The sequence below is a fragment of the Arthrobacter globiformis genome (assembly GCF_030817195.1).
In the GTDB taxonomy this organism is placed as follows: Bacteria; Actinomycetota; Actinomycetes; order Actinomycetales; family Micrococcaceae; genus Arthrobacter; species Arthrobacter globiformis_D.
On record NZ_JAUSYZ010000001.1, the window covers coordinates 4,357,556 to 4,808,271 of the forward strand.

Annotated in this window: 423 protein-coding genes, 1 tRNA gene and 13 pseudogenes (2 of these 437 running past the window's edge); 216 read left to right on the plus strand and 221 right to left on the minus strand. The window is 66.6% G+C overall.

The window, feature by feature from the left end:
* From QF036_RS19890 to QF036_RS19915, 6 genes are all read left to right on the plus strand, one after another.
* Positions 1 to 3,718: the 3' portion of a beta strand repeat-containing protein gene (locus QF036_RS19890; RefSeq protein WP_307104642.1), read on the plus strand. Its footprint begins 932 nt before the window's first position; only the last 3,718 of its 4,650 coding nucleotides appear in the window; the start codon falls outside the window, past its left edge; its stop codon occupies positions 3,716 to 3,718.
* A 204-nt stretch (positions 3,719 to 3,922) separates the two neighbouring features.
* Positions 3,923 to 4,537: a hypothetical protein gene (locus tag QF036_RS19895; protein WP_307104644.1), complete on the plus strand. Its 615-nt coding sequence runs from the start codon at positions 3,923 to 3,925 to the stop codon at positions 4,535 to 4,537.
* A 113-nt stretch (positions 4,538 to 4,650) separates the two neighbouring features.
* The gene (locus tag QF036_RS19900) at positions 4,651 to 5,421 is read left to right on the plus strand and encodes a YcnI family copper-binding membrane protein (RefSeq protein WP_307104646.1); all 771 of its coding nucleotides are present in this window, start codon (positions 4,651 to 4,653) and stop codon (positions 5,419 to 5,421) included.
* Positions 5,422 to 5,494: 73 nt separating this feature from the next.
* Positions 5,495 to 5,710, plus strand: a complete 216-nt coding sequence (locus tag QF036_RS19905) for a hypothetical protein (protein ID WP_307104647.1) — start codon at positions 5,495 to 5,497, stop codon at positions 5,708 to 5,710.
* Positions 5,711 to 5,866: 156 nt separating this feature from the next.
* Positions 5,867 to 6,043: a CsbD family protein gene (locus QF036_RS19910; RefSeq protein ID WP_003804064.1), complete on the plus strand. Its 177-nt coding sequence runs from the start codon at positions 5,867 to 5,869 to the stop codon at positions 6,041 to 6,043.
* Positions 6,044 to 6,800: 757 nt separating this feature from the next.
* Complete coding sequence (locus QF036_RS19915) at positions 6,801 to 7,859, plus strand: glycoside hydrolase family 3 N-terminal domain-containing protein (RefSeq protein ID WP_307106014.1); 1,059 nt, start codon at positions 6,801 to 6,803, stop codon at positions 7,857 to 7,859.
* A gap of 147 nt (positions 7,860 to 8,006) precedes the next feature.
* On the opposite strand, the gene QF036_RS19920 is transcribed toward QF036_RS19915, so the two are convergent.
* The 4 genes from QF036_RS19920 to QF036_RS19935 all read right to left on the minus strand — a co-directional run bounded on the left by QF036_RS19920 (position 8,007) and on the right by QF036_RS19935 (position 11,485).
* Positions 8,007 to 8,270, minus strand: a complete 264-nt coding sequence (locus tag QF036_RS19920; RefSeq protein ID WP_307104649.1) for a DUF1345 domain-containing protein — start codon at positions 8,268 to 8,270, stop codon at positions 8,007 to 8,009.
* Positions 8,171 to 8,695, minus strand: coding sequence for a DUF1345 domain-containing protein (locus QF036_RS19925; RefSeq protein WP_307104651.1), 525 nt, complete (start codon positions 8,693 to 8,695; stop codon positions 8,171 to 8,173). The genes QF036_RS19920 and QF036_RS19925 overlap by 100 nt, the downstream gene beginning before the upstream one ends.
* A gap of 246 nt (positions 8,696 to 8,941) precedes the next feature.
* Entirely contained in the window at positions 8,942 to 9,907 is a 966-nt protein-coding gene (locus QF036_RS19930) for a polysaccharide deacetylase family protein (protein WP_307104653.1), read from the minus strand.
* 48 nt (positions 9,908 to 9,955) lie between these two features.
* Positions 9,956 to 11,485, minus strand: coding sequence for a purine-cytosine permease family protein (locus tag QF036_RS19935; protein ID WP_307104655.1), 1,530 nt, complete (start codon positions 11,483 to 11,485; stop codon positions 9,956 to 9,958).
* A gap of 133 nt (positions 11,486 to 11,618) precedes the next feature.
* Between QF036_RS19935 and QF036_RS19940 the strand changes: the two genes are divergently transcribed.
* Complete coding sequence (locus tag QF036_RS19940) at positions 11,619 to 13,145, plus strand: PucR family transcriptional regulator (RefSeq protein WP_307104656.1); 1,527 nt, start codon at positions 11,619 to 11,621, stop codon at positions 13,143 to 13,145.
* 137 nt (positions 13,146 to 13,282) lie between these two features.
* Here the strand turns inward: QF036_RS19940 and QF036_RS19945 are convergent, their stop codons facing one another.
* Positions 13,283 to 13,699, minus strand: coding sequence for a YybH family protein (locus tag QF036_RS19945; RefSeq protein WP_307104658.1), 417 nt, complete (start codon positions 13,697 to 13,699; stop codon positions 13,283 to 13,285).
* Between the two features lie 313 nt (positions 13,700 to 14,012).
* Between QF036_RS19945 and QF036_RS19950 the strand changes: the two genes are divergently transcribed.
* Positions 14,013 to 14,708: a maleylpyruvate isomerase family mycothiol-dependent enzyme gene (locus tag QF036_RS19950; RefSeq protein WP_307104660.1), complete on the plus strand. Its 696-nt coding sequence runs from the start codon at positions 14,013 to 14,015 to the stop codon at positions 14,706 to 14,708.
* A 37-nt stretch (positions 14,709 to 14,745) separates the two neighbouring features.
* Here QF036_RS19950 and QF036_RS19955 read toward each other — a convergent pair.
* The 4 genes and pseudogenes from QF036_RS19955 to QF036_RS19970 all read right to left on the minus strand — a co-directional run bounded on the left by QF036_RS19955 (position 14,746) and on the right by QF036_RS19970 (position 17,012).
* Positions 14,746 to 15,506, minus strand: a pseudogene (locus tag QF036_RS19955) (ABC transporter permease).
* Entirely contained in the window at positions 15,503 to 16,306 is an 804-nt protein-coding gene (locus QF036_RS19960; RefSeq protein ID WP_307106016.1) for an ABC transporter ATP-binding protein, read from the minus strand. The pseudogene QF036_RS19955 and the gene QF036_RS19960 overlap by 4 nt, the downstream one beginning before the upstream one ends.
* A 2-nt stretch (positions 16,307 to 16,308) precedes the next feature.
* Positions 16,309 to 16,680, minus strand: a complete 372-nt coding sequence (locus QF036_RS19965; RefSeq protein WP_307104662.1) for a DUF1048 domain-containing protein — start codon at positions 16,678 to 16,680, stop codon at positions 16,309 to 16,311.
* 2 nt (positions 16,681 to 16,682) lie between these two features.
* Complete coding sequence (locus QF036_RS19970; protein ID WP_307104664.1) at positions 16,683 to 17,012, minus strand: PadR family transcriptional regulator; 330 nt, start codon at positions 17,010 to 17,012, stop codon at positions 16,683 to 16,685.
* Between the two features lie 264 nt (positions 17,013 to 17,276).
* On the opposite strand from QF036_RS19970, the gene QF036_RS19975 reads away from it, so the two are divergent.
* The 5 genes from QF036_RS19975 (at position 17,277) to QF036_RS19995 (ending at position 22,085) form a co-directional block, all read left to right on the plus strand.
* A complete protein-coding gene (locus tag QF036_RS19975; RefSeq protein ID WP_307104666.1) occupies positions 17,277 to 17,426 on the plus strand; it encodes a hypothetical protein in 150 nt (49 codons plus the stop codon).
* A 21-nt stretch (positions 17,427 to 17,447) separates the two neighbouring features.
* Positions 17,448 to 17,999, plus strand: a complete 552-nt coding sequence (locus QF036_RS19980; protein ID WP_307104667.1) for a dihydrofolate reductase family protein — start codon at positions 17,448 to 17,450, stop codon at positions 17,997 to 17,999.
* Positions 18,000 to 18,401: 402 nt separating this feature from the next.
* On the plus strand, positions 18,402 to 19,733 hold the full coding sequence (locus QF036_RS19985) for an MFS transporter (RefSeq protein WP_307104669.1): 1,332 nt from the start codon (positions 18,402 to 18,404) through the stop codon (positions 19,731 to 19,733).
* A gap of 38 nt (positions 19,734 to 19,771) precedes the next feature.
* Positions 19,772 to 21,043 (plus strand): aminopeptidase P family protein, encoded by a 1,272-nt coding sequence (locus QF036_RS19990; RefSeq protein WP_307104670.1) that lies wholly within the window; start codon positions 19,772 to 19,774, stop codon positions 21,041 to 21,043.
* A gap of 199 nt (positions 21,044 to 21,242) precedes the next feature.
* Positions 21,243 to 22,085 carry an IclR family transcriptional regulator gene (locus tag QF036_RS19995; protein ID WP_307104672.1) on the plus strand — a complete coding sequence of 281 codons (843 nt, stop codon included), beginning with the start codon at positions 21,243 to 21,245 and terminating at the stop codon, positions 22,083 to 22,085.
* 24 nt (positions 22,086 to 22,109) lie between these two features.
* On the opposite strand, the gene QF036_RS20000 is transcribed toward QF036_RS19995, so the two are convergent.
* The gene (locus QF036_RS20000; RefSeq protein ID WP_307104674.1) at positions 22,110 to 22,412 is read right to left on the minus strand and encodes a helix-turn-helix domain-containing protein; all 303 of its coding nucleotides are present in this window, start codon (positions 22,410 to 22,412) and stop codon (positions 22,110 to 22,112) included.
* Positions 22,413 to 22,480: 68 nt separating this feature from the next.
* Between QF036_RS20000 and map the strand changes: the two genes are divergently transcribed.
* On the plus strand, positions 22,481 to 23,257 hold the full coding sequence (gene map / locus QF036_RS20005; RefSeq protein ID WP_307104677.1) for a type I methionyl aminopeptidase: 777 nt from the start codon (positions 22,481 to 22,483) through the stop codon (positions 23,255 to 23,257).
* An 8-nt stretch (positions 23,258 to 23,265) separates the two neighbouring features.
* Here map and QF036_RS20010 read toward each other — a convergent pair whose 3' ends face one another.
* Positions 23,266 to 24,246 (minus strand): M23 family metallopeptidase, encoded by a 981-nt coding sequence (locus QF036_RS20010; protein ID WP_307104679.1) that lies wholly within the window; start codon positions 24,244 to 24,246, stop codon positions 23,266 to 23,268.
* A 791-nt stretch (positions 24,247 to 25,037) separates the two neighbouring features.
* Here QF036_RS20010 and QF036_RS20015 point away from each other — a divergent pair.
* Positions 25,038 to 25,286: a hypothetical protein gene (locus QF036_RS20015; RefSeq protein WP_307104680.1), complete on the plus strand. Its 249-nt coding sequence runs from the start codon at positions 25,038 to 25,040 to the stop codon at positions 25,284 to 25,286.
* 7 nt (positions 25,287 to 25,293) lie between these two features.
* On the plus strand, positions 25,294 to 26,199 hold the full coding sequence (locus QF036_RS20020; protein ID WP_307104682.1) for a diacylglycerol/lipid kinase family protein: 906 nt from the start codon (positions 25,294 to 25,296) through the stop codon (positions 26,197 to 26,199).
* Here the strand turns inward: QF036_RS20020 and QF036_RS20025 are convergent.
* Complete coding sequence (locus QF036_RS20025) at positions 26,192 to 26,761, minus strand: GNAT family N-acetyltransferase (protein WP_307104685.1); 570 nt, start codon at positions 26,759 to 26,761, stop codon at positions 26,192 to 26,194. The genes QF036_RS20020 and QF036_RS20025 overlap by 8 nt on opposite strands.
* 127 nt (positions 26,762 to 26,888) lie before the next feature.
* On the opposite strand from QF036_RS20025, the gene QF036_RS20030 reads away from it, so the two are divergent.
* Positions 26,889 to 27,308 carry a hypothetical protein gene (locus QF036_RS20030; RefSeq protein WP_307104687.1) on the plus strand — a complete coding sequence of 140 codons (420 nt, stop codon included), beginning with the start codon at positions 26,889 to 26,891 and terminating at the stop codon, positions 27,306 to 27,308.
* Here QF036_RS20030 and QF036_RS20035 read toward each other — a convergent pair.
* A complete protein-coding gene (locus tag QF036_RS20035; protein WP_307104690.1) occupies positions 27,305 to 27,514 on the minus strand; it encodes a helix-turn-helix domain-containing protein in 210 nt (69 codons plus the stop codon). The genes QF036_RS20030 and QF036_RS20035 overlap by 4 nt on opposite strands.
* Positions 27,514 to 28,011, minus strand: coding sequence for a DUF2975 domain-containing protein (locus QF036_RS20040; RefSeq protein WP_307104691.1), 498 nt, complete (start codon positions 28,009 to 28,011; stop codon positions 27,514 to 27,516). Before QF036_RS20040 ends, QF036_RS20035 begins: the two co-directional genes overlap by 1 nt.
* Positions 28,012 to 28,107: 96 nt before the next feature.
* Between QF036_RS20040 and QF036_RS20045 the strand changes: the two genes are divergently transcribed.
* Positions 28,108 to 28,713, plus strand: a complete 606-nt coding sequence (locus QF036_RS20045; protein ID WP_307104694.1) for a hypothetical protein — start codon at positions 28,108 to 28,110, stop codon at positions 28,711 to 28,713.
* A gap of 136 nt (positions 28,714 to 28,849) precedes the next feature.
* The gene (rox, locus tag QF036_RS20050; RefSeq protein ID WP_307104696.1) at positions 28,850 to 30,271 is read left to right on the plus strand and encodes a rifampin monooxygenase; all 1,422 of its coding nucleotides are present in this window, start codon (positions 28,850 to 28,852) and stop codon (positions 30,269 to 30,271) included.
* On the opposite strand, the gene QF036_RS20055 is transcribed toward rox, so the two are convergent.
* Positions 30,272 to 30,871: a dihydrofolate reductase family protein gene (locus QF036_RS20055; RefSeq protein WP_307104698.1), complete on the minus strand. Its 600-nt coding sequence runs from the start codon at positions 30,869 to 30,871 to the stop codon at positions 30,272 to 30,274.
* A gap of 268 nt (positions 30,872 to 31,139) precedes the next feature.
* Between QF036_RS20055 and QF036_RS20060 the strand changes: the two genes are divergently transcribed.
* Positions 31,140 to 32,015: an ATP-dependent DNA ligase gene (locus tag QF036_RS20060; protein ID WP_307104700.1), complete on the plus strand. Its 876-nt coding sequence runs from the start codon at positions 31,140 to 31,142 to the stop codon at positions 32,013 to 32,015.
* Positions 32,016 to 32,248: 233 nt separating this feature from the next.
* Here QF036_RS20060 and QF036_RS20065 read toward each other — a convergent pair whose 3' ends face one another.
* On the minus strand, positions 32,249 to 33,574 hold the full coding sequence (locus tag QF036_RS20065) for a S1C family serine protease (protein ID WP_307104701.1): 1,326 nt from the start codon (positions 33,572 to 33,574) through the stop codon (positions 32,249 to 32,251).
* 251 nt (positions 33,575 to 33,825) lie between these two features.
* Here QF036_RS20065 and QF036_RS20070 point away from each other — a divergent pair, with 251 nt between their 5' ends.
* Genes QF036_RS20070 through QF036_RS20080 form a run of 3 tightly spaced genes read left to right on the plus strand, consistent with a single transcriptional unit; the run spans position 33,826 to position 42,454 of the window.
* Positions 33,826 to 39,012 carry a hypothetical protein gene (locus QF036_RS20070; protein ID WP_307104703.1) on the plus strand — a complete coding sequence of 1,729 codons (5,187 nt, stop codon included), beginning with the start codon at positions 33,826 to 33,828 and terminating at the stop codon, positions 39,010 to 39,012.
* Complete coding sequence (locus QF036_RS20075) at positions 39,009 to 42,068, plus strand: hypothetical protein (protein ID WP_307104705.1); 3,060 nt, start codon at positions 39,009 to 39,011, stop codon at positions 42,066 to 42,068. The genes QF036_RS20070 and QF036_RS20075 overlap by 4 nt, the downstream gene beginning before the upstream one ends.
* Positions 42,069 to 42,115: 47 nt before the next feature.
* On the plus strand, positions 42,116 to 42,454 hold the full coding sequence (locus QF036_RS20080) for a DUF1801 domain-containing protein (RefSeq protein ID WP_307104707.1): 339 nt from the start codon (positions 42,116 to 42,118) through the stop codon (positions 42,452 to 42,454).
* A gap of 85 nt (positions 42,455 to 42,539) precedes the next feature.
* On the opposite strand, the gene QF036_RS20085 is transcribed toward QF036_RS20080, so the two are convergent.
* Entirely contained in the window at positions 42,540 to 43,364 is an 825-nt protein-coding gene (locus QF036_RS20085) for a sulfurtransferase (protein WP_307104709.1), read from the minus strand.
* A 251-nt stretch (positions 43,365 to 43,615) separates the two neighbouring features.
* Here QF036_RS20085 and QF036_RS20090 point away from each other — a divergent pair, with 251 nt between their 5' ends.
* Together QF036_RS20090 and QF036_RS20095 are read left to right on the plus strand one after the other, a co-directional pair.
* Positions 43,616 to 45,088 carry an FG-GAP repeat domain-containing protein gene (locus tag QF036_RS20090; protein ID WP_307104710.1) on the plus strand — a complete coding sequence of 491 codons (1,473 nt, stop codon included), beginning with the start codon at positions 43,616 to 43,618 and terminating at the stop codon, positions 45,086 to 45,088.
* 276 nt (positions 45,089 to 45,364) lie between these two features.
* On the plus strand, positions 45,365 to 46,078 hold the full coding sequence (locus tag QF036_RS20095; RefSeq protein ID WP_307104712.1) for a hypothetical protein: 714 nt from the start codon (positions 45,365 to 45,367) through the stop codon (positions 46,076 to 46,078).
* A 68-nt stretch (positions 46,079 to 46,146) separates the two neighbouring features.
* Here the strand turns inward: QF036_RS20095 and QF036_RS20100 are convergent, their stop codons facing one another.
* Positions 46,147 to 47,634 (minus strand): NCS1 family nucleobase:cation symporter-1, encoded by a 1,488-nt coding sequence (locus QF036_RS20100; RefSeq protein WP_307104714.1) that lies wholly within the window; start codon positions 47,632 to 47,634, stop codon positions 46,147 to 46,149.
* Positions 47,635 to 47,878: 244 nt separating this feature from the next.
* The gene (locus QF036_RS20105; protein WP_307104716.1) at positions 47,879 to 48,358 is read right to left on the minus strand and encodes a hypothetical protein; all 480 of its coding nucleotides are present in this window, start codon (positions 48,356 to 48,358) and stop codon (positions 47,879 to 47,881) included.
* A gap of 455 nt (positions 48,359 to 48,813) precedes the next feature.
* On the opposite strand from QF036_RS20105, the gene QF036_RS20110 reads away from it, so the two are divergent.
* Positions 48,814 to 49,230 carry a GNAT family N-acetyltransferase gene (locus QF036_RS20110; RefSeq protein WP_307104717.1) on the plus strand — a complete coding sequence of 139 codons (417 nt, stop codon included), beginning with the start codon at positions 48,814 to 48,816 and terminating at the stop codon, positions 49,228 to 49,230.
* 1,512 nt (positions 49,231 to 50,742) lie between these two features.
* Here QF036_RS20110 and QF036_RS20115 read toward each other — a convergent pair.
* The gene (locus QF036_RS20115) at positions 50,743 to 52,935 is read right to left on the minus strand and encodes a S8 family serine peptidase (RefSeq protein ID WP_307104719.1); all 2,193 of its coding nucleotides are present in this window, start codon (positions 52,933 to 52,935) and stop codon (positions 50,743 to 50,745) included.
* 284 nt (positions 52,936 to 53,219) lie between these two features.
* Positions 53,220 to 55,421 (minus strand): S8 family serine peptidase, encoded by a 2,202-nt coding sequence (locus tag QF036_RS20120; protein ID WP_307104721.1) that lies wholly within the window; start codon positions 55,419 to 55,421, stop codon positions 53,220 to 53,222.
* Positions 55,422 to 55,836: 415 nt separating this feature from the next.
* On the opposite strand from QF036_RS20120, the gene QF036_RS20125 reads away from it, so the two are divergent.
* Positions 55,837 to 56,958 (plus strand): YncE family protein, encoded by a 1,122-nt coding sequence (locus QF036_RS20125; RefSeq protein WP_307104723.1) that lies wholly within the window; start codon positions 55,837 to 55,839, stop codon positions 56,956 to 56,958.
* Here QF036_RS20125 and QF036_RS20130 read toward each other — a convergent pair.
* The 7 genes and pseudogenes from QF036_RS20130 to QF036_RS20160 all read right to left on the minus strand — a co-directional run bounded on the left by QF036_RS20130 (position 56,930) and on the right by QF036_RS20160 (position 67,196).
* A complete protein-coding gene (locus QF036_RS20130; protein ID WP_307106019.1) occupies positions 56,930 to 58,072 on the minus strand; it encodes an acyltransferase family protein in 1,143 nt (380 codons plus the stop codon). The genes QF036_RS20125 and QF036_RS20130 overlap by 29 nt on opposite strands.
* 643 nt (positions 58,073 to 58,715) lie before the next feature.
* Positions 58,716 to 58,997, minus strand: coding sequence for a hypothetical protein (locus QF036_RS20135; RefSeq protein ID WP_307104726.1), 282 nt, complete (start codon positions 58,995 to 58,997; stop codon positions 58,716 to 58,718).
* A gap of 618 nt (positions 58,998 to 59,615) precedes the next feature.
* Positions 59,616 to 60,857, minus strand: coding sequence for a MinD/ParA family ATP-binding protein (locus tag QF036_RS20140; RefSeq protein ID WP_307106021.1), 1,242 nt, complete (start codon positions 60,855 to 60,857; stop codon positions 59,616 to 59,618).
* A 579-nt stretch (positions 60,858 to 61,436) separates the two neighbouring features.
* On the minus strand, positions 61,437 to 62,252 hold the full coding sequence (locus QF036_RS20145; protein ID WP_307104728.1) for an MBL fold metallo-hydrolase: 816 nt from the start codon (positions 62,250 to 62,252) through the stop codon (positions 61,437 to 61,439).
* A 143-nt stretch (positions 62,253 to 62,395) separates the two neighbouring features.
* A complete protein-coding gene (gene glmS / locus QF036_RS20150) occupies positions 62,396 to 64,288 on the minus strand; it encodes a glutamine--fructose-6-phosphate transaminase (isomerizing) (RefSeq protein ID WP_307104730.1) in 1,893 nt (630 codons plus the stop codon).
* A gap of 374 nt (positions 64,289 to 64,662) precedes the next feature.
* Entirely contained in the window at positions 64,663 to 66,195 is a 1,533-nt protein-coding gene (locus QF036_RS20155) for a dihydrolipoamide acetyltransferase family protein (RefSeq protein WP_307104732.1), read from the minus strand.
* A 4-nt stretch (positions 66,196 to 66,199) separates the two neighbouring features.
* A pseudogene (locus QF036_RS20160) lies at positions 66,200 to 67,196 on the minus strand (alpha-ketoacid dehydrogenase subunit beta).
* Between QF036_RS20160 and QF036_RS20165 the strand changes: the two are divergent.
* Complete coding sequence (locus tag QF036_RS20165) at positions 67,171 to 67,329, plus strand: hypothetical protein (protein ID WP_307106076.1); 159 nt, start codon at positions 67,171 to 67,173, stop codon at positions 67,327 to 67,329. The pseudogene QF036_RS20160 and the gene QF036_RS20165 sit on opposite strands and share 26 nt — an antisense overlap.
* Here the strand turns inward: QF036_RS20165 and QF036_RS20170 are convergent.
* Positions 67,310 to 68,566 carry a thiamine pyrophosphate-dependent dehydrogenase E1 component subunit alpha gene (locus QF036_RS20170; protein ID WP_307104735.1) on the minus strand — a complete coding sequence of 419 codons (1,257 nt, stop codon included), beginning with the start codon at positions 68,564 to 68,566 and terminating at the stop codon, positions 67,310 to 67,312. The genes QF036_RS20165 and QF036_RS20170 overlap by 20 nt on opposite strands.
* 159 nt (positions 68,567 to 68,725) lie before the next feature.
* Between QF036_RS20170 and QF036_RS20175 the strand changes: the two genes are divergently transcribed.
* Entirely contained in the window at positions 68,726 to 69,190 is a 465-nt protein-coding gene (locus tag QF036_RS20175) for an Lrp/AsnC family transcriptional regulator (RefSeq protein WP_307104736.1), read from the plus strand.
* 66 nt (positions 69,191 to 69,256) lie between these two features.
* Here QF036_RS20175 and QF036_RS20180 read toward each other — a convergent pair whose 3' ends face one another.
* From QF036_RS20180 to QF036_RS20210, 7 genes are all read right to left on the minus strand, one after another.
* Positions 69,257 to 70,036 carry an enoyl-CoA hydratase/isomerase family protein gene (locus QF036_RS20180; protein ID WP_307104738.1) on the minus strand — a complete coding sequence of 260 codons (780 nt, stop codon included), beginning with the start codon at positions 70,034 to 70,036 and terminating at the stop codon, positions 69,257 to 69,259.
* 39 nt (positions 70,037 to 70,075) lie between these two features.
* A complete protein-coding gene (gene paaE / locus QF036_RS20185) occupies positions 70,076 to 71,302 on the minus strand; it encodes a 1,2-phenylacetyl-CoA epoxidase subunit PaaE (protein ID WP_307104740.1) in 1,227 nt (408 codons plus the stop codon).
* Positions 71,303 to 71,312: 10 nt separating this feature from the next.
* Entirely contained in the window at positions 71,313 to 71,849 is a 537-nt protein-coding gene (gene paaD, locus QF036_RS20190; RefSeq protein ID WP_373460307.1) for a 1,2-phenylacetyl-CoA epoxidase subunit PaaD, read from the minus strand.
* Between the two features lie 5 nt (positions 71,850 to 71,854).
* Positions 71,855 to 72,769 carry a 1,2-phenylacetyl-CoA epoxidase subunit PaaC gene (paaC, locus tag QF036_RS20195; protein ID WP_307104745.1) on the minus strand — a complete coding sequence of 305 codons (915 nt, stop codon included), beginning with the start codon at positions 72,767 to 72,769 and terminating at the stop codon, positions 71,855 to 71,857.
* The gene (gene paaB / locus QF036_RS20200; protein ID WP_307104746.1) at positions 72,766 to 73,158 is read right to left on the minus strand and encodes a 1,2-phenylacetyl-CoA epoxidase subunit PaaB; all 393 of its coding nucleotides are present in this window, start codon (positions 73,156 to 73,158) and stop codon (positions 72,766 to 72,768) included. The genes paaC and paaB overlap by 4 nt, the downstream gene beginning before the upstream one ends.
* Positions 73,155 to 74,186: a 1,2-phenylacetyl-CoA epoxidase subunit PaaA gene (gene paaA, locus QF036_RS20205; RefSeq protein WP_307104748.1), complete on the minus strand. Its 1,032-nt coding sequence runs from the start codon at positions 74,184 to 74,186 to the stop codon at positions 73,155 to 73,157. The genes paaB and paaA overlap by 4 nt, the downstream gene beginning before the upstream one ends.
* 294 nt (positions 74,187 to 74,480) lie before the next feature.
* On the minus strand, positions 74,481 to 75,233 hold the full coding sequence (locus QF036_RS20210; RefSeq protein ID WP_307104750.1) for a response regulator transcription factor: 753 nt from the start codon (positions 75,231 to 75,233) through the stop codon (positions 74,481 to 74,483).
* Positions 75,234 to 75,364: 131 nt separating this feature from the next.
* Between QF036_RS20210 and QF036_RS20215 the strand changes: the two genes are divergently transcribed.
* Complete coding sequence (locus QF036_RS20215; protein WP_307104751.1) at positions 75,365 to 77,089, plus strand: sensor histidine kinase; 1,725 nt, start codon at positions 75,365 to 75,367, stop codon at positions 77,087 to 77,089.
* Positions 77,090 to 77,167: 78 nt separating this feature from the next.
* On the opposite strand, the gene QF036_RS20220 is transcribed toward QF036_RS20215, so the two are convergent.
* The 3 genes from QF036_RS20220 to QF036_RS20230 are packed head-to-tail and all read right to left on the minus strand — an operon-like array spanning position 77,168 to position 80,272.
* Entirely contained in the window at positions 77,168 to 78,271 is a 1,104-nt protein-coding gene (locus QF036_RS20220; protein WP_307104753.1) for a glycoside hydrolase family 26 protein, read from the minus strand.
* A 16-nt stretch (positions 78,272 to 78,287) separates the two neighbouring features.
* Complete coding sequence (locus QF036_RS20225; protein WP_307104755.1) at positions 78,288 to 78,644, minus strand: hypothetical protein; 357 nt, start codon at positions 78,642 to 78,644, stop codon at positions 78,288 to 78,290.
* A gap of 2 nt (positions 78,645 to 78,646) precedes the next feature.
* Positions 78,647 to 80,272: a glycosyltransferase family 2 protein gene (locus tag QF036_RS20230; RefSeq protein ID WP_307104757.1), complete on the minus strand. Its 1,626-nt coding sequence runs from the start codon at positions 80,270 to 80,272 to the stop codon at positions 78,647 to 78,649.
* A gap of 162 nt (positions 80,273 to 80,434) precedes the next feature.
* On the opposite strand from QF036_RS20230, the gene QF036_RS20235 reads away from it, so the two are divergent.
* The 3 genes from QF036_RS20235 (at position 80,435) to QF036_RS20245 (ending at position 83,676) form a co-directional block, all read left to right on the plus strand.
* Entirely contained in the window at positions 80,435 to 82,801 is a 2,367-nt protein-coding gene (locus QF036_RS20235) for an acyltransferase family protein (RefSeq protein WP_307104759.1), read from the plus strand.
* A gap of 186 nt (positions 82,802 to 82,987) precedes the next feature.
* Positions 82,988 to 83,245 carry a hypothetical protein gene (locus QF036_RS20240; protein WP_307104760.1) on the plus strand — a complete coding sequence of 86 codons (258 nt, stop codon included), beginning with the start codon at positions 82,988 to 82,990 and terminating at the stop codon, positions 83,243 to 83,245.
* A 2-nt stretch (positions 83,246 to 83,247) separates the two neighbouring features.
* Entirely contained in the window at positions 83,248 to 83,676 is a 429-nt protein-coding gene (locus QF036_RS20245; RefSeq protein ID WP_307104762.1) for a hypothetical protein, read from the plus strand.
* A 24-nt stretch (positions 83,677 to 83,700) separates the two neighbouring features.
* On the opposite strand, the gene QF036_RS20250 is transcribed toward QF036_RS20245, so the two are convergent.
* A complete protein-coding gene (locus tag QF036_RS20250) occupies positions 83,701 to 84,045 on the minus strand; it encodes a VOC family protein (RefSeq protein ID WP_307104764.1) in 345 nt (114 codons plus the stop codon).
* Positions 84,046 to 84,086: 41 nt separating this feature from the next.
* Entirely contained in the window at positions 84,087 to 85,076 is a 990-nt protein-coding gene (locus QF036_RS20255) for an NYN domain-containing protein (protein WP_307104766.1), read from the minus strand.
* A 210-nt stretch (positions 85,077 to 85,286) separates the two neighbouring features.
* Here QF036_RS20255 and QF036_RS20260 point away from each other — a divergent pair, with 210 nt between their 5' ends.
* On the plus strand, positions 85,287 to 85,505 hold the full coding sequence (locus tag QF036_RS20260) for a three-helix bundle dimerization domain-containing protein (RefSeq protein WP_307104769.1): 219 nt from the start codon (positions 85,287 to 85,289) through the stop codon (positions 85,503 to 85,505).
* Between the two features lie 91 nt (positions 85,506 to 85,596).
* On the opposite strand, the gene QF036_RS20265 is transcribed toward QF036_RS20260, so the two are convergent.
* Positions 85,597 to 85,914 (minus strand): MarR family transcriptional regulator, encoded by a 318-nt coding sequence (locus QF036_RS20265; RefSeq protein ID WP_307104770.1) that lies wholly within the window; start codon positions 85,912 to 85,914, stop codon positions 85,597 to 85,599.
* Positions 85,915 to 86,113: 199 nt separating this feature from the next.
* Here QF036_RS20265 and QF036_RS20270 point away from each other — a divergent pair, with 199 nt between their 5' ends.
* Positions 86,114 to 86,713 carry a dihydrofolate reductase family protein gene (locus tag QF036_RS20270; protein ID WP_307104772.1) on the plus strand — a complete coding sequence of 200 codons (600 nt, stop codon included), beginning with the start codon at positions 86,114 to 86,116 and terminating at the stop codon, positions 86,711 to 86,713.
* On the opposite strand, the gene QF036_RS20275 is transcribed toward QF036_RS20270, so the two are convergent.
* Together QF036_RS20275 and QF036_RS20280 are read right to left on the minus strand one after the other, a co-directional pair.
* Positions 86,710 to 87,192, minus strand: a complete 483-nt coding sequence (locus QF036_RS20275; RefSeq protein ID WP_307104775.1) for a DUF3592 domain-containing protein — start codon at positions 87,190 to 87,192, stop codon at positions 86,710 to 86,712. The genes QF036_RS20270 and QF036_RS20275 overlap by 4 nt on opposite strands.
* 53 nt (positions 87,193 to 87,245) lie before the next feature.
* The gene (locus QF036_RS20280; RefSeq protein WP_307104777.1) at positions 87,246 to 88,046 is read right to left on the minus strand and encodes a helix-turn-helix transcriptional regulator; all 801 of its coding nucleotides are present in this window, start codon (positions 88,044 to 88,046) and stop codon (positions 87,246 to 87,248) included.
* 65 nt (positions 88,047 to 88,111) lie between these two features.
* On the opposite strand from QF036_RS20280, the gene QF036_RS20285 reads away from it, so the two are divergent.
* The gene (locus tag QF036_RS20285) at positions 88,112 to 88,624 is read left to right on the plus strand and encodes a VOC family protein (protein WP_307104779.1); all 513 of its coding nucleotides are present in this window, start codon (positions 88,112 to 88,114) and stop codon (positions 88,622 to 88,624) included.
* A gap of 40 nt (positions 88,625 to 88,664) precedes the next feature.
* On the opposite strand, the gene QF036_RS20290 is transcribed toward QF036_RS20285, so the two are convergent.
* The 4 genes and pseudogenes from QF036_RS20290 to QF036_RS20305 form a co-directional block, all read right to left on the minus strand.
* Positions 88,665 to 88,910, minus strand: coding sequence for a hypothetical protein (locus QF036_RS20290; protein ID WP_307104781.1), 246 nt, complete (start codon positions 88,908 to 88,910; stop codon positions 88,665 to 88,667).
* 37 nt (positions 88,911 to 88,947) lie between these two features.
* Positions 88,948 to 89,061: pseudogene (locus tag QF036_RS20295) on the minus strand (ribosomal protein bL36); the annotation flags it as partial.
* A gap of 88 nt (positions 89,062 to 89,149) precedes the next feature.
* Positions 89,150 to 89,632: a hypothetical protein gene (locus QF036_RS20300; protein WP_307104783.1), complete on the minus strand. Its 483-nt coding sequence runs from the start codon at positions 89,630 to 89,632 to the stop codon at positions 89,150 to 89,152.
* Positions 89,633 to 89,702: 70 nt separating this feature from the next.
* The gene (locus QF036_RS20305) at positions 89,703 to 90,824 is read right to left on the minus strand and encodes an EAL domain-containing protein (protein ID WP_307104785.1); all 1,122 of its coding nucleotides are present in this window, start codon (positions 90,822 to 90,824) and stop codon (positions 89,703 to 89,705) included.
* Positions 90,825 to 90,971: 147 nt separating this feature from the next.
* Between QF036_RS20305 and QF036_RS20310 the strand changes: the two genes are divergently transcribed.
* The 3 genes from QF036_RS20310 to QF036_RS20320 all read left to right on the plus strand — a co-directional run bounded on the left by QF036_RS20310 (position 90,972) and on the right by QF036_RS20320 (position 93,335).
* Positions 90,972 to 91,373, plus strand: coding sequence for a YidH family protein (locus tag QF036_RS20310; protein WP_307104787.1), 402 nt, complete (start codon positions 90,972 to 90,974; stop codon positions 91,371 to 91,373).
* A gap of 3 nt (positions 91,374 to 91,376) precedes the next feature.
* The gene (locus QF036_RS20315; RefSeq protein WP_307104789.1) at positions 91,377 to 91,730 is read left to right on the plus strand and encodes a DUF202 domain-containing protein; all 354 of its coding nucleotides are present in this window, start codon (positions 91,377 to 91,379) and stop codon (positions 91,728 to 91,730) included.
* A gap of 183 nt (positions 91,731 to 91,913) precedes the next feature.
* Positions 91,914 to 93,335 (plus strand): FAD-binding oxidoreductase, encoded by a 1,422-nt coding sequence (locus QF036_RS20320; protein WP_307104791.1) that lies wholly within the window; start codon positions 91,914 to 91,916, stop codon positions 93,333 to 93,335.
* Positions 93,336 to 93,422: 87 nt separating this feature from the next.
* Here the strand turns inward: QF036_RS20320 and QF036_RS20325 are convergent, their stop codons facing one another.
* A complete protein-coding gene (locus QF036_RS20325; RefSeq protein ID WP_307104793.1) occupies positions 93,423 to 94,445 on the minus strand; it encodes a LacI family DNA-binding transcriptional regulator in 1,023 nt (340 codons plus the stop codon).
* A 164-nt stretch (positions 94,446 to 94,609) separates the two neighbouring features.
* On the opposite strand from QF036_RS20325, the gene QF036_RS20330 reads away from it, so the two are divergent.
* Positions 94,610 to 95,545, plus strand: coding sequence for a dihydrodipicolinate synthase family protein (locus tag QF036_RS20330; protein ID WP_307104794.1), 936 nt, complete (start codon positions 94,610 to 94,612; stop codon positions 95,543 to 95,545).
* 116 nt (positions 95,546 to 95,661) lie between these two features.
* Positions 95,662 to 96,960 (plus strand): Nramp family divalent metal transporter, encoded by a 1,299-nt coding sequence (locus QF036_RS20335; protein WP_307104796.1) that lies wholly within the window; start codon positions 95,662 to 95,664, stop codon positions 96,958 to 96,960.
* 73 nt (positions 96,961 to 97,033) lie between these two features.
* Here QF036_RS20335 and QF036_RS20340 read toward each other — a convergent pair whose 3' ends face one another.
* Positions 97,034 to 98,485, minus strand: a complete 1,452-nt coding sequence (locus QF036_RS20340) for an MFS transporter (RefSeq protein ID WP_307104797.1) — start codon at positions 98,483 to 98,485, stop codon at positions 97,034 to 97,036.
* A 97-nt stretch (positions 98,486 to 98,582) separates the two neighbouring features.
* On the opposite strand from QF036_RS20340, the pseudogene QF036_RS20345 reads away from it, so the two are divergent.
* Positions 98,583 to 98,852 (plus strand): annotated as a pseudogene (locus QF036_RS20345) (MarR family winged helix-turn-helix transcriptional regulator); the annotation flags it as partial.
* Here the strand turns inward: QF036_RS20345 and QF036_RS20350 are convergent.
* From QF036_RS20350 to QF036_RS20370, 5 genes are all read right to left on the minus strand, one after another.
* Positions 98,742 to 99,461: a class I SAM-dependent methyltransferase gene (locus QF036_RS20350; protein WP_307104799.1), complete on the minus strand. Its 720-nt coding sequence runs from the start codon at positions 99,459 to 99,461 to the stop codon at positions 98,742 to 98,744. The pseudogene QF036_RS20345 and the gene QF036_RS20350 sit on opposite strands and share 111 nt — an antisense overlap.
* Before the next feature lie 5 nt (positions 99,462 to 99,466).
* Entirely contained in the window at positions 99,467 to 100,738 is a 1,272-nt protein-coding gene (locus QF036_RS20355) for a glycosyltransferase (RefSeq protein ID WP_307104801.1), read from the minus strand.
* A gap of 298 nt (positions 100,739 to 101,036) precedes the next feature.
* Positions 101,037 to 101,447, minus strand: a complete 411-nt coding sequence (locus QF036_RS20360; protein ID WP_307104803.1) for an arsenate reductase ArsC — start codon at positions 101,445 to 101,447, stop codon at positions 101,037 to 101,039.
* Positions 101,444 to 102,157, minus strand: coding sequence for an aquaporin (locus QF036_RS20365; RefSeq protein WP_307104805.1), 714 nt, complete (start codon positions 102,155 to 102,157; stop codon positions 101,444 to 101,446). Before QF036_RS20365 ends, QF036_RS20360 begins: the two co-directional genes overlap by 4 nt.
* Positions 102,154 to 102,504 carry an ArsR/SmtB family transcription factor gene (locus tag QF036_RS20370; RefSeq protein ID WP_307104806.1) on the minus strand — a complete coding sequence of 117 codons (351 nt, stop codon included), beginning with the start codon at positions 102,502 to 102,504 and terminating at the stop codon, positions 102,154 to 102,156. Before QF036_RS20370 ends, QF036_RS20365 begins: the two co-directional genes overlap by 4 nt.
* Positions 102,505 to 102,605: 101 nt before the next feature.
* Between QF036_RS20370 and QF036_RS20375 the strand changes: the two genes are divergently transcribed.
* From QF036_RS20375 to QF036_RS20405, 7 genes are all read left to right on the plus strand, one after another.
* Positions 102,606 to 102,932 (plus strand): ArsR/SmtB family transcription factor, encoded by a 327-nt coding sequence (locus QF036_RS20375; RefSeq protein ID WP_307104808.1) that lies wholly within the window; start codon positions 102,606 to 102,608, stop codon positions 102,930 to 102,932.
* The gene (locus QF036_RS20380) at positions 102,929 to 103,702 is read left to right on the plus strand and encodes a cation diffusion facilitator family transporter (RefSeq protein ID WP_373460207.1); all 774 of its coding nucleotides are present in this window, start codon (positions 102,929 to 102,931) and stop codon (positions 103,700 to 103,702) included. The genes QF036_RS20375 and QF036_RS20380 overlap by 4 nt, the downstream gene beginning before the upstream one ends.
* The gene (locus QF036_RS20385; RefSeq protein ID WP_307104811.1) at positions 103,699 to 104,616 is read left to right on the plus strand and encodes a cation diffusion facilitator family transporter; all 918 of its coding nucleotides are present in this window, start codon (positions 103,699 to 103,701) and stop codon (positions 104,614 to 104,616) included. Before QF036_RS20380 ends, QF036_RS20385 begins: the two co-directional genes overlap by 4 nt.
* A 136-nt stretch (positions 104,617 to 104,752) precedes the next feature.
* Positions 104,753 to 106,876: a heavy metal translocating P-type ATPase gene (locus tag QF036_RS20390; RefSeq protein ID WP_307104812.1), complete on the plus strand. Its 2,124-nt coding sequence runs from the start codon at positions 104,753 to 104,755 to the stop codon at positions 106,874 to 106,876.
* Positions 106,877 to 106,944: 68 nt separating this feature from the next.
* Entirely contained in the window at positions 106,945 to 107,406 is a 462-nt protein-coding gene (locus QF036_RS20395; RefSeq protein ID WP_307104814.1) for a hypothetical protein, read from the plus strand.
* Positions 107,407 to 107,544: 138 nt separating this feature from the next.
* Positions 107,545 to 108,189 (plus strand): DUF305 domain-containing protein, encoded by a 645-nt coding sequence (locus tag QF036_RS20400; RefSeq protein ID WP_307104816.1) that lies wholly within the window; start codon positions 107,545 to 107,547, stop codon positions 108,187 to 108,189.
* Positions 108,190 to 108,358: 169 nt separating this feature from the next.
* Positions 108,359 to 108,769 (plus strand): four-helix bundle copper-binding protein, encoded by a 411-nt coding sequence (locus QF036_RS20405; protein WP_307104818.1) that lies wholly within the window; start codon positions 108,359 to 108,361, stop codon positions 108,767 to 108,769.
* Between the two features lie 61 nt (positions 108,770 to 108,830).
* Here QF036_RS20405 and QF036_RS20410 read toward each other — a convergent pair whose 3' ends face one another.
* The 3 genes from QF036_RS20410 to QF036_RS20420 all read right to left on the minus strand — a co-directional run bounded on the left by QF036_RS20410 (position 108,831) and on the right by QF036_RS20420 (position 110,563).
* Entirely contained in the window at positions 108,831 to 109,331 is a 501-nt protein-coding gene (locus QF036_RS20410; RefSeq protein ID WP_307104819.1) for a hypothetical protein, read from the minus strand.
* A gap of 40 nt (positions 109,332 to 109,371) precedes the next feature.
* A complete protein-coding gene (locus QF036_RS20415; RefSeq protein WP_307104821.1) occupies positions 109,372 to 109,962 on the minus strand; it encodes a hypothetical protein in 591 nt (196 codons plus the stop codon).
* A gap of 73 nt (positions 109,963 to 110,035) precedes the next feature.
* Positions 110,036 to 110,563 carry an alternate-type signal peptide domain-containing protein gene (locus QF036_RS20420; RefSeq protein WP_307104823.1) on the minus strand — a complete coding sequence of 176 codons (528 nt, stop codon included), beginning with the start codon at positions 110,561 to 110,563 and terminating at the stop codon, positions 110,036 to 110,038.
* 229 nt (positions 110,564 to 110,792) lie between these two features.
* Here QF036_RS20420 and QF036_RS20425 point away from each other — a divergent pair, with 229 nt between their 5' ends.
* On the plus strand, positions 110,793 to 111,698 hold the full coding sequence (locus tag QF036_RS20425) for a trypsin-like serine protease (RefSeq protein WP_307104825.1): 906 nt from the start codon (positions 110,793 to 110,795) through the stop codon (positions 111,696 to 111,698).
* A gap of 27 nt (positions 111,699 to 111,725) precedes the next feature.
* On the opposite strand, the gene QF036_RS20430 is transcribed toward QF036_RS20425, so the two are convergent.
* Positions 111,726 to 112,556 carry an endonuclease/exonuclease/phosphatase family protein gene (locus QF036_RS20430; RefSeq protein WP_307104827.1) on the minus strand — a complete coding sequence of 277 codons (831 nt, stop codon included), beginning with the start codon at positions 112,554 to 112,556 and terminating at the stop codon, positions 111,726 to 111,728.
* Positions 112,557 to 112,657: 101 nt separating this feature from the next.
* Entirely contained in the window at positions 112,658 to 113,470 is an 813-nt protein-coding gene (locus QF036_RS20435) for an SGNH/GDSL hydrolase family protein (RefSeq protein ID WP_373460308.1), read from the minus strand.
* Positions 113,471 to 113,749: 279 nt separating this feature from the next.
* Here QF036_RS20435 and QF036_RS20440 point away from each other — a divergent pair, with 279 nt between their 5' ends.
* Positions 113,750 to 114,748, plus strand: coding sequence for a hypothetical protein (locus QF036_RS20440; RefSeq protein ID WP_307104831.1), 999 nt, complete (start codon positions 113,750 to 113,752; stop codon positions 114,746 to 114,748).
* A 65-nt stretch (positions 114,749 to 114,813) separates the two neighbouring features.
* On the plus strand, positions 114,814 to 115,287 hold the full coding sequence (locus tag QF036_RS20445) for a hypothetical protein (RefSeq protein ID WP_307104833.1): 474 nt from the start codon (positions 114,814 to 114,816) through the stop codon (positions 115,285 to 115,287).
* 358 nt (positions 115,288 to 115,645) lie between these two features.
* Here the strand turns inward: QF036_RS20445 and QF036_RS20450 are convergent, their stop codons facing one another.
* Positions 115,646 to 116,308: a hypothetical protein gene (locus QF036_RS20450; RefSeq protein ID WP_307104834.1), complete on the minus strand. Its 663-nt coding sequence runs from the start codon at positions 116,306 to 116,308 to the stop codon at positions 115,646 to 115,648.
* 990 nt (positions 116,309 to 117,298) lie between these two features.
* Here QF036_RS20450 and QF036_RS20455 point away from each other — a divergent pair.
* Positions 117,299 to 117,436 (plus strand): hypothetical protein, encoded by a 138-nt coding sequence (locus QF036_RS20455; protein ID WP_307104835.1) that lies wholly within the window; start codon positions 117,299 to 117,301, stop codon positions 117,434 to 117,436.
* 113 nt (positions 117,437 to 117,549) lie between these two features.
* Complete coding sequence (locus tag QF036_RS20460) at positions 117,550 to 120,180, plus strand: bifunctional lysylphosphatidylglycerol flippase/synthetase MprF (RefSeq protein WP_307104836.1); 2,631 nt, start codon at positions 117,550 to 117,552, stop codon at positions 120,178 to 120,180.
* A 57-nt stretch (positions 120,181 to 120,237) separates the two neighbouring features.
* Here QF036_RS20460 and QF036_RS20465 read toward each other — a convergent pair whose 3' ends face one another.
* Positions 120,238 to 120,978, minus strand: coding sequence for an SDR family NAD(P)-dependent oxidoreductase (locus QF036_RS20465; RefSeq protein ID WP_307104837.1), 741 nt, complete (start codon positions 120,976 to 120,978; stop codon positions 120,238 to 120,240).
* A 136-nt stretch (positions 120,979 to 121,114) separates the two neighbouring features.
* On the opposite strand from QF036_RS20465, the gene QF036_RS20470 reads away from it, so the two are divergent.
* The 3 genes from QF036_RS20470 (at position 121,115) to QF036_RS20480 (ending at position 124,727) form a co-directional block, all read left to right on the plus strand.
* Complete coding sequence (locus tag QF036_RS20470) at positions 121,115 to 122,074, plus strand: helix-turn-helix transcriptional regulator (RefSeq protein ID WP_307104838.1); 960 nt, start codon at positions 121,115 to 121,117, stop codon at positions 122,072 to 122,074.
* A gap of 220 nt (positions 122,075 to 122,294) precedes the next feature.
* Positions 122,295 to 123,335 (plus strand): NAD(P)-dependent alcohol dehydrogenase, encoded by a 1,041-nt coding sequence (locus tag QF036_RS20475; protein ID WP_307104839.1) that lies wholly within the window; start codon positions 122,295 to 122,297, stop codon positions 123,333 to 123,335.
* 117 nt (positions 123,336 to 123,452) lie between these two features.
* Positions 123,453 to 124,727 (plus strand): MFS transporter, encoded by a 1,275-nt coding sequence (locus QF036_RS20480; protein ID WP_307104840.1) that lies wholly within the window; start codon positions 123,453 to 123,455, stop codon positions 124,725 to 124,727.
* A gap of 675 nt (positions 124,728 to 125,402) precedes the next feature.
* Here QF036_RS20480 and trxB read toward each other — a convergent pair.
* Complete coding sequence (gene trxB, locus QF036_RS20485; protein ID WP_307106022.1) at positions 125,403 to 126,365, minus strand: thioredoxin-disulfide reductase; 963 nt, start codon at positions 126,363 to 126,365, stop codon at positions 125,403 to 125,405.
* A 140-nt stretch (positions 126,366 to 126,505) separates the two neighbouring features.
* On the minus strand, positions 126,506 to 126,940 hold the full coding sequence (locus QF036_RS20490) for an arsenate reductase ArsC (RefSeq protein ID WP_307104841.1): 435 nt from the start codon (positions 126,938 to 126,940) through the stop codon (positions 126,506 to 126,508).
* Between the two features lie 325 nt (positions 126,941 to 127,265).
* Here QF036_RS20490 and QF036_RS20495 point away from each other — a divergent pair, with 325 nt between their 5' ends.
* Complete coding sequence (locus QF036_RS20495) at positions 127,266 to 127,913, plus strand: GDSL-type esterase/lipase family protein (protein ID WP_307104842.1); 648 nt, start codon at positions 127,266 to 127,268, stop codon at positions 127,911 to 127,913.
* Between the two features lie 115 nt (positions 127,914 to 128,028).
* Here the strand turns inward: QF036_RS20495 and QF036_RS20500 are convergent, their stop codons facing one another.
* Positions 128,029 to 129,036 (minus strand): LacI family DNA-binding transcriptional regulator, encoded by a 1,008-nt coding sequence (locus QF036_RS20500; protein ID WP_307104843.1) that lies wholly within the window; start codon positions 129,034 to 129,036, stop codon positions 128,029 to 128,031.
* A 137-nt stretch (positions 129,037 to 129,173) separates the two neighbouring features.
* On the opposite strand from QF036_RS20500, the pseudogene QF036_RS20505 reads away from it, so the two are divergent.
* Positions 129,174 to 130,641, plus strand: a pseudogene (locus QF036_RS20505) (sugar porter family MFS transporter).
* Positions 130,642 to 130,738: 97 nt separating this feature from the next.
* On the opposite strand, the gene QF036_RS20510 reads toward QF036_RS20505, so the two are convergent.
* From QF036_RS20510 to QF036_RS20520, 3 genes are all read right to left on the minus strand, one after another.
* Positions 130,739 to 131,131, minus strand: a complete 393-nt coding sequence (locus QF036_RS20510; RefSeq protein WP_307104844.1) for a VOC family protein — start codon at positions 131,129 to 131,131, stop codon at positions 130,739 to 130,741.
* Between the two features lie 32 nt (positions 131,132 to 131,163).
* Complete coding sequence (locus QF036_RS20515) at positions 131,164 to 131,532, minus strand: VOC family protein (protein WP_307104845.1); 369 nt, start codon at positions 131,530 to 131,532, stop codon at positions 131,164 to 131,166.
* Between the two features lie 154 nt (positions 131,533 to 131,686).
* Positions 131,687 to 131,923, minus strand: coding sequence for a hypothetical protein (locus QF036_RS20520; protein ID WP_307104846.1), 237 nt, complete (start codon positions 131,921 to 131,923; stop codon positions 131,687 to 131,689).
* 534 nt (positions 131,924 to 132,457) lie between these two features.
* Here QF036_RS20520 and QF036_RS20525 point away from each other — a divergent pair.
* Entirely contained in the window at positions 132,458 to 132,991 is a 534-nt protein-coding gene (locus tag QF036_RS20525; protein WP_307104847.1) for a response regulator transcription factor, read from the plus strand.
* A gap of 324 nt (positions 132,992 to 133,315) precedes the next feature.
* Positions 133,316 to 133,693 carry a VOC family protein gene (locus QF036_RS20530; RefSeq protein ID WP_307104848.1) on the plus strand — a complete coding sequence of 126 codons (378 nt, stop codon included), beginning with the start codon at positions 133,316 to 133,318 and terminating at the stop codon, positions 133,691 to 133,693.
* A 222-nt stretch (positions 133,694 to 133,915) separates the two neighbouring features.
* On the opposite strand, the gene QF036_RS20535 is transcribed toward QF036_RS20530, so the two are convergent.
* Entirely contained in the window at positions 133,916 to 134,401 is a 486-nt protein-coding gene (locus QF036_RS20535; RefSeq protein ID WP_307104849.1) for an ArsR/SmtB family transcription factor, read from the minus strand.
* A 370-nt stretch (positions 134,402 to 134,771) separates the two neighbouring features.
* Between QF036_RS20535 and QF036_RS20540 the strand changes: the two genes are divergently transcribed.
* On the plus strand, positions 134,772 to 135,485 hold the full coding sequence (locus QF036_RS20540; RefSeq protein WP_307104850.1) for a GAF and ANTAR domain-containing protein: 714 nt from the start codon (positions 134,772 to 134,774) through the stop codon (positions 135,483 to 135,485).
* Between the two features lie 223 nt (positions 135,486 to 135,708).
* The gene (locus tag QF036_RS20545; RefSeq protein ID WP_003802478.1) at positions 135,709 to 135,864 is read left to right on the plus strand and encodes a hypothetical protein; all 156 of its coding nucleotides are present in this window, start codon (positions 135,709 to 135,711) and stop codon (positions 135,862 to 135,864) included.
* Positions 135,865 to 135,869: 5 nt separating this feature from the next.
* Here the strand turns inward: QF036_RS20545 and QF036_RS20550 are convergent, their stop codons facing one another.
* Positions 135,870 to 137,333: a protein adenylyltransferase SelO gene (locus tag QF036_RS20550; RefSeq protein ID WP_307104851.1), complete on the minus strand. Its 1,464-nt coding sequence runs from the start codon at positions 137,331 to 137,333 to the stop codon at positions 135,870 to 135,872.
* A gap of 32 nt (positions 137,334 to 137,365) precedes the next feature.
* Complete coding sequence (locus tag QF036_RS20555; RefSeq protein ID WP_307104852.1) at positions 137,366 to 138,112, minus strand: GAF and ANTAR domain-containing protein; 747 nt, start codon at positions 138,110 to 138,112, stop codon at positions 137,366 to 137,368.
* A 253-nt stretch (positions 138,113 to 138,365) separates the two neighbouring features.
* Here QF036_RS20555 and QF036_RS20560 point away from each other — a divergent pair, with 253 nt between their 5' ends.
* From QF036_RS20560 to QF036_RS20585, 6 genes are all read left to right on the plus strand, one after another.
* Positions 138,366 to 139,265, plus strand: coding sequence for a hypothetical protein (locus tag QF036_RS20560; protein WP_307104853.1), 900 nt, complete (start codon positions 138,366 to 138,368; stop codon positions 139,263 to 139,265).
* Complete coding sequence (locus QF036_RS20565) at positions 139,262 to 139,693, plus strand: phage holin family protein (protein ID WP_307100519.1); 432 nt, start codon at positions 139,262 to 139,264, stop codon at positions 139,691 to 139,693. The genes QF036_RS20560 and QF036_RS20565 overlap by 4 nt, the downstream gene beginning before the upstream one ends.
* Positions 139,690 to 140,331 (plus strand): DUF3618 domain-containing protein, encoded by a 642-nt coding sequence (locus tag QF036_RS20570; protein WP_307104854.1) that lies wholly within the window; start codon positions 139,690 to 139,692, stop codon positions 140,329 to 140,331. The genes QF036_RS20565 and QF036_RS20570 overlap by 4 nt, the downstream gene beginning before the upstream one ends.
* 289 nt (positions 140,332 to 140,620) lie before the next feature.
* On the plus strand, positions 140,621 to 141,400 hold the full coding sequence (locus tag QF036_RS20575; protein WP_307104855.1) for a GAF and ANTAR domain-containing protein: 780 nt from the start codon (positions 140,621 to 140,623) through the stop codon (positions 141,398 to 141,400).
* Between the two features lie 121 nt (positions 141,401 to 141,521).
* The gene (locus QF036_RS20580; RefSeq protein WP_307104856.1) at positions 141,522 to 142,256 is read left to right on the plus strand and encodes a GAF and ANTAR domain-containing protein; all 735 of its coding nucleotides are present in this window, start codon (positions 141,522 to 141,524) and stop codon (positions 142,254 to 142,256) included.
* A complete protein-coding gene (locus QF036_RS20585) occupies positions 142,253 to 142,480 on the plus strand; it encodes a hypothetical protein (RefSeq protein WP_307104857.1) in 228 nt (75 codons plus the stop codon). Before QF036_RS20580 ends, QF036_RS20585 begins: the two co-directional genes overlap by 4 nt.
* A gap of 48 nt (positions 142,481 to 142,528) precedes the next feature.
* Here QF036_RS20585 and QF036_RS20590 read toward each other — a convergent pair whose 3' ends face one another.
* Complete coding sequence (locus tag QF036_RS20590; RefSeq protein WP_307104858.1) at positions 142,529 to 142,867, minus strand: hypothetical protein; 339 nt, start codon at positions 142,865 to 142,867, stop codon at positions 142,529 to 142,531.
* A 123-nt stretch (positions 142,868 to 142,990) separates the two neighbouring features.
* Positions 142,991 to 143,512, minus strand: coding sequence for a DUF2243 domain-containing protein (locus QF036_RS20595; protein ID WP_307104859.1), 522 nt, complete (start codon positions 143,510 to 143,512; stop codon positions 142,991 to 142,993).
* 3 nt (positions 143,513 to 143,515) lie between these two features.
* On the opposite strand from QF036_RS20595, the gene QF036_RS20600 reads away from it, so the two are divergent.
* The 5 genes from QF036_RS20600 (at position 143,516) to QF036_RS20620 (ending at position 146,620) form a co-directional block, all read left to right on the plus strand.
* Positions 143,516 to 143,752 (plus strand): M20/M25/M40 family metallo-hydrolase, encoded by a 237-nt coding sequence (locus QF036_RS20600; RefSeq protein WP_307104860.1) that lies wholly within the window; start codon positions 143,516 to 143,518, stop codon positions 143,750 to 143,752.
* 260 nt (positions 143,753 to 144,012) lie between these two features.
* Positions 144,013 to 144,729, plus strand: coding sequence for a peptidase dimerization domain-containing protein (locus QF036_RS20605; protein WP_373460309.1), 717 nt, complete (start codon positions 144,013 to 144,015; stop codon positions 144,727 to 144,729).
* Positions 144,730 to 144,832: 103 nt separating this feature from the next.
* Positions 144,833 to 145,441, plus strand: a complete 609-nt coding sequence (locus QF036_RS20610; RefSeq protein WP_307104861.1) for a Rho termination factor N-terminal domain-containing protein — start codon at positions 144,833 to 144,835, stop codon at positions 145,439 to 145,441.
* A complete protein-coding gene (locus QF036_RS20615; RefSeq protein ID WP_307104863.1) occupies positions 145,428 to 145,853 on the plus strand; it encodes a hypothetical protein in 426 nt (141 codons plus the stop codon). The genes QF036_RS20610 and QF036_RS20615 overlap by 14 nt, the downstream gene beginning before the upstream one ends.
* 92 nt (positions 145,854 to 145,945) lie before the next feature.
* Positions 145,946 to 146,620: a DUF6766 family protein gene (locus tag QF036_RS20620; RefSeq protein WP_307104865.1), complete on the plus strand. Its 675-nt coding sequence runs from the start codon at positions 145,946 to 145,948 to the stop codon at positions 146,618 to 146,620.
* Positions 146,621 to 146,672: 52 nt separating this feature from the next.
* On the opposite strand, the gene QF036_RS20625 is transcribed toward QF036_RS20620, so the two are convergent.
* Entirely contained in the window at positions 146,673 to 146,960 is a 288-nt protein-coding gene (locus tag QF036_RS20625; protein ID WP_307104867.1) for a DUF6221 family protein, read from the minus strand.
* A 74-nt stretch (positions 146,961 to 147,034) separates the two neighbouring features.
* Positions 147,035 to 147,598: a universal stress protein gene (locus QF036_RS20630; protein WP_307104868.1), complete on the minus strand. Its 564-nt coding sequence runs from the start codon at positions 147,596 to 147,598 to the stop codon at positions 147,035 to 147,037.
* A gap of 94 nt (positions 147,599 to 147,692) precedes the next feature.
* Between QF036_RS20630 and QF036_RS20635 the strand changes: the two genes are divergently transcribed.
* Positions 147,693 to 148,163 carry a hypothetical protein gene (locus QF036_RS20635; protein WP_307104870.1) on the plus strand — a complete coding sequence of 157 codons (471 nt, stop codon included), beginning with the start codon at positions 147,693 to 147,695 and terminating at the stop codon, positions 148,161 to 148,163.
* Here QF036_RS20635 and QF036_RS20640 read toward each other — a convergent pair.
* A complete protein-coding gene (locus QF036_RS20640; RefSeq protein ID WP_307104872.1) occupies positions 148,100 to 149,038 on the minus strand; it encodes an alkaline phosphatase family protein in 939 nt (312 codons plus the stop codon). The genes QF036_RS20635 and QF036_RS20640 overlap by 64 nt on opposite strands.
* 384 nt (positions 149,039 to 149,422) lie before the next feature.
* On the opposite strand from QF036_RS20640, the gene QF036_RS20645 reads away from it, so the two are divergent.
* The 5 genes from QF036_RS20645 to QF036_RS20665 all read left to right on the plus strand — a co-directional run bounded on the left by QF036_RS20645 (position 149,423) and on the right by QF036_RS20665 (position 153,712).
* Positions 149,423 to 150,046: an arsenate reductase/protein-tyrosine-phosphatase family protein gene (locus tag QF036_RS20645; protein ID WP_307104874.1), complete on the plus strand. Its 624-nt coding sequence runs from the start codon at positions 149,423 to 149,425 to the stop codon at positions 150,044 to 150,046.
* Between the two features lie 53 nt (positions 150,047 to 150,099).
* Entirely contained in the window at positions 150,100 to 151,197 is a 1,098-nt protein-coding gene (locus QF036_RS20650; protein WP_307104876.1) for an LCP family protein, read from the plus strand.
* A 50-nt stretch (positions 151,198 to 151,247) separates the two neighbouring features.
* A complete protein-coding gene (locus QF036_RS20655; RefSeq protein WP_307104878.1) occupies positions 151,248 to 151,412 on the plus strand; it encodes a hypothetical protein in 165 nt (54 codons plus the stop codon).
* 559 nt (positions 151,413 to 151,971) lie between these two features.
* A complete protein-coding gene (locus QF036_RS20660) occupies positions 151,972 to 152,730 on the plus strand; it encodes a histidine phosphatase family protein (protein ID WP_307106026.1) in 759 nt (252 codons plus the stop codon).
* Positions 152,714 to 153,712 (plus strand): ADP-dependent NAD(P)H-hydrate dehydratase, encoded by a 999-nt coding sequence (locus tag QF036_RS20665; protein WP_307104882.1) that lies wholly within the window; start codon positions 152,714 to 152,716, stop codon positions 153,710 to 153,712. The genes QF036_RS20660 and QF036_RS20665 overlap by 17 nt, the downstream gene beginning before the upstream one ends.
* 88 nt (positions 153,713 to 153,800) lie before the next feature.
* Here the strand turns inward: QF036_RS20665 and QF036_RS20670 are convergent, their stop codons facing one another.
* Positions 153,801 to 155,219: an ABC transporter substrate-binding protein gene (locus QF036_RS20670; RefSeq protein ID WP_307104884.1), complete on the minus strand. Its 1,419-nt coding sequence runs from the start codon at positions 155,217 to 155,219 to the stop codon at positions 153,801 to 153,803.
* A 608-nt stretch (positions 155,220 to 155,827) separates the two neighbouring features.
* Between QF036_RS20670 and QF036_RS20675 the strand changes: the two genes are divergently transcribed.
* Positions 155,828 to 156,250, plus strand: a complete 423-nt coding sequence (locus tag QF036_RS20675) for a hypothetical protein (RefSeq protein ID WP_307104885.1) — start codon at positions 155,828 to 155,830, stop codon at positions 156,248 to 156,250.
* Between the two features lie 90 nt (positions 156,251 to 156,340).
* Entirely contained in the window at positions 156,341 to 156,757 is a 417-nt protein-coding gene (locus QF036_RS20680) for a CBS domain-containing protein (RefSeq protein WP_307104886.1), read from the plus strand.
* Here the strand turns inward: QF036_RS20680 and QF036_RS20685 are convergent.
* The gene (locus tag QF036_RS20685; protein ID WP_307104889.1) at positions 156,751 to 157,677 is read right to left on the minus strand and encodes an FRG domain-containing protein; all 927 of its coding nucleotides are present in this window, start codon (positions 157,675 to 157,677) and stop codon (positions 156,751 to 156,753) included. The two genes, QF036_RS20680 and QF036_RS20685, sit on opposite strands and share 7 nt — an antisense overlap.
* A gap of 108 nt (positions 157,678 to 157,785) precedes the next feature.
* Between QF036_RS20685 and QF036_RS20690 the strand changes: the two genes are divergently transcribed.
* The 3 genes from QF036_RS20690 to ctaD all read left to right on the plus strand — a co-directional run bounded on the left by QF036_RS20690 (position 157,786) and on the right by ctaD (position 160,578).
* Positions 157,786 to 158,151: a LuxR family transcriptional regulator gene (locus tag QF036_RS20690; RefSeq protein WP_307104890.1), complete on the plus strand. Its 366-nt coding sequence runs from the start codon at positions 157,786 to 157,788 to the stop codon at positions 158,149 to 158,151.
* Positions 158,152 to 158,234: 83 nt separating this feature from the next.
* Positions 158,235 to 158,699, plus strand: a complete 465-nt coding sequence (locus tag QF036_RS20695; protein ID WP_307104892.1) for a DUF4383 domain-containing protein — start codon at positions 158,235 to 158,237, stop codon at positions 158,697 to 158,699.
* A gap of 130 nt (positions 158,700 to 158,829) precedes the next feature.
* Positions 158,830 to 160,578: an aa3-type cytochrome oxidase subunit I gene (gene ctaD, locus QF036_RS20700; protein ID WP_307104894.1), complete on the plus strand. Its 1,749-nt coding sequence runs from the start codon at positions 158,830 to 158,832 to the stop codon at positions 160,576 to 160,578.
* Positions 160,579 to 160,701: 123 nt separating this feature from the next.
* Here ctaD and QF036_RS20705 read toward each other — a convergent pair whose 3' ends face one another.
* Complete coding sequence (locus QF036_RS20705; protein ID WP_307104896.1) at positions 160,702 to 161,040, minus strand: hypothetical protein; 339 nt, start codon at positions 161,038 to 161,040, stop codon at positions 160,702 to 160,704.
* 241 nt (positions 161,041 to 161,281) lie between these two features.
* The gene (locus QF036_RS20710; RefSeq protein ID WP_307104897.1) at positions 161,282 to 161,464 is read right to left on the minus strand and encodes a hypothetical protein; all 183 of its coding nucleotides are present in this window, start codon (positions 161,462 to 161,464) and stop codon (positions 161,282 to 161,284) included.
* Positions 161,465 to 161,638: 174 nt separating this feature from the next.
* Between QF036_RS20710 and QF036_RS20715 the strand changes: the two genes are divergently transcribed.
* The 4 genes from QF036_RS20715 to QF036_RS20730 all read left to right on the plus strand — a co-directional run bounded on the left by QF036_RS20715 (position 161,639) and on the right by QF036_RS20730 (position 168,715).
* Entirely contained in the window at positions 161,639 to 163,879 is a 2,241-nt protein-coding gene (locus QF036_RS20715; RefSeq protein ID WP_307104899.1) for a S9 family peptidase, read from the plus strand.
* A gap of 371 nt (positions 163,880 to 164,250) precedes the next feature.
* Positions 164,251 to 165,000 (plus strand): peptidoglycan-binding protein, encoded by a 750-nt coding sequence (locus QF036_RS20720; RefSeq protein WP_307104900.1) that lies wholly within the window; start codon positions 164,251 to 164,253, stop codon positions 164,998 to 165,000.
* A gap of 265 nt (positions 165,001 to 165,265) precedes the next feature.
* The gene (locus QF036_RS20725; RefSeq protein ID WP_307104902.1) at positions 165,266 to 167,707 is read left to right on the plus strand and encodes a hypothetical protein; all 2,442 of its coding nucleotides are present in this window, start codon (positions 165,266 to 165,268) and stop codon (positions 167,705 to 167,707) included.
* A gap of 201 nt (positions 167,708 to 167,908) precedes the next feature.
* Positions 167,909 to 168,715 carry a class I SAM-dependent methyltransferase gene (locus QF036_RS20730; protein WP_307104904.1) on the plus strand — a complete coding sequence of 269 codons (807 nt, stop codon included), beginning with the start codon at positions 167,909 to 167,911 and terminating at the stop codon, positions 168,713 to 168,715.
* A 53-nt stretch (positions 168,716 to 168,768) separates the two neighbouring features.
* On the opposite strand, the gene QF036_RS20735 is transcribed toward QF036_RS20730, so the two are convergent.
* On the minus strand, positions 168,769 to 169,143 hold the full coding sequence (locus QF036_RS20735; protein ID WP_307104905.1) for a SpoIIAA family protein: 375 nt from the start codon (positions 169,141 to 169,143) through the stop codon (positions 168,769 to 168,771).
* A 137-nt stretch (positions 169,144 to 169,280) separates the two neighbouring features.
* On the opposite strand from QF036_RS20735, the gene QF036_RS20740 reads away from it, so the two are divergent.
* The gene (locus tag QF036_RS20740) at positions 169,281 to 170,990 is read left to right on the plus strand and encodes an ATP-binding response regulator (RefSeq protein WP_307104907.1); all 1,710 of its coding nucleotides are present in this window, start codon (positions 169,281 to 169,283) and stop codon (positions 170,988 to 170,990) included.
* Positions 170,991 to 171,077: 87 nt separating this feature from the next.
* On the opposite strand, the gene QF036_RS20745 is transcribed toward QF036_RS20740, so the two are convergent.
* Complete coding sequence (locus QF036_RS20745; protein ID WP_307104908.1) at positions 171,078 to 171,236, minus strand: hypothetical protein; 159 nt, start codon at positions 171,234 to 171,236, stop codon at positions 171,078 to 171,080.
* Positions 171,237 to 171,448: 212 nt separating this feature from the next.
* Between QF036_RS20745 and QF036_RS20750 the strand changes: the two genes are divergently transcribed.
* From QF036_RS20750 to QF036_RS20760, 3 genes are read left to right on the plus strand one after another with little or no spacing between them, the layout of a single operon-like run.
* A complete protein-coding gene (locus QF036_RS20750) occupies positions 171,449 to 172,516 on the plus strand; it encodes a tetratricopeptide repeat protein (RefSeq protein ID WP_307104910.1) in 1,068 nt (355 codons plus the stop codon).
* A complete protein-coding gene (locus tag QF036_RS20755) occupies positions 172,516 to 172,947 on the plus strand; it encodes a DUF7793 family protein (protein WP_307104912.1) in 432 nt (143 codons plus the stop codon). Before QF036_RS20750 ends, QF036_RS20755 begins: the two co-directional genes overlap by 1 nt.
* Entirely contained in the window at positions 172,931 to 174,472 is a 1,542-nt protein-coding gene (locus QF036_RS20760; protein WP_307104914.1) for a putative bifunctional diguanylate cyclase/phosphodiesterase, read from the plus strand. The genes QF036_RS20755 and QF036_RS20760 overlap by 17 nt, the downstream gene beginning before the upstream one ends.
* A gap of 79 nt (positions 174,473 to 174,551) precedes the next feature.
* Here the strand turns inward: QF036_RS20760 and QF036_RS20765 are convergent, their stop codons facing one another.
* Positions 174,552 to 175,706: an acetate kinase gene (locus QF036_RS20765; RefSeq protein WP_307104916.1), complete on the minus strand. Its 1,155-nt coding sequence runs from the start codon at positions 175,704 to 175,706 to the stop codon at positions 174,552 to 174,554.
* Positions 175,707 to 175,714: 8 nt separating this feature from the next.
* Positions 175,715 to 177,848: pseudogene (pta, locus tag QF036_RS20770) on the minus strand (phosphate acetyltransferase).
* Positions 177,849 to 178,115: 267 nt separating this feature from the next.
* On the opposite strand from pta, the gene QF036_RS20775 reads away from it, so the two are divergent.
* The 4 genes from QF036_RS20775 (at position 178,116) to paaK (ending at position 181,726) form a co-directional block, all read left to right on the plus strand.
* On the plus strand, positions 178,116 to 178,970 hold the full coding sequence (locus tag QF036_RS20775) for a CPBP family intramembrane glutamic endopeptidase (protein WP_307104918.1): 855 nt from the start codon (positions 178,116 to 178,118) through the stop codon (positions 178,968 to 178,970).
* 85 nt (positions 178,971 to 179,055) lie between these two features.
* Entirely contained in the window at positions 179,056 to 179,850 is a 795-nt protein-coding gene (locus QF036_RS20780) for a CPBP family intramembrane glutamic endopeptidase (protein ID WP_307104920.1), read from the plus strand.
* A gap of 36 nt (positions 179,851 to 179,886) precedes the next feature.
* Positions 179,887 to 180,342: a hotdog fold thioesterase gene (locus tag QF036_RS20785; protein WP_307104922.1), complete on the plus strand. Its 456-nt coding sequence runs from the start codon at positions 179,887 to 179,889 to the stop codon at positions 180,340 to 180,342.
* 10 nt (positions 180,343 to 180,352) lie between these two features.
* Entirely contained in the window at positions 180,353 to 181,726 is a 1,374-nt protein-coding gene (gene paaK, locus QF036_RS20790; RefSeq protein ID WP_307104924.1) for a phenylacetate--CoA ligase PaaK, read from the plus strand.
* A gap of 28 nt (positions 181,727 to 181,754) precedes the next feature.
* Here the strand turns inward: paaK and QF036_RS20795 are convergent, their stop codons facing one another.
* On the minus strand, positions 181,755 to 183,944 hold the full coding sequence (locus QF036_RS20795; RefSeq protein ID WP_307104926.1) for a multicopper oxidase family protein: 2,190 nt from the start codon (positions 183,942 to 183,944) through the stop codon (positions 181,755 to 181,757).
* Between the two features lie 314 nt (positions 183,945 to 184,258).
* Here QF036_RS20795 and QF036_RS20800 point away from each other — a divergent pair, with 314 nt between their 5' ends.
* Both QF036_RS20800 and QF036_RS20805 read left to right on the plus strand, forming a co-directional pair.
* Positions 184,259 to 184,876: a TetR/AcrR family transcriptional regulator gene (locus QF036_RS20800; protein WP_307104928.1), complete on the plus strand. Its 618-nt coding sequence runs from the start codon at positions 184,259 to 184,261 to the stop codon at positions 184,874 to 184,876.
* A gap of 54 nt (positions 184,877 to 184,930) precedes the next feature.
* Positions 184,931 to 185,764, plus strand: a complete 834-nt coding sequence (locus tag QF036_RS20805; RefSeq protein WP_307104930.1) for a DUF427 domain-containing protein — start codon at positions 184,931 to 184,933, stop codon at positions 185,762 to 185,764.
* A 118-nt stretch (positions 185,765 to 185,882) separates the two neighbouring features.
* Here QF036_RS20805 and QF036_RS20810 read toward each other — a convergent pair whose 3' ends face one another.
* Both QF036_RS20810 and paaZ read right to left on the minus strand, forming a co-directional pair.
* Entirely contained in the window at positions 185,883 to 186,290 is a 408-nt protein-coding gene (locus QF036_RS20810; RefSeq protein WP_307106029.1) for a VOC family protein, read from the minus strand.
* 211 nt (positions 186,291 to 186,501) lie between these two features.
* Positions 186,502 to 188,613, minus strand: a complete 2,112-nt coding sequence (gene paaZ / locus QF036_RS20815) for a phenylacetic acid degradation bifunctional protein PaaZ (protein ID WP_307104932.1) — start codon at positions 188,611 to 188,613, stop codon at positions 186,502 to 186,504.
* A 308-nt stretch (positions 188,614 to 188,921) separates the two neighbouring features.
* Between paaZ and QF036_RS20820 the strand changes: the two genes are divergently transcribed.
* From QF036_RS20820 to QF036_RS20835, 4 genes are all read left to right on the plus strand, one after another.
* Positions 188,922 to 189,311: a PaaI family thioesterase gene (locus QF036_RS20820; RefSeq protein WP_373460311.1), complete on the plus strand. Its 390-nt coding sequence runs from the start codon at positions 188,922 to 188,924 to the stop codon at positions 189,309 to 189,311.
* 96 nt (positions 189,312 to 189,407) lie between these two features.
* Entirely contained in the window at positions 189,408 to 190,157 is a 750-nt protein-coding gene (locus QF036_RS20825; RefSeq protein ID WP_307104934.1) for an ABC transporter permease, read from the plus strand.
* 192 nt (positions 190,158 to 190,349) lie between these two features.
* Entirely contained in the window at positions 190,350 to 191,675 is a 1,326-nt protein-coding gene (locus QF036_RS20830; protein ID WP_307104935.1) for a hypothetical protein, read from the plus strand.
* 55 nt (positions 191,676 to 191,730) lie between these two features.
* A complete protein-coding gene (locus QF036_RS20835; RefSeq protein ID WP_307104937.1) occupies positions 191,731 to 192,042 on the plus strand; it encodes an antibiotic biosynthesis monooxygenase family protein in 312 nt (103 codons plus the stop codon).
* Here the strand turns inward: QF036_RS20835 and QF036_RS20840 are convergent.
* Positions 192,039 to 194,057 carry a S1 family peptidase gene (locus tag QF036_RS20840; protein WP_307104939.1) on the minus strand — a complete coding sequence of 673 codons (2,019 nt, stop codon included), beginning with the start codon at positions 194,055 to 194,057 and terminating at the stop codon, positions 192,039 to 192,041. The two genes, QF036_RS20835 and QF036_RS20840, sit on opposite strands and share 4 nt — an antisense overlap.
* A complete protein-coding gene (locus QF036_RS20845; protein ID WP_307106033.1) occupies positions 194,054 to 194,761 on the minus strand; it encodes a tyrosine-protein phosphatase in 708 nt (235 codons plus the stop codon). Before QF036_RS20845 ends, QF036_RS20840 begins: the two co-directional genes overlap by 4 nt.
* Positions 194,762 to 194,918: 157 nt before the next feature.
* On the opposite strand from QF036_RS20845, the gene QF036_RS20850 reads away from it, so the two are divergent.
* The 3 genes from QF036_RS20850 to QF036_RS20860 are packed head-to-tail and all read left to right on the plus strand — an operon-like array spanning position 194,919 to position 196,520.
* Positions 194,919 to 195,770: an SGNH/GDSL hydrolase family protein gene (locus QF036_RS20850; RefSeq protein ID WP_307104940.1), complete on the plus strand. Its 852-nt coding sequence runs from the start codon at positions 194,919 to 194,921 to the stop codon at positions 195,768 to 195,770.
* Between the two features lie 58 nt (positions 195,771 to 195,828).
* Positions 195,829 to 196,260 (plus strand): SRPBCC family protein, encoded by a 432-nt coding sequence (locus tag QF036_RS20855; RefSeq protein WP_307104942.1) that lies wholly within the window; start codon positions 195,829 to 195,831, stop codon positions 196,258 to 196,260.
* Between the two features lie 29 nt (positions 196,261 to 196,289).
* Positions 196,290 to 196,520 (plus strand): DUF6480 family protein, encoded by a 231-nt coding sequence (locus tag QF036_RS20860; protein ID WP_307104944.1) that lies wholly within the window; start codon positions 196,290 to 196,292, stop codon positions 196,518 to 196,520.
* Positions 196,521 to 196,557: 37 nt separating this feature from the next.
* Here QF036_RS20860 and QF036_RS20865 read toward each other — a convergent pair whose 3' ends face one another.
* The 5 genes from QF036_RS20865 to QF036_RS20885 all read right to left on the minus strand — a co-directional run bounded on the left by QF036_RS20865 (position 196,558) and on the right by QF036_RS20885 (position 200,809).
* A complete protein-coding gene (locus tag QF036_RS20865; protein WP_307104945.1) occupies positions 196,558 to 197,412 on the minus strand; it encodes a 3-hydroxyacyl-CoA dehydrogenase family protein in 855 nt (284 codons plus the stop codon).
* A complete protein-coding gene (locus QF036_RS20870) occupies positions 197,409 to 198,230 on the minus strand; it encodes an enoyl-CoA hydratase/isomerase family protein (protein WP_307104946.1) in 822 nt (273 codons plus the stop codon). Before QF036_RS20870 ends, QF036_RS20865 begins: the two co-directional genes overlap by 4 nt.
* The gene (locus QF036_RS20875; RefSeq protein ID WP_307104948.1) at positions 198,230 to 199,441 is read right to left on the minus strand and encodes a thiolase family protein; all 1,212 of its coding nucleotides are present in this window, start codon (positions 199,439 to 199,441) and stop codon (positions 198,230 to 198,232) included. The genes QF036_RS20870 and QF036_RS20875 overlap by 1 nt, the downstream gene beginning before the upstream one ends.
* 220 nt (positions 199,442 to 199,661) lie before the next feature.
* Positions 199,662 to 200,351, minus strand: coding sequence for a pentapeptide repeat-containing protein (locus QF036_RS20880; protein WP_307104951.1), 690 nt, complete (start codon positions 200,349 to 200,351; stop codon positions 199,662 to 199,664).
* On the minus strand, positions 200,351 to 200,809 hold the full coding sequence (locus tag QF036_RS20885; RefSeq protein ID WP_307104953.1) for an SRPBCC family protein: 459 nt from the start codon (positions 200,807 to 200,809) through the stop codon (positions 200,351 to 200,353). Before QF036_RS20885 ends, QF036_RS20880 begins: the two co-directional genes overlap by 1 nt.
* A 176-nt stretch (positions 200,810 to 200,985) precedes the next feature.
* Between QF036_RS20885 and QF036_RS20890 the strand changes: the two genes are divergently transcribed.
* Both QF036_RS20890 and QF036_RS20895 read left to right on the plus strand, forming a co-directional pair.
* Positions 200,986 to 201,162, plus strand: a complete 177-nt coding sequence (locus QF036_RS20890; protein WP_003797692.1) for a CsbD family protein — start codon at positions 200,986 to 200,988, stop codon at positions 201,160 to 201,162.
* A gap of 135 nt (positions 201,163 to 201,297) precedes the next feature.
* A pseudogene (locus tag QF036_RS20895) lies at positions 201,298 to 202,019 on the plus strand (dienelactone hydrolase family protein).
* Positions 202,020 to 202,160: 141 nt separating this feature from the next.
* Here QF036_RS20895 and QF036_RS20900 read toward each other — a convergent pair.
* Complete coding sequence (locus QF036_RS20900; protein WP_307104954.1) at positions 202,161 to 203,624, minus strand: amino acid permease; 1,464 nt, start codon at positions 203,622 to 203,624, stop codon at positions 202,161 to 202,163.
* Between the two features lie 409 nt (positions 203,625 to 204,033).
* On the opposite strand from QF036_RS20900, the gene QF036_RS20905 reads away from it, so the two are divergent.
* Both QF036_RS20905 and QF036_RS20910 read left to right on the plus strand, forming a co-directional pair.
* Entirely contained in the window at positions 204,034 to 204,507 is a 474-nt protein-coding gene (locus QF036_RS20905) for a hypothetical protein (protein WP_307104956.1), read from the plus strand.
* Positions 204,504 to 206,483: a hypothetical protein gene (locus QF036_RS20910; protein ID WP_307104958.1), complete on the plus strand. Its 1,980-nt coding sequence runs from the start codon at positions 204,504 to 204,506 to the stop codon at positions 206,481 to 206,483. The genes QF036_RS20905 and QF036_RS20910 overlap by 4 nt, the downstream gene beginning before the upstream one ends.
* An 83-nt stretch (positions 206,484 to 206,566) precedes the next feature.
* On the opposite strand, the gene QF036_RS20915 is transcribed toward QF036_RS20910, so the two are convergent.
* The 4 genes from QF036_RS20915 to QF036_RS20930 form a co-directional block, all read right to left on the minus strand.
* A complete protein-coding gene (locus tag QF036_RS20915; protein WP_307104960.1) occupies positions 206,567 to 208,300 on the minus strand; it encodes an ABC-F family ATP-binding cassette domain-containing protein in 1,734 nt (577 codons plus the stop codon).
* A gap of 183 nt (positions 208,301 to 208,483) precedes the next feature.
* A complete protein-coding gene (locus tag QF036_RS20920; protein ID WP_307104962.1) occupies positions 208,484 to 209,359 on the minus strand; it encodes a metal ABC transporter permease in 876 nt (291 codons plus the stop codon).
* Positions 209,360 to 209,362: 3 nt separating this feature from the next.
* Positions 209,363 to 210,196: a metal ABC transporter ATP-binding protein gene (locus tag QF036_RS20925; protein WP_307104964.1), complete on the minus strand. Its 834-nt coding sequence runs from the start codon at positions 210,194 to 210,196 to the stop codon at positions 209,363 to 209,365.
* Complete coding sequence (locus QF036_RS20930) at positions 210,193 to 211,089, minus strand: metal ABC transporter substrate-binding protein (protein ID WP_373460212.1); 897 nt, start codon at positions 211,087 to 211,089, stop codon at positions 210,193 to 210,195. The genes QF036_RS20925 and QF036_RS20930 overlap by 4 nt, the downstream gene beginning before the upstream one ends.
* Positions 211,090 to 211,386: 297 nt before the next feature.
* Between QF036_RS20930 and QF036_RS20935 the strand changes: the two genes are divergently transcribed.
* The 5 genes from QF036_RS20935 to QF036_RS20955 all read left to right on the plus strand — a co-directional run bounded on the left by QF036_RS20935 (position 211,387) and on the right by QF036_RS20955 (position 215,818).
* Positions 211,387 to 212,148 carry a CPBP family intramembrane glutamic endopeptidase gene (locus QF036_RS20935; protein WP_307104966.1) on the plus strand — a complete coding sequence of 254 codons (762 nt, stop codon included), beginning with the start codon at positions 211,387 to 211,389 and terminating at the stop codon, positions 212,146 to 212,148.
* A gap of 70 nt (positions 212,149 to 212,218) precedes the next feature.
* Positions 212,219 to 212,659 (plus strand): VOC family protein, encoded by a 441-nt coding sequence (locus QF036_RS20940; protein WP_307104968.1) that lies wholly within the window; start codon positions 212,219 to 212,221, stop codon positions 212,657 to 212,659.
* 21 nt (positions 212,660 to 212,680) lie between these two features.
* Positions 212,681 to 213,634: a 1,4-dihydroxy-2-naphthoyl-CoA synthase gene (locus QF036_RS20945; protein WP_307104969.1), complete on the plus strand. Its 954-nt coding sequence runs from the start codon at positions 212,681 to 212,683 to the stop codon at positions 213,632 to 213,634.
* Positions 213,635 to 213,694: 60 nt separating this feature from the next.
* Positions 213,695 to 214,846, plus strand: coding sequence for an AMP-binding protein (locus tag QF036_RS20950; RefSeq protein WP_307104971.1), 1,152 nt, complete (start codon positions 213,695 to 213,697; stop codon positions 214,844 to 214,846).
* 90 nt (positions 214,847 to 214,936) lie between these two features.
* Positions 214,937 to 215,818 (plus strand): 1,4-dihydroxy-2-naphthoate polyprenyltransferase, encoded by an 882-nt coding sequence (locus QF036_RS20955; protein ID WP_307104972.1) that lies wholly within the window; start codon positions 214,937 to 214,939, stop codon positions 215,816 to 215,818.
* Positions 215,819 to 215,820: 2 nt separating this feature from the next.
* On the opposite strand, the gene QF036_RS20960 is transcribed toward QF036_RS20955, so the two are convergent.
* Positions 215,821 to 216,144: a DUF4229 domain-containing protein gene (locus QF036_RS20960; protein WP_307104974.1), complete on the minus strand. Its 324-nt coding sequence runs from the start codon at positions 216,142 to 216,144 to the stop codon at positions 215,821 to 215,823.
* Positions 216,145 to 216,273: 129 nt separating this feature from the next.
* Between QF036_RS20960 and QF036_RS20965 the strand changes: the two genes are divergently transcribed.
* Positions 216,274 to 216,783 (plus strand): PLD nuclease N-terminal domain-containing protein, encoded by a 510-nt coding sequence (locus QF036_RS20965; protein WP_307104976.1) that lies wholly within the window; start codon positions 216,274 to 216,276, stop codon positions 216,781 to 216,783.
* Positions 216,784 to 216,996: 213 nt separating this feature from the next.
* The gene (locus QF036_RS20970; protein WP_307104979.1) at positions 216,997 to 217,920 is read left to right on the plus strand and encodes a hypothetical protein; all 924 of its coding nucleotides are present in this window, start codon (positions 216,997 to 216,999) and stop codon (positions 217,918 to 217,920) included.
* Positions 217,921 to 218,093: 173 nt separating this feature from the next.
* Here QF036_RS20970 and ccsB read toward each other — a convergent pair whose 3' ends face one another.
* From ccsB to QF036_RS20995, 5 genes are read right to left on the minus strand one after another with little or no spacing between them, the layout of a single operon-like run.
* A complete protein-coding gene (gene ccsB / locus QF036_RS20975) occupies positions 218,094 to 219,200 on the minus strand; it encodes a c-type cytochrome biogenesis protein CcsB (RefSeq protein ID WP_307104980.1) in 1,107 nt (368 codons plus the stop codon).
* Positions 219,200 to 220,945: a cytochrome c biogenesis protein ResB gene (gene resB, locus QF036_RS20980; RefSeq protein WP_307104981.1), complete on the minus strand. Its 1,746-nt coding sequence runs from the start codon at positions 220,943 to 220,945 to the stop codon at positions 219,200 to 219,202. Before resB ends, ccsB begins: the two co-directional genes overlap by 1 nt.
* Positions 220,945 to 221,700, minus strand: coding sequence for a cytochrome c biogenesis CcdA family protein (locus QF036_RS20985; protein WP_003797737.1), 756 nt, complete (start codon positions 221,698 to 221,700; stop codon positions 220,945 to 220,947). The genes resB and QF036_RS20985 overlap by 1 nt, the downstream gene beginning before the upstream one ends.
* 6 nt (positions 221,701 to 221,706) lie before the next feature.
* Positions 221,707 to 222,318, minus strand: coding sequence for a TlpA family protein disulfide reductase (locus tag QF036_RS20990; protein ID WP_307104983.1), 612 nt, complete (start codon positions 222,316 to 222,318; stop codon positions 221,707 to 221,709).
* Between the two features lie 2 nt (positions 222,319 to 222,320).
* Complete coding sequence (locus QF036_RS20995; protein WP_307104985.1) at positions 222,321 to 222,986, minus strand: histidine phosphatase family protein; 666 nt, start codon at positions 222,984 to 222,986, stop codon at positions 222,321 to 222,323.
* Between the two features lie 197 nt (positions 222,987 to 223,183).
* Here QF036_RS20995 and QF036_RS21000 point away from each other — a divergent pair, with 197 nt between their 5' ends.
* The 3 genes from QF036_RS21000 to QF036_RS21010 all read left to right on the plus strand — a co-directional run bounded on the left by QF036_RS21000 (position 223,184) and on the right by QF036_RS21010 (position 225,748).
* Positions 223,184 to 223,732 carry a YceI family protein gene (locus QF036_RS21000; RefSeq protein ID WP_307104987.1) on the plus strand — a complete coding sequence of 183 codons (549 nt, stop codon included), beginning with the start codon at positions 223,184 to 223,186 and terminating at the stop codon, positions 223,730 to 223,732.
* A gap of 128 nt (positions 223,733 to 223,860) precedes the next feature.
* Positions 223,861 to 224,616, plus strand: a complete 756-nt coding sequence (locus QF036_RS21005; RefSeq protein WP_307104991.1) for a hypothetical protein — start codon at positions 223,861 to 223,863, stop codon at positions 224,614 to 224,616.
* Between the two features lie 205 nt (positions 224,617 to 224,821).
* The gene (locus QF036_RS21010; RefSeq protein ID WP_307104993.1) at positions 224,822 to 225,748 is read left to right on the plus strand and encodes a hypothetical protein; all 927 of its coding nucleotides are present in this window, start codon (positions 224,822 to 224,824) and stop codon (positions 225,746 to 225,748) included.
* A 92-nt stretch (positions 225,749 to 225,840) separates the two neighbouring features.
* Here the strand turns inward: QF036_RS21010 and QF036_RS21015 are convergent, their stop codons facing one another.
* Entirely contained in the window at positions 225,841 to 226,536 is a 696-nt protein-coding gene (locus QF036_RS21015) for a redox-sensing transcriptional repressor Rex (protein ID WP_307104995.1), read from the minus strand.
* Positions 226,537 to 226,622: 86 nt separating this feature from the next.
* Positions 226,623 to 226,880 (minus strand): glutaredoxin family protein, encoded by a 258-nt coding sequence (locus QF036_RS21020; RefSeq protein WP_307104997.1) that lies wholly within the window; start codon positions 226,878 to 226,880, stop codon positions 226,623 to 226,625.
* A gap of 83 nt (positions 226,881 to 226,963) precedes the next feature.
* Between QF036_RS21020 and QF036_RS21025 the strand changes: the two genes are divergently transcribed.
* Positions 226,964 to 227,782: an HAD family hydrolase gene (locus tag QF036_RS21025; RefSeq protein WP_307105000.1), complete on the plus strand. Its 819-nt coding sequence runs from the start codon at positions 226,964 to 226,966 to the stop codon at positions 227,780 to 227,782.
* 156 nt (positions 227,783 to 227,938) lie between these two features.
* Here QF036_RS21025 and QF036_RS21030 read toward each other — a convergent pair whose 3' ends face one another.
* The 8 genes from QF036_RS21030 to QF036_RS21065 all read right to left on the minus strand — a co-directional run bounded on the left by QF036_RS21030 (position 227,939) and on the right by QF036_RS21065 (position 236,531).
* Positions 227,939 to 228,037, minus strand: a complete 99-nt coding sequence (locus QF036_RS21030) for a 30S ribosomal protein bS22 (protein WP_003792170.1) — start codon at positions 228,035 to 228,037, stop codon at positions 227,939 to 227,941.
* 221 nt (positions 228,038 to 228,258) lie between these two features.
* Positions 228,259 to 228,471: a helix-turn-helix domain-containing protein gene (locus tag QF036_RS21035; RefSeq protein WP_003797758.1), complete on the minus strand. Its 213-nt coding sequence runs from the start codon at positions 228,469 to 228,471 to the stop codon at positions 228,259 to 228,261.
* A 98-nt stretch (positions 228,472 to 228,569) separates the two neighbouring features.
* Positions 228,570 to 229,706 (minus strand): 3-deoxy-7-phosphoheptulonate synthase, encoded by a 1,137-nt coding sequence (locus QF036_RS21040; RefSeq protein WP_307105001.1) that lies wholly within the window; start codon positions 229,704 to 229,706, stop codon positions 228,570 to 228,572.
* A 306-nt stretch (positions 229,707 to 230,012) separates the two neighbouring features.
* Positions 230,013 to 231,368, minus strand: a complete 1,356-nt coding sequence (locus QF036_RS21045; RefSeq protein WP_307105003.1) for an MFS transporter — start codon at positions 231,366 to 231,368, stop codon at positions 230,013 to 230,015.
* A 39-nt stretch (positions 231,369 to 231,407) separates the two neighbouring features.
* The gene (locus QF036_RS21050) at positions 231,408 to 232,892 is read right to left on the minus strand and encodes a rhamnulokinase (RefSeq protein ID WP_307105005.1); all 1,485 of its coding nucleotides are present in this window, start codon (positions 232,890 to 232,892) and stop codon (positions 231,408 to 231,410) included.
* The gene (locus tag QF036_RS21055; RefSeq protein WP_307105007.1) at positions 232,889 to 234,943 is read right to left on the minus strand and encodes a bifunctional aldolase/short-chain dehydrogenase; all 2,055 of its coding nucleotides are present in this window, start codon (positions 234,941 to 234,943) and stop codon (positions 232,889 to 232,891) included. The genes QF036_RS21050 and QF036_RS21055 overlap by 4 nt, the downstream gene beginning before the upstream one ends.
* A gap of 10 nt (positions 234,944 to 234,953) precedes the next feature.
* Positions 234,954 to 236,120, minus strand: coding sequence for an L-rhamnose isomerase (gene rhaI / locus QF036_RS21060; RefSeq protein WP_307105009.1), 1,167 nt, complete (start codon positions 236,118 to 236,120; stop codon positions 234,954 to 234,956).
* Between the two features lie 45 nt (positions 236,121 to 236,165).
* Entirely contained in the window at positions 236,166 to 236,531 is a 366-nt protein-coding gene (locus tag QF036_RS21065) for an L-rhamnose mutarotase (protein WP_307105011.1), read from the minus strand.
* A gap of 178 nt (positions 236,532 to 236,709) precedes the next feature.
* Here QF036_RS21065 and QF036_RS21070 point away from each other — a divergent pair, with 178 nt between their 5' ends.
* Complete coding sequence (locus QF036_RS21070) at positions 236,710 to 237,735, plus strand: LacI family DNA-binding transcriptional regulator (protein ID WP_307105013.1); 1,026 nt, start codon at positions 236,710 to 236,712, stop codon at positions 237,733 to 237,735.
* A gap of 59 nt (positions 237,736 to 237,794) precedes the next feature.
* Here the strand turns inward: QF036_RS21070 and QF036_RS21075 are convergent, their stop codons facing one another.
* Complete coding sequence (locus QF036_RS21075) at positions 237,795 to 238,460, minus strand: rhamnogalacturonan acetylesterase (protein WP_307105016.1); 666 nt, start codon at positions 238,458 to 238,460, stop codon at positions 237,795 to 237,797.
* A 209-nt stretch (positions 238,461 to 238,669) separates the two neighbouring features.
* Between QF036_RS21075 and QF036_RS21080 the strand changes: the two genes are divergently transcribed.
* Entirely contained in the window at positions 238,670 to 240,700 is a 2,031-nt protein-coding gene (locus tag QF036_RS21080) for a DUF6807 family protein (RefSeq protein ID WP_307105018.1), read from the plus strand.
* A gap of 1 nt (position 240,701) precedes the next feature.
* On the opposite strand, the gene QF036_RS21085 is transcribed toward QF036_RS21080, so the two are convergent.
* From QF036_RS21085 to QF036_RS21105, 5 genes and pseudogenes are all read right to left on the minus strand, one after another.
* On the minus strand, positions 240,702 to 241,955 hold the full coding sequence (locus QF036_RS21085; RefSeq protein ID WP_307105020.1) for an MFS transporter: 1,254 nt from the start codon (positions 241,953 to 241,955) through the stop codon (positions 240,702 to 240,704).
* Position 241,956: 1 nt separating this feature from the next.
* Positions 241,957 to 242,541: a Poxvirus protein I5 gene (locus QF036_RS21090; protein ID WP_307105023.1), complete on the minus strand. Its 585-nt coding sequence runs from the start codon at positions 242,539 to 242,541 to the stop codon at positions 241,957 to 241,959.
* Positions 242,542 to 242,545: 4 nt separating this feature from the next.
* The gene (locus QF036_RS21095) at positions 242,546 to 243,457 is read right to left on the minus strand and encodes a carbohydrate ABC transporter permease (RefSeq protein ID WP_307105025.1); all 912 of its coding nucleotides are present in this window, start codon (positions 243,455 to 243,457) and stop codon (positions 242,546 to 242,548) included.
* Positions 243,454 to 244,402: pseudogene (locus tag QF036_RS21100) on the minus strand (carbohydrate ABC transporter permease). The gene QF036_RS21095 and the pseudogene QF036_RS21100 overlap by 4 nt, the downstream one beginning before the upstream one ends.
* Positions 244,403 to 244,436: 34 nt before the next feature.
* Positions 244,437 to 245,717, minus strand: a complete 1,281-nt coding sequence (locus tag QF036_RS21105; protein WP_307105026.1) for an ABC transporter substrate-binding protein — start codon at positions 245,715 to 245,717, stop codon at positions 244,437 to 244,439.
* A gap of 227 nt (positions 245,718 to 245,944) precedes the next feature.
* Here QF036_RS21105 and QF036_RS21110 point away from each other — a divergent pair, with 227 nt between their 5' ends.
* A complete protein-coding gene (locus QF036_RS21110; RefSeq protein ID WP_307105028.1) occupies positions 245,945 to 247,960 on the plus strand; it encodes a beta-galactosidase in 2,016 nt (671 codons plus the stop codon).
* Positions 247,961 to 248,149: 189 nt separating this feature from the next.
* Here QF036_RS21110 and QF036_RS21115 read toward each other — a convergent pair whose 3' ends face one another.
* The 3 genes from QF036_RS21115 to QF036_RS21125 all read right to left on the minus strand — a co-directional run bounded on the left by QF036_RS21115 (position 248,150) and on the right by QF036_RS21125 (position 251,554).
* Positions 248,150 to 249,508 (minus strand): ABC transporter substrate-binding protein, encoded by a 1,359-nt coding sequence (locus tag QF036_RS21115; RefSeq protein WP_307105030.1) that lies wholly within the window; start codon positions 249,506 to 249,508, stop codon positions 248,150 to 248,152.
* Between the two features lie 137 nt (positions 249,509 to 249,645).
* On the minus strand, positions 249,646 to 250,617 hold the full coding sequence (locus QF036_RS21120; protein WP_307105032.1) for a carbohydrate ABC transporter permease: 972 nt from the start codon (positions 250,615 to 250,617) through the stop codon (positions 249,646 to 249,648).
* Positions 250,610 to 251,554: a carbohydrate ABC transporter permease gene (locus tag QF036_RS21125; protein WP_307105034.1), complete on the minus strand. Its 945-nt coding sequence runs from the start codon at positions 251,552 to 251,554 to the stop codon at positions 250,610 to 250,612. The genes QF036_RS21120 and QF036_RS21125 overlap by 8 nt, the downstream gene beginning before the upstream one ends.
* 474 nt (positions 251,555 to 252,028) lie before the next feature.
* On the opposite strand from QF036_RS21125, the pseudogene QF036_RS25400 reads away from it, so the two are divergent.
* The 3 genes and pseudogenes from QF036_RS25400 to QF036_RS21135 form a co-directional block, all read left to right on the plus strand.
* A pseudogene (locus QF036_RS25400) lies at positions 252,029 to 253,090 on the plus strand (acetylesterase); the annotation flags it as partial.
* Positions 253,091 to 253,165: 75 nt separating this feature from the next.
* Entirely contained in the window at positions 253,166 to 255,175 is a 2,010-nt protein-coding gene (locus QF036_RS21130) for a DUF6807 family protein (RefSeq protein ID WP_373460312.1), read from the plus strand.
* A complete protein-coding gene (locus QF036_RS21135) occupies positions 255,172 to 256,293 on the plus strand; it encodes a M24 family metallopeptidase (protein WP_307105036.1) in 1,122 nt (373 codons plus the stop codon). The genes QF036_RS21130 and QF036_RS21135 overlap by 4 nt, the downstream gene beginning before the upstream one ends.
* A gap of 96 nt (positions 256,294 to 256,389) precedes the next feature.
* On the opposite strand, the gene QF036_RS21140 is transcribed toward QF036_RS21135, so the two are convergent.
* From QF036_RS21140 to QF036_RS21155, 4 genes are read right to left on the minus strand one after another with little or no spacing between them, the layout of a single operon-like run.
* Positions 256,390 to 257,523 carry a mandelate racemase/muconate lactonizing enzyme family protein gene (locus QF036_RS21140; protein WP_307105038.1) on the minus strand — a complete coding sequence of 378 codons (1,134 nt, stop codon included), beginning with the start codon at positions 257,521 to 257,523 and terminating at the stop codon, positions 256,390 to 256,392.
* The gene (locus tag QF036_RS21145) at positions 257,523 to 258,428 is read right to left on the minus strand and encodes a 5-dehydro-4-deoxyglucarate dehydratase (RefSeq protein ID WP_307105040.1); all 906 of its coding nucleotides are present in this window, start codon (positions 258,426 to 258,428) and stop codon (positions 257,523 to 257,525) included. The genes QF036_RS21140 and QF036_RS21145 overlap by 1 nt, the downstream gene beginning before the upstream one ends.
* Positions 258,425 to 259,387: an NAD-dependent epimerase/dehydratase family protein gene (locus tag QF036_RS21150; RefSeq protein ID WP_307105042.1), complete on the minus strand. Its 963-nt coding sequence runs from the start codon at positions 259,385 to 259,387 to the stop codon at positions 258,425 to 258,427. Before QF036_RS21150 ends, QF036_RS21145 begins: the two co-directional genes overlap by 4 nt.
* A 27-nt stretch (positions 259,388 to 259,414) precedes the next feature.
* Positions 259,415 to 260,821, minus strand: coding sequence for a Gfo/Idh/MocA family protein (locus QF036_RS21155; protein ID WP_307105044.1), 1,407 nt, complete (start codon positions 260,819 to 260,821; stop codon positions 259,415 to 259,417).
* A gap of 207 nt (positions 260,822 to 261,028) precedes the next feature.
* Between QF036_RS21155 and QF036_RS21160 the strand changes: the two genes are divergently transcribed.
* Positions 261,029 to 262,042 (plus strand): LacI family DNA-binding transcriptional regulator, encoded by a 1,014-nt coding sequence (locus QF036_RS21160; RefSeq protein WP_307105046.1) that lies wholly within the window; start codon positions 261,029 to 261,031, stop codon positions 262,040 to 262,042.
* 10 nt (positions 262,043 to 262,052) lie between these two features.
* Here QF036_RS21160 and QF036_RS21165 read toward each other — a convergent pair whose 3' ends face one another.
* Positions 262,053 to 262,643 (minus strand): TetR/AcrR family transcriptional regulator, encoded by a 591-nt coding sequence (locus QF036_RS21165; protein WP_307105048.1) that lies wholly within the window; start codon positions 262,641 to 262,643, stop codon positions 262,053 to 262,055.
* 133 nt (positions 262,644 to 262,776) lie between these two features.
* Here QF036_RS21165 and QF036_RS21170 point away from each other — a divergent pair, with 133 nt between their 5' ends.
* Both QF036_RS21170 and QF036_RS21175 read left to right on the plus strand, forming a co-directional pair.
* Entirely contained in the window at positions 262,777 to 264,105 is a 1,329-nt protein-coding gene (locus tag QF036_RS21170; protein ID WP_307105050.1) for an MFS transporter, read from the plus strand.
* On the plus strand, positions 264,056 to 266,572 hold the full coding sequence (locus tag QF036_RS21175) for a beta-glucosidase family protein (protein ID WP_307105051.1): 2,517 nt from the start codon (positions 264,056 to 264,058) through the stop codon (positions 266,570 to 266,572). The genes QF036_RS21170 and QF036_RS21175 overlap by 50 nt, the downstream gene beginning before the upstream one ends.
* An 84-nt stretch (positions 266,573 to 266,656) precedes the next feature.
* Here QF036_RS21175 and QF036_RS21180 read toward each other — a convergent pair whose 3' ends face one another.
* The gene (locus QF036_RS21180) at positions 266,657 to 267,364 is read right to left on the minus strand and encodes a FadR/GntR family transcriptional regulator (protein WP_307105053.1); all 708 of its coding nucleotides are present in this window, start codon (positions 267,362 to 267,364) and stop codon (positions 266,657 to 266,659) included.
* Between the two features lie 105 nt (positions 267,365 to 267,469).
* On the opposite strand from QF036_RS21180, the gene QF036_RS21185 reads away from it, so the two are divergent.
* Positions 267,470 to 268,810 carry an alpha-hydroxy acid oxidase gene (locus tag QF036_RS21185; RefSeq protein WP_307105055.1) on the plus strand — a complete coding sequence of 447 codons (1,341 nt, stop codon included), beginning with the start codon at positions 267,470 to 267,472 and terminating at the stop codon, positions 268,808 to 268,810.
* 84 nt (positions 268,811 to 268,894) lie between these two features.
* Here the strand turns inward: QF036_RS21185 and QF036_RS21190 are convergent, their stop codons facing one another.
* Positions 268,895 to 269,575 (minus strand): ArsR/SmtB family transcription factor, encoded by a 681-nt coding sequence (locus QF036_RS21190; protein ID WP_307105057.1) that lies wholly within the window; start codon positions 269,573 to 269,575, stop codon positions 268,895 to 268,897.
* A 104-nt stretch (positions 269,576 to 269,679) separates the two neighbouring features.
* Positions 269,680 to 270,891: an acetoin utilization protein AcuC gene (locus QF036_RS21195; RefSeq protein WP_307105059.1), complete on the minus strand. Its 1,212-nt coding sequence runs from the start codon at positions 270,889 to 270,891 to the stop codon at positions 269,680 to 269,682.
* A 105-nt stretch (positions 270,892 to 270,996) separates the two neighbouring features.
* Between QF036_RS21195 and QF036_RS21200 the strand changes: the two genes are divergently transcribed.
* Positions 270,997 to 272,430 (plus strand): TrkH family potassium uptake protein, encoded by a 1,434-nt coding sequence (locus QF036_RS21200; protein WP_307105060.1) that lies wholly within the window; start codon positions 270,997 to 270,999, stop codon positions 272,428 to 272,430.
* Complete coding sequence (locus tag QF036_RS21205; protein ID WP_003797805.1) at positions 272,423 to 273,109, plus strand: potassium channel family protein; 687 nt, start codon at positions 272,423 to 272,425, stop codon at positions 273,107 to 273,109. The genes QF036_RS21200 and QF036_RS21205 overlap by 8 nt, the downstream gene beginning before the upstream one ends.
* 94 nt (positions 273,110 to 273,203) lie before the next feature.
* On the opposite strand, the gene proC is transcribed toward QF036_RS21205, so the two are convergent.
* From proC to QF036_RS21230, 5 genes are all read right to left on the minus strand, one after another.
* A complete protein-coding gene (gene proC, locus QF036_RS21210; RefSeq protein ID WP_307105061.1) occupies positions 273,204 to 274,037 on the minus strand; it encodes a pyrroline-5-carboxylate reductase in 834 nt (277 codons plus the stop codon).
* A gap of 501 nt (positions 274,038 to 274,538) precedes the next feature.
* Positions 274,539 to 275,531 (minus strand): Ppx/GppA phosphatase family protein, encoded by a 993-nt coding sequence (locus tag QF036_RS21215; RefSeq protein WP_307105062.1) that lies wholly within the window; start codon positions 275,529 to 275,531, stop codon positions 274,539 to 274,541.
* An 82-nt stretch (positions 275,532 to 275,613) separates the two neighbouring features.
* Positions 275,614 to 276,063 carry an SseB family protein gene (locus QF036_RS21220; RefSeq protein ID WP_003797808.1) on the minus strand — a complete coding sequence of 150 codons (450 nt, stop codon included), beginning with the start codon at positions 276,061 to 276,063 and terminating at the stop codon, positions 275,614 to 275,616.
* A gap of 96 nt (positions 276,064 to 276,159) precedes the next feature.
* Complete coding sequence (gene topA, locus QF036_RS21225) at positions 276,160 to 278,883, minus strand: type I DNA topoisomerase (protein WP_307105064.1); 2,724 nt, start codon at positions 278,881 to 278,883, stop codon at positions 276,160 to 276,162.
* Positions 278,884 to 279,057: 174 nt separating this feature from the next.
* Positions 279,058 to 279,759, minus strand: a complete 702-nt coding sequence (locus tag QF036_RS21230) for an ArsR/SmtB family transcription factor (RefSeq protein WP_307105066.1) — start codon at positions 279,757 to 279,759, stop codon at positions 279,058 to 279,060.
* 185 nt (positions 279,760 to 279,944) lie between these two features.
* On the opposite strand from QF036_RS21230, the gene QF036_RS21235 reads away from it, so the two are divergent.
* Entirely contained in the window at positions 279,945 to 280,259 is a 315-nt protein-coding gene (locus QF036_RS21235) for a hypothetical protein (protein WP_307105068.1), read from the plus strand.
* 130 nt (positions 280,260 to 280,389) lie between these two features.
* Here the strand turns inward: QF036_RS21235 and QF036_RS21240 are convergent.
* Positions 280,390 to 281,951 (minus strand): annotated as a pseudogene (locus QF036_RS21240) (DUF7059 domain-containing protein).
* Positions 281,952 to 282,081: 130 nt separating this feature from the next.
* Between QF036_RS21240 and QF036_RS21245 the strand changes: the two are divergent.
* The 3 genes from QF036_RS21245 (at position 282,082) to QF036_RS21255 (ending at position 283,840) form a co-directional block, all read left to right on the plus strand.
* Positions 282,082 to 282,690, plus strand: a complete 609-nt coding sequence (locus QF036_RS21245; protein WP_307105070.1) for a hypothetical protein — start codon at positions 282,082 to 282,084, stop codon at positions 282,688 to 282,690.
* A gap of 10 nt (positions 282,691 to 282,700) precedes the next feature.
* A complete protein-coding gene (locus tag QF036_RS21250; protein ID WP_307105072.1) occupies positions 282,701 to 283,144 on the plus strand; it encodes a hypothetical protein in 444 nt (147 codons plus the stop codon).
* 132 nt (positions 283,145 to 283,276) lie between these two features.
* The gene (locus tag QF036_RS21255; RefSeq protein WP_307105074.1) at positions 283,277 to 283,840 is read left to right on the plus strand and encodes a hypothetical protein; all 564 of its coding nucleotides are present in this window, start codon (positions 283,277 to 283,279) and stop codon (positions 283,838 to 283,840) included.
* 58 nt (positions 283,841 to 283,898) lie between these two features.
* Here the strand turns inward: QF036_RS21255 and trhO are convergent, their stop codons facing one another.
* Positions 283,899 to 284,795 (minus strand): oxygen-dependent tRNA uridine(34) hydroxylase TrhO, encoded by an 897-nt coding sequence (gene trhO / locus QF036_RS21260; RefSeq protein WP_307105076.1) that lies wholly within the window; start codon positions 284,793 to 284,795, stop codon positions 283,899 to 283,901.
* Positions 284,796 to 284,919: 124 nt separating this feature from the next.
* Between trhO and QF036_RS21265 the strand changes: the two genes are divergently transcribed.
* The gene (locus QF036_RS21265) at positions 284,920 to 285,612 is read left to right on the plus strand and encodes a GNAT family N-acetyltransferase (RefSeq protein WP_307105078.1); all 693 of its coding nucleotides are present in this window, start codon (positions 284,920 to 284,922) and stop codon (positions 285,610 to 285,612) included.
* 165 nt (positions 285,613 to 285,777) lie between these two features.
* Positions 285,778 to 288,174: a DEAD/DEAH box helicase gene (locus QF036_RS21270; RefSeq protein WP_307105080.1), complete on the plus strand. Its 2,397-nt coding sequence runs from the start codon at positions 285,778 to 285,780 to the stop codon at positions 288,172 to 288,174.
* 68 nt (positions 288,175 to 288,242) lie between these two features.
* Here the strand turns inward: QF036_RS21270 and QF036_RS21275 are convergent, their stop codons facing one another.
* The 7 genes from QF036_RS21275 to ssd form a co-directional block, all read right to left on the minus strand.
* Complete coding sequence (locus QF036_RS21275) at positions 288,243 to 288,638, minus strand: Rv3654c family TadE-like protein (protein ID WP_307105082.1); 396 nt, start codon at positions 288,636 to 288,638, stop codon at positions 288,243 to 288,245.
* Positions 288,635 to 289,060, minus strand: a complete 426-nt coding sequence (locus QF036_RS21280) for a TadE family type IV pilus minor pilin (RefSeq protein WP_307105084.1) — start codon at positions 289,058 to 289,060, stop codon at positions 288,635 to 288,637. Before QF036_RS21280 ends, QF036_RS21275 begins: the two co-directional genes overlap by 4 nt.
* Before the next feature lie 140 nt (positions 289,061 to 289,200).
* Positions 289,201 to 289,488, minus strand: coding sequence for a DUF4244 domain-containing protein (locus QF036_RS21285; protein WP_307105086.1), 288 nt, complete (start codon positions 289,486 to 289,488; stop codon positions 289,201 to 289,203).
* A gap of 342 nt (positions 289,489 to 289,830) precedes the next feature.
* Positions 289,831 to 290,445, minus strand: a complete 615-nt coding sequence (locus QF036_RS21290) for a type II secretion system F family protein (protein ID WP_307105088.1) — start codon at positions 290,443 to 290,445, stop codon at positions 289,831 to 289,833.
* 60 nt (positions 290,446 to 290,505) lie between these two features.
* Positions 290,506 to 291,309: a hypothetical protein gene (locus tag QF036_RS21295; RefSeq protein ID WP_307105089.1), complete on the minus strand. Its 804-nt coding sequence runs from the start codon at positions 291,307 to 291,309 to the stop codon at positions 290,506 to 290,508.
* Entirely contained in the window at positions 291,306 to 292,706 is a 1,401-nt protein-coding gene (locus QF036_RS21300; protein WP_373460214.1) for a TadA family conjugal transfer-associated ATPase, read from the minus strand. Before QF036_RS21300 ends, QF036_RS21295 begins: the two co-directional genes overlap by 4 nt.
* Positions 292,703 to 293,797: a septum site-determining protein Ssd gene (gene ssd, locus QF036_RS21305; RefSeq protein ID WP_307106041.1), complete on the minus strand. Its 1,095-nt coding sequence runs from the start codon at positions 293,795 to 293,797 to the stop codon at positions 292,703 to 292,705. The genes QF036_RS21300 and ssd overlap by 4 nt, the downstream gene beginning before the upstream one ends.
* A 322-nt stretch (positions 293,798 to 294,119) precedes the next feature.
* Between ssd and QF036_RS21310 the strand changes: the two genes are divergently transcribed.
* Positions 294,120 to 295,919: a bifunctional 3'-5' exonuclease/DNA polymerase gene (locus tag QF036_RS21310; RefSeq protein WP_307105091.1), complete on the plus strand. Its 1,800-nt coding sequence runs from the start codon at positions 294,120 to 294,122 to the stop codon at positions 295,917 to 295,919.
* Between the two features lie 334 nt (positions 295,920 to 296,253).
* Complete coding sequence (locus QF036_RS21315) at positions 296,254 to 296,445, plus strand: YegP family protein (RefSeq protein WP_307105093.1); 192 nt, start codon at positions 296,254 to 296,256, stop codon at positions 296,443 to 296,445.
* A 31-nt stretch (positions 296,446 to 296,476) separates the two neighbouring features.
* On the opposite strand, the gene QF036_RS21320 is transcribed toward QF036_RS21315, so the two are convergent.
* The 3 genes from QF036_RS21320 to QF036_RS21330 all read right to left on the minus strand — a co-directional run bounded on the left by QF036_RS21320 (position 296,477) and on the right by QF036_RS21330 (position 299,679).
* A complete protein-coding gene (locus QF036_RS21320) occupies positions 296,477 to 297,154 on the minus strand; it encodes an NUDIX hydrolase (RefSeq protein WP_307105095.1) in 678 nt (225 codons plus the stop codon).
* Positions 297,151 to 297,975, minus strand: a complete 825-nt coding sequence (nth, locus tag QF036_RS21325; RefSeq protein WP_307106043.1) for an endonuclease III — start codon at positions 297,973 to 297,975, stop codon at positions 297,151 to 297,153. Before nth ends, QF036_RS21320 begins: the two co-directional genes overlap by 4 nt.
* A 171-nt stretch (positions 297,976 to 298,146) precedes the next feature.
* Entirely contained in the window at positions 298,147 to 299,679 is a 1,533-nt protein-coding gene (locus tag QF036_RS21330) for a hypothetical protein (RefSeq protein WP_307105097.1), read from the minus strand.
* 399 nt (positions 299,680 to 300,078) lie between these two features.
* Here QF036_RS21330 and acs point away from each other — a divergent pair, with 399 nt between their 5' ends.
* Together acs and QF036_RS21340 are read left to right on the plus strand one after the other, a co-directional pair.
* Positions 300,079 to 302,076 (plus strand): acetate--CoA ligase, encoded by a 1,998-nt coding sequence (gene acs / locus QF036_RS21335; RefSeq protein WP_307106045.1) that lies wholly within the window; start codon positions 300,079 to 300,081, stop codon positions 302,074 to 302,076.
* Between the two features lie 172 nt (positions 302,077 to 302,248).
* Positions 302,249 to 303,031: a DeoR/GlpR family DNA-binding transcription regulator gene (locus tag QF036_RS21340; protein WP_307105099.1), complete on the plus strand. Its 783-nt coding sequence runs from the start codon at positions 302,249 to 302,251 to the stop codon at positions 303,029 to 303,031.
* Between the two features lie 31 nt (positions 303,032 to 303,062).
* Here the strand turns inward: QF036_RS21340 and QF036_RS21345 are convergent, their stop codons facing one another.
* Both QF036_RS21345 and QF036_RS21350 read right to left on the minus strand, forming a co-directional pair.
* Positions 303,063 to 304,082, minus strand: a complete 1,020-nt coding sequence (locus QF036_RS21345; protein WP_373460215.1) for a LacI family DNA-binding transcriptional regulator — start codon at positions 304,080 to 304,082, stop codon at positions 303,063 to 303,065.
* 14 nt (positions 304,083 to 304,096) lie between these two features.
* Positions 304,097 to 305,311, minus strand: coding sequence for a Gfo/Idh/MocA family protein (locus tag QF036_RS21350; RefSeq protein WP_307105103.1), 1,215 nt, complete (start codon positions 305,309 to 305,311; stop codon positions 304,097 to 304,099).
* A gap of 215 nt (positions 305,312 to 305,526) precedes the next feature.
* Between QF036_RS21350 and QF036_RS21355 the strand changes: the two genes are divergently transcribed.
* The 10 genes from QF036_RS21355 to QF036_RS21400 all read left to right on the plus strand — a co-directional run bounded on the left by QF036_RS21355 (position 305,527) and on the right by QF036_RS21400 (position 317,007).
* Positions 305,527 to 306,471 carry a carbohydrate ABC transporter permease gene (locus QF036_RS21355; protein ID WP_307105105.1) on the plus strand — a complete coding sequence of 315 codons (945 nt, stop codon included), beginning with the start codon at positions 305,527 to 305,529 and terminating at the stop codon, positions 306,469 to 306,471.
* Positions 306,472 to 306,481: 10 nt separating this feature from the next.
* Positions 306,482 to 307,408 (plus strand): carbohydrate ABC transporter permease, encoded by a 927-nt coding sequence (locus QF036_RS21360; RefSeq protein WP_307105108.1) that lies wholly within the window; start codon positions 306,482 to 306,484, stop codon positions 307,406 to 307,408.
* Between the two features lie 75 nt (positions 307,409 to 307,483).
* Positions 307,484 to 308,827: an ABC transporter substrate-binding protein gene (locus QF036_RS21365; protein WP_307105110.1), complete on the plus strand. Its 1,344-nt coding sequence runs from the start codon at positions 307,484 to 307,486 to the stop codon at positions 308,825 to 308,827.
* Between the two features lie 133 nt (positions 308,828 to 308,960).
* Positions 308,961 to 311,162: an alpha-galactosidase gene (locus tag QF036_RS21370; RefSeq protein ID WP_307105112.1), complete on the plus strand. Its 2,202-nt coding sequence runs from the start codon at positions 308,961 to 308,963 to the stop codon at positions 311,160 to 311,162.
* Between the two features lie 96 nt (positions 311,163 to 311,258).
* The gene (galE, locus tag QF036_RS21375; RefSeq protein ID WP_307105114.1) at positions 311,259 to 312,272 is read left to right on the plus strand and encodes a UDP-glucose 4-epimerase GalE; all 1,014 of its coding nucleotides are present in this window, start codon (positions 311,259 to 311,261) and stop codon (positions 312,270 to 312,272) included.
* 68 nt (positions 312,273 to 312,340) lie between these two features.
* Positions 312,341 to 313,621, plus strand: coding sequence for an ABC transporter substrate-binding protein (locus QF036_RS21380; protein ID WP_307105116.1), 1,281 nt, complete (start codon positions 312,341 to 312,343; stop codon positions 313,619 to 313,621).
* On the plus strand, positions 313,622 to 314,485 hold the full coding sequence (locus QF036_RS21385) for a carbohydrate ABC transporter permease (protein ID WP_307105118.1): 864 nt from the start codon (positions 313,622 to 313,624) through the stop codon (positions 314,483 to 314,485).
* The gene (locus QF036_RS21390) at positions 314,485 to 315,375 is read left to right on the plus strand and encodes a carbohydrate ABC transporter permease (RefSeq protein ID WP_307105120.1); all 891 of its coding nucleotides are present in this window, start codon (positions 314,485 to 314,487) and stop codon (positions 315,373 to 315,375) included. The genes QF036_RS21385 and QF036_RS21390 overlap by 1 nt, the downstream gene beginning before the upstream one ends.
* Positions 315,376 to 315,415: 40 nt before the next feature.
* Positions 315,416 to 315,892 carry a type II 3-dehydroquinate dehydratase gene (gene aroQ / locus QF036_RS21395; protein WP_307105122.1) on the plus strand — a complete coding sequence of 159 codons (477 nt, stop codon included), beginning with the start codon at positions 315,416 to 315,418 and terminating at the stop codon, positions 315,890 to 315,892.
* A 2-nt stretch (positions 315,893 to 315,894) separates the two neighbouring features.
* Positions 315,895 to 317,007 carry a DUF2332 domain-containing protein gene (locus tag QF036_RS21400; protein WP_307105124.1) on the plus strand — a complete coding sequence of 371 codons (1,113 nt, stop codon included), beginning with the start codon at positions 315,895 to 315,897 and terminating at the stop codon, positions 317,005 to 317,007.
* 54 nt (positions 317,008 to 317,061) lie between these two features.
* Here QF036_RS21400 and QF036_RS21405 read toward each other — a convergent pair whose 3' ends face one another.
* Positions 317,062 to 318,246 carry a MarP family serine protease gene (locus QF036_RS21405; protein WP_307105126.1) on the minus strand — a complete coding sequence of 395 codons (1,185 nt, stop codon included), beginning with the start codon at positions 318,244 to 318,246 and terminating at the stop codon, positions 317,062 to 317,064.
* Between the two features lie 192 nt (positions 318,247 to 318,438).
* Between QF036_RS21405 and QF036_RS21410 the strand changes: the two genes are divergently transcribed.
* On the plus strand, positions 318,439 to 319,116 hold the full coding sequence (locus QF036_RS21410) for a Crp/Fnr family transcriptional regulator (protein WP_003797871.1): 678 nt from the start codon (positions 318,439 to 318,441) through the stop codon (positions 319,114 to 319,116).
* Positions 319,117 to 319,539: 423 nt separating this feature from the next.
* Here the strand turns inward: QF036_RS21410 and QF036_RS21415 are convergent, their stop codons facing one another.
* The 3 genes from QF036_RS21415 to QF036_RS21425 are packed head-to-tail and all read right to left on the minus strand — an operon-like array spanning position 319,540 to position 321,158.
* Positions 319,540 to 320,451, minus strand: a complete 912-nt coding sequence (locus tag QF036_RS21415) for an NUDIX hydrolase (RefSeq protein WP_307105129.1) — start codon at positions 320,449 to 320,451, stop codon at positions 319,540 to 319,542.
* A gap of 16 nt (positions 320,452 to 320,467) precedes the next feature.
* The gene (locus QF036_RS21420) at positions 320,468 to 321,001 is read right to left on the minus strand and encodes a RidA family protein (protein WP_307105131.1); all 534 of its coding nucleotides are present in this window, start codon (positions 320,999 to 321,001) and stop codon (positions 320,468 to 320,470) included.
* 1 nt (position 321,002) lies between these two features.
* Positions 321,003 to 321,158, minus strand: a complete 156-nt coding sequence (locus tag QF036_RS21425) for a DUF4177 domain-containing protein (protein ID WP_003797879.1) — start codon at positions 321,156 to 321,158, stop codon at positions 321,003 to 321,005.
* 37 nt (positions 321,159 to 321,195) lie between these two features.
* Here QF036_RS21425 and QF036_RS21430 point away from each other — a divergent pair, with 37 nt between their 5' ends.
* The 5 genes from QF036_RS21430 to QF036_RS21450 all read left to right on the plus strand — a co-directional run bounded on the left by QF036_RS21430 (position 321,196) and on the right by QF036_RS21450 (position 328,493).
* Positions 321,196 to 323,538, plus strand: a complete 2,343-nt coding sequence (locus tag QF036_RS21430; RefSeq protein ID WP_307105133.1) for a transglycosylase domain-containing protein — start codon at positions 321,196 to 321,198, stop codon at positions 323,536 to 323,538.
* A 2-nt stretch (positions 323,539 to 323,540) separates the two neighbouring features.
* Complete coding sequence (locus QF036_RS21435) at positions 323,541 to 324,488, plus strand: metallophosphoesterase (RefSeq protein ID WP_307105136.1); 948 nt, start codon at positions 323,541 to 323,543, stop codon at positions 324,486 to 324,488.
* 142 nt (positions 324,489 to 324,630) lie between these two features.
* Entirely contained in the window at positions 324,631 to 326,448 is a 1,818-nt protein-coding gene (locus tag QF036_RS21440; RefSeq protein ID WP_307105138.1) for an ABC transporter ATP-binding protein, read from the plus strand.
* The gene (locus QF036_RS21445) at positions 326,445 to 328,334 is read left to right on the plus strand and encodes an ABC transporter ATP-binding protein (RefSeq protein ID WP_307105140.1); all 1,890 of its coding nucleotides are present in this window, start codon (positions 326,445 to 326,447) and stop codon (positions 328,332 to 328,334) included. Before QF036_RS21440 ends, QF036_RS21445 begins: the two co-directional genes overlap by 4 nt.
* Before the next feature lie 82 nt (positions 328,335 to 328,416).
* A tRNA-Pro gene (locus QF036_RS21450) sits at positions 328,417 to 328,493 on the plus strand.
* Positions 328,494 to 328,652: 159 nt separating this feature from the next.
* On the opposite strand, the gene QF036_RS21455 is transcribed toward QF036_RS21450, so the two are convergent.
* Both QF036_RS21455 and QF036_RS21460 read right to left on the minus strand, forming a co-directional pair.
* On the minus strand, positions 328,653 to 329,006 hold the full coding sequence (locus QF036_RS21455) for a hypothetical protein (protein ID WP_307105142.1): 354 nt from the start codon (positions 329,004 to 329,006) through the stop codon (positions 328,653 to 328,655).
* A 90-nt stretch (positions 329,007 to 329,096) separates the two neighbouring features.
* Positions 329,097 to 329,330, minus strand: coding sequence for a hypothetical protein (locus QF036_RS21460; RefSeq protein WP_307105144.1), 234 nt, complete (start codon positions 329,328 to 329,330; stop codon positions 329,097 to 329,099).
* 130 nt (positions 329,331 to 329,460) lie between these two features.
* Between QF036_RS21460 and QF036_RS21465 the strand changes: the two genes are divergently transcribed.
* On the plus strand, positions 329,461 to 330,723 hold the full coding sequence (locus QF036_RS21465) for a helix-turn-helix domain-containing protein (protein ID WP_003797893.1): 1,263 nt from the start codon (positions 329,461 to 329,463) through the stop codon (positions 330,721 to 330,723).
* Positions 330,724 to 330,792: 69 nt separating this feature from the next.
* Here QF036_RS21465 and QF036_RS21470 read toward each other — a convergent pair.
* Positions 330,793 to 331,732 (minus strand): annotated as a pseudogene (locus tag QF036_RS21470) (phosphoribosylaminoimidazolesuccinocarboxamide synthase).
* A gap of 2 nt (positions 331,733 to 331,734) precedes the next feature.
* Entirely contained in the window at positions 331,735 to 333,066 is a 1,332-nt protein-coding gene (gene purD, locus QF036_RS21475; RefSeq protein WP_307106048.1) for a phosphoribosylamine--glycine ligase, read from the minus strand.
* Positions 333,067 to 333,170: 104 nt separating this feature from the next.
* Here purD and QF036_RS21480 point away from each other — a divergent pair, with 104 nt between their 5' ends.
* From QF036_RS21480 to QF036_RS21490, 3 genes are all read left to right on the plus strand, one after another.
* Positions 333,171 to 334,748 carry a molybdopterin-dependent oxidoreductase gene (locus QF036_RS21480; protein WP_307105145.1) on the plus strand — a complete coding sequence of 526 codons (1,578 nt, stop codon included), beginning with the start codon at positions 333,171 to 333,173 and terminating at the stop codon, positions 334,746 to 334,748.
* Positions 334,749 to 334,841: 93 nt separating this feature from the next.
* Positions 334,842 to 335,858, plus strand: coding sequence for an asparaginase (locus QF036_RS21485; protein WP_307105147.1), 1,017 nt, complete (start codon positions 334,842 to 334,844; stop codon positions 335,856 to 335,858).
* Positions 335,859 to 335,887: 29 nt separating this feature from the next.
* A complete protein-coding gene (locus QF036_RS21490; RefSeq protein WP_307105148.1) occupies positions 335,888 to 336,292 on the plus strand; it encodes a sterol carrier family protein in 405 nt (134 codons plus the stop codon).
* Positions 336,293 to 336,451: 159 nt separating this feature from the next.
* Here QF036_RS21490 and QF036_RS21495 read toward each other — a convergent pair whose 3' ends face one another.
* From QF036_RS21495 to QF036_RS21515, 5 genes are all read right to left on the minus strand, one after another.
* Positions 336,452 to 337,930: a cation:dicarboxylate symporter family transporter gene (locus QF036_RS21495; RefSeq protein ID WP_307105150.1), complete on the minus strand. Its 1,479-nt coding sequence runs from the start codon at positions 337,928 to 337,930 to the stop codon at positions 336,452 to 336,454.
* A gap of 118 nt (positions 337,931 to 338,048) precedes the next feature.
* Positions 338,049 to 338,351, minus strand: coding sequence for a hypothetical protein (locus QF036_RS21500; RefSeq protein WP_307105152.1), 303 nt, complete (start codon positions 338,349 to 338,351; stop codon positions 338,049 to 338,051).
* A 46-nt stretch (positions 338,352 to 338,397) separates the two neighbouring features.
* Positions 338,398 to 339,159, minus strand: a complete 762-nt coding sequence (locus QF036_RS21505) for an SDR family oxidoreductase (RefSeq protein ID WP_307105154.1) — start codon at positions 339,157 to 339,159, stop codon at positions 338,398 to 338,400.
* Between the two features lie 45 nt (positions 339,160 to 339,204).
* A complete protein-coding gene (locus tag QF036_RS21510; RefSeq protein WP_307105156.1) occupies positions 339,205 to 339,948 on the minus strand; it encodes an aspartate/glutamate racemase family protein in 744 nt (247 codons plus the stop codon).
* Positions 339,949 to 339,975: 27 nt separating this feature from the next.
* Positions 339,976 to 341,544: an NCS1 family nucleobase:cation symporter-1 gene (locus QF036_RS21515; RefSeq protein WP_307105158.1), complete on the minus strand. Its 1,569-nt coding sequence runs from the start codon at positions 341,542 to 341,544 to the stop codon at positions 339,976 to 339,978.
* Positions 341,545 to 341,873: 329 nt separating this feature from the next.
* On the opposite strand from QF036_RS21515, the gene aceE reads away from it, so the two are divergent.
* Complete coding sequence (gene aceE, locus QF036_RS21520) at positions 341,874 to 344,615, plus strand: pyruvate dehydrogenase (acetyl-transferring), homodimeric type (protein WP_307105160.1); 2,742 nt, start codon at positions 341,874 to 341,876, stop codon at positions 344,613 to 344,615.
* Between the two features lie 95 nt (positions 344,616 to 344,710).
* Here aceE and QF036_RS21525 read toward each other — a convergent pair whose 3' ends face one another.
* Positions 344,711 to 344,896, minus strand: a complete 186-nt coding sequence (locus QF036_RS21525) for a YegP family protein (protein ID WP_307105162.1) — start codon at positions 344,894 to 344,896, stop codon at positions 344,711 to 344,713.
* A 184-nt stretch (positions 344,897 to 345,080) separates the two neighbouring features.
* Between QF036_RS21525 and nboR the strand changes: the two genes are divergently transcribed.
* Positions 345,081 to 345,704: a nicotine blue oxidoreductase gene (nboR, locus tag QF036_RS21530; protein ID WP_307105163.1), complete on the plus strand. Its 624-nt coding sequence runs from the start codon at positions 345,081 to 345,083 to the stop codon at positions 345,702 to 345,704.
* A gap of 33 nt (positions 345,705 to 345,737) precedes the next feature.
* On the opposite strand, the gene QF036_RS21535 is transcribed toward nboR, so the two are convergent.
* The 7 genes and pseudogenes from QF036_RS21535 to QF036_RS21565 all read right to left on the minus strand — a co-directional run bounded on the left by QF036_RS21535 (position 345,738) and on the right by QF036_RS21565 (position 354,995).
* Positions 345,738 to 346,388, minus strand: a complete 651-nt coding sequence (locus tag QF036_RS21535; RefSeq protein WP_307105165.1) for a uracil-DNA glycosylase — start codon at positions 346,386 to 346,388, stop codon at positions 345,738 to 345,740.
* A 3-nt stretch (positions 346,389 to 346,391) separates the two neighbouring features.
* A complete protein-coding gene (locus QF036_RS21540; RefSeq protein WP_307105167.1) occupies positions 346,392 to 347,372 on the minus strand; it encodes an aldo/keto reductase in 981 nt (326 codons plus the stop codon).
* 57 nt (positions 347,373 to 347,429) lie between these two features.
* Entirely contained in the window at positions 347,430 to 350,315 is a 2,886-nt protein-coding gene (locus QF036_RS21545) for a molybdopterin-dependent oxidoreductase (RefSeq protein WP_307105169.1), read from the minus strand.
* 2 nt (positions 350,316 to 350,317) lie between these two features.
* A pseudogene (locus QF036_RS21550) lies at positions 350,318 to 351,311 on the minus strand (FAD binding domain-containing protein).
* Positions 351,302 to 352,771: an XdhC family protein gene (locus QF036_RS21555; RefSeq protein ID WP_307105171.1), complete on the minus strand. Its 1,470-nt coding sequence runs from the start codon at positions 352,769 to 352,771 to the stop codon at positions 351,302 to 351,304. The pseudogene QF036_RS21550 and the gene QF036_RS21555 overlap by 10 nt, the downstream one beginning before the upstream one ends.
* 157 nt (positions 352,772 to 352,928) lie before the next feature.
* Entirely contained in the window at positions 352,929 to 354,485 is a 1,557-nt protein-coding gene (locus QF036_RS21560) for an NCS2 family permease (RefSeq protein WP_307105173.1), read from the minus strand.
* 15 nt (positions 354,486 to 354,500) lie between these two features.
* Complete coding sequence (locus QF036_RS21565) at positions 354,501 to 354,995, minus strand: nucleoside deaminase (RefSeq protein WP_003806330.1); 495 nt, start codon at positions 354,993 to 354,995, stop codon at positions 354,501 to 354,503.
* 416 nt (positions 354,996 to 355,411) lie between these two features.
* Here QF036_RS21565 and QF036_RS21570 point away from each other — a divergent pair, with 416 nt between their 5' ends.
* Together QF036_RS21570 and ligD are read left to right on the plus strand one after the other, a co-directional pair.
* Positions 355,412 to 356,830 (plus strand): 8-oxoguanine deaminase, encoded by a 1,419-nt coding sequence (locus tag QF036_RS21570; RefSeq protein WP_307105175.1) that lies wholly within the window; start codon positions 355,412 to 355,414, stop codon positions 356,828 to 356,830.
* Between the two features lie 45 nt (positions 356,831 to 356,875).
* Complete coding sequence (gene ligD, locus QF036_RS21575) at positions 356,876 to 358,132, plus strand: non-homologous end-joining DNA ligase (protein ID WP_307105176.1); 1,257 nt, start codon at positions 356,876 to 356,878, stop codon at positions 358,130 to 358,132.
* Positions 358,133 to 358,228: 96 nt separating this feature from the next.
* On the opposite strand, the gene QF036_RS21580 is transcribed toward ligD, so the two are convergent.
* Positions 358,229 to 358,402 carry a hypothetical protein gene (locus QF036_RS21580; protein WP_172411654.1) on the minus strand — a complete coding sequence of 58 codons (174 nt, stop codon included), beginning with the start codon at positions 358,400 to 358,402 and terminating at the stop codon, positions 358,229 to 358,231.
* Between the two features lie 373 nt (positions 358,403 to 358,775).
* On the opposite strand from QF036_RS21580, the gene pucL reads away from it, so the two are divergent.
* Both pucL and QF036_RS21590 read left to right on the plus strand, forming a co-directional pair.
* Entirely contained in the window at positions 358,776 to 359,684 is a 909-nt protein-coding gene (gene pucL / locus QF036_RS21585) for a factor-independent urate hydroxylase (RefSeq protein WP_307105178.1), read from the plus strand.
* Positions 359,685 to 359,855: 171 nt separating this feature from the next.
* On the plus strand, positions 359,856 to 361,337 hold the full coding sequence (locus QF036_RS21590) for a nucleobase:cation symporter-2 family protein (RefSeq protein WP_307105179.1): 1,482 nt from the start codon (positions 359,856 to 359,858) through the stop codon (positions 361,335 to 361,337).
* 173 nt (positions 361,338 to 361,510) lie between these two features.
* Here the strand turns inward: QF036_RS21590 and QF036_RS21595 are convergent, their stop codons facing one another.
* Positions 361,511 to 362,266, minus strand: coding sequence for an IclR family transcriptional regulator (locus QF036_RS21595; protein WP_003806337.1), 756 nt, complete (start codon positions 362,264 to 362,266; stop codon positions 361,511 to 361,513).
* Positions 362,267 to 362,479: 213 nt separating this feature from the next.
* On the opposite strand from QF036_RS21595, the gene QF036_RS21600 reads away from it, so the two are divergent.
* The 6 genes from QF036_RS21600 (at position 362,480) to QF036_RS21625 (ending at position 368,996) form a co-directional block, all read left to right on the plus strand.
* Positions 362,480 to 363,955 carry an NAD-dependent malic enzyme gene (locus QF036_RS21600; protein ID WP_307105183.1) on the plus strand — a complete coding sequence of 492 codons (1,476 nt, stop codon included), beginning with the start codon at positions 362,480 to 362,482 and terminating at the stop codon, positions 363,953 to 363,955.
* A 23-nt stretch (positions 363,956 to 363,978) separates the two neighbouring features.
* The gene (aceB, locus tag QF036_RS21605) at positions 363,979 to 365,577 is read left to right on the plus strand and encodes a malate synthase A (protein ID WP_307105185.1); all 1,599 of its coding nucleotides are present in this window, start codon (positions 363,979 to 363,981) and stop codon (positions 365,575 to 365,577) included.
* A gap of 3 nt (positions 365,578 to 365,580) precedes the next feature.
* Complete coding sequence (locus QF036_RS21610; protein ID WP_307105187.1) at positions 365,581 to 366,855, plus strand: DUF6986 family protein; 1,275 nt, start codon at positions 365,581 to 365,583, stop codon at positions 366,853 to 366,855.
* Positions 366,856 to 366,865: 10 nt separating this feature from the next.
* Positions 366,866 to 367,678: a bifunctional allantoicase/(S)-ureidoglycine aminohydrolase gene (locus tag QF036_RS21615; protein WP_307105189.1), complete on the plus strand. Its 813-nt coding sequence runs from the start codon at positions 366,866 to 366,868 to the stop codon at positions 367,676 to 367,678.
* A 134-nt stretch (positions 367,679 to 367,812) separates the two neighbouring features.
* Positions 367,813 to 368,169, plus strand: a complete 357-nt coding sequence (locus QF036_RS21620) for a VOC family protein (RefSeq protein WP_307105192.1) — start codon at positions 367,813 to 367,815, stop codon at positions 368,167 to 368,169.
* Positions 368,170 to 368,186: 17 nt separating this feature from the next.
* On the plus strand, positions 368,187 to 368,996 hold the full coding sequence (locus tag QF036_RS21625; protein WP_307105195.1) for an SDR family oxidoreductase: 810 nt from the start codon (positions 368,187 to 368,189) through the stop codon (positions 368,994 to 368,996).
* Between the two features lie 86 nt (positions 368,997 to 369,082).
* Here QF036_RS21625 and QF036_RS21630 read toward each other — a convergent pair whose 3' ends face one another.
* The gene (locus QF036_RS21630; protein WP_307106049.1) at positions 369,083 to 370,258 is read right to left on the minus strand and encodes a zinc-dependent alcohol dehydrogenase; all 1,176 of its coding nucleotides are present in this window, start codon (positions 370,256 to 370,258) and stop codon (positions 369,083 to 369,085) included.
* Between the two features lie 196 nt (positions 370,259 to 370,454).
* On the opposite strand from QF036_RS21630, the gene QF036_RS21635 reads away from it, so the two are divergent.
* On the plus strand, positions 370,455 to 370,727 hold the full coding sequence (locus QF036_RS21635; RefSeq protein ID WP_307105196.1) for a hypothetical protein: 273 nt from the start codon (positions 370,455 to 370,457) through the stop codon (positions 370,725 to 370,727).
* A gap of 16 nt (positions 370,728 to 370,743) precedes the next feature.
* Here QF036_RS21635 and QF036_RS21640 read toward each other — a convergent pair whose 3' ends face one another.
* The 3 genes from QF036_RS21640 to QF036_RS21650 all read right to left on the minus strand — a co-directional run bounded on the left by QF036_RS21640 (position 370,744) and on the right by QF036_RS21650 (position 373,719).
* Positions 370,744 to 371,457 carry an HAD family hydrolase gene (locus QF036_RS21640; RefSeq protein WP_307106051.1) on the minus strand — a complete coding sequence of 238 codons (714 nt, stop codon included), beginning with the start codon at positions 371,455 to 371,457 and terminating at the stop codon, positions 370,744 to 370,746.
* Positions 371,458 to 371,461: 4 nt separating this feature from the next.
* Positions 371,462 to 371,794, minus strand: coding sequence for a YegP family protein (locus tag QF036_RS21645; RefSeq protein ID WP_307105198.1), 333 nt, complete (start codon positions 371,792 to 371,794; stop codon positions 371,462 to 371,464).
* A 119-nt stretch (positions 371,795 to 371,913) separates the two neighbouring features.
* A complete protein-coding gene (locus tag QF036_RS21650; protein ID WP_307106053.1) occupies positions 371,914 to 373,719 on the minus strand; it encodes a glycoside hydrolase family 15 protein in 1,806 nt (601 codons plus the stop codon).
* 338 nt (positions 373,720 to 374,057) lie between these two features.
* Between QF036_RS21650 and QF036_RS21655 the strand changes: the two genes are divergently transcribed.
* Together QF036_RS21655 and QF036_RS21660 are read left to right on the plus strand one after the other, a co-directional pair.
* Positions 374,058 to 374,795: a DUF72 domain-containing protein gene (locus QF036_RS21655; RefSeq protein ID WP_307105200.1), complete on the plus strand. Its 738-nt coding sequence runs from the start codon at positions 374,058 to 374,060 to the stop codon at positions 374,793 to 374,795.
* A 52-nt stretch (positions 374,796 to 374,847) separates the two neighbouring features.
* On the plus strand, positions 374,848 to 375,921 hold the full coding sequence (locus QF036_RS21660) for an App1 family protein (RefSeq protein ID WP_307105202.1): 1,074 nt from the start codon (positions 374,848 to 374,850) through the stop codon (positions 375,919 to 375,921).
* 14 nt (positions 375,922 to 375,935) lie between these two features.
* On the opposite strand, the gene QF036_RS21665 is transcribed toward QF036_RS21660, so the two are convergent.
* Together QF036_RS21665 and QF036_RS21670 are read right to left on the minus strand one after the other, a co-directional pair.
* Positions 375,936 to 377,489: a GH1 family beta-glucosidase gene (locus QF036_RS21665; protein WP_307105203.1), complete on the minus strand. Its 1,554-nt coding sequence runs from the start codon at positions 377,487 to 377,489 to the stop codon at positions 375,936 to 375,938.
* A 66-nt stretch (positions 377,490 to 377,555) separates the two neighbouring features.
* Positions 377,556 to 377,948, minus strand: coding sequence for a VOC family protein (locus QF036_RS21670; protein WP_307106054.1), 393 nt, complete (start codon positions 377,946 to 377,948; stop codon positions 377,556 to 377,558).
* A 196-nt stretch (positions 377,949 to 378,144) separates the two neighbouring features.
* On the opposite strand from QF036_RS21670, the gene QF036_RS21675 reads away from it, so the two are divergent.
* Positions 378,145 to 379,653, plus strand: a complete 1,509-nt coding sequence (locus tag QF036_RS21675; RefSeq protein ID WP_307105204.1) for an AAA family ATPase — start codon at positions 378,145 to 378,147, stop codon at positions 379,651 to 379,653.
* A 27-nt stretch (positions 379,654 to 379,680) separates the two neighbouring features.
* Here the strand turns inward: QF036_RS21675 and QF036_RS21680 are convergent, their stop codons facing one another.
* The 5 genes from QF036_RS21680 to QF036_RS21700 form a co-directional block, all read right to left on the minus strand.
* On the minus strand, positions 379,681 to 380,070 hold the full coding sequence (locus tag QF036_RS21680; RefSeq protein WP_307105206.1) for a hypothetical protein: 390 nt from the start codon (positions 380,068 to 380,070) through the stop codon (positions 379,681 to 379,683).
* The gene (locus QF036_RS21685; RefSeq protein WP_307105208.1) at positions 380,067 to 380,225 is read right to left on the minus strand and encodes a hypothetical protein; all 159 of its coding nucleotides are present in this window, start codon (positions 380,223 to 380,225) and stop codon (positions 380,067 to 380,069) included. The genes QF036_RS21680 and QF036_RS21685 overlap by 4 nt, the downstream gene beginning before the upstream one ends.
* 100 nt (positions 380,226 to 380,325) lie before the next feature.
* On the minus strand, positions 380,326 to 380,748 hold the full coding sequence (locus QF036_RS21690; protein WP_307106056.1) for an Hsp20/alpha crystallin family protein: 423 nt from the start codon (positions 380,746 to 380,748) through the stop codon (positions 380,326 to 380,328).
* A gap of 182 nt (positions 380,749 to 380,930) precedes the next feature.
* The gene (locus QF036_RS21695) at positions 380,931 to 381,236 is read right to left on the minus strand and encodes an MmcQ/YjbR family DNA-binding protein (RefSeq protein ID WP_307105210.1); all 306 of its coding nucleotides are present in this window, start codon (positions 381,234 to 381,236) and stop codon (positions 380,931 to 380,933) included.
* Positions 381,237 to 381,240: 4 nt separating this feature from the next.
* Positions 381,241 to 382,017, minus strand: a complete 777-nt coding sequence (locus tag QF036_RS21700; RefSeq protein ID WP_307105212.1) for a phosphatase PAP2 family protein — start codon at positions 382,015 to 382,017, stop codon at positions 381,241 to 381,243.
* Between the two features lie 166 nt (positions 382,018 to 382,183).
* Here QF036_RS21700 and QF036_RS21705 point away from each other — a divergent pair, with 166 nt between their 5' ends.
* The gene (locus QF036_RS21705) at positions 382,184 to 382,426 is read left to right on the plus strand and encodes a hypothetical protein (protein WP_307105214.1); all 243 of its coding nucleotides are present in this window, start codon (positions 382,184 to 382,186) and stop codon (positions 382,424 to 382,426) included.
* A gap of 54 nt (positions 382,427 to 382,480) precedes the next feature.
* Positions 382,481 to 382,678, plus strand: a complete 198-nt coding sequence (locus QF036_RS21710) for a hypothetical protein (RefSeq protein WP_307105216.1) — start codon at positions 382,481 to 382,483, stop codon at positions 382,676 to 382,678.
* A 118-nt stretch (positions 382,679 to 382,796) separates the two neighbouring features.
* Here the strand turns inward: QF036_RS21710 and QF036_RS21715 are convergent, their stop codons facing one another.
* The gene (locus QF036_RS21715; RefSeq protein ID WP_307105219.1) at positions 382,797 to 383,669 is read right to left on the minus strand and encodes an NAD-dependent epimerase/dehydratase family protein; all 873 of its coding nucleotides are present in this window, start codon (positions 383,667 to 383,669) and stop codon (positions 382,797 to 382,799) included.
* 287 nt (positions 383,670 to 383,956) lie between these two features.
* Here QF036_RS21715 and QF036_RS21720 point away from each other — a divergent pair, with 287 nt between their 5' ends.
* On the plus strand, positions 383,957 to 384,700 hold the full coding sequence (locus tag QF036_RS21720; RefSeq protein WP_307105221.1) for a GAF and ANTAR domain-containing protein: 744 nt from the start codon (positions 383,957 to 383,959) through the stop codon (positions 384,698 to 384,700).
* Positions 384,701 to 384,721: 21 nt separating this feature from the next.
* On the opposite strand, the gene QF036_RS21725 is transcribed toward QF036_RS21720, so the two are convergent.
* The gene (locus QF036_RS21725; RefSeq protein ID WP_307105223.1) at positions 384,722 to 385,228 is read right to left on the minus strand and encodes an Hsp20/alpha crystallin family protein; all 507 of its coding nucleotides are present in this window, start codon (positions 385,226 to 385,228) and stop codon (positions 384,722 to 384,724) included.
* Between the two features lie 370 nt (positions 385,229 to 385,598).
* On the opposite strand from QF036_RS21725, the gene QF036_RS21730 reads away from it, so the two are divergent.
* A complete protein-coding gene (locus QF036_RS21730; RefSeq protein WP_307105225.1) occupies positions 385,599 to 385,784 on the plus strand; it encodes a hypothetical protein in 186 nt (61 codons plus the stop codon).
* Positions 385,774 to 386,229 (plus strand): hypothetical protein, encoded by a 456-nt coding sequence (locus QF036_RS21735; protein ID WP_307105227.1) that lies wholly within the window; start codon positions 385,774 to 385,776, stop codon positions 386,227 to 386,229. Before QF036_RS21730 ends, QF036_RS21735 begins: the two co-directional genes overlap by 11 nt.
* Positions 386,230 to 386,291: 62 nt before the next feature.
* On the opposite strand, the gene QF036_RS21740 is transcribed toward QF036_RS21735, so the two are convergent.
* Complete coding sequence (locus QF036_RS21740) at positions 386,292 to 386,906, minus strand: TetR/AcrR family transcriptional regulator (protein WP_307105228.1); 615 nt, start codon at positions 386,904 to 386,906, stop codon at positions 386,292 to 386,294.
* Between the two features lie 138 nt (positions 386,907 to 387,044).
* Between QF036_RS21740 and QF036_RS21745 the strand changes: the two genes are divergently transcribed.
* The 3 genes from QF036_RS21745 (at position 387,045) to QF036_RS21755 (ending at position 388,635) form a co-directional block, all read left to right on the plus strand.
* Positions 387,045 to 387,281: a hypothetical protein gene (locus QF036_RS21745; RefSeq protein WP_307105230.1), complete on the plus strand. Its 237-nt coding sequence runs from the start codon at positions 387,045 to 387,047 to the stop codon at positions 387,279 to 387,281.
* 152 nt (positions 387,282 to 387,433) lie between these two features.
* Entirely contained in the window at positions 387,434 to 387,913 is a 480-nt protein-coding gene (locus QF036_RS21750; RefSeq protein ID WP_307105231.1) for a sensor histidine kinase, read from the plus strand.
* 62 nt (positions 387,914 to 387,975) lie between these two features.
* Positions 387,976 to 388,635 carry a nucleoside/nucleotide kinase family protein gene (locus tag QF036_RS21755; RefSeq protein WP_307105233.1) on the plus strand — a complete coding sequence of 220 codons (660 nt, stop codon included), beginning with the start codon at positions 387,976 to 387,978 and terminating at the stop codon, positions 388,633 to 388,635.
* On the opposite strand, the gene QF036_RS21760 is transcribed toward QF036_RS21755, so the two are convergent.
* Positions 388,636 to 388,881, minus strand: a complete 246-nt coding sequence (locus QF036_RS21760; RefSeq protein WP_307105235.1) for a hypothetical protein — start codon at positions 388,879 to 388,881, stop codon at positions 388,636 to 388,638. It abuts the gene before it with no gap.
* Positions 388,882 to 389,051: 170 nt separating this feature from the next.
* Positions 389,052 to 390,092 (minus strand): annotated as a pseudogene (locus QF036_RS21765) (LLM class flavin-dependent oxidoreductase).
* A 142-nt stretch (positions 390,093 to 390,234) separates the two neighbouring features.
* On the opposite strand from QF036_RS21765, the gene QF036_RS21770 reads away from it, so the two are divergent.
* Together QF036_RS21770 and QF036_RS21775 are read left to right on the plus strand one after the other, a co-directional pair.
* A complete protein-coding gene (locus tag QF036_RS21770; protein WP_307105237.1) occupies positions 390,235 to 391,071 on the plus strand; it encodes an alpha/beta fold hydrolase in 837 nt (278 codons plus the stop codon).
* 294 nt (positions 391,072 to 391,365) lie between these two features.
* Positions 391,366 to 391,884: a hypothetical protein gene (locus QF036_RS21775; RefSeq protein WP_307105239.1), complete on the plus strand. Its 519-nt coding sequence runs from the start codon at positions 391,366 to 391,368 to the stop codon at positions 391,882 to 391,884.
* A 128-nt stretch (positions 391,885 to 392,012) separates the two neighbouring features.
* On the opposite strand, the gene QF036_RS21780 is transcribed toward QF036_RS21775, so the two are convergent.
* The 8 genes from QF036_RS21780 to QF036_RS21815 form a co-directional block, all read right to left on the minus strand.
* Positions 392,013 to 394,157, minus strand: a complete 2,145-nt coding sequence (locus QF036_RS21780; protein WP_307105240.1) for an Ig-like domain-containing protein — start codon at positions 394,155 to 394,157, stop codon at positions 392,013 to 392,015.
* A gap of 222 nt (positions 394,158 to 394,379) precedes the next feature.
* Positions 394,380 to 394,511, minus strand: coding sequence for a hypothetical protein (locus QF036_RS21785; RefSeq protein ID WP_307105243.1), 132 nt, complete (start codon positions 394,509 to 394,511; stop codon positions 394,380 to 394,382).
* Positions 394,508 to 395,086 carry a multicopper oxidase domain-containing protein gene (locus QF036_RS21790; protein WP_307105245.1) on the minus strand — a complete coding sequence of 193 codons (579 nt, stop codon included), beginning with the start codon at positions 395,084 to 395,086 and terminating at the stop codon, positions 394,508 to 394,510. The genes QF036_RS21785 and QF036_RS21790 overlap by 4 nt, the downstream gene beginning before the upstream one ends.
* A gap of 248 nt (positions 395,087 to 395,334) precedes the next feature.
* Positions 395,335 to 396,351 carry a magnesium and cobalt transport protein CorA gene (locus tag QF036_RS21795; protein ID WP_307105247.1) on the minus strand — a complete coding sequence of 339 codons (1,017 nt, stop codon included), beginning with the start codon at positions 396,349 to 396,351 and terminating at the stop codon, positions 395,335 to 395,337.
* A gap of 173 nt (positions 396,352 to 396,524) precedes the next feature.
* Positions 396,525 to 396,923: a cupin domain-containing protein gene (locus QF036_RS21800; protein WP_307105249.1), complete on the minus strand. Its 399-nt coding sequence runs from the start codon at positions 396,921 to 396,923 to the stop codon at positions 396,525 to 396,527.
* A gap of 247 nt (positions 396,924 to 397,170) precedes the next feature.
* The gene (locus tag QF036_RS21805; protein WP_307106058.1) at positions 397,171 to 397,611 is read right to left on the minus strand and encodes an FAD-binding oxidoreductase; all 441 of its coding nucleotides are present in this window, start codon (positions 397,609 to 397,611) and stop codon (positions 397,171 to 397,173) included.
* Positions 397,503 to 398,234, minus strand: a complete 732-nt coding sequence (locus QF036_RS21810) for a glutamine amidotransferase (RefSeq protein ID WP_307105250.1) — start codon at positions 398,232 to 398,234, stop codon at positions 397,503 to 397,505. The genes QF036_RS21805 and QF036_RS21810 overlap by 109 nt, the downstream gene beginning before the upstream one ends.
* Before the next feature lie 3 nt (positions 398,235 to 398,237).
* On the minus strand, positions 398,238 to 398,939 hold the full coding sequence (locus QF036_RS21815) for a FadR/GntR family transcriptional regulator (RefSeq protein ID WP_307105251.1): 702 nt from the start codon (positions 398,937 to 398,939) through the stop codon (positions 398,238 to 398,240).
* Between the two features lie 130 nt (positions 398,940 to 399,069).
* Between QF036_RS21815 and QF036_RS21820 the strand changes: the two genes are divergently transcribed.
* The 3 genes from QF036_RS21820 to QF036_RS21830 are packed head-to-tail and all read left to right on the plus strand — an operon-like array spanning position 399,070 to position 403,326.
* Complete coding sequence (locus QF036_RS21820; RefSeq protein ID WP_307105252.1) at positions 399,070 to 400,470, plus strand: SLC13 family permease; 1,401 nt, start codon at positions 399,070 to 399,072, stop codon at positions 400,468 to 400,470.
* A 52-nt stretch (positions 400,471 to 400,522) separates the two neighbouring features.
* Complete coding sequence (locus QF036_RS21825) at positions 400,523 to 401,782, plus strand: CaiB/BaiF CoA transferase family protein (protein WP_307105253.1); 1,260 nt, start codon at positions 400,523 to 400,525, stop codon at positions 401,780 to 401,782.
* 2 nt (positions 401,783 to 401,784) lie between these two features.
* On the plus strand, positions 401,785 to 403,326 hold the full coding sequence (locus QF036_RS21830; protein WP_307105254.1) for a carboxyl transferase domain-containing protein: 1,542 nt from the start codon (positions 401,785 to 401,787) through the stop codon (positions 403,324 to 403,326).
* Between the two features lie 10 nt (positions 403,327 to 403,336).
* On the opposite strand, the gene QF036_RS21835 is transcribed toward QF036_RS21830, so the two are convergent.
* Positions 403,337 to 403,948 (minus strand): NADPH-dependent FMN reductase, encoded by a 612-nt coding sequence (locus QF036_RS21835; RefSeq protein WP_307105255.1) that lies wholly within the window; start codon positions 403,946 to 403,948, stop codon positions 403,337 to 403,339.
* A 232-nt stretch (positions 403,949 to 404,180) separates the two neighbouring features.
* Here QF036_RS21835 and QF036_RS21840 point away from each other — a divergent pair, with 232 nt between their 5' ends.
* The 3 genes from QF036_RS21840 to QF036_RS21850 all read left to right on the plus strand — a co-directional run bounded on the left by QF036_RS21840 (position 404,181) and on the right by QF036_RS21850 (position 406,640).
* Positions 404,181 to 404,342, plus strand: a complete 162-nt coding sequence (locus QF036_RS21840; protein ID WP_307105256.1) for a hypothetical protein — start codon at positions 404,181 to 404,183, stop codon at positions 404,340 to 404,342.
* Positions 404,343 to 404,395: 53 nt separating this feature from the next.
* On the plus strand, positions 404,396 to 406,261 hold the full coding sequence (locus QF036_RS21845) for a Na+/H+ antiporter (protein ID WP_307105257.1): 1,866 nt from the start codon (positions 404,396 to 404,398) through the stop codon (positions 406,259 to 406,261).
* Between the two features lie 154 nt (positions 406,262 to 406,415).
* Positions 406,416 to 406,640, plus strand: a complete 225-nt coding sequence (locus QF036_RS21850) for a hypothetical protein (RefSeq protein ID WP_307105258.1) — start codon at positions 406,416 to 406,418, stop codon at positions 406,638 to 406,640.
* Positions 406,641 to 406,644: 4 nt separating this feature from the next.
* On the opposite strand, the gene QF036_RS21855 is transcribed toward QF036_RS21850, so the two are convergent.
* A complete protein-coding gene (locus QF036_RS21855; RefSeq protein ID WP_307105259.1) occupies positions 406,645 to 407,004 on the minus strand; it encodes a hypothetical protein in 360 nt (119 codons plus the stop codon).
* Positions 407,005 to 407,270: 266 nt separating this feature from the next.
* Between QF036_RS21855 and QF036_RS21860 the strand changes: the two genes are divergently transcribed.
* Genes QF036_RS21860 through QF036_RS21875 form a run of 4 tightly spaced genes read left to right on the plus strand, consistent with a single transcriptional unit; the run spans position 407,271 to position 410,452 of the window.
* Positions 407,271 to 408,005: an ABC transporter transmembrane domain-containing protein gene (locus tag QF036_RS21860; RefSeq protein WP_307105260.1), complete on the plus strand. Its 735-nt coding sequence runs from the start codon at positions 407,271 to 407,273 to the stop codon at positions 408,003 to 408,005.
* Positions 408,006 to 408,048: 43 nt separating this feature from the next.
* The gene (locus tag QF036_RS21865; protein ID WP_307105261.1) at positions 408,049 to 409,113 is read left to right on the plus strand and encodes an ABC transporter ATP-binding protein; all 1,065 of its coding nucleotides are present in this window, start codon (positions 408,049 to 408,051) and stop codon (positions 409,111 to 409,113) included.
* Positions 409,110 to 410,069, plus strand: a complete 960-nt coding sequence (locus tag QF036_RS21870; RefSeq protein WP_307105262.1) for an NUDIX domain-containing protein — start codon at positions 409,110 to 409,112, stop codon at positions 410,067 to 410,069. The genes QF036_RS21865 and QF036_RS21870 overlap by 4 nt, the downstream gene beginning before the upstream one ends.
* Before the next feature lie 59 nt (positions 410,070 to 410,128).
* On the plus strand, positions 410,129 to 410,452 hold the full coding sequence (locus QF036_RS21875) for a DUF6221 family protein (RefSeq protein ID WP_306925860.1): 324 nt from the start codon (positions 410,129 to 410,131) through the stop codon (positions 410,450 to 410,452).
* A gap of 13 nt (positions 410,453 to 410,465) precedes the next feature.
* Here the strand turns inward: QF036_RS21875 and QF036_RS21880 are convergent, their stop codons facing one another.
* Both QF036_RS21880 and QF036_RS21885 read right to left on the minus strand, forming a co-directional pair.
* On the minus strand, positions 410,466 to 411,332 hold the full coding sequence (locus QF036_RS21880) for an HNH endonuclease (RefSeq protein WP_307105263.1): 867 nt from the start codon (positions 411,330 to 411,332) through the stop codon (positions 410,466 to 410,468).
* A 27-nt stretch (positions 411,333 to 411,359) separates the two neighbouring features.
* Positions 411,360 to 411,986, minus strand: coding sequence for a DnaJ family domain-containing protein (locus QF036_RS21885; protein ID WP_307105264.1), 627 nt, complete (start codon positions 411,984 to 411,986; stop codon positions 411,360 to 411,362).
* Between the two features lie 594 nt (positions 411,987 to 412,580).
* Here QF036_RS21885 and QF036_RS21890 point away from each other — a divergent pair.
* Positions 412,581 to 413,426: an NADPH-dependent F420 reductase gene (locus QF036_RS21890; RefSeq protein WP_307106060.1), complete on the plus strand. Its 846-nt coding sequence runs from the start codon at positions 412,581 to 412,583 to the stop codon at positions 413,424 to 413,426.
* A gap of 31 nt (positions 413,427 to 413,457) precedes the next feature.
* Here QF036_RS21890 and QF036_RS21895 read toward each other — a convergent pair whose 3' ends face one another.
* The 4 genes from QF036_RS21895 to QF036_RS21910 all read right to left on the minus strand — a co-directional run bounded on the left by QF036_RS21895 (position 413,458) and on the right by QF036_RS21910 (position 415,772).
* A complete protein-coding gene (locus QF036_RS21895) occupies positions 413,458 to 413,685 on the minus strand; it encodes an ASCH domain-containing protein (RefSeq protein WP_307105265.1) in 228 nt (75 codons plus the stop codon).
* A gap of 93 nt (positions 413,686 to 413,778) precedes the next feature.
* Positions 413,779 to 414,204: a thioredoxin gene (gene trxA / locus QF036_RS21900; RefSeq protein ID WP_307105266.1), complete on the minus strand. Its 426-nt coding sequence runs from the start codon at positions 414,202 to 414,204 to the stop codon at positions 413,779 to 413,781.
* Between the two features lie 121 nt (positions 414,205 to 414,325).
* Complete coding sequence (locus tag QF036_RS21905; protein WP_307105267.1) at positions 414,326 to 415,273, minus strand: LssY C-terminal domain-containing protein; 948 nt, start codon at positions 415,271 to 415,273, stop codon at positions 414,326 to 414,328.
* A gap of 31 nt (positions 415,274 to 415,304) precedes the next feature.
* Positions 415,305 to 415,772 carry a hypothetical protein gene (locus QF036_RS21910; protein ID WP_307105268.1) on the minus strand — a complete coding sequence of 156 codons (468 nt, stop codon included), beginning with the start codon at positions 415,770 to 415,772 and terminating at the stop codon, positions 415,305 to 415,307.
* 131 nt (positions 415,773 to 415,903) lie between these two features.
* Here QF036_RS21910 and QF036_RS21915 point away from each other — a divergent pair, with 131 nt between their 5' ends.
* Positions 415,904 to 417,181, plus strand: coding sequence for a pyridoxal phosphate-dependent aminotransferase (locus tag QF036_RS21915; protein WP_307105269.1), 1,278 nt, complete (start codon positions 415,904 to 415,906; stop codon positions 417,179 to 417,181).
* Between the two features lie 83 nt (positions 417,182 to 417,264).
* On the opposite strand, the gene QF036_RS21920 is transcribed toward QF036_RS21915, so the two are convergent.
* Positions 417,265 to 417,951, minus strand: coding sequence for a DUF2848 domain-containing protein (locus tag QF036_RS21920; protein ID WP_307105270.1), 687 nt, complete (start codon positions 417,949 to 417,951; stop codon positions 417,265 to 417,267).
* A gap of 150 nt (positions 417,952 to 418,101) precedes the next feature.
* Here QF036_RS21920 and QF036_RS21925 point away from each other — a divergent pair, with 150 nt between their 5' ends.
* On the plus strand, positions 418,102 to 419,484 hold the full coding sequence (locus QF036_RS21925) for an MFS transporter (RefSeq protein WP_307105271.1): 1,383 nt from the start codon (positions 418,102 to 418,104) through the stop codon (positions 419,482 to 419,484).
* A gap of 74 nt (positions 419,485 to 419,558) precedes the next feature.
* On the opposite strand, the gene QF036_RS21930 is transcribed toward QF036_RS21925, so the two are convergent.
* Entirely contained in the window at positions 419,559 to 420,215 is a 657-nt protein-coding gene (locus QF036_RS21930; protein ID WP_307105272.1) for a GntR family transcriptional regulator, read from the minus strand.
* Between the two features lie 32 nt (positions 420,216 to 420,247).
* On the opposite strand from QF036_RS21930, the gene QF036_RS21935 reads away from it, so the two are divergent.
* Entirely contained in the window at positions 420,248 to 421,042 is a 795-nt protein-coding gene (locus QF036_RS21935; protein WP_307105273.1) for a carbon-nitrogen hydrolase family protein, read from the plus strand.
* A 65-nt stretch (positions 421,043 to 421,107) separates the two neighbouring features.
* Here the strand turns inward: QF036_RS21935 and QF036_RS21940 are convergent, their stop codons facing one another.
* The 3 genes from QF036_RS21940 to QF036_RS21950 form a co-directional block, all read right to left on the minus strand.
* Positions 421,108 to 421,905 (minus strand): putative hydro-lyase, encoded by a 798-nt coding sequence (locus QF036_RS21940; protein WP_307105274.1) that lies wholly within the window; start codon positions 421,903 to 421,905, stop codon positions 421,108 to 421,110.
* Positions 421,902 to 423,263, minus strand: a complete 1,362-nt coding sequence (locus QF036_RS21945; RefSeq protein WP_307105275.1) for an MFS transporter — start codon at positions 423,261 to 423,263, stop codon at positions 421,902 to 421,904. The genes QF036_RS21940 and QF036_RS21945 overlap by 4 nt, the downstream gene beginning before the upstream one ends.
* Positions 423,264 to 423,568: 305 nt before the next feature.
* Positions 423,569 to 424,264, minus strand: a complete 696-nt coding sequence (locus tag QF036_RS21950; RefSeq protein WP_307105276.1) for a GntR family transcriptional regulator — start codon at positions 424,262 to 424,264, stop codon at positions 423,569 to 423,571.
* A 104-nt stretch (positions 424,265 to 424,368) separates the two neighbouring features.
* On the opposite strand from QF036_RS21950, the gene QF036_RS21955 reads away from it, so the two are divergent.
* The 4 genes from QF036_RS21955 (at position 424,369) to QF036_RS21970 (ending at position 429,353) form a co-directional block, all read left to right on the plus strand.
* The gene (locus tag QF036_RS21955) at positions 424,369 to 425,127 is read left to right on the plus strand and encodes a LamB/YcsF family protein (protein ID WP_307106062.1); all 759 of its coding nucleotides are present in this window, start codon (positions 424,369 to 424,371) and stop codon (positions 425,125 to 425,127) included.
* A 25-nt stretch (positions 425,128 to 425,152) separates the two neighbouring features.
* Positions 425,153 to 426,964, plus strand: coding sequence for a 5-oxoprolinase subunit B/C family protein (locus QF036_RS21960; RefSeq protein ID WP_307105277.1), 1,812 nt, complete (start codon positions 425,153 to 425,155; stop codon positions 426,962 to 426,964).
* Positions 426,964 to 428,745, plus strand: coding sequence for an ATP-binding protein (locus tag QF036_RS21965; protein ID WP_307105278.1), 1,782 nt, complete (start codon positions 426,964 to 426,966; stop codon positions 428,743 to 428,745). Before QF036_RS21960 ends, QF036_RS21965 begins: the two co-directional genes overlap by 1 nt.
* A 419-nt stretch (positions 428,746 to 429,164) precedes the next feature.
* Positions 429,165 to 429,353 (plus strand): hypothetical protein, encoded by a 189-nt coding sequence (locus QF036_RS21970; protein ID WP_307105279.1) that lies wholly within the window; start codon positions 429,165 to 429,167, stop codon positions 429,351 to 429,353.
* Between the two features lie 82 nt (positions 429,354 to 429,435).
* Here QF036_RS21970 and QF036_RS21975 read toward each other — a convergent pair whose 3' ends face one another.
* The 10 genes from QF036_RS21975 to QF036_RS22020 all read right to left on the minus strand — a co-directional run bounded on the left by QF036_RS21975 (position 429,436) and on the right by QF036_RS22020 (position 440,364).
* Positions 429,436 to 429,933 carry an SRPBCC family protein gene (locus QF036_RS21975; protein WP_307105280.1) on the minus strand — a complete coding sequence of 166 codons (498 nt, stop codon included), beginning with the start codon at positions 429,931 to 429,933 and terminating at the stop codon, positions 429,436 to 429,438.
* A 13-nt stretch (positions 429,934 to 429,946) separates the two neighbouring features.
* The gene (locus QF036_RS21980) at positions 429,947 to 430,279 is read right to left on the minus strand and encodes an ArsR/SmtB family transcription factor (RefSeq protein WP_307105281.1); all 333 of its coding nucleotides are present in this window, start codon (positions 430,277 to 430,279) and stop codon (positions 429,947 to 429,949) included.
* Between the two features lie 55 nt (positions 430,280 to 430,334).
* Entirely contained in the window at positions 430,335 to 432,170 is a 1,836-nt protein-coding gene (locus QF036_RS21985) for an FAD-dependent oxidoreductase (protein ID WP_307105282.1), read from the minus strand.
* Positions 432,171 to 432,190: 20 nt separating this feature from the next.
* The gene (locus QF036_RS21990; RefSeq protein WP_307105283.1) at positions 432,191 to 433,066 is read right to left on the minus strand and encodes an aldo/keto reductase; all 876 of its coding nucleotides are present in this window, start codon (positions 433,064 to 433,066) and stop codon (positions 432,191 to 432,193) included.
* Positions 433,063 to 433,911, minus strand: a complete 849-nt coding sequence (locus QF036_RS21995) for a sugar phosphate isomerase/epimerase family protein (RefSeq protein ID WP_307105284.1) — start codon at positions 433,909 to 433,911, stop codon at positions 433,063 to 433,065. Before QF036_RS21995 ends, QF036_RS21990 begins: the two co-directional genes overlap by 4 nt.
* Positions 433,908 to 436,004, minus strand: a complete 2,097-nt coding sequence (locus QF036_RS22000) for an oxidoreductase (RefSeq protein WP_307105285.1) — start codon at positions 436,002 to 436,004, stop codon at positions 433,908 to 433,910. Before QF036_RS22000 ends, QF036_RS21995 begins: the two co-directional genes overlap by 4 nt.
* A gap of 3 nt (positions 436,005 to 436,007) precedes the next feature.
* Positions 436,008 to 437,159, minus strand: a complete 1,152-nt coding sequence (locus tag QF036_RS22005; protein WP_307105286.1) for a Gfo/Idh/MocA family protein — start codon at positions 437,157 to 437,159, stop codon at positions 436,008 to 436,010.
* A 62-nt stretch (positions 437,160 to 437,221) separates the two neighbouring features.
* On the minus strand, positions 437,222 to 438,592 hold the full coding sequence (locus QF036_RS22010; protein ID WP_307105287.1) for an MFS transporter: 1,371 nt from the start codon (positions 438,590 to 438,592) through the stop codon (positions 437,222 to 437,224).
* A gap of 189 nt (positions 438,593 to 438,781) precedes the next feature.
* Complete coding sequence (locus QF036_RS22015) at positions 438,782 to 439,579, minus strand: IclR family transcriptional regulator (protein ID WP_307105288.1); 798 nt, start codon at positions 439,577 to 439,579, stop codon at positions 438,782 to 438,784.
* On the minus strand, positions 439,579 to 440,364 hold the full coding sequence (locus QF036_RS22020) for an IclR family transcriptional regulator domain-containing protein (RefSeq protein WP_307105289.1): 786 nt from the start codon (positions 440,362 to 440,364) through the stop codon (positions 439,579 to 439,581). The genes QF036_RS22015 and QF036_RS22020 overlap by 1 nt, the downstream gene beginning before the upstream one ends.
* Before the next feature lie 240 nt (positions 440,365 to 440,604).
* Here QF036_RS22020 and QF036_RS22025 point away from each other — a divergent pair, with 240 nt between their 5' ends.
* The 9 genes from QF036_RS22025 to QF036_RS22065 all read left to right on the plus strand — a co-directional run.
* Positions 440,605 to 441,933, plus strand: coding sequence for an MFS transporter (locus tag QF036_RS22025; RefSeq protein WP_307105290.1), 1,329 nt, complete (start codon positions 440,605 to 440,607; stop codon positions 441,931 to 441,933).
* A gap of 104 nt (positions 441,934 to 442,037) precedes the next feature.
* Positions 442,038 to 442,934, plus strand: a complete 897-nt coding sequence (locus QF036_RS22030; protein ID WP_307105291.1) for a LysR substrate-binding domain-containing protein — start codon at positions 442,038 to 442,040, stop codon at positions 442,932 to 442,934.
* A 135-nt stretch (positions 442,935 to 443,069) separates the two neighbouring features.
* Positions 443,070 to 443,384: a YciI family protein gene (locus tag QF036_RS22035; protein WP_307105292.1), complete on the plus strand. Its 315-nt coding sequence runs from the start codon at positions 443,070 to 443,072 to the stop codon at positions 443,382 to 443,384.
* A gap of 9 nt (positions 443,385 to 443,393) precedes the next feature.
* Positions 443,394 to 444,479: a zinc-dependent alcohol dehydrogenase gene (locus tag QF036_RS22040; protein ID WP_307105293.1), complete on the plus strand. Its 1,086-nt coding sequence runs from the start codon at positions 443,394 to 443,396 to the stop codon at positions 444,477 to 444,479.
* Positions 444,476 to 446,131, plus strand: a complete 1,656-nt coding sequence (locus tag QF036_RS22045; RefSeq protein ID WP_307105294.1) for an FAD-dependent oxidoreductase — start codon at positions 444,476 to 444,478, stop codon at positions 446,129 to 446,131. Before QF036_RS22040 ends, QF036_RS22045 begins: the two co-directional genes overlap by 4 nt.
* A 223-nt stretch (positions 446,132 to 446,354) precedes the next feature.
* Positions 446,355 to 447,344, plus strand: coding sequence for a LacI family DNA-binding transcriptional regulator (locus tag QF036_RS22050; protein ID WP_307105295.1), 990 nt, complete (start codon positions 446,355 to 446,357; stop codon positions 447,342 to 447,344).
* Between the two features lie 2 nt (positions 447,345 to 447,346).
* Positions 447,347 to 448,327: a 2-hydroxyacid dehydrogenase gene (locus tag QF036_RS22055; RefSeq protein WP_307105296.1), complete on the plus strand. Its 981-nt coding sequence runs from the start codon at positions 447,347 to 447,349 to the stop codon at positions 448,325 to 448,327.
* Positions 448,324 to 449,541: a D-mannonate dehydratase ManD gene (gene manD / locus QF036_RS22060; RefSeq protein WP_307105297.1), complete on the plus strand. Its 1,218-nt coding sequence runs from the start codon at positions 448,324 to 448,326 to the stop codon at positions 449,539 to 449,541. Before QF036_RS22055 ends, manD begins: the two co-directional genes overlap by 4 nt.
* 2 nt (positions 449,542 to 449,543) lie before the next feature.
* On the plus strand, positions 449,544 to 450,716 hold the 5' portion of the coding sequence (locus tag QF036_RS22065; protein ID WP_307105298.1) for a mannitol dehydrogenase family protein. It continues 363 nt past the right edge of the window; the window shows 1,173 of its 1,536 coding nt (coding positions 1-1,173); it begins with the start codon at positions 449,544 to 449,546; the stop codon falls past the right edge of the window.

Below are 450,716 nucleotides of genomic sequence, written 5' to 3' on the forward strand. Positions count from 1 at the left end.
GGTCACAGCCCCCGCCGGAACCAACCTCACCTCGATCCAGGCCACCGTCTATGAGGCAACCGGACCCAACCCGAACTACGTTGCGTCATCATCAGTCAACGCCGACGGCACATACACGGTGGGTGGGCTTAACACCGGAAGCTACAAAGTGCAGTTCCTCGGGACGAACAGCGCCCTGCTGGAGCAGTGGTATGACGGCGCGTCAACTTTTGGAACAGCCATTCCCGTAGCCGTCACGGCCGGACAGAACCACAGCGGGGTCGATGCTGCGCTGGTGAAAGGCGCGTCCATCACCGGCAAGGTCGCATCCGCCGCAGGCGTCAACCTTTCTGGAGTATGGATCTACCTCTATGATTCGGAAACTATGTCCTGGGCCGGGGGGACGCAGCCCGGCGCGGACGGTTCCTACCAATTCGCAGGCCTCGCCGCTGGATCGTACAAAATCCAGTTCAGCACGGGCAGCTCCGGAGCACTCGGGCAGTGGTACGGCGGTGCAGTCGCGGCATCTGCCGCCACGCCCGTCGCAGTCAGCAGCAGCCAGGATCTGACACTGGCCGACACTGTGCTCATCAAGGGTGCAACCATCTCCGGCAAAGTCACTGCGCCCGCGGGCGTTGACCTTTCCGCCGTCTCCGTCTATGCGTACAACTCCACAGGCAGCTTGTCGTACCCCGGCTACACCAACGTGCAGGCCGACGGCAGCTACAAGCTCGCCGGTCTCCCCCAAGGCGATTACGCCGTTTCGTTCTCGGGCTACAACTCCGGGGCCCTGGACCAGTGGCACGCGAATGCCACCTCCCGGGAATCGGCCACCGTACTGCCCGTCGCCGCGGGCCAGGACGTCACAGGCATCAATGCGACCCTGGTGAAGGGTGCAAGCATCAGCGGCAAAGTCACGGTTCCGGCCGGGGTAACCCTGTCCGGCGTGTCCGTGTCTGCCAGCGGGGAGGGCAGCCCCTACGGCACGTACGCGAGCGTGAACGCGGACGGCACGTACAAGGTGAAGGGCCTCCCGGCTGGCAGCTACAAGGTCAAATTCTCCAACTACAACTCCGGGGCGCTGGACGAGTGGTACAACAACGTGCAGACCGAGGCCGCTGCCGCGCCCATTGTCCTGACCGCGGGCCAGGACAAGGTGGCCGTCGACGCAACACTGGCGAAGGGCGCAACCATCGGCGGGAAGGTCACCCTGCCCGCTGGCGTGAACGCCTTTAACGTCACCGCCGGCCTCTTCAAGGCAGCCGACGGTGCCTCGGTCAGTTCTGTCCAGCTCAACAACGACGGCACGTATGCGCTGCGCGGAGTCCCGGCAGGCAGCTACAAGCTTCGGTTCGCCGGATACAGCAGCACCGGTTTGCTGGCCAGATGGTACACCAATGCCACTACGCTGGCCACTGCCACTCCGGTGACAGTCACCGACGGCCAGACCCTCACGGCCATCAACGCCACCCTCGTCAAGGGCGGCGTGATCAGCGGCAAGATCACGGCTCCGGCGGGGACACGGCTGACGGCGTCGGAGGTCGTCGCCACGAAGACCGGAACCATCGATGATTCGGCCGTCTACGGCTATGTCAACCCGGACGGTACCTACAGCATTGTCGGACTGGAAACGGGCACCTACAAGCTGCGCTTCCTCGGCGGCCAGAGCGGTGCCGAGGACCTCTGGTACGGAGGAACAACAGCCGCCACCGCCAAATCCGTAGCGGTAACCGCGGGGCAGACTGTCACTGGCGCGGACCTGACGGTTGTTACGGGGGCGACCATCAGCGGCAACGTCGCCGGGGCAAGCGGCCAGCCCGGCTACCTGCTCAGCGTCCTTGATTCAGCGGGCAAGCTGGTCAAGAACAGCTACTCGGATGAGGCCGGCAACTACAGCGTGGTCGGCCTCGCTGCGGGATCCTACAAAGTGGCGTTCAACCGCTCCAGCGGGTTCACCCAGGACGAGGCGCAGTACTACCAGAACCAGCCGGAATCCGCCGCGGGGCAGGCACAGTCCATCCCGGTCACCTCCGGACAGACAGTGCCGAACATCAACGCCAGCCTCACAGCCGGCGGCTCCGTGACCGGCACCGTGCTGGACAAGGCCGGCAAGCCGGTCGTCAATGCCCAGATTCAGGCCTACACGCCGGACGGCTCGCTGGTTACCCGCAGCGCGGGCACCAGCGCCACCGGCAAGTACACCCTGAAGGGTCTTACCACCGGCAGCTACATCATCAAGGTGCACGGAGCCTTGTCCGGACGCGGTGACCTCTACTCCGGCAACAAGACCACGGAGGCCACGGCAACCAAGGTCGGCGTGGTCAGGGGCAGCGCCACAACGCACGACCTGTCCTACGCGGCAGTAGTGGAGACCCTGACCGCGCCCACCCCCACGGTCAAGGGAACGGCCAAGGTGGGCTACACGCTGACGGCGGTTCCCGGAACCTGGGGACCTGCAGGTGTCACGCTGAAGTACCAGTGGAAGGCCAACGGCGTCGCCATTACCGGCGCCACCGCCGCCACGTCCAAGCTGACGGCGGCACAGGTGGGCAAGACGCTGACCTTCAGCGTGACGGGTACCAAGACCGGATACACCACGGCAACCAAGACCTCTGCCGCCACCGGCACGGTCATGGCCCTCAACCCGGTCCTGACCGCGCCGACTCCCAAGATCACCGGAACGGCCAAGGTGGGCTACACGCTGACCGCCGCTCCGGGAACCTGGGGACCGGCACCCGTTGCCCTGAAATACCAGTGGAAGGCCAACGGGATCGCGATCGCCGGCGCCACGGCGAGCACCTACAAGCCGTCCGCGGCGGTGGTCGGCAAGACCATCAGTGTCACGGTCACCGGCAGCAAGGCCGGCTACAACACCGCGGCCAAGACGTCGGCACTCACCGCAAGGGTCGCCGTCGGAACCCTCACCGCAACGGTTCCCAGGATCACGGGCACCGCCAAGGTGGGCTATACACTGACGGCGGTTCCCGGCATCTGGGGCCCGGCTCCGGTCACCCTGAAGTACCAGTGGAAGGCGAACGGCGTTGCCATTACCGGCGCCACCGCCAGCACCTACAAGCCGGCTGCGGCTGTGATCGGCAAGACCATCAGCGTGACGGTCACCGGCTCGAAGGCGGGCTATACGACGGCGGCCAGGACGTCGGCACTGACCGCAAGGGTCGCCGTCGGGACCCTCACCGCTCCGGTTCCCGTGATCAGCGGCGCCGTCAGGGTGGGGTCCGCCCTCACGGCCACAGGCGCCTGGGGTCCGGCTCCGGTCACCCTGAAGTACCAGTGGAAGGCGAACGGCGTTGCCATCACGGGTGCCACGGCAGCCACTTACACGCCCACAACCGCGGTGCTGGCCAAGACCCTCACGGTGACGGTGACGGGTTCCAAGGCCGGTTTCACCACGGTTGCCAAGACCAGCGCGGTGTCGGTCAAGGTGGCGGTTGGCGTACTGACGGCCCCCGTGCCCAGCATCTCGGGTTCGCCAACACCGGGATCGGTGCTCACGGTTGTTCCTGGGGCGTGGGGGCCGGCACCGGTCACCCTGAAGTACCAGTGGTACCTCAACGGAATGCCTCTTTCCGGGGCCACCGGCACCACCTATACGCCGATGCTTCCCGGAGACGCGATCAGCGTCAGTGTCACGGGCTCCAAGCCCGGCTTTACGACGGCGGTGAAAACCTCCGCCCAGACGCCGACAATGACGGTGCGTGAGCCGGCTCCGGTGGGCTAACCGCCGTCGTACGGCCACGAACGCGGCAGATCAGCGGCCGCTGCGGCTCCAAGTTGGGCTGCAGCGGCCGTTCCGCGTTAAACGGGAGAAGCGCGGAGGTGGACAGACCGTCATAAACGCCCTGCAGTGTGATCCGCGTCATACTACGTCAAAGAATGTATTCTGCTAAAAGCCAATGTCGTCGCCCAGGAGAAAGGACAGCCCGTGAAGCCTCATGCTTCGTTCCGCTTGTTCCGCTCCGGGCTGATCGGATCCATTGTGCTGGGCCTGGCCGCCGGCGGACACCTTGCCGGTGGAGGCCAGCTGCCCACGCCGGCAATCCTCGCCGCCCTGTGCGCCGTGACCATGGTTCCGGTCGCGGCCCTGACGCGTTTCAAACTGTCAATGCCGGTTCTCGCCGGGCTAATAGGCGGCGGACAGGCCTGGCTCCACTGGGCATTCGACGCCATGTCCGCGGAGACCCCGGCGGCGATTTCCCCGGCGCTGCTTTCGGGACACGCCGGACACACGCCGTCGTCCCTGAACCACGAGGCGCTGGTGATGGCCGCCCCGGCCCACGGCTCTGCACCCGACGGACTCATGTTCGCCGCTCACGCCGTCGCCACCCTGGCCACAGCGCTGCTCCTTGCCCATGGCGAGCGCGCCCTCGGGGTACTGGCCGACTGGCTGGGCCCGCTGTTTTGGGACGCCGAACCGTCCGTCATCGTTCCCGCCCGTGCCCCCTTCCCATGCGCCGCTGCTGCAGTCCTTCCGCCCAAGCACCACTCGGTTCGCCTGCCTTCCCGGCGCGGACCTCCGCTGCTCGCAGCCGCCGCATAGAGACAGTTCCTTTCACAACTGGCAGGAACTTCCGACGGCGGTTCTTCCGCTTCCCGGACAGGCCCAAGGCCTGATTTTTCTGACCCCTAAAACCTGTGAAAGGCACTCCTGCCATGAAAACCTCCCTTCGCCGTACCCTCAAGAGCACCGCGGCCGCCACACTGGCGGCCGGATTCCTGGCTGCCGGCGCGGCCGCAGCTTCCGCCCACGTCACCGTTGACCCCTCCGCCACCTCGGAGGGCGGCTTCACCAAGCTGACGTTCAGCGTCCCCAACGAATCCGAGACCGCCAAGACCAACCGGCTCGAAGTGAAGCTGCCCACGGACACGCCGCTGACCTCCGTCTCGGTCCTGCCCATTGACGGATGGAAGGCCCAGGTCATTACCACCACCCTGCCCAAGCCGGTCGAGGTGGCCGGGGCAACCGTGACCAAGGCGCCCACCAGCGTGGTGTGGACTGCCGACGCCGCGCACCAGATCGGGCAGAACCAGTTCCAGATGTTCACCCTGTCCGTCGGCCGCCTCCCCGCAGCCGGCACCACGGTGATCCTGCCCGCGGCGCAGGGCTACACGGACGGGACCACCGTCAACTGGGCCGACGCCGCAGCCGAGCACCACCACGCCTCCGCAACGTCGTCCGCGCCCGCCGCGGAAGCTAAAAAGTCCCGCCCTGCACCGACCTTCGTCACCACGGCAGCCGACGGTGAGGGCGCCCACGCAGCGGCCAGCCCGGCGGCCACGCAGGCGTCGGCGGTGACGCCGGCCGCTTCGGCTTCCTCCTCCGGTGCCGACACCGCCGGGTGGGTGGGGCTGGCCGCAGGACTGATCGGCCTTGCCGCGGGCGTGACAGCGCTGGCCCGTACCCGCGCCAGCCGCGGCGACTAGGCACCGCGTCAGCTGGGCCGCGCGGCAACCAGGCCCTGCGGGGGCTGGCCCGCGCCTGGTCTGGGGCTATGCAATGTGGTGGAAGCGCCGCCCTACCCGCGGCAGCGCCTGGGCCATGGGCCGGCCGGCTCCGCGGCGAGCTTTCGTCCGCGGACACTGGGCGGGCGTCCTGGCCGCGATCACGGCGATGGTCCTCGCGGGCATGTTCCTGCCGCTCCTTGGCTGGAGCCTGCTCGGTTTCATCCTCCTGGGTGCGGCGATAGCGGAAGCCAGGCGCTCGTCCATTTGAACCGGAACCGGAAGCGGGAGAGGAACCCGAGCAGGCGCATTCCCGGTAGCGCCCTGGCGCGCAAAGTGGGCATGGCCGCCCCGGCCCGCCGTCGATAGACTGAGAATGGCCGCCGCGGCAGCAGGCCGCCCCGGCTTTCCCGAACAGGAGGTCACGATGGGTTTGGGTGACAAGATCCACAACGCCGCCGAAAAACTCCACGGCAGAAGCAAGGAAGCGGCCGGCCGTGCCACCGGAGACGAACGGCTCCGGTCCGAAGGCAGGGCCCGCCACATCAGGGCCGACCTCAAGCAGGCCGGCGAAAAGATCAAGGACGCCTTCAGGAGGCACTAAGGTCCCGCGTTAGAGCTCGAGGCCCTGTCCGGTAAGAGCGGACAGGGCCTCGCCGCGTCCGCGGACTGGCCCCGGACGTTCTAAGGGTTAGAGGCGTTAAAAAAACGTTAAGATTTGCGCCGCCAGCGGAGGAACTGCTGTTGCGGCGATGGGCGGCACAGTACCGTGGATCCATGCCGTCCTGCGATGGCCCCCAACACCGCAGGGCGGCATTTCCATGCCCTCCGGCGGTTTGATGCCCTCCCGCCGGGAAGCAAAAGAAGAAGCAGGCCATCCACTATGCCAAAAAAGGCCGCCTAAAGTGCTTCCAAGCGGCCATTCCTGGCAAAACGACGCACGATGCAGAACCCACGAAGCGAGAACGGACACTTGGCGCCCTTGTCTAAACGGCCTCAAGTGTTCGTTCGCGCTTAACTACGATCCGAGGCGGCCATTTTTGGTGAAACGACGCTGTGCCGCCGGGCGGCTCCGACTCGGTGGAAACGGCGTACTCTCATTGATATATTGTTTGCCCCAGCAAAGCCGTGTAAACATGCGTCAACTCAGTAGATTGGCAGTCCTGGGAGCAGCCCTTTTGCTTGCTCTGTCTGCAGCGGGCGGCCCGCCCCAGTCCGCAACGAGTAAATCCCCATCGGCGACGAGCGCGGGGTTCCTGCCTGCAACGAGCCTGCCCGCAACAAACCGGCCGGCACCAAGCCAGCGATCACCTGTCCCCCGTACAGTCCGGCATCTCGCTGTCCGCCATGCTGCCGCCGTGATGGCCGCACCCACTCCGGCGCAGCCCACTCCGGCGCAGCAGCTCGCCCGGCTCACACTGCCCCAGCGCGTCGGACAGCTGTTCATGGTGGCGGCCACGGCCACCGGAGCGGACGCCAACACCATGTCCGACCTCACTCGGTTCCACGTGGGCAATGTCTATCTTGCGGGGCGCAGCCGCGCGGGCACCGGCGCGACGGCCGCCGTCGTCCGCCGGATGACCGCCACCGTGTCGGCGGCCACCACCGGCGGCATCCGCCTTGCCGTAGCGACGGACCAGGAGGGCGGCTTCGTCCAGGTCCTCAGCGGTCCGGGGTTCTCGGCCATCCCCACAGCGCTGTCCCAGGGAACACAGACGACGGCGGCCCTCCAGGCAAACGCCCGCGTGTGGGGAAGCCAGCTCCGTTCGGCCGGGCTCACCATGAACCTGGCGCCGGTTCTGGACACCGTGCCAAGCAGACAGTTCGCCCCGCGCAACGCACCCATCGGGTTCTTCGCCCGCGAATACGGGTTCACGCCGCAGGCGGTCTCGGCCCACGGCGGCGCCTTCGCGGCCGGAATGCGTTCGGCCGGGATCGCGCCTGTGATCAAGCATTTCCCCGGCTTGGGCCGCGTCCTCCTGAACACGGACACCAGCCGGAACGTCAAGGACACCGTGACCACGCGCACCGATCCGTACCTGCTGCCGTTCCGGACGGCGATCCAGGCGGGTGCCCGGTGGGTCATGGTCTCGAGCGCCTTTTACACGCGCATCGACGCCGGCCACATCGCCCCGTTCTCGCCTCTGATCATGCGGACGATGCTGCGCACGGACTTGCACTTCACCGGCGTCGTCCTCTCCGATGACCTGTGCAACGCGGCGCAGCTGGGTCCGTGGGCCCTGGGCACGCGGGCCACGAACTTCATCAACGCCGGCGGGACCATGGTGTTGTGCGCGAGCCCCCGCGCCATTCCGGCCATGTACACCGCCGTGCTGCAGCTCGCCCAGCGCAATCCGGCGTTCGCTGCCACGGTCAACGCTGCCGCCCTGAAAGTGCTCACAGTGAAGGCCGGGCATTAGAGGGATGTTGCAGCCTTGTTTGCCGTTTCGCCAAAAAGGCCGCTCGAGAAGGCTTCGAAGCGGCCACTTTGGGCGAAAGGACGCACGCACAGGAGCCCAGGTACCGCGAACCGACACTTTCTGGCGAAACGACGAGGCGAGGACCCGTCAGGCGACCAGGCCGGAGACCAGGTTGATGGTCGTGGCCAGCACGATCGCGCCCAGCAGGTAGGACAGCAGCGCGTGGCGGAGCACCGTACTGCGGATTGCATCTGTCTTGAGGTTGGTGTCCGAGACCTGGTAGGCCATGCCCACGGTGAAGGCCAGGTAGGCTAAGTCCGTGTAGCGGGGCGGATTATCCTGATTGAAATCGACACCGGTCTTGTCGCGGTAGTAGATGGAGGCGTAGCGCAACGTGTACAGCGTATGCACCAGGAACCAGGAACCAGGAACCAGGACAGTGTCGAGGTCCCCAAGGCAACCGCGATGATGCCCGATTTGGCTGCGCCTTCAGTGTTGGAGGCGTCGCCGAGGATCATGGCCACGCCGCCGAAGCTGGCCACCGTAGCGGCCAGCACCAGGGCGTCAGAGGCGGCCCGCCCGGGATCGTCGCGCCGGGCATGGGCCGCTGTGGCCGAGGCCGGCAGGTGCCCGATGATGGCCCACACCCAGATCAGGTAGGTGGCGGACGCGGCCGCCCAGCCAATGGCCGGCGCATAGGTCGGCGACTGCAGGAGCCCCACTGCCACAGCCGTCGCCAGACCGACGACGGCCATCACCAGCAGACGGAGCCGTGAATGATGCGCCGGCCGGTCGAAGTTCGATGCCCCGCGTCCAATGCCGTCCACTCTGCTCATGGTCCGATCATTGCAGTTTCGCTCGCTCCGGCTCCGAGGCGACGCGCGTGCGGAACCCTCGGAAGCTAGTTCGCCGTTTCGCCAAAAACGGCCGCCTGAAGGGCTTCGAAGCGGCCTTTTCTGGCAAATCGCCGCGCGTGCGGAACCCTCGGAAACGCGAACGGACACTTGCGCCCCCGCAGGGTCTCAAGTGTCCGTGCGGCCCCGCAGGGCCTCAAGGATCCGTTCGCGCTCGATGAAGCCGCGCTAGCTGAGCGCGGGCACCTGCACCTGGCCCGGCTTGAAGCGGGCGCCGAAACCAGGGGCAACAGGCACCTCGATCCGCGCGTGCGTGTGGACTTCGCTGAGGGTCGCCTTGGTGTGCTCCGCGATCTGCTCCAGGGTGGTCACCCACATGCCGTCCATGCCCTTGACCCGCTCGATCAGCTGTTCCAGGGCCACCGCCTTGGACGGCCGGCCCGAGATGAACGGGTGGTTCGTGAGCACGAAGCAGCTTCCCTGCGAGTGGTGCGCCTGCGCCTCGAGCGTCCACATTTCCAGCACCTTGGCCGGGCTTTCGATCACGCCGCTGCCCGTCACGCCGGGATAGAACGCGTACTGCTCCCAGTCGTCCAGCGTCCAGTCGACGGGGATCTCCACGATGTCGCGGGTGTCGCCGGCACCGGAAGGAGAACCCGAGGAGACCGACATCCGGTACGGCGCATCGCCGTCGAGCAGGCTGGAGTCGTAGAGGAAGCCGCGGTCAGCGAGCAGCGCCGGCGAGTGCCAGTTCAACTCCCACCACGGTGCCCGGTACCCCACCGGCCGGAGCCCCGCGACCTTCTCCAGCGCCTCAAGTCCCCGGTCGATGTAGCTCGCTTCGGTGGCGGCGTCGATCCCCTGCATCGGCTCGTGCAGGTACCCGTGGTGCGCCACCTCGTGGCCGCCGTCGACGATCTGCCGCACTATGTCGGGGTAGCTTTCGGCGGTGAAGCCGGGGATGAAGAACGTCCCGCGGATCTCCTGCCGCGCGAGGATCTGCAGCAGCCGCGGCACCGCGACCTTGGGCCCGTACGACTGGTGGCTCATGAGCGACATGCGCCGGGTGCTGGTGGCGTCGTGCGCGATGACGCAGGACTCGGCGTCGACATCGAAGGTGAAGGATGCTGCGGCCGTGAATCCGTCCGGCCAGGTGATGGGGTGCTGGGAATCCGCGAAGGCGCTGCTGCTCATGCCGGAATTCCTTTCGTCAGAGGGCGAAGTGGTCAGGTGCTGAAGGACTTAGAGTTCGACGGCGGGAACCGGCTGGGGTGCCTGCGCAGCGTCAGGTGCGCTGACCGCGGAGGTGGTGCCGCCGTCGTCCGTCACCGTCACGTACGGCCGGTGCAGCCGGGGGCCGAGAACTGCGTACACCGCGGCGCTGGTGAGTCCGCCGGCGAGCCAGGAGAGATCCCAGCCGCCCAGGGCAACCGCGATGGGGCCCTGCATGATCGGGATGAGCCCGTACATGAACAGCCAGGTGGCCGCGATCCCGGCGAGCAGCGCGGTCACGCCGGCCCAGTTGACCACAGGCAGCCGGCGGGTGCCGACGCCGTCGAACAGCCGTTCCACCTTGCCCGGCCAGCGCTTCTCCAGCCAGAAGTAGTGCACCAACATCACTCCACCCCAGGCGGCCACCCAGGCCACGAGGCCGATCAGCCAGGCGTCCAGCACCGAGGCGAAGTCCTCCTGGAAGATGAAGAAGACGACGGCGATGAGCGAGAAAACGCCGACGAACAAGTTGAGTTTCCGGCGGCTGATGGTGATGTCCAGGGCCTGCGTGGCCACCGAGAAGGTGTAGATGTTCAGGATGTTGGTGGCGATGGGTCCGTGGAGCACCATCAGGAGCACGGGCAGCGCCATGGCGCCGAAGTTCTGGACAATCAGCTTGCCAGGGTCGACCTCGCCGCTGTTCGTGGCCAGGCTCGCGCCGAGGACGCCGAGCCAGACGACGGGGATGAACTGGCCCAGGACGGAGGCCAGGTAGACCTTTTTCTTGGGCACGGTGGTGCTGACGAAGCGGGAGTAGTCGGCGGCGTAGGTGAACCAGGTGATGCCCCAGCCGATGCCGATGGCCGTCATCACGGCGCTCATGGCTGCGATGCGTTCGGAGCCTTCCAGGATGTTGCCCGCGGGGCCGGCGTAGGTCCAGTCGATCTTCAGGCCGAACCAGGCGACGGCGGACATGACCACCAGGATGATGATGGTGGGCGGCACGGTCCACTTTTCGAAGGCGGCGATCGCCTTGTAGCCGAACCACGCGATGGCAACCTGGGCGGCCATGATGAACGTGGCGACGCCGATCTTCCAGGCGTAGTTGTGGGCGGCGGGATCCACCCAGCCGAGTGTGCCGAAGAGCGCCATGACGAGGTCGAGGATGATCCAGGTGTTGACGGCGCACCAGCCCACCACCAGCAGGGCCTGGATGGCGGCCGGGAGGTAGTTGCCGCGGCGGCCGAAAGCGGCTCGGGCCAGGACCATGCCGGTGGCGCCGGTCTTCTGGCCCAGCAGGACGAAGCAGCCGAAGAGCAGCATGCCGATCAGGTTGCCGAGGACCAGGACGGTGACGGTGTCGGCGAAGCCCAGGCCAAGGTTGATGCCCAGGGCGCCGAGGACCCAGTTGATCGGGGCAAGGTTTGCGCCGGCCCAGATCCAGAACTGGCCCGACACCTTGCGGGTGCGCGCGGATTCCGGAATGGGCTGGAGCCAGGCTTCGAAGTCCTCGGCCTGCTCCATTGCGGGCCCGGACTGCGGTGTTGAGGAGTTGTGCATCGGAAAAGCCTCCATATGAGGAAGAAGAGCCTCCGGGAAGAAGGGATGCATTAAGCGTATGTGCGCCACATCACAGCAACAAGGTACGATCTGTCTATCAGAATTCCCTTGCCTATGACGGAGTGTAAGATCAGTGTTCCTCGAAGACGTCCTGAAGCACCGGACCGTCCAAGCCGCTGACCCGCTGCTGCGGGCCGCCCCGGGCAGCGTGCCCGGCCGGCAGGTGCGGTGGGTCCACTCCAGCGAGGTTCTGGACATCGCTCCCCTGCTGCGCGGCGGGGAGCTCCTCCTCACCGGCGGCCAGGCACTGGCCACCGCTAGCGATAAGCGGCGGGTGGACTACGTCCGGGAACTGGCAGGACGCGGCGTCGCCGCGCTGGCCATCGAGACCGGGCCGACGCTGCCCGACATTCCCGAGTCGATGCTCGTCACGGCGGAGTCCAACGGCCTGCCGCTGTTCGAGCTGCGCAAGGTGGCGCCCTTCGTGGGCATCATGCAGGAGATCAACTCCATCCTAGTGGGCCAGTCCGTGGAGCTGCTGCAGCGCGGCGACGAGATCAGCCACGCCATGGCGGCCGAACTCGCCCACGGCGGCGGGCTCGATGAGGTGCTCGCCGTGCTCGCCGGGCAGACCGGGACCAGCGTCCGCCTGGTGTCGCCGGCAGGGCTCACGCTGGGGAGTGCGGGTGCGGGTGCCGACGGCGGCGGTACTGCCGGCGGTTCGGGGACGGTCAGTCCCGGGGCAGCGAGTACGACGGCGGTCGACGTTCCGGTCCGCGGTGTCCTGGCCGCGCGGTTGGAACTGGAGGCGCCCGAGGGCATCGACCCGGCGTTTGTCCGGGTGGCCGGCGAACGGTCCGTCGACATTCTTGGCCTGGCGCTGCTGCAGCGGATGCCGCCGGGCCTGAAGGAACTGGCGGGAGCGGAGCTGATGCGTGCCGTCCATTCCGGCGCCCAGCCGTGGCGGCTGGAGCAGCTGGGGGCTGCGGCAGGGTTCGCCGTCGACGGTCCGGTGGCCGCCGTCATGATCCGTTCCGCCGCTTCCGGCCGGCTGCGCCCAGAGCTGGACAAGGCTCTGGCGGAGTCGGTCCCGCGTGCTGCCAGCTATGCCGACAAGCTGGAGCTCATCGCACTGGCCGGCCTCCCGTCCGAGGGAACCCGTGCCGCGCGGGCGTCGCTGATCGGGGCGCTGGGGAACCTCGATGTCCCGGAAGGTTCCGCGATCGCCGTCGGACCTCTGGGGCAGGGCATCGGCGAGGCCGCCTGGTCCATGGCGGAGGCCCGCCGGACGCTGGATCTGGCGCCGCGGACTGGCCGATCCGCCGGCGGACCCCCGCAGGTGCGGGATGCGGATGCGTTCAGTGCCGAGCGGCTGGCTGCCGAGAGCATCGACGGCGGTGCCCGCCGCGATTTCGTCCGCCGGACCCTGGGGCCCATTCTCGAGCACGACGAGCAGCGGAGCTCGCAGTTGCTGCACACCCTGACGGTGTGGCTGGACTCCGGCTGCAACACGGCGCAGGCAGCACGCGAGCTGCACCTGGAACGGCAGTCGATGTACCACCGGCTGCAGCGCATCTTCGACCTCTGCGGCGGCGACCCCCGGGGAACGGGCCGCCTCGCCGGTCTGCACCTGGCAACCCGCCTAGCCCCACTCCCCTAGGACCCTTCCTCACATCCCGCCGCTTCCAACCGGACCCTTCCTCACATCCCGCCGCTTCCAACCCGACGCTCCCTCACGTCCCGCCGCCTGAACCCAAACCCTTCCTCACATCCCGCCGCCTCCAACCCGACGCTTCCTCACAGGACAGCGTCCGGGGGACGTGGCGCCATTACCGGGTCTGCATGGCGGTGCACCAGTGCCCAGGTGTCGCCTTCAGGCCGATAGACGCTCGTTACACGCAAATCAAACTGCGATATTTCGGCTCCTCCTCCAAGCTTGGCCTGCCAATGTTCTATGTCGAGGAAGACGGCGAGATCGGAAGTAACGTGCCTAGTGAGGCGATCAACAGCAGCGAGATGTCCGTCCTTGAACCGGGCAGCGGCTGAATCGAGGGCCTTGGATATCTGGTCCCAGCCCACAACCGGAGGACCCCAGGGATTCGCAAGAGACCCATCGTCGCCGTGGGAGAAAATGGCCTTGGCTGGTTCCGGGTCTCCTTTGGCAAACTCATTCATCGTTTGATGAAACCGGTCGACGACCTCGTCAAGCTGCATTGTTCCCACCTTCTGGCTGGCGTTCGGGTACCGAATCCTACGCCCGGGGAACACGCCCAGGAACAACTCAACTTCCTCAGGAGCTGGAGCGCCACCGGAAAGAGCCCTGACGAACCGCTCTCCGCCCACCGACCCGACCAAGGTGAGGACCCATCCAAACCCTTCCTCACCTCCTGCCGCAAAACCCCAAACCCTTCCTCACCTCCTGCCGCAAAACCCCAAACCCTCCCTCACCTCCTGCCGCCTCAATCCCAACCCTCCCGCTGGTGCACAGTCCCGAGGCCCGCGGTGGCGGTCTGGATATGCTCGACAGATGTTGCCCGAACGCTACCTTGCCGAACTCGCACGAACCCTAAGTTCGCTCGAAACGCTCGCGCGCCAGCCGGAGAGTACGCTGGGCCGTTCAGTTCCGGCCTGTCCCGGATGGACTCTCGATGCGCTGTTCGGGCACATCGGTTCTATAGAACGCTGGGCTGCCGCTATTGTTCGTGCCGGCGAGTATGTCGAGGAACCGGCCCCGCCTCGAGACAAAGCCGCAACCTGGTTCCTCGAGGGTGCGCCCGGCTTCCTGGCCACCATGACCGCCTTGGACCCCGCGGCACCGTGCTGGAACTTCGGCCCTCCCCCGCGCACGGCCGGTTTCTGGCTGCGCCGGCAGGCACACGAACACGCCATTCACCTGGTCGACGCCCACCAGGCGTCCGGCCTGGCTGACCCGGAGTTCGCCGAGGACTTCCTGCTCGACGGTATTGATGAAGCCCTGGCAATGTTCGCCCCGCGCCAGCTGCGGCTGCAGCGGATGGCCGATCCGGGAAAGGCCGTGACCTTCCGGGTATCCGGCGGCACCGCGTGGACTGTCGGCAACGGGGGCGTCGCGGCATCAGTCACCGCAACACCAAGAGAAATGTATCTGGGCCTCTGGGGCCGCTCCAGCTTTTCAGACATTGCCGTCATCGACGGCGACGCCGGCCTTGCGTTGCGCGTCATCCGCGGTCCCCTGACGCCATGAACGGTCCCCGGCCCTGGCGGCCGGAAGAGAAACTCCCCTAGGAGATCTTGCGCCGGTACGCCGCCATGGCGAAGACGTAAGCGAGAACGAGGATCCCGAGGCACCAAGCCAGGGCGATCCAAATGTCGACGCCGACCGGCCGTTGCGCAAACAGGTCCTGGATGGTGTTGACGATCGAGGTGACCGGCTGGTTCTCGGCGAACGCCCGCACGGGACCCGGCATGGTGGCCGTGGGGACGAAAGCCGAACTGATGAACGGCAGGAAGATCAGCGGGTAGGAGAAGCCGCCGGCGCCGTCCACGGACTTCGCCGACAGGCCGGCAATGACCGCGATCCAGGTGAGTGCCAGGGTGAACAGCGCGAGGATCCCGACGACGGCAAGCCACGCCAGGGGGCCTGCCGAGGTGCGGAAGCCCATGAGGAGGGCAACCAGCACAATGATCGCCAGCGAGAGCGCGTTGGCAACCATCGACGTCAGCACATGGGCCCACAGCACAGACGATCGTGCGATCGGCATGGACTGGAACCGCTCGAAAATGCCCTCTTCATGTCGGTGAACAGCCGGACGGCGGTGTACGCGATGCCGGACGCGATCGCGATCAGCATGATGCCGGGGAGCAGGTAATTGATGTAGTTGTCGGCGCTGGTCGTGATAGCGCCGCCGAACACGTAGACGAACAGCAGCATGAGCGCGATCGGCGTGATCGCCGTCGTGATGATCGTGTCTGGGCTGCGGCTGATATGGCGCAGGGAGCGGCCCAGCAGGACGGCCGTGTCTCCGAAGAAATGCTTGCTCATGGCTGGTCCTTACTTGACCCGACTTTGTCGTCCTTCCCCACCAGTGCGAGGAAGATGTCTTCCAGGGTTGGCTGCTTTTCGACGTACTCGACTTCCGCCGGCGGCAGCAGCCGCTTCAGCTCGGCGAGGGTGCCGTTCGCGATGATCCGCCCCTCATGAAGAATGGCGATTCGGTCTGCCAGCTGCTCGGCCTCGTCGAGATACTGCGTGGTGAGCAGGACGGTCGTCCCCTGCCGGGCCAGCTCCTTGACCACCTGCCACACCTCGATGCGCGCTTCGGGGTCGAGTCCCGTCGTCGGCTCATCGAGGAAGATCACTTTCGGCTGCCCGATCAGGCTCATGGCGATGTCTAGACGACGGCGCATGCCTCCCGAATAGGCGGACACCTTTCGCGCTCCTGCTTCGGCGAGGTTGAAGCGTGCGAGGAGTTCATCCGCCACCGCGCCAGGGTCTTTCAGCTGCCGCAACCTGGCTACCAGCACCAGGTTCTCCCGGCCCGATAGGATCTCGTCGTCCGCAGCGAACTGGCCGGTCAGACTGATGGATTCCCGAACTCGGACGGGTTGCGTCGTGACGTCGAATCCGTTCACGGCTGCTGTGCCGGCGTCGGGCCTTAATAGTGTGGACAGGATCCTCACCATGGTGGTCTTTCCTGCTCCGTTCGAGCCGAGAAGGGCGAAAATGCTGCCCGGCGCCACGTCGAAGTCCATGCCGCGCAGCACATGCAGTTCCTTGTAGGACTTCTCCAGGCCCTGCACACGGATGGCAGGTTCGCGGTCCGGCGGAGCTGAGGCGTTGATGCTCACGGGATTTCCTCCTCTTTCGTGATGCTCTCGATCGCTTCTGTGAGCCGTTTCCGCTCCTTGTTGATCCACTGCCCCTCCGAGTAGTTCTGAAGGAACGTCTCCGCGAACTCGATGGGGTCCTCCCCGACGACGTCCCGGACCGGGGTTCCGCTCGCCGCGCTCTGCTCGAAGAGATCCGCCAGATCCTCCAGCATCTTCACGAGGGTCTCCCCTTTCGTGATCGCCCCGAAGTACGTCAGGTACCGCTCCAACGCGTCGATGGCTGCGCGATAGTTCGGGGGAAGCTGCTTGGTGCGTGCTTTGTACTGTCGGTACTGCTTCTTTTGTTCGAGCGAGCCGGTGACCTGCTCGATCCATCCCATGGCCATGTCTAATTCCCTCCATCTCGGAGCTGTTCGAGCCGCTCGGCCAGAAAGCTCCATGTTCTCCAGAACTCCTCCAGGTACTCATCGCCCTGGGCGTTGAGCGTGTACACCTTGCGCGGGGGTCCTTTCTCTGACGGACGCTTCTCGACGTCGACAAGACCCTTTTGCTCGATCCTCACCAGCAGCGCGTATACGGTTCCCTCGGCGATATCAGAGAAGCCCTTCTCCCTGAGCAGCGTCGTGATCTCGTATCCATACGCCGGTTTCCCGGTGAGGAGGGCAAGAACGATGCCCTCCAGCGTCCCTTTGAGCATCTCCGTCATTTGTTTGCCCACCGGACACCTCCTCCAGCTACTTAGTATTACTAGCTACCAGTACATAGTAACGCTAGGTAGCGGAGGCGCAAGGGGGTCCAGCGAGGAAGCGTTGGTAGGACGACGACGAAAGCTGAGGAAGCGTTTGGCGTGAAGCGACAAGATGTGAGGAAGCGTTGGAATAGCGACGGCGTCTTTGGCGGCAGGACCTGAAGGACTCCCCTTTTCCGAACGCTTCCTCACTTTCCGTCGCTTAAACCCGAACCGCAGAAGCACTGTCCCACGGTGGAGATCACCAGCACGGTGCTGACCCACGGGCCGCTAAGTGCCTGGTTGAGCACGGTGGCGTTCCGGCAAGATGATGATGGCGGCGCTGTCAGTTTCGAGACGCCAAACCTTCCCACGGCGGCCGCGGCGGAATACGGTAATGCCTGACGACCCGATTTGGAGGACCCGATGCGCAAAGTGACCGCTGGACTGTTCCACTCCGTCGACGGCGTGGTGCAGGACCCGTTCAAGTTCCAGTTCGACAGCTTCGACGAGGACCTGGGCAAGGGACTGACCAAGATGATCAACACCGTGGACACTGTCGTTCTGGGGCGGGTCAGCTATCAGGAGTGGGCCGGGTACTGGCCCAACGCCTCCCAGGATGAGGACTTCGCCGCCTTCATCAATCCGGTGGAAAAGTTTGTCGCATCGCGCAGCCTGTCGGAGCCGCTCGAATGGGAAAACTCGCACCTGATCGAGGGACCGCTGGAAGGGTTCGTCACCGATCTTAAAAAGCGCGACGGCGGCGAGATCGCCGTCTGCGGCAGCATCTCAGTCACGCGGCAACTGCTGTTCGCGGGCCTCCTCGATGAGCTGACCCTCATGACGCACCCCGTGGTTGCCGGCAGTGGCCGGCGCCTTTTCGAGGCCGGCGACCCGCTGACCAGGCTGGAACTGAAGGACCAGTACAGGACCAGCAAGGGCAACGTCGTCAGCACCTACTCCGTGCGCAACGACTGACGCTTCCTCACCTCCCGCCGCCCCCATCCAAACGCGTCCTCACCCCCTGCCGCTTTTAACCAAACGCGTCCTCACCCCCTGCCGTTTTTAACCAAACGCGTCCTCACCTCCTGAGGACGCGTCAGGGAAAACCCGACCAAACCTGAGGACGCGTCAGCGAAAAGGCGACGAAAAGTGAGGACGCGTTTCATCTTGGCGTGCCCGCATCGCACGCCTCGTGGCAACTTTGTTGCAGCTGCAGCAACTGACCGGATTCGCCGCGTGACGTGCCAATTTGCAGCCACCCAAGGGCCGGGACTCAAAACAACCTTCTAATACCCATTGACGAGTGAGCCGCATCACGCCTAGTCTGGTGCAACAGCGTTGCAACAGAAGCAACCCCAAGTATTCATTGGTGGACACATGGAACACCCCCGAACTCACACTTCCGAAGCGGCTGACCCGGAGCTCAAAGTCGAGCAGGTCAGCAAGGACACCCGGCGGCGGGTCATCACCGCGAGCTTCATCGGCAACTTCGTCGAATGGTTCGACTACGCCGTCTACGGCTACCTGGCCGGCATCATCTCCACGGTCTTCTTCCCCGAGGCCGACCGCCAGACAGCACTCCTGGCAACCTTCGGCGTCTTCGCCATCTCCTTCTTCGTCCGTCCCCTCGGCGGCTTCTTCTGGGGCCACATCGGCGACCGGCTCGGACGGCGGAAAGCACTGTCGCTTTCGATCGTCATCATGTCCGTGGCCACGTTCTGCATTGCCCTGATCCCCGGCTACGGCACCATCGGCATCCTGGCACCGGTACTGCTCCTGCTGGTCCGCGTCGTCCAGGGCTTCTCCGCCTCCGGCGAGTACGCCGGCGCCTCCGCCTTCCTGGTGGAGTACGCTCCCGCACATCGCCGCGGACTCTATGCCGCCGTCGTACCCGCAAGCACCGCGGCGGGACTATTGCTGGGCAGCCTCCTGGCAGCACTGCTGACGTCGGTCCTCAGCGAAAGCCAGCTGCACGACTGGGGATGGCGCCTGCCGTTCCTGCTCGCGGCCCCCATGGGCCTGATCGGCCGGTACATCCGCACCAAGCTCGAGGACACCCCGGTGTTCCGCGCCCTCTCACAGGAAGAGCACGGCAAGGCCCCCGCGAGGGACATGTTCCGGAACAACAGGAAGCAACTCATCATCGCCACCGGCGCGGTACTGCTGAACGCGGTCGGCTTCTACGTCATCCTCAGTTACATGCCCACCTACCTCGCCGAGGAACTGGGCTTTGGCGCCGGGGAATCGTTCCTGGCCACCACCATCGCGCTGGCCAGCTACATCGGCTTCATCTTCCTCACCGGCATCGCCTCGGACAGGTTCGGCCGCAAGCGGATGCTGATCACCGCGTCCGTGCTGTTCATGCTGCTGACGGTGCCGGCGTTCATGCTCCTGGATAGCGGCAACTTCCTGGTGATCGTCCTGGTCCAGATTCTCCTGGGCGGCATGCTCACCCTCAACGACGGCACACTGCCCAGCTTCCTGGCCGAACTCTTCCCCACGACGACCCGGTACAGCGGCTTCGCCGTCAGCTTCAACCTCTCCAACGCCCTGTTCGGCGGCACCGCCCCGTTCATGGCCACCCTCCTCATCGGCCTCACGCACAACAAGCTGGCCCCCGGCTGGTACCTCGTGGCCGCCTCAATGGTTTCCCTCATCGCAGTCCTGTTCGCCGTGGAGACTTCCAAGAAGCCCCTGCAGCAGCACTGACAACAACACCCACCTGAGAAAGAAAAGGAAATAACAGAATGACCATCACCGAGAACCTCACCCGTAGTGGCGACGCTGTCAACGACGTCGCCAAGCTCGAGCGCCTCAAGGTCCTCAACAACGGCGAGAAGGTCTCGCTGACCTTCTCCGGCGCCGAGTTCGAGCGCCGCCTCGCCGGCCTCCGCAGCATCATGGCCGAAAAGGACCTGGACGCAGTCGTCCTGACCAGCTACCACTCGATCAAGTACTACTCCGACTTCCTGTTCACCTACTTCGGCCGCTCCTACGCCATGGTGGTCACCAAGGAGGACACGGTCACCGTCACCGCAAATATCGACGCCGGGATGCCCTGGCGCCGCAGCTACGGCGACAACCTGGTGTACACGGACTGGCGCCGGGACAACTTCATCTTCGGCATCCAGGAGGTGCTGCGCACCCGCGGCATCAGCGTCCGCCGGCTCGGCGTCGAGGACGACTCCCTGCCGCTGGACAACCGGAACAAGATCCAGGCCGCGTTCCAGTCCGCCACCCTGGTGGACGTGGCCCAGGCCGCGATGCGCCAGCGCATGATCAAGTCCGCCGAGGAAATCGAGGTCATCAAGCACGGTGCCCGGATCGGCGACCTGGGCGGCGAGGCCATCCGCAACGCCATCACCGCCGGCATCACCGAGTACGAGGTGGCGCTCATCGGCACCGAGGCCATGGTGCACGAGATCGCCCGCACCTTCCCCAACTCCGAAATCCGCGACACCTGGGTCTGGTTCCAGTCCGGCATCAACACCGACGGCGCGCACAACTGGGCCACCACGCGGAAGATCCAGGAGCACGACATCCTGTCCCTGAACTGCTTCCCCATGACCTCCGGCTACTACACGGCCCTCGAGCGGACGCTGTTCTACGGCGAACCGGATGCCCGTTCCCTCGAGCTGTGGAACATCAACGTCGAGGTCCACAAGCGCGGCCTGGAGCTCATCAAGCCCGGCGCAGTCTGCAAGGACATCGCCGCCGAGCTCAACGAGATCTACGTGTCCCACGGCCTGCTCGCCAACCGCACCTTCGGCTACGGCCACTCCTTCGGCGTCCTCAGCCACTACTACGGCCGCGAAGCCGGGCTCGAGCTGCGCGAGGACATCGACACCGTGCTCGAACCGGGCATGGTGGTCTCCATGGAACCGATGATCACGGTCCTCGACGGCCAGCCCGGCGCCGGCGGCTACCGCGAGCACGACATCCTGGTGGTGGGCGAGGACGGCGCCGAGAACATCACCAAGTTCCCGTTCGGCCCTGAGTACAACATCATCAGCGCCTGACACCTCCGGTTGGCCAACAACCCGGTTGGCTAACAACAGGGCATGCCCTCCCCCGCCGGTCGTTGTCACCAAGGCTTTTGTTTTAGCAGCCTTGGGTTAAGTACGACGACGGCGGGCGGCCGGGAGTGCATGGCCGCCCCCGCTTCCGCTAGGCAATAAAAGGCCGGAAGCACGACAGCGAAGAAATATAGTGAACACCATGACTCCCCCGGCAAAACCCGCGAACCCAGCCCCTGACGCAGGCAAAGACGCCGGCAACGGCGACGCCCGCGGCGCCTCCGTGATCGTCAATGCCATCGCCGTGCTCCGCAGCTTCACCGCGGACGAGCCCATGCTGGGCGTCACCGAGATCGCCAGCCGGGTGGGCCTGCACAAGAGCACGGTGTCGCGGATCCTGGCCACGTTCGAGCAGGAGCACCTGGTGGAGCGGGACCCGGACACACGCCGCTTCCGGCTGGGGCTGGGCCTGATCGCGGTGGCCGGTCCGCTGCTGGCAGAACTCGAGGAACGCCGCGTGGCCTATCCGGTGCTGCGCGAACTCACTGAACGCACCGGCGAAACCAGCGCCCTCATGGTCTGGAACGGCACCGAGTCCATGTGCGTGGAACAGATCGCCAGCCGCCAGCAGGTCAAGCACACCACCCCGCTGGGCGCACGCTACAACGATGCCCTCAGCGCCTCGGTCCAGATCTTCCTCGCCGGGGAACAGGCCGAACGAGTGCATGCCCTCCTCCGCAGCGGCACCATCACCCTGCCCGGCCTCGACGACCACTCGGTCGAGGAGTACCTGCAGCGCCTCGAGGAAGTCACCAAGCGCGGCTGGGCCATCAACTACGGCGAGACGTCCATCGAGGAAGTCGGCATTGCCGCCCCCGTCTATGACCACCGCGGCGACATCGTGGCCGCCGTCCTCATCCCTGCACCCAAGTTCCGAGTCTCCCCCGATACCCTGCAGAGCCTCGGCGAGGCCTGCGCCAGCGCGGCCCGCCAGGTCACGCAGCGCCTCGGCGGCGTGGCCCCCCGGGAGCGCCGCAGCGCATAGGCGGCGGAGCGCATAAGCAGCGCCTTACGAAGCCAGCCTCTCCCCTGCGTTGTGCCCAGAGCCAGCCGGTCCAACACCATGCTCGGGCTGGGTGATTTCGGCCCACACTGCGTCGAGGGAGAGTCCGAGGACATCGGCGATCGCTGCGATGGTCGGGAAGGCAGGCGTCGCCACGCGGCCTGACTCGATCTTCCGGAGGGTCTCCGGTGAGACACGGGCAGCGAGCGCGGTCTCGAGCATCGAGCGCTCCCCCCTGGCGCGACGCAACAGGGCGCCGAGGCGCTGTCCGCGCTCGACTTCTCCGGATGTGAGGGGCAACCTGACCATGGCTCCAATTCTAATACCGGGATAATATGGCCGGTATAGTTATTGGCAGCAGGAGAAGGGCGCGCCGCATGATCGAGATTCTCACCCCCGCCGAACTGGGCCGCGCAAAAGTGTCAGGCGCCCTGGTCGCTGACATCTTGCACACGCTGAAGAACCGCAGCGCTGTCGGCACGAACCTGCTGGACATCGACCGGTGGGCCCAGGCCATGATCCTGGAGGCCGGAGCGGAGTCCTGCTACGTCGACTATGCGCCGTCGTTCGGACGCGGACCGTTTGGCCACTACATCTGCACGGGCGTCAACGACGCCGTGCTCCACGGGCTGCCACGCGACTACACGCTTGCCGACGGCGATCTGCTGACTCTGGACCTCGCCGTCTCCAAGGACGGAGTTGCTGCAGACGCCGCCATCAGCTTCATCGTGGGCGAATCAAAGCCTGCGGAAAGCGTCGCGATGATCGACGCCACCGAGCATGCATTGAGGGCAGGGATAGCAGCCGCCGGACCAGGCGCCCGCATCGGTGATATTTCCTATGCCATCGGATCGGTCCTCACCGAGGCGGGGTATCCGGTCAACACCGAGTTCGGTGGTCATGGCATCGGATCGACCATGCACCAGGACCCGCACGTTCCCAACAACGGACGGCCCGGCCGCGGGTACAAACTGCGGCCTGGGCTGCTGCTCGCATTGGAGCCGTGGGTCATGGCGGACACGGCCCAGCTCGTCACTGATGCAGACGGGTGGACGCTCCGAAGTGCGACAGGCTGCCGGACGGCCCACAGCGAACACACGATCGCCATCACTGACGACGGAGCCGAAATCCTTACCTTGCCGAATCACAGCTAGGAGCCTCCCTACGGTGCTGCTGCCTCAATGGCAGCCGGCACATCAGCCGGTATAGCCGCCGGTGCTGGCACCGCTTCCGTTGTGGGGCTGGGTGCAGCACTGGGTGAAGAGGCCGGAGCTGGTGTTACCGGAGCCTGCGTTGCCGCGGGAGCTGGCGTGACAGCCGTTGCCGGAGCCGGCGTTACCGCGGGAGCGGGCGTGACAGTCGGAGCCGGCGTCGGCGTTACCGGCTTGGGCGTGACAGCCGGGGCCGGAGCCGGCGTTACCGGCTTGGGCTTGACGGCCGGTGCCGGAGCTGGCTTTACCGGCTTGGGCTTGACGGCCGGTGCCGGAGGCGAAGTTGCCGGTTTAGGCGCGGCCACCTTCGTTGCAAGCTTCGCTGCCCGCCTACCCGAAGGCTGCGCGGCGGCAACAGACACCTTGGCAGGAGAAGACGACTTCACCCCGGAAAGGCTCTGCGCGGATGGTTCGTGCTCGTCGTTCACCGCTGTGTGGCGAGCGCTGGCTCCGACCGGAACAGCCCAGGAGGCTGTCTCCGACGCGGCGCCGGGCTTCCGGTAGTCGGTCATCTTGATATTGGCAACAGGTCCCGAGTGACGGAGCCGGAGCAGAGTCCAGTTGTCGGGGTCTGTGTGTTTGCCGTTCAGAATGGTTTCGAAATGGAGGTGGCATCCGGTTGAGGATCCGGTGGTCCCGACCCGGGCGATGAGTTCCCCGGCCTGGACCGACTGGCCCTTCTTCACACCGATGCCTTCAAGGTGGTTATAGGTGGTGATCAGGCCGTTGCCGTGATCGATTTCCACCCGGTTGCCGCCACCCCACGGATGCCATCCCACTGCCCGCACCACGCCGGCATCCGCTGCGAATACGCGGGTTCCGCAGGCGGCGGCAAAGTCCTGGCCCCAGTGAAATTCGCCGGCCGAGCCGGTGATCGGACTTGTCCGCAGCCCAAAGTGCGACGTGGGAACCAGGACCTCCAACGGAGCCATCAGGGTTCCAGCCGCGGGACGCCGCCGTTGCGTTGAAGCCGCACCGACTTTCTGCACAGCTAGCTTCGTTTCGGTAAAGACCAATGTACGGCTGTAGGACAGGAACGCGTCCGCGGAAGCCGAGACAGCACCGGCGCTGGCAACGGACCCCTCTGCATTCGAGGCAACTGCATTCGAGGCGACCGTAGAAGAGGCGATGGCAGCGGATACGAGCGGCGCGTTGACGGAGACATCACCGGGCATCCCAGCGGACGTCTGCCCGGACGAAAGAACCGGGGCCGTGCCCTGGAATCCAAAGGCATAGACCGCCAGGAACGCCGCGCCCGCGCCTATCCGAACGGCACGGCTCAGAACGGGACGAGTCAGGACGGGACGACTCAGAACGGCTGGACGCAGGACCTGCGGTGTGCGCCGGACAGCGGAAGGCGCCAGATGCTTTGACATTAGATCTCCCCATAAAGGCCGCCGGGTGCTGGTCGATAAGGCTGGTGGATGGCGGCATGCTCCTAACATGGGAGCATGCCGGGCAGGCCCGCGAAACCGCTTCGGCCTCTTATGTGGATAAGCTCGGAAAATCTTGACCGGGCCCCCTCCCGAACTGCGGAAATCCTCGCGTGATGTTGAGGAATCCCGATGCGCACGCCAGCCGCCGCACAGCGCACCCCGGTACGTGGCGGACATCTTCCGTAAAGGGCCAGCCCGCTTCCGGCTCCCCGCGGGGCAGCAACTGCGGATGTAGGGTTGTGCTGACGAGCAGTCCCCGCATGTCCAACACGAGGAAGCCGCGAGGTGTGAGTGTGAACGAGTACGAGGCCTCACTGGTCATCAAATCCGGAGCGGAACTGCTGTCTGCGGCTTCTTCTGACCCCCGCTCGGAGGAAGGCTATGCGGCCGTCAAAGCCAATATCTCGGAGTCACTGGACCGGATAGCGGAAGCGCTGACGAACTTCGAGGCCGGATCGGGGGTCCGCAACCGTTCAACCGGCTGGGTCCAGGACCTTCGCCGCGTGGCGGACGACTTGGTGGATCGACAGGGCTGAAAGGCCGATGACAGCGAGCGGCCCCGGCCGGCCACCTGCAGCCAGTTTTGACCGGGCTGCCCTGGTCTTCAATCCCGGCAAGCCCGGCATGACCGCCAGGATCAACCAACTGCAACGGGACTTGGCTGCCGGAGTGCCGGATCTGCAGGTTGATCTGCTGCCCACGGACTTTGCCGGGCATGCACGGGACCTTGCACGGTCCGTGGCGGCCACCGGGTCCCCGCTCATCGTTTCCGTCAGCGGCGACGGCGGGTACAACGAGGTTGTCAACGGGGTGATGGATGTCCCCGGCAGCAGGGCGGTGTGCACCGTGCTCGCGGCAGGGAACGCCAACGACCACCACCGGAGCATGCCCGCAAAGCCGTTGCCGGAGTCTGTCCGGGAAGGCCGGGTCCGGCATATCGACCTGTTGCGCATCACGTTCGGGGAGGAGCAGCCGGCACAGGTTCACTACGCCCACTCCTACGTAGGCTTTGGGCTCACACCGCTGATGGCGATCGGCATCGAGAGCGGCGGAAAGGGCAAAATCCTGGAACTTGTGTCCGTCGCCCGCACGCTCTCTCATTTGAGGCCGTTCGAGCTGGTCCGGGCCGACGGCGCCACCGCCCGCTTCGACAGCCTGATCCTGGCCAACATTTCCCGGATGGCCAAGTATGGGACGGTCAGCGAGTCGGTCGGCCCCGACGACGGCCGGTTCGAGGTTGTGACACTCCCCCACTCCGGGCGCTGGAAGATGGCCCTGATGACTCTTCGGGCCGTGACGCTGGGACTCGGGAATCAGCCGAGCGTCAGCAGTTACGCCTTCACCACGCGGGATGCTGTTCCCTGCCAGATCGATGGCGAGGTCAGGCACCTTCCCGCCGCCACCCATGTTCTGGTGGAAAGCGCGAAGGGCGCCCTCGCCGTCATCTGATGCCGGAATTCAGCTCCCATTCACTCCGGGAAATCGCGTACTCGACGTCGCCATGTTCATCGCCCGGGATGGACACAGGCCAGTCAGCGACGAAGGAACGGACGAGGCGCATCCCGGATTTCTCCATCACCCGCCGCGAGGCTGTGTTCACTGCCATGGTGGAGGCAACCACCCGTTGCACACCGAACTCGGTAAACCCCTTGGCGATCAGTGCACGGGACCCCTCGGTGGCGTAGCCCTTCCCCCACGCCTCGCAGCGCAGCCGGTAGCCCAGTTCCGGCTGGTCGGGCGGGTCGCCGGGGGCGGGCCGATAGTGGAACCAGCCGAGGAAATCTCCGGTTGACTTCTCGATCGCGGCCCAGAAGCCGTAGCCGGGGAATTTCCGGTAGTAGCCGAGGAATGCTGGAAGGTACTCGCTTTCAACCTCGTCCCGCGGCGTCGGGGCACCGCCCGTGATGTACCGCATCACGCGCGGGTCGCCGTCGAGCTCCACGAGCAGATCTGCATCGTGGACATTGAACTGCCGCAGCACCAGCCGCTCGGTCTCCAGGAATATGGGCATGCGGGCATTCTTGCACCGGGCGCCAGATGTGTCAGCTACTTGACGGTCACCTTCCGCCGGAACGTCCCGGCGATGAATACCCCGCGAAAGTCTCGCCAGCGCCCGGCCCCGCGAGTAGCTTTGTGCCATGACGGAAGACTTCGACCTTTACGCGGAGAAATCGCAGGAGATCGCGAATGATCCGCGCCGGATTGGGTACTGGTTCTTCAGAGCGCTCCATGACAGGGCCAAGAACCTCGACGACCTGCATCTGATCGTGACCCCGGAGTCCCGTCCGTTGTGGGGATCCTTCGAAATAGCCGCGGCACTGCTGGACTCCATCGAGGATCCCGGCATGCTCCAGGAAGCTGTCTACGCCGATGGAGACCCTGAGGTCTGCTACATGCGTGTTGTCCGGGAAGCCAAAGAGCACACGTTCAGCACACCCACCACAATGCTGGACGACCCGCTGCTGATCACGCTCGTGTGGCGGCCAGACCACGGCCGGTGGATGGTTCATGGCTTAGGCGACGCGGTGCACCCGGACAGGGTGCCCCGCGGGGCTTAGTCGTCGTCGACCCACTCGAGCAGGTCGCCTGCCTGGCAACCCAGGACCCGGCACATTGCGTCCAGGGTGCTGAAGCGGATTGCCTTGGCCCGGCCGTTCTTCAGCACCGCCACGTTGGCCGGGGTGATCCCGACGCGCTCGGCGAACTCCCCCACGCTCATCTTGCGCTTGGCCAGCTCGACGTCGATGCGCACCACAATTGCCATCAGATCACCCCTTCCATGTCCGTCCGTAATGACGTCGCCTGCCGCAGCAGATCCCGCATCACCACGATCAGCAGAACCAGCACCGCACCGATCAGGGTGACGCCGATCAACACCGCAGGCATCCCGGGATCCCGCAGTTCGGGGGTGAAGTAGATGTAGGCGACCAGGGAAGCGGCCATGGCCGCCAGTAGCAGCCACGCCCCGACGAACGCCCACATGATCACGTCCACCCACCGCAGCGAGGCAGCGGTGAAGATCCGGTCACTCTGGACCAGGGTCAGCAGCCGCCAGATGCACACGATCACAATCTGCAGGCACAGGGCTTCCAGTTCCCAGAACAGCAGCATCGGCCACCGCCAGGGATCCATCCCTGGCCCCTCCTCGGTTGTGAAGAGAAACTCGCCGGGAAACGACATGACCTGGGCCACCAGCAGCCCGAGGAACACCATTACCAGCAGGACCCGTAGCGGGAGGACCAATCGACTAACGATAGACATGGCCTCATAATCTGGGTTTTTCTATCGAAAGTCAATATGACACGGTGCATCCCGACGTCGGCGCTCCGGACGGTCTCTGACGCTAGACTGACGCCGATGGAGACTGGGGAAAATCTGTTGGGCGGGTTGAACGTGCCGTTGTTGCGCCGGGCGGCCACCTGTTGCCTGGTGCTCGCTGCCGCGGCAACGTTGGTGAATTTTGGCGGCCTGGTAGTGGTGATCGCGGGAGGCGTGCTGCCCGGCTGGGCGATTAGCGCCATCCTGCTCGTAGCCTCGCTGGCACTGCTCCTGATAAGCCGTCGCGCGGCTGGGGGCGCGGCTGGAGGAAGGGGCGGTACGCGCCAAAACGCGCCCAGTACCCTGCTGCACCGGCTGGTTGTTTTCGCCGTCGGAGTGAGCAGTGCGGCCGGGGCGCTGGGCGACATGAGCGCCACCTATCACGTGCTGGAACCGGCAGGGCCGAACGGCTGCCGGGCCGTTGCGCGGGAGTACTCTTTCCTCTTCGCGGGCAGCGGCGCAGTCTATGCGGTCGGTCTCAGCGGAATCGGAACCCGGGTGAGCTCCTGGACCACAGACGACGGCTACGAACCGATCGCCGGCGGCTCCTATCAAATGAGCTGGGACTCTGACAGCGGCAGCCTTGCCCTCCTGGGCGGGAGGGATCCTGTGTGGCCGTCAGTGCATGGGGTTGAATGCGGTTGAACGCCGTGCATGCGAAAGGCAAGGAGACACAACCTCCCTGCCACTTTCAGGATATCGCCCGCCGGGGGGCTTGCCGCAAGGCCCCTCCCCTCGTCCAGAATGGTTGGCCGCGCTTACTTTTGGATTGGGGTTTCACATGTTCGACGTGATCATTAGCGGTGGCGGGCCGACGGGGATGATGCTGGCCAGCGAGTTGCGGCTGCACGACGTGGACGTGCTCGTCCTGGAGAAGGACGCGGAGCCGAGCAACGCGGTCCGCTCGCTGGGCCTGCACCCGCGCAGCATCGAGATCATGGACCAGCGCGGGCTGCTGGACCGGTTCCTCGCGCTCGGGCAGCAGTATCCCGGCGTCGGCCGCTTCGCCGGCATCGAAAAGCCCCTGCCGGTGAACCTGGACACCGCACACGCTTACATTCTCGGCATCCCGCAGCCGGTCACCGACCGCCTGCTGGCGGAGCGCGCCGTCGAGCTTGGCGCGCAGGTCCGCCGCGGCTGCGAGGTGACGGGCTTCGAACAGGACGACGACGGTGTAAGCGTCGAGCTCGACGACGGCGCCCGGCTCAGCGCGCGATGGCTGGTCGGCTGCGACGGCGGACGCAGCCTGGTGCGCAGGCAGCTCGGCATCGGCTTCCCCGGCGACCCGGCCACGAACGAATGGATCCACAGCGAGATGGAGGTGACCACGCCGCCGGACGAGCTGGCCGAGGTGGTGGACGAGGTCCGCAAGACCCACAGGGGGTTTGGCCTCGGCCCGGCCGGGAATGGGCTGTACCGCGCCGTGGTGCCCGCGGCCGCCGTCGCCGAGGACCGCTCGGTCCCGCCGACTCTGGAAGAGCTAAAGACCCAGCTGCGTGCCTTCGCGGGCATCGACTTCGGCGTCCATTCACCGCGCTGGATAACCCGCTTCACGGACGCCACCCGGCTGGCCGAGCAGTACCGCGCGGACCGGGTGTTCCTGGCCGGCGACGCGGCGCACGTCCATCCGCCGCTGGGCGGGCAGGGTTTGAACCTTGGCATCCAGGATTCGTTCAACCTCGGCTGGAAGCTCGCCGCCGAGGTCAACGGCTGGGCGCCGCAAGGGCTGCTGGACACGTACTTTGCCGAGCGCCACCCGGTCGCCGAAGGCGTCCTGACCATCACCCGCGCCCAGAGCGAACTGATCTCACCCGAGCCCGGCCCGCAGGCCGTGCGCCGCCTGCTGGCCGAGCTGATGGACTTCGACGACGTCAGCCGGTTCCTGGCCGAGAGGATCAGCTCGATCGGGGTCCGGTATGACTTCGGCGAGGGGCCCGAACTGCTCGGCAGACGGCTGCGCGACCTCCCCCTGTCACGGGGCCGTCTCTACGAGCTCACCCGCGAAGGCCGGGGGCTGCTGCTCGACCAGACGGGCGGGCTCTCCGTGGTGGGATGGTCGGACCGGATCGACCACGTGGCGGACGCCAGCGGGGAACTGGACGTGCCTGCGGTCCTCCTCCGGCCGGACGGCCACGTCGCCTGGATCGGCGACGACCAGGACGACCTGCTCCGCAACCTGCCGCGATGGTTCGGGGAAGCCTAACTAAGTCGACGCCGGGCGGTACCGCAGCAGGGCGTTGCTGGATCCGGGGAACGGCCGTGCCTCCAGCAGGGAAAGGTTCGCAGGTCGGAGGAACAAGGGCAGGCCTGCAGTGAGGGCGACCGGACTAACGGTTAGATGCAGTTCGTCGACAAGCCCTTGGGCCAGCAGGCCGTTCCACATTACGCGACTGCCGAAGATCAGGATGTCCCCAGTCCCGTTCTGTTTTTCCTGTTTCAGCCATGTGCCCGCCTCATCTCGCGGGATGACGGTCGTGGTGGCCGCCCAGGGGTGGTCCGCAGGAATATTCAAGGAGTCCGACACCACAACTTTGGCTATGCGGTTGTAGAGACGGCTGATTTCCCGGTTGTGCGGACTCAACGCGCGGTTGCTGGGGTCCTCGCCGGCATCAGCAATGCCTGGCCAGTAGGCGCCGAAACCTTCAAAGGACGTCCGGCCCAGCAGCACTGTTCCCGCCGACCGCAGCCGTTCAAGGTTGTAGGCGTCGAAAGTCTCATCCATGTTCAGTACCGTCGGGTTCCCGCTTTGATCAGCGTAGAATCCGTCCAGAGAGACGATGTTGTTGACAACAGTCCGGCGCATACACGAATGCTAGACGACTCCGCGGTCCATTTGGCGGCCGGCAGCGGACTGGGTTAGCAGCCCGGTCCCGGAGTGTGGAGGTAAGACCACCACCGCCACCGGCCGGTTCAAGTCTCCGCCGCCGTCCTTGGAAGAAGGATGGAGTTCCTTGGACGGTCTCAGAGAACAGCGGTTTGTCATCCGAACGGCGTGGCCCAGGCCTGCTGCCTCCTGACTGGTCTTGATATGAACGCTGCCGGCGCACGAACTGCGGGCCTATTCTGAGGGCATGTCGCAGTCCGGTGAGATGATTCCCCCGGCGCTCCGCCCGCCGCTGGAGGTTGCGCTGGCGAAGGGGGTGAAGGGCATTCCGCCGGCTTCCGCCTTGCCTGGCCAGATGCTTTTCGAGCCCAAGTTTGATGGTTATCGTGTCCTGATTTTTAGTGATCGGGATGGGGTTAGCCTGTCGTCACGCCAGGGTAAGGACCTCACTGGGTACTTCCCGGAGCTGGTCGAGGCGTCAAAATCGATGATTCCAGCCGGTTGCATTGTCGATGGCGAGGCGGTGGTGTGGTCAGAGGACAGGTTGAACTTCGAGGCCCTGCAGGGGAGGTTGTCAGCCGGCAAGGAAGGCCTGCGGTCGATGGTCCTCGAGCTGCCGGCCACGTTTGTGGGCTTCGACGTCCTGGCTGTTGCCGGACAGGACGCGAGGGGCTTGCCCCTGGTGGATCGGCGCGCGCTGCTGGAGGAGTTGGCTACTGTCTGGGCTCCCCCGCTCTCGTTGTCCCCTCAAACGACTGACCGGGAGCTGGCCCAGCAGTGGTTTGAGGGCCTGGCTGACGTCCGCATGGAAGGACTGGTAGCCAAGAGCAGCGTCCAGCCCTATGCGGGCGGGAAGAGGATCTGGCTTAAGGCCAAGCATGTTTCGGAACTGGATGTTGTGTGCGGGGCCGTCATGGGACCTGTGCACCGGCCGACCGAAATCGTGGCGGGACTGCCGCTGCGTGGTGAGCTGCGCATAGTGGGCCGGAGCTCACCCTTGAAACCTGCAGACAGCCGGACGCTTGCCCGTTGGCTCCGGCCCGCGGCCGGACCCCACCCGTGGCCGTCAACGGTCAAAGGAACCACCCTCGACCGTTTCAACCGGGAAAGCCTCACCAGTTGAACTGACGCTCGTTGATCCGGTCGTAGTTGAAGTCCAGGCAGATGCCGCCTGGTCAGGGCAGTCTTTCCGGCACTCGTTGCACTTCCGCAGGGTACGTCCGGAACTAGACCCGCTGGAAGTTGAGGTTCCTGCCAGGCTGGCTGTCGATCACAAGGAACGGTGAGCTCTCGGAGGAGGTCCCCTTCGTTTACCCAGGGATCGGGCGCGGGTGAGGGCCCGTCAGGTGGCCCTCCTTAGGACGCCGCGCCCAGGGTGATGTCCGCGGTCTGTTCCTGGCCGTCGCGCTGGAAGGTGATCTTCACGGTGGATCCGGCGGCCTGCTCGCGCGCGGCGGCCGTCAGTTCGGAGGCGTCGGTCACGGTCCGGCCGGCCAGTCCGGTGACCACGTCGCCGGCTTTCAGCCCGGCCCTGTCAGCGGCGGATCCGGAGGTCACCGAGGCCACTTCCGCGCCGGCCGTGAAGTCCGACGACGACCCTGACGTTTTGTCCTGAACGGACAGTCCCAGCTGGCCATGGGTCGCCTTGCCCGTGGAGATGATCTCCTCCGCCACCCGCTTCGCCTGGTTGATCGGGATGGAGAAGCCGACGCCGATGTTGCCGCTCTGGGTTGACGAGGACGACGACGATCCCGCGGACGCGATGGCCACGTTGACGCCGATGATCTCACCCTGGGCGTTGACCAGCGCGCCGCCGGAGTTGCCGGGGTTGATGGCCGCGTCCGTCTGGATGACGTTGACGCTGATGGAGTCCTGGGCGGAGGCCGCAACACCGGACTGGGAACCGAGCGGATTCTGTGAAGAGCCCTCCGCCGAGGATCCGTCAGACGTGGCGGACGACTCCGTCTCGATGGTGCGGTTCACCGCGGAGACGATGCCGTCCGTGACGGTGCCGCTCAGTCCCAGGGGTGCGCCGATGGCGATGGCCTTGTCGCCCACGTTGACGGCCCCGGAGTCACCGAGGGTTGCCGGGGTCAGCCCCTCGGCGTCGATCTTGATGACGGCCAGGTCGGAGAGCGGGTCGGTGCCCACGATGGTGGCCGTGTAGACCTGCCCGTTGTTGGTGCGGACCTCGACGGCGGCGTCCGCGGCTGCCCCGTCCAGCGTGACCACGTGCGTGTTGGTGAGGATGTGCCCCTCAGTATCCAGGATGATGCCCGAACCGGTGCCGCCGGAGCTGCCGGAGCTGACGCTGATGGTCACCACGCTGGGCGAGGCCTTCTGCGCGGCGGCCGTGACGGCGTTGACGCTCTCCGTGTTGTTGACGATGACCGGGCTGATCGCGGCCTGCGCCGTGGCGGTCTGCGCCGGCGCGTCAGGCCACAGGGCCGCAACCCCGGTGGCCGCCCCGCCGCCCAGTAATCCCGCCGCCACGAGGCACGTGACGAAGACGGCCGGGCCCACCCGCTTCCTGTCCCGCGGCCGGAGCGGCCGGGCCGGCGGGACCGGGGGCACACCACCGAAAGCCGGCGGGACGGCCACAGGAGGAACGGTCGGCACGGGGCCAGTCCCCTGCGGAACATCGGTGTGAGGGACAGGATTGTGGCTGGTCTCCGTGTACATGGGTGGCTCCTCAGGGGTACCGCTCCGGTTCCCGGAGCTTTCCCCCTGATCCTGTCCACCAGGCCTTTGGCCCTTCTGTCCCGGTGCTGTGCGGAGGCTGTGAAGGTCGCTTTGCCACCAGGGCGACTTTACAAACTATGCATTGACGCCCGTCTTGATCGGGTTCATCATGTGGGTGTTTACGCCGCGTCGATACATAGATGCGGCGAACAGACTTCTCGGGCGTTGTGGCCTAACTTCAAGGAACGCAGATGAATCTTCTTGAAAAGCTTGATCAGGAGGGCATCAGCACGGGCATGGTCGTCGATTCCACGACCTCCGCATTTCTTAGGGCACTGCCGGCGCCGGCAACTTTGACGGTGCCAAGCACAGTAACCGTGTCGACTCCTCAGGCAATGCCTGCGGTCCTCGGTTCGACCTTCACGGGCCCTGTGACGATTTCAGCCGCAGCCTCCCCGGGCTCGGCGCAGGCCACAGTGAAACTGAAGCTGGACGGGCTGGCATTAAGCCTGCCGTCCGCTGTTCGGGCGGCTACCCGAACTGTGACGGCCAGTGGCCAGCGCCGGCGGATCCGCTATGCAGACGCGGGCGGACCTGCCAGCGTGACGGCAACGGGAACCATCAGCATCATCCTGGCCCAAAGCCACTCCCCTGTGGTTGATGTTTCGCAGCTCTCGCTATCCCCACAGCCCCGGACCGTGCTGCTACCTGGCAATATCGGCTTGACTCTCCCGGCAACCTTCACTGCCGAGGGTGGGAGCTTCAAAATGGTGGGAACCGAGTTCGTACTTCCTGAGTCAGTGCCTGTGGTCGGTGGTGTCGCTTGTGAGGCCGACCTGGAATGCGGCAAGGGTCCCTTGAATCTTGACCTCACCATTCAGCCAGCCCTTGTCACCGATGGTCAAAATGCCCCCGCTATCGGGGGCACGCTTTCATGGCATCTGCCCAACGCCGAATCATTCGACCAGCTTGTCCCCACCGCCGTCTCTCTCACGCTCGATCTTCCGACGGGCGACGGACTCCTGGGAGCGGGCGGACCGACGGTGAGCACACCATTACGGGTCCGTGCCGGGATGTCCCGTCCGCCCGAAGATCCCGGTGCGCTTCACGTGACCGTCACGATGGAGTCGGATGCCCCTTCCGGGCTCCTGAGCGTCTTCGACGCCAGCCCCGGCGCCATCGCTGCGGGCATCACGACGGCGATCGCCCCGGCAATTCTTGCCGATTCACCGACCGCTGCCACCGGCGCGCTTTTCGCGACAGCAGCCCTGGTGGGCCGCGAACTCGCGGTCAAGGGCGGCTTCACCCTGCATGCAGTCACGCTGGACGCCTCCGTTGAGGGGTCCAGCACAGTCAACGCACTGCTGGACGTCGAGGGCCTGGTGACGGCCGACCTTTGGCGCTCTGGCCCGCTGGCGGTAGGCATGCGGCCCGGTGCCCGACCTCTTCGGGTGCGCTGGCGGGACGTTGCGGCTGCAGTGGATCCGGCCGCGGACGTCGGTGAAATGCTGACCCTGGATTTCTCCCGGTCGCGGGTTGAGGTGGTCGATCCGGGTGAATGGACCATCGACACGCCCGGGTCGCTCCTGGACATCGTGGGAACGCGTTCCGGGCACGGCTCTACATGGTTTGAGGTGGACCTGCGGTTCGTCGTGGAGCTTGGCCCCATCACAATCAGCGGTGCCACGGTCCGCGCGACCTTCGAAAACGGCGACGTCTCGCTTGGGCTGCGGGGCCTGATCGCCGGCGTCGAAGTTCCCGGCCTGATCAGCGGCGAGGGCCAGGTGTCCTTCACGCCGGGCGGTTTCGCGGTGGTCCTGGGCGTCGAGGTCCCGCCCGTTGGCCTCGCTGCCCTGGGTTTCCTGCGTTACGACGACCTTCCGCAGGGCCGCAAGACAGAACTCGGCTTCGCCGTCGACCTGCCCGGCCCCATACCCCTGGGCCCGACAGGGCTAGGGCTCTACGGAGTGCTCGGAACCTTCGGCTACAACGCTCGCATGCCTGCCCTCGATGCAGCCAACCCCTTCCTGTCGCTCCGGAAATGGAAGCCGTGGGTACCGCTGGACTTCGGACCGGGCAACATGACCATCGGCATCGGCGTCAGCATCGGCACCGCACCCGACAACGGCTTCTTCTTCAGTTCCCTCGGCGTCCTCGGTCTCACCGTCCCCGCATTCGACCTGCGCGTTGGCCTTGACGGGAACCTGTTGGCAAAGCGCAAGACCCTGACGCGCTCGATCCTGGACAAGCTGAAGGATCGGGCGGATCATCCGCCACCCGCAGAACTTGCGATCTCCGTCTTTGGCGGGGTCGCCGCCACTACTGACGCACTCGACATCGCAGTGGCCGGGAAGTTCACCATTGATTATCTCGTCGCGGTGGATGTGCCGCTGGCCGCGCATTTCCCCTTCCGCGGCGCCAACTGGTGGATCCGGAATGGCAGCGACGACGGAATAATGGCGCCAACAAACCGTCCGCCCGGCCCCATCAGGGCCCGGGTTCTGCCGAAAACACCCTTCGAGTGCGGGGGCTGGGCATTCCTCATGGTGCACGGCGCCGGAATCAACGCTCCGAGCCTGATGGGAGACCCCGCCATCCCGGCGACGACGGGCTTTACCATCGGACTCGGGGCGGGCATAGAGGTGGTCATCGGGGCCAAGGGCATTCTGTGGGCAGAGATCACCGCCCGCCTGACAGCACTCATCAGCACCAGGCCCCGGTTGGTCCGCATCACCGCAAACGTCAGTGGAACGTTGGGGATTGGGCCCTTCCATATCGGGCTTTCCGCCGAAGTGACCCTCCAGGTATGGTCTGACCGGCAAGGCGACATCCTTTATGCCTACAAGCTGCAGGTGTGCGGCGAAATCGACCTGTTTTTCGACACCCTCCGCAAATGCATCACGATCAACACCCTGGACGCCGCACCAGCCCCGTTGGCACCAGCCCCGGCCCCTGAAGACTGGCCCTGGCCGGACGTGTTCCTCGCCGACGGGCTCGGGCGTTCCCTCCCCGCCGCCGACGGCGCAGCCGGTTCCCAGCAACGGCCGGCCAGCGGCAGCGGACCGGTCCCCGACGGCGGGTGGGCCAAGGCACCCGTGGTTTGGCCCGACGTCGTACCCATCCTGGCCTTTCCGATCGCACCGGCCGTCGGCACCGCGAACATCACCTCGCCGGCCCCCTCGATCAACCTCGGTCTGGTCAGCTCCGGTGGCGCAACCATCACCTGGACCCTGCAGGACGTCGTACTCGAGGACGTGACGAACCCCGGGGCAATCACCTCCATTCCGCTCTACGACACGTCACGCTGGCAGCCGCCGGCGGACACGGGGACGTGGCCGGCCGGAACGTCCAACACACGGGAACTGGTTCTGCTGCGCCGCACGCTCCTGGCGTGGGCGGCGCACATCGCCGGTGACGGAAGCCACCTGAAACCGATGATGGATCCGGGCCAGCTCATCGGCGGCGCCTGCCTCTGGAGTGCATCGGAAGGGCCGGGGTGGGCCGTGGGCAGGGATGCCACTCCCCTGGATACGGCGGACTGGCATGTCCCGGCCGAACACTCCGGGTGGGATGCCCGCACCCTGCTGACCTTCGCTAACGGCACCGGCTTCACCGTCAGAACCGTACCGGTGTTACCCATGGGTGCGCCGTCCCAGCTTCCTCCCGCCACCATCCCTGCCGGCCCGGCGGGCCTCTCCTCTGAAGCGACAGCGGACGGCCGACGGTTCGCGAGCGCCTTCCGCCTGACCGGCTCGGTCTTCATCGTCCGCGAGCCCTTCCTGTGGATGCGGACCTCCGTCACGCTTGATGAGCCGGTTGTGGACGGCAGACTGCACCTCCTCCTAGCCATGAACGACGGCGAGAACCCCTACGACTTCTACGCCGGCACCGCATCGGCCCGCACGAAAGGTGGAACCACCGTCGCAGTGTCGGTTGAGCCCGGGGACAAGACACCCGACGGTTCCGGCGTGGTTGTAACCCTGGCCCTGCCGCCCTCACCCGACGATCCAATCGCCGTGATCGATTTCGAGCTCTCCTGGGGGCAGCCCGCCTACATCCTTGGGCTGATAGCCACCACCGGCAAGGATCACGCCGCGGCTATGCGCGGCCGGGACGCGCAGAAGGCCTCAAACAACGCCGATGCGGCGGGCTCAGCCGTCCCCGCGAAGCTAAGCAAATTGCTGACGCCGGGGCACCGATACCGCATCAGCGCCACCCTGGGCTGGGAGAGCGCGCTGAACGTCGCAGGGATCAACGCTGCGCCGGACAGCTCAGGCCCCGGCCCGTTCACCCAGTCGTGGTACTTCGCCACCGCCGGAAGGGACCCGAACCCGCCAGCCAAACCGGCAACACCACAGCAGGCCACACAACTGGTGAAAGCCGGCACCGCCTCCGGATACTCCTCAAAGTGGAAACTCGTCGAATCCGCCGCCCCGGCCTTCACGGCCACCGGGGCCCGGATTGAAGCCCACCTCGCCACCGCCGTCCTGCTCGATACCTTCAAGCCCGGCTACCTGGCCCGGTACGTCAAAGGCTTCACCCCCGCAGACCACACCGAATACCTTTTCCCCGCTGACCGCCCCGGAATCGAGTTCCTGGCGATGCACATCGTCGAACTCGCCGGGCTCTACAGCAGGGATGTCGGCCTGCTCGTCCGCCGGGTCGACAAGGCAGCACCCGACATCTACGCCGTCCCGGTCCCCCAGCCCGCCAAGTCCAAACCGAAACTGGCCCTGGCGTCCGCGGTGGCAATGGCGGCCAAGAATGCGGGATGCCCGGTCCCGCCCACCGAGTCCGCGCTCACGTTGCCACAGGACCTGCAAATGGGGGCAAGCTACGAGCTTTCCTGCGTTCTGCCGGAAGCGGGGAACCTGCACCCGGGCAAATGGACACCCTCCATCGGCGGCATCACCTTCACGACCTCCAACTACACCGGCCCCGCCGACCTCCTGCACTCGTTCGGGTTCGCTTCCGGTGGGAGCGGGGCGGCACACGGTGACTTGGCGGTGGTCCCGGTGACGACGGCGGCCGGGCACGTCCAGGACGACGCCGAACTCGAGCGCCTGGTTGATGCGCTCGGTCTCCCCCCGCTCCGGCCCGTCCGGGCCAACCGCTCCAGCCTGCTCTGGGCGCTTGCCGGCGGCAGATGGGCCCTGGCCGGCCTGCTGCTGGAATCGACGGAACCATTTATCCGCGATGAGTCCCGCCGAATGGGTCTACGGGACGCGAAACTCTCAGGAACCGAGCTGCCGGTCCGCGTCGTGAACAGGGCGAGCACCACAGCACTTTGGCTTGCCACCACGCCGCTGAATGTCAGCTCCCCGGTGAGCCTTGTGGTCCGGGCCACCGACCGGCTCACTGACTTCACCTGCGGAGTGACGGTCACGGCTCCGCCCCGCTTCACCTCCGCGATCCTGACCGCTGTGGAGGACCAATGAGCATCGTTTTCTGCGACCGCGCCACCGCGTTCGGTGACATCGCCTGGCTGACCGGCGACGGAACGGACCCGCAGATACCCGACGGCGTCCACTGGCACGTCACTATGGGGCCCAATGGGGGCCTGCCCGCAGGGCCCACCATAATCGTGGACCTGAAGCCCAACTCTGACAGTTGCCGTCCAGGGAACCTGCTGCGTTACTTCGGACAGGGCGGACTCGGCAGCTGGCAAATCGACGCCGACCAAGGCCACGAGCTCACGCTGGTCTTCGAGCAACCGGGACTCGGGCCAGAGGTGCTGGGCTGGGCCTTCATCCAGGGCGACGGCGAACTCACAGTGTCGGCTTCCGATCCCTGGCTCACCCGGCAGGGCCTTTGGTCGGTGAATGCGGCCCGGTCAAGGCCTGGCCCCGTTGATTCCACCCGCTGGCGGCTCGCATCCGCAGATTGCCAGGTCGTGCGCATTACCGGACACGGGACGGTCTCAGAGGCATGGGCTTACATCGGCAGCAGCAGCGTCAACATGGACCAGGCCCGAGTGCTCAGCTGTGCCTCGCTGGCACACGACACAGCACAAGACATCCCGTACTACCTCCCCGCCAGCGACGGCAGCGATGACTGGAAAGCCCGCGTCGGCCGCTCGGCGCCGATCCAGCGGTTCCCCTCGGACCCGGAACGTCCGGGAGAGTCCGACCCCGACCCGGACCGCGAGATCTTCCGGATCCGCACGCTGATCGACCCGCCGCCCGATCCCAGCACCGGCACCGCTGTCCAGGGCGTCGCAGCATGGTGCCGGAAAGCATACGGAGCCCTCAACAGCGGCGTGCAGGGAACCATCGACGGCGTGGCCAACGGCACCACCGTGTCCCAGCCCGCCGACGACGTGTACCTGCAGGCCTCCATTGATCCCGGCGTAGCACGCTGGCAGGGCCTTTCGGGCACGCTTGATCAGGAACCGGATCTGACCGACGCCCCCAACCGGATAGGGCTTGCCGCCGCCTTCGTCCCCGTGTTCCGCCTGCTCCGTCCCGGACAGTCTCCTGCCCCACCAGCAGGTGACGCGGAGGCGTTCTACGAGGACAGGATCGGTGGATTTTTCCACCTGCAGGAGGTCACGCGCGATTTTCCCCAGCTCGAAGACGGCAGCCAGTGGGAACTCGTACTCCTTGCAGTGCCCCTGCCCTACCTGCGCGAATGCCCCCAGGACAAGCCCGAGCCGCCCGAACTTCTCCCGCTGGGTGCCTCCTGGAACGCCGTCACCACCGGCCGCTGGTCGGCCACAGTAGGCATTGACCGGCTGGTGCCCCGCGGCGAGGTCGCCTTCGTCCAGACAGAACCAACACGCACCACCCTGCACCCAGGACACGCTGGCGCACCCGAGCCGATGATTGCAGGGTACTCCAAACCGCACGGGCACGTTCTCACAGCCGCCGGGATCCCCGGCGGGCACCCATCCATCACAGTCGGCGTCAGCCTCCAGGACTGGCTCGGACGCTGGGGCGACATGGGCGAAGTGATCCTCCACCGGCCCGCCCGGCCTCCGGTCCCCCCGCCCCAAGGCAGCACTCTGGTCATCCCGGGCGCTGTCCCCGCCGGCATCGCCCCCGCCTCCTCCGCCACGGTGCGCGCCGACATCAGCGTGCAGTGGCCGGCCGGCCCCGGGGCCGTCCCCCTGAACGGGTTGCGCGTCGCTGTTCCGCCGGAACCCTCGCCGCGTGTACTGAATATCGGGCAAGGTGACGTCAAGAACGGACTGATCAGCCGCACAGTCGAGTTCCCGGCCCGGGAAACGACACCGGGCGAAGTGGCCGTTGACACCCTGACGCTGCAAAGCACCGACGCCGACGGCAGGACCTCCTCCACGGTCACCGTCACCGCGCGGATCGTTGATCCCCGCCCCATTCGGGCCCCAGTGGCCAGCCCCCGGCTCATCGCGAGCACCCGCCGCGGCAACAGCCCGTCCGTCACGGTGACACTGTCCATCACCGCAGCCCCCAACGCCCGCGCCTACCGCGTCCTCATCGCGGGCGAAACCACACTCAGAAGGGCGTTCGGCCTGCCTGCCCCGGACCCCGCCGAACCGCGCGCGGAACGGGCCGCAACCGTCCGGCGCGCCATGGCCGGCCGCGACCGACGAAACCTCTATTCATGGGCATCAGCGAAAACGTATACAGTCCAGGACGGCGCTGCCCGGGCCACCATCGACCTGCCCGCCGGAACCGACGGCGTGGTGTTCGCCCGCGCCGTCGCCGTCACCACCATCCACGGAAACCCGCCGACAGAGTCGGTGTCCACCCCGTTCGAACGCACCGAACCCGTCGCCGTCGTCGTGCCCCTCAGCGACTTCCCGCCCGTGCCCGACATACGGACGTCCGCGCGCGAGGACGGCTCCGCGGCCGTCACCGTCCGCGTCACCCATCCACCTGCGGCCATGCTTTCCAGCCTCCATATCGACGGCGAACCCGAGGCACGTATACAGGCGCGCCTTGTCGAGTACCTGGCCAATGCAGAACCCGTGTTCTGGCCCCAGATCAGCACCCTCACGCTGGAACCGTCCCCCGAGGACCCGGCCGTGTTTGACGGCACGGCCATCATCCGGGGACGTCCCTGGCAGCGAACCGCCGTCGCCGCCTGTGTCCGGTACCCGGCGGAGCCAACCCTCGCGGCCGGAGACATCGCCATCGCCAGCGAGATCCGCGCCACCGGGCTGCAGTACGAACACATCCCGTCACCCTGGGGACCGTATTCCGCCCCGGCCTGGCTCGACTTCCGCGGAAACGTGCCAACCCTCGAGTTTTCACACACCCTCTCACATGGCGGACACTCCGTGTCGGTCACAGCCACGGGCCTACCGACCCTGCCCCCAGGGGCTCCGGCATGGGCAATGCAGCTGTTGCGCGGAACGTCGAGCCTGGCGCCAGACGCAGGCCCGGGTGGGGACCCGGTTCCGGCGTCCACGGGCCTCAGTCTGATGCCGCGCCCCTCCTACAGATACGCTGTGCTCCTCATCGATCCGTTTGGAGGCCAGCACGGACCGGTGGCGGTTCCCCTAGTGTGAAAGCTACAACAAGTGCCTGATGACAATTTGAAGGAGGCCTGAACACGATGTTCACGAAGAAGGGTGACGCAGCCGTTCTCAGCAAGCTCAGCGAAGCCCCCGCACAGTACCGTGAGATAGCGGAACGCCTGCATCGCATCATCCGGGAGAGCGCGCCCTCGTTGGAGCCGATCGTCCGCTGGGGACTCCCGTTCTACGTGAAGGACGGCAAGGACATCTGCTACATCAAACCGGATAAGGACTTCATCGCATTCGGCTTTGGCGAAGTTGTGAACCCCGCACGCGAGGAGGACGCCCACATGCACCCGGTCGCGTGGACCATCACCTCGCTGGATGCTGCGACGGAGGCCAGGATTCGCGCGCTCGTCGAGAAAGCGGTTGCCTGACACGGTCCCGTGCCACACAGTGGGTGCCTGCCGTGGTCAGGCCAGCAGCTGCCCTACTCACCGCCTCAAGCAGCACCGGGAAACGTCAGGCAGTCGCTACCGGCAGGTCGACGGCGTGCGCGTACTGTGACCAGCCGCCCACGAACAGCCTGCCGCGGCCCAGTCCCAGATGCTCAAGCACCAGCAGGTTGTGGCAGGCAGTCACGCCGGAGCCGCAGTAGCTCACCGTCCGGTCCGCAGATTCGATGCCCGCCCGCTGGAAGTTCCCCAGCAGCTGGGCCTCGGACAGCAGCTGGCCGGCCGGATCAAGGTTCTTGCGGCACGGGACATTCACCGCCCCGGGAATGTGGCCGGGCCGAGGATCGACCGGATCGTGCTGGCCACGGTACCGGTCACGGTTGCGGGCGTCGACCACCTGAAACGTTCGGCTGGTGGCGTCAGTGATGTCCGCCAGCAGATGCTCCGGCCAGGGCCGCTCCGTGAAGGTGGAGCGGACCGGGGCCGCGGCTTCCGTTTCCAGCGGGCCCGTAAAGGATGCGATGCCACCGTCCAGGACTGCCGCGTGATGGCCGGTGGCCCTGAGCATCCACACCAGGCGGGCGGCGATGACGCCGCCGGCATCGTCGTACGCCACCACCACGTCCGAGTCCCCAATGCCACACTCCCGCATGCCTTCGGCAAACACCGCGGGATCCGTCAGCGGGTTCCGTCCCGCGTCCTGCGACGCCGGCCCGGACAGCCAGCGGTCGAGGTCCACGAACACTGCACCGGGCAGGTGGCCCCGTTCGTAGGCGTCCCGGCCGGAGGCGCCGTCGAGGTACCAGCGTGTGTCCGCCAGCACGATCCGCCGCCGCTGCCCGGCACACCAGGCGAGATCGACGAACGGCGGGATCAGGCGGTTCTCTTCCATGAGCACAGCTTAGGTCGCCATCTTGTATTTCGAGACCGCAGTTTCAGCATATGGACAGCGGTGCCGGCGATGCGAGTACCCAATCCAAGTAATTGGAGGGGTGGGGCGAAAAACTTGCGTAGCCACCACGGTTGTCCGGCCTCCCGTCCTCCGGGTAGTTTGCCCTGTACTGGTCGTCGAGATGTGGCCACTGTCGCCGAACAGCTCTATCAGCCTGAACCACGAGTTCAGTCACATCGGAGCGCGGAAAAATGAAAAAGTTCTTACAGTATGGGGTTGTGGGCGGTACCTCGGTATCCCTGATATGGGCGCTGGCGGCGGGGGCCGTCCCGGCCCAGGCGGCGACATGCCAGCCAGGAACCCCCGCCCCGGCCAGCACCTATCCGGGAACAGCGGTGATGGCCAATAATTTCGAATCCGGGAGCCTGGACGGGTTCACATCCTCCACCGCAGGCACCGGAAGCGCGGAAATCTCCTCGGACCAGGCCCACTCGGGGACCTGCGCCGCACACCTGCATGTCACTGCCGACCCGGGCTCGCTCGCCAACCTCACCACGCCTCTGCCGGCGGGGACGGCGACGGCCTATGCCGACGGCTGGTTTAACATCACCCAGGCCGGGGCGCTGGGCAATGATGTCCCGTACCTCCGGTTCTTCTCCGGCAGCATCCGGGTTGCTGATGTCTACCGGTACAACAACAACGGAGAGCTCTGGCTCCGCGTCACCGCACCTGACGGGACCTCTGCCTTTACCCGCCTGCTCGGCTCAAGCATCCCGCTCGGCGAGTGGCACCACGTGGCCATGCGGGCGACGGCGAATGGCACCGCGTCAACGGTGGACGTGCGGTTTGACGGCACACTGGTGTACTCCAGCAGCCAGGTCGCCACGGGAGCCACCACGCTGGACACGGTCCAGCTCGGCGCGGAACACAACCGCCAAATGGGCGACAGCTACATTGACGACGTCGTCATTAATGCCGCCCCTCGCGCCGCCACTCCGTCCATCCGCAGTGCTGCGGACGTCGTGGCGGTGGGTCCTGACGGCACGCTGTGGAACTACCCGGCAAGCGGCCAGGGGACGCTCCAGGCCCGGCAGAAGATCGGCGTCGGCTGGTCCGGGCTGGCCAAAGGATTCGTGGCGGACTGGAACAGCGACGGCACGTTCGATGTCATCGCTCAGTGGAAGGACGGCCGGCTAAGCTTCTACCCCGGAAGGCCCACCGGCGGATTCGCACCGGCCCGGGCCATCGGCACCGGCTGGAGCAGCTACCACATCACGGTCGGCCGCTGGCGTAAAACCGACCAGCACCCGGGCATCCTCGCCTACGACGCCGCCGGGACCCTCTGGTACTACGGCAACAGCGCCGGAACATCGCTGGCACCCCGCATCAAGACCGGGACTGGCTGGGGAGGCCTGTACCTCACCATGACCGACTTCGACCAGGACGGGGCGCAGGACCTCCTGGCCAAACGCAGCGACGGCCGGCTCGTGCTCTTCCGCTCCACCGGTAACGGCGGCTTCGTTCCGGAATCCAGGCGCGCGGTGGGCAGCGGGTGGAACAGCATCAACAGCATCACGAGCGTGAACGGATTCACCACGGGAAGCTCAGGCCTCATGACCCGGCTCACGGACGGCCGCCTCGCCCACTACCCCTTCAGCAGGGGCATCTGGGGCGCGCGGACCGTCGCCGGCGCTGGCTGGAGCAGCTACAACATCCTGCGGTAGAACCGGCAAGGGCCCTGGAGACTCTCCTCCAGGGCCTTCAGCATCCTGCGGTAACAACCGACAAGGGCGCTCCATAAGTTGGCCTGTCTATGTCTGCCAATGTAACGTTTTAGTCACCGGTTGGCCCACACCCTCGTCGGAACATCCCGAATTCCGTTTCGCATGGTAGATGCCAAAGGGGCGGTGTCCTTTCCCTGCCTCATGCCGGTGCCCAGTTTGGGCAGGACTTTTCGCATCGACCTGCCCGTTCCGCACCCCGAAGAGGATTTAGTTCTCATGCGCAGGAAATATCTGCTGTCCGCCGCCATGCTCTCGGTACTGCTTGCCACGTCGGCATGCGGGGCGGGGTCCCCCGCCCCAGTCGCATCCTCACAACCCGCACGCCCCATAGGCTCCGGCACCGGGGATGGCTCCGGCACCGGGGATGGCTCCACCGGCCGGCCGGAAATCGGGATATCCCAGTGGAACGCGGCCGAGTCCGCCAGGAAAGCAAAGACCAAGCCGGCCGCAGCAGCCAAAGCTGAGTCAGCCGCAAAAACCCCGGCCGCAGCAGCCAAAACAGAGGCAGCTGCAAAGACCAAGCCAGCCACAGCGGCCAAGGCAAAGTCAGCCGAAAAGGCCGCGGCAGCCGCCAAGGCTACGGCAGCCAACGCGGCGGCAGCGGAAAAAGCAGCAGCCGCCGCAGCTGAGAAAAAAGCCGCAGCCAAGAACAAGGCGGCAGCCAAGAAGAAAGCGGCCGCAGCAAAAACACGGCCGGCAGCAGGCGCCCCGAAACGGCCCGCGCCGGTGCATGGTGCTCCCAAGACGGCACCTTCGCCCGTCCGCCAAGGGTCCGCGGACCAAATTGTCGGCTCTGCTTGCGGGGCGGCTGACACCTTGTTTGACACTCTGAAGGGATCAGTGACGGTGAGCGATCCTGCACTGCCTGGCACCGGCGTCGGAACCGGCACGGACGCTGGCACGATGGGCGAATTCCGCTGTCTTGATTGACACCTGGATCGGCGGCCAGACCCTCGACGCCGAGAGCCGAAGCCTGCCGGCCCTCCTAGGCGCGGGAGTCAGAGCTTCCGCCCCGGCCGGACCTGTATCGAGGCATCTGGTTCGAGTTCCGCCTCGGTTGCGGCCCTGACCGAGGCGGCAAGTGTCGTGTCATTGCGCGAGATCATGTAGTGCACCGCGGCCGCGAGGATTGCTCCGATGAACCAGGAGAAGGCCGAGAGGGCACCAAAGAGCGGGACGAGCGCCACCACCACTGCAGGCGCGGCCGAGACGACGAACGAAATGTCGGCTTTGCGGTTCCAGCCGCCGGTGTAGGTGTAATAGCCCTGCTCAATGAAGAGGTCATGCACCAGCACATGCTGCCTGCGGAGCACGTAGTAGTCGGTCATGATGATTCCGAATAGCGGGCCGAGCAACGCACCGAGCCCGCCGAGGAAGAGGTTGATCACCACCGGACTGTTGAACAGGTTCCAGGGTGTAATCACCAGGGCGATCATTGCGGCGATAAGGCCGCCGCGCCTGAAGTCGATCCGTGAGGGCCAGACGTTCGCCAGGTCGTAGGCCGGTGAGACGAAGTTGGCGACGACGTTGATTCCCAGCGTCGCAACGGCGAAGGTGACTGCGCCGAGCAGGAGGGCCCAGATGCTGTCGATTCGCCCCACGATCTCGACCGGGTCGTAGATGTGCTCCCCGTAGACCTTGAATGTTCCGGCAGTGACGACGACGGAGACCACCGAGAAGGCAATGAAGTTCACCGGCAGCCCCCACAGATTTGCCGTGCGCACCGCCTTCCGGGATGGAGCGAAGCGGGAGAAGTCGCAGAAGTTAAGCATCAGGGTGGAGAAGTAGGTCACAGTCAGCGCGACGGCGGCAAAGAAGGCATGCGCGGTGCCCCACTGCGCAATTCCTCCCGGCAGGTCTAGGGACACGTTCCAGCCGGCGTTGATCAGGATGTAGATGACCAGGAGGCCCATCACTGCCCAGACCGCCGGGCCGGCCCAGTCCTGGAATCTCCTGATCGTCTCCATGCCGTTGCGAAGCAGCAGAAGCTGAAGCGACCACATTAACAGGAAGGCAAGCCAGCCGAGGGTGGATTCACCGAGGAAGTTGTTTTCCGTCAGCCCGCGCAATTCGGGCCAGACCTTCAGGGCGATGATGATGACGGCGCGGGAAGCCAGCCAGGTCTGGATGCCGTACCAGGCGATGGCCACCAGTGCACGGATCAGGGCCGGCAGGTTAGCCCCGAATGTTCCAAACGAGATCCGCGCGAGCACCGGGTAAGGGACTCCGGTCTTCTGCCCTGCATAGCCGGAGAAGTTCATCAGAAAATAGACAAGAATGATCCCCACAACCAATGCAAGGAAAACCTGCCAGGCGCCGAGACCCAATGCGAAGAGGCCGGCGGCGAAGGTGTATCCGCCGAGCGAGTGGATGTCGGACATCCACATCGCGAACAGCGAATAGAAACCCCACGTGCGATTCTCGGCCGGCGCGAGGTCGTCGTTGTACAGGCGGGCACTGGCACCCGGGGGAATTGTGTGAGACACCGAATCCTCACTTCCCAACTTCTACATTCTGAAATCAATAATCTGAATGTTCCGCTGAAGGGCATCTGTCAGTGCTAATCTACTCCCTTTTCATTTCCGTGGGCCGGCGAGCCATCCGGCCAACACGTGAGGGCCGCAACTGTACGTTCGCGCTGCGTGGTGGGGCTTGAGTTGTGGAGTTGGTCGCTCCGTGGCGGCGTTTTTTGGTCGCTCCGTGTCGCAATAGTGTCCGTAAGGCGAGCACCTATTCCCAATACATCGCAGCCGCACGTGAGCAGAGGCGCATCTCATGACCGCCGACACAAAACGCCGAGGCTAGTCGACGCACCGGATCGCGTCGCAGACGTTTACGGCTGGGCGTGACGCTCCAACGCGTCCAGAGTCGTCTCGGGCGATGTGTTGAAGCAGAAGGTGATTCCGGGCGATTCCGCATTGCACACGTTGATGATCCGTCGAAGAGCTCGGTGTACTCCGGGATCATCCTGATGCCGCCCCCGATCATCACGAGGCCGAAACGATCACGACCGAACGCCGAGCGAATCTCTGCTTCGGCCTCGTCCGGGGAGGTGCCGATCAGGCAGTTGACGGCGTCGAAGCCGGCGGCCGTAGTGGCCCCGAACCCCGCTTCGATCCGTTCGGTCATCATGGCCTCGTCGAGGCCAGGAGGCAGCTTGCTATAGTCGAGGGCTCGCGCGTGGATGCCGATCATGAGGATTCGAGTCATGGGCCTCATTGTGGCATGCACGCCTCACCAACGAATTAGCCAAACCGCACCACCAATCAGGCGGGCCCGCTGGATCCTTGCTCGACCCGCCCCGCCCCAGATGAGCTGGTCCTGTAGTGCAGAGGACTCCTGACGTTCCCTGCAGACGACTTCGGAAAATGACATCGGTGGGCCGGCCCCAAGCTGCGAACCGCCCGTTAGACGGTGGCTCTGTGCGGCCGTGCTCATCGAGGTCTAGCGTCATAGGGAAAACCTTAGAGCAGAGGACAGACATGGACTTGGAAGCCGGGGAAGGATTCGACCAGACCGCCGTGCGCGTGGTGCCAGCGACTGCTGAGCAGTGGCCACGACTGGGGCACGTCTTCGGAGCCCGAGAGAAGGACCCAAACTCATGCTGGTGCCAACGATTTCTTCGGCACGAGGAGGCAGACAATCGGAGCGCGCTAGGACGTGAAGTGCAGGAAGCCGAGGTCCCGATCGGGTTGGTGGCCTACCTCGACGACGACGTCGTCGGCTGGACGCGGGTGGTACCGCGTTCGACGTTGCCGGGAGTCACCGAGAACCGCGCACTCGCCAGGATCCTTGACGACGATCCCGACGCGTGGTGGGTGTCCTGCTTCGTCGTGCGCCGCGAATACCGAGGGAAGGGCATCGGAACTGTGCTGCTCGACGCCGCGGTGGACTGGGCAGCGCAGCATGGTGCCTCCATACTCGAAGGCCACCCCATTGACACCAGCGGTCTCGCCGGCGCCCCGTCGCCATCTGCCCTCTTCACTGGAACACTCGCCATGTTCCAGCGAGCCGGGTTCGGCGAGATCGGGCGCACCTACCCAACCCGACCAGTGATGAGACAGAAGCTCCTGCACCGTTAGCCGGACGCTCAGCGGGCACGGAATGGCGTGAAACCAATCGCATGGACGCCTGAGCTGAGATGCCCCGGAAGCGGATCCTTCACCGCACGCTTGTAAGGCGGTCTCTCTTGTAAGTAGGTCTCTATAGTGGGGCGCGCCCGCCTGCCGCTTGGGCGTCCTACAAGGTAGGTCCCGAGCCAACTGCAACGGGCGGCCTAGATCAGAGCGCCCAAGGCGACTTGACGAGATTTCAGTGCGTGGCTATATTTTTTCTCGCAAGAAAAAGTGAACGGAAGTTCCCCCGCTCAAAGTAGCTGCAGTTGCCTGTTTGGGGGGAAGTACCGTTGCAGCAGTATCTGGTCGTCGACAGCTTGAGACGGCCAGTGCAGTACCAGCAGTACCGGGCCGTCAAGCAGTAGGAGACGGACACAGCAGTACCAGCAGTATCTGGTCGTCGACAGCTTGAGACGGCCAGTGCAGTACCAGCAGTACCGGGCCGTCAAGCAGTAGGAGACGGACACAGCAGTACCAGCAGTATCTGGTCGTCGACAGCTTGAGACGGCCAGTGCAGTACCAGCAGTACCGGGCCGTCAAGCAGTAGGAGACGGACACAGCAGTACCAGCAGTACCTGGTCGTCGACAGCTTGAGACGGCCAGTGCAGTACCAGCAGTACCTGGTCGTCAAGCAGTAGGAGACGGACACAGCAGTACCAGCAGTATCTGGTCGTCGACAGCTTGAGACGGCCAGTGCAGTACCAGCAGTACCGGGCCGTCAAGCAGTAGGAGACGGACACAGCAGTACCAGCAGTACCTGGTCGTCGACAGCTTGAGACGGCCAGTGCAACACCCGTAACATGGGGCGGGCAAGTTGAGAGCATCCTTATGCACTCCTTGCCCGCCCCGACCCTTCGGGTGCAAAGAAGTTACACTCTCGGTCAAAATACCCTGGCACACATCTCCAGTAACCAAGAGTTTCGGAGATTACCCCGAATGACGCGAGGTGCACCCGTTAGCCGATCCCTTAGCGTGCTTCCGAACAGCCTCGAGCATCGACACCTGGCGTCACGCAGACTTGAACCGCGAGGCTACCGACTCACGCGTCCTCGCCACATCAACCTCGCCGGCTGTCTGCTCTATAAGCACTTTGGCTAACCGTTTCGGCCAGAGCACATGAACGCGTATTTGAGTGGTTTGCCCTGCTTGCGGGGCATAAAGACCGGGAATCCTTCTTCTCTGGAACCGGCACTTCCAGTCTGCGACGGCGCATACGCCCCTCGCTTCCGTGCTACCACTGCTCCCGCCACTGTCGGGCGGCAAGCCGCTGTTGAGCTGATCGGGCGCGTGAGTACGTTGTGCCAGTCTGGTGTTGCGCTCAGCGAGCGACTTTCTACCGGCGGTCAAGAGCGCTTGCCGGCCAGCAGGGCGACATTTAGCGCCGTAAAAAGACCGCCATTTACCGCCAACATTCACAGGCTTGAGTGTACGTTCGAGCTGGACAGCGGGCTTAAGTGTTCGTTCGCGCTCGGTGGAGGGTTATCCCCAGCCGGATCCTGCACCCGTCCGGCCGGAGAATCCGCCAAGTCCGTTGCCGTTGTAGAGCCAGAGGGAGCCGTTGGTGTCCACGGCCAGGACGTCCGTTTTGGCGTCGCCGCTGTAATCGCCGCGGCCGGTGATGGCGGTCATCGAGTTCCAGCCGGCGCCCACCTGGACCTTGGCGCCGAAGCCGCCGCGGCCGTTGCCCGGGTAGCGCCACAGGACGCCGGCGGCGTCGCGCGCCAGCAGATCCGCCTTGCCGTCGCCGGTCAGGTCACCGGGGCCTACGACGGCGGTCATGGAGTTCCAGCCGGAGCCGACCTGGGTCCGGGCGAGCCAGCCGCCGCGGCCGTTGCCGGGGTACAGCCAGAGGGCGCCGGTGGTGTCGCGGGCCAGGACGTCGGCTTTGCCGTCGCCGTTGATGTCGCCTGCACCGGCAATGGCGGTGAAGCCGTTCCAGCCCGAGCCAACCTTCACGCGGGCCAGCCAGGCGCCGCTGCCGTTGCCGGGGTACAGCCACAGGGCGCCGGTGGCGTCGCGGGCCAGAACGTCCACGCGCCTGTCGCCGTTGAAGTCGCCGGGGGCAACGAGGGAGGTGAAGCCGTTCCAGCCCGAGCCCACCTGCTTGCGGGCCAGCCAGCCGCCGCGGCCGTTGCCCGGGTAGAGCCACAGGAAGCCGGAGTTCTCCCGGGCCAGGACGTCGGCCTTGCCGTCGCCGTTGAAGTCGCCTGCGGCGAGGACAGTGTTGAAGTGCAGCACAGCGCTTGCCGCGTCCAGCCGGCCGGCGCCGCAGCCCTGCGGGCAGCCGCCGGTCACGGGACGTGCGGTGCGCTTAAGGCGCGCTTCGACGGCGGCCGGCGTCGCCGTCGGACCCATCTGGGCCATGAGCAGCGCAGCTGCACCGGACACATGCGGTGCAGCGAAGGAGGTGCCCTCGGACCAGTAATAGTTTGTGCCAGGAGTCTCTGTTGCCGTTGTATCGCCGTCGTTCTCAGTCGAGAGGATGCCGTTCGTGACGCCGCTGTTTGAATCATCGGGAGAGGTGGGCGTCATGTCGCCGCCGGGCGCGGTGATGTCAACGCCGGGACCGAAGTTGGAGTACGGTGCCAAGGCGCCGGTGCGGCCGCTGGCAGCGACGCTGATGACGTTGCGGCAGTTGGCCGGAGTGGAGTCGGAAGCCTGCGCCATTTCGTTGCCGGCCGCCGCCACGACAATCGATCCCCTGGCCGTCGCGGTGTCGATCGCGTCTTGAAATGTCTGAGGGCAGGCCTCCGTGCCGCCAAGGCTCAGGTTGATGACGCGGGCAGGATTGAGGTTTAGCGGAGCGTCGGTAACCGGCGCGCCGGAAGCCCACAAGATCGCATCGGCGATGTCCGACACCTGTCCACCGCACGGTCCGAGCACGCGGACGGGGAGGATCTTCGCTTGGGGAGCTACGCCGGCGATGCCTATTCCGTTGCCTGTGGCTGCGGCAATGATGCCGGCCACGTGGGTGCCATGCCAGGAGGAGAAAGGTACTCCCGGTGTTCCGTCGCCGCACTGGTTATCGGTGGACCAGTCACCCGGGTCCGTGGCGTTGGCGTCGCGGCCGTCTTGGTCGCCCGATTCAGCTGGGTCAGCGATCATGTCATAGCCGTCCAGCACGTTCTGGTTCAGGTCAACGTGGCTGGTTATGCCGGTATCGATGACCGCCAGCACCTGGCCGGCGCCCTCGGTGACGTCCCAGGCGCGGGTCGCCCCGATGCCGCCCGTATTCAGGGACAAACTCCACTGGTCGTTGAATGCCGGATCATTTGGACTGGCCACTTTGGCCTGCAGTTTAAAGTCCGGCTCCGCATAGGCGACGGCGGGGTCCGCGCGCAGTGAAGCGAGCAGCTTCTCGGCGTCGCCGTCGCCCAGTTCCTTGCTGGTGCGCACCACACGGGCACCGCCGGCGGTGGCGCGCAGGTCCCGGGCGGTGGCGCCGAGCTTGGCGGCCGCGCGGCTGAAGGACTGCGCGCGAAGCGCGGAGCCGGCCCGGGCCGGGTCCTTGAACTTCACGATGAACTGGTCAGTCGGAGGGGTGGCCACCGATGCACGGCGCGGGACGGACGGAAACGATTGGGCTGGCGTCGGGGTTATCGGGTCATCATTGGCCGAGGCGGCGGGCGCGATTGATGCCGAGGCCACCAGCGCTACGATACCTGCGGACATGAAGAAAGCAGAGAAGCCTTTTCGGCGCATAATCGACATCGAGACCATCCTGTGCGGCGCCCCTCAGCCGCTGGTGCCGGGACGCAATTTGTGAGGCGCGGCCCCCGCCGCAATTCAGTAACGAGTCTAACCCTCGGGTGTGACAGGCGCCCCTCTTGGCAACTGAAGATTAAGGCCCAACCGCCACATGGGCGGCAGCTACATAACGATGTCGTCGTCAATGCTCGCGGTCCTTCAGCTCCGCCCGTTGCGGCCACAACTGTTCGTTCGCGCTCGGTGGCGGGTTATCCCCAGCCGGATCCCGCGGCGGTCCGGCCGGAGAATCCGCCCACCCCGTTGCCCTGGTAGAGCCAGAGGGAGCCGTTGGTGTCCACGGCCAGGACGTCGGTCCTGGCGTCGCCGCTGTAGTCGCCGCGGCCGGTGATGGTGGTCATCGAGTTCCAGCCGGAGCCCACCTGGACCTTGGCGCCGAAGCCGCCGCGGCCGTTGCCGGAAAAGCGCCACAGGACGCCGGCGCCGTCCCGGGCCAGAACGTCTGCCTTGCGGTCGCCGTTCAGGTCGCCAGGGCCCACGACGGCGGTCAGGCCGTTCCACCCCGAGCCCGCCTTGGTCCGGGCGAGCCAGCCGCCGCGGCCATTGCCGGGGTAGAGCCAGAGGGCGCCGGTGGTGTCGCGGGCCAGGACGTCCGCTTTCCCGTCGCCGTTGAAGTCGCCGGGGCCCACCAGCGCGGTGAACGCGTTCCAGCCCGAGCCCACCTTCACGCGCGCCAGCCAGCCGCCGCTGCCGTTGCCCGGGTACAGCCACATGGCGCCGGAGGCGTCGCGGGCCAGGACGTCCACACGGCGGTCGCCGTTGAAGTCGCCGGGGGCCACGAGCGAGGTGAAGCCGTTCCAGCCGGACCCCACCTGCCTGCGGGCCAGCCAGCCGCCCCGGCCGTTGCCCGGGTACAGCCACAGGAAACCGGAGTTCTCCCGGGCCAGGACATCGCCCTTGCCGTCACCGTTGAAGTCGCCCCCGGCGAGGACCGTGCTGAAGTGCAGCACGGCGCTTGCCGCGTCCAGCCGGCCGGCGCCGCAGCCCTGCGGGCAGCCGCCGGTCATGGGCCGTGCGGTGCGCTTAAGGCGGACTTCGACGGCGGCTGGTGTCGCCGTCGGGCCCATCTGGGCCATGAGCAGCGCAGCTGCGGCAGACACGTGCGGTGCCGCGGCGGACGTGCCTTCGGCGAAAGCGTAGTCCTCCGTACCAAGGGTCTGGGAACCAAAGTTATGGGTGGAGATAATGCCGTTCGGGATGCCGCTGCGCGGATCATCGGGGGCCGTGGGCGTCATGTCGCCGCCGGGCGCGGTGATGTCGACGCCGGAACCGAAGTTGGAGTAAGGCGCCAAGGCGCCGGTGCGGCCGCTAGCGGCAACGGCTATGACGTTCCGGCAGTTGGCCGGGCTGGACGTGGAGGCCTGTGCCCTCTCGTTGCCGGCTGCCGCGACCACGACCGAACCCCTGGCGGTGGCGGTATCGATGGCGGTCTGGAACGTCTGCGAACAGGCTTCCGTGCCACCGAGGCTCATGTTGATCACGCGCGCGCGGTTCGGGTTGGCCGGCACTCCCGTCACGGGGGCTCCGGAGGCCCAGACGATGGCGTCGGCGATGTCGGACAGCCGTCCGCCGCAGGGACCCAGCACGCGGACGGGCAGGATCTTGGCCTTCGGAGCGATGCCGGCGATGCCTTCGTTGTTGTTGATGGCGGCGGCGATGATGCCGGCCACGTGCGTGCCGTGCCACGATGAAGCTACTTCGGGGGAGCCTGCGGCGCACTGCCCGGCGGTGGACCAGTCGCCCTCGTCCGTGGCATCGGAGTCGCGGCCGCCGCCGTCGCGGGCGTCGCTGGCATCGGCGATCATGTCGTAGCCGGGGAGCATGTTCGCGTCCAGGTCAACGTGGTCCGTCTTGCCGGTGTCGATGACGGCCACCACCTGGCCGGCGCCCTGCGTGACGTCCCAGGCGCGGGTGGCCCGGATGCCGCCGGTTTCCGCTGACAGGTTCCACTGGAAGGGGAAGATCTGGTCGTTCGGGTCCGCGAACTTGGCCTGCAGCTTCACGTCCGGCTCGGCGTAGGCGACGGCGGGATCGGCGCGCAGGGAAGCGAGCATCTTCTCGGCGTCGCCGTCTCCCAGTTCCTTGCTGGTGCGGACCACGCGGGCTCCGCCGGCGGTGGCGCGCAGGTCCTGTGCCGTGGCGCCGAGCTTGGCGGTCGCGCGGCTGAAGGACTGGGCGCGGAGCGCGGTGCCGGCCCGAGCCGGGTCCTTGAACTTCACGATGAACTGGTCAGTGGGCGGGGTGACCACAGACGGCCGGCGCGGGACGGACGGCAGGTGGGGGTCGCCGTCGGCCGCCGACGCGGCAGGCACTATGAGGGCCGATGCCACCAGGCCGGCGATGCCTGCGGACATGATGGCAGCAGAGAAACGAGTTCGGCGCATAATCGACATCGAGACCATCCTGTACGGCGCCCCTCGCTGGTGCCGGGACGCAGTTATAAAGCGCGGCCCCCGCCGCGCTAAGGATTCTTGCCCGGGTTAGCCCAGGCACCATATCTTCTGGCTTGGTACGCGCGGAAACGAGTTTCGTCGTTTATTCGCCAGCTGGCCCTTCCCGCGGAGACCGGAACCGCAGCCATGGAAACTGGTAGCCACGTAGCCAGAGGCTAGGGCGGCATCACGAACGAATATGGGTCTTCCATGGGCAAACGCTAGCGGCGGCACCTTGGGGATACCTTGAACACCTATCCCCCGCGTGGGAGGCCCGGATCCATGGAGCGGCAAAAATGTCGTCCGCTGCTCTGGCTCTGCAGGGCCCGGAGCGGGACGCTTTGAGGTAAGCGGGACGACGAGCATTGGGGCAGTCATGACGCCTACGGACGCACACGGAAACCTTCGGACCGGAACACGTCGGCGCCACCGCGGCAAACAGATTTCATTGCACTCCGCCTTCCTCGTTGTCTTGGCTGCCCTGCTGTTGCTGGCGCCATCCGCCGTCGCCGGCCCGCCGCCTGCATCGGCGGCTGCAGCGCCCGTGGCGGCCGCTACCCCGAAGGTCCTGGCGACCTTTCCCCTGGGCAAGGCTCTGTCGAATGCCGTCGTCAGTCCCGACGGCAGACGCCTTTACGTGACGGACGTCCTGGCCTTCGACTTCCTGACGCATATGTACAGCGGCGGAGTGCATGTGGTGGACACGGCGTCCAGGCGCGTCCTGGCCTCCATCAACGTAGGGAACGGACCGTGCGACATCATCCTCAACCGGGCCGGAACCCTGGCCTACGTCCTGAACTGTATGGGTAACACCATTTCCGTCGTTGATCTCCGCTCGAGGTCCGTGGTCCGGACCCTGGACGTCCCCTCGGGGCCGTCGCAGATGGTTCTGAACGCGGCGGAAACCGTCCTCTACGTGGCCACGAATGGTATGACAGTGGGGCTTGTCATCCTGGATGTGAAAACAGGACGGATCATCGCCAACATTCCGGCGGGCTGGGACCCCGAGACGGTGTCGGTCAACGCGGCGGAAACCACCGCGTACACGGTCAACGTGGCGGACGGGCAGTTGACGGTCATCGACCTCCGGGCCCGGCGGGTGCAGTCCGTCATTGATGTGGGCCAGTTCGCCTATGGCGTGACCGTCAACCCGGCGGGGACGCGAGCCTACATCAACGGCTTCGATTCCGTCATTGTGGTCAATCTTTCCACGCAGAAAGTCGTGGCCCAGATACCTTTGACGGCCATTGTCGCGGGCCGGGTGCACCTGAACCGGGCGGGCACGCTGGGCTTCTCGATTGCCGGGCATGACGGCAAGGCGCCCGCCGGCGGCATCCTCCACGTCATTGACCTGGCTTCGAACACCGTAGTGGGGACCGCACCCGTCTGTTTCCTCGGAAATCCGATGGCCTTTGAACCTTCCGGGCAAAGGGCGTACATCCCCTGCGGTAACACGCTGGGAGGAACGGTCAACTTCGTGCAGATGCCCCAGAAGTAGCCGGCTCGGCCTGCGGTTCGACGAAGGTTGGCGTCTCCTCGGGCTGGTGCGTATCGGCCACGGGGCCGCCTCGGGAGCTCTTGTTCCGCAGCCGCGCCTCGATGGGACGCTCGAAGAAGGTGTAGGCGGCGCCAGCGAGCGGGATGGAGATGGCAATTCCGACGACGGCGAACGCGGCCCGCTGGGCAAGGCCCTCGGGGCCGAGTTCCAGGGCCGTGCGGAGTACGAGTTCGTGGACCAGGTAGAGGGCGAAGGACCATTCGCCCAGTTTGACCATTGCAGGGGAACTGGCGAAGGTGGGGCGGCCTCCGCAGCGGTCACGGTCCGCATAGGCCGCAATCAGCAGGGCGTAGCCGGGAATGCAGAGCGCGCCCGCCAGCGGCCCCGCCGTATGCCAGGGCGCGATGCCGTCGACGATCTCGAGGATAAGGAACGAACCGATGGCCGCGGCCGCTCCGACACCGATGCCGAACCTGGGCTTCCAGCCTTTCCGCATGGCGATGGCCAGGCACACGCCCACGATGAACTCGGCAATCCTGAAGGCGGGGAACGTGTAGAACAGGGCTCCCCAGTCGAAGCCGGGGACGAGCGCGAGCAGGACGGCAATGAGGGACACCGCGGCAACGAAGACCGTGGCGCCGACGCGGAAGAGCTTCCCCGGGTCGAGGCGTGCAAGCCGTAGCGCCAGGAACGGGAACACCGTGTAGAAGAACGCTTCGCAGGAGAGCGACCAGGACACCCCGTTGTAGGCGTAGACCCACTGCTGGTCGCCGAGCCAGCCCTGGACGAGGAGAAGTGAGGCGAGGAGCCTGGGCAGGGACTGGTCACCCTGGGTGGCGAGGGCAAGGACGACGGCGGCCAGCGCAGTGAGCGCGTGCAGCGGCCAGATCCGGGCGAACCGGCGCCAGTAGAACTGGCGTTTGGTCGTGTTTGGGTTCATGGACCAGGCGAGCACGAACCCGGACAGCAGGAAGAAGAAGGTCACGCCGGTCTGTCCCATGGACACGAGCGGGTACATCTCGGGCACCAGCGTCACTGAAGCGTGGTACAGAACCACGAGTATGGCGGCTATGAACCGCAGTCCTGTCAGTGAATCCAGCCGGGCGCGTGAAATTGTTCTTTCTCCCTCGGTGAGACGGCGGTGAGCGGTCCAGTCTACCCATGAAAAAGGGCATTATCACAAAAAGGTAACGGGCCGCTTTGGCCCTGTGGGGCTTCGAGTGGGAGATTTGAGTACGCAGTACGCGAAGCATCAGAACCGAGTCCGGCGGCTGAGGCTGGGTACCCATCTCGTCTCAGTATCGGGAAAGAAAATGTCACTGATGACATGGGGCAGCGCCAAAATCAGCAGTCGCTCCGAAGGTGGACAGGACCACGCTGAGGCCGTACGAAGAAGGCTGACCCTTGCTGGGGGCGCACGGTTCTACTACTGACCCCCAGGAACCCGTCCACGAGCGGCAGCCGCAGGCTCCGGCTTCCATTCCGACTGCCGGTTAAGACCACCCGTTATGGGTTTCGCATCAGCAACTACGACCCGGTCAACCAAAAGGCAGGGCCAGGGGTAACGGTCAAGGGGCTGGCGTTCGGGCTGCCAAGAGTTCATGCCCCGCTCGCCATCCAAGGTGCTGCCACGGAGAGCACTGCTCGCGAGGCTGGTGTGTTCTTCCGATTTCCGGACAACTCACTATGAGTGAACGGCATCGAGGCTCCCCCGACCGTTTCGGCTAAACCGGGAGCTTCCACTTCCCCGCCCCTGATCATAGAGTGTCGGCAACGACGGGGTCTGGCGTCGCTGGCGTACCGTGAATCCCGTAAGTGATCTTGAGGGCTGCAAGAGTTTCTACTATCGCCGTCCAGTTGAAAGCAACGCCGAGGTTCAACTCCTGAGCCAGCACAGCGTACGGCTGGGTGCTCACGGCCAGAGGAAGCTTTGAGTGCCGCAGCAACGTCCCGGCCATGATCGCTACCAGCTGAAACCTGGTTCCGATCATCAGTCCCCCCGCACCATCGGGGTAGCTGCCGTCGTTGTACAAGTACACCGGGCTGCCGCTGCTTCCGCCAAAGACAGACCCATCGACTAGGAATACGGGACCCCATCGACTAGGAATACGGGACGGCCGCCAAAATTCAGGGCCATTGGCGTAGCCGTAATGCCTCGGCGAATGATCGGAGTGTGGTGCAATGGACTGCGTCATCAGGGTGTCCGACAAACGGCAGTTGCTGCGGGTCAAAGTGATGTCATGTCGCAGACCGAGGGCCGCTTGCCATCCTCAGTGCTGACACGAAGTGCACTGTAACCCGATCCGCGCCGGAGACCACGTGCTTGTTTGTAACCAGAACCGGTATCAAGAAGTCGTCCGCACCAGGGCCTACATCCATCAGGAAGCCTGTGCCGGATTCGTCGCCAGTCGGCTTATGCGCTGTGATGCGCACGGTAGTGAATAGCAGCTGCTTACTGATCGTGTTGACGTCCAAGGGACCCCCGGTCTGGTGAGAAAGACGCTGCGTGAAGATGTAGTGGAAGTAGGAGCCAGCGTTCGCAACTCGCTAGCTAGGCTTAGGGCTCCGTTTGACCGGCTAAGTGCCCTTGCAACGAGCCTTGTAGCTCGGTCCATGGTGCAAGAGGCAACGCTCTGCGCAGTTCCTGAATCCCGCTCTTACCGGTACCCGTCCACAATTGCAGCAGCAATCTCCTTGTACGCACGACGCGTCTCAGGCTTCAGGTGGTCCAGCGTCACCAGGTCACCATCCGCAACTCCCCTGTCGTGAGGCACGGCGATCAGTTCGCGGCACATCCCGGCGAGATGCTCCTCGATCGCGTCCTTGTCCACACGATTGGACACCTCGTCCTTATCTGTGATCACCACAATCGCGTTGCGTGCAAGCTCTTCGTAGCCGTGCCCGGCAAGCCACTGGAGCGTACTACGCGCACGCTTGGCACCGCTCACCGCGTAGCCTGCAGCGATGATTAGGTTGTCCGCCGACTGCAGGATGCCGCTCATCGCATTGTGCGTCACGCCGGTGCCGCAGTCCGTCAATGCTACGGAGTAGTAGCTGGAGATGAGCTTCCGGATCCGCAGGTATTCCTCTGCGGTCAGCGAGTCGGACACTTCGGGGTCCTGCTCGCCGGCAATCAGATGCAAGCGGCCGGAGTGGTGCATGTAGCGCGACAACTCCGTGAGCGAGTTGACTGAGTCGATATTCCTGAGCAGGTCCGTGATGGTCCGCGGGGTGGCCTTCTGGTAGATACCCTCTCCGAGGGCGCGCTCCACGAGGTCCCCGGAGTCCGGATTAGCATCGATGGCACACGGCGGGTCCCCCCGGAACTCAGCCAACGTAAGACCGACACCAACAGTGGTGGAGGTCTTGCCAATGCCGCCCTTCAGGCTGAGCACGGCCGTGTTGAAGCTGCCCTGCAGCTGGCGCGAGATCCGGCGCACCAGCTCGTCCTCCTCGCGTTCCAGCGCGCTCGGACCGAGATTCCAGGCGCCGCCAGTGGCCCGATACAGGAAGCCGCGGAAGCCCTTCTTCGGGCGGGGCTTCTGCTCGCGGACAAACGACGTTGGCATTGCGGTCGCATCCGCTGCATGCGCCTCAGGTTGCGGGATGCTTTCCGGAACACGGGACGGCGGCGCTCCCGCCGGCTGGGGGTCCGGCGTCGGCGGCGTGGCCGCATCGGGTGGCGAGTCGGATAGAGCGTCCGCGGCCGCGGCTGCTTCAGCCCAAGAAGAGCTACGGATGGGAAGGGGCGGCGCGGTGGGCTCAGGTGTCACGGCGGGAAAGGTTCCTGTCCAGGCGTCGGAGCCGTCGGCATTGCGACGACGGAAGCGGCGGCGCAGCTCGGGCTGCGCCTCGTCGGTATCGGCCTCGGCTAATCGGTTATCCGCTGGTTCAGGCATGATTCGGTCCCCCGGGACTCGCAGCGGCGTCCCGCTGCGGTGGTCGATGGCTTGGTTCAAGCATTCATTCTAGGTGCTAGCAACTGCCCGAACGGTCAGCGCCCCGCCAACACGCCTCGAGGTGCCGGGATTCGGCATGCGTCAACTGCGCGTCAGTGCTGCTGACACAACGGCGATGGTGGCCACAAGGAGGATGCCAAGAACCTCATAACTCCACCACTGGACCGGCTGCCGTGCGAATTGATGTCGATGCAGGCCTCCGGATGGCAGGAAAAGAGGATCGAAGCCACCGTAGGCAGCAGGATGTTGCTGACGGCATCTCGGCCCATCAGGGAAACAGCCGGCGCGGTGACGATAAATCTCAGGAGGAGCCACTACCCCGGCTGCCCGGCCGTCAAAGCGGCGGGCCCGAACGGGGCAGAGAGCCGGCCGACGGAACGTATCTCGCGGACAACAGCCCGCCCAGCCGGCCTCTGGCCTGTCCTTCCGTCGCCAGCATGATCACGGGAGGGACTCTCGCAGGAGCGGCAGTTATCAGGAGCCACCCTGGCGGACTTACCCACTAAACTGGCTACCCGCTCAGTGCTGTTGGCGGGTCTCCTGCAGCCGCTTGATGAACCACCGTGACTGCTCCGGCCCGTAAGGCAGCACGGGTATGGCCTTGGTGGCATCTGCCGGCGTGTCTCGGATGGACTGGCGGGCCTGCCGGACGGCCGTGGTCATAGTGTCCGCCATAGTTTTGACGAACCGGTCGTTGCAGGGCTCGCCGTGCCCGGGGACCAGGAACTCGTAGCGGTGCCGGAGCGCTGAGAGGTGCCGCAGGGCGTCAGCCCATTCTTCCGGGTAGGAGTCCTCGAACGAGGGGTGCGAGCCCTGCTCCACAAGGTCGCCGGCGAATAGGGTCGTGCTGGTTCCCACCAGGAGGTCGCCGTCGGTGTGCCCACGGCCAAGGTAGAACAGTGTGGCGGTCTGCCCTCCGAGGTCAACGAGTACGGGCTGGTCGCGGACAATCGCGTTGGGGACGACTAGTTCCACGTTCTCGCCCGTGCCGGCAGCCATCTCGGGTTCGAGGTCCGTGACTTCGCTGCGCTGGGCGTCGCCGTTTTCACCAATCTCCTCGGCGCAGTTCTCATGCGCCCAGAACTCCTCGACGCCGGCATCAGCAAAGACGGCATTCCCGAAGAAGTGGTCGTAGTGCGCGTGGGTGTTGACCACGACGAGGGGCAGAGACGTCTTCTCACGGACGGCGTCCAGGATGTGCTTGCCCTGTCGGGGCCCGCATCCGGTGTCGATTATCATGGCACGGTGGGTCCCCACAATAAGGCCAGTGTTGAGATTCGAACCTTCGGTCACCAGCACATAGTTGTCTGTGCCGACGTCGAGCCATCGTGACATTTCTTCTCCGTACGTCTGGGGAGCATCTGCGGTCTGCTGGCCTCGATTTTACCCAGCCAGCTAGAAAGTACCCGGGAACCAATTAGCCTATGCCCACAAAAAATTCCGTGCTGCACGGAATCATTCGCGGCCCCACCATGGGCTTACTCTACTGTGACGCTCTTGGCCAGGTTGCGCGGCTGGTCCACGTCGTAGCCCTTGGCTCCAGCCAGTTCGGCAGCAAAAATCTGCAGCGGAACCGTGGTGAGCAGCGGCATCAGCAGCGTCGGGGTTTCCGGGACATAGAAGACGTGCTCCGCGTAATCCCGGACCGCTTCGTCGCCTTCCTCGGCGATCACCAGGGTGCGGGCACCGCGGGCCCGGATCTCCTGGATGTTGGACACCACCTTGGAGTGCAGCGAGTCGCGGCCGCGCGGGGACGGGACCACCACGAACACCGGCTGGCCCTCGTCGATCAGCGCGATCGGGCCGTGCTTGAGCTCACCGGCGGCGAAGCCCTCGGCGTGGATGTACGCGATTTCCTTCAGCTTCAAAGCGCCCTCGAGGGCAACCGGAAAGCCAACGTGACGGCCCAGGAACAGCACGGACTTCTCGTCCTTCATGCTGCGTGCAAGCTCACGCAAGGGGCCCGCGTTGTCCAGGATCTTCTGAATCTTGGCCGGGATCTTGCCCAGGTCCGCGAGGACGTCCTTGATCTGGCCGGAGAAGATGTTCCCGCGCAGCTGCGCCAGGTACAGTCCCAGCAGGTACGCCGCGGTGATCTGGGCCAGGAACGCCTTGGTGGAGGCCACCGCGATCTCCGGGCCGGCGTGCGTGTACAGCACCGCGTCGGATTCCCGCGGAATCGTGGAGCCGTTGGTGTTGCAGATCGACACCGTCTTGGCGCCCTGCTCGCGGGCGTACCGTACTGCCATCAGCGTATCCATCGTCTCGCCGGACTGGCTGATCGAGACCACCAGGGTGTTCTCGTCCACGATCGGGTCCCGGTAACGGAACTCGTGCGCGAGCTCCACCTCGGTGGGGATCCGGCACCAGTTCTCAATCGCGTACTTGGCCACCAGGCCCGCGTACGCTGCAGTGCCGCAGGCCAGCACGATGATCTTGTTGACCTTCTTCAGCAGCTCCGGATCAATCCGCAGCTCATCCAGGGTCAGCCTCCCGTTCAGGTCCGAACGCCCCAGCAGGGTCTGCGCCACGGCGTCGGGCTGGTCATGGATTTCCTTCTCCATGAAGGAGCTGAAGCCACCCTTTTCCGCCGAGGCGGGGTCCCAGTCCACGTGGTATTCCTTGCCCTGCGCCGGGGCACCGAAGAAGTCCGTGATCTCCACCGTGTCAGCGGTGATCGTCACGATCTGGTCCTGGCCCAGCTCCACCGCACGGCGGGTGTAGTCAATGAACCCGGACACGTCCGAGCCCAGGAAGTTCTCACCCTCACCCAGACCCACCACCAGCGGGGAGTTCCGGCGGGCCGCGACCACCACGTCAGGCTGGTCAGCGTGCACCGCGAGCAGCGTGAACGCGCCCTCCAGCCGCTGGCAGGCCAGCTCCATCGCCCGGGTCAGGCCGCCGTCCGAGACGTCCCCGCCCAGCTTGTTCCGGAAAATGTCACCCAGCAGCGCCGCGGCCACCTCGGTGTCCGTCTCCGACGCGAAGACAACACCCTTGGCCAGCAGCTCCTGCTTCAGCTCAGCAAAGTTTTCAATGATGCCGTTGTGGATCACCGCGAGCTTCCCGCCATCAGATAGATGCGGGTGCGCGTTCTGATCCGTTGGGCCACCATGCGTGGCCCACCGCGTGTGCCCGATACCGGTCAGCGACTCCGGCAACGGCCGCTCCTCCAGCTCGGCCAGCAGGTTGCTCAGCTTTCCGGACTTCTTCCGCGAGGAAATCTCCCCGTCAGCCACCACGGCAACACCGGCCGAGTCATAGCCCCGGTACTCCAGGCGGCGCAAACCCTCAAGAACAACATCCAACGCGCCGTGCCCGGCATCAGCCCGGCCCGACGAACGGCCAACATAACCCACGATTCCACACATGGGCCATACGCTACAGGGAGAACTGACTTTTCATCATTTCGTAACAGTTAGGACAAGCTTCGAATTGCTGACTTTCAGTTCACATTTGCGGCACTTCTTAGGTGCCTTGGTTCCATGAACTCAGCCGCTACTCCTGCTTCCCTGCTTCGAACTACATTCGCCTGACACTGCTGGCAGACACCTACAAACTGGTGGGGGCAGTCCAAGGGACCATCCCCTTCCCCGCGAGGCAACGATACTTTCACTCGGCCTGTATATCGCCGTGAGCGTAGATAATCAATTCGAGTTGGCGATTGACAAATTCCGCCGCGGGGAAACTATATAGATCCACGTCGCATCGGCAGGGAAGTTCTCGTGGGCTGATGGTTGTGAGACTACAGATCAGCCAAGACGGAGCCCGGGGTCTCGATTGCATCTGCGACGCACCGCAGGAATCCAGCCGCGGTGCCGCCGTCACAGACCCTGTGGTCAAAGGTCAGCGTCAATTCCATGACTTTGCGGACGGCGAGTTCACCCCCGATTACCCAGGGCTTATCTAGGATCCGGCCTACGCCCAGTATCGCCGCCTCCGGGTAGTTGATGATTGCTGCTGAACCGTCCACCCCGAACACGCCATAGTTGTTCAGCGTGAAGGTTCCGCTGCCCAGTTCAGCCGGCGTTGCTTTGCCGTCACGAGCGATGTCTGTGAGTCGCTTGATCTCTGAGTCCAGTTCGCGGGCAGTGGATCTGTCCGCATTGCGAATGGAAGGGACCACGAGGCCTCGATCCGTTTGCGCTGCGAATCCGAGGTTGACCCCGTCGAATGACAGAATCTCCTGCGATTCGCCACCGGATGTGTCCTCCGCGGTTACGAAGCGGGTGTTCAGCTCGGGGTATTTCTTCAAACCCGCTATTACAAAGCGCGCGATGAATGCGAGAAGTCCTGGCGTGTTGTGCGGGTCGGACTTCTTGAGCCCTGCGCGCAGCTCAACCAGAGCGGTTGCGTCAACATCTACCCAGACTGTGGCTTCCGGAATTTCCGAGCGGCTGCGGGCCATGTTGGTGGCTACCGCCTTGCGGACACCGCGGACAGGTGTGCGGGTGGTGATTCCGAGGCCGGTACGAGGGTCGATTGCATATTTTGTTCCGACAGGCTCAACCAGCGACCGGGGCTCGGTTTCAGCAGGTTTAGTCTCGACAGGCTCAATCGCCGGCTTAGTGATAGCCGCTTCAACGTCGCGGCGCATAATCAGGCCGCTGTCTCCCGAACCGTGCACCTGTCCGAGGTCGACGCCATGCTCTTTCGCCATCCGCCGCACGAGCGGCGAGATTACGGCACCCAGTTTGCCGGGGACCCGAGTGCGCTGGAGAAGGAGATCATCGGCTGAGGTGGTCAGCTTGTCGTCGGCGCCTCTGGTTGCGACAGGCTCAACCTGCGATAGAGTTCGCCGGGGGCGGCTCCGGCGAACGGTGGCAGCGCCGCCCGGGGTTCCATAACCGATGAGGACGTTGCCCGAACCTGCCTTTTCTTCCGCGCGGTAGCTTTCGGCTGCCGCGGTTTCTGCGGTTTTGCTTGCGGCCCGGGTTTCGACAGACTCAACCACCGGTGCTTGATTTTCGACGGACTCGGTCTCGACAGATTCAACCAACGGGACTTTGCTTTCGGTCGGGTCGACCACTGAACTTGCAGGTGTCACCGAGATCAAGGGCTTTCCGACATCGAGGGTTTGCCCAGGTTCACCGTGCAGCTCAGCGACGGTACCCGCGTACGGGGAGGGGACCTCCACCACGGACTTCGCCGTTTCCACTTCGGCAATCGGCTGGTCTACTCGGATCTCGTCGCCCACTGCCACGAGCCAGTTCACGAGTTCGGCTTCGGTGAGGCCCTCGCCGAGGTCCGGCAGGAGGAATACTTTGGTTACGCTCATCTGATCAGTCTTCCCACTGGAGGTCGTCAACGGCGTCGAGGATGCGGTCCACGCCGGGCAGGTAATAGTGCTCGAGTTTCGGCGCCGGGTACGGAACGTCGAATCCGGTGACACGGCGGATCGGTGCCGCCAGATGGTGAAAACAGCGTTCCTGGACCCGAGCCACGATCTCCGACGACACCGACGCGAAGCCGTGCGCCTCGGCGATCACCACGGCACGGCCGGTCTTCCGGACGGAGACGGCGACGGTTTCGTCGTCGAACGGCACGATGGTTCGGATGTCGATGACCTCCAGCGAGCGGGCCCTCCTCGGCAGCTGCGGCGGCTGCGGCGAGGGCCGTTGGGACGGAAGGACCATAAGCGATCAGTGTTGCGTCCGTCCCGGAGCGGGCGACGGCGGCGCAACCCTCAGTCGACGTTCCGCGGTCGGTCTTCGCTTCATGGTCCCGACGGAGTCTTTCCAGATCCACCAGGTCCCTGGACCAGTAGAGCTTCTTGGGTTCCATGAACATCACGGGGTCATCCGATTCGATAGCCTCGCGGAGCATGAGGTAAGCATCCGCCACCGTGGCCGGCGTGTAGACCTTCAGCCCGGCTGTATGGGCGTAGTAGGACTCGGAGGAATCGCAGTGGTGCTCCACTCCCCCAATGCCGCCGGCATAGGGAATGCGGATGACCATGGGCAGTTTCACTCGGCCCTTGGTGCGGTTATGCATCTTGGCCACGTGGCTGACGATTTGCTCGAAGGCAGGGTAGGCGAAGGCGTCGAACTGCATCTCGATGACCGGCCGCATGCCGTTGATGGCCATGCCCACCGCCATGCCGACGATCCCGGACTCGGCCAGGGGCGTGTCGAAGCAGCGCTGCTCACCGAAGGTGGCCATCAGCCCATCAGTGATGCGGAAGACCCCGCCCAGCTTGCCGACGTCCTCGCCGAACACTAGGACAGCCTCGTCTGCCTGCATCGCGTGCGCCATGGCCGTGTTCAGTGCCTTGGCCATGGTGACGGGTTGCGGGCCCGCTGCCTCGGCAGTGGCCGCGGCCGAGGCGGCTGCCCGGGCTGTGGCGGAGCTGACGTTGCCGTTCGCCTCGGACGACGTGGTGATGGTGGGGCTCATTCGGAGGCCTCCGTAGTGGATGGAGCGCCGGCGGCGTCGCGGGCGAGTTCGTCGGCGAGCAGGGCCGACTGTTCGTTGAGTTGCGGTGTCGGCGCGGAGAAGACGTACTTGAACAGGTCCTGCGGATCGACGGGGACATCCTCGCCGAGGCCGCTACGGAGCTGCGTGGCAACCGCTTCCGCCTTGTCCGCGATCCGGGCTTCACCGTCGTCGTCCAGCAGTCCCCTACCGGAGAGGTACGTCCTCATCCGGGTGAGTGGATCCCGGGCCAGCCATTGGGCCACCTCGCTGTCCTGCCGGTAACGGGTGGCGTCGTCGGCGTTGGTGTGGGCCTGCATGCGGTAGGTGTGCGCCTCCACCAGCAGCGGGCCAGAGCGTTCGCGGGCGAGCTTGACGGCACGGTCCAGGACGGCGAGGAGCGCGACGACGTCGTTGCCGTCCACCCGTTCGCCGGCCATGCCATAACCCACGGCCTTGTGCGCCAGCGATGGAGCGACGGACTGATGCGCCAGGGGCACGGAGATGGCGTACTGGTTATTCTGCACGAAGAAGACGACGGGAAGGTGGAAAACGGCGGCGAAGTTGAGGGCCTCGTGGAAGTCACCCTCGCTGGTGGCACCGTCGCCGCACATGGCCAGGACCACGGTGTCCTCCCCGCGGAGCTTGGCGGCACGGGCGACGCCGACGGCGTGAAGCAGCTGGGTGGTGAGCGGCGTGCACTGGATACCAACCTTGTGCTCCAGCGGATCGTAGCCGCCGTGCCAGTCGCCGCGGAAGATGGTCATGGCCTGGACGGGGTCCACGCCGCGGGCCATGACTGCCACCGCATCACGGTACGTGGGAAACATCCAGTCGCCGGCCGCGAGGCACAGGGCGGCCGCCACCTGGCAGGCCTCCTGCCCGTGGCTTGAAGGGTAGACCGCCATGCGGCCCTGCCTCACCAGGGCCGAGTTTTGGTCATTGACCCGGCGCCCGATAACGAGTTGCTCGTAGGCGGCCAGGAGTTCCTCGTCGCCGGGCAGCGGATACTCGTGGCCCGGCTCGGCGCCCTGTTCGGAATGGTGCTGGAGATTGCCGTCCTGGTCCACCATTTGAATCTGATGGCGAGCGGGCAGCATGTAGTCCTCGGCGGTGATGCCGAACTTGCGCACGGCCTCGGCGGCTGCGTCGGGCAGGTACGTGTCCTCGGCCTGTTCAGGTCCGGGGTCAACCTGCGTCGTGCCGGGGCCAGGGTGGTCTGCGGAGATCGTCATTGGTCCGTCCTTCTGTAGCCACTATTCACTTTCAGTATCGTCCCGGACGATGTTTCGTATCCAGTGTCAGCGCGAATCGTGGAGAAGTACGCTCCAATCCCCTACCCTGAAAGACAAATCTTAAGTATGAGCCAGATAACCATTAGGAGTTGTGGACAAATGGCTGAACCGGACGATGAGAATACGGCGGTGCCACTTGACGATGTGGACCGCAACATCATTGCCGAACTGACCCGGGACGGCCGGATTTCGGTAACTCAGGTGGCTGAGAACGTCCATATTTCCCGGGCCCACGCCTACACACGGATTGCGCGGCTGACCGGTCAGGGCGTACTGACGAAGTTCACGGCATTAGTTGATCCCATAAAGGCCGGCCTCAAGTCCTCGGCCTACGTCACGCTCAAGGTGCAGCAGCACTCATGGCGGGAGCTACGGGAGCAGTTGTGCGCTATTCCCGAGATACACCATATCGCGCTCGTGGGTGGGGACTTTGACGTCGTCCTGCTGGTGCGAGCCACGGACAACGTGCACCTGCGGCGGGTAATTTTCGACCAACTGCAGTCCATGGCGGGCGTGTTGGATACGCAGACGTTTCTGGTTTTTGAGGACGTGGATACGCGCTGACCTATGCATGGACCCCCACTGTTAACAGCGTAGCCTCAGCCAGGTCAGACACCCGCAGCAGCGATGTCATCCCTTGAATTGCGGCTCGCGCTTTTCCTGGAACGCCCGGAAGCCCTCGGCATAGTCCTCGCTCTTGCAGAGCCGCGCTTGCTCGGCGTTCTCCTCTTGCATCGACGTCCACAGACCCAGGCGCTGGTCGCGGATGTGCGCCACCAGTTCCTTGCTGGCCTTGAACGCACCTGTCGCGCCGGTCGCCACCTTCGCCACGATGGAACGCGTGGTGTCCAGCAGCTCGTCCGCTGGCAGAGCCCTGCTAAACATCCCCTGAGCCACAGCTTCGACGCCGGAGATCAGCTCCGCCGTGTAGATCAGGTCCAGCGTCCGGTGCATGCCCATCCGCTCGGTGAAGTACCAGTGCCCGCCCGAGTCCAGCGTGGCTCCCAGCTTGGCGAACGGCGAGCCGAACTTCGCGTTCTCCGCCACGTAGACCACGTCAGTAGCGAGCAACAGCCCCAGGCCCACGCCCAAACATGCCCCTTGGGCCGCGGCGAAGGTCGGCGCCGGGAACGAGCTCATCTTCTGCAGCAGCGGCTGCACCAGCCCGCCCAGGTACGCCTCGGCGTCGTCGCTCTCCGGGGTCACGCCGGCAATGTCCCGACCCGCGCAGAAGGCGCGGCCCTCTCCCCTGAGCAGCAGCGCCCGCACCTCACTGCGCGAGGCGGCGGCAGCGGCGTCGTCGTACGCCTGGGACAGCTCCACCAGCGCCTGCTCGTCCAGCGAGTTCAGCTTCTGCGGGGCGTTCAGGACCACTTCGGCGACGCCGTCGGCAATGGAAAGGGAAATCATGGCTGCTCCTTTGAGACCGGGAAAGGGCGGGACGGAATACTACACGTCGAAGTCGACGGAGACTTCCTTGCTGGTGGGGTGGCTCTGGCAGGTCAGGACGTAGCCCTTGTCCAGCTCATCCTGCTCCAGCGCGTAGTTTTCGTCCATGGTCACAGTGCCGGTGACCACCTTGGCGCGGCAGGTGCCGCAGACTCCCCCGGCGCACGCGAACGGAACGTCCGGGCGGACCCGCAGCGCGGCGTTGAGGATGGACTCCCGGGCATGCGTGGGGCTAGCCACCTCGCCCTGCAGGCCGTCCAGCTTAAAGGTGATCTTGTAGGTCTCCTTGGACTCGTCCTCGACGACGGGACGGCCGGCGTTGCCCTCGGGGCGGTCCGGCTTGCCGGAGGTGAACAGCTCGAACCGGACGTGCTCCGGCTTCACGCCGCGCTCGGCCAGGGTGTCCCGGCACAGCTGCACCAGCTCGAACGGCCCGCACAGGAACCACTCGTCCACGTCGTCCGCGTGGATGGCGGTGCCCAGCAGCGCCCGCAGCTTCTCGGCGTCGATCCGGCCGCTCAGCAGCGGCGCGATCCGCTGCTCGCGGGACAGCACGTGGTGCAGCGCCAGGCGCGACGGGTACTTGTCTTTCAGGTCCGCGAGCTCCTCCAGGAACATCACGTCCATGGCCGCCTTGTTGGCGTAGATCAGGTCGAACCGGGTGTCCGGGCTGGCGGCCAGCAGCGTCCGGGCGATCGCGATCACCGGCGTGATGCCCGAGCCCGCGGCGATCGCCACGAAGTTCCCCGGCTCCCCCGCCAGGTCCTCCGGATGGTTCATCGAATTCATGACGTTCTGGTCCACGGCCTGCCCGTCCCGGCCGTGCTTGGACACGAACGCGCCCATGGGGCTCATGACCTCCAGGGTGTCCCCGGCCTTCAGCTCGGCGTTGGCCCACGTGGAGAACAGCCCGCCCAAGTCCTTCTTGATGGCCACCCGGATCTCGCTGCTGCCGTCCGCGAAGCTGCGCGGCTCGGCGCAGATCGAGTAGCTGCGGCGGATCTCCTTCGGCTCGCCGTTCTCGTCCGGGAGCGTGGTGCGCAGGGCGACGTACTGGCCCGGCAGGTAGTCGAACTGCCCGGCGAGCTCGGCCGGCACCGCGAAGGTCACCTCGATGGCATCGTCGGTGAGCCGGCGCACCTCCGCCACGGTGAGGGAATGGAAGGACGGACGACGGCGGCCGGTGGCCTGCGCCGATTCGGCGGCAGTCTGGCGGACAACAGGCATGGGAAATTCCTTACAGGACTTTGAAGTAGTCGAACGGTTCCCTGCAGTCCTGGCACACGTACAGCGCCTTGCAGGAGGTGGAACCGAAACGGGTGAGTTCCTTGGTGTTCAGGGACGAGCACTGCGGGCACTTCACGGCCAGGCTGAGCCGGACCGGCCCGTTGTGGCCCAGGGCCGCGCGGCCCGACGGCGGGGCGATGCCGTACTCCCGCAGCTTGGCCTTGCCGGCGTCCGTCATCCAGTCCGTGGTCCAGGCCGGGCTCAGTACGAGTTCCACGTGCACGCTGGGATAGCCCTCCTTGTGGAAGGCGGCCTTCAGGTCGTCGCGGATGGCGTCCATCGCGGGGCAGCCCGAGTACGTGGGCGTGATGGTGACCTGCACGGCGGGCACCGGCCCACCGTCGTCGAACAGCCTCACGCTGCGCAGGATGCCGAGGTCCTCGATGGTGAGCACCGGGATCTCGGGGTCGCAGACCGTGGCGGCGATGTCCCACGCCTTCTGCTCGGCGGTGACGCCGGTCTTGGTTTCGAAGTCCGAGATGTACACGGCAGTCACCAGCTTGCTCCGGGATGCTCCCGGGCCAGTACCTGCATCTCGGCCAGGATATAGCCCAGGTGTTCGGAGTGCCTGCCCTGGCGCCCGCCGCCCGGCGCGAACGGCACGTCGGGGACGTCCAGCTCCGCCTCTTTGAGGACTTCGCCGGTGAGGCGGTCAAAGTCCGCCCTCAGGCTGGAAGGCTCGACGGCGGCGCCCGCCTCAGCGAGTCGGGTCACCAGCTCGTCGTCCTCGAAGAGTTCGCCGATGTACGGCCAGATGAGCTTCAGGCCGTGGATCATCCTCTGGCGGGATTCCTCGGTGCCTCCGGCCAAGCGCAGCACCCACTGGGCGCTGTGGTCGCGGTGGTAGTCCACTTCCTTCACGGCCTTCGCGGCGATGGCAGCCAGGGTGGCGTCGGTGGACTCGGTCAGCCGGCGATAGAGCTCGAACTGGTAGTAGCTCACCACGAACTGCCGTGCGATGGTGACGGCGAAGTCACCGTTGGGCTGCTCGAACAGGTGCGCGGAGCGGAACTCGTGCTCGCGGCGGAAGTAGGCGAGGTCGTCCTCACTCTTCTCCCAGGCGCCGCCGGCGTAGCTCAGGAAACTCCGGGCGTGGCCCAGCTGGTCCAGGGCGATGTTGCCCAGGGCCACGTCCTCCTCCAGCTCCGGTGCGCGGGAGATCCAGTGACCCAGGCGCTGGGCGAGGATCAGGGCGTCGTCGCCGAGGCGCAACGCGTACTCGGCCACGTCCTCGGTGGGCTTGGCCAGGCCGGTGCGGACCTCGAGCGCGATGTCCTCCGGGCGGAGCGCGTTGCCCGGGGTGATGCGGGTGGCGCTGGCCGACCCGTCGCCGCTGGCACCTGCGCCCGCGACGCCGACGGAAATGTCGCCGTGGCCTGTGGTTTCTTGTGTTTCCGGAGCCGTCACAGGTGCTTCACCCCTTCGCTCTTGGTGTAGTACGTGGCGTGCCGGTAGTCCTTGCCCTGCGGCGACTCGAAGAACGAGCCCTTGGCGTCGGGGTCGCTGGAGGCGATGGCCTCCGCCGGGACCACCCAGATGGACACGCCCTCGTTGCGGCGGGTGTACAGGTCTCGGGCATTGCGCAGGGCCATGGCGGCATCCGGCGCGTGCAGGCTGCCGGCGTGCACGTGGGACAGCCCGCGGCTGGACCGGACGAAGACCTCCCAGAGTGGCCAAACGCTGCTGTGCAGCGGGGCTTCCTCGCTGGGAGCCGGCTGGGCCGGGACCTTGGCGGCGGAGCTTTCTACTGCTCCGGCGGAGCTGGCCGGTACTTCTGGGTTGCCGTGGGGACTCATGCTGCGTATTCCTTCTGCTTGTTAACCTGCTTGGCCGCATAGGCGGCTGCCGCCTCACGGACCCAGGCGCCGTCGTCGTGCGCCTGCCGGCGGCGCTCAAGCCGCTGCGAGTTACAGGGGCCGCGGCCGGCCAGGACTTCCTTGAATTCGTTCCAGTCCAGCGGGCCGTGTTCCCACTTCTTGGTGTCCTCGTTGAAGCGGACCTCACTGTCCGGGAGGGTGAGGCCCAGGACCCTGACCTGCTCCACCATCATGCCGACGAACCGCGAGCGCAGCTCATCGTTGCTGAAGCGCTTGATGTTCCAGGCCATGGACTGCTTGGAGTTGGGGGAATCGTCGTCCGGCGGGCCGAACATCATCAGGGCCGGGGCGTACCAGCGGTTCACCGCGTCCTGGGCCATCTGCTTCTGCGCGGGCGTTCCGTTGGAGAGCTCCAGCAGGATCTCGAATCCCTGGCGCTGATGGAAGGATTCCTCCTTGCAGATGCGCACCATGGCCCGGCCGTAAGGGCCGTACGACGCGCGGCACAGCGGCACCTGGTTGCAGATGGCGGCGCCGTCGACGAGCCAGCCGATGGCACCCATGTCCGCCCAGGTGAGGGCCGGGTAGTTGAAGATCGAGGAGTAGCGGGCCTTGCCGGCGATGAGGTCGTCCATCATCTGGTCGCGGGACTGGCCCAGCGTCTCGGCGGCGGAGTAGAGGTAGAGCCCGTGGCCGGCCTCGTCCTGGACCTTGGCCATGAGGATGGCCTTGCGCTTCAGACTGGGGGCGCGGGAGATCCAGTTGGCCTCCGGCTGCATGCCGATGATCTCCGAGTGCGCGTGCTGCGAGATCTGGCGCAGGAGGGTCTTGCGGTAGGCGGCCGGCATCCAGTCGCGCGGCTCGATCCGGGAATCCTCGGAGATCACGCGGTCAAAGTATGCCTGGCCCTCGGCCTCCAGCTGGGCCTGGCCCTTATCGCCGGCGGTGGCTGCTGCGCCCGGGGGTGCCGGCTGGTCAGGCACTGACTGCAGGTTCTGCGCTGCCATGGTTGCTCCTATGCATTCACGTCCGTACTGGACCTGTGTCGGTACCGGAAAGATTATTTACCGACCGTTCGTTCAGGATATGTGGAAGCGGCGAAGGGCGTCAAGCAACCGGCGGCGCATTTTCGCCTTCAGGATCTGTTCCAGCAGCGCATTCAGCTGGGACGTCGCCGGCCGAGGGCTGAAAGGCAGAAGTGGGCTCAGTGAAACGAGGTTTCCGTGCCGGTGTTGCCCTCCCTGGGCTTTTCCCGGAGACCAGGGCGCTCCGAACGGACTCGCAGGGCTTGTTTCGTCAGATCACACCACGAGCGAATAGCCGCCGGGCTCTGACCGGAGCCAACGTGGCGGCCGCTCCGTGTCACCCAGCTTTTCACGCAGTCCCATCACCAGGAAGTCAATGTCCCGTTCTTCCCTGCGGCTGATGGGCTCACCGGTTTCATAATGTGCAGCCCGCAGTTTCTGCGCAAGGTCCGCGTTTGAGCGGTGCACCCAAGTGCTCTCCATGAGTGTGTGCAGAAGGTCGAACTCGGGGGCACTCAGTTCCAGTTCGAGGCCGTCAGCCTCGACCTTTCGCGTCCGCACGTTGAGCACCAGCCCATTGTGCTCCAGCCGCTCGGCGGAACGGCGCCCGCCCTTGCCGGCAGCAGAGGGAGTTTGCGCCGGAGCGGGCCCTTCCTGCCAGCGGGGCCTGCGCAACAGCGCGTTGATGCGGGACCGCAGCTCGCGGGGCCGGAAGGGCTTCACAATGTAGTCATCAGCACCGTTATCCAGGCCCATCATGGCGTCGGCTTCATCGTCACGACCGGTGAGCATAATGATGTAACTGTCACTGAACAGCCGGATGCGCCGGGCCGCTTCAAATCCGTCTATGTCCGCCATCTCAATATCAAGAGTGACAATCATAGGATCATGCTGCCGAACGAGCTCCACTCCGGTTTCCCCGTCCGGAGCAGCGTGGGTCACGAACCCGGCTTGCCTGAACACAACTGCAATGAGCTCCCGGACGTGTTCTTCGTCCTCGACAATTACCGCAACGCGAGACCGTTCCACTTATTCCCCCTGTTTCTTCCGTCCCAGTACAGGAACTGTCCCCACTTGCACGGGTGAATAAACTTGGATTTGAGGTGCGATTTTGGGGTATGGCTAAAAGAGCCGGATGAACACTCAAACTGGGGGCTACAGTGCAGACAAATACCGCCGCGCGCGACAAAACCACCGAAAACGTTGAGGACGATCTAGTCCACCAGGTTGAGGACAAGTTCTTCAGCGACGTGACCCAGCGGCGAAGCATGCTGATCAGCCAACTCCCGTTGACCGTTTCCATGCTGATTATTGCTGTCATCCTGGCAGTTATTCGCCCGGCCACCCTGGGAGACCCCGGCTTTCAGTTTTCCCTCCTGCTAAGCCTGGGGCTGACAGCTATGTGCATGCTGCTTCCGTGGCATCTGCTGCCGCCCGGGAGCTTCGTTGTAGTTCCGCTGCTGGACTTCCTGGCTGTCGCCGTGGCACGCGAGGCCACCGCTGCGTCGTTCACGAGCCTCGGCCTCCTGCTGGTCTTCCCCGTCATCTGGCTCGCTGCACGGTTGGGCAAATTGGGGGTCGCTCTCAGCTTCCTCGGATCAGCGTTGGTCGCCACTGTACCGATGGTCGTGGCACCCTCCACTGCGCCGTTCGACGCAGCCCGCCCCTTCCTTTTGCCCGCAATCATGACGGTGATTGCACTGGCGATACACGTTCTGCTGAGCAGTGTTGTCAGCCAAGACAGAAGACTGAAGCTCAAGGATGCGGAACTCCGCACGGCGTATCAGGAAAGCCTTGAGCGGCAGCGGCTGCTGGACACCATGCTGGACATTGTCGGTGTGGGAGTCCACGCCGTAGACGCTTCTGGCCGGGACATCCTTATGAACCAGCAGCACCGCCGGAACCGCGCACTTGCCGTGCCACCCGGAGCGCCGGACCCGGCAGATCAAGAAGTGGACCTGCTGGCAAGCGACGGCACCACTCCCATCCCCCCGGAACACCGCCCGGTTGCACGCGCAGTGCAGGGTCAGTCATTTTCCGATTACCTGGTCCGAGTGGGCAGCCCCGCAAACCAGCGGGTGCTTTCTTCGACAGCGAGGGCCATCCGGGACAAAGAAGGGAACTTTACGGGGTCTGTCCTGGCTTTCAGCGACGTTACTGAATTTGTAAACGCCCTAGCCATCAAAGACGATTTCGTGGCGAACATTTCCCATGAATTCCGGAGTCCGTTGATGTCCATCCTCGGATATCTGGATCTTGTCCTGGACTCCCCTGAAGAACATCCGGGCCAGCATGAAGCGTTTCTGCGAATCGCACAAAAGAATGGCGAGCAGCTCCTCAACCTCGTCTCGGACTTGCTCTCTGCCTCCTCTGATTCCATGGGCGTCCATCCCCAGCGGATGGATCTCCTAGACCTGATCCGGATGTGTGTTGCCACTGCAAAACCGCGCGCTGAGAGCCGGGGCGTGGAAATCGTCAACGAGGCGACGGGGTCCCTGTGGCTGACCGCAGACTCGGGGAGGGTCACCCAGGTATTGGACAATCTCCTGTCCAATGCCGTCAAATACTCCCGGCCAGGAGACACTGTAACGGTCAGGGCGTGGGACACGGCGGACTTGGCCCATTTTGCGGTCGCGGACACGGGAATTGGCATCGCCGAGCAAGATCTGCCGAAGATCTTCACGAGGTACTTCCGGTCGGACAGCGTCCGGGAATCATTAATACCCGGTGTGGGGCTGGGACTGGGCATCGTGAAGCGGATTGTGGAAAACCACGGCGGCACCGTCACCGCGAGCAGCAAACCGGGGCTGGGCAGCATCTTCACCGTGACGCTACCCAAGGGCACAGACCTTGCAGACGGTGCAGCGGGCCACGCCATGCGTTAGGGCCCATGGGCACACGAATCCACAGTTTGCCTGACCCGGCTGCGCTGTGGCAGCAGCGGTGGTGATCGCCGTCGTCGTTCATCTCACCGGTGCCATAATGAACCGGTCCGGAATTGCACGGGTGAACGGGTCCCTGATCTGCGGAGTAACCGTCGTCCGCCAGTCAACGACCGGGTTTCCGGGCTGGTTTTCGGTTTTCGAGTACTCGAACCAGAGCGCCATTTTTAACCTCGGGAACCTTCTCTGCAGTCCAGGGTCGAAAAGCTGGTTCCACCAGGCCTCCTTAATCGCCAGCTCTGTCGCCCCGTCGCTGCGTGAAGTGTTGTAGAAAGACCCTGTTTCCGAGATCGCAAAAGGCATCTTGTGCCCGTCCGCATATTCTTTGTAGAAGTCTGGGACGTCGGTGTCATTGGTGTAGGCGCTTTTGAAGGTCCCGGTGATCTTGGCCACCAGTTTTCCCCGCTCCGGGACAGTGTTCTCTCCCCACGGGTAGGCCTTGCCGAAGTGGTAGACGGTCAGTCCCACCCAGTCCACGGCATCGTCCCCGGGCCAGTAGGGTGCGTAGGGGTCGTCCTTCGAGGTGAGTTTGCCGTCGTGGTTCGTGTCCACTGCCTGGAAGTCAGCGCTGCCAGGGCTGGCCTCATACGGGCCCCCCTCATAGGGGTAGCCGGCGCCCTCGTTCGGAGACCAGAGCATTGCCGATGAAGGGGCCTTGTGGACAGCCGCCGCAACCTGACGGAACTTTTCGATGTAGGCCGCAGGCTGTTGGGACCACGGGTACCAGGAACCGTTCATTTCGTGTGCGAAACGCACCATGACCGGCACGCCCTTCCGGTTCCACGCCGTCAGCGTCCGGGACAGGGCCGTTAGGGCCTCTGGCGTGACGGCGGCAAGATCCTTTCTCGGTTCAAGAGTGAGCATGAGGGAGGAATGGTGGTCGGCGAGTTCCTGAACCTCCTGGCTGATGGCCCCCTCCTCCGTTGTGTCCCAGGGAAAATCGACATAGCGCCCGTACAGGGCCGGTGTTGAACCGAGGCGGGACGCGTAGCCGGCCACCGTATCGAATTGGGAGTCCATCTGGACTCCGAAGTACGTTTTGCCGTCGTGGGGCACCGGGAACCGGTGCGGGGATTCGATGAGACGTGCCGTGAGGCCGCCCGCCGTCAGGGCAACGGCAACCATCAGTAACGCTAGATTCCTAAAAACCCTCGGTTGCCGCATCGCGGGTTCCTTCTGTTTTCAGAATGATGAATGTCACGACGAGCGCGAGTTCGCCCAGGACCGCAGCGGAGATCACCAGTACCACCGGAACCGGATGCACCGCGGCATGCAGGGCCAGCGCGAGGGGGACGATGATGTAGGCCGTCAACGCCATCAGGGCGACGACCATGAAGGCGGCACACCTGACCTTGGCTATCCGGAGGGCCCGCTGCTCGGCCGAATGGATGACCAGATTGGCAACAACAAGGGGTGGCTGGACGTGGCTGCCGGTTAGGACGATTTGCTTCTCGATTATCTGGTTGATGGGGATCGCTACTGCTGAGGCTCGTTCCATGGCTACTCACCGCTCCTAATGCTCTGAAGGTCCGCTTTCTTGGTCTTGGGGGTGGGCACCCAGTGGACGTCACGCTTGCCCACGCTCCACTGGAAAACTGCCCAGAGTGCCGCTGAGCTTTCGATGAGACCAGCAACAGGCGCCAGCAGGACGGCCAGCGATATTTCGCCGGCACGGGCCCACCTGTTCATGCCTGAGTCGGCTACGTTGTGCCAGGCTCCGATAAAGACCGAGCCCATCCACATGACGCCGACCAGGGCCAGCCATGCGCTGCCCGGCGCCGGCAGGGGAGGCTCACCATCGGAGAGCAGCGTCTCCAGGGCGCGGACGATGAATGCAGGGAAGACAACGGCGGAGAGGACTCCGACGACGGCCCCCAGGGCGAAGGTCCCCACCCGGTAACGGGTGCCCCAGACCAAACTGAATTTTGTAGCCCAGGGCAGCGAGAGGAACAGCGGATTTCGGGTCATGGAATTCATGCCCTGAAGGACACCGAAGATCCAGCGGTAGCGCTGCTTGAACGCGCTCCGGACGGAAAAGGGCGGCTGCTCGAGCATGACGCACCCGTGCCAGCCGAACACCTCCGTGCCGTAGCTGGTAAATGCTTTCATGCCGAACACGTAATCCTCGGCGATGAAGGGCTGTCCCTCCAGGCACCCGATGTCCCATCCGATTTCGTTCTCCAAAGATTCGTCTATAACGAGGTTGGAACCGTGCAGGTGCAGTGGGACGCCGGTTTCCATGACATGGCGGCATTCGTAGCACCCGATCGGGCGGTTGGCTTCCATGCCCCGGCAGAGGGGGCTGGCATTCAGGTATTCGAGCGGGTAATAGATGGGACCTTCAAGGATTTTCTTGTCGGTTGCGGCAAGGCAATGGATGAGCTTACGCAGCTCGACCGGGACCATGACGCTTTCCTCGTCGTAATGCACGATGAAGGTGCGTCCAGGTTTGCGGTTCCACGACTTGCGCCGCTGCTCGACGATGTAATGCAAACCGCGGGCCTTGAGCCTGGTGCCGTTCGGGGTCTCGTAATCCTCGGGAATCACAAGCGTGCTGACCGGAATAGCCGAGCCCTGGAAGGCATTCCGGAGAGCGCGCGCCTGCCCCGCGGATTCGGTAACAACCTCCACGGACAGAAAACGGCCATAGAACTCCGGGTCCTCCCGAGTCAGGTCAACGACGTTGCGAATTCCACGAGTGATGACTTCCGTGCTGCCCGCCGAGCCGCGGGTGGTGATCTGGATCTTTACGAATGGGACGTCAAGGGCGCGGAGATCCCGACTAGAGACCGGGGTACGGCGTCGATAACGCTTCCATCGGAATAGAAAACTCCACCAGTACAAGGCCATACGGACGCCGATGATCGAGACACCGACGAACAAGATTGGACCGAGAATGGACAGGAAAAAGTTCATCGAATTGGGCATGGGAGACCGTTCCATTGACTTGTCAGCATTGGGCACCGCGAGGCATTCAGCTGCATCCACCGCCGGATGGCCACCGGTTACTGGGAACGCATCCGCTCTTGATTTAAAGCAATTGGCAGAAGCCGAAAGACCCAAGACTTCGCCACAGCCTGCGCGCCAGCAGTGAACTTCGCCTTGGACCTCCCCCGTTTCTGCCACCCGGGAGAGCGTCCTCGATGCATTTCACCTTAGGGAACGGGGGTGGGGGGCCGCACCAGTAATTACTACCTGAATCCGTATCCCCTCCACTTGGTTTCGGAGCGAAAAACACACGCATCCGGGAGGGCCCGGGCCAAAGGAGGGGCAAATTACCTGTGTTGGGTGACACTCAACACATCCGCAGCGCAAGCCGGCCACCCCACAAAAGCACCAATGCCCCCTCGCGGCGAGTATCGCCGTCGTACGTCGGCGCGAATGGCGCGGGAAGGACGTCGCTCGGCGGGTAAAATATCACCAACGCCGGTCTCATTTGGGGGAATTTTCTTGTCCATGACTCATGCCCGCGTGCCAGTAGGCCGGGCTGCTCAACTCGAAGCGAATTTCTCGGCGGTGAGGACGAACAATCCCGGCGCACGAAAGCGGTATGACGTCCAGGGCCTTCGCGCACTGGCAGTTGTCCTGGTTATTGCAGATCACCTGCTGGGTTACCCCACCGGTGGCTTCATCGGCGTGGATGTCTTCTTCGTGATCTCCGGTTTCGTGATTACTGCCAGCCTGATCCGGGAGCATGACAAAAACGGCAGGATCTCCTTCGCGGACTTCTACCGGCGCCGGGCGCGACGTATCCTGCCGCTGGCATCGCTAGTTATCGTCCTGTCGCTCATCGCGTCATGGGCTGTGTTCTCCACCGCGCGCTTCGCGGGCACCGCCCAGGACGGACTGTGGGCGTTCCTGTCTGCTGCCAACTGGCATCTGGCCATCATCGGTACTGACTACATGCAGGCCGGAGGGGCGGTGTCCCCGCTACAGCACTTCTGGTCGCTGGCCGTCGAGGAACAGTTCTACTTCGTTTGGCCGTGGCTGATCGTGCTCATGCTCGGGTGGGGAGCTTCCAGGCGACGCCGGTCGTCTTCCGGGGCCCGGCGTTCACTGGGCCTGGCCTTGCTTGCCGTGGTGGGAGCATCGTTTGCCTTCGCCATGTGGGAAAGCTCCGCTGCGCCCACCGTCGCATACTTCTCGACGTTTTCCCGTGCCTGGGAGCTCGGCTGCGGTGGTCTGATGGCCGTAATGGCGCCGGTTCTGCTGCGCATCCCAGACCGTATCAGGCCCGCTTTAGCCTGCCTCGGCCTCGCAGGAATCGTTGTTGGCGCCTTCGCCATGACGCCGGAATTGACCTTCCCGGGTCCGTGGGCAGCGGTGCCCGTCCTTGCAACCATGGTCGTCATCGCCGCAGGGACCGGAGGGGAGCAACGACTGCTGGCTCCACTGACTAATCGCGCCTCCCGCTACCTGGGTGACATTTCATACTCTCTGTACCTGTGGCACTTCCCTGTCATCATTCTTCTTGAAGCACTTCGGCCATCGAGTGGCGTCGTGGACCACGCCGTTGCTTTAGCCCTCACCCTGGCGCTGTCAGTATGGTCCTATCACTTCGTTGAAGAGCCCGTCAGGCACTCGCAATGGCTTGAACCCAAGGCAGCCACGGCAGCCAAGGTGCCGCGCGGGGCCCGGACCCGGCTGGCCTACGGAGCGCTCACTACTCTTGCCCTGGCTGCCGCCATCGTCGTGAGCTTCACCCTGGTGAAGGCCACCCCTGTCACGGGAACGGCTGTTGCGCAACCAGTCGTGTCGCCGAGTGCTTCCTCCCCTGCTGTTGCAAACACCCCCTCAGCAAAGCTGAGCCAGGAACTCACTCTTGCTCTCTCGGCGCCTCAGTGGCCAGAGCTTACGCCGGCGATCGATACACTTGGCGACGAAGCGAAAGCGCCTGAATGGGTCGAGGACGGATGCCTGGGCGACGAGCGAGGCGCTCTGGAAGACCCAACGGAAAATGCAGCCCGTTGCATCTACGGAGACGAAGCGGCCAAGAAGACGGCAGTCGTTCTCGGCGACTCAGTGGCTATCAGTTACGTTCCAGGCATACGCGCCGCACTTGAGCCGCACGGATACAAGGTCCATGTCTACACCATGCAGCAGTGCCCGGCTGCGGCGGTTGATGTGATTAAAGCTTCGAAATCGGCACACCCCAAGTGCGCCCCTTTCCGGACATGGGCCCTTCAGCAGATAGCCTCCATGAAGCCTGACATGGTGATCAGTTCCAGCTCAACAGGAACGTTGGCGCGCCTTTCCAGTGGAGCAACGGGCGGTGCCGCGGCCGGCGAGTGGACCGAGGCGTCCAAAAGGCTGTACACAGAACTCTCCGCCTCGGCTAAACAAGTTTTCGTGCTTGACCCGCCTCCACGCGGCCGCAAGTTCGCTGAGTGCGCCACGAAGATAAGCACGCCTGCGAACTGTGCGTCAAAGGTGCAGCAACTCTCACTGGACATGACGGCCGCCGGGCGAGCGGCCCTTGACCCTGCCGAGCAGACGAACGTTCACTTCGTGGAGACCATTGGATGGTTCTGCGTAGCTGGGAACTGCCCCGCTTTCGCCGGAACGTCACCTATGCATGCAGACGGGGCCCACCTCACGGCCGCATATTCAAAGTCACTTGGGCCCGTGCTGTCCGAAGCACTTGCCATCAAGTAAATACAGGTTCGCAGTGGCCCGCCCAGGACCTGGAACCTGTACAGGGTCCGGGAACAGGTGTATTTTTCAATGCAGGGTCCTGCATCACTGAAGTTTCCGCGGGAACCTCCTCCGGCATCGTGCACCGCCGGGGGTACCCGCTGTAGCCTCACGGCGGACATCGTGCACCCGAGGAAAGAGCCTGACGTGGCCACCTCTCATTTCCAGCAGTTCCTTCATGACGCAACCACGCCCGCCGCAGACACCGACAGCCCGCTGGGGCCGGACTGCCTGTACGGGCTGTACACGAGCTGGTGCCTGCTCCAGGGCGTGAAACCCAGACGCCCCGCAGTCTTCAGGGCAGGAATGCGCCTGCGCGGGGTAAATGTCCGCAACGGCAGACTGAGGATGAAGGGACGCGCAGCAGCGGACTACATCCTCTCCAGCTACCCGTTCGCCTTCTGATCATGTCGCTGGGTTTCCACGGCTTCCGCCAGGACGGCGCCGGCCGGCACCGCGTGCTCCCGGTGATGTGCGGCCACTGCGGCACGGACCGGCGTCTCACCATCAGGTCCGTCACCGGGCTTCAACACTCGCCTCCGGAGATCGTTCTCGTCTCCTACACCTGCGGCCGGTGCGGGCTCTTCAGTGAGCATCCTGCCCAGGCCGCGGATCTGTCCATGGTCCTGGCCCGCGCCGACCAGACAGGGGACGTGCTGATCTTCGGCGGACATTACATCCACTGTGGACAGCCGATGCGGAAAGCCGGGTCGGAACTCCGCCGGCTCTCCGCGCCGCTGTCCACCGAAAGCACGGACGGGGACCCCCTGGATGTTTACCTCGCAACCCGGGTCCTCAGGTGCGACTGCGGGTTCCAGATGGAACTGCCGGAATAGGGATTGGCAGGCCAAGGACCCTGCTTAGGCCTGTTTCGGCCGCCACACGCCGAAGCGGTTGCCCTGGGGGTCGAGGAGGTGCGCGAACTCAATGGCTCCGTTGTCGACGAACGGGACGGCGACGCTCGCACCGAGGGACTCGGCCTGGGCGATCGCCGCCTTCACGTCGTCCACCTGCACATAGAAGATGGCCCAGGCCTTTCCGCCCAGCGAGGTGGTGTCCCACAGACCGCCCTTGTCGCCGTCGACCGGCCGATAACCGGCCGGCGAGGGTTCACCAAAGGTCCAGTCGAATAGTGCGCCGTAGAAGTTCCGTGCGGCGTCCGGGTCACCTGAGCCGATCTCGAAATAGTTGACTATGGCGGCCATTGCAGTGTCCTCCCGATCCTAGGGCAGTACCTCGTACAGAGTTAGACGATCTGGTCGAGTTTCAGCCAGAAGGCATCGCGGAGGGCTCGCCGCACACCCTGAAGGTCCGTCTTGTACTCACCGATCCGCTGGGCGCAATCCTTGAGCAGCACACGGTCAATCTCCACCGGCAGCACCGGGCGATCCGCCAAAAGCTCGTTCAGTTCCCCTTGGGTGGTGGAGCCGTACCAGCTGACGGCCACACTCTCTCCAACCTCCTGTGCCACGTCGAGAGCCGAGCCCTCATAGACATCAGAAGTCAAAGCTCCGGCGCCTGAGCTGTACACGAGGTGTGCTTCTGATCGATGCATCTTCGGGGCCGCGGGCTGCATTGACGGCCGCACCGACGGAGGCGCTGGCCGCGGTCCGGATCCAGGTGTGGGCCGGGGCGGAAATGGCCCCGGAGTTGGCGCAACGGGCGTCGGGCGAGGCGCCGCCGAAACGGATTTGGCGAAGCAGGATTCGATGAGCTCGGCCGGAAGGGTGATGATGCTGTCCACGCGCAGAGCCAGGTGTTCGGCGACCGAGGCGACCCCGAGCCGGTGGCTCGGATCGTCCAGGCCCACCAGGACAACCTTCATGCCGAGATCCTGCGCGGCTTCGACGGCCTCAGCAAGGTCGTCATCGCCCGAGACCAGGAAGGCCACCGACGCCGCCCTGTTCCGGGCAACTCCGACGAGATCCAGACCGAGCTTGAGGTCAACGCCCTTCTGTTCCCCGTTGAACGAGATGCGGCCAAGCCGGACCTTAACGTCGGGAAGCAACCCGATTTTCTTGTGCTGGTCCGTGAACAACGCATCCTTGGAGGCGTCGTACCAATAGACGCGCAGCGATTCCAGGCCACAGTGGTCCTTGGCGCGGCCCAGGATCCCGCGTATGAGTTTTTCGTAGTTGACGCTGAACGCTGATCGTAAGGACGTACCGGCGACTTGGGTTCCGCCGACGGCGAGAAGGAATCCTGCGTCGACGAAGATTGCGCTCTGATGCATCATGTCTGTGATGCTACCGGCCACAAACGATAGACCAGTTGCTTTCCCGTGCCGGGCGAGGCGCGGGCATTACGTGGCGCTCCCTTCGGTGAGGATTGGTGCCCCTGACGCTCAGCTGATCGTGATGGAGATGCGGTTCGGGGTTTCGCCTTTGCATGCCAAGCCATAAGTAGGCTGATGGACGCCGCAGCCACCGGTCGCTCAGACTGAAGCATGGACGACACGGAAAAGCATGAAACGATCGCCAAGGTCACCGACCGCCTCGCGGCTCGCTACCCCGAAACGCCCCGGAACCTGATCGCCGCCGTCGTGGCCGAGGAATACGCACTCCTGGACAGTGGCCGGATCCGCACCTACATCCCGACCCTGGTTGAACGCGGCGCTAGGAACAGGCTCAGGGAAAGCGCCAGCGCGCCGCCCTCCGGCATCTGACATTCGGGCCGTGCTGCACGCGCCGGAGCAATCCGCAGCACTCCAAGCAAACTCCCCTCGGTCTCACTCTGACCGGGGCGGGCGGCATCACCTACCGTGCGGCGAGCCGTTCTGCATTCTTGCTCATGCGCTCGAGGACGCTGACAGCCATGGCATACTCATCCATGCCGATGCCTGCCGTCAGCTCAAGGCGCGCGGCTTCCACCAGCCCGGATGCCGCCGCATGCAAGGCCACACCTGCATCAGTCAGACCGAGCCGACCATCCAGCAGGAATAACAGATCCCTTCGTACCATCCCGGCCATGTCCCGTTCCTGGGCCGCCTCGGCGTCAGCGGCGGCGAACGGGCGCAGGGTATGCTTCAGCTCCCCGGGGGTGACAGGGCCAGAACTCAGCGTGTTGAGGACCATGCCACTGTCTTCTGGTCAGGCGGACACGGGCGAGGGTGGAATCAAGATGTGTCTCCAGCGCTTCATCCAAACGCCTGACCCAATAACCGATAGGCCTGTTCACCATGCCATGGTCGCAGGAGCCTTCCACCTAGGCAACGTCCGGGCAGTCGGTTCAGGACCTCTGGCCTGCAGGCGACCGATCTGGAAGGATCTCACCATGCGAAGGGTCGTCGTCTGCAATATCGCGTCCGTGGACGGCTTCTACGCTGCCAGCGATGGAAATCCCCTCGTGCTGAACATGGATGCAGCATTCGACGAATACAACCGCACGCGGATCGAGGCGGCGGACATGCTGCTCCTGGGCCGGAAGTCCTTCGAAGGCTTCAGCTCGTACTGGCCAGGAATAGCTACCGCCCCTGACGATCCGGGGAACCGCGCGGTCAGCGAGGACAACCGCCGGATCAGCCGGGCCTTCAACTCCCTGCCCAAAACAGTGGTCTCAGACACCTTCGTGGTAGCGGCCGACAACGCCTGGCGGGACACCACCACCGTTATTCCTGGCGACGAAGTGCCCGGCTGGATTGGCGCCTGCCGGCAAGAAGGAAACGGCGACATCCTGATTTTCGCGAGCAGGGTCCTTTGGAACAGCCTCCTCGATATGCGGTTGGTGGATGAAGTCCACCTGATGATCAGCCCTAACGCACTGGCTGAAGGCATACCGATTTTCACCCTGTCCGCAGCCTTCACCCTTCTGGATTCCGTGAGATTCGATTCATCATCCAACGTCCTCCTGAGGTATGAACCGAACCGCGGCTAGCCCAGCCTGTTTCTGTGTCTCTTCCCCCGCTTCGAAAAAACGAGGATGAGAACGATGGGGATGAAAATCATGGCCAGGATAGTGCCAATGCCCCGGACCATGATGCCGTCGCTCTCGTAGCCCAGCACCACTGACTGGCCGGGCTCCTGCGCGCGGTACGCCACCGTGACTTCCTCGCCGTCCGTCGGGTGCTGGTCGTGGTCCACGGTGGCCGAGGTGTAGCGGACCGTTCCGTCGGCGGACGTGTACCTCACCCTGATGTCCCTCTGCGAAGCCCTCCTGGCGTCGTTGAAGTCGACGATGGTTCCGGTGGTGTGCACACCCGTCCGCGCGATCTCGTCATCCGCATCAGCCATCCGGGAACCGACACCGATCATCACCGGCCCCACCAGGACCATGACAAGGGCCAGCGCCACCTGCAGGGCGCGGCTCAGCAGTGTTTGGGGCTGGCGGTTTACAGCGGCATCCGGGGAACTCACGGCGCCCATTCTGCCGGATGACCGGGGCTGAAACCTATCCGGGCGCGACAGGCTCAAGCACCGGATCCGCCGGCAACCGCCCGCCGGTACGTGCTCGGCGTGAACCCCAGGTACTTCTGAAAGTCATTCGTCAGATGTGCATGGTCGGCGTACCCAAGCTCGGCAGCTATCGCTGCGAGATCCGCTGAAGCATCCAGGCGCGTCCGCTCGGCAGCGTCCTGAAGCCTCCGACGGCGGATCAGCGCGGCAGGGCTGAGGCCGATGTACTTCCTGGCCAGACGCTGCAGGGTCCGCTGCGAAACCGCCAGCGCAGACGCCGCGTCCTCGACCCGGACTACCGAGGCGTCCGAACCGATGACGTCCATCAGCCGGTTGGCCAGCAACGCCTCCTCGGACACTGCGGGCCCGGCAAAACAAGCCAGCCACCCCGCAAAGGCATCCACTGCCCGCTCGAGGCGAGTATCGCCGTCGTACGTGTTCATGACCTCCGAGACGGAAAGGTGCAGATGCTCCGCGGCCACCGCCACCTCCGTGTCCCGCAGGCTGGAGGGATCGTCGGTGAACAGCGGCACGGCCGCCGGCCGCAGCAGCGCACCAACCGCCCAGCCCCGTCCGGCCAAGTCCCGATAGGCGGCCCGGGTAGTCGGGCCGGAGAAGACCACGCCATCAGGCTGCACCACGAGGTTGGAGCCCGGGTACGCGATCAGGTGCTGGCGGGATGTGCGGCCTGGCCCGATGTCCCACTCCGGAATCCAGAACCACTGGACCAGGTCCGCCACGGGGGCCGGCGCTGGAAGGCGGTGAAAACTGGGAAGCCGGGTCGGGTACAGGATCCCCTTGAACGAACTCTCCATCGGTCCCCTCAGACTGTCGCGAATCTCCAAGCGCCGCCGCTGACGGGGCACGTAGCGTCATGGATATGACAGATACTACAAGCACCGAATCGACCACCGCCGCCCACGGAGAGCACACAACGAATGGGATTCCGAACGGCCTGACGAGCCTCACGCCGTTCCTCGCTGTGACCAGCGCCAGGGAAGCGATCGCCTTCTACAAGGACGTGTTCGGCGCCCGCCTAGTAGGCGCCACGGAGATGCGCGGAGTCGTGGTCCACGCGGAACTCGACTTTGGGAACGGCCACCTCCAGCTCGGCGAACCCAACCCCGAATACCACCTGGTCCCAGCGCCGGAGGGTGAAAACGACTGCTACTCCCTGGGCCTCTACTGCCCGGACGCCGACGCCCTGGTGCAGCGCGCAGAACAGGCCGGAGCTACGATCCGCGAGCCACTGGCCACGTTTGTCTCAGGCGACCGATATGCCAGCATCCGGGACCCCTTCGGCGTCCGCTGGTCCATCATGACCCGCGTGGAGGACCTCTCCGAAGAGGAAAGCAACCGCCGGGTCGAAGAATGGGCGGCGCAGCAGGGCTAAGGCTGGCCCCGCATTCCCAGGAAGCGGCTACCCCTTGACCTCAGCGGGGCCCCGGCGCCGCGGGGGTTTCGCCGTTGCCGACCGCCTCGATCCAGTCGACCACCTGGTCCGGAAAATAGAACCCCGAGGGCTCGTCGTCCCCGGCCCGCCAGACATCCGAGGCGGCCGGGCCGCCGGCTTCCGTGATTTCGGCGACCAGTTCGTCCGGGACGGCGTCGCCGTTGTTCTCAATCAGCCATGCCTGCGTGGCGGGATTGAGGTTGGGCCACCATTGCTCGATGTTCATGGTGGAAGTCTGCCACCCGGAGACGCGCCCGGTTAGGGCGGGCCTTCATCCGCGGGGTTTTCTTGTTGATGACGAAGGTGCGGCCGCGGCGGCGGACAATCTGCGCACCCGGTATTTTTTTCAGCGCCCGCAGCGAGTTCCGTACTTTCATGAGTTGCTCCTTTGTGTTGTTTCGGTAGTCCGGTTCAGGTCGAACGGGTCATTGATTGCGCCGGGGCCGGAGGCCGTCTCCGCTTCGGTCAGTTCGCAGCCGGTGAAGACTCGGCCGGGGTCCGCACGGAACCCGGGACGGTACGCGCCGTTGCCTCCGCGAGGTTGTGCCGGCCCGGCCGGATGTCACCGGCACTTTCGGCCACCACCGCGTGCGGGGCCAGCTCTTTGATCAGCTGGATTCCGCGGGCACGCGCCGCAGGATCAACGGGCACCAGGGCCGGGTCGGCCAGCAGGACGGTGTCGCCGAACGACAGCTCCCCTATGAGGAATTCCCCCGGCGTCCGCTCGTCCTCGGGAACGGGGGTGAACCCGGACTCGAACAGGGAATGACGGTCCCAGATCTGGTCCTCCACGGCATCCGGGGCGCAGGCCAGCACCACGGAGTCAATCGTGAAGGCGGCACCGAGGCCCTGCAGCAGAGCCTGCACCGCCGTGGTGCCCGCTACGCCCGGAGGCAACCCCAGAATGAGGCGGGAACCCGCCGTCAGCAGCCGCTTCACCGTAGGCACCACGTCCAGGCGCACGGTACAGCTCAGGCACCCATGTTCCAGTACCGACTCTTCCCGCTCGAGGCGGCGGTCAGTGTCCGTGCGTCTGCGGTGGCCGTCCTGCCATGCGCGGCCCGCGGCGGTTCTGGAGTGCCGTGGCGGGACCGGCCCAGGTGGCCCATTCCTTGACGTCGATCGTGGGCCTTCCGAGGAAGTGGCCTTGACCGGCAGCCACTGCCAGCCGGGTCAGGACCGCAAGTTCGGCGGCGGTTTCAATTCCGACGGCGGCCAGCGCCGCCCCGGTCTGCCGGCCGAATTCGACCAGGTCGGCCACCAGGTACTGGCGGCTTGGATCGGCGTCGATACCCGCAACCAGGCCGCGGCCGATCTTGATGACGTCCGGCCGGAGGGAACGGATGTGGCGCATGGAGGCAGCGTCCGTCCCGGCCTCATCCACCGCCAGCCCCATGCCGGACCGGCGCAGTGGCGTCAGGACGTCCAGCAGGGGTTCCAGCTCGTCCGACTGGAGCGGTTCGGTGAGTTCCAGCATGATCCGGGACGGTTCCAGAGCCGCGTGTTCCAGGAATCCCGGCAGCCGGGGATCCAGGCACACGGCCGGCGAGAGGTTCAGGGCCACCACCAGATGGTGCGGCAGATCCTGCGCCGCGGCCACAGCGGTCTGCAGCGCTGAGAACTCCAGGTCCGCACCCAACCCGACGGCGGCGGCATTCTTGAACCACGAACCTGCACCGTCGCCGTCCTCCCACAGGAACCGCGTCAGGGCCTCCGCGCCGATGACACCGCCGCGGCCAAGCTCGTGGATCGGCTGGAATGCCGTGACCAGCATGCCGCCATGCAGGATCGCCTCGATGGCGGCCTGCCCGCGGCCGGGGACGCTGATCTGCTCCCCGGCCGGAGGCCGGTGCACGTCCTGCTTTTGGGGATTCGGCCTGTTGTTGGCCTGCCGGGCCAGGGAGCGGGTGAAGATCAGGTGCTCATGGAGTGCCGCCTCCGGATTTCCGGGATGCGCCGCCACATGTTCCCGCAGCCGCTCCCGGACCTCGGCCCCCTCCGGATCCGTTCCGGCCAGGACGGCCTCGATGATCTCGTAGGCCTGCTCCCGCACCAGCGGGACCTCGTCGCCAGCCCCGCCGGCACCCGGCAGGCCGGTACCCGGCAGGCCGTCATCGGAGGGGGACCGGGTACTGTCCAATGGGTACTCCTCTGGCTCCGGGCGGCTGGCCGCTGGCTGGACTTCCTGCCCTCTGGATGCATCATAAGCGCAGCTGAGTCGCCGTTACAGGTCTGTGAAAACAATTTCACGAATCTGTAAACAAACGTCACTGACTAGACTGTGAGCGTGCCGTCCACCCCGCCTCCCCCGTCCGGCCCCGACTCCCGCAGAAGTAGGTTCGCCGAAAAGCTCTTGCCGGGCGGCGCCGAGCCGGACCCTCGGTTCACCCTGGCCAATGAGCGCACGTTCCTGGCGTGGATCCGCACCTCCCTGGCGCTCCTCGCCGGCGGGATTGCGGTGGAGGCCTTCACCACGGACGTCTTTCCGGAGCCCATCCGCCGCGGGCTGGCGGTTCTGCTCCTGCTGTTGGGCATGCTGCTGAGCGCGGGCTCGGCCGTTCGCTGGCTGCGGGTTGAGGCGAGCCTGCGCTCGAACCGGCCGCTGCCCCTGCCGCTGATTGGTCCGCTGCTCGCCGCCGGCTGTGCCGTCGCGGCGGCGGTGGTGATCGCCGTCGTCGTTCTGGCCTGACCCGTGGACGAAGACCCGGCCACTGCTCCCCTTCCCGGCGACGGCCCGCTCGACGGCGACCCCGGGCTGCAGCCCGAGCGCACAGCGCTCGCCTGGGGCCGGACCGTGCTGACGCTGATTGCCGCGAGCGCGATGAGCCTGCGCTGGCTCCCGGACCAGGGACCGTTCGTGCTGGCGATGTTCGGCCTCACCGTCGCCGCCGGGACCGGCATCTACGCCACCCAGCGGCGGCGCTACCGGCGCAGCGTCGAAGGAATCAGGGCCGGGCATCTGACCCCGGACACCGCCGCGGTGTTCTGGACCGCCGGAGCCTGTGTTGTCCTCGGGGCGTTAGGCGTCTGGCTGGTGCTGAGCTGAGCCCTTTGCGGCGGAGGCCCGCACGGGAGCGCCAACGGACAGTTAAGCCCCGGCCGGGGCTTAACTGTCCGTCCGCCCTGATGAACAAATTCACTGTTGCCCGGCCCGGGCCGTGAACCTACACTCTGGACATCACCCACCGTTCCCGGAGTATTTCACCCCCTGACCCGGAAGCATCGACCGATGGCTACAGTTCATCAAGACAGCCCCGGACGCGAGACCCAACAGGCGCTGCAGGAGCTGCGCGGGCGGCTGTCGGGCTCGTTGATCGAGCCGCAGGACCCCCTCTACGACGATGCCCGTGCGGTATGGAACGGCATGGTCGACGTCCGTCCGCTCGCCGTCGCCCGGGCAGGTGCTGTCTCGGACATCGACGCAGTGCTCGATGCCGTACGGCGCAGCGGCCTGTCGCTGGCTGTCCGCGGCGGCGGCCACAACATCGCCGGACACGGCACGGTCAAAAACGGCCTCGTTCTGGATCTCGGCCCCCTCCGGCGTGTGAAGGTCGACGCCGGGAAAGGGCTCGTTACCGTCGAACCCGGGGCGACGCTCGCAGACGTGGACCGGGCCACGGCCGCGCACGGCCTGGCCGTTCCGCTGGGGGTGATCAGCGGAACAGGGGTTGCCGGGCTCACCCTTGGCGGCGGGGTTGGCTGGCTGACCCGCACGTACGGCCTGAGCCTGGACAACCTGGATTCCGCTGACGTCGTTACCGCCGGCGGGGACCACGTGCATGCCAGCGGCCAGAAGAATTCCGAGCTGTTTTGGGGACTGCGGGGCGGCGGCGGAAACTTCGGGGTCGTATCCTCCTTCACCTTCCGCGCCCACCCGCTGCCGGCAGCACCCCTGGGCGGGAACCTCTTTTACCGCCAACAGCACTGGCGCAACGCCCTCATGGCGGTCGCTGCCTGGACCCGGAATTTGCCTGAGGCGATGAACCCGATCATCTCCTTCCTGGTGCTGCCGCCCGAATTCGGGATGGGTGATGAACCGTGGATGGTTGTCGGGTTCGCCTGGGCATCTCACGACCACCAGGCCGGCCTGAACCTCGTGGACCAGCTGCGCATCCAGGCTCGCCCCGACGAACAGGAGGTGGGCCCCACGTCATGGCTGGACTGGCAAAGTGCCATGGACACCGTGTTCCCCAAGGGCTCACGCGGCTACTGGAAGAACGTTTCGTTCTCCCGCCTCGATGAGGAGGTGGTCGGCGTCCTGCTGAGTTTCGCCTCCGAACTGGCCTGGCAAGGGACCGGGATCGACATCCACCACCTGGGCGGCGCCTTCGGCCGGGTGCCGGAAGGAGCCACGGCCTTCCCGAACCGGTCCGCGCGCTACTGGCTCAACGTCTACGGGTTCTGGCGCGATCCGTCCGAGGACGAACGGCTCACGGCCTTCGCCCGCAGGGCATACGCCCTGATGCAGCCGTTCTCCGAGCACGGCGAATACGTCAACTTCCTGGGCGCCGAACTCGGACACCAGGACGCCGACGCCGCGCGCCACGCCTACGGGCCGGAGAAATACCGGCGCCTCGTGGCCATCAAGAACCGCTACGACCCGCAGAACGTGTTCCGGTACAACCACAACATTCTGCCCACCCCCGCCTGAGCCGCAGTCCGCGGACGCCCCGTGAATGGTGAAAGCGCCAGACCGGGCGGTTCGGCATTTCCGGCAACATTCTGCCGATACGGGTCCCTACCTCTGGCCCTTGGGGTGGCCGCTTGATTCACGGGGGATGAGCGTAGGCATGGACTTGCTCACCCGCGGCTCTTTGTCGGGATCGATAATGAGATCGATCGCGGTCCTGGCTATTTGGGCAAGGGGAGTCCGGACGGAGGTCAGCGGGGTAGGAAGACGGGATGACAGGGGGATGTCGTTGTATCCGACCAGCGACAGGTCCCCGCCGATGCTCAGCCTGTGGCGGTGTGCAGCGGCCATGATGCCCATCGCGAGGTTGTCATTCGCCGCGAAAATCGCGGTGGGGCGTTTCCCGGCGTCCCCATTAAGCAGTGCATCGCCGGCGGCGAAGCCGTTCTCTATGCCGTAGCCGCCGGCGATGCTCCAGTTGCCCGGGAGCTCAATGCCGGCTTCATGCATGGCCCTTCGGGCCCCACCCAAACGTGCGTTCGCGGTCGATGTGAACGACGGCCCGGTGACGACGGCGATGTCCCGGTGCCCGAGGTCGATGAGGTGGCGGACGGCCAGGTAGCCGCCCACTTCGTCGTCACCGAGAGCCGAGGGGCTGACGCCGTCGGTACGGAGCACCAGAGCGTGGGCCACCCTGCGTTCGCGCAGGAGCCGGGGCAGCTCGTCATCGAGGCGGGCGGTGGCCAGGATGAGGCCGTCCACGTTTCGGTCCAGGAGCGTCTCAGCAGCGCGGCGCTCGTCGTCGGGCTCGTCACCGCTGGTGGCAACCATCGCGAAGTATCCGCGGTCCGCGGCTGCCCGTTCGAGTTCTTCGAACATCAGGGCCATCACAGTGTCGCTCAGGCGCGGCACCAGGACACCCAAGGTCCGGGTCTCGCCCCGGCGCAGGCTCGAAGCGAACGAGTTCCGGCGGTAGCCGAGCTCCTCCGCGACCTTGCGGACGTGCGTCGCCGTGGCGGACCTGGAGACTGTGCCGCGTTCGTCGAGGGCGCGGCTGGCGGTGGAAATGCTCACTCCGCTTGCCGCAGCAACGTCCCTCAATGTGACGGTCGCGGCGGCGCTGGGTTCCATGGCAATGCTCCTCTGCAGGTTGTTCTGAAAGACACTCTATTTCCTCCCGGATGAAAACGTTCCCTTGACAGTGAGCTGGACCACGTTGCAGAATGAAAACGTTCCCGCAAACGTTCCCACAAATGCGGGACTGCCGACCATCAAAGAAGACATGAGGTAGTGAAATGACCATCGATCTCCGCGGGCTGGTCCCCGCCCCCGTCACTCCGTTCAACCGCGACGGCAGCGTCGACGTCGACGCAATCCACCGTCTGGGCGGCTGGCTGGCCAGCGTTGAGGGAGTCAAAGGCCTGGTTGTGCTCGGCCACGCCGGTGAAGGCACCTTCCTGACCCAGGATGAGCAGGCGCTCGTGATTCGCGAGTTCAAGAACGCCGTCAACGGCGAGATCCCGATCATTGCCGGCATCACCGGCGAGGGAAACACTGTGGCTGCACTCGAGGCCAAGCGGGCTGTTGAAGCCGGCGCGTCCGCAGGTCTGGTGTACCCGTCCCATGGCTGGCTCCGGTTCGGGTACCAGAAGGGTGCCCCGCAGACCCGATACAAGGAGATCTACCAGACGTCCGGCCTGCCGCTGATCCTGTTCCAGTACCCGGATGCCACGAAGGCGACTTATGATCTGGAGACCCAACTGGAAATCGCCGGCCAGGAAGGCGTGTTCGCCACCAAGAACGGCGTCCGCAACATGAAGCGCTGGGACACCGAAATCCCGGTGCTCCGCGAAACCTACCCGGACCTGCAGATCCTGACCTGCCACGACGAGTACCTGCTGCACACCATGTTCGACGTCGACGGCGCCCTGGTGGGCTACGGCGGACTCGCCCCGGAACCGCTGGTGGAACTGATCGCGGCCGGCAAGGCCAAGGACTACGCGGCGGCACGCGCCATCCACGACCGGCTCCTGCCCGTCACCAAGAACGTGTACCACCGCGGCTCGCACATGGAAGGCACCGTCGCCCTCAAGGAAGGCCTCGTGGCCCGCGGCATCCTGGAGCACGCCACGGTCCGCCCGCCGCTGCTGCCCCTCGCCGAAGGTGCCGGCGCGGAAATCGCCGCAGCCCTGCAGTTCGCCAACCTTGGAAGCGTTACCGCTACCGTCTGATCCCTTTGGATTCTTACGGGTGGCGGACCTGACGCCCGCCACCCGTACCCAGGCTTTCTATCTCCACCCGGTCAACGACGACCCCCAGCAGTGCCGCTGTAGAAGGAGGACTCGCCATGAGCGAGCACAATAGGACCATTACACATCCCGCACAGAGGGAATCCCAGATGGCCGCCCCGCACGTAGACCCCTCGCCGGCAACGACGGGAAGACGCCGGACGTTTCTTGGCTACCTTGCCCTCATGGGCCCCGCCTTCGTGGTGGGAGCCTGGCAGTTCGGCCCGGGCAACCTCACCACCGCCGTGCAGGCCGGCAGCCGCTACGACTACACCCTTGTGTGGGTCATTGCGGTCTCCACCATCCTCATGATCTTCTTCACCGACATGAGCGTCCGGCTCGGCATAGCCACACCGACTTCCCTGATCACCTCAATCAAGGAACACCTGGGCAGGCCAGTGGGCGTGCTGGCCGGAGTCGGCGTCTTTGGCATCACACTGATGTTCTCCGTAGGCAACGCCGTCGGCTCCGGGCTTGGCCTCTCCCTGGTCTTCGGCGGATCACCTGTCCTCTGGACCGTTGCCTGCACAGCCGCCGTCGCCTTCGTCCTCGCCTTCCGCAACGTCTACGGCATCATCGAGAAGGCACTCCTGGTCATCGTCGGCCTCATGGCCGTCGCGTTCGTCGCCAGCGCTGTCGTCGCCCAACCGGACTGGTATCGCGCCCTCGAAGGGGCCGTACCCTCTTTGCCGGCGGGCAGCGAAATCCTCATCGTCGCCCTGGTAGGAACAAACTTCTCCATCAACGCCGCGTTCTACACGTCCTATGGCATTAAGGAAAACAAGCGCACTCGCGCTGACTACCGGGACATCACGCTTGTCGACACGATCCCCGGCATTGTCGCCCCCGGCATCATGACGGCCCTCGTCATCCTCGTTGCCGCCGCGGTCCTTGGCAAAACGGGCGGAGACGCTGCGTCCATCGGGGCCCTGGCATCCATCTTCGAGCCGCTCGCCGGCCCGGTGGGGTCCATGCTCTTCGCCCTGGGCCTTTCCGGTGCCGCGTTCTCTTCGATGATCGCCAACGCCACAGCAGGCGGCACCATGTTCTCCGATGCCATGGGCCGGGGCGCGAATGCAGGCTCACCCGCCGCCCGCATCGTTACCGGCGTCATCCTCGCCTTCGGACTCGTCGTCACCCTCTCGTTCCAGGCGTCACCGGTCGGCCTGATCGTCATCGCTCAATCCCTGACCGTGCTCATCGCCCCTTTGCTCGGGGTCCTGCTGTTCATCATGAGCAACAAGACGGCGGTGATGGGCGACCTGCGAAACAAATGGTGGCAGAACCTGTTTGGAATTATTGGCATGGTCGCCATCGTGGCCTCTTCCATCCGGCTCATCACCACCCTCATCGGATAGTTTCACAGCAGATCAGCTGCAGCGAAGCGGTGCCCCCTCTCATGGACGGGGCACCGCTTCGCTGCAAACTGAGTTAGGCAGCCAAGGCGACCGTCCGCCGTCGGGCCGGCACAGCCGCAACCAGCAGCGCGGCGATGGCGACAGCGGCACTCAGCACCAGGCCCGGCCGGTACTGCTCAAGCATGGCGGCGGCGCTGGGGACGGCGCCGCCGTCGGACTGCCCGCCGCTGACCATGGCAGTGGTGACCGCCAGGACCAGGGCGGCCCCCACCTGGGTGCTGGTCTGGATGAGTCCGGCGGCCAGACCCTGCTCGGAATCCCTGATGCCCGCGGTGGCCTGGACGTTGATGGACGGGAAGGCCAGGGCAAAGCCGATGCCCAGCAGGATGATCGACGGCAGGATGTCCAGGGCGTAGTTGGGCGTGGTGCCCACCCGGAGGAACAGGACGTAGCCAAGGCCCATGGCTGCCAGTCCGGCCAGGATCAGCCGGGTGGCACCGAACACGTTGATGAGGCGGTCGGCGAACGGCGCGCTGGTGGCGACGATCAGTCCGGTGGGCAGCAGGGCAAGGGCCATCGCCAGCGGGCTCCAGCCCAGGGCGGACTGCAGGAAAAGCGTCACGATGAACTGGAAGCTGAGGTAGGAGCCGAACAGCCCCACCGCGCTGAGGTTGGCCCGCGCCACCCAGCCCTCGCGCAGGATGCCAAAACGGATGAGCGGGTGCCTGACCTTGTTCTCGATGACGGCGAAGGCGGCCAGCACCGCGGCAGAGATGATGAATCCGGCGATTGTTGCCACAGATCCCCAGCCCTGTTCCGGGGCGGACACCAGCGTGTAAACGAGTCCCAGCATGCCCAGCGCGAGGGTGACGGCGCCCCAGATGTCGTGGCCGCTGTCCGTGGCGTCGGGCGTATCGCGCGGGATGAAGCGGTTGCCCAGGATGACCACCAGGACGGCGATCGGCACGGAGACCAGGAACGTCCAGCGCCAGCTCAGGCTGGTCATGAGGCCGCCGACGACGAGCCCCAGGGAGAAGCCGCTGGCGCCGAACGTGGTGAAGATGGAGAGGGCCTTGTTCCGCTCGCGGCCCTCGGCGAAGTTGGTGGTGATGATGGAGAAGCCCGTGGGCGCGGTGAACGCGGCCGCGAGGCCCTTCACGAACCGGGTGGCGATGAGGATGGCGGGGTCATCCACGAGTCCGCCCAGCAGGGAAGCAGCCGCGAAGACGGAGAGGGCAATGAGGAAGATCCGGCGGCGGCCCAGGAGGTCCGCGAGCCGGCCGCCCAGGAGCAGCAGGCTGCCGTAGCCGAGGACGTAGGCGGAGACGATCCACTGCAGGGCGTCCGTGCCAAGGTTCAGTTCGTGCCCGATGGACGGCAGGGCAACGCCCACCATGGACACGTCCAGCCCGTCGAGGGCCAGGACGGTGCAGACAACCATCAGCAGGAGCCACTGGGCCCGGCTCCAGCGGACGGCCGTGGCAATGGGGCCGGCAGTTCGTTCGAGGGTCGTAGGTGATGTCATGTCCCAAAATCTATATGACGCGTCATTCAATGACAAGGAATATGACGCGGAATATTATGACGTGGACTTGAGTTCGCCGGTCGGCTAAAATCAGTGCATGGCTTCGACGACGGACCGCCTGCTGGTTGAGCAATGGCGCAGCATCCAGGACGCATACTTCCGCACTTCCTGTGCCCTCGACCGGGCCCTGGAGGCCAAATTCGACATCGGCCTGAACGAGTTCGAGATCCTGGACCTCGTGGCGGAGAACAGCAAGTCATCGTGCCGGATGAAGGAACTCGGCGAGCGGACCCCCATGAGCCAGAGCGCCGTCTCCAAGGTGGTGGACCGGCTGGAGAAGGCCGGGCTGCTGACCCGCCAGTCCTGCGCCGACGACCGCCGTTCGCTGTACCTCGAACTCACGGCGGCGGGCCGGAAGCTCCACCAGGCGGCCGCCGTCGAACACCGCGCGCTGCTCAAGGAAAACCTGGCCTGACCCGCCAAAGCGGAGTGCCGCCGTACTGACAGGGCGCTCAGAGCGGACGTGCTCGTAGTAGGCCAGGGTCCCGCCGGGGCGCAGGACGCGCCGGATTTCCGCGAGCGCGGCAGCCTGGTCCGCGACGCTGCACAGCACGAGGCTGGCGACGACCGCATCCACGCTGCCGTCGTCGGCCGGGATGCGCTCCGCTGCAGCAGGCCGCACCGTCACGGGCACGGCGGCCGTGGCGGCGCGCTCGACCGCAAGGCCTCTGAGGTAGTCGTCGGGCTCCAGTGCCAGAACGTGGGTGACGGCCGTCGGGTAAAGCGCGAAGGCCGATCCGTCCCCTGCGCCGATCTCGATGACCGTCCCGTGCAGGCCGGCCAGCATGCGGCGGCGGTTTTCGGTGGCGCCGCGGCGGTTCATCTGCCCGACCGCACGCGCGTAGGCGCGGGCGAAGCGCGGATGCTGGAGGTGCTTCAGCGCGTGGCTGCCCGTCGGGTCTCCTGGAGTATCCATGCCGTTCACGCCTTCCGCAACATCGCTTCCATCTCGTCGATAAGCCCGTCCACGCCCGGGGAGGCGGCAATCGCCGCGCCGATCCGCTGGCTCCCGGCCCGGTACCGGCCGTCGCCCAGCACCTTTCGCACGGCGTCGCGGATGGCATCCGGCTTGGGCCGGCCCGTTTTGAGATTGATTCCGACGCCGGCCCAGGCCACCCGGGCTGCCCCTTCCGGTTTGTCCTCGGTATCCCCCGCGACCACGATGGGCACACCGTTTTCCATGGCGTAGTGGAGGCCGCCGTAGCCGCCGTTGGTGATGTAGACGGCGACCTTCGGCAGGAGTTCCGCGTCCGGCAGGAACTCGGCGGCCCGGGCATTGGCCGGGAGCGGCGGAAGGGCTGACAGCGGGCGGCGGCCGGTGCTGACGACGACGGTGACGTCCTCCTCCGCAAGGCCCTCGAGCGTGGGGCCCACCAGCGCGGTGAAGTCCGCGTTGGAGACGGTCCCCTGCGTCACGTAAACCACCGGGCGGGAGCCGTCCAGCTCGCCCCACCAGTCCGGCATGGGTGTCACCGAGGCGGAGGCGGCATGCCGGGACATGGGCCCGAAGAAGCGCAGGTTGTCCGGCGCATCCGAGCGCGGGTACTCGAACTCCTCCACCGTGAACTGGGCGAAGAAATCAGCGTTGCGCATCCAGTCGAGGAAAAACGAACCATCGGGCTCCACTCCACCCAGCGCACGCATCCGTTCGTCGACCTGCCGTTGCGTGTCCTTGAGCGCCACGTCGGCCACGAACCAGTTCAGGGCCCTGTTCCGCAGCCGTGACAGCGGACCGCTTCCGGGCAGGAGCCCGAGCCCGAAGGGTGCGCAGTCCCGGCTGGAGAGGGTCAGGGGCAGGATTCCACAGGCGATGACCGGCGGCCGGCTCCCCAGGGGTTGCCGGACCAGTATGGCCGCTGCCATGAAGCTGATTTCCGCCAGCACGGCATCCGTCCGCTCCGCCTCTATGGCCGCGGCCAGCGGCAGGTACTGGCCCCGGGCAGGATCGATCACCAGCGCCCGCATTCCGTCGCGGATGGCCTGGAGACCGGTGGCGTCGGTGGACTTCGGCGGCTCCTCGGCGCCCGGACCCAGCGGCAGGAATTCGGCCCCGATGGCCCGTACGGCTTTTTCGTAGCCCGGACCGGTGAGGAAGCGGACCCGGTGACCGCGGTCAATCAGCTGTCGGGCCACGCCGAGCATGGGCGAAACGTGGCCGTCGTGGGGGCCGCTGCAGACGATGACTGATGACATGCTCGGAGCTTATGGCCTGCGGGGGTCCGGGGATAGAGCGGGGGTTCGCCTTTTTCAGCCCCCGGTGAGCTCCGTGTAGAGCTTTTGGACCCGGGCCCCGATGTCGTCCCGGACCAGACGCATGCGTTCCATGCAGCCGTAGTGGCGGTGCGGTTGAGTTTGGTGGGTCCTGCCGGCCGGGGCGGGGCCGGCAGGTGCCCGGTGCGGACTAGCAGCAGTCCTGGTCGTCGTCGCAGCAACCGGAGTCGCCGCAGCAGCCGTTCTTCATTCAGCTCACCCCCTTCCCTGCTGGGTTCGCCTATGCAGACGCCGGGATCAGGGAGGCGATCAGGGCCTCGACCCGGGTCTTGATCTCGTCGCGGATGGGCCGGACGGAGTCCACGCCCTTGCCGGCCGGATCCTCCAGGACCCAGTCCTCGTAGCGTTTGCCGGGGAAGTAGGGGCATTCGTCGCCGCAGCCCATGGTGATCACGACGTCGGATTCCTTCACGGCCTCGGTGGTGAGGACCTTCGGGATCTCGGCCGACATGTCGATGCCCACCTCGGCCATGGCCTCGACGGCAGACGGATTTACCTTGTCAGCCGGCTGGGACCCGGCGGAGCGGACTTCGATTTCCCCATTGGAGAGCGTGGTCAGGAACGCGGCGGCCATCTGGGAGCGGCCGGCGTTGTGGACACAGACGAACAGGACGGAGGGCTTCCCGGTCATGAGAGCACCTTTCGGTTGGCCGCTTCCGCGGCAGGCATGGCTGTGGCTGGGACTAGTGTCGGGTAAAGAAGGCGGACCAGGACGAACCCCGCGGCGCCGCCGAGGAGCTGGGCCAGGATGAAGCCGGGTGCGGAGGCCGGCGCGATCCCGGCGAACGTGTCGGTGATGGTCCTGGCGACTGTCACGGCGGGATTGGCGAAGCTGGTGGAGCTCGTGAACCAGTATGCGGCAGTGATGTAGCCGCCGACGGCAACCGCCACCCGGTCCGCCCTGCCGGAGCGGACCGTGCCGAACACAACGAGGAGCAGCCCTGCCGTGGCCACGATTTCACCCAGCCAGAGTCCGGCGCCGGAGCGTTCGTGGCCGGAGAAGGTGACGGGGCCGACGTCGAACATCAGGTTCGCCAGCACCGTCCCGGCCAGGCCGCCGAGGAACTGCGCCCCGATCAGGGCCAGGGCAGCCCTCGTGTCGATCATGCCCAGGGCACGCTCCACCAGGGTCACCACCGGATTGAACGATGCCGAGACCGGCTGCAGGGCCACGATCAGCGCCACCAGGGCGGCACCAGTGGCGAGGCTGTTCTGCAAAAGCTGCAGCCCGACGTCGTTCGGCGAAAGCCGGGAAGCCATCACGCCGGAGCCGACGACGGCCATGACCAGGAACGCCGTGCCGGCGAACTCCGCACCGGTCCGCCTCATCAGCCCGGTCATTTCGCCTGTCCCCCGATCAGGGCAGCCAGGTTCTCCAGCGCCTCGGTGCGCGCCCGGTAATACACCCACACACCCCGCTTCTCACGCTCCAGCAGCCCCACCTCATGGAGCAGCTTCAGGTGATGGCTGATCGTCGGCTGCGACAGCTCGAACGCGTCGTTCAGATCACAGACACAGGCCTCGCCGCCTTCATGGGAAGCAACGAGGGACATCAGCCGCAGCCGCACCGGATCAGCCAGGGCCTTCAGCAGCGGGGCGATGCCCTCGGCTTCGGATGCAGAGAGCGGTTCCCGGGTCAGCGGCGAACAGCACGCCACCGTTTGAACGGGGGTCAGTTCCAAAGACATAGACACATGTAAATATTCACACTCATCTATGTGGTGGTCAAGGAGTCGACGTTTGCCCCTGCACAATTGTCTGAATACATTCAGCGATGTACTTTGGGGCCATGGAAACCCTCACACATGCGCCCGTGCTGGCCCGGTTCGGATATGCCGTCTCGGACCCGACCCGTGCCAGGATCCTGCTCGCCCTGGCGGGCGCTCCCGCCTATCCGTCCGAGCTTGCCGATTCCCTAGCGGTATCGCGGCAGAGCATGTCCAACCACCTGACGTGCCTGCGCGGCTGCGGACTGGTGGTGGCCGTTCCGGACGGCAGGCGGACCCGGTACGAACTCGCCGACGCCCGGCTGGGCCATGCCATCCGCGACCTGATCGGCGTGGTGCTGGCCGTTGATCCCGCCTGCTGCGCCCCCGACGGGGAGTGCCTGGCGTGAGCACGGTACAACTGTCCCCCGCGCCGGCACGACGGGCCGTTCTGACCCGTCGCATCAGGCTCTTCGCCGCGGCGACGATCACCTACAACGTGGTTGAGGCTGCCGCTGCCCTGTGGGCCGGGGGCGTCGCGGATTCATCCGCCCTGATCGGGTTCGGCCTGGATTCCGTCATCGAGGTCGCCTCGGCCCTGGCCCTGTCCTGGCAGTTCTCCGCCAGGGACCCGGAACGGCGCGAGCACCTGACGCTGCGGATCATCGCTGTTTCGTTCTTCGCCCTGGCCGCGTTTGTGACGGTCGATGCCGTCCGGTCACTGGCCGGCGCCGGCGAGGCCCAGCACTCGCTCCCGGGGATCGTGATCGCCGCCCTGAGTCTGGCAATCATGCCTGTCCTGTCCTGGCTGCAGCGCCGGGCCGGCCGTGAACTCGGCTCCAAAACTGCAGTGGCGGATTCCAAACAGACCCTGCTGTGCACCTACCTGTCCGCGGTCCTGCTGCTCGGACTGGTCCTGAACAGCACACTGGGCTGGTGGTGGGCCGACGCCGGCGCCGCCTTGGTGATTGCCGCCGTCGCAGTCCGGGAAGGCGTCAACGCATGGCGCGGAGACGTCTGCTGCACCGTCCCGCAGACAGCCGCAGAATCCGGGCATACCGACCCGGCCGCACCCGGTCCCGAACCGTCCGCCGGGTGCTGCGAGGACTGCGCTGCCGGTCCGGCACCGCAGCTGCTGGGATTGCCGGTGACAGCCAACCGTTCGGAGCCGAACCCATGAGCGGACACGACCACAGCCACGGCGCCGACGCCGCCAGCCAGCGCGGAAAACTGACCATCGTCTTCGCGATCACCGCCACGGTCATGGTGGCAGAGATCGTGGGCACGTTCCTGACCGGGAGCCTGGCGCTGCTGGCCGACGCCGGCCACATGTTCACCGACGCGGCCGGGCTGCTCATCGCCCTGATCGCCGCATCACTGGCCCTGAAACCGGCCACCCTGGAACGCACCTGGGGCTACAAACGCGCCGAAATCGTCGCCGCCGCCGGGCAGGCGGCGCTGCTGCTGGGCGTGGGCGGATTCGTCATCATCGAAGGCATCCGCCGCCTCTTTGATCCCCCGGAGATCGGCGGATCCACGATGCTGTGGTTCGGCGTCATCGGCCTGGCTGGCAACGCCGCCGGTCTTCTTGTCCTCGCGTCCAGCCGGCACCACAACTTCAACATGAAGGCCGCGTTCCTCGAGGTCCTGAACGATGCGCTGGGATCGGTCGCCGTCATCGCGGCCGCCGTCATCATTACCCTTACCGGCTGGACCCGGGCCGACGCCGTCGTGTCCCTGCTCATCGGCGCGCTGATCATCCCGCGCACCCTGAAGCTCCTGCGTGACACCGTCAACGTCCTGATGGAAAACGCACCCGCGGGCCTGGACCTGGGCGAGGTCCGCGAACACATCCTTGCCCTGCCCCACGTCATTGACGTCCATGACCTGCACGCCTCCCTCGTCGCCTCCGGCACACCGGTCCTCTCAGCCCACGTCACAGTCCAGGACACCTGCATGAAGGACGGGCACGCCGCCACCATCCTGGCCGACCTGCAGCGCTGCGTTGCCGAACACTTCGAGGTCAGCATCGAACACTCCACCTTCCAGATCGAGCCGGCCGCACACCGCGACCAGGAAACCATGCATCACTGACGCCATCCTTGACGGATATACCCCCAGGGGGTATATTTTTGGTGTTGTCAGTGAAGTGGTATGTCCAGGGGACTTCCTCCCCGTCACAGCCGTTCAACCCCAGCGCACCCATCCGTCTTTGTGGAATGGAACTGACATGCGTGAATCAACCAAGCACCACAACCTGCCGCTGACCGCCAACCCGGCCGGTCCGCCGTCGAACACGTTCCGGGCCGACGGAGACGGCCCGCATGCGGGCCATGACTCCCACGACGATCACGTGGTGCATACCCACGGCCAGCACGCCGGGCATAGCACCGCGATGTTCAAGAACCGGTTCTGGCTGACGTTGGCCCTGTCCGCTCCGGTGGTGTATTTCAGCCCGATGTTCAGCCACCTGCTCGGCTACATGCCGCCCGAATTCCCTGGATCCGCGTGGATCCCACCTGTCCTGGGCACCGTCATCTTCCTCTACGGCGGCCAGCCGTTCCTCAGGGGCGGCCTGAACGAACTCAAGGCACGCCGGCCGGGCATGATGCTGCTGATCGGCATGGCGATCACCGTCGCGTTCATCGCCTCCTGGGTAACCAGCCTGGGCCTCGGCGGCTTCGACCTGGACTTCTGGTGGGAACTGGCGCTGCTCGTGGCCATCATGCTCCTGGGCCACTGGATCGAGATGCGCGCCCTCGGATCGGCACAGGGAGCCCTGGACGCCCTGGCAGCGCTGCTGCCGGATGAGGCCGAGAGGATCACCGACGCCGGCACGGAAACCGTCAGCGTCTCCGAGCTCAGGGCCGGGGACCTCGTTCTGGTCCGGGCCGGCGCACGGATGCCCGCGGACGGCACCGTGACCGAGGGGCACGCCGAATTCGACGAATCGATGATCACCGGCGAATCCAAAACGGTCCCCCGCGCTCCCGGGGACACAGTCATCGCCGGCACCGTGGCCACCGACAACACGGTCCGGGTCCGCATCACCGCCGTTGGGGACGACACCGCACTGGCGGGCATCCAGCGGCTGGTGGCCGAGGCCCAGGCTTCATCGTCAAGGGCCCAGGCGCTTGCCGACCGGGCGGCGGCGTTCCTCTTCTACTTCGCCGCCGGTGCCGGCGTCATCACCTTCATCGCCTGGACCCTGCTGGGCAGCGTCCCGGAGGCGGTCACCCGCACAGTTACCGTCCTGGTGATCGCCTGCCCGCACGCCCTGGGCCTGGCCATCCCGCTGGTGATCGCCATCTCCACCGAGCAGGCAGCCCGCGCCGGCGTGCTGATCAAGAACCGGATGGCGCTGGAGCGCATGCGCACCGTCGGCGTCGTGCTGTTCGACAAGACCGGCACCCTCACCAAAGGTGAGCCCGAGGTACGGGAGATTGCAGCGGCCGACGGCGTGGGCCGGGAGGAGCTGCTGGCCCTGGCCGCGGCGGTGGAAGCGGACAGCGAGCACCCCGTTGCGCGGGCGATCGTCCGGGCGGCCAGGAACCAGGGCCTTCCCGTTCCCCAGGCCACGGACTTCAGCTCCATGACAGGCCGGGGCGTGGGTGCCAGCGTGGACGGCCGGACGGTGCAGGTGGGCGGACCGGCGCTGCTGCGCGAGCTCACGGTCACCGAACCCCCTGAGCTGGCCGCGGCCACCGGGGCCTGGATGGACCGCGGCGCCGCTGTGCTCCACGTCCTGGCCGACGGCAGGGTGCTGGGCGCCGTCAGCCTCGAAGACGCCATCCGGCCCGAATCACGGCAGGCCGTCGCGGCGCTGCAGGACCGCGGCGTCAAGGTGGCCATGATCACCGGCGACGCCCGGCAGGTTGCGCAGGCGGTCGCGGACGAGCTGAACATCGATGAGGTCTTCGCCGAGGTCCTGCCGGCCGACAAGGACAAAAAGGTCAGCGAACTGCAGAGCCGGGGCTTCAAGGTGGCGATGGTCGGGGACGGCGTCAACGACTCCCCCGCCCTGGCCCGGGCCGAAGTCGGCATCGCCATTGGTGCCGGAACCGACGTCGCCATGGAATCAGCGGGCGTGGTGCTGGCCGGGAACGACCCGCGGGCCGTGCTCTCCATGGTGGACCTGTCCCGCGCCAGCTACCGCAAGATGTGGCAGAACCTGGTCTGGGCCACGGGCTACAACATCATCTCCGTGCCGCTGGCAGCGGGGGTGCTGGCCTTCGCCGGCGTCATGCTCTCCCCCGCGGCCGGTGCCGTGCTCATGTCAGTGTCCACGATCGTCGTCGCCCTCAACGCCCAGCTGCTGCGCCGGGTCAAACTGAACCCGGCACAGGTCCGTTGAACCTGAGCCGGCGCCTGCGGCCCGGTAGCCTTAAAACACACTGGTCCGGCATGGAAGGAGGAACCGCCATGAGTGCAGCCCGCAGCATTGCCTCGGTGTTCCTGCGCCGTGCCGGACTGTTTTCACTGGTGCTCGCCCTCATCACCGGCATTTTCGGGATGCACGTCATGAACGGCCACCACACCATGCACGGCCCGGCCAGTGCGTTGACGGTTGCGGAATCCGCCGGCCACTCGCACCCGGCTGGCGGGGCCGCCCATGGCGTCGCCGCAGATGCTGCCCATGCGCCCTCGGGCGAGCAGATTTCGGCTGAGGCCGGCTGCCCGGACGGGAACTGCAGCGGCACCCAGGCGATGACCGTCTCCTGCACCCCCTCCGGCAAGACAGACACACTGGCCGTACCGGTCCCGGGAACGGCCGCGGCGGGAGCGGCGTTCGTCCGTGCCGGCCCGGCCGGACAGGTGAGCGGGCGCAGCGCCTACAGGCCAGACACGCCCTCACCCTGTGAACTGTCCATCAGCCGGACGTAAAACAGGACCCTGCCGGAACCATCCGGCGCAAGCACCAAAGCCGCGGCTAATGCCCGCGGGTTCGCGCGCCTGACTATGGCGCGCCTCCCCTTTTTCCGGCGCCCGGCGCCAATTGAACGTTTGAAGGACCTGGTTTACATGAACAAGAAGTTTCTGACCCTTTCCACCGCCGCCATCGCTGCGGCCATCACCCTGGCCGGCTGCGGCAGCGGATCCGGCAGCGGCACCACCACAACCGGCACGGACCATGGCTCCGCGTCGGCCACCGCATCCGCCTCTGCCCCGTCCGGCAGTGCAACTGCGGCCGCCGAACACAACGCCGCCGACACGATGTTCGCGCAGATGATGATCCCGCACCACGCCCAGGCTGTGGAGATGAGCGACATGATGCTCGCCAAGAAGGACATCCCGGCGAAGGTCACGGCCCTGGCGCAGAAGATCAAGGCCGCGCAGGGTCCGGAAATCGAAACGATGACCGGCTGGCTCAGGAGCTGGAACGAACCCACTGAAGCGGCCAGCGGCCACGACATGTCCACCCACGGGGCCGTCATGGGCGGCATGATGAGTGACGACGACATGAAGAAACTCGGTGCCGCCCAGGGCACCGAAGCCGCAAAGCTGTTCCTGACCCAGATGACGGCCCACCACCAAGGCGCCATCATGATGGCCAAGGGCGAGGAAACCGGCGGACAGAACGCCGACGCCGTTGCTCTGGCCAAGACCATCGCCGCGGCACAGCAGAAGGAAATCCAGGAGATGAAGGACCTGCTGGCCACGCTCTAGCCAGCATCCAGGCCGGCACCGGTGGCCATGCGCCGCCGGTGCCGGCCGCTCCCGCCCGAACCTTCTCACGCATCCCCGCCCGAACCGGAAGAGGGCAGACAGCGGAACCGGGCAGGGCTAGGGTGGCGTCATAAGCGGCAGGCGCAGATTCCACCGACAGGAGCAGACCATGACGGACCACATCACCGCGATGCTCAATGCCCATCCCGGCGGCACCGGCACGGAGGACAGGGAGAAGCTGGCCGCGTGCATTGCCGCCTGCTTCCAATGTGCCCAGACCTGTACTGCCTGCGCCGATTCCTGCCTGGCCGAAGAGAAGATCGCGGATCTCGCCAGGTGCATCCGGACCGACCTGGACTGCGCGGACATCTGCGCCGCGACCGGCGCCATCCTGACCCGCCAGACCGGTGACAGCTCCGCGATCGCCCGGTCCCTGCTGGAAGCCTGCCGGACCGCCTGTGCCGCGTGCGCTGCCGAATGCGAAAAGCACGCGCAAATGCATGAACACTGCAGGATCTGCGCCGAGGCCTGTCGCCGCTGCGAAGACGCCTGCACCGTGCTTTTGGAGTCGCTCACCTAGGAGGACCGGCGCCGGAGAATTACGACGGCGGCCAGCCACCCGCCGTCGAACGCTCACCGTCCTACTGACACGCCAGTCTGGTGTTGTTTCCCGTGAGCTGCAAACCCAGAATCTCCGCCGTTCCCGGACCGCCGGTGTAGGTCGCGCTGACGCGGAGGTCAATCTTGCCGTTCTTGACGCTTCCCACGCTGTCGGGAATCCCGTAGGACACTGCGCTGACAACGATGGTGGCCGACGCCGGTGACACGGGAACGCCGGAGCCGTAGGTCGTCCCTCCGGATGCCCTCGAGGCAATGGTTACCGCTGTCGGAGCGGGGATGTTCTGGATTGTCAGGGTCACCGAGTCGCCCGGGCCGGCTGTGCATTGGACGCTCATGGGTGCCGCCGGCCAGTCGGTGGCAGCGGAGACCCCCAAGGTGGCAGTGGCGGATTGCTGCCACAGGCCGGCGGCGGAGGTGGCGCCGATACCCAGCAGCACTGTCAGGACGAAGGCCACCACGGCCGGCTTCGCGCCCGGAAGGTTTTGCCGGCCGGATGCCCGCGTGTGATCCTTCTCCCCCATGAGCGGCAGACTATCAAGGGCGGCAGCCGCGGGGCACCCCTCAGAGCTGGCGCGCGGTGAGGGGAATCGTGATGTTCACGGCTTGACCTTTAACTGCGGTGGGGGCGGCGGCCGAGAGCTTGACTTCGAAGCACATCACGGTGCTGCCGCCTTTGGGGACCGCCGCGGAGGTCAGGCCTGCAGTGGTCAGCGGGCTGTAGTTGGTGGCGGTCGAGCAGTCAGCCGTAGCTGCCGCGGTTTTGGCGTGGACGGTCAGGTAGGTGGCGAGAGATCCGCCCCCGGCGTTGGCTAGCGTCGCGCCTTCGGCGGTGACGCTGATGCTGAACGCTCCGCCCGCATCCGACGCGTTCCCCACCAGGACGCCGGCGTAAGTAGCAGTTCCCGGAGTAAGCGCGGCAGTCTGGGCGTTGAGTGCCAGGCTGGCTGATTGCCCTCCGGCCAGGGTCATGGGGGTGGCCTGGCCGGAGGGGGTGCCGGTGAGGTTGACGGTGAACGATGCGGCAGAGACTGTGCCTGGAGCCGTGGAGACCATGGCGTTCCACAGGGCGTAGCTGCCCTGCACCGCCAGGAGACCCAGGAGCACTGCCACGGCGATCAATGCCGCAGCCCGGATACTTCGCGGGATGCCCATGGTTCCTCCTCCTGGTCCTTGGTCCGGTATGTGCGGCGTGCGGCCGCAGGGCCGCACGCCGCCCGGTACCAGACTAGGACAGGCCCGGCTGGGTGATCTGGTTTAAGTTGAAGGCGACGTTGCCGAAGTTGTAGGTCTTGGTCACGTCTGAACGGCCCGTGGTGGTGGACAGGAATTCGAAGGTGATGGTTGCGGTGACCGTGCCGCTGCTGGTCAGCGGGTTGGTAACCGGGGTGCTGCCGATCGTGAGGGCGGGGCCGGTGACGACGACGTTCCCTGCGGTGAACCCGTCCGCCGCGCCGGTGCCGGAGGTGGTGATGTTGGCTGCCATCTTGTCGCCGGTCAGGGTCACGGTCAGGGCCTGGGTGTAGGTCAGCTTGTCGCCGGGGACAACCTTGTAGGTGCTGATGTTGATCGTGGCGCCGGTCCGGTCCTTCCATACGCCCGGAGCAGCCGCGACGTTCAGGTCGCCGGCGATGACGGTGCCGGGGGTTTGGGTATCGGATGCGTTCCAGGAGGCCAGGGTGCCGCCGCCGCCCAGCAGCAGTGCAGCGCCAACGGCGATGGCGGCGGTTCCCTTGATCAGTGCGCTGTTTTTCATGATGAGACCCTTCAAATCTTGTAAGTGGATTTCCTGCTGAAAAGAACAATGCACGGGCAAACTCAGGACTCGATGTGAGAAATGGTCAAGAATCACTCAAGAAAAAACAGACGCTTTCGGGTGGTATCTTGAGTCACCGTCTCCTTCAGGCGGTGACTTACTTTTGGCGCCTGCCGCGTACTCCGACGTGCGTTGCCGGCTGCCCGTGCAACTGGAAGCTGGGGCTTGTATGCGCTTTTTGAAGAAATTGTGCGCCGGAGGCGGTGCGCTGGCCGTTGCTGCGATGCTGGCCGTGACGACGGCCGTTCCGGCCGGTGCAATCACCGGCGACTACGCCAAGGACAACGAGCACCCGTTCGTTGGGCTCATCGTTTTCTACGGTCCCGACGGCGGGTTCCACCACAGGTGCTCAGGCTCGCTGCTCACCCCGACGGTATTCCTGACCGCCGGGCACTGCACCGCAGGCGTTTCCTCGGCCCGGGTCTACTTCCAGCAGGACGCCGGCGTGGACTGGAGCCCGGAAACCGGCACAGATCCGGACACCGGCTACCCCAGCGCCTGCGCGGACGGAACGCTGGGAACCCAGTGCGCCACCTCCCACGAGATGTACAACTACGGCTACACCGGCATGGACGCAGTCCCCGAAACCAAGGACGCCGGCCTGGTGATCCTGGACCAGCCGATCATGCTCGACGAGTACGCCCAGCTGGCCGCGCCGGGAACCTTGGACGCACTGGCCACCCAGCGCGGCCAGCAGGACACCACGTTCACCGCCAGCGGCTACGGAATTTCCGCGGCCAGCCCGGCAGCCGGCGAGACCTCCTTCCGGGAACGGCTCATGGCCCAGTCCAAGCTGACCAATCTCACCAGCGCAAGCGCCGACGGCTACAACGTCCAGACCAACGGCAACGGCAAGGGCCTCGGGGGCACCTGCTCCGCTGACTCCGGCGGACCGCTGTTCTACGGCACCGCCGGGTCCAACACCATCACCGGCATCACCTCGTTCAACCACAACCGCTACTGCAACGGGACGAACTTCTCGTACCGCACCGACCGGCAGGACGTGATCGACTGGATCAGGGCCACCACCGGAGGCGAGTTCTCAAACATCGCCTTCGCGCCCGCCGTCGGCTAACCCTTCCCCCAGCGGGGCGCGGTGGTGTCAGTAACGGATGTCGGCCTGGACAGCGTAGTGATCCGATGCGTAAGTGCCGCCTACCGGGCCGGTGCCCAGCAGAGCCGCAGCCACAGGGTGCCCGGCACCGCCGCGCCGTGGGGCGGCGGTGAATATGTAGTCGATCCGGCGTTCCGGCCATAACAGCTGGGTGGCCCACGGGTTGGCGTTGGACCACGTGCTGCCGCGGCCGCCCGGGCCAGCGGCTTCCCAGGCGTCGTAAAAGGACAGGCCACTGGCCGGCGTGGCGGTCCGGCCTGTCATCATGCGCACTTCGTCGCTGTCGGGATCTGCGTTGAAATCGCCACAGACAACCAGCGGGGTCCGATCATCCTGGGACGCGTGCAGATGTGCACACAGACCGCGGACGGCGTCCTGACGTGCCTGGCTTTCATCGAACCACCAGGCATCCATCACCACGCCATACACCTGGACCGGGCCGCGCGGGCCGTCGACCCGGGCATACTGCGCACGCAGGCTGCCGAAGGTGAGGCTGGCTGTGGAACTGAAGGGCCACCTGGACATCACCGCGACCCCGGAGAGCGCTGCTTCATCTTCCTGCGCGGTTACGCCGCTGAAGGCGTGGTGCGGCAACCCGAGCGGGCCGGCCAACCTGGCGCATTGGCTGTCCTCCCCCTTTGCCCATGCTTCAGCGAGCACCAGGAGATCAGGCCGGGCGTTGGCCAAGGGGCTGACGATGGCAGCCTCACGTTCCTGCCACGGACCATAGAGACCCCACACATTCCACGTAACAACGCGGGCGGTCGTCTCGATCAGCTTGCCGTAAAAGTGCGGAGGCAGGTCCAGGTGCTGCGCCATCCACCCATACTGCCGGTGCACCATGGACCACACCAGACCCGGGCACACGCCCGCACCACCCGCCGTCGTACTTTCCCTCAAGGCGCCCGGCGTACGGGCGCCTACGACAGGAACTCAGCTACGGCCTTCACCGCCACGGTCCGCACGGCATAAACCGGGGCGAACACCGGCCGCTTCGGCAGCAGGGGCTTCGGGGCCGGATGGTCGTGGACGAGTGGCAGCGGAATGCGCTGCGGCGCGATGCGCTGCCACGCCCACGGCAGGAAATAGTTCCGCGCCCAGGCGATGTCCCCGGCCCGGGCGTCGCGCCAGTTGCTGAGCGGCAGGGACTTCGGCTCCAGCGGCTGCAGCGAGTGCGCTACCTGCAGAGTGTCCAGCACCTGCATGGCAATGGTGTGGTGGCCCAGCGGCGAGAAGTGCAACCGGTCCGGGTCCCACATCTGCGGATCCCTGAGTCCAGGCAGCGTCCACAGGTCCACCAGCAGGCAGTTGTGCGCGGCGGCGACAATCCGGATGTTCTCGTTGAAGATGGCTATCCGGGAGCGGCTCCGCCCCAGGATAGGCGTACGCCGCCAATCCGGCCCGGCGAACAGCATGATGGTGGCACCGGTGGCACTGAGCCGTTCGACGCCGGCCTCCAGCCTGGCAGCCAGCTTGTCCGGGTCGGTCCGGTGGAACACCATGTCATTGCCGCCGGCCGACAGCGTTATCAGGTCCGGCTTCAGCTCCAGCGCCGGCTCTGTCTGCTGGTCAAGAATCTGGCCCAAGAGCAGGCCACGGATGGCCAGATTGGCGTAGGCAAAGTCCGTCCGCCCCGCGCTGAGCTCCTCTGCCACCCGGTCCGCCCAGCCCCGGAGCCCGCCGGCGCAGCGTTCCTCGGGGTCGCCAACACCCTCGGTAAACGAATCTCCCATCGCCACATACCGACTCCAGGGGTGTGGGGCCGTTGCGTCCGCAGCGGAGTTTCGGGGTCCAAATCGGCCGATGTTTTTCATCGCCTCGTCCTCTCCCTTACGCCCCTGGCGCGGTACGCCTGTGGCGTTATCCAAGGAACGTCCGAACCCCCCGGGAAATTCCTAAAAGTCTCTCCACTTGTGAAAATTTTCTACCCCCAGCCGTTAATCCATTCGGTGTATTATCTAGTTGCCCGCTCTTTCGCGCGCCCCGCCGCCCATGCACGCAAGGAGCCACCCGTGAGCCTTCCGGAACAGCCACTCCCCCTCCAGCCAACGAAGCGAACGCCTGCCGGGGATGCCGCCCTGGGATGGCTGCTCGGAATCATGGCCGGACTGCTCGGCCTGGCACCATGGCTGATCACAGGGGCGCAGCTGCCGCTGCAGAACTCGTGGGCCAGCCAGGTCCTGCCGGAACAGATGCCGGTCTCGCTGCTGCCGCTGAGCCAGTACGAACTCACCACCCTCGTGGCTCTTCTCACCTTTGGCGGTGCGATGGCGGGGCTCGCCGTGCGCACCTGGTCCCCCGCCCGACGGCGACTGGTGGCGTGGTGCGCGGCGTCCGGCGTTCTTGCGGTGCAGTTTTCGGCCACCGTCCAGTCGTTCACAGTGCTCGACGACGGCCTGACGGACGGAACGCTGGCGAGGGTATACTTCGCCGGCCTGCTGGCCGGCGTCATCGCGTGCATCGCTGCGGGCCTCGTGGCGTTCCTGCTTCTCGCGTCGAGATCACGGGCCCTGGTTGCGCTGGGCGCCGGACTGATGGCGGTGCCGTTCACATCATGGGCCGGGGAGTGGGTTGTCGGCTTCGTCGGGCAGACGAACGTCCCCATTGCCGTGCCGACGGTGGCGCGGTGGATCCCGGCGATCATCGTCGGCTGCGTCCTCGCGTGGTGCGGCCTTCGTCCTGCGCGGCGGGCCGTCGTGTGGTTCGCCGACCTGGCCCTGCTGTGGGTGGTGCCGGCCCTGTTCATCTCTGTCAGCTACGTCCTCGGGACGCGGGCGATGGCAGGCGACCTGCAGGAGATGCTGCTGATGAGCCGGCAAATCCTGGCGGCAACCCTTGGCCCCGCCGGAGGGGCACTTTCCACAGTCGTGCTGTCGCCGGCCATCGCGCTGGCGGGGCTGGGCCTCCGGTCTGTTGCCGCCCGCCGTCGGTCCGGCAACGGGGGCGGCGACGATGCCGCCCGCCGTCGGGGCGGCAACAGGGCCGTCGAAGGGGGCGGCAGCACCCCATAGGTCTTCGGATCCCCCGATGTTAGATTCGAGGTGCCCGCGCCTCTCTGACCTGCAAGGAGATTCCCGTGTTGCTGATAGGCGGCCTTCCGGCCCACATTCTTTTGGTCCACGCCGTCGTCGTCTTCGGGCCATTGGCCGGGCTGAGCGCCGTTATCTACGGACTGGCCGGCCGGACCCGACGGTACCTCGCCTGGCCGCTGGGCGCACTGGCGCTGATCCTTGCCCCGCTGGCGCTGGTCACGGCGTCCGCCGGCGAGCAGCTGCAGTCAACCCGGGGCGCCACGGACGCCATCCAGGCCCACGCCCGGCAGGGCGACATCCTGAAGGTGACCGCCGTCGTCTTCTTCTTCCTGGTTCTGCTGATGCTTGCTGCAACCTTCACGCCGCTGGCCAGCCGCATTCCGGCGCTGGCCACCCTCCAGCGTTCCCGTCCCGCCCGTCTCGCGGCACTGGCCCTGGGCGTGCTCACTGGTCTCTTCGTCATCTACCAAAGCGTGATCACCGGGCACTCGGGATCGTTCTCCGTGTGGGGCGGGTAGCTCCCACGCGGAGGATGCTTGCGGCCCCCAAGGTGCCTCCACCTTTTCCCAAGGCCTGCGAGACACGCTTGCCTTACTCAGAACAGGCCAGCTGTCAGGGCAAGATGGCTGGTCCGGTCGCCGGACCCGGATCGTACCCCATGCTTTCCGGGCCCGGCGGAAAGGCTTCCCGAACGTACGCCAAGGTGTCCCCGGGACTTTGGCACGCCAAAGGTTTTTCCAAGGTTGGTCCGCGAGAATCTTGCTTGCCGGACACTCGACTGCCGCGCGACAACCGGCATGGCACCGGGAACGGCGGAGCCCTCCCCCGGACCCGGTGCCTTCAGCGGCTGGCCTCCCGCTTCGGCAGGCCAGGGTTTCAGACCCCGGCCCAGCGGCGCAGCGTGCTGTTGATCAGGCCGATGAGGACAGCTGTCCACCAGCAGGCCTGCGAGATGCTGAGTGCAACCATGAGACGGAGCCGCAGCCTGCGGCCGAGTTCCCCGAAGCGGGTGTGTGCAGGCAGGGCCAGCAGTTGGTGCATGGCGGGGGCGATGCTAAGCCCGTTGAGCATGAGCACCAGGACACAGGCGAGCTTGATGACCGTGACCGGACTGGTCAGGTCGGGGTCGATCAGGGCACCCGAAAACAGCAGCAGGGCCAGTCCACCCCAGATCAGCGGCTTCGCGGCCGCCTCCAGCTTGCCGGACTCGTGCATCTGCATCTTGCCCAGCAGCCACAGCAGGCCCAGCCAGTCGACAACCAGGATGGTGCCGAAGGAAAGCACCAGGGCAAGGATGTGCACGGCGAGCCCGATCCGGTGCAGCTCCGGGCCGCAGTCAACGAAGTGACCCACGAGCAGCGAGGCCGTCCACCCCGCCGTGCACAGGGCTCCGAGCATAACCAACCGGAGCCGCTGGCTTTTCCGGCCGGCCGGGGCATGGCTGGACTGAGGTTCATGAATGGACGGTTCGTGAATGAGTGCTTCGTGACTCGACTGCCGTGCGCCGGGCGGTGCCGGGGCCGGTGCTGCTGGGGACATGCTGCTGCCTTTCAGGGTCGCCGGCAAGCCGCCGGCGGGTGCGGCCGTGCTGCGATACACGGGCGCCATGCGGGGAGAGGGATGGTGCTTAGTTAGGTAAACCTAAATCGGGAGATTACAGCCCACGGTCGGAATTAGGCAAACAAAATGTTCGCTAATTTCTCCACCGCTTGTTCTAAGGCGGCTTGGGGCGAGGTCGCAAGCCGTTGCACGCACTGGACCGGGGCAAGCTGCCCCCCATTGATTTGCCGTACGCAAGCGCTTACGCAACGTGGCGTCGGCCCCGTTCAGTAATCCCCGGTCTGCAAGAGGATCACACCATTTCGTGCCTTTAGCCTCCCCGTTCCCGGTCGTGGATTCCCGGCAGACCTTGAAACCCTAGAGGGCTCCCATCCCCTAACCCCCGTACCGCTGTCCCCCGCTCTGGGAATTGCGCACAATCTTTCACAATTCTTGGATTATTCCTGCACCTATCCTTCGACGGGTTATCCCTAGCGTTGAGTCATGCAGCCACGAGCAGTCCCCGCAGTGCCCCTCAGGAGCATCTCCTCTACAGAAACGCCGCCCTAGTGCGCCACGGGCGAGGCGCAAAATTCCTCCCGCGACTGAAATTCCGTGCGCGCAGAGAAATATGCGCGTCGCCGGGCGGTATCCGCATCGGCCGGCACGGCCAGACCCTCAACCCTGCGTTGACCTCGTGTTTTGCTGGGGGACCCGCGAGGGGGCTGGGGCCGCGGTCCCACCCGTCAATGGCATCCCGGGCACAGGTTTTTCTAAATGGCACGCTTCAATACTTCATTTCGAAGCGTCAGACAGGGCGCCGCCCAGGCGGAGGGTTCCTAGTTGGCGCTGCTGGTTTTTCAGGGCGCCGGGTCTTAATCTGGGCACCCGGTGACAATTTTCGGATGGCATTATCGGCAGGCTGTGGGGCCCATGAATGAAGCACTTAAGAATTGTCCTGTATTCGCATGACTCACTCGCTTAGGCCATGTGCGGCGGAACCTCGCCCTGGCCGACGCGTACCGCGCCGCCGGCTGGGACTACCGCGCCCTCGGCGCCCCCAACAAGCTGCCGGCCCCGGTTCAGGAGCAAGCTGCACGGACGGCGGAACCCTTGGTGATGCTGTAATCCGCCCAATTCGTTACCCACCCCTTCGCGCGTGGATCGCGACGGCGGCCGCGGGTGTGTTCCAGAACGTGTATGGAACAATCGAAGAGCCCTTTGAAAGGAGCCCTTCACCCATGCGGCAGCCGGACCAGGGACGACGAGTACCCTCCGGCTACCGGACACCCGCGGGCTGGGCCCGGGTACTGCGCGGCTCCCCCGCCACCCTCACCTTCGTCGTTCTCTTCTGGGCCGCCGGCGCACTGTCCGCCAGCCTCCGCTCCGGCCCCTTTCTTCTGCCCCACGTCGCGGCCACCTCACATTCCGTTCCGGACCACTGGTATGCCCTGCTGCTCTCCGCGTTCTGGGAGCGGGACCTGGCGGGATATGTGGTGGGCACGCTCGTGGTGCTTCTGGCCGGGCTACCGCTGGAACGCCGAGTCGGATCCCTGAAGTTCGCTGCGGCGGCGCTGGCCGGGCACGTGCTGGGGATCGTGGCGACGCTCGGGTTCCTCGCCGCGGCCCGGGGCCTGATGGGAAGCTGGATACGGGACCTGAGCGGGCACTTCTTCCTGGGGCCGAGCGCCCTGGCCTGCGCGGCTGCGATGACTGCGACCGCCGCCCTCTCCACCCTGTGGCGGCGCCGGATCCGCGTTGTCCTGCTCGCCGTGCTGCTGCTGTTTGCGATGTATGCCGGAGGCTTCGAGGACCTCGTCCGGCTCGGGGCGGCCGCGGCAGGAGGGCTGCTGGGTCCTGTGCTGCTGGGCCGTCGCCCGCGCTTCGGCAGGCCCGCCGTCTCCCGGCACGAGGCCCGGATTCTAGTGGCGCTGCTCCTCACGGTCGCGGCGATCGGTCCGGTGATCGCGGGACTGGCACCGCACGCCGTCGGACCTCTTTCTGTGCTGAAGTTCCTGTTCACCAACATCCAGCCGGTAGACCCCGCGGCGCTGCAGGCGTCCTGTTCCCGCCCGGCTGACTTCAGGGACTGTGCGGCCGCACAGCTGCAGTTGCGGGCCGGGGCGGGTGGAATCTTCATGGCCATCCTGCCGTCCTTCCTGCTGCTCCTGTTCGCCGACGGCCTGCGGCGCGGGCGCCGGTTCGCCTGGGCGGGTGCTCTGGTGATCCAGGCCTCGCTGTCCCTGCTGGCCGCCGTCACCATTGCCGGCGTCCTGCTGCCGCCGCCTGGTCCGGGTGTGCCCGCCCGCGAGGGTGTGGGCGGCATCGAGCTGTCGGGCTATTCGCACCCGCTCAGCCTGGTGCTGCCGATGCTCCTGCCTGTCTTCCTGGCGGTGCTCCTGCTGGCAGGCCGGAACCTGTTCCCGGTGCGTGCGCCCCGCGGAACGTACCTGCAGCTGGCGCGCCGGGTGGTGGCTGCCCTGGTTCTGCTGAGTCTGGTTTACGTGGGCTTGGGACTGGCCCTGGCCGACGGATTCACTCCTGTGCCTGGGCTGCTTCAGCTTCTGGCCGACGTCCCGGACAGGTTCCTGCCGCTGGGCTTCCTGGTGGACCGCTCACCGGCGTTCTTCCCCGAGAGCACCGCCGCCGTCGTCCTTTACGAAAGTATCGGCGTCGTGTTCTGGGCGTGGACCGGGTTCCTGCTGCTCGGGACGTTCCTGCGTCCGGCCCATGGCCGGAACAGCGCGGACGAGGAGCGGGCCCGGCGCATCCTGAAGTCGCAGGGCGGCGGTTCCCTTTCCTGGATGACCACGTGGAGCGGGAACAGCTACTGGTTCTCCGGTTCGAGCTTCATCGCGTACCGGGTGCTCAGCGGGGTGGCTGTGGCGCTCGGGCCGCCCCTGGGTCCGCGGGCCGAGCAGGAAGCCGCGTTCATGGAGTTCGCCCGGCACTGCAGGTTCAGCGGGTGGACGCCGTGCTTCTACTTCGTGTCCGAGGAGCTCCGCGGCGTGGCCGGATCGCTGGGGTGGGGCTCGGTGCAGGTGGCGCAGGAGACCGTGCTGCGGCTGGACGAGGTGTCCTTCCGCGGCAAGAAATTCCAGGACATCCGCACCGCGCTGAACCGGGCGGCCAAGGCAGGGATCCGCGCCGAGTGGACCACGTTTGCCCGGGCGCCGATCTCCGTGCAGGCCCAGATCGAAGCGATTTCCGAGGAGTGGGTGGCGGACAAGAAAGTCCCGGAGATGGGCTTCACGCTCGGCAGCCTGGATGAGCTGGACGACCCCGAGGTCCGCTGCCTGCTGGCCATCGACGCTGACCACACCGTCCACGCGGTGGCGTCGTGGCTGCCAGTGTACCGGAACGGATACGTGGTGGGCTGGACACTCGACTTCATGCGGCGGCGCGGCGACGGCTTCCGTGCGAGCATCGACTTCCTCATCGCCTCCGCCGCGCTGAGCCTGCAGGACGAGGGGTGCGAGTTCATGAGTCTTTCCGGGGCGCCGCTGGCCCGGGTGCCGTCTTCTTCGCCTGCGGGCGGGGTCCCGGCCGGTTCCGTCTCTGGTTCCGTCTCTGGTTCCGCCCGCGGTTCTGGCGCGCCTGTCGGTTCTGACACGTCTGCCGGTTCTGACGCGAACGGCGGCCTGGACCGGATGCTCGACTGGTTCGGCGCAGCCTTGGAACCGGTCTACGGCTTCCGTTCACTGCTGGCATTCAAGGCGAAATTCAAACCGGACTACGAACCCATGTACCTGCTCTACCCTGACGCGGCTGCCCTGCCCGCGATCGCCAACGCCATCACCCGGGCTTACCTGCCTTCGATCAACCTGGGCCAGGGCCTGACGCTGGTGCGGGGCCTCCTCACCCGACGCTGACCCAACTGTGTAGCAGCTCAGGGCGTTCCCAGCGCTGGGAACGCCCTCAGCTGCGACCTACTTGGGCCCGAGCGCGAAACCGGTGTGCCTTTCGAGCGCTTGGAGCAGCTCAGCCTGGAACGCCGCGTCGTTCACCGCCGGATGGGGCTGCCGGCGCTGCTGGTGGAACCAATAGCCTCCGGACACCGGGGCGTCCGCGGCCTCCCGGGTGGCGAGCCATACCTGTGTGACGTGCCCCAGCTCCAGGTCATCGGGCGCACCGCTTCCGCCCATGCGGGTGGGGACCCAGCCGGGATCCACCGCGTTGCTTTCGACGTCCGGCCAGCGGGTTGCCACCGCTGCCGAGAGCGTGGTGACGTACAGCTTGCTGTCCGAGTAGGCGGCCGGCCGCCTGGCCGCGTTCGTCCAGTCGATCCCCTGGACGTCAGGCGTGCCGGACCGGTGCATGCCGCTGCTGACATAAACGACCCGGCGCGGCCGGGTCATGAGCGCGGTCAGAATGTAGGGCGCAACGGTGTTCACCGAAAAGATCTGGCTGCCGCTGTACACGCCGGCGTTATGAATGACGGCATCGAACGGGCCGTACTGGTCTGCCTGCTCCGCCACCCGCACCGTCTCGGCGACGTCGGCAAGATCCCCGAAGACGGTCCCGAGGGCCTGGTCCCGGACCGCGCCGGCGTCCGCCAAGCGCGACTCATTCCTCGCGTGCAGCACCACTTCGTGGCCCTGCTGCATCAGCGCCCTCGCGGCATTCAGCCCGAGTCCGCCTGCAGAACCTGTGATGAATATTCTCGCCACTCTGCATGCTCCGTTTCCCGCTACTCGGCTGTCTCCGGGGCAGTCTCCCTGATTCACAGTAATTGAGGTGTCCCCGCGGCAGGCAGGCCCTGACAGGGACTCCCACGTCGTTCACGGTGTCCGTAACGTGGAGGATATGAACAACCGGAATGAGATACGGGAGTTCCTTGCCTCCCGGCGAGCGAAGCTCACTCCCGAACAGGCGGGGTTGCCGGACTTCGGCGGCGTGCGGCGCGTGCCCGGCCTGCGCCGTGGAGAAGTGGCGCTGCTGGCTGGCATGAGCGTTGAGTATTACACACGCGTCGAGCGTGGAAGCCTGGCCGGCGTGTCAGACTCCGTCCTGGAGGCCATCGCCCGCGCCCTGCAGCTGAACGAGGCGGAGAACGAGCACCTGTTCAACCTTGCCCGGGCCGCCGGCCCCGCCGCCCGGCGGCGGAGACAGCCGGCGCAGGCCATCCACCCCAGCGTCCAGCTCATCCTCGACGGCATGGCCGGCATACCGGCCTTCGTCCAGAACGGCCGCCTGGACATCGTTGCGGCCAACGACCTTGCCCGCGCCCTGTACTCGCCAGCCTACGAAGACCCGGCACGGCCCGTGAATTTCGCCCGGTTCGCGTTCCTCAACCGTCGTTCCGAATGCCTGTATGCGGACTGGAACCTGGCGGCCGACACGAGTGTGGCCCTGTTGCACGCGGAAGCCGGCCGCGACCCGTTCGACAAAGGCCTCTCGGACCTCATCGGGGAATTGTCCACCCGCAGCGAGGAATTCCGCAGGCGATGGGCGCAACGGAATGTCCGGCTTCACCGCACCGGTGCCAAGACGTTCCAGCACCCCGCCGTCGGCCGGCTTGACCTGCACTTCAACGGGCTGGAGCTGACGGCCACGCCCGGCCTCACCATGTTCACCTACACTGCCGAGCCGGGCACGCCGTCCGCCGACGGCTTGCGGCTGCTGGCCAGCTGGGCGGCAACCGCTGCGGAACCCTCCGGACCTCCCGAAAACGCGGTGCCGGACGAAAGCACCGCGCCGGACAGCACGACCGCCGTCGACCTTAACCCGGGCCACGTCCATCAACCTGGCCGCGGCCAGGCCTGAGCCGAATCAGTCCTCGAACAACCCACTTCCCCCAAAAAGACAGTCCCACCTCAACAGCCAGTCCCGTGCTGTCCGCCACAAACGGGAAGAGTCTTGGGGGTCCCTGTCGTTACCCCTTTCAGCAGGGTCTGCCTCACGCCGCGGCGTTGGGGTTAAGTAGATGAAAGAAACGGATCTCTTTCACGGCCCGTTCCACCACGCACCGATAAACAGGAGAACCATGCCTACCGTTAACGCTTACGCAGCCCCCTCCGCCACCGAGGACCTGATCCCCACCACCATCGAACGCCGCGCCGTCGGCCCGCGCGACGTTCTCATCGAAATCAAGTACGCCGGCATCTGCCACTCCGACATCCACACCGTCCGCGGCGACTGGGGCCCGCAGCAGTACCCGCTCGCCCCCGGCCACGAGATCGCCGGCATCGTCACCGAGGTGGGCTCCGAAGTGACCCGCCACAAGGTTGGCGACCGGGTGGGCGTCGGCTGCATGGTCAACTCCTGCAAGGAGTGCGCCAACTGCCTGGCCGGTGAGGAACAGTACTGCCTGAAGGGAATGGTCGGCACGTACGGCGCCGTCGACCGCGACGGCACCATCACCCAGGGCGGCTACTCCACCCACATTGTGGTGGTCGAAGACTTCGTCGTCACCATCCCGGACGGCATCGGGCTCGACGTCGCCGCTCCCCTGCTGTGCGCAGGCATCACCACCTTCTCCCCGCTGAAGCGCCGGGGTGCAGGCCCCGGTAAGAAGGTCGCCGTCGTCGGCCTCGGCGGACTCGGCCACATGGCCGTCAAACTCGCCCACGCCATGGGCGCAGAGGTCACCGTCCTGTCCCAGTCCCTCAAGAAGCAGGAAGACGGCCTGCGCCTCGGCGCGGACCACTACTACGCCACAAGCGACGCCGGCACGTTCGAAGCGCTCGCCGGCAGCTTCGACCTGATCATCAACACGGTCAGCGCGTCGATCGACATCAGCTCCTACCTGCAACTGCTGTCCCTCGACGGCACCCTGGTCAACGTCGGTGCCCCGGCCGAGCCGCTCCCGGTCAACGCGTTCGCACTCATCGGCGGACGCCGTGCCTTCGCCGGTTCCATGATCGGCGGCATCCGCGAAACCCAGGAAATGCTCGACTTCTGCGCCGAGCACGGCATCGGCGCCGAGATCGAGGTCATCCCGGCCGACAAGATCAACGAAGCCTACGAACGCGTCCTCGCCTCGGACGTGCGCTACCGCTTCGTGATTGACACCGCCACCCTCTAAGGCGATAAAAGCCCGACGGCGGGCCGGTCCCCTAAGGGGCCGGCCCGCCGTCGGCCGTTCCACCACCCCCGGGGCAACGGGCAGGCGACACCAATGACGAAACTTTCAGGAAAATACGTGACCCAAGAACTCTCCGGATCCGGAACCCCGACGCAGGCCCCATCGGGCCAGTCCGCCATCACCGCCGCTCTGCCGGCCCCCACATCACGGATCCCGCGGGCCGGCCTGCTCATCCTGGCCATGGCCGGGTTCACCGCCGTCACCACCGAACTCCTGCCGTCGGGGCTGCTTCCGCAGATCAGCCGTGACCTGGGCGTGGAGGAATCGGCCGTCGGCTCACTGACAGCTGCCTACGCCGCCGTCATCGTCATCACGGCGCTTCCCCTGTCCAGGCTGCTCGGCGGGCGGATGCCCCGCAAGACCCTGCTGATCGTGACCGTGCTGGCCTTCGCGCTGAGCAACGTGCTGCTGGCCTTCAGCCCCAACCTGGCCCTCGCCATCGGCGCCAGGCTCCTCGGCGGCGTGGCCCACGGCCTGCTCTGGTCCAGCATGGCCCCGTACGTTGCGAGGATCGTGCCGGCGCATTCTGTGGGCAAGGCGATGGCCATAGTATTCAGCGGCAACAGCATCGCCCTGGCCGTGGGCGCCCCGCTCGGCACGATGATGGGGTCCGTGCTCTCCTGGCGCACGTCCTTCCTTGTCCTGGCCGGGATCGCTGCACTCCTCGCTCTGCTCGCCGTCCGGTTGCTGCCTCCGGCTTCCGACGCCGACCGTGACTCAGCACCGTCACTGCGCGCGGCCATGGCACTGCCCGGGGTCATCGCCGTCGCCACCGCCTGGCCGCTGCTGCTCCTGGGGCACTTCGCCCTGTTCACCTACATCGCCCCGTTCCTCCTGACCGCGGGCCTGCCCGACAACGCCACCGGCATCTCGCTGTCCGTCATCGGCGTCGCCAGCCTGGTGGGCATCTGGATCGCCGGCCTCACGGCGGACGCCCGGCCCCGGGGCTCCGTCCTGGCCGGCGTGGCACTGCTCCTGACAAGCTTTGCCCTCCTGCCTGCACTCAGCGGCACGTGGATTGGCAGCCTCGCACTCCTGACCCTCTGGGGCATCACCTTCGGAGCCGCCGGCATCTACAACCAGGCGGCGATCCTCCGGGCGGGCGGGGAGCACAAGGACGCCGCCAACGGACTGGCCGTGGTGACGATCCAGCTGGGCATCGCCGTCGGGGCCGCGTACGGTGCGCTGGCCCTCAACACCGTCGGCGCGCTTTTCGTGCCGCTCGCGGCGGCGGTTCCCCTGGCTGTGGCGCTGGTGATCATCTTCGCCAGCCGTCACCGCGGGTACCCGGCCGGTCCCCGCGACGTCCGCCCCTCCCGTTCACCCAAGTAGCTCGCAGTTGTTGTCGTTTTGACGGCTGAAAACGACAACAACTGCCAGCCAGTTGGGCCTCCGTGTTTGGGGTCCGGTCCCGGGCCTCCGGGCTGGGGCTAACTCTTGCGCGAAACTTGGCCTCAGAAACCTCCAACAGGCTTCGCGTCCTGCACTACTAAAGCGACTCTGAGGACCAGAACGGACGTGACAGCTTCGACCGCTTTGCCCTCTCCCGCCAAGACGTCCAGGTCACCCATGCCTATGATCCCGGGTGGAGCCGCGCGCAGAAATTTATCTAAAATCAGCGCCAACTCCCACTTCTTTTTGGGTCGAGTGAGGACGATAATTAAGGCGACCACCGGGGCTGGGCCGGCGGCGGTGCCGCCTGTCTGAGACCAGGGCGGCCCCCCCAGCCGCCGCCGTCCCTTAAATTTCAGCCACCGTCGTCTCGTCTTTCGCGCTCCCCCATTCGCACACCCGTTCCGCCCGCACCTCTTCCGCGCGCCTCCCCCATCCGCACACCCGTTCCGCCCGCACCTCTTCCGCGCGCCTCCCCCATCCGCACACCCGTTCCGCCCGCACCTCTTCCGCGCGCCTCCCCATGTAGGTAGCAGCACAGGGCGTTCCCGGGGCTGAGAACGCCCCGTGCTGCTACCTAGTTGGATTCGCCGGACGGAACTCGATGACGACGGCTCAGGCGTGGGTGGGCTCCTCGACCAGTGCCGTGGCGATGCTGTCCGCATCCTCCAACGCGGCCAGGTACCGCTCGGCGTCGAGGGCCGCCGCGCACCCGGTGCCGGCGGCGGTGATCGCCTGGCGGTAGCGGTGGTCCACGGCGTCGCCACACGCGAACACGCCACTCAGGTTGGTGCAGGTGGTGGGCGAATCGACCTTGATGTAGCCCTCGGCGTCGAGCTCCACCTGCCCGGCCACCAGTTCGGTGCGCGGCACGTGCCCGATCGCCACGAAGAGCCCGGTGGCGGACTGCTTCCGGGTTTCGCCGCTGCGCGTGTCGGTCAGGGTGACGCCGCTGACCTTGCCGTTGCCGTGGATCGCCGTCACGGCCGAATTCCACGCGAACGTGATCTTCGGGTTGTCCTTGGCCCGCTGCGCCATAATCCGGGAGGCGCGCAGCTCGCCCTTGCGGACGACGACGGTCACGGACTTCCCGAACCGGGTCAGGAAGGTGGCCTCCTCCATCGCGGAATCCCCGCCGCCGACCACGATGATGTCCTGGTCACGGAAGAAGAACCCGTCGCAGGTAGCGCACCAGGAGACGCCATGGCCGCTGAATTTCTTCTCCTCGGACAGCCCCAGTTCCTTGTACGCCGAGCCGGTGGCCAGGATGACCGCCGGAGCCTCATAGGTGTCACCGCCGCCGGTGACCACACGCTTAAGATGGCCCTTGAGCTGAACCTGGGTGGCGTCGTCGAACACCACCTGCGCACCAAATTTCTCCGCCTGCTGCTGCAGGCCGTCCATCAGCTCCGGACCCTGGATACCCTCCGGGAATCCGGGGAAGTTCTCCACTTCCGTGGTGTTCATCAGCGCGCCGCCCGCGGTGACCGAGCCTGCCAGGACCAGGGGCTTCAGGCCGGCCCTGGCAGCGTAGATCGCGGCGGTGTAGCCGGCGGGCCCGGAACCGATAATGATCAACTGCTCGCTGGTGACCTTTGCGGCGCCGGCCTTGTCGGTGCTGGCCTCCTCAGCGCCGGCCTTGTCGGTGCTGGCATCCTCGGACTTGGCGTTCTTGCTCACTGCTGGCTCCTTCTCTTCAGGCTCATTCACGGAAACTGTTACTGGGCGTCTGCATGCCGGGCGGGCAGCAACTCGGTGACCAGGGCCTCGACGCGCGTCCGGATCTCGTCGCGGACCGGGCGGACCGACTCAATTCCCCTGCCTCGGGGGTCAGCCAGCTCCCAGTCTTCGTAGCGCTTGCCGGGGAACACCGGACACTCGTCGCCGCAACCCATGGTGATCACGACGTCGGCCTCCTGGAGTGCGCCGGTGGTGAGGGCTTTGGGGACTTCGCCGGAAATATCGACGCCGACGTCGGCCATGGCCTCGACCACGGACGGGCTCACCTCGTGCGATGGCTGGATACCGGCAGAACGCACCTCGATCGCTCCCCGGGACAGGCTGGTGAGGAACCCGGCGGCCATCTGTGAGCGGCCGGCATTGTGCTCGCAGACGAACAGGACGTAGGGCTTCTTGGCTGGGTCGGCGGTCATGGCGGTCTCCTGGGGGTTGGCGGTCGGAGCGTGGAATCGCCGGAGGAGGCGGTTCACCCACAGACGTGCGTACTCAAGTGCAACAAGAGCGGGCAGTTCAATCAAGAGGCCGATGGACCCGGGGCCGCCCATGCGTTCCCCCGGGCGTGGAGTTTTTGTACAGCTGTCACGACTTCGGGGGTGTTTAACTCGCGATATCTGTACAAAAACTCAGGCACCTGGGGCCGGAACTGGACCGCCGCCATCGGGCTTTCCGCGCCCGTGCCAGCGAACCCCTGGCCTTCCCAACTCTCGTCAGGACGCGCCTTTCGTGGGACGATGCGGCATGAACAGCAGTACCGGCGGCCACATCGTCCTGCTCGGGGACTCGATTTTCGACAACAAAGCGTACGTTGACGGCGGGCCCGACGTCGTAGAGCAGTTACGTGATGCACTGCCGCCCGGCTGGAAGGCAACGCTGCTGGCGCTTGACGGCGACGTGATTGCCGGGGTGCACCGCCAGCTGCTCGCGCTTCCCGACGGCGCCACCCACCTGGTAGTCAGCGCCGGCGGCAACGATGCGCTCGGCTTCGCCCACCTGCTCGAGGCCCCCGCACAATCTGTGGCTGAGGCCCTGGACCTCTTCGCCGATGCCCAGGAGCGGTTCACCGCCGACTATGAGCTGATGGCTGAAGCGCTTTCAGCGACCGGCCTGCCCGCCGCGGTATGCACCATCTACGACACGCCGTCCGCCGGGCCTTTCTACCGGATGATCAGGACCGCCCTCACGGTCTTCAATGACTGCGTCACCAGGTCCGCGTTTACCCGGGGCCTGAACCTGCTCGACCTCCGGATAGTCTGCAACCACGACGGCGACTACGCGAACGCGATTGAACCATCCGTGCAGGGCGGGGCGAAAATCGCCGGGGCCATCGCCGCCCTGCTGGATCCTCACCGCCTGGTGCCGCGGTCAACGGTCATCGGCGGCAGCTGACCGCGCCGCCCGGCGGCGCACTCACCTCCCGGGCGTGGAGTTTTTGTACAGCTGTCACGACTTCGGGGGTGTTTACCTCGCGATATCCGGACAAAAACTCGCAACCAAGGCGGAGCTAGCGGAGCGGAGCTGTGGAACGCCGGACCACCAGTTGAGGCGTGATGCACCTGTCGGCGATGGGGGCGCCGGGGTCGTTGAGCCGCTCCAGCGCGACGCTTCCGGCAATTTTCCCGAGCTCCACAGCATGGAGGTCGACGGAGGTCAGGTCGATGCCGTGGAGCCGGGCGGTCGGCGAATCGTCATAGCCCACGAGCGACAGGTCCCCAGGAATCGTCAGGCCCATGGCGTAGGCGGCTTCGCGGACACCCAGCGCGAACTGGTCGTTATGCGTGAAGACAGCCGTCGGCCGGCCCGGTCCGGCCAGCAGCTCCGCCGCCGCACGCTCCCCGGCCTCATGCGTGAAATCGTCGGCCGCCACGGTCTGCGGGGTCAGACCGGCGGACCGCATGATCTGCTCATAGGCTTCCCGGCGCACGGTGTGACCGTCAAACTGCGGCCCCGCCAGGTGGGCGATCCGCGTATGTCCAAGTCCGAGGAGATGCTCGACGGCGGCCCGGGCACCGGCTTGGTCGTCCGGGTACACGCTGTCCACGCCCTCCACCCGGCGCGTGACGCTCACCACCGGGACCATCTGCGCCAGTTCCCGCACCCGTTCGTCGGGGTCCAGGAACGTCGCGGCGATAATGATCCCCACGCGTGCCTCGATGAGCGAGTCAAGGGCCCCCTGGTCCTCGCCGCCGATCGAGCGGGAGACGCTGAGGATGAGACGGTTGCGCGCCTGCGGAAGCGCCAGCCGCACGCCGTTGAGGACGTCCGAAAAGACCTCGTTCCGGAGGTCCAGGAGGTAAAGCCCGACGGCGGTGCGCTGCTTGCTTGCCAGGGCGGCAGCTGCCGCATTGTGCCGGTATCCCAGACGCTTGGCGGCGTCGAAGATGGCCTGCTTGGTCTCGTCGCTGACGCCCGAGGCACCCCGGAAGGCGAAGGACACCAGCGTCCGGGAAACGCCGACTTCGCGCGCAACATCAGCCTGGGTGGCCGGCCGCTGCTGCCGCTGAATCGTCATACCGCCATCCTCCCACGAGGGGAAACAGCGGAAAATCAGGTCATTTGTAAGTTTGACCTTACATTTACGACTTTCGCGCGTTAGTCTGTATGTGACAGCGGGCACACGTCCCGCAAACTTAAGACAAAGGAGTCCTTATGTCTGCAACCCAAGCCCAGCGCGACGCCGCCCATACGCCCTCATTGCCGCCGCTCACGAACGGACCGCACCGCAAGCGCCTCGGCATGGTGGCCATGGTGGCAACCTTCGGCGGACTGCTGTTCGGCTACGACACGGGTGTCATCAACGGCGCACTCCGGCCGATGACCGCCGATCTTGGCCTCACCCCGATCACCGAGGGCATCGTGACCAGCTCCCTGCTGTTCGGCGCCGCGGCCGGCGCCGTGGGCGGCGGCCGGCTCTCCGACACCTGGGGCCGCCGGAAGACCATCATCCTGCTCGCCGTCCTGTTCCTCGTCGGCGCCCTGTCCTGCGTGTTCGCGCCGAACTTCGAGGTCATGGTCGTCGGCCGTGTCATCCTCGGCCTCGCCGTCGGCGGCGCCTCTTCCGTGGTCCCCGTGTACCTCGCCGAGCTCGCCCCCTACGAGATCCGCGGCTCGCTTGCCGGCCGCAACGAGCTCATGATCGTCATCGGCCAGCTCGCAGCGTTCGTGGTCAACGCCATCATCGGCAACCTCTGGGGCGAATTCGGCGGCGTCTGGCGCATCATGCTCGCTGTCGCCGCCGTACCGGCCGTCGCCCTGTTCCTCGGCATGCTCCGGATGCCGGAGTCCCCGCGCTGGCTCATCTCCCGGGGCCGCAACCAGGACGCGCTGGCCGTGCTCAAGACCATCCGCTCATCCGACCGCGCCGAAGCGGAGATGGCCGACGTCAAGCACCTGGCGGATGAGGAAAAGGAAATGAACCTCTCCGGCTGGGGCGCACTGAAGAACAAGTGGATCCTGCGCATCCTGCTCGTCGCGCATCGGGCTGGGCGTGGCGCAGCAGCTGACCGGCATCAACTCGATCATGTACTACGGCCAGTCCGTGCTGGTTGAGGCCGGCTTCAGCTCCAGCGGCGCCCTCATTGCCAACATCGCTCCCGGCGTCATCGCCGTCGTCGGCGGCGTCATCGCCCTGAGCATGATGCAGCGGGTCAACCGCCGCACCACCCTGCTCCTCGGCTTCACGCTGACCACCATCTGCCACTTCCTGATCGGCATCGCCTCCATCGCGCTGCCCGTCGGCAACCCGGCGCGGCCCTTCGTGATCCTCTTCCTGGTGGTTGCCTTCGTCGGCTCCATGCAGACCTTCCTCAACATCGCCGTCTGGGTGATGCTCTCGGAGATCTTCCCCCTGCACATCCGCGGCTTCGCGATCGGCATTTCCATCTTCTGCCTCTGGATCGCCAACGCCTTCCTGGGCCTGTTCTTCCCGACGCTCGTGGCATCAGTCGGCATCACCGGAACGTTCTTTATGTTCGGCGTTGTGGGCATCCTGGCCCTCATCTTCATCTACACGCAGGTCCCGGAAACCCGCGGCCGCACCCTCGAAGCACTCGAGGAGGACGTCACCACCGGCGCCATCTATCTGGTCCACAAGACCCCTGCGACGGCAGCCCACTAGCGGACCGACCTTCAGCCGCGCAAGCCCCTTGGCCACACAAGCCCCGCCCGCTGGATTCACACGGATCCGGCGGGCGGGGCTTTTGCATTTTCGGCGTTTACTGGCCGGCGGGCTGGAACAGCTCGACGACGTTGCCGGCCGGATCCTCCAGCAGGATCTGCTGGCCGCCCGGCCCCTTAACAATGTCGTTCCGGAACGGAACCCCCGCGGCCCGCAGACGGTCCACCTCGGCGGCGATATCGCTCACGATGAGATGGATCCGGTTCCATCCGCCCGGTGCCGGGACCGCGCCGTCGGGCATTGGCCGGCCCGCCGAGCTCGTGGGCCCGCTCAGCAGCAGACGCAACTGACCGCGCACGACGTCGGCAAATGCCGGTGCCGCGTTCATTCTTTCGGTGAAGCCGAGGTGCTTCGTGTAGAAGCCGACGGCGGCTTCTACGTCGTCCACCATGTACCGGACGCTGACCAGATCCTCAGGGGTGTTGGGCATTTTCTGGCTCCTCTCTGGTTGGAGGCTACGGATTACACGTGCTGATCCACGATGACCGGGTTGCCGTCGGGGTCCATCACGATAAAGCTGCCCGGCCCCGTACCGTCGCCAGCTTCCGCAACGAAGGGAATGCCCTGGTCCTTCAGCTGGCGTTGGAGATCGCGCACGTCGGTGAATGAGTCGAGCTGCTGCGCGTCCTGGTTCCAGCCAGGGTTGAAGGTCAGGGAGTTCTTCTCAAACATGCCCTGGAAGAGGCCGATCACCGTCTGCCCGTTCCGCAGGATCAGCCAGTTCTGGTCGATTTCGCCCCCGGACCTAGTGAATCCCAGCTTCTCGTAGAACGCTGCCGAGGCCGCGATGTCCTTGACGGCGAGGCTGAGTGAGAAAGCGCCGAGTTGCATGTGCTGCTCCAGTCTCCGGAACCCTCCGGGCTGTGAATGTTTCCGATACTACTCGCGGGCCGTCCGATCCGTCCCAGACAGGACTCTTCCAGAACCCTCTGACAAAAACCCGCCCGCGGCACACATTCACCGGCGCCACCCTCGGGACGGACGGCTAAAACGCGTCCGCGTGCTCCAGCTCGGGCAGGACAACCAAGGGGTCCCCGGCAAAATGCACCCTGCGTGAAGACAGCCCGTCGTTCCAGGCGAACAAGACGGACCCATCAAGGGGCACGCCGCCGGCCCGGGCGGGGCGGCCCGGTTTTCGAACCTTCGCCTCCGCCCCCGGGGTCAGCATCCCCCGCACCGGCGGAAGGGCGGCGTCGTGATCATTGCCAGCGTTCGCGTCCATGCATCAATGGAACCAGCTCCGGGTGAACACCCCGTGAACGTGGCCTGTGCAACACGCCGTGTCAGATCACGCGCAGCTTAGTGGGAGTTTTGCCGGGTCCGGTGCGTGAGGGGGGAATGCGGCCGGACCCGGCTGTTCCGAGGGTTCGGGCGCGGATTCCGTCTCCGTCAGGACGCTGTCAGTATTGTCCGCTGACATGGGGAAATAGCTGGGGCACCTTGGGGCGTTCACCGGCAGACCCCCCGTTTCCCCGTGAGGGCCCAAGGGAACTCCAAAGTTCTTCCAAGAACGAAGGCGGACACTTTATCCGGGGCCGGCGGCGGTGGCCCTGGTCCACCCTCCGGGACCTGGCTGCCTAACCCAGCCCGCCGCCGGACCCGCAACAATCAGCCGCTGCTGGCCAAGTGGTACCGCGTCAACGCATCCCGGCTCGGGGCGAGCGCGATAGCACTGCCGGACCAAGCAGGATCGTACATTTGAAGGACAAACCTACGCGCGGGTAACTTTCTGTACGGGGCCCCATCCTATTCCCCCATGCGGATGGTCGTCCCCGGGAAGCCCCGCATCGCCTTCACAAATGGTGCGGGGCTTTTTCGTGCCCAGGCCCTGCACTTCTTGAGGTTTGCGCCCTACACTGTGCACACCTACTACAGGCCGGGGGGCACGTTGGGTACACGGGGGCTTTGCCTGGTCATCGAGGATGACCAGGATATTCGCGATCTGCTCACACTGATCCTGGCGCGGATCGGGTTTGACGTTCATGCAGTCGGCAACGGCGTTGAGGGGGTGGCCGCGGCGTGGGAGCACCACCCAGCTCTGGTGACCGTTGACCTGAACCTGCCAGACATGGACGGCCTGGACGTGGCCCGGCATATCCGGGCGCGCTCTGAGGCGCCAATGCTGTTCATCACCGCCCGGGCCGAGCTCGACGACGAAATGGCCGGCTTGGCGTCCGGAGCCGCTGCGTATTTGATCAAGCCATTCCGCCCACGGCAGCTCACTGAGACAGTCAACAAACTCTGCCCCGTGGGCCCGCTGACGGCCCACGGCCTCGAGTCGCGCGCCTGAACGCGCCTGAGCGGACCTCGCGCCCGGCCGTGGGCCGCGCACCCAACCCGCCGGCCAACATCAGCAGCGGGCCGCCGGGCCGACGTCGTTCTTTCCTGTCCCCGCGTCCTATATCCGCAGGTGGCACTTCGGTTCCATAATGTCCCCGTATAACTTCGGGGACCCTCGCGCCCGGCGATGCTGCCGGGGTGCCAAGGAGTCCCAGGTGGCCGCCCCGGGTGTCGGCGAAATGGGCGGCGACGCGGCCCGGGCACGGACGGCCAGTCCGTTCCCGGCACCGAACAGGGGGACCATCGCCATCAACTCAATGAGGAGTGAACTGTCATGCTCAGAGACACAGAAGTCGCGGCTGTCCTTCCGGCGAAGGACGTGAACAGGGCGAAGGATTTTTACCGGGACAAGCTGGGACTGGAGCCCATGGAACCCGGGGACGACAACCTGATGTTCCAGTGCGGCAACGGGACGAGGTTCCTGCTGTACCAGACTGACAACGCGGGCACCGCAAGAAACACCCAGATGGGCTGGGTGACGGACGACGTCGAGCGGGACGTTCAGGACTTGCGGAGCCGCGGCGTCGTGTTCGAAGAATACGATTTTCCGGGACTGAAGACCGAGAACGGCATTGCCACCTCGGACGCGGGCAAGGCCGCCTGGTTCCTGGACAGTGAGGGCAATATTCTGAGCCTCTTCGAACGCCCGTAGCTCCGGAACAGTATTAACCGGAAAGGGGTCGGAACCACGCTGTTCCGGCCCCTTTCCGTCTATTCCGCGGCCCCCGGCCAGTGGTATCCAGCTGCTCCGCGGCGCTCCGGCCCCTCTGCGCGAACCAGGGCAGAGGGCCCCCAATGGAGAGGATTGAAGAAACTATGAATTCATCAATTCCTCAATCACGAGTCTGACCCAGCGCTGACCGCCCGTCAACCACTAATCCTTAGTGCGCGAAACGTAGGAGCGGGCGCTACTCTCCAATGACTCCCCCAGTACCGCCGCGGAGTCATCCGCCATGCTCCCCATATCAAGGGGCACGTCATCAAGGGGCACGTCATCAAGGGGCACGGAATCTGCGCCAGGCACGCCGACGCCGGAAAGACCGCCCGCGCCGGCCGTGGTCCGAGCGTCTAGCACCGACCCGGCGGCGGCGAGCAGGTCAGCAATCTGGGGAAAAGACAACCAGTACTGCAGCCTGCCCTCCGAACGGCGCCCAGTTACAAGGTGCTGGGCACGCAACTGCGACAGTTGCCCCGCCAGGTGCGACGGCTTCAGTCCGGTGGCCGAACAGAGCTCCGTCACCGACGCTGGCCCTGCCGTGAGCACATCCAAGACCCTGACGCGGGCGGGATGCGCCAGCGCCTTGAACAACTCCGCCTCAGCGGCCGCGGCCCGTTCGGCGGATCCAGTCAGACCGAGCACCATCGCTCCTATCTCAGGAAATACGTCCTTGTAAGTCTGAGGAAACACGTCCTTGTAAGCGATTATCCTCTCGCACAATGATTACTGAAGCTCGTATTTTCTCGGTCAGTGCCTTCCGCTTCGGGCCGCTGCATATATAGCTGCATATATAAACCGCGCACCCCTCGCGGCGCGCGGCTTCCGCTGAAATAATCGTCCTAATACGTTCGACACCGCGGCCTGCCACCTGGACGGCACTCAGCGGCCCAGGAAAGGAACGAACGCGCATGCCTCCTTCAGCAGACTCCACCATTGCACGGCCCGAAATCCTGCCGCCGAGGCGGCCCGCCCGCCGCGGGCCCTCCCGGCGCCGAGTGCCAGCCAGGTCCTGATGCAAGCCAACCTGCCCCTCGCCGACGAGCTGGCGGCGCTGACCGTCCGGATCGCCGATCTTTTGCTGACCCACGAAACCGTCGACGAAGCAGTTTCCGCGCTCGCCCATGCCCTGAAGGAAGCCATCCCGGGGACCTGGGGTGCGGGAGTCAGCCTGATGGATACGCGCGGCCGGCGCACCAGCACGGCTTCCACTGATCCGGACGTCATGCAGGCAGACCAGCTCCAGTACGACCTTCGACAGGGCCCCTGCCTGACTGCCTGGGCCCAGCAGGCAACCGTTACGGTCGGGGACAGCCGTACCGACCACCGCTGGCCCGCCTGGAGCCGTGCAATCGCCGACCTGCCGCTACGCTCGGTGGTCAGCACGCCGCTGTCCACTCCCGACGGCGCCATCGGCGCCCTGAAGGTTTACTCCCCCGTTCCCGACGGCTTCGATCCTAAAGCCATCCGCCTCATTGAACTCCTGGCGCGCCCTGCTGCGCTGATGCTTGCCAACGCCCAGGCCCGCGACGCAGCGGAGCGCCTCAGCGACGGGCTCATCAGCGCGCTCGGAGCCCGCGATGCCATTGGAACGGCGACGGGGATCATCATGGAGCGCCACCACGTCAGCCGCGACCAGGCGCTGGCCACGCTCATCAGCGCCTCCCGGCGCCGCAACGAACCCCTGAACCAACTCGCCCAGGACATCATCGACGGCGGCGAGGTGTAACCGGCCGTCACAAAACTGCCTCCGCACTGGCCGCAGCGGCCCGCGTATTAGGGGGTGCCGGCGTCGTCCATTCCCTCACTCCGCACGCCCGGGAGTGACACAATCCGGATCGGACTACACCAATCGCCTTCCCCGCGCAACTTTGGCACGCGCAACGTTTCCAAGGAAAATAGCGAGTCAGCACACAATGCACCGCCCCGCTCACTTCAGGAGACAGAGAACCATGACTAACACCATCGCCCCGGGCGCCGGGTTGAACGCCGCCCCGATTGCAGCCATGACCGCTTTGGACGACCTGGACCTTACGCCGCAGGGACTGTCCGATGCGCCGGCGAGTGAGCTGGATCCGGACACGCTGGTGCACCCTGGCGCCAGCTAACCCACTCAGGTTCCGCAGAAGGTCCTGTAGGGGCCAAAGCTTTCCGGCGCAGCCTCTGCATAACGTTCGGCGCCGGGACGCTCGTGATACGGGTCCGTCACCGCTTCGAGCAACCGCCGGAGCGGCTCAAGGTCGCCATTCGTCGCAGCGTCCAGTGCCTCCTCAACAAGGTGGTTGCGGGGCACATACGCCGGGTTGACCCGGTCCATCATCTCCGCATCCGGATTCAGGGCCTGCCAGCGTCTGGCCCACGCCAGGAAGGCGTCCGGTTCGGGGAACAAGTTTCGCGCGGACTCATCCTTGCCGCGGACTGCCGCGCCCAGACGCCGGAAGAACGACGTGTAATCGACGCGCCACTCCTGCAGAAGCCCGAGCAGTTCGTCAATCAACGGCGAAGCGAGGTCGTCGGCACTGCTGCTGTCCAGCCCGAGCTTCGCCTTCATGCCGGCCAGCCAGGCAGCGCTGTACTGCTGGCGGAAAGCGCCGAGCGCATCCTGCGCCAGCGCGACGGCGCGCTCCTCGTCGTCGTCGAACAGCGGAAGGAGCGCCTCCGCCAGCCGGGTCAGGTTCCACTCCGCAACCACCGGCTGGTTCGCGTAGGCGTAGCGTCCGTTCTCATCGATCGAACTGTAGACCGTTGCCGGGTCGAATGCGTCCATGAAGGCGCAGGGTCCATAGTCGATGGTCTCCCCCGAGATGGCCATGTTGTCCGTGTTCATGACACCGTGGATGAAGCCCACCAGCATCCACTGAGCAACCAGGGAGGCCTGGGCGGCGGTCACGGCCTCGAACATGGCGAGATACGGATTGGCCGCCTCCGCCGCATCCGGATAGTGGCGGGCGATCGCATGATCGGCAAGGCGGCGCAGGAGTCCGACGTCGCCGGCGACCCGGGCATACTGGAAACTCCCCACACGCAGATGGCTGCTCGCGACGCGCGTGAGAACCGCCCCTGGCAGCACCGTCTCCCGCTGGACGGAACGCTCGGTGGCCACCACTGCGAGGGACCGCGTGGTCGGGATGCCCAGGGCGTGCATGGCCTCGCTCACCACATACTCTCGCAGCATCGGCCCCACGACGGCGAAGCCGTCACCTCCCCGCGCGAACGGAGTGCGGCCGGAGCCTTTCAGATGGATGTCGCGAAGGCGGCCGTCGACGTCGAGAATCTCACCGAGCAGGAGCGCACGACCATCGCCTAGCCTCGGCGCAAACCAGCCAAACTGATGGCCGGAGTATGCCTGCGCAACGGGCGTGGCGCCGTCGGGCACTGCATTGCCGATCAGCAGAGGGAGTCCTTCCGGACTCCCCAGGAAGTCCGGGTCCAAGCCCAACTCGGCGGCCAGCGGCTCGTTCAGGACCAGCAGCCGCGGATCAGGGACCTCCTCTGCCTTCCAGGGAATGGCCATCTCGGAGAGCTCGGTGGCGAAGCGGCTTTCAAAGGCGACGGTTGATGCTTCTGTGGCGCTCATATTTCAAGAATAAGGCGATGCCGACAGTCAGCTCATTCATCGAAGTAGGTGGATACCGCAGAACCACTGCAGACCGAGGCGACGACTGAGGCAGCGACGTCACGCAGCTTCACGTTCCTCAGGCTCGAGGCCGTTTTCAGGACCTGCAGGGCGGCCTCCTGGCCGCATCTGTTCTCAGCCATGATGATTCCGGTGGCAACGTCGATTGCGGTGCGCGACTGCATGGCCGCAGTCAGGTCGTTTCGTGCCTCAGTCAACTGGGCAATGCGGAGGGCAAGCCGAAGGCTCTTGGAGGCCTGCGCTGCGAATTCTTCGGTGCCGGTGATGTCCTCCCCGCTGAACGCATGCGGCCGGGGCGAAAAGAGGTTGAGCGCGGCCCGGGTTTCGCCCTCCAGCGCCAGCGGCACCGCAAGGATTGAACCCACACCGTGCCCGCCCACGGCCGACATGTACGCCGGCCAGCGAGATTCGGAGTCTACATCCGGCACATGGACTGTGGACATTTCCTGCATGGCAGCCAGGCAGGGACCTTCGCCAAACGCCAACTGGACTTCGTCAAGCATCCGGGCCTGCGCATCGCTGCTGGCCACCGTGGCCGATTTCTTCCTCCGCAGCACGGTAAAGGCGCACCGCACTTTGATCCCGGGCGCGGAGAAGAAATCCCCGGCGTACTCAGCCAGCTCCGCAAGGAAATCTCCGACATCAAGGCTCTCCAGCACCAGTTCCTGGAGCCGCCCCGCGACGTCCTCACGGTCCCACGCGCGGGCTTGATCGCTCATATCAGCCTCGTTTCAACGGGCAGCTCCGCCGTTCATCCAGAGTACAAACATTCTTGGCTAGAACGCCCCTGGGTAGGCGGACGGCGCCGACCAATCTCTACTGCCAGACTACGCCTCGTAAGGCTTCCCAGCTCCGCCGGCAATTTTGCAACACATGTAGGAAGTGTACTTACTATCCGATGCTAATCATGCTTACTATTACTGAGTGCTGGTTCATCAGCAGCAGCTACCCCTCAAAGGAAAGAGAGCAATGATGACCGAGAACCCATTTGGCACCGAAGCGGAAACCACGCGTCTGGGCACGACCGGCTCGGGCACCACGGGCTACGGGACCACTGGAACGGGCACCGGCTACGACACCGCCGCCGCGGGAACCCCGGGCTACGCGGCGGCCGGCGCGGGCACCACTGACTACTCGGGCACTCCCGGATACCAGGACGGCACATCCTCTAAGAAGGACGTGGCGAAAGACGAGGCCGCGAACGTGGCTGGCCACGCTGCCGGGGCCGCCCAGAACGTGGCCGAGACAGCCAAGGCCGAGGCCGCGAACGTCGCGTCTGAAGCCAAGAACAGCGCCCGGGATCTGCTGCACCAGGCGAAGTCGGACCTGACCAGCCAGGCCGGCAACCAGCAGGCCAAGGCCGCCGAAGGCATCCGCACCATCTCCTCGCAGCTGCGCTCCATGGCCGACGCGCCGGACCAGCAGGGCGTGGCCTCGGACCTGATCCGGCAAGCCGCAGACCGCTCCGCATCGGTCGCGTCCTGGCTGGACAACCGGGACCCGGGCTCGCTGCTGGATGAGGTGAAGTCCTTCGCACGCCAGCGCCCCGGCACCTTCCTGCTCCTCGCGGCAGGCGCCGGCATGCTTGCCGGACGCCTTGGCCGCAGCCTGCAGGCAGGCGCCCCCGACACCGGAACCGGCGTCGGATCCACCAGCGGCACGCTCCCGCAGTACCCCGTCCAGCCACCGGTCACGGAAAGCAGCCTCGACGCTGCCCCCCTCTATGACGCACCGCAGGCAACCCCGACCACCTACGCAGAGACCGTGTACGGCGAGCCTGCCCGTCCCGGCTTTGACGCTCCGGGTTCGGCAGGTGTTCCGCTGCGCGATCCCGAGGACCCGTATACCGAGGGTGGAGGTCGTCCCCTGTGAGCAGCCAGATCCCTGATACCCCGGAAACGGCCGCGCACGCCAAGGCCGACACCACCTCCCTCGGTGACCTCCTCGGCGAGGTTACCCGGGACCTGTCCACCCTGATCCGGCAGGAAATCGAACTCGCCAAAGCCGAACTGAAACAGTCCGGCAGCCGCGCCGGCAAGGGCGGCGGCATGCTCGCCGGCGCCGGCGTCGCCGGGCACTTCGTGCTCCTGTTCCTCTCCATCGCCCTCTGGTACGCCCTGGGCGAGCTGATGGGCCTGGGCTGGTCCGCCGTCGTCGTCGCCGTGATCTGGGGCATCATCGCCGCGATCCTCGCGTCCGTGGGCCGCAAGGAACTCAAAGCCATCAAGGGCATGCCCCAAACCGTCGAGACAGTGCAGGAAATCCCGCCTACCCTCAAACCGAACGGAGACCACCGATGAGTGAGAACCCGGACGCCATCCGCGCCGACATCGAAGCCACCCGCGCCCGCCTCGGCACCAACGTGGACGCCGTGGCCGACAAGGTCACCCCGTCCAACATCGTCCACCGCCAGACCGACAAGGTCAAAGACGCCGTCTTCGGAGTGAAGGAGAAAGTCATGGGCACCGCGGACCACGCCACCCACAGCACCACCGGCGGCCTCCACCACGCCGCGCACACCGCCTCGGGCGGGGTGCACCAGGCCACCGACGCCGCCGGGAACGCGATCAGCACCGCCGGCGAAGCGATCGCCGACGCCCCCCAGCAGGTCAAGGCCAAAACCCAGGGCAACCCCCTCGCCGCCGGGCTGATCGCGTTCGGCGCAGGGCTGCTCGTCTCCTCCCTCATCCCGCCGAGCCAGAAGGAACGCGAAGCCGCCGACGCCCTTAAAACCGCCGCCGAACCCATGACCAGCCAGCTCACCGACGCGGCCAAGGACATGGCCCAGGGCTGGAAGGAACCCGCCCAGGACGCCATGGAAAACGTCAAGGCCACCGCCACCGACGCCGCCCAGCACGTCAAGGAAGAAGGCCAAACCGCCGCCACCGACGTCAAAACCACAGCCACCGACGCCAAAGACCACGTCCAAAACACATAGCCCCGCCTGAGCCTGGCTCAGGCGACAACGCCGGAACGCTACAGCGTGACATTCGGATGTAGCGTTCCGGCATGTGCGCGCGTATCTTGAGCGGCCCATTGGGAGTAGGCTCAAAAGTAAGGGCGACGCGATCATCCAGCCAGGCATGCTGCCGGGCAGGACCCAGAGGTTGCGGCAGGCCCGTTCGTCACGTCATTGGCCGTGGAAACCAGTCCACGATCGTTCCGGATCTCAAATCCGGCGGTAGACATGGGCCGGGCAACCGGCCCAACGTGGATCGGGGCATCGCATGGCCGCTGAGTCAGGCCATCTGTCGACGTCCGGGCAAAACCAGGCACCCACGCCCGAGCAGCTGCAGGACCTGCTGCTGGAAAGTCCCGGGTTCGACGAATTCCTTCTTGAGCTGACGGTTTTCTCGGCATCGAAGCTCGCAGCACCGGACCCGATGCTGTGTGCGATCACAGTTGAGCGCGACGGCCGGCCCGCCACCGTGGCCAGCAGCAGCGACAAAGCCAAGCAGATGGATGAAAAGCAGTACGGGATCGACGACGGTCCCTGCCTGACGGCTTTACGGGAAGACCGGACCGTCCTGGTCGAGGACCTTGAAACGTCACCGAGGTGGCACCGTTACTCACAAGCGGTGGCAACCGAAGGCGTTCAGTCAGTCCTTGCAGTTCCCATTGACGCAGGGCCCAACGCGGCGGCCGCCTTGAACTGCTATGCCCTGAACATGTCCACGTTCGGCACATCGACCATAGCGGCAGTAGAGTCCTACAGCGCGTCCCTGTCCCGCATCCTCCGCCTGGCGCTTCGCGTGCACCATCTTCCCGCCCAGCAGGACCGCCTGCACACGGCCCTGCAGTCCCGGGCGGTAATCGACGCAGCCCTGAGCCTCGTCATGTCCCAGACCCGCGGCAGCAGGGAGGAAGCCGCCAGACTGCTGCATGAAATGGCACGGTCCAGCAAGCAGCAACTGAAGCAGATCGCCACGGACATCCTGAACGGTGCAGCGCTCCCCGATCCCTCCGCCGATGAGGGTCCCTCCACTGATCGTGGGCCTCGCCAGTAAGTCCACCGGCGTCGTCGGTAAAGCCGGGATTAGTATGGAGATCATCTGCCGACTATCTCCCCCAGGGGATGTTTAAAATACCGAAGACTTGTGAGGCCAGCCCGTGACGCGGAAGAACCCAATGGCAGGCGAACTGCCCGAGATCTTCGCGCGGGTCGCGGGCCTGCTGCTCACGGCGCCAGCGGTTGACCAAGCTGTGGCCAACATAGCCCAAGCCGCTCATGAAAGCCTGGCCGGCAGCGTGGGCGCAGGGGCCACACTCTTCGACGACCAGGGCCGGCCAACGAGCACAGCTTCCACAAACAGCCTTGTGAAGCAGGCGGACCAGCTGCAGTACGACCTCGGGGAGGGGCCATGCCTCACAGCCTGGGCAAGCGCCCAAGCCGTCGTGGTGGATGATCTTCGCCGGGAGCACCGCTGGCAGGAGTGGGCCAGTGCCAGTGCCCCGCTCGGATTGCTGTCCTGTATCAGCGTCCCCCTCCTGCTGCCGGATGCCACGGGAAACGGAACCGCCGAGCCCATCGGCGCCCTGAAGGTCTACGCAGACCGCGCGCACGCCTTCGACCTGCACAGCCAGCAGGTCCTGGCACTCCTCGCCCAACCCGCAGCACTCATCCTGTCCAACATCCAGACCAGGGAACGGGCCGCGCAACTCAGCGAATCCCTGAAGGATGCACTGCACAGCCGGAGCCTCATCGACATGGCCAAGGGCGCCCTCATGGAACGGCTCCAGGTGAACGAAAGGGAAGCCATGCAGGCCATGATCAGCCGCGCCCGCACGGAAAACCTCCTGCTGAGCGAACTTGCAAAAGGGATCATTGCGCCCGCAATGGACCTCGACCCCCAGGCACCATGACCTCTGAGTCTGATGGCGAGGCCCAAAGAGACCGGACAGCCCAGGCCTTCCGGCAGTCCGACCTTGACGTCGATGAACTTTGGATGCACTACTTCAGCATTGGCGGCGACGCCGGGGCAATGGAAATTGACGCGTACCTCCACGGCTCATACATGCTCCGCCCCATCCAGCGTGACCTGCTTGACCATGCCATCTACGAACTGGACAACTCCGACCTGGACTGACCCGGGCAGGCAGGTCCCGGACGGACCCGGCTCAGCGGCGGCGTAAAGTCAGCGCGGCTGTGCGGGGTTGGTCGGAACCCCCTGAGACGGCGGGTTGATCGGCGGTCCCGACGTAGCCGGTGATACCTTCGAGCCGTGCTGGGTCTGACTTACTTCAGGAGTGTCCGGCGCAGACGTGGCGCTGGGCTCGGCGCCGCCTTTAAGGGCGTCCAGACGGCTTTCCAAAATTTGCACCACCGGCAGACGGTTGCCGTGGGCCCGTTCATAGCTCAACAACTGACCCACGCCTGCCTCATCCAAGCCTGAGATGCGGGACGGCAAGGTGCCGCTGGGAATGTGGTCGTAGTCGGCCAGCGGCAGGTCATCATGTTCGGGAATTTCGTTCACGGAAGCAACCTCCTAAGAAAAGACTATGAACCAACCTTCCCGGAAGGGATGATCAGCATGCTTATTATCTTGGCGCAGGAGCATCACGATATCCAGAGCCAGCACCGGATTTCTCCCGCCGGACTACTGTTCTGCGACCGTCTGCCGCTGTAGGGCGGCCACGCCCCGCCCGTGGAGCAGCCAGCCGGCAGCGATGAGGAGCAGGCTGAGGGCCAGGAATCCCAGGTCCCAGACGACTGGACCTCCCAGATCGTCACGGACGTGATGGATCTGGAGGAGCTGATGATCCACGAGGCCTTCCACCACGTTGAAGATCCCCCAGCCGGCCAGGACCAGGCCGAAATGAAAGCTCCAATTAGGTGCCAGCCGCCCCTGACGCCAGGCCCTGATGGTCACCACCGACGCCGCGAGGACCAGCAGCCACATGAGGAGGTGAAAGAACCCGTCCACGAGGGTGTTCACTTCCAGCCCCGCGACGGTGTCCACGGGGTGATCGTGCGTGTTGCTCACCATATGGTGCCACTGCAGGATCTGGTGCAGGACGATTCCGTCCACAAAGCCGCCGAGACCCAGGCCATAGAGAATCCCCGCGGCTTTCGACGGGGGAACCCCTGCCGCTCCCGTCATCTGTCCCTGACTGGCCATGGGGTGAACGCTACCGCTGTCCCCCGCCGGCCGCATCCCCGGGCCGAATGGGCTGCCGCCCCTGGCTCGCCTACTGTGCTCATCTACAGCCACCATGACGTCCGCGCCGTCAAGGAGGAAAACTGGGACCAGACCTCGCCATTCGATCCGGTCCTGCAGGACGGCAGGCTTTACGGCCGGGGAAGCTCGGACGGCAAAGGCCAGGTGATGGCCCACATTGGGGGATCCCTGCACACCTGAACGCTACGGGACGCAGCCCCCGGCGGTGAACCTCAAGTTTCTCGTCGAAGGGGAGGAAGAGGCCGGCTCCCCCGGCTTGCCGGACCTGCTCGAGGCCAACCGGTCGCGCCTGGACGCCGAGGCGGTGATCTTTTCCGACACGCTGCTGTGGCGGCGCGCCGATCATCCGGCGTTGTGCACCAGCATCCGCGGCATGCTCGGCGCAAGCATCGAGGTCTACGGTCCGTTCACCGACATCCACAGCGGCGCAGTGTCCGGCACTGCCCCCCAACCCCGCCCTCGAACTCAGCAGGCTGCTCGCGCGGCTGCACGACCAGCAGGGCAGAATCACCTTTCCCGGCTTCTACGACAACGTCGAAGAAATCTCCCCTCGCCGCCGGGCCGAACTGGCGGCTCTTCCCTTCGATCCCGAAGACTGGTTGGAACGCTCGCATACGCGCAGCATCGGCGGCGAGGAGGGCTACACCGTCCTCGAACGGCTCTGGGAGCGTCCGGCGCTTGAGGTGATTGCCCTGGCTGCCGGGGACCCTGTGGGGGTGAAACGTGCAGCCGTCCCCTCGATGGCGTCGGCCGAACTCAGCATCCGCACAGTTGCCGGCCAAAAGGTCAACGAGGTGGCTGAGCAGGTGCGGCGCTGGGTGGAGGCAACCATCAGCGAGGACTACGGCTATGCACTGTCCCTGGACACCGAAACAGCGCAGGAGTTTTACCGCACGCCGGAGGGCCCGTTCCTGAATGCCCTCTCAGCAGCAAAGGAGAGAGGCTTCGGGTCACCGGAGGTCGGCCGCATGGGGAACGCCGGAGGCGGACCTGCCGATCTTCTCTCCTCTGCTTTGAATGTCCCCGTGGTTTTCTTTGGAACGGGACTCGTGGAAGACAACTGGCACGACAGTGACGAGAGCGTCCGCGTGGACATCCTGAAAGCCGGGGCCGCCACATTGGCCTTCCTGTGGGAAGAACCGGGACGGCGCGGATAAATGCCCTGATCAGACCCTTACGGGAACTTGACGTCACCCACCGCACGGACTACACAATAAGTAGCCTTAGTAACTGGTCCTGCCCCTGCGAGGAGGAAATGCCATGAGTGATGAGCCGGGTAACCAGACGCCGGACACCCCCAATGTCAGCGAGACCGAGCTGCGGGAAATGAAGGTGGATGAGCTCCGCCAGGAGGCGAAGGACGAAAACATCAGCGGAACCTCCGGCATGCGCAAGGAGGAACTGGTGAAGGAAGTTGCCAACGCCCGTTCCCAAGGCGCAGGCAACAGCGACGGCGGCGCCGACTCCGACCCCGACGACCTGGGCGCCGGACCGGAAGGCGGCAAGATCCGGCACGGGGACGCCTCATCCAGCTCGCTGAAGTATTCGCAGGAGGTCACCTCCATCGAGGATGAACCCGAACGGGAAGGCCGCAGCCTCGCCACAACCCACCACGAGGTCATCAGGCAGTGGGCCGAAGAGCGCGGCGGAGTTCCGGCCACGGTTGAAGGTACGGAACACGGTGATCATCTGGGCGTGCTGCGCATAGATTTTGGCGGCGATGACAGCAACCTGCGTCATGTGAGCTGGGAGGAATGGTTCAAGACTTTTGACGGGCGCCATCTCAATTTCATCTATCAGGAACAGCGCACTGACGGAACGCAGTCCAACTTCTTCCGCCTAGAAAACCCGGAACGTGAAGACGCCTAGGGCCGGCAGGGGCCTGCGGTTTGGGCTCCTCGCCGTGCTCGCGCTCTCGGGAGCCGTACTCTCGGGATGCGCTCCTGAGGGAACGGAAGCCGGGGAAGCGGCTGAAGCGTTCCACCGGGACGTGGCCAGCTCTGACATGACGGCGGCGTGCTCGCTGCTCCAGTCCAAAACGCGGGAGGAGACGGCCCGCTCCAGCGATGCCGGCACCTGCGAGAGCCAACTGGAAAAGGCCAAAATCCCGGAACCGGGAAAACTGCTGAGCACCGAGCAGTTCGGCCGTGACGCCTTTGTGGAGTTCGAGCACGACGCCGTCTTCCTGGCCGCCTCCGACGCGGGCTGGAAAATAACGGGCGTGGGCTGCACCCCTAATGGGGAAGAAGCGCCGTACACCTGCGAAGTAGGAGGCAAATAGAATGCGCTGGAGCTTTGCCCTGTACCTCATCCTGATCTTCGGCGGACTGGCCTACATGGCCGCCGTCGGGCTTGTTCGGGGATAGGCGGGCCGTGAAAAAAGCACTCAGAAACAACGGCCTCAGCCTCTTCTTCGGCCTGATCTTCCTCCTGGCCCTGCTGGGCCAGGGCCTTACCGGCCACGCGCTTTTCAACGAGGAGCAACTGGCCTCCGGACTGGAGGAAATCAGCCTGGCACAGTACCTGACGTCGTCGAACTTCGCCGTCGACGTCTCGGAAAACTGGCAGTCCGAGTACCTGCAGTTCCTGCTGTACATCTACGCGACCATCTGGCTGCTCCAAAAGGGATCACCCGAATCCAAGGAGCTAGACCAGCCAGGCATCGAATCCGATGAGGAACAGCTGGTGGGTGAGCACAGCAACGCCAAGTCCCCGAAGTGGGCCCGGGCTACCGGCTGGCGCCAGACCTTGTACTCAAACTCGCTCGGCATGACGATGGGGCTGATTTTCATCCTGTCCTGGCTGGTGCAGTCAATCGCCGGGAACAGCAACTACAACCAGGAACAGATCCAGAACTTCCAGCAACCCGTCAGCTGGCCGGAGTACATCGTTTCGCCTGAGTTCTGGAACCGCACCCTGCAGAACTGGCAGTCCGAATTCCTGGCCGTCGGTTCCATGGTTGTCCTGTCGATCTACCTCCGCCAGCGCGGCTCACCGGAGTCCAAGCCCGTGGGCTCGGCGCACGACGACACGGGCACCACGGGCTAGCGCGGGGCGGCGGAGCTGCCGGCCCACAGGTGCCGGGACCCGCCGTCGAGTGTCACAGCCCGTCGACAGCCCAGCCTTCCTGGTAATCCGGATGGTCCTTGTAGACGGCGGCGAGGGACATCAGTACGTACTCGCTCGTGGCGCCGATGGCGGTGGCGACATCGGTGACCAGCGGCACGTTGCCCAGGATCTTCCGTTTGGCCGCGCATTCTGAAAGCACCCGTCCGGGATTGAACCAGCCGACGACGGGTCCCGCCGCTCCTTCCATTTCCAGTCCCTTCCGGGCATCCGCCTCGTCCTCGTCGATCCGCGCTTCCAGAAAATCGATCAGGTCGGCCATATGAAGTCCCTCGCATTCATCTTGTGTGGGTGGATGGTGTCCGTGGTCTGGACGTCAGTCGCATCGGAACGGTCTCAGGCGTTCTCCTTCGGGCGGTGCCGTCTCTGCGGGGCGAGCGGAACAACAACCACCGGCCGGGCCTGCCGGTGCGTGAGATGGACGGCCACCGAGCCGAGGAGCAGCTGTTCCAGCCGGGCGCCCACCCTGCCTTCACGCGTGCCCACCACAATGACCGAGGCATCTGCCGAATCGGCCAGCCGGGCCAGCGCCCGCGCGGGTTCCCCGACAAGGGTCAGAAGCGACCATCGGATCCCGGCCTTGCCGAGAACAGCCTGCAGGTGCTCTCTGAGATGGGCGCTGGTTTGCTCGACGTCGTCAACGGTTCCGTCCTGCCCCGTCGACTGGAGCAGGTCCTGGTCGTCCCGCTCGTTGCTGAGGTACGAGGTGATGTCCACATAGGCACAGATCAGCTTGACGTTCAGGGAGTAGGCCAGCCGGGCGGCGCTATGCACTACGGCGGGCGGCTGCCCGGGCACGACGCCGGCCACCACCGGGCCGGCAATCCGTTGCGGGACGAATTCGTCCTCCCGGTCCGGGAGCCCGGCCTTCTTCGCTGGCTCATTCATGAGTGCTGCCATTCCACGCTGTCCTTACGGCAGATCGGGGTGACTCTCATTTCCAGCCTACTAGGACGCACTGGCACCGGCGGGCAACCTGATGGAGGATGGGCGCATGGCGGAACGTGGAGGTCGCTCGCAGTTTGCTGTTGCCGGCTGGCTCTTCGGGTCCGTCAGTGTCGTCCTGGGCCTGGTCATCCACGCTGTGTCCGGGCATCCCGTGCCTGCGGTGCCCATCGTCGTCGCCACCGCCGCGCTGCTGAGCCTGGCCGGCGCGGTCGTCACCCGGATCGGTGTTCCGAACTGGGCGTTGCTGGTGCTGGCCGGGGCGGGACAGCAGACCATTCACTGGGCTTTCGCGCTCTTCTCCAATCCGTTGGCCACCACCCTCGACGGTCACGGACATGCGGCCGCCGTACAGTTCACCGGCCCCGGTCTGCTGCTGGCCGGCGTGCCAACCCAGCCGCTGCACGTGCTGCTGTACGCGCACGTTGCCGCGGCGCTGCTGACGTCCCTGCTGGTTCAGCGGCTGAAAACATCGGAGCCGAAGCGGTTCAACCCGGGGGCGGCGGCGTACGCGAGGTAGGGCAGGCCGAACGCGTCCTCGATGCTGGCCAGCAGGCTGTAGTGGTTGTATAGACGGTCTGAGGTGGTGCCTGCCCTGGCCAGCGGTGACAGCACCAGCGTCCCGATCAGTCCGCCCGCCGCTCCCCCGGGCAGTGCGGCATCCGCGCCTTCCTTTCCCTCCGCCTCGTCGAAGGTGATGACCAGCATCCCGTCCTGCTTGTACGCCGGGGACGCCAGAATCTCCGGAACATGCTTGCGGAGCCATACATCGGCCGAGACCAGGCCACCTTCCCGCCCGTCGACGCACGGGCTGTCGTGCCCGTCGTTGCACAGGTTCGGGCTGATATAGGACAGGTTCGGTGTGGTTGCCACGGTTTCGAGGTCGGCGGCGAGGTTGGAGAAGTCGACGTCGTTGGCCTGGCACTCGGGCGACGACGTGATCCCGGCGAAGTACACGAAGGGGTTGTGCCGGGTGGCGTACTGGTCGCCCTCCTGCGCTGCATGGTTCGAATCCCGAGTGCCAGGCTCCGGATGAAGGCACGGGGCGCCCATGTCCTCCATGTACCCCTTCCAAGTCTTCCCGGCCGCGCTCAGCTGGCCCGCAACCGTCTGTACAGATTCCGGGTACACGCAGCCGCTGCCCCGCGCCTGGCCTGGCGTCGTTGTGCCGCTTTCGTTGAACGCCTCGTAGACGGGGCAGTCGCCTTCGGTGGCGGGGTTTGGCCCCTGCCCCGAGATCTGGGCGATGTAGTTGGGAAGGGAGGCATGCCCGATTGCGTAGTACCGGCTCAGCAGCACGCCCTGCGGACGCAGGGTCCGGGTCAGGTACTCTGCGTCCGACTGGTCGTTCCAGACGTCCCGGAAGGACTTGTTCTCCAGGTTGATCACGAACACGTGTCCCGGCTTTTCCGCCGCTGTGGGCGAGGGCGACGGCGACGCTCCGGTTCCGCAGGCAGCAAGCCCCGTGAGGACCACAACCAGCGCAGCCGGGAGAAGCCCCCGGCCAGCCGGCCGGCGACGGTGCCACCCGTGCCGGTCCCACCTGTGCCGGTCCCACCTGTGAATCGGAGCAGCTCCCATTGGATCCTGCCTTCTGCCGCAACGACGTTTCGCGGTCCCCACTCCATGCTGGCACCAACAGCCCGGCAGCAGCATGAAGGAAAGCTGGGAGTTGTTTGGGAGGCGCACCATGCTCATCCGGAAAGCAGGGCGGCTCACATGTTAAGTTGAATCGGTGGGACAGACCTGTCCTGCACACCAGCCTGAGAGAGCCAATACGTGGAATCGCCTTCCCCAGTCCGAATCCTGACCGTCTGCACGGGCAACATCTGCCGTTCCCCTGTGGCGGAACGACTGCTCCAGGCTGGCCTCGACCAGGTGCTTCCCGGTGGCTTTGAGGTGCGCAGCGCCGGAACCCGTGCCTTGGTGGGCGATCCCGTCCAGCCGCTCTCCGCGGACATCATCCGCACCTTCGGCGGCACCGCGGAGGGCTTCGCGGCGCGCCAGCTGTCGGCCAAGATTTTGCGGAACGTGGACCTGGTCCTCACCATGACGTCCGGACACCGGGGCGAGGTGCTCCAGCTGGATGCCTCCCTGCTGAAGCGCACCTTCACCATCCGCGAGTTCGCCAGGATGCTCGATGTTCTGGAGGAGCGTGAAGGGCAGGCCCCTCAGCGCGTCGGCCCCAACGGTGAACGGCTCGCCGCCAACACGAAGCTCTGGCGCAAGCTTCCCGCCCGGGCCGCGTCGGTCCGGCACCTCGCGCTGGCCCCCGACGCCGCGGACAACGACGTCGTTGACCCCTACCGCCGCAGCGCCGATTACTACCGACAGATGGAAGACGAACTGGCCCCGGCGATCATCTCGGTCCTTCGTTTCGCCCGGCTGAACGCCCCCTCCTAAACCGGCCGGCCGCCGTCGTTCTCACGGGCGGCTTTTGGTGGTACGGTCCGATCATGAAATCCCGGAACAGTCCGGGAGCCGGGGGCAACGGCGACCCCGCTCCAGGCGCCAATGGCGGCGCCAAACCCAAGCGGCCCATACGCAACGCAGTCCTGGTAGGGCTGCTCGGGATTGCCCTGGTGGCCGGCGGCTTCCTGTTTAACCTGGCGCAGATCTGGAATACCCAGACTGCCAAGACGGAGATCAGCGCGGCCCCCGAGAGCCCCACGCAGACCGCAACCACTAAGCCCTCGCCCACCAAGAAGCCGGCGCCCAAACCGGTGAAGCCGCCACCGCCGCCCCCGCTGCCCATGAACATCCTGCTGATCGGCAGCGACCACCGCAAGGGCGACGCTCCGGCGCCGAATGGCCTGCCAAACCAGCGCGCGGACGTCCTCATGCTGGTGCATCTGGCGGCCGACGGGAAGCACGCCTACGGCATCTCGCTCATGCGCGACCTCTGGGTTCAGATCCCCGGGTACGGCGAAGCCAAGATCAACTCCTCGCTTGAGCAGGGCGGCATGCCGCTTGCCGTGAAGACCGTGGAGTCCCTGTTCGGGCAGAAAATCCAGCACGCCGTCATGATCGACTTCGAGGGTTTCAGGGGCATCACCGAGGCGCTCGGCGGCGTGGACGTCAACAATCCGGAGGCGTTCACGTCCACCCATGACACCCAGCAGCATTTTCCCGCCGGTGTGAACCGGCTTAAGGGCCAGCGCGCCCTCGAGTTCGTCCGCGAGCGCTACGCGTTTGTTGACGGCGACTACCGCCGGGTCGCGAACCAGCAGCTGTTCCTGCGCTCCACCCTGGCCAAGCTGCTCTCCGCCCGCACCCTGACCAACCCGGTGACGCTGTACAAGCTGGTCAACACGGCGTCGAAGTCCATCACCGTGGATAAGGGGCTGAACGCGACCGCGCTGGCCAGCCTCGTGTACAGCCTGCGGAATGTCCGGATGCAGGACGCAGTGTTCTTCACGCTGCCGACGGCGGGATTTGGGACCAGCACCGATGGACAGTCAATTATCCTGCCGGACTACGGCGCCGCCGCCGCTGTGGGCGCGGCTCTGGGGAAGGACCGGCTGGGGCAGTACGCCGCGACGCTGGGGAAGTGACCTGTTTCGTAAGTGACAAGCGTGATGACTGAAAGCGTGAGGGGTACCCAGTGAAACAGCTGATCTGGATCATCGCAGTTGTTGCAGTGCTGTTTTTCATCATGGGCGCAACCATCAGGGCGGTGGCCTTCCTGCTGTGGGTGGCGCCCGTCCTCCTGCTGGCAGCGGTGCTGGTGTTCTTCCTCAACCGCTCGGGCGGCAAACGCATCCCCTGACGCTTCCTCACATCCCGCAGGTTCTGGGCCAACGCTTCCTCACATCCCGTCGCCTCCAGCCGGACGCTTCCTCACATCCCGCAGATTCTGGCCCAACGCTTCCTCACACCCCGCCGCCTCCAGCCAAACGCTTCCTCACATCCCGCAGATTCTGGCCCAACGCTTCCTCACACCCCGCCGCCTCCAGCCAAACGCTTCCTCACATCCCGCAGATTCTGGCCCAACGCTTCCTCACATCCCGTCGCCTCCAGCCGGACGCTTCCTCGCATCCTGCAGCTTCTGGGCCAACGCTTCCTCACAGGTGCCAAAACAGCAGGTTTCCTTTTTGGCTGGAGGAATTGAGGAAGCGTCCGAAGCAAGGCGACGAAACCTGAGGAAGTGTCCCAAAGAAGGCGACGGGATTTGAGGGAGCGTGTGGAGTTCCGCGGCGGGTGGTTACTCTGCTGACATTGCGGGTACGGCACTAGTAACGTGGAAAATTCGCAGGCCTAGGCTGAACGGGAGTGCAATCGTGGGACAGAACGGAACCTCCGCTGAGGGAACGCATAAGGATGCCCCGGTGCCGGCTGCGTGGGCAGCCGGCGCCGTGGAACTCATCCTGATCCGGCACGGCGAGAGCCAGGGCAACGTGGCCGCCACCGATGCCACGGTTTCCGGTGCCGAGGTGATCGCGGTCCCGGCCCGTGATGCCGACGTCGAGCTTTCCTCCACAGGGCGGGAGCAGGTGACGGCACTGGGCCGCGCGCTGTCGGCCGTTCCCGAGGACCGGCGGCCCGACGTCGTCATCTCCTCCCCGTACATGCGCGCGTACCAGACGGCAGAGATCGCCGTCGAGACGGCGGGCTGGCCCGTCCCCGTCCGCTCGGACGAGCGTCTCCGCGACCGTGAGCTGGGCATCCTGGACATGCTGACCGCCTTTGGCGTGGAAACCCGGCTTCCGCAGGAGGCAGAACGACGGCGGTGGCTGGGCAAGTTCTATTACCGTCCGCCGGGCGGGGAATCGTGGGCGGACGTGGCGCTGCGGCTACGTTCCGTGATCGGGGAACTGAACGCGCTGGGCAGTGGCCACCGGGTAATGCTGGTGTGCCACGACGCCGTCGTCATGCTGTTCCGCTACATCCTTGAGGGCATGTCCGAACGGGAGCTCCTGGACGTCGCGGCCAGCACTCCGGTCCTGAACGCCTCGCTGACCCGCTATGTCCGGCCGGAGGGCGTGGGTCCGTGGACGCTGGAGAGCTTCAACGTGGCCGACCACCTTATGGAGCAGGGCGTCGAAGTGACCGAACACGCCGGGGACGCCAATGTCCACCCGCGCTGAGCCCGCCAACACTGCAGCCAAAGACTCCGCCAACACTGCCGCCACCCTGATCACGCCGACGCTCCTGCGCAGCTGGCCGCTGCCCTCCGCGGGGTCCGACAAGTACTCCCGCGGCGCGGTGCTGGTCGTCGGCGGCGGCCGGCGCACTCCGGGTGCCGCATTGCTCGCAGGTACGGCCGCACTTCGTGCCGGAGCTGGCCGGGTGACCCTGGCTGTGGCGGAGTCGGTGGCCGTCCAGCTGGCCGTGTCGCTGCCGGAGGCGGGAGTGATCGGCCTGCCGCAATCGGCAGGTGGTTCCGTGGGCGATGCCGGGCTCGAAAACCTGCTCGGGGACTTCGATGCTGCAGACGCCGTGCTGATCGGCCCCGGGCTGGACGACATCGGGCAGACCGAGGCGCTGCTCCGCGGGCTGCTGCGGCATGACTCCGCCAAGGATCCCGATCAGAATGCTGGTCCGACGGTGGTGCTCGATGCCTACGCCCTGGGTGCCCTCCCCCAGCTGGCTGAAGAGCTGGGCCCTTGGGCGGGCCGGCTGATTCTCACGCCGAACCCCGCCGAGGCCGCGATCTTGCTGGGCCGGGACACCGGGGACTTGGCGGCCGATGTCGTCGAACTCGCCGGGAAGTACCGCGCGGTGGTGAGCTGCCAAGGCATGATTGCCGGGCCACCCGCCGTCGGCTCTCCCGACGGCGGTTCTCCCGACGGCAGCTCATCCGCCGATGATTTCCCGGTGACCGGAGACCACTGGGAAATCACCACCGGCTACGGCGGGCTGGGGACTTCCGGCAGCGGCGACATTCTTGCCGGCGCCATCGCCGGGCTTCGGGCCCGCGGCACGAGCGACGCCCAGGCCGCCTGCTGGGGCACTCACCTGCACGCCGCGGCCGGCGACAGGCTCGCCAGCCGAGTGGGCAGCCTAGGCTACCTGGCGCGGGAACTGGCCGACGAACTGCCGCCCCTCATGATGGAACTGGGCACGTAAGCGAGGCTGGCTGGATCCGGTCTCGGGTTTCGACACGCTCAACCAGCGGCGGCAGGCTCAACCAGCGACGACACGCTGAACCAGCGGCTCACTTCAGCGACTTCAGGATGGACCGGAGCGACGCGGCGGCCTTCGTGGCTGCGGCCTGCGGCTGGGCCCGGCCCGCTGCAACGTCGCTGACGGCCTTGGCGATGGGCAACTCGGCCATCGCAGCGCCGGCCAGGTCGCCGTGGCCCTGGACAATGCCCCAGTGCTTCAGGTCGTTGGACCCCTGCAGCAGGGTGGAGAGAACGTCCTTGGCATAAACGCTGCCGAAGCGCTCCGACCTGCCGGCCGCCACGGGGATGGACATCCAGGCATCCGCATACTCGGCCGGGTTTGCGGTGCTGCCCGAACGCACAGGAACACCCTCCTCCGGGGCAATCGCGAGCCAGTCAACATAGCCGTCGGTCAGGAAGTACTCCACGAAGCGGCGGGCGGGTTCGGCGTCGGAATCAGCCGTCACCGTCCAGGAGAACACTTCTCCGAAGTGCGCCGGCTGTTGCCCGTCCGGCCCCTGGAGGCCGGCCACCACTCCGGTGTTCCGTGCCAGGAAGAGCGGGTCCTTGGCGCATTCGGGGCAGCTCGGCCGCGCGTCGGTCCGCGTGCCGGCCAGCTCATCTAACATGTTCGTCGGCCAGACGGCCATGGCGGCCTTGCCGGCGAAGTAGGCGGACCGCACCGTTTCAATGTCTTGTATGCCGGGCACGGAATAGTTCTTGAGCAGGTCGCGGTAGAACCCGAGCGCCGCCACGCACTGGGGGCTGTCGAACGTAATGCCGGCCTTGGCATCCACCATCTCGCAGCCGTTTCCCAGCGCAATGTTCTCAAACGACTGCTGGGTGAAGGCCTGGCCAGTCTTGTTGGCCGCGACAATGCCCGCCAGCTCCGGGGAATCCAGCTTCCTGGCCGCGGCAACGATGTCCGCGTACGTCCGGGGCGCCCTCAAACCTGCCTGGGCGAAGAGGTCCTTGCGGTAGTAGATCAGCTGATGCCAAGCGGAACCCGGAACGGCCAGCTGCTGGCCATTGTCACGCGTCAGTTCCAGCGCCCGTGCGGCCCACGTTTGCTCTCCGAGGCTTTGCACAATGGCTGCGTTGGTCTTGTAGTCGATGTGGCCGGCGGCTGCCATGGTCCGGACCTGCCCCAGCGACAGCGAAGCCATCACGTCCGGAAGGTCACCGGAGGCGGCCGATGACGTCAAGACTTGGTTGAAGCGGTGCGAAGGAACGGTCACCAGGTCAGCCTTCACTCCGGTGGCAGCGGTGAAAGCCTCGACGACGACGCGAAGCTTGGCCATGCGGTCCGGAATCGTCTCGGTAGTCCAGACGGTGATGTTGTGGTGATCGACGTCTGGGGCGGGTGCGGGTGGTTGGCCATTGCCCGGCGTGCAGGACACCAAAAGGGCCGCTGCCAAGGACACCGCCGCTAGAACGCTCGCCCTGACTTGGCCTCTGGTCCTATTCACTTGGCGCTCCTGCCACACGGTGTCCGCAGTACGGACGCACGCGGGGCGTCAAACCCCGCGTACAACTAGGAGACCTATGTGTCATAGCGTAACTAATTGGTGCCCGGCTGTCAGCAGGCCGCATTCACTGCAGGTCCGATCCGTCAGCAGGACCCGGCTTCTGCCGCGGATAAAGCCGCGGATAAACGGGCGCACATGAAGGGACGGCCTCCGCTCGTTGAGCCGGAGACCGTCCGCGAGAGGATCCCGGATGCTGCTGCCGTGCGCTATTTGGCGCGGTGGCGTGCTCCCGGGCTAACCGCCCCTTCTGGCAGCCAAATTGAAGCCCCGGGTCCTCCCGTTCACCGCCAACCACATCGGCTGGCTGTAGAAGTTTTATAGCACCGGCCCCGGCCCGCCACAAGGGCTCCGGCAGGTTTTTTTCCTCCCGGTTTCGGGCCGTCAGGGCAGGAAATCCAGCGTTTACGACGGCGGCTGGCCGGCTGTTCCGGCGGCGCCCGCGCCAGCTCGGGGTGCTATTGCCCGGCCCGGCAACCCGGGAGTATTTTAAGCGTGGGACTGAGCTCAAGCAGCAGGGCCGCCGATGCCCCCTATCCAGGAGCACGTCAATGACGACCATCTCCAACGCCCACCTTCCCGGCGAAGCGCAGCGCCCCTCCGGCGACCCCTTGTGGTGTTCCCAGTGCCAGACGGATGAATACCTGATCGTCGAATCGATCGAGGCCCTGCATCCACCTCGGGACGGCATGGTGGACGTCTCGTACACCTGCGTTGAATGCGACCAGTTCTATGCCCACCCGGCCGGAGTCCACGACGTGGCAGGCGTACTGAACCGGCATGGCCAGGTGATGGGCGTGCTGCAGTTCGGCGGCGAATACTTCCACTGCGGAACGCCGATGGCCTCGGTCAGCTCGGGAACCAGCAGCATCTACGGCACAGAGCTCGGCCGGCGCCGCACCATCCACGATGTGCACCTGCCCACCAGGCTGCTGCGGTGCTCCTGCGGGTTCCAGATGGAAGTACCGGACTGAACCAGTGCCGACCTGAACGAGGTCCCCGAGGTAGGCAGGAAGCGGCGGCAGCCCGCCGTCGTACGAGCACCAAAGGTGAGGAGAACGGCAATGGCGATCCTGGCACGCGACATCATGACCGGCGGGGCAGAGTGCATCGGCGTCAACGAAACCCTTGAGCAGGCGGCCAGGAAGATGAGGGATCTCGACGTCGGTTCCCTCCCGATCTGCGGCGAGGACAACCGGCTCAAGGGCATGCTCACGGACCGGGATATCGTGGTACGTTGCCTGGCCGACGGCGGCGACCCCAAGAGCACGAAGGCCGGCGACCTCGCCGAGGGAAAACCTGTGACCATCGGCGCCGACGACACCATCGAGGAAGCCATCAGGACCATGCAGCAGCACCAGGTGCGGAGGCTGCCAGTCATCGACGGCCACAACCTGATCGGGATGCTCAGCCAGGCCGACATCGCCCGGAACTACCCCGAGGACCGGGTGGGCGAACTGGTGGAATTCATCTCCTACTGAGCGTCTTTCCACTCAGCAGCCTCCGACTGGACGCCAGATTTCGCAGCACCAGAATCAGCAGGCTCGGGTTCGGCGGCCTCGGTGGGCGAGATCTGGGCGTCCGGATACGCCTGCTCCGGGCGGTCGCCGTAGTAGCGGGCAAGCCAGCGGCAAAGCCCGTCGAGGCCGGGAAACAGCACGCGTTCGGTGACGTTGGCCTGGTCCAGGTGGTTCCGGATGGCCCATTTCAGCTCAGCCGGAAACACCACCTTGCGGTAGAGCTCCGGGTGCTCCGCAAGCCAGTCCGCCAGCGAAGCCTCCGGATCCGTCATGATCGAGAACACGGCGGACTGGTTGACGATCCGGTCATCCAGCGACGGCGGTTCGAAGAACAGCGGGACGCCGCCGCCGTCGTCGGACCTGTATTCATCAAAGCCTTCCAGCGATTCCGCGGCAGCGGTAAGGATTTCGGTTGTGAACAGGCCGTGCCCCAGCGGCTCCACATGCGTGCGAAGCCCCGCTGGCAGCAGCTCGTGCGCCGCCACGTAGTCAACGCACCAGACCACGCCGGGGCGGCCGTAGCCCCGGGGATTGGAGGTGGCGAAGTGCAGTGCGACGTACGGGGAAAACGTCCAGTCGAGCAGCCGGGTGGGAAGTCCGTGATGCTGCGCGACGCTCAGCCAATTCCACAGTGAATCGCCGGGGGTGGCATTCCGGTGGGCGTACTTTTTGAAATTGCGCAGCAGGTGCTGCTCCAAGCCGCCGGCGGCTTCAGCCTGCAGCCTGGCAAGGCCGGTCTCCAGCGGGTAGTCATCCGAGGACAGGCCGCGGTAGGCAACGTTGATGCGGTACTTCGCCTCCGACGGCTGCCACTGGTCTTGGGTGAGCGCAAAGATCAGCTCCTGAAGATCTCCCACCCGGACTTCCTGTCCGATTCCCACGGGACCGCCTTTTGGACTGGTGCCAACAAGTTACAAAGAGTACTTATCTTGAGATACTAATCATGCTTACTATATTCATGCCAGCACTGGACAACCGCAGGAGAATTTATGCGCAGACTGCTTGCTACTTTCACCGCCGTACTTGCCCTTGCCGGTGCCGGGCTTTCGCTCACTGCGCCGTCTTATGCAGCGTCCGCGCCGGGTTCCGCGGCACTGTCCGCCGCCCCCGCGGACAGATCTGTGCAGGTTCAGGCGGGCACGTCCGATGCGGCCGGAACACCGGCGCCGACCGGAACGTCTTCCCCGTCTGCAACCCCGTCCGAGCCTCCTGCCAACCCAGGCACGGGAGAACCGGAAGAGTCGGAAACCAACCGCCTCGAATACGCCCCGTACGTTATCGCGGCGGTATTGATCATCACCCTCCTCATCGTTTTTATCTGGCGACGCCGCCGCGGGAATAAAACCGTGGTCTAAGGGCGCCAGAAACGGGCGTCCGTGATAAGGCACATCAAAGTCAATTCCCGTTTCACCCAATCCCAATTGAAGGAGTAGGAGCCATGACCACCATGGACAGCGCGGCCGGTGCAAGGTCCCGGCTGCAAAGGGCCGCACAAGTCGTTGGAGCAGTATTCGTGCTCGTCGGCATCCTGGGATTCATTCCCGGTATCACGACGAACTACGCGGCACTGGGAATGGCCGGTCCTGCCTCCGACGCCCTGCTTCTGGGCGTCTTCCAGGTATCGATCCTGCACAACATCGTCCACCTCCTCTTCGGCGTGGCCGGCCTGCTCATGGGACGGACGCCGGGACAGGCAAGGAGCTATCTGCTGTATGGCGGCGTCATCTACCTGGTGCTCTGGCTGTACGGCCTTTTGATTCCCCACGGGACCGCGGCGAACTTCGTGCCCATCAACACGGCTGACAACTGGCTGCACTTCCTGCTGGGTGTTGGCATGATCGGGCTCGCCCTGCTGCTGTCCCGCGACACCAGGAGGCTCCACGGTCCCGCCACCGGCCATTAACCAGTAAACCTTTTGCGGGGGTGCCGCAGGCGCTATCCTGATGCCGTCGGTTCTGTGAACCGCTCACGGTCCGGCCGGCACCCTCGCCCCAAACGGGGCGTCGAAGCGCGATGCCGGGGAGTGGCAGACGATGACCGCATATCAGCAACCAACAAGCACCACCACTGAGGCCCTCAGAGTGGTGCCCCGCCGCAAGGGCAACATGGTGGTCAAGTGGATTACCTCCACCGACCACAAGACGATCGGCTACATGTACCTGATCGCGTCGTTCGTGTTCTTCTGCCTCGGCGGCGTGATGGCCCTGCTCATCCGCGCCGAGCTTTTCGAGCCCGGCATGCAGGTTGTGGTCACCAAAGAGCAGTACAACCAACTGTTCACCATGCACGGCACGGTCATGCTGCTCATGTTCGCCACACCGCTGTTCGCCGGGTTCACCAACGTGATCATGCCCTTGCAGATCGGGGCACCGGACGTGGCGTTCCCCCGGCTGAACGCGCTGGCCTTCTGGTTCTTCCTGTTCGGCTCCACGATTGCGGTGTCCGGTTTCATCACCCCGCAGGGGTCCGCCTCCTTCGGATGGACGGCGTACGCACCCCTTAACAACACCACGTTTACACCGGGCATCGGCGGTGACCTATGGGTCTTTGGCCTGGCCCTGTCCGGCTTCGGCACCATCCTGGGTGCGGTCAACTTCATCACCACCATCGTCTGCATGCGGGCTCCCGGCATGACCATGTGGCGCATGCCGATCTTCACCTGGAACACGTTCATCACCTCGGTTCTGGTGCTGATGGCATTCCCGCCGCTGGCCGCCGCGCTGTTCGGCGTCGGCGCGGACCGCCGCTTCGGCGCCCACATCTACGACCCGGAGAACGGCGGGGCACTGCTCTGGCAGCACCTGTTCTGGTTCTTCGGGCACCCCGAGGTGTACATCATCGCGCTGCCGTTCTTCGGCATCGTGTCCGAAATCTTCCCCGTCTTCAGCCGCAAACCGATCTTCGGCTACAAGGGCCTGGTCTACGCGACCATCGCGATCGCGGCCCTGTCAGCCACGGTCTGGGCGCACCACATGTACGTCACCGGCTCCGTGCTGCTGCCATTCTTCGCGCTAATGACCATGTTCATCGCGGTCCCCACCGGCGTGAAGTTCTTCAACTGGATCGGCACCATGTGGGGTGGCTCGCTGACCTTTGAGACCCCGATGCTGTGGGCCATCGGCTTCCTCATCACGTTCCTCTTCGGTGGGCTGACCGGCATCATCCTGGCCTCCCCGCCGCTGGACTTCCACGTCTCCGACTCCTACTTCGTGGTGGCCCACTTCCACTACGTGGTGTTCGGCACCGTGGTGTTCGCGATGTTCGCCGGCTTCTACTTCTGGTGGCCAAAGTGGACGGGCAAGATGCTCAACGAACGCCTCGGCAAGATCCACTTCTGGATGCTGCTCGTGGGCTTCCACGCCACGTTCCTCATCCAGCATTGGCTCGGCGTTGAAGGCATGCCCCGCCGCTACGCCGACTACATGCCGCAGGACAACTTCACGGCGATGAACCAGTTCTCCACGGTTGGCTCGTTCCTGCTGGGGGCGTCAATGATTCCGTTCTTCTGGAACGTCTTCATCACGGCCCGCAGCACGGAAAAGGTGGAAGTCGACGATCCGTGGGGCTTCGGCGCTTCGCTGGAATGGGCCACGTCCTGCCCGCCGCCCCGGCACAATTTCACCTCGCTGCCGCGCATCCGCTCCGAGCGTCCGGCCCTGGACCTTCACCATCCCGAGTTGCGCGTCCGCGAACATGACCCCGTGCACACGCCGGTCGCCGACGTTCTGGGCGCGGCGGACATCGGCGAGCGCGACGTGCGTGATCCGAACCCCGACCGCTAACAGGCGCTTTTCTGACGGCCGGTCCCCCGGAGGCTTCTCCGGTACGCACTGAGGCCCCGGACTCCATTGGGAGTCCGGGGCCTCAGTGCGTAGTCAGTTTCTAACTGCTAACCAGCGGCCGCCTCAAGCAGCCGAGGCGACCGCGTAGCGGCTGGATCCGGCGCCCATTGCGCGGTCTGCCGGGGCCAGGACACGGACGTTGCATTCGGACTGCTGCGGATCGATGGACCGTGGAAGGTGGTGCGTTTTGGAGCATTCCCGCAGCTGTTCAAGGGCGACGGGTTCGACACGGGCGTGGCTGACATCCACGACGAGCCGCAGGCCCTCACGGAGGTGGTTGGCCCGCTTCATAACGACGTAAAGAGCTTGGATGCTTTGGGCGGTTACATGTCCCTGGGCGGCGACCTGGGCCTCGCCGCAGTCGAGGTCCACGCGGACCAGTACCTTGAGCTTCTGGTTCAAAACTTCTCCCCTCATGCGCGGCCGCGACGCTGCGACCGGATATAACCCTAGCCTGCATGTGACCCAGGTAACAGGAAAATTCCAAATGTTGCAGAAATGGGACTTTCCGCGCTGGTTGGGCTGGCGGAAGACACGGCAACGGTCCCCGGACAGGCGAATGGTCCGGGAACGCCTGGATTCCAGCGTCCCCGGACCATTTGTCCTTGGGTGTTCGACGACGGCGGTCGCCCGCGTGCTCCGCTCAGCTGCGGGTCGGGTCCGGACGCAGCGGCGCAGGGCCGGGGTCGGGCACCGGAAGCGGGCCGGGAGGCTCCGGTGCGGGGACGGGGTTGGGCGGTGCGGGACGGGACGGGTCCGGCCGCATGGGATCAGGCCCGGGCTCCGGCGGGAACGGCTCTGGTTCGTGCACTGGCGGGATGGTCATGGTTTCCCCCTCGAAGGCTCGTGTGGGTTCCTTATTGCTGACGCGAGTTCAGGATACGCCCGGCGCCGGAGCGGGGACAGGGCCCCGGCGGGCGTGAGGGGGCGCCAAGAGCCAGCCTCTCCCCCGGTAGCGAACGGCCGCCCAAATGTCGGGGCGGCTCTATATATTGAGGGAATGACCCACACTCCGCTGCAGCAACCCGCAAGCTCCTCCGCCGTTGCCACGTCCCGGCCGCCCGTCGCCAGGAGGGTACCCACCGAGCGCACGCACCACGGGGATACTTTCGTGGACCAGTACGAGTGGCTGCGGGACAAGGAGTCCGCGGAGGTCGTGGCGCACCTGAAGGCGGAGAACGCCTACCAGGAGGCCATCACGGCACATCAGGAACCGCTGCGCGAGGCCATCTTCCAGGAGATCAAGGGCCGCACCAAGGAGACAGACCTGTCCGTTCCAAACCGCAAGGATGGCTGGTGGTACTTCAGCCGGTCCGTCGAGGGCAAGGAGTACGGCATCCAGTGCCGCGTCCGCGCCCAGAACACGGGCAACCCGGTGGCGGACTGGACTCCCCCGGCGGTGGAGGCCGGCGTCGAAATCCCCGGCGAGGAGGTCCTGCTGGACGGCAATGTCGAGGCCGAAGGCAAGCCGTTCTTCTCGGTGGGCGGCACGGCCGTCACGATCGACGGAAACCTTTACGCCTACGCGGTGGACAACGCGGGCGACGAGCGGTTCACCCTGCGGATCAAGGACCTGCGGACCGGCGAACTGCTGCCGGACGTCATCGAGAATGTCTTCTACGGAGTCTCGTTCTCCCCGGACGGCACCCGCATCTTCTACACCGTGGTGGATGACTCCTGGCGCCCGTACCAGGTCAAATCCCACGTCCTGGGCACCCCCGTCACCGACGATGAGGTGATTTACCAGGAGGACGACGCCGCCATGTGGCTGGGCTTTGAGCTCTCCTCGGACCGGCGCCACCTGGTGCTCGGCATCGGCTGCTCCGAGTACAGCGAAACGCGCCTGCTGCGCTTTGACGATCCCGACGGCGGACTGTCCACCGTCATTTCCCGCAACGAACGCGTGCTTTACGAGGCCGAGCCGTTCCTGTTGGAGGGCCCGGACGGGCAGAAAACTGAACGCATCCTCATCACCCACAACCGCAACGCCGTGAACTCGATGGTCTCGCTGGTGGACCCGGCCGAGCTGTCCAAGCCGCTGGCCGAGCAGCACTGGACCACCGTCGTCGAGCATTCCGACGACGTCCGGGTCAACGGGGCGGGGGTCACCGCCACCCACCTCGTGGTCTCGATCCGGAAGGACACCATCGAGCGCGTCCAGGTGATGTCGCTGGCCGGGCTCGGAACCGCCGCCCAGCAGGCTCCGGTGGAACCTGCGTTTGACGAGGAGCTGTATACCGCGGGGGTGGGCGGGTCCGACTACGAGGCCCCCGTGATCAGGCTGGGCTACACGTCCTACTTCACGCCGTCACGCATTTACGACTTCGTCCTGCCCACCCCGGAGCAGCCGGCCGGCGAGCTGCTGCTGCGCAAGGAAAGCCCCGTGCTGGGCGGCTACGATCCGGCTGACTACGTGGCCACGCGCGAATGGGCCGAGGCCGCCGACGGCACCCGGATCCCCCTCTCGGTACTGAGGCACGCGGCCGTCAAGCAGGACTCGACGGCGGCCGGCCTGGTCTACGGCTACGGTTCGTATGAGCTGAGCATGGACCCGGGCTTCGGCATCGCCCGGCTTTCGCTGCTGGACCGCGGGGTTGTGTTCGTCATCGCCCACATCCGCGGCGGCGGTGAACTCGGCCGGCACTGGTACGAGGACGGCAAGAAGCTCAGCAAGAAAAACACGTTCACCGACTTCATCGCTGCCACGGACTGGCTGGCGCAGTCCGGCTGGGTGGCACCGGACCGGATCGCTGCGCTGGGCGGTTCCGCTGGCGGGCTACTCATGGGTGCCGTGGCCAACCTCGCCCCGGAGAAGTACGCCGCCGTGGTGGCGCAGGTTCCGTTCGTGGATCCCCTCACCAGCATCCTGGACCCGGAGCTGCCGCTGTCGGCCCTCGAATGGGAGGAATGGGGCAATCCCATCACCGATCCCGCCGTGTACCAGTACATGAAGTCGTACACCCCGTACGAGAACGTCCGGGAGGTGGCCTATCCCAAGATCGCTGCGGTCACGTCCTTCAACGACACCCGGGTGCTCTACGTGGAGCCGGCCAAGTGGGTGCAGGAACTTCGTAATAAGACCACGGGCACCGAGCCGATCCTCATGAAAATCGAGATGGACGGCGGCCACGGTGGCGCCTCCGGCCGCTATGTGCAGTGGCGCGAACGGGCCTGGGACTACGGTTTCATCGCGGATTCCCTCGGGGCCACGGAGCTGCTGCCCGGCGCCGGGCTTAAGTAAGCCGCCGGGGCTCACGCAGGGCTCCGGGCGTAAGTAAGCCGCCGGGGCTCACGCAGGGCCCCGGGCTCACGTACGGCCCTCGAACTCGTTTCTTTGGTGCTCGCGCCTGCGACGCGCCACCGTTTAGCCAAAAATGGCCGCCTACACCCCTCGCCAGGCGGCCATTTTTGGCGATTTGGCGCAAGCTGATGGACCACGACGGCGCTCCGCAACGGCCTCCTCGCATGGCGGAAGGGTAGGCAGGAATTCCGCTCTATCCGAAGCCCGGTGTTTCCAGAAAATAGTAATCCTGCTTACTATTGACGCGCATACGGGCTCGGTGCACCTGTCCGCTGGGGGCGGGGAACCCGACGCCGGAACTGGAGCATAGCGTGAGCAAGGAACAGGGATTGACCCCGCTTTCCGACGACGAACTGAATGCGCAGGCGGGCACTGCCCTGCCCGACAAGGAAGTTGCGTCCGTACTCGACCTCAACGCCGACCTCGATCTGGGCATCAGCGCAGCTGCGCCGATCGACCTCGCCGTGGCGGCCAACGCCAACGTCGCAGCCCCCATCGACGCCGCGGCCTCAGCGAACGTCCTGTCCTTCGGTTCAGAGTCGCAGGCCCTCGCTGACCAGGGCGTCATCATCGACCAGGGAATCACCGCCGACGCCACGGCAGACTCCGTCCAGGACAGCACCATCACCCAGGGGTCCGGCGCAGAGGGCGGGACTGCAGATGCCGACGGGACTTCGGATGCCGCGGGCACGGGTGCCGCCGCAACTGGCACCGGGGCAGCCGGCCCAGGCACCGCCGACGCTGCTGCCCTTCCCGACGGGACCATTCCGGAGGAGGCAGGTGTAGGCGCCCTTCCCGTGGATCCGTCCGCTGCCCTCGACGGGGACCTCCTCAACGTCAACGTGGACCTCGCGGCCGACGCCGACATCGCCGCCCCGATCAACGGCGCCGTGGCCGCGAACGCCAATGTCGCAGCGCCCGTCGACGCCGCAGTGGCAGCCAACATCGGCTCGATCGACAGCGACGCCTTCGCCGTGGCCCAGCAGGACGCCATCATCACCCAGGATATCGACGGCGAGGCCACCGCATCGGCAGATCAGCAATCCGATCTGCAGCAGTAGTTCCTGAATGAGCGCCAAACACAGCGGGCCGTCCGGCAGGGGCGGCCCGCCGGTCTCCCCTTCACCCACACCCGATCCGAATCCCGCAACCGGCCCGATTCCAGCACCCGGCCCGATTCCAGCACCCGGTCCGGCGGCGGCTTCAGCACCCGGTCCGGCGGCGGCTTCCGCACCGGGCGGCCCGGCCGCCTCCTGCACAACCCCGGCGGGAGTCTCGACGGCGGCGGGTTCGTCCCCCGCCCAAGGCGCGCGAACCGCCGTCGTAATGAGCCCTGGGACCAATCACGGCGGCGAGGTGCCGGCGCGGGCGGAGGGAATCCAACTCATTGGCGAGGCCAAGGGATCCGGCTACCGGGAGGCCCCCTCGCTGGTCCGCCGTGCGGACGGCCAGACCATCCAGCTCACGCGGCTGCTTTTTCAGGTCCTTGACGCCATCGATGGTGTGCGGGATCTCGATGAGATCGCCGAGGTGGCGAGCACGCGGTCCGGCCGGCTCATCAGCGAGGACAACGTCAGGACACTGATCGAGGGCCAACTGCTGCCGCTCGGCCTGCTGCGGCGGGCGGACGGGTCGCAGCCGGAGGTCCGCAGGGCGAATCCGCTGCTGGGCATGCGGTTCCGATACACCGTCACGGACCCCGCGCGCACCCGAAAGCTGACGGCGCCATTCGCTGTGCTGTTCAATCCACTGATCGTGGCAGTTGTCGCCGGGGGATTCCTGGCCTCGTGCTGGTGGGTTTTGATGGTTAAGGGCCTGGCGTCCGCCACGCATGACGCCTTCGCGAACCCGTGGCTGCTCCTGTTGATTTTCGCCGTGACGGTCCTGTCGGCCGGCTTCCACGAATTCGGCCACGCGGCGGCCGCACGCCGGGGCGGCGCCACTCCGGGCGCGATGGGTGCCGGGCTCTACCTCGTCTGGCCCGCCTTCTACACGGACGTCACCGATTCCTACCGGCTGGGGCGCGGCGGCAGGCTTCGCACGGATGTCGGCGGGCTGTACTTCAACGCCATGGTTGCCGTCGCGACCATGGGTCTCTGGTGGGCCACGGGTTTCGATGCGCTGCTCCTGGTGGTGCTCACGCAGATCCTGCAAATGGTGCGCCAGTTGCTGCCCCTGGTCCGCTTCGACGGTTACCACATCCTTGCCGATGCCACGGGCGTACCGGACCTGTTCCAGCGGATCCGTCCCACGCTGCTCGGGCTCCTGCCATGGCGATGGGGCAAACCCGAACCCGAGGCGCAGGCCCTCAAGCCGTGGGCGCGGACCGTCATCACGGTGTGGGTCCTGGTCACTGTACCCATGCTGCTGGTCAGCCTGGCGCTGATGGTCGTCTCCTTTCCGCGGCTCCTGGGCACCGCGTGGGCGAGCCTGCAGCATCAGCAGGCCCTGCTGTCCGGCAGCCTCGCGGATGGGAACTTTGCCGACGCTGCTGTGCGGTTCCTGGCTATTGCCGCCGTCGTCCTTCCTGTGGTTGGCGTGGTGTACATGCTGCTCCGGCTGGCGCGGCAGCTCCTCACCGGGCTCTGGGCCAAGACCCGGGGCAAGCCGCTGCAGCGCGCCACCGCGATGGCAGCGGCCGGTGCGGTCGTTGCCGGGCTGGCGTGGGCCTGGTGGCCGGTGCCTGGCAACTACCGCCCGGTGCAGCCCTACGAACGCGGGACACTCCTCGATGCCACGGCCGCCGTCTATCCCGCCCTGGCTGCCCCAGACGGAGCCCTTCAGGAAGGCCGGACTGGTCAGACGGTGGCGCTGTGGCCGGAGGGCACGGCACTACCCACCCGGGAGCAGCCGCAGCTCAGCATGGTCCTCGTGCCGAGGCAGGCCGCGGAACCGGCTTCCGCGCCCGGCGACCCTGGGCCGGACGAGGGCGCGGGTAAAGCAGCCGGCGGCGCCGCGCCGCCGTCGTGGGTCTTTCCTTTCGACAAGCCCCCGGCCCCGGAGAAGGACGGTAACCAGGCACTAGCGGTGAACACGACCGACGGATCCGTCACTTACGATGTCGCGTTCGCTCTGGTGTGGGCAGAGGAGGGACCGGTGGACACCCGCAATGAGGCCTACGCATTCGCCAGCTGCGCGGACTGCGCGGCGGTGGCCGTCGGGTTCCAGGTGGTTCTCATCGTTGGTCAGGCGGATGTGGTGGTGCCGGAGAACCTCTCCGCCGCCGCGAACTACAACTGCGTCCGGTGCTTGACATACGCACTGGCCAGCCAGCTGGTGCTCACGCTGGACGGACCGCTCAGCGCGGATGGCATGGCCCGGCTCTATGCGCTGTGGCAGGAGATCGCCGAGTTCGGACGCACCTTGCAGGGTGTTCCCCTGTCCGAGATCGAGGGTCGGTTGAGCGCCTACAAGGCACAGCTCATCGAGATCATCCGGACCGACCCCAGCGCCAAACCCCTGGCCGGCACCAGTACGCCGTCGCCGGGCTCCACACCATCGACCGGGGCCAGTGACGGGGCTGACACGGACCCGGGATCCGAGTCAGGTGAGCCGTTACCGGACGAGCCGACGCCGGGTGGGCCGTCACCGGAGGTGCCATCTCCCGGAACGACGGCGAACCCCGCGGTTCCCACGCCCGGAACGGGAACGACGTCGGTCCCCGCCACTCCTGCGCCTGCCAGCACTGGCGCGGCACCGGCACCAGCAACTACGGCTCCCGGCGCCGCAGCGGCTGGGTCACCGGCCCAGGAGCCGGCAGCACCGTAGGCGGCACCCCGTAGGCAACTACGTTCAAGGCCCTGCCTCATCGTTTCGCCCAAAATGACCGCCTACGACCCGCCCGAGCGGCCCTTTATGGCGAAAACGAGGGCGAGGGGCAGGGCCGGGCGGCCATTTTTGGCGAAACGGCGAGCTGAGGCGCGGACCGGGCTGAACGGTGACGTGTCCCAGGCAACATATATTTGAAGGATGCTCTCGGCGCTCAAGAAATACCTGCTGCTCCCCAAACTGGTGAAGCTGGCCTCCAACGCGCCGAAGGACCCCGGGGTCGCGTGGGACCAGTTCTGGGGCAGGGTCGGGGCCACCGGCGCCCGCGGCGACGTGCTGTGGGATTCGGGCAGCGACCACGAGCTGCAGGCGTATCTGGAGCATCTGACGCGGCAGTTGGACCCCAGCCTTCCCATCGTCGATGTCGGGTGCGGCAACGGCGTCTTCAGCCGCGCGCTTGCCGCCTACTTTCCGCATGTCCTGGGGGTGGATGTGTCAGCCAACGCCATCGGACGTGCTGCCGCCGAATCCGAAGGGCTGGAGCGGGTCTCCTACGTCGCGGTTGACATGACAGCCCCAGCGGGCCACCGTGCCGTGACGGACGCCCTGGCCGCAGCCGGGTTCCCCGGTGAAGCCAACATTTTCATCCGGGGCGTCCTGCACGTGCTGAAGAAACCTGCCCAGGCGGCCCTGGCCGGGCAACTGCACCCGCTTGTGGGCAAGCGTGGCCGTGTCTTCCTGGCCGAGACCGACTTCCGCGGAAATCCCGTCCAGTACGTCAGCCACCTCGGAGCCACCCTGCACTCCATCCCCGGGCCGCTCGAAAGGGCCATCCGCGGACTGCCCATGCCCGGCCGCTTCGGCACCGTACAGCGCAGGAGGGCTTTCCCCGAGGCGAGCTGGGATGTGGTGGAGGACGGCCCGGTCACGTTAGAAACCCGCCCCCTGAAATCCCCAGACCGGCCCGAACAGATCCCGGGCTATTTCGCGGTGCTCCAGGCCCGCTGAACCGGACAGGCCCGCTGAACCGGAAAGTCTGAACCGGAAAGGCCCGCTGAAGACTATGGGACCTTCAGCCAGGACTCGGCCTCGGCTCTGTCCGTGAAAAACCTCGTGGGGCACGGGAGCCTGTTGATGCCCAGGATGAAGTTGGCAATCACGCGGTCCACCGGCGACGCACCGAGCAGCGCAATCCGTGAGGCCTGGCAGGGACGGCCGAACACGGCACGGGCTCCGCGGGTCACATCGGCGGTGGTGGCCATGTCCACGAGCATGGGGTGACGGCTGTCGCCGCAGAGCGCGTTGACCTGCGCCATGGCGGCCTCAGCGTCCGCTTCAGTGATGCTGGCGCCCCTGGCCCAGGTCAGCCGCAGCAGGCCTTCGGTATCCAATTCCAGGTTGAACAGCGTGTTCCGTCCGGTGCTGTTGGAATTCAAATCAAACCTCCGCGGTGGCTAATGTGGACAAGTATCACGGTACATCCCTCCGGGGCGCTGCCACCGGGGCGCCTACTGATAATGTGAGTCCAAATTCACGGTAGCCTCAAAAAAGGCACTCGCAACACAGGGGGCACATGGTCCAGGCACCGGCGGAGTTCCCCTCCGCACCTCACGAGGCAGTGGTCGCGCTCACCGATGAGGCCCGTCTGGACGCCGTGGCGTCTGTCCTCACCGGCGCGGGTTTCAGCGTCCGGAAGGCGTCCGACGCCGGATCCCTCGCCGGGGAGCTGGAAGGCAACCGTGCCGCCGTCGTACTTCTGGATGCAGAGCTGACGGGCGGCTACCGGTGGGAAGGCACGCCAGTGCTGCTCCTGGTTGACCTCGCAGGTGACTTCGACCTTGCCCGGCTTGAGCCCTGGGGCATCGCCGATTACATCTCCCGCGACGCGGCGCCCCGGGAGCTGACCCACCGGGTGGAGACCCTAATAGGACGGGCGCGGGAACGCCGCCGCATCCGGGCCGAAGCCGAATTCCTGCGCGAAAGCCTCCGCAACGTCTCCGCCGCCATCCGCGGCACCAACATCCCCCAGCACATGGCCGGCCACCTGGTCCGCGGATTCGGTGAATCCCTGGGCGTGGACCACGTCTGGTTCACCACCTTCCAGGATTCGCGCGTGCCCCGGATCAGTGCCCAGTGGTCCCTGCCCGGCCATGCCAAGCTGCCGGACACCCTTGGTGCGTTCGAGGACGAGGCCAGGGAGCAGACCACCTCGCTGTGGTCGGCCGCCGAGGCTCTGGCGGTTCCGGATCACCAGGCGGACCAGTCCGCCGCCCTGGCCGAGGATTTGCGGGAATGGTCCGGTTTGGGCTCCGTGCGAGCCTCGGTTGCGTTGCCGGTAGGAGAAGGCGAATCGGCCCTGGGGATCATCTGGATCGCCCAGCTGGAGAAGCCGCGCGACTGGACTAGGGCCGAGATCGCCCTCATCCAGCACGTGGCCGGCAACCTCGCGCACAGCCTCATCCAGGGCCACCTGATCAGCGCGCAACTGCAGGTGCTGCAGCAGTTGCGGGAACTGGACAAGGCCAAAACGGACTTCCTCGCCACGGTCAACCACGAGCTCCGCACGCCGCTCACCTCCATTACGGCCTACCTCGACATGATCCGCGACGGGGCGGGCGGCCCCGTTCCGCCGGGCATCCTGTCCATGATGGACGTCATCTCGCGGAACTCCGACCGCCTCCGCAGGCTGATCGAGGACATGCTCACTGTCTCCCAGCAGGACTCCGGCAACCTGAACCTCAAGCAGGTAGAGCTTGGCCAGGTCCTGCGGATCGTCGTGGCCGCACTGCGCCCGCTCGCCGATTCGCGGAACGTCACCATCACGGGCGCCGACGCGCATGAGGACGTGAAGGTCCAGGCCGACGAGGCCCAGCTGGAGCAGGTTTTCACCAACATCGTGGCCAACGCCATCAAGTTCACCCCGAAGGGCGGCCGGATCAGCATCAGCTTCATGACCACCGCTTCCGAGGCCGGCAGCCCGTGCGCCGTCGTCGATGTCATGGACACCGGCGTCGGAATTCCGGAGCAGGAAATCGCCCAGGTGTTCACCCGCTTCTACCGGGCATCCAATGCCTCATCCGCGGCTATCCCGGGAAGCGGACTGGGCCTGGCGATTGCCCACGACATCGTCCGCCGCCACGGCGGTTCACTGGACCTGTCCTCCGTGCTGGGCGAGGGGACCACCGTCTCGGTGCACCTCCCGGTCGACGGCCCCCAAACCGAGGAACCGGACGACGACGGCGCCGACGGCGACGAAGCGGCCGGCACACCCCAAACCGACTGACCGGCGCCGCCCATCTCAACCCAAACGAAAACCGCCCCGGACCAGGTCCGGGGCGGTTTTCGTAACTCTGAATGACTTCTGCCAACCTTAGTTGGGCCACCAGCCGATGGTGGCGTAATTGACTTCGCTCGTGGAAGTTGAGGACGTGGTGGTGTCCTTGTCCTTCGGGGCCGCGTTTGCAGGAGCAGCGAAACCTGCCACTGCAAGGATGCCGGTCATAACAAGTGTTGCGGCAAGTTTCTTCATCCGCTGTCCCTTTCGTCGTTTATAGCCGTGAACCGTATTACACATTACGGGCCACAGTATACGGTCACTGGATCAAGGTTTGGTCAAGTCATTTCCTGTCAATTCCACAGGTTTTGCCATGTTTCTCCGCAGCGACTTGCAATTGCCGTAACAAGCGGAGTTCAGTCCTCCTGCGAGGCCGACCGCGCGCAGGATTATGGATAATTGGGAGCATGCCTATGCAGCGCGATTTGTCACCGTTCGTGATCGCGGAGTTGGCTGCGCGCGAAAGCTGGAAGCGGCGGGACTATGCCGCAGGATACGCCGAGGCCGGGCACGCCGCCGAGCTGGCCCAGGAGGCCGGGGACGAGCTGCGCTGGTGGAAGATGATCCTGCTGCAGGCCGAATGCCTGCGGGACCAGGGATCCATCCAGGAGTGCCAGCAACTCGCCGTCGAATTGGCTGCCCATCCCGTTGCGAATTCAGCCCCAGACTTGGGCGCCCGGGCGGCAATTCTGCTGGCACATTCACTCCAGGGCCTGGGCCGGCTCCCCGAGGCGGTGGATGCCGCTACCACCGCCGCCCGGTTGGTGGCCGGAGACTTCGAAAACGTCTACCTGCACATCCAGGCCCAGCAGGCCCTCATTGCCGCCCTCGCGGAAAGCGGCCGGCAGGAGGACGCCTGGCAGGAGTGCCTGGACCTGGAGTCGCTGCTGACTGACCACGTGGACGAGGACACGGCAGGCAAGGCCTACTGGGTGATCGGCAACGTGGCATTCCTCAGCAACCGGGTCAATGAAGGCAGCCACTACCACGACCTCGCCGCGGGCAAACTCTCCCCCTCGCAGGACGTCGACCTGTGGGCGCGCTTCAACCGCGCCTCCGCGGAAATGCGCCTCCAGGCCAAACTGGGTGACGCCGCAACGCTGCGCTGCATCGAGCGCGCCGAGCTCGCCACCGAGGTGGTGGGCGGCAGTGAACGGGACATCCTGGAGATGTCCCTGGTCCGCGCCCACTGGTACTACCTCACCGGGGACATGGATACGGCGATCAGCCTCCTGACTCCGCTGCGCAGCAAGTTCCCCATCCTCGCCACCCAGACCGCGGCGGAGGCCACCTTTATCCTGGGAAGGGCGCTGATGGCGCAGGGACACGAAGCGGAATCACTGCAGATGCTTGACGAGGCCGCTACGCTGTTCGATACAGCTGCTGCACCGGAGCGTAGCGCCACCGTCCGTGGTTTCATCGCCTCAGCGGAGCCTTCGGACCGGCGCCAACAGCAATTTCTCCAGGGGGGGTAATGCCAGAAGCGACAGTGTTTCCCGGTGCCGCACCGCTGCAGCCGGAGTCCCCGACGCGCCCGGCTCCTGCGCCCGTCGTTGCCTTCACCATGCTGCATGATCTCGCTGTCAAAGCCGTACTCCCGCGCGGCACCGATCTTAATGAGACCGCAACCGCCCAACTGTACAGCCGCCTTGGTGAGCTGGCCGGGGACCGGAGGGTCGCCGTCGTGCTTGAACTGACCGGGGTAAGGTCCGTAAACCGCGCGGCGCGGGCAGCCTACGCGGCGATCCCCTCGGTGTCCGCCTGGGCGATCCTGGGTGAATCCCCCGTGGACAGGCTGCTGGGGCACTTTCTGCTGGGCGGCGAATTCTGCTCGGTGCCGGCCCAATATTTCACCGCCGAAAACGACGCCCTCGACTGGTTGAGCCACCTTGACGACGTTCTCTAACGACGATCCCCGGCTCGGGAAGCTGCTCGACGGCATCGTCCGGCTGGCGGCGGGGGAACTCCACTCGCGCATCGAGATTTCCGAGGCCCGGGACGAGCTGGATGCGGTGATCATGGGCACCAACCTGCTCGCCGAGGACCTGCAGATCATCTACCAGGAGCTCGAGGAGCGCGTGGAATCGCGCACGCGGTTGCTCAATGCGGCACACAAAGAGCTGCAGCAGATGGCGCTCACGGATGCCCTGACGGGACTCTACAACCGGTCGGCGCTGGTCAGCGCCGTCAACGATGCCCAGGCGGAGGCGGCCGACGGCGGGCTCCCGCCGGCCCTGCTGCTGCTGGACCTCGACGCCTTCAAGAGCGTCAACGATTCCCTGGGCCACTCCATGGGTGACAAGGTGCTGGCCACTGTGGGGGCGCGGATCCGTTCGTGCGTGCGCGACGGCGACATGGTGGCCCGGCTGGGCGGCGACGAGTTCGCCGTCCTGCTGCCTGCCACGACGCCGGCCAAGGCTGCCGCCGTCGGAAACCGGATCCTGGACTCCCTTAACGCAACACTGGAGGTGGACGGCAAGACCATCCGCTGCGGTGCGAGCCTGGGCCTGAGAATTGCCGATCCCGGCGAGACGTCCGAGGAACTGCTCATGGAGGCGGACATCGCGATGTACGCCTCCAAGGCCGACGCCCGCAACAAGCTGCGGGTGTTCGAGCCGGCCATGCTCCACGCCCGGCAGCTCCGCAACCAGCTGGTCGGGGAACTGCGCGAGGCCATCGCCACCGACCAGCTGGTGCTGTACTACCAGCCGGTCATCGAGCTGGCCTCAGGAAAGATCGAGGGCGTGGAGGCCCTGGTCCGCTGGAGACACCCCAAACGCGGCCTAATCATGCCGGACGAATTCATTCCCATCGCCGAGGAGACGGGCCTCATCTCGGAGCTCGGCAACTGGGTGCTCAGGAATTCCGTGGAGCAGCTCCGGCGCTGGCGGAGCTCACCGGAGACCGGCCGCCACAACTTTGACATGCGCATCAACGTCTCGGCCGCGGACCTGCAGCGGCTTCAGTTCATCGAGGACGTCCGGGACGCGCTCACCGCCGCGGACCTCGAGCCTGCGCTCCTGGTGCTGGAGCTGACGGAGAGCGACATCATCAAAGGCAACGAGCTCGACCGGTACACGCTCGCCAGCCTGCGGAAGCTCGGGGTGGGCCTGGAGATCGACGACTTCGGCACCGGGTACTCGTCCATCAGCTACCTGCGGCGCCTGCCCGTGGACCGGGTCAAGGTGGACCGGACTCTGCTCACGGCCCTCGGCAGCGACCCCGCGCAGCCTGCACTGATCGCGGCCATCCTGCAGCTCATCCGGGCCTGCGGGCTCGAGGCCGTGTGGGAGGGCGTGGAAAACGCGGAGCAGGCCGAGCACCTGCGGAACACCGGCTGCATCAGCGGACAGGGCTACTACTTCAGCCGCCCGCTCCCCGCAGCCGAGTTCACCGAACGCCTCGCTTGGCAGGACATCTGGCCCGGCTAATTCCCATCGGTTGCTCCGTAAATGCCGTTTTGCGGGCTCAAAAGGGCATCTACGGAGCACTCGGCGGACCAAGCAGCGGCTAGCCCCCGACGACGGCGGCTGTTGCCTCGGCGATGGCGCGCTCTTCGTCCGTGGGCACCACCAGCACGGGGATGGCGGACGCTTCGGTGGAAATCACGCGGGGTTCCTTGGACCGCTCACTGTTCAGCCCGGCGTCGAGCTCTATGCCCAGCGCCCCCAGCTTCTCCCCCACCAAAGCGCGGAACTGGTGCGAGTTCTCGCCGATCCCGGCCGTGAACACCAGGGCCTTCGCCCCGCCCACCGCCACGTGGTAGCCGCCGATGTACTTGGCCAGCCGGTAGGACGTGACCGCCAGGGCGGTGGCCGCGCGGGAATCACCGGACTCGGCCGCCTCCACCACCGAACGCATGTCGTTGTTGCCGGCCAGCCCCTTAAGCCCGGACTCGCGGTTGAGCATGGAATCGAGGTCCTCGGCATTCCAGCCGGTGCGGGCCAGGAACACCAGGATGGACGGGTCCAGGTCGCCGGAGCGGGTGCCCATGACCAGGCCCTCCAGCGGCGTGAAGCCCATCGACGTGTCCACGGACTTGCCGCCCTGGATCGCGGTGACGGAGGCGCCGTTGCCGAGGTGGGCGATCACGCCGTCGAACTCCTCCACCGGGATATCCAGCAGCGCGGCGGCACGGTTGGTGACGTATTCGTGCGAGGTCCCGTGGAAGCCGTACCGGCGGATCCCGTGGTTCGTGTAGAGCTCGTCGGGAATGGCGTAGCGCCAGGCGTGCTCGGGCAGGCTGCGGTGGAAGGCGGTGTCGAACACGGCCACCTGCGGCATGCCCGGCCACTTCTTCGTGATGGCGCGGATGCCCAGCACGTTCGCGGGGTTGTGCAGCGGCGCCAGCGGGTTGAGCCGTTCGATGGCGCGGGTGATCTCGTTGTCGATCAGCACGGGCTCGCCGAACCGCTCGCCGCCGTGCACCACCCGGTGCCCCACCGCGTCCAGCTGCCGGTCCCCCAGCACCTGATGGATGGCCGCGTCCACCTGCTCAAGGGCTTCGGCGTGGTCCGCCGGGCCCACCACCTCGCCGTCGCCCTGGCCGCCGTTGGACATGCCGATGCGCTCGATCAGCCCCTCGGTGAGCACGCTGCCTTCGGCGACGTCGCGCACCTGGTACTTGAGCGAGGACGAGCCGGAGTTGATGACGAGCACGAGCATGTGGCCTCCTAAGCCTTGGCTGCTGAAACGGCGGACGGTTCTGTGGCGTTGGGGGTTTCCAGAGGGATGGCCAGGCTCTGCGCCTGGATCGCGGTGATGGCCACCGTGTTGACGATGTCTTCCACGGTGCAGCCGCGGGAGAGGTCGTTGACGGGCTTGCGCAGCCCCTGCAGGACGGGCCCGACGGCGACCGCTCCGGAGCTCTGCTGCACCGCCTTGTACGTGTTGTTGCCGGTGTTCAGGTCCGGGAAGATGAACACCGTCGCCTGGCCGGCGACGGACGAGCCGGGCATCTTGGACTCGGCGATGGAGGCGTCCACGGCGGCGTCGTACTGGATGGGGCCCTCGACGGCGAGATCAGGGCGGCGTTCCCTGACCAGGTCGGTGGCCTGCCGGACTTCCTCCACGGCCTCGCCCGAGCCGGAGCCGCCGGTGGAGTAGGACAGCATGGCCACCCGGGGCTCCACCCCGAACTGGGAAGCGGTTTCGGCCGAGGCCAGGGCGATGTCCGCGAGCTGCTCCACGTTGGGGTCCGGGTTCACCGCGCAGTCGCCGTAGACCAGCACGCGGTCCGGCATGAGCATCAGGAACACCGAGGAGACGATCTTCACGCCCTGCCGGGTCTTCACGAACTCCAGTGCGGGGCGGATGGTGTGGGCGGTGGTGTGCGCGGCGCCGGAGACCATGCCGTCCACCACGCCCAGCTGGACCATCATGGTGCCGAAGTAGCTTTCGTCCTGCATGACCTCCAGTGCCCGGGCCAGGTCAACGCCCTTGTGCGCCCTGAGCTCGGCGTATCTGGCGGCGAAGTCCTGGCGCAGCTCGGAGGTGGCGGGGTCCACGATGTTGATGCCGGCGAGGTCGATGCCGCGGCTGGCGGCGAGCTCCCGGACGTCGGCTTCCCGGCCCAGCAGCGTCAGGTCGCAGACGTCCCGGCGGTGCAGGATTTCGGCGGCCTTCAGGATCCGTATGTCCTTGCCCTCCGGCAGCACGATGTGGCGGCGCTGGGAGCGGGCACGCTCGATGAGGTCGTGCAGGAACCGCAGCGGCGTCATCCGCTCGGCTCGGGGCAGGTGCAGGCGCTCGAGCATTTCGGCCTCGTCCACCTGCCGGGACCACAGTCCCAGCGCGGAGGCCACCTTGCGCCGGTGGCCGCTCCAGATCTCGCTGCGGACCTCGGACACGCGCCGGGCCGTGGTGTAGGTGTCATCTTCCGTGGCGAACACAGGGAACGGCGCGGAGGCCAGCAGCGGGTAGATGTTGGCGTCCGGGGCCAGGCCGCCGGTGAGGATCAGCCCGGACGGGACCGGGAACTCGGGCGAGAAGGACGACGCCAGGCAGGCCACCATCACATCCGCCCGGTCACCGGGCACGATCACCAGCGCGCCGTCGTCGAGCACATTCAGGAAGTTGCCCACATTCATGGCTGCGACCTTGACATCACGGACGTCCCGCTCCATGTCCGCGCGGCCGGCGATCTGCCGCAGCGCCAGCGCCGTGCCGACCTCGCCCGTGGTGGGTCGGGCGATGTCTTCCAGCTCCGGGAAAACGTACACCGGCCGGCCGGATGCGCCGGGTTTCACCGCCGCAACGATCGCGTCCACGTCCTCCGGGTCCGCCCGGTTCACCATCATGGCCAGGAGCGAGCACTTCTCGGCGGCCAGCTCCTTGCGGGCCACGTCGACGGCGGCCGCGGCCTCCGTCACGCTGCGCCCCTTGGCGCCCACCACCGCGACGATGGGCGCGGCCAGGTTGTTGGCCAGGCGAGCGTTGAGGTCGAATTCGACGGCGGCGTCGTGGCCCGTGAGGTCCGTCCCCTCCACGATGATCACGTCGCAGTGCCGGCCCATCTCGGCGAAGATCTCCACGCAGCGGGAATCGATGTCCTCCCGCCTGCCTTCTGCGAGCAGGCCGCGGACCTCCGTGAATGTCAGTCCCGCCGCGGCAGCGCTGGTCGTCCAGGTCGAAACGGGACTTCATGAGCGCCACCATCGGATCCGCGCCGGCGTCGTCGCCGTGCACCACGGGTTTGAAGAATCCGATCCGGTCCGCGTGCCGGTGGAGCGTGTCCGCCAGGCCCAGCGCTATGAGCGACTTCCCCGATCCCGGGGTGGTCGCACTGACATATATCCCTTTGGCCATGATCTGTCCTCTGGTTGGAAGCTCCTGCGTGGAACGTGCTGCATTGGACGTGTGCCGGATTACTGACGGGACGCGCCAAGCGCGCCTTCCCCCATACTTTCACTTGTTGCCGCGCTTCCGGGAGCACACAATGGTGTTGATTGCCACGTCGGCGCACGTCCGCCGTCCCGGACCCGGAGTGGGCCAGCGCCCCGGGACCGCCCCATCCGCAGCAACGTACCGGACAGCGGCCGCCTGGCTGCAACGTCCTGAACGATGGTGGTCCCGATGAGTCCCGCTGGCCGCGCTTCCGATCCGTCCGTCCCTCCGCTGCGCCGGCTCATCGCTGCCCGCCCGGTGACCGCGTTCCTGGTCGTTGCGATCGGGCTGACGTGGCTGGCCCTGATCCTGTCCATCGCGCTGCTCGGCAATGCGATGCCCGGCATCCTCGCCGAACTGCTCATCCTGCTGGGAACGGCCGTCCTGGTGACCCGGGCGGCCGGCGGCAAGCCCGGCGTGCGGGATCTGTTCCGCCAAACCGTCCGATGGCGCGTCGGAGCGGGCTGGTATGTGGCGGCGGTCCTGGCCCTGCCCGCCCTGACCGTGCTCATCGCGGCCGCCACCGGCACGTTCCATCAGCCCGCGGACGGGTGGGCCCCGGTCGCAGGGTCATACCTGCTGAACACGCTGATCGTAGGCGCCCTGCTGGGGAACATCTGGGAGGAGCTGGCATGGACGGGGGTGGTCCAGCGCCGGCTGATGGAGCGCCACGGCCTGGTTGCCGGCAGCCTGCTCACCGCCATTCCCTTCGCGCTCATCCATCTGCCGCTGGCCTTCGGGGACAAGGGCTTCGGCGGCACCCCGTGGCCGGACGTGGCGGTTGCGTGGGGTGTGCTTCTGGTCTTCGCGCCGCTGTTCCGACTGCTGGTGGGCATCGCCTACCTCGGAACGAGCCAGAGCCTGCTGATCGTGGCACTCCTCCACGCCTCGTTCAACGCCTCCTCGGCGGACAAGTTCACAGTGTTCGACGGCGCGTGGCAGCAGATTGCTGCGGCCACCGTTTTGCTGGTGATCCTGGCGCGGCTCCGGAAATTCCGCGCCCTGGCGGCGGGGGCAGGCCATGGCGCAGCCGTCGCCCCCTGACCAGCCCATGCCCGGTGAACAGCCGCTGCCCGCTCGCGGCGGAGGCCGCCGTCGAGCCCGGAAGGAAGCGGACAGGCACGGAAGGATGGGCTGGCCCGCCGCCCACCGGCTCGCGCTGTTCTTCGCCCTGGCGTTCGCCATTTCCTGGCTGGTGTGGCCGCTGACCCTCCTCAACCCGAACAGCTCGCCCCTGATACCGTTCGGGCCTGCCCTGGCCGCGGCCATCACTGCCTTTCTCGCCGGCGGCAAGGCCGAGCTGCTGCAACTGCTCCGGCAACTGGCCCGGTGGCGCGTGGCCGGCCGCTGGTATTTGGCCGCCGCGGGACTGCCCTGCCTGCTGGTGACGCTGGCGACCGGACTCACGGTCTCCGGCGGCGCGTCCGCCCCGGAGCTCGGACCCAATCCAGGCTGGTTCATGCTGCTCGGCACCTTCGCGTTCACGCTGGTGACCGTTGGCCTCTTCGAGGAGCTGGGCTGGCGCGGCTACGCCCTTCCGCTCCTGCAGCGGGACCACCCGGCCCTGTCGGCGGCACTGCTCCTCGGGCTGGTGTGGGCGGCGTGGCACCTTCCGGAGCTGCTGTCGGATCCCACCGGGCAGCGGCCGCCGCTTCCGTTCCTGCTTATGGTCCTAGCGCAGTCCGTGCTGTTGGCCTGGCTCTACAACAGCAGCGGCAGTGTTCCCATCTGCATGGTTTTCCACGCCGCGTTCAACACCTCCGGCGCCCTGGTCTTTCCAGCCCTGCTGGGGCCTGACTACCTCACGCTCTGGTGGACCGTGGCGCTCCTGCATGTCCTGGCCGCGCTGGTGGTCATCGCCGTCGCCGGGCCCCTCCGGCTGGCCCGCACCCTTGACATGAACCCCTCCAATGGGATTACCTAATGAACATTCGGTAAATAAAGCTGGAGGCAACGACGCATGGCTGAAACGGCAATCCCCGGTGTGGCCCACCACATCCTCGAGAACGATTACGCCTCGGAATGGATGGGCATCGAAGTCCTCAGACTCAGCGACGGCCACGCAACCATCCGGATGACCCTCCGGCAGGAAATGCTGAACGGCTTCGGCATGGCCCACGGCGGAATGATCTTCGCCTTCGCGGACTCTGCGTTCGCCCTCGCCTGCAACCCCGCGTCGCCCGCCGACCCGGACAGCATCACCGTTGCTGCCGGCGTCGACATTAACTTCCTCAAGCCGGCCTATCAGGGCCAGGTCATCACTGCCGTCGCCGACCGCCGCTCCAGCGCGGGCCGCAGCGGCCTCTACGACATCCAGATCTTCGCTGCCGATCCCGGTGCGGACCTCAGTTCGGGCAAGCCCGGTGAACTCATTGCCGAGTTCCGCGGACGCAGCCGTACCATCCCCAAGAAGTAGGAAGCAGAACATGACCCTCCACGCCCCTGAACCCGCTGTCGCCGCGCCCACCGAGGCCGGAGCGCACCCCACCGGCGCCGCCCTCGACCCCGAGGAGACCATGTCCCGGGACCAGATCGAAGCGCTCCAGCTCAGCCGGCTCCAGCACACCGTCGCGTACGCGTACGACCGCGTTCCGCTCTACAAGCGCAAGTTCGACGACGCCGGCATCCACCCCTCGGACCTGCGCGAACTCGCCGATCTAGGCAACTTCCCCTTCACCACCAAGGAGGACCTGCGCCAGGAGTACCCGTTCGGCATGTTCGCCGTCCCGCAGAGCGAGGTGGCCCGCGTGCACGCCAGCTCCGGCACCACAGGCCGGCCCACCGTCGTCGGCTACACCAAGCAGGATCTGGCCGACTGGGCCAAACTGGTGGCCCGCTGCCTCCGCGCCTCCGGTGTCCGCCCCGGCATGAAGGTCCACAACGCCTACGGCTACGGCCTCTTCACCGGCGGGCTGGGCGCCCACGCCGGTGCCGAGGCGCTGGGCTGCACCGTGATTCCGATGTCCGGCGGGCAGACCGAACGCCAGATCCAGCTCATCCAGGACTTCGAGCCGGACGCCATCCTGGCCACGCCCACATACCTGCTCACCATCGCCGATGCCATGGCCCACATGGGAATCGACCCCACGTCCACCTCGCTGAAGTACGCGGTGCTCGGCGCCGAGCCGTGGACCCAGGAGATGCGCCACGAGCTTGAGGTCACCATGAACATCAAGGCCTGCGACATCTACGGGCTCTCTGAAGTCATGGGACCGGGCGTTGCCGGCGAATGCGTGGAGACCCAGGACGGCAGCCACATCTGGGAGGACCACTTCCGGCCGGAAGTCATCGACCCGTTTAACCCCAACCCTGGCAAGGAAAACGTGCTGGGCGACGGCGAGCACGGTGAGCTCGTGTTCACCTCGCTTACCAAGGAAGCCCTGCCGATCATCCGCTACCGTACCAAGGACCTCACCCGGCTGCTCCCCGGCACCGCCCGCCCGGCGCACCGCCGGATGGGACGCATCACGGGCCGCAGCGACGACATGATCATCCTCCGCGGCGTGAACCTCTTCCCGTCCCAGATCGAGGAAATCGCGCTGCGCATCCCCGAGCTCAGCCCGCACTTCCAGCTGGTGCTCACCCGACCGGAGGGCCAGCGCATGGACCAGCTGACAGTGAAGATCGAGCGCCGTGACAATGTCACCGCCGCGGAGAGCACGACGGCGGCCCACACCCTGCGGGAGCAGATCAAGATCCACGTGGGTTCTTCGTGCACGGTGGACGTGGTGGAGCCCGGCTCGCTCGAGCGATCCAGCGGCAAACTGCGCCGGATCTACGACCTGCGCCCGAAGGGGTAGCCTCCGGGCGCACGTCATCAGTGGCAGGTCACGGCGTGATCGACCAGCCGAACATCATGGCGTGGTCCTCGTGGGCCAGATTGTGGCAGTGCGCCACATACGGGCCTACGAAGTCCCGGAAGCCCCGGTAGAGGATCACCGACTCGCCGGGATCGAGTGCCGCGAGGTCTTCCTTCGAGACGTCGTCGGGATGCCCTGGATCTCCTGCACGGGTCACGTCCTTGCCATTGCGCATGACCGTGCGGTGTTCTTCCATGTGCAGATGGAACGGGTGTACCCAGCCACCGCCTCCGTTGCGGAGCTCCCACAGGTTGAAGCTGCCTTTTCTCTGCTGGGCCAGGGGCGTGCGTCCGGCGGGATTTCTCAGGCTAGCGGCCACCGCCGCCGGGTCGAAGGGCTTGCCGTTGATGAGCCATTCGGTCTCCCCTCCCAGGGTGCCGCGCTTCACCTCGAATATCAGCCGGTTGTCCATCATGCTCTGCCAGTTGCTCGGCAACGGCGGAAGCGGCCGGAGTGCCGTGGGGATTCGACTGTCGTCCGGCACGGTGTCGCCGATCACGAATTTGAGCACCGGAACCTTGTACTTCGGGTCGGGGAAGAAACGGGACGAGTTGGTCCACATCCGGCCGTTGGGCATCTTCATGACGTTGGTCAGGTAGACGACGTCGCCTTTGGTGGTGGGAGTGCCGTCCTGGTACCGGGTGAAATCAATGATGACTTCACGGCGCTTCGCGGGCCACAGTTCAAAGGAATCGCGCCTGAGCGGGAACGGCAACAGCCCGCCGTCGGACGCGATCTGGGTGAACTGCATGCACTGCTGCCCGTCCGGGATGCGGTACTGCCCCTCCAGCTCGTCATCCACGTAACCGAGCGAAGCCGACGACTTCGGGCCGAGCGTCGAGCTCATCAGCTTGAACTCGTAGATCCTCGAAACCGAGGCGTCCAGGAACCGGAAGCGGTACTTGCGCCGCTTCACCTCCATCACCGGGGAAGCCGTGCCGTTCACGGTGAAGATGTCGCCCACAAACCCGTGGTTGGGGAAGTGCTTGTAGAACGTCTTGCCCCACCACTCCGGGTGCTCGGCCGGGTTCTTCGCGGCCGGGAACTCGCCCTGCACGTCGTGGATGTCCTTGTGGACGGTGACGCCATCATCAAGGCGGACATCGGCGAAGGCCAGGGGAACATCGAACTTGACGTCGAAGGACCCGTCCGGGTTGTTGGTGCGGACGCCGGGCAGCCGCAGCCCCTGCCGCTCGTCGCCCATGTCCATGCCGTTCTTCGGGTCGTAGATGGGGTACAGGCCCACCAGGCCCTTGTAGACGTTCGAGCCGGTGTGGTCCATCGTGTGATCGTGGAACCAGAAAAAGCTCTGCTTCTCCAGGTCATCGCCCCCGGCTGGCCAGTTCAGGTACAGGTTGTCGACGAACATCTTTGGCAGGAAGCCCGGGCGCTTCGGCCCGGCCATCATCGAGTAGTGCGGGTTGCCATCACTTTCCGGCGCGGTGTGACCGTTGTGCAGGTGGGTCAGTGAGGACCAGTCCGGCGAACCGAAGTCCTGGCGGTCCAGGTTCAGCGGATTCTCGTCCAGGTGGTTCTCGAACCGCACCAAGACGGGCCTGCCGTACTCCGCGTTGATCATGGGCCCGGGGAATATGCCGTTAAACCCATAGATAGTGCTGAGGGGCAGCGTGCGCTTGGTGCCCGCCGGATACTTTTTGCGGTTCGCGTCGAAGGATTCTGTGGGGTCGCCCTCGTCGTCAATGGGCAGCACTTGGGACGTCGTGAACGCGTGGGTCCGGACCAGCACGTTGATCTTGTAGACTATCGGGTCCGGATAGCCGAGCCGGCTCGGCCAGAGCTGGTGCTGCTCGTTGCGCAGCGAGTTCTGCTGGCCCGGTCCCGGTCCGGGCGGGTTGCTCCAAGTACCAACCACCGATTTCGGCACCGGGGCGAGCGCTTTGGGGATCGGCAGCGGGTCGCTGAACGGCGAGAGGATCAGCGGGCTCGTGGGGTACTTTTCAATATAGAAAACGGTGTCACTAAGCGCCGTCGACGTGGCGGCGAAAGCGCCGTCAGGCGAAAGCAGCCCCCTTTGGGCGAGCAGCGGACCGGCCCAGGTTTGTGCGGCCGCGAGCGCCGCCCCGGCCCCGCCGGCCGCGCCCAGGCGAAGTAGCGTGCGGCGCCTCAGCCCGTTGGTGTTTGCAGATTCTTCAGACATGCTCAGTGCCTCCTTGGCATGGGGCACATGCCAATTCCATTGCCCCGGTCGTCATCCCAACATGTGGTTCTGAGACCGAACACTGACCACGGGGACCCCTTTGTCCCGAGGATCAGCTTTGCCGCACTGATTCCCCTGGCGAAACTGTGGGGTTCGGACCTTGGGGAAAGGCTGATGGCCAGATGCGGAGACCCTCCGAATGGGCGGTCTGCCGACGGTTTTAGCCGCCAGCCCCGCCCGAGCGGGCGTGCCTGTGGCGCTTTATTTTTTCGAGCGTCGCGGGATTACCGAACGTTCATGAGAAAATAGCCCGTATGCCCAGTACAGCAGCCAGCACAGCATCCCCCACCAAGCGCGGCCGTCCCGGCTACGACCAGCAGTCCGTGCTGCTGATCGCCGTCGACGTCTTCAACCGCCACGGCTACGATGCCACATCCATGGGCATCCTGGCGGAGAACCTCGGCATCTCCAAGTCGGCGATCTACCATCATGTGCCGTCCAAGGGCGACCTGCTCAAGCTCGCCCTCGACCACGCGCTCGGCGGCCTGGAGGCCATCCTGGACCAGCCGGGGGCCACCTCGGGGGCGGCCGACGCACGGCTGGAGTTCGTGCTGCGCCAGACCATCGCCGTGCTGGTGGAGCGGCTTCCCTTCGTCACGCTGCTGCTGCGGCTGCGCGGCAACACGGACATCGAGCGCAACGCCATGGAACGCCGGCGCGCCTTCGACCACAAGGTGGCGGGGCTGATCTCCGCGGCCCGCGACGAGGGATCGCTGCGCCAGGACATCGACCCCCGCACGGTCACCCGGCTCCTGTTCGGAACCATCAACTCGATCGTTGAGTGGTACAAGCCGGGCGGTTCCCTGTCGCCGGAAAAGCTGGCTGACGACGTCATCACCATGGCGTTCGACGGCCTGCACGCGAAACCCTGACAGGCTAGAAATTAGGCGTTGACGCCCGGGCATTCTGATGCCCACCCTGAATGCATGGCCACGAAACTGTCGGATCTTCTGTTCGGCGTCTTTCCTGATCTCCGGTACCAGCCCACGCCCAAAAGGATCCGGGCGGGCATCGACGGGAGTCCCGTCGTCGACACCCAGGAAGCGCTTTTGGTCTGGGAGCCGAAACGCGTCACTCCCGTATACGCCGTCCCCGAGAAGGATCTGCTGGCACGGCTCGAGCCGCCCGCAGCAGAAGGGGACGCCGGTCCGGACGAGTATCCCGTCCGGCTGATGGCCGACGCCCCGCCGGCGCTGGACCCTCGGACAGGGTTCCGGCGGCACACGGCGGCGGGCGAGGAGCTCGACGTCGTGGCATCCGCCTTCAGCGTGCCCCGGGCGGCATTCCGGCCGTCGGATCCGGACCTGGCGGGGTACGTCGTGCTGGATTTCGGCGCGTTCCACTGGCTCGAGGACCACGAGGAGATCATCGGGCACCCCCGGGACCCGTTCCACCGCGTGGACATCCGCGCTACGCTGCGGCGCATCGAAGTGAAGCTCGACGGCGTGGTGCTGGCCGATACCGTCGGAGCCCACCTGCTGTACGAGACGATGCTCCCCGTCCGGTACTACATACCGCCAGAGGACGTCCGGCTGGACCTGCTCGAGACCAGCCCGCACCGGACCATCTGTCCGTACAAGGGGCAGGCCAAGTACTGGAGCTACCCGGAGTCGGCCCGGGGCAGGAACATCGCCTGGGCCTACGACTCGCGGTTCATCGACGCGCGGCAGATCCACGGGCTGGTCTGCTTCTTCAACGAGCGGGCCGACGTGTCCGTGGACGGCGAGCCGCAGGAGCATCCGGTCACCCCCTGGTCCTAGACCCTCCCTCACCTTTCGCCCCCCAAAACCAAACCCTCCCTCACCTCTCGCCGGTTAAAACCAAACCCTCCCTCACCTAGGTGAGGAAGGGTTTGGGAACCTTCGACCGTGGGACGGATCAGAGCTGATACTCAGCCTGGGTTCCGAGCCTCTCGTGAATGCAGAGGATGTTGTTTTCGGTATCCATGAACCAGGCGCATTTCTCGGCCTCAGTTGAACAGATGTGGTGATCGGTCTTCAGATCAGGAAGGTCATAGTCCTGGAACCGAACGCCCCTGGACTCCATGTCCTGGACGGTCCGTTCAATATCCGTGACCTCGAAACTCAATGTGGTGTGCTCGGAATGCTTTCCGTCTTTGACAGGCATCAGCTGCAGCATGGGGCCGTCAGCGTTGCCGAATAAATCGCTTCCATCTTCAGCCTTGCCGCGGTGTGGGAGGCCCAACGTTTCCGCGTAAAATCCGCGGGCGCGGTCCGGATCATCGACAGGCAGGACGGTTGTGGCTGTTCTAAGTGCTAGGGTCATTTCGCCACCTCCTACGGGGGTCATTTTACGCCCGGGCAACCCCGAAAGATCATGGGAAAATTCCACTCTGCTGGGGCGAATTGCGGAAGCGTCGCGAAAAACCCGACAAGACCTGAGGAAGCGTCGGGAAAAACCCGACAAGACCTGAGGAAGCGTCGGGAAAAACCCGACAAGACCTGAGGAAGCGCCCCAAACACCGGGCGGGGCTGGGTTACTTCTCCACGAGGGTGAGGACGTCGTAGGTGGCCACGATTTCGTCGTTCTGGTTGGTCAGGACGGCGTCCCAGGCCACCTCGCCGTACTCGTCGGTCTCGCGCGGGGTGATCTTCTTGGCGGTCAGCGTCACCCGGATGGAGTCGCCGGCAGCCACAGGGGTGATGAAGCGCAGGTTCTCCAGCCCGTAGTTGGCCAGGACCGGGCCCGGAGCGGGCTCCACGAACAGCCCCGCACCCCAGGCCAGCAGCAGGTAGCCGTGCGCCACGATGCCCGGGAAGAACGGGTTGGCCTCGGCGGCCTCCTGGTTGGTGTGGGCGTAGAACGTGTCGCCGGTGGAGTTGGCGAACGCGGAGATGTCCTCGAGTGTTACCTGCCGCAGGTCCGAGCGGACGGCGTCGCCGATGCGCAGGGTTTCCAGTGACTTCCGGAACGGGTGGGTGCCCTCGGTTTCCACCGTGAAGTTGCGGTCGGCACCGGTGTGCCAGACCCCGGTCACGGCGGTCAGCATGTTGGGCGAGCCCTGGATGGCAGTGCGCTGCATGTGGTGCATCACGGAGCGGATGCCGCCCAGCTCCTCGCCGCCGCCGGCACGTCCCGGCCCGCCGTGGACCAGGTGCGGAACAGGCGAACCATGACCCGTGGAGGACCGCGCGTCCTCGCGGTTCAGCATAAGCACACGGCCGTGGTGGGCGGCGATCCCTGTGACCAGTTCCTGCGCCACGGACGGGTCGTTCGTGCAGACCGAGGCGACCAGAGAACCGCCGCCGCGGGCGGCGAGACGGACGGCGTCGGGAATGTCCTTGTACCCGATCACCGATGACACCGGGCCGAACGCCTCCAGCGAGTGGACCGGCTCGGCCTCGGCGTCGGCCCAGCTAAGCACCACGGGAGACATGAAGGCACCGCCTTCGGTGACGCCCTTGGCGCCGTCCGCGCTGGTGACCGACGGCGAATCAAGGGTTCCGTACGCAAGCTCGCCGCCGGCGTCGAGCATGGACTGGACAGCGGCGCGGACATCGGCGAGCTGCTCAAGCGAGGCGAGCGCACCCATGGTGACACCCTCGGCCCGGGGATCGCCCAGCACCACGCGCTGCTCCACCCGGGCGCCGATGGCGGAAACGACGGCGGGCACCAGGTCCTGCGGCACGATGGCACGGCGGATCGCGGTGCACTTCTGGCCGGCCTTGACCGTGATTTCGGTGACCACGGACTTGATGAACGCGTCGAACTCCGGCGTGCCTTCGACGGCGTCCGGGCCAAGGATCGCGGCGTTGAGCGAGTCGGTCTCGGACGTGAACCGCACTCCGCCCAGCACCACATTGGGGTGCGACTTCAGGGACTGCGCGGTGGACGCCGAACCGGTGAAGGCCACGAGGTCGCGGTAGTCCAGCACGTCCAGCAGCCCCCGGACAGAGCCCGAAATCAGCTGCAGCGAGCCCTTGGGCAGGATGTTGGATTCGATGATGGCCTTGACCACGGCCGCGGCAACGTAGCCGGTGGGGGTGGCCGGCTTGACGATGGTGGGGACACCGGCGATGAACGCGGGAGCGAGCTTCTCCAGCATGCCCCAGACCGGGAAGTTGAAGGCGTTGATCTGCACGGCGACGCCGGGGATGCGGGTGTAGATGTGCTCGCCGGCAAAGGAACCGTCCTTGGACAGCACCTCCATGGGCCCATCCACCACCACCTGGGCGTTGGGCAGCTCGCGCCGGCCCTTGGAGCCGAACGTGAACAGCACGCCGATGCCGCCGTCGATGTCGATCATCGAGTCGATCTTGGTGGCGCCGGTCTGCGCGGAGAAGGCATAGAAGTGCTCGCGGCGCGCGTTAAGGTACTGCGCCAGCTCCTTGAGCTTGAGGGCACGCTGGTGGAAGGTCAGCTTGCCGAGTTCCGTTTGGCCTGTGGTGCGGCCGTAGTCCACGACGGCGGCCAGGTCCAGGCCGTCGGTGCTAACCTTCGCCAGGATCTCCCCCGTGCTCGCGTCCCGGACAGCGACGGCGGAAGCCGCCGAGCCGGCGTCGGGAGTCCACCAGGAATCCTGCACGAAACTGGGGACGGTTTCCACGGTGTCCAGGGTGGCTTCGGGGGCAGTGGCGGTGGTGGTCATCGTTGACGGGTCCTTCCAACGGGGGACAAATCTGATCCGGCCAGAACATTACTGACCGTCCGTTCGGTAATATGTCTACAGTACATGAATGTGCCCCGCTGCACACTAGTGGTGATTTCCCGCCGGCCACGGCGGACACCGACGAGAATGAACACACCAACCGAGGAGAGCACGTGACGCCCGAAGCCCGCGACGCAGAACTGACGGCCACCCACACAGCCGGGGAATCCCTAGCAGCGGCACCCCAGGCGCCCCAGGCAGCCGGGGCCGCACGGAAGCCGGTCCCCGAGGGACCGACGCCCGGGGAACTGTGGAAGATCACCCTCGGCGAACTCGACGAGAAGATGGGCGTGAAGATCCTCGAGGAGTCCGTCGACCGGGTCGTGGCGACCATGCCGGTGGAGGGGAACCGCCAGTCGTTCGGCCTCCTGCACGGCGGCGCCTCCCTGGCCGTGGGCGAGGCCGTGGGATCGTGGGCAGCGGTGATCCACGCCAGCACACTGGGCAAGACCGCCGTCGGTGTTGACGTCTCCGCCACGCACCACCGGTCCACCCGGAGCGGCCTCATCACCATCACGGCCACCCCCATCCACCTCGGCAGCACCCTGACCACGCACGAAGTGCTGATCACCAACGACGCCGGGCAGCGGCTGTGCACTCTCCGGATCACCAACCTGCTGCTTGCCCCGCGGGCCTGACGCGCTCCCTGGCAGGGGCCCTGACGGGGCCGCACTGGCTGCTGCCTGCAGCCGCCCCTAAAGCTTCGGCGGCCCCACCCCGGTTAAGCTGATCCCGTGATCGAGCTTGGCAGCCTGGCCCCCACCCTGATCGCGGTGGGCCTCCTGATGGCGCTGACGGCCGCCGTCCTCAAAGGATTCCGGGTCCCGCATGCTTTCGCTCCGGCCCTCGCCATCCTCCGCGGCGCGGCGCAGCTCGCCGCCGTCAGCCTGATCCTCGGCGCCGTGATCGCCAGCGCCGAATGGGTGGCCGTGGCGCTGGGGGGCATGTTCACCGTCGCCGCCATTACCGCCGCACGCCGGCTCGCCTGGTCCTGGCACCACCTTGCTGTTGTAGCCGGCTCGATGGCCGCCGGCATCCTTGCCTCGCTGGTCATCGTGTTCGGGACCGGTGCCATCGAGTTCACCTCCCGCTACGCTCTGGCGATCGGCGGGATCGTCGTCGGCAATTCGATGGCGATTGCGGGGCTCGCCGGCCGCAGGTTCAACGAGGCCGTCATCGACCGCTGGGACCAAGTGGAGGGCTGGCTCGCCCTGGGCGCCTCTCCCCGGCAGGCCACCCGCGAGATGGCCCGCGGCGCCGTGTACTCCGCGCTCATTCCCTCGGTGGACCAGACCAAGACAACGGGCCTGGTCACCCTACCGGGAGCCTTCGTCGGGGCGATCTTCGGCGGTCTTTCACCGCTGGAGGCCGGCCGGTTCCAGATCGTGGTGCTGGCCTCGATCATGGCCACCGGGTCCGTCACCGCCATCCTGCTCATCAGCCTGCTGGCCCCGGTCCGCGTGCGGCCCGCACCGCTCGCCTAGGCGGCTGCAGTTCGGCGTTCGACGGCGGGCCACCCCCGGGTGCCACCGCCCGCCTTTCGAACCGCCCCCGTCACGTTGCCCGCACAGTCCCGTTGACATTGCCCCGGGCGCTTTATACTCTGGCCGCTCCGGACCAGAGGCAGCGGCGCTGCTGGGCCGGGCCCTCCTTGTCCGCCTCCGGCAGGTGCAATCATGAGCACACGTACCACAAGGGCCGCCGCCGCGATGGTGGCTTTCCTCGCGGTCCTGCTGGTGGGCTGTGTCTCCACGACGACCCCTTCGACGCCGTCCACCCACTATTACGTGAGCGCGGAGGGCAGCGACACCAACTCCGGGACGTCCCCGGATTCGCCCTGGCAGTCGCTGATGAAAGTCAACGAAACGGCCTTCAAACCCGGTGAGTCCCTCAGTTTCCGCAGGGGTGACGAGTGGATCGGCAACGTCGTTTTGGACGAAAGCGGAACGCCGTCGTCGGCCATCCGGCTGAACAGCTACGGGAACGGGGACCTGCCGACCATAACCAGCGGGGAGGGCGGAAACTGCTTCCGGCTGAACGGCAGTTACATCGAGGTGGACGGGCTGCGGGCCACAAACTGCGGGTACGCGGGCTTCAACGTCTACGGCGACCACGTGGTGGTGAAGAATTCCGAGGCCTCGGACAACACTGCCGGAATCAAAGTGGGCACGGGCTCCGACTTCGGAACCTACTCCAACAATGTCCTGACGGACAACAACGTTATGAACGTCAATACGCCGGGAGACCAGTGCGGCACGCCGGAAGCGGCCAACTGCACCGACGATTCGGGCGCGTTCGGCGTGCTGATCAACGGCAACGACAACGAGTTCTCCGGCAACACCGTCACCGGTTCCACCGCATCCTCCTATGACTTCAGCCGGGACGGAAGCGCCTTCGAGATCTACAACGGCAGCCGCAACAACATCCACCACAACAAGGCCATCGACAACAACGTGTTTTCCGAGATCGGGCGCTCCGACGGAGCAGCCGACGGCAACGTTTTCCGCTACAACCTGATCCGATCCTCGTGCGGCGCGGAATGCGCCGAGGCCGCCGGCCTGATCATCCGCGGCCCGGACACACGGTTCGGCCCCACGAACAGCACCACCTTCGAATTCAACACGGTATGGCTCAACGGCAGCCATTCGCGCGCCGTCGTTTGCCACGCGTCCTGCCCCTCCTCGACCGTCATCCGGGCCAACATCCTCGTGGCCGTGCGCGACGCCCTGTGGATGGACGGCTCCGGCTGGACGGAACAGTCCAACGTCGTCAACGGTCCCAGCAACGTCCCTCTGGACAACAGTTCGACGACGGCCCCCACAGAGTTCGTCGATCCCCCGGAAGACCTCCACCTCACCGGCGGCAGCCCGGCGATAGACCGCGCGGGCAGCAGCCCGTCCGAGGTAGACCTGGACCAGGCTTCCGTGCCGCAGAACGGTCAATGCTCAGGATCCGGACAGGCCGACGCCGGCGCTTATGAATACAAGCCGACCAACTGCTAGCATCTTCCGCGCGCCGCGGCGCGGGAAGATAATCAGGTATCCGCTCTGCACACCAATGGAGGTGGTGGCTGTGTCCGTATACACGTTGGGTATCTGGCTCGTGAAGCCCGGCCACGAGGACGAGTTCGTGAAGGCCTGGAAGGACATGGCCGACCGAACCCACAAGGAATATCCGGGCGGGCGGGGCCTGCTGATGCGTGACCGCGACGTCCCCAACCGCTTCATCAGCACCGGGCCCTGGGCGTCACTCGAGCAGGTCGAACAGTGGCGCGCCTCGGCGACGTTCACCGAGGGCCTCGCGTCCATCCGCGACATCATCGAGCACTTCGAGCCGCACACCCTGGACGAAGCGGCAACCATCGGCTAGCGCCTGCCGCGGCGCCGCACGACTACGAGCAACACGACACCGAGCAGCAGTGCGACTCCCGCCCCGGCAACGGCGGTGGCCAGGCCCGATACCCCCGTGTCGGCGAGCCGCAGCGGCGCCGCATCCTGGTCTGGAACTGCCGCCCCATCCGGTCCTGCAGCCGCGGAGGGGCCGGCGGCAGGAAGCACCGCCACCACCGACGGCTGAGGCGCGGGCGGCAGCACCGCCGGCTCGCCACCCTGCACCGAGGGTGGCGGGGACGCAGCCGGCGACCCGCCGGGGTCTGGCGTACCCGCGCCGGAACCGCCCGGCGCAGGCACCCCTGGCTTCGGCACCGTGGGCTTCGGCACGGTGCTGAAGCTGCTCGGCTCGGAGCGGCTGAAGCCATTCGTCGCCTGGGCCGTGAACCCCGTGCCGGAGCCGGGCGCGGTGAAGGTCCAGTTGCCCGTGGCGTCCACGTCCACGTCGAACGGTTCGCTGCCCGGGAACGTCACCCGGACCTGGGTTCCCGCCGGAACGTCGGTGGCCGGGTCCGTGGCCAGCCGGCCCGTGATCCGCTGCCCCGGGGCAACCGGCTCTGCCGGCAGGGACCCGGCCAGGACCGGCCTGTTCAGGAACAGCCGCAGCTGCACGCCCTGCAGGACTGACATCGAATCCTCCAGCGTCGCGGCAACGGCGAAGTTCTCTGTGGAGTCGCTGGAGTTTCCCGCGGAGTGCGTGCCCACGGCGTAGTTCCCGCTGATCCATGGCCCGCCGGAATCACCGCCGCTGGACTGCACGGACCTGGAGAGGAAGCCGCTGAAGGAGCGCAGGTCGGCAGGGTCGCCCGAGCCTCCGCCCACGATGTAGATCCCCACCTCGTCCACGGTGCCGCATGACCATCCGGCGGTCCGCCCGGAACGGCACACGGCCTGCCCCACAAACGGCGACGTCGTCCCCACGATCTTCACGGAGCCGGTCCCCAGGCTGGTGGCGTCCTCCCACGTGGTGGTGGCCGGGAGCGGGTCAAGGTCCGCGCGGATGGAGCCGATGACCGCGATGTCGTTCCCCGGGGCGCCGGGATTCTCCGGGTCCGCGACCCTTGAGTTCCCGGGGCCGCCGAACTGGCTGAAGCCGAAGGTCCCGAGTTCCCCGGTGACCGCGTTTTCGGCCGCGAATCCTCCGGCTGGGTCGCCGGCCGGCAGGGTCACCTCGGCGAGCCGCGCGGCGCCGTCGTCGGTACAGTGGCCGGCGGTGAGGACCAAAGGCTTGCCGTCGGGGCTGAACGCGCTGAAGCCGGCGGAACAGACTACCCCGCCGTCGATCCGGTACCCCTGTCCGCCGAAGAAGTCCTCCTCCGGGGCCAGGGGTTCGCCGGTCTCGAGGACCACGTTGGCATACTGCTCCACGAATTCCGACGGCGACAGTCGCCCGCCGCTCAGCGCGTCCGCCGACGCCGGAGCTTGCCCCGTCGCGGGACCGGCGCCGTTTTCTTGGGTGCCGTCCGCTGCTGTTGCGGGCTGCGGCTCCGCTTGGGGCTCGTTGACCCCGCCCGTGCGGATGATGAACTTGCCGTCCGCCTCGGCCACGGCCTGGAGCCCGGCAGGTCCCACCTCACGCAGGTACGCCCGGTAAAGCTGCTCGACGCTCGCGGCACGAAGGTCCTTCTCGGTTTGCCCCGCCGCGGCGTTCCCGGTGCCTGGTTCCGGGGCACCAGTCGCGGGGGCAGTCGTTTCCGGAACGGCACTTTCCGCGGCCGCCCGTTTTTCCTGCTCCCCTGCGGCGTTGAATTCCTCCAGCGTCATGCCCAGATCGCGCGCAACGGCCTCGGCAAGGCCGGCCGCCGATGCGCCGGCCGCCGGATCCGGAGACGGGGACGGCACCGCCGGCGGTGTGACCGCGCCGTCGACCTCCGCCGTCGTCGTCCTGTCCAAGGCAGCGTAAGCCGGGGCTGAGGCGAGCGGGGCGCCCAGCGCCACCGCCGCCGCCAGGGCGAGTGCGCGCCGGAGCGCCCGGCCGGATGCGGGAGAAGTCACAGGGCAACCCTAGCGCCGAGGGCGGCCAGCACTGCTTCCAGCTCCGACTCCGTGACGCCGTTCCGCAGCAGGTATTCCCGTGTGTTGAGCTGCCGCACGAAGTCCAGTACCTGCGCCCCGCGGGTCTCCAGGAGGGGGGACAGGGTTTCCTCGTCGAGGCAGCGCTCATGCGGATGCGGCGGCCACATGGTCCGGTGGCGTTCGTTGATGCTGCGCATGGCGGCCTGATAGCTGGCCACGATCTCGGAATCACTGGCGCCCGCAAGGTCCTGAAGCATGGCCGCGATCATGCCGCTGCGGTCCCTGCCGGCGGAGCAGTGGATCACGACGCCCCCTGGTGCGGCAGCCACGGCCTTGAACACGGCGGCCAGCCTGTCCGGAAAGAGGCGGGCGTTGGCGGCATAGTGTGCGGGATCGTTCAGGTAGGGGTCGCACAGGGCTTTGAACTCGGGGTTTTCCGGATCCTCGGTGGGTGCCAGGACGACGTCGAACGCGTCGAGCGCCTCGCCCACGTCCGGATCGGTGGGCCGGCGCTGCCGTTCGCCGGGATTCCGGAGGTCAATGATCGTGCGGATGCCGTCGGTGTACGCTTCCTTCCAGCCTGCCTCCGTGAGCCATTCCCGCCGCCCCATCCGGTAGACAGAGCCAGCCACAAGCCAGGCGTTCACCGCCCCGTCCCAGTTGATTTGTCCCCTCGCATTCACGGAGCCAGCTAACCACACCTGCCCCGGCAGGCGCACGGGGTTCGGCGGCAGGTTGCGTGCTGCCGGATGACCGAACTGCCCGGCCCAGGCGTTGACGGCGGGCGTACCCTTGGGGAATGGGCGCCGCACTCCGGCCTGAGCGAATATGGGGATTCTGATGACAGCCAAAAAGCCTTTGCGACGGCGGATCGCCCGTTTTACCGGCGTCCTGGCGGCCTTGCTTCTGGCCGGCCTGACCGCCGCACCGGCATCCGCAGACCGGTTCGATTCCTATGTCGCCCTGGGCGATTCGTATGCCGCGGGCCAAGGCGCCGGGCCGTACGTGGACGCATGCCTGCGGAGTGACCACAGCTATCCGGCGCTGCTGGACGCGGCGCGCAAGATCAGCCTTACCGGGAGTGCGGCCTGCAGCGGCGCCACCACAGGCACCGTCCGGGCCGAGCAGATCCCCTCGCTGAGCAAGAAGGTGGACCTGGTGACCGTGACCGCCGGAGGCAACGACCTCGACTCCATTGGCGCGCTGGTGATCTGTTCGCAGGACACCGGTCCGGCGTGCCCTGCTGCCCTGGCCCAGCGGGCAGCAGTCCTGCAACAGGCCCTCAACAGCCCGGCGACGAGCCCGTTCTTCCAGGACCTTCTGGCCATGCTGGCGGATGTCAAGGCGAAGGCACCGCGTGCTGACATCTACGTGACGGGGTATCCGCTGCTGTTCGAGCCTGGCAGCGGCCCGGCTGCTGATCCGGTGAACGGGCTAACGCAGCAGCTGAACGCGGTCATTGCCAACGCCGCCCGGGCAGCCGACGGCGGTCGCTCGAAGGTTCACTACGTGGACGTGTCTCGCGCGTTTGCTGGCCATGGAATCGGATCACCGCAGCCGTGGATCGTGGGCCTGCCGCCGCTTTGTACCGCCACCGCTACGTGCGGCACGTCGTCCGCGGACATCTTCCACCCGACGGCCGACGGCTACGCCGAGGGTTACGCGGCCTCTATCAGGGCCGCTCTGGACTAGTCCCCGCGGCCCGCTCCAACACGGTGTGCCCGGCCTCCTGCGTGGCTAGGCTGGTGTCATGATCACAGTCTCGGGCACTGTTGCTTCTTCCCTGCCGGCGCGGACTGCGTTCGCCTACCTGTCCGCCTTCGAACACACCAGCGAGTGGGACCCGGGCACAGCGGTAATGGACAAGCTGACCGAAGGACCCGTCGCCGTCGGCCACCGCTACCACGCCGAGGCCCTGTTCCGGAACAAGCGCCAGCCCATCGAATACGAGGTCATCGAACTGTTTGACAACCACATCAAGCTCCGGGGCGAGCACCGGAACCTCGTGGCGTTTGACTCCATCGATGTGCGCTCGCTCAGCTCCGGTTCCGAGATCCTGTACACGGCGCAGTTCAGCATCAACTGGCCCTACAAGCTGCTGCAGCCGTTCCTCACTCCGCAGTTCATGAAGCTGCGCGACCCGGCCCTGAACGGGCTCCGGCAGAAACTCGAATCTCTGTAGCCGTCCGCAATCCAGTACAGGAGGACACTGTGAGTAGCCAAAACCCAGACCCACTTGAAGACCACCTCACCGGGCTGGAACCCGGTGGCGGGGTGCCGCCCGGGGAAACACCGCCCGCTGAGGGTTCCACTGGCGGACCGCAGGGGCACGACGAAGGAGGACCGCCGCGCGGAACCCAGGTGGCTGTGCTAGTGGCACTTGGCATCCTGGTGCTGCTGTGCCTGCTGTTCTTCATCGGCTACATCGTCGGCCTGCTGTAGGTGCTGCCGGCTTTCCGGCTAGCCAGCTTTCCGGGCGTCAGTCCGCCCAGTCGAAGAAGCCCTTGCCGGTCTTGCGGCCCAGTTCGCCGCGGGCCACCTTGTCCCGAAGGATCTGAGGCGGCGCGAAGCGCTCCCCCAGCGTCGAGTGCAGATATTCGGCGATGCCCAGGCGGACGTCCAGGCCCACGATGTCGGTGGTCTTCAGCGGGCCGGTGGGGTGCTTGTAGCCCAGCACCATGGCGGCGTCGATGTCCTCCGCGGAGGCCACGCCCTCCTCCACCATGCGCATCGCCTCCAGCGCAATGGCCACGCCCAGCCGTGAGGACGCGAACCCCGGGGCATCGTTGACGACGACGGCGGTCTTGCCCAGCGCCTCCGTCCAGCCTTTCGCTTCGGCCGCCAGTTCGGGTGAGGTCTCCTTGGCCACCACCACCTCGATGAGGGTGGAGGCGGGCACGGGATTGAAGAAGTGCAGCCCAACGAAGCTGGCCGGCCGCTGCAGTTGGGCGGCGAGGTCGGTGACCGAGAGCGACGACGTGTTGGAGGCCAGGAACGCCCCGGGCGCCAGCTGTTCCTCCACGGCCTTCAGGGCACTGACTTTCAGCTCGAAGTCCTCCGGAACCGCCTCGACCACGAGGCCGCAGCCGGCGAAGGCCGAGTAGTCGGTGGACGTGCCGAACCGGGCCAGGACATCCTCCGGGGCTCCGTCCAGGACGCCCCGGGAAGCGGACTTGGCCACGGCCTCGGTGACCCGGGCGCGTGCGCCGGCGGCAGCGTCGTCGTCGCGCTCCACCACCACGACGGTGGCGCCGTTGATGAGGAAGGCGTGGGCGATTCCTGCGCCCATCCGGCCGCCGCCGAGGACTCCGACGTTCTGGGGAATGGCGGTCATGAGTTGGTCCTGTCTGTGGTGCTGTCCGGGTTTTTCTTCTTGTCGCTTTTCTTGTCCAGGAAGGCCTGCATCCGGTCGAACTTAGCCTGAGATTCGAACAGGATTCCCTGCGCCAGCTGGTCGATCAGCGGGTGCGCCTCGGCCGGCGCGTGGAACACCGATTTGGTGATCCGGACGGCCAGCGGGTCCTGCCGGGCGATGCGGTCGGCGAGCCGGTGGGCGGCGTCCATGAGCTCGGCGGCCTCGTGGAGTTCGGTGACCAGGTTGACGGCGAGGGCCTCCTCGGCTTTGAGGACCCGTCCGGCCAGCAGGATTTCCTTGGCCACGGGCTCCCCCACGAGTTCCTTCAGGCGCCAGCTGGCACCGGCAGCGGCCAGAATTCCCAATCCGGTCTCCGGGTTGCCGATCCGCACGGCCGGGGTGCCGATCCGGAAGTCGGCGGCATAGGCCAGCTCTGCCCCGCCGCCCAGGCAGTAGCCGTCCAGCGCCGCGATCACCGGCATGGGCAGCTTGGCGATGCGCACAAAGATCGTGGAGTTGATGCCCTGCAGCGCGTCGTCGCGGCGCCGCTCCCGCAGCTGCGCGATGTCCGCTCCCGAGGCAAAAACGCCCTCGGTGCCGGCGATGATGAGGACCTTGGGGTCCTGCTCCAGCTCGGCGCACACGGCATGGAGCTCGTCCACCATCTGCTGGTCGATCGCGTTCCGGACGTCCGGGCGGTTGAGGAGCACCACCACCCGGTCCTCGCGCTCTTCGACCAGGAGGGTGCTGAACTCCCGGGTGCTCAAGTGTCCGTTCGCGCTGTCCTGGCCCGGCACTACACGCGCTCCAGCAGCATGGCCGTGCCCTGGCCCACGCCGATGCACATGGTGGCCAGGCCGATCCGCGCATCTTCGCGCTCCATCCGGCCCAGCAGGGTGATGGCGATCCGGGAGCCGCTCGAACCCAGCGGGTGCCCCAAAGCGATCGCGCCGCCGTCGTTGTTCACGATGTCCGGGTCCAGCCCAAGGCGCCGCACGCTGGCCAGGGACTGGGTGGCAAACGCTTCGTTAAGTTCGACGGCGCCAAGGTCACCGACGCTGAGCCCGCTCCGCTTAAGCACCTTCTGGGTCGCCGGAACCGGGCCGATGCCCATGATTTCCGGCTCGCAGCCCGCGGAGGCGCCGTCGATGATGCGGGCACGGGGCGTGAGGCCGAGCCGCTGGACCGCGGCTTCGGAGGCCACGATGATGGCGGACGCGCCGTCGTTGAGGGAGGACGAGTTGCCGGCCGTGACCACAGAGCCGCCGGGAACCACGGGGCGCAGGCCGGCCAGAACCTCCATGGAGGTGCCGGCACGCGGACCCTCATCCGTGTCCACCACGTTCTCGGCCTTGCGGGTCTTGACCGTCACCGGGACGATTTCGTCCTTGAAGCGGCCCGCCGCGATGGCCGCGAGTGCCCTTTCATGGGAGCGGACGGCGAAGGCGTCGGCGTCCTCGCGGGAAATGCCGTCCACGCGGCCCACTTCCTCGGCGGTTTCCGGCATGGAGAACGTCATCTTGCCGTCCCGCGACAGCTCACCCTTCGTGAACAGGGGGTTCACGAAGCGCCAGCCGATGGAGGTGTCGAAGATGTCCCCGGGCTTCGCGAAGGCCGTCTGCGGCTTCTCCTGGACCCAGGGGGCGCGGCTCATGGACTCCACTCCGCCTGCCACCACGATATCCGCAGCCCCGGACTTGATCATCTGGCTGGCCATGATGATGGCGCTCAGGCCCGAGGAGCAGAGCCGGTTCACGGTGATGCCGGGGATGTGCAGCGGGAGGCCGGCGAGGATGGTGGCCATGCGTGCCACGTTGCGGTTCTCCTCGCCGGCGCCGTTGGCGTTGCCGAGGATGACCTCATCGATCGCGTCCGGATCCACGCCCGCCCTGGCCACGGCCTCGCGGACCACCAGCGCGGCCAGATCATCGGGCCGGACCGCCGAGAGCGCTCCGCCGTATCGTCCTACCGGAGTACGGGCACCGCCGACCAGAAAAGCCTCGACCATGAGAACATCCTTTTCGCAGAAGCTGGGCCGGAGCGAATAAATTACCGACCGTTCGTTCTATAAAGATTACACGGTGCGGGCAACCGGTCAACGGGACGGCAGTTTTTGTCTTCTTGTCGCGACGTAAAGGGCCTCGAAGTCGTGACAAGTGGACAAAAACTCATCAGCCCCTCGGGCGGGGCGCGTCAGGGCACCACCCGCATCAGGTGACATATGCGCGTCAGGCGACCACGACGCCGAGGTGGGCCGCGAGGAGCGGCGCCAGGAGCCCCAGCTGGTACTCGTCGATCACGACGCCGGCCAGGCTCCCCAGGCCGCTGATGCTCCGGAAGTCCGTGCCGCGCAGGTCGAAATCCTTCAGCCTGGCGCCGGCAAGGTCCAGGCTGCCGATGGTGCAGTTCTTCAATGCCACCCGGGCCGCGGTGGCGGAACCCAAATCCAGCTCGCTGATGATGCAGTCGCTGATCAGCACGTCCGCCAGCCGCGATCCGCGCAGGTTCAGGTAGTCGATCTTGCCGCCGTCGATCCGCACCGACTGCCAGCCGCCCTCATAAAGCTCGGCCGACCCCCACCGGGGATTGCTGAAGACAACGTCGTGCAGCGTGGACCGGGCGGCGTTCAGGACGGGCGCGAAGGCCTCCTCAATGACGCAGTCCCGGAAGGTGGCGCCCCGCAGCTGCGCTTCGTTGAAGGAGACCCCGGCGAATTCGCATTCGGCGAAGGTGATGCCGCTCAGCTCCAGCCCGTCGGCAGCCGCCCTGCTGTACCGCATGCCGTCATACCGCGCGGCGCGGCTGAAGTCCGGTGCATCGTCATGCCGCAGGTCTTCCAGCCGGACCGGCGCCAGCCTCGGGGGTGTGACCTTCGAGGCCGAACCTTGGCGGGGTTTGCCCGCAGCCCTTCCCGCCACTACAGCTGCTCCGCTTTCGCTGCGATTTCGGCGAGATCCTTCGCCAGGGCCTTCCGCGCCATGTTCAGGCCCATCCGCCCGAAGACGGCAAGCATCAGACGGCTGAACACGGTGGGCCTGAGGACCTCGGCACCGAAGGTCATGGTCAGGTCCGTCCCGCCGCCCCGCTCCTCCAGCGTGAACCGGGAGGTGTAGTCCGCTCCGCCCTGCAGCGCCTTCACCGTTGTGCTGTGCGGCGGATCCGCCTGGGACACCCACATTTCCACGGTTTCGCGCCGGCCCATCGTGGACCGCGTCTCCTTCCAGCGGGTGCCTTCGCCGTAGGGGCCCTCGCTGACCATCTGGATGGATTCGATTCCCGAGAGCGTGGCGGCGGACCCCGGTACATCCGAGATAACCCGCCAGACTTTCTCCGGGCCGGCGTTCACGTGCTGACTCAGGCTGATGCTGTGATCCATGCCTTCGAGCCTAGCGTCAGCGGCCGACATTCTCGCGCCCCCGGCTCCCGCCTCCCCACGCCGCAGCCCGGGGCCTCATGAGGAAATGCACAGCATGGCTTGAAATAGTAAGCATGCTTTGTGTTAGGCTGAAACGGCTTTGTCAGATCAACCGGCAACGGAAGGTGGTGCCCACCATGGGTATCGGAGACAAGATCCAGAACGCTGCAGAGGACTTCGGCGGTAAGGCGAAGGAAGCGGCAGGCAACGCGACGGACAATGATCGCCTGAAGGCAGAGGGCCAAAAGGACCAGGTTGTGGCCGACGCCAAGAAGGTCGGCGAAGACGTCAAGGACGAATTCAAGCGGGATTGATACGCGATAAACAAAGCGGCGACGCCGGACTCCCTTGGGGGGAGCCCGGCGTCGCCGCTTTTTGACCTTCCAGGGCCTGACGTCCCGGCCTCCCAGGCCCGATGCCCCGCAGACGGCACGTGCAAGACTGGGCGCATGACCCACGTAGACCTGGGCGGGGCAGCCGGCGCCGGCGGATCCAAGACCCTTCGCGGCTACCTCGCCACACCCGCCGGCGAAAGCCCTTTTCCCGCCGTCGTGATGATCCACGAGGCGTTCGGCCTCAATGACCAGATCCGCCGGCACGCGGACCGGCTCGCGGCGGCCGGTTACCTCACCCTCGCCGTCGATCTCTTCAGCGACGGCGGCCCGCGCCGCTGCCTGATGGGCACCATGAAATCCATGGTCACCGGCAAAGGCCGGGTCTTTGCCGACATCGCCGCCGCACGGTCCTGGCTCCAGGCCTCGCCCCTCTCAACCGGCCGGACAGGCGTCATCGGCTTCTGCATGGGCGGCGGCTTCGCGCTGCTTGCGGCCAACGACGGCTTCGACGCCGCGTCGGTGAACTACGGCCGGCTCCCCCGCGACCTCGAGCCGGCGCTCCGGGCGCCTGCCCCCTCGTCGCGAACTACGGCGCGAAGGACCGCACCCTGCGCGGTGCCGCGGCAAGGCTGGAATCCGCCCTGGATGCAGTGGGCGTCGAACACGACGTCAAGGAGTTCCCGACGGCGGGGCACTCCTTCCTGAACGACCAGGAGGAAGGCCCCCGGGCACTGCGCCCGCTGACGCGCGTGATGGGGATCGGTCCGGATCCGGCCGCAGCCCCGCAGGCGTGGCGCCGGATCGAGGACCACTTCGCAAAACACCTGAAAACCTGACATCGATTGCTCCGTAAGTGCCCTTTTGAACGCTCAGAAGGGCCGTTACGGAGCAATCGATGGGGGAATGACGACGGCGGGCGCCTCCTGGAGAAGGAGGGCCCGCCGCCGAGGTCAAAAAGTCGTGATCAAAACAGGAAGCTAGCTGAAGAGCTCACTCTTCGGCTCGTTGTTCTTGACCTTCTGCCAGCCCAGCCACAGCACCAGGGCGAAGAACGGGATGCTGGCCAGGGTCCACAGTCCCAGGAGGTAGACCTCGCCCGTGGCCTTGTCCGTCATGGTGTCGAAGCCGATCAGGATAGTGATGGCCAGCAGCGCCACGAGTCCGGCCCAGCTGGTCCACGGCGAACCCGGCATGGGCAGGCTGGAGACGTTGCCCTTCTTCTTGCGCAGCGCGATCTGGCTGGCAAAGATGGAGCCCCAGGTGAAGATCACGCCGATCGAGGCGGTGTTCAGCGCGAGGTCGAACGCATGCGAGCCGCCCAGCCAGATGTTGAGCAGGATGCCCACGAGGTACACGGAGGCGATGGCCAGGATGGCGGCGTACGGCACGTGGCGGCTGGACATCCTGGTCAGCCACTGCGGGGCGTGGCCGTTGTTGGCCATGGTGCGGAAGATCCGGCCAATGGAGTACAGGCCGGAGTTGCAGGAGGACAGCGCAGCGGTGATCACGATCATGTTCATGACGTCGCCCATCCACGGCAGGCCCATCTGCCCGAAGACGGTGACGAACGGCGAGGTGCCGGCCTTGTACTGGTCGGAGGGCAGCAGCATGGCCAGCAGGGTCACGGAGCCGACGTAGAACACCACGATGCGGATCACGACCGCGCGGATCGCCTTGGGCACTTCGCGTTCCGGGTTTTCCATCTCGCCCGCAGTGATGCCCACGAGTTCAATCGCGTTGTAGGCGAAGATGACGGCGTTGAGCACCAGGATCATCACGAGGGCGCCCTTGGGGAACATGCCGCCGTCGCCGGCGAAAAGGTTGACCGGCGACGCGTGGCCGGCGCCCACCTTGGCGTTGGTGACCACCATAAAGGTGCCCACGGCCAGGAAGATCACGATGGCGCCGACTTTAAGGCAGGATGCCCAGAACTCGAATTCGCCGAAGGCCTTGACGCTGAGCAGGTTCACGGCCACCAGCAGCACCAGCGCTGCGATGGCGGAGAGCTCCACGGGGACGTTGGGGAAGAAGAACTGGAAGTAGAGGCCGATCGCGATCAGCTCGGCGATGCCGGTCATGGCCCAGTTGATGAAGTACATCCAGCCGGACAGGTAGGCGCCCTTCTTGCCGAACAGTTCGCCGGCGTAGCTCACGAAGGAACCGGAGGTCTGGCGGTACATGATGAGCTCACCGAGGGCGCGCATTAGCAGGTAGGCGATGACGCCGGCGATGGCGTAGGAGAAGATCAGCGCGGGTCCGGTGGAGGCCAGCCGGCCGCCGGCTCCCATGAAGAGGCCGACGCCGATGGCGCCGCCCATCGCGATCATCGTGACGTGGCGCCGGCTCAGGGTCTTCTTGTAGCCCTCGGCGCTGAGGGTCGAGTCGACGGCGGCGGATGGAGCCGTCGGGCTCATAAGTTCTGTGGGGGTACTTTGAGGCACAACTGTTCCTTGTAGGTCGGGGGTTGCCTTGGATGGGGCACTGCCGGTTCCGGAACCTGGAGTTTTTGTACAGATAATTCGACTTCAGGCCCCTCTTGAGGACCGTATGTGTACAAAAACTCGTGGAGCATCGAAGGTTCGCACGGCCCATCCATCGTACAAGATTTCCGGTCCGCTCCGTGACGCGGGCAACACTCCGCAGGTCAGGCCCGGGTTTTGGGCGGGTTTGACGGGGTCCCCGCGGGTCTGAACGCCGCGTTGCGAAACAGTAACGCGAATGGACAAAAGGCTCCCTTTGGTGCCCGGATTGGGGCTACTCTGAGCACCATGGCCGGGATTCGTTCCCGGCCATGGTGTCCGCACCGTCTCATGCGGACGCCGGCACTCGCGCCATTTTTCAGGGGGGACTATGAGAAAGAGAGCACTGCTGCTGCCTGCGGCCTTGCTGCTGGCAGCTTCGGGGTGTTCCGGCGGGGGCTCAGACCCTGCCGGATCCGGCCCCAGCGCTTCACCATCAGCAACCAGTACGACGGCGGTGTCCCAGCCGCCGTCGGAATCCTCACCACCCACAACGGCCCCTTCCCTCCCCACCGATGTGTCCACATCGCTGAACGCGATCGACGCCCTGCAGGAGCACACCTGCGCGGCCGGTCCGGACGGCCAGTGGACGTTCAAGGGAACCCTGGTCAACTCCTCGGACAAAGCCAAGAAGTACACCGTGGCCATTGCGGTCACCGTCGGCGCCGCCGTCCAGGGCCACGCCCTGATCACGGAAACGGTCCAGGCAGGGAAATCGGCTGAAGTGTCTGCAGAGAACTTCGCCAACACCACGGGCCAGACCGGCACGTGCGAACCGGTTGTGTCGGTGGAGGATGCTTCGTGAAAAAACCAATACTTGCGGCTGCCCTGCTCCTGAGCCTGGCGGCCGGACCACTCGCGTCCTCTCCTGCCCTCGCCGTCGGCTCCGAGACTCCGTCCGTCCAGGCGACCGACTCTTCCACTCCCGCAGCCGGAACCACGACCGCCACTGCCGAGACCGACCCTGCCACTGCTCCTGCTTCCGAACCCACTGACCCCGCCACGGGTCCGGCGGCTGACCCGGCAACGGAAGCGGTGACTGCCCCGGCCACCGATCCGGTGACGGAACCGGCGGCGCCGGAGCCGCCGTCGGACCCGCCCGTAACGGACCCCGCCGTCACCGATCCCTCCGTTGCTGATCCGGCCGACGCAGACCCGGCGCCGGACCCCGACCCCGAATTTGTCACCGCCGGCGGCATCGGCGCCAAGTGGCGGAGCCTTGGCGGGGCCGGCGGCGTGCTCGGCGAGCCGACGTCGAACGAGCAGTGCTCGGCGGGGCTCTGCGTGCAGACCTTCACGGGCGGTTCGATCTACTGGACGTCCAAGTCAGGAGCGCATCCGGTCCTGCTGGCCTCCGGGCGCACCGGTCCGCAGTGGACGGCCAGCGGCGGACTGGCAGCCTTCGGCTACCCCATCGGCGACGAAATCGTTCTGGGATCACGGTCCCTGCAGAAATTCTCCACCGGCAAAGTGATCATCTGGACCGGCACCCGGTTCCTCAACTTCTCCACCGGGACGGGCATCGGCAGCCGCTGGGCAGCCTCGGGGGCGGAGACCGTGCTGGGCCTGCCGTCCGCAGGAGAAACCTGCGGGCTGAGAAACGGGGGCTGTTCGCAGGTGTTCGACCGCGGCACCATCTACTGGTCGCCGCAGACCGGAGGCCAGGTGATCCGCGGCGGCATCGGCTCCCGCTGGCGTGCCGCCGGCGCGCAGAACGGCGTCCTGGGCTACCCCACCACCACGGAAGCCTGCGGCCAGGTGGCAGGCGGCTGCCTCCAGCGGTTCCAAGGCGGCAGCATTTACTGGTCGCCCGCCACAGGCGCGTGGATCACGCGCGGCGGTATCGGCACCCGGTACATCCTGACCGGCGGAAACCGCAGCTCCCTGGGCTATCCCGTGGCCAACGAGGCCTGCGGGCAGGCCGCGGGCGGATGCATCCAGCGGTTCCAAGGCGGCACGATCTACTGGTCTCCGCTGACCCCGGCCTGGATCGTCCGGGCCGGCATCGCCCAGCGGTATGCCACCAACGGCGGGGCGGATGGCTGGCTGGGCTACCCGACGTCGAACGAACGGTGCGCCGGCGACCAGTGCATCCAGTCGTTCCAGCGCGGCTTCATCGGCTACACCAAGGCTGCCGGCACGCGCGCTTACGGGATCACCGAATGCCAGAAGCTGAACAACGGGCGGTCCCGGTACTCCACGTACGGCGCCAACCGCGTGCTGCTGACGTTTACGCAGGGCTACGGCCAGTCGTATGCCACCAACGTCTACTGCGTCCGGATGGCCGGAACGTACGTCCAGGACTGGCGGACCGACGGCTATGTGGGCGCCTCCGGCTTCAAGGCTCCGGGCGTCCCCTCGGGCCCCACCCGCTACCTGTACTCGCCCACGGGCTCGTACTCGGTGACGGAGGCCTTCGGCCTGGGCAACCCGGGAACGAAGCTCCCCTACCGCACGCTGAACCCCCGCTCCCGCTGGGGCGGCAACCCGTGGACCGCGACGTACAACAAGTACTTCGAGTCCTCCTCGTGGGTGGGCTGGGACGAGAACATGTGGTACTTCGCCACCCGCGCCACGCATGATTACCGCCAGGGCGTGGTGATCAACTACAACCGTCCCACCATCGTGCAGGACGCCGGCTTCGCCATCTTCCTGCACATGAACAAGGTCCCGACGGCGGGCTGCATCTCGCTGGACGACTGGGCCGTGGTGGACTACATCAGGAAGTCCAGGCCCGGCGACCGGATCATCATGGGAACCTACGGCGCCCTGTTCCGGTAGGCGCTCTTTCCAGAGGCAGGAACCCAGACGGTCCGAAAAACCCAGGCCCGGCGGCACATCCGCTGGGCCTGGGTTTTCCGGGCTCAGGCGGGCAGTGCCACCTTTTCCAGCATGCCGTCCGCCATCGTGTACCTGAGCCATCTCCCGGAAGCGCCTTCGCCCGCCCGGCCACGGGACCGGTCCGCGCAGCCGTCGAACCACTGGCCGAGGGCCCGGTCGTGGCTGACCATCACCACCGTTCCGTCGAAGTCCGCGAGCGCCGATTCCAGCTCCTCCACCAGCGCGGGGGCCAAATGGTTGCTGGGTTCGTCGAGGAGCATGACGTCCTTGTGGCCGAGCAACAGCCGGGCGAGTGCCAGCCTGCGCTGCTGGCCTGCCGAGAGGGCGCCCACCGGAACATGGAATTCGCTGGTGCGGAAGAGGCCCAGCCGCAGCAGCGCCTCCGCGTGGTCGTCGATGTTCCCGCCAAGCCCGGCGGCAAAGGCCGGCAGCAGCCTCAGGGCTGGATGTTCGGGCAGCTCCAGTTCCTGCTGCAGATAGCCGATCCGGCCGTGGCGCACCACCTGGCCCGTGGCCGGTTCGAGGGTGCCGGCCAGCACGGAGAGCAGCGTGGACTTCCCGGCACCGTTGGGCCCGGTGATGAGGATTTTCTGGCCGCGGTCCACACGGAACTCGGGTACGTCCAGCCGGCCGGGCACCTTGGTGTTGCGGGCACGCAGAACCCCATCGACGGCTTCCGGGTGTCCACCCCCGGAACTCCCGCCGGCGCTCCCGCCGTCGACCGTGCCGTGCAACCCGGCGTCGAGCTTCAGGCGTTCCGGCGGGCGCTCCACGGGGTTGTCCTCCAGGCGGCGCAGCCTCTCCTGTGCATTGCGGATTTTGCTGGCAGCGGCGCGCTCCCAGGTTCCGGTCTTGAAGTCGAAGGCCGCCTTGTCGTTGTCCCGCCGGCGCGCGTAGCCCATCCGGCCCGCCACGGTGTCCGCCTGCCGCCGTTCGGCATCCATGGCGTCAAGCCAGCCGTGGTACTGCTGCACCCAGCGCTGGCGTTCTGCCCGCTTCTCCTTCAGGTAGCCGTCGTAGCCGTTGCCGTAGCGGTTCACCGTCCGGCGCTCGGCGTCGACCTCGATGACGGCGGTGGCGACCTTCCGCAGCAGGACGCGGTCGTGGGAAACCACCACCACAACTCCCCGGTGGGCTGCGAGACGGCCCTCGAGCCAGGCTGTTCCGCTGGCATCCAGGTGGTTCGTGGGCTCATCCAGGAGCAGGATGTCCGCGGGATCGGCCAGCAGGCACGCCAGCGCGACGCGCTCCTGCTCCCCGCCGGACAGCGACCCCAGCGTCCGGCCGCGGTCCACGCCGCCCAGGCCAAGCCTGTCCAGCGCCGCCTCCACACGGGATTCCGCGGCGTATCCCTCGCGCAGCTGGTACTGGGTCTGCAGGTTCCCGTAAGCCTCGAGCTCGGCTGGCCCCGCCGCTGGCAGCCCGTCCTCCAGCCGTTCCAGCCCGGCTTCCATCTCCCGCAGTGCACGGAGCGCGTCGTCAATGGCGTCCGCCACTGTCAGCCTGGCGGAGAGTCCGGATGTCTGCGCCAGATAGCCCACCCGGCCATGCCGCTGGGCCGTGCCCTCCGCAGGCGCCTCGATACCCGCCAGGATCCGCAGCAGGGTGGACTTGCCGGCACCGTTCTCACCCACGACGGCGGCGTGCTCCCCCGCGGCGACCACCAGTTCGACGCCGGTGAAGAGTTCGCGGTCCCCGTAGCCGTGCGCGACGCCGGACAGGTGCAGCTGTTCGGTGCGGAAATGTGGTTCAGTCATGGAAGTCCTCGCAGTCCAAAGGGCGGCCCCGGAGCTCATTGAATGCTCTACGGGGCCTTGTCTGTGGCCATGTCAACGCCGGACGGTGCCGGCGCCGGGATCTAGGACTTCATGGGTCAAGCCTGCCCGGCGGCGGGCAGCCCCGTCAAGGTTCGCACCGCCGTCGGACTTCCCCCCCCGGCGCTACGCGGCGAGAGCGGCAGCCTTCCGACGGCGGGCCTTGGCCAGCCGGGTGCCGATCAGCCCCTGCCGGGGGCTTAGCAGATAGACGACGGCGAACACCGCCCCCTGGGTGAGGACCACCATGGCGCCGGATGCGGTGTCGAGGTAGTAGCTGAAGTAGATGCCGGCGATAGAGCATGCCGCGGAGATTGCGGGAGCGATCACCAGCATGCGGGAAAAACGGTTCGTCAGCAGGTAGGCGGTGGAGCCCGGGATGATGAGCATGGCCACCACCAGCACCACGCCCACCGTCTGCAGCGCCACCACGGAGGTCAGCGCCAGCAGCCCCAGCAGCAGCGCTCCAAGCCTTCGCGGCGAGAGCCCGATCGCGTGGGCGTGCGTGGGGTCGAAGGCGTAAAGCGTGAGGTCGCGGCGCTTCAGGATGAGGATGGCGAAGGCCACCACACCCAGCACGAGCACCTGGATGAGGTCAGGGACACTGACACCCAGCAGGTTGCCGAAGATGATGTGGTTAAGGTCGGTCTGGCTCGGCGTCACCGAGATCAGCACCAGGCCGAGGGCGAAGAGGGACGTGAAGACAATGCCGATGGCGGCGTCCTCCTTCACGCGGCTCGTGTTCCGGACGACCCCGATGAGGGTCACGGCGACTAATGCAAACACCAGGGCCCCCAACGCGAACGGCGCGCCCACGATGTAGGCCAGCACAACACCGGGAAGCACCGCGTGCGAGACGGCGTCGCCCATCAGGGACCAGCCGATGAGCACCAACCAGCAGCTCAGGACCGCGCAGACCACGGCAGCGAGCGCCGTCGTGAGGATGGCGCGGACCATGAAGTCGTAGCCGAGGGGTTCGAGCAGGAGACTGACCGGATCCATGGCTCAGCTCCCCGTCTCATCGTTGCGCTGTCCGGCACCGGGGCCCTGTTTGGGGTCCCCGTTCCGGTTCAGGACATCCAGCCCGAACGCCATGGCCAGGTTCTCCGGCTGCAGCACCACTTCCGGGGCCCCGTGCATGAGCACCTTGCGCATGAGCAGCACTGCTTCGTCGCACAGCTGCGGCAGGGCGTGGAGGTCGTGCGTGGAGATGAGGATGGTGCAGCCCTCCGTTGCGAGCTCACGCAGCAGCCGGGTGATGGTGGCCTCCGAGCGCTTGTCCACGCCTGCAAACGGCTCGTCCAGGAGCATCATGGTGGCCCCCTGCGCGATGCCCCGTGCCACGAAGGCACGTTTTTTCTGGCCTCCGGAGAGCTGGCCGATCTGCCGGCCCGCGAACTCGGAAAGTTCCACCCGCTCGAGCGCGTCATCGACGGCGGCCCGGTCCGCTTTGGAGGGGCGGCGCGTGAATCCCTGGCGCCCGTAGCGGCCCATCATCACAACGTCGCGGACGGAGAGCGGAAACTGCCAGTCCACGTCCTCGCTCTGCGGCACGTAGCCGATGCCGCCTTCCTTGCGTGCCTTGGCGGGCGGCGCCCCGTTGATCAGTACGCGGCCGGCGTCTGGCCTGATCATGCCCATGATGGCCTTGAAAAGGGTGGACTTGCCGGACCCGTTCATCCCCACCAGGCCGCAGATCCGAGAGTGCTCCAGGACCAGTGAGGCGGCATCCAGGGCAAGGACCTCACCGTAGTGCACAGTGACGTTCTCCACCTGGATGGCAGGGTGCGGCCGTGCCGATGCGGCTTCGGCGTCGCGGTGGGCTGTGAAGGCGCTCATGATCCCGCACCTGACAGGGCTGCGGTGATCAGCTGGGAGTCGTGCCGGATGAGGTCCAGGTACGTGGGCACCGGCCCGTCCGCCTCGGAGAGGGAGTCCACATACAGCACGCCGCCGAACTTGGCGCCGGTGGCCTCCACGACCTGTCGCATCGGGGCGTCAGAGACAGTCGACTCGCAGAAGACGGCAGGCACCTTGTTGCCCCTGACGTAGCCGATCGCCTCGGTGATCTGCTGGGGCGTGGCCTGCTGTTCGGCGTTGACTGCCCAGATGTACACCTCATCGAGGCCTGCGTCACGGGTCAGATAGGAGAAGGCGCCTTCGCAGGTCACCAGCGCGCGCTGGTTCTTGGGCACGGCGGCGAGCTTGGCTTTCATCTGATCCTGCACAGCCTGGAGCTTGGCTTTGTAGGCCTTGCCGTTGGCCTCGAAAGCCGTGGCATTCTCGGGGTCCAGTTCGGAGAAGGCCTTCACCATGTTGTCCACATAGATCTGCACGTTGACCGGCGACATCCAGGCGTGCGGGTTCGGCTTGCCCTGGTACGAGTCCTCGGTGATGGACATCACCTTCACGCCCTCGCTCACCACGGCGTGCGGCACGTCCAGGCCCTCCACGAACTGCCCGAACCAGGCTTCGAGGTTGAGCCCGTTGTCCAGGATGAGGTCTGCCTGCGCGGCCTTCCGGATGTCGCCCGGAGTGGGTTCATAGCCGTGGATCTCCGCGCCGGCCTTGGTGATGGATTCCACCTGCAGCTTGTCCCCTGCCACGTTTTTGGCCACGTCGGCCAGCACAGTGAACGTCGTCAGCACCACAGGCCGACCGTCGCTGCCGTTGCCGTTGGCGTTCCCGCCGCACGCGGTCAAGGCCAGGCAAAGAAGAACGACGGCGGTCACTCCCCTGCCGCGGTTTCTTGCAGCTGTGGCGGATGACCCGGTGCCGGATGACCCGCTGCTGGATGACCCGGTGCCGAATGACCCGCTGCCGCGGATTTCCGGCAGGCTGGAAGCGGAGCGCTTCTTTGCACTCCATAGGGCAAGAGTTCGGCGCGGACTTCTTTGGCGCACCGAAACCAAAAGTTAGGCATACCGAATATTCTACCGGTGGCGATTCGGTCCCTGCAACGCGGCGGCAGTACTGCGCAGGGCCTGAACTGTCCGTTCGCGCGGGGCTTGGCGCACTACGCTGGAAGCATGGTGAATACCAGACGCATGCTCCCTGCTCCGCGGCCGGATCTCTACCGGTTTTCGACGCTGGACCTCACCGCCGTGGGGCTTTACGTTGCCGTTGCCGCCTTCTTCGCACTGGCCGGGGAACTGCTCCTGCCGTTGCTCCGGGCAATGGCCCCGACGCCGGCCGTCGCCTCCTACAGCGTGAACCTCCTGTTCTACGGCTGCGTTGGCGCGCTGGCGCTGTTTGCCGCCCGCGGGGTGGTGTCCCGGGACCTCAGGGTGCTTGCCACGCGGCCGTGGTTCACGCTCGTGATGGTGCCGCTGGCCGTCGTCGCCATGATGATTGTCACCGCCATCCTGGTGGCCGTGGGCGGGACCACCGAGACGTCCGCTAACCAGGCCGGGCTGCAGGCGCTCATGCGGCAGGTACCGGCCTGGCTGATGGTGCCGCTGATTGTCGTGGTGGGACCGTTCGTCGAGGAATACGTGTTCAGGCACCTGCTGATCGGGAAGCTCAGCAGGCGGGTCAACATCTGGATCTGCTGCGGACTTTCTGTGATCCTCTTCGCCGCCCTGCATATCGTGGGGCAGGAAGCCCTCACCCTCCCCGCGCTCATGCCGTACCTGGCCATGGGCGGCACCCTGGTGTTTGTCTATGTGTGGACGGGGCGGAACCTGATGTTCGCCTACTTCGTCCACGCCACCAAGAACCTGCTCGCTGTGATTTTCCTGTACACCATCCCGCCGGAACTCCTGGATCAGCTGCAGCGGGCCCAAGGCTAGGGGCGGCGTGGGCCCTGCCGCCCGGGCCAGCCCCTATCCGGAGGTGGCGCCGCCGTCGTAGCTTGGTGCCATGGGACTCAACATTCAGATCGCCATCGACTGCCATCACCCGCACGACCTCGCCGACTGGTGGGCGGAAACACTGGACTGGTCCGTGGAGCCGCAGGACGAGGGCTTCATCCGGTCCATGATCAGCCAGGGCTTCGCCACGGAAGACCAGACCATGACGCACAACGGCAAGCTGGTGTGGAAGGACGGCGCGGCGATCCGGCCCACAGAGGAAATCGAGGCCAAGGCACCCGCCCGGCGCCTGCTGTTCCAGACCGTGCCGGAACAGAAGACCATCAAGAACCGGGTGCACTGGGACGTTCGCTTAGACGGCCGGGACAAGGACGAGGTCCGCGCCGAGCTCGAAGCCCGCGGCGCCACGTTTCTCTGGACGGCCAACCAGGGGCCCCACGAATGGCACACCATGGCAGACCCCGAGGGCAACGAGTTCTGCATCAGCTGAGCCGATTACTAGACTTGGACGGTGAGCAACGAATTCCCCGCCAAGGTATCCGACGTCTTTGACCCGTCCCGCTGGCGCACCGTGTCCGGCTTCGACGACTTCCAGGACCTGACCTACCACCGGCAGGTGGAGCGGTCCGACGACGGCACAGTGGTTCGGGACCTGCCCACCGTCCGCATCGCGTTCAACCGGCCGGAGGTCCGCAACGCCTTCCGCCCGGGGACCGTGGACGAGCTGTACCGCGCCATGGACCACGCCCGGATGACCCCGGACGTCGCCACCGTGCTGCTCACCGGCAACGGCCCCTCCCCCAAGGACGGCGGCCACTCGTTCTGCTCCGGCGGGGACCAGCGGATCCGCGGACGCGACGGCTACCGCTACGCTGACGGCGAGACGCAGGAAACCATAGACCCGGCCCGCGCGGGGCGGCTCCACATTCTGGAGGTCCAGCGGCTCATGCGGACCATGCCCAAGGTGGTCATCGCCGTCGTCAACGGCTGGGCGGCCGGCGGCGGGCACTCCCTGCACGTGGTCTCCGACCTGACCATCGCCTCGCGCCAGTTCGGGAAGTTCAAGCAGACGGACGCCACGGTGGGCAGTTTCGACGCCGGCTACGGCTCGGCGCTGCTGGCCCGGCAGATCGGCCAGAAGGCCGCCCGGGAGATTTTCTTCCTCGCGCGCGAATATTCCGCCGAGGACATGGTTCGGATGGGGGCCGTGAACGAGGCCGTTGACCACGAGCGCCTCGAGCAGGTGGCGCTCGAGTATGCGGCGGACATCGCCCGGCAGTCCCCGCAGGCCATCCGGATGCTGAAGTTCGCCTTCAACCTCGCCGACGACGGCCTGGCCGGCCAGCAGGTGTTCGCCGGCGAAGCTACCCGGCTGGCATACATGACGGACGAGGCCGTGGAGGGCAAGGATGCCTTCCTGCAAAAACGCGACCCCGACTGGTCCCGGTTCCCGTATTACTTCTAAGTACGCACTCGTCGGAAGGCATCCCATGCTCCCCAGGCCCGCACCCCCAAGGCGCACGCAGTGAATATCGAGCCGGCCCTCAAGGCGCTGGCGGCCGCCCTCCACGGTGAGGGCCCCGCCGTCGAACTCTCCGCCGGCCCCGACGGCGATCCGGTGGTGACGCCGGTCCGGACCCTGGGGTTCGAGGACGCCGTCGCGGTGGTCCGGACCTCGGGGTCCACCGGTACGCCCAAGGCGACGGTCCTGACGGTGGACGCCCTGGCGGCGTCGTCGATGGCCACCGCGTTCGCGCTCAAGGGCGAAGGGCAGTGGCTCCTGGCCCTGCCGCTGCAGTACGTCGCCGGCGTGCAGGTGCTGGTCCGGTCGCTGTTCGCCGGCACGCGGCCATGGGCGATGGACCTGTCCGGGGGGTTCACCTCCGAAGCCTTCACCGCGGCCGCGCTGGAGCTGACGGACAACATCCGCTTCACGTCGCTGGTGCCCACCCAGCTGCAGCGCCTGCTGGCTGACCCGTCGGCGGACACGCTCGCCGTGCTGCGCCGCTTCAACGGCATCCTGCTCGGCGGCGCCCCGGCCTCTGCCGAGCTCCTCAAGTCGGCGCGCGACGCCGGCCTCCGGGTGGTCACCACCTACGGTGCGGCCGAAACCTGCGGCGGCTGCGTGTACGACGGGTACCCGCTCGAGGGCGTGGCAGTTCGGCTCTCCGAAGACGGCAGAATCCACCTGGGCGGGGCCACCCTCGCGGCCGGCTATCTGGACGCACCGCGGCAGACCGCCGAGTCCTTCATCGAGAAGGACGGCAGCCGCTGGTACCGGACCAATGACCTCGGCACCCTGGACGCCGACGGCCGGCTCACCGTGCTGGGCCGCGCCGACGACGTCATCATCACCGGCGGCGTCAAGGTCTCCGCCGCGCATGTGCAGGCTGAGCTGGAAAAGTCCGACGGCGTGACGGCGGCTTTTGTGGCCGGCGTCGAGTCCGCGAAATGGGGCCAGGCTGTGGCTGCCTACGTGGCGGTCGCCCGGAGCGCGTCCGGGGCTGATGGCGCTGCACGGGACGGCGCCGCGTGGGCCGAGGAATGGCACCGCACGCTCGGGCTGCTGGCCCCCAAAACAGTCCTGCCGGCCGGAGAGCTAATCATGCTGCCCAACGGCAAGCCGGACCGGCTGGCCATGATTGAACGCCTCAACGCCCTGCATCAGGGAAAATAGAGTAATCCTGCCGCGCCGCTGCGGGTTCCGCGAGCCCAGCGCACGCCCATGCTTTTGAACGAATCACCGACCCAACACGAGGTACTTACCGTGGCAACAGCCGCACAATGGATCCAAGGCGCCCGGCTCCGCACCCTGCCGGCCGCGATCGCCCCTGTCCTGATCGGCTCGGCGGCGGCCTATGAGATGGCCTCCTTCCGCCCGCTGAATGCAGTCCTGGCGGCCCTCGTGGCGCTCCTGCTGCAGGTCGGCGTCAACTACGCCAACGACTACTCGGACGGGATCCGCGGGACCGACGAGAACCGCGTCGGGCCCCTGCGGCTGGTCGGTTCCGGTGCGGCCCGCCCCGAACACGTGAAGTATGCCGCATTCGGTGCCTTCGGCCTGGCGATGCTCGTGGGGCTGGTGCTGGTCCTCATCACCCAGACGTGGTGGCTGCTGCTGGTGGGCGTGGGCTGCGTGATGGCCGCCTGGGGCTACACCGGCGGAAAGAATCCGTACGGCTACATGGGCCTGGGCGACGTCTTCGTGTTCGTGTTCTTCGGGCTGGTGGCCACGCTCGGCACCACCTACACGCAGGCGGGGCAGATCGGCCTGCCTGCCGTGATTGGCGCCATCGGCACGGGACTCATCGCGTGCGCCCTGCTCATGGCCAACAACGTCCGGGACATCCCCTCGGACATCCAGGCGGGGAAGAAGACCCTGGCGGTGCGGCTGGGCGACAAGCACGCCCGTGAAAGCTACGTGCTGATGCTGACCGTGGCCATCCTGCTGGTGGTGATTTTGGCGCCCACGCGGCCGTGGATGCTGATCGTGCTGCTCCTGATCCCGGCCTGCCTGATGCCGGCCTGGCTCATGATCAATGGACGGAAGCGCAAGAGCCTCATCCCGGTCCTGAAGCAGACGGGCCTAATCAACCTCGGCTACGCCGTGCTGTTCTCGCTGGGACTCGTGCTGAGCAGCGGGCTGTAGGCCTAGGCTTCCTCGCCGCGGGGTTCGCGCTTCTTGGCGTCGTTGCGGATCGTGACGTCCGGGTGGGTGTCCACGAGGTGATCCTCGGCCAGGGCATCATCGACCTCCCCGGCGGTGCGGATGGGCTTGGCGCGGCCAGAGAAGCGGGCATGCAGGGACGCCGTCGCGGCATCGCGCTGCTTCTGGAAGAAGAGGTAGCTGATGGCGAAGGAAATCAGCCCGGCGCAGACGACGGCCAGAAACCACCCCAGCTGCAGGAAGACGAACAGCACAAACAGGGGCAGGAAGATCGCGAACCGGATCAGGGAGTATTTCAGAAAAGCCACTATCCAAGTTTAGCCGTCCTGCCTGAACGTATCCTGCGTCATCTGCGGCCCCTGTCCGGCGTTTTGCTGGCACATGACTGTGGGCATACTGTAATCTCCGCCGGGGCACACGGCGGCTAGACTGATTGCATGCCTCGTGTTGCACTCGCAGTCGCCGTTCTCGCCATATACGTCTACGGGCTGGTGGACGTCATCCGCACTGACAGGCATCTCACCCGCGGTTTTTCCAAAACAACCTGGATCATCATGGTTGCCCTCCTGCCGCTCATCGGCGCCGCGTTGTGGTTCCTGATCGGCCGCCCCCGGGCATCGGCCGTGGCCCAGCCCGTCTACCAGCACCACCCCACCGCCCCCGACGACGACCCCGACTTCCTGCGGAACCTTGAGCAGCGCCGCCGCAAGGCCGAGGCGGAGCGGCTCCGCAAGCTGAGGGACGACGCTGCGCGGAAGAACCAGGCCGACGGCGGCCCGCACCGGACGGGCGCCACGGGCACCACGGGCACGGGCAGCACGGGCGCAGCTCCGGGCACCGCCAGCGGCAGTTCAGATGCGGGCGGACCGGCTGCGGGTGAGCCCGGTCCACGCAAGCCCGGCGCCGCGGGCGAGGCCAACGCTGAAGGCAACCCCGAGGCGAAGTAGCAGCCACTCTGCATCGATTTACCAAAAGCCGATCTAGCAAGAGCCGATTTACCAAAAAGGGCCGCCCAGCAGAAAGCTGAGCGGCCCTTTTCGGCAATTCGACGGCGCCACCGAGAAGCCAGTGCGGAGCAGTCATCGCCCACTGTTCCTCCACACCGGCCCTGAATTGTGGACAACGGCATGCAGGCACGCTCCGGGCAGCAGAATGCTCCTATGCCGCGTCCACGCCCCCTTCCTCCCGCCCTGCTGGGACAGCCATTCACCATCCGCCAGGCCAAGGCTGCCGGCCTGACGCGCAGGCGTGCCCGTGCCCTCGACCTGGCCAGACCCTGCCACGGCGTACGCAGCCCGGCGGCCGTGGAGATGACCCTCCTTGTCCGGGCCCGCGGGCTTGCACTCGCAACCGGAGCCGTCGTCAGCCATCTTTCAGCCGCTGCGCTCTGGGGCTTCCCGCTGCCCCTGCATTTTGAGGACCACGCCGTGATCCATTTGACCAGCCGGGACGGCGCCAGGGCCGTCCGAAGGAAGAACGTGTGCGGCCACCGGCTTCCTCTCCCGGAAGACGAAATCTGCGACGGCCGTTACGTGGCCTGCACGTCCCCTCTTCGGACCTGGTTTGATCTGGCCGGCATCCTTTCCCTGCAGGACCTGGTCATTGCCGGCGATTTCCTTCTGCGCCGCAAGGCTCCCCTTTCCACGCCGAAGGCATTGGACGCTTTCCTGGCTGAGAAGAAGGGCAGGGCTGGGTACCCCAAGGCAATGAAGGCCAGGGTTCTCATCCGCGCGAACACCGATTCACCGAAAGAGACCGAGCTGCGGCTGCTGCTGATCGCCGCGGGACTGCCCGAGCCAGCCATAAACGTTCCCATGTTCGATGAGACCGGCGGCTGGATCCAGGACCCCGACATGTCATACGAAGTGTTCAAGATTGCCATCCAGTACGACGGCGGCCACCATGCCACACCAGCCCAGCGGAGAAGCGACATCTACCGCGACGAAAGCGCACGGAGTCTCGGCTGGCTTGTGGTGGTCCTGACGCAGTTGGATCTGGAGCCCTTCGCAAGGGGCATCGAGCCCAGCGCCATCACCAAGGTGCGCGCAGCCCTAACAAGCCGCGGCTGGAAGGGTGCTCACTAGTCCGCCGTTTCGCCAAAAAAGGCCGCCCAGCAGCAAGCTGAGCGGCCCTTTTCGGTAAATCGGCGAGCCGACGAAGCCCTTTTACGTAAATCCGTGAGCCCAAGCGGCCCTTTTTGGTAAATCGGCGGCGCCCACGCAGTTAAAGCGGGCCTCCGCAGAAGCGCCGAAACCCCCTACAGCCCCGAGTACGAGTGCAGGCCGTTGAAGAACTGGTTCACGATGGTGAAGTTGAAGACCACGCACAGGTAGCCCACGATCGACAGCCAGGCGGCGCGGGTGCCCGTCCAGCCACGGGTGGCGCGGGCGTGCAGGTAGCCGGCGTAGACCACCCAGATCACGAAGGTCCATACTTCCTTGGTGTCCCAGCCCCAGAAACGGCCCCAGGCCTTCTCCGCCCAAATCGCACCAAACATGAGGGTGAAGGTCCAGCCGATGAAGGCGATCGCGTTGATGCGGTAGGACAGGTTCTCGAGGCTCAGCGCGGAGGGCACCAGGCGCATGAAGCCCAGCTTGTCCGCGCCCCCGGCCGCGATGGTCTTCTGCCGGTGCGACTGGACCAGCTGCAGCGCGGACATTGCGAAGGTCAGGGTGAACAGCGCCGAGGACAGCACGGCGATGGACACGTGGATGATCAGCCAGTAGCTCTGCAGCGCGGGCACCAGGTGGCCGACGGGCGTCCAGAACGCCACGGACGCGGCCACCAGCATGATGATGACCAGGCCCACCACGAAGGTGCCGAGGAAGCGCAGGTCGCGGCGGACCAGCACCACGAGGAACACGGCGACGGCCACGAAAGCGCCGGTGGTGAGGAACTCGTACATGTTGCCCCACGGCACACGGCCGGCGCCCACCGCACGGGTCAGCACGGCGGCCGCGTGGATCGCGGCGCCCAGGACGGTCAGTGCCACGGCCACGCGCGCCGGTGCGCGGCGTTCGCCGTAGCGCATGCTGTCGTCGGCGGTCTGCCCGGCACCGTTCGCGGAGGAGGCGTACGACGACGGCCGCTCGGCACGGTCTGCCGGTCCGGACAGCCGGCCCTCACCCCTGTCCGCGGGCCGCGGCGTGGCTGCTCCTGCGGACGCGCCCGCCGCCACCGGAACCTTGGCGGAAGTATCTGCAGACGCGCCTGCAGCTGCGGCCTTGAGGTCAACCGACTTCAGGGTCTTGCTGCTCCTGGCCAGATCCCACGCGAACGCGATGAAGGCGACGGTGTAGGTGCCGGCCGCCAGCAGCATGAAGAGCTCGCTGTACTGGCCCATGGTCTCGTTGATGGGAAACATTACTGGTCCTTCTTCGGCTCAGGCGAGCCTGCTGGTGAGGAGTTGGAAGGTGCAGTTTCGGTGTTGTCGGCGTCCAGGTTCCACTTGCGCGCCAGGAGGCCGCGCAGCGTTGCGGCTTCGCCGGCCAGCCGGTGGTCCTCGCCACGGGCCAGGAGGCCGTACTCCACCATGGTCCTGCCGTCCTCGTGGGTACCGGTGCGGATCCAGACGCGGCGGCGGTTCACGTAGAGGGAGACGATGAGGCCGGCCACGGCAAGCAGCGCGAAGATGAGGGCGGACAGCTGCCCGGGATTGTGGTGGATGTCCACGCCCACGTACTTCTTCACACCCTCGAACGTGATGGAACCCTTGCCTTCGGGCAGCGTGTACGTGTTGCCCGGAGCCAGCGTGATGCCGCCCGCCTTGAGGTTCCGGCCGTTGAGTTCCTTGAGGTTTTTGACGTCGAGCTCAAAGACGTTCTGCGGGGAACCCTTGTCCAGGCCCAGGTCGCCGTAGTACGAGTTCAGGCTCAGCTGCGGGTTGATGAGGTCCGGGTCGCCGCTGAAGGAGATGCCCTGCTCGGTCACGAAGGCCGTGGGGAGGAAGAATCCCACGAAGCCCAACTGGTCTGGCTTGGCGTCGGGGACCTTGATCACCACGGAGGAGTAGTAGTTCTCGCCCTGCAGCTTGGCCACCACGGGGCCCTGCATGGCGACGTTGCCGTTGCCGTCGCGGACCGTGATCACCGGGGCGTAGCCATTGCCCGTCAGGTAGATGCTGGTGCCGCCGAGCGTGACGGGGTCGTTGACCTTGAGGACTTCCTTCTTGGCCGGCGCCCCGGGGTTTTCCTTGGTGGTCACATCCGCCGTGAAGTCGATGGGCTGGCCGAACTTGCCCTGGGATTCGCGGTCGAACGTGGCCTGGAACTTGTCCAGCTGGATCGAGTAGGGCTGGAGCTGGCTGCTCTCGAAGTTGGTGCCGGGCGTGAACTGGTCGTAGCCCACCAGCGTGTTCACGAACGTGTCACCCTCCACCAGGATCCGCTGGCCGCTGTACCCGAACAGCCCGCCGACGGCCACGGACACCAGCACGCCGATCAGAGAGGTGTGGAAGACGAGGTTTCCCACTTCCTTCAGGAAGCCGCGCTCGGCCCCCAAAGTTGGCCGCGCGCCGTCGTCGTGCCTTACCTCAACGCGGTACCCGCGTTGCTTCAGCAGCGCCGCTGCGTCTTCAATGGCGTCCGACGCCGGGATGCCGGCGTCCGCGGGCACCACCAGGGTGCCGTACTCGGGCAGGCGGGACAGTCGCTTCGGGGTGCGCGGCGGCTGCGAGCGCATGGCCTTGTAGTGGGCGATGGCGCGGGGCACCACGCAGCCGATCAGCGAGATGAACAGCAGGATGTAGATGGCCGAGAACCAGGCCGAGGAGTAGACGTCGTACAGCTGCAGTGAGTCCAGCAGCTGGCCGTAGTCCGGGTGGTCCTTGATGTACTGGGTGACCACGGACGGGTTGGCGGGGCGCTGCGGGAACAGGGATCCGGGCACCGCGGCCACCGCCAGCAGCAGCAGGAGGAACAGCGCGGTGCGCATGCTGGTCAGCTGCGTCCAGGCCCAGCGGAGCATGCCCACGAAGCCGAGGGACGGAACGGCAGCCCCGGCCTTGGCAGCCTTCACGGCGTCCTTGGGCGCAGCGTCCTTGTTGGCAGGCCCGGGCTGCGGGACGTCCTCGGCCGGGGATTTCTCGGTTGACTTCACACGCTCGCTCATCAGATCGGCAACTTCACATCGGTTTGGAACCAGTACTGCAATTCGGTGACCCAGGTTCCCCACAGACCCGTGGCCATCAGGATGCCCAGGGCAATCAGGACCCCGCCGCCGGTGCGCTGGATGGCCAGCCGGTGCTTGCGGAAGAAGGACATCACGCCCGCGCCGCGACGGACCGCCAGGGCGATCAGCAGGAACGGGATGCCCAGCCCAAGGCTATAGACGAAGGCCAGGAACGCGCCCTTCGCGGCGGAGGAACCGCCGGAGAGGCTCAGGAGCTGGACGGCGGAGTAGGTGGGGCCGATGCAGGGTGCCCAGCCGAGGCCGAACGTGATTCCCAGCAGCGGCGCGCCCCAGAGGCCTGCCGGCGGTTTCGCATGGATCTTGGCGTCGCGCTGGAACCAGGAGAAGCCGCCCATGAACACCACGCCCATCAGGATCACCAGGACACCCAGGACCTGCGTGATCCAGGCGTTCTGCCCGCCGGAGATCAGGGAACCCAACTGCCCGAACGCGCCGCCGAGCAGCACGAAGATCACCGAGAAGCCGAGCACGAACAGGCCGATGCCCGCCAGCATGCGGCCGCGCTTCTGCTTCTGCAGGTCAACGCCTGTGAGCCCCGTGACGTAGCCCAGGTATCCGGGCACCAGCGGGAGCACACACGGCGAGAGGAAGGACACGAGTCCGGCCAGCAGCGCCACGGGGATGGCGAGCAGGAGGGAACCGTTCAGGATGGCTTCGGCGAAGGGGCTGTTCACGGGAGGTTACTCTGCCACGGCAGACTGGATGAGAGCTTTGAGCGTGCCCTTCTCGATCTCCCCCAGCACGCGCGACGCCACTCGGCCCTGCTTGTCCACCACGAGCGTCGTGGGGACGGCGCCCGGGGGCACCAGGCCGGAAACGGCCAGCAGCACGCTGCCGTCCTTGTCGTCGAAGCTCGGGTAGGTGAGGCCGAAGGTCTTGTCGAAGGCGTCAGCGGTGGCCTTCTCATCGCGCAGGTTCACACCGAAGAACTGAACGCCCTTGCTCTTGAACTCCTGGTGCAGGGCTTCGAGGGACGGCGCCTCCACCCGGCAGGGCGCGCAGGCGGCGAACCAGAAGTTCAGCACGGTGACCTTGCCCAGGAAGTCCTTGGGCGCCACGGCGGTGCCGTCAAACAGGGTGCCCTGGATCTGGATGCCGGACTTGCGCTCCGCTGCGGCGAACTCGGTCACCGAGCCGTCGCCGGCCACGTAGTTCTTGTTATCCCCGGCTTTGGCCTGCTTGGCCAGGGCATCCTCCTGGGCACAGGCTGACAGGCCCAGCGTGATCGCCGTGAGGGCCAGGCCGCCGGCGGCGAGGACGCTGCGGCGGGAACTTTTGGGTGTTTCAGTCATAACTAGGCTCCGGGGGTGCTCGAGGCACCGGGAAGAAGGGCGGCGGCGGGTTCGCTGTACTCCACGCGCAGCAGGGCGCCGTCGTCGCCGAAAACCAGGGAGGTGAGGGAGGTCAGGGTGCATTCGCGTTTCCGCGGATCGTGCCACAGCGGCTTGCCCTCTGCGCTGAGCCGGGTGGCCCAGATTGGAAGCTGGTGGCAGACCAGGATCGCCTCGGCACCGTCGCCGCCCAGTTCGATGGCCTTGGCGCGGGCTTCCTGGACGGCCTCGGTGACGCGTGCCGCCTGCAGCTTATAGGGCTCGCCCCAGGACGGCCGGAAGGGGTTGATCAGATGCGGCCAGTGCTTGGGTTTGCGCAGCTCTGCCTTGGTGACCTTCAGCCCTTCGAAGTAGTTTTCCGCCTCGATGATGCGGCTGTCGGTGTGGATGTCCAGCCCAAGCGCTTCCGAGGTGGGCTGCGCGGTTTCCTGGGCACGGGTGAGCGGCGACGCCACCAGGTACACGATGTTGGCGCCCTGGGAGACGCGTTCGCGGAAGTGCTCGGCGAGCGTCTGCGCCATCTGCCGGCCAAGTTCGGAGAGGTGGAATTCAGGCAGCCTGCCGTACAGGACACCTTCGGGGTTGTGGACCTCGCCGTGGCGGAGCAAATGGACAGTGGCTTGGGGCATGTCTACCAGTTTCTCAAAGGGCAGGGGTAATGACGAAATCTTCTACAACAAGTAGAACTCAAAGATTTTTCAGAAAGTTCCCGGCGGGTGGAATAAAAGATGCAAATGCATGTTTATACTGGATGCAGCAGTTAGTTGAGACTTCAATAAACGTTTCAACGATCACCCGTCCGACCACTGATACAAGGAGCACCACCATGGCACTTTCCACCGAGCTCACCCGCGGCATCTGGACCCTCGACAACTCCCACAGCGAGATCGCCTTCACCGTCCGCCACGCCGGCATCAGCAAGGTTCGCGGCCAGTTCAAGGACGCCGCCGCCACCCTGAACCTCGCCGACGACGTCACGGCTACCAAGGTCGAGGCCACCATCCAGACCGCCAGCTTCGATTCCGGCGACGCCAACCGCGACGGCCACGTCCGCGGCGAAGACTTCTTCGACGTCGAAAAGTTCCCGGAGATCTCCTTCGTCTCCAACAGCCTTTTTGCCAACGGTGACAGCTACGAACTCCAGGGCGACCTGACCATCAAGGGTGTCACCCGCCCCGTCTCCCTCGAGACGGAATTCAACGGCGTTGCAGTGGACCCCTTCGGCAACACCCGCGCCGGTGTTTCCGCCGAGACCACCATCAGCCGCAAGGACTTCGGCCTGACCTGGAACGCCGTGCTGGAAGCCGGCGGCGTCCTGGTCAGCGACAAGGTTGCCATCAACCTTGAACTGGCCTTCATCGCACCTGCAGCCTAGGTTTCATGCAGGTCCAGCAGCCACGATTGCTGGAACCCAAACGCCCCGTCCGCGGACTCTCCGCAGGCGGGGCGTTTGGCGTTCAGGCCTTCTGGAATTGGCAGAATCCCGGGTTTAAAGTGAGTGCCATGAGCACCCCCAGCGATGAACCGGAGCCCCGTGATCCCGGGGCCGTGCCGCCGTCCGGCAGCGATGGTCCGACGCCGGAACCGCAGTTCCCCGGCCAGGAACCGGGACGTCCGACCCCGGGCCAGCCATCCCCGGGTGAGCCGGGCCAGCCGGGTCAGGCGGCCCAGCCGGGCCAGCCGTCCCCGAGCCAGCCGGGTCAGGCGGCCCAGCCGGGCAAGCCGACGCCGGGCCAACACTTCCCGGGCCAGCAGCCGCCCGCCGGCGGTGGCCGGTTCGCCTTCGAGCTGCCGGCGGACCGGCCACGGAACTTTGGCGAGATCATGCCGCGCGGGGGCTTCTCCGGCCTCTTCGACGTGACGGGGCTGCCCACAGAGCTCAAGGTGTCTTACTGGATCTGGGTGATCGGCGGCCTGCTGGGGCTGCTTGGCGGTGTGATCGGCCTCTTTGGTGCGCTGGTGCTCTTCGCGATCGTTCCCGGCGTGGCTGTCCTCGTGTTCCTGCTCGTCCTCGTGGCGTTGGCTGTGGCAGCGGCGGAAATTGTCCTGGCCCTGAAGCTAAAGGAAGCCAAAGAGTGGGCGCGACTGGCCCTGACCATCGTGGCCGGGGTGTCGCTGCTGCTGGCCATCATCAGCTCCAGTTTCCCAGCGGGCCAGGACGGGAACTGGCTGGGCTTCCTGGTCAGTATGGTCGCCACGGCGCTGATGTGGGTGCCCAACTCGCAGGCCTGGTTCGTTGCGGCACGCGGCCGCCTCTGATCCGCGCCCCGCGGGGCCACCGATTTTCGGGCCGAACAATGCCCTGCAGCGCAGCGTTTCCGCAGGTTAGCGCGTCTTTGGAATACCTCTCCGGAATGATCCACCGCACACCCGCTGAGGGGTACGGTGGGAAGTGAACCATGCTGGGGAGGGCAGGCGTCTGAACCGGTAGCCGATTCAGACGTCACTACACAAAGGACCGCTCATGAGCAATCCTCCAGTCCCGCACTCCAATGACCCCGGCTCCGACGAGCCGGACAACGGTCGTCAGCCAGACGGGCAGCCCCGCTACGGTCAGGACGCGCCCCAGCACGAGCAGGGCACTCCCCAGTTCGGGCAGAGCACCCCGCAGTACGGCCAGGGAACGCCACCCGCACCACAGTACGGCGAGAACGCGCCGCAGTTAGGGCAGAACGCACCGCAGTACGGACAGCCGCAGTACGGGCAGGGCGGGCAAGCCGGACAAGGCGCTCCGCAGTACGGCCAGAACCCGCCGCAATACGGGCAGGCCGGACAGGGCGGCGCACCACAATACGGGCAGTCGCAGTACGGGCAGAACCCGCCCCAGTACGGACAGTCTCAGTTTGGGCAGTCCCCTTACGGCCAGAGCCCTTATGGCCAGTCCCCTTACGGGCAGTACCCGTCCGAGCAGGCCCAGGCAGCAACCGGCGCCGGGGTTCCGCAGCTCGTGAACTATTCCTTCTGGCTGATCATCGCCGCGGGCGTGCTGTCGCTCCTGAACCTCCTGGTCACGATCCCCACCCTAGATGACCCGGCCATGCGGAGCACGTTCGAGGAGCAGCTGCGCGGTAGCGGCCAGGACATCGCGTTCGAGGACATCAAGGGCTTCATCATCGGAACTATGGTGGTCTTTGCCCTGATCGGCGCCGGCCTCTACGCGCTGGTGGCCTTCAACGTCCGAAAGGGCAAGAACTGGGCCCGCATCCTGGGCACCGTCTTTGCAGCGCTTTCCGTGTTCAGCCTCTTCCCGCTGGGCCTGAACACCCTGGTGGGCGTACTCGGCATCGCCGCGATCATCATGCTTTACCTGCCCGGAGCGGCACCGTACTTCCAGAAGCCGCAGCCGTTCGCCAACCCGTACTCGCAGCCAGGCGGCCCGTACGGGCGCTAGCTAAGCGAACGCTGCCGGCTGCGGGCAACCCGCCAGGCACCGCGAGCAACAAGCCGCTACCCCAACGGGCGCGGATTCCTGAAAGGCCGGAGCTACTCCGGCTGGCCGGGGGTCTGCGCCCGTTGCGCGTGGTACGCCAGGATCTGCAGCTCGGTGGCCATGTCCACCTTCCTCAGCGTCACGCCGTCGGGCACCTGGAGCATCACCGGCGCAAAGCTGAGGATGCTCCGCACGCCCGCGTTAACCACCCGGTCGCAGATGCTCTGTGCCACGGCGGCCGGCAGTGCCAGCACCACCATGTTGGTGCCGGTCCGTTCCAGGACCGTCTCCAGGTCCGCAACGTCGCTGACCCTTAGCCAGCCCACCTCGTTGCCCACCACCATCTGGTCGGCGTCGAAGATGGCAACCACATCAAAGCCCCTGGATTCGAAGCCGCCATAGCGGGCCAGCGCCTTGCCCAGGTTACCGGCACCGACGATCGCGACTTTCCAGTCATGTGTCAGGCCGAGTGCGGCGGCGATGTGGCGGCTCAGGTACTGCACCTCATAGCCCACGCCCCGGGTGCCATAGGAGCCCACATGGGACAGGTCCTTGCGGAGGGTTGATGAGCTGACTCCGGAAAGCTCAGCCAGTGATTCGGAGGAGACCCGCTCGGTGCCTTCGGCCAGCAGGGAGTTCAGGGCGCGCAAGTAGATCGTCAGCCGGGCCACGGCCGCCGGCGGGATCTGCTTTCCGGCAGCCCCGGCGGGCCCGGGCAGGGCCTGGGGTGGTGAATCGAGCGAAGTCACTGTCTGCTCCGTTGCGTCGCGTTGTGAGTCCACTCTAAATCCCCATCAGTTATGCCAACAAAGCCAATGCCATTGTTCGAAATTGGCTAATCCCCCGCCATGGCTCGGCGCAGGAGGCGCTCCAGGCGCGCCTCGTCGATCTTCCAGAAGTCACGCTGGATGCCGTCCACCAGCACCACCGGGATCTCCTCGGCGTAGCGGTCGCGCAGCTCGTCATCGGCGTCCAGCTGCCGCTCCGACCACGAAAGTCCCAGCCCGGCAGTCACCCGCCCGACGGCGTCGCGCGCCGCGGCGCACAGGTGGCAGTCAGCTTTGGTGAGGAGAACGACGTCGGGGTTTGCCATGCTTCAACCGTATCCCCGTTCCCGTCGCGGAGCGACGCGGCTGCCGTCAGGTGCGGCGTACTGCATTGACTAGACTCAGTGGCATGCCCGAGGAGAAGTACGTCGCTGTGGCCCACCGTCCGGTTGCGAAGCAGCAACACGGCGAGGCAGCCTTCTTCGACGTCGACAACACCCTCATGCGCGGCGCCAGCCTGTTCCACGTGGCCAGGAAAATGCACCAGCGCGGCGCCTTCACGCTTGCGCAGGCGGCGGGCATGGCATGGCAGCAGCTCAAGTTCGTGCTCCGGGGCGAGAACCTCAATGACGTCCACGCCGTCCGGGATTCCGCGCTGAGGCTCGCCGCCGGCATCACGGAGGAGGACATCAAGGCGCTGGGCGAAGAAGTCTATGACGAGATGATCGCCTCCCGGATCTGGCCCGGCGCGAAGGCCCTGGCCGAGCAGCACCTGCGCGTCGGCCGGAAGGTGTGGCTGGTCACCGCGACGCCGATCGAGGTGGCCACGGTGATTTCCACACGGTTGGGGCTCACCGGCGCCCTCGGCACGGTGGGCGAAACCAAGGACGGCTTCTACACGGGCAGGCTCGTCGGGGACATCCTGCACGGCGCCGCCAAAGCTGTGGCGGTCCAGGGCATCGCGGACAACCACGGACTGGACCTGAAGCGCTGCTGGGCCTACAGCGACTCCTACAACGACATCCCGCTGCTGACCATGGTGGGCCACCCCGTGGCGATCAATCCGGACGCCCGCCTGCGCAAGCACGCCCGCGAACGCAACTGGCCGGTCTACGACTTCCGGGCCGGACGCCGGGCAGCCACTCTGGGCCTTAAAGCAGCCACAGCAGGAGGCGCGGTCTACGGCCTCTGGCGGGGCTACACGCGCTTCCGCGGCCCCCGCGCCTGACGCTGATTTTCCCCTTCGACGCGCAAATTTCCTGACGCACCGCGAATTACCGGCGCGTCAGGCATTATGCGTGTCGCGGGGCGGTTTGTGTGTCGCGGGAACGCAAAAATGCCCGCACCCTCGAAAGGGGACGGGCATTGACGCGTAGAGCGAGCTCTACTTCTTGTTGCGGCGCTGGTGGCGGGTCTTACGAAGCAACTTGCGGTGCTTCTTCTTGGCCATACGCTTGCGACGCTTCTTAATAACTGAACCCACGAAAGTTCCTTACAAACTAGATGCAGTACCTGTCTGATGGAGAAGGTCCGTGGACTGAGCAACAGACTGACAACTGACAGATTCTTACAATGACGTAAAACGTTCCTTAACAGGGTACCGCTTATCTGGAGCACCCCCTGACCAGCACAGCCCCGCGGCGTGCAGCGGCCCCCAAGGCGGCTGCAGCAACCACGGGATCGGTGCGGTCAGTCGGGTCCCAGTTAGGCGGTGCCCGTATGACCGTCCACGACAGCACCCTTGAGGTACTGTTCGACGGCGGTCTCCGGGACGCGGTAGGAGCGGCCGAACCTGACGGCTGGCATCTCCCCCGAATGGACAAGGCGGTACACGGTCATTTTGGAGACACGCATAACCTCAGCCACCTCGGCCACGGTCAAGAACTTGGCGTTCGAGAAGTTCGACTCTGCGGACATTACCCATATTCCTTTGCTCTCAGCAACGACGCCGGTCTTTCTGCGGTGTGCGCCGATGCTGAGCCATCGAACAACCGTGTTCTAGTTACTCTAGATGCTCACGTGGCCATTGTGAAAGCCCGCCGTTTCCGCGACGACGCCGCCAACTGTTCGAGGACGGACGCCGTCACATCCCACTCCATGCAGGCATCTGTCACGCTCTGGCCGTAGACCAGGTCCGAGTGTCCGGCGGCGTGTTCGGCCACGTCGAGGTTCTGCGCGCCGCCCACCAGGAAGCTCTCCAGCATGACGCCGGCGATCGCTCCTGCGGCCGTTCCCGCGTCCTCGAGTTGCGCGCCGATCTCGAGCGCCACCTCGGCCTGGCGGTGGTGGCTCTTGCCGCTGTTGGCGTGGCTGGCGTCCACGATCAGCCGCGGGTTGAGGTTCTTGGCGGCGAGCTTGGCGGAGGCCGCCTCGACGTCGGCGGCGGAGTAGTTGGGGCCCTTCCGGCCGCCGCGGAGGATCACGTGGGTGTCGGGGTTGCCCGCGGTGGACACCAGCGCGGCCCGGCCGTCGCCGTCGATGCCGAGGAAGGCCTGGGCTGCGGCGGCGGCGCTGCAGGCGTCGACCGCCACCTGGAGGTCGCCGTCGGTTCCGTTCTTGAAGCCGATGGGCATGGAGAGGCCGGAGGCGAGCTGCCGGTGGATCTGGCTTTCCGTAGTCCGCGCGCCGATGGCTCCCCAGGAGACGAGGTCTGCCATGTACTGCGGGCTGATGGGTTCCAGGAACTCCGTGGCCGTGGGCAGGCCCAGCGAGGTGACCTGCTGCAGGAACTGGCGGGCGGCCCGAAGTCCCGTCGCGATGTCATGGCTGCCGTCAAGGTGCGGATCGTTGATGAGGCCCTTCCAGCCCACGGTGGTGCGCGGCTTCTCGAAGTAGGTCCGCATGACGATCAGCAGGTCTTCCTTGTGCTTCTCGGCCTGGCTGACCAGCCGGTGGGCGTATTCCAGGCCGGCCTTGGGGTCATGGATGGAGCACGGACCGACGATCACCAGCAGCCGGTCGTCCACGCCGTCCATGATGGCCCGGACTTCGTCGCGGCCGCGTTCGACGACATCGGCCGCCTTTGCGTCCAGCGGCAGTTCCGCGATCATCTCCTGCGGCGTGGGCAGGGCGGTGATCTCGCTGACCCTCAGGTTCGACGTCGACTGGCGTTTCGACGTCGACTGCTGGGTTTCGGTGGCTGTTGCGCTCATTTTCGGGGGTCCTGTTCCGGGTGGGAGCGGGCCCCTGATCAGAACCCGCCGTAGAAATGGCGAAGGGCAGAGAGTGATCTCTGCCCTGTTGGCTCTGAAGGAAAGTTGGATGCGTGTCAGTTAGACGCGGGCCCCTCCAGAGCCAACGAAAAATACGCATACCAACGGTTAGTCATGGGAACGACCATAAGCCCGCGCTGATGGATCGCCAAATCGGCGCACGTCACATTCGGACTTCGCGGCAGCCAGAGGCCCTGCCTATCCGGCAGTTGCTGGGGTAGGCAGGGCCTCAGGATCGGGCCACGGTTATGCCGTGGTTTGCTCCACCGGCTGCTTGGCAGGCTCGCCGTAGCGTTCCTGCTCGATCTGCTCCAGACTCTTGCCCTGGGTATCAGGTGCCCAGATAACCCCGATGAGCATGGCTGCCACCAAAGCCCCAATCATGATGGCTCCGACAAAGGGCACGCCGCGCTCGGCCAGCAGCGTCGGGAACCAGTAGCTCAGCAGGCCGACCACGATGCGGGCCACGAAGAAGAGCACACCCTGTGCGCTGGCCCTGTAGCGGGTGGCGAACATTTCGGCTGCCCACAGGGCGTAGAAGGCCTGGGCACCAATGCCGGCCGAAATGCCCCAGAGTGCCGCGAAGAGGATCAATACCGGCATCGTGACGTGGACAAAGACCAGCAGGACCCAGGCGGCAAGGCCCAGCACGGCGCCGATCCCGTACAGCAGGCGGCGGTCAATGCGGTCCCCGTACTTCATGAAGCCGAAGTAGGTCGCCAGGACGGTAAGCGTCCAGAGCAGCACCTGGAGCAGGTTCTGCTCGGCGGACGATTCAACCCCGGATGACTCGTAGACCCGCGGCATGAAGATGCCCATTTGCCCGGCAACCAGGTTCCAGAGTGCGTAGACGCCCACGAGGAACAGGAGGGCCTTCAGGTTGGTGGCGTTGGTCAGCAACTCGCGGTAGTTGCGGCGCTTGACGCCGGATGCCTCCTCCAGCAGCCGCGCTTCGTTCGACTTCTTCCAGGTGTGGGACTCGGAAAGCCGGCGGCGGATCCACCAGGTGATGAAAGCAATGACGAACAGGTGCGCGAAGACCAGACGGCTGCCCAGCAGCCCCAGCGGAACCACGACGGCGGCAAGGAGGAAGACCAGTGCCGGTGCGAGCGACCACGCAAACTGGGCGGTGCCCACGTGCCGTGCCCGCTGTTCAGAGGGTGCCTCCTCCGCGATGTAGGTCCACGCGACTGGCACGCCTGCTCCCACCGCGATCCCGGTGAGGATCACGCCAACTATGAGCATCCAGGGGGTCACGGCAAAAATCACCAGGGCTGTGCCGATCATGTACAGGATGAGGTCGTAGGTGTAGATGAACTTGCGGCCGTAGCGGTCGCCCAGTGGTCCGCCGATCATCGCGCCGACGGCGGCACCGAAGGCGTTGGCGCTGAGGGCGGCGATCAGCCCGACAACCAGGTTGCTGAAGCCGAAATACTCCTGCCACAGCGTCAGGCTCGTCGCCAGGGCGATGAGGATCCCGCTTCGATGTAGTTGGACATGGACACAGCGACAGTGGCTTTCCAGCCGCCGATCTGTGGGGTGTTGGTCATTCTGAATCTTTCTCTGGCGACGCCGTTGGCGCCGGGCAGCCACGTTCGGCATGCCTAGTTTTGATACGTTTCAAGAAACGGTGCAGGGTGTTTAGTTCCTGGCCGCGTTGGAGATGAGGTCGAGGGGCTCGTAGCGGTGCAGGCTCGTTCCTGCTACCACGATCCTGCGAAGTTCCGGCAAACCGCCGGTGGCCACACCTGCGGCGCGGGCCTGGACCAGCACGTTGCCAAGGGCCGTGGCCTCGACCGGGCCGGCGATGACGGGCTTGCCGGTGGCCTGTGCCGTGAGCTGGCACAGCAGCCCGTTCTGCGAGCCGCCGCCGACAATGTGCACCACGCCCACGGCAACACCGGCGAGGCGTTCGGCGTCGGCGATGGTGCGCGCATACCCGGCGGCGAGGCTGTCCAGGATGCAGCGGACGACCGCTGCCGGCTCGGCCGGAAGGACGGCGCCGGTGTTGCGGGCTGCTGCGCGGATCCGGTCGGGCATGTTGTCCGGGGCGATGAACGCCGGATCGTCGGGGTTGATCCTCGGCCCGCCGGGCGGGAGCCCCGCGGCTGCGTCGAGGAGTTCCCCGATCGCCGGCCGGTAGCCTTCGTCGGCCCAGGTGCGCTGGCATTCGCTGAGCAGCCAGAGGCCGCCGACGTTGCGCAGGTACCGGGTGGTGCCGTCCACACCGCGCTCGTTGGTGAAGTTCGCCGCGCGGCTGGCTTCGGTGAGCACCGGGTGGTGCAGTTCCAGCCCCACGAGGGACCAGGTGCCGGAGGATATGTAGGCGAAATTCTTCTGCTCCGCGGGAACGGCGGCGACGGCGGACGCGGTGTCGTGCGAGCCTACGGCCACCACCTTGGTGTCCTGGGGCAGCGCGGTCTGCTGGGCGATTCCGGGCAGCAGGGTTCCCAGGGTTTCGCCGGGCTGGATCAGCGGCGGGAACAGGTCCCTGGGCAGGCCCAGGGGTCCGAACAGCTCGCTGGCCCACTCCCCCGCGACGGCGTCGAACAGCCCGGTGGTGGAGGCGTTGGTGGCCTCGGTGCGGCGCTGCCCGGTGAGCAGGAACGCGATGAGGTCCGGGATCAGCAGGGCCTGCAGCCCGTCCAGATCCGGTTCTGCGGCGAGCTGGTAGAGCGTGTTGAACTGCAGGAACTGCAGCCCCGTAGTGGCGTAGAGCCGTGCCGGATCCAGCCTCCCGTGCACCCGGGCGACGGCGGCGCGGCTGCGTTCGTCCCGGTAGCTGTACGGCTGCGCGGTGAGTTCGCCGTCCTTGGTGACCAGACCGTAGTCCACCGCCCAGGTGTCGATGCCGATGCTGGTGATCGTTTCCCCCCGCTCGGCTGCCGCCTTGCCGGCGGCAGCGAGGCCGGTGAGCACCTCGGCGAAGAGGGCGTCGAAGCCCCAGCGGAGGCCGCCGTCGGACTGCACCACGGCGTTGGGGAAACGGTGCACGACGTCGAGCGTGGCCCGCGCGGGACCGCCGTCGGTGCTGATCCGCCCCAGGATGACGCGCCCCGAGGAGGCGCCGATGTCGACGGCGGCGAACACGCCGCCGTCGACACCGGTAACTGCCGCCGTGCTCACCGCAGGAATGCTGCCGCGACGCCGGCGTCGACCGGAATGTGCAGGCCGGTGGTGTGCGAGAGTTCGTTGCTGGTGAGCACGGCCGCGGCGTTGGCGACGTGCTCCGGCAGGACCTCGCGCTTGAGCAGGGTGCGCTGGGCGTAGTACTCGCCCAGCTTCTCCTCGTCCACGCCGTAGACGGCGGCGCGCTTGGCGCCCCAGCCGCCGGCGAAGATGCCGGAGCCGCGGACCACGCCGTCGGGGTTGATGCCGTTGACGCGGATGCCGTATTCGCCCAGTTCCGCCGCGAGCAGGCGGACCTGGTGGGCCTGGTCGGCCTTGGTGGCGGAGTAGGCGATGTTGTTCGGGCCGGCGAACACGGAGTTCTTGGAGGAGATGTAGATGATGTCCCCGCCCAGGCCCTGCTCGATCATGACCTTCGCGGCGGCCTTGGCCACCAGGAAGGAACCCTTGGCCATGACGTTGTGCTGCAGGTCCCAGTCCTTCTCGGTGGTTTCCAGCAGCGGCTTGGAGATGGACAGGCCGGCGTTGTTGACCACCAGGTCCACGCCGCCGAAGGCCAGCACCGCCTCATCGATGGCCGCAGCGACCTGGGCCTCGTTGGTGACGTCCGCCTGGACGCCGACGGCGACGTCCGGGCCGCCGAGTTCGGCGGCGACGGCCTGGGCGTTTTCCAGGTTCAGGTCCGCGATGACCACGCAGGCGCCCTCCGCGGCGAGGCGGGTGGCGATGGCCTTGCCGATGCCGGAGGCCGCACCGGTGACCAGGGCGATGCGGGTGGCGTGGGACTTGGGCTTGGGCATCCGGGCCAGCTTGGCTTCCTCCAGGGCCCAGTACTCGATCCGGAACTTCTCGGCCTCATCGATCGGGGCGTAGGTGGAGATCGCCTCGGCGCCGCGCATCACGTTGATCGCGTTCAGGTAGAACTCCCCGGCCACGCGGGCAGTCTGCTTGTTGGCACCGTAGGAGAACATGCCGACGCCGGGAACCAGGACGATGGCCGGGTCGGCACCGCGCAGGGCCGGGCTGTCCTGGTCGGCGTGGCGGTCGTAGTAGGCCTGGTAGTCCTCGCGGTATTCGGCGTGGAGTTCCTTCAGCCGGGCCACGGAGTCCTCGATGGAGGCGTCCGCGGGCAGATCCAGGATGAGCGGCTTGACCTTGGTGCGCAGGAAGTGGTCCGGGCAGGACGTGCCCAGCGCGCCCAGGCGGGGGTGTTCTGCGGCCTCGAGGAACTCCAGCACGGCGGGGTCATCGCTGAAGTGCCCCACCTGCGGCTTGTCCGCCGAGGCCAGGCCGCGGATCACCGGTGCCAGCGCGGCGGCCTTCGCTTTGCGTTCGGCCTCCGGGAGCGGGCCGTAGCCCGGCAGCTTGCCGCCGAACGGTTCGGCCTTGCCGTTCTGGGCGATGTACTTCTCGGCCTCGGCGATGATCCAGAGCGAGTTGGCTTCGGCTTCCTCGCTGGTGGCGCCCCAGGCGGTGATGCCGTGCCCGCCCAGGATGGTGCCGATGGCCTGCGGGTTGGCGTCCTTGATCGCGGCGATGTCCAGGCCCAGCTGGAAGCCCGGCCGGCGCCAGGGCACCCAGACCACCTTGTCGCCGAAGATCTTGGCGGTGAGCGCCTCACCATCGGCAGCGGTGGCGATCGCAATGCCCGAGTCGGGGTGCAGGTGATCCACGTGTGCCGCGTCCACGAGGCCGTGCATGGCGGTGTCGATGGAGGAGGCGGCGCCGCCCTTACCGTGCAGGCAGTAATCGAACGCCGCGACCATCTCGTCCTCGCGCTCCACGCCCGGGTAAACGTTCCTCAGCGCCTGCAGCCGGTCCAGGCGGAGGACCGCTAGGTTCTGGGCCTTCAGCGTGCCCAGGTCCCCGCCCGAGCCCTTCACCCAGAGGAGCTGGACGTCCTCGCCCGTGACCGGGTCCTTCTCAAAGCCCTTCGCGGAGGTGTTGCCGCCGGCAAAATTCGTGTTCCGCTTATCCGCGCCCAGACGGTTGGACCGGGAAATCAGGTCTTCAACAGTCTTATTGCCTGTGGCTTCAATGTTTTCCATAGTCATTGCTTTATGCGCCCCATCCGGCTTGCTGGCCGCCCACGCGGTCCTCGTTGATTTTCTTCTGGTAGCCGCTGGCCTTGTAGGCGGCCACCGGGTCCGCGGGCAGCCCGCGGGATTCACGCCATTCGGCCAGGACCGGCCGGACGTCGGTGTAGAAGGCGTCGTTGAACACGGCATTCGCAGCCAGGACATCGCCGGCGCGCTGGGCTTCGGTCAACGCCTCGGTGTCGATGAGCAGCGCACGGGCGGTCATCTCCTGCACGTTCAGCACCGAGCGGATCTGGCCCGGGATCTTCTCCTCCAGGTTGTGGCACTGGTCCAGCATCAACGCCACCCCGGAGTCCTTGCCGAAGCCGCCGCCGCGGATCACCTCATGCATGATGCGGAACAGCTGGAAGGGATCCGCCGCGCCCACGATCAGGTCATCATCAGCGTAGAAGCGCGAGTTGAAGTCGAAGGAGCCCAGCTTGCCCAGGCGCAGCAGCTGCATCACGATGAACTCGATGTTGGTGCCGGGGGCATGATGGCCAGTGTCCAGGCAGACAAAGGCCTTCTCGCCCAGCGCCAGGGTCTGCGCGTACGAGGTGCCCCAGTCCGGAACGTCCGTGTGGTAGAAAGCCGGCTCGAAGAACTTGTACTCCAGCACCAGGCGGTGGTCCTCGCCCAGGCGGGCGTAGATCTCCTGCAGGGATTCGGCCAGCCGGTCCTGGCGGCCGCGCATGTCATCCTGGCCCGGGTAGTTCGTGCCGTCCGCGAGCCAGATCTTCAGGTCCTTCGACCCGGCGGCGTGCATGATGTCGATGCACTCGAAGTGGTGGTCGATCGCGCGGCGCCGGACGGCGTCGTCCGATGACGTCAGCGAGCCGAACTTGTACTCGTCATCCTGGAAAGTGTTCGAGTTGATCGTTCCCAGCCCCACACCCAGGCCGGCCGCGTACTCCTTCAGGGCCGCATAATCGTCCACCTTGTCCCACGGGATGTGCAGCGCCACGGTGGGCGCCAGGCCGGTGAGCTCATGGACCTTGGCGGCATCCGCCAGTTTCTCCTGGACGGTGCGCGGGGTACCGGGGGTGCCGAACACCTTGAACCTGGTGCCCGAGTTGCCGTAGGCCCATGACGGAACCTCAATCGCAAGCTCCGAAAGCCGGCCCAGTGCCGATGCTGTGTTGTTCATGATCTTTCTTTCGTCAGTGTTTGGCAGTGTCAGTACGTGGGAAATCTAGAGTTCGGCGGCGGCGTCAGCGTTGCCGCCGGCGGCCGCGGCCAGCTGCCCGTCGAGATTGAACACCTCGTCGAGGACCCGGAAGCCCTCGTCGGGCGGAACATCGCTGCCCCGGAAGAGCGTGGCCATTTCGGCCTGCCAGCGGGCGTTGACGTCCGTGAGTGCCATCCGGGCCCGCACGGCGTCAAAGTCGTCGCATTCGAGGTACCCGATCAGCAGCCCGTCGTCGTCCAGGAACAGCGAGTAGTTGTTCCAGCCCGCGTCCTTGAGCGCGGTCAGCATCTCCGGCCAGACAGCAGCGTGGCGTCGGCGGTACTCCTCCAGCAGCTCCGGCTGGACGGAGGATCGGAAGCAAACCCTCATGTTGTACTCCTGGGGACGTTTCGGTTGCGGCGGAAGAAGCGGAAACCAATTCGCTCGGCTTTGAATATTCTCCGCCTTTGAATCGTTTCATTGGTACGATTCAAAGTACTCTGGGTTGAAGAAGGGTGTCAAGCGTTTTCACCCGGACAGCCAAATCGATCTTCGGAGGATCAGCAGAATGTCGCGGGCAGCCAGCATCAAGGACGTCGCCAACCACGCGCAGGTTGCGGTGGGAACGGTCTCCAACGTCCTTAACAATCCCGACCGCGTCTCCAAACGCACCAAGGACAGGGTGCTGCAGGCGATCGACGAGCTCGGCTTCGTCCGCAACGATGCCGCCCGGCAGCTTCGCGCAGGGCACAGCCGGACCATCGGCGTCGTGGTCCTGGACGTCGGCAACCCGTTCTTCACCTCGCTGGTCCGGGCCGCCGAGGACGCTGCGGCCGTGAACGGCAGCGCCGTGCTGCTGGGCGACAGCGGCCACGACGCGAACCGGGAATCGCACTACATCGACCTCTTCCAGGAGCAGCGCGTCCAGGGCCTGCTGATCTCCCCGGTGGGGGACGTGGCCGACAGGCTGGAAGCCCTGCGGCAGCGCGGCGTTCCCACGGTCCTGGTGGACCGGCTGGCTGACGAGGACCGCTTCAGTTCGGTGTCTGTGGATGACGACGCCGGCGGCTACCTTGCCGCCCGGCACCTCCTCGATCTCGGGCGCAGGAAGCTGGCCTTCGTGGGCGGGCCGCTGTCCATCCGCCAGGTTTCCGACCGCCTCCTCGGCGCCCGCCGCGCCGTGGCCGAGGTGGACGGCGCAGCGCTGGAGGTGCTCGACTCCGACGGCCAGTCCGTGCTCGCCGGACGCGGCGTGGGCAACAGCCTCGTGGAACGGGGCACCGGGAACATGCCGGACGGCATCTTCTGCGCCAACGACCTGCTGGCGCTCGGGGTGATGCAGTCGCTGACCATGATGAACGGCGTGCGCATTCCTGATGACGTGGCCCTGATTGGCTACGACGACATCGACTTCGCCGTGTCCGCCGTCGTGCCACTCTCCTCCATCCGACAGCCGACCGAGGCAATCGGCAGGACGGCCATTGAACTCCTGACGGAGGAACTGGACGGGCAGCACGCGCGGCACCGCGCCGTCGTCTTCACCCCCGAGCTGGTGGTCCGGCAAAGCACCGCAGGGGCTGAAGCACCCCACTGACCGGTGCCCACTGGCGGGAGGCGTCCGACCGACGGCCCCACCCGGAAAAGGGCGCCCGTTCAGAGGACCCCCAGCAGGTCCGGTTCCGGCCGGAAGCCCAGCACTTCGAGGCGGGTGGCCACGAACGCGGCGATCCGGCGTGCTCCGCGCTCGTGGAAGTGGGTGTCATCCAGCAGGCCGCCTGCCCAGTGCGCGTGCTCACCGGGGCCGAAGTGGAAGAACAGGTCCTTGGACCCCTCCTCGCCAAGCTCGGCATACAGGGCCCGGGTCCAGGAGTTGAGGTCCACCACGTCGAGGCCGAGCTCGGCGCCCAGGTCCCGGACCACTGCGGGGTACTCCCCCAGCGTCTCCTCCAGGATGCCGTTGCGGAAGTACCGCCTTTCCACCGAGGTGCAGAGGACGGGGGTGGCACCCTTCGCCCTGACATCAGCCACCATCCGGCGGAGGTTGTCCGCATAACCGCCCCGGGCGGCCAGGTGCGCGCGCTTCTGGTCGTTGTGGCCGAACTGAATGAGCACCACGTCCCCGCTGACCGCCTGGTGCAGAAGTTCGTACCACAGCCCCTCTTCCCGGAAGGACTCGGTGGTTGCCCCGCCCTTGGCGAAGTTGTGGACGGCACCCCACGAGTAGACCTCGGGCGCAAGGTGGGCGCCCCAGCCGCTCATCGGGTACTCGTAGGTGGGACAGGTGGCCACGGTCGAATCTCCGGCCAGCAAAATCTTCATTGTCTTCCTTCCGCATTTGTTCCTGTTGATGATCGGGCGCCGGCACCGTGAGGGTCAAGCATTTTTTGAAACGTTACATACCAGCGGGCAAGGGAGTACACTGGGCAGCAGACGAAAACGGGAAAGCGCTTGCTGCTTTGAATGCACATGCTACCCGGCAACGGTAGACGATGGCGTCGCGCAGCACCGCAGCGCCGGACAGGAGCACCATGGATACGGCGCTGACGCAGCCCAACCAACCAACCCCGCACCGCCGCGACACCCCCGCCCGGATCGCCCTGATCGGCGTCCACGGCTTCGGCGCCCACCACCTGAAGAACCTGGACCGGCTGACCCGGGCCGGCGCAGTGGAGCTCGTGGCCGTGGCGGACCCGAATCCGCCGTCCCCGGGCGCGTTGCCGGATTCGACGGCGGTCCATCCCGATCTGCAGTCCCTCCTGGCCGGCAACCACTGCCCCGACGTGGTCATCGTGGCCACCCCCATCCAGACCCATGCGCCGCTGGCACTGGCCACCCTGGCCTCCGGCGCAGACCTCTACCTGGAGAAACCTCCGGTGGCATCGCTGGCCGACTTCCGGCAGCTGCAGAAGGCCGCGGAAGCATCCGGCCGCAGCGTGCAGATCGGGTTCCAGAGCCTCGGATCGCAGGCACTGGCGGCCATCGACAAGCTCCTCCAGGACGGCACCATCGGGACCCTGCAGGGAATCGGCGCCACCGGGCGCTGGGTGCGGGACCGGGCCTACTACAAGCGCTCCCGGTGGGCCGGCAAGCGGAGCCTGGACGGTGTGGACGTGGTCGACGGCGTGGCCACCAATCCCCTGGCACACGCCATCGCCACAGCACTGCGGATCGCGGGCGCCCGCACTGTGGAGGACGTGGCTTCCGTTGAAACAGACCTCTACCGCGCGAACGACATCGAGGCCGATGACACGTCCGTCATCAGGATCCGGACCGCCGCCGGGCTGCCAATTACCTGCGCCCTGACGCTCTGCGCGTCGGAGCCCGTGGAGCCGTACATCACCCTGCAGGGCTCCGAGGGAACGGCCGTTTTCCACTACACGGAGGACCGGCTGCACATCAGCGACGCGGACGGGGAGCACTCGCAGGAGTTCGGCCGCGACGACCTGACGGAAAACCTGCTGGCGCACCTGGCCAGAGGTACGGAACTCACCAGCGCCCTCGATGACTCGGGCGCGTTCATGCTGGTGCTCGAGGCGGTCCGCACGGCCGAACCGCCGGCGCCGGTCAGCCCCGCCCACCTGCTCTGGGAGGGCGACGGCGACGCGGCCCATGCTGTGATACCCGGCATTGAGGACGCCCTGGAGCGGGCCGTCAGCGCGCACGCCACCTTCAGGGAGCTGGCCCTGCCGTGGGCGCGCCCCGCGGATCCCGCCGAGGCCGGGACCCTGTTCAACGCTGGCGGCAGGCCGCTGGCAGTCCTGCGCACGGGCGCCGGACTCAACGCGGCGTTGTCACCGCGCCCCTACCTGCACCCCGTCACCACCTCCGGCGGAACGGTGGTGACGGACCACGTGCCCGCCGACCACCCGTGGCACCTGGGTGCCGGCTTCGCGCTCCAGGACGTCAACGGCACCAACTTCTGGGGCGGCAAGACGTACACGCGCGACGCCGGCGCCTACATATCTCGGCAGGACCACGGCAGGATCGAACTGCTCCCCGCCATTCCGGATGAACCGGACACCCGGCAGCTCCGTTGGCTCGGAACGGACGGACAGCCCCTGCTGACCGAACAGCGGACCCTCAGCCACGAGGTCCTGGGCGAGCGCGTGTGGCGCCTGGACCTGGAAACCGAGCTGACCGCCGTCGTCGACGTTTCGCTGGGGAGCCCGGGCTCGAACGGCGCCGCGGGCAGCGGCTACGGCGGCTTCTTCTGGCGCCTTCCGGCGTGCAGCGGCGCCCGCATCTTCACGTCCGATGCCGAGGGGGAACCGGCTGTCCACGGTGCCGTTGCGCCGTGGCTGGCGTGGACCGCCTCCTTCGGCGAAGTCCCCGGCATCCGGTCGGGGCAGCCGGCGACGCTCGTGTTCAAAGCGCCGGCCGAGGCCGCCGATCCGTGGTTTGTCCGCTGCTCCGGCTACCCCGGCGTCGGGTCGGCCCTGGCCTGGGACAGGCCGGTGGCGCTGGCAGCCGGGGAATCGCTCCGGCGGAGCCTGAGCGTGTGGGTGTGCGACGGCGAACTGTCGCCGGCCGCCGTCGAGTCCCTGGTGAGTCAGCGCTAGATTAAGCAGCCGCGCGGCGGCCGTGGAGCCACAGCAGGCCCGCGATGACGACGGCGGAAAGGATCCCCAGCCCGCCGGTCACCACCAGCCCCGCCCGGACGCCGAGCCACTCCGTGAGCCAGCCGGCCAGCAGCCCGCCGAGCGCATGGCCGCCCAGCAGGAGCGGCAGGTACAGGGCCATGACCCGGCCCCGGACGCCCGCCCCGGCCTCCAGCTGCACGGCGGTGGCGGCGCTGGTGAGGAACAGCAGGGTCGCGAAGCCGACCACCACCAGCATCGCCATGAACAGCTCCGGGTTGGGCATGACGGCGGCGATGAGCTGTGCGAGTCCGAAGAGCCCGGCGCTGGCCACGATCCCCTTCCGTCCTGACCGCTGCAGCCGGGAGGCCAGGAGGGCGCCAGCCAGGGCACCCACGGCGCACAGGGTGTTGAACAGGCCGAACCCTGCGGCGCCGCTGTGCCAGACCGAGCTGGCAAAGGCCACCAGCACCACCGGACCGTTCATTCCGAATGCCCCGAGGAGCCCGGCGAGCAGCATGACGAGGAGCAGCCGCGGGCGGTCGCGCACATAGCGGAAGCCGGCCAGCACCTGGCCGCGGCCGCGGACCGCCGGCGAACCGGGATGGAGCTCACCGGGCCGGATGGCGGCAATCATGGCCAGCACCACCAGGCAGAGCAAGGCATTGGCGGCGAAGGCGGCCGCGGATCCGGCCCTGGCGATCACGAGCCCGCCCAGGGCGGGCCCGGCCATGGCCCCAAGCTGCCCGATGGCGTTGTTGAGTCCAATTGCCGCCGGAAGACCGGCGTCGCCCACCACTTCGTTCACGAACACCTGGCGCGCAGGGCCGTCAAAGGCGCTGGTGATGCCCAGCAGGAGGCAGCTGGCGTACACCACTTCGACGGCGATGCTCCCGCCGGCGTCCCAGACGGCGAGGCCGCCGGCCAGAAGGGCGGTGACGGACTGGCAAAGAAGAAGGATGCGGCGCTTGGGAAAGAGATCCACCACCACGCCGCCGAGCGGCCCCACCACCAGCAGGGGCAGGAACTGCAGCGCCACGGCAATGCCCACCGCGGCCGGGCTTCCGGTCAGCTGCAGCACCAGCCAGTCCTGGGCAAGACGCTGCATCCAGACACCGGTGCCGCCCGCGAGCTGGATGCCCACGAAGATGCGGTAGTTGCGCTGCGCGAGCGGCCGGTACCACGTTCCGTCCGGGTTCGGTTGTCCGGAGGTCCTTTCGGATATGGGGGAGGTCACGTCAGCTGGCTGACCCGGCTTCTGCGCGCAGCCTGACGGCCGCCGCGGCGAGCACGAGGCAGCCCGGCACCACGATCACCAGCGCCGGCAGCATCCACACGAACACGGCCGCCAGGCCCAGTGCCGCCACCAGGAGCAGCGAACCGCACCAGTCCGCCAGGGACTCCGTCCGCGCCGCTGCCACGGCTTCGGCCCAGGCACCGGACTGCCACCGGGATGCCGTCCTCAGCAGCAGCACGGCGGCCGCGGCGGCCACGAGCAGCGTCGCCGGCAGGACCACGGCCCTCCCCGGCAGCTGCCCTGCTGCCGCAAGCAGCAGGTTGATGATGACGACGGCGGCAACGGCCGCCGTCGTAAATCCAAGTTTCTGGCTCCCGGGCAGGGCTGACCGGAACGTGCCCCAAAGGCTCCGGACGGAGTCGTCCCGTCCGGAGAGGTGCCGCCCCAGGTGGGCGGTGCCGGCCGCATAGGCGGCCGGCACGGTGACCAGGGGAACGGAGAGCGCCAGCACGATGATGCCGGCCAGCATGGTCTCGGAGAAGAGCGCGAACCTGTTGACGGGCACGCTTTCGGTCTCGGCGGTCATGGTGTCAGCCCTTGAGGCCCTGGGTGGAGACGCCCTCCACGATGTAGCGCTGGAAGATCAGGAAGAACACCAGCACGGGCAGCAGCGCGAGGACGGACATGGCGATCATTGCCCCGTAGTCGGAGCTCTGGGTCTGGTCCACGAAGAGGCGGAGGGCCAGGGGCAGCGGGTACTTTTCCGGCGAGTTCAGGTAGAGCAGCGGGCCCAGGAAATCGTTCCAGCTCCAGATGAAGGCGAAGATGGACGAGCTGATGAGGGCCGGCTTCATCAGCGGCAGCATGATGCTGCAGAAGATCCGCACGTGGCCGGCGCCGTCGATGATCGCGGCTTCATCCAGCTCCCGGGGCAGGTTGCGCATGAACTGCACCATGAGGAAGACGAAGAAGGCATCCGCGGCCAGGAACTTGCCGATCAGCAGGGGGATGTAGGTGTCCACCAGCCCCAGCTGCTGGAAGATGATGTACTGCGGGATGATCACCACGTGGAACGGCAGCAGTAGGGTGGCGATCATCATGCCGAAGAAGATGCTGCGGCCGGGGAACTTGATCCGGGCGAAGGCGTAGGCGGAGACGGTCGCCGAGAGCACCGTCCCGATCACCGACCCGAGGGCCAGCACCACCGAGTTCGCGAAGAACTGGGCCGTGGAGACAGCGCCGATGCCGCCCATCGCTGTCACGAAATTGTCGAGGCTGAAGTTTGAGCTCCAGATCGACGAGTTGCCGATGATCTCGCTGCTGGGTTTGAAGGCCGAACTGACCATCCACAGCGCCGGATAAAGCACGACGGCGATGAGGGCCAGCGACAGGGCGTGGAACACGATGCTGCGGGTGCGCTTGGCCGCGCGGGAGTCGGCCTTGGGGTTGTACTCGGGCGCGTCAGCGGGCCGGGCTTGGGTAGGTGGGCTGAGTGTGGTCATTTTGAATCACCGCTGTAGTGGACCCAGGACTTGGAGGTACGGAAGAAGATGAGCGTGATGACGCCGACGACGATCACCAGGAGCCAGGCCATGGCCGAGGCGTAGCCCATCCGGAAGTCACTGAAGCCCCGGAGGTAGAGGTAGAGGGTGTAGAACAGGGTGGAGCCGGCCGGACCGCCTTCACCGTTGGAGATGATGTAGGCCGAGGCGAAAATCTGGAACGCGTGGATGGTTTCCAGAAGGAGGTTGAAGAAGACCACCGGGGAGAGCATCGGGAACGTGATGTTCACGAACTTACGGAAGCGGCCGGCGCCGTCCACGGAGGCAGCCTCATACAGTTCCTGCGGGATTTGTTTGAGACCGGCCAGGAAGATCACCATGGGGGCGCCGAATTGCCAGACCGTCAGGAGGATCATCATGGGCATGGTCATGGACGGGTTGCCCACCCAGCCGCCGAGGTTGATGCCAAAGAAGGACAGGCCCTGGTCCACGGGACCCTGGTCGCCGAACATGGCCTTCCACACGATCGCGATCGAGGACGCTGGCCCCGATGAGCGAGGGGCCGTAGAAGGCCGAGCGGTAGAAGCCCTGGCCGCGGGTGGCGTTGTTCAGCAGCAGGGCCACCGCGAGCGCCGCGGCGAGCTTCAGCGGTGTTCCGAACACCACGTAGCCCAGCGTGACGCCCACCGACTGCAGGAAGCGCTCGTCCTGGAACAGGCTGGTGTAGTTGTCGAGGCCGATCCATTTAGGCGCTTCGAAAAGGTTGTAATTGGTGAAGGAGAGGTAGAGCGAGGACAGCATCGGGCCCACTGTCAGGAGGATGAAGCCCAGCAGCCAGGGCAGCAGGAAGGTATAGCCGGCACGGGTGTCCGCACCCCGCCGGCGCGGTGCACGAGCGGGCGGGGCAGCGGCGGTGCCGCTGTGGCGGGTCAGGGTCTGAGTCACGAAAGAGTCCTTGTCAGGTTCTGCAGCGCGTTCGCTACGCGTTCTGCTTGATGACGTCTTCGGCTTCCTTGAACCACTGGTCCACGGCACCATCCACCGTGAGCTTGCCGTAGCTCAGGTCCTCATTGAAGCGAAGGAACGCGGCTTCCAGCGTGCCGAAGCCAACGATTGGCGGTTCGGGGGCGTCCTTGAGGTACTTGCCGATGGACGTTTCGTAGTCGACGACGGCTTTGTCGGTGCCTTCGAAGGTGGTGCCGTCCCGCTGCGTCTTGGAGGCGGGAACGCCGCGGGAGGTCTTGAAGATGTCGCCCACCTCGGGGTCGTTGACCATGAACTCGATGAACCGGGCGGCCGCATCCTTGTTCCTGGTCTTGGCGCTGGCCACCATAAGCATGGAGGGCTTGAGGAACAGGCCGAGGTTGTCCGGATCATCGGAGGGGACGGGCACCAGCTTGAGCTCCTTGGCACCGCTGTCCTTGAGGTAGCCGGCCATGAAGTTGTCCCAGGTGTTCTCCGAGACGGTGAGGTTGGAGCCGAACGGGCTCTTCGGCTTGACCTGGGCACTGCGGTCCGCCGGGACCACGGCGTTGGTACCGCGGAGGTCCGAGTTCAGGTTCAGCCAGGCGCGCAGGTCGTCCTTGCTGAAGCCGAGTTTGCCGTCACCGGTGAACGCGTCGATGCCCTTCTGCCGCAGCCAGATGTTGAACTGCCACCAGATGCCGGTGAAATCGGACGCGCCGAAGTACTTTCCGCCGCCGGCCTCCCCGATCTTGGTGAGCCAGTCTTTGTACTCGGCGTAGGTCCATGTGCCGGCCGGCTCAGCCACGCCGATTTCCTTCAGTTTGGCCGGATCGTAGTAGACGGCGAAGGCGTTGGTGCTGGTGGGGATGCCGTAGGTCTTGCCGCGGATCTGGCCGGACGGCAGCAGGGTCTTGTCGAAGGCGTCGGTGTTGATCTTGACGGTGCCGAGGTCCAGGAGCTGGTTCCGCTGGGCGTAGTCGCGCAGGTAGGACAGATCCCATTGCATGACGTCCGGGAGTCCACCGCCGGCGGCCTCGGTGGCCCGCTTCTGCCAGTAACCGGCGAAGTCGGTGAAGTTGCCGTTGACCTTGACGTCCGGGTTCTTCTTTTCGAACAGGGCGATGGCCTTGCGGGTGCGTTCGGCCCGGTCGTCGTTGCCCCACCACGTGTAGGTGATGGTTACCGGGTTCTCGGCTGAGCCTGTCTGGCCTGCCGGCGCACCGCACGCGGCCAGGGTCGCTGTGGATACCGTTCCTGCCGCCACCGCGGTAAGAAAATTCCTTCTGCTGATCATGGGAGCCTCCTTGCTCATGTTGCCGCTCAATGGGCACAAACTTTTTTCAGAAAACTTCGTCAACGCGGAGTCGTGATCTGGATTACACACTCTCTGAATCGATACAATAGCCACATCGGCCACCCTCGGCAAGCGTTTTCCAAACTTCGTGTTCCTCACCGTTCGCGTTTCAAACCGTTCGCGTTTCTGCTTCAACCGCCTCCATCCCGCAACGACGAAGGAGTCCCATGCCCACCCCAGCGCCCCCTCCCCCGACCCCGGCTTGGAACAGCGGCCCCGGCCTGGCATTCGGCGGTGACTACAATCCCGAACAGTGGCCGGCCGATGTCCGGCTGGAGGACATCGGCCTTATGACGGAAGCCGGGGTGACGCTCCTCAGCGTGGCCATCTTTTCCTGGGCGCTCCTGGAGCCGCGTGAAGGGGAATACGACTTTGGCTGGCTGGATGAGGTGCTGGACAACCTGGCTGGCGCAGGCATCAAGGTTGCCCTCGCCACGGCCACGGCCGCTCCCCCGGCCTGGCTGGTGCGGAAGCATCCGGAAGTCCTGCCGGTGACGGCGGAGGGCACCGTCCTGGAGCGCGGCTCCCGGCGGCACTACTCGCCGTCGTCCGCTGTTTACCGCCGGTATGCCACGGCCATCACCCGGAAGCTGGCCGAACGGTACAAGGACCATCCGGCACTGGCACTGTGGCACGTGGACAATGAGCTGGGCTGCCACGTTTCAGAGTTTTTCGGCGAGGAGGACGCCGCGGCGTTCCGGCACTGGCTGGAGCGGCGCTACGGCAGCATCGAGGCGCTGAACGGGGCCTGGGGAACGGCCTTCTGGTCGCAGCACTATGCCTCGTTCGAGGAGATCATTCCGCCCCGGGCTGCCCCCACCACCCTCAACCCTACGCAGCGGCTGGACTTCCAGCGGTTCAGCTCCTGGGCGCTGATGGACTACTACCGGAGCCTGCTGGCGGTGATCCGGGAGGTGACTCCCGACGTTCCGGCCACCACCAACCTCATGGTTTCCAGCGCCACCAAGTCCATGGACTACTTCGACTGGGCGAAGGACCTGGACGTGGTGGCCAACGACCACTACCTGGTGGCCGCGGACCCGGAGCGGGAGATCGAACTGGCGTTCAGCGCGGACCTCACGCGCGGTGTCGCGGGCAACAGGCCGTGGATCCTGATGGAACACTCGACGTCGGCCGTGAACTGGCAGCCACGCAACCAGCCGAAAATGCCCGGCGAAATGCTCCGGAACTCCCTGGCGCATGTGGCCCACGGCGCCGATGCCGTCATGTTTTTCCAGTGGCGGCAGAGCGTGGCCGGGGCCGAGAAGTTTCATTCGGCGATGGTGCCCCACGGCGGACGCGACACCCGGGTGTGGCGCGAGGTGGTGGCCCTGGGCGAAGCCCTGAAGCGGCTTGGCCCGGTCAAGGGGTCCACGGTGGAATCCCGGGTGGCCATCGTGTTCGACTACGAGGCCTGGTGGGCCAGCGAACTGGATTCCCACCCGAGCGAGGATGTGCAGTACCTCGACCTGCTCCGCGCCTTCCACCGCTCGCTGTTCCTGCGCGGCGTGGGCGTGGACTTCGTCCATCCCGCTGCAGACCTGGCCGGCTATGACCTGGTCCTGGTGTGCACGCTCTACTGCGTCACCGATGACGCCGCGGCCAACATCGCCGGCGCCGCCGAGGCAGGTGCCACGGTGCTGGTCAGCTACTTCAGCGGCATCGTGGACGAACGGGACCACGTCAGGCTGGGCGGCTACCCGGGCGCCTTCCGGGAGCTGCTGGGCGTCCGGACCGAGGAGTTCCATCCGCTGCCCGAAGGCGGGCAGGTGACTCTGAGCGACGGCACCATCGGCCGGATCTGGAGCGAGCACGTCCACGCGGAAGGCGTGGAAACCCTGGCCACCTTCACCGGTTACCCGCTCGACGGAATTCCTGCCCTCACCCGGCGGACCGCGGGCCGGGGCGCCGCCTGGTACCTGGCCACACTGCCGGACCGCGACGGCATCGAACACCTTCTGGACCGGCTCCTGGCCGAAGCGGGAGTGACGGCCGCCGCGGAGGCCGCTGCCGGCGTCGAACTGACCCGGCGGGTCACGCCCGACGGGCGCCGTTTCCTCTTCGCGATCAACCACGGCCGGGAGGATGCAGTTGTGAAGGCCGACGGCGAGGAACTGTTGGGCGGCGGACGTTTCGGCGGGCTTGTTCCCGGCGGAGCGGTGGCCGTGATCGCCGAAGACTGACCGTCCGGTGGAGTTTTTGTACAGATATTGGCCCCCAAAAGGCCCCCGACGTCGCGATACGTGTACAAAAACTCCCCGCCTCGCACGCTTCAGTAGCACGGCGCACTTCAGTAGCACACGCGGAAAACCCCGGACACCCCTCCGTTGGGAGGGTGCCCGGGGTTTTCCTGCCTCGTTCTCTGCGAGGCGCTAGCTGCTGATCGCGGACTTCATCTCGTCCACGGCCTTCGTGCCGGCATCCTGGGTGGAGAGCCTGTTGAACAGCACCTCGGAGCTGTACCGCTTGATGATCTCCTGGATGGCGCCCGCGCCCTTCGGCGGCGGCGCCGGGGCCTCGCCGAGTTCGCTCTTGATCTGGTCAATGAACTTGACCACCTTGACGTCGGCGGGAGTCAGCTTGGACTGGATCGCGGCACGGACCTCGGAGTTGGGGTACACGCCGCGGTCTGCCAGCAGGGCCTCGCCGGCCTTCGTGTCGTTGGCCAGGAAGTTGATGAACTTGGCCACCTCCTCCGGGTGTTTGGTCCGTGACGATGCTGACCAGAACTGGGAGGCCTTGTACCAGAGCTGCGTGTCCGCCGCCTTGCCCGTCTTGGAGGGGAACCTGAGCACCTGCAGCTCACTGCCGGCCGCCTTCTCCAGCGCGGGCAGCTGGTTGGACCACCAGAAGGCCAGCCCGTTCTTGCCGGTGGCCAGGCCGCTCTGGTCCAGCGGGGCCGCCTCCGCCTCAACCACCTCCGACGCCGAGGGCACGGCCTTCTTTTCGCTCAGCTGCTTGAGGAAGTCCCACCAGCCCGCGATGTCCGACGGTTCGAACCCGAGCTTGCCGTCCGAGGTGTAGAGGGACTTGCCGTTCTGCCGCAGCCAGACCCCGAGGGAGGCCTCGTCGGTGCCGTAGGCGGCGGCGCCGTAGGTCCCCTTCGGCGACTTGGCGGTCACCTCGGCCGAGACGCGCTCGAAGTCCTCCCAGGTCCAGGTCTTGTCATCCGGGAGCGCCACACCGGCTGCCTTGAACACCGCCGGGTTGGCCAGGATGGTCGCCGCGTTGATGCCGGCCGCAATACCTGTCAGGCCGTCTTCGTTCTTGCCGGCATTGAGGGCCGCCTCGTCCAGCTTCGAGGTGTCGATGCCGTACTTCGAAAGGTCCAGCAGCGCCCCGCGGGAGGAGTATTCGGTGATGTATTTCTCGTCCATCTGGATGATGTCCGGGGCATCGTTGGCGGCAACCTGGGTGGCGAGCTTGTCCCAGTAGCCGCTCCAGTCGCCGTATTCGGCCTTGATCTTGATGTTGGGGTTCTCCGCCTCAAATGCTGCGATGGCGGCCTGGGTGACCTGGGCGCGCTTGTCGCTGCCCCACCAGGAGAACCGCAGTTCCACCTTGCCGTCTGCACTGGACTGGGCGGGCGCGCCGCAGGCGGTCAGGGCGAGGACGGCGGCGGCTGCGGCGGCCACGGCTCCGGTTGCGCGGAGGCGGCGTTTTGCCCTTGCTGGTTTTGCGGGGGCGGCGCCGGGCGCGGATGCCGATGCGGGCCGGGGAAAGAGTGGCACTGGAAACTCCGATCTTCTTTGATCCTGGAAGCGAATGAGAAACACTGCTTGGGAAAGCGCTTTCTCGTGAACTTAGATTATAAGTATGTGGCTTGTATTACAAGAGGTATTTGCTACGGCCCCGCCAGCCGGCCGGCCTATTTGATGCCGGTGGTGGCAATGCCCTTGATGAGGAAACGCTGGCCGAACAGGAACACCAGGAACACGGGCAGCAGGGACACGATGGACATCGCGAACAGCGAACCCCAGCTGGTGGCTGACTGCGAGTCGACGAAGGCGCGCAGCGCGACGGGAACGGTGAACATTTCAGGGTCGGTCAGGTAGATCAGGGCCCCGAAGAAATCGTTCCAGGTCCAGATGAAGGTGAAGATCGTGGTGGTGGCGAGGACCGGCACCATCAGGGGCAGGATGACCCGCAGGAAGATGCGGGGGTGGCCGGCCCCGTCGATCCTGGCCGCCTCGTCAAGTTCCTGGGGAATGCCCCGGATGAACTGGACCATGAGGAACACGAAGAACGCGTCCGTGGCCAGCAGCTTGGGCACAATGAGCGGCCAGAACGTATTCACCCAGCCGATCTGGGAGAACAGGATGTACTGCGGAACGATCACCACGTGGAACGGCAGCATGATGGTCAGGAGCATAATGCCGAAGAACAGTTTCTTTCCGCTGAACTGCAGCCGGGCGAAGGCATAGGCGGCCATGGAGCACGAGATCAGGTTGCCCAGGATGGATCCGATCACCACGATGGCCGAGTTGAGCATGTAGTGGCCGAACGGATGGCTCAGCGCGGACCAGCCGTCCGTGTAGTTGCTCATCTCCAGGCCGTTCAGCCACAGACCGGGCTCCCGGAAGATGAGGTCGTTGGGCCGCAGTGAGGACACCACCATCCACAGCAGCGGGTAGATCATAATCCCGCCGGTAACGATCAGCAGTGCGTGCTTGGCCAGCGCCTTGATGTGCGCGCTGCGGCTGAAGGCCAAGGTGCCGCGCGATTCCCGTGGCCGGCCGGCGCTGCCCCGGGTCCCGCTGCCTCTCGCCCTGTTTCCGGGAGTTTTTCCGTCTTTGCCCTGTTCGTGCCCGGGGGCGGGCAGTGTCTGAAGTTTAGTCATCGTAGAACACCCAATACTTTGAAGCGATGAAGTTGATGGCCGTGAAGGCACCGATGATCACGAGGAGGAACCAGGCCATGGCCGAGGCGTAGCCCATGTCGAACTGGCCGAAGCCTTTTTGGTAGAGGTACAGCGTGAAGAACATGGTGGAATCCGAAGGCCCGCCGTTGCCGCCCGACACGATGAACGCCTGCGTGAAGGACTGGAAGGAGCCGATGATCTGCAGCACCAGGTTGAAGAAGATGATGGGGCTGAGCATGGGAAGCGTGATCCGCCAGAACTTCTGGAGGGTAGTCGCGCCGTCCACTTCCGCCGCCTCGTAGTACATGTTGGGGATCTGGCGCAGCCCGGCCAAGAAGATGATCATGGGGCTGCCGAAGGTCCAGACGTGCAGCAGGATGATGGACCCGAGCGAGGTGCTTGGATCCGAGATCCAGCCGGGTCCGGCGATGCCGAACATGGCCAGCACCTGGTTGACCAGGCCGGTGGTGCCAAAGATCTGCTTCCACAGGATAGCGACGGCCACCGACCCGCCCAGGAGGGAGGGGAGGTAGAACACCGAACGGTAGAAGGGCAGTCCGCGGAGCCCCTTGTCGAGCACCAGCGCGATCAGCAGTGCGACGGCCAGCTGCAGGGGAACGCCCACAAGCACATAGGTGAAGGTCACCCGCAGCGAGTTGTGAAGCCGGGCGTCGCCGAGCATCCGGGTGAAGTTGTCCAGCCCCGTCCATTCCGGCGGCTGCAGGAGGTTGTAGTCCGTGAATGCCAGGTAAAGGGACATGAGCATGGGGCCGACGGTGATGACCACGAGACCCACGAGCCACGGCAGGAGGAATATGTAGGCCGCTTTGTTGTCGCGCCGGTTGGCCCGTTTTTCCTCATCGGTCACCGGTCCCTTGCCACGGGACATCGACGACAGTTCGCTGATGGCGCTCACTGGCTCCTCCCGACGTCGCCGGGGGCGCCGGGCGTCCCCGCGTGCTGCTGTACGGCCATGTGGTCTCCTTCGGTCATCGTGGCCTTCCACGGTTTATTTCTTGCCTAAGCGTTGATGCAGGCGCCTGGTGCCGCCAAATCATGCTCCAAATGTGGCCCGAAAGTGACTCGGGCAACGGCGGCTCCGTACCAAAGTAAACGGTTTCTTGACCCGTGTACACCCCTTTGCTAATTCTTGAGAAAGCGTTTTCTGACTGATAAGCGCTGCCGAGCGCCGCTGCGCGCGAACTGCGAAAGGCAGGACAACGATATTTGCACCCCGGAGAACGCGGCCATGATTTCAGCCCGGGCCGGCGCCCCCGGAAACGCCGCCGTCGAAGAACTTTTTCCCGTTGGCCCCGTCCGGCACAGCGGTGTCAGGTCAAGCGCCGTCCGGCCCAGCGCCATCGGCGGCTACGAGGACTGGCCTCGCTTCATGGCGGCCGCCCCGCGCTACCGCGCGGCAGACAGCCGAAGCCAGGAACTGGCGGACGCCCTGGGCGTTCCGGAGGCCCCGGCCAGGCCCGCCGTCCGCGTGGACTGGGAGGAAACAAACGACGGCGTGACCACCTCCCGTTTGAGCTGGCAGCTGGGCTTTGGCCCGCGCACCACTGCCTGGTTCATCCGCCCGGCGCACGCCGCCGGTCCCCTGCCGGGCGTCCTGGCGCTGCACTGCCACGCCGGCATCAAGTCCTCCGGTGCCGCGCGGCTGGTGGACAGCCCGACGGCGGGAAGCGGCTCGGACCCGCTCCGGAACCGGCTGTACGGGGGCCGGCCCTTCGCCACCTGGCTGGCGTCGCAGGGTTTCGCCGTTCTCGCCCATGACACGTTCTCGTGGGGCAGCCGGGGCTTCGACCTCGGCACGCCTCCCGTTCGAACGGCTGCCGCCCTCGACGGCCAGAGGGCACTGTGGCGGGAGGCCGGCGTCGAACCGTCCGCGGCAGAACTGTACGACGCCGCGGCCGCCGCCCATGAGGACACCGTGGCCAAGGCCGCCGGCCTGCTCGGCACCAGCTTCGCCGGCATGGTGGCGCACGACGACCTCGCGGCGCTTAACGTGCTCGCCGGGCTCCCGGGGGTGGGCGCCGGAAGGCTCGGCTGTGCCGGCTTCTCCGGCGGGGGCGGCAGGTCCCTCATCCTCGCGGCGCTCAGCCCGCTGATCCGCAGCCACGTCGTGACCTGCATGATGACCACCTTCGGGTCCCTGTTTCCCGCGTATTTGGACGCACATTCGTGGCTGCTCCAGACGCCCGGCCTCACCCGTCTTGGTGACTGGCCCGAGCTCACCGCGCGCTCGTCGTCGGACAGCCTGCTGGTGCAGTATGCGTCGGCCGACGAGCTGTTCCAGGACCAGGGAATGCACGACGCCGACGCCCGCCTGAGTGCCCTCCATCCGGCCGCGCGGTACACGGGGAGCTTTTGGCCTGGCGGTCATGTGTTCACCCGGGGGATGCAGGAGGAGGCGGCCGCCTTCCTCGCGGCGGGCCTTCAGGCTCGGGCTGGTGTTCAGGCCGCGGCCGGTGTTCAGGCCGCGGCTGTCCCGGTCGTTCCGGCTGCCGTCCCCCGCATCGCGTTGGTGGGCGTGCACGGCTACGGTGCCCGGCACCTGGAGAATCTGCGCCGGCTGGGGGATCGTCAACTGGCCCGGCTTGTCGCCGTCGCCGATCCGCGTCCCCCGGCAGACGGGACGCTTGATTCCTCGGTTCAGGTCTTCGGCACGTTGGATGAACTGCTGGCCGCGGGCACTGCACCGGATGTCGTCATCCTCGCGACGCCCATCCAGACCCACGCTCCGCTGGCCCTGGCCGCGATCGCCGCCGGCGCCGACGTCTACGTGGAGAAGCCGCCCATGGCCTCCCTTGCCCAGTTTGAGGAGGTGCTGGCCGCGGCCAAGGAGTCGGGCCGGCTGGTCCAGGTCGGGTTCCAGAGCCTCGGCTCGGATGCGCTGCCGGAGGTCGCCGAACTGGTGGAATCCGGGGCACTCGGCCGCATCCGCGGAATCGGCGCCACCGGGGCGTGGCTGCGGAGCGCCGGGTACTTCAAGCGCTCACGGTGGGCCGGCCGGCGGAGCCTGGACGGCACCGACGTCGTGGACGGGGTGGCCACGAACGCCCTGGCCCATGCAGTTGCGACCGGGCTGCGGATCGCCGGCGCGGCCGGCGTGGATGAAGTCGGGTCGGTGGAAACAGACCTGTACCGGGCCCACAATACGGAGAGCGACGACACATCAGTTATCCGGGTCCGCACGTCGGCGGGACGGGTCCTCATGTGTGCCCTGACTCTGTGCGCGGCCGAACAGTCCCCGCCGTCCGTCACAGTCTTCGGCACCCTCGGCAAGGCGGAGTTCTTCTACACGGAAGACAGGCTGGTCCTGGAAACCGCCCAGGGCACCAGCACGCGGACGTTCGGACGGACGGACCTGCTGGAGAACCTCCTGGCCGCCCGGGCTGCCGGCAAAGGAACCGACGACGGCGGGGCGGACAATAAGGGGGCGCGGCTGCTCAGCCCGCTCTCCGCCGCCGGAGCCTATATGACCGTCCTCGAGGCGGTCCGCACTGCTGAGCCGCCACGGGAGATACCGGCGGACAACATCGTCTGGGAAGGCGAGGGCGACGACGCCCACCCCGTGGTTGGCGGCATCGAGGCAGCGCTGCAGCGGGCAGTTCTCTCGCAGTCCACGTTCGCCGAGCTCGGGCTGGCCTGGGCCAGGCCGGAACCGGCGAGCCCCGTTCTTGCTGTGGACGGCCGTCCTGTTGCCTGGCTGCAGAACGGAAGCCGCATCACGCCGACGTCGTCGCCCCGGCCCTACCTGCACCCTGTAACGACGCTCGCGGGCACGGTTGTCACGGACCACCTGCCTGCTGACCACGTCTGGCATCTGGGGGCCGGCGTCGCCATCCAGGACGTTGCCGGCGTGAACTTCTGGGGCGGGCGTACCTATACACGCCGGGCCGGTGGCTACGTCTGGCAGGACGACCATGGCCACATCGAAGTCACGGACTCGGCCGAGTCCCCCGGAGCCCTGGACCAGTCACTGCATTGGATCGGCCCCGACGGTGCGGCCGTCCTGTCAGAACAGCGGCACTGGCGGTATGACGCCATCGGCCCCTCCGTGTGGCAGCTGCGCCTCGACTTTGAACTCGCACCCGCGGGCCAGGAACCGGTGGTGCTCGGCAGCCCGGGCTCCAACGGCCGGGAAAACGGCGGCTACGGCGGCTTCTTCTGGCGGCTGCCACCCACCAGTGGCGCACGGGTCCGGACCGCCAGTGCCGAAGGCGAGGACGCCGTGCACGGGTCGGCTGCCCCTTGGCTGGCATGGAGCGGAGTGTTCAGGGCAGCTGGAAAGCCCGGGCCTGGCGAGGAGGCCACCCTGGTGTTCCTCGCCTCGCCGCAGGCCCCGGACCCGTGGTTCGTCCGGATGTCCGGCTACCCGGGGGTCGGGCTCTCGCTCGCCTGGCACGAGCCCCTCCTCGCAAGCCGGGACAACCCGGTCCGGCGCACCGTCACGGTACTGGTCGCCGACGGAATCCTGAGCACCACAGACATTGCACAACTCACCGAATCTTTGGGGGAAACCACATGAACGTTCCTGCACCCGCAACCGCACTGGCTGAGGCCGCACAGGCTCCAACGGCCCTGCCCGGCAACCGAAGCGACAGGGCCGCCAAACGGCAACGCGTCCTGGACATCCTGGACGCCAAGGGACAGGACGCCCTGCTCCTGACCAGCCACACCGCCCTGACCTGGTACCTGGACGGCAGCCGCATGCACATCAGCCTGGCGGGCGACCCTATCGCCGCGCTCCTCGTGGACCGTGCCGGTGACCACCTCGTCACGTTCAACAACGAGGCGGAACGCCTCGCCGCCGAAGAGCTGCCACCCGGCGTCGAACTTCACACGGTCCCCTGGCACGGACAGCTCACCGACGCCGTCGATGCACTCGCCGGACCCGGCGAGCCGCTGGCAGAGAAGGCCGTGGCCGCGGAACTCCGGGCGGCGCGGCAGCCGATGCTGCCGGCTGAGAGCGCCCGCTACGCCAGGCTGTGCGCCGATGCCGCCCGCGCCATGACGGACGTGCTCTCCCGGACGACGCCGGACACCACCGAGTTCGAGGTCGCGTCCGCCCTGGCCGCCCGGATCGTCGCGGCCGGCGCCGAACCGCTGGTCCTGCTCTGCAACGGCAGCTCGCGCAGCGCGTTCCGGCACCCCCTCGCCACCCACGCACCCTTGGGCCGGCGGGCCATGGCCGTGGTCTGCGCGCGGCGGCACGGCCTGGTGGCCAACCTGACCAGGTGGGTGCGGTTCGACGCCGGTACCCCGGCCGAGCTCGACGCCGAGGAGCGCATCGCGGCGGTTGAGGCGGACATCTTCGCGGCCACGGTTCCGGGAGCCAGGCTTGGCGGCATCTTCGCCGAGATCCAGGCAGCGTACGCCCGGCACGGCTTCGGCGCCGACCAGTGGACCCTGCACCACCAGGGCGGACCGGCCGGCTACGCGGGCCGTGATCCCCGCGCCACCGCCGCCACGGACGACGTCGTGGTGCCCAACCAGACCTTCACGTGGAACCCCTCCGGCCCGGGCGTCAAGATCGAGGACACGGTGCAGCTGACGGAGGCGGGAACAAGCGTCCTGACGCTCGACCCGAAGTGGCCGGTTGCGGACTTCAACGGGCTCCCCCGCCCGCTGACACTGCAGCTGTAGCTCGTCTGACCCAAGTCTGACCCAACTAGGTAGCAGCACAGGGCGTTCCCAGACCTGGGAACGCCCTGTGCTGCTACCTAGTTGGGTGGCGGGAACCTACGAGAGCCGGAACGCAGGGTCCACCGGCAGGTCGAAGCTCCGGTCCCGCGGCTCGGGCAGGAGCGCGGCGGTGAAGCTGAAACCCAGGCCCGGGAGTCCCGTCCCGTAGAGGCGGCTGTCGCGGATCCGGACAGGCGACTGGCCGGCCAGGATGCCCAGCTGCTCGAATGAAGCGTCTTCCACGTCCTCCACGCTGACGGCCTCGGCGAGGGTCAGGGCGAGCTGGCCGGACAGCTCCGGCAGCAGGTGCGGCGCTACGCGGACGCTGTTGGCCCGAGCCAGCTCAACGATGCGGCGGAAGGGCGTGATGCCACCCACCCGGATGATGTTGGGCTGGATGATGTCCACCGCCCCGGCCTCGATGAAGTCCCGGAAACGGTAAATAGTGTGCACGTTCTCGCCCAGCGCGATAGGCACCGGCGACTGCTTCCGCAGGCGGCGGTAGGCCGAGAGGTCGTCGGCGCGCAGGGGTTCCTCCAGCCAGTCCAGGCCGAACTGGCCCAGCACGTCCAGTGCCCGGAGCGCAGCGGGCAGGTCCCAGCGCTGGTTCGCGTCGATCATGAGCCTGCGGTCCGGGCCGAGCACCGCGCGGACGGCAGCCACGCGTTCGGCGTCCTCGGCCAGGTCCGGCTTGCCCACCTTGATCTTCACGGCCTGGTGGCCTGCGGCGACCCACCGTTCGGTCTGCGCCACGAGTTCGTCGAGGGAGTAGTGCAGGTTCACACCGGAGCCGTAGACCTCCACCGATTCCTGCCGCTGGCCCAGCAGCCCCGCCACGGACACGTCCGCGGTACGGGCCGCCAGGTCCCAGAGGGCGAGGTCGACGCCGGCCATCGCGATGGTGGTGAGCCCCCCGCCGCCGGCCTCGTGCAGCCGTTTCCAGAGCTGGTCCCAGACCACTTCCGGGTTCGCGTCCAGCCCGGTGATAAAAGGCGCGATGTCGTGGTCCAGGAGTGCCTTAACCGCCTGCGGCCCGATGGTGGGCGTCCAGGAGAAACCGTGCCCCGCGCCGCCGTCGTCCGTAAATAGGCTGGTGGCGATGATGTGGTTCTCGGGTGCATCAGCACCCCAGTTACGCCGCAGCGGCACGGTAATCAGGCGCGTGTGCAGCCCCGTGATCTTGGCCGCCATCAGCGGCCGGTCAGCTCGTGGCCCTTGGCCAGGATTGCCTTGAGCTCCACGAGCTGGTCCTCGGTGGGGTCAACCAGCGGGGGCCGGACCGGGCCGACGGCCAGTCCGTTGAGGCGCAGCCCGGCCTTGATCAGGGAGACGCCGAAGCCCGGTGTCTGGTCCCGCAGGCGCACGAGGGGCGCGTAGAAGCCGTCGAGCAGGGCCTGCCGGCGGTCCTCATCGCCGCTGGCGTAGGCGTCGTAGTAGGCGGTGGCGATTTCCGGGGCCATGGCGAAGGCCGCCGAGGAGTAGAGCGGGATGCCGAGTCCCCGGTAGGCGCCCTGCGTCAGTTCGGCGGTCAGCAGGCCATTAAAGAGCAGGAAGTCCTCCCGGCCGCTGGCCCGGACGGCGGAGACGATCTCCTGGGCCAGGCCGACGTCGCCGATGCCGTCTTTGAAGCCAATCACCTTGGGGTTGCCGGCCAGCTGCGCAATGGCCTTGGCCGTGCACTTGGCCGTGCCGCGGTGGTACACGATCACCGGCAGGCTGCTCGCACCGGCCACCGCCTCGATGTAGGCCACCACACCGTCGGTTGGGCCGGAGACCAGGTACGGCGGCAGGACCAGCAGGGCGTCGGCGCCCGCCTCCTCGGCGGCGCGTGCCGCGGCGAGGGCGTGGCCCAGGGGGCCGCCCGCACCGGCGATGACGGGCACCTGGCCGTTGACGGTTTCGACGGCGGCCGCCACCACGGTGCGCACCTCATCGATGCTCAGGGCATGGAATTCGCCGGTGCCGCACGCCGGGAACACCGCACCGGGGCGGTGGGGAAGGCGGGAGGCGATGTGTTCCTTCAGGACCTCAACGTCTACTGCGCCGTCGGCGCCGAAGGGGGTGACGGGAAAGAAAAGCACGCCGTCGAGTTTCATTTGGTCTCCTGTGATCCGGGTGTGGCTGATCCTGTGCTGGCACCGACCAGGGTTTCCTCGGCTTGGGCGAGTTCTGTGCGCCAGGTGCGTTGGGGTTCCCAGCCGAGCAGCCGCTTGGCTTTTGCGATGGAAAAGGCGGGGCTGGTGCCGGTGAGGCCGCCTGCGCGCCCGGCGCTGCCGGGCACGAACTGGGGCAGAAGTGCGGCCAGCGGTTCGGTGGCCAGCGCATCCGCGGCCCCAACGAAGAACGTCTCGCCGTTGGGGATGGAGTCCATGCTCCGCAGCAGCACGTCCAGGAAGTCCGCCACGTCCCGGGCATCCACATAATTGAAGAGCGCCGGCGCGGACAGTGCCGGGTCGGCGAGCCGCTCGCGGACGGTGTGCCCCTGCTGCGTGGGGGCGCCCGCCCACTCCTCCGGCGAGATGACGTAGCAGGGTCGGAACGCTGCGTAGCGGATCCGGTCCCCCTGGGCCGCGGCGAACATCTGCACCGTCTGTTCGGAAATCAGCTTGGACAGTGCATAGGCGTTCCAGGGGCGGGGCGTGGTGGCCTCGTCCACCGGAAAGGACTCCGGCAGCCAGCCGGCCGGCGAGCCGTAGCCCAGGACGGTGGGGCTGCTGGCCGTGATGATCTTCCCGATTCCGAGGTCGGTGGCCGCGCTGAGCACCGAGAAGGCGAGGCGCGTGTTGGTGCTGAAGATGACATCCTCGGGTGCACTGAAAGGCACGGCGATAGCAGCGAGGTGGATGACGGCGTCGGGCGCCGTGCGTTCCAGGAGGCGGAACGCCTCGCCGGGGACCAGCAGGTCCGCCGTTTCCTGTTCGACGCCGGCCGGGAACGTGCCGTCCGGGACGGCGTCCCGGTCCGCCGAGATCACTTCGTGGCCCGCCTCGCTGAGGCCGGCGACCACGCTGCGCCCCAGGCGTCCGGCGCCGCCGGTGACAAGAATTCTGCTCATGGTGTTGTTTTCCTGTTCCTGCTGCGTTCAGTCGCGGCCGCGGCGCAGTTCCACGCCCAGGCCGAACTCGCTGATGCGGACGGGGAGTTGGGTTTCCAGCGATGCATTGCCTGCGATGCCCACGGACACGGAGCGCAGCCCGTCCAGATAGCCGGAGGGGCGGCCCAGCGGGTCCTCGCCCGGGCCGTTGAAGAGGTCGGAAAGCAGGAGGTTGTCGCCGCCGCCGTGACCGCCCTCGCCGTTGACGATGGGCACCTCGTAGGCAGGCTCCCAGTGGCGCTGGACCACGAGTCGTTCACCGTTGCGGCGTACGGCGTCGTCCTCTTCCACGGGCGTGGCGGACGGGTCCACCACGGTCTTCTTGTCGGTGCTGTGGACGACGGCGGCCCGCTCCACCACCTCCAGCTCGGCCCGGCCTTCGGTGCCGTTGACGGCCACCCGGTAGCCTTCCCACGGGCTGTGGGCGTTCAGGGAGTAGCTGAGCGTGGGCCCGCCGTCGTAGTCCACCGTCAGCGCCAGGTTGTCCTCGATGGTGATGCCCTCGGTGAAGACGTCCTGGTCCCGGCGGTAGCCGTCGAACTTCTCGTTGTCGTAGTACAGCTCGCGCAGCCGCTCGTCGTCGCGGAGGTCCAGGACGAAGGGGTCGCGTGTTCCTTCCTCTGTGGCCCCTGTGGTGCCGCGCTCTGGCCGGGCACCGAGGCCGCGCTCCGCGGCATTTTTGGCGCCGTAGAACCGCAGCCCGCCGGAGGCGTAAACCCGCTCGGGAACGTCGTCGATCCACCAGTTCACGAGGTCGAAGTGGTGGGAGGCCTTATGAATGAGCAGGCCGCCGGAGTTCTGCTTGTCGCGGTGCCAGCGGCGGAAGTAATCGGCGCCGTGGACCGTGTCCAGGACCCAGCTGAAGTCGATGGATGTGACCTTGCCGATCACGCCGTCCTGGATGACCTGCTTCAGCGCGCTGTTCCGCGGCGAGTAGCGGTAATTGAAGGTGACCACCACGTTGCGGCCCGTGGCCGCAACGGCCGAGGTGATGCGGCGGCAGCCCTCGGCGTCGATGGTCAGGGGCTTTTCGACGACGACGTCGGCCCCCGCCTCCAGCGCCTCGACGATGTAGTCGGCGTGGGTGTAGTCCGGGGTGGTGACGATGACGCGGTCGACCGCGTTGGCCCCGATGTATTCGGTCAGCTTGCCAGGTTCGAACGAATCGGCCGGGCGTTCCGCGCCGAGTTCCTGGATGAGCCGCTGGTAGTACTCCATGCGGCCGCGATTGGCGTCCGAGAGTGCCACCAGCTCGGCCACATCCGCGTGCTGGCCAAGGATGGCGCGGATGTACATCTCCGCGCGGCCGCCGGTGCCGATCAGGGCGATGCGGGACCGCGCGACTGGTCCCGCAGTATCGGGTTGGGGGTGCTGGGCGGTGTCGACATTGACCATGGGTGGGCCCCTTTCCAAAGGCGGTGGGCGGGCCGCTTGACGCCCTGCCCACATGAAGGAAGAATCCTGAGAAAGCGTTTTCTCGAAACGTTATAAGCTTTGTATCAAGACACCGGCGAGCGCGTCAACCATCTTTCGCAAAAGCCGAATGAGCCGCGGCAGCGGACAGTGGTAGCGTTCCGTGGCAGCGGACAGGGAAGGAAGCACATGGGCAGGAGAACCGGCACCCGGCGCGTCGGCATCGCGGACGTCGCACTCAAGGCCGGCGTCTCGCACGCGACCGTTTCCCGCGTGATGAACGGGAACTTCACCGTGGATCCCGCCATTGCCCAGCGCGTGCGCGATGCGGCGGCGGAACTGAACTACCAGCCGAATCCCGTGGGCCGCAGCCTGGCGCTGGGCAAGACCGACACCATCGGCATCGTGGTGCCCGACCTCGCCAACCCCACGTTCCAGGCCATCCTGCGCGGGCTGAGCATGGCCGCAGCCCAGGACGGCTACCGGGTGCTCATCGCAGACTCCTCGGAAGTCTCCAGCGAGGAGGCGATCCTGGCCGGGGAAGCCCGGCGGCGCTGCGACGGGCTGGTGCTGTGCGCCCCCCGCATGGGCGATGCCGAGCTCGAGGAGCTGGCGCCGTCACTGCACCCGATGGTCCTGATCAACCGCAGCACCACGGAAACCCGCGTGCCAAGCCTTGAGGTGGACTACAGCCAGGGCGTGCAGGAGCTCGCGGAGCATCTGGTGAGCTTGGGGCATACCAGCATCGCATTCCTGGCCGGCCCTGCCCGAAGCGCCTCCAACCGGGCACGCATGGCAGGGCTGGACAAGTTCCGGGCCGCACATCCCGGCGTCGACCTCCGGATGCTCGAGGGCGGCTCCAGCTTCGAGACCGGCCATGAAGCGGTGGACGCGGTGCTGGCCAGCGGGGCCACCGGGGTCCTCGCGTTCAACGACCTCGTTGCCATGGGGCTGCTCAGCGGACTGCACGAACGCGGCGTCCGCGTTCCCGAGGACATTTCCCTCACGGGGTTCGACGACATCCCCTTTGCCCGGTACACCACACCGCCGCTCACCACCGCCGCGGTGCCGATCACGGAACTGGGCGAGCGCGCCTGGCACAGCCTGCGGGCCCTGATCCGCAACGCCGAGGCACCCGACGAGGAGACCACCTTCCAGCCGCGCCTGGAGATCCGGGGAAGCACGGGCCCCGCCGGCAACTAGGCCGCCGGGGTTAGGGCTTCGCCGGGACCAGGAGCACGTCGACGAGCTCGGTCAGGCCGCCGGCCATGTCCACCTTCTTGTCGTACAGCCACTGCAGCTGAAGGCCGTCGAACGCGGCAATGACCAGCCTGGCAAGTGACTCCGCAGCGACGTCGGACCGGACCTCCCCTGCGTCCTGGCGCCGGCCGATGTCGAGCGCCAGCTCCTCGACCAATTGGGAGTACCTGTCCTGGAAGTAGCCGTGGGAGGCGTGCCCGGGATCGTTGGCCGTCGCCGACGCGACGGCGTAGAGCGTGGTCAGGCCGGGCTCCTTCTCGTTCCGCTCCGCCACCGACGCCAGGTTGGGCAGCCCAAACTCGGCCAACCCCCCGACGTCGCGGCTGCGCCGGTCGCGCTCGGCCAGCACCGCCGTCAGCAGTTCCTGCTTGCCGCTGAAGTAGTGGAAGAGCGTGGCCTCCTTGACGCCCACGAGCTCGGCCACACGCTTCAGGGCCGTTCCCTCGAACCCTTCGGTGGCAAAGACATCTGTCGCGGTCTGGATGATCTGCTCGCGGCGTTCGGCGCCTTTGGCGTACTGCCCGCGGGGCTTGGAGGGAGACATTTCGCCAGTTTATTTCACCGGGACTGCCCACCGGGCGACCCGTCAATTTTGGCAAAACCTAGTCATACTAGGTTTTTAGCGCTACGCTTTTCCCGGAGGCCCAACGGTGGGTCACTTTTCGTCAGGAGGCAATGTGGCCATCGAATCCCTATCCCAGGAGACCGCGGCTCCGTCCGCGCTTTCCACAACCGCAGGACTGTCCGTCAAGGCGCCGCGGGCCTACGTCATCGGCATGCCCATCGCCAGCGGCGGCTTGTGGATGGCCCTGCTTGCACCGGCCCTCGTCGTCCTCGCCATCAAGGTCTCCCAGATCACCACCCCGGATACCCGGGCCGGAGCACTGAGCCTGGTGGCCGGCGTCGGGGCCGCCATCGCACTGCTGGCCAACCCGTTCTTCGGACGCCTGAGCGACCGCACCACGTCCCGCTTCGGCATGCGGAAGCCGTGGATCGTGGGCGGCTCCCTGGTCGGATTGGCCTCACTCTTCCTGCTGGGATCCGGGACCAACGTCGGCACGGTGCTGGTTGCCTGGGTGGTCGCGCAGCTCGGCTTCAACGCCGCCCTGGCTGCCCTCGTGGCGACGCTTCCCGACCAGGCCGCCCCGGCCGAACGCGGCCGCCTGTCCGGGCTGATCGGCATGACATTGCCCATAGGACTCGTCGCCGCCGCCTTCTTCGCCCAGATGTTCGACAATGCACTGCAGATGGCAGTTGTCCCGGGTGTCGTGGGAACGCTCCTGGCGATCGCCTTCGCCTTCACGTTCAAGGACCGTGTCCTGACCGAGAAGCCGGCGCCACTGAACCTCAGGGAGATTCTCGGCTCCTTCTACTTCGATCCCCGTCTCTACCCCGGACTTGGCTGGGCCTGGCTGACCAAATTCATGGTTTACACCGGCTACTGCGCCGGACTGCTCTACCTGCCGTACTTCTTCGCCGATCACCTCCACGTCGCGGAAACCCAGGTCACCACCCTGGTCTTCCAGGCCACCCTGGTCAGCTCCGCCGGCACCGTGGTCACCAGCATCGCGGGCGGCTGGATCAGCGACCGGATCGGCAAGCGCAAGGGCATGGTCATCGTCTCAGCACTGATCATGATGGGCGGCCTGATTGTCATAGCAACCAGCTCCAACACGGGACAGGTCCTCGTGGGCCAGGCCATCCTGGGACTGGGACTCGGCTGCTTCAGCGCCGTGGACGTCGCCCTCATTGCCGACCTCCTTCCCAGCAGCCAGGCCGAGAATGCCAAAACCTTCGGCGTCTTCAACATCGCCCAGGCACTCCCCCAGTCCCTTGTGCCCGCCGTCGCCTTCCCCGTCATCGCCCTGGGCGGCTACCCGGCGCTCTTCCTCGGCGGGGGCCGTCGTCGGAATCATCGGCGCCGTCCTCGTCACCCGCATCAAAGGAGTCAAGTAAATGAACCCCACCCTGTCCGCACAGAAGACCGCCCCGGCGGAAGCGGGTAATACTGAGCTGCTGCCGGCGGATGCTGAGGCGCGCCTGCGTGAACTGGCCGCAAGCCTGAGCCTGGAACAGCAGGTCACGTTGCTGACCGGCGCCGACGTCTGGTCCACCCACGCCCTGCCGGAAATCGGCCTGAGCCGGATCGTGCTGTCCGACGGCCCGGCCGGGGTCCGCGGCGAAGACTTCGACGAACGGCACGACTCAGTCTCCCTGCCGTCGTCGTCCGCCCTGTCCGCCACCTGGAGCGTGGACATCGCCCGCCGCTACGGCCAGGTGCTGGGCCAGGAGGCACGCCGCAAGGGCGTCCACGCTGTCCTCGGCCCCACCATCAACCTGCACCGCTCACCGCTGGGCGGCCGCCACTTCGAATGCATGAGTGAGGACCCGCGCCTCACCGCCACCCTCGCCGCCGGCTACGTCTCCGGCGTGCAGTCCATGGGTGTGGGCGCCACCCCCAAGCACTACCTCGCCAACGAGGCCGAGACCGACCGCTTCACCTCGGATTCCGTCGTCGAGGAACGGCCCCTGCGCGAGCTCTACCTCGCCGCGTTCGAGGACGCCATCACCGAGGCCCGCGCCTGGCTGGTCATGAGCTCCTACAACTCCATCAACGGCACCACAGCCAGCGAGAACAAGCTCCTGGAAACCCCGCTGTCCACCGAGTGGGGCTTCGACGGCGCCGTGGTCTCCGACTGGACCGGGGTCAGATCGGTGGATGCCGCCAACGCCCACCAGGACCTGGAGATGCCCGGCCCCGTGGGCCATTGGGGCACCAAGCTGCTCGCCGCAGTCGAAGACGGCCGCGTCAGCCGGGACGCCATCCTCGAAAAGGTCAGCCGCATCCTGCGCCTCGCCGCCCGGGTCGGCTCACTCGCGGGATTCGAGGCCGCGGTCACCGCCTTCCCCGCGGACCTCGACGGCGCAGAGGTGGCCCGTGAGGTGGCAGTCCGCGGCGCCGTGCTGGTCCGCAACGAGGACGGCCTGCTCCCGCTCGACGCCAAGGCACTCGGCAGCGTTGCCGTCATCGGCCACAACGCCGAGGAAGCACGCACCCAGGGCGGCGGCAGCGCCACCGTCATGCCCAAGTACAACGTCTCGCCGCTGGAGGGCCTGCGCAAGGCGCTGCCCGACGACGTCACCGTCACCTACGCCCGCGGCGCCAAGGTGGCCGAGGGGCTGCAGCCGTTCTCCCGCAGGGCCCTGCACAACCCGGTCAGCGGCGTGCCCGGCATGCGCGTCACCTTCCTGGCCGCCGACGGAACGGAGATCTCGGGTGAGGACCGGCTGGCCTCGCACCTGATCTGGTTCGGCGTCGGCATTCCGGAGGGCACGGCGGCCATCCGCATGCAGACCGAGTGGACAGCGGAAACCGGCGGCGTCCGCCACCTCGGCGTCGGAACGGTGGGCCACATTGCCGTCTCCATCGACGGCACCGAGGTCGTCAACGGCGAACTGGAGGACGACACCAATGTCCTGGGCGCCGCCCTGTTCGATCCGCCCCAGACCACTCGCGCCTTCGAGGCCATCGCCGGCCAGCGGTTCGCCATCGACGCCCTGTACCGGCTGCCGCAGCAGCAGGAGATTCCGCTGACGGCCATCTTGCTCGGCGAGGAAGCCATCGTCCCCGATCCCCAAGCCGAGATCCGGGCCGCGGTTGAGGCGGCACGGACGTCGGACGTCGCCGTTGTGGTGGTGGGTACCAACGCCGCCATCGAATCCGAGGGCTTCGACCGCAAGGACCTTGACCTGCCGGGCCACCAGAACGAGCTTGTGGAGGCCGTGGCCGCCGTCAATCCGCGCACGGTCGTGGTGGTCAACGCCGGGTCGCCGGTGCTGATGCCGTGGCTGGACAGGGTCGGCTCGGTCCTGCTGGGCTGGTTCGGCGGGCAGGAGTTCGGCACCGCGGTGGCGGACATCCTGCTTGGCAAGGCGGAACCCGGCGGCCGGCTTCCCACCACCTGGCCGGCCGCACTCGAGGACGTTCCCGTGCTGAACACCACGCCTGTTGACGGCAAGGTGGTCTACAGCGAGGGCATCCACGTGGGCTACCGCGCCTGGCTCAGGCAGCAGGCTGCGGGCGGCGCCGCTCCGCTGCTGCCGTTTGGCTTCGGCCTTGGCTACACGACGTTCGAGCTCGGCACCGCCCACGCGCCGCAGTCCGTAACGGCAGGCCAGGACGTCGTGGTGCACGTCCCCGTCCGGAACACCGGCACGCGCACCGGCCGTGAAGTGGTCCAGGTGTACCTGTCCCGCGAGGATTCGGCGGTGGAGCGGCCTGTCCGCTGGCTGGCCGGGTACGCCGGGACACACCTGGCGGCGGGCGGTACGGGCACGGTTGAGGTGAGGATCCCGGCCCGCGCCTTTGGCCATTACGACGGCGGCTGGCAGGTTGAGCGCGGCTCGTTCCGTCTGCTGGTTGGCCGGCATGCGGCGGACGACTTCCAGGCACTGGAGGTCGAGGTCCGCTAACCCTCCTTGGAGTTTTTGTACAGATATCGCGAGTTAAACCCCTGCTTGAGGCCATTATCTGTACAAAACCCGCCCCCAAGCGAGCTACGGCCGGGCTGGGCCCGAATCCTTCGGGCCCAGCCCGGCTTCTTTGTAGTACCCCCTGATGTGGGCGGCAACGAGCTCAGCCGCCCGGCCGCCGTCGTCCTTCCGGATGGCCGCCAGAATCTCCCGGTGCTCCGCCCGGAGCCGCGCCGCTGTTGCGTACCAGTCCGGCAGGTTCGCGGTCAGCTGCCCCGCGTAGCCCTGGATGGCCTCCCGCAGGGACCCCATCATGGCGCTGACCACGGCGTTGCCGGCGGCGTCCGCCAGGGCCAGGTGGAAGCGGACGTCCAGGGCCAGGAAGTCATCGACGGCCTGGCCGCCGTCCATGTCGTCGAGCAGGGCACCGGCGAGGTCGAGTTCGGGGGCGTCCGGCCTGGCCCGGGCGGCCGCCCAGGACTCGAGCAGCACGCGCGTTTCCACCACGTCCTCCACCGGCAGGTGCTGTGTGGCCACGTGCAGCCGCAGCGCTGAGCCGAGTGCCGCCGTCGGGTCCGAGATCACCACTGTCCCGGCCTCCGGGCCGGAGCCCACGCCCGCCCGGACGACGCCCATGGCCTCGAGGACCCGGATGGCCTCGCGGACGGAGGTGCGGGAGACGCCGAGCTGCTCGGCCAGGGTCCGCTCGGCCGGGAGGCGGCCGCCGACAGCGAGCTGGCCGCCCGAGAGCTGGTCCTCGATCCACCGCAGGACAAGTTGGTGCGTACGCATGAGCCCATGGTACTTGATGTGGTTGGACCACATGCTTTAGAGTGTGGTTAGACCACAGCGGGGAGGCTTCTCATCAGCATCCCGGCATGCCCACGGAGGAAAGCCATGACCCACACCATCCAGCCGAGCAACCCCGAGACCACCCCGGCCCCGGAGGCGACGGATCTTCCGGCCACGCGGCCCGCCACCGGCGTCGCTGCCGCGGCTGCAGCAGTTCCGGCCGCCCTGAAGCGCCGCATCCCGAAGTACTCGGACCTCGCCCCGCTCATGCAGTTCAAGAAGCCCGAGTTCAGCAAGGAAGCCCGGCTCAAGCGCGCCAGCACCGTCTGGGAACTGCGCGACATCGCCAAGCGCCGCACCCCCCAGGCCCCGTTTGACTACACCGACGGCGCGGCGGAGGCCGAGATCACCCTGCGGCGTGCCCGCGAGGCGTTCCTGGACATCGAGTTCCGCCCGGGCATCCTGCGGAACGTGTCCAGTATCGACCTGAGCACCGACATTCTGGGCAAGTCCTCCCGGCTTCCCGTGGGCATCGCGCCCACCGGCTTCACGCGGATGATGCAGTCCGAAGGCGAATATGCGGGCTCGCAGGCTGCCGAAGCCGCCGGCATCCCCTACACGCTCTCCACCATGGGCACCGCCTCGATCGAGGACGTGGCCGCGGCGGCACCCAACGGCAGGAACTGGTTCCAGCTGTACCTCTGGACGGACCGGGACCGCTCCCTCGAACTCATCGAGCGCGCGGCGAAGGCCGGGAACGACACCCTGATGGTCACGGTGGACACCGCCGTCGCCGGGGCCCGGCTGCGCGATGTCCGCAACGGCATGACCATCCCGCCGGCGCTGACGCTGAAGACCGTCCTGGACGCGTCCTACCGCCCGGCCTGGTGGTTCAACTTCCTCACCCACGAGCCGCTCACCTTCGCCTCGCTCTCACGGTACACGGGCACGGTGGCCGACCTCATCAACTCGATGTTCGATCCCACCCTCACCTTCGAGGACCTGGACTGGCTGCGCGAAACCTGGAAGGGCAAGCTCGTGGTCAAGGGAATCCAGACCGTGGAGGACGCCCGCAAGGTGGTGGACCACGGTGCCGACGGCATCGTGCTCTCCAACCACGGCGGCCGCCAGCTGGACCGGGCACCCATCCCCTTCCATCTGCTCCCGGCAGTCTCCAAGGCGCTCAAGGCGGACAACAGCAATGCCGCGATCATGCTGGACACGGGCATCATGAGCGGTGCGGACATCGTCGCCGCGCTGGCGCTGGGCGCCGACTTCACGCTCATCGGCCGCGCCTATCTGTACGGGCTAATGGCGGGCGGCCGGGCGGGCGTCGACCGCGTCCTGCAGATCCTCGAAAAGGACATGGCCCGCACCATGGCGCTCCTCGGCGTCAGCAGGATCTCCGAGCTGACCCCGGACCACGTGCGGATCCTCGGCAAGTAGCTGCCTCCCGCCCAACTGTGTCGCAGCACAGGGCGTTCTGAGCGTTCAGAACGCCCTCAACTGCCACACAGTTGTTGGGTGGGTCTACTTTTTGCGGCCGAACTTGGGCAGGTTCGCCAGCAGGTCAGCGGCCTTCGTCGCGGCGCGGCCCACGGTGCGGCCGATCTGCTGCGGGACGGTGTCGTCCTGGCCGGCGCCGCCGGGCACCTGGCCGCCGGGAACCACGACGGCGGGACTCAGCTGGCCGCTGGCCGGTCGCCCGGGAGCGTGGGTAGCGTCGTCAGCCGCGCTGCCCGCACGTGCCGCAGTGGCTGCCGCAAACGCGTCCGGGACCTCGGCGGCCTGGCCGGCTGCGGCCAGGCCGGCTGCCGGGGCTCCGGCGGGCACTGGACTTCCGGCCGGGGTTCCGGCCGTTGCCGCGGCAGCGGCACGCGCAGTACCTGCCAGCGCTTCCTCGGCCTGGTGGGTTGCGGCGTCCGGTGACGCCGCGGCGGTAGCGGCGCGTCCGACGTCGAACGTCTCCAGCCAGCTGGCCACGCCGGCCAGCGGTTTCGGATTGAGCGCGTAGTAGCGCTTCTGGCCCTGCGCTCGCATGCTGACCAGGTCCGCTTCACGCAGCACTTTGAGGTGCTTGGAGATGGTGGGCTGGCTGGCGGCGAGTTCCTCGACCAGCTCCCCCACTGCTTTGTCCCCCGCCTGGAGGGACACGAGAATGTCTCGTCGCGTTGCCTCAGCAATGACGGCAAATACGTCGTCTGTCACCATGTGACCCACCCTAGCGACATATACGCCGAATGGCATCTACTATTTCGCCGGTGGTTGTCCCCATGAAGGGACCGCCGAAGCTAGGGAACCAGTCGAACCAGGGGCTAGTCGAACCAGGGGTCCAGGCCGTACAGCGGGAAGACTTCCTTGCGCGTGGCCATCACGGTCCGGTCGATGTCGTCGTTGGGATCGAAACCCACCTCCCAGGAGCGCCACCAGACGTCGGCGTCGTCGCCCATGCTCTCTGGCGTGTCCACACCGTAGCGCTCCTGCACGTACCTCCGCCACGCCTCCGGCACGGGAGTGCGCAGCGGCACCGGGCGGTTTGCTGCGATGCCGATCAGGTGGCTCCAGGTCCGCGGCACGACGCCCGTGATGTGGTACCCGCCGCCGCCCGTGGCGATCCAGCGGTTTCCGCAGTACCGGGCGGCAAGGTTTGCGACGGCGGTGGCGGCCTCGCGCTGTCCGTCCACGCTGACGTTGAGATGGGTCAGGGGATCGAGCCGGTGCGAGTCGCAGCCGTGCTGGCTGACGATGACCTCGGGCGCGAAGGCGCCCACCAGCTGCGGGACTACGGCGTGGAAGGCCCGCAGCCAGCCGGCGTCTCCCGTTCCCGCAGGCAGAGCCACGTTAACGGCGCTGCCCAGAGCTTCGGGGCCGCCGATCTCATTGGCGAAGCCTGTGCCCGGGAACAGGGACATGCCGGTTTCGTGCAGCGAAATGGTGAGGACGCGGGGGTCGTCCCAGAAGATGCTTTGCGTCCCGTCCCCGTGGTGGGCATCGACGTCGATATATGCCACGCGCTGCACGCCGCCGTCGAGCAGTTTCCGGACCGCCAGGGCGGCATCGTTGTAGACGCAAAAGCCGCTGGCGCGGTTCCGGGACGCATGGTGCAGTCCGCCGCCGAAGTTCACGGCCCGGACCGCCGAACCGTCCAGAATCGAGCTGGCCGCGAGGAGGGAGCCGCCCGCCAAACGCGCCGCGGCCTCGTGCATCCCGGCAAAGGCGGGATCATCCTCGGTACCCAACCCGTAGGCCTCGTCCGCGGCGGCAGGGTTGTCGCTGGCCCGGCGCACCGCTGCCACGAAGTCGGGGCTGTGCACGGTGGTGAGCTCACCGTCGTCGGCCACGTCCGGGGCGGCCAGCGTGACGTGGGCAAGGTCCAGCAGGCCCAGGCTCCTGGCCAACCGGGCGGTCAGGTCCATGCGTTCGGGCGCCATGGGGTGGCCCGGGCCGAAGTTGTAAGCCGTCATGGCGGCGTCCCACACCACCGTCGTTGGCAGTGCGGGGAGGCTGAGTCCGGACTGGAGTGTCATTACTGACAGGCTACCGGAGCCCCGTCTTCTCCCGGGCCCGGCCACGGCGCGGGGTTTAGTGGTTTACTACTGGAGGAAGCAGAGTCAATCGAGGAACAGCCGCACATGACCCAAAGCCAGTCGAGGTCCAAGAGCCCGGCCAGCTGGCAACCCGCGACGCCGGAGCGTGAGGGCCTGTGGATATTCACGGGCATCCGTGACTTCATCGATGACATTGCCAACACGTCGCCGGCCCGCCTTGCCCTGAGCGCCTTCGTGGTGGTCATCGTCCTCTTCACCGCCCTGCTGTCGCTGCCCGCATCTTCGGCAAGCGGCGACTTCACCCCGCTGCACCAGGCACTCTTCACCGCGGTCTCGGCTGTCTGCGTGACGGGCCTGACTGTGGTATCCACCGCCGTGCACTGGTCCTTCTTCGGACAGCTGATCATCCTGGTCGGCATTTTCGTCGGCGGCCTCGGCACGCTGACGCTGGCTTCACTGCTGGCCCTCATGGTGAGCAAGAAGCTGGGCGTCAGGGGCAAGCTCATCGCCCAGGAAGCCATGAACAACGCCGGCCGGCTCGGTGAAGTGGGTACGCTGCTCCGGATCGTCATCACCACCTCCGTGGTTATCGAGGCCAGCCTCGCAATCGCCCTGATCCCGCGCTTCATGGTCCTCGGCGAGCCGTTCTGGCAGTCTGTCTGGCACGGCGTCTTCTACTCGATCTCGTCCTTCAACAACGCCGGCTTCACTCCGCACTCGGACGGCATCGTCCCCTACGAAACAGACCTCTGGATCCTCATTCCGCTCATGCTCGGCGTGTTCCTGGGCAGCCTCGGCTTCCCGGTCGTCATGGTCCTGCAGCAAAACGGGCTCAACTGGAAAAAATGGAACCTGCACACAAAGCTCACCATCCAGGTCTCGTTCATCCTGCTCGCGGCCGGAACGGTGCTGTGGGCGCTCATGGAGTGGGACAACGCCCGGACCATCGGCGGCATGGACCTCGGTGACAAGATCACGCACTCGCTGTTCGCCTCTGTCATGACGCGCTCCGGCGGTTTCAACCTGGTGGACCAGAACCAGATGGAATCCACCACCATGCTGCTCACGGACGCCCTGATGTTCGCCGGCGGCGGCTCCGCCTCAACGGCAGGCGGCATCAAGGTCACCACCATCGCCGTAATGTTCCTGGCCATCATCGCCGAAGCCCGCGGCGACGCGGACGTCAAGGTCTACGGCCGCACCATCCCGGAAGGCACCATGCGCGTGGCCATCTCGGTGATCGTCGCCGGCGCCACGCTGGTGTCCGCCTCGGCGTTCCTGCTCCTGCACATCAGCGGCGCCTCCCTGGACCGGGTGCTGTTCGAAACCATTTCCGCCTTCGCCACCGTCGGCCTGAGCACAAACCTCAGCGCCGAGCTGCCGCCGGAGGGCGTGTATGTGCTGTCCGCCCTGATGTTCGCCGGCCGCGTCGGCACCGTCACGCTTGCCGCTGCCCTGGCCCTGCGCCAGCGCAGCCAGCTGTACCACTACCCGGAAGAGAGGCCCATCATTGGCTAATTCGTCAGGCGCCCCCAACCGCCCCGCCCACAACGCGCCGGTCCTGGTGATCGGGCTGGGCCGCTTCGGCTCCTCCACCGCCGAGCAGCTGGTGAAGCAGGGCCGCGAGGTGCTGGCCATCGAGCGCGACAGGTCCCTGGTCCAGAAGTGGTCACCCGTCCTGACCCACGTAGTGGAAGCCGACGCCACCAATATCGACGCGCTGCGCCAGCTTGGCGCGCAGGAGTTCAGTTCAGCCGTGGTGGGGGTGGGCACGTCCATTGAGTCCTCTGTGCTCATCACCGTGAACCTGGTGGACCTCGGCATCGAGCACCTGTGGGTCAAGGCCATCACGCCGTCCCACGGCAAGATCCTGACTCGCATCGGCGCCAACCACGTCATCTACCCCGAGGCCGACGCCGGCGTCCGCGCCGCGCACCTCGTCTCGGGGCGGATGCTGGACTTCATCGAGTTCGACGACGACTTCGCGATCGTGAAGATGTATCCGCCGCGTGAAACGGTCGGTTTCACGCTGGACGAGTCTAAGGTGCGGTCCAAATACGGCGTGACGATCGTGGGTGTGAAATCCCCGGGCGAGGACTTCACCTACGCCCGGCCGGAAACCAAGGTGTCCGCCCGCGACATGCTGATCGTCTCCGGACACGTGGACCTGCTGGAGCGGTTCGCCGCCCGGCCCTAACGGGAGTTTTTGTACAGATGCCGTGCCCGAAAGGGGCTATAGCCCGCGGTATCTGTACAAAAACTCCAATCCTGAAGGGGAGGTAGGAGCGTGCCTAGCCGAGCTGCTTGGTGATCTCGGCGGCGCGGTCGGCTGCGGCGCGTGCGCCCGCGGCGATGATGGCCGGCATGCCGCGGTCATCGAACGTGGCGATGGCGCGTTCGGTGGTGCCGTTGGGGCTGGTCACGGCTTTGCGCAGGGCCGAGGGTTCGGCGCCCGGTTCCGCCAGCATGAGACCGGCTCCGGCGACGGTTTCGCGTGCCAGCAGGAGCGCCAGCTCCTCGTCCAGACCGAGTTCGACGCCGGCCGCGGCCATCGCCTCGGCCAGGTAGAACGCGTACGCGGGACCGGAGCCGCTGATGGCGCCCAGCGCGTCCACCTGCTCCTCGGGAATTTCGACGACGGTCCCCACCGCGCCGAGGATGTCTTTCGCCCGCTGGAGCTGCTCAGGCGAGCAGTTGGTGCCGGGAGACACCGAGACCACGCCGCGGCCCAGCTTCGCCGGGGTGTTGGGCATCGTGCGGATCACCGGCTGCCCCGGGGGCAGGGCCGCTTCGAGCTGGGCGATGGAGACGGCGGCTGCAACGCTGATAACGATCGCATCCGGAGACAGGGAGCCACTGATTTCCCGGGCCAACTCGGCAATGCCCACGGGCTTCACGCCGAGAATCACGACGCCGGCGCCCTTCGTCGCCTGCTTGTTGTTGTCGGGTTCTTCGCTGCCAGCGATCGCCATTATGCCGGCGTGCCGTTCAGCCAGCTCCGCTGCCCGCTCCGCGCGGCGGACAGTAGCCACGACCTCCGTGGGATTCGTGCCGCCCTCCAGCAGGCCGCCCAGAATGGCCTCGTTCATTGATCCACAGCCAAGGAATGCGATTCGGTTGCTCATTGCTCCATCATTGCAGTTCATGGCTTCGGATGCAGATCGGTGCCATTCACAGGAAGCTCACATGTTGCTCGAAGCATCCCCACACCTTCGGCCCCTAACTTAGGTATTACCTCATTGAGGGTGCGAGTGATGAAGCAAGCATGGGGATGCTTGTCAGGCACCGACGGTCTGCAGTGGTTTTGCCCATTTTTCTGCAGCAGGCCGTCGGTGTCTTTGCTTTTAAATTCCCGGCCGGTGCCCACGGATTCCCAGCCGATTTTCAGGAAAAACCCCCAGAACACCCATACTCCGCCGCTAGAGTCGTAGACGCCTCACAGGTGCGAGTGATGGAGCCGGTCCTTCGGGGCTGGCGTGGCGCCGGTCGGTTGCAGGAGTGTTCCCCCCAGCTTCTTCTGCGTAACCGGCCGGCGCTTACTCGTTTAAGGCCTGCCTGGCGCTTTCCCGTTCAAGGTCGGGTCCCAGAGGGCAGCCCTATGCCACACCTAGTCTGCAGACAAGACCCTAGATCGCCGGCAGAGCCGAGACCTGCGGGACGCCCACGTGCGGCGCCGGCTCCAGCGGGCCGTCGAAGACCAGCTGGTCGAGCCGCCGGAGGATGAGGCCCTCGCGCAGCGCCCACGGGCAAATCTTGATTTTCTTGTACTCAAAGAGCTCCAGGGCCGCTTCAGCTACCAATGCACCGGCGAGGAGCTGGTTGGCACGCGCCTCGGAGACGCCCGGCAGGTGCAGCCTGTCCTCGGACTTCATGGCAGAGATGCGCTGTGCCCAGATGCCGAGGTCCGCGCGGTTCAGGTCGCGCTTCACGTACGGGCCCGCGGCGCTGGGTGCTGCCCCGGCAATCCGCGCCAGGGAGCGGAAAGTCTTGGAGGTGCCGGCCACGACGTTCGCCCTCCCCACCTCGTTGAAGCTGCGGACCACCGGCTTAAGGGTGGTCCGGATGTAGCGGCGCAGTTCCTTGACGCTCTTCGCGGAGGGCGGATCCTCGTGCAGCCAGTCGCGGGTCAGCCGGCTCGCACCCAGCGGCACGGACGTGGCAAGCTCCGGCAGTTCGTCCTGCCCCAGCGCCATTTCGAAGGAGCCGCCGCCAATGTCAAAGTTCAGGATGGTGCCGGCGCCCCAGCCGTACCAGCGGCGGACGGCGAAGAACGTCATGGACGCTTCCTCGCTGCCCGTGAGCTCCTGCAGCGTGACGGTGGTTTCGTGCTTAACCCGGGCGAGCACCGCGGGCCCGTTGGTGGCCTCGCGAATGGCTGACGTACAGAAGGCCAGCAGGTCGTCGGCCTTGTGCCGCGCCGCGAACTCCCAGGCCTCAAGCACGAACTCCGTGAGCTCATGCTGGCCGGCGTCGGTGATGTTGCCATCGGCATCCAGGTATTGCACCAGTGAGAGGGGGCGCTTGTGGGAGGCGAAGGGCACAGGCCGTGCGCCGGGGTGGGCATCCACCAGCAGGAGGTGGACAGTGTTTGAACCGATGTCGAGGACGCCAAGCCGCATCCTGCCATTATTCCCCCCGCCGGCGCAGCGGACGCAACCCGTCGCTTACATTGCGGGCCTTTGTTTGCTGACGGCGGTGGGGTTACTCGCCTTCGAGACCGGCGGGGTTGGGGTCCACTTCATCGGCGCGCTTGAAGTCGCGCTTAATGTTGGCAATGCCTTCGGGGTTGATCTCAAAGCCGTAGGCCGCGCCCGGGTTGATGACCATGCCCAGCTCATCGCCGATGTTGGCGATGATCGCAGCGCCCTGCGTGCCCAGAACGTTGGGCGCAGCCTCCAGGTACTGCGTGTCCACCCGGCTCGGGTGCGAGAACACGGCAAGAACCGGCTGGCCGTCCGCGTTGCCCAGCACCAGCGGCTCAACCTGCGAGTCCTCGCCCTCGAGCGCGTCGGAACTGATGATGTAGACCTCGTTGTTGAGGAACGACAGGATCACGTCCACCGGGTCTGCGTCCGGCTGGCCGCCCCGGGCCAGCTTCTCCTCAAGGTCGTTCAGCGGCGTGATGTCTGCGGGTTCCGGCTGTTCAGTCATGCATCTACTCGACCACGTTGCCGGGCAAGGCGCAATTCCGGCAGCACCAGTAAAGCCCGCCGAGACCTTGGTTTCGGCGGGCTCAACCAGCGGGATCTACTTCTTGGCTGCAGCCTTCTTTGCCGGGGCCTTGCGCGTGGTGGTGCGCTTGACCGGGCCCTTGGCCCGCTTTTCGGCGAGAAGTTCGACGGCACGTTCCCGAGTCAGTTCCTCCAGCGAGGTGCTGCGGGGCACGGTGATGTTGGTGATGCCGTCGGTGATGTACGGACCGAAGCGGCCCTCCTTCACCACGATGTTCTTCTCCGACACGGGGTCCGGACCGAACTCGGCCAGCGGCGGCACGGCCGCGCGGACACCGCGCTGCTTGGGCTGGGAGTAGATTTCCAGCGCCTGCTCCAGCGTGATGGTGAAGATTTCCTCTTCCGAGCCGATGGACCGCGAGTCCGTGCCCTTCTTCAGGTACGGACCGAAGCGGCCGTTCTGCACCGTGATCGGGTTGCCTTCGGCGTCCGCACCGAGGACCCGCGGAAGGCTCATGAGCTGCAGCGCTTCGTCCAGCGTGACAGATTCCACGGTCATCGACTTGAACAGCGAACCGGTGCGCGGCTTGGCCTTGACAGGCTTCTTCGGCGGCTTGGGCTTGCCGTTCTTGTAGTACTCGACCGGCAGGTTGGCTAGCTGCTCCTCGGTCATCTCCGGAATGATCTCGGTGACGTAGGCGCCGTACCGGCCGTTCTTGGCAACCACCGTGTGGCCGGTGTGGGGATCGGTACCCAGGACCCGCTCCTCCGGGGCCGCGGTTTCCATGAGCTCCACTGCTTTGGCGGCGGTGAGCTCGTCCGGGGCAAGGTCCTCCGGGACGTTGGCGCGGGCGGATTCCACCACTTCGCCGGTCTTGGGGTCCACCGTGGGCAGCGAGCTCTCCAGGTAGGGGCCGAACTTGCCGACCCGCAGCGTGATGCCGTCCGCGATGGGCACGGAGTTGATCTCGCGGGCGTCAATCTCGCCCAGGTTGTTCACGATGCTCAGCAGGCCGGGGTCGGCATCTTCGCCGTAGTAGAAGTGCTTGAGCCAGGCGGCGCCCACGGCCTGGCCGTTGGCGATCTTGTCCAGGTCGCCTTCCATGTCGGCCGTGAACTCGTAATCCACATAGTCCGTGAAGTGCTGTTCGAGGAGCCGCACCACGGAGAACGCGATCCAGCTCGGCACCAGGGCTGAGCCCTGCTTACGCACATAGCCGCGGTCCTGGATGGTGGAGATCGTCGAGGCGTACGTGGACGGGCGTCCGATGCCCTTCTTTTCCAGCTCGGCGGTCAGGGAAGCTTCCGTGTAGCGCGGCGGCGGCGAGGTCTCGTGGCCGACGGCGATGATCTCCGAGGCGGCCAGCCCGTCACCCTTCGCGACGTTCGGCAGGCGGCGGGCCTCGTCGGAGTCGTCGTCGCCGCGGCTTTCGTCCTTGCCCTCTTCATAGGCGGCCAGGAAGCCGGGGAACGTGATGACCGTGCCGGAGGCGGAGAATTCGGCGTCGCGGCCGTCGGCGGCCACCGCACCCAGGCGGATGGTGGCCGTGGAGCCCTTCGCGTCGCCCATCTGCGAGGCCACGGTGCGCTTCCAGATCAGCTCATAGAGCCGGAACTCGTCGCCGCTGAGCTGCTTGGCCACCTGGGCGGGGGTGCGGAAGGAGTCACCGGCGGGACGGATGGCCTCGTGGGCCTCCTGTGCGTTGGCAGCCTTGCTGGTGTAGACGCGCGGCGACTGCGGAACGTATTCGGGGCCGTACAGCTCGGCAGCCTGGCGGCGCGCGGCCGTGACGGCCTCGTCGCTCAGCGCCGAGGAGTCCGTACGCATATAGGTGATGTAGCCGTTTTCGTACAGCCGCTGGGCGATCTGCATGGTGCTCTTGGACGAGAACCGCAGCTTGCGACCGGCCTCCTGCTGCAGCGTGGAGGTGGTGAAGGGCGCGGCGGGGCGGCGCGTGTACGGCTTAGTGTCAACGGAGCGGACACGGAAATCGGCGTCCTGCAGGGCGGCGGCCAGGGAGGTGGCCAGTTCCTCGTTCAGGTGCGCAACGTTGCGCGAGGTGAGTTCGCCGTCGTCGTTAAAGTCCCGGCCGGTGGCCACCTTGGCACCGTCAACGGCGGCAAGCTTGGCCTTGAACGAGCCGGAATCGGCACCGAACTGCCCGGTCAGGTCCCAGTAGGACGCGGACTTGAACGCCATGCGCTCGCGCTCGCGGTCCACCACCATGCGCGTGACCACGGACTGCACGCGGCCGGCCGACAGTCCGCGCGCCACCTTGCGCCACAGTACCGGGGAGATCTCGTAGCCGTAGAGGCGGTCCAGGATGCGGCGGGTTTCCTGCGCGTCAACCAGGGCGGCGTCGACGTCGCGCAGGTTGTCCATGGCGCGGTGGATCGCTTCCTTGGTGATTTCGCCGAAGGTCATCCGGTACACGGGGACCTTGGGCTTCAGGACCTCCAGGAGGTGCCACGCGATGGCTTCGCCCTCGCGGTCCCCATCGGTTGCGAGATAGAGCGCGTCAGCGTCTTTGAGTTGGGCCTTGAGCTCGGCCACCTTTTTCTTCTTGTCCGGGGAGACGACGTAGTAGGGCTTGAAGTCGTTTTCGACGTCGACGGCGAACTTGCCCAGGGAGGTCTTCTTCAGGTCCGCGGGGAGCTCGGACGGCTGCGGCAGGTCGCGGATGTGACCGATGGAGGCCTCAACAATGAAGCCCTCGCCCAGGTACTTGGCGATGGTCTTGCTCTTGGCCGGAGACTCCACAATCACGAGTTTCTTGCCGGTTTTGGCCTTGCTTGGCACAGTGCTCCTACAGAAAAAGGTTGCTCGGGCAGATCAGCCCATATTGGCCTAGTTCACCATATTTTGCAGAATTCTGCGCTGTCATGTGGAAAACGGTGGCCCCCGTCACGGCCGGGGCTGCCGGCCGCCCGGCCGGGTCCCCGCGGGCCGGCACAGGCCCGTCCTTCGCGCCCGTCAGGTGCCGCCGTGGCCGCCGGAGGCCCCTGGCAGGGTGCGGTCGTCAGGAATCATGGACCACATGGTGGCGATCCGTTCGGCACCCGGCGGAACACGGTTGGGATCCTCCAGCTCGTAGTCGCGGAGCAGCTCAAACACCCGTTCCGTCAGTTCGCTGCGCTGCTCGGCTGTGAGGTACAGAAGGTTGCTTGCGAGCAGCACCGCCGACGCCGCCTCCCCGGACTCACCGCTTTGCCGCTGTTCGTCCCGGGCACGGGCGTAGGCCCTGGCGCGGCGGCGGAACGCATCCAGTTCGAGGTCGATCACCGCAAAGTCGGGGCCGGCCACTGCCCCGCCCGAGTTGATGGCAAAGTCCGTGCCCGCCGCCTTCCACCGGCGCTCGCGGGCGTCGGCCGAGGCCTCGGCCGGGACCACGATGCCCCACTTCTGCAGCGCCCGCAGGTGGTAGCTCATCGCACTGGGGGTGAGCCCTGTCTGCTGCGCAAGTTCCGTGGCCGTGCGGCTGGACTGCGTGGAGTACAGCTCCGAAATGACCTCCAGGCGGGCAGCATGAGCCAGCGCGCGGATCGCCTTGGGGTCGGTGATTTCCACCTTCTTTTCCGGCCGGTTCCTGCGCCGCGCCCCCGTTGCAGCCGGCGTCGCGGCGGCTGCGTCCGGCGGGGTTTCCGCCGGTTCCGACGGCGGCATGTCAGTACTCACTTCATCAGTCTACGCAGCACGAAGGAGCTCTGAAAGAAATGCTTGATATCCGCAGTTCGGAGCCAGCCGGCTTGCCCCGGAAATACTAAGCATGCTTTGCTTACTTCCGTAAACAGACCTCCCGCAAGCAGTTCGCGGCGGGGCGGCCAGCGTTGGCGGTCCCGTGAAAAGCCCAAAGGATGACCATGATTACCCTCCACGAAGACGCTTTGATCCCGGCAGCCCAGCCCGCCGGAGAACTCACAGGCTCAAGCCTGCACCCGGGGACAGCCACCGACGCCTCCCTGCTGGCGGCAACGGGCACCCCGCGGCACTGCCGGCGGCCCATGAAGCGTCTCGACCAGGAGTTCCCCCTGGAAATGGCCATCAGGGTGGACGGCCAGCGCCTGATCCGCTCGGTAAAGGCCGTGGGTGCAGCCGACGCCGTGACCTACCGCTGCATGTGCGGCTTCACCATCGACGTCCCGGCTCCCGGGATGGGCCGCGCCCTGATTAACTGACTGTCCGTTCGCCCTCCCGGCGCGAACGTACAGTTGCGGCGCCAGATCCGCTGCGATTCGGGGCCACAGCTGTACGTTCGCGCTTGGACCCACTGTCACTCCAGGCCCGGCGTCAGTCCCGGGTCCCCTGTCAGTCCGGGCCCACGGGCAGCAGGAATCCGTCCCGGACCAGATTGGCCACTTCGGTGAGCAGGCCGCTGCGGAAGGCACCGCCGTCGAACCCCTCCGTCCCGCCCAGCAGCGCCTCAAGGGCGCCGATAATCTGTCCGGCGGTCAGGTCGCCGTCGCACGCGGAGACAAAGCCCGCCAGTTCGGTGCTCAGCAGGTTGGTGCGGCGGAGGCCGGCTCCCTGGCGCAGCAGGATGACGCCGGGGTGTTCGGCGCCGGGGCGCTGGTGGCGCTCCTCGGTGACGTCCTCGGCCACGAGAAGGTGGGCCGCGGAGACGTCGTGGGCCGCCAGCCAGTCCGCCCGTTCCACCGCCGCCCCCAGGTGGGGCCCGACCGGCTGTTCAATCGGATAGGTGATCTCCTCGAAACGGCGGATCCGCCGCTCACCTGCCGGACGGCGCAGGAAGACCATCCCGAAGCCGATCCCGCCGACATTCCGCGACGCGAAGTCCGCCAGGTACGCGGCATAGGCCTCCTGGTAGTGCCGGCGGTCCCGGGTTTCCGAGGCATCCTGCAGCCAGGTCTCGGCGTACTGCTCCGGCCCCACCTGTTCGCGCTGGATGAACCACGCGTCCGTGTCCGGACCGGCCCAGCTTTGCGGCCGCTCATCCCACGCCGACCCCTCCGGGATCTCCCAGTTGCCCAGAAGCTGGGCCGTTCCGCCGGGGACGAGCACATCAGGCAGGGAGCGGATGAGCGACGCCACGATATCGTCGCCCGGCAGGCCGCCGTCGCGGTACGTGAACTGGTCGGCTGCAGCCTCCCCCGCAGTGCGCGGCGTGATGACGAACGGCGGATTGGACACGACGAGGTCAAAGGTCTCGCCGGCAACAGGATCGAGGAGCGATCCGAGCCGCAGGCTCACGCGCTCGGCCGGCCGCGCCGGATCAATATTCAGTGGCTCGGCATTGAGCAGGAGATTGAAGCGCGTGAATGCGAGGGCGCGCTCCGAGATGTCCGTGGCGGTGACGTGACCGCTGTGCTGGAGAAGGTGGAAGGTCTGAATGCCGCAGCCGGTGCCCAGGTCCAGGGCTCTTTCAGCATGGCGGCGGATGGTGGTCTGGACAAGGGTGGTGGACGCCTGCCCGATGCCCAGGACGTGGTCGTGCCTGAGGACGCCGGGCCGCTGGTGCGCAGCGAGGTCACTGGCCACCCAGATCTCGACGCCGCCGTTCCTGCCCGCGTCCCAGCCGTAGGGACGCAGATCCGCTTCGGCCACAACCTCGGTCCCCGTGATTTTCGCCAGCCCAAGCGCCGCCAGGCCTTCGGCGCGGGTCCGCGGCAGCGCGCCGTCAAGCACCTCCGCTTTCTGCGGAACGGCCAAAAGCCAGAAACGCACGACGGCGGCCAACGCTGCGGTGCGCGGCTCGCCGGCGGCTACTGCTTCAGTCGCGATCAGTGCCGGGATGGGCTGGTCCCGGTTCAGGGCCGCGTATGCGGATTCCCCCAGCAGTTCCGCGACGCCCTCCAGGGTGTAGCCCACCTCGCGGAGGTCTGAGGCCAGGGCCTGGAGGAGTCGGGCATGTCGCTGCGAGGCGCGTCGGGAGTGTTGCCGGCGGTGAAGTGCGTTGGTTCGGTCACCGGCCAAGTCTATTTCCGCCCACATCATTGTCGGCGCCTGATCATTGTCCGCGCCTGCAGTTACAGTTGGGCCATGCTCGGAACCCAGGCACTGGCGGCCGATCCCGATTGGCTGCGGTACGCGGCGGCATTCGCACCGCTGCTGGCCGCCGTCATTGCTGCCTGGATCGCGTGGCGCACGCTCGCCCAGCGGCGTCAGGCCGACCGGCGAGACCAGTGGTGGAAGCGGACCCAGTGGGCCATCGACCTTGCCATGGACCGCGACTTCAGCAGGGCAATTGTTGGCCTGGTGGCCCTGAAGCACCTTGCGGCCAGCGATCTGTGCAGTGACGAAGACTACGAAATGCTGGACAAGATCGGAGGCGCCAAGATCGATGCCCTGACCCTGTCCGAGGAGAGCGCCGGGCGCGAGGCGTCGAAGCCGCAGCCCACGGAATCGCGGCCCGCACATCAAGAAGCCGCGGCCCCGCGGCCCCGGCAGCAGGGAACCGCGGCGCCGCCGGACGCTGCGGCACGGACCACAGTCATTCCCGTGGCTTTGGAGTCCCGGGGCGAGCGGGTGCTGGCGACCTCCGCAGGCATGGCCAAAGTGCTGACTGAGGCAGACAGACTTGTCTCTTTTGTGGCCTCGCTGCGGAGCGGCGGGAGGCGGCCGGAATCCGGCGGCACCTCAAACGGGTAAGTTTGAAGGCATGCCTGAACGTTGTCCTCTGATTTCCCGTGCCTTGGGCGGGGCGGCGGCGTCCGCCGCCATACTGCTGGCAGCGACTGCCTGCTCCCCCGTGGTGTCGATCGAAAATGCCGATGTTCCGCAGTGGCAGGCCACCGCCCTGCCCTCCGACAGCCGGGCGGTGCTGGAGGACTCCGGCAAGATCCTCAACCGGGACAGGATCATCCCGGCGGCAGCCAGCGTCCCGGCAGGTGACTACACGCTGACCATCACCTGCGACGGGGGCGGCAAGGCGTTCTTCACCGTGATGCTCGCCGGCAAGGAACTGACGGAAGCCGGAGCGGCCTGCAACGGCAGCCGCGAAACCGCGACGATCACCGTACCGAAGGCCGGGCGGATGGAGATCAGCGCCGCCAGCGTCGACGCACCGCTCCTGTACGCCTATCACCTGGTTCCTGCCCCTTAATCCGCGGCTTACTACGCCGCCAATTGGCGGCGGCGTCGTATGGATCCCGCAATTCCAAGACGGCGCGGGAAATTCTTCCTTCCGGCGGATTGCCATCTGTACCGGCGTCCCCGGCAGGCTTAAAGTCGGGATATGCCCACGGTGCGGATGGCCTCCGCGCATCGTTTCCCGGCGCGGGCGCAACGCAGGCTCTGGTTGCGGGCGCCAGCAGCCGCCGTCGTGCTTTTCTTTGTGCCGGTGGCAGCCGTCCTGGGCGGCTGTGAATACAGCTACGACGACGGCCGGGGCGAACTTCCGGCCGCCGACCCCGTGGTAACGGATCCCGTATTGCCGCGTGATCCGCTGGAGAATGTGCCGGTGTCGGGTGAGGAGCTCACTGAATGGGCGAAGGACGTCCTGCCCGACGCCGAGGGACAGGTCTTCCACACAAGCTACGGCAGCGTTTCAAGGGGCCGCAGCAAGACAGAATCCACCAAGCAGCTGCCGAGCGGCACGTACTCCCTCACCCTCGCGTGCCGGAGCGAGCGTCGGGTCTCATTCACAGTCCGCGACGAAGAATCCGCCCTGGTGGACCTGAGCCTCCGGTGCGGCACGTCGCGCGTCAATGTGGTGCACGTGTCCGAGGACTCGGTGCTCCGGGTGACGGTGGAGGCGCGGTCGGCCGCCAATTTCGCCTACCGGATCAGCCGGATCTGACGCTGCAGCCAGAGGACCCGGCCAGGCAGGGGCTGCCGGGCGCTGCCGTCCCTCCTGCTCAGGCCGCGGCGCAACCGTCCGGGCAGCGCAGGGTTTCAGGGCTGGCGGCGCACTCCGCGCAGTACAGCGTCAGCGTGCGGCAGCTGGGGTTCGAGCAGTTCTCGAACTTGCTCGTGGGCGCCTGGCACCGGACGCACTCGCCGATGGTTTTGGCGTCCTCGCTGAATTCGAGGTGCATGCGCTTGTCGAAGACGTAGAGAGAGCCTTCCCAGAGGCCCTGGTCCTTGAACTTCTCCCCGTAGCGCACAATGCCGCCGTCCAGCTGGTACACCTCTTTGAAGCCGCGGTTCACCATAAGGCTGGACAGCACCTCGCAGCGGATGCCTCCGGTGCAGTAGGTGACGACCGGCTGGTCCTTCAGGTGGTCGTACTTGCCGGAGTCGAGCTCGGTGATGAAGTCGTGGGTGGTGGCGACGTCAGGGACAATGGCGTCCTTGAACTTGCCGATCTGTGCCTCGAACGCGTTGCGGCCGTCAAAGAACACGACGTCCTGGCCGGTGGCCCTCCTCGCGTCGACGAGTTCGTGGACTTCCTCAGGCTTCAGGTGCGTCCCGCCCCCCACGACGCCTTTTTCGTCCACCTTCAGCTCGCCGGGCGCACCGAACGAAACGATCTCGTGGCGGACCTTGACGCTCAGACGGGGGAAGTCCTCCGCACCGCCGTCGGACCATTTGACGTCGATGCCATGGAAGCCCTTGTATTCACGGGTGGTTTTCACGTACTGCTTCACAGCCCCGATCTCCCCGCCAACGGTGGCATTGATACCGTCCTTGGAGATGAGGATTCGCCCGGTCAGGCCGAGCTTTTCGCACAGGGCACGCTGCCAGAGCCGGACAGCGTCCGGGTCTGCGATGGGAGTAAAGCCGTAAAAGAGTACGATTCGGTTCAAAGCCACGTATTTAAGGGTACTTGGTGGCCGCCGAGGACGGATTCGGACCCGGGAAGAGCCTCCTATCACAATTGCATAAGCAAGCGCCGAAGCACTGTTGCTTATGACAGCGCTGGAATACTCTCATCACATGACGCCAGAAGCCATGGTTGGAGACATCACTCATCTGCTGGAAGTCTGGGTAGCCGGTTGGGCTGGTTGCCGGGGCTATGAGACGCGCACCGAGGGACGGTTCCCCGCGGCCTTGCGTGCGGACACGACCGGGGACTGGGAATACTTCGCCTCCGATCCTACGGACGCGGAATTCGCGGAGCTGGCGGCAAAGACTGCCGAGGCCCCCAAACGGGTCCTGACCATCCTGACCAATGATGTGGGGCGCTACAAGCTCTTGGCTGAGCAACACAACCTCAACGCCACGTCAGCGTCCCAGACCATGATGGTTGTGGACATGGAAACCCAGGACTCCGAGGACCCGTGGCTCTCGGACGACGACCTGGCCCTGAAAACGTGGGAGTCCAACGGCGTCCACTTCGCCGAAGTCCGTTCGGGTGACACTCTGGCGGTGAGCGGCCGCGTGGTGGTCATCAACGGCACCGCGGTGTTCGACAAGATCGTCACCGAACCCGCCTTCCAGCGCCGGGGCCTGGGCAGCTTCATCATGAAGGCGCTGGCGGCGCAGGCGTTCTCCCACGATGTGGAGGACGGGCTCCTGCTGGCGTCCCTGGACGGGCAGAAGCTGTATTCGCATCTGGGCTGGTCCTCGGTGTGCCACGTGCTGATGCTCTCCGCCTCCGATGAGGGCTCCGACCTCTCCGTAGTCTGACCGTTCCGGCCGTTCCGTTCTTCCGGGGTCTGTAGCGGGTCAGCTGTCCTGTGCCCGGGTTGCTGTTCCCTGCCGGTCCGCGGGTCTGTGCGTATTCGGTGTTCAGTGCGGGGCGTATTCGGTGTTCAGTGCGGGCGATTTTTGCCCGGATGAAAGAATGTTGGGGTGAACCCCCATGACTCGCTGATTCCGTTGCTGGGCCGCGGCCCGGACCCGGAGCAGCTCCGGCATGTGCGGACCATTCCAGCACGCGCCGCCGTGCACGAACCGTGGCCGGACTGGGCCCACCCGGACCTGGTCGCGGCCTACGGCAAGCTCGGCATCCACCAGCCCTACCGGCATCAGATCCGGGCAGCAGACATTGCCCACGGCGGCAGGCACGTGGTGATCGCCACCGGCACGGCGTCCGGAAAATCCCTGGCCTACCAGCTGCCGGCGCTCGATGCGATTCACCGGTCCGAGCTCCGCGTCCTGTCGGACCCTGGAAAAATCCACGACGACGGCGCGGTGACGCTGTACCTCTCCCCCACCAAGGCGCTGGCGGCAGACCAGCTCGCAGCAATTAGATCCCTGAACCTCCCGACCGTCCGGGCCGAAACCTACGACGGCGACACCGATCAAGCCTCCCGCCGCTGGATCCGCGACCACGCGAACTTCATTCTCGCCAACCCCGATATGCTGCACTTCGGCATCCTGCCCAACCACGCCTGGTGGGCCGGATTCTTCCGGCGCCTGCGCTACGTGATCGTTGACGAGGCCCACAGCTACCGCGGCGTCTTCGGCTCCCACGTGGCCAACCTGATGCGCCGGCTGCGGCGCATTTGCGCTTACTACGCCGCCGATGGAAACGCTGCCGGACCGGTCTTCATCGCGGCGTCCGCCACCGCTTCCGAGCCGGAGAAGTCCTTTGGCCGGCTCATTGGCGCCGCGGTCCAGGGCGTCTCGGAAGACTCCTCGCCGCACGGATCCACGACAGTGGCATTCTGGGAACCGGCGCTCAGCGAGGTGCGCGGCGAGAACGGCGCCAAGGAACGCAGGACGGCGGTGGCCGAGACCGCGGACCTGCTCGCGAACCTTGTCTCGTCACGGGTCCGGACCATCGCGTTCATCAAGTCCAGGCGTGGCGCCGAAACCATCTCTTCCATCACCAAACGGCTCCTTGACGAAGTCGACCCCAGCCTGCCGCAACGCGTGGCGGCCTACCGCTCCGGATATCTCCCGGAGGAACGCCGCGCCTTGGAAAGGGCCCTGCGGACCGGCCAGCTGCTGGGTATTTCCAGCACTTCGGCCCTGGAACTGGGGATTGACATCTCCGGGCTGGACGCCGTGCTGGTGGCCGGCTGGCCCGGCACCCGGGCGTCCCTCTTCCAGCAGATCGGCCGCGCCGGCCGCGCCGGACAGGACGCCATCGCCGCCTTCGTGGCCAGCGATGATCCCCTGGACACCTACCTGGTCAACCATCCGGAAGCCATCTTCGACGTGTCCGTCGAGGCCACAGTCTTTGATCCGTCCAACCCCTATGTGCTGGGCCCGCACCTCTGCGCCGCTGCCGCCGAGCTCCCGCTCGGCGTGGCCGAGCTGCCGCTGTTCGGAGCCAGTGCGGAGAAACTCCTCGGGCAGCTGGTGGCACAGGGGTACCTGCGGCGGCGCCCGGCCGGCTGGTTCTGGACCCACGCGCAGAGCGCGGCCGCCATGGTAAACCTGCGCGCCGACGGCGGCGGGCCGGTCAGCATTGTCGATGCCGACACCGGTTCGCTGCTGGGAACCATGGATTCGCCGCAGACGCACTACCAGGCCCACACCGGGGCCGTGTACGTCCATCAGGGCGACAGCTACGTGGTGGAGGACCTGAACGAGGACGATCACTGCGTGGTGGTACGCCGTGCCAACCCCGACTACTACACGACAGCCCGGGACGTGACGCAGATCGAGGTCCTCGAGACGCAGCGGACTGCGCAGTGGGGCGATGTTGCCGTCCACTTCGGCGACGTCAAGGTCACAACTCAAGTGGTCTCCTTTCAGCGGAAGGCCCTGATTTCCAATGAAGTCCTGGGCGAGGAGCCGCTCGATCTGGGAGCCCGGGACCTGTTTACGAAGGCCGTGTGGTTTGTGATGGAGAACCGGTCACTCACAGGTGCCGGACTCATCGAAGCCCAGTTCCCCGGCGCCCTCCACGCGGCCGAGCACGCCGCCATCGGCCTGCTGCCGCTGGTTGCCTCGAGCGACCGCTGGGACATCGGCGGGGTTTCAACCGCAATCCATGCCGACACCGGTGTGCCGACGATTTTCGTGTACGACGGGCATCCAGGCGGTGCCGGTTTTGCCGAACGGGGCTTCGAGAAAGCCAAGGTGTGGCTCTCGGCCACGAGAGATGCGATCGAGGCCTGCGAGTGCGAATCCGGATGCCCCTCCTGTGTCCAATCGCCAAAATGTGGCAACAAGAACAACCCGTTGGACAAGGATGCGGCAGTCACCCTGATCGATGTCCTGCTGAAGGATGCGCGGGACACGGCAGCGCCACAGGATTCCGAGGCGGGCGCACCGGCGCCGAACACGGTCTAGGTTGCGACCGTCGCCTCAAAGGCGCCGGCGCAACCCAGAGCGCCATGCCTTTTAGGAACCCCGCCAACTTAGGGCGGCGGTCCTGCCCTGGCCCGGCCGGTGGCGACGCCTAGGAGGGGCCCAGCAGGCAGCTCGGTACTGACCTCGACGGACTGGTCACCTCCGGCGGTGCAGCTGACAAGCGCTGCTTTGTGGCGGGCAGCCACCGCGGCAGCCACAAGGCAGGGCTCCCCCGCTGAAACACCACGGAGCGCGTCAGCCGCTGCCAACGCGGCGAGGTCGGCCGCGGCGGCGGCTTTGGACGCCGCGGCCGATGCCTGCGCCAGCAGGAGGAGCAGGGACATGACCATGACAACCACCATGCCGAGCCCCGCGGCCAGCACAGTGCCCGATCCGCGTTCGGATTCGACTCCGGACGCCGGACTTCTGCGCTGGCCGAGGGGCTGTTTCCGCCGAAGGCTCACAGGGACCGCCTGGCAAGAATCCCGTATCCATGCCCGGCCGGCGCCGCCAGCGCGACCTGCACCTCCGGCGCCGCCTGGACCGTTCCCGGAGGCGGTGCCGATGATGCCGTTTCGCTGCGTGCCTCTGCCCTGGCTGTCAGCGTCCACGGCACCATGCGTCCCAGGGGTCCCGCCGCCCGGTCCGACACGGTGACGCTCATCCATTCGCCGCCGGGCACAACGGCCGACGAGGCGGATGGGCCTGCCAGCTTCCGGACGATGCCGTTGACGGCGGCGGGGTCTTCACCCCTCGCGAGTGCCCTGGCGCCAGCCCGGGCCGCATCCTCCAGCCGTAGTTGGGTGATTCCCGCCGCAGACCCCGCCAGCAGCATCGCCAGAAGCAGCAGGACCGCCGGAAGAGCCACCGCGAATTCCGCGGTCACCGCGCCCCGGTTGTTCCCGCGACCGCTCTCGGCGTCACGAGACTTCCCCTGCCCGCGGCCGCCGGCCTGATCTCCGGATGGGTTCCTGTCCTGCCGGCGGGACTCAAGTCCGGCCGCTGTAGGGGTCCGCGGAGCGGGTTTCACGGCAGAGCCAGCGCCGTACGGATCAGGTTGAGCAGGAAGCCGCGCACTTCGTCGCTTCGCAGGATGAACACCAGGAGCCCGGCGAAACCCACGGCGGCCAACGTGGCGATGGCATATTCGGCGGTCGCCATGCCGGCCTCCGAGCCCGTGAGATGCCTGCGTGGCCGTGGCTTCACCCGCGGCGCCATGCTGGCGCCCGGGTAGATCTCCAGCACATCAGCTTCTTCGGATTCCTGGCGCACGGGCCGGACGGCTTCACCCGGGCTGTGGTGGTTGAGGGACATGAATTTTCCTTTCTGGAGTTCCGGCGAATTGCCGGTGCATTCGACTCTCCCGTCCGCCGTCCGGACCGGTAAGGCCTGAACTTCCCTAAGTGGAAAAGCAGCCGGGCGGGCGGCATGTGGAGGGAAAGTGCCGGCGTATCCGCGGCGCCCGTGGCATGTGCCGCACCTCAGCGTGAAAAAGCGGCAAATGCATGGCAGCGCGAAATGCCTTGCGGCGGGTCACTTTTTTGGCGGCGGGAAACAGCAGCCCATTCGGCTCCCCGAGGGATCTCAGGTGCCCGACGAAGCTCGGCTGCCCGACAAAACTCAGCTCCCCAAGGGATATCAGCTTCCCAAGGGATCTCAGCTGCCCGACGGAACCAGGGCCAGCAGCACAGGAACGACTCCCAGGCAGATGAAAGCCGGCAGCGAACACAGCCCCAGCGGAACCACCAGCTTGACTCCAAGGGAGGCCGCGCGCTTCTCCGCGGCGCGGAAGCGTTCCCGCCTCATTCTGGCGGCCTGGGCATAAAGGATGGACGACGACGGTGCACCGGTCAGCGCGGCGAAGCCCAAGGCGTCCCTGAGGGCGAGTATTTCCGGCGAGCGCACGTCTGAACTCCGCCAGGCCGTCTCCCAGTCGGCGCCAATGGCCATGGCTCCCACGACAGGCCGCAGGGCGCGGCCGTACTCGGGTGAGGCCGCAGCGGCCACCAGTTCCAGTGCTCGTCCGATACCCGCACCCGCGTGGAGCATGGCGGCAATCAGCTCAAGCATCATGGCCGTATCACGCAATCCCGGTGACTGCTCGGCGCGCCTCTGAGAGTGTTCGTCCTTGTCCACCCTGCCGCTACCCGCCGACAGGCCGCTCCGGCGGAGGAGTCCGGATCTCGCAGGGGCGGTCCCGCTAAAGGCGAGGCCTGCGGCGGCCGCAAGCGCCAAGAAGATGAGGGCAGCGGCCAGCACTGATCCGTTCATTGGCCTGACCTGTTCATTGGCCTGATCCGCTCGTGCAGAGGCAGTCTGGCTGACACGTGTTCATGGCGCAGCCGCGCCGGCGGCTGCCCGCACGAGCCTTGCGGACCACAGGCGGCCGGCAACGGTCAGTCCGATGCCTGCGACCAGCGCAGCCACGCCGAACGGTGTGCCCAGCAGCATCACCAGTGGGTCCACGCCGAGGCAGACGCCCAATCCCAGCCCCAGCAGGGGGAGCCAGGTCAGCAGCGCGACCGTTGCCTTCGGTCCGGCGAGCGCCGTCTGGCGGGCGGCTTCGGCGTCGTCTTCAACCTCGAGCTGGGCTGCAAAGCGCGTCAGGACGTCGGCCAGCGGACAGCCGCTGGCGGCCGCTATCTCGAAGCAGGCTGCCAGCTCAGCCCAGATCCGCGGCTCACGGCCGCCCGTTCCGTGACGGGAGGGTGAGCAGGCCGACCGTATTGCCTCGGCTACCGGCGCGCCCCGCAGGGCCGCTCCCCGCGCGGCAGACAGGACAGCCGCCGATCCGGGGCTGAGCCGTGGCCGGCGGGGGTCGTCATCTGCGGAGCCCTGCTCCACGTAAAGCTGCCACAGTTCCTCCCAGAGCCGCGAAGGGGACCGGCCGCCCTTCAACAGGGCAGCCAATTGCTGAACCACAACCGTCAGGGACACGAACGCCTCCCGGCGGCGGCCACGGGCGAGGCCAAACCCGCCTCGGTCCCTCATGGCAGGCCGGCCGTTACGGCGGACACGGCCCCCGGCCAAACCGCTGACGCCGAGGGCGATGCGTGCGCGCCGAACCGGCCCACGCGCAGGGCTCAGGATCAGCCACGCGGCGAGCGCCAGTGCACCAACAAGGGCCGCGGTCATGCTGCTGCCCTGCGGGCTCCGCGTTTTTCACGCATGTTTCCCGAACCGGGGCCGGAATCGCGGGCAGGGATGGAGCCGTGTGCGTGGCCGGCCTCGGGGACAGCGCCTGCCTCCGTTGCCAGGCCCGGGTCGAGGGCCAGGCGCTGGGCAAGGATCTCCCACGCCGGCCCGGGAACCGGCCTGCCAGCGGAAACGTCCAGGGCCACGGCGACGTCGAGGCCACCGGGCCGCTCGGTCAGGATGCCGATGCACGCGACATAGCGTCCGTGCCTCGACCGGGCTACGTGGACCACCAGGTCAAGTGCGCTGGCAACCTGCAGGCGGACCGCATCCTGGCCAAGCCCGGCCAGGGCCCCGAGAGCGGTGAGCCGGGCCGGAACCGCGCCTGCGGCGTTGGCGTGGATGGTGCCCCCGCCTCCGGTGTGCCCCGTATTCATAGCGGTCAAGAGTTCGCGCACCTCTGAGCCCCGGCACTCTCCCACGATCAGCCGGTCCGGCCGCATCCTCAGGGCCTGGCGGACGAGTTCACCGAGGTCCACTGCCCCGCCTCCTTCGAGGTTCCCGTGCCGTGATTCCAGCGACACCACATGCGGGTGTACGGGGTTCAGCTCTGAGGCGTCCTCGATCAGGACCAGCCGCTCCCCCGGGTGGCAAAGCCCCAGCAGGGTGGACAGGAGAGTGGTCTTTCCGGACCCGGTGGCCCCGCTTACCAGGAAACTCAACCGCTGCTCCACCATGCGCTCCAGAACGCATTGAACAAGGGGCCCAAACATGCCCCCGTCCCGGAGCTCGTCCATGGTGAACACCTGTTCCCGCCGGATCCTGATACTGAGCAGCGTGCCGGCCGCCGAGATGGGCGGCAGGACGGCATGGACCCGGTAACCGCCCTCGAGCCGCACATCCACGCACGGCGATCCGTCATCCAGCCGCCTGCCGCCCGATGCCACCAGCCTGGCGGCAAGGGCCCTGAGCTGCGCCTCCCCTGCGAAAGCCACCGATGTCCGTTCGATGCCGCGGCCCCTGTCCAGCCAGACGGAGTCCGGTGCGTTCACGAAGATGTCCGTGACCAACGGGTCCCGGACCAGGTGCTGCAGCGGCCCAAGACCGTTGAGCTCAGCGCTGATGCGCTCAGCGGCGGCGAGGGAACCCGCTGTGCCCAGCAGCTTCCCGGTGGCCTGCACCGCAGCCGCCACCCGGGACGGGGTAACCGGCCCGGCGTCGGCCATGACCGACTCACGGACGGTCTCGAGAAGCCCCGCATCCAAGACCCGGGCCCCGCGCCGCCGCCCGGCAGTCTCGGCGAGCGCGGCGCGGGAAGCAGCTGCACCGGGAAACCCGGGTGCGCCACCGACGCCGGCATCCGCACCGGCCGCGGGCACTCCCAGATAAGCACTCACCGGAGGTCCCCGGCCTCGCCGGCGAGGAGGCCCAGCACTGAGGAGGCGAAGCGCCGCACGCTCTTTCGCCTGCCCTGGTCGAGCAGGCGGCCCAGCTCGGTGGCCGAGGCTGTGCCCCGCACCTCGGGCATCACGCCGTGCAGGGGCAGCCCTACGGACTCGGCGACCAGCGCGGCGTCCAGCGCAACCCCGGCCTTTCCCCTGATGACCAGGGCGGATTCGACGGGCGGAAGCTCCTGCAGTAGCCGCGCAGCGGCAACCGCAGCCTTCAGTTGGGCGGGGACGACAACCAGGAGGCGGTCGCAATCCCAGGCGAACGTGCGCAGCGGCTCGGCGTTGCGGCCGATATCGACAATCACCACTTCGTAGCCCCTGCGTGCGGCGTCGAGGACGCCTCCCACGGTGACCGGGTCCACCAGGGGCGGCCGTTCCCTGCTTCCGGGCCACGACAGAAACGAGAACCCGCCGGCGACAGGCAACGCGTCCGCGAGCTGCTGCGGGTCAATGCTGCCACTGGCATCGGCCAGGTCCGGCCAGCGGAGACCCGGGGATTCCTCCGCGGCCAGTGCCAGTTCGAGGCCACCGCCCCAGGGATCGGCGTCCACGAGCAGGACCCGTGCACCGAGTTCGGCTGCTGCCTGCGCGAGCCACGCCGCCGCGGTGGTGGCACCCGCCCCTCCGCAGCCGCCCGTGACACCAAGCACCAGGCCTCCGGCCTCGGGTGAACGGGACCGGCTGAGATACTCCGCCAGCCAGGCGGCGGCGTCCGGAAGAACGGCGACGCGTTGTGCACCCAGGGCGGCGCCCAGGTGCCAGAGCGTATCCCCTTCGCCGCTGAGACCGACGAGCACGGCCGGGGCACGGCGCCGGGGCGGCAGTTCACGGACATCACTGCCGACCAGGACGTCGGCCGCGGAATCCCAGAATGGCGCGGCCTCTGCCACATCGTCCACCACCCGGAGCCGTCCGCCCGCGGCCGCGACAATCCGCTTCACTTCTCCCCGCAGGAATTCAAAGCCCGTGACGAGCAGGACGTCGCCGCCGTCGGCGGGGAGCCAGGTTCCGGTTTCAGAACCGGGCGACAGCCCCACCGGAGCTGGCCTGCGCTGTGCATTGGGCACGGCAGCATCGGGCACGGCAGCATCCGGCTGTGCGCTGTCCGGGTCTGATGGGAGTCGCCGGTTCCGGGCGTGGTGCCTGCTCATGCAGCAACTGTGCCCAACGGAACAGGCGCCCGTCAGAGCCGCATGGCCGTATGTGGAAAACCGGCCGCCCGGCTGCTGAAAAGAGAGCCCTGGCTCGCTGTGGAGGACAAGAGCGGCAAGACCCCTGCAGATAGACCCAGACAGACCAATGGCACCCAGGGCGCCAGCCGAACGCCGAACAGCACGGCGGCAGGGCAGAATTGGATATATGTATCTGTTGCTCGCCGCCCACCCCGACGGCGCAGCCATACAGGAACTCACGGCGGCAGGCCTCCCCCACCCCGACAATCCGGAACCCCGGGTTGTCAGCCTTGCCCCGCAGGGAGCCCACCAGGCCGCACCCCAAACCGCACTCGACGACGGAACCGGGCTCGCCGCCGTCGTCCGCGAACTCGAGAAGCGGCGCCCGCGCTGGATCTGGCACCGCACCCAGGACTGGTACCCGTCACTGCTGGCGGCAGGCGTCGACGTGGAGCGTTGCTACGATCTTTCCTTGTGCGGCGCTATCCTGGCCCATTCCGAATTCACGGCCCACACCCCGTACGCCCGGAACGCCGAGAAGCTCACACAGGACGACGACCTGCAGCCGCCGCGGCTGCTCCAGCCGCCCCCTCCGCCCGCGGACCAGGGGGCGCTCTTCGATGACCCGGGCGCGGCAACCGAACCGCGGCAGACCTTGGCCGAGTTGCGTGCCGAATACGCCGCCCAGCAAGAGGCCCTCGCAGGCGCCGCTTCAGCCAATGCCGTGGCGGGAACCGCGGCGGGAGCAACCACCGCGGGGGACGGTAACCGGCGACTGCGTCTTCAGCTCCTCCTCGCCGCCGAATCGGCCAGCGCCCTCGTCGCTGCCGAGATGCAGCATGCCGGCGTGCCGTGGCGCGAGGAACTGCACGAGCACATCCTGGCGGAGCATCTGGGCCCGCGGCCTCCGGTGGGGCACCGCCCGGCCAAGCTCGAGGCCCTCAACACCGAACTCCGGGGCCTGCTGAACGCACCGGCGCTGAACCCGGACTCGCCGCAGGAGCTGATGCGCGCCCTGCACCGCAACGGCATCGAGGTAAAGTCCACGCGGCAATGGGAACTGAAGGGGTCCAGCCATCCGGCGATCGCGCCCCTGCTGGCCTACAAGAAACTGTCGCGGCTCCACACCGCCAACGGCTGGGCGTGGCTGGACGCCTGGGTGCGGAACGGGAGGTTCCGGCCCGAATACGTGGTGGGCGGAGTGGTGTCGGGCCGCTGGGCATCACGCGGCGGCGGGGCTCTGCAAATCCCCCGCCAGGTCCGCGGCGCCGTGCATGCAGACCCGGGGCACAAGCTCATCGTGGCGGACGCGTCCCAGCTGGAACCCCGCGTTCTCGCCGCCCTCGCGCAGGACTCGACCATGGCCGAAGCCGCCCGGGACCAGGATCTCTACGCCGGGATCGCGGCCAAGGGGTTCGGCGGTGACCGGAGCAAGGCAAAAATGGCGCTGCTGGGAGCCATGTACGGCGCCACCTCCGGCGAAGCGGGCCGCCTGATGCCGCAGCTGGCCAAGACCTACCCGCGCGCGGTGGGCTTCGTCGAACGCGCCGCCCGCGACGGCGAAGCGGGCAGGACCGTCACCTCGCGCCTGGGACGCAGCAGCCCGCCGCCGTCGGAACGGTGGTTCCTCAGCCAGCGGTCGACTTCCGCGGAGGAGCAGCGCCGCGCCGACGCCATCGCGCGTTCGCGCGGACGTTTCACGCGGAACTTCGTCGTCCAGGGTTCGGCGGCGGACTGGGCCGCCTGCTGGCTTGCGGAATTACGACGGCGGCTGCGCACCATGCGTGCCGACGGTTCAGCAACCGGGGAACTCGTGTTTTTCCTGCACGACGAAGTCATGGTCCATGCCCCGGACGCCGCCGTGGATGCCTGCACCCGCGCCATCGAGGAAGCGGCCAATGCCGCCAAGGAGCTGCTCTTCGGCCCCATTCCGGTCGAGTTCCCGGTGAGCGTCGCCGTCGTCAACTCCTACGACAACGCAAAGTAATCCGGCCTCCGGAGCCGGCCGAACCGAAACGGGGGCACTTTGACGCGCGACGCGCCGGCCGCCGTCGTAATTCACGACGGCGGCACCTCCAAAGTGCCCCACGACGGCACCTGTCTGGCTGACCTGCTGCCCCTTGGGGGCCGGACAATAGCCCCTGTCCACGGGAAACAAAAGTCACATCCGCCACTTACGGAATAAGCGGTTGTACCGAGTAATGTACCGGCGAGTAGTTCGCATCGTGTGGCGTGGGCCACTAAGCTCGATGGTGGCCGGGCAGTGGCAATAAGTTGGCCCGGCACGTGCGACGAAGCATCAGCAGGGGGTTTCCACGCCAATGGCGGGCAAGTTTGAAGTTCACCAGGACAGCGATCAGTCCTACAAGTTCCGGCTCATGGATGGGGACGGAAACATCGTGGCTGAATCGCCGCGGTTCAAGAGCGTTTCGGGAGTAGTAGCCGGCATCAACGCGTTGCGCGAAAACGCCGCCACCGGCCTGGTGGTGGACCTGCGGAAAGCGCAGCACTGAAACTGGCTGGATAGCCGGCAGTTCCGCCTAGTCAGAGGTCCAGCGGGTGAAGCCTGGTCCTGTCCCACGGGACGGCCCAGGCCAGCTGGTCGAACAGTTCGTTCAGGATCATTCCAGTAAAGCCCCAGACCACCAGGCTATTCACGGTGAACGCCGGGCTCTGGAACGTCTGGTTCATGCGGGTCACGGCCGCCATGGTGCGGTTCTCGGGGTCCAGCAGGTCGCGGACCGGGACCCGGAAGACCTGGGCGGACTCGCCGTAGTCCACCACCCGGACCGGCGACGGCGAAGCCCACCAGGCCAGGACAGGGGTCACCAGGAAGTTTCCGCGCGGTAGGGCCAGTTCCGGCAGTGCACCGAGCACTTCGACGCCGGAAGGGTCCACGCCGGTCTCCTCCTCCGCTTCCCGAAGCGCGGCCTCCACCGGGGTCTCACCCGCATGGATACCGCCGCCGGGAAAGGCCACCTGGCCGGGATGGTCATCGAGGGTGTGGGCCCGTTCCAGGAGCAGGACATCCAGGTCGGCAGCAACGAGCGGCTTGCCGGAGGCTGCGGGCACATCGTCCAGGGCTCCGAAGAGGATCAGAACGGCCGCCTTGCGGGCCACGGACTCGTCAACGCTGAGCGTGCGCCAGTAAGGATTCCGGGCAGGACCGGTTCCCGCCCTGATTGAATCGACGAGGTCCACCAGGTCCTGGCGCGCTGTCATTGAGTCCTCCGCTGCGATTCCATCCGGATCTCGGCGGCGCGGTGGGTCTCGGCCAGCAGCTTCGCCAGGAGCTCCTCGTTTCCAGGCGCCAGTTCGTACTTCAGCAGTTTCGCGGCCTTGGCGGGGTTCGTCTCGCCCGAGCCAAAGCTGGGGCACCAGGTGGCCACGGCGCAGGCCCCGCAGGCCGGCTTGCGGGCATGGCACACCCGCCTGCCGTGAAAGACCACCCGGTGGGACAGCATGGTCCAGTCCCTGGGCTCAAACAGCTCCGCCACGTCGGACTCGATCCGGACGGGGTCGTCCGACTCCGTCCAGCCGAAGCGCCGCGCCAGTCGCCCGAAGTGCGTGTCCACCGTAATGCCCGGAACGCCGAACGCATTGCCCAGCACCACGTTCGCGGTTTTCCGTCCGACGCCGGGAAGCGTCACCAGGTCTTCCAGCCGGCCGGGCACCACGCCGTCGAACTCGTCCACCACCCGGTTCGCCAGCGCGAGGAGGTTCCGCGTCTTGGCGCGGAAAAACCCCGTCGGCTTGATGATGGCTTCAAGCTCCGCCGTGTCGGCTTCCGCCATGGCACGGGCGTCCGGGTAGCGGGAGAAGAGCAGCGGAGTGATCAGGTTGACCGTCACGTCCGTGGTCTGCGCGGAGAGCACCGTGGCCACGAGGAGCTCAAAAGGATTCCGGAAGTCGAGCTCGGCGTGGGCATACGGGTACTGCTCGGCGAGGGCACGGTTGATCCTGCGCGCCCGGCGCTTCAGCGCCAGGGCTGACTCGCCGGAGCGGGCCGGCGGACTAGCCGCCGGACCGCTTTCGGCGGGGATGGCACCTGCGGGAACATTGGCGGGGACGGCGTCCCCGCCAATGTTCGCGGGAACCTCCGCGGAAACCTCTGCCGGCCCACTAGCGGCGGGAACCTCCCCGGGAGCAGGGGCCGCAGGGACGCCGACCGGCGTGCCGCGCCGGCGGGAAGCGGAATCGGCCACGGCGGCCGGCTAGCCGCGCTCGATGTTGCTGAGGTCGCGCAGGACGCCCACCCGGCCGTCCGTGTGCTGGACCAGGAATTCATCGCCGCGGTCTTCGAGCGCCAGGACCCAGCCGCCGGGCTCGATCCCGAACAGCGGTGCGCCCGTGCGCTCATCAACGGCCGTGCGGTGCTGTGCCACGGCAAACCAGAAGGCCTCGTGGACCTGCTCCTGCTCGGACTCCTCCGGCCGGCTCGCCGGGTCAACGGTGGCACCGATCGGTTCCTGCGACCTCGTCTGCTCGGGCATGTCCACCCTCGGGTGAACCGCGGTAGCAGGCGTGGCCGAGGCCGCCCGGGCTGCCTCTTCCGCGGCTTGACGTGCAGCAGCGTTGGACTTGTCTTCGGCGACGGGAGCTTCCGCTGCGGGCGCCTCCCCGGCCGCTCCGGTTTCTGGAACTCCGAGGGCGGGAGCTTCGGCTGCGGGAACTCCGACGGCGGGAGCTTCAGCTGCCGGAGCTTTTGCACCGGCTGCTCCTGCGCCAGCCTCCGGGGCGGCTGCGGCTTCGTCCACCTGGGTCTGCTTGGCCCCCGAGGTGGCTGGCTGCGCGCCGGCGTCGGCGGCCTTGGTGGACGGCAGCGTGCCCGTCTGCGCGGCGGCACCACCGGGCTGCGGGGACGGCACGACGGCGGCCTGTCCCGTTTCCGGCGAGGCGGCGGCGCTGCTGGCCGCGTTGGCGGCAGGCCATCCTCCGGTCGCCGGCGCTGCACCGGCGCCAGCTGCAGCAGCACCGGCACCCGCGGCACCAAAGGTTCCGGCACCTGAGGCACCGGAGGTGCCGGTCTGGGTTGCGCCGCCACCCGGCTGGCCAACGGCCGTCGCACCATGGGAAGCGGTAGCACGCGTGGAAGCAGCACCTGGCGCGGCGGCGGCAGGCTTCGGTTCCTTGGGTGCCTTGGGTTTGCGCACGGGAACTGCCGAGTCGCGCGCCATGATGTGGGCCGGCACCTCGGCGCGGTCCAGGAAATCCCCGGCGAAGAACGGAATATAACGGGCCAGCACCGTGGCGGCCAGCAGCACAAGGGAACCGATCAGCGCCACCAGCAGGCTGGGCGTGTACGCTCCGGCGACGGAGAGGAAGAAGAAGCCGACCGCAAACGAGGCAACCACCGAACCGAACTGGTCCACGGAAAGGGATCCGATCCGGACCTTCGTGTCAGGGGCGAGCCGGCGGGCGGCAAACAGTGCGGCAACGATGAGCGGCAGCACCACGCCGAGCCCCAGGAAGAAGAGGCTTCCGAGGTTCCACAGGTTGTAGCGCACAGCGAACATCGGAATCAGCGACGCGACAAAGAGAACCAGGGTGGCTGCGAAGACGGTGAGGTCACGGACGGTGAAGGGTCCAGCAACGGCCTCATTCCGCACGCCTTGCTGCTTCATGAAAGTCGGCGCAGCACTGTGCGCTTCCGGCCGCCCTGACGGTCCTGCGCCGTGCGGTGCCTGGCCCGTGCCCTGCTGGGCCGTGCCCTGCTGGCCCGGCTGGCCCTGGCTTTGCTGATTCATTCTGTTCTCCTTAGCGTGGCGGCGCCCGGACTGGCGTCCGCTGCGTTATTCCGCCCTACGGCCGGAGCCTGACCACAAGCGGTCTGGCTGCCTCCGGCCACTGTCACGAGTCCATCTCAGCCTAGCCAAGTGGAGGATGCTTCACTAGCTGACTGGCCGCGGGGCGCCGCGCTCACAGAAGCCGCACAGCTCTTCCAAAGAACCGTTCACCGCTAAATGGGCGCCGCTCACGGCCCTTCGTGTGACGCGGCCCACGCGCCGAAGCCTAAGGCGCTAGTCTGGTTTCGGAACAGCTCTTTGCGGTTTGTCCGCGACGGGCCGTTGCCCGACGCCGTGCGCCGGGCAGTGGTCGGGACCGGCGCACCGCTCAGCAAAGATCGATGAATGATGAGGTTCACCATGTCCCAGGACACCCCCGGCTCGACGGCCACCGCTGCCACCCCCAGCCAGCAGGGCGATGCTCTTGAAAACCTGCTGCATGAGAACCGCAAGTTTGCCCCTTCCGAGGACTTCGCCGCCAACGCCGTGGTGGGCGCCGAGGTCTATGCCGAGGCGGCTGCTGACCGGCCCGCGTTCTGGGCGAAGCAGGCCCGCGAACTGCTGACCTGGAACAAGGACTTCACCGAGGCCTTGGACTGGTCCAACCCTCCGTTCGCCAAGTGGTTCGTCGGCGGCGAGGTCAACGCTGCCTACAACGCCCTGGACCGGCACGTGGAGAACGGCCTCGGCGACCGCGTCGCGATCTACTTCGAGGGCGAACCCGGGGATTCGCGTTCCTACACCTACGCGGAGCTCACCGAGGAAGTGAAGAAGGCCGCCAACGCCTTCGAGTCCCTCGGCGTGGCCAAGGGCGACCGGGTGGCCGTGTACCTGCCGATGATCCCCGAGGCCGTGATCACGCTGCTGGCCTGCGCCCGGATCGGTGCCGTGCACTCGGTCGTGTTCGGCGGTTTCTCCGCGGACGCCCTGCGGTCCCGGATCGAGGACGCCGAAGCCAAGCTCGTGGTCACCGCGGACGGCACCTACCGGCGCGGGAAGCCCAGCGCACTGAAACCGGCCGTGGACGCTGCCCTCGAGCAGGAGGGCCACACCGTGCAGAACGTCGTGGTGGTCAAGCGCAACGGCCAGGACGTGGACTGGCACGAGGGCCGGGACCACTGGTGGGCGGACACCGTCGGAGCAGCGTCAGCCGAGCACACCGCCGTCGGGCATGACTCCGAACACCCGCTGTTCATCCTCTACACCTCCGGCACCACCGGAAAGCCCAAGGGCATCCTGCACACCACCGGCGGCTTCCTCACCCAGACCGCCTACACCCACAAGGCCGTCTTCGACCTGCACCCGGAAACCGACGTGTACTGGTGCACGGCCGACGTCGGATGGGTCACCGGTCACTCGTACGTCGCCTACGCCCCGCTCATCAACGGCGCCACCCAGGTCATGTACGAAGGCACCCCGGACTCCCCGCACCAGGGCCGCTGGTGGGAGATCGTGGAAAAGTACAAGGTCTCCATCCTCTACACCGCCCCCACCGCGATCCGCACCTTCATGAAGTGGGGCCGGGACATCCCGGACAAGTACGACCTCTCCTCCATCCGGGTCCTGGGCTCCGTGGGCGAACCCATCAATCCCGAAGCCTGGATGTGGTACCGCGACGTCATCGGCGGGAACAAAGCCCCGATCGTGGACACCTGGTGGCAGACCGAAACCGGCGCCCAGATGATCGCCCCGCTGCCCGGCGTGACCGCCACCAAGCCCGGTTCCGCGCAGGTGCCGCTGCCCGGCATCGCCGTGGACGTCGTGGACGAGAACGGCGCCTCGGTCCCGGACGGGCACGGCGGCTTCCTGGTGATCCGCGAACCCTGGCCGGCCATGCTCCGCGGAATCTGGGGTGACCCGGAACGGTTCAAGGACACCTACTGGTCCCGCTTCGAAACCATGTACTTCGCCGGCGACGGCGCCAAGAAGGACGAGGACGGCGACATCTGGCTGCTCGGCCGGGTGGATGACGTCATGAACGTCTCCGGACACCGGCTCTCCACCACCGAAATCGAATCTGCCCTGGTCAGCCACCCCGCCGTGGCGGAGGCCGCCGTCGTCGGTGCCACCGACGAAACCACCGGCCAGGCCGTCGTCGCGTTCGTCATCCTCCGCGGCGATGCCGTGGACTCCGGGGACGAGATCGTCCAGGACCTCCGCAACCACGTCGGCAAGGAAATCGGCCCGATCGCGAAACCCAAGACCATCCTCGTGGTGCCCGAACTGCCCAAGACCCGGTCCGGCAAGATCATGCGCCGCCTCCTCAAGGACGTCGCTGAAGGCCGCGACGTCGGAGACGCCACCACCCTCGCGGACAACACCGTCATGCAGCAGATCGCCGCATCGCTGAAGAAGTAGGCACATCACCGCCACGCAGGGCCCGCCCGGAACACCGGGCGGGCCCTGCGTTTTTCGCTACGGTGGTCCCGCCTCCGGCCGGCAAATGTTATTTTTCGATCCTTCCTGTTCTCTTTTGCAAGGAGTAGGCGATGATGGGCAGTACGAGGTTTCATCCACTGAAAGGATCCCGATGCTTCCCGCGGCCCGTCACCAATCCATAGTGGACGCCGTCCGGCGCGAACGGGTGGTCCGTGTGTCGGATCTCGCGCAGCAGCTGGGAGTGTCCCTGATGACGGTGCGCCGCGACATCGAGATGCTGGAGGAAAGCGGCCAGGTGGAGCGGATCCATGGCGGTGCCAAACTGCCCGGGGATGCCAGCACGCACGAGCCCGGATTCGAGCTGAAGTCCACCCAGCTGACCACGCAGAAACGCGCCATCGCCCTGGAAGCCGCCGGCCTGGTCCACGAGGGCATGGCGGTTGCCCTGAGCGCGGGCACCACCACCTGGGCGCTGGCCAAGGAACTCGCCAACGGCCCCCGGATCACCGCGGTGACCAACTCAGTGAAGATCGCCGACCTCTTCCACCATGCCTCGGCGTCGGGGTCCGGGCGCCACGCCTCAACGGTGATCCTCATCGGCGGCGAGCGCACGCCGTCGGACGCCCTGGTGGGCCCCATCGCGACCGCGGCGCTCCGCCAACTGCACCTGGACCTGCTATTCCTCGGCGTGCACGGCATGGATGCGGACGCCGGCTACACCACGCCCAACCTCCTGGAGGCCGAAACCAACCGGGCATTCATCGCCGCCTCCCGCAAGGTGGTGGTCCTGGCGGACCATACCAAGTGGGGCATCCAGGGAATCAGCACCATCGCCAAACTTGAGGAAGCCGACGAGGTGATCTGCGATTCCGGGCTGTCCCCCGACGCCCAGCGGATCCTCCGCGACCGGGTGGGCCGGCTGAGGCTCGTTTAGAACTCCGGATGGCTTAGTCCGTGGCGCGGCCTCACGGGCAGCCGCAGGACTGCCTGACCAGGAGTTTCGTCGGGAAGACGCGGTGCTGTGCGGGCTCGCCGCGGTCCGCCCCGACGAGCGCCCGGACGGCTGCCTCCGCCATGTCCCGCACGGGCTGTTCCACGGTGGTCAGCGTCGGCCAGGAGTATTCCGCGTCCTCCGAACCGTCGAACGAGACCAGCGCTATGTCCTCCGGGACGGACAGGCCGGCCTCGTGGAGCGCGCGGAGGATGCCGATGGCCTGCATGTCGGAGCTGGCGAAGATGGCGGTGGGCCGGTGCCCGGACGCCAGGAACCGCTTCCCTGCAGCGTAGCCGCCAACCCGGGTGAAGGCGCTGCGGGCAATGGGGCCTTCCGGCAGCCCGGCGTCCCTGAGCGCCTGCACCCAGCCCTCTTCGCGGGCGTCCGCTTCGTTGCCGGTGGTGGTACCCATGGCCAGGCCGATGTTGGTGTGGCCATGGCCGATCAAATGCTCGACGGCGGTGCGCGCACCATTCGCCAGGTCCACACCCACGGTGGTGACCCCGGCCGAGCTGCCGCTGTGGCTCAGGAGCACGGACGGGATCTCCGCGGCCTCCAGGTCATCCAGTTCCGGTTCGAACAGGACGCTGGCCAGCACCACGCCGTCCACCTGCCGGGCGGCCAGGTTCCGGATGTTCCGGCGTTCCTTGGCCAGGTTGCCGTCCGAGTTCGTCAGCACCAGGGCGTACCCGAGTGCTCCCGCCGCGTCCTCCACGGCGTGGGCCAGCATTGAGAAGAACGGGTTGCTGTTGTCCGGAATGACCAAACCGATCGTTTCGCTGGACCCCAGCTTCAGGGCCCGCGCAGCCGCGTTGGGGCGGTAGCCCAGCTGCCGGATGGCTTCCTGGACCTTCGCTTCGGTGGCGGGCGCCACCTTCTTCGGCCCGCCGTTCACCACGTAGCTGACGACGGCGGTGCTCACCCCGGCGTACCGGGCAACATCCTTGCGGGTCACCTGGGTCCGCGGGGCGGGCGCTGCCGGAATGGTCATAGTGTCCATGCTAGCTACAGCACGTCTCTAAGCGTGGCCGGAGCGTCGCCGAAGTCGCGGATGGGGAGGCGTTCGCCGTTCCGCCGGGCGGATTCATGGGCCACAATGCCGGGCAGGGTGAACCGCGCGGCCGTCCATGCGTTGACCGGCGGCAGCGACCCCGTGTTCACGGCCGTGACAAAGTCGTCCACGAGGAACTGGTGGCTGCCTTCGTGGCCATTGGGCGCGCCGCGGAACTCCTCGGGCAGCCTGTCGCTGTCATGCACCGGCGCCAGACCGGACACGAAGGCGTCCCGGAGTTCCGGCGCCACATTGGCGAGCGACGGATCGTCCAGGGGCACGCTGGGCCGTGACTCCATCTGCTCTGAGATGTCATGGACGTTGGTCTTGTCCTGCCACACCGTCACCTTGGCCAGCTGCTCAAAGCTTGCCTCGGTGCCGAAGAACCGGAACCGGGACTCACGGATATGCGAGGGGTAGCCCACCCGGCGCATCTCGTTGGTCCGCATGGCACCGCCGTCGTTCAGCTCGAAGAGTGCCGCGGCGTTGGAGAAGTCGTTCCCAAACATGCTGATGTCCTTGTCGAACACCCCGTCCCCGCGGTCGTCCTTCACACCGACGCAGCTGACGCTCACGGCGTGGGCCGGCAGGGCACCGAGGACACCGCCAATCGCGTGGGTCGGGTACAGCATGGGCGGGTAGCTGGCGGTTTCCTTCCAGCGCTCCCCACCGCTGTACTGGTAGGCGTCGTAGAAGCCCAGGTCCATGTCGTGGACGTAATCGCCCTCCGCGTAGAACACCCTCCCGAACCGGCCGGCCGCGTGCTGCTCGCGGGCATAGACGGTGGCCGGGTTGTAGTAGCTGGTTTCGCCCATCATGTAGACGTTGCGGGTCTCGCGGACGGCGTCGATGATCTTCGCGATCTCGTCCTCGGTCACGGCCATGGGCACCGCCGAGTAGACATGCTTTCCGGCCCGGAGCGCCCGCTCCACCAGCGGTCCGTGGGTCCACCGCTGCGTGAAGATGGCGACGGCGTGGACGTCGGACGCCAACAGCTCATCGAACGTGCCTATGGAACCTGCCAGACCATATTGCTCAACCGCCCCGGCCGCACGTTCCGCAAGCTCGTCCACAGCGAAGACCTCGCTGACTCCGGGGTGGAGGTTGAAGAGGTGCGCGAACTGGCCACCGAACTGCCCCACGCCCACTACTCCGATCGAAAACGCCATTGTTCCTGCCTTCCTAGGCCCAGGCGGCACCGCTCTCCGGACCGCATACATGTTTGCGCCACAGTCTTTCAGCTCAATCTACTCGAGTCAACGCTTGCAACGTTGGAGAAGCCTGCGTCCTTAGTGGCTCCGAAATTATCCTTGCAGTCCCATATCTACTCGTGTAGATTCGTTGGCGATTGTTAGTTCCATCACACACCCAGGAAGGGTCGACGATGACCACCCTTACTAAAACCAGCGCCCCAGCCGGGAACAAGCAGCCGCAACGCTCCCCTAAGCGACGCCGGCCCGCTGGGCTGGGCGACCTCAGGATCGCGCTGCTGTTCATCCTTCCGGCGATGATCGGGTTCATTGTTTTCTACGTGATCCCCACTGTGCGCGGCGTCTACCTCAGCTTCACGGAGTACAACATCCTCGGAGACCCCGAATGGGTCGGATTCGACAACTACGCGGCAATCGCCAAGGATCCGCTGTTTTGGAATTCCCTGGCCGTCACAGGCCAGTACGTCCTCATCAACATCGCCCTCCAAACAGCCCTGGCGCTTGGACTGGCCCTGCTGATGCACAAGGTTGCCAAATCCACCCTCGTCCGCGGCGCCCTGCTCTTGCCGTACCTGATGTCCAATGTCATCGCGGCACTGCTGTGGTTCTGGATGCTGGATTACCAGATCGGCGTCGTGAACCAGTTCATCGAATGGAGCGGGCTGTCCCGTATCGCATTTTTCGGAAGCGAGGAGTGGGCCATCCCCACCCAGGCCCTGATCAACACCTGGCGCCATATGGGCTACACGGCGCTTCTGATCTTCGCCGGTCTCCAGGCCATCCCGCACCATCTCTATGAAGTGGCGAACCTGGATGGCGCCTCACCGTTCCAGATCTTCCGCAAGATCACCCTGCCGCTGCTGCGCCCCGTCATGGTCCTGGTCCTCGTCGTGACCGTGATCGGGTCCTTCCAGGTTTTCGACACCGTAGCCGTGACCACGCAGGGCGGGCCGGTTAACGCCACCCGCGTCATTCAGTACTACATCTACCAGCGGGCCTTCACCGAGTCGGACTTCGGCTACGGATCCGCCATCGCCGTCATCCTCTTCCTCATCCTCGCTCTCGTGGCCTTCATTCAAATGAAGTTCCTCAAGGGCAATGAGTCGGACCTGGACTAAGGAACCCAGCATGAACACTCCAACCAGCCGCGCACCGCTGCCGGCCACCGCCCGCCGCCGTCGCCCAGTCAACGTTCGCCGCGTTGTGGCCTGGGTCCTCCTCGCCCTGGCCATCGCCGTCTCCGTGTTCCCGTTCCTCTGGGTCCTGCGCACCGCCCTGTCCACCAACGGGGCGCTGGCTTCCCAGTCGGCCAGCCTGCTGCCGGCGGACTTCACCTTTGGCGCCTTCAAGCGCGTGCTCGGCTTGCAGAGCCCGGCCGAAGCTGTCGCCGAAGGCGGTTCCGGTGCCGCCATCAACTTCTGGCTGTACCTGCGCAACTCGATCATCTTCTCTTCAATCACCACCGCAGGTGCCGTCTTCTTCAGCGCCATGGCTGCGTACGCATTTGCCCGGTTGCGTTGGAAGGGCCGGAACGCCGTATTCAGCCTGTTCCTGGGGACCATGCTGGTCCCGCCTATCTTCACCGCCCTGCCCAACTTCCTGCTGATCAAGAACCTGGACCTGCTCAACACGATGCTCGGCATGGTCCTGCCGTACGTCTTCATGACCCCCTTCGCGATCTTCTTCCTTCGCCAGTTCTTCCTGAACATGTCGCGCGAAGTCGAAGAGGCGGCCATGCTCGACGGCGCCAAGCACCTGCGCATCTTCTTCCAGATCGTGCTGCCCAACGCTGCCGCGCCGCTGGCCACGCTGGCCCTCCTGACCTTCATCGGCCAGTGGAACGAGTACTTCTGGCCGCTGCTGGTCGGCTCGCAGGACGAAGTACGCGTCCTGCAGGTAGGACTCGGGGTCTTCAAGTCGCAGTCCCCGCAGGGAGCACCCGACTGGTCCGGCCTCATGGCCGCCACACTGATTTCCGCCCTACCGGTCCTGGCCCTCTTTGCGGCTTTCGGCAAGAAGATTGTGAACTCCATCGGCTTCTCCGGCATCAAATAAACCGCACACCGAACCTCTTTCCCCTTCACACCCACTCCACGCGGGCAACACCTGCCCTTTTGCGAAAGGTCCATCATGAAGAAAACCATCGGCGCCGTCGCTGCCGCCGCAGCCATCGCCATGTCCCTCTCCGCCTGCGGGGGCGGTTCCTCCGCCACGTCCGCCGAGGCCAAGGGCGGAATCAACTACTGGCTCTGGGACGCCAACCAGCTCCCGGCCTACCAGCAGTGCGCGGATGATTTCACCAAGGCCAACCCGGACATCAAGGTCAAGATCACCCAGCGCGGGTGGGATGACTACTGGAGCACACTCACCAACGGATTTGTGGGCGGCACAGCACCAGACGTCTTCACCAACCACCTGGGACGCTATGGAGAACTCGCCGAAAACAAGCAGCTCCTGGCCATTGACGAGGCGGTTGAAAAGGACAACGTGGACCTGGCTGCCTACAACGAGGGCCTCGCCGACCTCTGGGTGGGCCAGGACGGCAAGCGCTACGGACTGCCCAAGGACTGGGACACCATCGCACTGTTCTACAACAAGACGATGCTCGCCGACGCCGGCATTTCCGAGGACGAGATGAAGAACCTAACCTGGAACCCGCAGGACGGCGGCAGCTACGAAAAAGTCATCGCCCATCTGACCGTTGACAAGAACGGCAAGCGCGGGGACGAGGCCGGTTTCGACAAGAACAACGTTGCGGTCTACGGCCTGGGGCTCAACGGCGGCGGCGACTCCTCAGGCCAGACGGAGTGGAGCTACTTCACTAACACCACCGGCTGGTCCCACACGGACAAGAACCCGTGGGGTACGCACTACAACTACGATGACCCCAAGTTCCAGGCCTCCATTGACTGGTTTGCCGGGTTGGTCAAGAAGGGCTACATGCCCAAGCTCGAGACCACCGTCGGCGCGAGCATGGCCGATACGTTTGCAGCCGGAAAGTCCGCCATCAACGCTCACGGGTCATGGATGGTCGGCCAGTACACGGGCTACAAGAACGTCAAGGTGGGCATAGCCCCCACACCTGCAGGACCGGAAGGCAAGCGCGCCAGCATGTTCAACGGCCTGGCCGACTCCATCTGGGCCGGAACCAAGAACCCCGCTGCGTCGGTGAAGTGGGTCGAGTACCTCGCCTCGGCCTCCTGCCAGGATGTCGTGGCCTCCAAGGCTGTGGTGTTCCCGGCGCTGAAGGCCTCTTCTGACAAGGCCGCCGCCGCGTTCAAGGCCAAGAACGTGGACGTTTCAGCGTTCACCGAGCAGGTCAAGGACAAGACCACGTTCCTGTACCCCATCACCGACAACACTGCAAAGGTCAAGGGCATCATGGAGCCGGCCATGGACGCCGTCGTATCCGGCAAGGCACCTGCCAGCTCCCTGACCCAGGCCAATGAACAGGTCAATTCGCTCTTCAAGTAGGGAAGTCAACTGGGCGAAAATTAGAGTCCAGGCATCCACACAGCACCACGCCTGCGGGCCGGAACCGCGCACACCACGCCCGGCCCCGCAGCACCCCTTATACCTGTCTGCTCATTATGAAAGAGAACTACCTATGGATCCCCTGCACCTCCGTTCCGCCGGCACCAGCCTGGTGATCAGCTTCAACAGCGGGGAGGCCGAGGTCATCCACTGGGGTGCCGATCTTGGCCGCGACCTCCCTGACCTGTCCATCCTCACGGAGGCCATTCCCAACTCCGCCATCGACGCCGCCGTCCCGGCGGGGCTGCTCCCGCAGGCGTCCTCCAGCTGGCGGGGCCGGCCGGCCCTGCGCGGCCACCGGATTGCCGACGGCGTCTCCGGCCTGGACTTCTCCGTTCGCCTGCGTGCCGTGCACGCCGTAACCAACGGCAACTCCGCCGCCGTCGTCCAGCAGGATGCCGACGCCGGCATCACCGTGGAATCCACGCTCGCCCTCCACGACGGCGGCCTGCTGGAACTGCGCCACACCGTCACGAACACCGGAACCACGCCGTTCCAGCTCGACGAGCTGGCCGCCGTCCTCCCGGTGGCCCCGGACGCCGTCGAACTTCTCGACCTGGCCGGGCGCTGGTGCCGGGAACGGCACCCCCAGCGCCGGCCCATCCAGCAGGGCACCTGGGTGCGCACAGGGCGGCATGGCCGCACCGGCCACGATTCCTCGCTGCTCTTCGCCGCCGGCACCGCCGGCTTCGGCAACCGCCACGGAAAGGTCTGGGCCACCCACCTGGCCTGGAGCGGCAACCATGAACACTTCGCCGACACCATCGGCGACGGCCGCACCATGATCGGCGGCTCGGAGCTGCTGGGACCTGCCGAAGTGATCCTCCAACCGGGCGGAAGCTACACCACACCGGCACTCTTCGCTGCCTACTCCGACCGCGGCCTGGACGGGATCAGCGAGGCGTTCTACAGCTGGTTCCGTTCCCGCCCGCACCATGTGCTTCCGGCAGTGGGCGGCGGAAAGGCCCGCCCTGTGGTGCTCAACACTTGGGAGGCCGTTTACTTCGACCACAACCTGGACACCCTGATCGAGCTCGCGGACTCGGCCGCCGACCTCGGCGTGGAGCGCTTCGTCCTGGACGACGGCTGGTTCCGCGGCCGCCGCGACGACACCGCCGGCCTGGGCGACTGGTTCGTGGACGAGACGCTCTGGCCGGAAGGACTGACACCGCTCATCGACGCCGTCACGTCCCGGGGCATGGAGTTCGGCCTGTGGGTGGAACCCGAGATGATCAACCTCAACTCGGACACGGCACGCGCGCACCCGGACTGGATCGTGGGACCGGCCGCCGCCTCCCACAAGGACGGCGGCCGCCTGCCGCTCGCCTGGCGGAACCAGCACATCATCGACCTGGTGAACCCGGAGGCGTGGCAGTACATCTTTGACCGGATCGACGCCCTCCTGCGCGAAAACAACATCAGCTACCTGAAGTGGGACCAGAACCGGGACCTCACCGAGCACGGGCACGCCGGACGCGCCTCCGTCCACGAGCAGACCCTGGCCGCCTACCGCCTGTTCGACGAACTGCGCAAGGCCCATCCCGGCGTCGAGATTGAGAGCTGCTCCTCCGGCGGGGCGCGCGTGGACCTGGGCATTCTGGAGCGCACAGACCGTATCTGGGGTTCAGACTGCAACGATGCCTTGGAACGGCAGACCATCCAGCGGTGGACCGGCGTCGTGGTTCCGCCCGAACTGGTGGGCGGGCACATCGGCCCCACCACGTCGCACACCACCGCCCGCACCCACGACCTGTCCTTCCGTGCCATCACGGCGCTGTTCGGCCACTTCGGCATGGAGTGGGATGTGCGGGAGGTCCAGGGTGAGCAGCGCGAGGAACTCAAGCGGTTCATCGCGCTCTACAAGGAGCATCGCGGACTGATCCACAGCGGCCGGATGGTCCGCGCCGACGTTCCCGACGATTCGCTGATGCTGCACGGTGTTGTGGCGGGCAATGCTGGCTCCGTTGCGGGTGCTGCCGTGGACCCCGGCACGACGGCGGCGCTGTTCGCCCTGGTGAGCACGCGCACTTCGTTCGCCGAGCAGCTGGGACGGGTCGCCCTGCCCGGGCTCGAGGCAGCATGCCGCTACCGGGTAGAGGCCATCTTCCCGGCCCCGGTGGACGCCGACTATGGCCACACATTTACCCAGATCCAGCCGCCGGCGTGGCTGGCTTCCGGGGCGGAGGCCAGCGGCCGCTTCCTGGCCGAGGTGGGACTCCCGATGCCCAGCCTCAACCCGGAGCACGCACTGGTGCTGAAGGTCACGGCCCTCTAGGCATCCATTGATCACATCGCAGCCTGCCCCGCCGTTTCCCGCTCTCCGGAGCATTGGGGACGGCGGGGCAATCCGCGCCCACCCAGAGGAACACACATGAAAATTCTGGTCACAGGTGGCACCGGGTACATCGGTTCCCACACTGTTCTGTCCCTCCAGGAAGCCGCGCACGAGGTGGTGGTGATCGACAACCTGGTGAACTCCAGTGAAGAGTCGATGCGCCGGGTAGCCGAGCTGAGCGGGACGGCCCCCGAATTCCACAACGTTGATCTCGTGAACGAAGCCGCAGTGGAACGGGTTTTTGCTGCCGCCGGCGTCGACGCCGTCATCCACTTCGCCGGCCTGAAGGCCGTAGGGGAATCCGTCCGCGAACCCCTCAGCTACTACTACAACAACCTCGTGGGCACCCTCAACCTCGTCCGGGCCATGGAGCGCCACGACGTCCGCTCCATCGTCTTCAGTTCCTCCGCCACCGTCTACGGCGAACATAACGCCGTGCCCTACGTCGAAAAAATGGAAATTGGCGCGAACAACCCGTACGGCCGCACCAAGGAACAGATCGAAGACATCCTCTCCGACATCGGCACCGCCGACGACCGCTGGAACATCGCCCTGCTGCGCTACTTCAACCCGGTCGGCACCCACCCGTCCGGCCGCATCGGCGAAGACCCCCAGGGCATCCCGAACAACCTCGTGCCGTTCATCGCCCAGGTCGCCGTCGGCCGACGCGAAAAACTAATGGTCTTGGGCGGGGACTACGACACACCGGACGGTACCTGCCTGCGCGACTACATCCATGTGGTGGACCTTGCCGAAGGCCATGTTGCCGCCCTGAACCACGTGGCTGACCACGCCGGTGTATTCCGCTGGAACCTCGGCTCAGGCAAGGGCTCCTCGGTACTGGAAGTCCTGAGGTCCTTCGAAAAGGCCGTGGGCCGGCCGATTCCCCACGAAATCACGGCGCGCCGCGCCGGTGACCTTCCCGCCTTCTGGGCTGATGCCACGTCCGCCCTAGCCGACCTCGGCTGGTCAACCACCAAGACCGTGGACCAGATGTGCGAGGATCACTGGCGCTGGCAGGAGAATAACCCCAACGGGTACGCCGGTTAGGAGGACCGGCATCCGGCAACTACGCCCCCTGTGGAGCCCTGGCCACCGTCGGCACGAAGGACTAACAGATGTTCCAACTCAAGCATTGGCGGGCAAGAGCCCTCAGCGCCGCACTTGCGGCAGTGCTGCTGACCAGCTGCGCCGGGCCGCCGGCCGGGAACGTAGTCACTCTGAGTTTCTTCCAGTTCAAGCCCGAAGCTGTCCAGGAATTCGCCGGCCTTATCGACGAGTTCGAAGCTGCGAATCCCGGCATCAGGGTGCTCCAGAACAACGTCCCGGACCCGGACACCGCCATCCGAACCCTCCTCGTCAAGAACAAGACACCGGATGTGCTGACACTCAACGGGAACGCCAGCTTCGGACTCCTCGCCAAAGCCTGTGTCTTCGCCGACCTCAGCCAGGAACCCTCGGCGCAGGAGGTTCTGCCCGCAGTGCAGGACATCCTCAATGCCAACGGGAGGTGCAGGGACTCCGAAATCAACGGCCTTCCCATGGCGAACAATGCCAGCGGCATCCTGTACAACCCCGAGATTTTCGCGAAGTACGGGGTTTCTGTGCCTCAGACGTGGGACGGGCTGATTGCTGCGGCCGAGACGTTCAAGGCCAATGGCGTCGCACCGTTTTACATGACCCTCAAGGACGCGTGGACCACCTCCCCGGCACTGGTGAACCTCGCCGCCCAGCTGCAGCCCGAAGGCTTTTTTGACCGGCTCCGCGCGGCCGGTACCGACCGAAACAACAGCCCCGTGTCCTTCAGCAAGGATTACCAGGAAGTCGCCGACAAGCTGCTCCAGCTCTTCACATACGCCCAGCCGGGCGCTGCCGGCGTCGATTACGCGTCCGGCAACAAGGCCTTTGCCGACGGCAAGTCCGCGATGTACCTGAACGGCAGCTTCGCGGTGCCCGCCATCAGGGCCGCCAACCCGGAAGCGAAAATCGCAACCTTCCCCTACCCCGTCACGAACAATCCCGCGAATACCACGGTGGTATCCGGCGTCGACGTGACACTGGCCATGGGCCGGGAAACTCCCCACCGGGCGGAAGCGCAAAAGTTCATCGACTTCCTTCTGTCCAAGGAAGTGATCGACAGGTACGCCAAGAACCAGAGCGCCTTCGCCCCCACCCGGTCAGCTGCGCCGCAGCAGGACCCGGCCCTGCAGGGCATGGCCTCCTACTTCACCTCCGGCAAGCTGGACGGCTACATGGACCATCAGCTGCCGCCGAGCATCCCGCTGGTCAACATCACCCAGCAGTTCGTCCTGGATGGCGACAAGGCGCGTTACCTCAACACGCTGGACAACGAATGGTTCAAGATTGCCGCCCGCATGCCCAAACGAGGTGACCAGTAAATGACGCATTCCAGCAAGGCCTTCTACTGGATGGCCATTCCTGCGCTGCTCCTCTTTGTGACACTGCATACCGTCCCGGCGCTAACGGGCGTGTTCTTCAGCCTGACCGACTACGCCGGCTACGGGACGTGGACCTTCATCGGGCTCGAAAACTACTTCAGCCTCTTCAAGGACGACCGGATCCTGTCCTCCTACAGCTTTACCTTCCTGTTCGCCATCACGACGACGATAATCGTCAACGTCCTGGCCCTTGGCATCGCGATGCTGCTGAATGCCAAGATCAAATTCCAGACGGCGTTCCGCGGCATCTTCTTCATCCCCAACGTGCTGGCCATCCTCATCATCGGCTACGTCTTCAACTTCATCTTTTCCAACTCCCTCCCCCTGCTGGGGCAGTGGGCCGGCATCGACTGGCTTTCGACCTCCATCCTGGCCAACAAAGACCTGGCCTGGCTGGGCATCGTGGCCGTCTCGGCATGGCAGTCCATCGCCTTCAGCGTGATCCTCTACCTCGCTGGACTGCAGACCATCCCGGCCGACCTCTACGAAGCGGCGGACCTGGACGGGGCCGGCTACTGGCGCCAGTTCCGCTCGATCACCTTCCCCATGATCGGCGCGTTCTTCACCATCAACATGGTGCTGGCGCTGAAAGGGTTCCTGCAGGCCTTCGACCAGATCGTCGCCCTCACCGGCGGCGGTCCCGGCACTTCCACCGAATCCGTTGCCATGGTCATCTTTCGCGGCGGGTTCCAAGGCGGGGAATACGGTTACCAGATGGCCAACTCCGTCGTTTATCTGCTGGTGATCGTGGCCGTGTCCGTGATCCAGCTCCGGACCCTCCAGCGCAAAGAGGTGGACTTCTAATGGCCACAACTGAAACGGCAGCCTCAGCCCGGACCGCAGCGGATACCCGTGGCCTGCGGCGGCGCGGCAGGAAGCTCGACAGCGTGAACTGGCCGCTGACGGCACTGGCTGCCGTCCTGGCTTTGACCGTGCTCATCCCGCTGTACCTCACCGTCGTCACCGCACTCAAGACCCCGGACCAGCTTGGCGGCCCCGGCTTCGAGTGGCCCAGCCGCGTCCGGCTGGAGAACTTCTCCGATGCCTGGAACCTGACCAACTTCCCGCGCGCCCTGCTGAACTCCGCCATCGTCACAGTAGGCGCGGTGGTTCTCACCGTCCTGTCCAACTCCCTGGTGGCCTACGCGATCGCACGGAACCTGCACAAGCGCTTCTTCAAATTCCTCTACTACTTCTTCGTCGCTGCGCTTTTCGTGCCGTTTCCGATCATCATGCTGCCGGCCACCAAGGAAACGGCGTTGTTGGGGCTGGACAACCCGGTGGGACTGTTCCTGCTGTACACGGTCTACGGGCTCAGTTTCAACGTCTTCGTCTATACCGCTTTCATCCGCTCCATCCCGCGTGAACTGGAGGAAGCGGCAACCATGGATGGCGCCTCCACCTGGGGCATATTCCGCCGCATCATCTTCCCGCTGCTCACTCCAATGAACGCCACCGTGGGGATCCTGACGTGCCTCTGGGCCTGGAACGACTTCCTGCTGCCCCTCGTCATCCTTTCGGACCCCGCGACGCGCACACTGCCACTGGCGCAGTACGTGTTCCAGAGCCAGTTCACCACCAACTACACAGTGGCCTTCGCGTCCTACCTGATGGCCCTTGCACCACTGCTCCTGGTCTACCTCTTCGCACAGCGCTGGGTGATCTCCGGCGTCATGCGCGGCTCCATCAAGTGACGTTAAGCCCACGCATGCCCGACGCGATAGATTTGCAGTCATGACTGAAGCCCCCTCCGCCACCGAAGCCGGCCGCGGCACCATCCTTGTCCTCAACGGCCCCAACCTGAACCTCCTCGGCACCCGCGAGCCGGAAAAGTACGGAACGGCCACACTGGCCGACGTCGAGCAGCTCGCCAAGGAGTCCGGCGCCGCCCACGGGCTGGACGTCGAGTGCTTCCAGTCCAACCATGAAGGTGCCCTGGTGGACGCCATCCACGCCGCCAGGGGCAAGGCCATCGGCATCGTGCTGAACGCGGGCGCCTACACCCACACGTCCGTGGCCATCCGCGACGCCATTTCCGCGGTGCAGGTCCCCGCGGTGGAAGTCCACATCACCAACGTGCATGCCCGCGAGGAATTCCGCCACCACTCCTATCTCTCCGACATCAGCAAGGCCGTGATCGCCGGTGCCGGGATTCTGGGATACCGCTTTGCCGTGGAGTACCTCGCGGACCTGAATGCCGGCAAGGCCTGACCATGCCGGCGGCGGGGTCCGGCACCGGTACCGGAACCGGAACCGCAGAGTGGTACCGGCACTTCGGCACGGTTGATGCCCCCGGTTCCTCACCCTGCTACGCCGACTGGTCGCTGCACATCGCCGACGATCCCGAGCTCATTGCCCGGATCGACCAGTGGCCATACAACAAGCGCCAGCCCCTGCTGATGCTCGCCGCCGCCCGTTTCCTCGGCGTCAGGGTCTCCCCGTACCCCGAGTTCCGGAGATTCCTGGACGAGCACTGGGCCGAGGTCTCGCGCACGGTCATGTCCCGCGCCACCCAGACCAACGAGGTCGGCCGCTGCGCCACCCTGCTTCCCTCGCTCGGGGCGATCGCCGCCGCCGAGGGCAGGCCCCTCGCCCTGATCGAGGTGGGCGCCTCCGCCGGGCTCGCACTGTTTCCGGATCGGTACAGCTACGAGTTCGACGACGGCGTGACCGTTACGCGGCTAAGTCCCGGCGGGTCCGGCGAACGGCGCGGTCGGGACGGGTCCGGTGCACCGCCGCTCGGGTCAGACGGACTGCCGGACGGGTCCGGCGGACTGCCGGAGCCCCCGGTCCTGCCCTGCCGGACAGCGGGCCCGGTTCCCCTGCCCGACGCCTTGCCTGAGGTGGTGTGGCGGGCCGGAATCGACCTGAACCCGCTGGACGTGCGGAATCCCGACGACGTCGCGTGGCTTGAGGCGCTGATCTGGCCGGAGCAGGAGTTCCGCCGCGAGCGACTGCGCCGGGCCATAGCCGTTGCGCGCGAACATCCGCCTTTGCTCGTGGCCGGCGACCTGAACGAACAACTGCTGTCCTTGGCCGGCCAGGCGCCTGCCGATGCCGCGCTGGTGGTGTTCCACAGTGCCGTCATGGGTTACGTCAGCGCTGACGGGCGCGCCAGGTTCCGGGCCGCTATGCAGGGCCTGGCACATGACTGCGGGTGCCACTGGCTGTCGAATGAGGGCGAGACGGTGATCATCCAGGAGGACGGCTCAGCGGTTCTTCCGGAGATGAACCCCAGCCGGATCCGGGGAAACTTCCTGCTACAACACAACGGCCAGCCTGTAGCCATCACCGGGCCGCACGGCCAGAGCCTGGACTGGCTGTAACCCCGCTGAACCGGCTGCCGGGATGCCAATTGCGGGCGCCTACTGTTGGATGCCCTACTGCTGGATGCACTGCCCGGACGACACGGGGCTGGACAGGCTCGGCGCCTCTGCAGCCACCGGCCGAAGGTCGATCATCGGAATCGCGAACCCCAGGGCTGCGTTGGATGTTGTCTTCGCGAAGATGACGCCTGCCACCTCCCCGTTGGTGGTGAGCAACGGCCCGCCGGAGTTGCCGGGCTGGACGTCGCCGGCAAGCTTGTAGACCTCGTCGGGAACGGGGTTGTTTCCGTAGATGTCCGGCACCAGCACCGTGGAAATGCCCTGCACAGTGGCCGGCTTGGACGTGTACGGGCCGCCGTGCGGGTAGCCGGCAAAGGCTGCGGCGGTTCCTGCAGGCAGGTCGGGGCTCAGGGGCAGTGCCGCAGTGGGCAGGCCGTCCACGGCGAGGACGGCGAGGTCCCGTTTGCTGTCGAAATACACCACCCTGCCGGGCATGGCTCCTCCGCCGAGGATTTCCACCACGGGCTGCGACACACCTGCCACGACGTGTGCGTTGGTCACCACGCGTCCTGGCGATACAACAAAGCCTGTGCCTGTCTGGTTCTGCCCGCACTGGAACGCGGTCCCTGCGATCTTCAGGACCGAACCGGCTGCCCTGTTCAGCGCCGGGGTGTCCGTGCTGGCGTTTGGAACCGGGACCTGCTGGTCCTGGCCTATGCCCTCGATGAGCGTGGGGATGCCGTCGCCGATAACAGCGGAGCGCAGCTGAGCCATGGCGGATTTGACCGGGTTGGGCGTCAGTCCGTCTATGAAACGGATCACCTTTGACTCGGCCAACTGCTGCGACACGAAGGGAACACCAAGTGCGCTGATACTGAAGGCCAGCATGGACATGACCAGCGCGGACACGATCAGGTTCAGGGCCCCGCCGATGATTCTGTCCACAGCCCGGAGTGGCTGCATGCGGACGGCACTGCGGATGCTGCGCCCAATCATCGTGCCGAGCGCATTGCCCAGGACCACCAGCAGGACGGCAGTTCCAATGATGGCAGTCAGCCGCCACCCGCTGTCCTCCACGAAGTCGCTGACCAGCGGAACGGAGAGGAAAGCGGCCACAGCGCCAGCCGCGAAGCCGGCAAGGCCGCCGACAGTCACCAGGAAACCGTTGCGCAGGCCATAGATCAGATAGGACAAAAGCGTGAGAATCAACGCAAGGTCCAGAACGGTCAGGCCAAACACCAGGTCTCCTCACAAGCAGCTAAGCCCCGATTCTACTGGCGAAGTCTGACAATTTGCCGTGGATGCGCGGAGCCTGCGCTGGTCTCGCGGCGTCTTTTAGGGCGTATCCGCTGCCAAGTACGTCACAGAACGTTGAAAATTCTGAAACAATGGCACAAGCGCCCCAGACGACACTTTTACTCAGGAGAATTTATGGACATCGAGGTATTGCGCCGCGCACCCCTTTTCGCCACGCTGGACGATGACGCGTTCCGCCTGCTGACGGACGAACTGACCGAGGTCGACCTGTCCCGCGGTGCATCCGTTTTCCGCGAGGGCGACCAGGGTGACCAGCTCTACTTCATTGTCTCCGGCAAGGTGAAGCTCGGCCGCACCTCCCCCGACGGCCGCGAATCCCTGCTGGCCATCCTCGGCCCGGGTGAGCTCTTCGGCGAGATGGCCCTGTTCGACCCGAGCCCGCGCACCGCCACGGCCACCGCGGTCTCGGAGACTCGCCTGGCCGGCCTCAAGAACGAGAGCCTGAACTCCCTGCTACGGACCCGTCCCGAGGTCTCGGCCCAGCTGCTGCAGGCACTGGCCCGCCGCCTCCGCCGCACCAATGACTCCCTTTCGGACTTGGTCTTCTCTGACGTGCCCGGCCGCGTGGCCAAGGCCCTCCTGGACCTCGCCGACCGCTTTGGCCGTCCTGCCACCGACGGCGTACTCGTGGCGCACGAGCTCACCCAGGAAGAGCTGGCCCAGCTGGTTGGCGCCTCCCGCGAAACCGTCAACAAGGCACTGGCCGAGTTCGTCCAGCGCGGCTGGCTGCGCCTCGAGGCACGCGCCGTCGTGATCTTGGACATGCAGCGCCTCCGACAGCGCTCCCGCTAGCGAAACGAGCAAAGGCCGCCCCAATCGGGGCGGCCTTTGCTGTTTAACTCACCACGGGCGGACGGGAAAACCCGCTAGTTGAGCCTGTCGAAACCAACTGTCCGGGCCCTGCTCGAGACGAAAACTGAGGAAGCGTCGGGAAAAAAGCGACGAAACCTGAGGAAGCGTCGGGAAGAAAGCGACGAAACCTGAGGAAGCGTTGGTTCCTTGACCGCGAGTCGGGCTGCGGGCCTTCGGAAAGGAGCGCATCGCGGCGCATCGGGGTCCGGAGGTCGCCCGCGACCGGAGGGGTCCCTATGCGTCGTGTCTAAGCGACGCCGAAGGGCCGCCGCCCGGCGGACGCAAGCACCAGCGACGCGGAGGTGACCAGAAACGAACGGATCTCGACAAGCTCGATCAGCGGACGGAACCAGAAGCGGAGGCTTAGCGTTCGCGCTGGGGCTCTCCGGCTATGGTTTTTGCCGCCTCGACTTCGAGCATGAGCGTCCCGTTTTCTTCGACCAGCCTGGGCTGGTAGACGTGGGGGGTGCGCTTGTAGCTGAGGTACGCGATGCAGCCGTTGGCTTTCGCCATCTTCTCCAGCATGATCTCGGCGCCGGGGACCATGAGCTGCCCGAGCGTGAGGCCGACGGTGTTCTCCTGGCCCACCTCGTCGCCCAGGGCAGTAGTGTCGCGTTCGGCGATCGCCTTGGTCGCGCACACCCACCGGCCCCAGACGCCCTTGCTCTCCAGGATGGAGGGCTGCTGGTTCATGGGGACGGTGGCGGCGAAGTACCGCGTGTTGAAGCGCCGGTGCGCGAAGTCCGGGCTGAGCCAGTTTACGAGCGGCTTGAGCAGGTCGGTGCGCAGGGACAGGCCGCGTTTGGCCAGCTCCTCGGTGAACGACTTTTCCTGCGACGCCACGGCTTCCCGGGCCTTCATCCACTCGGCAGTGGATGTCGCCTCCACGGTGGAGGACAGGTCCGGGCCGGCCAGTAGCACACCGGTTTCCTCGAACAGTTCGCGGACGGCACCCACCACGTGCCGGCGGGCCAGGCCGACGTCGTCCGTTCCCATCTGCTCGGCCCAGTGCTGGGGCGAGGGCCCCAGCCAGCCAACGGCGTCGTCGTCGGACGCGTCCAGGGAACCGCCAGGGAAGGCGACGACACCCAGCGGCGATTCCCCCGGCCGGTAGCCGAGCCAGGTTTCCAGGCCGGTGGGCGAATCCCGAAGGAGCACCACGGAGGAAGCGAAACGGGGTTTGCGGGGGGTCCGCTCGCCGTGTTCGAGCCAGCTTCGTGCCGCCCCTTCAAGATCGGGAGGAAGAACGAAGAGCCGACGTGCTAGATGGGGCAAAGGAACCTACTGCTCCCTAGCTGAATTCGGCGATCAGTTCGACTTCCACCGGAGAGTCGAGCGGCAGGACTGAAACGCCGACGGCGGAACGGGCGTGCTGGCCCGCGTCACCGAAGACCCGGCCCAGGAGTTCGGACGCGCCGTTGATGACGCCGGGCTGGCCGGTAAAGGAAGGATTGGAGGAGACGAAGCCCACAACCTTGACAATGCGCGTGATGCGGTCGAGGTCACCGATGACGCTCTTGACGGCGGCCAGGGCGTTCACCGCACAGACGGCGGCGTATGCCTTCGCGTCTTCCGGCGACACAGTCGGCTCGTCCGAGGTCCCCTCGGTGCCGGCGGACACCTTGCCGGTAGCTTCGAGTTTGCCGTTAATAAACGGCAGCTGTCCGGACGTGTAAACGTGGTTGCCGGAGACGACGGCCGGCACGTAGGCGGCGACTGGCGCGGCAACTTCCGGGAGAGTGAGTCCCAACTCGGCGAGACGCTGCTCGACGGCGGACGATGGCGTCAGATCAGCGCTGGAAGCGGTTTCCTGGGGGGTGGTCATGCTACTGCTTCTCCCTCTTAAGGTAGGCGACAAGGCCGTTGCCGTCGGGTCCGGGGACTACCTGAACAAGCTCCCAGCCGTCGTCTCCCCACTGGTCCAGAATCTGCTTCGTGGCGTGGATGATGAGCGGAATCGTGGCGTACTCCCATTTGGTCATGAAATAAAGCCTAATCGTTGCCGGTAAACTGGAGAACATGGCGACTCGTAAGAACCCCATATTCGACACGGCCACCACCCTCGGTAAAATTTTTGGTTTCCTTGGCGTGAGCGCTATTTGTGGTGTCCTCGTGGCCGGCCTGCTGGTTCCTGCAGCCGCCGTTTCGGGCAGCACAGCCAGCGGCTCGATCGAATTCTTTGACACCCTGCCCGCTGAACTCCAGGTGGACCCGCCCAGCCAGTCCACCAAGGTCCTGGCCGCGGACGGGAGCGTGATCGCCAACCTGTACGCGGAGAACCGCACCCGCGTTCCGCTGGACCAGATCTCCCCGTTCATGAAGGACGCGGTGATCGCCATTGAGGACAGCCGGTTCTACGAACACGGCGGTGTGGACACCACCGGCATCCTCCGCGCCCTGGTCGCCACGGCGCGCGGCAACAAGCAGGGCGCCTCCACCATCACGCAGCAGTACGTCAACAACGTCCTCAACGCCAACCTTGAAGCGGAAGGCAACTCCGACGCGATCAAGCTCAACGGTGTTAACAAGGGTGTCGGCGACAAGCTCCGCGAAATGAAGCTCGCGATCGCCCTGGAGAAGAAATTCACCAAGGAGCAGATCCTTGAGGGCTACCTGAACATCGTCTTCTTCAACCGTGATGCATACGGCATTGAGGCCGCCTCCAAGTTCTTCTTCAGCACCACCGCGAAGAACCTGACGCTCCCCCAGGCCGCGCTGCTTGCCGGCCTCGTGAACAGCCCGTCGGCCTTTGACCCGATCACCAACCCGGACAACGCCAAGAAGCGCAGGGACCTGGTCCTGAGTGCGATGCTCACCCACGGCAAGATCACCAAAGCCCAGTACACCGCCGCCGTGGCCACCCCTGTCACGCCGAAGGTGACTCCGGCACGGCAGGGCTGCGCCTACTCGCCCACCGCCCCGTACTTCTGTGACTACGTCCTGCACCTCCTGCTGAACAACCCGGCCTACGGAGCGGATGCCACCGAACGCGAGAAGAAGGTGTTCCGTGGCGGCCTGACCATCAAGACCACCCTGGATCCGAAGGCGCAGAAGACTGCGCAGGACCAGGTGAACGCCGCTGCGGGCGCAAATCCGGACAAGTGGGGCGCTGCCCTGGTTTCCGTTGAACCGGGCACCGGCAAGATCACCAACATGGCCCAGAACACCTCATGGTTTGCAGGCAAGGGCAAATTCGACTCCCAGATCAACTTCAGCGTTGATCAGTACGACGACCAGGGCAATGACCTGAACGGCCTCGGCGGTGCGCAGCCCGGCTCCACCATGAAGCCGTTCACATTTGCCGAGTGGCTGAACGAGGGCAAGTCGATGAACACCATCGTCGACGCCTCCCAGCGACGGTACCCGCAGAGCTTCCCGTGGCAGAACACCTGCCCCACTCCCACCGTGGGCTGGTACGACAGCACGAACGGCACCGATGACCTCCAGAACGCCGAAGAGGGTTACTACCGGCCCATGACCGTGCTGGACGGCCTGAAGAACTCCATCAACACGGCCACGTTCGCGTCGGCCTCACAGGTTGACCTGTGCGGCATCCAGAAGGTCGTGGACGCCGTCGGGCTGCACGGCGGCCTGCCGACCCGTGACAAGGACACCAACGCGATAGTCGATGCGAATCCGAGCATCACCATGACTACACTGGGCAACCTGCTGGGTTCCACCCAGACCGCTCCCCTGACCATGGCCAGTGCCTTTGCCACGTTCGCGAACGACGGCAAGTACTGCGCCCCGATTGCCATCACCTCGGTGACCGACCAGACCGGCGCGCAGCTGCCGGCGCAGTCTCCGGCCTGCCGTGACGCCCTCAAGCCCGAGGTGGCGCGCGGCGTGAACTATGCGCTTCAGAAGGTGCTAAACGAGGGATCCGGTTCACTCATCCAGCCCAGGATTTCCACCGAGACCAACTTCCCGATCGCGGCCAAGACCGGTACGTCCAACAACAACGGCTCCACCTGGGTTGTCGGACACACCATGGGCCTCGCAACGGCTGCCTGGTTCGGCGACGCGCTCGGTGCCCAGGACCGGGCCGGCCAGAACGTGACGGTCAACGGCAAGTTCTACACGGGCATTGACGGTTACATGATCGCGGGACCGATGTTCTCCAACTTCATGTCCCAGATTGCGCCCGGCTACGGCACGGACCCCTTCCCGGAACCGCCGTCGAACCTGCTTTACGGCGCGCCGCAGTACCAGCCCCCCGTCCCGAACAACCCCTCGCAGGACGGAGGCACCGGCGGAAACAGGGACACTGGCAATACCGGTGGAAACACCGGGGGCACCGGCAACAACGACAACAACGGCAATAACAATGGAAACGGCAACAGCACCAAGGGGAACGGCTGACCGTGACTGATCTTTCACGCGTGGCAAGCCGCGTCCGTAGCATCGGGCGCGGCTTTGCCGTCACCACCGCCGCCGGAACGGCGGCCGCTTTGGCCGCCACAGCCTACGGATTGTGGGAAAAGAACCAGTTCGTCCTCCGCGAGGAGACCGTCCCGATCCTTCCTACGGGCAGGGCACCGTTCCGGATCCTCCACCTGAGCGACATCCACTTCGTTCCGGGCCAGACGGGCAAGGCGGAGTGGCTGCAGTCTCTGGCGGCGCTCAGGCCGGACCTTGTGGTGAACACTGGCGACAACCTCAGCCACCCCAAAGCCGTGGACCCCCTTCTCAACGCGCTGGCACCGCTCATGGAGTTCCCGGGCGTGTTTGTCCCGGGTTCCAATGACTACTACGCGCCCAAGCTGAAGAACCCCGCCGCCTACCTGATGGGGCCCTCTAAGGCCGCACCCGACCGGGAGGAACTTGACTGGCCGCGACTGCGGTCCGGCTTCGGCATGGGTGGCTGGATCGATCTGACCAACCGGCACCAGTCGGTGGTCCTGAATGGCATGCGGTTCGATTTCTCCGGTGTGGATGATCCGCACCTTAACCGCGAACGCTATGCCGGCTGGCCGCGCGGCACCAGGGGCCAGAACGCCAAGGATCACCTGCGCGTCGCCGTCATCCACGCCCCCTACCAGCGGGTCCTGGATCACTTCACCGAGGACGGCGCGGACCTGCTCCTGGCCGGCCACACGCACGGCGGCCAGCTGTGCATTCCGGGGTACGGCGCCGTCGTCGCCAATTGCGACATTCCCACCTGGCGGGCCAAAGGGCTTAACGACTGGACCAGCAACGGAAGCACGACGCCGGTCAACGTCTCGGGCGGGATCGGCACCTCCCGCTTTGCACCGGTCCGCATCGCCTGCAAGCCCGAGGCCGTCCTGCTGACGCTCACCCCGCGCGTCTGACCGCTCGCGCTGTCAGCCGCCGGGCGAACTGTTGGTCCTCCGGTGACTGATCACCTGTGAAGGGTGCCATCCATGGCATAGGGTAGTTGCTACGGGAAACTACATCACAGTTGATTCACACAGCTGAGTTCAAGAAGCGGGCATGGCCAAGCAGAGTTCATTTTTTCGATCCGTCAGCCGTCTCTATCCGCATGTTAAGCCGGTCCTGCCGCGGCTGATTATGGGCCTGATGTCCGCACTCCTGGCCAGTGTGGTTGCCCTGACCATCCCGCAGGTACTGCGCGTGCTCATCAACGACTCCCTCCGGCCCGGGGCCACCGCCGGGGCCGTGTGGGGCTCGGCCGGCCTCATCCTGGCCCTGGGCGTCGCCGAAGCCGTACTGGTTGCCCTGCGCCGCACTTTCGTGATCAACCCGGCAACTACCGTGGAAACCCGGATGAGGGTCTCGCTTTACGGCCACCTGCAGGACCTCCCCGTCGCCTTCCATGACCGCTGGGGCTCCGGCCAGCTGCTCTCCCGCGCCATGACCGATCTCAACTTCATCCGGCGCTGGATGGCGTTCGGGGCCATCATGCTCGTGGTGACCACCCTGACCGTGGTGATCGGCGTCGTCGTCATGTTCACCATGAGCTGGCAGCTGGCCCTGATATTCCTGGCCGCCGCGGGACCCGTGATGGTCTATGGCTTCCGTTTCCGGGCCCGCTTCAGCAAGGTCACCCGGCGCAGCCAGGACCAGGCGGGCGACCTCGCCACCACCGTTGAGGAATCCGTCCACGGCATCCGTGTGCTGAAGGCCTTCGGCCGCAGCCGCGAGGCATTGGAGACCTTCAACGGCCAGGCCGAGGAACTGCGCCAGACGGAGATCGCCAAGGCCAGGCACCAGGCAGTCTTCAGCATGGTGGTGACGCTCCTGCCCGAGCTGGCGCTGGGCACAGGCCTGGTTACGGGCATTCTGCTCGCAGCCGGCGGCCAGCTCAGCATCGGCTCCCTCGTGGCCTTCTTCGCCACCGCCGCCGTCATCGCGGCGCCCGTGGAGTTCTCCGGCATGCTGCTGGCCATGGCGCTGACGGCGAAAACGGCGCTGGACCGGCACTTCGAGGTCATGGATGCCCAAAACACCATCACCAGTCCCGCGGAACCCCGCCGCCCGGCCGACGTCAAGGGCGCGCTGAGCTTCAACAACGTGACGTTCGCGTTCGACGACGCCCCGGACAAACCGGTCCTGAAGGACGTCCGGCTGGACATCTGTCCGGGCGAGACCATGGCCCTGGTGGGCATCACCGGCAGCGGCAAGAGTGCCCTGCTGCAGCTCGTACCCCGGCTCTATGACGTCACCGCGGGTTCCATCACACTCGACGGCGTGGACCTGCGGGCATTCAGCGTTGAAGAACTCCGCGCCCTCGTGGCCGTGGCCTTCGAGGACACCACCCTGTTCTCCAGCTCGGTGCGCGACAATGTGCTGCTCGGCGTCCGGGCCGGGGACGCCGACACCCGGGAGGAAATCCTCGCGGAGGCCCTGGACACGGCACAGGCGCACTTCGCCTATTCGCTGCCCGAGGGGCTGGACACCCTCATCGGCGAGGAGGGCCTCAGCCTCTCCGGCGGCCAGCGCCAGCGCCTCGCCCTGGCGCGGGCCATCGCGGCCCGGCCCTCCGTGCTGGTCCTTGACGATCCCCTTTCCGCACTGGACGTGAACACCGAAGAGCTCGTGGAAAACCGGCTGCGGGAGGTGCTGGCCGGCACCACCACGCTCATCGTCGCCCACCGCCCCTCCACTGTGGCGCTGGCCGACCGGGTGGCGCTGCTGGAGAACGGCCGCATCGCCGCCGTCGGAACCCATACCGAACTGCTGGCCGGGAACAGCCATTACCGGTACGTAATCGCTAGCCTGGAGACGGAGCCCCGCGATCTGGACTCCGAGCTGTCGGCCCTCGACGACACAGAGGAGGTCAGCCAATGAGCGCCGCAGCCTTCGGAACTGCCAACGAGGACAATGCCAACCTGAGCAGGAGCGACAGCAAAGCCGTACGACGCCGGTCGCTCGCCTTGCTGGGGTCACTGATCCGTCCCGTGCGGCTGAGGTTCTGGCTCACCATTACCACGGTGGTCCTGTCACAGGCAGCCCGGGCGGCCGGCCCGGCGCTTATCGCCTTCGGCATCGACCACGCGCTGCCATCCCTCCGCGCCGGCAACAACGTCCCGCTGATGCTGACCGGCGTCGCCTACCTGGCCACAGCACTGGCGGCGGCCGGGCTCACGGCCCTGTACGTGACGTCGACGGCGAGACTCAGCCAGGCCATGCTGCTGGACCTGCGGCTGTGGGTGTTCCGCCACACGCAGCGGCTCAGCCTCGAATTCCACGAAAGGTACACCTCGGGACGGATCATCGCCCGGCAGACCTCCGACCTTGAGGCGCTGCGCGAACTGCTGGACTCCGGAGTCAGCTCGCTCGCGTCGGGTGCGCTGTTCATGGTGTTCACCGCCGTCACCGTCTTCGCCCTCGACTGGCCCAGCGGACTGGTGGTGCTCGCGGCCGCCGTGCCCATGTTCTTCCTGGCCCGCTGGTACCAGAAGCATTCGCAGATAGCGTTCCGCCAGTCCAGGGTGGTCTCGGCCCGGCTCATCGTGCACTTCATCGAGACCATGACCGGCATCCGCGCGGTCAAGGCCTTCCGCAAGGAGCGCGAGAACGCCGGCCGCTACGGCGAACTCGCCGAGGACTACCGTCAGGCCACCGTCCGGTCCATCAACCTGAACGGCGTCTTCCAGCCCGGCCTCGTGCTGATCGGTAACGTCTGCGTTGCTGCTGTACTGCTGTTCGGCGGCTTCCGGGTACTGACCGGCGACCTGGCCGTGGGCGTGCTGCTGGCCCTCATGCTCTCCACGAAGCGCTTCTTCCAGCCCGTGGACCAGATGGCCATGTTCTACAACTCCTTCCAAAGCGCGCAGGCCGCGCTGGAGAAGGTCTCGGGGCTGCTTGAGGAGGTGCCCACGGTGCGCCCGCCGCGGAACGCGGTGGAACTCCGCGACGCACGGGGCGCCGTCGAATTCCGGGACGTCGAGTTCCGCTACGGCAACGGGCCGCTCATCATCCCCAAGCTGAACGTCAGCATTCCCGCCGGCCAGACCGTGGCGCTGGTGGGCCAGACGGGGGCCGGCAAGTCCACGCTGGCCAAGCTGATAGCGCGTTTCTATGACGTGTCCGCCGGTTCGGTGATGCTCGACGGCGTGGACGTCCGCCAGTTGGCCACCGCGGACCTGCGGCGGAACATCGTTATGGTCACCCAAGAGGCCTTCCTGTTCAGCGGCTCTGTGGCGGACAACATCGCCCTGGGCAGGCCGGACGCGCCGCGCGAGGAGATCGAGGCGGCCGCGAAGGCCGTGGGCGCGCACGAGTTCATCATGGAACTCCCCGAGGGGTACGACACCGACGTCAACAAACGCGGCGGCCGCGTCTCCGCGGGCCAGCGCCAGCTCATCAGCTTCGCGCGTGCCTTCCTCGCCCGGCCGGCGGTGCTGATCCTGGACGAGGCCACGTCCTCGCTCGACATCCCCTCCGAGCGGCTCGTGCAGAGCGGCCTCGCCGGGCTGCTGCGCGGAACGGACGGCACCGGACCGGCAGGTGACAGGTTGACCGGCGAGGGGCCGACTGCCGACGGGACGTCCCGGAGAACCGCCCGCACGGCACTGATCATCGCGCACCGGCTGTCCACGGTGGAGACGGCGGATAGGGTGCTCGTGGTCCACGACGGCCGGGTGGTGGAGGACGGAACCCCGGACGAGCTGATCGGCGGCAACGGCCGTTTCGCCCGGCTGCACAGCGCATGGAAGGACTCGCTGGTCTGAACCGGGGCCCCTCGCGACCTTCGATTTCGCATGTAGCCCCGGTATCGGATATCCTTGTTTAGTTGCTTTCGCAGCAACGGATCGGGATGTAGCGCAGCTTGGTAGCGCGCTTCGTTCGGGACGAAGAGGTCGCAGGTTCAAATCCTGTCATCCCGACCAAAAGGAAAGAGGGTCTCCCCCACGGGAGGCCCTCTTCCTGTTTCTTCAGCTACTGCGGGTTACTTCAGCTACTGCCCAGGCGCCCAACTAGGTAGCAGCACAGGGCCTTCTCAGCGCTGGGAACCCCCACAAGTGCTACCTAGGTGGGTCCGTCCGGGCTCAGTTTCCGCCGAGGCTCTGGTTGTGGATGTTCTGGGTCGCCTGCCCGTCGCCGAGGAGGGGCATCCGGGGCCTGCGGGATCCGTCGTCGGCCAGGTAGTCGCCCCGGCTGTCGTAGCTTTGGACCTGGTGCAGGTAGCCGTGGCGCAGACGGAGGCCGACGGCGAAAAGCACCACCGACTCCAGCAGCGCCGCAATGCCGATCATCCCCCAGACGAAAGTCCCGGCGTCGGCCGTTCCCCTGAACACCTCAACGATTGCGGCGCCGGCAGCGGCTGCCACGATCAGAGACGTGCCGGCAATGGTCCACAGGAAAAAGGCCCGCTGCAGGCCGTCGGTCACTCTCCGTGTCATGGTCCCCACTCCTTGGTTACGGCTGCTGTTTCCGGGAAGAAAAAACGGCCCCGGAACATGTTCCGGGACCGTTCTCCTCATGAAAGCTGTTTACATGGGATCAGGCCAGTTGCCAATGGTGGTCTTGGACACCATGGGATCGGGCCAATTGCCGATAGTGGTCTTGTTCACGTCCTTGACGCGCATCGGATCCGGCCAGTTGCCAATGGCAACCGAGGTGCCCGCGTTGTCCGCGATCGAGCCTGCAGACAGAACGGCGGGAGCCGCAGCAGAAAATGCGAGGGCCCCCGCCAAAACGGCGCCGGCTGCTATCTTCTTCAACATGTGAGAGTTCCTCAATACGAGTCGGATTTACCAAATCAGCACAGTCCTTGTTGACATACATTGTAAAATGTTTTCCACAGAGGGTGTCAAGCATTCTGTACAAAGGCTGTCCGGAATAGGAGGAACCCCAGTGGGTAACGGATTCGGGGAGAAGCTCCGCGCTGAGCGGCTGGAGCGCGGACTGACTCAGGCCGAACTGGGCAAAGATTTGTACTCTCCCAGCTACATCTCCTTGCTGGAGACAGGCCGGCGGGAACCCACAGCCGACGTCATTGAAGAGCTCGCCCGACGGCTCGAGCTCGCCCCCAAGGCGCTGGAAGCGTGGAGCCAGCCCATCTCGGTCAGCGACGCCGAATACGTGCTGGCCGGACTCTACGCCCGGCAGGCCTGGGACCTGCGCGACTACGCTCTCGCCGCCGAGCATGCCGCCAACGCGGCCCGAATTGCCCTGGACGGCAAGAACACCAGCGCCTGGTGGAACATGACCTACATGCAGGCCGAATGCCTCATGAAGCAGGGCCAGCTCAAGGAATGCCAGAAAATCATGGAGCACCTGTCCGAGCACCCCATGGCCACCGAATCGGCCGGCCTCGGTGTCCGGGCGCGCCAGATGCTCGCCGCCCTGTGCCACGGACAGGGCCAGCTGAGCACCGCCGTCGAACACGCCGAGAAGGCAGTGGAACTGTGCGCGCAGCTGCCCAAGGGATCAACACTGATCATCGGAGCGCTCCGTGCCCTGATCGGTGCCCTGGCCGAGAGCGGCCGGCTGGACGAGGCCTGGAAGTACTGCCAGGACATGAATGAGCAGATGGACGAGCATTCGATGTCCCAGCTCGCCGGCGAGGTGGCCTGGGTGATCGGGAACGTCGCGTTCATGCGGCACGACTACCCGGAAGGCATCAAGCACCACGAGCGGGCGGCCAAGCTGCTCTCCCCCGCCAACGACATCGAGCTCTGGGCCCGCTTCAACAAGGCGTCGGCCGCCGTCCGCCTGTCCTCCGGAATCGTCGAGCCGGAGACCCTGTCCGCCATCGAACGCGCCGAGCTCGCGCTGTCCATCGTCGGCGGCAACAAGACGGACCAGCTGGAGGTCGCGTTCATCCGCGCCCGCTGGCTCTACCTCACCGGCGACATTGTGGCCGCGGTGCAGAAGCTCCGCGATATCCACGCCGAACGCGCCGACCTGGCCCGGCACACCGCCGGCGAAGTCTCGCTGCTGCTCGGCAAGTCGCTGAAGGCCGCGGGCGAAGCTGATGAGGCACTGGTGCACCTGGAGGAGGCGCAGAAGGAGTTCAGCGCCGCCGGTGCCCAGGACCGCGTCCAGCAGGCCCTGGACGCCGTGCTGGAGATCCGGCTCGCCCAGCGCCGCGCCGCGGCCGCAGAGGCCAGCTAGCAGCCGCAACGCAAAGACGTCAGGCGCCCCCGGGACTCTTCCCGGGGGCGCCTGACGTCTGTTGAAAACCTAGCTGAACGTGCGGCCGGTCAGCTTCTCGTAGGCCTCGACGTAGCGGGCGCGGGTGCGCTCCACGATGTCCGCGGGCAGGGCCGGCGGCGGCGTGTCCGAGGCCTTGTCCCAGCCCGATTCGGCGGACGTCAGCCAGTCCCGGACAAACTGCTTGTCGTAGGAGGGCTGCGCCTTGCCGGGCTCGTAGGTGGCCGCGTCCCAGAACCGGGACGAATCCGGGGTGAGGACCTCGTCGCCCAGCGTAATGGCACCGTTCACGACGTCGTAGCCGAACTCCACCTTGGTGTCGGCCAGGATAATGCCGCGTTCACGGGCGATCTCCTCGGCCTTGGTGTAGATGCTCAGGGTCAGCTCGCTCAGGCGCGCGGCGATGTCGTCGCCCACGATGGACACGACGGCGTCGTAGGTGATGTTTTCGTCGTGCTCGCCCACCTCGGCCTTTGCCGACGGGGTGAAGATGGCGTGCTCCAGGCGGGAGCCGTCCACCAGGCCTTCCGGAAGCGGAATCTCGCAGACCGTGCCGGACTGCCGGTACTCCACGAGGCCGGAGCCGGTGAGGTAGCCGCGGGCGATGCACTCCACCGGGAACATTTCCAGCTTCTTACAGATCATCGCCCTGCCCTCGACCGCGGCCGGCACGCCGTCCTCCACGGTGGATGCCAGGACGTGGTGCTCAACGTCCAGCTGGTCGAACCACCAAGAGGCTCAGCTGGGTGAGGATCCGTCCTTTGTCCGGGATCTCGCTGCTGAGCACGTGGTCGTAGGCGCTGATGCGGTCGCTCGCCACCACCAGCACGCATTCCTGCCCGAACTGTTCGTTGATGGCGTCGCTGGCCGGGACGTAGAGGTCGCGGACTTTGCCGGAGTAGACGTGCTTCCAGCCGGGCAGCTCGATGTGCGGGGTGTCCAGGCCGCGGGGGCCTTCCTGTTCAGCCACTGTCACGCCTTCTCTTCCGATGCGGAGCCGGCCTGGGCAGCCGACGGGGCCGCGACGGCGGCCGACACCTTGATCTCACCGCGGGCTGCCTTGCCTGCGATGTCCGTGCGGAACTGGGCGCCTTCCAGCTGAACCAGCTCCACGCCGTCGTACGCCCTTTCCCGGGCCTCCACGAGGTCGGATCCCAGGGCCACCACGGCCAGAACGCGACCGCCGGCCGAGACCACCTTGCCTTCGTCGTCGAGCTTGGTTCCGGCGTGGATCACGTGGACGCCGTCCAGCTCGTCCACCTTCTTGAGCCCGCGGATGCGGTCGCCCGTGCGCGGGGTGTCCGGGTAGTTTTCGGAGGCAACGACGACGGCGACTGCCGTGTCCTTGGACCAGCGCAGCTCTTCTGCCTGGTCCAGTTCGCCCTTGGCAGCTGACAGGAGCAGGGAACCGAGCGGCGTCTTGAGCCGTGCGAGCACAGCCTGGGTTTCGGGGTCGCCGAAGCGGACGTTGAATTCGATGACGCGCGTGCCGCGCTTGGTCAGCGCCAGGCCGACGAACAGCACGCCGACGAACGGGGTGCCGCGGCGGGCCATCTCGTCCACGGTGGGCTGGGCGATCCGGTCGATGACCTCCTGGACCAGGCCTTCAGGGGCCCAGTCGAGCGGGGTGTACGCGCCCATGCCGCCGGTGTTGGGGCCTTCGTCGTTGTCGTAGATGCGCTTGAAGTCCTGCGCCGGGGACAGGGCCACGGTGTTGCGGCCGTCGCACAGGACGAACACGGAGACCTCGGGGCCGTCCAGGAACTCCTCGATGACGACGGTTCCGCCGGCGTCGAAGCAGCTCTGGGCGTGGGCCAGGGCATCGTTCCGGTCATTGGTGACCACCACGCCCTTGCCGGCGGCCAGGCCGTCGTCCTTGACGACGTAGGGGGCCCCGAAGGTGTCCAGCGCCGCGGCTGCCTCGTCCGAGTTGGCAGCGACCAGCGCCATGGCGGTGGGAACGCCGGCTTCGGCCATGACCTGCTTCGCGAAAGCCTTGGAGGCCTCCAGCTGGGCGGCCGCCTTGCTGGGGCCGAACACCGGGATGCCGGCGTCGCGCACGGCGTCGGAAACACCGGCGGCGAGGGGGGCTTCGGGACCAACGACCACGAGGTCGACGTCGAGCCGGGTGGCGAGCGCCGCCACTGCGTCCGGATCGTTCCCGTTGATGGCGTGCGTGGGGACGAGCTTGCTGATGCCGGCGTTGCCCGGAGCCGCGTGGACTTCGGAGACGTTGGGGTCGGCAAGGAGGGAGCGGACAATGGCGTGTTCGCGGCCACCGGGGCCAATGACGAGTACCTTCACAGTCTCCAAGGGTACTTTGTGGACCGTGCTGGCTCCTAAGCTGAGGCCCGGCCCTCAGTTGGCCGGCGGACAATCCGGGCGGCCCGCCGCTACGAATCAATGTCATGAAGAAGCTCATGAGGTTGCTCAGGGGACCAGCCGCACTGGCGGCCCTCGCCGGGGTGGCCGCCGCCGCCGTCGTTCTTTCCGTAGCGGAACTGTTGGGGGCGTTCTTTACGGCCCGCGCCACCCCCCTGGTCGCCCTCGGTTCGACGTTCATCGACTTCACGCCGCCACGGCTGAAGGACTTCGCGATTGCGACGTTCGGTACCAATGACAAGGCCGCGCTTTTCGCCGGGATGGGCCTGACGATTTTCGTGCTGGCGTGCTTGCTGGGTGTGGTGGCGTACCGGAGATGGGCGCTGGGCGCCGCCGGAGTGCTGTTCATGGGCGCGGTGATCGTGGCCGGCGTGGTGACCCGCGCGGGCGTCAGGCCGCTGGACGCCGTGCCCTCGCTGGTGGGAACCGTGGCGGGGCTGGTTGTGCTGCGGCTGCTGGTCTCGCGGCTGTGGCGGCTCCGGGCCTTTCCCGCTTCGCCGGCCGACGTCGCGGCCAAGGCGCCGGAGCGCCCGGCCGCCTCCCGGCGCGCCTTCTTCGCAGCAACAGGTATCACGGCGGCCGCTGCGGGCCTCGCCGCCGTCGGGGGCCGGCTGCTGAGCGCCGCGCGCAGCAATGTGGCGCAGGCCCGGGAGTCCCTCCGGCTGCCGGCGCCCGCCCGGCCCGCAGCCGCCGTGCCTGCCGGGGTCCAGTCGACAACACCCGGCGTGACGCCGTGGCTGACACCCGGCAGGGACTTCTACCGGATCGACACCGCCCTCAGCCTTCCGGAGATCAAGGCGGAGGAGTGGGAACTGCGCGTGCACGGGCTCGTGGAGGAGGAGGTCCGGCTCACCTTCCAGGACCTGCTCGACGCCGACCTGATCGAGTCCCATGTAACCCTCACCTGCGTTTCCAATCCGGTGGGCGGCAACCTCGCCGGCAACGCCAGATGGCTGGGACTCCCCCTCCGCGAGGTTCTCAGGCGGGCCAGGCCCACCGCCGGGGCGGACATGGTCCTCTCCACCTCCATCGACGGATTCAGCGCCTCCACGCCACTGGAGGTCCTGCAGGATGGCCGCGACGCCATGCTCGCCATCGGCATGAACGGCGAACCGCTGCCGCTGGAACACGGCTACCCCGTGCGTATGGTGGTGCCGGGGCTGTACGGCTTCGTGTCCGCCACGAAGTGGGTGGTGGATCTGGAGGTGACCCGCTTCGCCGACAGCAAGGCCTACTGGACCCAACGCGGCTGGTCGGAACGCGGCCCCATCAAGACGATGGCCCGGGTGGAGGTGCCCAAATCCTTCGCGGTGGTGCCGGCCGGGCGGGTGGCCGTCGGCGGTACGGCGTGGGCGCAGACCCGGGGCATCACCAAGGTCGAGGTGCAGATCGACGGCGGCGACTGGGCTGAGGCCGTGCTCTCGGACGAGGCGTCCGTGGACACGTGGCGGCAATGGTCCTTCGACTGGGATGCCAAGCCGGGCTCGCACTACATCAGGGTGCGCGCCACGGACGGGACCCGCGAGGTGCAGACGGAGAAGCGCGCCGACCCCGTGCCTGACGGCGCTTCCGGCTGGCAGTCGGTCATGGTCACGGTTGAGTAGCCGGTTCCGCGGCGCATCGGCCGCGCGTTCTATCCGGCCAGCCGCCCCGGACGGCTCCCGGGGAAAGCCCCTGCCGCACCATAGACTGGGCCCATGGCCCTAAATTCGCACGCCACGTTCACTGTGGATTCCGCCGTCGAACTCGCCGTGGTTGAACGAAGCGGATTCGTGGAGTCCCGCCATATCGGGGCAGCCGTGGTGCTCGCCGCTGACGGCCACGTGGTCACCCAGCTCGGCGACATCTCCACCCCCATCCTGGCCCGGTCCACGCTCAAGCCCCTGCAGGCGCTGGCTGCGATGCAGTCCGGCGTTCCCCTGCGCGGCGCCCAGGTGGCACTCGCCTGCGCCAGCCACACCGGATCGCTCGACCACATGGACGTCGTCGAGGGCATGCTCAAGGCCGCGGGCGTCAAGGAGGACCAGCTGCAGTGCCCCGCCGCGTGGCCGCAGGACGAGACGGCCCGGACCTGGCTGACCCGGTCTGAGCGGGGTAAGTCCCGGCTGGCGTTCAACTGCTCGGGGAAGCACGCGGCCTTCCTGTGGGCCTGCACCGAGAACGGCTGGGACACGCACAGCTACCTGGAACCCAACCACCCGCTGCAGCAGCGCATCCGCACCGTGATCGAGGAGTACTCCGGCGAGCAGATCGCTCACCTGGGCATCGACGGTTGCGGCGCACCGGTAGCGGCCATCTCACTGACCGGGCTGGCCCGCGCCTACTCCCTGCTCGCCAAAGCCCCCTCCGACAAGACCTCCAACGCCCGCGCCGCCACGATCGCAACGTCCATGCTGGACTACCCGTGGGCGGTCCAGGGCAGGGGCGAGGCCAATACGATCGTCATGGAGGAGCTGGACGTCATCGCCAAGATCGGCGCTGAGGGGATCCTGGTCATGGCCACGTCCCAGGGGGTTTCCGTGGCCCTCAAGGTGCTCGACGGCAACCTGCGGGCCACCTCGCTGGTGGGGCTGACCCTGCTGGCGGCCTGCGGAGCCGTCGACATCCCGGGGGTGTCCAGCGTGCTCGAGAAGGTGGTGGAGCCGGTCCTCGGCGGCGGCCGCCCGGTGGGCAAGATCCGCCTGGGCCATGCCGTCTCGGCCCTGCTGGACTAACGTACTTTTAGCTTTTCAAGGAGGCACCGGTGGCAGTTGCGCGCCGCAGAATCGACCCGGCCGACGGCCAAGCGGCACTGAGCCAATGGGCGGCAGGTGCCGTCCCGCCGTCGGACGCTGCTCCGGACGCTGTTCCGGCCGCACCCGCGGTTCCCCGCTCGGTGATCGCGACGGCGGTCCGGTACTCCCTCGAGGAAGTCACCGCCCGGGCGCCGGGCAATTCGGTGGAGGTGCGGGTGCCGCCGTTCGGCGTCACCCAGTGTGTGGAGGGCCCGCGGCACACCCGCGGCACTCCCCCGAACGTCATTGAGTGCGACGCCGCCACCTGGCTGGCGATGGTGACCGGCCGGCTTAGCTGGGCGGACGCCGTCAGCGCCGGACGCGTGGCGGCTTCGGGCCTGCGCGCCGACCTCTCAGCCCTCCTCCCCCTCTGAGCTCCGCTTCCCCACTCCCGCACGAAAGGCAGGACCCCGCCCAAGTCTGAACTGCTCAGCCTTGGACGGGATCCTGCCTTCTGCCCTCTGGAGTTTTTGTACAGATATCGCGACCTCAAGGGTCCTTAGCGGCCAGTATCTGTACAAAAACTCCGTACGCTATTCGTGGTTGATGGCTGCCGACGGCCTGCTCATCTGGAACTCCGGCATCTCATCGGGGCTCGGGCCGCCGCGGAACTTGGGCGAAGCCTGCCCGCCCCCGCTGATCCGTTCCAGTTCCTGCTCCTGGAAATCCTCCTCGACACCGAGCATGACGGCGGAATCGTGGTTGGTGATCTCGCCGCGGAACGCCCGGAGCATGACGCTGCGGTCGAACTGGCCCTCCCACTTGGAGACCACGAAGGTCGCCACGCAGTTGCCCAGCAGGTTGACCACCACGCGCATGGAGTCCATCAGCCGGTCGGCCCCGAGGAGCAGCGCGACGCCGGCTACCGGGAAGATTCCGAGCGCAGCCGCCGTGGCGGACAGTGCCAGGAAGGACGAGCCGGGAACGCCGGCCATACCCTTCGAGGTCAGCAGCAGGACGCCGAGGGCCGCGAGCTGCTGGCCGAGGTCCAGGTGGTGGCCGAAGGCCTGGGCCAGGAACAGCAGGGAGATGGACAGGTAGATCGCCGCACCGTCGAGGTTGAACGAGTACCCGGTGGGCACCACCAGGCCGGTGGTGGCCCGGGAGCATCCGGCATTCGTCAGCTTGGTCATGATGCGCGGCATCACGGCTTCCGTGGACGCAGTGCCCAGGGCCAGCAGGAATTCCTCGCGGGTGTACTTGAGGAACTGCCACAGCGGAACCCGGGCGAAGCTCCAGGCCACAACGAACAGGAGCCCGATGAACACCACCGCGGCGCCGTAGCAGGCGGCGATCAGCATCGCGTAGGTGCCCAGGGTGTCTAGCCCGTACTGGCCGATGATGAAGGCCATCGCGCCGAAGGCACCGATCGGGGCCACCTTCATGATCCAGGACATGATCTTGAAGATGAGTTCGAGGACCGTCTCCATGAGGCTGATGACCGGCATGCAGCGCTCCCGGCCGATGACCACAATTGCGGCGCCGAAGAAGACCGAGAAGAAGAGGACCTGCAGCAGGCTGTTGCTGGCGAAGGCGCCGATGACGCTGGTGGGGATGACGTCCAGGATGAAGGCCGCTGCGTCCTTCGGCACGGCATGGCCGGTCTTGGCGTCGAGTGCCTCCTGGGACAGGGTGCTCGGGTCGATATTGAGGCCCGCTCCGGGCTGGACAACGTTGCCGACGATCAGGCCGAAAACCAGGGCGAAGAGTGTGGCCGCTGTGAAGTAGAGAAGAGCCTTGACTCCTACCCTTCCGACCGCCTTGACGTCGCCAACGGCCGAAATTCCCGTGACGATCACGAGGAAGATCAGCGGCGCGATGATCATTTTGATGAGCTGGATGAAGCCGTCACCGAGCGGCCTCAGCTGGGAGCCAAGGTCCGGCCAGAAATGCCCTATGAGAACACCTGCCACGACGGCGATCAGAATTTGGAAGAAGAGCGACCTATACAGGGGCTTCTTCTTCGACGGCACCGAACTCGCCTTCAGCGCCGTGGAATCTGGGATCTTCATTGATCTGTACCTATCAATTGGGAACTGCCCCGGATCGGGGTCTGCTTCCAACGTAACCCCGGTCACACAATTCCGCAAGAGGAAATTCAGTTTTCACGATGCGGAACTATGCAGGCGGTCACAATTGAGTTTTTGTCCGCTTGTTGGGACTTGAGGCCCTTTGCGGAGCGCCCGCCTCACCTGGGAAACCACCGGCCAGCGGCACCCTGGCGACCTTCGGCGGCCCGACGCGCCTGGCGTGCTCGCTGACGATGGCGTCCCCGGCCACCACAAGGTCGTTGATGGGCAGGACGGACCGTCCGGGCTCCCGTAAATGCGGTCCGCTTTTCTTGCCCCATCGCACGGGTTCGACGATGTCCGGATCAAGTGCGGCGTGCGAGCGGACGAGTGCGGCAGGGCCGGGCCCGCACGATTTGGGCACCCGGACGCCCCTGCGCTCGGAAGGAGGAAGGATGGAGCGAAGGAGGTCAGCCGCGGCCTATGAAGGGCATTCCCGCGGCCGTGATGACCACCGAGCCCACGCTGGCCGAGGGCGGCATCCCGGCCATCATCAGCACTGCACGGGCCGCGTCCTCCACCGGGAACATCGGTTCCACCTTGCGGCTTCCGTCGGCCTGCACCGCCCCCGAGCCAACTCCGATGGTGTCCATGATTTCCGTGGCCGTGTTGCCGATGTCGATCTGTCCGCAGGTGATCCCGAACTCCCGGCCGTCCAGCTCGATGCTCTTGGTCAGGCCCGTCATGGCGTGCTTGGTGACGGCGTAGGCCACGGTCCGCGGCCGGGGTGAGTGCGCGGAGATGGAGCCGTTGTTGATGATCCGGCCGCCCTGCGGCGACTGCGCCTTCATCGCCCGGACGGCAGCACCGGCGCACAGCACCGAGCCGGTCAGGTTCACGGCCACGGTGGCCTCCCAGTCCGCCAGGGTGATCTCATCCACCGATGCCGCCGGGCCGAAGACGCCGGCGTTGTTGAACAGGACGTCCACCCGGCCCCAGCGCCGGAGGACTGAAGCGAAAAGGTGTTCGACGTCGTCGGGCACGGTGACATCGCACGGCACCGCAAGCGCGTCCGGATGCCCGTCCGCTGTTTCCAGGAGCTGCTGCTCACGGCGGCCCGCCAGGGCCACCCGGTAACCGTCCGCCAGCATTTGCCGGGCAACCGCGCGCCCGATGCCCGAACCGGCGCCGGTGACGACGGCGACCCGTTCCGTGGTGGGTGGAACGGTCATGCTGCTTCTCCTGGAGTTGTTGGAACCTGGGCGGCTGTTGGAATCTTAAGCGGTGGCGGGAACGTCGTTCGTCGCCAGCGGCCAGCCTATGACGGTCTTGGGCCGCGGCGTGGCGTACGTCCGCACCTTGGACGTGGAGAGCTGCATCCGGACCAGGGACTCCGCGATGGTCACGGCGGACGCAACGCCGTCGACGACGGGCACTCCGGCCCGCTGCCGGATCTGTTCGTCCAGGCCCGCCATGCCGCCGCAGCCCAGCACGATCACCTCGGCCTTGTCCTCCCGGACGGCGAGCAGCGCCTGGCTGATGATGGCCTCGACCGCCCGTTCAGGTTCCTCCTCCAGCTCCAGCACGGCCATCCCACTGGCCCGCACCGAAGCACAGCGCGCATCGAGGCCGGCCAGCTTCAGCCGGTCCTCGATGAGCGGCACCGCGCGGTCCAGGGTGGTGACCACCGAGTATTTGTGGCCGAGGCACATGGCCGTGCTGGCCGCCGCCTCGGTGATGTCGACGACGGGCACGTCCAGCAGCTCCTGCAGCCCCTCGCGGCCGTGCTCGCCGTAGCCGGCCTGGATGACGGCGTCGAACGGTTCCGGGTAGTTCACCACGGCGTCCATGACGGCGATCGCGGCCAGATAACTCTCAAAGTTGCCTTCGCAGGAGTCGGCTCCGAAGCGCGGCGTGATCCCGACGATCTCGGTGCCTGCCGCCGCGATGCTGCGTGCCTGGGCGGCGATGGAATCGGTCATGGACTGGGTGGTGTTGACGTTCGCAACGAGTATGCGCATGGTTCCTCCTGGGGGTCTTGGTGGCTTTTAGTGGGTGCTGGCGACGGCGATCGCCTCGCCGTCGACGTCCTCAAAGTGCTGACGGCGGTCGGCGATCACGTAGTAGCTCAGTGCACCAACGCCGGCACCGAAGAACCAGGCAAACGGCGCCGCCGCTTCAAAGGCCGGGACGAACGCGACGAGGATGGCCAGGACGGCCGCAGGCACCAGCGCGATGATGGCCCGCGGATTGACGCCCCGCTTGTAGAAGTAGGCCCCGGCCGGGTCCTGGCTATAGAGCTCGGGGACGTTGACCTTTCCGCGGCGGATCAGCCAGTAGTCGGCCATGACCACGCCGAACAGGGGGCCAAGAAGGGCGCCCAGCCCGCCCAGGAAGTAGACGATGACAAGCGGGTTGTTATAGAGGTTCCACGGCAGGATGACCAGGCCGATGGTGCCGCTCACCCAGGCTGCCCGGCGGAAGTTGAGGCGCTTGGGGAAGAGGTTAGTGAGGGCATACACGGGGGCGACGAAGTTGGCCATGAGGTTGACCGCGATGGTCAGGATGAGGATCGCGAGGCAGGCCAGCACCAGGAACAAGGTGTTGGGAATGCTTTGGACGATGTCCGACGGCGTTTCGATGATGGTGCCGTTGATCTTGTACTGCCCGCCGGCCAGGACCACCACGATGGCGCCGAACAGGAGCATGTTGATCGGAATGCCCCAGAAGTTGCCGCGCACGATGGACTTCTTGGACACGGCGGAGCGGGTGAAGTCGCAGAAGTTCAGGACGAATGTTCCGTAGATGGAGACCCAGAGGGCACCGCCGGCGAAAATGGTTCGCCACATCTCGCCACCTTCGAGGCCCCGGATGCCCGTCCACTGGATGGAACCGCGCGCCTCGATGAAGACCCAGACAGCCAGCAGGACCATTGTCACCAGGATGACCGGACCGGCGAAGGCCTCGTACTTGCGGATCATCTCCATGCCAAAGCTGACAATGACAAGCTGCACGATCCACAGCCCCACGAAGGAGATCCAGCCCAGCGTGCTCAGGCCGAGGATGGAGTTGGTGTCCAGCTCGTGGAGGGACGGGACCATGGCCACCAGCATGACGCGGAGCACCACCGAGGCAAGGAACGTCTGGATGCCGAACCACGCCACCGCCACCGCGCCGCGCAGGAGGCTGGCGAGCTGGGCACCGCGGATGCCGAAACTGATGCGGCTCATGACGGGAAACGGAACGCCCGTTTTTTGCCCCATGAACCCGGAGAAGCTGAGCAACACGAAGAGGAGGGCCGCCCCGATGGCCAGGGCCATCAGGATTTGCCAGCCCCCGAGGCCCAGGGAAAAGAGTCCGACGGCGAACGCGTAGTTCCCGAGGCTGTGCACGTCGTTCGCCCACAGGGTGAAGATGCTGTATCCCGTCCAGCGGCGCCCTTGCCGCTTGGTGGGTGCGAGGTCAGTGTTGTAGAGGCTGGGGCTGATGTCGCGGGCGACAGCGGCGCTGGCCGCTTCGCACAGGGCATCGGCGGCCGTGGTCTGGTGAACGGGCTGGGCCGACGGCGCTGTCGGAATGGGAGCCGGTTCGACGCCGACTGGTGGAGTCGTGTGCATCTGGATCTCCAGTTTCTGGGATTTCCGCGGTGGTGAGCCCTCGATCGGGTGACCATTGGTCGGACGATCGCTGCTGTTATTCCACATCGCGAAATAAACTTGTTGAATAGTGAAATAAGGGTATGACCTGCATCACCCTCCGGTCAAGGCTGTCGATGGAAGGGCCGTGGTCACAATCCGCCGCTAGGTGCTGACGGACCGCGGTCCCACTGCGGGAACGGGGACACGTTTGACCGCGGTCCAGCCTGGCGGATAATCTCGAATAGCAAGAATGTTTTCTCACAATACGAAAACATAGCCCCAACATTCAAAGATGAAACGAGGCTGCCGTGGCTGCAGGAGAAGATACCTCCCATATCCTCAGCGGGTTGACTAACCAGCTGCCTGATCGTGATCCGGAAGAGACCGCCGAGTGGGTTGAGTCCCTGGATGCGCTGATCAGGGAACAGGGCACGGAGCGTGCCCAATACATCATGCGCAGTCTCCTGCAGCGTGCCGGCGCGCAGAGCGTCGGGGTTCCGATGGTGACCACCACGGATTATGTGAACACGATCCCGGTGGACCAGGAAGCGGAATTCCCGGGGAACGAGGAGTTCGAGCGCCGGTACCGGGCGTACATGCGCTGGAACGCGGCGGTGATGGTGCACCGGGCGCAGCGGCCCGAGATCGGGGTGGGCGGGCATATCTCGACCTACGCCGGTGCCGCGACGCTGTACGAGGTCGGGTTCAACCACTTCTTCCGCGGCAAGGACCACCCCGGCGGCGGGGACCAGGTGTTCTTCCAGGGCCACGCGTCCCCGGGCATGTACGCCCGGGCGTTCATGGAAGGCCGGCTCTCGGAGGAGGACCTGGACGGGTTCCGGCAGGAAAAGTCCAAGGAAGGCCACGCGCTGTCCTCCTACCCGCACCCGCGGCTGATGCCGCACTTCTGGGAGTTCCCGACCGTCTCGATGGGCATCGGCCCGATGAACGCGATCTACCAGGCCCAGTCCAACCGGTACCTGCACAACCGCGGCCTGAAAGACACCTCGGACCAGCAGGTCTGGGCGTTCCTGGGCGACGGCGAAATGGACGAGCCCGAGTCCCGCGGCCTGCTCCAGCTCGCCGCGAACGAGAACCTGGACAACCTGAACTTCGTGATCAACTGCAACCTCCAGCGCCTGGACGGCCCGGTGCGCGGCAACGGCAAGATCATGCAGGAACTCGAGGCGTTCTTCCGCGGCGCGGGCTGGAACGTGATCAAGGTCGTCTGGGGCCGGGAATGGGATGACCTGCTGACCCGCGACACGGACGGGTCGCTGGTGCAGATCATGAACGAAACCCCGGACGGGGACTACCAGACCTACAAGGCCGAATCCGGCGGGTTCGTCCGCGAACACTTCTTCGGGAAAACCCCGCAGACCAAGGACCTGGTCGCTGACCTGACCGATGACGAGATCTGGAACCTCAAGCGCGGCGGGCACGACTACCGCAAGGTCTACGCCGCGTACAAGGCCGCGACCGAATTCAAGGGCAAACCCACCGTGATCCTGGCCAAAACGGTCAAGGGCTACGGCCTGGGCCCGCACTTCGAAGGCCGCAACGCCACCCACCAGATGAAAAAACTCACCCTCGACGACCTGAAGGAATTCAGGGATTACTTGAGGATTCCCATTTCCGATGCCCGGCTCGAAGAGGATCCTTACCGGCCTCCGTATTTCCACCCCGGTCCGGACGCACCCGAGATCGCCTATCTCCTGGAGCGGCGGAGGGCATTGGGCGGGTCCGTACCCGAACGCCGTTCCGGCCAGGGGTCGGTGGAGATGCCGGACGCTAAGACGTTCGACGTCGCCAAGCGCGGTTCGGGCAAGCAGCACGCCGCCACCACCATGGCGTTCGTCCGCCTGCTCAAGGATCTCCTCCGCGACAAAAAGTTCGGGCACCGGATCGTTCCCATCGTGCCGGACGAATCGAGGACGTTCGGCATGGACGCGTTCTTCCCGACCGCGAAGATCTACAACCCCAAGGGCCAGAACTACCTGTCCGTGGACCGGGACCTGGTCCTGGCCTACAAGGAATCCGCGCAGGGACAGCTGATCCACCCCGGCATCAACGAAGCCGGCGCCGTGGCAGCCTTCACCGCCGCCGGCACCGCCTACGCCACCCACGGCGTGCCCCTGGTCCCGGTCTACGTGTTCTACTCCATGTTCGGCTTCCAGCGCACCGGCGACGCCTTCTGGGCCGCCGCCGACCAGATGACCCGCGGCTTCATCATCGGCGCCACCGCAGGACGGACCACCCTCACCGGCGAAGGCCTCCAGCACGCCGACGGACACTCCCCGCTGCTGGCCTCCACCAACCCCGCCGTGGTCACCTACGACCCCGCCTACGGCTACGAAATGGGCCACATCGTCCGCGACGGCCTCGAACGCATGTACGGGCACGACTCCGCAGACCGTAACCTCATGTACTACCTCACGGTCTACAACGAGCCCATCACCCAGCCCGCCGAACCGGAGAACCTCGACGTCGAAGGCGTCCTGAAGGGCATCTACAAACTCGCGGCCTCCACCACCGAAGGACCCAAGAGCCAGATCCTCGCCTCCGGCGTCTCCGTCCCCTGGGCCCTCGAAGCCCAGCGGATCCTCGCCGAAGACTGGGGCGTCTCCGCCGACGTCTGGTCCGTCACCTCCTGGAACGAACTGCGCCGCGACGGCCTCGCCGCCGAAGAGGAAGCCTTCCTCAACCCCGGCCAGGACGCCCGCGAACCGTTCGTCACCAGGCAGCTCGCCGGAGCCCAGGGCCCCGTCGTCGCCGTCTCGGACTACATGAAGGCCGTCCCGGACCAGATCCGGCAGTTCATCCCGAACGACTTCGCCACCCTCGGCGCCGACGGCTTCGGCTTCTCCGACACCCGCGCCGCCGCCCGCCGCTACTTCAAAAACGACACCCACTCCATCGTCGTCAAAACCCTGCAGCTGCTGGCGGCGAGGGGCGAGGTGCAGGAGGGCGCGCCGTCGTACGCCATGGACCGCTACAAACTCCTGGACGTCACGGCGGGAACAACGGGAGGAGCCGGCGGCGACTCCTGAGCCCGCCGAAAAGTTCGACCACCGGGCTGGCAACACATTAAAAAACGACGGCGGCCCTCACCTGATGGTGGGGGCCGCCGTCGGGCTTGATTAGTTCAGGGACGCCTGCGGTCGACGACGAAGCCAGTTGCTGCGCTCTCCCGGACTGCCGTGATCCCCGCGGCAACTGCCTTGATATTGGGAAAGCTGGGCGAAACCGCAACCACGGTTCCGTCGTCTGCCGTCAGCCTGAACCGGTACTGTCCCGCGCCCGCCGTCTCGATTACGAATGAACCTGCCATATACGCTCCTTCCGCCAGCTGCACCGTTGCAGCCGCCATTACGACCCCCAATTGCCAACACGACATATCCGACGTTAGCCGCCATTCACTGGACGAACCACCCCTACTACCGGGTAGCATTCCGCCGCATCCGGACCGGACGTCCGGTCCGGGCGCCGGGTCCGGCATGGCCTAGGGTGATTCCATGACCGCCTCCCCCCTTCCCCGGACCACGGGCGTGCTGCTGGCGGCGGGTGCCGGTACCCGTCTGGGCCGCGGCCCCAAGGCGCTGCTTCCGTTCCGCGGCCGCACCCTCGTGGAGGTCCTGGCGGACGTGCTGCTCGACGGCGGCTGCCGGGAGGTGGTGGTGGTGCTCGGCGCGGGCGCCGCGGACGTCCGCGCGCGGACCGACCTGGCCCGGCACACCGTGGTGGAGAACCCGGAGTGGACCGGCGGAATGGGAAGTTCGTTCCAGGCGGGACTGGACCGTGCACCCCCGGAAGACCATGTGCTGGTGGCGCTCGTGGACCAGCCCGGGCTGACAGCGGAAACCGTCGCCCGGCTGTTGCGGGCACACCGGCCGGGCCGGGTGACGGCCGCAGCCTACGCCGATGCTTCCGGCAAGCTCCGGCGCGGCCACCCGCTGCTGCTCGACGCCACCCTGCGCGCGAAAGCTGTGGCGTCGGCGGCCGGAGACGCCGGTGCCCGGTTCTTCCTGCAGGCCCACCCGGAACTGATCGACCTGGTGGACTGCACGCCGCCACCCGGTTCAGGCCAGTCCGGCGGCGAAGACCTCGACACCCCGGACCAACTGCACCTGCTCGGCTAGGTCAGCGGCGGGCGAGGGCTGCGCGGCCGGCAGTTACTGAACCATCCCCGCCGCAAGAAGTTCGTGCAGTCCCTGCTTGAAGCGGGCCCTCCCGCCGTGGGCCGGATGCCTGACTTTAGGCACATCCAGGCCACTGCGGCGGAGGCTGGTGTGTGCAACGTTCCCCACGGCCACCACGGTTTCGATGGGAAAGATCCCCGTCAGGGCCTGCCAGAACGGGGTGCCCAGCGCCGCTTCCGCGGGTGTGGGCGTGCGGTTGGACAGCGGCCGTCCCGGCAGGTGCGTATGCCAAGGGCATGCGCTCCAGAGCAAAGGGAGGAAGCCGAGCTCGGCCAGGACATCCCACATCACCGTGGCCGTCGGCTCGGCGGCGACGCCGGCCGCCTCCGGCGGCAGCACGTACCCTTTCCCGGAACCGAACAGTCCGAAGGGATTGGCCGGCCCCTGGAACATGGTGCGGTTGGTGAACGGGACCCCCGTGATCCGCATGCCCCGGAAGCCCGGCGCCTCCCCCACCAGCAGCACCTTCGGGGCCCGGTCCAGCATGTCGCTGAGATAGGCCAGCAGGTTTTGCCGGCGCAGGGCATTGGCGGGAATCGAGTGGTCGAAGAAGTTGGTGCAGGCCGGGCCGGTTTCGACGGCGGCCAGCCGGTCAATGAAGTCTTCGATCGGCAATGGGGTCATGCTTTACCAGCGGGGGTGGACAGCCCCGCGGAAGTAGTGGTCATAGATCCAGCGCACGCCTTCGTCGAACTCCGGGCCGAGTACTGTGGCGGCCGCGGCGGCGTTGGCCCTGGCCTGCTCCACGGAACGGGCACCGGGAATGACGGACGTGACGCCGTCCTGCGCGGCGACCCACGCGATCGCAGCCTGCGCGGTACCGGCGCCCTCCGGTACCAGCTGTTCGAACTCGGCCACGGCTTTGAGCCCCAGCTCGTAGTCCACCCCGGAGAAGGTCTCTCCGACGTCGAAGGCGTTCCCGGCGCGGTTGTAGTTGCGGTGGTCGTCCTGCGCAAACGTGGTTTCCTTGGTGTACTTCCCGGACAGCAGGCCGGAGGCGAGCGGAACCCGGGCAATGATGCCCACGCCCGCGGCCTTCGCGGCGGGGAGCACCTCCTCCAGCGGCTTGAGCCGGAAGGCGTTCAGGATGATCTGCACGGACGCCGTGCCCTCGTGCCGCAGGGCTTCGAGGGCTTCGTCGGTCCGCTCCACGCTGACGCCGTAGTTCCGAACGGCACCCTCGGCAACGAGGGTGTCCAGGGCGTCGTAGACCTCGGCACGGCTGTATACAGCGGTGGGCGGGCAGTGCAGCTGGACCAGGTCCAGAACATCGGTGCGCAGGTTGCGGCGCGACCGGTCCACCCATTCGCGGAAGTTTGCGAGGTTGTAGTTTTCCGGACGCTGCTCCAGCCGGCGGCCCATCTTCGTGGCCACCGTGATGCCCAAGCTGGGGTTGTCGGCGAGGAACGCTCCAATGGCCTGCTCGCTGCGGCCGTCCCCGTAGACGTCCGCCGTGTCGAAGAAGGTCACGCCGGCCTCCGCCGAGGCCGCGAGAATGGCCTGCGCCTGCGCCGGGTCAACGTTGCCCCAGTCCGCGCCGAGCTGCCAAGTCCCCAGTCCAACGACTGAAACGTTCCGTCCGGTCTTGCCTAAGATGCGCTGTTCCATCCCCCGACTATATGTTGCCGACGCCGCGCGGGGTCACTTCGCGCCCTCCCTTGCGGTTCATGGGGCGCAAAGTGACTCCGCGTTGCCTGGACCTGCGGGAACGCCGTCTGCGGGAACTCCGCCTGCGGGAACGCCGTCGGGAACGAGTCCCGCCGCCTTCAGCCCCAGGTAGATCTTGTCCCGGGCGATCGGCAGCTCGGCGAACCGGACGCCGGTGGCATTCCGGATGGCGTTGGCGAGCGCCGGCGCCACGGGGTTGAAGGGGCTTTCGCTCATGGACTTGGCCCCGAGCGGTCCCATCGCATCGTTGGTGTCGGCGAAGTACACCTCGCTGCGCGGAACGTCGGCGAAGGACGGGATGTGGTACTGCCGGAGGATGTCCGTGGTGACCCTACCGGCGTCGTCCACCCGGACTTCCTCGTAGAGGGCGGCGCCCAGGGCCTGGGCGATGCCGCCCTCGATTTGACCGCGGCACTGCCGCGGGTTCACCACGACGCCGGCGTCCGCCGCCTGCACGCTCTGCAGGATCCGCAGCTCACCGGTCCCGGTGTTCACGGCCACGCGGAAACCGTGGACGTTGAAGGCCACCGAGCGCGGTGTGCCGCCCCAGCGCCCCTCGGCCTCGAGTTCGACGCCGGCCTGCCGGGCGGCGTCGAACAGTTCAGTAAGCGGCACCCGGGTTCCCTCGCAGACGACGGCGTCGCCGTCGAGCACGCATCCGGAGGCCTGGATCTGCCGGACGCCGGCGGCGAACGCCCGGATCCGGACGGCCAGTTCCTCGGCGGCGGCAAGTGTGGCCTTGCCGGCCACGACCGTGCCGGCCGAGCCGAAGGCGCCGGTGTCATGCTCGATCAGGTCCGTGTCGGACTGCCGGACGGCGACCCGCGCGGCCACGGTGGACAGCGCCGTCGCCGCCAGCTGTGCGTGCACGGTGGTAGTGCCGTTGCCGAATTCCGCGGTTCCGACGTCGGCGGCGTACGTTCCGTCGGCCAGGAGCCGGAGCTTCGAGTGGGCGAAGTGGCCCCGCGGCGGAACGGTGTCGATCATGGACAGGGCGGTACCCTCCCCTGTGACCCAGTCCGGGCCAAGGTCGTCAAGGCCGGCGGACCGGTAGCGTTCGCGGCCGCGTTCCAGCGCGTCCTGCACCAGGCGCGTGCACTGGTCCAGCCCGTAGCTGCCGTAGTGGACGTCCTCTTCGGGTTCGGAATGGGTGGAGAGCATGTCGTCGCCCTCGCGGACCATGTTGCGGCTGCGGAACTCCAGCGGGTCCATGCCAATGCCCGCGGCCAGTTCGTCGATGGCCGATTCGATGGCAAAGATCATCTGGCTGAGCCCGTAACCGCGGAAGGCGCCGGACGGCACGGTGTTCGTGTAGACGGCCTGCGCGTCGACCTTCTTGTTGGCGCATTTGTAGACGGCCAGGGATTCGCTGCAGCCATGGAACATGACCCCGGGGGCGTGGTTGCCATAGGCGCCCGTGTTCGTGAGGACGTCCAGCTGCAGCGCCGTGAGCCGGCCGTCGCTGCTGGCGCCCGCCTTGAGTTTGATGGTGAACGGGTGCCGCGTGGTGCTGGCGGTGAACTGCTCGGTCCGGGTGAACTCCAGCTGCACGGGGCGCCGCAGTTTCATGGCCGCGAGCGCGGCGATGTCCTCCGTCAGCACCTCCTGTTTGCCGCCGAAACCGCCGCCAACCCGGCCCGCCACCACGTGGACCTGGTCCTCCGGCAGCCCGAACACGCGGCAGAGCGTGCGGCGCACCAGGAACGGAACCTGGCTGGACGTGCGCACCTGCAGCCTGCCGTCGTCGTCCACCGAGGCGATGGCGGCATGGGTTTCCAGCGCGACGTGCTGGACCCGCTGGGTGCGGTAGGTCTGCTCATGGATGAAGTCGGCGGCCGCGAAGCCGTCGCTGACGCTGCCAAGCTCGGAGTGCAGCTCGGCCACGATGTTCCGCCCCGGCTGGGCGATCCGCGCCGCGCCGGCGTCCTTGTCCCCGTGCAGGGCGGGCGCGCCGGGCCGGATGGCGTCCTGCGGGGTGAACACCGCGGGCAGTTCCTCATACTCGACGCGGACAGCGCGAACGCCGGCTTCCGCGGCCCCCACCGATTCCGCGACGACGGCGGCCACCCGCTGCCCGCGGAACCTCACCACGGTGTCCAGCAGCCGGGTGTCGTCGGGGTCATCGGTGTAGAGCTCGTGCTGGGCGCTGGAATACAGCTGGTCCGGGGCGTCCTCGGCGGTGAGCACGGCCACCACTCCCGGCACCTCCATGGCCGCCGCGGTGTCGATGGACACGACGCGCGCGTGCGCATGCGGTGAACGCACGAGCTTCATATGCAGCAGGCCGGGCAGCGCCTCGGCCGGGACGTCCAGCGTGTAGCGCGCCTGCCCCGTAACCACCGCGAGGCTGGCGGGGGCCGGGACGTCGTCCCCCAGCCGGCCGGGTTCCGGGGCGGGCTGTCCCTCGCCGGCGATCCCCGAGCCGGGGCCTTCCGGGGCCGGGTGTCCTTGGTGGCCGCAGACGGCGTCCGCGATGGCCCGGTATCCGGTGCACCGGCACAGGTTGCCCTTGAGGTTGCGCGGCAGGTTTTCCTTCTGCGCGTCGTCGAACGTGGCGGCCGTCATCACCATGCCCGCGGTGCAGAAGCCGCACTGGAAGCCCTGGCGGTCCAGGAACTGCTGCTGCACCGGGTGCAGGTCAGCTCCCGGGTTCGTGGCTGCGAGGCCTTCGATCGTCGTGACGGCGTGGCCCTCCGCGCGCACGGCAGGGTAGATGCAGCTGTGCACCGGGGTGCCGTCCACGTGCACGGTGCAGGCACCGCAGTCGCCGCCGTCGCAGCCCTTCTTCACGCCGAAGTTGCCCTGCTCCCGGAGGAACGTGCGCAGGCACTGGCCGGGCCGCGGCTGCGCCTGCACCGGCGCGCCGTTGATTTCCATGGCCATGCTCAGGCCCCTCTCTTCGTCTGCCGGGTCTGCTGCTGCTGTGCCTGCTGCGCCGGTGTCTGCTGCTGCTGTGTCTGCTGCGGCGGCCAGAAGTCCCCGGACACCGCCGCCGGCGCTCCGGCCGGCAAGCCAAGTTCTAGCCGGATTTCCTCCGCCAGGCGGTGCGTCATGTCGCGGCGCCACGCGGGCAGCCCGTGGATATCGTCGTGGTACAAGCCTGCCGGGATGGCGGCCCCGAGTCCGTCCGCCAGCTCAGGCGCGTCCGGCAAGGAACTGAACCGGAGCTGCACGGGCCGTTTGGTCGCTGCGGTGACGGTGAGCGTGAACCGGCCGCCGCCGTCGAGCCTTCCGATCAGCAGCACCCCCGACCTGCCGAGGTTGCTCAGCGAAAGCCGGCGGAACGCCACCCGGGAGGACAGGGCCGACGCCGGCAGGCTGACGCTGCGGAGCAGCTCGCCCGGTGCCAGCGCGTTTTGCCCGTCCCCGGTGATGAAGTCGGCCACCGGCAGCTCCCGGCGGGAGCCTCCCGGGCCGAGGACCGTGGCCGTGCCGTCCAGTCCTGCGCACAGCGAGATCATGGGGCCGGCCGGCAGGGATGTGCACAGGTTGCCGCCCACGGTGGACATGTTCCAGACCTTGAAGGACGCCACGAAGGAGTCGCAGCAGGGCCGGATCAGCTCCCAGACCAGGCCAGTCCTGCGCATTCGGTTCTGCTTCCGACGCGTGGCCGGTGAGTCCCGCGCGGAAGAGCGTCTCGGGGAGGGCGTACAGTTCGGCGACAGTGCAGGTGGCGGCGAGCTCGATGCCGTCCGCAGTCACGGTGACGGGCTGCCAGCCGGCGGAGCCGAGGTCCAGCAGGCGCCGCAGCGGCTCGGGCCCGAAGGCTGTGCTGCCGTAGGAAAAGAGGACGGTGCCTCCTGCCAGCCAGGCGTCGCCGTCGCGCCAGTCGGCGGGGTCGGTGGTGCGGACCACCGCCTCGATGGTGTTCATGTCCATGCGATCTCCTGGGGTGCCTGTTCTTTACTGAATGCCGGTTCTGCACTGGCGGCCGGTTCTGCACAGGCCGCCGGTTCCGCACTGGCCGCCGGTTCCGCACTGGCGCGCCCGGCGGCGGGAAGGGAATGGATGGGTCCGGTGCCGTCCCGCAATGGAGTGCAGGCGACGGAACCGCTGCGCGCCGCGATCAGCTCCGCGGTGATGGAGACGGCCACTTCCGCCGGTGTGACGGCACCGAGATCCAGGCCGATCGGCGAATGCAGCCGTGCCAACCGCTCCGGTGCCACGCCGGCCTCGAGCAGCCCGTCGATGCGCTGCCGGTGGCTGCGTCGGGAGCCCAGGGCGCCGACGAAGGCAACATCAAGGGCCAGGGCTTCCTGCAGCAAGGGAATGTCGAACTTGGGGTCATGGGTGAGGACGCAGATGACCGTGCGGGAGTCGACCCGGCCAGCGGCGGCTTCCGCGGCGAGGTACCGGTGCGGCCAGTCGGTAGCCACCTCGTCCGCGGCGGCGAAACGCTCCTGCGCTGCGAATGCCGGCCGGGCGTCGCAGAGCGTGACACGGTAGCCGAGCAGCTTCGCGGCCGGCACCAGCGCCGCGCCGAAGTCGTTGGCGCCAAACACCAGCAGCCGGGCCTGCGGCAGGCGGCTCTCCACCAGCAGCGTCACGGGCTCGGGCGACGCCACCCCGCCATCAGTACCGTGGGTGCCCCTGCCGGAAACGCCGCGGCCCTGCGGCGGCGCCAGCCGGACCAGCCCTGTCCGGCCGCCGCGCAGCAGCGGTTCGAGCTGGGCCGCGGCCGCCAGGAGTGCTTCCCGTCTGGCCCCAGGGTCCAGATTCAAAGCGTCCAGATGCAAAGCGTCCAGCCCCAGCAGGGCCGCGAACTCAGCCGATCCCGCGACCTCAAAGGCGCCGGGATCCGGAACCACGACGACGGAAGGCGGCTGAGTGCCCGCCGTCCCCTCTGTTCCGGCTTCCGCTGTTCCGGCTTCCTGAGTTCCGGCAGCCCCCAACGGACTGCGGGGCACGGTCCTGCCGTACACGCTCCTGCCGGACACGCCGTCGATGCGCCGGATCAGCGCCAGAGGCCGTTCGGGGTCCCCGGCAGCAAACCTGCGGAGGTCCCCGAGCCCGGCGGCGCTGCCGTCCAGGGGCTGGATATGGATCTCCAGCTCACCGCCGCAGGTGAGCCCGACGGCAAATGCGTCCTCGCTGCTGAAGCCGAACGCCTCAAGGCGGGTGCCGCCGTCGGCCATCACTTCCAGCGCCGAGGCAACCACGGCCGCTTCAACACAGCCGCCGGAAAGGCTGCCGAGTATCTCGCCGGATTCGGACACCAGCATGGAGGTCCCGGGCGGCCGCGGCACGGAGCCGCTGGCGGTGATGATGGTGGCGACGGCGCACCGTTCCCCGGAGGCCGCCGGGCGCCAGCCGGCCAGAGAAGGCATCAGATCCAGCATGGCAGCACTCCCTCTTCCCGTGCGATGGTGCCCATTCTCGTTCCTATTCTTGGTAGTTGAAAGCGTTCGACGCCGGTCCGGCCCAGCGACGCGCAAACGGTCCGGAGGATGCGCGGATTCCCGTGTCCTCCGGCCGTTTGCGCGTCGCGGGGCATTTTTACGCCCCGAGCAGTGCGCTGACGGGACCCCGCGCGAAGTAGACCACGAAGCCCGCGGTCACCACCCACATCAGCGGGTGGATCTTCTTCGCCTTGCCCGAGGCCGCGCCGATTACCGCCCAGCTCACGAAGCCCACGCCGATGCCATTGGCGATCGAGTAGCTCAGCGGCATGGTGACGATGGTCAGGAAGGCCGGCAGTGCCACCGCGAACTTGGTGAACTTGATCTCGCGGATCTGCGCCATCATCATCGCGCCCACCACGACCAGGGCGGCGGCTGCCACCTCGAGCGGCACCACGCTGGTGAGCGGGGTGAGGAACATGGACCCCAGGAACAGCGCTCCGGTGACCACCGAGGCCAGCCCGGTGCGCGCCCCCTCACCGATCCCCGCAGCGGAGTCGATGTACACGGTGTTGGAGGAACCCGACGTCGCGCCGCCCATCACCGCGCCCACACCTTCGACGATGAAGGCGGACTTGAGCCGGGGGAACGTGCCGTCCTTGTGGGCCACTCCCGCGCTCTTCGCCAGCCCGGTCATGGTGCCCATGGCGTCGAAGAAGTTGGTGAAGACCAGCGTGAACACCAGCATCGTCGCGGCCAGGCCGCCGATCCGGCCAAAGGCACCGAACAGGTCGAACTGACCCACCAGGCCAAGATCCGGCGCAGAGACCAGATGGCCCGACAGCACCGGCGTGTTCAGGTGCCAGCCGCCCGGGTTGGTTTCGCTGGCGGGGCCGATGTGCAGGAATGCCTCGACGACGGCCGCCAGAGCCGTGGTGGCCACGATGCCGATGAGCAGGCCGCCCTGGACCTTCCGTGCCACCAGGATGCCCATGACCAGCAGGCCCACAATGAACACCATGGTGGGGATGGAGGTGATGGAGCCGTTGTCGCCGAGCTGGACCGGAGGTCCGCCGGCGGTGGCCTTGACGAAGCCCGAGTCCACGAAGCCGATGAAGGCGATGAACAGGCCGATGCCCACCGTGATGGCGGCCTTCAGTTCCTTGGGCACGGCCCGGAAAATCGCGGTCCGCGCGCCGGTGACACCAAACAGGACGATCAGGATGCCGTTGATGACCACCAGGCCCATGGCCTCGGCCCAGGTGACCTCCTGGATCACCGCCACCGCGAGGAAGGAGTTGATGCCCAGTCCCGCGGCCAGGCCGAACGGCAGGTTGGCGATCAGGCCGAACGCGATGGTCATGACGCCGGCTGTCAGGCCGGTGACTGCGCCCACCTGCGCCGCGGAAAGCCAGCCGCCGGCGACGTCCGTCGGGGCGTTGTCCGCGCTGAAGCCGCCCAGGATCAGCGGATTCAGGATGACGATGTAGGCCATCGTGAAGAAGGTGACCAGCCCGCCCCGCACCTCCCGGGCCACGGTGGAACCGCGCCGGGTGATGTGGAAGAAGCGGTCAAGGAACGAGTTCGACGCCGGGGGCTTGGGGCCGTTGCCCCGCTGCGTTTTGCCGGTGGCCGGGTTCTTTTCGGGTGCCGCTGCCTGCCCTGCACCCGGAAGCGCAGCCTGCTGTTCAGCGGTATTGTCCAGGATTGTCATGTCAGCCACCGGGCCCTAGTAGTCAATCCTGGAGTCGAGCGTGTTCCAGGTGTTGAACGGTTCCAGGATGGCCGGGGCTTCGGGGTGGCCGAGCTCCAGCTTGGAGACCGGCATCAGGGCGTGGCGGTCCTCGTTGTCGAAGTACTCGTAGAAGACGGCGTCGTCGAAGCCTACGGAGGCGGCGTCGTGCCGGTCGGCGGCGAAGACAACCCGGTCGATGCGGGCCCAGAGCGCCGAGGCGAGGCACATGGGGCACGGCTCGCAGCTGCTGTAGAGGGTGGCCCCGCGGAGGTCGAAGGTGCCCAGCCCGCTGCATGCGCGGCGGATGGCGGTGACCTCGGCGTGGGCGGTGGGATCGTTGTCGGCGGTGACCCGGTTGACGCCGTCGAACGCCTGACCGTCGGCGGTGACGATCACGGCGCCGAACGGGCCGCCGCTGTTCAGGACGTTGGCGGTTGCCAACCGGATGGACCTGGCCAGGAATGCCTCGGCCGTGACGGTGGTACTCATGATGCGACTCCCTTTGCTGTGGAAGCCCGTACCCCGCGACGGAACGGAAAGGACCAAGTGCGACGGTTACCAGGCTTCAGCATGTGCTTTTGAAGGTTAAGTTGCGCCTGGTAGATAGCTTCCCCGGAGTCCCGGGTGCCCGCCTTTGGCAAAATCGAGATTAGCACCGGAATGTGGTCCGCGCCATAGTTTTCTGGAAACTTAATTTCGCAATGTGAAATGCATGTTGCCGGCGCCTCACAGCCCGCTGCTTCCTCCGGTGGCAGGCGGAGCTGTCACAAAGCGCGGCCATTGACCGTCCTCCTGCAGCCGCCCTACGCTGGTGCCGACCTGCCGCCGTCGGGCAGCAGGTCCCCTGGATCAGCAGACAGGACCACTGAGCTGGAAAGTATCAGCACGCTCAGACAAGGACCCTCATGACCCACCCCTTTGACTCTCCGTCGACGAACCTTCCGTTACCAAGCCTTCGGTCACCGGCGCCGGCTGCCGAATCCCGGCTCTGGATCCGGAACCCGCTGGCTGCCTTCACCGCCAACCGGCTCGACGCCTCGGGCGGCCTGGTGGTAAGCGGCGGCAAGATTGTGGAGGTGCTTGGCGCCGGACAGACGCCATCCGCACCCTGCGGGCAGACCTTCGACGCCGGAAGCCATGTTGTGCTCCCCGGCCTGATCAACTCCCATCACCACTTCTACCAGACGCTCACCCGCGCCTGGGGTCCGGTGGCCAACGCCCCCTTGTTCCCCTGGCTTCAGAACCTCTACCCTGTCTGGGCCAGGCTGACCCCGCGGGACCTTGAACTCGCGGCCACCGTGGCCCTTGCCGAGCTACTGCTCTCCGGCTGCACCACCGCCGCCGACCACCACTACCTCTTCCCCGCGGGGATGGAGGACGCGATCGACGTCGAAATCGGCGCCGTCCGGCGCCTCGGTATGCGGGCCACGCTGACCCGCGGCTCCATGACGCTGGGAAAGGACGACGGCGGGCTGCCGCCGCAGTCCACGGTGCAGACGCCGGAGGCGGTGCTGGCGGACAGTGAGCGGCTGATCCGCGAGTACCACCAGCGAGGCGACGGTGCGGTGATCCAGATTGCGCTGGCGCCCTGCTCGCCGTTTTCCGTCACCAAGGAGATCATGGCCGAGAGCGCGGCGCTGGCGGACCGGCACGACGTCCGGCTGCACACGCACCTCGCGGAGACCCTCGACGAGGAGCAATTCTGCCTCGAGACGTTCGGGCTGCGCACCGTGGACTACCTGGACAGCGTGGGCTGGCTGACGGACAGGACTTGGCTGGGCCACGGCATCCATTTCAGTGACGCTGAAATCGCCCGGCTGGGAGCGGCGGGAACCGCCGTCGCCCATTGCCCGACGTCGAACATGCGCCTCGCGTCCGGCACCGCCCGAGTGCTCGAACTGGAGGAAGCGGGCGTGCCCGTGGGGCTGGGAGTGGACGGATCGGCGTCGAACGATGCCTCCAACATGATTCTCGAGGCCCGGCAGGCGCTATACCTGCAGCGGCTCCGCTACGGCGCGCACGTTCCGGTGGAGCGGGCGCTGGGCTGGGCCACGCGCGGATCGGCGGCGGTACTGGGGCGGCCTGACCTGGGCCAGCTGGCGCGCGGCATGCAGGCGGACCTGGCCCTGTTCCGGCTGGACGAGCTGCGGTTCTCGGGCAGCCACGATCCCCTCGCCGCCCTACTATTGTGCGCCGCCGACCGCGCGGACCGCGTGATGGTGGGCGGCGAGTGGCGCGTGGTGGACGGTGGGATTCCGGGACTGGATGTGCCCGGCCTGGTTGCGGAGCATTCGGCGGCGGCGCGGCGGCTCGTGAACGGCTGAGGCACCGTCATTCCGATGAGGTTGGCCAGCTGCTAGCGTGGCGGCATGACTCCGTCGAAGACGCCGGCCGAGATCCTGGACATTGCCGGCACCGAGGTCCGCATCTCGAGCCCGGACAAGGTGGTGTTCCCGGAGCCCGGGCTGACGAAGCTCGACCTGGTGCGGTACTACCTGGCCGTCGCGGATGGCGCGCTCCGGGGTGCAGGCGGCCGGCCGATGGTGCTCAAGCGCTTCCCGAAGGGCATCGACGCGGAGGCCTTCTTCCAAAAGCGCGTGCCAGACAACCACCCCGACTTCATCGACACGACGACGCTGCACTACGCGTCCGGGACGTCCGCGGAGGAGGCCGTTATCCGGGATGCCGCGGGCCTGGCGTGGGTGGTGAATCTTGGCTGCCTCGATCTCAACCCTCATCCGGTGCGCGCCGAGGACCTCGAGCACCCGGACGAGCTCCGGGTGGACCTGGATCCGATGCCGGGGGTCGACTGGTCGCAGATCGTTGACGTCGCGTATGTCGCGCGGGAGGTGCTCGACGACGTCGGGCTCGTGGGGTGGCCGAAGACGAGCGGGTCGCGGGGACTCCACATTCTGGTGCGGATCGCACCGCGGTGGTCATACCGCGACGTGCGGCTCGCTGCCGAAACCCTCGCCCGGGAGGTCGAAAACCGCGCTCCCGGCCTTGCCACCGCGCGGTGGTGGAAGGAGGAACGCGGCGAGAGTGTGTTCGTCGACTTCAACCAGAACGCGAAGGACCGCACCGTGGCGTCGGCGTACTCAATCCGGCCCTTGCCAGACGCCCGGGTCTCGACGCCGCTCACCTGGGACGAGGTCCGCTCCGCCCGGCCGGAACAGTTCACGGTGCCCACAGTGCTGGAGCGCTTCGCCGAGGTGGGCGACCCCCACACCGGCATAGACGACGCCGTGGGAGCACTTGACGGGCTTCTCGCCCTGGCTGCCGAGCTCGGCCCCGCCGAGAAGGCACCGCGCGGGGGCAACGGCTCCGGCCGCCGGCAGTCGGTGATGCCGCTCATTGAGGTGGCCCGCACCAAAACCAAGCCGGAGGCACTCGCCGCGCTCGACGAGTGGAAGTCCCGGCATGCGGACGTGGTCCCCACCCTGCACCCGGCCGATGTGCTGGTCGACGGAATGCGCGGGTCGAGTTCGCTCTGGTACCGGGTGCGGGTAAACCTGCAGCATGTCCCCGAGGCGGAGCGTCCGCCCCAGGAGGAGCTCATCGCCGACTATGACCCGTGGGCCGGCAAGGAGTGGCCCGGCCGTCCGGATTCGCCGCAGACGGCCTGAGGACGCAGAAAAGGACCGGCGACACAGAAATGGTCCGGCGACACCCGACTGCGGGTGTCGCCGGACCATTTGCGCGTCGCGCGGCGAATACTGCGGCTATGGCCGTCTGCCGAAGACCGGAAGCGCCCGCAGCCACCGCGACAGGCTGCCTGAGCGCCGGTCGCAGTCCGCCGGGATGTAGAAGTCAGGGTCCGTGGCGCCGAACGGCAGGTACAGCTCCTGGCCGGGCGCCGGGAATTCCGCGACGTTGTTCTGATCCTGCGAGTCCATCTGTTCCTCCTCGTTTCTTGCCTTGTTCCGCCTTGAGTTTCGTATAGCGGAAATTAGTTTTTGATATGCGAAATCTTACGGATGCGCGGGGCGGCGCGTCAAGACCCACCGCCAGGCCGTCTCGCACCGCCCCGGTCACAATCGGTTTTGTAAATTGGTGATGTACACCACCGGCATGCTGCGCTACGCTGGAAGTCAATTCGTGGCGCACGTCACGTAACCTGGGAGCAGCAGGCAGGGTTGTAATGAGCTGGCATCAACTGATGTCGGCTCATTTTTTGTTTGGGTCGACGCCACAGGAAATGCGTGGGAAACACGCACTTAATTTCTATGTGGGACTTTCGTTCCACATACCGGAAGTTGGGAACAGACCATGAGCAACAAGATCGTCCTCGGCCACAACCAGTACGGCAAGGCCGAAGTCCGCGTCGTCAAGATCACCCGCGACACCGACCGCCACGAGATCGAGGACCTGAACTTCACCTCGCAGCTCCGCGGGGACTTCGAAGCCGCCCACCTCGAAGGCGACAACGCCCACGTGGTGGCCACCGACACCCAGAAGAACACCATCTACGCCTTCGCCCGGGAAGGCGTCGGCTCCCCGGAGGCTTTCCTGCTGCGTCTCGGCGAGCACTTCACCTCCAGCTTCGACTGGGTCACCGGCGGTCGCTGGGAAGCCGAGTCCTATGCCTGGGAACGCATCCAGGCACACGGCAGTGCGCACGACCACTCCTTCGTCCGCAAGGGCCAGGAAGTCCGCACCGCCGTCCTGGTCCGCGACGGTGCAGCCACCCACCTGATCTCCGGACTCAAGGACCTGACCGTCCTGAAGTCCACACAGTCCGGCTTCGTCGGGTACCCGAAGGACAAGTACACCACCCTGCCGGAGACCACCGACCGCATCCTGGCCACCGACGTCTCGGCCCGTTGGCGCTTCAAGTCCGGCACGGATTTCACCTCGCTGGACTTCAACAAGAGCTACGAGGACGTCAAGAGCCTCCTGCTTGAGGGCTTCACCGAGAAGTACTCGCACGCCCTCCAGCAGACCCTGTTCGACATGGGAGCGAAGGTCCTGGGAGCCCACAGCGAGATCGAGGAAATCAAGTTCTCGATGCCCAACAAGCACCACTTCCTCGTGGACCTCTCGCCGTTCGGGCTCGACAACCCCAACGAGGTCTTCTACGCGGCCGACCGCCCGTACGGACTCATCGAAGCCACCGTCCTGCGCGACGACGCCGAAGCAGCCGACGCCGCCTGGTCAGGCATCGCCGGCTTCTGCTAATCCATAACCACCAACTAGCGGTTGAGCCTGTCGAAATCTCAGGGGTTTCGACAGGCTCAACCACCGGTGATTGAGCCTGTCGAAATCACACCCCAAAAACGTTTGCCGCACCTGTTAGCCAGACATTGTTAGCCAGACGAAGGCGTCTGCCATGAACCAAGAAAGTCTGCCATGAACATCACCAAGAAAAGCCGCCCAGCGGCAACCCGCCCGGAAGATCAGCGCCTCTCAATCGGCAGCACTTTCGCCTACGGGTTCCAGCACGTCCTCACCATGTACGGCGGCATCATCGCACCGCCCCTGATCATCGGCGCGGCGGCCGGAATGTCCTCCCAGGACATCGGCCTGCTGATCGCCGCCTGCCTCTTCGTCGGCGGTCTGGCCACCATCCTCCAGACCGTCGGCATCCGCTTCTTCGGCTCGCAGCTCCCGCTCGTCCAGGGCGTCTCCTTCGCCGGCGTCTCCACCATGGTGGCGATTGTCCACGGCGGCGGCGGAATCCAAGCGGTCTTCGGTTCGGTGATTGCGGCCTCGCTGATCGGGCTCCTCATCACGCCCCTGTTCTCCAGGATCATCAAGTTCTTCCCGCCTGTTGTCACGGGCACGGTGATCACCACCATCGGCCTCACGCTCATGCCGGTGGCCGCCAACTGGGCCATGGGCGGCAACAAGGCGGCCCCCAACTACGGCAGCATGGCCAACATCGGCCTGGCCGCCGCCACCATGGCGATCGTCCTGCTGCTGAGCAAGGTGGGCAACGCCGCCATCTCCCGGCTGTCAATCCTGCTTGCCATGGTTCTGGGCACGGCCATCGCCTTCGCCTTCGGCATGGCCGACTTCTCCAAGGTGGGCCAGGGCGAGATCGTCGCGTTCCCCACCCCGTTCGCCTTCGGACCGCCAACGTTTGAGATCGCAGCGATCATCTCCATGCTGATCGTCATCCTGGTGACGCTCACCGAGACCTCCGCGGACATCATTGCCGTGGGCGAGATCGTGGGCACCAAGGTCGACTCCAAGCGGATCGGCGACGGCCTGCGGGCTGACATGCTCTCCAGCGCCATCTCCCCGCTGTTCAACTCCTTCACCCAGAGCGCCTTCGCCCAGAACGTGGGCCTCGTGGCCATCACCGGCGTCAAGAGCCGGTTCGTCGTCAGCGCCGGCGGCCTCATCCTGGTCATCCTCGGCCTGCTTCCGGTCCTTGGCCGGGTGGTGGCGGCGGTGCCGACGCCCGTCCTGGGCGGTGCCGGCGTCGTACTCTTTGGAACGGTTGCTGCCAGCGGCATCCGGACGCTGTCCAAGGTGGAGTACCGGAACAACATGAACCTGATCATCGTGGCGGCGTCCATCGGCTTCGGGATGATCCCCATCGCAGCACCGGCCTTCTACGACCAGTTCCCGTCCTGGTTCAGCACCATCTTCCACTCCGGCATCAGCTCGGCAGCGGTCATGGCCATCCTGCTGAACCTGCTGTTCAACCACCTCAAGGCGGGCAATTCGGAGAACCAGTCCGTGTTCGTGGCGGGCACCGAGCGCGTCGTCAAGGAGGAGGACCTGCAGTGCCTGGCCGACGGTGACCGCTTCGAAGGCGGGAAGCTGATCGACTGCGACGGCAAGGAAGTCCCCATCCAGGCATCATCCAGCTCCGAGCACTAGCCAAAGCCATTAAGCGCGAACGGACAGTTGAGGCCCCCTGGATCGCAGGGCCTCAACTGTCCGTTCGCGCTGACGCGTGTCGGATCACCCGCTGGTTGAGCCCGTCGAAACCGAGCCTTGATTTCGACAAGCTCAATGAGCGGCGACGTGCCTGAAGGAGCGACGGCGGGAGGTCAGTTTTGGTTGAGTTCGTCCGAGATGGCCTGGGCTGCTTCGCGAAGGAGCGGCACGGCGCGGTCAGCGAAGGCCTGGTCCACGCGGGAAACCGGCCCGGAGACGGAGATGGCGGTGGGCGTGGGGGCGTTGGGCACGGCCATGGCGAAGCAGCGCACGCCGAGCTCCTGCTCCTCCTCGTCGATGGAGTAGCCGCGTTCGCGGATCCGGTTCAGGTCCGCGATCAGGGAATCGAAGTCGCCGATGCTCTTGGCCGTGGGCGTGGGCATGCCGGTGCGGGTCACGATGCCGCGCACCACGTCGTCGTCCAGCTGCGCCAGGATGGCCTTGCCCACCCCGGTGTCGTGGGTGTGCGCGCGGCGGCCCACCTCGGTGAACATGCGCATCGAGTGCAGCGACGGCACCTGCGCCACGTAGATCACCATGTCCGAGTCCAGCACGGCCATGTTGGACGTCTCGCCCAGCCGGTCCACGAGGGACTTCAGCTGCGGCCGCGCCAGGGCGCCGAGCTGCTTGTTGGCGCCTTCGCCGAGCCGGATGAGCCGCGGGCCGAGGGCGTAGCGGCGGTTGGGCAGCTGCCGGATGTATCCCAGTGCCACGAGTGTGCGCAGCAGCCGGTGGATCGTCGGCAGGGGCAGGTCCGTGGAAGAGGAGAGCTCGCTGAGCGTCACGTCGCCGCCGGCGTCGGTGATCAGTTCCAAAAGTTCAAAGACGCGCTCAACGGACTGCACGCCTCCGGTGGCCTTCTCAGCCATGTAGCACTCTCCTGTTGCCTCGAATACGACAACTCTTATCCGCATCGTGAAAAAAGTTGCTTAGACAGCCAAAGATACAGCACGGCCCGGGGCTGCGTCGATGGAAGCCCCAGGGGCTTGTGTTTCCATAAAGTAGATAATAATATCCATAATACGAAAACATTCAGCTGAAGAGCCCATCCCCGCGATGGGCGTCGACCAGGAGGACATTCAATGGCGAACCCGAGCCCCGGAAACTCAATCACCCTGCGCGTGGAGGCCCCCTCGAGCTTCACGGCCACCAGCGAGCTCGCAGCCGCCGTCGGTGCGGCCGGAGCAGCGATCACCGCGCTCGACGTCACCGAGTCCCACCACGAGACCCTGGTTGTCGACGTCACCTGCAACACCACCGACCAGGACCACGCGGACCGGGTCAAGGATGCGCTCAACGCGCTCGACGGCGTCACCGTCCGCAACGTCTCGGACCGCACCTTCCTGATGCACCTCGGCGGCAAGCTGGAAGTCGTCCCGAAGGTGGCGCTCCGCAACCGGGACGACCTCTCCCGCGCCTACACCCCCGGCGTCGCCCGCGTCTGCCTTGCCATCGCCGAAAACCCCGACGCCGCCCGGAACCTGACGGTCAAGCGGAACACGATCGCCGTGGTCACCGACGGTTCTGCCGTCCTGGGGCTCGGCAACATCGGCCCCGCAGCCGCGCTTCCGGTCATGGAGGGCAAGGCTGCGCTGTTCAAGCAGTTCGCCAACGTTGATGCGTGGCCGGTCTGCCTGGACACCCAGGACACCCAGGAAATCATCAAAATCGTCAAGGCCCTCGCCCCGGTCTACGGCGGCGTCAATCTCGAGGACATCGCCGCACCGCGCTGCTTCGAGATCGAGAACCGGCTCCGCGAGGAACTGGACATCCCGGTCTTCCACGATGACCAGCATGGCACCGCAATCGTCACGCTGGCCGCCCTGGTCAACGCCCTCCGCGTCGTGGGCAAGAAGCTCGCGGACGTCCGCATCGTGGTCTCCGGCGTCGGCGCCGCAGGCTCCGCGATCATCCAGCTCCTCAAGGCCCAGGGCGCGCAGCACATCATCGCCGCCGGCCGCTCCGGCGCCATCCACTCGGGTGAGAATTACGACGACGAACACCGCACGTGGATTGCCGCCAACACCAACGAAGAGGGCTTCTCCGGCACGCTGCACGAGGCCCTCAAGGGTGCCGACGTCTTCATCGGCGTCAGCGCGCCCCACGTCATCGGCGAGGAACAGGTCGCCTCGATGGCCAAGGACGCCATCGTCTTCGCCATGGCCAACCCGACGCCGGAAATCGACCCGACAGTGGCGTCGAAGCACGCGGCTGTCGTCGCCACCGGCCGCAGCGACTTCCCGAACCAAATCAACAACGTCCTGGCCTTCCCGGGCTTCTTCCGCGGGCTGCTGGACGCCGGGGCATCGGACATCACGCCGGAAATGCTGGTGGCCGCCGCCGAGGCGATCGCCAACCGGGTTGCTGACGATGAACTGAATGCGAGCTACATTATCCCCAGCGTGTTCGATCCCCACGTGGCCGCCGACGTTGCCACTGCGGTAGCGAACGCAGCACATGCGGCCGCCGGTGTTCGGACCGCACCGGCAGCGACCGGAAATGAAGCAGCACCCGCAACTGAGGCTGCGCCTGCGGACGCAGCCCTCGCCAACGCCTGAATCAGCCCTGGAAAGGACCCACAATGGCTATCACAGTCACAGACCCCCGGCCGATCGAGCGTGCGGAGGAAATTCTCACCCCGAAGGCCCTCGCGTTCGTGGAGGAGCTCCATAAGCGCTTCGCCGGCCGGCGCGGCGAGCTGCTCGCGGCCCGCAAGGCCAAGCGTGAGCAGGTGGCCCGGACCGGCAGCCTGGATTTCCTGCCGGAGACGAAGAACGTGCGCGACGGCGACTGGAAGGTTGCGCCGGCACCCGCGGCGCTGCAGGACCGCCGGGTTGAGATGACCGGGCCAGCTTCGCCGGCCAAGATGGCCATCAACGCCCTGAACTCCGGCGCCAAGGTGTGGCTGGCTGACCTTGAGGACGCCAGCACGCCCACGTGGGGCAACGTCATCGACGCCATCCTCAACCTCCGCGACGCCGCCACCGGAACCCTGAGCTACACCTCCCCCGAGGGCAAGGAATACCGGCTCCGCACCGACGCCCCGCTGGCCGTCGTCGTGGCCCGCCCCCGCGGCTGGCACATGGAGGAGCGGCACCTGCTGCTCAACGGCGAACCCGCCGTCGGCGCGCTGGTGGACTTCGGCCTGCACTTCTTCCACGTCGCCAAGCAGCTGGTGCTCAACGGCCACGGCCCGTACTACTACCTGCCGAAGATGGAGAGCCACCTCGAGGCACGGCTGTGGAACGACGTGTTCGTCTTCGCTCAGGACTTCCTCGGCCTTGGCCAGGGCACCATCCGCGCCACCGTCCTGATCGAGACCATCCCGGCAGCGTTCGAGATGGACGAGATCCTCTACGAGCTGCGGGACCACGCCTCGGGCCTGAACGCCGGGCGCTGGGACTACCTGTTCAGCATCATCAAGTACTTCCGCGACGCCGGTGCCAGCTTCGTACTGCCGGACCGCGCCACCGTGGCCATGACGGCACCGTTTATGCGGGCGTATACGGAACTGCTGGTGAAGACCTGCCACCACCGTGGCGCCTTCGCGATGGGCGGCATGGCTGCGGTCATCCCCAACCGGCGCGAACCCGAGGTCACCGCCCAGGCCTTCGAGAAGGTCCGCGCGGACAAGACCCGCGAGGCGAACGACGGCTTCGACGGCTCGTGGGTGGCCCACCCGGACCTGGTGCCCGTGTGCCAGGAGGTCTTCGATTCCGTGCTCGGCGATCGGCCCAACCAGCTGGACAAGCAGCGCCCCGAGGTCTCGGTCACGGCCGGCCAGCTGCTGGACATCGCCTCCGCGGAAGGCCAGGTCACGGAAGCCGGTCTGCGCCTGAACCTCTACGTTGCGGTGGCCTACACGGCCGTCTGGATCTCCGGCAACGGCGCGGTGGCCATCCACAACCTGATGGAGGACGCCGCCACGGCGGAAATCTCCCGTTCGCAGGTCTGGCAGCAGATCCGCAACGAGGTGGTCCTCGCGGACACCGGCAACAAGGTCACCCGCGAACTGGTCACCCGGATCCTGGCCGAGGAAACCGAAAAGCTGCGCGGCGAGGTGGGCGAGGAAGCGTTCGCCCGCTACTACCAGCCCGCCAGCGCCCTGATCGGCGACATTTGCCTCTCCGAGGACTACACGGACTTCCTGACCACCCCCGCCTACGAACTGGTGGGCTGAGGCATGGCGGTACCCGAAACATCGCTGACCGCGGCGGACCTGGCCCGGATCGACGGGCAGCTGGCCGACACCGACCGGTTGCTTGAGCGAAACTACCCGGGCGACGACGGCTCCCGCCAGCCCGTCCACACCGTCTACGTCCCCGCTGACCGGTTCACGCCATCGCTCGTGGCCGACTGGGGAAACCAGGCGCTGGCGACGGCGGCCGCCCACGGCGGGCTGGCCCGGCTCGGCTCGCTGCTGGGCCAGGACGCCGACCTCGCCGAGGCAGTAGCTTCCCGCGTGGAGGCGAAACTGGGCAGCGAGCCGATCGAGGACCTCCGGCTCGACTTCGAGGACGGGTTCGGGGACCGGGGCGACGACGCCGAGGACGCGGCCGCGGTTGCTGCGGCGTCCGCCGTGGCCGCCGCAGTTTCGGCCGGCTCCGCACCGCCGTTCATCGGCATCCGGTTCAAGTGCTTCGAGGCCGCCACCCGGGCCCGCGGGCTGCGGACCCTGGACCTGTTCGTCTCCGGCCTCGCCGCGGCCGGTGAACTCCCCGAGGGCCTGGTTCTGACCCTGCCCAAGGTCACCACCGTGGCGCAGGTGCAGGCGATGGACTACGCGGTCTCCCGCCTTGAGGAGATCCACGCGCTCCCCGCCGGCCGGCTCCGGTTCGAGGTGCAGGTGGAGACGCCGCAGCTCATTCTCGGCCCGGAGGGGACGTCCCCGGTGGCACAGCTGCCGCACGCCGTCCCGGGCCGGATCAGCGGCCTGCACTACGGCACGTACGATTACTCGGCCTCCCTGCAGATCTCCGCGGAGTACCAGTCGATGGAGCACCCGGTGGCCGACTTCGCCAAGGAGGTCATGCAGCTGGCGGTGGCAGGTACCGGCATCCGGCTGTCCGACGGATCGACCAACATCATCCCGGTGGGCGACAACGTGGAAAACGCCTGGCAGCTGCACGGCCGCCTGGTGCGGCGTTCCCTGGAGCGCGGCTACTACCAGGGCTGGGACCTGCACCCGGCCCAGCTGCCCAGCCGTTTCGCGGCGACGTACGCGTTCTACCGCCAGGGCCTGCCGGCCGCCGCGGCCCGGCTCCGCAACTATGTGGAACGCACCGAAGGCGGGGTCATGGATGAGCCCGCCACCGCCCGCGCCCTCGCGGCATTTGTACTGCGCGGCGTCCAGTGCGGCGCCGTGGGCGCCGACGACGTCCAGGCGCTTGCCGGCGTCGGACTCCCCCAGCTCACCGGCCTGGCCCACCCAAGGCTGGCCCACACCACTTCAAAGTAAGGATCCACAGATGGGCAAGTACTACTACCCCCAGGGCGGCCTGCCGCCGCAGACCCACCTCACCACGGAGCGGGCCATCGTCACGGAGGCCTACACGGTCATCCCCAAGGGCGTCATGACCGACATCGTGACCAGCACCCTGCCGGGTTTCTCCAACACCCGCTCCTGGATCCTGGCCCGCCCGATCGCCGGGTTTGCCACCACGTTTTCGCAGCTGATCGTGGAGATCGGCCCGGGCGGCGGCGCTCCCAAGGCCGAGTTTGAGCCCGGCGTCGAAGGCGTCGTCTTCGTCACCAAGGGCAGGGTCAACCTGACCCTCGACGGCGAACTTCACCAGCTGGAGGAAGGCGGCTACGCATACCTGGCCGCCGGTGCCACCTGGGGTCTGGAGAACGTGTCCGATGACATCGTCTCCTTCCAGTGGATCCGCAAGGCCTACGAGCGGCTCGAGGGTTACGAGGCGAAGTCCTTCGTCACCAGTGATGCCGAGGTGGAACCCACCGCGATGCCGGATACCAACGGCGCCTGGAAGACCACCCGCTTCACGGATTCCAACGACCTGGCCCACGACATGCAGGTGAACATTGTGACGTTCCAGCCGGGCGGGGTCATCCCGTTCCCGGAGACCCACGTCATGGAGCACGGCCTGTACGTCCTGGAGGGCAAGGCCATGTACCTGCTCAACAACGACTGGGTTGAGGTGGAGGCCGGCGACTTCATGTGGCTGCGCGCCTTCTGCCCGCAGGCCTGCTACGCCGGCGGCCCGGGCCAGTTCCGTTACTTGCTGTACAAGGACATGAACCGCCAGATCCGCCTGACGTAGAGCCCTCCTCCCCGAATCGCCGAGATCGCCGGAAGCCTGACACACAGGGCGCTTCCGGCGATTTCGCGCGTTTCCGGCGTCTCCGGCTTCCCCAGCCCCTTGCATCGCAACTGGCCGCACGGAAGCATGGGGGCATGCTGACGATCGGAACGACTGTCCTCGGCGTCAACGACGTCGCCCGCGCCACCGCTTTCTGGTGCGACGCCCTCGGCTACGTTCCGCGGGAAGACGGCGACCAAACGTGGGTGGTGCTCATCCCGCAAAAAGGCGACGGCGCCCGCCTCGCCCTCATGCTCAGCGAGACCCCGGTGCAGCCCCATCCGCGCCTCCACCTTGATCTCTACGCCGATGACCAGGCCGCCGAGGTGGAACGCCTCGTCGAGCTCGGCGCAGCCAGGGTGGACTGGGACTCGTATCCGGATGACCCGGACTTCATCGTGCTCGAAGACCCGGACGGAAACCGCTTCTGCGTTGTGGATGCGGCGGCCTGACACTGAAAGGACGCACCATGGAACTATCGCCCGATTTCTCGCCGCGCACCGCTATTGTCACCGGCAGCGATTCCGGCATCGGCCGCGCCACTGCGGTGGCCCTGGCCCAGGCCGGGCTGGACGTCGGCGTCACCTGGCATTCGGACAGGGAAGGTGCCGAGCGGACGGCGGAGGAGGTCCGCTCAGCGGGCCGGAACGCGGTGGTCCGGCAGCTCGACACCACCGACCTCCTGACCTGCGCCGGTGTCATCGACGGCCTCGCCGAGGACCTGGGCGGGGTGGACGTGTTCGTCAACAACTCCGGCATGGGCGACGGCACCAAGTTCCTCGAACTGAACTACGAGACCTGGGCGAAAACACTGGACACCAACCTCAACGGTGCCTTCCTCTGCATCCAGGCGGCAGCCCGGCGGATGGTCGGTGCCGGGCGAGGCGGCCGGATCATCGCCGTCACCAGCGTCCACGAGACGCAGCCGCGTGTGGGCTCCTCTGCCTACGATGCCTCGAAGCACGGGCTGGGCGGGCTCATCAAGACCATCGCGCTGGAGCTGGCCACCCACGGCATCACGGCCAACTCCGTGGCGCCCGGCGAGATCGCGACGCCGATGACCGGCCAAACCGACGAGGACCCCCGCACCAAGGACCGGCCCGGAGTTCCCCTCGGCAGGCCCGGCGATGCCCGGGAAGTGGCAGCCGTCATCGCGTTCCTCGCCTCTCCGGCGTCGAGCTATGTCACCGGGGCGTCGTGGGCGGTCGACGGCGGCATGCTCCAGATGGGGCCGCAGGCCGGCTCCCACATCACCGGCCACGAGTGGCGCGAGGGCTGAGCCACGGAAAGCGGCCGGCGGGGTAAGTCCCCCGCCGGCCTCCCCCCCCGGGCCTCGCTGCAAAAGCCCGGGTATCCAGTGGCCCGTCAGGGCTTGAGGACCACCTTGATGCAGCCGTCCTCTTTCTTCTGGAACTTTTCATAGAGCTCCGGCGCCTCGGCCAGCCCGGCAGTATGGGTGACCAGATCCATCACACCCAGCGGATCGGCGTCGTCCTCCACCAGCGGAAGCAGCTCATCCGTCCACCGGCGGACGTTGCACTGGCCCATGCGCAGCTGGATCTGCTTGTCGAACATGGTGAGCAGGGGCATGGGGCTGGCCGTGCCGCCGTAGACACCGCTCAGGGAAACCGTGCCCCCGCGCCGGACCGAGTCGATGGCCGTGTGGAGCACGGCGAGCCTGTCCACGCCGGCGGTCTCCATGGCCTTCTGTGCCACCTTGTCCGGAAGGAGGCCGAGTGCCTGGTGGGCGAATCCCGCCACCGGTGATCCGTGCGCTTCCATCCCCACGGCGTCAACCACGGCGTCCGGGCCGCGGCCGCCGGTCACCTCGCGCAGTTCGTCGGCGATGCCCTTGGCATAGTCCAGGACCTCGACGCCATGGCGCGCCGCCATCTCGCGGCGCTCCGGGACCGGATCAACACCGATGACCCGCTGGCCGAAGTACGCGCCCACCCGGGAGGCGAACTGCCCCACCGGCCCCAGCCCGAAGACTGCCAGCGTTCCGCCGGCCGGAGCATCGGCGTATTTCACTGCCTGCCAGGCAGTGGGAAGAATGTCCGAAAGGAACAGATACCGCTCGTCCGGCAGTTCCTGCCCGACCTTCACCGGGCCGTAGTCCGCGAACGGCACCCGCAGGTACTCCGCCTGCGCGCCGGGAATGGAGCCGTAGAGCTCCGAATAGCCGTAGAGCGCGGCCCCGGAGTTTTTGGCCCGGACCTGGCTGGTTTCGCACTGCGACTGGAGGCCCTGTGAGCACATGTAACAGTGGCCGCAGGAAATGTTGAAGGGAATGACCACGCGGTCACCCTTGGCCAGGTTGGTGACGGCGCTCCCCACCTCTTCCACGATGCCCATGGGTTCGTGGCCCAGCACGTCGTTCTTGTGCATGTAGGGGCCAAGCACCTCGTACAGGTGGAGGTCCGAACCGCAGATCGCGGAGGACGTAATCCTGACGATCGCATCCGTAGGCTCCTGGATGACGGGATCCGGCACCTCCTTCACGCTCACCGAGCGCTTGCCTTGCCAAGTCAGTGCCTTCAATGGAGTGCCTTCCTGTAGCTGCACGTCGCGTCCTTTCGACCGTAACGTGCCCGGGTCCGGATGTGAAGGTCAGTATGCTTATCAATTTTTTTGGGATTCAGGATTGGAAAGTAAGCATCCTTGCTTTTCTCTTGTTTCGGCCGGAGAACGCTCTTAGCGTAGGAACTGTTCTCGCCCCCTAGGAAAGGCGCCCATTATGTCGCTGTACCAGCCCGAACCAGTGGAAATCTCCACGCGCATGCGTCCAGGCGAATGGACGGAAGCCAGCCTCGAGGAACTGGTGACCACCTACCGCGCAAAGATCCTCGCCATGGGGGCGGCGGTTTCGGAGGTGATCACCGAGGTGGTCAGGAACGACGACGGCTCCGTGGCGGTTGCAGTGTCGTGGAACAAGGGGTCCTACGCTGACGAACCCGAGGGCGGCGGGTTCACGAACAGCGAATCCAGGGCGGACACGGCCGGGGCGTGACCCCTCGGCCGGAACCCTAGCTGACCAGAAGTTTTCCGATCGCGCTGCGGTCCAGGTTGTCCAGCAGCTCCCGCGGACCCTCGTAGACCTCGACGGCCCCTACGTCGCGCAATTCGGCCTCACTGGTGCCGCCGCAGGTCAGTGCGATGGTGGGGATGCCGAGCTTGCTGGCCGCCATGACATCCCACACCGCATCCCCTACATACACAGCCCCCGAAGCCTCGAGCCCGACAGCCTCGAGCGCTGCCACCAGGATGTCCGGCTCGGGCTTGCTGTTTTCCGCATCATTGGCGCTCGTGGCGGCATCAATGAAGTCATCCGCCGACAGTGCCGACCGCAACGCGTTGAGATCCTGTTCCCTCGCGGACGAGGCCAGAGCCACCGCCAGGCCGCCCTGGCTGCACTTGGCCAGCAGGTCCCGGGCCCCGTCGAAGGCGCGGAGCGACGGCCAGTACGTGCCGAAAACCCCGGAATGGGCAGACAGGATCGCCTCGTCCACTTCCCTGTCGCGGGAGTCCGGCAGCAGACTGTCCACCAGACGCGCCCCGCCCATCCCAACGCAGCGGTGGATCCGGGCCATGGGCACATCGAATCCGGACTGGCGGAACGCGTGCCACCAGGCGAGGGTATGGATGTAGGCGGAGTCGATCAGGGTCCCGTCAACATCGAACAGGACACCCTTCTCGCTGCGACGCCCTTCTGACGATTGGCCCTTCGACTCCCTGTCCACCAACTTATCCGACACCCGCGCCAACCTCGGCCAGCTGCGGCGCAGGCACCCGCTGCCGGGCGCTCTTCGGCGAGCCATAGCCGGCGCCAACAGTCGACGTCACCGCTTTGCGGGCGGGCCTGGCATGGCGCTTTTGCGCGGGCCGCTTTACTGCATCCTTGCAGCAGTCACGGATCAGGCCGGTACCGGCAATCTCCCGGGCCTGGGCGACTCCGGCAACGGCTGCGCGCTTCGTAGGGAAGGTGACGGACACGGCCATCAGCGCCCCCGTCCCGTCCAGCAGCCGGATCCTGTAACCGCCGTCAGGAGCGTCCACCAACTCGAAATATCCAGCCATTTTGCCTTCCTCCTTCTTCACCCTTCGGTGAGGTGTTTAGTAAGTATACTTACTTACGCACCGAAGGTGAGAGGTGTCACCCAAATTCCGCTTCGAACAAGGCCGGCGACGCCAAGCCCTCAGGCGGTGCCAGCTTTTGACGGGAGCGGCTTGTCGCTCCGGCGGGGCCGGCGCTGACCCAGTTCCAGGGCACTGGTCACCAGTGCGAAATGGCTGAATGCCTGCGGGGTGTTCCCGAGGTGCCGCCCGCTCTGGACGCCCCATTCCTCGCTCAGCAGGCCGACATCGTTGCGCAGCGACAGCAGCCGCTCGAACAGTTCCGTGGCTTCCCTGTGCCGGCCTGCCCCCAGCAGCGCCTCCACGAGCCAGAAGGAACAGGCAAGGAACACCCCCTCACCCCCTGGCAGTCCGTCGTCGCTCACCTGGGGCCGGTACCGGAGCACGAACCCGTCCTCCGTCAGTTCGCGCTGGATGGCGTCGATGGTGCCGATCACCCGGGGGTCGTCGGGCGGGAGGAAACCCACGCGCGGAATGAGGAGCAGGCTGGCATCGAGTTCGGGCCGGCCGTAGCTCTGCGTGAACGTGTTCCGGTCGGCGTCGAAGCCCTTGGCCATGACCTCGGCATGGATGGTGTCGCGCAGCGCCTCCCAGCGGTCCGCCGGTCCCGGAAGCCTTGAATCCCGGACTCCCTTGACCATCCGGTCCGCGGCTACCCACGCCATCACTTTGGAATGGGTGAAATGGCGCCGCGGGCCGCGCATCTCCCACAGCCCGTTGTCCGGCTGGTCCCAGGCCCCTTCGAGGTATTCCATCAGCGCCACCTGGACGTCCCAGGCTTCGTCCGTGTGCTTCAGCAGCGAGTTGCGGGTCAGGGCAAGGCAGTCCAGCACCTCACCCCACACATCCAGCTGCAGCTGGCCGGCGGCCGCGTTGCCCACCCTGACCGGCTTCGAGTTCTCGTAGCCGGCCAGCCAGGGCAGTTCCAGTTCCGGCAGCCTGCGTTCGCCGTGGATCCCGTACATGATCTGCAGGTCAGCCGGGTCCCCTGCCACGGCCCGCAGCAGCCAGTCGCGCCATGCCGCCGCCTCGGAGGTGTAGCCGGCGGCCAGCAGCGCCTGGAGGGTCAGGGTGGCGTCGCGGAGCCAGCAGTAACGGTAGTCCCAGTTCCGAGGCCCGCCCAGCTGCTCCGGCAGCGACGTGGTCACGGCCGCAACGATGCCTCCGGTGGGCGCGTAGGTCAGGGCCTTGAGCGTGATCAGCGAGCGCTGCACGGCATCCTTGTACGGCCCGGATACCTTGCACTTATCCGTCCATTCCCGCCAGAACCGTTCGGTGGAGTCCAGGACTTCCTCGGCGTCCACGGACCGGGGCCGCCGGACATGGCTGGGCGCCCAGGTCAGCACGAACGGCACCCGTTCGCCGGCTTTCACAGTGAAGTCGCTGACGGTGTGCATGCGTTCGCCGCGCAGCGGGGCGGTGGTCACCAGGTAGGCAGAATCAGGTCCCGCGACGGCGTGGAGGCCGTGGCTGTCCCGGCGCACCCAGGGCATGATGTGGCCGTAGTCGAAGCGCAGGGCCAGCTCGCTTCTCATGCGGACGTGTCCGTGCAGCCCCACCACGATCCGCACGATGTCCGCCACCTCGTCGCGGGGCGGCATGAAGTCGATGACCCGGACGGCGCCGTCGTCAGTTTCCCACTCGGTTTCCAGGATGAGGGTGTGCCGCCGGTAGCGGCGCCGCGTGCAGCCGCCGCCAACTGCCGGGGCGAGGAGCCAGCGGCCGGCTTCCGGGGTGTCCAGGAGCGCATTGAAGCAAGCCGGGGAATCGAACCGCGGCAGGCACAGCCAGTCAATCGACCCTTCAGTGCTGACCAGGGCCGCCGTGTGCAGATCGCCGACCACCGCATAATCCTCGATGCCTACCATGCCCTTACAGTGCCACAGCGGGCCCCGCGGCACGAGGGGGTGCCCGGTGTAGCCTGAAGTGAGGCGGAGCGGCCGCCGGAGTCTTGCCCCGGTCACCCGGCTCAGCCGGTTTGCAGGGCGGAAGTGGAGCCTTGAGTGGATAGTCGCCTGAACGAAGCCGACGTGGTGGGGCGCGTCCAGGACATGCTGCTGGACACCCAGGATGTCCAGGATTTCCTCGACGAGCTGGCACGTTTCTCGGCCGACGCGCAACCTGAAGCTGCGCGACGTCGCTGCGGCCATCGTGGAGTCTGCAGGCGGCGGCCCACTGTCAACCCACTTCGAGTGACGCCCGACAGGTGAACGTCCACATCGGTACGTCCGGCTGGAGCTACGACCACTGGGAAAATGTGCTGTACCCGCCCGGGCTTCCCACCAGGGAGCGGCTGCAGTACTACGTGGCAAGATTCAGCACGGTGGAGCTGAATGCCAGCTTCTACCGCTGGCCGCGGGACACCACGTTCGCCGGCTGGCGGACCCGGCTGCCGGCCGGTTTTTCGCTGTCCGTCAAAGCCCCCCGCGGACTCACCCACGGCAAGAAGCTGTACGGCCCGGAAGTCTGGATCGAACGCATCGCGCGCTGCTGGCATGAACTCGGCGACAAGCGCGCTGTGCTCCTGGTCCAGCTGCCTCCCGGCATGGCCCGGGATGATGCCCGCCTGGACTACTTCCTAGGCGCCATGCCCGAGTGGATCCGAGTGGCCGTGGAGTTCCGGCATCCGAGCTGGGAGCAGCCGGAGGTGTACGGACTGCTGGAACGGCACCAGGCTGCGTACACAGTCATGAGCGGCGCCAATCTGCCCTGCAACCTCCAGGCGACTGCACCATTCGTCTACGTCAGGCTGCACGGGCCGGACCACCAGCACCTGTACGGCGGTTCCTACTCGGATGAGGAACTGGGCTGGTGGGCGGACAGGATCCGGGAGTGGCGCAGCTCCGGAAAGGAAGTCTTCGCCTATTTCAACAACGACGGCGGCGGCAACGCCGTGCGTAATGCGGCCACCCTGCGCGGCATGCTGGGAGACAGCGGCGAGTAACAGAGCACAGGCGGGCAGCCCATGGGCCCCCGCCCTGTGGCAGAGTGAAGGCATGGACATGGCGTCACAGGAATCACCGTTGTCAGGGACGAGCTTGTCAGGGACGCGCGTCTTCCGCCTGGCCCACTGGCTATCCGACTCGATCAATACCGCGCGCCTGAAACTGGCACGCCGCTGGAAGTTTGAGCCCAAGACGATCGCGTACCAGGGCTACGGCTCCACGGAATGGGTCCGTGTCCTGGGCAGGGTGGTGCTGGCCAGCAAGCCCGTGCCTGGCAGCCGCGCCGACCATGCCGCCCGGAACGGCACCGAGAACGTACGCGGCTGGCGCGCCTTCACCAGCGTTCCCATCCCCCGTTCCGAGGTGGAGATTGAGATCGGCGGAAGAGTCACGAAGGTCAAGGCAGACCGCGGCGGGCTTGTGGACATCGATATCCCGGTGGCCCTCGCCCCGGGGTGGCACACCGCCATACTCCGCTCCGCGGATGCCGAACCGGCGGAAGCCAGCATCTTCGTGATTGCCCCGGACACAAAGTTTGGCATCGTGTCCGACATTGACGACACCGTCATGGTGACGGCCTTGCCCCGGCCGTTCCTGGCACTCTGGAACACCTTTGTGCTGAGCGAGCGGGCCAGGATGGCCACCCCGGGGATGGCGGTGCTCCTGGACCGGCTCACCGTTGAGCATCCCGACGCACCGGTCATCTATCTCTCGACGGGCCCCTGGAACGCTGCGCCCACCCTCGCGCGGTTCCTGACCCGGAACATGTACCCGGCCGGCCCGTTGCTGCTGACGGACTGGGGACTGACGCAGGACCGCTGGTTCCGCAGCGGCCAGGAGCACAAGCGCCGCAATCTTGAGCGGCTGGCGGCGGAATTCCCGCACATGCGCTGGCTCCTGATTGGCGACAACGGGCAGCACGACGAGCAGATCTACTCGCAGTTCACGCAGCACAACGCGGACAAGGTGGCGGCCATCGCCATCCGGCAGCTGTCCGTGAGCGAGGCCGTCTTCGCCGGCGGCCATTCCGAGGACGGCGACCACAGCGCCTCGACGGTGCCGTGGATCTACTCCCCCGACGGGGCGGGCATAGCCCGCCAGCTCCGGGAACTCGAACTCCTCTAGGTACCCGAACTGCTCTAGGTGACCGGACCGGCGTCGGACATTCCACCGTCGGACATCCCTGCGTCTGTCAGCGCGCCGTCCGTCCCTGCTGCCGCAGCCGCGACGGCGGCATCCGCGGACGCTGCCAGCCTCCGTTCCTCCTGGAGTTCCTGGAACCAGTAGAACGAGGCCTTGGGCGTGCGCACCTGCGTCTCGAAATCCACGTGCACCAGGCCGAACGGCTGTTTGTAGCCGCCGGACCATTCGAAGTTGTCCATGAATGACCAGACGTAATAGCCGCGCAGGTCGATCGCTTCAGCCTCGCCGCCGGGGGCCGTGGCGCGGAGGGCGGTGCCGAGGTGGTCGGAGAGGTAGCGCAGCCGCCGCTCGTCGGGGATGAAGGTCCGATTGGTTGACTTGTCGCGGACCTTGACGTCCTCAAAGCTTGCCCCGCCCTCGGTGATGATCACCGGCGGAAGTTTCGGGTACCGTTCGGCCATTTCCTTGAGCGCCACGGCCATGTATTCCGGTTTCACGGGCCACCCGTAGGCAGTGGTTTCAGTGTCCGGCCACGGCTCAATGTGCAGCGGGGCACCGGGCGTGGCGTCCCTGAGGTCATCCCCCATCGCCTCGGCCATGGCCGCCGGAACGGGGCTGTCGCCGCCGCCGGCCGCCACCCTGGTGGGCATGTAGTAGTTCAAGCCGTAGAAGTCCAGCGGCTGGGAGATGACGGCCATGTCCTCATCCGGATGCTCGAAGGACGAGAAGAACTTCGCCGCCCGGATGAGGTCCGGATATTTTCCGGTGAGCACTGGGTCCGCGTAAAGCCGGTTCTGTGCCACATCCATGGCACCCGCACTAATCCAGTCGAGGGGGTTGCCGGAGTTGGGCACCACGGGCGAGTACACATTGGTCATGCCGATTTCGCCGGGCACCTTCGCTGCCCGCAGGGCCTGCAGCGCGAGGCCGTGGCCCAGCAGTTGGTGGTGCACGCTGGGCAGGCCATTCGCGAGGTCGGCCTTCCCCGGGGAGTGCAGGCCCAGGGCATAGCCGTTGGTGGTCACGGTGGCGGGCTCGTTGATGGTCACCCAGCGCGCCACCCGGTCCCCGTAGGCTGCCGCGGCGATGGCGGCGAACTCGCCCAGCCGGTAGGCAGTGTCCCGGTTGAGCCAGCCGCCGTCCTCGTCGAGGGCCAGCGGCGTGTCCCAGTGGTAGAGGGTGACCATCGGTGAAATTTCGTTGGCCAGCAGCTCATCCAGCAGCCGGTCATAGAAATCGAGCCCGGCACGGTTCACCGCTCCGCGGCCGTCCGGCTGGATCCGCGGCCACGCCAGTGAGAACCGGTAGGAATCGACGCCCAGCTCCTTCATGAGGGCCACGTCCTGCGGCATGCGGTGGTAGTGGTCGCACGCCACGGCCGGGCTGTGGCCGTCCACGATCGTCCCGGGTTTTGCTGCGAAGACGTCCCAGCCGGCGGGTCCACGGCCGTCCTCGTCCAGCGCCCCTTCAATCTGGAACGCTGCTGTAGCCACCCCAAGGGTGAATCCGGTCGGAACCATGGCGGCCAATTCTTTGGCGGAAGGATGCATTGCTGGACCTCTGTGACGTTGTGGACGGCCGGTAGGCCAAAACTTCAGATTGCCGGAGTCTATCGCTCAGGGCGCCGCACTGCCCGGGTTAATCACGGAAATCACGTTGCCGGCGGGGTCCTTGAACCATGCGATGTCCGGTCCCATCCCGCGGGCTATTCCTTTTTCGTCCGTGGGCAGGTTGGGGTCGTCGTAGATCTTGGTCTGGACGCCTGCCGCGTTGAGCTCATCAACGGCTGCCTCGACGTCGTCGACCACAAGGTTCAGGACGGTGAAGGTGGCCGGCTCATGGTCGTCCTTGGGGTAGACAAAAATTCGGTGGCCCTCGGGCATGGACAGCTCCAGCGTGCCCATCGCTCCGTCGGACACCGCCAGGCCCAGCGTCTGCCCGTAAAAATCCCTGGCGCGCGCCACGTCGTCGACGCTGAAGCTGGAAAACGAACCCTTGGGCGGAAATATGGCCTTCTCCTTCGATGGCTCCAGTCCTTCGGCAGCTCAGGAGGGCTGCGGTACCTCCGGACTGCGGTACCCCCCCAGAATGGCACAGGCCCGGGGCCGCTGACGAGAGGCCGCGGAACGGGTTCCGGGCAACGCCCCGCCTCCGAACGCCCCGGGCCGCGGCGTGGTGGTGACCGCCGCTGGTAGGGTCTGCGACATGGATGAAAAATTGGGGAAGTTCATCGACGATTTCGCGCAGCTGGTTCAGATCGCCCAGTCCGGGCAGCACCGCGTACAGGCCGGCACCCAGCTGCTGACAACAATCACGGACCATCTGGCGGTGCCGGCCGAATCACTCGCGGTGGTGGTGGAGGAGGTGCCGGCGCACCGATTCGTGGACGCGGACATCCGGATGGCCGAACTCGCCGCCGAGGACGAGCAATTCCGGCTGGTGGGGATCGGCGGCGGCGACCAGCGCCACCACCAGTCCCTGAGCGACATGCTGCAGCAGTCGCAGTTCTTTCCGCAGTTTCCGTTGTCCCAACCCGATTACATCAACCTTGCTGTTGGACCCGATGAACAGCGGCAAGCCGTGGCACTGGGCCTGTGGCTGTTCCGGCACGCGGGCAGCCCTGTTGCCGTCCTGCAGCGGGACGCGGCGCCGCGGTACGGGCGGCAGACGGCGTGCCTCGAACTCCTGGCCGCTGATGCGAAAAACGCGGCAGACTTCCTGGCCGAGTTCCGCAGGCGCATGCAGCGCGGCAGCATCCTGAAAGGCCAGGTCATTTCCCTGGTCATGGGCGAGTACGGGCCCAGCAGCGGCGGCGTGACGTTCCACGCCCGGCCGGAGCTCACAGCGTCCGACGTCATCCTTCCCGAGGGGCTGCTCCAGAAAGTGGCCGATCACGCCCTGGGCATCACCGCGCACCGGGAGTCGCTGAACGAGTACGGCCAGCACCTCAAGCGGGGCATCCTGCTGTACGGCCGCCCGGGGACGGGCAAGACCCACACGGTGCGGTACCTGCTGAGCCAAAGCGCCGGCATCACCGCGATCCTGCTGTCCGGAGGGTCACTGGCCAGGATTTCCGAGGCGGCAGCCATGGCGCGGGCCCTGCAGCCTTCCATCGTTGTGCTGGAGGACTGCGACCTGATCGCTGAGGACCGGAGCTTCGGGCACGGGCCGCAGCCGCTGCTGTTCGAGGTTCTGGATGCCATGGACGGCCTGGACCACGACGCCGACGTCGCCTTCGTCCTCACCACAAACCGCGTGGACATGCTCGAGCGGGCCCTCGCCCAGCGCCCCGGCCGCGTTGACCTGGCCGTGGACGTTCCGCTGCCGGCCCTGGACGAGCGGATCGGACTGGTGACGCTGTATGCGCGCGGCATTCCGTTCAGCCCGGACGCCGTCCGCGATGCCGCGGCCCGCACTGAAGGAACCACAGCCTCGTTCGCGCGCGAACTGGTCCGCCGGGCCGTCGTGCGTGCCGCGCTGGACGGCACCCCCGTGTCGGACAGCCACCTGTACGAGGCGGTGGAAGAACTGATGGCCGACGGCGAGACCCTCACCAGGAGCCTGCTGGGCAGCGGCCCCGCCGGCGGCGGGGACGGGCAGGGCGGCTTCGGCGGTCCCGGCTTCCCCGGTCCGGGTTTTCCCGGACCTGGATTCGGGGGTCCGGGGATACCCGGGCCCGACGTTGGCGGCGTCAGTTTCGTCGGACCGGGTTGATCCAACAACGGTTAATTCACCAGCGGGTTAGTCCACCAGTGGCGGGGGCCCGAAGAGGAATTCGTTGGCGTGGGACACGGCCTTGCGGAAGGCATCGTTCCGCAGGGCGACCAGGTTCGCAGAGCCGTCGGCGTCGGGCTCCAGGAACTGGGTCAGGCCCGGGCGAAGCACCCAAATGTCCCCGGCAGGCGGCAGGTAGAACACCCCGAACGTACGGTGCCGGTGGTCGTCGTCGGACCAGATCGGCACCACGGCCAGCGCGGCTCCGGTCGTAGGATTGATCCACTGTGCGCGGGGCAGGGGCTCCTCATGGGCCTCGGGGTCCAGGAACGGTGCTGTGCCCTTGCCCCAGCGCTGCTCAAAGCGCTCATGGAAGGCCGGAATCAGGTGTGAATCGTAGCGGCGCCAGTCGCTCATGGCTGTGGTTCTCCTATGACGCTCATGTCGGTTTCAGGTCCAGGGTCCGCTCTCCCACCGCGCATCAGGGCGCGGTAGGCGCGGGCGACCTCCTGCTGCGAGGCGCCGCGCGGAACCTGCAGCACCGCATAGTAATCCGGTGAAGGGCTGGTCATCGCTGAAGCCTGTTGTTGCAAGGATTGCTGAGGATCGCGGCTGGGGCGGCCTGCGGGTATCCGACTGGGAACCCACAGGCCGCCCCAGCCAGCGCGGTCGCTATGTCTCGATCTGGTGCAGCTGGCCCTTGCTTTCGATCTCGATCTTCCGCGGCTTTGCCTGCTCGGCAACCGGGATCCGCAGTGTCAACACGCCAAGATCGTAGCTGGCCTTGATGTTGTCCGCGTCCAGGGTGTCGCCGAGAATGAGCTGGCGGCTGAAGACACCGCGCGGCCTCTCGGAGACCACCAGTTCGACGTTGGGCTGGGTGGCATCACGGCGCTCTGCCCGGACGGTGAGGACGTTCCGTTCAACGTTCAGATCCACGTCTTCGGGAGAAATCCCGGGCAAGTCAAACGCCACCACGAATTCCCCGTCTTCCTGCCACGCGTCCATCGGCATGGCGGCCGGACGGGCTGCTGTTCCGAAGACCTGCTGGGTGAGCCGGTCCAGCTCACGGAACGGGTCAGTACGGATTAGCATCATTTCCCACTCCCTTCAGCATGTAGGTTGTATGGCTACCCATCACCCATTTATCTATGGTGGTGGATACAGATTTTTTATAGCACCTGTGACAAACTGGTGCAAGAGGAAGAACAAGAAAATCTGGACGGGGAAGCACAAGGCCAACCGGGACGACGCCGGGCGCGGGCTGTAGGCCATTTCTACAGCCGGCCCCCGGCGAGCAGGAAGGAGTCCTCGAGCAGTTCGGCGAGCTGGCCGCCGTCGACCCTTGAAAGCCGGACAAGGACCAGCTGGGGCGACCGCTCATGGTGCGGCATCCAGAAGTACGTCTCCGGATCCGTTCCGGCGAGAGCCTCGCGCTCGGCGGTCTTGACCGTGAGTACGCCCGTTTCCCAGATGCGGGCCATCAGGGTTTTGGCGAACCAGGCCGGCTGGTTCCAGCTGGCGCGTTCGGTTACGCCCGGCAGTGCAAGGCAGATCCGGCGGACATCGGCTTCGGTGGCCATGCCGTCAGTCCGGGGCCTCGGCTTTGGACAGCTCGCCGGTGACCTCCTCGCCCGGCACCCGGGCGGTGCGCCAGGTGTCCACGGCAATCACCGCGCCGAGCACCACCAGCGACAGCGACACCGACGCCACGGCGTCGCTTACCCAGTGGTAGCCCAGATAGAGCCTGCTGACGGAGGCCGCGAAAACGCCGATGATGGCGACAATAAAGCTGACGACGGCAGCCTTCGGGTTCCGATGGCGGGAAAAGACCAGGAATGTGGTCACCAGCAGGAAGTCAGACGCGCCCAGGACGTGGCCGGACGGGAAGGAAAACGTTTGGTCGGCGCCGAACAGCATCTGGTCCACGGGTGGGCGCTCCCTTTCGACGGACCTGCCGATGAGCTGCGCCAGCCCCACGCCGGTGAGCATGGCCGCCGCCAGCAGGATGGGCCGCCAGGCGTGCTTGGCCAGCATGCCCCACGCCACCGTGACGATGAGGACGATGATGGGCAGCCCCACGGGTCCGAAGATGATGGCAAGGATGATCATCACCACGGTCAGCGCTTCGGATCGGGTGGTCAGCAGCCACCTCTGCGCCTCACCGTCAGCGCTGGCCAGCCCGTCCCTTTGCAGGACACCGGCGAGCGTGAGGAAGAAGACCGTTGCCCCGATGAGAGCCAGCACGATGGCCGTCGCGTAGAGCCCTTTCCTCGCGCCGGGTTCCATATAGCGCTCTTCGACCACAAACTTGTCATGGAAGACCCGCCACCGGCCCTGCTTGCCCGCTGATTCTTCTGCCACCCGAAAGACCGCCTGTGCGCTGAGGAATATTGTCTAGAAGTGAAGGTTATCCCTGTTCCACGCCGGGCGTCAGAAAGCGGGCGGCAGAAATCCTAAGCCCCCTTACGGATGCCTTCCTCCGCTGTTACGGTAAAACTTCCAGCCCCACGAGGTCTCAGGAGACGACATGAGCACTGAAGGAACCGGCCAGGAAGAACAGAACAGCGGAACTGCACCGCGGACGCAAGGGGATGGCGTCCCGGACTCCGGCGCCGGCGTCGCGATGGGAGCCGGCGAGCCGAACACTTTCGAACCGGAAGAGGGCACGGACGGCGCGCGGACCGGAGCGCCAAGCGACGAGCAGGTTGCCACGGCGGAGGACACCCCGGACGTCGAGGAAACACCGGTGGATACGACCGAACCCAGCTGACCTGGTGGATAATTAGTCACACATTGAAGTGGCAACGGGGCTACGGAGGCTGCCGTGAGGATCATCGGAACACTTGTGGTCATCTGGCTCATCGTCGGCGTTTTCGCCGCGTTTCAGCGGGGCTACTTCGGTGGCTCCCCGGACTCCTGCACGGAGGCCGGAACCGTGGCGATCACCATCGCCGCCGGACCGCTGAACTACATGGGCGCCAACCCCAAGCTGACCTGCGAAGTGCCCCAGCCGTCCAAGTAGCACGGCCGTCCAAGTAGCGGCTCTTCCCCGGACGGCGCCGCCCCAAGCGCGAACGAACACTTAAGCCCCACCCGTGCGGGGCTCAAGTGTTCGTTCGCGCTCAGTCGTTTGTGGGCGCTCAGTCCTCGGTGGGCGTCGTGCGGTTCGAGTGGTAGTTCCGCCAACTGTGCTCGGGCGCGTAGCCAAGGAGCCGCTTGGCCTTGTCGATGGAGAGCAGGGTCTCGTGCTCGCCCAACTCCTTGGTGACTTTCACCCGCGGGAAAACTTCCGCCGCCAGGCTGGCGCTGGAGCGGCTCATGACGGTGTCCTCGTTGGCGACGATGAAGGCCTCGAACCCCGGCGTGCGGTATTCCAGCGCGCGTGCCACCGCCTGGGCACCGTCGCGCGCGTCGATGTAGCCCCAGAGGTTCCACTTGCGAAGGGCGGCGTCCGAGTCAAAGGACGGAAACTCCTCGTAGTCCTCCGGATCCATGACGTTGGAGAAGCGAAGTCCCACGATGCTCAGCTCCGGGTCCCAGCGCGTCATCTGGATGGCCATCTGCTCCTCCAGATGCTTCACCAGCGAGTAGGTGCTCTCCGGGCGGGCCGGATATTCCTCGTCCACCGGGATGTAGGGAGGGTCGACGTCGAACGGCAGTCCCAGCACCGTCTCACTGGACGCGTACACGATTTTCTTGATGCCGGCCCGGCGGCCCGCCTGGAACACGTTGTAGGTCGACAGCATGTTGTTTTCGAACGTGGCAGCGTCGGGCACCAGGCCGGGAGCGGGGATGGCGCCCAGATGGACGATCGCGTCGAAGCCCTGGTGCCGGTCATCGAGACCCAAGATGACGTCAACAACCTGCCCGTAGTTGCGCAGATCCACGGCGGCGAAATGCGGGCTCCGGTCACCCGTCCGGTCCAGGTTGAGGACCGAATGCCCGTCCGCCACAAGCCTGCGGACCACATTCCGTCCCAGCTTTCCACTGCCTCCCGTTACGGCAATTCTCACCGCGGCCTCCTCCTGTTGGTTGGCCGACCCTGGCCCGGGCGGCCGTGCTCCGTTCGCCGCAGCGGCTAACACCGTCCGGCACCTTCCCCCAGCCTAGGGCCCACGGCTGTAACCGCGGCCATGGTGCGTGCCGAACTGGTGTATATTTTCTCGGTACGGTTTAGCAGAAGGCCGTTGGATTGTTGTTCGATCCGGCACCTTGCTCGCTGCTATCCGCCCCGGCCACGGGGTCCCTGCGCTGCGCCCGCCGGTTCGTCTTGACCCGAGCGAAACGGTACCGAAAGATCGTGGCCAGCGAGTCGACCGCAAAACCTGAAACCTCAATCACGGAGCACCTCAACGAGCTTGTGCTCACCAGCTCCGACGTGGGCGAATTCCTCCACGAGCTCGCCCGGATCTCTGCACGCAGCCTCTCCGAACCCGGGGACGAAGTCCTTTGCGGCGTGACCCTGCTGCGGCACCGCAAGGCGGCAACCGTGGCGAGCAGCAGCCCCGAGGCGCAGGCCATGGACGAGATTCAGTACGACTTTGGCGACGGTCCCTGCATGACAGCCTCGCGCGAGCAGGTCACCATCCACATCACGGACCTCCGGAACCACGACCGTTGGGACAGCTACGCCGAGACGGTGCTGGGGCAAGGGGTCCGGTCAATTCTCGCCATTCCTTTTGTGCTTGAGGGCGAGACCCGGGCCGCACTGAACCTTTACTCCCACCGGCCGGGACGTTTCGAGGGGCGCGTGCTGGAACTCGCCCAGGACTTCGTCAGCCAGACGTCGATGGCCCTGCGGCTGGCGGTGCGGTTCGCCCACTACAGCGACGCGGCGGCCAACCTCAAGGCCACCCTGGAAACGCGGACAGTGATCGACGTCGCCGTCGGCGTGATCATGGCGCAGAACAGGTGCAGCCAGGAGGAAGCCTTTGAGCTGCTCAAGGCAGCATCGAGTACGCGCAACATCAAGCTGCACAGCGTTGCGACGTCGATCGTTGACTCGCTTGGCCAGGGCCCGGCGAAGACCCACTACGAGGGCTGAACTGCCGGGCTGCGTGTATTGCTAAGGGCCACCGAAGCTCTGGTCGGGTTCCTGCCCTTCCATCCGTGAAGTCCCCGCAGTCCGTGAGGCCCCCTCGGTTCCTGCACCGGCCGTCCCCGCACTGCGGGATACCCGGATCTTCTGGCCTCCCGCAGCGGACTCCTCCGTCAACGGAACGCGGACTTCCAGAACGCCGTCGGTATACGAGGCGCGGATGTCCTCCTGGTTCACCGGGGCGGGAAGGCTTACGGTCCGCGAAAACGTGCCAAAGCGGAATTCCGAGCGGTACCCTTCCTTGTCCTTGTGCTCCGATTTCTCTTCACGGCGGACGGTAATCTGCAGTTGGCTGCCGGTCAGCGTGATGTCGACATCATTGTCAGGATCGATGCCCGGCGCTTCGGCCTTCACCACCAATGCGCCCGCCTCGCGGTATTCCTCGACCCGCAGCCAGGCGTCCATATCCCCCTCCAGGAAACGGCGGAAGGGTTCCGGGATATCGACGCCGGCACGCCTGAATATGTTGGTCATCGCTGTTACCTCCTGTCAGCTTCCGGCCCCATTGCAGGATGCGGAGGGCCGGATGGGTCCCAACACCAACAAAGCTACGCCCTTGCCGGGCGCTTGTCAGGCGGTCAGCCGGGAGCCTGACCAATGGCGAACCTTCCCACCTTCAGCGACTCAGCGCTCCGGAATCCTGAGAGTTTCCCTATGAAAAACCGGGAAGTTTTCGGCGGAAGAACGGACGCTATGGACGGACGGGACCATTCCGTCAGGCGGACCCCCCAAATCCGCCCAAAGTGCGGCTGCCGAGGGGTGCCGGCACCGAGGTTTTCACAGGAGGCTTGCCGAATAGTGGCGCCATGCAAAGGATCACGCCGCCAATGGAGGAGACCCAGTGATGAAGCTGTTACTCCTGTGCGTTCCCGCGGTTACATTCGCCGCCCTCAACGTCTGGAGCCAGGCGGTTGCGGAGCCGCCTGCTGTGCAGGGTCCGGGCGTCGTGGTCATTGAGCTGCCACCTTCCGTCAAAGCCGTTTTCCTGGACGAAGACGCGAATATTCAAGGAGGTTCCGATGGACGCTAGTGTCCCCACCCCTGCTGAGCACGAAAAGCTGAAGACCGCCCTTGAACCGGGGAGAAGCGCCGAGGATGCGCTGGAGCTCTTCTGCAGCGACTCACTGAGGTCGATCGACAGGACTGTGATGCGCGCCCAGGTCATCGAACTCATCCTTGATATCCTCGCCACCACGGATGTCCAGTCCGAAGCCCGGCACCGGCTGCTGCAGCATCTGGCCTCGCATCCGGGATCCCCCGAGCAAGCGCTGCTGTGCCACCTGAGCGAAAACGCCTGCCTGCCGCCGGCAACAGGCGGCAGCTCCCTCCCGACGGCCGACTACTTCCCTGCGGGCGGAGACTACTTCGCGGCTGGCGCTGCTGAGGGGCCGATGGAAAGTAGCAAAAACACAGTTGACGGACCGAAACCTACGTGGCTCCCCGCTCCCCTGCGGAACCTGTTCCGGCTCGACTGAAGAGGGACGACGGCGGCCGTGGCACCTACGTTGCCAGCTGCGGCGAGGTCAGGTCCCGGGTCTCAATTCCGGTGGTGCGCGATGAGCCAGCCGGCCATCTGCTGCGCCCGCTTATGAGCGAGGAAGTCGCCTTCCGTCGCGGAAATGATGGAGCCCTTCATCAGGATGTGCCAGGAGCGGGCGAATTCGTCAGGGCGTTCTAGCCCCGCTTCCTCGGCAAGGGCCTGGATGTGGCCCCGGATTCTGGCGAGGTAGCCGATACTGGCCTCCCCCAGGGGATGCCCCGGGCCCATTTCGAGGAGGACATTGATGAACGTGCACGCTTCGAAATCGTCCCGCTGGAACCAATCGCCGAAGACGTCGAAAATGGCCAGCAGCCGGCCCTCGGGCGTGCTTCCCCTGCGCCTCGCCTCGGAGACAATCAGGTCCACTGTCCATACCTGGTCACGGAGGGCCAGGAAAGCCAGAACCAGCGCGTCCTTCGACGGAAAGTGGCGGTAAAACGTCGACTTGGCCACGCCGGACCGCTCGATCAGCTCGTTGATACCGACGTCCCGGACGCCGCGGTGGGAGAAAAGCTCATAGGCAGTGGCCAGAATCCGATCCACTGGTTCGCTATGGCCGGTCCGCACCTCGTCGGGCAACAAGGTGTCCCCGGTTGCATCAGGAGCACTCATTAGAGAATCAGTGTACCTTGGGACTGGCAGAGACAGACCTGTCTGTCTTATTGTTTTAGGATCACGACACCTCGTTATCGGGAACACGGGTTCCCGGGCGCTGGCGTCCCTGCAATGGAGCAGAATGGGAGGGCACCGATGGACGACGACATCCGCGCGGTGAAAGAAGCCGTGGCGACGCTGGAATCTGCAAAAGCAGAGCATGACCCGGCAGCGGAAACCCTGCAGAGTGCAGTAGCCGCGGCCGTAACCCACGGCAAGCCGATCCGTGAAGTGGCAGCCGCCGCACATATGACGGCGCTGGAGGTGCTTGACGCCGCCGACGCCGCCACGTATCCGCAACAGGCGTTTCAGCCCTGGATGCTGGCCACATAGGTGCGCACAAGATCTTGCGAAAACTTGATTGGATCCCGAGGTAAACCTGCGGCAAGCCTGATCGGCCCGCGCCACCCTTAAGCATCAGCCCCTGGAGGAGCGATCCTTCCAGGGAAAGCATGCAACTACGGCCGCTAGGAAGCGGGGGCGCCATGAACCAGTCAGCAACTCTCGAGGAAGTCGTCGAAGTCGGCGGCGTCATTACCGACCGGCAGCCCGTGGACTTTTACCGGCTGGGGCTCGCCGGCTGCATCGACAGGCTCACAGTCCCCCTGCGCCGCCAGGGTACCTGCGTCCGGTGGGAGACACCCCATCATGGCGTGGAGATCTCGTCCGGCTGCGCCTCGCTGCTGTACCACTCCGCGCAGGTGGCGCTGAGCAACACGTTCAAATATGCGCACGCCACGGATGTCACTGTCCGCCTCGCAGCCGTTTTCCACGGCATCCGCCTGATGGTCGCCGACAACGGCACGGGCTTCGAGTCGGTTCCACGGGCGGCGGGAGAAGGCACCGGCCGCGGTGCGGGGCTCAGGACCATTTCACAGGCGGTAAAGGAAGCGGGCGGGACCGTGGACATCACCTCGGCTCCCGGCACCGGCACGGCCATCACCATCACCATTCCGCTGGACTGAGCAACTCCGCGGCACCACGGCACACTCCGGCGATCCGCCCGGACTCGCCTAGGATGCTGTGCATGACCCTTCCGAACGTTGAGCCCGTGCGGGCTTTCGAATCCGCGGAGATCCAGCAGGCCGTCACCGAACTGCGCAGCCGGCTGACCGCCGGCCGACGGGTTCTGCTCGGCGTGGCTGGTTCCCCGGGGTCCGGCAAATCCACGTTCTCGGCCTGCCTCGCGGACGCCCTGGGCCCTGATTCCGCCCTCGTGGTGCCCATGGACGGCTTCCACCTGGGCAACGCCATCATTGACGGCACTCCCCTGCGCCAGCGCAAGGGCGCCCCGGACACGTTCGACGTCGGCGGTTATCTTTCGCTCCTGAGGCGCCTTGTGCGCCGGGACGAGGACGTCGTTTACGCGCCGGAGTTCCGGCGGACGATCGATGAGCCCGTGGCCGCATCGCTCGCCATCCCAGCCACCGTCCCCGTCATCATCACCGAGGGCAACTACCTGCTCAGCGACGCCGCGCGCTGGCAGCAGGTGCGGGCACAACTGGACGAGGTGTGGTTCATCGACACACCGCACGACCTGCGCCTTGCCCGCCTGGTTGAACGACACATGTTCTACGGCATGGACCGCGCGGCGGCCGAGGCCTGGGCCAACGGGCCGGACGCGGCCAATGCCCGCCTGATCGAAGCCACGCGCACCCGCGCCGACAGGATCATTACCTGGTTCTAGCTACCTGTCCTCGGCATCCCACAGACCGGATTCGTCCGCAGCCTCTTCCGGCTTGTGTTGGCCCTCCGGTGCTCCGCTGCCAACGTAGCTGGCGGGCACTGTTCCGCCTGCCTGGGTCATCTGTTCTTCACGGATGTTGTGTGCCGTGCCAGCCTCGGGATGGGGCTGTTCCTGTTCGACGGCGTCCGGGTCGCCAGGGCCGCGAAGGTCGCTGGGCTCTTCCGCATTGCGCTTGCTGTCAGTCATGCCACTGCCTCTCACTGGGAAATGCCGGTCGCGTCCCAGTCTAGGCACACCTAGGATCGCCAGCGGGCTTGCCAGAAGCCAGGCCGTCGAGACTGTCCAGACTGTCCAGACTGTCAAGACCAGGATGAGCGCGATGCCGGCCAGCGTGGGAACCGTCCTAGGCCGGTAGGTTACGCCTGCTCCCGCACATCCTGCGGCGCCCATCCCAGGGATGGGGCCACATGCCGGGCGATGTTCCAGCAGCTTGGCGTTGTACTCCACGCCAAGCTGGTTTGGGACGGTCAGCAGTAGCGTGTCTGCCGCCTGAACCGCGGCGTCGCCGGCCAGCTTGGCGGCGATGACGTCCGGCTCGCCGACGTAGCTCTTGCCGAAGCGGGCCAGGGTGCCGTCCAGGGCGCCCACCTGGTCCCGGCCCTCGCGGAGGGCGCTCAGCCCGAAGTACTGCCGGTCCTCTTCATCGGCCAGCGGCAGGACGCTGCGGCTGACCGAAACCCGCGGCTCGCGGCCGTGCCCGGCCGCCGCCCACGCCTCACGGAACATCGCGATCTGCTCGGACTGGAGCTCGTGGAACGGCACCCCGGTATCCTCGGTCAGCAGGGTGAGCTCATGAGGTTCATCCCGCGCTCGGCCGCCCAGACCGCTGTCTTCCGGGTTCCGGCGCCCCACCAGATGCGCTCGGGCAGCCCCTCGGAGCGGGGCTGGACAGGGAGGAGCCCGGTGGCCCCTCCGGCGTAGCGGGGGTCGGCCTCCACCACGCCGGCGCCGGCGATGGCCCGCCGAAACTCCTCGGCGTGCCGGCGCGCCATGTCGGCATCTGTCTCGCCCTCCCGCGGCGCATAGCCGAAGGCCGCCGCGCCGTTCCGGGCCGGTTCGGGTGAGCCGCGGCTGATACCCAGCTGAAGCCGACCCCCGCTGATGAGGTCCGTGGCCGCCGCCTCCTCAGCCATGTACAGCGGATTCTCGTAGCGCATGTCGATGACGCCGGTGCCGAGCTCGATGCGGTGGGTGCGGGCCGCCGCCGCGAGCAGCGGAAACGGCGATGCCTGCTGGCGTGCGAAGTGGTGAACGCGGAAATACGCGCCGTCGATGCCCAGCTCCTCCGCGGCCACGGCCAGCTCTATCCCCTGCAGCAGAGCATCGCGTGCCGTCCTGGTGCGGGAACCCTGCACCGGGCCCCAGTGGCCGAAGGACAGGAAGCCAATTCGTTTCATGTCCAGCACAACATCCCCGGCTCCGCTGCCATTCCTGCAGGCTACGCCCTGTAACAGGCCGCGCGGACCGGCCCGCGATCCCGATAGGTTGGTACCACCGCTTGAGGACGTCCGTTCTCACGAGACCGAAGGGAATGCTGACATGGCTTACATCACCGTTGGACAGGAAAACAGCACCGACATCGAGCTCTACTACGAAGACCACGGAACCGGACAGGCTGTTGTCCTCATCCACGGCTATCCCCTGGACGGATCCTCGTGGGAAAAGCAGACAGCCGCCCTGCTCGATGCCGGCTACCGCGTCGTCACGTACGACCGCCGCGGATTCGGCAAGTCCAGCAAGCCCACCACCGGCTACGACTACGACACCTTCGCCGGCGACCTCAACACCATCCTGACCACCCTGGACCTCAATGATGCGGTGCTGGTTGGCTTCTCGATGGGAACCGGCGAAGTGGCCCGGTACCTCTCCACGTTCGGATCGGCCCGCGTGGCCAAGGCCGCCTTCCTCGGTTCCCTGGAACCCTACCTCCTGCAGACCGACGACAACCCCACCGGCGTGCCGCAGTCAGTTTTCAACGGCCTTGCCGAGGCAGTCAAAGCGGACCGCTACGCCTTCTTCACCGAGTTCTTCAAGAACTTCTACAACAGCGACACCTTCCTGGGCACGCCCCGGCTCAGCGAGGAGTCCGTGAAGGCCAGCTGGAACCTCGCCGCCAGCTCCGGCGCGTTCGCCTCGGTGGCCGCCCAGCCCACCTGGATCACCGACTTCCGCGCCGACATCCCGAAGATCGACGTCCCGGCACTGATCGTGCACGGCACGGCGGACAACATTCTGCCGATCGACGCTACCGGCCGGGAGTTCAGCAAGGCACTCCCGGAGGCTGACTACGTGGAGATCGACGGCGCCCCGCACGGCCTGCTCTGGACCCACGGCGCAGAGGTCAACGAGGCCCTGCTCAGCTTTCTGGGCAAGTAGCCCGGCGCAAAGGGGGCGTCCGACGGCGCTACCCCCCGCCGTCGGACGCCCTCACGCCGCCCTACAAACAACCCCAACAGGTTGACAAATTCTGAAACTAAGTGTTGACACGCACTTCCGGGCGTACAATTTGAAACACCGGATCCAAGGGCTTCCCTTGAAAATGAATCCGGCTCCAGGCCCGCCCGGCCAGTCCGGGTGGACGATCATAAAACGGACAGAAGTGGTTGATGGGTCTCCACGCGTCACGTGATCGGCCAGCGATGCCCGAACACACCTCGCGGGAGCAAGACAATGACCATCACCTCTCCAACACGACAGCGGCGCCCTTTGGCAGCCAGGCTCGCACTGGTTTCAGCAGCCTCATTCAGCCTCATTGGAGGCTCAGTGGCGGTGGCAGGACCGGCGTCAGCCGCAGGCTACGACTATAAACCCGACAAAAAAGTCGAGTGCAAGGTCGACGCCAAGAACGTGTACCACAAGGAATACGGCAAGTACTCGAAGAAGGCAGACGTCAAGTTCGAGTTCAAAGTATGGTGCGACAAGAAAACCGACGTGAAGTTCGACCACTGGATCTTCCAAAAGAAGAACAACGGTAAGTGGGAACTGATCAAGCATCGGGACGGCAAGCTCAAGGATGTCAAGTACGAAGCAAAACACACCAATGCTGAGGTCAAGGACAAGGGCCGCAAGGGTGGCGAGGAAAAGGTATACCACGTCGTCAAGATCAAGTACGACGACAAGAACGGTAAGTACTCCCACACCGTAACCAAGAGTGACAGCGGTTGGGGAACGGTCCATTTCGGCCACTGACATAGCCGTCCTTCTCAGTCTGACTTGTCAGACAACTACAAACAGAAGGCCGACGGCGGCACGCGGGTGCCGCCGTCGGCCTCTGTTTTGCTGGAGCTCAGGCGCTGTGGCTCGGAGATTTCTGGACCTCAGAGCGAACCGGTGGTGAAAGTCCAACTGGCTGACTTCAGCGGGTTGCCGGCCAGGTCGCGCACCGCAGCGGTCCCGCCGGTCACGCTGAGCGTGTAATTGGTCCGCGCGGCCAGCGTTGCCGAAGGGTTCAGGATCCACTGGTTCGTGGTGCCGTTGCGGGAAACCGTTGCCGCCACGTTGGCGCCGGTGGCGGCGTTCTTCAGCGCGACAGTGCCGGTGCCGGCTCCCTGGATGGCCTCACTGAAGGTCACCGCGACGTTGTTGGCGCGCCGCACCAGCGTAGCTCCCGGGCGCGGCGTCATGGCCGTAATAACCGGGGCCGGGCCGGTGGTGAACGTCCAGGTGGTGGTGGCCAGGGGGGTGCCTGCGGCGTCGCGGATGGCCGCGGGTCCGCCGGTCAGCGTCACCGTGTACGTCGCGTCATTGGCGAGGTTGGCCACCGGGTTCAGCGTGGCAGTCTGGGTGGTGTCGCTGTAGGTGACGGCCGCCGGGACAACGGTGCCGCCCGGGCCGCGCAGCACGAAGCTGCTGCCGCTGATGCCCTGCACCGCGCTGCTGAAGGTGGCCGTGACATTGCTTCCGGCGGCAACAGCGGTGCCGTTCGCGCCGGGCGTGCGTGCCGTAACCGTGGGGGCCGCGGCCGTGGTGAAGGACCAGCTGCCCGTCACGAAGGGGGTGCCTGCCGCATCTCGGATGGCCGAGGCTCCACCGGTCAGCGTCGCCGTGTACTTCTGCAAGGCACCCAGCAGGCCCTCCGGGTTCAGCGTTGCGGTGTGCGTGGCGGCGTCGTAGCTGACGGCAGCAAGCACTGTTGTTCCCGCGGCATTCCGCAGGACGAAGGTGGAACCGCTCACACCTTGAACGGCAGTGCCGAAGGTGGCGGTGACGTTGGCTGCTACGGCGGCGCCGGAGGAGTTGGCTGCCGGGTTGAGTGCCGTCACGGCCGGTGCGGTGAGGACCGCGGCGGCCGGGTCGGTGAAAAGCAGGCGGTTAGGTGTCCCCGCGCTGGCTGCGGAGACGGCACCCGAGGTGGCCGCGGACAGCAGCTTCGCCGCCACGTCCGCCGGCAGCAGTCCCGGCGACCGTGACAGCATCACGGCTGCGGCGCCTGCCACGTGCGGAGAGGCCATCGAGGTGCCGCTCATCAGGGCCGTCGCCGTGGTCGAGCTGGGGGAGGCAGACTTGATGCCCACGCCTGGTGCGTAAAGGTCAACGCAGCTGCCGTAGTTGGAGAACGCCGCCTGCTTGTCCGCCGAGTCGCTCGCAGCGACGGTCAGCGCGCCGGCAACGCGCGCCGGGGAGCTGTTGCAGGCATCAGCGGTGGAGTTGCCGGCGGCGACAACTGCTGTGACGCCGTCGTTGATGATGCCCTGCACCGCGGCGTCCACCATGGCGCTGGCGCTGCTGCCGAGGCTCAAATTGGCAACGGCCGGGGTTCCGGCCTGGTGGTTGGACGCGACCCACTCCAGGCCCGCGATGACGTCCGAGTTGAAGCCCGAACCGTTGCAGTCCAGCACGCGGACGGGGACCACGGTGGCCGCCTTGGCCACGCCGTAGGTCTTCCCCGCGATGGTGCCGGCAACGTGGGTGCCGTGGCCGTTGCAGTCCCCGGTGCCCAGCCCGTCGGAAACCGCCGTCCATCCCTGCACGACGCGGCCGCCAAACTCCGCGTGCGCAGACAGCACGCCGGAGTCAATTACATAGGCGCTCACGCCGGCCCCCGACGCCGCCGAGGTGTAGGTCCCGGAGAGCGGCAGGGCGCGCTGGTCAATGCGGTCCAGACCCCATGGTGCGGACTGCTCGGTATCGGCGGCCGTCACCGGGGCATCGGGTTCGACGGCGGCAACGCCCGCCGAGCGCTTCAGGTCCGCGACCTGTCCCGCCGTGGCCGTTACCACTGCGCCACGGATGGCCTTGGCGAAAGTGCGTCCGACGGCGATGTTCCTCGAGCGCAGGTTCCGTACGGCCGAGGATACGTCGGTCCCGGCGGAGTAGCGCACAATGTAGCGGGCGGCAGCTGCCGGCACTGCCGTCGGGGTTTCCGTGGCGGCAATACCCGCGGGGGGCACGCCGGTGGCGGCAGTGCCTGGCGTGACTCCTGCGAAGGCTGCGGCAAAGCCGGTCAGGAGCAATGAGGCCAAAGCAGGACGGAGAACAGACGAAGCGCGGATTTTGGGGTTCCTTCGAAAGCTGAGGGCCAGCGGGGAGAGCCAATGGAAGGCTGTATCCAGTGTATTTTCCGCGCGCCTGTGCCGGGCCGCAGCTGCACGGAAGCTTCGCCGAAGCTTCGGCTCCTGCGGAAAAACCGGCGTGATCCTGCGCTTTCTTCCGGGGCTGCCCAACGCCCGCCTCCCTACGCGTCCTCAGGTGCCGGCCGGGAACGCCGGACGGTACACGGGCGGGAACGAGCCCAGCGGCGTCGGGTCCGTCTTGGGCGGGTCGGAGAGGATCGGGTCGTTGTTCCGCAGGTCGCCCACGGAAAACTGCACCATCATGTCGTGGACTCATGCACCAGGTTGTGGCAGTGCATCATGTACCGGCCACCGGGGGAATCCGGGCCGGTGTCGAACTGCATGAGCAGCGTGATGGACTCGTTCTCGCTGGCGTAGAACACATCCTTCGGCCCGGTCTCCCACGCGAACGGCTTGCCCCCGTTGGAGTTGCGGGCAATGATCTTGGCGTCGACGAGGTGGATGTGCACCGGATGGAACCAGCCGCCAGACTCGTTGACGATGGTCCACGGTTCCACGGAGTTCCGCCGCGGGATGGCGAAGCACCTGGTGAATCCCGACTTTTCCACGTCTTCCCAGGTCTCCTCGTTGATGGTCCATTCCCCTCCCTGGCGCTTCACCCGGAGCACGCGCTTCGCGACCGCCATCTCAGGCGTGAGGCTCATGGTGGCGAGGCTGCCGCGCGCGCTTCCCGGCGTGCCGCCGTCGTCCAGGGTCACCGGAATGGAACTGATGGTTCCGGCCGAGGAGCCGGAGTCGGCCACCACCTGAAACCGCATGATCTTGTCGGTGTTGGGGAAGTCCAGGTTGTTCTTGTTGCTGAGGTTCCGCAGGTCCACCGTCTGCCCTCCAATCCCCAGGGACGCGGAACCCCGAACTTTTCGGGCCGGTGGCCGAACAGCCGCCGTGCCCTGACCAAGTTCGGCGTTCCGCTCCCCCGCCGCGTCGGGGGTGAAACACCCCCATTGTTGAGCACACTGCTTTTGGAAACCTTGGAGAAGTTGGCCGCCCGCGGCTCTCCCCACCCAAACAGGGTGTGCGGGAGGCACAGGTGCTGACGAGGGGCGGCGGTTCTCGGCGGCCGGTTTTAGATCCAGTTGTTGTGCTTGAACGTGGCGTAGAGGACCAGCCCCATGCCGATCATCAGCCCCAGCGCCATGGGGTAGCCGAAGATCCAGTCGAGCTCAGGCATCGTATGGAAGTTCATCCCGTAGATGGTGCCGATGAGCGTCGGCGCGAAGAGGATGGCCGCCCAGGAAGAGATTCTCTTGACCTGCTCGCTCTGCGCGAAGCTGGACTCGGTGAGGCGCCGCATCTCGTCGTTCTGGCGCTGGGCAACGAGGGCTGCGTTGACCGCGAGGGCGTTCTGCAGCAGCGCCCGGAAGGACGCGATCCGGTCGTTGAGCCGCAGGACGTGGTCCAGCACATCGCGGAGGTGGTCCTGCAGCTCGGGGCCGGGGTGGTGATCCGGCGTTCCGGCGATCAATGCCTGCAGGATTCCGGCCAGCGGCCCGGTGGCGCGCTGGACGATGATGACCTGGCGGGACAGCTCGTAGATGCGGCGGGAAACCTCCGGATCCGCGCCGAACAGTTCATCCTCGATTTCGTCGATATCGTTTTCCAGGCCGGCGGCAACCGGCTCGTACTCGTCGACCACCTGGTCCAGGATGGCGTACAGCACGGCGTCGGGGCCGAGGGCCAGGAACTCCGGCTGGGATTCCATGCGGCGGCGCACCCGCGCGAGGTCCGGTGATTCCGCGCGGCGGACGGTGACCACGAAATCCGGCCCGGCGAAGACGTGGATTTCGCCGAACTCCACCTTTTCGACGTCGTCGAGGTACCGTGCCGGGCGCAGGACCAGGAAGAGCGTTTCACCGTAATGCTCAAGCTTGGCGCGCTGGTGTCCGGTGAGCGCGTCCTCGACCGCCAGGGCGCTGAGGTCGAATTCGTCAGCCACTGACCGCAGCTCGTGGGGGTCCGGCCGGTACAGTCCGATCCAGGCCATGCCCTCGCGCTGCCGCAGCAGGAAGTAAGTCTCCTCCAGCCCCTCCGGATCAGCCGTCCTGCGTCCGGCCACGTACACGGCGTTATCGATAATGGCCATGGCGGCGACTCCTCAGCTGGACCGGCATCCCATGGCAGTGACGTTATCCCTTCCGGAACGCCGTGCCAATAAGACGCCGTGCCACAAGGGCGCGCACGGCAATGGCGCGCCGGCCCAGCAGCCGGGGGCTGCGATGCGGCGGCTCAGATCCCGGCGGTTCGGATTCGGGCGGCTCAGATTCTGGCGTGGAGTCCGCGGCTGACCGGCCGCCCGAACGATGCCGCGCCGAGAAATTCAACGGCAACGAACGGCTCGGAACCCACCACCCATTCGTCGTGCCCCGGAGGGATCGCGTAGGTGTCATTGGCGCGGATGAAGGAGCGGGTGCCCTCGGGTGCCTCCACCTCCATGACGCCGGACAGGCAGAACCCGAGGTGGTTGTGCTGGCAGAAGGGTGTTTGCTCTGTGGGTTTGGTGCATTCGGACCAGCGCCAGCCGGGGGCGAGGATCAGCCGGGCAACGGAGAAATCGTTGACGCTGACCAGATCCACCTCGGCCTTGTCCGGGCACCTCTTCTTATCCGGTTCATCGAAGGACTTGACGGCAAGGGCTGTAATGAAATTAGCGGTCATGGACGGTACCTGCAGATTTGGTTGAGACCTGAAATCAAAAAAGGTGGCTTCGGGAGAAGCCCCACGCTGGCGAGGTGCATGCTGCCACGGAGGCGTAACCGTTCAACAGCCGCAAATTGTTAGTGTGGCTGCCCCCTCGCCGCACACGCACGCAACAGATCAATGTTGACGTAGTCCCACCGTAGACCTCCGCCAGCCGAAGTCAATGGGAATCCGCGCGCTCACCGGAAGCGTCAGGCGTGCTGGCCTACTCGTAGTCAGCCAGGACCAGCGGCCGGTTTGTGTACTCGAGCACCACGTCGCCGAAAGGAGCCGAAAGAGTGACTTCGTCCCCCACCTGCACATTGTCGTGCAGGAAATTGGACATTTCGCCGTCCGGCGCATCCTGCGCCCGCACCCGCCTGACGGCGAAGTGCCTGTGCCGTCCCTCGTCCGCCCGGGTCAGGCTGTACTGGCGGGGCTGGTGGACGCCGTCGGGCATTCTCATCTTGATCGTCACATACTGTCCCGGCAGCGAGGGCTTGACCTCACGCTCGTCGGTGCTAGCACCGAGTCGGCACCGGTGACAGGGAGCTGTGCTTACCGGCCGTAGATCTTCACGAAGTTCCGCAGGATCTTCATCGGTTCGGTGGCCGTATACGTTCTGGCTGCCGCCATCAGCTCCTCGGCGGACTCCGGCGGAAAATATCCGGCGTGGCGGTAGATGTCGATCCTGGTCACCAGGCCCTCGGCATCGAGCTCGGGGTGGAACTGCGTGGCGTACAGGTTCTGCTTGATCCGGAACATGTGCACCGGGCAGGCGGCGGAGCTGGCGAGCAGCACCGCGTGCGGGGGCAGCACCGTGCACCCTTCCTTGTGGCCGGTAAAGGCGGTGAACTGCCCCGGAAGGCCGGCCAGCAGCGGATCCTTCAGGCCCTCCGGGCTCAGGCTGATGGTTACCCCGCCCAGCTGCTCACCGTACGTCCGGTCGATCACGGCGCCCTGGTGCAGGCCAAGGGTGCCGACTCCGTAGCAGGCGCCCAGGAACGGGAAGTCCTCCGCCACGATCAGGTCCAGCAGCCCCGACAATTCGCGCTCCACGCGGTGTTGGGCTTCGCTCTTCTTTTCGGGAGGGTCGCTCGAGGTGAACGGGCTGCCGCCCACGATGATGCCGGAATAGTCATCGAGGTCCAGCTCCGGCAGCGGCGCGCGCTCCATCCGGATCCGCTTCAGCTGGTCCGGCTCCAGTCCGCCAAAGCGCAGGTACGCCTCGTATTCGTCCTCCGCGGCGACGTCCTCGGCCCGCGAGGCGAGCAGCAGAAACGGCTTCACGGCTTACTTCAACAGGGCGACGTCGGATACGAGGGTGATGTGGTCCAGCATCGCCGCCGCGGCGGCCTCCGAATCCTGGGCCCGGATGGCGTCCGCGATCTTGCGGTGGGACGCCAGTGATTGCTCCGGCCGGCCGGGCTGCCCCAGCGACTCGAGCCGCGTTTCGAGGATCATCTCGGCAATGAAGGTCATGAGCTGAGCCAGCACGCCGGAGTGCGCCGCGGCGGTGATGGCCTGGTGGAACAGTTCGTCGCCGTGGGCCCCTTTCGCACCCGAGGCCACCTCCTCCGCCATGGCGTCAAGCGCCTTGTCGATGGCCTGCATGTCCTCGTCCGTGCGCCGCGCGGCAGCAAGCTCGGCGAGCTTGACCTCGAGCGTGCTGCGGGCTTCCACAATTTCAGGAAGACGGCTCCGGTGCTCGCGAAGTCCCTTGAGCACCGAGGGAACGTTGGGCCGGTAGACCAGGACCGCGCCGGTACCGTGCTGGACGTCGATGACGCCGAGGACCTCCAGGGCCACCAGCGCCTGGGCAAGCGTCGCCCGCGAGACGCCCAGCCGTTCAGCCAGGTCCCGTTCAGCGGGGAGGGTGTCGCCGGGCCCCAGCTGCGCGGACTCGATAAAGTCCATCAGCTGCTCTACGAGCTGCTCGTAGAGGCGCGGGCGCGCGACGCGGGAAATCTGTTGCGTTGCGGTCTTCCTGGGCATTCGCATCCTTCCGGCGTTCTTGCATCAGCTTAGCGGAGGAGTATTGACAAAGTCACCTAGTGTCTAGGAGGCTAGGCCAGTGATCCTTGTAAGCCACATCACATCAACTCTCACCCCCGGAGGAACAACGATGTCCGCTCCCGTACTCTCCATCATCATCCTGGCGGTGATGTTCCTGCTGGCCACGGTGCTGCCCCTCAACATGGGCGCCCTGGCATTCGTAGGGGCGTTCCTGCTGGGCTCAGTGGTCCTCGGGATGTCCACCAGCGACATTCTTGCCAACTTTCCCGGCGGCCTGTTCCTGACGATCGTCGGTGTCACCTACCTCTTCGCGATCGCCCAGAACAACGGAACAATCGACCTGCTGGTGCGCGGCGCGGTCCGGATGGTGGGCAGCAAGGTGGCGCTCATCCCCTGGGTCATGTTCGCCATCACGGCGGTCATCACCGCCGTCGGAGCCCTGTCCCCTGCCGCCGTCGCGATCATCGCGCCGATCGCGCTGAGCTTCGCCGCGAAGCACAAGATCAACCCCCTCATGATGGGCATGATGGTGATCCACGGGGCACAGGCCGGCGGCTTCTCCCCGATCGCCGTCTACGGCGTCACGGTCAACGGCATCATCGCCAAGACGGACCTCGAAGCCAGCCCCATGGCGATCTTCCTCGCCAGCTTTGTCTTCAACCTCGCCATCGCCGTAGTGCTTTTCATCGTTCTTGGCGGCAGCAAACTGCTCTTCACCAAGACCGGCCGGCTCGTGGAGCAGGCCGCTGAATCCAGGATGGCCGTCAGTGTCGGCGCCCGCGCCGCTGGTGTCACCCTCCAGGGTTCCGGTTCCAACATCTCCCCCTCCGGCGTTGCCGGCAAAGGAACCTCCAACTCCTCTTCAGCCTCCCCGTCAGCAGCTGACGCGGCCGACGCCGCCGGCGCCCGTGCCACCGTTCCGCAGCTGGTCACCATTGCCGGCCTGATCGCGCTCGCCGTCATCTCTCTCGGCTTCAAGGTGGACGTCGGGTTCGTCTCCATCACCATCGCCATGGTCCTGGCCCTCGTCTCGCCCGCCGCCCAGAAGGGCGCCGTCAACAAGATCAGCTGGTCCACTGTCCTGCTCATCTGCGGCATGCTCACCTTCGTAGGTGTCCTCGAGGAAGCCGGCACCATCAAGTTCGTGTCCGACGGCGTCGCCCACCTCGGGATGCCGCTGCTGGCAGCCCTGCTGATCTGCTACATCGGTGCCGTGGTCTCGGCCTTCGCCTCCTCCACCGCCATCCTGGCCGCCCTCATCCCGCTGGCCGTCCCGTTCCTGTCCACCGGCGAAATCGGTGCCGTCGGCGTGATCGCCGCCCTGGCCGTCGCCGCCACGATCGTTGACGTCTCGCCGTTCTCCACCAACGGTGCACTGGTTCTGGCCAACGCCCCCGAGGACGTGGACAAGGACAAGTTCTACAAGCAGATCCTGGCCTACAGCGGCATCGTCGTCATCGCCGGCCCTGCCATCGCCTGGCTGGTCATGGTGCTCCCCGGCTGGATGTAGCCGGCCGGACCAGCACCAGCAGCCCCTCCAAGCAAGAGAAGGAACACCCAGCATGAGCCATGAATCCACGCCCCAGCCCGAAGGCCCCCTCTCCGGTTACCTTGTGGTGGACCTGAGCCGGGCCCTCGCCGGACCGCATGCCGGCATGATGCTCGCGGACCTCGGCGCCCGGGTCATCAAGGTTGAGAACCCCGGCACCGGAGACGATACGCGCGGCTGGGGGCCGCCGTTCGTCGGCCCCGAGGACGATCCCCAGGCCACGTACTTCCTCTCCTGCAACCGCAACAAAGAATCCATCGCCCTGGACCTGAAGAGCGACGACGGCCGGACGGTTCTGCGCGAACTGCTGGAGCGCGCCGACGTCGTTATTGAAAACTTCCGTCCCGGCGTGCTGGACCGGCTCGGGTTCTCCGGCGCGGAGATGCACGCGCTGAACCCTTCGCTGGTGGTCCTGTCCATCACCGGTTTCGGGCACGACGGTCCGGAGTCGCGCCGCAGCGGCTACGACCAGATCCTGCAGGGTGAGGCCGGGCTGATGTCCCTGACCGGCTCCGGTCCGGACGACCCCCAGCGGGTGGGCGTGCCCATCGCGGACCTCCTTTCCGGCATGTACGGGGCGTTCGGCACGCTCGCGGCGCTGCTGCAGCGCGAGCGGACGGGCCAGGGGCAGATCGTGCGAACCTCGCTGCTTGCCGCCCTGATCGGTGTGCACGCGTTCCAGGGCACGCGCGCCACCGTTGCCGGCGAGGTGCCCAAGGCCCAGGGCAACCACCACCCGTCCATCGCACCGTACGGCCTGTTCCGCTGCCGGCAGGGCCGCGTGCAGATCAGCGTGGGCAGCGAGAAGCTGTGGCACACGTTTGCCTCGGCGTTCGGCATTGACGCGGACCGTCCGGAGTTCGCCTCCAACGCCGAGCGCGTCCGGAACCGGGACAAGGTCATCGAGGAGGTGGAACGCGCGTTCGCCGGGTACGAGGCGGAGCCGCTGCTCGCCATGCTGAACGAGGCCGGGATCCCGGCCGGCAAGGTCCGCACCCTGGACGAGGTCTACGAATGGGAACAGGTCCATTCGCAGGGCCTGGTGATCGACGTCGACCACAAGATCCTCGGGAATGTCACCCTGCCAGGGCCGCCGCTGCGCTTCTTCAGCGCCGCGGACACCGCGGAAACCACGCTGAAGGCGCACACCGCTCCGCCGCTGCTGGACCAGGACGGCGAGCAGATCAGGCAATGGCTCGGGCTCGTTCCGGCAGACGCCGCTGCCGGCGCCGGCACCGCCGGCTCCGCCGGCTCCGCCGGGGAGGGCCGCTGACCATGGCCGCAGACAACAACTTGTCGACCGCCCAGAAGGTCCGGCACCTGGACGCCACCGAACTCATCACTGCCGTCCTTGACCCCGGCTCGTACCGCTCCTGGGACTCCCCTGTGGCGGACCCCAACCCCAGTCCCGAGTACCGGCAGGAACTGGCTGCGGCCCGGGAGAAGACCGGCGTGGACGAGTCCGTCCTCACCGGTGAAGGCCTTATCCGCGGCCGGCGGGTGGCCGTCATTGTCAGCGAGTTCCGCTTCCTGGCGGGCTCGATCGGCCTCGCCGCAGCGGAACGGATCGTGAACGCCGTCGAACGGGCCACCAGGGAAGGGCTTCCGCTCCTGGCCGGACCGGCGTCGGGCGGCACCCGCATGCAGGAGGGCACCGTCGCGTTCCTCTCCATGGTGAAGATCAGCGCGGCCGTCCGGGCGCATCGGCAGGCCGGCCTGCCTTACCTCGTCTACCTCCGGCATCCCACCACCGGCGGCGTCATGGCCTCGTGGGGCTCCCTCGGGCACATCACCGTGGCCGAGCCGGGCGCCCTCCTCGGGTTCTTGGGGCCGCGCGTCTACGAGGCGCTGTACGGTTCCCCTTTTCCGGAGAACGTCCAGGTGGCCGAGAACCTCTTCGACAAGGGGCTCGTGGACGCGGTGGTCCCGCCGTGGCAGCTGTCCGACGTCGTTGACCGTGCCCTGAGCATCCTGGTCGCGGGCCCGCACGCGCGGGTCCGGCCGCCGCGGACGCTGTCCGTGAAACCGTCCGACGCCGGAGCCTGGGAATCGATCGAAATCTCCCGGAACCCGCGCCGCCCGGACCTGCGGCAGCTGCTGGCTTACGGGGCCCGTGACGTGCTTCCGCTCAACGGCACCGGCCAGGGCGAAAAGGACCCGGGGCTGCTGCTGGCACTGGCACGCTTCGGGCAAAAGTCCTGTGTGGTGATCGGGCACACGCGGCCCCGGCCCTCGCAGCAGACCGCGATGGGGCCCGCATCCCTCCGTGAAGCCAGGCGCGGCATGCGTCTGGCCGAGGAGCTCGGGCTGCCCCTGGTGACGGTGATCGACACCGGCGGCGCGGCGCTGTCCAAGGAAGCGGAAGAGGGCGGGCTGGCCGGCGAAATCGCCCGGTCCCTCCATGACCTCATCGGACTGAACTCCCCCACAGTGTCCGTGCTGATGGGCCAGGGCACCGGCGGCGGCGCCCTGGCGCTGTTCCCGGCTGACCGCACCATCGCCGCCCAGCACGCCTGGCTGTCCCCGCTGCCGCCCGAAGGTGCCAGCGCCATCGTGCACCGCAGCACCGAGTTCGCCCCTGCCATGTCCGAGGCGCAGGGCGTCAACGTCGCCTCGCTCTACGCCCACGGCATGGTGGAGCACATCGTGGACGAACGCAGTGACGCTGCGCTTGAGGGCAGGGCGTTCTGCCAGCGCCTGGGCCAGGCGATCGAGTACGAGCTGGCCGCGCTTTCGGCCGCCGGGGTGGCCGAGCTCCTCCCGCAGCGGCTCGAAAAGTACCGCAACCTCGGCGGCCTCGTCCCCCTGCCCCTCTAGACCGGCTGGCCTAGCGGGAGAGCTTCTGGGTGTCGGGTTCCGGGTCACCGATGTGGCCCGGTGCGTTGGCCGCCAGGACCCGCTGGACGAAGGCGCAGTACTCCTCCATGTAGTGCCGCAGGAAGGCCTCAGTGGATTCGTCCTTGACCTCGCCGTCGCTGCCGAACACATCCGGGTTGAACTTCACGTAGGCCTCGGGTGCGTTCAGCTGCGGGGCGTCGAGGAAGCTCAGCACGGCGCGCATGGAGGACTGCATCACCGCAGTGCCGATGCTCCCGGGCGAGGCGCCGATGATGCCGGTGGGCTTGCGGGCGAAAGAATTGGTGCCCCAGGGCCGCGATCCCCAGTCGATGGCGTTCTTCAACGCGCCGGGGATGGACCGGTTGTATTCCGGGGAGACAAAGAGGATGCCGTCGGAGCCTTCGATGGCATCCTTGAGCGCGCGGCCTTCCGGCGGGAAGTCGGCGTCGTAGTCGTAGCTGTACAGGGGCAGGTCCTTGATGGGGATCTCGGTGAACTCGAGGTCCCCGGGGGCCAGCTTGATGAGGGCCTTGGAGAGGGTCCGGTTGATGGAGCCGCTGGCCAGGCTCCCTACGAAATAGCCGATCTTGTGCGTTGCCATAGTGGTGTTCCTTCCCAACAGCCGGCGCGGACCGGCTGGGTAGACGGTGCTAAGGGCGGTGCTGCGGCTGCCAGCCGCGGGGGCATTTCGGGTGCAACCCCAACAGTTCAACACAGAACAGCATCCCCGGCCAGAGCGCAGCGGCGGTCCTTGACAGGCTGACTGGTGCGGTAGCTAGATGAACGTTAAGCGATGGCCCACAGCACACAACCGCAACAGAGGAACGGCAGTCATGAGCGAGAACCCGGAGTCGCTGCAGCGCATCCACAGCGAAGCCCCCGCCGAAGGGGACGAAACGGCAGACCCCACCGACATCCGCACGCATTCGCAGGATCCGGCCGAAGGTGCTGACGACGTCGTCGAACCTGCGCCCAAGCGGGCGGAGACATCCTGACGGAAGTCCCCGCCCGCCGTCGGGCAGTCCGCGGCGGCTGAGAGAATAGCCGCATGGACGTCGCCCTGGGGTTGCTGGCGCTCGCCGCCGTGGTGTGCACGGTCAGCGCGCTGGGCCGCAAGCTTGATGTGTCGGTCCCGCTGCTCCTGGTGCTCGCCGGGGTGGCCGGTTCCTTCCTCCCGTTCGTGCCCCGCGTCGACCTCAACCCTGAACTGGTCCTCGTGGGGCTGCTGCCGCCGCTGCTGTATGCCGCCGCCCTGCAGACATCGCTGTACGACTTCCGCTCCAACCGGCGGGCCATTGGACTGCTCTCCGTGGGCTACGTCATCTTCGGCACCATCGTGGTGGGCCTGGTGGTCTGGTGGCTGTTCCCGGAAATACCGCTCGCCGCGGCCATCGCGCTCGCTGCCGTGGTGGCTCCGCCGGATGCGGTGGCCGCCACCGCCATTGCACGCAAGGTGGGGATGCCGCGCAGGATCGTCAGCATCCTGGAAGGCGAATCGCTGGTCAACGACGCAACCGCCCTGGTGTGCCTGCGTGCAGCCGTCGCCGCCCTCGCAGGAGCCGTTTCCGTGCTGGAGATCGGCGCCGACTTCCTGCTGGCCGCCGGCGGCGGGCTGGTGGTGGGACTGGCCGCAGCCTACGTCCTCACCCAACTGCGCCGGCGGATCCGCAACGTTGCCATCAATACCTCGACGTCGCTGATGGCACCCTTCGTGGCCTACCTGCCGGCGGAGGCAATCCACGCGTCGGGCGTCCTGGCCGTGGTGGTGACCGGCCTGATCATGGGCACCAAGGCACCCTCCATGCCCAACGGGGCCGCCCGGCAGAGCCAGCGGAGCAACTGGGAGACGGTGCAGTTCCTGCTGGAAAACTCAGTGTTCCTCCTCATCGGCCTGCAGGTACGGACCGTCATCGAGGGCGTTCAGGACGACTCTCTCGGCGCCGCTAGAATCTGGGCGGGCTGCGCGGTGATCCTGCTGGCCGTGCTGCTGCTGCGGCCGGTCTGGGTCTTTCCGGCGACCTACCTGCCCCGGCTAATCCCGGCCGTGGCCCGGAACGACCCAGCACCACCCTGGCAGTACCCAGCCATCATCTCGTGGGCCGGCATGCGCGGCGTGGTCACGCTCGCTGCAGCCCTCACCCTGCCCGAGGACCTGGAGCACCGCACTGTCCTGATCCTGGCGGCAATGGTGGTGGTGGCCGGCACGCTGGCGCTGCAGGGGTTCACGCTGCCCGCTCTGGTGCGGCTGCTCCGTGTGCAGGGCCCCGATCCGGGCGAGGACGCGCTGGCCCAGGCCTCACTGACGCAGCAGGCCACGGCGGCGGGAGTGGAGCGGCTGCACGAACTCCGGACCGACGATGATCCTCCGGAGGTGGTGGCCATGCTCAAGCGGAGGACGCTGGAGCGCGGGCTCGCAGCGTGGGAACGCCTGGGCAGGCCGACGGCGGAAGCCGCCACTCCCAGCCAGCGCTATGCCCAGCTGCGGCTCGCCATGCTCGAGGCGGAGCGGGCGAAGGTCCTCGAACTCAGAAGCGGCGGGAACTACGCCCACGAAGTGCTCAGCAATGTCCTGGAACGGCTCGACGTCGAAGAATCTATGCTGGACGCCGTCATCGAGGAGGCCGACGTTTCCGGGTCCCGCGCCGTCGCCCGGCCGGGCGGCGACTGCGAGCATCTCCAGGCCGCCCCCGTTCCCGAGGTTCCCCGCGACGCGCACTGCGACGCCTGCGTCCGCGAAGGTACCGTCACGGTCCACCTGCGGATGTGCCTGGAGTGCGGGAACGTGGGCTGCTGTGATTCCTCTCCCGCCACCCACGCGTCCCGTCATTTCCATGCCACCGGACACCCTGTCATGCGCAGCATCGAACCGGGTGAGGACTGGCGGTGGTGCTACGTGGACGATCTCCTCGGATGACGGGGCTGGTAGCCCGGGCGGGGACAAGATAGCCAAACGGATCTAACAGCCCCGTAACCCGCCGTTAATCCCGCGGCGGGAGACTGGAGACCTTGGATCCGCACGACTGGCCTTGCGTCCCGGGGGCAGCCACTCGACGAGGAGTTCTGTAGGCATGAATAGTTCCGACGACGACAGCAGACCAGCACCCTCCGTTCTTCCGGTCAGCAGCGGGGAACGGCCCGACCTCAGAAGCTTCCACGTCCGCGAAGACGTGGCCCTGGCAGGCCGCTGCGGCAATGTGCACCTGGCCACCGGCCGGACCTGCATCCTGCCCGAACGCCACCCGGGCTCGTGCTACTTCGTGGGCCCGGAGGATGCCAACGGGGTGGCATCCTAGGCGTTCAGGTGCTCTTCACCATCGGCACGGCCGGCTCCGTTACGCCCGCAATGTCCGACGCCGGGGTGAGGACCCAGCGTTCCCCGTCCTGTTCATAACTGATCACCATGGACGCGGCGGCAGTGCTTGCTGCGTCCATGGCGAGCAGCAGTGCCGCCTGCATGCGTCGGGCATGCCCGAATCTGGCGTTCGCCGTGCCCTCGAGGTCACCGTTGTCGATCAGGATGTAGGCCTTGCCCTGCGCCACCGCCTTGATCGAATACCCGCGCTCCTCATGGACTGAGCCGCGGGATGAGGCAATCTCCGTGACCCTGTCGGCCCGCACCAGGCTATGGCTAATCGTGCGGATCCACACGTCACCCATGGCCACTCCTTTGCTGCCGTGCGGGCCGGAAATGCCTCTACTTGCAAACGGTAGTCCGTGTCAGCCGGGTTGTAAGCCCCCCAAACGGTGCAACCGCCGTCGGGCTCGACCCCGCCAGCAGGTTTTCCCCAAGTTCCGGCAGGGTTTTCCCAAAGCTCCTTAGGAAATAGTGAACCGGACCAGGGATTATCCCTGGAGGTCTCAGAGCATCGCCCAACGCACAGCGTTCGGGCGATGCCGGCGACCGCCGGTTCTGAGGGGGAGAGATGTTTCGAACATTTTGGCGGTTCCGCGGGGCCCTGGCTCCGCATGTCTGGGCGCTGGCAGGCGGCGCCCTCCTGGTGGTGTTTGTCGCCGCCATGGAAGTGGCCCTGCCGTGGCCCATGAAAATCATCGTCGACGACGTGCTGCAGCCGACGGGCAGCTCCCAAGTTCATGAAATGCCTGCCTTCCTCGGTCTGGCCGGCCTGAGCCAGCTCCAGCTGCTTCTGCTCGCTGCGTCGGCTTTGCTCGCCATGACAGTGCTGAATGCGGGGGCGGATTACCTCGGCACCCGCCTGCTCAACGGCGTGGGTGAGAGGGCCATGGCCACCATCCGGGCCGAGGTCTTCACGCATCTGCAGCGGCTGTCACTGGCCTTCCACGATAAACAGCGGCTGGGCGATCTGGTGACTCGCACCACCACCGACGTTGACTACGTGCGGGCGCTCATGGTGTCGATCCTGTCCGTGCTGCTACCCAATATCTTCATCCTGGGGTTCGTGATCACGATCTGCGTGCTGATCGACCCGACGTTTGCACTGATCGGCCTGGCGGTGGCCCCGCTGCTGTTCATCACGGTCCTCTTTTACCGGCGCCGCATCAAGGGCGCGTCGAAAGAGGCCCGCAACAGGGACAGCGACATCGCGGCGGCGATGTCGGAGACGTTCGCCTCGGTCCGGGTGATGCAGACCTACACGAGCGAGGCGCGCCACGAGCAGGACTTCCGCCACCCGGAATGACGGCCGGCGGGACGCCGGCCTGAGGGTCATCCGGCTGCAGTCCATGTTTTCGCCGTTGGTGGACATCATCGCGACAATGGGCACTGTGCTGGTCCTCTGGATCGGTGCCCAGCGGGTGCTGGACGGGTCCCTGACGCTGGGCCTGCTGCTCGTCTTCATCGCCTACCTCAAGGCCATGTACTCCCCCATGAAGTCCCTGGCCAAGCTCACGACCGTCATCAGCCGCGGCCAGGCCAGCGCCGAGCGCATCCAGGAAATCCTGGACACCGCGCCAGCCATCTCGGACCGCCCCGGCGCACGGCCGGCCCCGCGGCTGGCCGGTGCGGTGGAACTGCGCTCGGTGAGCTTCGGCTATCAGGGCGACCGGCATGTGCTGCACGGCATTGACCTCAAGGCCGAGGCTGGCAGCGTCGTGGCGATCACTGGCCCGACGGGCGCCGGAAAGTCGTCCGTCGTCAGCCTGATTCCGCGGCTCTACGATGCGGCCGAGGGGGAAGTTCTGCTTGACGGCATCGATGTGCGGGACCTGCAGGTGGCCACCGTGCGCAGGCAAATATCCATCGTGCTGCAGGAATCGATCCTGTTCCGCGGGACCATCTACGACAACATCGCCTACGGCTCGGAGGGCGTCACCCGGGATCAGGTTCTGGCCGCGGCCGAGGCAGCCCACGTGGACGAGTTCGTCCGCAGCCTGCCCCTGGGGTACGACACCCCGGTGGCCGAGCGGGGCGTCACTCTCTCCGGCGGGCAGCGCCAGCGCATCGCCATCGCCCGCGCGCTGGTCCGGGACACGCCCATCGTCATCCTCGACGAACCGACGTCGGGACTGGACGCCATCTCGGAACAGTACGTCATGCGCGGCCTCGAACGGCTCATGGCAGGGCGCACGGTGATCGTCATCGCGCACCGGCTATCGACGCTCAAACGGGCCGACCGGATCTACGTGCTGGACAAGGGGCGGGTCGTGGAAAGCGGCCGGCACGGCGAACTCGCCGCTTCCGGTGGCCTCTACAGCCGGTTGGACAGTCTGCAGCATGCCAAAGACGCGCCGTCCCTCACCCTCGTTCCTGCCGAAACCGGCAGCCTTCAGACGGAGACAAGCGCATGAGCAAGACGAAGCCCCCGACGTATGGTGCACTGCCCTGGCGGATCGGAAAGAAGGGCGCCCTTGAAGTGCTCCTGATCCACCGTCCGGTCCACGGCGACTGGTCCATTCCCAAGGGCAAGGCGGACCCGGGGGAAACGGGCCCGGAATGCGCGGAACGTGAGGTGCTGGAGGAAACGGGGCTGCAGTGCCGTCTGGGCGCGGAGCTGCCCACCATCCGCTATGAGGACAGCAAACGCAGAATCAAAAGCATCCGTTACTGGGCTGCCGCGGCGGGGCCAGGCCGCTTCACTCCCAATGAAGAGGTCGACGCCGTGAGGTGGCTTTCGCTGCCGGCGGCCTTGCGCACGGTCACCGAGCCGCGGGACAGGCCCGCCATCATCGCCTTGGGCACCCTGCTTCAGTTGGAGTTGGGCGTCCGTCCAGCGCCGAAGCGGGAGAAAATGCTGCTGCTGGTGCGCGGGGCCGAAATGACGAAACGGGACGAGTGGGACCCGGCAGCAGGCAGCCGGCCGCTGGCGCGGATCGGCGAGCAGGCCGCCAGGTCGCTCGCCTCACTCGGAGCCGTGTTTGACATCGAACGCATCGTCTCCGCACCCTCGACCCGCTGCCTCGAAACGGTCGCCGAACTGGCACGCCGGGAATCCCTGGCAGTGGAGCGTTCTGAGCACCTGACCGCCGGCAGTCTGGCGGCCACACTGGACCTCGTTGCCAAGGCCCGCGGGACGGGAACGGTCCTGTGCACGCACGAGGATGTCATGGCGGATGTCCTCGCCCACCTCATCCACCATGACCGGACGGTCCTGACCAAGCGCTTTCGCGTCCGCAAGGGGTCAGCGTGGGTGGTGACCGGCGACCGCACGCGCTACCACTCCGCCTACTACCTGCCTCTGTCCCCGGCGGACCTCAGCACCGCACTGGACCTCAGCCCCGCCGCGGACCTGCGCGCCGCCGTCTAGCACCGTGTGTGCCCGCGCAGCGGCGGGCGTACGCTCAGCGGCGGGCGTACGCTCAGACAGTGGACATCGTGGAGTTCCTGTCCGCGCGCATCGCCGAAGACGAGGCCGTGGCGCGCAAGCTGCTCGACGACCGCACGACGTCGGAATCGGGCAAGTGGTACGAACGCCGCCTGCTGCTGGAGTGCGAAGCCAAGCGGCGCCTGATCGGCATCGTCGAGGCGGCCAGGCAGACGGCCCTGGCCACCCTCGTGAGCGATCCCTTCGGCGACGAGACCGAGTGGATTCCGCAGGCGCTGGAATGGACCACCCTGTCACTCAATGCGCTGGCGGTCCCCTACAGTGACCATCCCGACTTCAACCGGGACTGGCTCTGGTCCCCGTAGCTCCCCGGGCCGGTCACTTGCTGCCGAGGATGCGGCGGGCCTCGGCCTGGGCATCCAGCTCCTGCTGTGACACGACGGATCCGCTGATGTACCCCGCGCTGGACCTCATGGCCCGGAGTTCAGCCACGGTGTACGGAACCCGGCGGCGGTGCGCCATGGCGTGGCAGTTGGGGCACAGCGGAACCAGGTCCCCCACAGGGTCCAGCTCGTAGCCCGGACCCAGCTGGCTGGCCGGGACCAGGTGATGGACATGGATGAAGCCTTCGCCTTCCGGGCCGTAGGCCGCCTCGAAGGAAAACCCGCAGGCGGCGCATGAGGTGCCGTGGTGCGCCAGGCAGACGCGCCGGGCGTGCGGATTGCGCTCGTACCTGTTCACGCCCACCCGGATCAGGGCGTCCTGCGGCAGGGTGCCGGGCACGGGAAGGACCGGATCGTTCTCGTCGGCCGGCAGGCACTCGGCCCAGAGCTCCCGGATGGCCCGCGCCTGTTCCTCCGGGACCGGCTGGCATGCGCCGGTGGCCGCCGCAGCAGCCCAGTCCGTCAGCGGCGCGCGGGCTGCCAGGATGTCCACCGGGACCTGGTCTCCGAGCGGCAGCAGCACGTCAAAGTCCACGTCAATACAGGTCCGGGTCCCGTGTTCCGGCTCCGGTCCGGGAACCGGATATGGCGCGGAGGCGACCACGCCATGGCCAATCAGCCCGCTTCCTGTCTTTCCGTGCAGCAGGAGCCAGGCATCCGCTCCCGGCCCCGGCGGGGTGCCGGTTCCGGCGGGCCACGCGCGCCGGTGCACGCCGGCAGCGCCAAGTTCATCCACGACCCGCGAATAGCCCGGCCAGGTATCACCTACGCCCGGGTTCCAGCCCAGCAGAACAGCCACCATTCCTTTATCGTGCCACCTGCGGGCGCTTCAGGAGGAGCGGTTGCGCAGACGCCGCCACCACGGCGGTTTGGCTTCCGCGACAGGTTCCGGCGCAGCCGCGGCCGCCGCGGCACGCCGTTCGCGCCACCGCTGCACCTCGGCGTCGGCGTCACGGGTTTTCGTGACCACCGGCGGCCCGCCCTGCAGCTGGCGGCGCGCCTCGATGACGCTGGTATTGAAGTCCTCGACGATGTCGCGCACCTGTTTTTCCGTGTACTGGGCGTCCAGTTTGGCGTCCAGCTCCGCGTCCTCGGTGCGCAGCAGGATAGCTTTTGGCCCCAGGCCGCTAAGGTGCTCGCGCTGGATGAGGCCCTTGACCCACCAGTCGGGGTCGTATCCCTCCCCGAGTCCGGGAATCGGTTTGCCCGAGTATTCCAGGTTGTCGAACTTCCCCTGCGCCATCGCATCCCGGATCAGGTAGTCGGCGCGGGCCGCATCGGTGACCTTCCGGCGCTTTTCCCGCAACTCGGACTCGGCAGCGGACAGCTCCGCGTCGTCCTCCGCTGTCCCGCCGGAGGAACGGAGCGCGCGGAGTTCGGCTGCGCGCTCCACCTTCCGCCTGAAGTTGCCGCCTGCTGCACCCGTCACCGTGTCACCGCCCCTGCCGCCGGACATTGTCCCGGTTCCAGTATTCCGGCGCGTGCCGGAGTGTTCAACGGAGTGTTCAACGGAGCGTTGGGCGGAACCAGGCAGACGCCCGGCCCAGAACGACGACGGCGGGACCTCCCGCCGTCGTACGCCTTCAGCCGTGCCTGGTTACGGGGATCCGGCTTACATGGGGTCGGGCCAGTTGCCGATATCCGCGCGCGCCGGAACGGCGGCGACCTCGTCGCCTGGCGGCCGCGTGCCGGCGCCGCCCGGGGCGGCTGCGGCCCGTCCTTGAACCGGGCTTTGTCTTGGCCCGGCGGGAACCGCCGTGCTGGAGCGGGGACCGGAAGGTTGGTCGGGGACCAGCTTCGCAGGTGCAGCGTTCACAGCCGCCGTGATGACGGGAAGTTCAGACCTCGGAATCTTCATGGGGCCCTCGCAGGTGGGGCGGCAACTAAAGGCCGGACCGGGTATTCAATCATGATTGCCGGCCGTCCGACGAGGCTTTCCGAGCCCCGAGTCCAACTGATCCGGCGATCACTGACGTGCCGAATCGGCCGGGGAGGACCGGCCGGTCCGACAACAACCGTGGCGGCCTTCCCAGCCCGGTGTGTGCCGGCAATGTGGCACCGGCACACTTTCCACCACCCAATACTTCAACCCTATGTGCCACAGCGTGGACAGGCACCGGTAGCGGGTACTCGAATTTGCGCAGCGGCCGCTACTTGGGCACTCGCGGGCCTCCGGCGCCCAAGCCGTCGGCTGGCGCAGGTCGTCTGGCGTAATGTGCGAAATACCTGGAGGCTGCCCGCTGTTGCGCCGGACATGACAACAATCGGAATCATCGGTGCAGGACACATCGGAAGCCAGGTCGCACGGAAGGCTGTGGAGCTCGGCTATGACGTGGTCATCAGTAATTCACGCGGGCCGGAAACCCTGGCCGGGCTTGTTGCGGAGCTGGGGCCGCAGGCCAAGGCGGCCACGGCTGCGGAGGCTGCGGCCATGGGCGACTTCGCCGTCGTCACCGTTCCGCTCAGGAGCTACCGGGATATCCCCGTGGAGCCGCTGGCCGGAAAGATCGTGATCGATACCAACAACTACTACTGGGAGCGGGACGGCCGCATCCCGGCGCTGGACAGCGGGGAAGCCACCACGTCCGGCCTGCTGCAGGAACACCTTCCGGAGTCCAAGGTGGCCAAGGGCTTCAACCACATCATGGCCAAGCAAATCACCTCGGACGGTACCCCGCCGGGCACGGAGAACCGCCGCGCGCTGGCCACTGCGAGTGACTATCCCGAGGCGAGTGAGCTGGTGGCGAGGCTTTACGACGAGTTCGGCTTCGATACCGTCAACATCGGTCCCCTGTCTGACAGCTGGCGTGTCGAGCGGGACCGCCCCGCCTACGTGGTGCGGCAGAACGCGGCAGAGCTCACGGAGAACCTGGCAAAAGCTCAGCGGACAATCTGAGACCAGCCCTAAGCAGCGGACCCGGCGGCCTCTAGGCCGGGTCCGCCAGCTCGGGCGGCCAGACCACCCGGAACCGCTCAAAAACAATCTCGTCGCCTTCGGTCCATTCCAGCCCGCGGCGGCCCCGGACCCGGGTCCAGTACTTCCGGTGCTCCGCCTGCCAGCTCGCCAGCGACCGGTCATCCTCCCCCTCATCCCGGGCGAACGCCTCATCGACATCGGTGAACGGGCCGAGCCCCAGCTCGACGGTACGCAGCACGACAGAGGCGAACCGCTTCGGGGTGGGCGGCGGCATATTCCGACCAGAAAAGTTCGGCCGCAGCAGTGTCCACGGCGGGAAGACCGGCATCAGTCACGCCAGCGCGTCCTTCAGCCAGCGGTCCAGGACAGGAGCCGGCGCTGCGCCCGCCTGGCGGGCCACGACCTTCCCGTCCACGATCACCATCAGCGTCGGGACCGCCTGGATGGCGAAGCGGGCGGACAGGCGGGGCACGCTGTCCACATCCACTTTCACCAGTTTCACTTCCCCCGCCCGCTCATGCGCCAACTGGTCCAGCACGGGGCTCACCATGCGGCAGGGTCCGCACCATGCCGCCCAGAAGTCCACCAGCACCGGCACGCGGGACTCTTCGGCAATGACAGCGAAATCGTCGTCGCCGGCTTCCACCACCCAGGGCAGGTCACGGCGGCACTTTCCGCACCGCGGCCGGCCCTCGGCGGCAGCCGGCACGCGGTTCGCCTGGCCGCAGTGCGGGCATTTGATGATCGCCTTGTTCATGCCGTCCTTATCCTCCGTTGCCCAATACCCCCGGCCATTGTGGCTCACGGCTATTGTGCCAAACGGAAGAGGACGACGGCGGGTGCGTCCCGCCGTCGTCCTCTTGCGATTTCTGACCGGCTCACAGCGCGGGTGCGGAATCCCTTTGGCCGGGCGGCCGGAGATCGATGATGGGAAGGTGCCCGTCCGTGCGGATGCTGTCTCCGCCGCCGTTGCGGTGGTGGTACCCGGAGGAGAAGTGCCGGATGACGTGCACGGATTCCACGGCATTGGCAGTTTGCAGCGTGTTGATGATGAAGTCGCGTTCCTCGTCGGTCCCGTCGGCGATCTTATGGGTGATCTGGAACGTGAAGAGCGAGAGTCCCACGCTTTTGTCGTATGTTCCGGCGCCCACCCAGTCGACGGCGAACCCGCCGGGAAGCATCCAGCCGTCCGGGCATTTCCAGAACCGCACATGGTGCCGCTTGCGCGGGTTGCCGTCGATTTCCCGCTGGAACGCCATGTCCTGCTTGTTGCCGAAGACGTAAAGGGCACTGACCGGCGACTGCGGATAGCTCCGGCCCAGAAGCGTCGCGGTGAGGGTGCGCCAGGCGGTGGACGGGGTGACGGGGTCGGCCTCGATCCACCCTGCCGTGAGCATCGCGGTGCGCAGTTCGTCCGCCGGGCCGATGACGGCGAGATTGACCGGGTCGCCGAGCACACCGTCGCCCGTGCGGGCACGCCCGATGAAGTAGTTCGGCAGGTACAGGCCGCTGAGGATCTTGTGGACGCGGGGCAGGAAGGCATAGGCAGCAATCAGCCAGACGGGGAGGAACACCCACACCTGCTCCGGTCCCCTGGCCAGCCGGGCGAGCAGGAAGAGATAGACGGCCCAGCCCACGGCGGCGGTGATGACCACGTACAGCAGCCGCTGGAGGACCGCGACGACGGTGGCCCAGCGGGTGCCCCAGCGCACCTTCCGGCTATCCGGCCGGGAGTGCTCCGGCTCCTGCGGCGCCTCGCTTCCGGCACGCCGCGGGACCGCAGGATCCGCCCGCCCGTGCTTCTGCGAGGCGTTCGGGTCGGTCATTGCATCCCTTTCGGTCTTTGGAAACAGCCACCTACTTGGGCAGGTGCTCCAGCAGGTGCCCTGTGACCGCGCCGTATGCGACGTGCGGCACGATGTCGCTGACCCAGTCCGCGGCACTCCAGGTCCGTGGATCGGTAACGCCCAGGGCGGTCATGGGAACGTTGGAGACGAGCAGGGCAGCCAGCGAGGCCACCGCCACTGACCGGACGGGCCCGGTGCGGACCCCCAGTGACCCTGCCGCTCCCAGCACAGCGCCGAGGCCCATGCCGGTGGCGATCCCAAGCAGCGGGCCAAGGGCCTCCACCCGGTTCCCGCGCTGGTCCTCGGTTCCCGGGATGGTTACTCCCGCCCGTTCCGCCAGCTTCTCCACCGAGTCGCTGGGTGTGGTGCTCGCCGCCCGGCCCCGCCACACCATGTCCAGGTAGCTGACGGCATTCAGCGCCGTGGTTCCCGCGGCGCCGGCGAGCGCTCCGTTCACAAGTCCTTTGAACAGGGACATCCTCAACTCTCCTTCTGGCCATCTGCCACGCTTGCTCTTCCCCGAAGCTACGTCACGTGCCCTGGCCGCGGCAACGAAGCGGCCGGGTTCTTCACATTGTCCGGAGCGGCGCAGCTGTGAAAACATGCCTCATGCGCGCCATGCAGAATTCCAGCCGATTGCAAGATGTCCGGTACGACCTCAGGGGCCCGGTGCAGCATGCGGCGAAGAAAATGGAGTCGGAAGGCCACAGCATTCTGCGCATGAACCTCGGGGATCCGGCGCCGTTCGGCCTGCATGCGCCGGAATCCATCGTGGTGGACATGATCCACCACCTGCGCGAGGCGCAGGGCTACAGCGACTCGAAGGGCATCTTCTCCGCCCGGACCGCCATCTCGCAGTACTACGAGACCAAGGGCCTGATGGACATCGGCGTCGAGGACATCTTCATCGGCAACGGGGTCAGCGAGCTCATCTCCATGACGCTTCAGGCCTTCCTGGAGGTCGGTGACGAGGTCCTCATCCCGTCACCGGACTATCCGCTGTGGACTGCTGCCACCGTGCTCTGCGGCGGCAGCGCCGTGCACTACATGTGCGATGAGGAGAACAACTGGTGGCCGGACATGGCCGACGTCGAGGCGAAGATCACGGACCGCACGCGGGCCATCGTGCTCATCAACCCCAACAACCCGACCGGGGCCGTCTACCCCCGGCACGTCCTGGAGCAGTTCGCCGACCTGGCCCGGCGCCATGACCTGGTGCTGTTTTCCGATGAGATCTACGAAAAGATCACGTTCGAGGACCACGTCCACATCCACACGGCCTCCGTCGCCCGGGACATTCCGGTCCTGACCTTCTCCGGCCTGTCCAAGGCGTACCGGATGCCCGGCTACCGGGCCGGCTGGGTGGCCGTTTCCGGTCCGCGCTGGGCCACAGCCGCCTACCGGGAGTCCCTGGAACTGCTGGCTTCGCTCCGGCTCTGCCCCAACGTTCCCGCGCAGCACGCGATCCAGACGTCGCTTGGCGGCTACCAGAGCATCACGGACCTGATCCGGCCCGGCGGGCGGCTGCGGGAGCAGCGCGACCTTGCCTGCCGGCTGCTCAACGAGATTCCCGGCGTGAGCTGCGTGCCGGCGGCCGGCGCGATGTACCTGTTCCCGAAGCTGGATCCGGAGATGTACCCCTTCGTGGACGATGAGCAGTTTGTCCTTGACCTGCTGCAGGACCAGAAAATCCTGGTCTCGCACGGGACGGCATTCCACTGGCACGCCACGGACCACTTCAGGTTCGTCATCCTGCCCGCCGTGGACGACATCCGCGAGGCCGTGCGCCGCATCGCCACCTTCCTGGCCTCGTACCGGGCCAAGGCCGGCCGTGCCCGCGCCATGTCCGGCAACGCCCACCACGCGCCGGACGAACTGAGCGCCTGAGCACTGCCGCAGCAGCGGCTAAGGAAAGCGGACGACGGCGGGAGGTACCCGCCGTCGTCGTCCTGCCTTAGCGGCCGGGAACGTCAGCCGATCGGCTCGGCCATCTGCTCCACCACATACTGGACATCAACGGAGTGGCCGGTCACCGGATCGGCCATCTCCACCTTCCAGCTGCGGGCGAACTGGTTCACGCCGCCCGTCATGGCCACCGTGCCGGAGATGAGCACCGACCCGGGGGCGTTCAGGCCGCGTTCGGTGAGGACGTCCAGCCAGTAGTCCGGGGTCAGCAGGGCTTCCATCGAGCTGTCCTGGATGAGGGTATCGGGGGTGTCGCCCTCCCCCACCCAGGCCTTGAGGGTGATCTGGTCCAGGTGGTCCCGCACGTCATCGAGCCGCCACGCCTTGCGGCCCAGCACGTCCGGGCTCGCATTCTTGCTCCAGGCCACACCGTGCACCTCAAGCGCGCGGTCCGTATGGTCGCAGGCGACGGTGAGCAGCACACCGTCGTCGGTGATGACAAGGGCCCACTCCGCCTCCCCGGACGTGCGCTCATGCTGCACCTGCACTTCCGATACCTGCTGGGCCAGATAGGGGGACACTGGATACAGGGCGGGAGTAGTAGCCGGGCCCGGAACGCCAAGTTCAGCGAGCTCAGCGATATGGGCCTGGACTTCATCCTGCTCACGCCCTGCGTAGCCGGCATTCAGGAGGTGCTTGACCTCCACATCCTGCGTGCGGCCGTCTGGTAGTTCAAAGCTCAGAGTCGTCATCGTGGATCCATCCTTTGCATTTGCTGCTGCAGAAATTTTTACAAACCGGAAACCGGAAACGGTCGCCAATGTACATCCAGTATGCGTAATGTATACATTTAACGCCAGCGTGACAGGCGTCACTAGAAAAACCTCGTGGAGGACAACACCATGGCCAACGCTCCAGTTCCGGGTCCCGGCACAGCGCCGCATCCGCACAAGACGATTCACCCCAAGGGCCTGTACAAGGCCTTTGCCGCCAGCCTTACCGGCACCGCGCTCGAGTGGTACGACTTTGCCGTCTACTCGGCGGCGGCCGCCGTCGTATTTCCCGTCGTCTTCTTCCCGGCGACCGATCCCCTGACCGGGACGATCCTCGCATTCTCCACCTACGCCGTCGGGTATGTTTCGCGCCCGGTCGGCGGCATCATCTTCGGCCGGCTCGGGGACCGCATCGGCCGCAAGAAGGTCCTGGTAACCACGCTGATGATCATCGGCGTGGCCACGGTGCTCATCGGCGTGCTGCCCGGCTATGCAAACATCGGCGCCACGGCAGGAATCCTCCTGGTCATGCTGCGGTTCGCGCAGGGCGTGGGTGTGGGCGGCGAATGGGGCGGCGCCGTCCTGCTCTCCAGCGAATACGGCGACCCGCACCGCCGCGGCTTCTGGGCTTCCGCGGCCCAGGTGGGCCCGCCCGCCGGCAATCTTCTGGCCAACGGCGCCCTTGCCGTCCTGACCGTCGCGCTCACGGAGGAGCAGTTCCTGAGCTTCGGCTGGCGCATCGCGTTCCTGGTCTCGGCCGTGCTGGTCGGTTTCGGCCTCTGGATCCGGCTGAAGCTGGAGGACACCCCCATCTTCAAGGCCATCGAGGCCCACGGCGAACAGCCGCATGCCCCCGTCCGCGAGGTCTTCAGCAAGGAACTCCGTCCACTGATCGCCGCCATTCTGTGCCGCGTGGGACCGGACGTGCTGTACGCCCTGTTCACCGTCTTCACGCTCACCTACGGCATCCAGGTCCTGGGCTACGACCGGAACCAGGTCCTCACCGCCGTCCTGATCGGCTCCGCCCTCCAGCTGTTCATGATTCCGCTGGCCGGCGCCGTCTCCGACCGCTTCAACCGCCGCCTGGTCTACGGCGTCGGCGCTGTGGTGGGCGCAGTGTGGACGTTCATCTTCTTCGGCGTCCTGGGCGGAAACAACCAGCCGATGCTCATCGTGGGCATTGTGCTGGGCCTGATGGCCCACTCCTTCATGTACGGTCCGCAGGCGGCCTTCATCGTGGAGCAGTTCTCCCCGCGGCTCCGGTCAACCGGAAGTTCGCTGGCATACACCTTCGCCGGAGTCATCGGCGGCGCCATCGCACCCCTGCTGTTCACGCTGCTGCTCGCCCAGTTCGGAACCTGGATTCCGGTGGCGATCTACGTGGCCGTGGCCGCAGCGGTCACCGTGGTGGGGCTGGCCCTCGGCCGGGACAACGACACTATTGAGGATCTGGACTACCGGCTGCTCCTGGAGGGTTCCGCCTCGGCCCGCCAGCAGTCCGGCGCTGTCTAGTCCCCTACCGGGTTTTTGTACAGACATTGGACGCTCAAGGCCTCCGAAGTCCCGGTATCTGTACAAAAACTCCATCAGGTGCGGAGCAGGATGTCGCGGGTGACCGCCAGGTGGTGGTCGATGGCCTGCTCCGCCTTCGCCGCGTCCCCGGACACCAGGGCATCGAGGATGTCCTGGTGTTCGGAGCACACCTGCTCGCGCCTGCCGCCCGTCCGGAACAGGGCGGAAACCCCGACGACGATCTGCCGGACGTGCAGTTTGCTGTAGGTCCGGGAGATCAGCTCATTGCCGGCAGCGTCGATGAGCTGCTGGTGGAAGAGGGTATCCAGCCGGATAAACTCCTGGGCGGCTTCCGCACCTTCGTTCTTGGGCAGCCTGGACTGCTGGTCGAGGGTGTCCTGCATTTTGTCCGCCGGGACGCTCCGGTGCTCGATGACGAGGCGGGCGGCATGGCTTTCCAGCACGCCGCGCAGCTCCATCAGTTCCGAGATTTCACGGCCGGTCACCGGGGGGACGTAAGCCCCGCGTTGCGGGATGAGCTCCACCAGCCCGTCGGAGACCAGCAGCAGCAGTGCTTCGCGGACAGGCGTGCGTGAGACCCCGATGTCGGCGGCCAACTCCTGCTCGTTGAGGAAGCGCCCCTGCATCTCCGGATCGGTCAGGATGTTTTCACGCAGGTAGGCGTACGCCTTCTCCCGGCCGGACGCCGCTATCCCCGAACCTTTTCGCATACATCAGGTATACAACAGAGAAGAGCAGATCCATGCGTTTAGCAGTTGCCCAAATCGTCACGGGTGCCGACCTGGCGGCCAATCTCGAGCTGATCCGAGAATACGCCACCCGGGCAAAGGCGGCCCGGGCAGAGCTGGTGGTGTTCCCCGAGGCGGCCATGCGCGCCTTCGGCAATCCGCTGGCGGACATCGCCGAACCGTTGGACGGTCCGTGGGCCACCGCGGTCCGGGCCATAGCCGCGAACCTGGACATCGCCGTCGTGGCCGGCATGTTCACCCCAGGGGAGGGCGGGCGGGTGCGGAACACGCTTCTGGTCACCGGCGCGGGGATCGAGACGTCCTACGACAAGATCCACCTCTTTGACGCGTTCGGATTCGCCGAGTCCGAGTCGGTGGACGCGGGAACAGCCCGGGTGACGTTCGAGCTCAATGGGACCACCATCGGCCTTGCCACCTGCTACGACGTCCGCTTCCCCGCACTGTTCACGGCCAACGCCAGGGCCGGCGCCGCCATCAACATCGTCTGCGCGTCCTGGGGTGCGGGCGAAGGGAAGGCGGAACAGTGGGACCTCCTGGTCCGCGCCCGGGCGGTGGACAGCACCACCTTTCTGGTGGCCTGCGGCCAGGGTGAACCGGCAACACTCGGGCTGCCGTCCGCCGGCGCGGCGCCCACCGGGATCGGCCACAGTGCGGTGGTGTCGCCGCTGGGCTCCCCGCTGGTCGCGCTGGGCGGCGAACCCGAACTGGCGGTGGTCGACGTCGACCCGTCCGTTATTCCGGACGTCCGCGGAAAGCTGCCCGTGCTGGCGAACGCCAGGAGCTTCTAGGCAGGCAGAACAAAGGCGGGGCCGGGCCACACCATCAGTGGCCCGGCCCCGCCTTTGTTCTGCGCTTATTGCCCTGCCGGCACCCGGTACGTGCTCTCCGGAACGTCCGTGATGAACATGTGCCCGGGAGCGTGGCTGATTGCGAAGGCCGGCCGGGATGCCATCACGGCGCTCTGTGGCGTTACCCCGCAGGCCCAGAACACCGGGACTTCCCCGGGCCGGATGTCCACGGCATCGCCGAAGTCGGGGCGCGAAAGGTCGGCAATGCCGAGCTCGCCGGGTGATCCGACGTGGACCGGCGCGCCGTGGACCTTCGGCACCTCCGCGGTCACCCTGACAGCGGTCTCCACCATTTCGGCGGGCATCGGGCGCATCGAGACGACCATGGGGCCGTGGATCCGCCCTGCGGGGGTGCACTCCACTTTAGTGCGGTACATGGGGACGTTGCGGCCCGTCTCGGTATGCCGGAGCGGGATGCCCTCTTTTGCCAGCGCGGCTTCGAACGTGAAGCTGCAGCCGATGAGCACGCCCACCATATCGTCGCGCCAGAGCGAGCGTACGTCCGGTACCTCGGCGGCCAGCACACCGTCCTTCCACACCCGGTAAGCAGGGATGTCGGTGCGGATGTCGGAGCCTTTGGCGAGGGAACTTTCGTACTGCCCCGCGGGAATGATGTCGATGACCGGGCAGGCCTTGGCGTTGAGGCGGCAGAATTCGAGGAATTCGTCCGCGTAGTCCGCCGTCACCGCGATCAGGTTCGCCTGCGTGTAGCCGTCGCTCCAGCCGGAGGTGGGCGTGACCAGGCCGTCGCGGAACTGCCGGCGGGCCTCGGCCGGCGCCAGGAGGGCGTTCGCCTGTGTCATCGGCCCGCGCTTCCGGCAACTTCGGCTGACGCCCGCAGGTATTCCTCGTCCTCGGCCACATTCGAGTCGCGGCCGAGAGCAAGGCCCACCACCGTCAGCAGGCATGCAACGCTGAGGTAGATGGCCACGGGGACCCAGCTGTGGAAGGTGCTCTGCAGAAGGGTGAACATGAACGGTGCGATGGCTCCGCCGATGATGCCGGCAAAGGTGTAGGCCAGGGAGCTGCCCGTGGAGCGGAGCCGCGGGGAGAACTGCTCGACGACGAACGCGGCCTGCGGTCCGTACATGAAGGAGTGGCAAAGCAGTCCCAGCACAGTGCCCACCACGAGCATCACAGGGGAGCGGCCTTCCAGCACGATGAAGAACAGGAAGCCCCAGACAGCCGCAGCGACTGCCGCGATGCCGTAGACGAGGCGCCGGTTGATCCGGTCGGAGAGGGCACCCGCGAGCGGCATCGTGAAGAGCTGCAGGCCCGAGCCGATGAGCACGGCAAGGAGGACCTGCCCGCGGTCGAAGCCGAGTTCCTGGATGCCGTAGGTCAGGGTGAAGACGGTGCAGAGCGCGTACGTGACGTCCGGGCCAATGCGGCTAAGCATGGCGGCCAGGAGGGGCCGGCGCTGGGTGGCGAGGAGTTCGCGGATGGGGGCCTTGGGCTGCTCGCCCCGGGCTTCCATGGCCTTGAAGACGGGGGTGTCTTCCAGCTTCAGGCGGATCCACAGCCCGAAGGCCACCAGCAGTGCAGAGATCAGGAAGGCGATCCGCCAGCCGTAGTCAAGGAATGCCTGCTCAGACAGCGCCAGGGTGAGGACGGCGAGCGCACCGTTGGCCAGGAGGTTGCCGGCGGGCGGGCCGATCTGTGCCGCGGAGGCCCAGAATCCGCGCCGGCTGGGTTCGCCGAATTCGCTGGACAGCAGGACGGCGCCGCCCCATTCACCGCCGACACCCACACCCTGCGCGAATCTCAGGAAGACGAGGATCGCCGGGGCGATGATCCCGATGTTGCCGTAGGTGGGCAGCAGGCCGATGAGGAAGGTGGCCACGCCAATCAGCATCAGGGTGAAGACCAGGATCTTCTTGCGGCCGATCTCATCGCCCAGCCGGCCGAAGATGATGCCGCCGACCGGCCGCGAAATGTAGCCCACCGCGTACGTCGAGAACGCCAGCAGGGTGCCCGTCACCGGGTCCGACGCCGGGAAGAAGATCAGCGGGAAAACGATGGCGGCCGCCGCGGAGTAGACAGCGAAGTCGTAGAACTCCAGCGCGGTCCCGGTGAGGCTGGCCGCGAACGCCTTGTACATGTCCTTGCGCCCGACGGCGGGCCTGGTGCCTGCGGAGGCCATTGCGGATTGATTGGCCATTTGTTCCTCCATGAAGAGTGTTAAGTCATCCGTGTTGCTACGGATGCGCTGGTACGCCAGCCTGCCCGGCCTGCAACGTTGACAGGGCGCGGGCACTGAGGCTGATTGGCGGCTTCCCCGGACAGCCACCGAAAGCGGAGCATTCTGTTGGATTGTGGAAATGTAGAACAATCCAAACTTGTTGAACAATCTACGCGACCTGGATCACACCGTCAAGAGGCTTAAATGCGAACGGACACCCGTGGCCCTCGGAAGTGGGGCCGCGAGTGTCTGTTCGCGCTGCGGGTGGTGAAAAAAGGCGTCAGCTAGGACGAGTGGACAGCAGTCTGATGCTCTTCGGACCTGGCGAGGTAGGCCAGGAGCCGGTCAGCCGCGCGCTCATACTCCCCGGCTTCCAGCGCCGTGCAGATCTGCTCGTTCTCGGACAGATAGTCCTGATAGAAACCGCCGTCAATGGATGCCTTGTGGAAGAACAGCCGCATCTCGGCCAGCACCTGCGACATGATGATGTTCAGGCGCTCACTGCCGGCCATCGCGACGAGGGCTCCGTGAAAGTGCTGGTTGGCGCTGCCGAGCCCTTCGCTGTCGCCAGCCTCGGCCGCGCGCTTCCCTTCTTCCACGGCCGCCCGCACAGCCGCAACACTTTCGGCGCTGCCGCCGCCCCGGACGGCACTGACTTCGATGGCCCGCCGCACGGCGTAGACGTCGTGGATGTCGCTGGCATCGAGGCTGGCGACAAAGACGCCGCGGTTGGGCTGGCGGACCACCAGCCGCTCGCTGGCGAGTTCGGCGAACGCCTCGCGCACAGTGTTGCGGGAGACCCCGAGCTCCTCGGAAAGTGCTTCTTCCTTCAGCTTTGTGCCGGGAGGAAGCGCGCCTTCGGCGATCTGGAGCCGGAGCTCGCTCGCGACCCGGGTGGCCACCGAGGGCACGGCCACGCGCAGCCGCGCCACGCCGGGTGCTGCTCGCTCAGTTGATTCGTGCGGATTCACTGTGGCCATACAGAGAATTTACACGAACCAACCACAATCGGATTGTTGAATTGTTGAACATTTCTGCCGGAGGGTGCATTCTTGTGTAAGGACGAGTTGAGATGAGGGTCACAATGCACGCAATAGATTTGAACAGCGACGTCGGTGAATCCTTCGGGCGATGGAGCCTGGGAGACGACGCAGCCATGATGGCTTCCGTATCGAGCGCCAACGTCGCCTGCGGATTCCACGCCGGCGATCCCAGCGTCATCCGGTCCACTTGCGAGGCGGCCGCCAAGGCCGGCGTGGTGGTCGGGGCCCATGTGGGCTACCGTGACCTGGCCGGATTCGGCCGCCGGTACATGGACGTCGACCCCCGTGAACTGGCCGACGACGTCGTCTACCAGATCGGCGCGCTGCAGGCGCTGGCCGCGACGGCCGGCACCAGCGTCCGCTACGTGAAGCCGCATGGTGGCCTCTACAACGCCATCGTCCGCAACACCGCGCAGGCACGCGCCGTGGTGGACGCCGTCAAGTCGGTGGATCCCGGCCTGCCCATCCTTGGCCTGCCCGGATCCGAAGTGCTCCGGCTCGCGGAGGCAGCCGGGCTCCGGGCCGTCTCCGAGGCGTTCGCCGACCGCGGCTACAACCCGGACGGCACGCTGGCGTCGCGCTCCCAGCCCGGTTCCGTATTGGAGGATCCGGAGGCGGTTGCCGCCCGCGTCCTGCAGATGACCACCGGGGAGGCCATCAGCGCGATCGACGGTTCGGACCTGAGGATCAGCGCGGAATCGGTGTGCGTCCACGGGGATTCTCCGGGAGCTGTGGCCATGGCTGTGGCTGTGAAGCGCGCGCTCGACGCCGCCGGCATTAGCATCAAGGCCTTCGTCTAGCATGAAGCGACGGACTCAGGACCCGATGGCGAACAATAACGTGGACATGCCCTCCGCATCATCCGGCAAGCCCGCGCCGGACATCCGCCCAAACACCACCCGCCCAACCACCGCGGCCCCAACCACTGCGCCCCCGAACACCCCGCGTCCGGACGCTGCGCGCCCCGGCAGGGTGCGCGCGGTGCGGCCGGTGGGAACGCGCACGGTCCTCGCCGAAGTATCCGGAACCCAGGACGTGCTCGCCCTGCAGGCCGCGCTCCTCGACGCTCCGCTGCCGGGCCAGCAGGATGTCCTGGCCGCCGCCGAAACCGTCATGATCAGGGCCGAATCCCCCGCCGCTGCCCGGCGGATCGGGCAGGCCCTCCTGGAACTGGACCTCACGGCGCCGGCGGAGCGGGCTGGCGGCCTGGTGGTCATAGATACCGTGTATGACGGCGAGGATCTCGCCGAAGTGGGGCAGCTGACCGGCCTCGGTGCCGACGGCGTGATCGCAGCCCACACCGGCCAGGTCTGGACCGTTGCCTTCGCGGGCTTCGCGCCCGGCTTCGGGTACATGGTGGGCGAGAACCAGGCGCTGGAGGTTCCGCGCCGGAGCTCCCCGCGCACCGCGGTCCCGGCAGGATCGGTGGCGCTGGCCGGGAACTACTCGGCCGTCTACCCGCGAAAGTCTCCGGGAGGCTGGCAGCTGATCGGCCGCACCGGAGCGAAGATGTGGGACCTCGACCGCCCCGAACCCGCGCTTGCCAGTCCGGGCCACCGGGTCCAGTTCCGTGCCGTCCGCGATGTGGTCCAACTGGCAGGCCAGGACACCCGGCAAACCGACAGCCAGCAGCAACCCCCTGCAACCACCTCCGGTCTCCGCGTCCTTGCGCCCGGAATCCACAGCCTCATCCAGGATCTGGGCCGGCAGGGGCATTCGGCCCTCGGCGTCTCCGCTGCCGGAGCGCTGGACCGGGCGTCGCTCCGCCGGGCAAACCGCCTGGTCGGGAACGCGCCGTCGGCCGCCGCCATCGAGACCGTCTCCGGCGGGCTCAGGGTCCAGGCCGTCGGTGACCAGGTCCTGGCTGTTGCGGGGGCGCCGTCGATACTCACCGTCGTAACGCCGTCGGCCTCCCCCGACGCGGCGGACACCGGCGAGATACAGAACGGCGACTCACAGAACCGGCAGCGCACCGTTCCGGTGGCCGCGCCGTTCGCCCTCCTGGACGGCGAAATCCTCACCATCGGAGTTCCCGACGCCGGCTTCCGCAGCTACATAGCTATCCGGGGCGGCGTCGACGCGCCGCCGGTGCTGGGCAGCCGCTCCACGGACACCATGTCCGGAATCGGTCCGAAGCCGCTGGCGGCCGGCCAGCTGCTGCCCTCCGGTGGCGCGGCCGAGTCCGGCGTCGTGGGCAGCCCGGAAATCCAGCCAGACTATCCGCACGGCGGAGTCACCGTGCTGGACATCGTCCCCGGCCCGCGTGCGGACTGGTTCGACCAGGCCGCGATCGACTCCCTGTGCAGCCAAGACTGGACGGTCAAGCCGGAGTCCAACCGTGTGGGCATGAGGCTGCAGGGAACACCGCTGCAGCGCAGCCGCACCGGCGAGCTGCCCAGCGAAGGAACGGTGGCGGGTGCCATCCAGATGCCCCCGGAGGGCCTGCCCGTCCTCTTCCTCGCCGACCACCCCATCACGGGCGGCTACCCGGTGATCGGCGTGGTGGTGGACCACCAGCTCGACCTGGCCGCCCAGGTCCCGATCGGCGGGAGCATCCGCTTCCGCATCGCCCCCGAATCTGCCGCAGCCACCGCCGGCCCCTCCGAAGAAGCTCCAGAAAGAGAAGCGAGTAACTGATGCACAAGGTCCTCATTGCCAACCGCGGCGAAATCGCCGTCCGCATCGCCCGGGCCTGTGACGACGCCCAGCTGAGCTCCGTGGCTGTGTATGCAGACATCGACGCGGACGCCATGCACGTCGCCGCCGCGGACGAGGCCTTCAGCCTCGGCGGCAACTCCCCGGCGGACACCTACCTGAACATCCCCAAGCTGCTCGATGTGGCAGCCAGAGCCGGAGCAGACGCCGTCCACCCCGGCTACGGCTTCCTGTCCGAGAATGCGGATTTCGCCCAAGCCGTGCTGGATGCAGGACTCGCCTGGATCGGGCCGTCACCGGAGGCCATCCGCCAGCTCGGCAACAAGATCACCGCCCGCGAGATCGCCGTCCGTGCGGGGGCGCCGCTCGTGGCGGGCAGTGACGGGCCGGTGGAATCCGCCGCGGAGGCCCGCGCTTTCGCCGAACAGCATGGCCTCCCGATCGCCATCAAGGCGGCCTTCGGCGGCGGCGGCCGGGGCCTGAAGGTGGTCCGGAATATAGAGGAGATCGAGGAAGCCTTCGACTCAGCCGTCCGTGAGGCGGTGGCCGCTTTCGGCCGCGGCGAATGCTTCGTGGAACGCTACCTGGACCGCCCGCGCCATGTCGAAGCCCAGGTCCTGGCCGACACGCACGGCAACGTCGTCGTCGTCGGAACCCGCGACTGCTCCCTCCAGCGCCGGCACCAGAAGCTGGTGGAGGAGGCCCCGGCGCCGTTCCTCAGCGAGGGGCAGCGGACCCAGATTTACGACGCCGCCAAGGCAGTCTGCCGGGAAGCCGGCTACTCGGGCGCGGGGACGGTGGAGTTTTTGGTCGCCGCCGACGGCACCGTCGCCTTCCTCGAGGTGAACACGCGGCTGCAGGTGGAACACCCCATCACCGAGGAAACCACGGGGATCGACCTGGTCCAGGAACAGTTCCGGATCGCCGCCGGGGAACGGCTCCGCCTCACCGAGGATCCCGCCCCGCGCGGCCACGCCTTCGAATTCAGGATCAACGCCGAAGACGTGGGACGTGGCTTCCTGCCTTCCCCCGGCACCGTCAGCGACTTCACGGCCCCCACCGGCCCCGGCATCCGGCTGGACACGGGAGTCCGCTCCGGCTCCTTCGTCGCACCGCAGTTCGACTCGCTCCTGGCGAAGCTGATCGTCACCGGCGCCGACCGCCAGCAGGCGCTGCGCCGGGCCCGCCGCGCCCTCGCCGAGATCAGCATCACCGGCGTGGCCACCGTCCTGCCGTTCCACCGCGCGGTGGTGGAAGCCGCGGACTTCGTTTCCGAGACGGGCCTGGACGTCCACACGCGCTGGATCGAAACGGATTTCGCCGACAGCATCCCCGCCGATCCCGACTTCACCCCCACCAGTCCCGATGGCCGCCGGCGGACCATCACCGTGGACGTGGACGGCCGCCGGCTCGCGGTCGGGCTTCCGGCCGACCTGCTGGACGGCTGGGCGCGTTCAGGCCAGGCGCTTCCCGCTGGCCTGGGTGCTTCCGCCGCTGGCCCGTCCGGCGTCGGTTCCCCGGACGGCGGTTCCCCGGACGGCGCCTCCGACCCGGCGGAACTCCGCGCCGCCATGAGCGGCACCGTGGTGAAGTGGCTCGTGGAACCGGGCAGCGACGTGACCGCCGGCGATCCCGTGGTGGTCCTGGAGGCCATGAAGATGGAAACCAGTGTTCCCGCCCACCGGGGCGGCGTCCTTTCCGGCGTCGCCGCTAGCCCGGGCGACGTGATCACCTCCGGCTCGGTCCTGGCGCTTATCGGCTAAGCCGCTAACCGGCTCCGCAACGGATGGACGACGGCGTCCTCGGCTCCGCCACCCCCGCGCGAACGTACAGATGAGGCCCTTGGAAACCGCTTCCTAAGGGCCACAACTGTACGTTCGCGCTGAATGTGGGGAGGCTCACGCGTGCCCTGCACCGTCGCCGGTGTGTGTCAAACCTCACCCACCGTTTGGGGCCAAATCGGTTGAAAAGCCTTCCGCCGCCTGTGCATCATAGAGTGAAGCCCGGTAGGAATACGCTTTCCAAACTCGGACTTAGAAGTTCAAACACAACAAAATCCTGGTGGACGCAATGAGGCCAAACCGGTGAGCTCGTCGAGCTGCCTTAGGCCTCCGAGCGTTCTCTGGGCCGACCTGTTCCGCGGCATCGCATTGGCGCTATGCCCAGACACGAAAGCACTGACATGACCTTTGAAACCGCTGAATCAATGACGATCAAGATCTGGGACCGTTCTGCAGTGAACCACACGCTGGAGACGCTGGTGCACGATTTTTCCCGCCGGGCCAACGCACAGAAGAGTGACGTCGCCGTCACCCTCAGCGGCCCGAACACCTTCACGCTCAGCCTGAACACCTCAGGCGCTGCACTCTAACCAACACCCCGGACAAAACGTCAGAGGACGACGGCGGACCCTTCCCGCCGTCGTCCTCTTGCGTTTAAGCCGGAGCAGTTCGCTACGCGCGGGAGTGCTCGGCCAAAAGGGCGTCGATCTGTCCGGCGGCCTCCTTCATGCCGTCCTCCATGCCCATCTCCATCATCTTGTTCATCTGCTCCTCGGATTCGAAGACGGACTGGACGGTCATCCGGGTGCGGCCGCCGATGTCCTCCAGCGTGACGGTGGCGTGCGCGGTGCCCATGGCCTCGACCGGGGCGCCGTTATCGTCAGCGAAGCCGTCGTCGAACTCGAGGCGGTTCGGCGCCTGAATGTCGGTGATGCGCCACCAGCCGCCAGCCTTCTCGCCCTCCGGGCCGGTCATGTAATAGGAAGCCTCTCCGCCGGGGGTGAATTCGTACTGGCTGAACGTTGCCGGCCAGGTTGGCGGACCCCACCAGCGCTCGAGCTGCCGCGGGTCTTCCCAGATCTGCCAGACGCGCTTCACGTCGGCGTCGAACTCTGCCACGAGGATGAAGCTGAGCGCCTCGGGATTCTTGGTGGAACTGATAACCGTCATTGCCGGACCCTTCCTATTCTTCAGCGAGGATGTCTGCCATCCGGGCGACGCGCTGCCGCCAGATCGCCTCGTACTCGTCAAGCAGCCGGCGGGCTTTCTCCAGGCCTTCATGGTTGCCCCGCACGATCTGCTCCCTTCCGCGCTTCTCCTTGGTGACCAGGGAGGCGCGCTCCAACACCGCCACGTGCTTCTGAACGGCGGCAAAACTCATGGCGTAGAGAGCCGCCAGGCCGGTCACCGAGTACTCGCCCACCGCCACCCGGCGCATGATGTCCCGCCGGGTGGTGTCCGCGAACGCCTGGAAGAGGCGGTCGAGTTCGGCATCGCTAAACTGATCTACAACCATTTGGTTGTAGGATATGGCCGTGCGCGAAGGAAGTCAATGGCCTGTCCGTCCCCGCTCAGGCTGCACCCACCCCGGCGCCGGAGTCCGCGGGCATGGTGCCGTCATCCTCGTACTCCACGGCGCCGGCCAGGTCGCGGCCGGCGACATACCCGAACGCCAGCGCCGGGCCGAGGTTGATGCCGCCCGCCGGGTAGTGCCCGCCCATCACGCTGGCCTGGTCATTGCCGGCGACGTACAGCCCCGGGATGGCCCGGCCGGCGTTGTCCAGGGCCCGGGAGCGGCCGTCCACATCCAGTCCCGCGAACGTGCCAAAGCTGCCCGGCACCACGCGCACGGCGTAGAACGGGCCCTTCTCGATGGGGCCCAGCGACGGATTCGGCTTTACAGACGGGTCTCCGCCATACCGGTTGAAGGGCGTGGAGCCGCGGCCGAAGTCCGGGTCCGCGCCGGCGGCCGAATGGCGGTTGAAGCGCTCCACGGTCTCCTTCAGCCCGGCGTGGTCGATGCCGCACCGCTCCGCGAGTTCCTCGAGGGTGCGGCCCTTCTTCAGGTAGCCGGAACGCAGGTAGGGAAAGAGCGGCACGGGAAGCGGCTTGGCCATGCCCAGCGGGAAGCGGCGCACAAAGCGGGAATCGGCAATCTGCCAGGCCTCCGCCTGCTCCCCCTGCGGCGTGGCCTCCAGCATTGCTGTCACGTAGTCGTAGTACCCGTTGGCTTCGTTGACGAACCGCTTCCCATTGCGGAGGACGCCGATGCTGCCGGGCTTGGCGCGGTCCATGATGTGCGGGAACGTGCCGGTCCGGCCGCTGCGGTACGGCACCAGCGACACCGGGCACCATGCGGCCGCGGATGTCACGTCGGTCCGGAAGCGGGCACCCACCTGCTGGCCCAGGCTGATACCGTCACCGCTGGCCTCGGCAGGCGCCAGTGTCCAGTGTTCGTGCCCGGTGGGCGTGTGCGGGAACAGCCCCTTCCGGCGCTCCACGTCCTGCGGGAAGCCTCCGGCGGCCAGGACCACGCCGCGTGCGGCGTTGATCCGCAGCTCCCCTTCGGGCGTTCCGACGACGGCGCCCGTCACCTTGCCGCTGCCGTCGGTCAGCAGGCGGCGGGCCGGTGTGGAGACGCGGATGTCCACGCCGAAGCGGTCTGCGGACTGCAGCAGCCGGCCGGTGAGGGCGGTGCCGTTGACCAGCTGCATGTTGCGCCGGTGCGCCAGCAGGTCCAGGATGTGCAGGCCGAAGCGCCAGCCGGCATGGAGGAGCCCGCGGGGATTGCCCCGGGACGCGGACAGGAATTTGGCCAGGTCAGGTCCGGCCATGATGCCCATTCCCAGGAACGAGGTTTCATACAGCTGGTGCCGGAGCTTGGCGCGCACCTCCGGACGGATCCGCCGGGCGTTCATCGGCTTGGGACCCACTGAGCGGTGCCCCGTCCCGGCGCCGGGGAGCCCGCCGTAGATGTCGTTGATCCTGGCGCCGGGGACAAACTGCAGCGACGTCTTCTGGTGGAAGAAGCCCACCATGTGCGGGACCGCCTCCAGGAACGCGTCAACCCGGTCGGCCTGGTAGTCGGCCCCCAGGACACCGCGCAGGTAGGTGCGGAAGGTCTCCTTGTCCTCGCTGATGCCGGCTGCCCTGGCCAGCGGATTGCCGGGCGCCCAGGCCCAGCCGCCAGACCATGCTGTGGCGCCCCCGCACACGTCCGCCTTTTCCACCACCACAACCTTCAGCCCGTGGTACGCGGCCGTCACGGCGGCGGCCAGGCCGCCCGCACCGGAGCCCACCACTAGGACATCACAGGTCAGAGTGTCGCAGGTCAGGGTGTCGGGGCTTTCGGCCGGCACACCTTCTCCGCCCGGGGAAGGTGTTGTCGCATCAGTCGGTAAAGTCATCTCTTGCTCCAGTGCTTCTTTCAGTGTCCGAATTCGTCCGAGTCGAGCCGCGGCGGCGCGCCCGTGTCCAAGGCATCGATGCCGGCCATTTCCGCCTCCGTGAGGGCAAAGCCGAAGACGTCGAGGTTTTCGCGCTGCCGCCGGTCGTCGGCGGACTTGGGGATGGCCACCCGGCCGGACTGGACCTGCCAGCGGAGCACCACCTGCGCCGGTGTCTTGCCGTATTCCTCGGCGGGACCGGTGACGGCAGCAGCGGAGAGGAAGCTGCCGTTGCGGCCCAGCGGGCTGTAGGCCGCGGTGGCGATGCCGTGCCCACGGTGGAAGGCCAGCTGGTCCAGCTGCTGGTGTTCGGGATCGATCTGCACCTGGTTGATTGGAATTTCCAGGCCTGCCGCCTGCAGCTCCCGCAGGTGGGCCGGCTTGAAGTTAGAAACGCCCCAGCACCTGATCAGCCCCTCCTCAGCCAGTTGGGCGAGCCCCTCCGCGGCTTCAACAAACCGGTCCTGGGAAGGATTCGGCCAGTGGATCAGGAAGAGGTCCAGATACCCGGTGCCAAGCCGCCGGGTTGCCGCACCGAAGGCCTCGCGCACACCGGCTCTGCCGTGCCACTGCCTGTTGAATTTGGTGGTGAGGAACAGGTCCCGGCGGGCGATGCCGCTGCGGCGGATCCCCTCACCCACGGCCTCCTCGTTGCCGTAGTTTTCGGCCGTATCGATGTGCCGGTACCCGCTAGTGATGGCGCGGGCCACGGCGTCGGCGGCCTCCTCGCCGGTCATCGGCCAGGTGCCCAGGCCAATAAGGGGAATTTCGACGCCGGGCACCAGTTCCGCCGTCATGCCTTCCTGTACTGTCTGGCTTTCCTGTACTTCCGTGCTTTCCTGTAGTTCCCAGGTCATTTGCTTCCTGCTTTCTGGAGGTTGTCTGCCGCCTGCAGCACGGTGTCCGATGCGGCTTTGAGCTTCCGTGCCCAGCCCAGCTCGCCCAGCCGGGCGACGGTGCTGTCCGACGGCACCTCGGCGCTCACCGGAAGATCGGCGGAGAAAGCGTTGACCAGGGCGGCCAGGTCGAAACCGCCTTCGCCCGGAACACCGCGTTCCGAGCGGGACTCCGCCACCAGCGCCGCACGGTCGGCCGGACGCGTCACGGGACCATCGCACAGCTGAAGCAGCGGCACCAGGTCATGGTTCGCTTCAAGGTCCCGCCACTGCGCGGACCCCGGGACAGCACCGAAGCGGTTCAGGTGGAGTGCGTCCACCACAATGTTGCAGCCCGCGGTGCGGGCCAGGGCCACCGCGTCCGGGATGGAATGCACCGCCTGGTAGGAGATGGGCTCGAGGGTGGGAACGATGCCGTGGTTGCGGCCGTCCTCTGTCATGCGCGCCAGCGTGTCGGCAAGGCGTGCGGGATCGGGATCGGACGCGGCCACCGTCAGGGACGCCGCACCGAGGGCCTGCCCCGCCGCCATCATGGCAAGCCACGCGTCGCGCTGGTCGGTGCCGTCCAGCAGCAGGAACTCGATGTCGCGGACCGTCACCCCGGTGTCGGCCATCCGGGCCAGCGTCTCCCTCAGCATCGGCGACCCCGGCTGCAGGTCATACGGGCGCTCGGCAGCCGTGACGGGGCGGACGCGGGCGCCGATGAAGTCGAAGCCGGCTTCCGCGGCGATGGCCACCAGCTGCGGCGGGGCGGTGTTGAGGAGGGACAGCTGGGCCAGGCCCAGCGGGCGGCGCGGTGCGCTCATGATGCTGCTCCGTTCATGCTTAGTTCGACAGGGCGTTCTGCGGGGTTGGCCCCAGGCGTTGCGGGGTGGGCGGCAAGGGCTGCGGCGATGCGCTGTGCCGCGTCGTAGCCGCTTTTCACCGCGTTGGAGGCGATGGCGGGGGTCCGGTCCACCACTGTTCCGGCCAACGCGACCGGCACGCCGGCCTCGCGGGCAAGGTCTGCCTCTCGGTCCTCCGCGGGGACGGAGCCGTCCAGCGGCAGCACTGAACGGGACACCAGCAGGCTCCCCGGCGCGTCCAGCCATTCCGAGTCGGCCCCGTCCCGGGACGTTCCGGCGATCCGGATCCGGCCGCCGTCGTATTCCTCGATCGTGGCACCCAGCCGGATCCGGACCCGGGGATTCTGTTCCAGCCGGGGCACGGCAAGGATCTTTGCCCGCCGCCCGGATTCCGGAGCGAGGACCTCCTGCGGCCCCACCAGCAGCACGGCGGTGCCGCGGTCCGCGAGGGTGTCGGCCAGGCTCATCGCCACCGAGTCCGCACCCCAGATGGTCACGGCTTCCGGGGCGTTTCCGCCGGCTCCATCGAGGTGCAGCACCTCGGGGTGGGCGGCAAGCCAGTCGCGCACGTCGGCCACGCCGGGCAGGTCCGCGCCGGGGAACCCTGCCCCGGGACGGGTCCCGCCGGTGGCCAGCACGACGGCGTCGGCCCCCGTTTCGCGGACCAGCGCCACGACGTCGCGGGAATCCACCTGGTTGCCCAACCGGACATCAATGCCCAACCGTTCGTTCTCGGCCGCGGACCAGTCGGTGAAGCGGTGGAAATCCGGGGTGGACTTCATCCGTTCCGCGAGGGCGAGCTGCCCGCCGTGCCGGGCGCCGCCGTCGAGCACGGTGACCTGCGCGCCTGCCAGGGCGAGTTCCCGGGCAGCGGTGAGGCCGGCGGGTCCGGCGCCGACCACGGCGACCCGGGCGCCCTGGCGCACTCCCGGCGTCGGAAGCGGGACCCGCGAGCGCCCGACCGCGGGGTTGACGGTGCACGTGACCTGCCCCTGGCCAAGGGTATCGATGCAGACGTTGCAGGCGATGCAGGGCCGGTACGTCTCGCCCCGCAGCACGCCGCCCACAAAGGCGGGGTCCGCGTGGATGGCCCGTGCCAGGCTGACGAAATCGCAGACGCCGTCGCCGAGGACCTCTTCGATGACGGCGGGCGAGTTCAGCCGCCCGGCCATGCCCAGGGGAAGCCCGAACTGCCGGTAGGCCGCGGCGTAGTCCCGGAGCAGGCCGGGCTTCCATTCGCCGGGCTGCACTATCCATTCACCGGCGTCGTAGCTGCCGGCGGACAGGTCCAGGAAGTCCAGCCGGTCCAGGTGCGCTTTGGCCATGATACCCACCTGATCTTCGGCGCTGATGCCGTCCGCCGGGCCCTCGACGACAGACACCCGCACCCCGACGATGGCGTCCGGCGCGGCCTCGCGCACGGCGTCGATGACCAGGTTCAGGAAGTGCTCCGGGCGGGCGAACTCGTCCCTGCGGTGGTTGGAGATGGGCGACATGAACTGATGGATCAGGTAGCCGTGGGCGCCGTGGATATTGATCACGTCAAAGCCCGCAGCCACGGCCCGGCGGGCAGCCGCGGCATATGCCGCCACGAGGTCATGGCATTCCCCGGCGGTCAGTTCCCGCGGCACCTCCCCGCCCGCCACCGCGCACGGCACCGGCGACGGCGCCACGTTCTTGTGCCCGGACACCGCCGCCTGGGCGGTCCGGCCGCCGTGATTAAGTTCGACGGCGGCCAGCGCACCTTCGGCGTGCAGCGCGTCGGTGAGCCTGCGCAGCCCGGGAACCATCGCGTCGGTGTGGAGGCCCAGCTGATGCGTGCGGCCCTTGCCGTCGGCCCGCACATAGGTGGCTTCGGTGGTGACCAGTCCGAGACCGGCCCTGGCGCGGGTGACCAGGTAGTCGATGTACTGCTCTGTAATGTGGCCGTCCACGGTGCCGTAGTTCCGTTCCATCGGAGCGGAGGCGAGCCGGTTGCGGAGGGTCCGCGGCGTGCGGCCGTTCCGGCCCAGGGTGAGCGGGCGGGCGGCATAGCCGCTGTTGTGCTCCGTCATGGCCTAACCTGCCGCTTCTGCCGGGACCCGGGTCACGACGTCGGCCGGTATTTCCACACCCGGTGAAGCCTCGGCGCCGGCGAAGCGAACGGGAACTCCGGTGCGCGAGGATTCGTAGACCGCCAGCAGGATCCGCAGCGATTTCAGCGCGTCCTTGCCGGTGATGGCGGGCTCGCTGCCGGCGTCCAAAGCCTGCACGAAGTCGCGGACTTGGCTGGTGTGGTGCGGAATCAGCTGGCCGTTGATGGTGGAGAGGTCGACGTTCGGCTCCACGCCCTCCGGATGGACGGGCTCCACGGTGATCCTTTCCCCCACGGCCCACAGGTCGAGCCGGCCGTCGCTGCCCTCGGGGAATTCCGTCAGCGACGCCGAGGCTCCTGTTTCGCCGGTGATCCTCAGCTGGATGCCCAGGTTGGGCGACACCGCCGTCGACGCCTCTAGCGTTGCCATGGCGCCCGAGGTGAAGGTGATGACGGCCGTGGCGGAATCCTCCACCTCGATGTAGTCGCCGTGGCGGTAGGTGTTGACCTTCCCGTAGACCTCCGACACGTCGCCGAGGTACCACTGCAGCAGGTCGATCTGGTGGATGGCCTGCGTCATGAGCACGCCGCCGCCGTCGTTCTCCCAGGTGCCGCGCCACGCGTCCCGGTTGTAATACTCCGGCGCGCGGTGAAGCATCACGGAGCACTGGGCCATGAGCGGCCGGCCCAGCGTCCCGTCGTCGATGGCGGAGCGGATCCGTTGCGCGGCAGGCCAGAAGCGGCGCTGGAACAGTGCCCCGAACTGCACGCCGGCCTCCTCGCAGGCGGTGACCATGCGCTCCGCCGACTCGATCCGGGTGGCGATCGGCTTTTCGCACAACACATGGACCCCGGCTGCCGCCACCTTGACCACCACCTCTTCGTGGGTCGGGTGGGGTGTGCAGACTGACACGATGTCCACGCCCAGCGCCAGGATCTCGTCCACGGTGTTCACCGCATGCGGCACGTTCCAGTCCCGGGCGGTGGCGCGTGCCCGGTCCAGATCGATGTCGCACACCCCCACCAACTGCACGTTGTCCAGGGCACCAAAGGCCTCGAGGTGGTTGCGGGAGATGGCGCCGCAGCCCACGATTCCGGCTCGGTACGTGCGGGGGGCGGTTGCTGACGGGGTCATGGTTCCAACTTTCATTCTGAGTGGGGCGGGGGCCGGGCTTCAGTGGGGCGGGGCCGGGGATATCAGGCGGAAGTACTGCGCTGGCGCGGCAGGCCGAGCTCCTCGAGCGGGGTCCTGTGGGTTTCGCGGGCCGTGGCGATGGCGATCGCGGAGACGGCCAGGCAGGCGACGGTGAAGACTGCCACCGGGATCCAGCCGCCGGGGCCGGGCTGGGCCAGGACGGTGGCGATGGCCGGGGCGAAGCCGGTGAGGATCAGCCCCACCTGGCTGCCGATGGCCATCCCGGAGTAGCGGACCGGCGCCGGGAACATCTCGGGGAAGAAGACGGTCCACACACCGTTCCAGCAGGAGTAGAAGACGGACATGTTCAGGAATCCGAAGACGAAGATCAGGGCGATGTTGTGCTCGCTGATGGCCCAGAAGTAGCCGAACGAGGTGACGGCGCAGCCCAGGGAGCCCACCAGGAGCACCTTCTTGCGGCCGAACCGGTCCGAGATGATGCCGGCCAGCGGGATGGTGAACATGGACAGGCCGATGGTGAGTGCGTTGACCGTGAGCATCAGGGTCCGGTCCAGGCCGATGCCCTTGCCGGTGGCGTAGGCCAGCGCGTACACGGTGAAGGTGGTCTGCATGACGGAGAACAGCATCACGAGGGCCACGCGCAGAACGTCGCGCCACTGGGTTTTCAGCACCTCGGCCGCGGGGATGCCCGTGGGCTTCTTAGCTTCCACGGTCTCCTCGAACACGGGCGGCTCCTCGAGCCGGGTGCGGATCCAGTAGGCGACCAGCAGCACCACGGCGGACAGCCAGAACGGGACGCGCCAGCCCCACCCCAGCAGCTGCTCCTCCGGGAGGGCAGCGAGCGGGATGAACACCACAGTGGAGAGCACCATGCCGGACGCGTAGCCGGTCATCACGAAGCTGGTGAAGAAGCCGCGGCGTCCTTCCGGGGAGTGTTCCATGGTCAGGGTGGATGCGCCCGCTGCCTCAGCGCCGGCGGAGAATCCCTGCGCCAGCCGGCCCACCAGCAGGAGCGCCGTGGCCCAGTAGCCGACCTGGTCATAGGTGGGCAGGAAGCCGATGCCGATGGAGGCCACACCCATGATCACCAGCGTGATCATCAGTGCCTGCTTGCGGCCGATCCTGTCCCCGAAGTGGCTCATGATGACGCCGCCCAGGGGCCGGGCCAGGTAGCCGACGCCGAACGTGGCCATCGCGCCGAGCAGGGCAACCACCGGGTCTCCGCCGGGGAAGAAGATCCTCGGGAACACCAGCGCTGCTGCCGTGCCATAGATGAAGAAGTCGTAGTACTCCAGCGTGGATCCGAGGAAGGAAGCCAGTGCGGCCTTCCGCGGCGTCTTCGCAGGGAGGCTGTCCGCGCGTTCCAGGACGGCGGTCTCCGCGGCGGGGGTGGGGGGCTGGAAATGTCCCATAGGTTCTCCTCATTGAGTTTCCAGGGCGGCCGCCACCGAAGTTGGTGGGGCCAAAGTGGTGAGCGTGCACCGTGTCCGGTGGCTGCCGCTCTGGAGGAAAACACTAGGAGCAGGGAAATGCGCCGTGGCGAAACTTCCCATTGAACGGGACGCGGGCTCTGCTCGGTCCCTGGTGGAAAAGGGCGCCGGTCAGTTTCCCTGGAGCCAGGGCCGCGTGCCGTACGGACGGCGCTCTGCGCCCATGGTCCGGGACAGTCCGCGCCCCGCGGCCACCAGGACGGGAAGAACCACCTTGGGGTCCTCGTCCGCCGTCGGAATTACGACGGCGATCGCTCCGATCACGCTGTTTCCCTCGCCAAAGACGGGGACGGCGTAGGCGGTGTTTTCCTCCACCAGGACGCCTGCCATACGGACGTATCCGCGTTCCCGGATCAGGGCGAGCTGGGCGCGCAGGCGCGCCGGATCCGTCTCCGTGGCCGCCGTGGTTTTCTCCAGCGGCCCGGCCAGGAACCGCTCCTGCACGTCGCGCGGCATGTGGGCCATCATGGCCATGCCGGACGACGTGTTGTGAATCAGGAGCCGGCCGGCCACTGCCGCAAGGTTGGTGGCGGTGCCGTGCCGGTCCAGCTGTTCCAGGTAAAGCACGGTGCCGGAACCGACGTCGGGAATGGAGAGGGAGACCTGCTCCCGGACGGCGGCATGGACACCTTCGAGGAACGGAAGGCCCCGGCGTCGGAATTCCTCAAGCGGATTGCTGCGGGACGCCAGTTCCCACATCTTCATGCCGACGCCGTAGTCCCCTGCCTCGCTGCGGTTCAGCAGCCCGCTGTCCACCAGGTCGTTGGCCAGCCGGTGGGCGGTGCTGCTGGACATGCCGGTGGCCCGGACCAGTTCGCTCAGCGACATCCGCGGCCGGCCCTTCGAAAAGGCATCCAGGATCTTCACCACGCGCTGGATGACGGATTCGCCGGAGGGCGAGTTGGCCATCAGGCCCGCCGCAGCCCGGACGCGTCCCCGCCGTAGTCCAGGCCGATCTGCCGGGCCGCCTCCTGCAGGCGCGGCACCACGGACTTTTCGATGTTCTCAGCAGGCGACCGATGGGTCTGCAGGGAGACGTTGACGGCCGCCACCACGTCATGGCCGCGGCACACCGGTACAGCCACGCCGCGCAGCCCCTCTTCCAGTTCCTGCGACACCATGGCCCACCCCCTTGACCTGGCACGGTCAATTTCCGTCCGCAGCTGGTCGAGGCTTGCGATCGAGTGTTCCGTCAGCCTCTGCAGCCGGACGGTTTCGAAGTAGGCCTGCAGATTCGGCTCGGTCAGGCCCCCCAGCAGCACGCGCCCCATGGAGGTGGCCCAGGCCGGGAACCTGGTGCCCACGGTGATCGTCACGCTGAGCAGCCGGGGCGAGGGCACACAGGCGACATACACGACGTCGGCGCCGTCCAGAATGCAGAGGGAGGTGGTCTCGTTCAGCTCGGCAGCAAGCGCCTTCAGGTGCCGGTCCGCGATGGCCGGAAGCTCAAGGTTGGCCAGGAAGGACCGTCCGATATCCAGCGAGCGCGCGGTCAGCTCGAAGTGCGCACCGTCGGCCCGCAGGTACCCGAGGTCGGCAAGGGTGAGGAGGAACCGCCGGGCGGAGGCCCTGGTGGTATCCGCTGCCGCGGCCACTTGGGACACCGTCAGCCGGGGGGCGTTCGGAGTGAAGGCCCGGAGCACGTCGAACGCCTTTTCGACCGATTTCACAAAGTAGGCCGGCTGTTCGTCCATGGGCTCCCTGCATCCTCCGGCAACCTCCAGCGATGACCGCTCAGACGTGTGGAAGCTGCGCCGTTCCTGACGTACCCAGAATACGGTCCACCACCTGGCAGGGCGCAGGGCAAGAAAAACGGATTGTGAGTCACTTCACTGTGCGCTATCCTTTTTCTAGTCGCATATCGCACGACTGTTCGCGATACGCACAATTCGTCAATTCGGACCCCGTCTTTCAGTGCGGAAGGACCCCCTGCAATGACCGATCTAGCCCCTACCCAGACCGCTGAAGCGAAGCAGTACCAGCTGAAGCGCGCCAAGAAGGCCGCCCTGGCCGCCTTCCTCGGCGGCGCGCTGGAGTACTACGACTTCTTCATCTACGCCACCGCGGCGTCACTGGTCTTTTCCAAAATCTTCTTCCCCGCAGGCGATCCCACCGTCGCCCTCATCGCCTCGTTCGCCACCTTCGGCGTCGCCTACGTGGCCCGGCCCTTCGGCGCCGTCTTCTTCGGGCACCTGGGGGACAAGATCGGCCGCAAGAACACCCTCGTCCTGACCCTGGTGCTCATGGGATCGGCCACCTTCCTGATCGGCGCACTCCCGGACTTCAACGCCGCCGGCTACTGGGCACCCGCCCTGCTGGTGGTCCTGCGCCTCATGCAGGGCCTGTCCGCCGGCGCGGAAACGGCCGGCGCCTCGGCACTGTCCACCGAGGAAGCACCTGAAGGGCACCGCGGCTTCTTCGCCAGCTTCGCGATGAGCGGCATCTCCGCAGGCATCGTCCTGGCCTCCCTCGCCTTCCTTCCCGTGGCCGCCATGGGCGAAGCCGACCGCCTCGCCTGGGGCTGGCGCATCCCGTTCTGGCTCTCCCTCGTGGTGCTGGTGGTCGCCTACCTGGTGCGGCGCTCCCTCGAGGAACCCGAGGTCTTCGAGGAAAAGCACGACCACGGCGAACTGGTGAAGCTTCCGTTCGCCAAGATGTTCAAGACGCACCCGGCGCAGTTCTTCCAGGTCGCGCTGATGTCCTTTGAAACCGTCACCAACACGTTCATGCAGTCCTTCGGCCTCGCGTATGCCGTGTCCGTCGGCGTGCCGGCGTCGACCATGCTGTGGGTGAGCATCCTCGGCAACGTCATCGCCATGTTCAGCCAGCCGCTGCTGGCCCGCCTCTCGGACAAGTTCGGCCGGCGCCCGGTGTTCATCGCCGGCGTCCTGGGGTCCGGACTGATGATCTTCGTGTACTTCTCCGTCATCTCCACGGGCAACATCCCGATGATCTTCCTCGCCAGCACCGTGATTACCGCCGGCACGTACTCGATGTCCAACGCGATCTACCCGGCCTGGTTCTCCGAGCTGTTCAACGTCAAGGTCCGCTACTCGGGCATGGCCATCGGCCTGCAGGTCGGCATCCTCTGCGCCGGCTTCACGCCGCTGCTGGGCACCGCGCTGGTCGGCGCCGACAAGACCAACTGGGGCCCCGCCGCCTGGATCGTCGCGGCCTCGTCCCTGCTGGCTGTGGCCGGCGCATACTGGGCCCGGGAAACCCACAAGACCCCGTTGCGGCAGCTGGGCAACCCGGTCCGCTAGCAGACGCGCGAACTGGCAGATAATGCCCTCAAATTGCCGGTTTGAGGGCATTATCTGCCTTTTCGTGTGATAGTTCTGCCGTCCGAGGGTACAGGAGGAACTGCATGGAGCTTCGGCAGATCGAGGCGTTCCTTGCCGTGGCCGAGGAACTGCACTTCGGCCGGGCAGCCCACCGTCTCCGCATGGCCCAGTCCCCGCTGAGCCAGACCATCAGGAAGCTCGAGAAGGAGCTCGGCTCGGATCTGTTTGAGCGCAACACCCGTTCGGTGGCGCTCACGACGGCGGGTGTCGCCTTACTTCCCCACGCCCGCCGGATCATCGACGAGCTTGATCTCGCCCGCCGTTCCGCCGTCACCGAACCGGGCACGTTCTACGGCCGGCTCAGCATCGGCTTTTCCGGCGCGCTGAACCACCGGACCCTGCCGCCGCTGACCCGGGCCCTCCGCCACCGCTACCCGTCCCTGGACCTGACGCTCACCGGCGGCCTGCTGACCCAGGACGCCCTGCAGCAGCTCCGGAACGGTTCGCTGGACCTGGCCTTCGTCGGGCTGCCCCTGGACGCAGGCGGGCTGACCACCCGCACCATCGCCCTCGAACAGCTGGGCGCTACCGTGCCAGTGGACCATCCGCTGGCCGAACGGCCGGCGGTCGGGCTCCCCGAACTGTCCGACGACGGCTTCGTCACCATGCGCGCCGCCCAGGGATCCACGCTCCGCGAGGCCATCTTCTCCGCCTGTGCGGCCGCCGGCTTCCGGCCGAGGGTGGCACAGGAAGTCACGGATCCGTATACCGCGCTGTCGCTCGTTGCCGGCGGCGTCGGGGTAAGCCTGATGCCCTCCTCCGTCGCGAGCATCATGCCGGGCGGCACCGTGTTCATCCCGCTGACCGGCACCGCGCCGCTGCTCGAATCCGGCCTCGCCTGGAACCCGGCCGGCATCTCCCCCGCCCTGGCACTCGCCCTGGCCGTCGCCGAGGAAGTCCTCCCGACGCCGGCCGGCTGAGGCACCCAACCCCGCCTCCCGCCGTCGTCCATTATGTGTTTTCCACACATACTCATTGACCAAATAAGTGTTGGACGCGGCACAATCCCGGTGGCCACGATGGAGGGAACATCCACTCAACGATGAGGACACACCATGGGAACATTCGCCGTCACCTACGCCTACGCCGCCAACTCGTCCGCCGGCCGGGACGAACACCGCCCCCGCCACGTGGAATTCCTGCAGGAGCAGTTCGACGACGGCACGCTGGTGAAGAGCGGTCCGTTCGGGCCGGAGGAGGATCCGGGCGCACTGCTGATCATCGAGGCTGACTCGAAGGCCGACGCCGAGGCACTGATGAACCAGGACCCGTTCTATCTCAACGGCCTCGTGGAGCAGCGCAGCATCCGGCAGTGGAACGTCTTCTTTGGTGCCGACGCAGCCCCCGACGCCGACGCTACGCGGAACTAGGAGCGCGCCATGCTCATCGCGCGCACCGTCGCCAAAGAGACCATCCGGTACGAGGACGTTCCGGAGCCGGCCCTCGAACCCGGCCATGCCCTGGTCCGCGTCCACAACGTCACCCTGTGCGGCACCGACCTGCACATCTGGGAGGACGACTATCCGGCCGGGCTGCCCGTCATCCAGGGCCATGAATTCGCCGGCATCGTCGAGGCCATCGGAGCCAACGACGCCGGCATCCGCACCGGTGACCGCGTCGCCGTCAGCCCGATGGTGTACTGCGGACGCTGCCGGCCGTGCCGCCTGGGCCGGTTCAACGTCTGCGAGAACATCGGCTGCATCGGGTGCTATTCGGACGGCGCTCTCGTGGAACTGCTTAGCGTGCCGGTGGAGAAGCTGTGCCCCGTGCCGGACGGCCTGGAACTCAATCTCGCAGCCATGGCCGAGCCCGCGTCCATCGCCATGCAGGCGGTGAACCGGGGGCGGCCGTCCCCGGGGGAAACGGCACTGGTGCTGGGCAGCGGTCCGATCGGGCTGCTCGCCACGCTGTACCTGACGGACCTGGGCGTGAGCGTCGTCTGCGCCGACACCGAGCCGGACCGGCTGGCGCTGGCTTCCATGTTCGGGGCCGTGGACACCCTGCTGGTGGATCCCCGCGCGGACTTCCCCGGCGCCGACCAGGCCGTCCGGCTTGATTCGCTGACGGACTCGTCCGGGCCGGAGCTGGTCATTGAGGCCACGGGTGTTCCGTCCTCGCTGGAGACCGCCATCCACCTGGTGGCAAGCGCCGGACGGATCGTCCAGGTGGGGATTTCGGCGCGGGCCGCGTCCGTCCCCATGAATGCCATCCCGTTCAAGGAGATCGACCTGCTGGGCAGCCGGAACAGCCTGAATCTCATCCCTGCAGGGCTGGAACTGCTGGCCCGGCACCGGGACGAGGCCCGCGCGCTGATGACGCACCGTTTTGGCTTCGGGGACCTGCAGCAGGCCTTCGAACTGATGCGCAGCCGCAGCGAGCCGGTGGGCAAGATCGTGGTGGACATGCCGGCCTCGCAGTCCGCTCACCCGGCGGGAACTGACGCGCTCACGGGAGTGCGGGCGTGAGCGGGGTTGAAGCCGTGGGCGGCCCGGCGGCAAACCCGCTGCTCACGGCCGCCGGGAACATCTCGGGCACCTATGACGTGGTGGTCGCGGGCAGCGGCGCGGCCGGCCTGGTCGCGGCGATCCGGGCGGCCGACGCCGGGCTGAGGGTGCTGGTGGCCGAGAAGGCGCCGCTGCTCGGCGGCACGACGGCCGCCGGGGGCGGCGTGATGTGGGCACCGAACAACCACCTCGCCCGGCAGGCCGGTTACCGGGACAGCCACGAGGACGGCGTCGCCTACCTCACCGAGGCTGCCGGGCACGTGCTGACCCGCGAGGAGGTGGAGTGGTACGTCAGCACCGCTCCGCGCGCCGTCGCGTACCTCGACGCCGAAACCCGGCTTTCGCTGACGCCGATCGCCCGCCCGGATTACCACATGGAGTGGTCCGGCGCGGCCGACGGCGGACGCGGCCTGGACAACGACGCCTTCGATCCGTCGGGGTACCCGGGCCTCGCGGAAGCGATCCGGCCCTCGTCGTATTTTCCGCTCCTGACCATGACGGAGCGCGACCAGCTCAACGGCCGTGCGGCGGATCCGGACCTGCTGTCCCGGCGTGCCGCCACTGGCGTGCGGACCATGGGCGGCGCCCTGGTGGCGTCGCTGCTGGCGAGCGCGCTGGACCGCGGCGTGGAGATTGCGGTCTCCGCGCCCGTTGATGACCTGGGCCGCGATGGTGACAAGTGGACGGTGACCCTCGGCGGCGCCGCCGCCGGCAGAAGCGTCTCAGCTGCCGCCGTCGTGCTCGCTTCCGGCGGTTTCGAGTGGAACCCGCGGCTCCGCCAGGCGTTCCTGGGGTTTCCGGTGACGCCCATCAGCGCGCCGTCCAACGAGGGCGACGGCCTGGAGCTGGGGCTGAAGGCCGGCGCCGCGGTGGCGGACATGACCGCCATCTGGGGAGTGCCGGTGATTTCCGAGGCCGCGCATGAGTACGACGGCGTGCGGTCAGGCCGGATGGGGAACGTTGAAATGACCCTGCCCGGTTCAATCACCGTGAATGCCGCCGGGAAGCGCTTCGTGAATGAGGCGCTGAATTACCACGATGCCTGCCGCGTGTTCGCCTCCGTTGACCCACTGACGGGCCGCCAGCAGAACAACCCGGCATGGCTCGTGTTCGACGCTGCGTATCTGGCGAAGTACCCGGTGGCCGGCTCGGCCGCGGGCTCGCCGACCGCCTGGATGACGGCCGCGGATTCGCTAGAGGAGTTGGCCGGCAAGGTGGGGATCGATCCGGCCGGGCTGGCTGCCACGGTGGTACGGTTCAACGCCGGTGCCTCGGAGGGCGTGGACCCGGAGTTCCACCGCGGGGCCACGCCGCAGGACCGCTTCCTCGGGGACGCCGCCAACGCCCCCAACCCGTGCCTGGCCCCCCTCGCAACCGCCCCGTTCTACGCGGTCCGGATTTCCGCCGGGGTGCTGGGAACCTCCGGCGGCCTGGACACCGACTTCAACGGCCGCGTCCTGGACCGGCACCGGCAGCCCATCCCGGGACTCTACGCGGCGGGAAACGTCTCCGCCGGGGTTTTCCGCAACAACTACCCCGGCGGCGGCGCAACCCTGGGCTCGGCCATCACCCGCGCCTTCGCAGTCGGCGAGCACCTCGCCACACATCTGTAGCCACGCTAAAGGCGTTTAGCGCCCATAATCTGTACAAAACCTCGAGCAGAGGAAGGACGACGGCGGGACCACCCGCCGTCGTCTTTCTTGCGTTAACGCTGTCCACGGCAACCGCCTGCCCGCCCCCGGCTCTGTGATGCAACTCATGGAAAAGGCTTGACAAGTTTGTACAACCTTTTCCATACTTGGAGAGAAGGGTTTCAACGAAGCAACTGGAGGACCGATGGCGGCAAAACTCACGGACGTCGCAAAGCTGGCGGGCGTCTCACTCGCCACCGCGTCACGGGCGTTCGGCGACCCCGGCCGGCTCGCCGCCGAAACGCGCCAGAAGGTCATGGACGCCGCCGCCCAGCTCGGATACGACGTCCCCGGCCTTAGCGGCAGCCGCACGTTCGGCGTGGTCGTCCCGGACATCTCCAACGCCGTTTTCGCCGCGCTCATCAAGGCCATCCAGGACCAGGCCTGGCACGGCCGGCACCGCATGGTCCTGGCCGACACCGGTGAGTCCTCCGCCCGGGAGCGCGACCACCTCGCGGCCTTCGCCACCGGCGTGGACGGCATCATCCTCTGCTCCCCGCGGCTCCCGTCGGAGCAGATCCACAACCTGGCCGGCAACGCGCCGCTCGTCGTGATCAACGGCGAGGCAGACCGGGCCGCCCGCGTGCTGATGGAAGCCGGCGAGGGGATCCGGCAGGCCGTCGAGCACCTGCACGCCCTCGGCCACCGCAAGCTCGCCTACATTCCCGGCCCGGCCTCCTCGTGGGCCAACGGCCAGCGCCTCGCGGCCATCACCCGCCTCTGCGAAGAGTGGGGCATCGAGCTGGTCACCGTGGGCAACCAGAACGCCACGGTCGACGGCGGCCTGGCCGCCGCCGCTTCGGTGGTCGCCAGCGGCGCCACCGCCGTCATCGCCTACAACGACCTCGTCGCCATCGGCATGCTGGCCGGTGCGCGGACGCTCGGCTACCACTGCCCTGAGGACATCAGTGTGGTGGGCATCGACGACCTCGACATCGCCGCGGCCGCCGAACCCGGGCTCACATCCGTCCGCGTTCCCATCAGCCGCAGCGGCTCCCTTGCCCTAGAACTCCTCCTCGAGCAGATCGCGGGCAAGCCGACAGCTACCGAGGCGGTCCACCTCAACTCGCAGCTCATCGTGCGCGGCTCCACCTTCGCCGCCCGCACCGCCGACCACACCCTCCAGGGAAAGTAACCATGAGAATCGTCATCGCCGACTCCAACCTGATGCCCCAGCGCGCCACCTTCGAGGCGGCGCTGCCGGAAGGCACCGTCACCTCCTGGCACGACAGCTGGAACGAACACTCCGTCCTGACCGACCTCAAGGGCGCCGACGTCTATGTTGGGCCCAAGTTCACCGCCGCCATGGGCGCCGAGGCACGGAACCTCCGGCTGGTACACGTGGCCGGCGCCGGCTACGACGGCATCGATGCCGACGCCCTCCCCGCCGGAGCCGTCTGCGCCAACACCTTCCACCATGAGGGCTCCATCGCCGAGCACATCGCCACCGTGCTCGTGGCGCTGCGCCGCAACCTCCTGGGCCAGGACGCAGCTCTCCGAACCGGCGTCTGGTCCTCTTCGGTCTACTCCCCCGACATCCGCCAGCCCGAGACTCTGCGCGGCGCGGTGGTGACGTTCCTCGGCTTCGGCCACATCGGCAGCGCCGCCTGGAGGCTGCTGCAGGCCTTCGGCGCGGAGGGCATCGCCATCACCCGCAGCGGCTCCGTCAACGCGGAAGAACACTCCTTGCGCTGGAACGGGACCACGGACCGCCTGGCCGAGGCCCTCACCGAATCCGACGTGCTGGTGGTCAGCATCCCGCTCGACGCCGGAACCACCTCCCTGATCGGCGCAGCCGAACTGGACAACCTCGGCCCGGACGGACAGATCGTCAACGTCGCCCGCGGCCCCGTCGTCGACGAAGCCGCACTCTACGAAGCCCTGAAGGAGCGCCGGATCGCCGGCGCCGCCATCGACGTCTGGTACCAGTACCCGGACACCGACGGCCGCGGCGAACCGTCTGCCCTGCCGTTCGGCCGCCTCGACAACGTCATCATGACCCCGCACTCCTCCGGCGTCACCGCCGAAACCTTCCGCGGCCGAGCCCGCGAGATCGCCGAAAACATCACCCGCCTGTCCGCGAACCAGCCCCTGAAGAATGTAGTGATTTCCCGATGACCCGAAAAATCGTCGACGTCGACGTCCTCGTCACCAGCCCCAGCCGCAACTTCGTCACCCTGAAGATCACCACCGACGACGGCATCGTCGGCTGGGGCGACGCCACCCTCAACGGCCGCGAACTGTCAGTGGCCAGCTACCTCCGCGACCACCTCGCCCCCGCGCTGCTCGGCCGGGACGCCGACCGCATCGAGGACACCTGGCAGTACTTCTACCGCGGCGCCTACTGGCGGCGCGGGCCGGTGACCATGGCCGCGATCGGCGCCATCGACCTGGCCCTGTGGGACATCAAGGGCAAGGCCCTGGACGTCCCCGTCTACCAGCTCCTCGGCGGCGCCGCCCGGGACAAGATCCTCACCTACACCCACGCCACGGGCTGGGACGTTCCCGAGCTCCTCGACTCCGTGGACCGCCGCCGGGAACAGGGCTTCCGCGCCGTCCGCGCCCAGTCCGGGGTGCCGGGCCTGGACAAGGTCTACGGCGTCACTCGCGGAGCGGCAAGTTACGAGCCGGCCGGCCGCGGCGCCGGACCCGTCGAAGAGGACTGGGACACCTCAGCCTACCTGCGCCATGCCCCGAAGGTCCTGACCGCAGTCCGCGAGCACGTGGGTCCGGAGCTCAAGCTCCTGCACGATGTCCACCACCGGCTTAACCCCACCGAGGCCGCCCGCCTGGCCAAGTCCCTGGAGGACGTGGACCTGTTCTGGCTGGAGGACGTCACGCCGGCAGAAAACCAGCGGCTCCTGCGCACCCTCCGCCAGCAGACCACCGTCCCGCTGGCCATCGGCGAGGTCTTCAACACCGTCTGGGACTGCGAGCAGCTCATCACCGAACGGCTCATCGACTTCATCCGCACCGCCGTCGTCCACGCCGGAGGCATCTCCCACGTCCGCAAAATCCTCGCCCTGGCGGAGGTCTACCAGATCAAGGGCGCACCGCACGGACCCTCCGACGTCTCACCGGTCAACCTCTCGGCCTCGCTGCACCTGGGCCTGGCCACCAGCAACTTCGCCATCCAGGAATACATGGGCTACGACCCCCTGGTGTCCGAAGTGTTCCAGTCCAGCTTCCGTTTCGAGGACGGCTACCTCCACCCCGGCGACGAGCCCGGCCTCGGCGTGAACGTGGATGAAGACGCCGCTGCCCGGTTCCCCTACAAGCAGGCCTACCTGCCCATTGCCCGCGAGCTCGACGGCTCCATGAAGGACTGGTAAGCATGACCTCCCCCTCCGCTCCCCCGCTGTCCGCGGCCATCCCCGGGATCCTGCGACGGCCGGCAGCACCGGCCGCAGGGATCGTGCACCTGGGCCTCGGCAACTTCCACCGCGCCCACCAGGCCGTCTACACCGACGCCGCCGTCACCGCCCACGGCGGCGACTGGGGCATCATCGGCGTCGCCAGCCGCTCCTCCGCCATTCCGGACGCCATGCACGCCCAGGACATGCTGTACACCGTGGTGGAAATATCACCCGAGGGCTCGAAATTCTCCGTTCCCCGGGTCCACGCGGACGCCTTCACCGCCGCCGCCAACCCGGACCGGGTGGTCAGGGCCATCGGGGACGCCGGCACCCGCATCGTGTCGCTGACGGTCACCGAAAATGGCTACAACTACACGCCGGCCACTGGCTCGCTGAACCTGCAGGACCCGGCCATCCAGCACGACCTCGCCCACCCCGGCTCACCCCAGACCCCGATCGGTCAGATCGTCCGCGGCCTGCAGCACCGGGCCCGGACCCACACAGAACCCGTCACCGTCCTCAGCTGCGACAACCTCGCCGACAACGGCCACCACACACAGCGGCTGGTCCGCGAATTCGCCTCCCTGCTCCCGCCCGCCGAAGCCGCCGAGGCCCTGGCCTTCATCGACACGCACACCAGCTTCCCCTCCTCCATGGTGGACCGGATCGTGCCGGCCACCACCGACCACTACCGCAGCCTGGTCGCATCCCAGCGCGGCTACAGCGACCGGATCCCCGTCCCGGCCGAACCGTTCACCATGTGGATCGTCGAGGACAACTTCATCGCCGGACGCCCCACCTGGGAAGACGGCGGTGCAGTGTTCTCCGACGAGGTGGCCGGCTACGAGCAGCTGAAGGTCCGCCTGCTCAACGGCACGCACTCCCTCATCGCCTACCTCGGAGCCCTCACCGGCGCCGTCACCATCCCCGAATCCGTGTCGCACCCGACCATCGAACTGGCCGCCCGCTCCGTCCTGCGCAACGAGTACCTGCCCAGCGTCTCGGTGCCACGCGGCGTGGACGTCGACGCCTACGAGGAACAGCTCTTCTCCCGCTGGCGCAACACGGCCCTGGGCCACCGCACCAGCCAGGTGGGCTCCGACGGGTCCGTCAAACTCCGACAGCGAATCCCGCTGCCGGCGCTGCAGATG

What these genes read in the sequence shown, in the direction of transcription:
- QF036_RS20730 (WP_307104904.1), top strand. Translation starts at nt 167,909, where the DNA reads ATGCTCTCGGCGCTCAAGAAATACCTGCTGCTCCCCAAACTGGTGAAG.
- QF036_RS20675 (WP_307104885.1), top strand. Translation starts at nt 155,828, where the DNA reads ATGACGACCATCTCCAACGCCCACCTTCCCGGCGAAGCGCAGCGCCCC.
- QF036_RS20425 (WP_307104825.1), top strand. Translation starts at nt 110,793, where the DNA reads ATGCGCTTTTTGAAGAAATTGTGCGCCGGAGGCGGTGCGCTGGCCGTT.
- QF036_RS21020 (WP_307104997.1), bottom strand. Translation starts at nt 226,880, where the DNA reads ATGGCAAACCCCGACGTCGTTCTCCTCACCAAAGCTGACTGCCACCTG.
- QF036_RS21600 (WP_307105183.1), top strand. Translation starts at nt 362,480, where the DNA reads ATGGCGAACCCGAGCCCCGGAAACTCAATCACCCTGCGCGTGGAGGCC.
- QF036_RS20055 (WP_307104698.1), bottom strand. Translation starts at nt 30,871, where the DNA reads ATGCGCCGGACTGTTGTCAACAACATCGTCTCTCTGGACGGATTCTAC.
- QF036_RS20340 (WP_307104797.1), bottom strand. Translation starts at nt 98,485, where the DNA reads ATGACATCACCTACGACCCTCGAACGAACTGCCGGCCCCATTGCCACG.
- QF036_RS20725 (WP_307104902.1), top strand. Translation starts at nt 165,266, where the DNA reads ATGAGCCCTGGGACCAATCACGGCGGCGAGGTGCCGGCGCGGGCGGAG.
- QF036_RS20250 (WP_307104764.1), bottom strand. Translation starts at nt 84,045, where the DNA reads ATGGCCGCCATAGTCAACTATTTCGAGATCGGCTCAGGTGACCCGGAC.
- QF036_RS20875 (WP_307104948.1), bottom strand. Translation starts at nt 199,441, where the DNA reads ATGGTCGAGGCTTTTCTGGTCGGCGGTGCCCGTACTCCGGTAGGACGA.
- QF036_RS21235 (WP_307105068.1), top strand. Translation starts at nt 279,945, where the DNA reads ATGATTACCCTCCACGAAGACGCTTTGATCCCGGCAGCCCAGCCCGCC.
- QF036_RS21675 (WP_307105204.1), top strand. Translation starts at nt 378,145, where the DNA reads ATGGATGAAAAATTGGGGAAGTTCATCGACGATTTCGCGCAGCTGGTT.
- QF036_RS20810 (WP_307106029.1), bottom strand. Translation starts at nt 186,290, where the DNA reads ATGACCCTAGCACTTAGAACAGCCACAACCGTCCTGCCTGTCGATGAT.
- QF036_RS21075 (WP_307105016.1), bottom strand. Translation starts at nt 238,460, where the DNA reads ATGAAGATTTTGCTGGCCGGAGATTCGACCGTGGCCACCTGTCCCACC.
- QF036_RS19925 (WP_307104651.1), bottom strand. Translation starts at nt 8,695, where the DNA reads ATGAGCAGAGTGGACGGCATTGGACGCGGGGCATCGAACTTCGACCGG.
- QF036_RS22035 (WP_307105292.1), top strand. Translation starts at nt 443,070, where the DNA reads ATGGGAACATTCGCCGTCACCTACGCCTACGCCGCCAACTCGTCCGCC.
- QF036_RS21770 (WP_307105237.1), top strand. Translation starts at nt 390,235, where the DNA reads ATGGCTTACATCACCGTTGGACAGGAAAACAGCACCGACATCGAGCTC.
- QF036_RS21400 (WP_307105124.1), top strand. Translation starts at nt 315,895, where the DNA reads ATGCCGGCGGCGGGGTCCGGCACCGGTACCGGAACCGGAACCGCAGAG.
- QF036_RS20630 (WP_307104868.1), bottom strand. Translation starts at nt 147,598, where the DNA reads ATGGCAGCACTCATGAATGAGCCAGCGAAGAAGGCCGGGCTCCCGGAC.
- QF036_RS20520 (WP_307104846.1), bottom strand. Translation starts at nt 131,923, where the DNA reads ATGGACGCGAACGCTGGCAATGATCACGACGCCGCCCTTCCGCCGGTG.
- QF036_RS20335 (WP_307104796.1), top strand. Translation starts at nt 95,662, where the DNA reads ATGAGCGAGCACAATAGGACCATTACACATCCCGCACAGAGGGAATCC.
- QF036_RS20740 (WP_307104907.1), top strand. Translation starts at nt 169,281, where the DNA reads ATGGTCCAGGCACCGGCGGAGTTCCCCTCCGCACCTCACGAGGCAGTG.
- paaZ (WP_307104932.1), bottom strand. Translation starts at nt 188,613, where the DNA reads ATGACCACCACCGCCACTGCCCCCGAAGCCACCCTGGACACCGTGGAA.
- QF036_RS21760 (WP_307105235.1), bottom strand. Translation starts at nt 388,881, where the DNA reads ATGACTGACAGCAAGCGCAATGCGGAAGAGCCCAGCGACCTTCGCGGC.
- ligD (WP_307105176.1), top strand. Translation starts at nt 356,876, where the DNA reads ATGACTCCGTCGAAGACGCCGGCCGAGATCCTGGACATTGCCGGCACC.
- QF036_RS21825 (WP_307105253.1), top strand. Translation starts at nt 400,523, where the DNA reads ATGAGCCATGAATCCACGCCCCAGCCCGAAGGCCCCCTCTCCGGTTAC.
- QF036_RS20890 (WP_003797692.1), top strand. Translation starts at nt 200,986, where the DNA reads ATGGGTATCGGAGACAAGATCCAGAACGCTGCAGAGGACTTCGGCGGT.
- galE (WP_307105114.1), top strand. Translation starts at nt 311,259, where the DNA reads ATGAAAATTCTGGTCACAGGTGGCACCGGGTACATCGGTTCCCACACT.
- QF036_RS20045 (WP_307104694.1), top strand. Translation starts at nt 28,108, where the DNA reads ATGGAGACTGGGGAAAATCTGTTGGGCGGGTTGAACGTGCCGTTGTTG.
- QF036_RS22020 (WP_307105289.1), bottom strand. Translation starts at nt 440,364, where the DNA reads ATGGACGAACAGCCGGCCTACTTTGTGAAATCGGTCGAAAAGGCGTTC.
- QF036_RS20390 (WP_307104812.1), top strand. Translation starts at nt 104,753, where the DNA reads ATGCGTGAATCAACCAAGCACCACAACCTGCCGCTGACCGCCAACCCG.
- QF036_RS21985 (WP_307105282.1), bottom strand. Translation starts at nt 432,170, where the DNA reads ATGACTTTACCGACTGATGCGACAACACCTTCCCCGGGCGGAGAAGGT.
- QF036_RS20990 (WP_307104983.1), bottom strand. Translation starts at nt 222,318, where the DNA reads ATGACTGAAACACCCAAAAGTTCCCGCCGCAGCGTCCTCGCCGCCGGC.
- QF036_RS21515 (WP_307105158.1), bottom strand. Translation starts at nt 341,544, where the DNA reads ATGCACACGACTCCACCAGTCGGCGTCGAACCGGCTCCCATTCCGACA.
- QF036_RS20320 (WP_307104791.1), top strand. Translation starts at nt 91,914, where the DNA reads ATGGCTACAGTTCATCAAGACAGCCCCGGACGCGAGACCCAACAGGCG.
- nboR (WP_307105163.1), top strand. Translation starts at nt 345,081, where the DNA reads ATGACCGCCTCCCCCCTTCCCCGGACCACGGGCGTGCTGCTGGCGGCG.
- QF036_RS20585 (WP_307104857.1), top strand. Translation starts at nt 142,253, where the DNA reads ATGACCTCTGAGTCTGATGGCGAGGCCCAAAGAGACCGGACAGCCCAG.
- QF036_RS20415 (WP_307104821.1), bottom strand. Translation starts at nt 109,962, where the DNA reads ATGGGCATCCCGCGAAGTATCCGGGCTGCGGCATTGATCGCCGTGGCA.
- QF036_RS20375 (WP_307104808.1), top strand. Translation starts at nt 102,606, where the DNA reads ATGGAAACCCTCACACATGCGCCCGTGCTGGCCCGGTTCGGATATGCC.
- QF036_RS20270 (WP_307104772.1), top strand. Translation starts at nt 86,114, where the DNA reads ATGCGAAGGGTCGTCGTCTGCAATATCGCGTCCGTGGACGGCTTCTAC.
- QF036_RS21665 (WP_307105203.1), bottom strand. Translation starts at nt 377,489, where the DNA reads ATGCATCCTTCCGCCAAAGAATTGGCCGCCATGGTTCCGACCGGATTC.
- QF036_RS21025 (WP_307105000.1), top strand. Translation starts at nt 226,964, where the DNA reads ATGCCCGAGGAGAAGTACGTCGCTGTGGCCCACCGTCCGGTTGCGAAG.
- QF036_RS21105 (WP_307105026.1), bottom strand. Translation starts at nt 245,717, where the DNA reads ATGATCAGCAGAAGGAATTTTCTTACCGCGGTGGCGGCAGGAACGGTA.
- QF036_RS21485 (WP_307105147.1), top strand. Translation starts at nt 334,842, where the DNA reads ATGGCCCTAAATTCGCACGCCACGTTCACTGTGGATTCCGCCGTCGAA.
- QF036_RS20920 (WP_307104962.1), bottom strand. Translation starts at nt 209,359, where the DNA reads ATGGATCCGGTCAGTCTCCTGCTCGAACCCCTCGGCTACGACTTCATG.
- pucL (WP_307105178.1), top strand. Translation starts at nt 358,776, where the DNA reads ATGAGCAACAAGATCGTCCTCGGCCACAACCAGTACGGCAAGGCCGAA.
- QF036_RS20965 (WP_307104976.1), top strand. Translation starts at nt 216,274, where the DNA reads ATGCCTCGTGTTGCACTCGCAGTCGCCGTTCTCGCCATATACGTCTAC.
- QF036_RS21455 (WP_307105142.1), bottom strand. Translation starts at nt 329,006, where the DNA reads ATGACACGGAGAGTGACCGACGGCCTGCAGCGGGCCTTTTTCCTGTGG.
- QF036_RS20855 (WP_307104942.1), top strand. Translation starts at nt 195,829, where the DNA reads ATGATCACAGTCTCGGGCACTGTTGCTTCTTCCCTGCCGGCGCGGACT.
- QF036_RS20385 (WP_307104811.1), top strand. Translation starts at nt 103,699, where the DNA reads ATGAGCGGACACGACCACAGCCACGGCGCCGACGCCGCCAGCCAGCGC.
- QF036_RS21680 (WP_307105206.1), bottom strand. Translation starts at nt 380,070, where the DNA reads ATGAGCGACTGGCGCCGCTACGATTCACACCTGATTCCGGCCTTCCAT.
- QF036_RS21495 (WP_307105150.1), bottom strand. Translation starts at nt 337,930, where the DNA reads ATGAAGATCCCAGATTCCACGGCGCTGAAGGCGAGTTCGGTGCCGTCG.
- QF036_RS21860 (WP_307105260.1), top strand. Translation starts at nt 407,271, where the DNA reads ATGTTTCGAACATTTTGGCGGTTCCGCGGGGCCCTGGCTCCGCATGTC.
- QF036_RS20245 (WP_307104762.1), top strand. Translation starts at nt 83,248, where the DNA reads ATGTCGCTGGGTTTCCACGGCTTCCGCCAGGACGGCGCCGGCCGGCAC.
- QF036_RS21460 (WP_307105144.1), bottom strand. Translation starts at nt 329,330, where the DNA reads ATGTTGAAGAAGATAGCAGCCGGCGCCGTTTTGGCGGGGGCCCTCGCA.
- QF036_RS19915 (WP_307106014.1), top strand. Translation starts at nt 6,801, where the DNA reads ATGGCCGCACCCACTCCGGCGCAGCCCACTCCGGCGCAGCAGCTCGCC.
- QF036_RS20800 (WP_307104928.1), top strand. Translation starts at nt 184,259, where the DNA reads ATGCCCAGTACAGCAGCCAGCACAGCATCCCCCACCAAGCGCGGCCGT.
- QF036_RS20430 (WP_307104827.1), bottom strand. Translation starts at nt 112,556, where the DNA reads ATGGCGCAGCACCTGGACCTGCCTCCGCACTTTTACGGCAAGCTGATC.
- QF036_RS21910 (WP_307105268.1), bottom strand. Translation starts at nt 415,772, where the DNA reads ATGTCCCTGTTCAAAGGACTTGTGAACGGAGCGCTCGCCGGCGCCGCG.
- QF036_RS20370 (WP_307104806.1), bottom strand. Translation starts at nt 102,504, where the DNA reads ATGTCTTTGGAACTGACCCCCGTTCAAACGGTGGCGTGCTGTTCGCCG.
- QF036_RS20780 (WP_307104920.1), top strand. Translation starts at nt 179,056, where the DNA reads ATGGGCTGGCCCGCCGCCCACCGGCTCGCGCTGTTCTTCGCCCTGGCG.
- QF036_RS21505 (WP_307105154.1), bottom strand. Translation starts at nt 339,159, where the DNA reads ATGACCGTTCCACCCACCACGGAACGGGTCGCCGTCGTCACCGGCGCC.
- QF036_RS22015 (WP_307105288.1), bottom strand. Translation starts at nt 439,579, where the DNA reads ATGGCCAACTCGCCCTCCGGCGAATCCGTCATCCAGCGCGTGGTGAAG.
- QF036_RS20850 (WP_307104940.1), top strand. Translation starts at nt 194,919, where the DNA reads ATGACAGCCAAAAAGCCTTTGCGACGGCGGATCGCCCGTTTTACCGGC.
- QF036_RS19990 (WP_307104670.1), top strand. Translation starts at nt 19,772, where the DNA reads ATGACCATCACCGAGAACCTCACCCGTAGTGGCGACGCTGTCAACGAC.
- QF036_RS20070 (WP_307104703.1), top strand. Translation starts at nt 33,826, where the DNA reads ATGAATCTTCTTGAAAAGCTTGATCAGGAGGGCATCAGCACGGGCATG.
- QF036_RS20155 (WP_307104732.1), bottom strand. Translation starts at nt 66,195, where the DNA reads ATGAGCGTAACCAAAGTATTCCTCCTGCCGGACCTCGGCGAGGGCCTC.
- QF036_RS20755 (WP_307104912.1), top strand. Translation starts at nt 172,516, where the DNA reads ATGCCAGAAGCGACAGTGTTTCCCGGTGCCGCACCGCTGCAGCCGGAG.
- aroQ (WP_307105122.1), top strand. Translation starts at nt 315,416, where the DNA reads ATGACTGAAGCCCCCTCCGCCACCGAAGCCGGCCGCGGCACCATCCTT.
- QF036_RS20285 (WP_307104779.1), top strand. Translation starts at nt 88,112, where the DNA reads ATGACAGATACTACAAGCACCGAATCGACCACCGCCGCCCACGGAGAG.
- QF036_RS21390 (WP_307105120.1), top strand. Translation starts at nt 314,485, where the DNA reads ATGGCCACAACTGAAACGGCAGCCTCAGCCCGGACCGCAGCGGATACC.
- QF036_RS19935 (WP_307104655.1), bottom strand. Translation starts at nt 11,485, where the DNA reads ATGCACAACTCCTCAACACCGCAGTCCGGGCCCGCAATGGAGCAGGCC.
- QF036_RS20925 (WP_307104964.1), bottom strand. Translation starts at nt 210,196, where the DNA reads ATGAGCGCCTTCACAGCCCACCGCGACGCCGAAGCCGCATCGGCACGG.
- QF036_RS21410 (WP_003797871.1), top strand. Translation starts at nt 318,439, where the DNA reads ATGGACATCGAGGTATTGCGCCGCGCACCCCTTTTCGCCACGCTGGAC.
- QF036_RS21705 (WP_307105214.1), top strand. Translation starts at nt 382,184, where the DNA reads ATGAGCACTGAAGGAACCGGCCAGGAAGAACAGAACAGCGGAACTGCA.
- QF036_RS20115 (WP_307104719.1), bottom strand. Translation starts at nt 52,935, where the DNA reads ATGTCCGCAGGTATCGTAGCGCTGGTGGCCTCGGCATCAATCGCGCCC.
- QF036_RS21940 (WP_307105274.1), bottom strand. Translation starts at nt 421,905, where the DNA reads ATGACACAGGCGAACGCCCTCCTGGCGCCGGCCGAGGCCCGCCGGCAG.
- QF036_RS21425 (WP_003797879.1), bottom strand. Translation starts at nt 321,158, where the DNA reads ATGACCAAATGGGAGTACGCCACGATTCCGCTCATCATCCACGCCACG.
- QF036_RS21905 (WP_307105267.1), bottom strand. Translation starts at nt 415,273, where the DNA reads ATGACCGACCCGAACGCCTCGCAGAAGCACGGGCGGGCGGATCCTGCG.
- QF036_RS21980 (WP_307105281.1), bottom strand. Translation starts at nt 430,279, where the DNA reads ATGGTTGTAGATCAGTTTAGCGATGCCGAACTCGACCGCCTCTTCCAG.
- QF036_RS21650 (WP_307106053.1), bottom strand. Translation starts at nt 373,719, where the DNA reads ATGGTAGGCATCGAGGATTATGCGGTGGTCGGCGATCTGCACACGGCG.
- QF036_RS20025 (WP_307104685.1), bottom strand. Translation starts at nt 26,761, where the DNA reads ATGCCCATATTCCTGGAGACCGAGCGGCTGGTGCTGCGGCAGTTCAAT.
- QF036_RS21740 (WP_307105228.1), bottom strand. Translation starts at nt 386,906, where the DNA reads ATGAGTGCTCCTGATGCAACCGGGGACACCTTGTTGCCCGACGAGGTG.
- QF036_RS21175 (WP_307105051.1), top strand. Translation starts at nt 264,056, where the DNA reads ATGAACCCCACCCTGTCCGCACAGAAGACCGCCCCGGCGGAAGCGGGT.
- QF036_RS21065 (WP_307105011.1), bottom strand. Translation starts at nt 236,531, where the DNA reads ATGAGGGTTTGCTTCCGATCCTCCGTCCAGCCGGAGCTGCTGGAGGAG.
- QF036_RS21155 (WP_307105044.1), bottom strand. Translation starts at nt 260,821, where the DNA reads ATGGTCAATGTCGACACCGCCCAGCACCCCCAACCCGATACTGCGGGA.
- QF036_RS21560 (WP_307105173.1), bottom strand. Translation starts at nt 354,485, where the DNA reads ATGACAATCCTGGACAATACCGCTGAACAGCAGGCTGCGCTTCCGGGT.
- QF036_RS21525 (WP_307105162.1), bottom strand. Translation starts at nt 344,896, where the DNA reads ATGGCAGGTTCATTCGTAATCGAGACGGCGGGCGCGGGACAGTACCGG.
- QF036_RS20330 (WP_307104794.1), top strand. Translation starts at nt 94,610, where the DNA reads ATGACCATCGATCTCCGCGGGCTGGTCCCCGCCCCCGTCACTCCGTTC.
- QF036_RS20690 (WP_307104890.1), top strand. Translation starts at nt 157,786, where the DNA reads ATGCGCAGACTGCTTGCTACTTTCACCGCCGTACTTGCCCTTGCCGGT.
- QF036_RS20935 (WP_307104966.1), top strand. Translation starts at nt 211,387, where the DNA reads ATGGTGAATACCAGACGCATGCTCCCTGCTCCGCGGCCGGATCTCTAC.
- QF036_RS21880 (WP_307105263.1), bottom strand. Translation starts at nt 411,332, where the DNA reads ATGGTGGCTGTTCTGCTGGGCTGGAACCCGGGCGTAGGTGATACCTGG.
- QF036_RS20105 (WP_307104716.1), bottom strand. Translation starts at nt 48,358, where the DNA reads ATGACTCGAATCCTCATGATCGGCATCCACGCGCGAGCCCTCGACTAT.
- QF036_RS21990 (WP_307105283.1), bottom strand. Translation starts at nt 433,066, where the DNA reads ATGACCTGGGAACTACAGGAAAGCACGGAAGTACAGGAAAGCCAGACA.
- QF036_RS20530 (WP_307104848.1), top strand. Translation starts at nt 133,316, where the DNA reads ATGCTCAGAGACACAGAAGTCGCGGCTGTCCTTCCGGCGAAGGACGTG.
- rox (WP_307104696.1), top strand. Translation starts at nt 28,850, where the DNA reads ATGTTCGACGTGATCATTAGCGGTGGCGGGCCGACGGGGATGATGCTG.
- QF036_RS19945 (WP_307104658.1), bottom strand. Translation starts at nt 13,699, where the DNA reads ATGCAGCTTGACGAGGTCGTCGACCGGTTTCATCAAACGATGAATGAG.
- QF036_RS20765 (WP_307104916.1), bottom strand. Translation starts at nt 175,706, where the DNA reads ATGCTCGTGCTCGTCATCAACTCCGGCTCGTCCTCGCTCAAGTACCAG.
- QF036_RS21795 (WP_307105247.1), bottom strand. Translation starts at nt 396,351, where the DNA reads ATGGCCATTATCGATAACGCCGTGTACGTGGCCGGACGCAGGACGGCT.
- aceB (WP_307105185.1), top strand. Translation starts at nt 363,979, where the DNA reads ATGGCTATCACAGTCACAGACCCCCGGCCGATCGAGCGTGCGGAGGAA.
- ccsB (WP_307104980.1), bottom strand. Translation starts at nt 219,200, where the DNA reads ATGTTTCCCATCAACGAGACCATGGGCCAGTACAGCGAGCTCTTCATG.
- QF036_RS21355 (WP_307105105.1), top strand. Translation starts at nt 305,527, where the DNA reads ATGACCACCCTTACTAAAACCAGCGCCCCAGCCGGGAACAAGCAGCCG.
- QF036_RS20580 (WP_307104856.1), top strand. Translation starts at nt 141,522, where the DNA reads ATGGCAGGCGAACTGCCCGAGATCTTCGCGCGGGTCGCGGGCCTGCTG.
- QF036_RS20635 (WP_307104870.1), top strand. Translation starts at nt 147,693, where the DNA reads ATGGCGGAACGTGGAGGTCGCTCGCAGTTTGCTGTTGCCGGCTGGCTC.
- QF036_RS20525 (WP_307104847.1), top strand. Translation starts at nt 132,458, where the DNA reads ATGCGGATGGTCGTCCCCGGGAAGCCCCGCATCGCCTTCACAAATGGT.
- QF036_RS21265 (WP_307105078.1), top strand. Translation starts at nt 284,920, where the DNA reads ATGACGCCAGAAGCCATGGTTGGAGACATCACTCATCTGCTGGAAGTC.
- QF036_RS20040 (WP_307104691.1), bottom strand. Translation starts at nt 28,011, where the DNA reads ATGTCTATCGTTAGTCGATTGGTCCTCCCGCTACGGGTCCTGCTGGTA.
- QF036_RS21055 (WP_307105007.1), bottom strand. Translation starts at nt 234,943, where the DNA reads ATGGAAAACATTGAAGCCACAGGCAATAAGACTGTTGAAGACCTGATT.
- QF036_RS21345 (WP_373460215.1), bottom strand. Translation starts at nt 304,082, where the DNA reads ATGACCATTCCGGCAGCGCCCGCCCCGCGGACCCAGGTGACCCGCAAG.
- QF036_RS20610 (WP_307104861.1), top strand. Translation starts at nt 144,833, where the DNA reads ATGAGTGATGAGCCGGGTAACCAGACGCCGGACACCCCCAATGTCAGC.
- QF036_RS21690 (WP_307106056.1), bottom strand. Translation starts at nt 380,748, where the DNA reads ATGCTAATCCGTACTGACCCGTTCCGTGAGCTGGACCGGCTCACCCAG.
- QF036_RS20255 (WP_307104766.1), bottom strand. Translation starts at nt 85,076, where the DNA reads ATGATGCATCAGAGCGCAATCTTCGTCGACGCAGGATTCCTTCTCGCC.
- QF036_RS21150 (WP_307105042.1), bottom strand. Translation starts at nt 259,387, where the DNA reads ATGAGCAGAATTCTTGTCACCGGCGGCGCCGGACGCCTGGGGCGCAGC.
- QF036_RS21615 (WP_307105189.1), top strand. Translation starts at nt 366,866, where the DNA reads ATGGGCAAGTACTACTACCCCCAGGGCGGCCTGCCGCCGCAGACCCAC.
- glmS (WP_307104730.1), bottom strand. Translation starts at nt 64,288, where the DNA reads ATGTGTGGAATCGTGGGTTATGTTGGCCGTTCGTCGGGCCGGGCTGAT.
- QF036_RS20405 (WP_307104818.1), top strand. Translation starts at nt 108,359, where the DNA reads ATGACGGACCACATCACCGCGATGCTCAATGCCCATCCCGGCGGCACC.
- QF036_RS20145 (WP_307104728.1), bottom strand. Translation starts at nt 62,252, where the DNA reads ATGTCACGATGGCTCGACGTCGGCACAGACAACTATGTGCTGGTGACC.
- QF036_RS21330 (WP_307105097.1), bottom strand. Translation starts at nt 299,679, where the DNA reads ATGAATCAGCAAAGCCAGGGCCAGCCGGGCCAGCAGGGCACGGCCCAG.
- QF036_RS20555 (WP_307104852.1), bottom strand. Translation starts at nt 138,112, where the DNA reads ATGAGCGATCAAGCCCGCGCGTGGGACCGTGAGGACGTCGCGGGGCGG.
- QF036_RS21080 (WP_307105018.1), top strand. Translation starts at nt 238,670, where the DNA reads ATGGATACGGCGCTGACGCAGCCCAACCAACCAACCCCGCACCGCCGC.
- QF036_RS20000 (WP_307104674.1), bottom strand. Translation starts at nt 22,412, where the DNA reads ATGGTCAGGTTGCCCCTCACATCCGGAGAAGTCGAGCGCGGACAGCGC.
- QF036_RS20695 (WP_307104892.1), top strand. Translation starts at nt 158,235, where the DNA reads ATGACCACCATGGACAGCGCGGCCGGTGCAAGGTCCCGGCTGCAAAGG.
- QF036_RS21580 (WP_172411654.1), bottom strand. Translation starts at nt 358,402, where the DNA reads ATGGACTCGCAGGATCAGAACAACGTCGCGGAATTCCCGGCGCCCGGC.
- QF036_RS21850 (WP_307105258.1), top strand. Translation starts at nt 406,416, where the DNA reads ATGAATAGTTCCGACGACGACAGCAGACCAGCACCCTCCGTTCTTCCG.
- QF036_RS20090 (WP_307104710.1), top strand. Translation starts at nt 43,616, where the DNA reads ATGAAAAAGTTCTTACAGTATGGGGTTGTGGGCGGTACCTCGGTATCC.
- QF036_RS20715 (WP_307104899.1), top strand. Translation starts at nt 161,639, where the DNA reads ATGACCCACACTCCGCTGCAGCAACCCGCAAGCTCCTCCGCCGTTGCC.
- QF036_RS21785 (WP_307105243.1), bottom strand. Translation starts at nt 394,511, where the DNA reads ATGATGGTGCAGTTTTCCGTGGGCGACCTGCGGAACAACGACCCGATC.
- QF036_RS20120 (WP_307104721.1), bottom strand. Translation starts at nt 55,421, where the DNA reads ATGTCGATTATGCGCCGAACTCGTTTCTCTGCTGCCATCATGTCCGCA.
- QF036_RS20940 (WP_307104968.1), top strand. Translation starts at nt 212,219, where the DNA reads ATGGGACTCAACATTCAGATCGCCATCGACTGCCATCACCCGCACGAC.
- QF036_RS21135 (WP_307105036.1), top strand. Translation starts at nt 255,172, where the DNA reads ATGAACGTTCCTGCACCCGCAACCGCACTGGCTGAGGCCGCACAGGCT.
- QF036_RS20395 (WP_307104814.1), top strand. Translation starts at nt 106,945, where the DNA reads ATGAGTGCAGCCCGCAGCATTGCCTCGGTGTTCCTGCGCCGTGCCGGA.
- ctaD (WP_307104894.1), top strand. Translation starts at nt 158,830, where the DNA reads ATGACCGCATATCAGCAACCAACAAGCACCACCACTGAGGCCCTCAGA.
- QF036_RS21190 (WP_307105057.1), bottom strand. Translation starts at nt 269,575, where the DNA reads ATGGTGACAGACGACGTATTTGCCGTCATTGCTGAGGCAACGCGACGA.
- QF036_RS20020 (WP_307104682.1), top strand. Translation starts at nt 25,294, where the DNA reads ATGACAGCGAGCGGCCCCGGCCGGCCACCTGCAGCCAGTTTTGACCGG.
- QF036_RS21930 (WP_307105272.1), bottom strand. Translation starts at nt 420,215, where the DNA reads ATGCGAAAAGGTTCGGGGATAGCGGCGTCCGGCCGGGAGAAGGCGTAC.
- QF036_RS19995 (WP_307104672.1), top strand. Translation starts at nt 21,243, where the DNA reads ATGACTCCCCCGGCAAAACCCGCGAACCCAGCCCCTGACGCAGGCAAA.
- QF036_RS21250 (WP_307105072.1), top strand. Translation starts at nt 282,701, where the DNA reads ATGCCTGAACGTTGTCCTCTGATTTCCCGTGCCTTGGGCGGGGCGGCG.
- QF036_RS21285 (WP_307105086.1), bottom strand. Translation starts at nt 289,488, where the DNA reads ATGTCCCTCAACCACCACAGCCCGGGTGAAGCCGTCCGGCCCGTGCGC.
- QF036_RS21800 (WP_307105249.1), bottom strand. Translation starts at nt 396,923, where the DNA reads ATGACCGCTAATTTCATTACAGCCCTTGCCGTCAAGTCCTTCGATGAA.
- QF036_RS20225 (WP_307104755.1), bottom strand. Translation starts at nt 78,644, where the DNA reads ATGGAACGAGCCTCAGCAGTAGCGATCCCCATCAACCAGATAATCGAG.
- QF036_RS21315 (WP_307105093.1), top strand. Translation starts at nt 296,254, where the DNA reads ATGGCGGGCAAGTTTGAAGTTCACCAGGACAGCGATCAGTCCTACAAG.
- QF036_RS19900 (WP_307104646.1), top strand. Translation starts at nt 4,651, where the DNA reads ATGAAAACCTCCCTTCGCCGTACCCTCAAGAGCACCGCGGCCGCCACA.
- QF036_RS20010 (WP_307104679.1), bottom strand. Translation starts at nt 24,246, where the DNA reads ATGGCTCCGTTGGAGGTCCTGGTTCCCACGTCGCACTTTGGGCTGCGG.
- QF036_RS20265 (WP_307104770.1), bottom strand. Translation starts at nt 85,914, where the DNA reads ATGGTCCTCAACACGCTGAGTTCTGGCCCTGTCACCCCCGGGGAGCTG.
- QF036_RS20515 (WP_307104845.1), bottom strand. Translation starts at nt 131,532, where the DNA reads ATGCAACTCGGCGCTTTCTCACTCAGCCTCGCCGTCAAGGACATCGCG.
- QF036_RS21340 (WP_307105099.1), top strand. Translation starts at nt 302,249, where the DNA reads ATGCTTCCCGCGGCCCGTCACCAATCCATAGTGGACGCCGTCCGGCGC.
- QF036_RS21165 (WP_307105048.1), bottom strand. Translation starts at nt 262,643, where the DNA reads ATGTCTCCCTCCAAGCCCCGCGGGCAGTACGCCAAAGGCGCCGAACGC.
- QF036_RS21310 (WP_307105091.1), top strand. Translation starts at nt 294,120, where the DNA reads ATGTATCTGTTGCTCGCCGCCCACCCCGACGGCGCAGCCATACAGGAA.
- QF036_RS21845 (WP_307105257.1), top strand. Translation starts at nt 404,396, where the DNA reads ATGGACGTCGCCCTGGGGTTGCTGGCGCTCGCCGCCGTGGTGTGCACG.
- QF036_RS21320 (WP_307105095.1), bottom strand. Translation starts at nt 297,154, where the DNA reads ATGACAGCGCGCCAGGACCTGGTGGACCTCGTCGATTCAATCAGGGCG.
- QF036_RS20475 (WP_307104839.1), top strand. Translation starts at nt 122,295, where the DNA reads ATGCCTACCGTTAACGCTTACGCAGCCCCCTCCGCCACCGAGGACCTG.
- QF036_RS21090 (WP_307105023.1), bottom strand. Translation starts at nt 242,541, where the DNA reads ATGACCGCCGAGACCGAAAGCGTGCCCGTCAACAGGTTCGCGCTCTTC.
- QF036_RS22040 (WP_307105293.1), top strand. Translation starts at nt 443,394, where the DNA reads ATGCTCATCGCGCGCACCGTCGCCAAAGAGACCATCCGGTACGAGGAC.
- QF036_RS21255 (WP_307105074.1), top strand. Translation starts at nt 283,277, where the DNA reads ATGCCCACGGTGCGGATGGCCTCCGCGCATCGTTTCCCGGCGCGGGCG.
- QF036_RS20835 (WP_307104937.1), top strand. Translation starts at nt 191,731, where the DNA reads ATGGAGGTGGTGGCTGTGTCCGTATACACGTTGGGTATCTGGCTCGTG.
- QF036_RS21180 (WP_307105053.1), bottom strand. Translation starts at nt 267,364, where the DNA reads ATGCGTACGCACCAACTTGTCCTGCGGTGGATCGAGGACCAGCTCTCG.
- QF036_RS21840 (WP_307105256.1), top strand. Translation starts at nt 404,181, where the DNA reads ATGAGCGAGAACCCGGAGTCGCTGCAGCGCATCCACAGCGAAGCCCCC.
- QF036_RS20365 (WP_307104805.1), bottom strand. Translation starts at nt 102,157, where the DNA reads ATGACCGGGCTGATGAGGCGGACCGGTGCGGAGTTCGCCGGCACGGCG.
- QF036_RS21950 (WP_307105276.1), bottom strand. Translation starts at nt 424,264, where the DNA reads ATGGCCACAGTGAATCCGCACGAATCAACTGAGCGAGCAGCACCCGGC.
- QF036_RS21070 (WP_307105013.1), top strand. Translation starts at nt 236,710, where the DNA reads ATGTCGCGGGCAGCCAGCATCAAGGACGTCGCCAACCACGCGCAGGTT.
- QF036_RS21510 (WP_307105156.1), bottom strand. Translation starts at nt 339,948, where the DNA reads ATGCGCATACTCGTTGCGAACGTCAACACCACCCAGTCCATGACCGAT.
- QF036_RS22005 (WP_307105286.1), bottom strand. Translation starts at nt 437,159, where the DNA reads ATGACCCCGTCAGCAACCGCCCCCCGCACGTACCGAGCCGGAATCGTG.
- QF036_RS19965 (WP_307104662.1), bottom strand. Translation starts at nt 16,680, where the DNA reads ATGGCCATGGGATGGATCGAGCAGGTCACCGGCTCGCTCGAACAAAAG.
- QF036_RS22010 (WP_307105287.1), bottom strand. Translation starts at nt 438,592, where the DNA reads ATGGGACATTTCCAGCCCCCCACCCCCGCCGCGGAGACCGCCGTCCTG.
- QF036_RS19930 (WP_307104653.1), bottom strand. Translation starts at nt 9,907, where the DNA reads ATGAGCAGCAGCGCCTTCGCGGATTCCCAGCACCCCATCACCTGGCCG.
- QF036_RS20625 (WP_307104867.1), bottom strand. Translation starts at nt 146,960, where the DNA reads ATGGCCGACCTGATCGATTTTCTGGAAGCGCGGATCGACGAGGACGAG.
- QF036_RS21005 (WP_307104991.1), top strand. Translation starts at nt 223,861, where the DNA reads ATGAGCACCCCCAGCGATGAACCGGAGCCCCGTGATCCCGGGGCCGTG.
- QF036_RS21935 (WP_307105273.1), top strand. Translation starts at nt 420,248, where the DNA reads ATGCGTTTAGCAGTTGCCCAAATCGTCACGGGTGCCGACCTGGCGGCC.
- QF036_RS20420 (WP_307104823.1), bottom strand. Translation starts at nt 110,563, where the DNA reads ATGAAAAACAGCGCACTGATCAAGGGAACCGCCGCCATCGCCGTTGGC.
- QF036_RS21350 (WP_307105103.1), bottom strand. Translation starts at nt 305,311, where the DNA reads ATGGCGTTTTCGATCGGAGTAGTGGGCGTGGGGCAGTTCGGTGGCCAG.
- QF036_RS21385 (WP_307105118.1), top strand. Translation starts at nt 313,622, where the DNA reads ATGACGCATTCCAGCAAGGCCTTCTACTGGATGGCCATTCCTGCGCTG.
- QF036_RS21645 (WP_307105198.1), bottom strand. Translation starts at nt 371,794, where the DNA reads ATGGCTGGATATTTCGAGTTGGTGGACGCTCCTGACGGCGGTTACAGG.
- QF036_RS20595 (WP_307104859.1), bottom strand. Translation starts at nt 143,512, where the DNA reads ATGGCCAGTCAGGGACAGATGACGGGAGCGGCAGGGGTTCCCCCGTCG.
- QF036_RS20085 (WP_307104709.1), bottom strand. Translation starts at nt 43,364, where the DNA reads ATGGAAGAGAACCGCCTGATCCCGCCGTTCGTCGATCTCGCCTGGTGT.
- QF036_RS20175 (WP_307104736.1), top strand. Translation starts at nt 68,726, where the DNA reads ATGGCTGAACCGGACGATGAGAATACGGCGGTGCCACTTGACGATGTG.
- QF036_RS20710 (WP_307104897.1), bottom strand. Translation starts at nt 161,464, where the DNA reads ATGACCATCCCGCCAGTGCACGAACCAGAGCCGTTCCCGCCGGAGCCC.
- QF036_RS21570 (WP_307105175.1), top strand. Translation starts at nt 355,412, where the DNA reads ATGACCCACCCCTTTGACTCTCCGTCGACGAACCTTCCGTTACCAAGC.
- QF036_RS20560 (WP_307104853.1), top strand. Translation starts at nt 138,366, where the DNA reads ATGACCGAGAACCCATTTGGCACCGAAGCGGAAACCACGCGTCTGGGC.
- QF036_RS21195 (WP_307105059.1), bottom strand. Translation starts at nt 270,891, where the DNA reads ATGACACTCCAGTCCGGACTCAGCCTCCCCGCACTGCCAACGACGGTG.
- QF036_RS20905 (WP_307104956.1), top strand. Translation starts at nt 204,034, where the DNA reads ATGAGAAAGAGAGCACTGCTGCTGCCTGCGGCCTTGCTGCTGGCAGCT.
- QF036_RS20125 (WP_307104723.1), top strand. Translation starts at nt 55,837, where the DNA reads ATGACGCCTACGGACGCACACGGAAACCTTCGGACCGGAACACGTCGG.
- QF036_RS21360 (WP_307105108.1), top strand. Translation starts at nt 306,482, where the DNA reads ATGAACACTCCAACCAGCCGCGCACCGCTGCCGGCCACCGCCCGCCGC.
- QF036_RS21745 (WP_307105230.1), top strand. Translation starts at nt 387,045, where the DNA reads ATGGACGACGACATCCGCGCGGTGAAAGAAGCCGTGGCGACGCTGGAA.
- QF036_RS21885 (WP_307105264.1), bottom strand. Translation starts at nt 411,986, where the DNA reads ATGTCCGGCGGCAGGGGCGGTGACACGGTGACGGGTGCAGCAGGCGGC.
- QF036_RS21040 (WP_307105001.1), bottom strand. Translation starts at nt 229,706, where the DNA reads ATGAGCGCAACAGCCACCGAAACCCAGCAGTCGACGTCGAAACGCCAG.
- QF036_RS21870 (WP_307105262.1), top strand. Translation starts at nt 409,110, where the DNA reads ATGAGCAAGACGAAGCCCCCGACGTATGGTGCACTGCCCTGGCGGATC.
- QF036_RS21820 (WP_307105252.1), top strand. Translation starts at nt 399,070, where the DNA reads ATGTCCGCTCCCGTACTCTCCATCATCATCCTGGCGGTGATGTTCCTG.
- map (WP_307104677.1), top strand. Translation starts at nt 22,481, where the DNA reads ATGATCGAGATTCTCACCCCCGCCGAACTGGGCCGCGCAAAAGTGTCA.
- QF036_RS20290 (WP_307104781.1), bottom strand. Translation starts at nt 88,910, where the DNA reads ATGAACATCGAGCAATGGTGGCCCAACCTCAATCCCGCCACGCAGGCA.
- QF036_RS21775 (WP_307105239.1), top strand. Translation starts at nt 391,366, where the DNA reads ATGACCATCACCTCTCCAACACGACAGCGGCGCCCTTTGGCAGCCAGG.
- QF036_RS20885 (WP_307104953.1), bottom strand. Translation starts at nt 200,809, where the DNA reads ATGGATCACAGCATCAGCCTGAGTCAGCACGTGAACGCCGGCCCGGAG.
- QF036_RS21540 (WP_307105167.1), bottom strand. Translation starts at nt 347,372, where the DNA reads ATGGAACAGCGCATCTTAGGCAAGACCGGACGGAACGTTTCAGTCGTT.
- QF036_RS21925 (WP_307105271.1), top strand. Translation starts at nt 418,102, where the DNA reads ATGGCCAACGCTCCAGTTCCGGGTCCCGGCACAGCGCCGCATCCGCAC.
- QF036_RS21695 (WP_307105210.1), bottom strand. Translation starts at nt 381,236, where the DNA reads ATGGCCACCGAAGCCGATGTCCGCCGGATCTGCCTTGCACTGCCGGGC.
- QF036_RS20545 (WP_003802478.1), top strand. Translation starts at nt 135,709, where the DNA reads ATGACTAACACCATCGCCCCGGGCGCCGGGTTGAACGCCGCCCCGATT.
- QF036_RS21995 (WP_307105284.1), bottom strand. Translation starts at nt 433,911, where the DNA reads ATGAGCGCACCGCGCCGCCCGCTGGGCCTGGCCCAGCTGTCCCTCCTC.
- QF036_RS21535 (WP_307105165.1), bottom strand. Translation starts at nt 346,388, where the DNA reads ATGACCCCATTGCCGATCGAAGACTTCATTGACCGGCTGGCCGCCGTC.
- QF036_RS20035 (WP_307104690.1), bottom strand. Translation starts at nt 27,514, where the DNA reads ATGGCAATTGTGGTGCGCATCGACGTCGAGCTGGCCAAGCGCAAGATG.
- QF036_RS21010 (WP_307104993.1), top strand. Translation starts at nt 224,822, where the DNA reads ATGAGCAATCCTCCAGTCCCGCACTCCAATGACCCCGGCTCCGACGAG.
- QF036_RS20470 (WP_307104838.1), top strand. Translation starts at nt 121,115, where the DNA reads ATGAACAACCGGAATGAGATACGGGAGTTCCTTGCCTCCCGGCGAGCG.
- QF036_RS21480 (WP_307105145.1), top strand. Translation starts at nt 333,171, where the DNA reads ATGAAGAAGCTCATGAGGTTGCTCAGGGGACCAGCCGCACTGGCGGCC.
- proC (WP_307105061.1), bottom strand. Translation starts at nt 274,037, where the DNA reads ATGAGCAACCGAATCGCATTCCTTGGCTGTGGATCAATGAACGAGGCC.
- QF036_RS21290 (WP_307105088.1), bottom strand. Translation starts at nt 290,445, where the DNA reads ATGAACGGATCAGTGCTGGCCGCTGCCCTCATCTTCTTGGCGCTTGCG.
- QF036_RS19950 (WP_307104660.1), top strand. Translation starts at nt 14,013, where the DNA reads ATGTTGCCCGAACGCTACCTTGCCGAACTCGCACGAACCCTAAGTTCG.
- QF036_RS20650 (WP_307104876.1), top strand. Translation starts at nt 150,100, where the DNA reads ATGAAATCCCGGAACAGTCCGGGAGCCGGGGGCAACGGCGACCCCGCT.
- trxA (WP_307105266.1), bottom strand. Translation starts at nt 414,204, where the DNA reads ATGAACAAGGCGATCATCAAATGCCCGCACTGCGGCCAGGCGAACCGC.
- QF036_RS21245 (WP_307105070.1), top strand. Translation starts at nt 282,082, where the DNA reads ATGCTCGGAACCCAGGCACTGGCGGCCGATCCCGATTGGCTGCGGTAC.
- QF036_RS21815 (WP_307105251.1), bottom strand. Translation starts at nt 398,939, where the DNA reads ATGCCCAGGAAGACCGCAACGCAACAGATTTCCCGCGTCGCGCGCCCG.
- QF036_RS20435 (WP_373460308.1), bottom strand. Translation starts at nt 113,470, where the DNA reads ATGGGAGATTCGTTTACCGAGGGTGTTGGCGACCCCGAGGAACGCTGC.
- QF036_RS20500 (WP_307104843.1), bottom strand. Translation starts at nt 129,036, where the DNA reads ATGACGATTCAGCGGCAGCAGCGGCCGGCCACCCAGGCTGATGTTGCG.
- QF036_RS20680 (WP_307104886.1), top strand. Translation starts at nt 156,341, where the DNA reads ATGGCGATCCTGGCACGCGACATCATGACCGGCGGGGCAGAGTGCATC.
- QF036_RS21380 (WP_307105116.1), top strand. Translation starts at nt 312,341, where the DNA reads ATGTTCCAACTCAAGCATTGGCGGGCAAGAGCCCTCAGCGCCGCACTT.
- QF036_RS20165 (WP_307106076.1), top strand. Translation starts at nt 67,171, where the DNA reads ATGGCCGTGTTCAGTGCCTTGGCCATGGTGACGGGTTGCGGGCCCGCT.
- QF036_RS21685 (WP_307105208.1), bottom strand. Translation starts at nt 380,225, where the DNA reads ATGACCAGCCCTTCACCGGATTACTATGCGGTGCTGCAGGTTCCGCGC.
- QF036_RS20775 (WP_307104918.1), top strand. Translation starts at nt 178,116, where the DNA reads ATGAGTCCCGCTGGCCGCGCTTCCGATCCGTCCGTCCCTCCGCTGCGC.
- QF036_RS21445 (WP_307105140.1), top strand. Translation starts at nt 326,445, where the DNA reads ATGAGCGCCGCAGCCTTCGGAACTGCCAACGAGGACAATGCCAACCTG.
- QF036_RS21365 (WP_307105110.1), top strand. Translation starts at nt 307,484, where the DNA reads ATGAAGAAAACCATCGGCGCCGTCGCTGCCGCCGCAGCCATCGCCATG.
- QF036_RS21420 (WP_307105131.1), bottom strand. Translation starts at nt 321,001, where the DNA reads ATGACCACCCCCCAGGAAACCGCTTCCAGCGCTGATCTGACGCCATCG.
- QF036_RS21610 (WP_307105187.1), top strand. Translation starts at nt 365,581, where the DNA reads ATGGCGGTACCCGAAACATCGCTGACCGCGGCGGACCTGGCCCGGATC.
- QF036_RS20490 (WP_307104841.1), bottom strand. Translation starts at nt 126,940, where the DNA reads ATGACCGCCGACCCAGCCAAGAAGCCCTACGTCCTGTTCGTCTGCGAG.
- QF036_RS21955 (WP_307106062.1), top strand. Translation starts at nt 424,369, where the DNA reads ATGCACGCAATAGATTTGAACAGCGACGTCGGTGAATCCTTCGGGCGA.
- rhaI (WP_307105009.1), bottom strand. Translation starts at nt 236,120, where the DNA reads ATGAACAACACAGCATCGGCACTGGGCCGGCTTTCGGAGCTTGCGATT.
- QF036_RS21555 (WP_307105171.1), bottom strand. Translation starts at nt 352,771, where the DNA reads ATGCTGGATCTGATGCCTTCTCTGGCCGGCTGGCGCCCGGCGGCCTCC.
- QF036_RS21185 (WP_307105055.1), top strand. Translation starts at nt 267,470, where the DNA reads ATGACCCACACCATCCAGCCGAGCAACCCCGAGACCACCCCGGCCCCG.
- QF036_RS20080 (WP_307104707.1), top strand. Translation starts at nt 42,116, where the DNA reads ATGTTCACGAAGAAGGGTGACGCAGCCGTTCTCAGCAAGCTCAGCGAA.
- paaB (WP_307104746.1), bottom strand. Translation starts at nt 73,158, where the DNA reads ATGAGTCCCCACGGCAACCCAGAAGTACCGGCCAGCTCCGCCGGAGCA.
- QF036_RS21620 (WP_307105192.1), top strand. Translation starts at nt 367,813, where the DNA reads ATGCTGACGATCGGAACGACTGTCCTCGGCGTCAACGACGTCGCCCGC.
- QF036_RS20260 (WP_307104769.1), top strand. Translation starts at nt 85,287, where the DNA reads ATGGACGACACGGAAAAGCATGAAACGATCGCCAAGGTCACCGACCGC.
- QF036_RS21045 (WP_307105003.1), bottom strand. Translation starts at nt 231,368, where the DNA reads ATGCCGAACGTGGCTGCCCGGCGCCAACGGCGTCGCCAGAGAAAGATT.
- QF036_RS21890 (WP_307106060.1), top strand. Translation starts at nt 412,581, where the DNA reads ATGTGGCACCGGCACACTTTCCACCACCCAATACTTCAACCCTATGTG.
- QF036_RS20065 (WP_307104701.1), bottom strand. Translation starts at nt 33,574, where the DNA reads ATGTACACGGAGACCAGCCACAATCCTGTCCCTCACACCGATGTTCCG.
- QF036_RS21920 (WP_307105270.1), bottom strand. Translation starts at nt 417,951, where the DNA reads ATGACGACTCTGAGCTTTGAACTACCAGACGGCCGCACGCAGGATGTG.
- QF036_RS20460 (WP_307104836.1), top strand. Translation starts at nt 117,550, where the DNA reads ATGCGGCAGCCGGACCAGGGACGACGAGTACCCTCCGGCTACCGGACA.
- QF036_RS21735 (WP_307105227.1), top strand. Translation starts at nt 385,774, where the DNA reads ATGGACGCTAGTGTCCCCACCCCTGCTGAGCACGAAAAGCTGAAGACC.
- QF036_RS20400 (WP_307104816.1), top strand. Translation starts at nt 107,545, where the DNA reads ATGAACAAGAAGTTTCTGACCCTTTCCACCGCCGCCATCGCTGCGGCC.
- QF036_RS20355 (WP_307104801.1), bottom strand. Translation starts at nt 100,738, where the DNA reads ATGTCATCAGTCATCGTCTGCAGCGGCCCCCACGACGGCCACGTTTCG.
- QF036_RS20140 (WP_307106021.1), bottom strand. Translation starts at nt 60,857, where the DNA reads ATGCCTGAACCAGCGGATAACCGATTAGCCGAGGCCGATACCGACGAG.
- QF036_RS20570 (WP_307104854.1), top strand. Translation starts at nt 139,690, where the DNA reads ATGAGTGAGAACCCGGACGCCATCCGCGCCGACATCGAAGCCACCCGC.
- QF036_RS22030 (WP_307105291.1), top strand. Translation starts at nt 442,038, where the DNA reads ATGGAGCTTCGGCAGATCGAGGCGTTCCTTGCCGTGGCCGAGGAACTG.
- QF036_RS21295 (WP_307105089.1), bottom strand. Translation starts at nt 291,309, where the DNA reads ATGACCGCGGCCCTTGTTGGTGCACTGGCGCTCGCCGCGTGGCTGATC.
- QF036_RS20795 (WP_307104926.1), bottom strand. Translation starts at nt 183,944, where the DNA reads ATGTCTGAAGAATCTGCAAACACCAACGGGCTGAGGCGCCGCACGCTA.
- QF036_RS22025 (WP_307105290.1), top strand. Translation starts at nt 440,605, where the DNA reads ATGACCGATCTAGCCCCTACCCAGACCGCTGAAGCGAAGCAGTACCAG.
- QF036_RS20550 (WP_307104851.1), bottom strand. Translation starts at nt 137,333, where the DNA reads ATGAGCGCCACAGAAGCATCAACCGTCGCCTTTGAAAGCCGCTTCGCC.
- QF036_RS20540 (WP_307104850.1), top strand. Translation starts at nt 134,772, where the DNA reads ATGCAAGCCAACCTGCCCCTCGCCGACGAGCTGGCGGCGCTGACCGTC.
- QF036_RS20325 (WP_307104793.1), bottom strand. Translation starts at nt 94,445, where the DNA reads ATGGAACCCAGCGCCGCCGCGACCGTCACATTGAGGGACGTTGCTGCG.
- QF036_RS21750 (WP_307105231.1), top strand. Translation starts at nt 387,434, where the DNA reads ATGAACCAGTCAGCAACTCTCGAGGAAGTCGTCGAAGTCGGCGGCGTC.
- QF036_RS20220 (WP_307104753.1), bottom strand. Translation starts at nt 78,271, where the DNA reads ATGGTTGCCGTTGCCCTGACGGCGGGCGGCCTCACGGCACGTCTCATC.
- QF036_RS20350 (WP_307104799.1), bottom strand. Translation starts at nt 99,461, where the DNA reads ATGGATACTCCAGGAGACCCGACGGGCAGCCACGCGCTGAAGCACCTC.
- QF036_RS20915 (WP_307104960.1), bottom strand. Translation starts at nt 208,300, where the DNA reads ATGACTGAACCACATTTCCGCACCGAACAGCTGCACCTGTCCGGCGTC.
- QF036_RS21725 (WP_307105223.1), bottom strand. Translation starts at nt 385,228, where the DNA reads ATGACCAACATATTCAGGCGTGCCGGCGTCGATATCCCGGAACCCTTC.
- QF036_RS21635 (WP_307105196.1), top strand. Translation starts at nt 370,455, where the DNA reads ATGTCGCTGTACCAGCCCGAACCAGTGGAAATCTCCACGCGCATGCGT.
- QF036_RS20785 (WP_307104922.1), top strand. Translation starts at nt 179,887, where the DNA reads ATGGCTGAAACGGCAATCCCCGGTGTGGCCCACCACATCCTCGAGAAC.
- QF036_RS20510 (WP_307104844.1), bottom strand. Translation starts at nt 131,131, where the DNA reads ATGCCCAACACCCCTGAGGATCTGGTCAGCGTCCGGTACATGGTGGAC.
- QF036_RS20450 (WP_307104834.1), bottom strand. Translation starts at nt 116,308, where the DNA reads ATGTCCCCAGCAGCACCGGCCCCGGCACCGCCCGGCGCACGGCAGTCG.
- QF036_RS21110 (WP_307105028.1), top strand. Translation starts at nt 245,945, where the DNA reads ATGCCCACCCCAGCGCCCCCTCCCCCGACCCCGGCTTGGAACAGCGGC.
- QF036_RS21625 (WP_307105195.1), top strand. Translation starts at nt 368,187, where the DNA reads ATGGAACTATCGCCCGATTTCTCGCCGCGCACCGCTATTGTCACCGGC.
- QF036_RS21945 (WP_307105275.1), bottom strand. Translation starts at nt 423,263, where the DNA reads ATGGCCAATCAATCCGCAATGGCCTCCGCAGGCACCAGGCCCGCCGTC.
- QF036_RS21965 (WP_307105278.1), top strand. Translation starts at nt 426,964, where the DNA reads ATGCACAAGGTCCTCATTGCCAACCGCGGCGAAATCGCCGTCCGCATC.
- QF036_RS20575 (WP_307104855.1), top strand. Translation starts at nt 140,621, where the DNA reads ATGGCCGCTGAGTCAGGCCATCTGTCGACGTCCGGGCAAAACCAGGCA.
- QF036_RS19980 (WP_307104667.1), top strand. Translation starts at nt 17,448, where the DNA reads ATGCGCAAAGTGACCGCTGGACTGTTCCACTCCGTCGACGGCGTGGTG.
- QF036_RS20280 (WP_307104777.1), bottom strand. Translation starts at nt 88,046, where the DNA reads ATGGAGAGTTCGTTCAAGGGGATCCTGTACCCGACCCGGCTTCCCAGT.
- QF036_RS20805 (WP_307104930.1), top strand. Translation starts at nt 184,931, where the DNA reads ATGGCCACGAAACTGTCGGATCTTCTGTTCGGCGTCTTTCCTGATCTC.
- QF036_RS20075 (WP_307104705.1), top strand. Translation starts at nt 39,009, where the DNA reads ATGAGCATCGTTTTCTGCGACCGCGCCACCGCGTTCGGTGACATCGCC.
- QF036_RS20745 (WP_307104908.1), bottom strand. Translation starts at nt 171,236, where the DNA reads ATGAAGAAACTTGCCGCAACACTTGTTATGACCGGCATCCTTGCAGTG.
- QF036_RS21565 (WP_003806330.1), bottom strand. Translation starts at nt 354,995, where the DNA reads ATGAGTACCACCGTCACGGCCGAGGCATTCCTGGCCAGGTCCATCCGG.
- QF036_RS20865 (WP_307104945.1), bottom strand. Translation starts at nt 197,412, where the DNA reads ATGACCGCCATTCCCCAGAACGTCGGAGTCCTCGGCGGCGGCCGGATG.
- QF036_RS20665 (WP_307104882.1), top strand. Translation starts at nt 152,714, where the DNA reads ATGTCCACCCGCGCTGAGCCCGCCAACACTGCAGCCAAAGACTCCGCC.
- paaA (WP_307104748.1), bottom strand. Translation starts at nt 74,186, where the DNA reads ATGGCAGCGCAGAACCTGCAGTCAGTGCCTGACCAGCCGGCACCCCCG.
- QF036_RS21140 (WP_307105038.1), bottom strand. Translation starts at nt 257,523, where the DNA reads ATGGCGGCCAAGATCACGGGGCTGCACACGCGCCTGATTACCGTGCCG.
- QF036_RS21160 (WP_307105046.1), top strand. Translation starts at nt 261,029, where the DNA reads ATGGGCAGGAGAACCGGCACCCGGCGCGTCGGCATCGCGGACGTCGCA.
- QF036_RS21200 (WP_307105060.1), top strand. Translation starts at nt 270,997, where the DNA reads ATGACCCAAAGCCAGTCGAGGTCCAAGAGCCCGGCCAGCTGGCAACCC.
- acs (WP_307106045.1), top strand. Translation starts at nt 300,079, where the DNA reads ATGTCCCAGGACACCCCCGGCTCGACGGCCACCGCTGCCACCCCCAGC.
- QF036_RS20030 (WP_307104687.1), top strand. Translation starts at nt 26,889, where the DNA reads ATGACGGAAGACTTCGACCTTTACGCGGAGAAATCGCAGGAGATCGCG.
- QF036_RS19985 (WP_307104669.1), top strand. Translation starts at nt 18,402, where the DNA reads ATGGAACACCCCCGAACTCACACTTCCGAAGCGGCTGACCCGGAGCTC.
- QF036_RS21370 (WP_307105112.1), top strand. Translation starts at nt 308,961, where the DNA reads ATGGATCCCCTGCACCTCCGTTCCGCCGGCACCAGCCTGGTGATCAGC.
- QF036_RS21095 (WP_307105025.1), bottom strand. Translation starts at nt 243,457, where the DNA reads ATGACCACACTCAGCCCACCTACCCAAGCCCGGCCCGCTGACGCGCCC.
- QF036_RS21960 (WP_307105277.1), top strand. Translation starts at nt 425,153, where the DNA reads ATGGCGAACAATAACGTGGACATGCCCTCCGCATCATCCGGCAAGCCC.
- QF036_RS21590 (WP_307105179.1), top strand. Translation starts at nt 359,856, where the DNA reads ATGAACATCACCAAGAAAAGCCGCCCAGCGGCAACCCGCCCGGAAGAT.
- QF036_RS19905 (WP_307104647.1), top strand. Translation starts at nt 5,495, where the DNA reads ATGTGGTGGAAGCGCCGCCCTACCCGCGGCAGCGCCTGGGCCATGGGC.
- QF036_RS21855 (WP_307105259.1), bottom strand. Translation starts at nt 407,004, where the DNA reads ATGGGTGACGTGTGGATCCGCACGATTAGCCATAGCCTGGTGCGGGCC.
- resB (WP_307104981.1), bottom strand. Translation starts at nt 220,945, where the DNA reads ATGAGCGAGCGTGTGAAGTCAACCGAGAAATCCCCGGCCGAGGACGTC.
- QF036_RS21830 (WP_307105254.1), top strand. Translation starts at nt 401,785, where the DNA reads ATGGCCGCAGACAACAACTTGTCGACCGCCCAGAAGGTCCGGCACCTG.
- QF036_RS20750 (WP_307104910.1), top strand. Translation starts at nt 171,449, where the DNA reads ATGCCTATGCAGCGCGATTTGTCACCGTTCGTGATCGCGGAGTTGGCT.
- QF036_RS21755 (WP_307105233.1), top strand. Translation starts at nt 387,976, where the DNA reads ATGACCCTTCCGAACGTTGAGCCCGTGCGGGCTTTCGAATCCGCGGAG.
- QF036_RS22055 (WP_307105296.1), top strand. Translation starts at nt 447,347, where the DNA reads ATGAGAATCGTCATCGCCGACTCCAACCTGATGCCCCAGCGCGCCACC.
- paaK (WP_307104924.1), top strand. Translation starts at nt 180,353, where the DNA reads ATGACCCTCCACGCCCCTGAACCCGCTGTCGCCGCGCCCACCGAGGCC.
- QF036_RS20180 (WP_307104738.1), bottom strand. Translation starts at nt 70,036, where the DNA reads ATGATTTCCCTTTCCATTGCCGACGGCGTCGCCGAAGTGGTCCTGAAC.
- QF036_RS21970 (WP_307105279.1), top strand. Translation starts at nt 429,165, where the DNA reads ATGACCTTTGAAACCGCTGAATCAATGACGATCAAGATCTGGGACCGT.
- QF036_RS20495 (WP_307104842.1), top strand. Translation starts at nt 127,266, where the DNA reads ATGAACAGCAGTACCGGCGGCCACATCGTCCTGCTCGGGGACTCGATT.
- paaE (WP_307104740.1), bottom strand. Translation starts at nt 71,302, where the DNA reads ATGCCTGTTGTCCGCCAGACTGCCGCCGAATCGGCGCAGGCCACCGGC.
- QF036_RS19910 (WP_003804064.1), top strand. Translation starts at nt 5,867, where the DNA reads ATGGGTTTGGGTGACAAGATCCACAACGCCGCCGAAAAACTCCACGGC.
- QF036_RS21975 (WP_307105280.1), bottom strand. Translation starts at nt 429,933, where the DNA reads ATGACGGTTATCAGTTCCACCAAGAATCCCGAGGCGCTCAGCTTCATC.
- QF036_RS20995 (WP_307104985.1), bottom strand. Translation starts at nt 222,986, where the DNA reads ATGCCCCAAGCCACTGTCCATTTGCTCCGCCACGGCGAGGTCCACAAC.
- QF036_RS20170 (WP_307104735.1), bottom strand. Translation starts at nt 68,566, where the DNA reads ATGACGATCTCCGCAGACCACCCTGGCCCCGGCACGACGCAGGTTGAC.
- QF036_RS21595 (WP_003806337.1), bottom strand. Translation starts at nt 362,266, where the DNA reads ATGGCTGAGAAGGCCACCGGAGGCGTGCAGTCCGTTGAGCGCGTCTTT.
- QF036_RS21035 (WP_003797758.1), bottom strand. Translation starts at nt 228,471, where the DNA reads ATGTCCGCAGAGTCGAACTTCTCGAACGCCAAGTTCTTGACCGTGGCC.
- QF036_RS21660 (WP_307105202.1), top strand. Translation starts at nt 374,848, where the DNA reads ATGGACATGGCGTCACAGGAATCACCGTTGTCAGGGACGAGCTTGTCA.
- QF036_RS21865 (WP_307105261.1), top strand. Translation starts at nt 408,049, where the DNA reads ATGTTTTCGCCGTTGGTGGACATCATCGCGACAATGGGCACTGTGCTG.
- QF036_RS21440 (WP_307105138.1), top strand. Translation starts at nt 324,631, where the DNA reads ATGGCCAAGCAGAGTTCATTTTTTCGATCCGTCAGCCGTCTCTATCCG.
- QF036_RS21145 (WP_307105040.1), bottom strand. Translation starts at nt 258,428, where the DNA reads ATGAAACTCGACGGCGTGCTTTTCTTTCCCGTCACCCCCTTCGGCGCC.
- QF036_RS22050 (WP_307105295.1), top strand. Translation starts at nt 446,355, where the DNA reads ATGGCGGCAAAACTCACGGACGTCGCAAAGCTGGCGGGCGTCTCACTC.
- QF036_RS21000 (WP_307104987.1), top strand. Translation starts at nt 223,184, where the DNA reads ATGGCACTTTCCACCGAGCTCACCCGCGGCATCTGGACCCTCGACAAC.
- QF036_RS21215 (WP_307105062.1), bottom strand. Translation starts at nt 275,531, where the DNA reads ATGCGGCTTGGCGTCCTCGACATCGGTTCAAACACTGTCCACCTCCTG.
- QF036_RS21545 (WP_307105169.1), bottom strand. Translation starts at nt 350,315, where the DNA reads ATGGCCATGGAAATCAACGGCGCGCCGGTGCAGGCGCAGCCGCGGCCC.
- QF036_RS20095 (WP_307104712.1), top strand. Translation starts at nt 45,365, where the DNA reads ATGCGCAGGAAATATCTGCTGTCCGCCGCCATGCTCTCGGTACTGCTT.
- manD (WP_307105297.1), top strand. Translation starts at nt 448,324, where the DNA reads ATGACCCGAAAAATCGTCGACGTCGACGTCCTCGTCACCAGCCCCAGC.
- QF036_RS21835 (WP_307105255.1), bottom strand. Translation starts at nt 403,948, where the DNA reads ATGGCAACGCACAAGATCGGCTATTTCGTAGGGAGCCTGGCCAGCGGC.
- QF036_RS21120 (WP_307105032.1), bottom strand. Translation starts at nt 250,617, where the DNA reads ATGACTAAACTTCAGACACTGCCCGCCCCCGGGCACGAACAGGGCAAA.
- QF036_RS21730 (WP_307105225.1), top strand. Translation starts at nt 385,599, where the DNA reads ATGAAGCTGTTACTCCTGTGCGTTCCCGCGGTTACATTCGCCGCCCTC.
- QF036_RS20410 (WP_307104819.1), bottom strand. Translation starts at nt 109,331, where the DNA reads ATGGGGGAGAAGGATCACACGCGGGCATCCGGCCGGCAAAACCTTCCG.
- QF036_RS21220 (WP_003797808.1), bottom strand. Translation starts at nt 276,063, where the DNA reads ATGACTGAACAGCCGGAACCCGCAGACATCACGCCGCTGAACGACCTT.
- QF036_RS22000 (WP_307105285.1), bottom strand. Translation starts at nt 436,004, where the DNA reads ATGACGGAGCACAACAGCGGCTATGCCGCCCGCCCGCTCACCCTGGGC.
- QF036_RS20060 (WP_307104700.1), top strand. Translation starts at nt 31,140, where the DNA reads ATGTCGCAGTCCGGTGAGATGATTCCCCCGGCGCTCCGCCCGCCGCTG.
- QF036_RS20830 (WP_307104935.1), top strand. Translation starts at nt 190,350, where the DNA reads ATGAGCACACGTACCACAAGGGCCGCCGCCGCGATGGTGGCTTTCCTC.
- QF036_RS21430 (WP_307105133.1), top strand. Translation starts at nt 321,196, where the DNA reads ATGGCGACTCGTAAGAACCCCATATTCGACACGGCCACCACCCTCGGT.
- QF036_RS20360 (WP_307104803.1), bottom strand. Translation starts at nt 101,447, where the DNA reads ATGACCGGGAAGCCCTCCGTCCTGTTCGTCTGTGTCCACAACGCCGGC.
- QF036_RS21915 (WP_307105269.1), top strand. Translation starts at nt 415,904, where the DNA reads ATGCGCGCCATGCAGAATTCCAGCCGATTGCAAGATGTCCGGTACGAC.
- QF036_RS20970 (WP_307104979.1), top strand. Translation starts at nt 216,997, where the DNA reads ATGCCGCGTCCACGCCCCCTTCCTCCCGCCCTGCTGGGACAGCCATTC.